Raw genomic sequence first — 436,797 nt, forward strand, 5'->3', positions numbered from 1 at the left:
TTTCAAAAGCATGCAGAGACTTGTCTCTACCATTACCTGACTGTTTATAACCGCCAAACGGTGCGGTCATGTCACCGCCGTCATAGTGATTAATCCACACCATCCCCGTTTTCAGCGCTTTCGCAGTCTTGTGCGCTTTGCTGATGTCTGATGTCCAAACGGCAGAGGCGAGACCATAGTCAGTGTCGTTGGCAATCGCGATCGCCTCTTCTAGAGAATTGAAGGTGATAACAGACAAAACGGGACCAAAAATCTCTTCCTGGGCAATGGTCATTTCATTGTTCACATTATCGAACACGGTGGGCGCAACAAACAGCCCTCCCGTTTCTTCCATGATTTGCTTGCCGCCACAAAGCAGCGCAGCACCAGCCGCTTGCCCTTTTTCGACATAGGAAAGAACAGTTTCAAGCTGCTGTTGATCCACCATGGCACCGACTTGAGTTTCAGGGTCGAGCGGATGCCCGGGTTGCCAAGTACGTAGTGCTTCCACGACTTTGGAGACAAAGACGTTCTTGATGGAGGCTTCGACCAACAAGCGTGAGCCCGCGGTACAGACTTCCCCTTGGTTAAAGGCGATGGCGGAAGCGGCGGCTTCGGCTGCGGCATCTAAATCCGGCGCATCTTCAAACACGATGTTTGGGCTCTTGCCGCCTGCTTCGAGCCACACGCGCTTCATGTTGGACTCGCCAGCGTAAATCATCAGTTGTTTGGCGATGCGTGTTGAGCCAGTGAACACTAAGGTATCCACGTCCATATGTAAGGCGAGCGATTTGCTACTGTGTGCCCAAAGCCTGGAAGTACGTTCAACACCCCTTTAGGCATGCCAGCGTCCAGAGCCAATTGACCCAGCTTGATAGCGGTTAAGGGAGATTTTTCTGAGGGTTTAAGAATGACCGAATTACCAGCCGCCAAAGCAGGACCAAGCTTCCAGCACGCCATCAGCATTGGGAAGTTCCACGGCACAATTGCAGCGACAACACCGATTGGTTCACGGGTGATCATACCGATTTCATTGTGCGGCGTGGGTGCCAATTCATCGTAGATTTTATCGACTGCTTCGCCTGACCACCGGATTGCACGAGCGGCACCGTAAACATCCACCGCTTTTGAGTAGCGGATAGGTTTACCCATGTCGAGGGTTTCCAGCAACGCGAGTTCATCGCCGTTCTCTTCAATCAGCTCTGCAAAACGGATAACAATTTTTTTTCGCTCGGCAGGGGCCATTTGTGACCAAACACCGCTCTCAAACGTGTTACGGGTACTGATGACAGCCTTGTTGGCATCGGCCAAATCGCAACTGGCCACCTTGGCAAGGAGTCGGCCATCAATCGGGCTTAAACAATCAAATGTGTCACCAGAATCAGCGGCTTGGTATTCACCATCGATAAATGCACGCCCTTCAATTGCCAGAGCTTGCGCCTTCATTTCCCAGTCATTGCGAGACAATCGAGCACTCATAATCATCCATTCCTTTCGTCAGATAAGGTTCATCGCACACGATGTGTTCACTGTGCACCATTTCAAAATATTTTACAATTTCGTAAATTATTCTTTTTATCTTGAACACAGTTTATATACTGTTCATTATATTTGACATGGTGTTGTCCAAACGACAACGTGCAATGAACATTGGCATGTAAGGAAACTTGACTATGGCAGTGCAAAAACCACAGAGCGAAGGGGCGAGTCTCAATAACTTCTGGATGCCGTTTACGGCAAACAGACAATATAAGGCCATGCCACGATTACTCGTCAAAGCCGAGGGAATGTATTACACCGATGTGGAAGGTAACTCGGTGTTGGATTCAACCGCGGGTCTTTGGTGTTGTAATGCGGGTCATAGCCGACCGGAAATCACTGACGCGGTGAGTCGTCAGATTTCGCAACTGGACTATGCACCGACCTTTCAAATGGGGCATCCACTGCCGTTTGAACTTGCTGAGCGATTGGCTGCAATGGCACCGGGCGAATTGAACCGAGTCTTCTTTACCAACTCTGGCTCTGAGTCAGGTGATACGGCATTGAAAATTGCACTGGCTTATCAGCGTGCTCGAGGTCATGCTAATCGCACCATGTTTATTGGGCGTGAACTGGGTTATCACGGAACGGGTTTCGGTGGTATCTCTGTTGGCGGCATGGTGAACAACCGCAAAGCGTTCAACAGCCAACTTCTCCCAAGTGTTGCTCACCTGCCCCATACGCTCGACATTGAGCGCAATGCGTTTTCAAAAGGCTTGCCAGAGCATGGTATTGAAAAAGCGGATTACCTTGAGCACATGATCGCGCAGCATGGCGCAGAAAACATCGCAGCCGTGATGGTAGAGCCCATGTCTGGCTCTGGTGGCGTAGTGCTTCCGCCTGTTGCTATCTAAAACGCCTTCGTGAAATCACCGCGAAACATGACATCTTGCTGATCTTTGATGAAGTGATCACGCATTCGGACGCGTCGGCGATGCGTTTGCGGCCCAGCGTTGGGACGTGGTGCCAGACATCATTACGACGGCGAAAGCCCTGACAAACGGTGCTATTCCAATGGGTGCCGTGATTGTCAGCGAGAAAATTTATGATGCGTGTATGCAAGCACCAGAAGACACCATTGAGCTTTTCCACGGCTATACCTATTCAGGTCATCCTGTAGCGGCTGCTGCTGCGTTAGCAACCATGGACATCTACCGCGATGAAAAGCTGTTCGAGCGAGCGCGAGAAATGGAAGTGGCATGGGAAGATGCGGTGCATTCGCTGGCGAACCTCCCGAATGTGATCGATGTGAGAAACACTGGGCTCATTGCGGGTATTCAGTTTGCACCGAGTGAAAAGGGGATCGGTAAGCGTGGGTATGACGTCTTTACACGCTGTTTCTATGATGGCCTGTTGGTGCGCGCATCGGGTGACATTATTGCGATGTCGCCACCATTGATTGTTGAGCCGAAGCACCTCGACCAAATTGTCACCACGCTGGAAAAAGCGATACGAAATGCCATTTAACGTTTAGGGATGACACCATGACTTCAGTTACACACTTTGTAGATGGAACACACACCGCAGAGAGCGAGCGCAGACAAGCTCTTTATAATCCAGCGACAGGCGAGGTAAGCGGTGAGGTTTCCTTAGCATCTGCCGGAGAAACCGAAGCAGCGATTGCCTCCGCGAAAGCCGCTTTTCATGAGTGGTCTGAAATGTCGCCGCTCCGTCGTGCGCGCGTATTGTTTAAGTTCAAATCGCTGGTGGAAGCGAACATGGACGAGCTGGCAGCACTGATCACCAAAGAGCACGGCAAAGTGCTGGAAGATGCCAAGGGTGAGCTGACACGAGGCCTAGAGGTGGTCGAATTTGCCTGCGGCATTCCTCACTTGCTAAAAGGTGAAATCACGGAGCAGATCGCAACGGGCGTGGACTCCTGGTCACTGAATCAGCCTCTGGGCGTCGTAGCCGGTATTTCGCCGTTCAACTTCCCCGTGATGGTACCCATGTGGATGTTCCCCATCGCCATTGCATGCGGTAATACCTTCATCATGAAACCGTCCGAGAAAGACCCAAGTTCGACCATGCGAATCGCCGAGCTTCTAAAAGAAGCGGGTTTGCCTGATGGCGTGTTTAACGTGGTGAACGGCGATAAAGAAGCAGTGGATGTGCTGCTGACGCATCCTGACGTGCAAGCGGTCAGCTTTGTGGGTTCTACGCCTATCGCGGAATACATCTACAGCACAGCGTCACAACACGGTAAGCGTGTTCAGGCACTGGGCGGTGCGAAAAACCATATGGTCGTGATGCCTGATGCGGATTTGGACCAAGCCGTCGCGGCACTAATGGGCGCAGCGTATGGTTCAGCCGGAGAGCGTTGTATGGCGATATCCGTTGCGGTTGCGGTGGGTAATGTCGCAGATGCGTTGATTGAAAAATTAACGCCAAAAGTCGAAGCATTGCGAGTTGGCAATGGTGTCCTTGAAGGCATGGAAATGGGACCTTTGGTCACCGCGGATCATTTGAAGAAAGTAGAGGGCTATGTCGCTTCGGGTGTTGATGATGGCGCGACACTGGTGGTGGATGGCCGAAATGTCACCGCGGAAGGCGGCGAAGGCTTCTTCCTTGGTGGCTGTTTGTTCGACAATGTGACGCCAGAAATGACGATTTACCGTGACGAGATCTTTGGTCCTGTGCTGTCTGTCGTGCGCGTACCTGACTATGCGACGGCCGTTAAGCTTATCAACGAACATGAATTCGGTAACGGTACAGCTATTTTCACCCAAAACGGCGATGCAGCGCGTCAGTTCTGCCACGAAATCCAAGTGGGGATGGTCGGTGTTAACGTGCCTATTCCTGTTCCGATGGCGTTCCATAGTTTTGGCGGTTGGAAACGCTCTCTCTTTGGGCCGCTTCATATGCACGGGCCTGATGGTGTGCGTTTTTACACCCGTCGAAAAGCCATCACTGCGAGATGGCCTACTGGATTACGCGTGCAGGCTGATTTCATCATGCCGACCATGAAATAATGAGAGGCAAATACGAAACGAAAAAGGAGCCTAAGGCTCCTTTTTTTATGCGACTTTTATGGTTTCAACCACTTCAGGGTCAATCATGCGCTCTGGCTTACTAAAGCGGTAGCCTTGGAACAAATCAAAGCCAAGGTCGAAAGCAAACTCAAATTCAGCTTGAGTCTCGATTTTTTCAGCCAACAGCTGGAACGAAAACGCACTTCGGTAAGTATTTACAAATGCTTCGATGTCTAAGAAGGAGAGTGCTCGGAAGTCTATTTTTATGATGTCTGCCAACGGGATGAAAGAGAGCCAACGTTCACTCGGTGTGAAGTCGTCGAAAGCTATTTTAAAACCGTGAGACTTCAGCGTGGTTAGCGCAGAAAACAATGCCGCATTGGGCTCGCAATCTTCCAATACTTCAACGATTAACGCTTCTTTCGGGTATTGGAGGCGGTGCCATCGACCAAGCTTTCAAACCCGAAGTTAATAAACACGGGCTTGTCATCCGATAAAGAGACGGGATGAACGCCTTGTCGAAACAATGTTTGTAGAACGGTTTGCGTGGCATACCTTGCAGGGACACAAGGGAAGGAGTCGCTCTGCCCATCACGAAAGAGGAGTTCGTAAGCGACAACATTACGTTGTCGGTCGAAAATGGCTTGTCGTGCGATGCTGGAACTCATAAAAAAATCGATGTGCCTTGAAATTTAGATGCGAAACTAATTGTATAAGATGTCTCAATAGTGAGAGTACTAAATAAGTTTGATATTTCGCGAAGAAAAATAATGGGGCAAACCATACTTTTCTCATCTTGATCTAGCAAACATTTCTGTAATTGTTTTTTATCTAGGGAGGTATCGCATCAAAAGCGCGGGTTTCTAGCTCGCAACCGTCCTCTGTACAGCGCAAGATTGAGCCTTGCGTATACCAGTCACCCAACACGATTCGCTGCGCAGGCTGGTCACTAATGCTTATGTCATGCTTTGCCGGTCTGTGAGTGTGGCCGTGAATCAGTTGGGTCACGTTTTCACTGTCCATAATTCGAAGCACTTCAGCAGGGTCAACGTCCATGATCTCATAGGATTTATGCTGGTTTTGGTCGCTGCTGCTTTGACGTAGCTTTTCACCGATCTTCTTGCGAGTGCGCAATGGCAAACGGAAAAATAGCCACTGAATCAGCTTGTTATGCACTTTTTTACGATAGCGTTGGTAAGCTTCGTCCTGAATACACAGGGTGTCACCGTGCATGATAAGCGTAGGCTTGCCGAACAAATCAATCACGCAATGCTCTGGCAACAAGGTCATGCCCGCTAGTTTAGCGAAGCGTTTGCCAACCAGAAAATCACGATTTCCGTGAATAAAGTACACGGGAATGCCTCGATCGTGCAGGGTTTTAAATGCCTCAGCGACGCTCAAGTGCAAGGGTGTTTCGTCATCGTCGCCAATCCAAGACTCGAAAAGATCACCTAACACATAAAGTGCAGATGCCTGTGTTGCTTCTCCCTGAATGAACTGAAAAAAGCAGTCAGTGATTTCCGGATGGGAAGGGCTTAAATGGAGATCTGAAATAAATAGTACGGTCATAGAAAGAGGGCAGTGTTATTTACACTGCCCCTCAGAGTCTTATTCTTCGATGGTAACGCTTTCGATGATAACTTCTTCTACAGGCACGTCTTGGTGTACGTAGCCCCAGTTACCGGTCGCAACACCTTTGATTTTGTTTACGATGTCCATGCCTTCAACCACTTCAGCGAAAACACAGTAACCCCAACCGTCCATAGACTCAGATTTGAAGTCCAGGAAAGTGTTGTTGTTTACGTTGATGAAGAACTGAGAACTTGCAGAATGTGGTTCCATAGTACGCGCCATTGCCAGCGTACCAATTTTGTTGCTCAGGCCGTTGTTAGCTTCGTTTTTGATTGGCGCGCGAGTTTCTTTCTCTTGCATGCCAGAAGCCATGCCGCCGCCTTGGATCATGAAACCATCGATTACACGGTGGAACAGAGTACCGTTGTAGAAACCATCGCGGCAGTATTGCAGGAAGTTCTCCGCAGTCACCGGTGCTTTCTCAGTGTTAAGTTGGATTTTGATGTCACCAAAGTTGGTATGAAGCGTAACCATGATATGTTCCTAATTAGGGACTGTTAACGTTGCAACCCAAGGACTCAGACTGACGTTGCGCAGGTCCCTGAACGCGTTTGGCTTTAAACGGTTGATTCTATCCTAGTGGTAGTCACATTCAACCGATCTCACACGAAAAAAGCACATAGATCGAGCCAAGTGCTTTTCTCTTGGCCGAATTCGTTCACCTTACCTTCTATTGCCTTGCCTAAAACCATAGGAAAGGGTGTAATATGCTTTTCTCATATTCACTGTTTTATTGTAATGGGTAACCCGACTACTATGTTGAAGATTTACAACTCCCTCACCAAGCAAAAAGAAGAATTTAAACCTATTCAGCCTGGCAAGGTTGGTATGTATGTGTGTGGGGTTACCATTTACGATTTGTGTCATATCGGCCACGGTCGTACCTTCGTGTCTTTCGACGTTGTTTCTCGCTACCTGCGTTTTCTGGGTTACGACCTGAAATTCGTTCGTAACATCACTGACATCGATGACAAAATCATCAAGCGCGCGAACGAAAACGGCGAAACCTGTGATGCACTGACTGAGCGTCTGATCGGCGAAATGTACGCGGACTTTGATGCGCTGAACATGAAGCGCCCTGACGTTGAGCCACGTGCGACGCAGTTCATCCCAGAAATCATTGAGTTGGTTGAGCGTCTGATTGAGCGTGGTTTTGCGTATGTTGCATCAAACGGCGACGTGCTGTTTGAAGTGGCGAAGTTCGACGAGTACGGCAAGCTGTCTCGCCAAGACCTTGAGCAACTGCAAGCGGGCGCGCGTGTTGATGTTGAAGAAGCGAAGAAGAGCCCACTGGACTTCGTACTGTGGAAAATGTCTAAGCCAGGCGAGCCAACATGGGAATCTCCATGGGGTCCAGGTCGTCCAGGCTGGCACATTGAATGTTCAGCAATGAACTCAGCGATTCTGGGTAACCACTTTGACATTCACGGCGGTGGTTCAGACCTGACCTTCCCACACCACGAGAACGAAATCGCGCAATCATGCTGTGCACACGACACCAAGTACGTAAACACGTGGATGCACAGCGGCATGGTGATGGTTGACCGTGAGAAGATGTCTAAGTCACTGGGTAACTTCTTTACTATCCGTGATGTACTGGCGCACTACGACGCAGAAACCGTTCGTTACTTCTTGATGTCTGGCCACTACCGTAGCCAGCTAAACTACAGCGAAGAAAACCTGAAGCAAGCGCGTGCGTCGATGGAGCGTTTGTACACCTCTTTGCGTGGTCTGGACTTGTCTGTGGCAGCAGAAGGTGGCGAAGCATTTGTTGAGCGCTTCAAAGCAGCGATGGATGACGACTTCAACACGCCAGAAGCATACTCAGTGCTGTTCGACATGGCGCGTGAAATTAACCGCCTGAAAGCAGAAGACATTGAAGGTGCTTCTAAGCTGGCAGCGCGTATGCGTGAACTGGCTGACGTTCTGGGTCTTCTGGGTCAGGATCCTGAAGCATTCCTGCAGGGCAATGCGCAAGGTGGTGACGACGAAGTGGCACAAATCGAAGCACTTATCAAAGCACGTAACGATGCACGTGCGAGCAAAGATTGGGCCGCCGCTGATGCTGCACGTGATGCACTGACCGAAATGGGTATCGTGCTGGAAGACGGTGCAGCAGGCACAACGTGGCGTCGTAAGTAATCTCACTTCGCTCTCAAATGAAACGGCGCACTATGCGCCGTTTTTTATTGCCATATCAAAAAATTAGGTAGCTATTAGCCAGAAATTCGCAATTTCAATTTGCAATAGTTTCACTCTAATCTCGCGAACCCTGTCGACTATACTTCCCGCGCTATGTAACAGGATTAATATCTTTCGCCGTTTCTCATTAGTTAGAACTAAATTACGATGGTTATCGACAATCCTTCACTGGTGGTCTTAAGACCAGAGGTGGCTCTGCGTGGCGGCTAGTGTTGGAAAAGCATAAATCTCATTCTTACATGCACCTGAGCCATCGTTTTCTAAGAACGTTTTTGAGGAAGGAAGTATGAATAAGCTAACGACTATCGCAATCATAATCAGCAGTACGATTAGCTTTGGTGCCCAAGCAGTAAACATCTACAAAACGAAAGATGCCTCGTTAGATATTGGTGGCCGTGTCGAGCACGATTCAATATCTCTGATGCCAATGAATTGAATTCAAGCGATTCGAGCTCATTTGACGATATCAGCCGTGCTCGAATCTATATTGACGGAAAAACGCAGGTCACTGACTCCATTAATGTGTTTGGTTACTACAATGGCGAGCTCACCTCAGGCAGTTCTGATATTGATAACCGCTATATGTATGCAGGTATCGGCACAGCGTATGGTGCGTTTTCTTATGGTATTCAGGATTCAGCACAGGTTATCGTTACCAATGTCACTGACATTATGGAGACCTTCGGCGGTAACTCAGCCGATATCCTCAATGGCAATGCGGACGAGCAAGAGAACAACTTTGTCTATCTGGCTCAACTCCCTCTGGATATGACAGTTACCCTTAACTACATCAAAGACGACAGCAAAGGCAACTACACGGGCGGTGGCTCGGTGTTCTATAACTCACCAACGGGCTTACAAGTGGGTGTGGGTTATATTGCCGGTGAGCAAGATAGTGTAGACGCCGATCAATATAATGTCGCTTTGGCTTATACCTTGGGTGATTTTTATATTGGCGGTTTATATGTGAATGGTGAGATTGATAAAGTCGATATCGAAGGCTATGAGATTGCTACACAATATACAGTTGGCGACTTTATATTTAGATACGTTTATAACTATCGCGACTCTGATTATAAAGCCACGGCGAAAGTTAATGAATACGCAGTAAATAGCAACGCTATTGAAGGTGTTTATAATATAACAAATAATTTTGTTACTTACGCAGGTTATGAATTTAATCGTTTAGACGGTCAAGCCAACGACGATCAATTCCAGGCCGGTATTCGTTATAGTTTCTAAGCTCCCATTAAGAGCTGCAGGCTAAAAGAAGGAACAGAAACACAGCGTTGAGTCTGCGCTCTGCTAGGGGAGATCTATCAGTCAAGGTTACTAAAAGGACAGTAAGTAACCTTGGCTGCCTTCTTTGCCTGCAAGGTGAAGACAGGTCGCCAGATCCATCTGCTCGATGAATGCCTTCCACTTCACTTTATTAAATCAACCTGAATGTAAGTTGAACTTGTGAAAGAATATTTCTAATTTTTAGAGCGTTAACACAGTTAGTTGAATGGTGCCTGAACAAAAGTTCGGTATAATATTTAATTAAGATATGACTCGCACTTATTTCTCTTTTTCCTTCTCAAAAGCCAACAAAATAAAAGACTCGCCATATTAATTAAAATTAAATAAACCTTAATGCTTCCTAAACAGCTTTTCGATTTGTATTTCCTCTAACAAAAAGAGGCGTTACCTTCATTTCCGGAGCTTAATCCCTGAACCTAAAGGTAATAAAATGAAAAAAGTTGTTCTAGCTACTGCAATTTTGGGTACATTTGCTGCCGCTTCTTCTCAAGCTATTACGGTCTATTCTGATGATGATTCGAGCCTGGAAATTGGTGGTCGTGCAGAAGCGCGCTTCAACATTTCTGATGCTAACGAATCTGATTCAAACTCTTCGTTCAACGATCTGAGCCGCGCACGCATCAACATCGCGGGTGAGACCAAAGTAAATGAAGATGTGTCTGTGTTCGGTTTCTATGAAGCAGAGCTCAACGCTGACAGCTCAAACATCGACAACCGCTACCTGTTCGCAGGTTTCGACACGACATACGGTGCGTTCTCTTACGGTAAGCAAGACTCTGCGCAAGTTATCCTGACCAACTCGACGGATATCCTTTACACCTTCGGTGGTGATGCGGCTGACTTGACTAAAGGTAACGCAGACAAAGTGGACAATAACTTTGTTTACAGCAACACATTTGCAGACGCTGTGATCGTAACGTTGAACCACGCGCAAGAAGAAGAGAAGGGCAATTACAGCTCAGGTGCATCGGTGGCTTATGATCTACCATTTGGCCTGCAAATTGGTGCGGGTTATGTAGACGGTAAGCAAGACGATGAGAAGGCGAAGCAGTACAACGTGTCTGCGGCGTACTCACTGAATGACCTGTACTTGGGTGCGTTGGTGACACGCGGTGAAATCGACAACGTTGATTTGGAAGGCTACGAACTGGCGGCGTCTTACTCTCTGAATCACTTCGTTGTTCAGTATGTTTACAACTACAAAGACGTAGACACGAACAACAAGCTGCAGAATGTTGACGAAGTTAACTACCATGCAATCGAAGGTGCATACAACGTGAGCGATGACTTCACCGCCTACGCTGGCTACAAGTTTGATCGTCTGAAAACCGACGGTCACCGTAACGACGACCAAATTCAAGTAGGTCTGCGCTACGACTTCTAAGTTGTACCGGACACAAAAAAGGAGCCGAAAGGCTCCTTTTTTACGTTCGCGATAGATGCCTTTTATGGCTGCTCGGGTAACTCAGTCCCGCATTTTCGGCAGTAATCCGCATCAGAATCATGGCCGCTGGTGGAGCAGTTACTGCAACGTACCAAGTTACGACGATGCTTCATCTCTTGGTTGATTTCTGCTGTGATGATGCCTGTTGGCACCGCAAGAATGGAATAGCCCAGTAGCATGGTAAACGCCGCAATGAATTTACCGACATCAGTTTGCGGCACAATGTCACCATAACCCACGGTTGTGATGGTCACGATAGCCCAATAGATACTCATTGGAATGCTGGTAAAACCGTTGTTCGGCCCTTCAAGCGCGTAAAGGAGTGAGCCCAAAACAGTCACAATAATCGCCACAGTACTAAAGAACACGATGATTTTACGTTGTGCCATGAGCAAAGAGCGCAGCAGGATATTCGAGTCTTGGAGGTATCTTGTTAATTTCAGAATGCGGAAGATACGCATAACACGTAGCAAGCGAATCATCAACAAACCACTCGCACCAGGCATGATTAGCGCAAGGTAACTTGGCAACACCGCAAGAAGGTCCACGATACCGTAGAAGCTGCGCGCGTACGCCCAAGGTTTTGGCGAGCAATACAAACGCAATGCATATTCAATCGTGAACAAGATAGTGAATACCCATTCTAAGCGAGTTAGCCAAATACTGAATTGGGATTCAACATCCTGAACGGATGAAAGGATAAGAAGAAGCTCGGAAAACAATATTGCGCCAATCAGCGCGATGTCGAAGTACTTTCCGGCCTTCGTTTCTGTGCCAAAGATAATGTCGTAGAGGGCTTTCTTCGCGCTTGGGTGGTTCACCGTTTTATCCTGCTTGGATGAGTTTATGCTGAGATGTAGAGGCTTGGTTGAGCGGGGTTCGGCCAGCTTAACTGGCCGAGTATTGTTTAGACTAGGCCAGGGAATAGGGCACGCATACCGTTCGCGATAAACTCGATGCCGAGTGCCGCGAGAATCAAACCCATGATACGTGTGATCACGTTAATACCAGTTTGACCTAAGAACTTTACAATGGTTGGTGCAAGTTTGAGCAAACCCCAAATACCTGCCGCGAAAATACAGATCGACAGAATCAGACCTACCGTATCAACAGAGCTTGGGTAACGACTCGCGTAAACAATCGTAGAACTGATGGCACCCGGACCTGCCAGCAAAGGCATAGCCAGTGGTACGACACCAATCTGCTCACGGCTGACAGATTCAGACTGTTCTTGTTTGTTCTGCTTATCTTCACCCAGCTTACCGCTCATCATGGTGAAGGCGATGCTTACTAGCAGCAAACCACCTGCAACGCGGAAAGAGTTCAGAGAAATGCTAAAGAAGTCCAGCAGCAACTGACCAGCCAAAAGCGACACGATCAAAATTGCCGCTACAGCAACACTGGCCGTGAAAGCGGTTTTGTTTCGCTCCACAGGGTCTTGATGTGCGGTCAGAGATACAAATATTGGCATGATACCGAGCGGGTTCACCGCGGCAAACAAGCCAATGAAAAATTGAAAAAATATTACAAGCTCGATGCTATTCATTCCCAATCACTCTGCGGGCATATAGAAGGAGAGAATCTGACGCAGATCTCATTGTCTGTGTCTCGGGCGCTAGTATAGCGACGAAAGATTAAATGCCAATATGTAGATGGTTAGGTAGGGATAAATTCTCAAAACTGTCTCGAATGCGGTGTTTACTCTAATGTACAGTCTTGTTGATGGATAATTTGAGCTTTAATGTTTTTCTTAAATTGCACCTGAAATAGACTGGAAATTTGAAGCTGATCGCAATTTATTTCACGCTTCGAAATATGTGATCTGTAGCACTTAAAATCGCGTATGAGACACGAATCAGATGTGGTACATTCACGTAGTTTTCTTGCGGGAATTGCTGGTTTAATCACCAATTTCGGCAGGAATTGATGGATGTTTGACCGATTAATGAAAAAGATTATGAAAGTTTACTACACATGATCCGGATCAACTTTTAGCTTTAGCGAAATTCTATAATCGGTTTTGAAAGTTATTTACTAAACGCTTGCCGGACAGCACTGAGGAAGTGTGTTGTTTAGGCCTCTAAGCAAAGAGCGTGTGGTTACTAAATAATTTTCAAACTTTAGGTATGTAGGAGACAAATATGCCTGTAACTAACGTAGCCGAACTCAACGCAATGGTTGAACGTGTTAAGAAAGCACAGAAAGAGTTTGCAACTTACTCTCAAGAGCAAGTTGATAAAATCTTCCGCGCTGCTTCTCTGGCTGCTAACAATGCTCGTATTCCTCTGGCACAACAAGCTGTCGAAGAATCTGGCATGGGTATTGTCGAAGACAAGGTAATCAAAAACCACTTCGCATCAGAATTTATCTACAACAAGTACAAAGATGAGAAAACCTGCGGCATCTTGGAAGAGAACGACGAGTTCGGTACTTTCACTATCGCTGAACCAGTAGGTATCATCTGCGGTATCGTCCCAACTACCAACCCAACTTCAACCGCGATCTTCAAATCTCTGATCTCTCTGAAGACTCGTAACGGTATTATCTTCTCGCCACACCCACGTGCGAAAAACTCAACGAACGATGCAGCTAAATTGGTTCTGGACGCAGCAGTAGCAGCGGGCGCACCAAAAGATATCATCGGCTGGATTGATGAGCCATCTGTAGAGCTGTCTAACGCTCTGATGAAGCACGACGACATCAACCTGATCCTGGCAACAGGTGGTCCAGGCATGGTTAAAGCGGCTTACTCTTCTGGTAAACCAGCAATCGGTGTAGGTGCGGGTAACGTTCCAGTTGTTATCGACGAAACTGCTGACATCAAGCGTGCAGTTGCATCTATCCTGATGTCTAAAACGTTCGATAACGGCGTAGTGTGTGCTTCTGAGCAAGCAGCAATCGTTGTTGATTCAGTGTACGACGAAGTGAAAGCACGTTTTGCGTCTCACAAAGGCTATGTACTGAACAAAGACGAAGCAGAAAAAGTTCGTAAAGTACTGCTAATCGACGGTGCACTGAATGCGAAAATCGTTGGTCAGCCAGCAGCTAAAATTGCAGAAATGGCAGGCGTGACTGTACCAGCAGATACGAAAGTACTGGTTGGTGAAGGTCTGGGCAAAGTATCTCACGACGACGCATTCGCTCACGAGAAACTGTCTCCAACTCTGGGTCTGTTCCGCGCTGACGACTTCGAAGACGCAGTAGCACAAGCAGTAACCATGGTTGAAATCGGCGGTATCGGCCACACTTCTGGTCTGTACACCAACCAAGACGTAAACCAAGAGCGCATCAAATACTTCGGCGACAAGCTGAAAACTGCACGTATTCTTGTAAACATTCCTACTACTCACGGTGGTATCGGTGACCTGTACAACTTCAACGTTGCACCATCACTGACTCTGGGCTGTGGTTCTTGGGGCGGTAACTCAATCTCTGAGAACGTTGGTCCTAAGCACCTAATCAACAAGAAAACTGTAGCGAAGCGAGCTGAAAACATGCTGTGGCACAAACTACCGAAATCTATCTACTTCCGTCGTGGCAGCCTGCCAATTGCACTGGGTGATCTGGAAGGTAAGAAACGCGCATTCGTTGTTACTGACCGCTTCCTGTTCAACAATGGCTACTCAGACGAAGTTGTTTCTCTGCTGAAATCACAAGGCATGGAAGTTCAGACGTTCTTCGAAGTAGAAGCTGACCCAACGCTGACTGTTGTTGAGAAAGGTGCTGCTGCAATGGCTAGCTTCCAGCCAGACGTAATCATCGCACTGGGCGGTGGTTCACCAATGGACGCAGCGAAAATCATGTGGGTTATGTACGAGCACCCAGAAACTCACTTCGAAGAACTGGCAATGCGCTTTATGGACATCCGTAAACGTATCTACAAGTTCCCGAAAATGGGTAAAAAAGCTGAGCTGGTATGTATCACTACTACTTCAGGTACAGGTTCAGAAGTTACACCATTCGCTGTTGTAACTGACGACAAAACTGGTGCTAAGTACCCACTGGCTGACTACGAACTGACACCACAAATGGCAATCGTAGATGCGAACTTGGTCATGAACATGCCTAAGTCTCTGACAGCGTTCGGTGGTTACGATGCAGTAACTCACGCTCTGGAAGCTTACGTATCTGTTCTGGCGAACGAATACTCTGACGGTCAGGCTCTGCAAGCACTGAAGATGCTAAAAGAATACCTGCCATCAAGCTACGCGAATGGCGCGAAAGACCCAATCGCTCGTGAGAAAGTTCACAACGCAGCGACTATCGCAGGTATCGCGTTTGCTAACGCATTCCTGGGTGTATGTCACTCAATGGCGCACAAAATCGGTGCTGAGTTCCACCTGCCACACGGTCTGGCGAACGCACTGCTGATTTCTAACGTTGTACGCTACAACGCGAACGACAACCCAACTAAGCAAACTGCTTTCTCTCAGTACGACCGCCCACAAGCACGTCGTCGTTACGCAGAAGTTGCTGACCACCTGGGTCTGTCTCAAGCTGGCGACCGTACTTCTCAGAAAATCGAGCGTCTGCTGGGTTGGTTGGAAGAGCTGAAAGGCGACCTAGACATCCCACTGTCTATCCAAGCGGCGGGTGTATCTGAGTCTGACTTCCTGGCGAAAGTAAACGAGTTGGCAGTTGAAGCTTCGATGACCAGTGTACTGGTGCGAACCCACGCTACCCTCTGATTGCAGAGCTGAAAGAAGTACTGCTTGCTTCTTACTACGGTAAAGCGTTCGTTGAAGGCGAAACAGTAGAAGGTACTTCTGTTATCAAGAAGAAAGCTGACCAAGAAGCTGCTGCAGCAAAACCAGCTGCAAAAGAGAAGAAAGAAGCTGCTAAAGCGTAATTCTCTGAAAGAATGAAAAAAAGCCCGCATTATGCGGGCTTTTTTATTGGCAGTGGCATACCCAATATTGCGCAGCGCAGTTAATCGAAGAGAAAGCTTCCTTATGCCAGCTCGCTGTTAAAGCGAAGTAGGCTTTCTCTCGATTGGTTGTCTTTACAAATTAATCAGGTAGTCGAAGCGGCTACGGCAAACTTCACTGGCCGTTTAACTCGCTGCTTCTAAGATACGGCCAGTGAAACTGTCGTTCTCAACGATGTAAGCTGCGCCATCAATCATGTCGTAGTTGATGGCGGAGTGGTACTGAACTAAGCCATTATCATAGTGACGCATTCTCGGCAAAACGCCGCCGACACGAATATTGGCATGTTCAAGTTCTTGTGCCCAACTTTGAGTCAGGCCGCGGATAACAGCATTAGAGCTGTCGAGGTTCAGGCTAGCTTCATTGGCTGAGCCCAAACCAGGAATATTTACAATGACACCTTTGCGGCCGCAATCAAGCATATTGATGCTGCGCCGCGACCAAACAGGTACAAGTTTGACGCAACATCGGCGATGGTTTCATCAACGATAGGGTTGCTTGCTAGCAAATTTGGCAGGCCACCGGCTTGCCAGTAGTTGATCAGCACGTCTACTGCGCCCATTTCTCGATTCACTTCAGTAAACAGGTGCGAGATGTTTTCCACACTTCGGTCGGCCAGAAAAAATGAATAGCAAATACCACCCACTTTCAGGCAGTTTTCATAGGTTGTCTGAAGGTTTTGGCTATCGGTATCCACAAGTGCAACTCGGGCATTGAGTCTACAAAAGTGTTCAGCCATGGCGCGTCCGGTTGGCGTGCCTGCTGCTGTAATCACGATGACTGATTTAGCTATATCCATTGTTCGACCTTTTCTTATATTTTCGATCTAACACAATTTCCACCCAGAATGTTAACAACTTATACCCAGCTTTTTCAGGGGTGGATAACAATCTTGGACCAAGATTTGTTGATGTGGTGTGAAATTGTTCAAAAAAGGTTGTGTAAACTGTGTGCAAAATTAATTTATTAGTTAGTGATCACAGTTTGCTTTTTTGAGGTGGAAGAAGTTGATCCAGTAAATTAGCTGTGATAAGTGAAACTAATAAAGTCAATAATTACAATGGTTTAAACGGTGGTGTTGAGCTCTTGGAAGCGTTTTGACAGCACCAGTTGGTTATAGAGATTTACCGGATCATATGCGGTGAGGTTTGGTTTTTCCTCTGCAAGCTGTCTTCTCGTGTGACCGGACAGATTATGATAAACATCTTCACCCAAATCATGGGTTCCATGGGCAGGAAAATGTAAAGCACTCGGTGTTACGCAATGATTAAAACGCGCACTGGTAATGCTGGAAGAATGGAAGGCACTGGCTTGCTCACCACACAATTCATAGTCAATCTCCTCGGCAGCCAAACGGTTAGGTTCTGGCAATTCCAATGCTTGACGAAGCATTGCATCTGTCGTCTTTTCTGGATAGGTAGGGTTGAGCGGTGTGGTTTCAGTGGCATCGCCAGAAAGAAGAGCCAACATGAGTGCAAAATCCGAACGACGGCCTTGCGTTACGGCGTGGCTAAGGTGATTCCCTAGCTGTACATCCGTAATCAAATTGGCTTTGTCGAGCGCGTGTACTTGCATAATTCTCAGTCAGTATCTTCGTTACCTCTTGGTTATCGACCGTTTGCGGCTGAGCTTTAGCAAAAAGATGTGCTTTTTCTTTGAGTTAAATGAACAAAAAAGCCCGCAGGAATGCGGGCTTTATCGTGTTTATCGCTTGAACGTCGGTGGGTTAGGCGTTCAGTGCCTGCTCGAGATCGGCAAGAATGTCATCAATGTGCTCAATACCCACAGAGAGTCGGATCATTTCCGGTGATACGCCTGCTTGCGCTTGCTCGTCAACGCTCAATTGGCGGTGCGTGGTTGAAGCAGGGTGACAAGCCAGTGATTTCGCATCGCCAATGTTTACCAAACGCTTGAACAGACCTAGTGCATCGTAGAAGCGCACGCCCGCGTCGTAACCATCTTTCAAACCGAAGGAAAGGATCGCTGAAGGGTTGCCCTTCATATACTTCTGCGCCAGCGCATAGTGCTCAGACTCTGGTAGCCCAGCGTAACTTACCCAGCTAACTTTCTCATGACCTTGCAGGTACTCGGCGACTTTCTTCGCGTTTTCGACATGACGCTCCATACGCAAAGACAGCGTTTCCAACCCTTGCATCAGCATAAATGCGTTCATTGGTGAAAGCGCAGCCCCTGTGTTGCGCAGAGGCACCGTACGTGCGCGGCCGATAAACGCAGCTTCGCCAAAGGCTTCTGTGTAAACCACGCCGTGGTAAGACGGCTCTGGTTGGTTCAGCACAGGGAAACGATCTTTGTGCTGCGCCCAAGGGAATTTACCCGAATCAACAATCACGCCACCCAACGTTGTACCGTGGCCGCCGATGTATTTCGTCAGCGAGTGAACGACAATGTCTGCGCCAAATTCAATGGGCTTACACAATGCTGGCGTTGCCACTGTGTTATCCACAATCACAGGTACACCTTGTGCGTGCGCCAGTTCAGCCACGCGGGCGATATCAATAATGTTGCCTGCCGGGTTACCAATGCTCTCGCAGTAAACCGCTTTGGTGTTTTCATCGATAAGTTCAGCCAGTGATTCTGGCTTATCATCTTTAGCGAATTTCACTTGAATACCTTGTTTTGGCAACATGTGCGCGAACAAGGTGTAAGTGCCGCCGTAGAGCTGAGGCGTTGAAACGATGTTATCGCCAGCTTCCGCCAGAGTGAGGATTGCATAGTTAATGGCTGCGCTACCTGCACTAACCACCAAAGACGCAAGACCGCCTTCCAATGCCGCCATACGTTGCTCTAACACATCATTGGTTGGGTTCATGATGCGCGTATAAATGTTGCCTGGTACTTCAAGGTTGAACAGGTCTGCGCCGTGTTGGGCACTGTCAAACTCATAAGCAACCGTTTGATAAATCGGGGTCGCAACAGATTTGGTGGTTGGGTCGGTTTGATAACCCGCGTGGATGGCTAACGTTTCGTCTTTCATTGTTCTTCCTTGAATGTAGTGAAACAGCAATTCTTCACTATGGCACAAACCGGAGAACTGTAAATTGTCGAGGCTCAAGATTCTATGATGCGAGACAGACTGGGCGGTTTGAGAGGGTGGCAGAAGAGATTTGGAGCAAAGGAGGGAGCGTAGCGCGAAGCATTGAAGCCTCGCGCTGTGGTTGTTATCTCATGCGAATTCTGGCTTGCCACATATGAACGCGGTAAACCACCGCCAAAGTGACACAAACACCGGCGGGTACCATAAAGCTGTTCGCTCCCATGACAGGGAAAAGAATGCCACTCAACACACCGCCCATTACAAAGCCTGAGACAATCACCAGAAACAGTACCAATTTGCGCTTGTTAAGTGGTTGGCCTCTTAACAGCGCGCCAAACATCAAACCAAGGTCGGTAATGATGCCTGTGATATGGGTAGTGCGAACTATGGCCCCACTGTAGCTGGTGACCAACGCATTTTGTAAGCCACATGCGGCAGATGCCAAGTACAGTCCATAAATAGCGTTTTGCGAAAGTGGATAGACTGCACCCAATAACAAGGCGGCTTCGATAATGAGCAAGAGGTCATAGCGACGACCCAATGCCAGCGTACCGTCTTTGAGTACCAAGCCGGAGAGCATGGCTCCGCCGAAAAAGCCCGCCACGATAAAAAGCAGATGGATCAGTTTTACCGGGTGGTCGTTGATGAAATCCGTTCCAATCAGTGTTGCCGTCCCAGACAAGTGAGATATGGCCTGATGCTCAAAACCGAGCAGGCCAATGCCATTTATACACCCAGCGGTGAGGGCGAGAATAAATGCACCGTATTCAACCCATTTGGGTAGTTTGGAAATCACGGGTTAACCTTCGAAGATTGACGAGAACATGAACGTTTTCCGATTATCGCGGAAAAGGGCAGGAATTTTACACCAAATGTGTTCAAAACTCGCGAGTTAGATAGGAAAACATTGCTTTCACGGCGTCTTGTTTGGAGGAAAGCAAAACGCCGCGAGAAACCAGACTAATTCAACGCATCAACAGTGATATCACCATGGAGTTTGCATTGGCACGCGAGACGGCGATTTTCGCCATCCATGTCTAAATCAGAGAGGAGATCCTGTTCCTCTTCTGTTCGAGGGCTGAGGTTGTTCATACCGGATACGACATCAATCAGGCAGGTTCCACAGGCCGCTGAGCGGCAGCCAAACGGTACTTCGCTTTTTCCTGTATCTTCCATATCAATCAGCGAACTTCCGCTTGCCAGTTCCACTGAGTTGCCTGTTTTACTAAAGGTGACTCTCGGCATCGCTCTTGCTCCTTAGAATTATCATTGCTCTAAGAAAGAATAGTTGTTGTCTCAGCAAGATGCCGCTGTTCTTAAGGACTTTGCGAAGAGATCGAGAACTGCGTCCATTTCGTAAATACCCCGTTTAGAGAATCCGTTTGATGGGCATATGCAGCAAGCTTCTGGGCAACACAAACACGCGATCAACCTTGTCTGGTTCAAAAGAGACCTGAGGCTCACCGATCACCAGCCGCTATTGTCGGCAATCGAAGAGGGTAAGCCCATCCTTCTACTTTATGTGTTTGAACCTTCGTTGTTGGCCGACGCACATTACTCAGAAAAACACTGGCGATTCGTCTGGCAATCACTCGAAGATATAAACGCACAGCTCGCACCATTTAATGCCTCGGTAACTGTGATGCAGGGAGAGATCATCGACGTACTTGAACAACTGACTGCTGATTTTGAACTCGAAGGGATCTTCTCTCATGAAGAGGTGGGAATGGCTATTACCTTTGCGCGAGACAGAGCGGTGTCTGCGTGGTGTGAACAGAAAGAGATTCCGTGGAACGAATACCAACACGGCGCAGTGATTCGTGGTGCGACAAACCGCGTGACTTGGGACAAAGCGTGGTCCAAGTACATGAAGGCACCGATTGAGACTCCTGATTTCAGCAAAGCGGCTTTGTTGGCGTACGAGCACCTGAGGGATTTAACGTTGTGCCAGAACCGTCATGGACGAAGAAAAAGCGTGGCGTGCAGACAGGAGGTTCCACCTTAGCTTGGCGAACACTGCATGATTTTTACGACGGGAGGGGTAAGGACTATGCTTCAACATCTCGAAGCCGTTAAAAAGTCGCACTCATTGCTCAAGGCTTTCACCGTATCTTGCGTGGGGTAACATCAGTTTAAGAGAGGTGTATCAAACCGTGTTGGCAAACTGGTCAAGACCGGGTTGGCGGCGTTCCCTGTCGGCTTTTTCTTCCCGGCTTCACTGGCATTGCCACTTCATCCAAAAATTTGAAAGCGAAAGTGACATGGAGTTTCGCGCCGTCAACCGCGGTTATGCAGACTTTCCGTATCGCCAAGACGAAAACATCGCAAACGATCTTGCCGCATGGGAAACGGGAAGAACGGGATACCCGCTAGTTGATGCATGTATGCGTTGTTTGAATGCGACGGGCTACATTAACTTTCGCATGCGTTCTATGCTGGTGAGCTTTCTTTGTCACCACCTCAACATTGATTGGCAATGCGGGGTGAAGCACCTTGCTCGCTGCTTTTTAGATTTTGAACCCGGCATTCACTATGCGCAGTTCCAAATGCAAGCCGGCATTACAGGCACCAATACCATTCGCATTTATAACCCGACCAAACAAGCGACAGAACATGACCCTGACGGTCAGTTCATCAAGCAATGGGTGCCCGAACTTCGCGATTTACCCGTTCCCTTGTTGTTTGAGCCTTGGCTGATAACACCACTTGAAGCAGAAATGTATAACCTTCATCTAAGGGAAGAAGGAAGCTATCCGCAGCCAATTATTGATTTGGAAGATGCCGCTAAAGCAGCTAGAGAGCGACTTTGGGGCTGGAGAAAGCGTGCAGATGTCAAAGAAGAGAAGGTGCGAATTTTAGGGAGACACGTGCGACCAGATAGTCGAAAGCGTGACTAATTTGCCTCCTGTGCTATTCCTTTGAGTACAGATAACAAAATAAGAAGCCATTATGTCGCCAGAATATCCTTCGCCCGAGGAAGGGCTCGTCATCCGCAAATTTTTATCAACAATCCCAATGATTGCGCGCCAGAAAGATGAAAGCTTTTCGGTTTGGAGTCAGGGGTTGTTACGCGCTGGTCTCGAGTATTTCGGGGCGTCGGAAGGACGTATTGCGCGTATCAGCAATGACGAACTCTACATCGTCGACAGGGTAAATGATGATGTCACGTCGTCGAATACCGGAGAAAACGTCTTCCCGCTGGCAGCGACATTTTGTAGCGTCACGTCGAGTGAGCCAAAAGCAATATTGGCACCCGATACCTCCAAACACGCTGAGCTGGCTGCCCATTCTGCATATATCACCCAGCCGCCTGCATACTGGGGGATTTGTCTTTACTTTGGCGGGGCGGTTTGGGGCACATTGAGCTTTAGCAGCGACATCATAGGTCGAGAGCAAGCAGACGATGAACATGTGTTGCGCATGCTTGCCAGCTTGATTGAACTCAGGTTGGAGAACGAAGAGTTGCGTGAAGAGAACAATGGCGCGAGAGCGTCGCTTTCAACCATGAGCCAGCGACTGGAAAGCCTGCAATTGTTTGACTCACTGACCGAGTTACCCAACCGACGCGCCTTGTTTGATCATCTCCACCGCGAGCTAAACCAACTCATCCGCCGCAACGGAGAAGGGGCGATAGCCATCGTGGACATCGATTATTTCCGCATGCTCAATGAAAAACACGGCCATGAAGAGGGCGACAGCATCCTGAGGGGCGTGGCAAACGCGCTTCGACAAGCGGTGAGAAACTATGATTTTGTCGCGCGTTACAATGGCGAGCAGTTCTTGGTTTGGCTGCCGGACACCATGCAATCTGAAGTGGTTAAAGTGTGCGAGCGTATGTCTGAAAACGTGTCGAATTGCGAGATAGAAGGGAAACCAATCACCATCAGCATCGGCTTCTGCGCGTTTCATGGTGAAAGTGAAACACCGCTGTCCTATTCTAGAACGCTGGATAAGCTCATCGACCTTGCCCATCAGGCACTCAACACCGCGAAAGCCAACGGGCGTAACTGCGCCGTGGCATCCTCCAATCGTCCTATTCCTATCAATACATTAGCGAGCTGAAATAAGGCTAGACAATGAGCCATGTTTCATAGTTATACTCCGGTAAGGAACTGCCGGAGTTTTATACACGCGCGCTGAAAAATTAACCGCAAGATTATCTGCACCTAAAGACAAGGTGCGGCACTTCAATGCGGTAGACTGTATTGTTTCTCATCACATCAATCGTATAGGTAACAAAAAGACATGGAAATGTCGGAAAGCGAAAAGGTGATTCGCCGTTTGTACCAAATCACCAACGATTTTGATAAAGGCTTGGACCATCAGATCAACGAGTTGATCAAGATGGGGCTTGAGCGTTTTGACTTGGATATCGGTATTCTGTCCTCTATTTCGGACGGTCGATACGTTGTAAAAAATGTCGTCTGCCCAGAGGCTGTGCCACTTCAACCTGGTGCTGAATTCTCCTATGACCTTTCCTACTGCTGGGTAACGTTGGGAGCCGACGGTCCGGTTGCGATGGAGAATGTCGGGGAAACGGACATTTTAGGAAATCATCCCGCCTACAAAGAATTTGGTCTGGAGTCCTACATCGGTGTGCCGATCCGCGTAAACGGCGAGGTTTACGGCACGCTGAACTTCACCAGTCCTAATCCTTATCCGCGAAAATTTAAAGACATCGACATTGATTCACTGTGTTTAATGGCGTCGTGGATTGAGGTGGAGCTTGCTCGTGCACAGCAGCGAGAAGAGCTGGAGCGATTGAATCGCAAACTGGAAACGCTGGTTCGTACCGATCCGTTAACGGGCATTCCTAACCGTCGTTACTTGTTCGAACACATAGAGCAGAACATCAACCTGCTTAATCGCCGCTGCTCAAAAGGTGCGGTGGTGGTTGTCGATCTTGACCATTTCAAAACAATTAACGACAAGTTGGGCATTTACGTGGCGATGATGTGCTGGTGGAAGTCGCCTTAGTGCTGAAAAACGTCCTGAGAAGCTATGACTTTGTTGGCCGATATGGCGGGGAAGAATTCCTGTTATGGCTTCAGGATATCGACCTCAAAGAGGTGAAAACCGTTTGTGGTCGAATTCAGTCGGGACTCACCAAAATGCCCTTTGAGGATTTCAGTGTGACGGCCAGTTTGGGCGTTTGTCATTTCTCTTTCCCTAAAACCATCAAACTGGACGAAAGCAAGTTGGTTGAGCAACTCATCGCCCGTGCGGACAAAGCCTTGTACCAAGCGAAAGCGCAGGGCAGAGACCGTTTTGTGGTTAGCGGTGAAGATTCATTAGAGCTTGGCAAGATGAATGATGCATTCGCCTAGTCACTTACGAAGCTGAACGAAAAGGGGCGAAAGCCCCTTTTTTGATCGATTCATTTCGTTTGAAATACAGCCTAACGAAAACGCATGTATCAGAGCTCAGCGGTAAAGATATACAGAGAGAAAATAGTTAATTTGATCGTTGATGTATTTGACGATCCGCTCTTGATCTTCTGCTTCACCGCCTTCGGTAATATCCCATGGAATAAACTTCTCGTAACGAGGGAGCTTCTTACCCGATTGGACGGAAGATGGCGATAGCGCAATCAGATAATCAAAGTCGTGATTGGTATAAGCGTCGATAGGGTCAAGATGTTTGTCTGTGCAATCGATGTTGTAGTGTTTCAGTGTGCGGCAGGCGGGCTCGATGTTGCAATCTTCGTTGGTGTAGGCAGACAGGCAGTTGAAGTAGGTGTCGGCTTTGTGATTTAGAATCGATTGTGCCACCAACGAATACCCTTTCTTGCCATCGCAAAGAAAAAGCACGCTGGGTTTGGTGCGTTGTTTAAGTGCGGCCTCAAATCGATCATCTGTCAGTCGCTGCGTCATTTTCCCTCTCTTAATCCATTTTTATTATTCTCCGCTACTTCGCGCTAAACATCCTGCTGTTGGAGAGAAGCCTAATAACCTAGGTTGATTTTGTTGCACTCTCGTGACGCATTGATGTATTTGATGCTTCAGTTTGATGACATACAGATATGTAATCAAATGTTCACATTTTGTTAAGGTTAGTGTCACGTGGGTTCTCTAAGTTTTACTCAGTTTTTAAGCAAACTCGAAAGTGGTCAATAGCACGATATCTTGCTAACCACTTCATTTAAAAAGACTATCGACTTGGAGGTTGATGTGAAACTTAAGGCTCTGATTGCAGCTTCTGCGCTATGTGTAACAACATTCGCCGCAACAAATGCTGCTGCTGCATCACGTGACTACATCAGTATTGTTGGTTCTTCAACAGTCTACCCATTTGCAACCGTTGTAGCGGAACGCTTCGGTCGCACCTCAGAATTTGCTGTGCCAAAAATCGAATCTACGGGTTCTGGCGGCGGTCTGAAACTTTTCTGTGCAGGTGTTGGCGAGAACACGCCAGACATCACTAACGCATCGCGCAAAATCAAAAGCTCTGAAGTAGAGCTGTGTGCGAAGAATGGCGTTAAAGACATTGTTGAAATCAAAATCGGCTACGATGGCATCGCTTTCGCGAACTCTAAAAAGTCTGAGCAGTTTGATATCACTCTGAAAGACCTTTTCACTGCCCTAGCTAAAGTCGTTCCAGATGCAAAAGGTAATCTGATTGAGAACCCGAACAAAACGTGGAAAGACGTTAACGCATCTCTGCCAGCAACCAAAATCGAAGTACTGGGTCCACCACCAACATCAGGCACTCGCGATGCATTCGTTGAGCTGGCGATGGAAGGCGGTTGTAAGCAATACCCAGAGCTGAAAGCACTGAAAAAAGCGGACAAGAAGAAGTACAAAGCAGTGTGTCACGGCATTCGTGAAGATGGCGCGTTCATCGAAGCGGGTGAGAACGACAACCTGATCGTACAGAAACTGGATGCAAATCCTAACGCGTTCGGTATCTTCGGTTACAGCTTCCTTGAGCAAAACTCTGACAAAGTACAGGGCGCGAAAATCGGCGGCGTTGTACCTACGTTCGACGCAATCGGTGACGGCTCTTACCCTGTTTCTCGCTCACTTTATTTCTACGTGAAAAAAGCACACCAGAACGTGATTCCAGGCCTGCAAGACTACGTGTCGTCTTTCACGTCTGAAGATGCGATTGGTGACGAAGGTTACCTGACTGACCGTGGTTTGATTCCACTGTCTGCACGTGACTGGAAACTGGTTCGCAACAGCGCGGTTGATCTGAAACCAAACCTGTAATTGCTGAACCCGGGGTGGTGCGTGAAGGCGCACCACCTTTTGCTGTATTGGGACTTAAGGAAAAGGGATGCAGACGTCAACATTGATGGTGATAGTGTTGGTGCTGACCTTCAGCGCATACGTTCTTGCCAAAAAACGATCTCGGGAAGTGGCCACCGCAAAAGGTGGATTAAGCACATTACACTCCCGACCAGCCTACTATGGCTCTTTTGCTGCTATCTTGGCAGCAGTACCCGCTCTACTTCTTCTCATTTTGTGGCAGGCGATTGAGCCTGACTTGGTTGAGTCATTAGTGATGGCTCAAGTGCCGCAAGCGTTCATTGCTTCACACGAAAACAGCCAATTGCTGTTTAGCCAAATTACGCACATATCAAACGGTGTGCTGAAAACGGAAGATCCTGTGTTGCTGGCGGCGGCCGCGCATTACATCCATCTTGAACAAATCGGTCAGACGCTTCGATTTGTGGCTGTGGCTGCATTATCCCTTGTTGGACTAGCAACAGGCTGGCGTATTGTTCGCCCTAAACTGAAAGCGCGAAATTACGTGGAGAAATGCCTTCAGTTATTCCTGATGTTTTGTTCGACACTCGCCATTTTGACCACGTTTGGCATCGTCCTTTCTGTCCTGTTTGAAGCGATTCGTTTCTTCCAAATTATTCCGGTGACCGATTTCTTGTTTGGAACGGAATGGTCGCCACAAATTGCACTGCGCGCAGACCAACAGGGTGCGAGCGGCGCATTTGGTGCAATTCCGCTGTTTACCGGCACCTTGATGATTTCCTTTATTGCCATGTGTATCGCGGCTCCTATCGGCTTGATGAGCGCGATTTATCTTGCCGAGTACGCATCACCGAGAGTGCGCAATATCGTCAAACCGATTTTGGAAGTGTTGGCGGGTATTCCCACTGTGGTTTATGGCTTCTTCGCTGCATTGACAGCGGCGCCGTTTATTCGCGATATCGCGCATGCGATTGGACTTTCTGGCGCGTCATCAGAGAGCGCACTGGCCGCAGGGCTTGTGATGGGCGTGATGATCATTCCTTTTGTTTCGTCACTTTCCGATGACGTCATCACCGCGGTACCTCAAGCCCTTCGCGACGGTTCGCTGGGTCTTGGCGCAACGCGCTCTGAAACCATCATAAATGTCGTATTACCCGCGGCATTGCCGGGTATCGTGGGTGGTTTACTCCTTGCGGTATCTCGTGCCATCGGTGAAACCATGATCGTGGTAATGGCGGCGGGACTGTCTGCGAACCTCACCGCAAACCCATTGGATTCGGTAACCACAGTAACCGTACAGATAGTGACCTTGCTTGTGGGTGACCAAGAGTTTGACAGTCCGAAGACGCTGGCAGCATTTGCGTTGGGCTTGACCCTGTTTGTCGTGACCTTGGCCCTGAACTTTGTGGCACTTCGTATCGTGAAGAAATATCGAGAGCAGTATGACTGATAGATTATTGAAGATGGCCGAGACAAAACGCCAGCGTGTAAAAGCGGGTGTTGCGCGTCGTCGAGCCAAGGAAAAACGCTTCCGTTTTTACGGCATCGCTTCTATCTCAATGTCGTTTGCCTTTCTCATCGTATTGATGACAACCATTGTCTCTGACGGCTACACCGCATTTGCAACAACAGAAATTGAACTCAAGGTCGACCTGTCTCGTGAAGCACTGGGATTGGACAGCGGCGAGATAGACAAAAAAGCACTGATGCAAGCAAGCTTCCGTAAAGTGTTGCGTAAAGCCCTCATAGAAGAAGTGCCTGTGGAAGGGCGTAAGCAAAAACGTCAGCTTTATACCTTCATATCCAATGGTGCAGAGTACGACCTGCGTGACAAAGTCATTGCTGACCCATCCTTGATTGGCAAAACCATTTCATATTGGGCATTGGCCGGCGATAACTTTAACCAGTTCAACAAAGGCAACATCAAAGCCAGCACGCCAGAAGACGGCCGTCAGTTCAAAAACAACCAAGTTGAGTGGTACAACGAACTGGTTAAAGAAGGCAAAGTACGCACTGTCTTCAACAAGAACTTCTTTACGAATGGTGATAGCCGTGACGCCGAGCTGGCAGGTATCTGGGGCGCAACGGTAGGGTCTTTCTATACCCTGCTCGTTACGCTGGCACTTAGCTTCCCAATTGGTGTGTCTGCCGCTATTTACCTTGAAGAGTTTGCGCCACGTAATCGCGTGACAGAGCTGATTGAAATCAACATCAACAACCTTGCCGCTGTTCCATCTATTGTGTTTGGTTTGCTCGGTTTGGCAGTGTTCTTGAACGTGGCAGATTTACCGCGCTCGGCCCCTGTTGTTGGTGGTTTAGTACTCACGCTGATGACACTTCCAACCATCATCATTTCAAGCCGTGCAGCCATCAAAGCGGTGCCGCCTTCCGTGCGTGATGCCGCGCTCGGCGTGGGCGCATCCAAGATGCAAATGGTGTTGCACCATGTTCTGCCGCTCGCGATGCCAGGCATGCTGACAGGCACCATCATTGGTATGGCACAAGCACTTGGCGAAACCGCGCCACTTCTGATGATCGGCATGGTGGCATTCATCGTTGATGTGCCGGGTGGCCCGCTAGATGCAGCGACTGCGCTACCAGTGCAAATTTACCTGTGGGCGGAAAACCCAGAGAAAGGTTTTGTGGAAAACACGTCGGGCGCAATCATGGTATTGCTGGCGTTTTTGGCATTTATGAACGCATGTGCCGTGATCATGCGTAAGCGCTTAGAGCGCAGATGGTAGGAGTAGGGACATGACAACCACAATCGAACACACTGGCGGGTTCCCGCCTAGCAAAACAGTCGTAGCAGCCCAAGAAACGGCCGCACCAAAAGAGACCTGCGGTATACCTTATGTGACAGCCCCACGTATGACAGCACGCAACGTTGTTGTTAGCTATGAAAACGGTGCGAAGTCAGCCATTCGTAATGTAAACCTCGATATCGGTGAAAAACAGGTGTTGGCCATGATTGGTCCGTCAGGGTGCGGTAAATCGACCTTCCTACGTTGTTTGAACCGTATGAATGACACTGTACCGGGCTGTGAGGTTAAAGGTGAAATCTTGCTAGATGGTCACGACATTTACGCCAAAGAGCAGGAAATTGTTGAGCTTCGTTCACAAGTCGGCATGGTGTTTCAGCGTCCTAACCCGTTCCCCAAATCCATTTACGATAACGTGGCTTATGGTCCGCGTATTCATGGCTTGGTAGACACAAAAGACGACTTAGATGGCGTGATAGAGCAATCACTTCGCCGTGCAGGTCTTTGGGAAGAGGTGAAGAACCGCTTAGATCAGCCCGCGACAGGTCTTTCTGGTGGTCAGCAGCAACGTTTGTGTATTGCGCGCACCATTGCGATAGCGCCAGAAGTAATTTTGATGGATGAGCCGTGTTCGGCGCTTGACCCTATCGCAACGGGTATCATTGAAGATTTGATTAACGAGCTAAAAGAGAATTTCAGCATCGTGATCGTTACGCACTCGATGTCACAGGCTTCACGTGTTTCTGACCGCACCGCTTACTTCCATTTGGGCGATTTAGTGGAAGTGAATGACACCAAGCGTGTGTTTGAAGACCCAGAGCACAAATTGACCCGCGATTACATCAGCGGTCGATTTGGCTAATAGTGACATCAAAAAACACAAAGCGGGCAGTGCCCGCTTTGTTCATTTTTACCGCAGGGTGATTCTGTACTGAGCGATATGTTCAAACCCTGTGCAAACAAACGAATTTCTTTAAAATCAGGCTTTACAAGTTCCGCAGCCCTTTGTAATATTCGCCGCACTTACGGAGGGATGGCTGAGTGGTTGAAAGCACCGGTCTTGAAAACCGGCATACGTTAATAGCGTATCTAGGGTTCAAATCCCTATCCCTCCGCCAAATTAGAAAAGGCCGCTGAATCATCAGCGGCCTTTTTGCGTTATTATCGCACTATTCAAAGCCTTTGCTCCGCCAAATCATTTCTTAAAATGTCATAACATCTCAAAGATTTTTCTGTATATCGGTCAAAGTGTCGAACTCAAACAAAGAGGTGGGACAAAAACACCTTTGGGTACGTTCCACTTTCGTACAAGGTAAAAGAGCGACGCATATCAGAAAAAGTGAAAGGATCTGAACGTTGAAAAGGGTGAATTAAATGACAAAGCCCGCGGGGGATACGGGCTTTGGTGAACAAGGTGGACAGAGCTTAAACGCCCGTTTCCAGATGCAGGCGCTGGCACGCTTCACCGCTGCTGTGGAATAGATGGCAGCGGTATGCAGGAATGCCCACTTTGTAAACTGTGCCTGGTTCGATATCAAGGGTGTCTGGGCGACGGTAAATGAAATCGGCGTCCATGTGCTTGAGTTTGAGATAAACCTGCGTTTCGTAACCCAGCTTTTCTACTACTTGCACATCACCTTCAATGCATACGTCTCCCTCTTCGCAATCGACCAGATGCTCAGGACGAATACCCAGCGACATTCGGGCACCTTTCTCAACAGTGCTGCCATTCACAGGTAGCCACATGGTTTGGCCGTTAGCAAGTTGGACCATCACGCGGTCATTTTCCACTGCTTCAACCTGTACGCTGACGAAGTTCATCTTCGGCGAACCGATAAATCCGGCCACGAAACGGTTTTTCGGATAGTGGTAAAGCTCTAGCGGCTTGCCAACCTGAGAAACAAAACCTTTATCTAGCACCACAATCTTTTGCGCCATGGTCATTGCTTCAACCTGATCGTGGGTGACGTATATCATGGTGCAACCTAGTTGCTTGTGAAGCTTGGCGATCTCGATACGCATCTGTACACGTAGAGCTGCATCAAGGTTGGAAAGCGGTTCATCCAGCAGGAACACTTTTGGTTGGGAAACCAGAGTACGGCCGATAGCCACGCGCTGACGTTGGCCACCAGAGAGTGCTTTTGGTTTGCGTTCCAACAGGTGACCCAATTGCAGAATATTGGCGGCATTTTCTACGCGGCGTTTCACTTCAGATTTGTCCGCTTTTGCCAGCTTGAGGCCAAAAGACATATTGTCGAACAGGTTCAAATGCGGATACAGCGCGTAAGACTGAAACACCATGCCCACACCACGCTCGGACGGCGGCACGTTATTCATATGTTCGCCACCGATATAAAGATCGCCGGAAGTGATGTCTTCCAAGCCCGCAATACAACGCAGCAGGGTAGATTTACCACAACCAGATGGGCCAACGAAGACAACAAATTCCCCTTCTTCAATATCCAGGTCAACGTTCTTGGATATCAGGTTATCGTCGTAGGCTTTACAGACGTTTCGTAGGGTTACGCTCGCCATTGCGTTATTTCCTCTAAGTAGTTTTCGTCGACTGCCGATCATTTAGACAGCCGAACTGCATTCTTTCCTGAAAAGAGCTCACTCTTTCCGCAGTGGACTTAGCGTCATTCTGTTGAATACAGGCCGCCGAAACATCCTCCTTTTATGGGGGATTAGTGGGGGATGGAGGGGGATGAGTGCATCCGTCACACTTTTGCTTTCCATTGGCTGATGTCGATTTTTATTGGCATTACCATGTGCGACGCGTCACATAGGATGCGCATTTTAAGATATGGCTCACATTGCCTGTGAGAGCTATCTCATGTTTTTGAGCTTTGACGACTGGGGGCGTAGTTCAGAGGATGATCTCATTCCCATACGACTGGGGGAAGATGACGCTGTTACATCAGGTATGAAAGGTCGGACGATTCCGGCAGCCATTAAGAACAATCAGAAAGGACGTTTAAGATGAAAAAAGTTCTCTCCCGTGTCGCACTGTGTACCCTTGCAGCGCTTGCTTCTGCCCACGCGACAGCCGCGATTGAAGAAGGTCAACTGACCGTTTGGATCAACGGCGATAAAGGCTACAACGGCCTAGCTGAGCTGGGTAAGAAATTTGAAGAAGACATGGGGGTGCCTGTCACCGTTGCGTTCCCCGATGATTTGGCAAACAAATTCGCACAGGTTGCGGCAGCAGGCGATGGCCCTGACATCATTTTCTGGGCGCATGACCGTTTTGGTGGTTACGCGCAGGCAGGTCTGCTGGCTGAAATCAAACCTTCTCCCGAACTAAAAGACAAAGTGGTCGATTTTGCTTGGGATGCGGTGCAGTACGACGGCAAAACTGTCGGCTACCCAATCGCGGTTGAAGCACTGTCACTGATCTACAACAAAGCGCTAGTTCCAAACCCACCGAAAAACTGGGAAGAGATTGCAGCGCTGGATAAAGCGCTACAAAAAGACGGCAAGCGCGCCATCATGTGGAACCTGCGCGAACCGTACTTTACTTGGCCGGTACTGGCAGCAGACGGTGGCTATGCGTTCAAATTTGATGGCGAGAAATACGACGCGAAAGATATCGGCATCAATAACGAAGGCTCACGCCGTGCAATGAACTTCGTGAAAGGTTTGGTTGACCAGGGTGTTATCTCTCCAGATATGGATTACAGCATCTCTGAAGCCGAGTTCAACAAAGGCAACGTGGCGATGACTATCAACGGTCCATGGTCTTGGAGCAACATTGACAAATCGGGTCTGGATTATGGTGTAGCTGTACTACCAAAACTCAATGGCAACCCTTCTAAACCGTTTGTAGGCATTCTTTCTGCGGGTATCAGCTCTGCTTCTCCAAACCGCGATCTGGCTGTTGAGTTTATCGAAAGCTACCTGATGACTGATGAAGGTCTGGCGATGGTGGATAACGACAAACCACTGGGTGCGGTTGCACTGAAATCGTTCCAGGGAGCACTGGAAGCAGACAGCCGTATCGCTGCGACAATGCAGAATGCGGAAAGCGGTGAAATCATGCCGAACATCGCAGCAATGCAGTCATTCTGGTATGCCGAAGGCAACGCAATCCAGAACGTGGTAGACGGACGCCAGTCTGTAGACGACGCGTTGAATGCAGCTGCCAAGCAAATGCTCAAATAACCCAATAGCAGGGAGGGCTTGCTCTCCCTGCATCCCCGTTGTTATTGCTTTTATATTTGCCTTCCAAAATTGGATTTTGAGAGTAAGGAGCTGGTATGCAGCCAGTGCATGATGCGGGCTTTTTGCAGCCGCAGACTGAAACAAAAAAAAACGCCCATCCTAATTACCTGAAGTGGACAATCCTCACCCTGATCGCTGCGGTCAACGGGTATGCCACTATCTTGATGTATGCGCAGGGTGAAACTGCCTTTGCGTTACTGACCGTTTTCCTCACAGCATTGGCTGTTTTTATCTTCGGCAGTAACAAAACTTACGCTCACCGCTACATTTACCCCGGTATTGCCGGGATGATCATTTTCATCATTTTCCCGCTGGTTTATACCGTGGGTTTGGCGTTTACCAACTATAGTGCGGCAAACCAGTTAACACTGGAGCGCGCCCAATCGGTACTCATGAGCCGCACCTACCAGTCAGGCACTGCGTATGGCTTTGATTTGTACAACACGGCAAACGGCTATCGCGTGGTGGTGAAAGACGGCGATCAATTATTGCAAACAGGCACACTGGATCTGGCTAACCTTCCATCAGAGCCGGTCACCCTAGTTGATTCAACATCATTTGACGGTAAAAAAGCCCCCATCAAAGAGATTGTGCAAAATCGGACAGCGCTTTCTAAGCTACTACTGACCCTGCCGGACGGTGAAGAAATCCGCATGAGTGGCCTGCGCAAGTTCGCCGCTGAAGGCCCGCTATATACGCTGCAAAGCGATGGCGAAACCCTTTACAACAACCGTGAGCAAACCTATTTAAAACCAAACCATGAGATTGGCTACTACCAGCAAATCGATGCGGAAGGCCAGTTCGTGGGCAAACCTGTTTCTCCTGGTTTTGTCGTCAACGTGGGCTGGGATAACTTCCACCGCGTCTTGACTGATGACGGCATCAAAGAGCCGTTTGTCGGAATTTTTATCTGGACAGTTGTCTTTGCTTTCCTGGCGGTAGCACTGACTCTGGCGGTGGGTATGGTGCTGGCGTGTATCGTTCAGTGGGAGCCATTGAAAGGTGCAGGTGTGTACCGCGTGCTGCTGATTTTACCTTACGCGGTGCCTTCATTTATCTCCATCCTGATTTTCCGTGGTTTGTTCAACCAAAGTTTTGGTGAAATCAACATGATGTTAGAAGCCATGTTCGGCATCCAGCCTAACTGGTTCTCCGATCCGTTGATGGCCAAAGTCATGATAGTGATGGTCAATACCTGGCTGGGTTTCCCGTACATGATGATTCTGTGCATGGGCTTGCTTAAATCAATCCCGGAAGATCTGTACGAAGCCTCAGCAATTGATGGTGCGGGTCCAATCCAGAACTTCTTCCACATTACGCTGCCAATGTTGGTGAAGCCGCTTACACCTCTGTTGATTGCCAGCTTCGCGTTTAACTTCAATAACTTTGTGATGATTATGCTGTTGACTAACGGCGGTCCGAACATGCTTAACACCTCAGAGCCTGCGGGTTACACAGATATTCTGGTGAGTTACACCTACCGTATTGCCTTTGAAGGCGGTGGTGGTCAGGACTTTGGCCTAGCGGGTGCCATTGCAACCCTGATCTTCCTGATGGTTAGCGGTATGGCACTGTTAAACCTGAAATTTACCAAGCTGTCCCAGGATTAAGGAGTACCGCCATGCCTATGGTTCAATCAAAATCTCTGAAATACCGTGTTTGGGCAACGCATGCCGGATTGTGCGTGTTTCTGTCCCTCATCCTGTTCCCTATGCTGATGATCATTGCTATCTCATTGCGTGAGGGCAATTTCGCTAGCGGTGAGCTTATCCCAAGCAACCCAACACTGGACCACTGGCGCTTGGCACTGGGGCTTGATGTGACCAACGCCGATGGCAGTGTTACACCGCCGCCTTTCCCTGTGCTGTTGTGGCTGTGGAACACGGTGAAAATTGCGGGTATCACGTCACTGATCATCGTTTGTATGTCCACCACCAGTGCGTACGCGTTTGCCCGCCTTCGCTTTAAAGGCAAGGGCAACATTCTGAAAGCCATGATGATTTTCCAGATGTTCCCGGCTGTATTGGGCCTGGTCGCGATTTACGCTCTGTTTGACCGTCTCGGCCAGTACATCCCCTTCCTTGGCCTCAATACCCATGGCGGGCTTATCTTCTCCTATCTTGGAGGGATTGCCCTGCACGTTTGGACTATCAAAGGGTACTTCGAAACCATTGATGGGTCATTGGAAGAAGCAGCAGCATTGGACGGTGCAACACCTTGGCAGGCATTCCGTTTGGTATTGTTGCCGCTGTCTGTACCTATCCTTGCGGTGGTCTTCATCCTGTCGTTCATCGGTGTGGTGACAGAAGTGCCTGTCGCATCACTGCTGCTGACTGACGTAAACAGCTACACACTGGCTGTCGGTATGCAGCAATACCTGTACCCGCAAAACTACCTGTGGGGTGACTTTGCCGCTGCAGCTGTATTGTCAGCAATGCCTATCACTATCGTCTTTTTGCTGGCTCAGAAATTCCTGGTTGGCGGCCTAACATCAGGTGGCGTGAAAGGTTAAGTTGATATTTAAATGCCCAGCGAAAAGTTGGGCATTTTTTCTTGAGTAAATGCGATGAAAAATAACACCCTACATTCGTATCATTTGCTGTCGGATGCATTAATAGAATCATGTAACAATAATCAAATTTCATTTAAATCGAATATAGATAAAGAATTATCCATTCCTGATTATTTTAAAATGGTCAGGTTTGAAAAGAAATTTGATGAAGGTTGTCGTGTTATTGGTGATGGTTTTCAAATGCTGTGTCAAACAACGGGCTCTATAAATAAAAGTGAACCTGTTGGCCGCTGTCCGGATAATAATGAGAGTTATCGGATATATGGCAAAGAAGATAATCAGCGATATTATAATTATTTGGTTATTGAAGAAAACGATGGCTACACCCTGTTCGGTTTTACCTCCTGTCGCCGATTTGCTGGTTTCTTTGAGTTTTCAGACGGGCAGGTAACTGCGATTCTTGACGGTGAAAATATCACCCTCGAACCTGGCGAAAACATGCTTGAATCCGTTGCGGTTTTCGAAGGTGAAACGCTCGCAGAGGTCCATGAGCAATTCGCTGCGGCCATTGCTATCAATCATCCGCCGAGGGCCCATGTGAGTGATGCAGCACCGATTGGCTGGTGCTCTTGGTATGCCTACTACGCCAGTGTCTCCGCCGATGATATCAGCACCAACCTCGACCAAATGACCAGTGATCTCAAGGATATTGAATGGGTATTGCTGGATGATGGCTACCAAGCCTTTATGGGCGACTGGCTGACACCTTCAGAGCGTTTCACCGGTGGTGTAAAAGCCGTGATTGAAGGTATCAAAGCGCGGGGTAAAAGGCCTGCTATCTGGATGGCCCCTTTTATTGCTGAGCCAGGGTCTGCTTTGTTCCGTGAACATCCGGAATGGTTCGTGCGCTCCGAAACTGGCGAAACACTGAAAGCGGAAGACATTACCTATGGCGGCTGGCGCTGTCTGCCATGGTTGATGCTGGATACTAGCCAGAAAGCCGTTTGCGACTACCTGACCCAAACGGTAAAAACCATGCGTGATGAGTGGGGTGTAGAGCTGTTCAAGCTGGATGCCAACTATTGGGGGGCACTAAAAGGCAAACGTGCCAACCCACAGGTGACAGGCGTAGAAGCCTATCGACTGGGTATGGAAGCGATTGCAAAAGGAGCGGGTGATGCCTGGCTGCTGGGGTGTAACGCGCCGATGTGGCCATCCCTAGGCATGGTAGATGCGATGCGCGTCTCCGACGATGTTGAGCGTGTGCCGCACCGTTTCAGTCAAATTGCCCGCGAGAGTTTTTTCCGCAGTTGGCAGCACCAGCGCCTTTGGCATATCGACCCGGATTGTGTCACTCTGACCGACATTCCTGGGCAGGAAACTGACGACGCTGCGTACCGATACCATCGTGATGCAGTCGCTGCTGTCGGTGGCTTGCTACTTTCTGGCGATCCACTGGCAGAGTTGGATAGCTTCGCCAGAGCTTCTTTCACCCGGCTTATCCAGCGCAGTCAGCTTACCTCTTTACCTGTGCAGTTTACAGACTTGTCGCTCAACTACGGCAAACTGGTGCTTGAAAGTGGCGATACGCTGCATGCTGTCATTACTTATCTCAAGGAAAGCTGGGAGCCGGTGAGCGTCACTTTGCAAAGTGATATCGCCGCAGACTGGTTTGATTACTGGAGCGGCGAGAAATTAAATCTGGAACCGCAAAACTTCTGGGTAATTAATTTGTCTTCAGAGAACCGAAGTCAATTAGTTATTAGTAAGTAAAACCCATAACTAAAAGCCATCGATTTAATAGGGTGGTTTTTTTGTTTTACTTAATCATTGTGTTTCATTTTCAATATTTGGCATGCCATCACACTCTGCGCAAAGCGAATAAATAAATCGTATGTAAGAATTCTATCGACAATAAATAACTTCGACCCTCTGCGTATTGTTTTAAGGATGTGCAATGCCCAAATTTAGAATTTCAAAACTGGCAGCAGCAATGACAATTATTTCAACCGTATCCCTCTCTGGTTGTGGCGCGTTTTCCGAAAGCGAAAAATCACCCAACACAGGCTTACCTGCACCGAGTCACCTACGTGTGTATTTAAATATGCTGAAAGGTGATTATCAGCATGACACTTCACGTCTGGAATACCGACAAGTGTTCGGCCTACAAAGGGGCAGACACAGATTGGAACCGTGGCCTGCAATTCGACGGTGTGGATGACGCATATGGCGCGTATTGGGATCTGCCTATTCATGATTCAGCCCAAGGTTGCATCAACTTCATTCCGCACCGGGGCGATGAAAAACCGTTGCCACAGGATGCAAAGGCTTATATCGAAGAAGCCGCGAAAACTGGTTTTCGCGTATTTACCTTCAAAGGCGATGGCAATGTTTACTACGAACCGCTGGAACTGCCGCCGCTGAACTTGGCGGGTGCAACGGCGCACTGGGTGGACGTGCAAACATTGCTGACACCTGCCGATGTAACCCATGTTGAACTGTATCAGTCGTTCACAGGCAAGGTGAATATCTCCGGGGATGAGATTTCAGGCTTTGATAAAAAGCTCGATGCAACGGCCAACGCAGAAAGCCGCTGGCAATCAAGATTCCCTCACCTTGGAGGCATGGCAAGCTGGCACCTGCCGCTGACCAATGACGATGCAAAATCCTTGCTCAAAGGACAGTTGGTTGCCGTAGCGAAAAACGCTGAAGGCAGGATTGTGTCAGCCACTCAGGTACAATTTGCCGGCGTGCTGGATACCCTGTACGTCGAAAACGGTACGGCGAATGACGACAGCTTGATGTACGGCGCAACCGTCACCACTGGCAAAACGGCCTTCAGGTTATGGGCACCCACAGCGCAGTCAGTCAGCCTTGTCCGTTACAACAACCACAAGACCAAAACTGACACTATCCCAATGCAGTTTGATGCCCAGTCCGGCAGCTGGTTTGTCGAAACAGACAAACTGGGTCATGGCGATTTCTACCGCTACAACATGACGGCGTACCATCCGGCGGTCAACGAAGTACGCAACTATGAAGTGACAGACCCTTATTCACTCAGTCTCTCGACAAACTCGACATTCAGTCAGGTGGTTGATCTAAACCATCCTGATCTTAAACCGACTGGCTGGGATGCGCTGCAAAGCCCGCATAGCCAGCAAAACCCTGCCAAGATGGTGATTTATGAGTCACACATCCGCGATCTTTCTGCGCTGGACGCTTCTGTTTCTGATGCGCATCGGGGCAAATTCAAGGCACTGACCGAAACCGCGTCTACACCGGTAAAACACCTGACATCACTGGCACAGAGTGGCGTAACACACCTGCACTTGTTGCCCGTGTTTGACATCGTTTCAGTGAACGAAGACCCGGCGAAAGTGATCGATATTCACCAACCATTCTGCCGCCTATGCGACATCAATCCGACTGTGAAAAACAGCGAATTCGCATCCTATTGCAACAGCGGAAAAACCGTCGCGGAAGTGTTTGAAATCCTTAAGGTAGGTGATGGTCCGGATTCGCCGCTGGTGCAGAAACTTAACCGACTGGTTGCAGGTCACGACAGCTTCAATTGGGGTTACGACCCTTATCACTACACGGCACCGGAAGGTTCGTACTCAACCCAGCCTGATGGCATGACGCGTATCCGAGAGTTCCGTGAAATGGTCATGAGCATCAAACAGAATATCGGCATGAACGTCATCATGGACGTGGTTTACAACCATACCAATGCGGTTGGCCCAGATGCGGAACACTCGGTGCTGGATAAGGTGGTGCCTTGGTACTACCAACGCCTGAACACCGAGTCAGGCGCTGTGGAAACGTCAACCTGTTGTTCAAACACAGCACCGGAAAACGCCATGATGGGACGACTGATCCGTGATTCGCTGGTGGTGTGGTCGAAAGACTACAGAGTGGATGCGTTCCGTTTTGATTTGATGGGTCACCACCCGAAAGCGCAGATCTTGGAAGCGCGTGAAGCGGTGCGTCAGGTGAATCCGGATACCTATTTCTACGGTGAAGGCTGGAACTTCGGTGAAGTTGCTAACAACACCCGTTTCGAACAGGCGATTCAGGGCAACATGGCAGGAACCGGTGTAGGGACCTTCTCCGATCGTTTGCGTGATGCGGTGCGCGGCGGTGGTCCGTTTGACGGCGGTGACGCGCTACGAGCCAATCAGGGCTTTGGTAACGGCGCCTTTGTGATGCCAAACGAAATGAATGGCGTCAGCCGTGAAACCGCGCTGCACAGTACCGATCTGGTTCGCCTTGGTATGGCTGGCAACCTGAAAAGCTATGAATTGACCACCCACACCGGTGAGCGGAAACGCGGTGAGCAAATCGACTACAACGGCCAGCCAGCGGGTTATGCTGAGCAGCCGACCGAAGTGCAGAACTATGTTTCCAAGCACGATAACCAGACGCTGTGGGACAACAACCAGTACAAGATCCCATACGACGCACCACTCGATATCCGCGTGCGCATGCAGACGGTGTCACTGGCTACCGCGATGTTGGGGCAGGGCGTGCCGTTCACCCATCAGGGTGTTGAATTGCTGCGTTCCAAATCCATGCAACGAGATTCGTACGACTCTGGTGACTGGTACAACCTAGTGGACTACAGCCTGCAAGACAACAACTGGAACAAAGGCCTGCCACGCGAAGACAAAGACGGCCCGAACTACGGCATGATCAATACAGTGATTGAAGGCCATGGCGACAACGCCAAGCCGGGTCACACAGAGATGCAGACCATGGTCAGTTATTACAAAGAGCTGGCAAGTCTTCGCGCCCATTACCCGCTTATTACTCTGGGCAGTGCAGACGACGTGCTACGTCGTGTCGGCTTCCTCAATACTGGGCCTTCGCAAACGGCCGGACTGGTAGTGATGACGATTGATAACGGCATCAACGCGGGTGACGACCTCGACAGCAATGTAGACGGTCTGGTGGTGGTGATTAACGCCTCGCCGGAACATCATCGGATGGAGATTGGGCAATCCGGTCTTACACTCAGCGCGAAGCACACCAGTGACCTGAAAGGGGATGCGCGTGTGGATGGTACCGCGATTGTGGTTCCTGCTTGGACGCCAGCCGTGTTCGAGCTAACCCGCAATGGCAGCCGTGGCGCGGGTATTCCACCTGTGGCGAACTGAGAGTGAAACGCTGGACTAATTGAATGTCAGCACAGCCTTGAACTGGGGCTGTGCTTTTTCTTTTTTGATATTGAGGTGAATGGACGATGAGCACACCTTTTCTTTATCACGGACAGGATTGTCACTGGGTGATCCCGTCACAGGATCTCCTGACCGTTCGTGTCGTAACAGAAGCCGATTTTGAACCGACCGCATTTTATGTGCGATGCGAGCCGGACAACGAGCAAAAACTGATTGCCATGAACGTGGTAAACACCAGCAGTGCCAACGCTTCTCGACTGAAAACCTGGCAGGCTGAGCTGCCACTTAACCGCGATAAACCCACTACTGTGTATTGCTTCAAAGCCGTACAGGGAAGCCACCAATGGTGGCTGCACGGAGAAGGGGTTTCGACCCGTGTGCCGGGACTGGAAAAGCAGTTCCGTTATAACGCCGAGCACCAGCCACCGGATTGGGTTAAACACCAAATCTTCTACCAGATATTTCCTGATCGTTTTGCTAACGGAAACCCGTCAATCAGCGTGAAAGACGGTGAATATTGTTTGCAGGGCAGCGAAAAACCGACGTTGGTGAAGGCGTGGGGTGAGCCCGTGTATGAACATGGCACCAACGGTGCGTGCGAATTCTATGGTGGGGATTTGCAAGGGATCCGCGACAAACTGGATTACCTGCAGACATTGGGTGTCACTACCCTGTATCTGAATCCGATTTTCACTGCACCTAGCAATCATAAATACGACACGTCAGATTACATCAATATCGACCCGCACCTAGGCACCAATGAAGAATTCGCGGAATTGGTGGCCGATCTTCACCAGCGCGGAATGAAAATCGTGTTGGATGCGGTATTCAACCACACCTCTTTAAACCACCCATGGTTTGATGGTTTTGAGCGCGGTGAAGATGGCCTCGGGGCGTGGAAAAATCCCGCATCGCCTTACCGCGAGTATTATCAGTTTGACGGCGATTCCGACGAATACGTGGGCTGGAACGGTGTTAAAAGCTTGCCTAAGCTGAATTATCTCAATCAGGCGGTGCGGGACTATTTCTACCAAGGTGAAAATGCAGTGATCAAGCACTGGCTACGACCACCCTACGCGATTGATGGCTGGCGCTTTGATGTCATCCACATGCTGGGTGAAGGGGAAGGGGCGACCAACAACGCACACTATGTAAAAGCATTCCGTGAGTCGGCCAAGTCTGTTAATCAGGATTGCTATGTGCTGGGCGAGCACTTTTTTGAAGCTACCCAATGGTTGCAGGGCGATCAGGAAGATGGTGCGATGAACTACTATGGCTTTGCGCATCCGGTTCGTGCCTTCTTTACTGGACTGGATATCTCGTTCCACCCTTGTCACCTAGACGCTGAAACGTTCGCGGCATGCTGAGGGAAGCCATGGCCAAAGTTCCGTGGCAGAACCAACTGACCCAACTTAACCAGCTAGACAGCCACGACACCATGCGATTCCTGACTATGGCGAACGGCGATGAAACCATATTAAAGAGTGCGCTGATGTTCCTGTTCTGTTGGGTAGGTGTCCCTTGCATTTACTACGGCACGGAAGTTGCGATGGAAGGAGGGCATGACCCGGATAACCGCCGCACGTTCCCGTGGGAACAATTGGATAACCGCGCGGATATGGTCGCTTTCATCAATACCCTGACCACTCTACGCCTTGAATCCAACGCTCTGCAAAGTGGCAGCCTGCAATGGCTTTACACCAAAGGCGATGTGCTTGCATTTGCCCGGGTTTTGGGAGATGAGGTCGTGATGTGCGCAGTAAACCGTAGTGCAGAACCCGCCACTATTTCCCTGCCACTTTGGCAAACGGGCACCGCACAAACCTGTTTCCGTTCGCTGTTTGATGGACAGAGCGTGAACGTTAATGAGGGGGAGGTGACGATGACGATTCAAGGGAAGTCAGCGCAGATTTTGTGGTAGCGGATTACTGAGAAATAGATGCCATAACCCAAAGGTCAATCAGATTACATGATTGGCCTTATTTTCATGTACTCGGTACTTTTCGTGGTTTCAGCGACCCGATTTATCTAAGGATAACTGAACGGTTAATTAACTCGGATTGAATGGCTGCTATCTGAGCGTGATAAGAAAAAAGCCCCAAGTGTCATCACTCGGGGCTTTGCGTTTTTAGTACAGAACTTGTCTATCTGATCTTAATTCACCAACATCGCGAACGACTCATAGGGAGAAAGCGTCAGCGTTTGTTCCAGTGCTGAACGGACAACACCATTGTGAACCAAGCATTCCCCTTCGATTTGCCATTCGTCTGGCACATCCACCGTGATGGTTTCATCGGAGAAGTTGTTGATGGCGACAATCTTCACACCATCCAACTCGCGAACATAACCAAACAGGCTTGGGTGATCGGCGAACAGTGGGGTGAATGAGCCGTAAACAATCACAGGGTACTGTTGGCGAAGTTCGACGAGGTGTTTGTAGTGCCAGAACACGGAGTCTGTGTCAGCCAACGCTGCATCGACGTTAATTTCTGTGTGGTTTGGGTTAGCCTGAATCCACGGAGTGCCTTCGGTAAATCCGCCGTGGGCTGAAGCGTTCCACTGCATAGGCGTACGGGCATTGTCGCGACTGTTTTCATGGATCGCAGCCATCATATCTTCTGGCGATACGCCGTTTTCAGTGCGTTCGCGGTAGAAATTCAGGGTTTCAATGTCGCGGTATTCTTCGATGGTGTCGAATGCCACATTGGTCATGCCAATCTCTTCACCCTGATAGATATACGGCGTGCCTTTCAATAGGTGCATGGTGGTTGCTAGCATCTTGGCGGATTTCGCGCGGTTCTCGCCGTTACAACCGTATTTGGAGACGACGCGTGGTAAATCATGATTGTTCCAGAACAAAGAGTTCCAGCCATTGTCAGCCAGTTCCGTTTGCCATTTGGTCAGTACCGCTTTAAAGGCTGGCAGTTCCAAAGGGACGGGCGTCCATTTGTCGCCATTGCCCCATGTCAGAGTGATGTGCTCAAACTGGAAAACCATGGAAAGCTCTTCACGGGCTGGGTCGCTGTAAAGCTTGGCTATTTCCGGTGTTGCCCCCCAGGTTTCGCCCACGGTCAGCAGATCTTTGTTGCCAAAAGTCGCACGGTTCATTTGCTGTAGCAGCGGGTGCAGACGCGGGCCGTTACCGGTGATGCCTTTGTCGATTTCTTTACCGATAAGGTCAATCACATCCATGCGGAAACCACCGATGCCGCGGTCAATCCACCCGTTCATCATTTGGTGAACCTTTTCCTGCACTTTCGGGTTTTCCCAATTCAAATCCGGCTGTTTCTTTGAAAACAGGTGGAAGTAGTATTCGCCGGAAGCTTCATCAAACTGCCAACCGAACCACCGAACAAAGATCCCTGATCGTCCGGTGCCGAGCCGTCTTCTTTTGCTTACGCCAGATATAGTAATCTCGGTACGGGTTGTCTTTGCCTTTTTTGGCTTCCTCAAACCAACGGTGTTCGTCCGAGGTGTGGTTGACCACCAAATCCATGATGATGCGGATCTCGCGTTCACGGGCTTGGGTTATCAGTTCCTCCATGTCAGCCATGGTGCCAAATTCTGGCGCGATGTCCTGATAGTCGGAGATGTCATAGCCGTTGTCGTCCATCGGTGACTTATACACCGGAGACAGCCAGATCACATTAACACCAAGGGTTTTCAGGTAATCGAGTTTACTGATAATGCCCTGAATATCACCGACACCATCGCCATTGCTGTCGCAAAAACTGCGCGGGTAGATTTGATAAACCACAGCATTATGCCACCAAGGGTTGCTTACGGGGAAAACGGCGTTGGACGGGGAAGTTGCGTGCATGGGGTCACCTATGAAAAGTCTGAATGCTTGCCGCAATATTAGGAAGAAATCGGAGTGACCGGAAATATAAGAACGGGCATGTGATATAGAAAATATTTATATCATTGGGTATAAAGGCCTCTCTCGTCACGAATTCGCAGAGTCTGCTGAAATTAGCGTCTTTCCAGACTGTGAGTTGCGTCAAATGCCATTGTTGGAGCACACCGTGGATAAAAGCTATCGCCAGTTTCTGGCTGTCGCCGAGTCAGGCAGCATCAGCGCTGCTGCCGCTGAAATGAACCTCAGCCAGCCCACACTGACTGCCACTATTCGAAAGCTGGAAAGCCAGTTCGGTGTGCCACTGTTTGTGCGCAAATCTAAAGGGGTGGAACTCACGGAGTTTGGTGAGTTGCTGCGTGAACAGGCGCAGGAAATGGCGCGTCGGCACCAGCGTATGGTGGATAAAATGGCTGACTTGAAAGCGAGGCGAACCCAGAAAATCAAAATGGGGACGGGCGATGCGTGGTGGGAGTTGTTTATCAAGGATGTGGTAGAGGAATATACCCACAGTAATCCAGCGATTTCCGTCGACTTGGAATTCGGCAACCACCTCAAGCTCATGGATTTACTGCAACAAGGCCATATTGACCTTTTTATGGGACATGAAATTGTCGGGCTTTCGAGCCGCTGCGCGGTTTCCTTTCTGCCGGTATTCCAGGATGAAGAAGCCCTGTATGTGCGGGAAAACCACCCCTTGCTGATGAGCGCCAATCCGTTAGCGGAAGTGGGCTTGTATCCACTGCTTCGCGTGACACCGGATACCGAGTCTTACCGTCATCTTTTGGATGATATAGGTCCCAAGCAACGGGAAGCGCAAAGCAAAGGGCTGGGGGAGCGAATTGTCTATAACGTTGGGTCGCTTTCCGCCAGCATGGATATTTTACGCACCTTGCCAGCGGTGATGCCGTACCCCGCAAAAATGGCGGATTTCTTTGCCGAGCGTGGAATTGTCACCTTGCCGCGTGGGGACGCAAAGTATGGCTCGGGCCAGCGCGGAACAGTCGGGATTTATTATCATCATCACGAACAGGGTGATCACCTTCACGCCTTACTCAAGCTCATTAGCGTGCGGGCAACGGCACTGAATTAATTTTAACAAAAAATTAAGCACGGTTTTTTACATCATCGCCGTGCTTGTAGCACTGGCCCCACCTTCTGCCATCAGTTTTTCTTATAGCCTTGTCACGATTTTTTCGGCAATTACGCCCTCATTGTGTGATTGCCGATACACACTCATCAACTCCTCCTTCCGGCTACGCCTCCCAACTACGCCCAACTATACCCAGAGGGTGGAGGATGTTGCGTAATCGCGTTCGCATAAACATGTGTCCCGAGACCAATTGGTTATTTAAAAAAACAAATAACATTGAAAAGGGACATAAAAATGAAACGCTTACCAGTTGCTGCAGCGGTACTGGCTGCAATTACCTCTTATTCTGCGTTTGCTACCGACAGTGGCGTAAAAGCGACTGACATCTTGACTGACGGCTGGGAAGTTCACGGCTACGGCTCAATGAACTACCGCATTAACGACGGCCAGTCTTTCGACAACGAATTCGGTAAGCCGGATTACAAAACGGCTGGCACCATGGGCAAGAGCAGCTCCCAGATCGAGTTTGTGATCAAAAAGCACACTGAATACGGCAATGGCGTGACCAGTGACTTTATCGTCCGCTCTGAGTACGGCAACGGCGATTCTTACTACTACACCTCTTCGGGCAACCAAAAAGCCAACAACACCGCTCAGTTTGAAATCAAAGAAGCGTACGTGGTGCTGGGTAACCTGCCTTACCTGCCAACAGACAGCGAGATTTGGGCGGGTCGTCGTTTCCTGAACCGTGCGGCGGGTGGCCTGTCTGGTGAGTTCTGGAAACAGTCTTCCGGTCAGGGCGCAGGTTTTGAAACCAAGTTCAATGACGGTCAGCGCGGCGGTATCGCGGTAGTGTCTGCAGACCCAGAAGCGGGCCAGGTAAATGACTTTATCTGTGCAGACGGCACGGAAATTGGTGGCGAGCCTTGTGGCGACATCATTGCAGACAACCCGCCGGCAGATGGCGACCGCACCACAGTTAGCTCACTGGATCTCTACTACTACGGCGTTCAGGCTTTGGGCGGCAGCTTCGATTTCGATCTGAAAACGATGTATCGCGCGAACCAGGATCCAAAAGTGGATTCTGATCCGGCAGAAAACGGCGTTGGTTTCTCTATCACTTACAACCGCGACTTCTACGGTTTCGATGGCTGGTCACAAACGGCGATTGCTTACGGTAAAGGTCTGGCGGCAAACCGTGGCGTGAACTTTGGTGGCTGGAGCACGCTGATCGAGTCAGATGAGTCCCTGTTCTTCACCACTTACGGTGTGGCGAACATCGGTAGTAAATGGCAACTGGGTACAGAAGCGACGTGGTTTCAGGCGCTGGATACCCTATTCGGTGCAGAAGACCTGAAGCGCGGTATCGTAGCAATGCGCCCTAGCTACAAAGTGAACGACAACTTCCGCATGGAGTTCACCGGTTCTTACGGCTATGAAACCGGTAAAGAAGGCTACTGGGGCCGCACGGGTGATGCTGTTGAAACCCACACCCTTAACGGTGAAGTCGCAGCAGTGTTTACCGTGAACGCTGACTACTTTGGCCGTCCACAAATCAAACCTTACATCAGCTACATCCAGACTGATGACGAAGCAAGTGCGAAACACGTTGGTATTCAAGATGGCGACAACGAAACCATCTTCGGTATCCACGCTGAAATTTGGTTCTAAGCGCGCACTTAAGGCAGCCTGCGGGCTGCCTGTTCGAGTTTGTAGCCCTGCATTTTCCAAGAAAGTGCAGGGCTATCGTCTCGGACATCACTCCAATCCGGAGACGAAGGAGAACATTATGAAAACACGCCATGCACTTCTTGCAGCATTAATGGCAGCCGCGGTATCAGGCTGCGCCACTGCCGATTTCCCAGCAGAGAAAAACATCACCATTGAGCAAAACGTTTGCTGCTCTGATTTCAGCCAATTTGCTTGGATTCCGTTAACTGGCGACCAGCTGGATATTGCGATTGATACCCATTCACCGGTAGCCGAAATCGAAGGTGGAAAAAGCCACTTTGCCGCGTTCGCAATCCCAGAAAACATCAACCGCCTGCAAGTTACCCTGAATAGCTGGATGAGTTCGGAAGGAGTATTTGCGCCGAAAATCCTGTTGCTAGACCCAGCATTCAAGACGGTGAAAACCTATTCGTTGGATACATTCAGCCAGAAAAATTCAGACATGTTCCATCTGGCGAGCTACCAGACCCAGTTCGTGATGGACAGGGAGCAAACGCCTTATCTGGTGGTGTACTCACCGGAAACGTATCGCCGAGGCGAAATCACCATTCCCCATCCTGAGCGTATCCGTGCAGAAGAGTTGGGTATGGCGCGCCCTATGGTGACCGACCCTGTTATCCAGCACAGCAACGTCGGTTCGCTGGAACTGGTGCTAAAACCCCTGAGCCTTCGCGCATACCGTGCCGATGAAGTGAAAGCAAAACCTGCGGCAGAAAAAGCGCCGCAAAAAATGGCGCCAAAGACATCGACAGAAAGCATGATGGCGGAAAGCGAAGCTTTTTATAACCAGAAGATTACCCAAGCGGTTGAATCCGGTGATATCGCAGTGGCACTGAAATGGCTAGATGAAGCCAAACGCGCAGGCTCGAAAAGCGCGGAAGCAACCTTTATCAACCTTGTCAGCCTTAAGCTTTACGAGTGCAAAACAACATCATGAAAAACAATAATAAAAAAGTCATTTATCAAGTGTTCACCCGTCTGTTTGGCAATATAAATACCACCAACAAACCGTGGGGAAGCATCGAAGAAAACGGCGTCGGTAAGTTCGATGACTTTACTGACAAAGCGCTGTCTGAAATCAAAGCCCTTGGCGTGACTCACATTTGGTATACCGGTGTGCCTCATCATGCGTTGGTGGGTGATTATGCCGATTTTGGTCTCAGTCATGACCATCCTGCGGTGGTGAAAGGCCGTGCGGGATCGCCGTATGCGGTGAAAGACTATTTCAACGTCAATCCTGATCTGGCGATCGACCCAGCCAACCGCCTGAATGAGTTCAAAGCACTGGTAGACAGAAGCCACAAGGCAGGGCTGAAAGTGATCATCGACATCGTGCCGAACCATGTTGCCCGCTGCTATCAGGGATTGAACAACCCTGACGGTGTAGAAGATTTTGGTGCGATGGATGATACCTCTGTGGCCTATCACCGCGACAACAATTTTTACTATCTGCCAGATGAAGCGCTGGCGTTGCCAGACTTCGCAGAGACTTTCGAGCCATTGGGCGGCGCAGAGCACCCAATGCTCAGCCAGCCTTACCAAGAGTTTCCGGCCAAGTGGACGGGCAACGGCGCACAGAAAGCCAAGCCGGACTTTGATGACTGGTATGAAACCGTGAAGGTTAATTACGGTGTAAGACCTGACGGCAGCAAAGATTTTGATATCTTGCCGGAAGATTACATGCAGTTGGATCATGAACAGCACTACCGGTTTTGGCAGGGGAAATCCGTACCGGATTCGTGGAAGAAATTCCGCCAGATTGCCGAATACTGGCTGATGCTGGGTGTCGATGGTTTCCGTTATGACATGGCGGAAATGGTGCCCGTGGAGTTTTGGAGCTACTTGAACTCAGCCATTAAATACATCGACCCAGATGCTTTCCTGCTTGCCGAGGTCTATCAGCCAGGCTTGTACCGTCAATATGTCCATTTGGGAAAAATGGATGCGCTCTATGACAAAGTCGACTTCTACGACGCACTGAAACTTGTGATGCAGGGCAAAGCATCGACGGATGATCTTGTCGCTATCCGTCGCAAACTGGCAGACATTGAACCGAATATGCTGCAGTTTTTGGAGAACCATGACGAACAGCGGCTAGCAAGCCCACAGTTTGCTGGAAACGCCGAGCTGGGCAAACCTGCCATGTTGCTTTCTGCCTGCATCGGCACTGCGCCAGCCATGGTCTATTTTGGCCAGGAAGTGGGAGAAGCTGCAGACGGTGATATGGGATTTGGCCGCCAGTCTCGCACCTCGATTTTCGACTACTGCGGTGTCCCAGCCCACCAACGCTGGATGAATAACGGTGCTTTTGATGGTGGGCAATTGAGCGACCAGGAGCGTGAACTGCGTGATTTCTACCAGCGCCTATTAACGTTCACCGTGAGCGCTCCGGCGCTCGATGGTGATTGTTTCGACCTGCATGATGAAAACCGCACCGCTGCCAATGGTTATGACGGCACTATGTTGGCTTTCACTCGCACAAGCAAAGACACCGCGCAGAAACTGATCTTGTTCAGCCATTTTGGTGACCGTGACAAGGGTGAGCTGTTGCTGAAAGTATCAGCAAGCGTCATCGAAAAATGGCACCTCACTGATGGTGTTTACCCACTCAAAGAATGCCTCTATGGTCAGCAACCTTCCGTGCTGCATGTTGAGAACGGTGAAGGCTGGCTGTCACTTGCCGCCAAGCCGCTATCGGCGCTGGTGTTTGAAGTGTCCTGATCAAATTACTACGCACTAGTCAGGATCCCGGTTGGTGCGTTTTCAGCTTTCATGAAAATAAGGACGATAACGATGAAACCTGCACGTACCCTGCTTTCCCTTTTAACCGCTGCTGCGCTATTTCCACTTTCAGCGACCGCACTGGAAGAAGGGGAGATCCTGATCTGGATTAACGGTGACAAAAGCTATGAAGGTCTGGCTGAAATCGGCCGCCAGTTCACAGCAGATACCGGCGTGACTATCAATGTTCAGTATCCAGAATCCCTTGAAGCCAAGTTCCAGCAAGTCGCTGCTACAGGCGGTGGCCCGGACATTATATTCTGGGCGCATGACCGTTTTGGTGGCTATGCAGCGGCCGGACTGTTGGCGGAAGTCAACCCAAGTCAGGCATTCAAAAACAAGCTGGTGGATTTCAGTTGGGATGCGGTGACCTGGGATGGAAAACTGGTGGGCTACCCCATTGCTCTTGAAACGCCATCACTGATTTACAATAAGGATCTGTTGCCCGAACCGCCGAAAGCCTGGGAAGACCTGATTGAGATAGACAAAGCCATGAAGGCGAAAGGCAAGCAAACCATCATGTGGGATGTAAAAAATGCCTATTTCACCTGGCCTATCATTTCTGCCAATGGCGGTTATGCCTTTAAGAAAACCGAACATGGTTTTGACGGCAAGCAGGTGGGTGTGAACAGCCAGTCAGGCCAGAATGGCTTGCAGTTCCTCGTCGATTTGACCAAAGCCAACGTGATTTCACCGGACATGGATTACGCCGTGTCTGAAGCCGAGTTCAACAAAGGCAATGTTGCCATGACGATCAATGGCCCTTGGTCTTGGTCAAACATGGATAAAACCGGCGTGAATTATGGCGTGGCCGTGTTGCCAACGTTGGATGGAGGCGCGTCCAACCCATTTGTTGGCGTGTTGAGTGCGGGGATTAACTCTTCTAGCCCAAACAAAGATCTGGCTGTCGAGTTTCTTGAAAACTATGTCATCACGGATGCGGGTCTTAAAATCATGAACGATGACAAGCCGCTAGGCGCAGTCACCCTCAATACTTTCCAGAAAGTGCTGGAAGCCGACAACCGTATCTCAGCGACCATGGTGAACGCCGAACATGGCGAGATCATGCCAAATATTCCTCAAATGACGGCTTTCTGGTTTGCGCAAGGTGCAGCGATTGAAAACGCCTTGCTGGAGCGTCAGAGCGTTCAAGAGGCACTGGATTCTGCTGCTGCACAAATTAAATAACGCTTCTCAAACCCCCAGCGCGGACCCGCCTGGGGGCTTCTCTGTTTGTATAGGATGTACCGTGAGCCCAATTCCACCTATCTCTGAAACCCTTTATGTCCGTGGCACCTTTAATGGTTGGGGCGATGATTCGCCGATGCAGTATGTTGGCGAGCATTGTTATCAAGCGACGCTTTGTCTTCCAGCTGACCGCCATCAATTTAAAATTTCTGATCGCGATGGCACGGAAGCCTTGACCTTTTCTGCCGATCTGCAAAAAGCGACGCTGTGCCGACTGGAAACGGCAATGGTGCTGATGCCAGCCAAAGGCATAGGTAACGATCTTATACTGGATGCGCCACAAACTGGCCTGTTTACCTTGACCTTTGTAGTGCAGAACTTGCGCGAACCCGTGCTTCGCATCGAACAGGGTGGCGAGAACTTGGATGCCGAGCCAAACCGCCCGCTGTTGAGCACGCAGATAAAAACAAACCGCAGCCCAGATGTGTCGCTTGTCGGCAAGGCGTCACCGGTGCTGGCACCACAGGCTTTGTTTGACGCTATGGCTATCCGCGAGCCACAGAGCTTCCCGTTTGTGTTCGGTGACAATGTGGATGGTTGCTATGAAGGCCAGACCCACTGTTTTGTGGCAGCAGGAAAATACCGTCACAAACAGGGTTGGTATCTGGGGACTTTCGGGGCACTGGTGGATGGCAAAGTGCAAGATAAGACCCAGGCTACGGAAGCAACACTGTATCCTTTTGGCATTACCCATCATTACGCGGAAGGCATTGCCGATACCCTAAGCATTTTCTCGGGAAGTCGCACTGCAGCACTGCATGTGGAAAGCGAGAGCGCAGCAGCATTGGGTGTCGCACCGTTACTCAATCTCGCCATAAACCAAAGCACGGTCATGCGCTATGAGGATTGTGTGGTTTATGCGCTGGAGCCCTCTCTGCGCCAGCCGGACAGCCCTGCCTTTATTGCCATCAGTGCTAACCAACCCTTCAGTTTCCGAGAAGAAACCCTGAAAAGCTGGCCACAACTGGATGACGTCATGCACTTGAGTGGCATGCACGTAAAACCCGTCATAGAAGCATTGGAGCCGACAACAGCGTTTACCGTGTACCTGTCATTTGCAGTGACGGAGAAAGACGCGGTGACAATGGCGAAAGCGGCCAGTGCCAACAATGGCTATGCCCAGCATTTACAGACGACTTATAACATGCTGACCCAAAGCTATCTGTGGACATCTGACGAGACGTATAACCGTGCGCTGATGTGGTCAAAAGCTGCGGGTAAGGTCTTTGTCTCACACGAATTTGGCACTGGGATCTGGCGGGGTTGCCATGGTTCAAAGACTGCTGGGGACGGGATTCGTTTATCGCATTGCCGGGGATCACGCTGACGAACGGTGATTTCGAGGACGCCAAAGACATCATTACCAATTTCGCTTCCATGCAGAAGAAAGAGAAAGGCGATGTGAATTATGGGCGTATTCCTAACCGCGTTTCCAGTGCTACCAATATTATTTACAACACCACGGATGGCACGCCGTGGATGGTGCGTGAGATTGGCGAATACCTACGTTATAGCGGCGACAGGCATTTCGCGGCAGCCGTGTACCCTGTGGTGAAGGCGTACATTGAAGGGGTGGAAACCCATTACCTTGATGAACATGGCTTGATGACCCATCGCCACCCAGATACTTGGATGGATGCTAAGTTGCAGGGGCAAATCCCCTGGTCAGCCCGCGGCAACCGCGCCAATGATATTCAGGCGCTGTGGTTTACCAGCCTGAAAGTGGCGGCAGAGTTGGCACAACTGGCGGGTGAGGAAACAGAATCGGCGCGCTATGCGGCCATGGCTGACAAGGTCCAAGTCAGCATGACCCAGTTGTTCTGGAATGCGGACACGCAATGTATGGCAGACCGTGTGGATGAAAACGGCACGCCGGATTACCGCATTCGCCCGAACCAATTGATGTTGATGACCGTGCCATTTAACCGTGAACTGGTTGCTCCTGAAACCGGCGCGCATGTGGTGAAAAACGCGCTCAGTGAGCTGATGTTCCCTTGGGGTGTCTGTTCATTGACGCAAAGCGACCCTTGGTTCCACCCTTACCACAACAACTGCGATGCGTACCACAAGGATGCCGCTTACCATAACGGCACGATTTGGGGCTGGAATGCGGGATTCTCTGTGTCGGCCATGTTGCAATATGGCAAAACCGAACTAGCTTACCAACTGACCAAAAACCTTGCTGATCAAATCCTGACACTCGGCCATCGCGGTACCATGAGTGAAAACCTGGATGCGTTTTTGGATACGTCTGGAGAGCGGGTGACAACGGGCACGTATGCGCAGGCATGGTCAGTATCAGAGTTTCACCGTAACGGCTATCAGGACTACCTCGGTGTGCGTCCGGACATGTTGCAGGGGCGTATTGAATTCTATCCGCATTTCCCTGCATGTTGGGAGCATGCAACTGCCCATGTGCCATTTGGACAAGGCGATAAACTTGCGGTTGACTACCGGAAATCGGGTGAGGTTTGTCAGTATTTGCTCACCGCTAAAGAAAACGGCTTAACCCTTGAGTTCGGGTTTGACACAAACGACGGCCATCGCCAGTACTACAGCCTGCCACTTAAACACCAACAGACATTGACGGTAAGTGCGGTAGAGAAAACTCTATATCTTGACGGCAATCTGGTCGCGCCAAACCGCGTTGAGTCGAACTTCGTGGATATTCTCAGCGACCTGACCTTTGCCTCTCCCGTCACAGACAAGGCCTATCCAGTGCTGGAAAATCACAGCCTGTTGGAGCGTGAAATTCGCGCAGCAAATTACCGAGTGAACGAAGATTAAGTTGTTACCAGGAACTCGATAACAGGAAAGACAAAAATGCCAGCAAGAACGCTGGCATTTTTATTGAGTACGGTATGTAAAAGAGGGTCAGGGAATCCACTTCAGGAACAGGGTTGCCAATGGCGGTAGGGTGAGCGAAAGGTGCCCATCTTCCACATTAATTTCTTTGGATGGAGAAACGCCTGAACCCCAATAATGGCTGTCATCGGTATTCAGCAGTAGTACATACTTGCCTTTGACGGGTACAGGGACAGCGTAGCTTTCACGCACTACCGGTGTGAAGTTGCTGATCACCAACACGCGATTGCCATCGTCACTGAAACGTTCGTGGGCGATCACACTGTTTTGCGCATCATCACCAATTCGCCACTCAAACCCCTGATTGTGGCAGTCACCTTCGAAAAGTGCCGGCGTCTCGCGGTACAAATGGTTAAGGTCACGCACTAGGTTTTGTATGCCTTGGTGCTTTTCGTACTGCATCCAATGCCATTCCAATTGCCCATCATGGTTCCATTCTGCGGTCTGACCCAGCTCTGTCCCCATAAAGTTCAGTTTCTTACCTGGCTGGCCGTACATGTAACCGAGATAAGCGCGAAGGTTGGCGGCTTTTTGCCACTCATCACCCGGCATTTTGTTGTGGATAGACGCTTTACCGTAAACCACTTCATCATGCGACAGAGACAACACAAAGTTCTCGTTGTAGGCGTAAACCATCGGGAAGGTCAGGGTATTGTGGTGGTATTGACGGTGGATCGAATCTTCTTTGATGTAACTTAAGCTGTCATGCATCCAGCCCATGTTCCATTTGAAACCAAAGCCAAGGCCATCTTCAGACGTTGGGCGGGTCACGCCCGGAAACGCGGTGGATTCTTCAGCAATGGTCATGGCGTTTGGATAATGACGGTACACTTCCTCATTCACCCAGCGCAGCAGGGAAATTGCGTCATAGTTGTGGTTGCCGCCATCGTGATTCGGGATCCATTCATCATGGTTACGTGAATAATCAAGGTAGAGCATGGACGCCACAGCATCAACGCGCAGGCCATCGATATGGAAATGTTCGAGCCAGAACAGGGCGTTGGCGACCAAAAATTTGCGCACGTGGTCGCGGCCGTAATCGTAGATAAAGCTCTTCCAGTCCGGATGCCAACCACGTTTTGGGTCGGGATCGTTATAAAGCGCCGTGCCATCAAAATTGGCGAGTCCGTGGTCGTCTGATGGGAAGTGCGCTGGCACCCAGTCAAGGATCACGCCAATGCCAGCTTGATGGCAGCGGTCGACGAAGCGTTTGAAGTCATCCGGTGAGCCGAAACGGCTGGTGGGAGCGAAGAGCCCAATCGGCTGATAACCCCAGGAACCGTAAAACGGGTATTCTGATACTGGCATCAGTTCTACGTGGGTGTAACCCATGTCGGTGAGGTATGGGATTAGCTCGTCTGCCAGTTCGCGGTAGGTAAGGAACTCACCATTGTCGTGGCGTTTCCACGAACCCGCGTGCAGTTCATAGAAAGACAAAGGCTGCTTGTGTGGTGGGATGAATGGGCGTTGCTGCCAGTTATCATCCTGCCATTGGTAGCCATTCTGATCGAACACCTTGGAGGCAAAAGATGGGTATTGCTCTGCGTGATAACCCCAAGGGTCAGCTTTATGTGGGAGGCGGTTGCCAAGGCCATCTTTCAATTCAAATTTGTAGCTGACACCGGCTTCAATACCCGGAACGAACAATGCCCACAGGCCTTCGTCCAGACGCTGCATCGCGTGGCGACGGCCATCCCAATGATTGAACTCACCAATCACGCTGACAGCCGACGCATTTGGCGCAAACACCATAAAACGAGTGCCAGCAACGGTTTCCTCGTCACGCTCGAAGGTGCAAAGTTGAGCGCCCATTTCGCGATAGGCTAGCGATGGCGTATGGACGTGGTCAGCATTGGGCGCGATGCATCGGAACTGGTACGGATCGATAAAGGTTTGCTCGCCATCAGCATAGCGAGCATGAATTCGGTACAGCCTGCTCTCCAGTGCGGCTTTGTCGCTGGATAGGGTGAACAGTCCCGGCGCTACTTCGTTCAAGGCAATAGCGTTGTCATCCAGCAAGAGTGATGCGCTTTTTGCGTCAGGCAGCCAGACGGTCAGTGCCGTTTCCGGTGTCGTATTTGGCCCCAACGCGGAAAACGGAGACGGAAAAGCAGCTCTTTCGAGCTGCTCACGGAGTGTAGTGATCGGGGTTGCGGAATCTGCCAGCATGCCCATCACTCCTTGTATTGGCTGGCTTTTGCACGCACGTCGGTCAGACGCTGGCACAGGCCGTTGATTTCCGGGCGGGCAAACAGCTCATCCAGTGTAGCCGAAAGCTTGCGACGCCAGTTCGGATACTGGTCAACGGTACCCGGTACGTTGACTGGCTTGTCCATCTCCAGCCAATCCTCCAGTTGAAGACCCAGTAAGGCGCTGCTACCCGCCGCCAGATGCATTTGCATTGCATGGGACAGGCTTTGGTCCATCGGCACATAGAGGGCATCCTGACCGATAGTTTCCGGCAGCCAGCCATGCCAGCGGATGCTGTTCAGCATCTTTTGCTTCATTTCTGCGCGGGCAGTGAAAAGACCTTCCAGCTGTGCTTCATCAGGGTAGAGACCAAGCTCTTTGCCAAGGCGCAGGTCATCGCAATGCCAGAACCCACGAAGGGTAGGCATGTCATGGGTACACAGGGTTGACATGGATTGCACGGGGTAATGGGCTGGAGACAGATAGCCGCCATCTTCTGCGGTTTCGAAGAAGAAGACTTTGTAAGAGTGCACGCCGCCTTCGACCAATGGCTCGACAATTTCGTCCGGCACTGTTCCTAGGTCTTCACCGATGATGCTGCACTGGTTGCGGTGGCTTTCAAGCGCGAGGATGGCCAACATTTCCTCTACCGGATAGTAGAGATAGGCACCGTCCTGCGCCGAGTCACCGCGTGGGATCCACCATAGTCGAAGAAGGCCAAGTACATGATCAATACGCAGTGCGCCACAGTGTTTCATGTTCGCGCGCAGCAAATCGATATATGGCGTGTAAGCGTGTTTAACCAGATAGTCCGGATTCAGCGGTGGCAGACCCCAGTTTTGGCCTAGTGGGCCAAGAATATCCGGTGGTGCACCGATGCTGGCATCCAGACTCAATGCGCCTTCATCCGCCCAGCTTTCTGCGCCAGAATCACAAACGCCGACAGCCAGATCTCGGTACAGCCCAATATCCATGCCGCGATCAGTAGCCAGTTGCTGCACCGCAGACAGTTGTTCTTCTGCCAGCCACTGTAGGTACATGTAAAAATGAACCGCATCCTGATTTTCTTTGATAAACGCCTGAACCGCTGGTGTTGAGAAGTGACGGTACTTCTCAGGGAATACTGGCCAGCCCCAGATAGCATCGTCGGTGTTTTTCAGCTCAGCATGCAGGGCATCAAAAGCGGCTTGATGCAGAAGGCTCATACCGCCGTCATCAACATAGCGGTTGAATGACTGTGCACGGTCAGTTTGTTTTGCCAGTTGGCGAGTTTTGAAGGTTTCCCAAAGCATTGGCAGCACGCTCATTTTCAGATCGGCCACTTCGCTGTAATTCACCCATTCTGCATCACGGGCGGCTTTGATGCGCGCTTGGAACTCGGTGCTGCCAACGCGTTGCTGCGCGGCATCACTCAGGGCAAACTCCGCGACATTGATAACGTCGATGTACAACACGTTCAGCCAACGGCGTGAAGATGGGCTGTATGGGCTTGCACCTTCTGGGTTGGCTGGGAACAAAGAATGAATAGGGTTTAAGCCGACAAAATTACCGCCGCGGCTAGCCACGTTGCCTACCAGTTGCATCAGGTCGCTGAAGTCGCCGATGCCCCAGTTCTGTTCAGACTTCAGGGTATAAAGCTGCACTGTGGTTCCCCACAGTTTTTCGTCTGACTGCAGTGAGGTTTGCTTGTAGCATGTTACTGGCGCAACGATGATGGTTGAGGTGAACGCGCTTTTACGGCGTTTGCGGCGAAGAGTCAGTTGGTGGTAACCCATCGGCAATGCGTCAGCCAGACGGAACACCAATTTGCCATCTTGCTCGCGGGTGTCGCGGATGACCTGAGATTCCAACCAACCTTCAATTGTTTCGCCATTTTCCGTCATCAGTGACCAACTGAAATCACCGACACGAACAGACTTACCCAGCGTCAACGTGATATCGACCTGCTGGTTCTCGCGAAGTACAAAGACAGGCGCCAGCAAATCCTGCTGGTGTTTTCGTACTGCAGACGCTTCAAGCGTTGCATCGTCTGTGGTGTCGTATCCCAGTGCAGCCAATAGTTTTACCAGTACCGTATCACTAACGTTGGTGGGTTCTCCCCAGGCACTGATGTAAGTATCAGCAAGCCCAGCGCGGCTTGCTACCGCTTTTAGTTTTTGTGTATCCATTACTTATTCTCTTAAAGGCGGCCTAAATACGCCGCCTGATTAGGGCTTAAAGGTTGATTGCTTCGAGGTGCCAGATGGTGTCCACGTAGTCGCGCATGCTGCGATCTGAGCTGAACTTACCGACGGATGCGGCGTTGATTATCGCCATTTTTGCCCATTGACTTTGGTCACGGTAAGCGCGGTCGATGTCAGCATGGGCACGGGCGTAATCCGCAAAGTCAGCGAGTACCAGATACGGGTCACTGTGAACCAGATTGTCTGCAATGCTCGCAAGACGATCAGGAGCACCAGGTGTTAGCGTTTCGCCGTAAAGCATGTCGATAGCATTTTTGATGACGGGATTACGGTGATAGATTTCCGCTGGGTGGTAGCCGTTTGCTAGCGTCTCCATTACCTGCTCTACTTCCATCCCGAAGATAAAGATGTTGTCGTCACCGACTTCTTCACGAATTTCAACATTCGCGCCGTCCATGGTGCCGATGGTAAGGGCACCGTTCAGCGCCATCTTCATGTTGCCAGTACCGGATGCTTCTTTACCCGCAGTAGAAATCTGTTCAGAGACATCTGCTGCCGGAATGATGATTTCTGCGAGGCTGACGCGGTAATCTGGAATAAACACCACTTTCAGTTTGTCAGCGATGCGTGGGTCGTTATTGATGGTTTCTGCCGCACGGTTGATGGCGAAAATGATGTCTTTTGCCAGTGCATAACCCGGTGCTGCTTTTGCTGCGAAGATAAACACGCGAGGGTGCATTTCAAAGCCTGGGTCGTTCAGCAGTTGTTGGTACAGCGACAAGATGTGTAGCAAGTTCAGATGTTGACGTTTGTATTCGTGTAGGCGTTTGATCTGGACATCGAAAATTGCGTCAGTATTCAGGGTAATTCCCATGTTGGTAGATACCCAATCCGCCAGACGCTGCTTGTTCTGCTTTTTCACCGCCATGAACTGCTTCTGGAACTTCTTGTTGCCTGCCAGTTTGTTCATGCTACTTAGCAGGTCCAAATCTTTCGCCCAGTCACCGTCAACATGCTGGCTAATGAGCGAAGACAACGCTGGGTTACAGAATTTTAGCCAGCGGCGTGGCGTGATGCCGTTGGTTACATTCAGTAGTCGGTTCGGGTACAGTTCATTGAACTCAGGGAACAGGTCGCGTTTTACCAACTCTGAGTGCAGTGCTGCCACGCCATTTACCGCGAAAGATGAAACCACACACAGGTTCGCCATGCGCACCATTTGCGGCGCACCTTCTTGGATGAGTGAAAGCTTACGCAGCTTTTCTACATCGCCCGGCCATTTGGTTTTCACCTCTTCCAACATTTGTGCATTGATTTCGAAGATGATCTCCATGTGTCGCGGTAACAAGCGACCAATCAATTCTGCACTCCATGTCTCCAGTGCTTCTGGAAGTAAGGTGTGGTTGGTGTAGGCAAAGGTATGGCGGCTTATATGCCACGCTTTGTCCCAGTCAAAACCGTGGTCGTCAATCAATACGCGCATTAGCTCAGGGATGGCGATGGTCGGGTGGGTGTCGTTAAGCTGGATGGTTTCGAACTCAGACAGGGATTCCAGCGAGCGGCCAAGGGAAAGGTGGCGACGCAGAATATCAGCGACAGAACAGGCGCAGTGGAAGTATTGCTGCATCAGGCGCAGTACTTTGCCTTGCTCGTGGTTGTCGTTCGGATATAGCACTTTAGTCAGATTCGCAGCTTCCAGCTCGCTGAACTGTGCATTTACATAATCGCCTTCGTTAAAGCGCGCCAGGTCGAACGGTGCAGGTGCATGGCATTCCCATAGGCGAAGCGGGTAGGTGCTGTTGTTTTTGTAACCCACGACCGGAATATCCCAAGCGCGGCCTTCTACGTACATAGAAGGAGTCCAGCGGCGCAGGATGTTGCCTTGGCCATCCTGATAGGATTCGACACTGCCCCAGAAACCAACGTGTTGGGTCAGGTCAGGACGCACAACTTCACAAGGGTAGCCTTCCATGCCTTTCCATGCATCTGGTGCTTCTTTTTGCTCACCGTTCTCAAAAGATTGGCGGAACAGACCATATTCATAATGCAGGCCGTAACCTACTGCTGGAAGTTCCTGTGCAACCAGTGAATCCATAAAGCACGCAGCAAGGCGGCCTAGGCCACCGTTACCCAGTGCTGGGTCGCGTTCTTCTTCCAGTAGGTCTGTCAAGTTGAGGCCAAATTCCGCTATTACCTCAGAGACTTCGGAGTAGATATCAAGCGCGATCAGGTTGTTACCTGTCATACGGCCGATCAGGAATTCCATGGAAAGGTAGTTAACTTTCTTGGCGTTTGTCTTGATCAGTGCGGCTTCTGTTTCTGCCAGATTGCCGATGTTCATGTCGCTCAGGGCTTTCGCCATTGCCAGATACCAGCCGCGGGTGGTCGCGGTCTCTGGTAACTGCGCATAGGTATCGGTCAGGTGTGCCAATACGCTTTTCTTGAATTCTTCTTTGTCGAACACAGCCGCTTGGGTTTGAGTTCTCATGCTATTGCCTCTCGTCATTTAAGGGGAGCAGTTTGAAAGTTCTGATTTGAATTTGGGTGTCTAATTCACTGATATCAGTTTGCTATGGCGGATAGGGCACTTCATCCTCCCCGAAAAACAAACTTAGGGATGAGAAATTGGGGCGTAGCGGATTGTTGTTATTCGGCTCACAAAAGAAGGGATGATGACCCAAAAAAGTGGGATCTATTGCGAATTTAGGGGGGTGTAGAGAGAGAAAAAGTTTTGGAAGCCTAAAGAGATTGGCGCTGAGGGCAGGGAATTTAATGACGAGATGGCTGTCGGACGTCGGGTAGGCGTAGAAGGGGTGTAGGCGTGGTAGGTTTTAACCACGCCTTTTAATGTGAGATTAGAAGTGAATCGCTTTTATCAGACGGTCTGCAATAGCAATGGCCTGTTCTCGGTTGGCGATTTGCAGCTTCTGGTAGAGGTTGCGAATGTGGGTTTTGATGGTGGTCGGTGCCACATCCAACTCTGAGGAGATTTGGTCGTTGCTGAATCCTGAATAGATCAGTCCCAGCACCTGCCATTCCCTTAACGTGAGCGGACTGGTGCGGACTGCTTCTGGGAGGCTGTCACTCGCCAACAGTTTTTCGACCAGTATTTCGTCAAAATGCACAGCACGGGACAGGTTATTTTGGTGCATTGATTCGAGCAGAGTGCGGATCTGGTGGCGAACCAATTGGTCGATGCCGTTTTGGCGTGACAGGCGGTTCAGCACAGGCTTTAGGTAAATGCGGTCGAGGTAGAAACAGACTGTCATCCCTGTCGTGGTAGAGAGATTAACCGCTTCAGCCAGGATGACTTCTGCATCTTCCTGCTGGCCGGATTTTTCTTGCACCGCACTCAACAGGGTGAGGTTGCGCTGCATATCCGCAACCAGTTCCAATTCGCGACTGACCTGAAGGATGTGGTTCAGGATTGACTGGGCTTGGTCGCAATTGCCGCAGATAAAATGGCTCGCGCCAAGTTACGATGCTGCAATTGCAGGAAATGGTTGGTCGCAGTTGCCGGGGTTTCTGCGGTTTTCAGCCACTGGGCGGCGCGTTCCGTTTCTTCACGCATTTGCCACAACACAAGATGTGCCATATAGACATTGGCGCGCCAGTCGAGATGACACTCCTCCTGCTCCAGCAGTTTCTCGCACTGTTCCAGATGACGCTCAGCTTTGTCTAACTCACCGCGCGCAAGAAAGACTTTCGCCAACGTGGTGTAGGCAGGCAGCGAACGGGTGGTGTCGTAATAAGACATGACATCCAGACTCTGATTAGCCAACGCTTCAGCTTCATCCAAACGGTTCAACCCCCAAAGTACCTGGGCACGTAGACGCAGCATAAACTCGTGCATTGGCACCTGCTCAAGGTGGTACTGTTTCACCAGTGTTTCAGCTTTGTCGAGAATTTCCAGTCCAGAATGTGGTGCGCCTCGGGCGGTGTCAATTTCACACTGCTGTAGCATTGCCCATAGTGCCTGATGATAGACCTCATGCTGGCGTGCGAGCTTCTCGGTTTGTTGCATCATGGGAAGGGCACGATTCAATTGGCCTAGGCAATGGTGAACTTCGCCAACCACAGAGGTAGCTACAATGCGCGAGTGAAAGGTGTTTGACGGTAGTTGCTCGAAGGCACGCTCACTTAACTCCAGCGCACGCTCTGCATGGTTCTGGTTAATAGCAACCTGTGCCAACAGGGCATCAAACTCGCCTTGCTCCGTACTTTTCAGAGTGATATTACGGGTGGCCATTTCCCGCATGCCCTGTTCCAGCAATTCACCAACTTCATTGTATTGATGCTGCGCCTGAGCAAGCCATGCCCGCAATAAAACCAAGGGTGGTTGGCTGTACAGTTCGTCGTCACTCAGGGTTTTTAGAGCGGCACTCAACAGCCGTATGTTGCCGTGGTTAAACAGGTACCAGCCGTGGTTGAGCAAAACCTTCACCCTGAGGGCGGTGTCTTTTGCTTCCATGGCACAGGCGAGCGCCTGTTTGGGGTTGTTGGTGGTCAGCCATGCATTAACAGCACGTTCACGTAGTGCTTCTTCCATACCCGGGATTAAACGCTGGCGCTGGTGGCTGAGAAATTCACCAAAAAGATTATGGAAGCGGTACCAATGTTCATCGGCATCCACGGCGTTGATAAATAGACCGTGGCGGTTGAAGTTGGTCAAACGGGCAAGGGCATCATCCCTTCGGGTAACCATGCTGACAATTTCAGGGTTGAAGCGGTCCAACACCGAACACTGCATCAAAAATTCGCGGCTTTCTTCATCGAGAAGGTCGAACACTTCTTCGGCCAGATAATCCCACAGGTGGGTAAGGGTAATGGAATCTGACAGCGTCGGAATAGCGCGGGATTGCTGTGCATTCAGCGCGATAAGTTGCAGTGCTGAAGGCCAGCCTTCTACTTGCGCGCGAAATGCTCGGTTAGTTTCTTCATCGGCGAGATTGGTGTTGAACTGGCTCAGGAAACGGTGGGTTTCTTCATCGTCAAACGCCAATGCGGTGTTATCCACTTCCAGCAATTGGCAGCGGACACGCAGGTTCGCAATGCCCAAAGGTGGCTGGATACGGGACGTGATCACCAGCGTCAGGTTTTGTGGCATGTGCTTGATGAAGTGGCTGACCGCGCTGTGGATCTCGGTATCGTCAATCAGGTGGTAGTCATCCAGCACCAGATAAGCCTTTTCTTGCCAAGGTGCAATTTCAGCGAAGAGATGACTGAAGAGGCTTTTCAGGTTACCAAACTGGCTACGCTGCACCATGGCAGCAGTTTTCGGGCAACTGTCATTGGTGGCTTTGTTGAGCGCACCGATAAAGTAGTTGGCAAAGGAAAACGGGTCGTTGTCTGATTCATCAATACTGAACCAACCTACATTGTCGCAACCTGAAAGCCATTGGGCAGCCATGGTGGTTTTGCCAAAACCCGCTGGTGATTGAAACAACACAAGGCGGTAGTGGTGACCCTGTTCAAGTTCGGTAAGTAATCGTGCGCGCTGGATTGACTTGTGTAGTGGGGCTGGTTTGGTCAGCTTCGACGGTATCCACATATGAAAAGTACATCCTGATACGGTCTGGATAGCCTGGTGTTGTGGGGCAAACTGTCCATCCAGAAAAATACAAACTAGATTTGCGAGCATTATCTGTTAGTTGAAAAGGTGCCACACTCAAAGGGGATTTGAACTGGGATCTGGATCAGCAAAATGCTTCAAAAGCGGAATACAGCGTCGGTTTTTTCGACAGAGGCCATAAAATTGGGCGTTAGGGTGCGGTGTATTGTAACAGCGTTGATACAAACCAAGAGGTGCTGAAACAACTTCAACCCTTCTGTACAGATAACGTTAAGCCACAAAGTTCTTCATCCAAACATGACGTCGTACTCGGTGGGTTGAGGCCAACCATTTGACAATTCGTTCCAGAACTCTCTACTTCAATTCTCTAAATGTGTTTTCGTTGACTCTCAGCGGCCTCTTAATTGAACAATGCGAGAGCCGTTCATGAATGGCTGAAACAACGCCAAAAAGCGACAAACCCAATTTGATCTTCTGTCAGATACCATAAATCAGAGAGTTATAAAAGGAATCAAGATCTCATTATGAAATTATTACGCATTGGGAATACGGTTTTTCGTAGTTAAATATCGAAAAATGAGATGTGACTCTCTGTTTGCATGTCATTTTTGCATGGTTCTTTTTGCGCAATTGTTTGTTTATGTGCCGAGAACCTGTGCTTGGGTGATTTATGAACACAATTTGAGGCGGCGTAGTTTGATGCCTTATCGAGTTCGATAGCGACCAACAGCCATTTTCCTCACTATCTTATCCATCACGCTGAACTGTGACGCTTAGTTCGCAAAAAGGGCGTGACTCATAAAGCCCGCTAATTACACGCACCTTTAATAACGAATGTATTTGTCCGTAAGGACGAATAATCAACAGAAGAGTTTAACCGTGAGTAAATTAAACAAAATAACCATCGCACTGGCTGGTGTGATGTTTAGCGGCTATTTGCATGCCGCAGATGCCGGTGCATCTGGCGTAGTGACTTTTGTGCCGGGTGAAACCAAAGTACAAAATGGCGAGATGGTGTCTTACAACGGCGAATGTTTTGTTGCAAAGAACAATCCGGGTGTTTGGGAAACGCCAACAGCCAGTTCTTGGTTCTGGGAAGCCGCTGAATGTTCAGGCGAACCAACGCCAGACCCAGACCCGACACCGGATCCAGATCCTGACCCAACGCCAGACCCAGACTTGGGCGACGTCATTCCTTTTATTCCGGGTCAAACGAAAGTGAAAAATGGTGACGTTGTGTCTTACGACGGCCAGTGCTTTATCGCTAAAAACAACCCAGGCGTATGGGAAACCCCGACAGCCAGTTCTTGGTTCTGGGATGTTACCGAGTGTTCTGGCGAGCCGGGTGAGCCTGAACCAGAGCCAACGGAGCTTTCTATTCTGTCTCCTGCCAACGGCCAAGTTTTAAATACAGGTGATGTTGTTGCAATCACGACACGTATTGATGGTAACCAAGCGGTAAAAGCTGAGTTTTGGGCGAACAGCCAAAAACTGGCGACCAAAACCATCGATCAAAACCAAACGGCTTACGCGCAGAACTGGACGCCTAGCGAGGCAGGCAATGCAACCATTAAGGTTGTGGTGCTGGATAAAGATAACCAAACGCTGAAGCAGCAATCCGTTACAGTCACTGTTCAAGAAGACGTGAATGAAGATTTCACGGCGCCCGTTGTGCGTTTTGTGACACCTGCGAACGGTTCAACGGTGAACGAGACTGACACCGTATCTATCTCTTTGAATGCATCAGACGTGGATAACGATCTTGCGCGTGTTGTGGTTAACGCCAACAACCAGCAAATTTGTTCTTTCGACGCAGCGAACTCGCAAGCATTCTCGTGTGATTGGCAGCCGACACAAATCGGCAATATCACACTGAACGCGATTGCGACCGATGCGCAGAACCTGTCTTCCTCTGCGCGTGTACAAATCACCGTGGAAGAAGAAACGGTAGAGCCACCACCAGTTACGCCACCGGGTGGCCTGTGCGCAGACTTTAATGTGTATCCAGACTGGACGCAGGGTAACCACGCAACGGGTGGTGACATCATGGTTCACAATAACATCGCGTATTCAGCGATTTATTGGACCCAATCTATCCCGGGTAGCGACAGTTCGTGGGCACTTCACCTAAATTGTGACGGCACTGAGCCGGGCACCGCACCGTTGCTTTCTCTGCAGAACCCAATGGACCCAGTTCGTCTCGAAGTGGCAGGTTGGCCAAATACGTTTGTGGTGGCAAGCCCATCAACAGACGCACCAGCAACGATGACGGTTGAAGCACTCAACAGCGATTCACTGGCAGACCTTGATGCACTGACGAACGCATTCGTGGCAATCATTGGTCAGGCAGAACAAGCAGGCAAAGCATCTGTCATCATTCAGAGTGATGTGCTTGACGTCGCAACCAAAGATAAAGGGGCGGCACTTGGCTCGGTTGCAGTGAAAGAAGCACTGGCAAACGCCATTGCGTTTACTGGCAGCAATATTGATCTCGATGCGGTGAACGCGCTGAGCAATGATGTGAAAGGCTGGGCGCAAGCACACAACCTGATTTTCTCTGCCCTTGCGCCTGAGGCAACCTTTGGTTGGTCGCTGAGCATTGGTGACTTTGCGTACGATATCCATTCTGGCCGCCAGTCAGTGTGGGATGAAGCCTCTGTCTTTACCGCAGATATGCTGGATAACTTCGCGCTATACAACGCCGATGCAGCAAACAAAGCGGACTTTGTTTCCTTTACCAAATCGGCATCGACTGACGCACTTTCTGATGACCAGTGGCACAACGCGCTAGAGTACGTGAAGCAAGTGACCGATTACGTGAATACACCTGCGCTGCTGGCAAATATGCCAACTGAACAAACGTCGGGTTACTTCATGGGTGATAACCAGGGCAAACCGCAACTGCGCAAAGCGGCATATAACAACATCTTCGCGATTTTGTTTGATAACGACTCGGCGGAACTGACCGCTAAAATTGACCGTTACCAAGAGACAAAAGTACCGCTGTACTACGTCGGTGAAGATCTAGAGAAAGGCGCATTAACCCGCATTGAAGCGTTGAACCAAGAGTTGGCAAACGCGGAAAGCGTTATGGATAACGAAGCGTTCTTGTACGAAACGCCACAATCGCAGTGGATTCCATCAACCGTCTATAAGTGGAATGACTTCCTTGATGGTCTGAACGCGATGCACAACATTGGCGTTGCGGGTAACAAGTTCTGGCTGATGAACGATGACGTTGATGATGCTACCAACATTAAATATGCCAAAGTCGCGATTGCGGCCTTCCTTGCGCAAAGTATGCAAGAAACCATTCGTTACAATGCGTGTGACGAGAACAACTGGTCTGAAGTGAAATACGGTGCGCCAGCGGACTACCCGATGACGGCAAGCTGTGGTCAGTTGGGTCAGAAGTACGCCGATTACGGTGTGAACCCTTCTTCTGGCTTGGATCACGCTTACTCGTGTCCTCGCGACAGCAAGATGGAAGTGAGTGCACTGACTCACGCGAAGTGGTATGGCGCGCCAGCTCCAGTCTTTGCAGCTCCTGATGCTGTGCTGGAAGAACGAGGCTTGTTGGTAAACGGTGCGGTTGGTCGTTGGACAAACAACGGTCACTGTAACGACAAGCCAGAAAACGTGGATACGTCCAAGCAAGTGTGGGAACGTGACGAATGTAAAGTGTACGTTGGTCAGCAAGCGGGTAGCTTTATTTGGGATGGCAGCAGCCAAGAAAGCGTAGAAGGCTGTGGCTGGTGGGGTCGTGGTGTTATTCAAACCACGGGTCGTCAGAACTTCGGTACGCTTAACCACTACCTAGGCCGCTCACACGTTGACCCTGAAAACATCGGTCAAACCATTGATGGCGTAACGGTTGAAGCACCGCCAGCAAACCCGCTTTACGCAGAACTAGATTTCTGTACAAACCCTGGATTGATCTGTAGCTCAGAAGAGAATAAGGAGATCAAGTGGATTGCAGGTCTGTTCTACTGGGTAACCTCAGTTCAGGCCTACAACGATGAAGGCGGTCAATACAGCGACTGGAACTACTACCGCGAACTGAAAAAGTACGTCGATGGAGGTCTGCAAGGCTCACAATTTATCGATGATGTATCAGGTATCGTAAACCGTGGCTGTCCAGACCTGACCTGTTCAACCGGCGATGTTCACAACGTAAAAGAGCGTCGTGAAAACTTCAAACTGGTGCTGGAAAAACTGGGTCTCGACCCACGATAAGGCCATATCGTTAGCTGATAATGGTTAAAAAAAAGAAAGCCCCTGTCTTTTGAAGGCAGGGGCTTTTTGTTTCATTTTTTCCTACAGGAAATCGCGATATCACACGACAAATTCTTACCTTCTCAGTCTGTTAGACGCCTCAGCAATCAGGTATGCATTATGATTAATCAGTGCCCATAACGGATGAATATCTATGACGCGTTCACCTCAGGTTTTACTTGGATTGGTTACTTTGCTCTTTACGGCATTGTCTAACGCTGCACCACCAAATAGTTATCCCAAATTAGAAATCGACTCGAGTCAGGTTTATTCATTGAGTGCGTTTCCCTATTACGATTACTTCGTTTGCTTACAACAAACAGAGCAGGGCATGGACGCGTTAGAACATCTGCAACATGACCCCGTTTTTCAACAAAGCCTCCGAAAAGTGGCTGGAGAGGCTGCGGCGAGGCAATACCGCTATCTCAACGAACTGCCTGCAAAACGCGCGTTTTTCACCAACAACGTCACCTCGGATAGCTTCCCACAAAAAGAACAGGTGCCATTTGGTAATGATGAAGCTACCGATATAGCTACCAATACCTCAAACAGCCTAACGTTGCCTACCAGTATGATTTTGAGACGAAAGGAATGTACCGCGAGATGTTTGACCGCGGTTCTAAACGACACTGGCTTCTCATAGGAATGACCTTTTTGCAGCGGGAGTCTGATTGGAAGGTCAGCAGGTTACCCGATACTCTAGAACTAGTGATTCTAGGCGCTATCGACATCAAGCAAATACAAGCTGCGAATAACGAACTTGCCGCGTATGAAAACGCGCAAAAGAGTCTCGAACTTTATTATTTCAAGTCGGATGCGAAAGATTGTTACTGAACCCAGAAAGCAGCGTCATAAAAAAAGCCCCTTTCGGGGCTCAAACTTAAGGTGGAGATAGGACAACGGTGTGTGGCTTCAATCACACACGATTTTTAAACGTTATTTCAGGTCTTTGACGTCAATGTGGTCCATGTCGGTGAAGGTTTGGTTTTCACCCACCATACCCCAAATGAAGGTATAGCTTTGTGTACCAACACCTGAATGGATTGACCAACTTGGTGAAATAACCGCTTGCTCGTTGCGTACAACGATGTGTCGGGTTTCAGTTGGCTCGCCCATCATGTGGAAAACAGCGGCGTCATCTTTCATGTTGAAGTAGCAGTAAACTTCCATGCGACGGTCATGAGTGTGACATGGCATGGTATTCCACAAGCTGCCTGGCTCGAGTCGAGTCATACCCATCAACAGTTGGCAGGTAGGAAGGACATCAGGAACAAAATACTTGTGGATGGTGCGACGGTTACTGCTTTCCGCGTCGCCAAGTGTCACTGGTGCGGCCTCTTCCAGTGTCACTTTTTTGTTAGGGTAGTGCATGTGTGCCGGTGCAGAGTTGAAGTAGAACTTCGCTGGGTTTGTTGCATCACGGCTAGTGAAGATCATCTCTTTGGCACCCATACCAATGTAGAGTGCTTCGTTAGCGTCAATCATGTACTCAACGCCATCAACAACGACAACACCATCGCCGCCAATGTTGATAAGACCCAGTTCGCGACGTTCAAGGAAGTACGAAACGCCGATTTTTTCGCCCACATCTGCAGCGAAAGACAGGTTGCTGTCTGTTGGCTGAATGCCACCGAAAATGATGCGATCAATGTGACTGTAAGTCATTGTGATCTCACCAGCTTTAAAGATTTCTTCTACCAGAAACTCATCACGCAGTCCTTGAGTGTCTAACTGCTTTGCATGCTGGCTATGAATGGATTGACGAACTTGCATGATACTTCTCATTGATTGTTTTCGATGCCGAGATAGTACGCCTTCTTGTTTTCTTATCAATAAATGAAACGGCGTTTTGTTTATCCTGTCACACATTTTCTAAAATTTCTTATTTTTAAATGAAACGTCATTTCAAAAATGAATTTGGCGTATAAAATGAACGAAAAGCCTTATGGAATTAATCATGTCTACACTACGTATCGCTTTCCTCGGGGAATGCATGTTGGAGCTTCATGAAACCTCCGAACAGCTAACGAAAGGGTTCGGCGGAGACTCTTTGAACTCTGCAATTTATCTGTCTCGTTTAGCGCAGTTGGCGGAGAGCACATCGACACTGTCAGTGAGTTACCTCACGGCAATGGGGATCGATTCTCAAAGTGATGGCGTGATGGATGCGGTTGAAAAGGAAGGCGTTCATACATCAGATGTGTTGCGAATCGCCGGAAAGCTGCCGGGCATCTACCTGATTGAAAACGATGAAAGCGGTGAGCGCCATTTTCATTACTGGCGCAATGACTCTGCTGCACGCTATTGGACTCAAAGCTTTGACGACGGGGCCTTGTACGAGCACCTCAAGCAGTTCGACATGATTTACCTCAGTGGTATTTCTCTTGCCATTCAGTTTCCAGAACAGCGCGTTCGCCTGATAGAGGCGTTGCAGCGCTATCAGGCTGCCGGTGGTCGAATTGCATTTGATTCAAACTACCGGCCTCGACTTTGGCATGGCGAGGATGAAACCAAGCAAGCTATAACCAAATCATGGCGGCAACTGACATTGCATTGGTGACATTTGATGATGAGCAAGCACTGTTTGGTGACCAGCACCCAATTGAGACTGTGGAGCGCATACAGGCTTTAGGTTGTCATCACGTGGTCGTGAAATGTGGCGCGAAAGAGTGCGTCATTGCTAAAGGCAATCACGTCGACAAAGTGCAAGCGATTAAGGTCGAACAGGTGGTTGATACCACCTCGGCAGGAGACTCCTTCAACGCGGGTTACCTGTTTGGCGAGACCCAAGGCTTGGCTACAGAACAATCCGCCAAACTGGGGCACTTGCTCGCAAGTCACGTCATTCAAGCGAAAGGTGCTGTGATAAATAGCGAGGCGATGCCAACGGCAAACCAAGTTCAATCTTTGATTTTACCTTCTTAATTTTTTGGAGTTGTTATGGAAAACGTTCAGAGCGTGGAAGCGATCAGTCGCCGTCTTGCCGAGCTAAAAGTGATCCCAGTTATTGCTATCAAAGATGCAAAAAGTGCAGTGCCATTGGCAAAAACGCTGATTGAAAACGGCATGCCTAGCGCAGAAATTACGTTCCGTACTGAAGCGGCCGCAGAGAGTATTGCGCTTATTAGAGAAGCGTTTCCTGACATGTTAATTGGAGCGGGCACGGTCTTAAATACTCAGCAGGTGGATGCCGCCATTGAAGCAGGCGTGGATTTTGTTGTTAGCCCAGGCTTTAACCCAACGACGGTTAAATACAGTCAACAACGCGGCATTGTGATGATCCCGGGTGTTAACAGTCCAAGCCTTGTTGAACAAGCTATGGAAATTGGCTTGAAAACGCTGAAGTTTTTCCCTGCAAGTGTCTCTGGTGGCACGGGAATGCTGAAAGCATTGAATGCTGTTTACCCAGTGCAATTTATGCCGACGGGTGGCGTTTCCAAAGAAAATATCGCGGAGTATCTGGCAATTCCTTCTGTGTTGGCATGTGGCGGTACATGGATGGTTCCTGCTGATCTGATTGATGCGCAAGATTGGGGTGCGATCGGCGTTTTGGTTCGTGATGCCGTCGATGCTCTGAATTGATATTTTGTGGCCCGCGATGTCGGGCCGTTTTGTTGGTCTTTTTCGAAGAACGCTGACCATGACAACGCTTCACGCCAGAATGCCTTCTCGCTCTCCACTCGAAAGAGCGTTTCCTTTTTTACGCTGGCTCCCACTCGTTACAAAGCAAGATTTAAAAGCCGATGTTATTGCCGGATTGACCGGAGCTATCATCGTTTTACCTCAAGGTGTGGCATACGCAATGATTGCTGGTATGCCCGCAGAATACGGCTTATACACCTGTATTGTTCCAGCCATAATTGCGGCCTTATTCGGCTCGTCCCATCACTTGATTTCTGGCGCGACTGCGGCCTTGTCAGTGATCGTTTTTACAACGGTTAGCCAGTTCGCGGCACCGGGCTCCCCACTGTTCATTCAGCTTGCCCTCACGCTCACACTCTGTGCAGGAATTGTACAGTTGTTGATGGGCCTGATGCGCTTTGGCGCCGTGGTGAACTTTGTATCGCACTCCGTCGTTCTTGGTTTCACTGCGGGAGCGGCTGTTGTGATTGCCATTAGCCAACTCAAACACTTGTTGGGACTGTCTATCGTGAGTGGTAGTACGGCGATTGAGAACCTGCAATTGACCTTAGGGGCCCTTGCGCAAACAGATTCAAAAGCACTACTGATAGGTATTGCCACCATCGCCATTAGTGTTTGTGTGAAAACACTATGGCCGAAAGGCCCACACATGCTGATTGCAATGGTCGGCGCAACACTATTGGCGTTGGTCATTGGGGATGTGGCCTTGGTAGGGGCGATGCCAAATTCCTTGCCTGCTTTCTCTTTGCCTGTCGCAGATGTTGTGACGGTTGAGCGCATGGCGATGGGGATCATTGCTGTTGCGCTGTTAGGTTTGGTTGAGGCCATTTCCATAGCGCGCTCGGTTGCGATGAAGTCAGGACAACTGATCGATGCCAATCAGGAGTTCATCGGGCAAGGCCTGTCGAACATGATTGGTGCCTTCTTCTCTTGCTATGTTTCATCTGGCTCATTTACACGCAGCGGTGTGAACTACACGAGCGGTGCACGAACACCTTGTGCAGCGATCTTTGCGGCGGTTTTTCTCGCTATCATTTTGCTATTTTTCGCACCTTATGCAGCCTACATTCCAATTGCGGGTATGGCGGGCATTCTTTTTGTTGTCGCTTATAACTTGATTGATATTCCACATATCATCGACATCTTCCGCACCGACAAGAAAGAGTCGGTGGTGCTAGCGTCAACATTCGTTGCGGCCATGTTGTTGCATCTTGAGTTATCGATTTATGTCGGGATGCTGCTATCGCTGTTTTTCTACCTTCGCAGAACATCACGTCCAACGATCGAGTTTATCGACCCTCGCGTCTATAAAGTGCCAGAGCATTTAATTCCAGACACCGCCATCGTGCGCATTAACGGGTCGGTGTTTTATGGTTCATGCCAACACCTCCAACGTGGGCTTCAAGCCTGCAACGCTAAGCACCTCATTATTCTAGGAAGAGGCATCAACTTTATCGATTACACCGGTGCGCAGATGTTGGCGAATTTAGTGAATCGCAAACAGCACACCTTCTATTTCTGCCATATGAAAGCGACGCCTTTACAGGCATTGCTGTCGCCAGGCTTTTCGAAAACCTTCTCGTCGCTCACGTTCTATAAAAATGCCAAAGAAGCACTCGCGACGATTTCAGTTCACTGATTGGAAACAGCCGCAAGGCTATGACGGGCTGCCATTTGCATTGCATCGATGATGGCTTTGGCAGCTTGTTTCTATTCTTTATTTGGATGATATAACAATGACATCTATACCCTTTGACCCTACAGAACATCCACATCGCCGCTTTAACCCTTTGACTGGCGAGTATGTGCTTGTATCGCCGCATCGCGCTAAACGTCCATGGAGCGGTGCGCAAGAAGCACCGAACACAGCAACGCTACCTGCTTATGATGAAACATGTTTTTTGTGTGCAGGGAATACTCGTATCTCTGGTGAAGTCAACCCTCACTATAAAAACACCTTTGTCTTCAGAAATGACTTTGCAGCCCTGAATTTAGAAACACCGCTGATCAAAATTGAAGACCCATTGATGCGCCTTGAAGGAGCGCAGGGTGAAGCGCATGTTATCTGTTTTTCACCGGATCACAGCAAAACACTTCCGGAGCTGTCCGAGCCAGAAATTGAGCAAGTGGTTGAAACTTGGAAGTCGGAATATACCCGTTTGAGCAAGCACTATTTGTGGGTACAGATTTTCGAGAACAAAGGAGAAGCCATGGGGTGCTCGCAGCCTCATCCGCATGGACAGATCTGGGCAAATAGCTTTATCCCAACGGAAGTGGCAACCAAGGATAAGCATCAACTCGGGTATTTCACTGAGCATGGTTCTTCTTTGCTGGTGGATTATGTTCAGCGAGAGCTGAAAGCCAAAGAGCGCATTGTTGTCGAAACTGAGCATTGGGTGGCTCTTGTGCCTTTTTGGGCAGCGTGGCCATTTGAAACCATGCTACTGCCAAAAGCGGCTGTTCAGCGTATCGACGCGTTAAGTGAAGAGCAAAGTAGGGATTTAGCCATTGCGCTGAAAAAGCTGACGACGCGCTACGACAACCTTTTCCAGTGCAGCTTTCCTTATTCTATGGGATGGCATGGTGCGCCGAACGTTGAGTGTGATGCGCCGATTGCGCATTGGCAACTGCATGCCAGTTTCTATCCGCCACTGCTGCGCTCTGCTTCTGTGCGTAAGTTTATGGTCGGCTACGAGATGTTGGGTGAAGCTCAGCGTGACTTAACGTCAGAGCAGGCTGCAGCGCGCCTTCGTGATGTATCTGATGAGGTTTACTACAAGTAATTCCACAATTGTGACCCAGCATTCAGCTTTTAACTTATTAATTGAAATGCTGTTTTATTTTCTTGTTTTGATGTGCAACTTGGCTATGATACAGAAAATAAAAATGAAACGAGGTTTTGAAAATGATTTTAGAGTCATTCGGGCTAGAAGGTAAGGTCGCAGTTGTGACCGGCTGTAACACTGGCTTGGGGCAGGGTATGGCAGTGGCTTTGGCGCAGGCAGGCGCAGATATCGTTGGCGTTAACTACGGAACGGCTGACGACACACCTGGCATGGTTGAAGCGACAGGTCGCCGTTTCTTCAACATCACGGCTGACTTAAGTAACGCAGATGTGATTGAGGATGTAGTTGCAGAAGCGCGAGGCGTTTACGGTAAGGTGGACATTCTGGTCAACAATGCCGGCATCATTCGTCGTGAAGACGCAATCAACTTCAGTGAGAAAGACTGGGATGATGTGATGAACATCAATATCAAGTCTGTCTTCCTTATGTCTCAAGCAATTGCGCGCGTTTATAACGAACAAAGTTCGGGCGGCAAGATCATCAATATTGCGTCCATGCTGTCTTACCAAGGTGGTATTCGCGTACCGTCTTACACGGCATCGAAAAGTGCTGTCATGGGGCTGACGCGTGCATTGGCCAACGAGTGGGCATCGCACAACATCAACGTGAATGCGATTGCTCCGGGTTACATGGCAACCAATAACACGGCCGCACTGCGTGCTGATGTAGAGCGCGAAAAAGCCATCCGAGAGCGTATTCCTGCAAACCGCTGGGGCACCCCAGAAGATGTCGGCGGCGCGGCAGTGTTCCTTGCATCAAAAGCTGCAGACTACATCAATGGCTTTACCTTGGCCGTTGATGGCGGTTGGCTAGCGCGCTAATCCAAAGGGGATAGCTTCCCCGTTTACAAAGATATCTCTCTCAGAAGGCCAGCTCAGCTGGCTTTTTGATTTTTAGTTTCTTTAAAAATGAAACAACGTTTTGAATGTGTGATTTGTCATAAGTTTTTTTCCTTCCCTCGCCATTAGAATGTGCGCTAGATAATCAGTTAATCTCTTCTTTGTTGGCGAGTAGAAAATGAGTGAATACATTGCTTTACCGCCATTGCCGGGTGAGTTGGATAGAGAGCGTGTTTTAGCGCATCTTCCAAAGGTAATGGCAACGATCAAGCGCAACATTGCTCGCATTGGCGAGCGTAACCCGAAAATCGGTAACGCCGACTATTCATGGACCCATTGCGGTCCTTTCGATTGGGTATCATCGTTTTGGGCGGGTCAGCTTTGGCTTTGTTACCAAACCACAGCTGATGAGCAATACAAGAACAGTGCAAAACTGCGTAAGTCCTACTTTGCCAACATGCTGCTAGACCCGTTCTGGCTGGATCATGATTTGGGCTTTCAATACAGCCTAAGCTGCGTTGCTGAATACAAATTGACGGGCTGTGAAGAGTCCAAAATGATGGCACTTCGCGCTGCTGACCACCTGATCCATCGATTCCGCAAAGTCGGCGGCTACATCGTTGCTTGGAACGATACGCACCCACTGGCTCTGGAAAAACCTGATGTCATTCAAGGTAAATCCATCATAGATTCACTACAAAATACCGCACTCTTGTTCTGGGCGGCCGAAGTGACAGGCGCGCCACGTTACCGTGAAGTGGCGATTCGCCACAGTGAGACGCTAGCCAAGCATATTGTTCGTGACGATTACTCGACGTATCACTCATTCAATTTTGACCCGATTTACCAAACGCCAGTGAAAGGCGAGACCTTCCAAGGTTATGCCGATGAATCATGCTGGGCGCGCGGTCAGTCATGGGCAATTCATGGTTACGCGCAGACGTACCAATACACCAAAGATGACAGTTTCCTGCAGTTGGCTAAAAAGCTGGCACGCTTTGCGGCAGAAGTGATCACGCCAGACGGTGTACCCGTGTGGGATTACCGTTTGCCAGCCGATGAAATTCAATACAAGGACAGCTCCGCGGGGGCGATTACAGCAGCGGGATTCCTGTTGATTGCGCAATCGCTGGAAGACAAGGCGGAAACCTTACCGCGTGAGAGCGAAGAGCGTCAGCAATTGCTGGGTGAAGCGAACGAATACCGCGACTGGGGTTTGTACCTGCTTCAAGGCCTGATGGACCAATGCGATCTTTGCGACAACGAGCAGGCGCAAGGCTTGCTGGCTAATGGGGCATCCTTCGTCAAAGTTGGTCTTTGCGACAACATGCTGCCATACGGCGACTACTACTACCTTGAAGCACTGATGCGTGCTCACGGTTACCGTAATTTCTTCTGGTAAGGGTGAGCAGAGATGAAAAAAGCTCCAAACATCATTCTGATCATGACCGATAGCCAAGGCGCGAACGTGGTTGAGCGTTATTCCGGTCAGGCGACAGATACACAGCACCTAGACCGCATGGCCGATTCTGGCGTGCGTTTTGACAGTGCTTACACAACCTGTCCACTTTGCACGCCAGCGCGCGCGGGCTTGTTTACGGGTATGTATTCACACCAAAGTGGCGCATGGACGAACAATCTTGCCCTTGGTACCAACATTCGTCATATGGGCCAAATCTTTACCGCAGAAGGCTACAACACTGGCTATATCGGTAAATGGCATTTGGATGGGCATGATTACTTTGGTACGGGCATTTGCCTCCGGGTTGGCATCCAGAGTATTGGTACGACGGCGTTAACTATCTCAACGAACTCACCGAAGACGAGATCACTTTGTGGCGTCGTGGCTTGAACACACCGGAAGAGCTGAAGGCACACGAAATCACCGCCGATTTTACGTGGGGTCATCGCATTACCAACCGTGGTCTGAAGTTTATTGAACAGCATCGCGACGAAGACAAACCGTTCTTGTTGGTGCTGTCTTATGACGAACCTCATCACCCATTTACGTGCCCTCCGAAGCATGTCGAGAAGTTCAAAGATTTCAAATTCGATTTAGGTGAAGCGGCCTTTGATGAGCTTGAAAACAAACCGCTGCATCACCGTCTTTGGTCTCGCGCAAAAGGCGCAGGCGTTGGTTCTCAGTACTTCATTAACCCTCTTTACTTCGGCTGCAATGACTTTGTGGATGAAGAAATCGGTCGTGTGCTTTCTCATATTGATGAGAGCGAACTGGCGAATACCTGGATTGTGTACACCTCAGATCATGGTGAGATGAACGGAGCCCACAAATTGTGGGGCAAAGGCGCGGCCGTGTATGACGAAATCGCCAACATCCCGCTGATCATCAAAAACACAGATGGTGAGATGGCAGGCACAGTCATCGATCGTCCAGTCAGTCATATCGACATCATGCCGACTCTGTTGAGCTTGGCGAGCATTGAACAGCCGCCAATTATGCCGGGTAATGATCTTCTTAATAGCGAAAAAGAACGTCAGTTCGAGGGCGTTATGGTGGAGTTCAACCGTTATGAAGTTGAGCATGACTCCAACGGCGGCTTTATTCCAGTACGCGGATGGGTAACCGATAAATACAAGTTGGTTATCAACCTGATGGGCACTGACGAGCTTTATGACCGCATCAACGACAAAGCGGAGCTCAACAACCTGATTGAACACCCAGAGTATGTGGACGTGCGTAACGACATGCACGACCAACTGCTGGCTTACATGGACCACATTCGCGATACCTTCCGATCGTTTGAGTGGGCTTGTCGCCCATGGCGACCAGAAATGGAAAGAGAATGGATGGGATTGTTCCGTCCTCGCCCGGCGGACGGTGTCGCCACGGTCGTACGAGATTATGACACGGGCTTGCCAACCAAAGGCATCAAACGCGAAGACGTACAATTGAGTATTGAGGTTTAATTTCATGGCAAACGCTACCCAAGGCCATATGACTCTACCTGTAGAAGTAGGGCAAGAAGAGGTTGTTCTGGATCTATATAAACGCTGGCAGGCAGATGCACTGCGTGACAGTGATGGAACCACCATGCCAGATTCGCTGGCAGAGCAAGATTGCGATATTTATTCGGTGTTGTGTATTGTTCGTGCCGATCAGGAATACGCGAAAGCACACCCTGAATTTTTGCACCGTAAATATTTGTCTTCATTCCCAATGACGGCAATGAACAACGAGTTGGTAATAAAGCCGTTGGAAGGTTACTGCTCGGAGAAATACGAGTTGGATAACCACAGCGAACCAAAGCGTCATTGGGAAGTCCGTAACCGCACAACCGGTGATGTGGTGCCTGTTGAACAATGGGAATTCGAAGCTGAAAACGGCACTGTGATCGTTCGTGATTGCACGCCTTATCACGAGTACACCGCGTCTGTGATGGTGCGTCAGGTATGGGACAGCGTGTCCATGTACAACGCACTGACGAACGGTTGGACGGGTGACAAAATCCGTAGCCTTGATCCATACCATCCAGAGTGTCGCACGCACCTGAAGCGTTACTTTGCGAAGTGGCTGGAAGAGCATCCGAACACCTCTGTTGTTCGCTTCACGACGTTTGCCTTTCTGTTTGTGATTGATGCGAACGAACAAAACCAAGACATCTACCGTGACTGGACAGGCTACGGCGAAACCGTGAGCCCAGAAGCACTGGATGATTTCGAGAAAGAATACGGTTACCGACTGACGCCAGAAGACTTTGTTGATGCAGGTTACTACAACGGCACTTACAAAGTACCAAGCAAACGCTACCTAGACTGGATGGCATTCATTCAGAAATTCGTGGCAGATTTTGCAGGCGAATTAGTGGGTATGGCACACGCGGCAGGTAAAAAAGCGGCGATGTTCCAAGGCGATCACTGGATTGGTACTGAACCATTCCTGCCAAGTTACCAAGAGATTGGTATCGACATTAACGTCGGTGCAGTTGAAGACGGTGTGGCACTGCGCCGCTTGACCGATTCTGCTGGCGACCAAGTGAAAGAAGCGCGATTCTACCCGTACTTCTTCCCAGATGTCTTCCGTGAAGGTAACAACCCAGTGACTGAATCTATGTCTAATTGGGTGAAGATCCGCCGTGCGATGCTGCATAAGCCGCTAGATCGTATCGGTTACGGTGGTTATTTATCACTGGCGAACAAGTTCCCACACTTTATCGACCATGTGACTCAAATTTCTGATGAATTTGGTACCTACCGTCAAAACAGTGCAGGCACCGAGTCGGCAAAAATCGGCGGTAAAGTGGCTGTATTGAACGCATGGGGCCTGGCGCGTTCTTGGCTACAGAACCAAGCACAAGATCAGCGTTTCTACGTGCCACCTCGTCCAGATGTCATGGAGCTTGTGGGTAACAATCCACTGGAATGTTTGGCGGGCTTACCATTTGACGTGGAATTCATTAGCTTTGAAGACATTCTGACTAACGGCATCGCCGATGACATTAAAGTTATCATCAACACCGGTGATGCAAACTCAGCGTGGAGCGGCGGCGAGTACTGGGGTAACCCACAAATCGTGACTGCGTTGCGAGAGTTCGTGGGCAAGGGCGGCGGTTTATTGGGTATTTGTGACCCATCGGCGCACCTGCAAAACGGCCGTTTCTTCCAACTGGGCGACGTGTTCGGTCTGGAGAAAGAAACCTCACTGACCATGGGCCGCGTTGCGCAACCTGTTCAACTGGACGGCGATCATTATCTGGCGCAATGCCTGACCGGTGAAGAAGATTTCGGTAACTTGAGCTACGTGTACTCTCAAGCGCATGACATGAGCGTGATTGCGTCACAAGGTCAGCACCTTGCGATGACGGCACGTCAATACGGTGAAGGCCGCTCGGTGTATCTGGGTAACCTGCCGTTCTCTATGACGAATGCGCGTTTGCTGCAACACGTTCTGGTGTGGCTGTCTAAGTCAGAAAATGAAAGCTATGCATGGCTGTCTGATTCTGCACTGGTGGATGCGTGCTACTACCCAGCAACAGAGAAGGCGACGGTTGTTAACTACAGCAGCGAACCACAGCAATTGCAAGTAACTGACAAGTCGGGCGAAAAACAAACAATTACACTCGAAGGTTACGAGTGGCGTTGGATGGATGCCTGATCTGTGATTCGTCACTCAGTCTAATAATCGTTTTATCAATATCTTACGGGCGCAACGTTAGTTGCGCATTTTTTATTCCACTGAAGCGACTGTCTGTTGCAACCTCGAGTAAAACCATGTCTAGCCGTCAAACGCCGCAAAAAATCAATGTTCGCACCATTCATCCTCAGCCCTTGCATCCGCTATACCAATCGCTTGCCGAACAAGCTGCGACACTGCCGGTACCTAGACATTGCTACACCATGGCAAAACCGTCTGGATCTGTCTGCAATCTAGACTGTCATTACTGCTTCTATCTCGAAAAAGAAAGACTGTATCCAGAGCGTCAGCAAAATTGGCGAATGGATGATGAGACGCTGTCGCGCTATATCGAACAACAGATGGATGCGCAAGAAGGACCGGAAGTTGTTTTCTCCTGGCAAGGCGGAGAGCCAACATTGATGGGGATTTCGTTCTACGAAAAGGCATTTGAGCAACAGAGAGCCTATGCAGCGGCGTTGGCGAAAAAAGGTCGCCATGTCACTGTGGTAAATACCTTTCAAACGAACGGGATTAAAATCGACGATGCTTGGGCGAAGTTGTTTTCAGATCATCAGGTGTTGGTGGGGATTTCTATCGATGGCCCTAGAGAGCTTCACGACATCTATCGCGTAAAGCGGAATGGTGAACCAACCTTCGACAAGGTAATGGCTGCCATTGACGTGCTCAAACGTCATCGGGTGAGGTTTAATACACTGACTGTTGTGCACAACGAAAACAGCCAATACCCCAAAGAGGTCTACGAGTTTTTGGTGAGTACTGGCAGTGAGTTCTTACAGTTTATTCCTCTGGTCGAACGCGCCGCAAACACGCAGTCTGAGAGCTTGAACTTAGTCTTGCCTGATGCCCATGACGCGACCGTGACACCTTGGTCTGTTGGCCCAAAGCAGTTTGGCCTCTTTCTGACCGAAATGTTTGATGTTTGGGTCAAGCGCGATGTTGGCAGAGTGTTTGTGCAACTGTTTGACAGCACCTTGGCAAGTCATCTGGGGTATCCCGCGACCTTGTGTTCTCATGCCGCACAGTGTGGAAGCAATTTTGCCATTGAAGCGAATGGCGATGTGTACGCTTGCGATCACTATGTGTATCCCGAACACAAGCTAGGCAATGTTCATTCTGACACCCTTTTGTCGATTCGAAACAGTGTTGAAAATCGAGCCTTTGGGTTAGCAAAAACAGCCCACCTCAACCAAAAATGCCTGAGTTGTGCATGGCGATTTGCGTGTCATGGAGGCTGTCCGAAACATCGTTTCGTTTTTGTGGTTGAGTCTGCGTTTCCTGTCCATTACCTCTGTCCTTCATATGCCCATTTTTTCTCTCATACCAAAGAAAAAATGACCCAAATGGCCGCGCTAATACTTCGCGGTAAATCACCAATATTCATCATGAAATAGCTTTTAGATCACACTTTAGAAAGTGCCTGAAACAAAAACATGATCTAGTCGAATTTAAAAATGAAAAGATGTTTTGAAAATAAGAGAAAAGCGTTTAAATAATTCCATCTGAAGTTTGTGGAATTAAAAAAGATGTACGCTTTCAACCAATTTGCCTCTGAAGCGACCTTTACACATCGCGATGAAACTGTCTCGGTGTTGGCTGCACTTATCGGGCAACACATGAAAGCGTTTCTTCCAGAGAGTGCTTCACTTTCTGATGTTCCAACCCGCGCGCATTTTGATGACAAAGCGCAGAACCTCGAAGGTGTTGCTCGCCTGCTATGGGCGGCAGTGCCTCTAGCGTCTGAACAACCAGATATCTTGGTTTCTCTTCGTAACGCAGTTGAAAATGGTGTAAACCCTTCTCACCCTGCTTACTGGGGAGAGGTGACTGACTACAATCAGCGTTGTGTGGAAATGTCTGCCATTGCTTTGGCGATCGTTGATCAGGAAGCACTGTTCTTCCGTGCTATGCCCGAAGAGGCGCAAGCAAACACGGTTCGTTGGTTACAAGCCGCATCCTACATTCAAATTCCAAATAACAACTGGCACTTTTTCCGCGTCCTCATCTTGATGGCTCTGCGTCACATCGGCGTGGATTTCGATGCAGAAGTATTAAAAAACGACCTGAAAGAAATCGACGACATGTATCTGGCGGAAGGCTGGTACCGTGATGGCCGAAGTGGATGCACAGACTATTACAACCCGTTTGCCTTCCATTACTACGGCTTAGTTTTTGCCCGTTGGGTTAATGGTGTCGTTGACCGTCATACCTCCGTATTGTCTGAGTTTGCTCAACTCTTTATCCACCGCGCTGCCCTGTTTGCCAAGTGTTTCTCTCTTTGGGTAGGCAGTAATGGAGCTTCAGTCGCGTATGGCCGTTCCATGACATACCGCTTTGCATCAGCAGGTGTGTGGAGTGAGCTTGCATGCTACAGCGAAGCGCTGAAAAACGTAGGAATGAGCGTGGCGGATATGAAGACCCTGTGGGTGAACCACATCCGTTGGTGGAGTCAGCAGCCAATCATTTCTGATGGCTTATTAAGCGTTGGCTATCGCTACCCAAATCTCATCATGAGCGAAATCTACAACAGCCCGATGTCGCCTTTATTGGCACTGAAAGGTTTCGCTGCGGTTCGTTTATCCGCTACCCATCCATTCTGGCAAGAAAAAGAAAACAAGATGCTAGAAAACGATGGTATGCAATTGCTGGAGAAAAACCGCCAGATCATTACCCGCCACCGAGGCACCAGCTTTTTGCTTTCGGGTGCACCGAGCGCGGCGGAGCTTCGCAACAGTCACGACAAATACCTCAAGTTTGCTTACTCATCTGCTCATGGATTTTCAGTGGAAGCAGTTCGCTGGATAGAACAAGGCTTCATTGGTGACAACGTCATGGCGTGTAAGCACCCGGTGACTGGTGAGTGGAAATTCCGCACGGCATTGATAAAGAGCGAACTTGTTGAAAACACATTAGTGACGTCATGGAGCCCGTTTGACGGATGTGACGTGACAACGAAGCAATGGATGGAAGGTGGCAAAGAATGGCGTCTACATCAGGTTGAAGCTGAGACCGCTTTTGACTTCATCATGTCAGGTTACGCCGTTGATAAATGGGTGAAGTGCATCGGCGCACGCGAAAGCCGCCCAAGTGCTCGCATCAGTGGCAGTGAGATCGTGAGTGAAATGCAACTTCACGAGGGGCAGGGCGGCTATGACGTGATGCCATGCGCGCCCAATACCAACCTCAGTTTTGCGCAAGCTGCGGTGCCAATTATTTATGGCTCTGTTCCTCAAGGGAGCAGTCGCTGGTTAGTGTCGATTATTTCCGAAAAACAATGAAACAAAAGGCCTGAAGGCCATAAAACGAATTTAAACAATTACATATAAAACTCCCTGGAGAACCCAATGAAAGGTAATATCCAAACTCGCAAACGTACCTTACTTGCCGCTTCTATTGCCGCGCTACTGGCTACGCCAGCGTTTGCCGCGCAATTTAACGAAGCACCTGATTTGAAGGCGTTGGTTGCAGAAGGCAAACTGCCTTCAGTTGAACAACGCCTGCCAAGTGACCCTCTGGTTGTGACACCGTTTGAAGCGGTTGGTCAATACGGCGGTACGCTGAACCTTGTTGGCCTTTGGGGTGACAACGGCCATCGCATGCGTATTCTGGGTAACAATAACCTGTTCTCTTTTAACCACACCTATACCGATGTGGGTCCAAGCCTGGCGACAGGTTATGAGTCGAATGCGGATGCGACGGAGTACACCATCTTCTTGCGTAAGGGCATGAAGTGGTCAGACGGTTCAGATTTCTCAGCGGATGATATCGTTTATTACGTCAATGACGTGTTGGGTGACCCTAACCATGCAGGTAACCGCCCGCTTTATTTCAAAGATTACAAATCAGCGAAAGCTGAAGCGGTAGACAAGCACACGGTTAAGATTTCTCTGACCGAGCCAAATGGTTTGTTCATTCGTCAATTGGCGGGTGTAGATGGCTCTAACATCGCTGCGTTTAACAAAGCCTACTGTTCTCAGTTCCAACCTCAGTTCAACGCAAATGTAGAGAAAGAAGCGAAAGCGGAAGGCTTCTCTTCATGGCGTGAATACTACGAAGTGAAGTGTCCTGCACACTACTTCACCCCATTCTACGCAAATGCTGACCGTCCAACGATGGCTCCTTGGGTCGTAGAAACCCCACCATCAGCGAATGCGCCGTTTGCAGAATACGTGCGTAACCCTTACTTCTGGCAGGTTGATACTGCAGGCAACCAGTTGCCATACATCGACTCTGTGAAGTGGACATTCTCTGAAAACAAAGAAGAAATGTTGCTGCGTGCGGTTGCGGGTAAAACGGATTTCCAATCTCGTCACATCGACAACGCGGCAAACCGTCCAATCATCTTTGGTAACGCTGAAAAGTCTGACTACAAGGTCATGCTGCGCCCTGAAACGCGCATGAACGTGCTGGTACTGGGTCTGAACCAGAACTCGAAAGATCCTGTTAAACGTGAACTGTTCTCTAACAAAGACTTCCGTATTGCACTTTCTCACGCGATTGACCGTTGGGACATCAGTGAAACCATCTTTGGTGGCGCGGTAGAACCGTACCAAGCGGCTCCGCTAGAAGCGTCTCCTTTCTACAGCGAAGAATTTGCGAACCAATACACCGACTTCGATTTGGATAAAGCCAACAAGATGTTGGACGACATGGGACTGACTAACCGCGACAAAGACGGCTTCCGTCTAATGGAAAACGGTGAACGTATCCGCATCGAAGCATTGAGCACAACGCTGGTGAAACCAGAAACGCGCGATGCGCTGGAAATGGTGAAAAAGCACTGGGGTGAAATTGGCGTGATGCTGGATGTGCGTATTGTTGACCGCTCTCTGCAGAACTCAATGCGCTTTGCTAACGACTACGACGTGATCCCATGGTACGGCGATGGCGGCGTGGGCATCATCGACGAAGCGCGCTGGTACATGCCTTACTCTCCAGAATCTACGTTCGGTCTGGGCTGGTACAACTGGTCTGCAAACCCGAACTCAGATTCAGCAGTTGAGCCACCTGCGGCCGTGAAGAAACAAATTGAGCTTTACAGCCAACTTCGCAAGACCTCAGACAAGCAGAAACAAAACGCGTTGATGCAAGAAATTATCGATATTGCACAAGAGAACTTCTTCGCTATCGGTACGGTAAACAACTTGCCAAACGTTGTGATTGTTAACGAGAAACTGCGCAACGTACCAGAAGGTATGCCTGAGTCTTACAACCTGATGACGCCAGCACCAATGCGTGTCGGTCAATTGTGGTTCGATAACAAATAACAATAAAACAGAGGATGGTGAGCAATCGCCATCCTCCATCAATTAGCAACACAATTTAGGAATTGGGGAATTGAAATGAGCAATTTCTTAATGGGTGCAAGGGATCAGTTGGCGTCAACTGTTGCACCGTTTTTCGAGAAGCATCCTCTGGTGGCAAGTGGTTTATCACGCCTCGGCTTGATGATGTTTACCTTCTTTTGTATGTCTATCATCATCTTCTTGGTGATTGACTTGCCAGAGGGCGACTTCGCAACAGCGAAGATTGCTGAACTCCAATCACTGGGCCAAACCGTTGACCCAAAAATGATTGAAATTCTCCGCGAAACTTATGGTTTGGATAAGCCAATCCTCGTGCGTTACTGGGACTGGTTCTCGGGTCTGATGACCGGTGACCTCGGTATGTCTCTGTCTACGCAAGAGCCGGTTTGGGACACGATTAAAACACGACTGCCTGTCACATTGCTTCTGATGTCAGCTGTGTTGGTATTCATGTTCGTTACTGCGATTCCAATCGGTATTTATTCTGCACTTCGCCCTTATTCGATCGGTGACTACTTCGGCACCATCATCGGCTTCTTGGGTATGGCAACGCCAAACTTTGTTATGGCGATTATCGCCATTCTGATTGGCTACGAATATTTCGATACCGTGATTACCGGCCTGAACTCAGACGAATACTTAGGACAGCCAATGTCTTGGGGCAAATTCTGGGATTCAGTGCAGCGTAGTTGGGTATTCATCCTGGTTCTGGGTACGTCGGGCATGGCAACCATCATCCGTAAAGTGCGTGCGAACCTGATGGAAGAAATCAACAAACCTTACGTCACGACGGCACGAGCTAAAGGCCTGAGTGAACGTGAGCTCACCATGAAATACCCAGTGCGTCTGGCTCTTATCCCGATCGCTGCAACGATTGGCTGGAAACTCCCTGTGCTATTGGGTGCGGACATTATCGTAAGTCAGGTAATGAACATGCCAACCATGGGTACCTTGATGCTTCAAGCCCTAGAAAAACAAGACATGGTATTGGCAGGAGACATCCTGCTCATCATGGGCGGTTTGACCATCATCGGTACGCTGATTTCTGACTTACTGCTTCGTTTGATTGACCCACGCATTCGTGCTGGCGCGTAGAGGGATGTGACATGAGTGCTTAGTAGACAAACTAAACATTTTTAAATTGAAGAAGCTGGATAAAGAGACGGCCACCGCCTCCCAGCTGATGATCCACAAATTCCGCAGTAACCGTCTAGCTTGGATCAGCATGTGGTTTCTGGTTGTGGCATACGTGGTTGCGATGCCATTCGCTGAATTCTTTGCTCCGTTCGAATCGGGTGATAGCTGGCGCCGTTATACCTTTGCGCCGCCGCAAGAAATGCACTTCATTGAAAAAACGGATGACGGTTATAAATGGGCTCCACACCTGTCTGTGTACAAGGTGAAAACGGACCCGATGACGCTGCAAAAATCCTACGAGTTGGATGAGAACAAAAAAGCGTATTTTGAGTTCTTTGGTCAAACCGATGAGTACCACTTGATGGGCTTCATTCCGATGACCACCAAATTCATCGTTCCACATGACAAAAAGCTGCCTTTCTTCTGGCTGGGCTCTGACCGTATGGGACGTGACATGTTGTCACGCGTTATCCACGGTGCGCGTATCTCGCTGTCAGTTGGTTTGATGGGTGTGTTCTTTAGCTTGGTCATCGGTATCACTGTTGGTTCGATTGCAGGCTTGAAAGGCGGTTGGTTTGATACGGTCACTAACCGCACCATGGAAGTGATCAAAGCCATTCCAACGCTGCCTTTGTGGATGGCACTGACGGCTTCTTTGCCACGTGAGTGGGACAGCATCACCAAATACTTCCTCGTTACCCTGATCCTTGGCTGTGTGACCTGGCCAGATATGGCACGCGAAGTGCGTTCACGCTTCATGTCACTGCGCAATGAAGAATTCATCAACGCAGCATGGCTGGACGGTAACTCTCAAGCTTCAATCATTCGTCGCTACATGGTGCCAAATTTCATGGGCCACATCATTGCGGCGGTGACGCTGGCAATCCCAGCAATGATCCTGGGCGAAACCTCTCTGAGCTTCTTGGGTCTGGGTCTGCAAGCACCGGTTGTAAGCTGGGGTGTACTGCTTCAGGAAGCACAAAATATCCGCTCGGTGGCGGAAGCCCCTTGGCTGCTTTATCCAGCAGGTTTGGTGGTACTGGTAATTCTGGCAATGAACTCATTAGGCGACGGCTTGCGTGACGCAACTGACCCTTACCACGAGGCATAACGAGATGACTGATAAAATATTAGAAATCAATGGTCTGAACGTAAGTTTTGATAGCACACTGGGTTCAAAGCACGCGGTTAAAGATGTGAGCTTCGATATCGTTCGAGGGGAAACCTTGGCGGTGATTGGCGAGTCTGGCTCAGGTAAATCGGTAACATCTAAAGCCATTTTGCAAATCTTGGGTAAGACAGGCCATATCGATTCCGGCGACATCATGCTGCATGTCGATGGGTCGAAAGTAGATATCACTACCCTCAAAAGTGACAGCATCGAGATGCGTCGTATCCGAGCAGAGCGTATTTCGCTGGTTTCTCAAGAACCAATGAGTGCGCTTAGCCCAGTGCACACCGTAGGCGATCAGATCAAAGAAACCTTGTATCTGTGCAACCAAGGCATGTCAAAGCAACAGGCACATGAAGAGACGCTAAAGCTGTTAGGCCAAGTCTTGCTGCCAGATCCAGAAACTTTGATCAACAAATACCCGTATGCATTGTCAGGCGGTCAACGCCAGCGTGTGTGTATTGCAATGGCCATTGCTAGTCGCCCTGACATTCTGATTGCCGATGAACCAACAACGGCTCTGGACGTGACTACACAAGCTGAAATTCTGGAATTGTTTGCCAAGCTTCAGCGCGAAATCAACATGTCTATCCTGTTCATTACCCACGACTTGGGCGTAGTGGCGCAGATTTCAGACCGCGTTGTGGTGATGAAAGATGGCGAAGTGGTTGAGCGCGGCGATGTTCGTCAAATCTTTGAAAACCCACAGCATCCATACACTATCCGCTTAATGGAAGCGACGAAGCGACTGGAAATGCGCTCTGCATTGAAGGTCCCTTACGACGCAGAGAAAGCGACATGCAAAAAGCCAATCATTGATGCACGCAACGTTTACAAAATTTTCGAAAACGGCGGCGGCTTCTTTAAGAAAGGCAAAGATCTGGTGGCGTTGGAAGATGTATCAGTTGTCGTGAACCAAGGTGAGTCACTCGGTATTGTGGGTGAGTCGGGTTCAGGTAAGTCCACCCTGGGACGCGCAATTCTTGGCTTAGGCCACGCGAGTGCGGGTTCAATCATGTATCACGATCCTAGTCGTGAACTGGATGTGGATTTGGTGAACTTGGATCGTCAACCAAAAGACCATCTGTTCGTTGATTTGCGTTTGATCTTCCAAGATCCAATGTCGTCATTGAACCCTCGTATGACAGTCGCAGACATCATTTTGGAACCTTTGCGTCAATTGAAGCCAGAGATGACAGAAGATGAGCGTCGTAAAGAGCTTCATGAAGTCATGGATTGGGTTGGTGTCCATCGCGATTGGGCTGCGCGTTATCCGCATGCTTTCTCTGGCGGTCAGCGTCAGCGTATCGTTATTGCTCGCGCGCTGATCACCCGTCCAAAACTGGTTATCGCGGATGAAGCAACGGCAGCACTGGATGTATCCCTTCGCTCTCGTGCACTCGATCTGCTGATTGAATACCAGAACCGCTACGGTACCTCGTTCATCTTGATCACCCACGACATCGCAACCGTGAAGTACTTCTGTGACCGCATGGTCGTGCTTGAGAAGGGCAAGATTGTCGAGCAGGGTACGGTAGACCAAATCATCAACAATCCTCAGGAGGCGTACACCAAACGCCTGATTGACGCAGTGCCAAAAGCGGAATTACCACCTTTGACCACTGAACCTGAGTTGCTTACCGCATAACGTAAATCCTCCGAAAATCCGAAACGGCTTTCGGAGGATGAATGTAAAGAGGGTAGTCAGGTGTAACAAACGAAATTCCACTATGGAGAAGCAAAGTAATGGTCCAAGACGTTCCCATGTAATGTATTCCCAAGAATGGGAGTTTGTCACAGTGCATTTGTCTACCAAATTTAAAACGACATTTTATATGGGCACCGCTAAGCGGTGCTTTGTTGCATTTTTATCCACAAGGATAAGAGGCAACTCAGTAAAGTAATGAAAATTAATAAAGAAAACTTTGGTGTGCGAGGGAGTGTGCATTAACTCGAATAAACAAAACTGGAACAAAGGAACTGCTGACCAGTATTCAAGTCATTGCTTATCATTGATAACCAAAATATTAAAAATATCGTTTCATTTATCTTGGTTTAAGATTGATTTTTGTGATGCCTAACTTACAATTGCAGCTATTAACTCTGTCGATAGCTGACAGAACTCAATGATTTGAGGAAAGGATGAATCTATGAGCAACAAGCAACCTGATGCTGTCTCGTCCGTTCAAAAAACTATGGCGATTTTTGAAACGTTGAGCAGTGAGAAGGAAATTGGAATCAGCGATCTCGCTCAACGATTAATGATGTCAAAAAGCACGGTTTATCGCTTCCTGCAAACGATGAAGACGCTAGGCTATGTCTCTCAAGAAGGCGAGAGTGAGCGCTATGCATTAACGTTGAAGCTTTTTGAAGTGGGTGCTCGTGCACTTGAGTATGTGGACATCATTGATTACGCGAACTCAGAAATGGTTAAGATTTCTGACGAGACCATGGAAGCTCTGCACCTAGGTGCCTTGGATGAAGACAGCATTATCTACATCCATAAAATTGACTCGAAATATAAGCTGAGCATGCAATCGCGTATCGGTAAGCGCAACCCGCTTTATAGTACGGCGATTGGTAAAGTGCTGCTGGCCGAATTACCAGAAGCCGTGGTACGTGAATGTCTGCGAAATGTAGAATTTAAACAATCTACACCTAAGACACACAAGAACATCGAAGAATTGCTGCTGAACTGCCAAAAGTGAAAGAACAAGGTTATGGCGAAGACAATGAAGAACAAGAAGTCGGTCTTCGTTGTATTGCAGTGCCAGTTTACGACCGTTTTGGCAAAGTCATTGCTGGCCTGAGTATCTCGCTGCCAACGATGCGTTTTACCGAAAGCAAGAAAGAAGAATTCATTAAGTATCTGCACTCGTCAGCGGCCATGATCTCTTCACGTCTGGGTTGTACTGAGTATCCAGCAGCAAAATAAGCGGCGAAAATCCCGTTAAAAAAGTGGCTTGCATGGCCACTTTTTTTATATCTAGCATGGGGTTGTCGAGAGTTTCTTTGATCGTGTAAAGGCACATCCAGCGAAAGCATTGCGGTGCTTAGGCGCCAGGGCACTTGGATTGATAGCTAAAAAAATCCCCGCTTTTCAGCGGGGATTTGAACGAGAGAGTAGGATAAATTACTTCGCTGCGTATGAGTAAGAGAACATGAGTTTCATGTCATTACGGTCATACTTGTAGTTTGTGTCTTCTGAGCGGAAGTACGCTGGGAAGAAGTTGATGTTTAGGCCTTTCAGACCACCATCAAGGAAGCGGTAACGGATGTTGTAGTCGATAGAGTACATGGTGCCGTCGTAAGTACGCGCATCGCCTTTTGCACCCTTGTCAGAAATAACATCCCAACCATAGTTACCACTCAGGCCAACACTCAGCTCTGGAATACCCCAAGATGCAAAGTTGTAATCTACGCCCAGTTTAATCGCTTTGGTGCCATCTGGGTTGTAGTCTTCAATTTGCGAAGTGGCTTGCATAAAGTTACGGTTGTCTGAGTTAGCCCAAGGTGTCAGACGGAAGTTGTACGCACCACCTGGATCGCTTGGCGCATCTGTTTGGCTGTACGCCGTGCGGAAGGTGAAACCGCCATTTTTAATGTCTGCGCCCAACGCAATGTAGCTCTCAACCTCTGCGTCGTATACTTTAGATACTTTGCCTTCTACATATTTACCGCCGTGGTAGAAGAATGCAGTGTTCAGTTTGGTTTCTTCGCTCAGATCCCAGCTGTACTTAACCAACGCCTGCCAGTTGTCGCGGTAGTCTTTGCCTTGGCCGTAACCTAAGTCGATAACACCGTTATCCAGTTCGTAGATTGCGCCGACAGTATGGATGAAATCAATTTTCTGTGCCGCTGACATGTTTGGCTCACCTTGGTGCCAAGCATTGGTCATGTCCTTGAATTCATCACTCCAGTCATTTTTGAATTGGTCAGCCCATGCGTAACCCACATGGAATTTACCCATCGACAGTTTACCTTCGAAACCGCGGTAGGAGTGAGGGTTCAAGCCCCAAGACGAACGGATAGTACCCATGTTGATGCGGGTGTAACCTGCGCGACCAGCAAAGCCAAGGTCTTTGTCACCCAGCTTCATTTTCAACGCGGCGATGTTTAAAGAGGTATTGGTTTTTTCACACGCATCATCTGCAACACCGTCGTCATTACAATCGTAGTCGTACAGTAGGATTTCAGACTGACCAACGGTATCGCCAACTTTCATCAGGGTGCTAGCCCACAGATCAAAACCAACAACATCTTTGAAGTAGCCTGAACGGTAGTCCATCGCTAGTTGTAGGGTTTGGTTTTCAATCTGAGGTTTGAAATCTTCACCAGGTTTGCGTTCTTCACGATCACGGATGTAAAGGAATGAGTGGAGATTTAGCTTGGAATCGTCATAGAACGCTTTTTTTGCTTCATCACTCAGGTCTACGGCAGCAACGCTCTGGTTTTGGGCGTCGTTCGGGTTCAATTCTGCTTGCGCAGTAAAGGTGCAAAGAGCCGCTGCAATAGAGAGGCTAAGCACCGAAAGTTTGTTAGTAGGTTTTATCATCGTTATATCCAATTGTAGGGTATGCATTTGGTCTGAAAGGAGCATATTTGAAAAGCATTTTGGTTAAAAACAAAACAGTGTTTTATGATTCAAATGCTTGATCGTGATCTGATATTGAAATGGCGTTTTGAAAAATAATTATCGTCGATTTAATTTTGTGCGTTATGTCAATGGATGGTGAATTGAATTAGGTTATATAAGCTTCGCAAATGTGTGGGAGGGACCTGTTAACTGTAAATATGCCTTGTTTATCAACCTAGAATACAAACCTTAATGTAGGCTTTCTGGGTTGAGTATTTGGCTGGGAAGTTAAATTTTAGGCAAGATGTTTTGTATAAGGTTGGGCAAAAGTAAGCGTTATGTGAGGATGAGAACATTGGAATTTCTCGCGATTTCTAATAGATTTTTTGTTCATTTCGCAACAAAATAAAAAGACGTTTTATTAATGGCTTTTTAAAGCGGGCGAATAACTGTCGTTGATTGTGTTAAACTTTCAAGACAGAGCATTTGCTGATGCTTAATGAATCTAACAACGTAGGCTCGACCAAAACCAGTCAGAGCCTGTGAAATGTAATTTTGGGAACCTGCAATGGACGTATTGATTACCGGTGGCATGGGATATATCGGCAGCCACACTTGTGTGCAGCTTATTGAAGCTGGGCATAATCCAATCATCTTGGACAACTTGCACAACAGCAAAGTCGCTGTGTTGGATCGTATTGAAAAGCTGACGGGCAAGCGTCCGACGTTTTACCAAGGCGACATCCGTGATGCTGATAAACTAGACACGCTTTTCTCTCTGCACAGTATTGAATCAGTCATTCACTTTGCGGGATTAAAAGCCGTCGGTGAGTCTGTTGAGAAGCCGCTGGAATATTACGACAACAACGTGAATGGCACCTTGGTGCTGGTGGATGCAATGCGTAGAGCGGATGTTAAGTCACTGGTGTTTAGCTCGTCTGCAACCGTTTACGGTGACCCAGCGTCTGTGCCAATTACTGAAACCTTCCCAACGTCTGCTACAAACCCATATGGCCGCAGCAAACTGATGGTTGAAGAATGCATGACGGATTTCCAACAGGCGAATCCAGACTGGAGCATCACACTGCTCCGTTACTTCAATCCGGTTGGCTCGCACAAATCGGGTGAGATGGGTGAAGACCCGCAAGGCATTCCAAACAACCTGATGCCTTTTATTTCCCAAGTGGCCGTTGGGCGTCGTGAGTTCCTCTCAGTGTTTGGTGATGATTACCCGACCAAAGACGGCAGTGGTGTTCGCGATTACATTCACGTCGTTGATTTGGCAAATGGTCACTTGGCGGCGTTGGACAGAGTCGGTAAAAAAGCCGGTTTGCACATCTACAATCTGGGCACTGGTGACGGTAAGAGTGTGCTTGAGATGGTGGCTGCGTTCAGTGACGCTTGCGGTAAAGAGATTGCCTACAAAATCGCGCCGCGTCGCCCTGGTGATATCGCAGAATGTTGGGCTGATGCCTCTAAAGCGCAAACTGAGCTAGGTTGGAAAGCGACACACACGCTGGACGACATGGTTCAAGATACATGGCGTTGGCAGTCTAATAACCCAAATGGTTACCCAGACGCGTAAGTAAAGCGCATTCAGTTATACAGAAAAGGGCGTCGTTATGACGCCCTTTTTTTGTGTTCGATATTGCGTGTTTAGGCCGCAACGAGATTCTTAATCCAAACCTTACGGCGAACGCGATAAATCGAACCAACCCATTTCACCATTTCTTCAACAGCAAACAGGGCGTAGACCCATTCCAACGGCACTTTCATCACTAGCGCAGCAAAGGCGACAACGGGAATACCGATCAGCCACTGAGCAGTGATGTCTTGGTATAAACAGTAACGGATATCACCGCCCGCGCGCAGCACACCAACAATCATGCTCATTGGCACGGATTTGATGATCAGCATGCCTGCAAACATCCAGTAAAACTTCTCTGTCAGTGCCATAGTGCTTGGTGACAATGCTGAGAACAGACTCAGAATGGGGTCACAAACGAGCAGCATAATGCCTGCCACCAAAACCGCACCGACAAAGCTAAACGCGGCAATGCCCCAAGCTTGTGGGTAGACCACATCCAATTTGTTTGCGCCGAGTTGGTTCCCCATGACCACACTCGCTGCATTGGAGATGCCTATAAGCATGGCCAGCGCGAACGATTCAATTGGCGTGATTACCGAAAGTGCCGCCAAGCCTTCTACGCCTGCTTGTCCCAAAATCGCGTGGTAAACAAAGATGCCACTTGACCATATCAGGTGGTTCAATGCGATAGGAAAAGACAGCGATAGAAAACGCTTCATGCCTTCAGGGTCAAATGCTGCAACGATATGTTGAATACCAAATGCTGACTCGAGTTGCTTTCTGTAGGTGTACAGGAAGAAAAGCACCACTTCAACGACACCACTTAGCATGGTAGCCCAAGCGGCACCCGCTATCCCCAGTGCTGGGAAGCCCAAGTTACCGAAGATCAGTACCCAGTTAAGGAACATGTTCAGCGTAATACCGACAAAGCTGAACGCGGTGCCGATACCTGGTTTATTCATGGTTCGAAGCGAGGCATTAAGCTGCTGCCAAGCGCGATCGTAATCATGGCAACTGCCGTGATTTGCAGGTACTCAGAGCCTAATGCGATAACGTTACTGTCGTTCGTCGCCAGTCCCATCACCAGATGTGGGATGAAAAGGAAAATCAGCGCAAACAGCACGGCAACGATCGTCGTCATTACCGCCGTCAACGCGGTTTTACGACGAAACCCTTCGATGTTTCCTGCGCCCCAATATTGCGCCGTCAGCAAAGATCCACCTGTCGTGACACCAAAGATCAAAATGGTGGCAACAAATAGGGCTTTACCAGCCACACCAATAGCGGCGACGTCAGCTTCACCCAACTGACCAAGCATAAGGATGTCCACCAAACTGCGGCTTGAAAACAGCATGGTTTGTAACGCAATTGGCAGACCAATACTGATCAGACGGCCGAAAAACTGCGCATCGCAATGTGTGCGAAGTAAAGAATACTTGGTGCTCAAGATGGATTCCTAAAAAGGGTGGAGTGAACAATAAGGGACTAAATTTTGCGCGATTATCAGGCAATATTTTTTACTTCACAAGAGGGGAAGGAAAAAGAATTAAGACTGATTTTTCATATGAAAAGTGTGAACTATGTCTTTAGTTATAATTATATTTATCAATGCCTTATGTGTGGGTGTTTTGTTGGTGTGCAAGACGGTTTTAAAGGCGAGCGTGGTAATGGTTTCTCTTTGATTTTGTGAGTTGTTCGAAACAGATAGCGGCGAATTAGGTTTATATTGCAGATAGTTAAAAACTTGATAGGATCTCGCTGAGATAGTCGGGGAGCCAGTTGGCTGAGAATGCAGTTTGCATGACCCGTTGAACCTGATTCAGTTAGCACTGACGTAGGGAACTATTTGTGTCGCCGTGGACAAGTGTCTTGATGCTTGTTCTGACACACAGGTGTTCCTCGACGTTGGTTTAGGAATACACATGAACTTACCTACCCAACAATCAAACGCTTCAACCCCAATCGTACTGACCATTGCTGGTTCAGACAGCGGTGGCGGTGCAGGCATTCAGGCTGACATCAAAGCCATTTCTGCCACAGGCGGATTTGCGTGCTCGGTCATCACTGCTATTACGTCTCAAAACACCAAAGGCGTTTCCGCCATTTTCCCGATTCCGATTGAGCATGTTGCCAGCCAACTCGACGCGGTTTTCTCTGATCTCAATATCGTTGCCGTCAAAGTCGGCATGCTTGCAGACAGCAATATCATTCGTATCGTCGCAGAGAAAATAAAACAGTACCGTCCACAGTTTCTCGTGGTTGACCCAGTGATGGTCGCTACCAGTGGGGATTTGTTGCTGGAAACTGAAGCGATTAGCACCTTGAAATCTGAGCTTTTGCCACTGGCGGACATTATCACGCCAAACCTGCCAGAGGGAGCGGCGTTGACGGGGCTTTCCGTTCCTCAGAATGAATCGGATATGAACGCGATGATCACTGACCTTCGTGCTTTAGGCGCAAAAGCGGTGCTGCTGAAAGGCGGACACCTAGAGCATGACGATAGCAGCAACGATTTGTTGATATTCAGCGATGAGATAGAAGTGCTTCGCGCGAAACGCACACAAACTAAAAATACCCACGGCACAGGGTGCTCGCTCTCTTCTGCGATTGCCTCTTATCTTGCTCAGGGTAATGACGTTCTAAAAGCAGTTCAGCTAGGGAAAACATACATTTCTGAAGCCATCGCGCACGCAGATGAGCTTCATGTTGGCGAAGGACATGGTCCTGTAAACCATTTCTTCGCAGGTCACACACAACTGCGTTAATAGCAGGTGGCCTTGGAGACTGAATTTAAGCTTGAATTGAGGGAAGACAATGAACGTTGAAAAAATCGTATCGGCACTGCGCCGCGTACGTGAAGTGAAACCTTTGGTGGTAAACATCACCAACTACGTCGTGATGAATAACACAGCCAATGCACTGCTTGCTGTAGGTGCTTCACCTATCATGGCACACTCCAAACAAGAAATGTCTGAGATGATGTTCTTTGCGGGTTCACTGGTGATCAACATCGGTACCTTGGACAGTGCTTGGGTACCGCGCATGCTACATGCGGTAGAGCAGGCGAACGTCAACAAAAAGACCGTCGTGCTAGACCCTGTAGGGTGTGGTGCAAGTGCCATCCGTACTGAAACCTCGCGCCAAGTTGCCGCGTTGGCCGACTCGCTGATCATTCGTGGTAACGCGTCAGAAATCATCGCACTGGCGGGTGAGCAAGGTCAGTCTAAAGGTGTTGATGCCATGGACAGCAGCGATGCCGCCTTGGGGGCAGCGCAATACTTGGTTGAAACCTACCATTGTGCGGTGGTTGTTTCTGGCGAGATCGACTTTATCGTGACCGAAGAAAGCTATATTCAGCTTAAAAATGGTCACGCCATGATGCCTTACGTTACTGGAATGGGATGCACATTGTCGGCGCTAACTGGGGCGTTTGCAGCGGTGGGTGAGAAAACAGGTTTAGCTGCAGCGGCGGTGTTAGGTGTTGCAGGTGAAATAGCGGCCGAGCAATCTGCGGGGCCGGGTAGCTTGCAAGTGAACATTCTCGATACCCTGTATCAACTAGACGTTGAGACGCTCACGCAGCGACTCATTATGATCGATTAAGGAACAGGCATTTGAACCCTTATCGTTTATATTTAGTCACAGACGATCAGCAAGACGTAGACATCTTGAAATGGGTGGTACGAGAAGCGGTTGCTGGTGGCGTGACCATGGTGCAAGTGCGCGAAAAACATGGCGATGTGCGTCAGTTCATTGAGCGCGCGAAAGCCGTTAAAGATATATTAAACGGCACAGGTGTGCCTCTCATTATCAACGATCGCGTCGATGTCGCATTGGCTGTTGATGCTGATGGTGTGCACCTTGGTCAATCGGACATGCCCGCTGACATGGCGCGTCAATTAATCGGTCCTGATAAGATTTTAGGGCTTTCTATTGAAACGGATGAACAGCTTCAAGAAGCAGAGTCTTTGCCGGTTGATTATCTGGATTGAGCGCGATATTCGCGACGCCAACCAAAACGGACACCAAAAATGAGTGGGGCATTGAAGGGTTGGCAAAAGCGATAAAAGCCAGCCGTTATCCGATTGTCGCCATTGGTGGCATCAACCCCTCAAATCTTGATGACGTCGTCTCGACGGGCGTGCATGGCATCGCATTGGTGTCGGCAATCTGTCACGCCGACTCGCCCCGTGATGCGGCAGCAAGCTTGAAAGCGCAGATAGGCAAAGCGTGATCTAGTCAGAAATAAAAATCCCCTCAGCCGAGGGGATTTTTTTATGTGGTGTGTTTGAACGTGATGGTGCTTATACGCCCGCCGTCATGTGCATGCCATAGAACATGCCACGGCCTACCAGTTCAGACAGAACGATGAAGACAAATGCCATTGCCAATACTGGCAGTGCTGGTTTTTGTTTCATAAACACAGGCAGAAGCCAAATCACCATGCCCGTTGTCAGTAAGCTCAAGCGAATCAGCAAGATGGTTTCCATTTCTGGTACCACAGCCATTGCCGTCGTCACGCTGGTTTCAATGCTGCCTAGGTGGACAGTGAGTAGTGCCACTGCAATCACTATAGCCATTGCTGAGAGCAAACCCAGAAGCGGCAAAGTCGTGTCTGCAGCTTGGATTTTGTGGTTCGCCGCAGTCAATAGCAGGTGTGCCAAGGCAAAGCCGCTAACCAGCATGGTCAATAAGAACGCGGCTGGAGTGAGGCCTGTGTACCAAGTTGGAACAGTGTCAATCATGTAAACCATGATCATGGCGTACATGAAGAAGGCACCCACGCCCATTGCACCCAGCATTAAGGCTTTGCGAATACCTTCACTGCCCTTGTCCAAAATAGATAGTAGCCAGTAGAAGCCACCCAGTGCGAAGAACATACTGCCGCTTGCAATTTCATTCGACAGCCAAGACTTACCGACCATGTTCAGCGCATTCATTGCGCGTAGCGGAGAGCCCAAGTGCATGGTTGATGCCATAAAACCCAACCCCATGATGACCCAAAGGCCGAACATGGCTTTGTGCAGACGCTGTTCGCCGCCAGGACAGAACTGCTTGCTCAGTAGCAGAACACTCAGCACTAAAAAGGCGCCAACCGCAGTCTGAGCGAATACCGTAAATACGACCAGTGGCCATTCATGCCATGCCATATTAAACCTCCTTCGGATTCGCCAGATAGCCGGTGGTATCTCCACATGGGCGCGCATGGCGGTTTGGTTTGATTACAATGTTTGGTTTGGTCAGTGAGGCAGAAGGTAGCGGTGCCACTTCCGCTTGCTCGCCGTATTTCGCGCGCAATTCATCAATAGGACCAAACTCCAGTGCACGCAGTGGGCAAGAACCCACGCACACTGGCTCCAGACCCTCTGCCACGCGCTCATAACAGCCATCACATTTGGTCATGTGGCCTTTGTCTGCGTCATACTGTGGCGCGCCGTAAGGACATGCCATCGAACAGTACTGACAACCAATACAGGTATCGGTGTCGACGATGACAAAACCGTCTTCACGCTTGTGCATAGCACCACTTGGACAAACCTTGGTACACGCTGGCTCAGAGCAGTGGTTACACGCCATAGAGATGTAATAGCTGTAAACATCCTGACGCCATGTGTCGCCGTCTTTCACCCAGTTGCCGCCTGCGTACTCGTAAACGCGGCGGAAGTTAACGCCAACGTCCAAGTCCTTGTTGTCTTTGCAAGACAGCTGGCAAGTTTTACAACCGGTGCACTTGCTTGAGTCGATATAAAAACCGTATTGCTTCATGGTTTAACCTTTACGCCTTCTTCACCAGTTGAACTTCCACCAAGTTGGTGTGTTGTGGGTTACCTTTTGCCAGTGGGCTTGGACGCTGCGTGGTAAGAACGTTGATACAACCGCCTTGGTCAATCTTGTTCTTACCCGGTGCATACCAGCCGCCTTCACCCAATGCCGTTACGCCTGGCATGATGCGAGGAGTCACTTTCGCTGGAATATGAAGCTCGCCACGCTCGTTGAAAATACGGATCAAGTCGCCGTTCTCAATGCCGCGTTCTGCTGCATCAATAGGGTTGATCCACATTTCTTGCGGTGCAGCTTCTTTGATCACATCGACGTTGCCGTAGGTAGAGTGACAGCGTGCTTTGTAGTGGAAGCCCGTCAACTGGAGAGGGTAGGTGTCACGCTTGTTGTCATCCCAGCCATCAAAGGTTGAGACGTAAATAGGCAGCGGGTGAATCACTTCGTCATCTTTCAACTCCCATGTCGCCGCGATGTTTGCCAAACGCTCAGAGTAGATTTCGATTTTGCCCGAAGGTGTGCCCAGCGGGTTGTTTTCTGGGTCTTCACGGAAAGCCTTGTACGCCACGTAGTGACCATTCGGGTCTTTACGCTTGTAGATACCTTGCTCTCGCATGTTTCAAAGTCTGGCAGTGACGGGTCCATCTCGCGGGTCAGAGCATACAGGTGACGCAACCAACCTTCTTGGGTACGACCTTCAGTGAATGCCTCGCCGACACCCATGCGTTTGGAGATCTCAGAACACATCTCATAAATACCTTTGGCCTCGAACTGTGGTTCGATGGCTTTGTCAGCAAAAATGAAGTACGGCATGTTTGCCGCTTTGGTGTCCATGCAGAAATCCATCTGCTCAGAGGTTGTCAGGTCTGGAAGCACGATGTCCGCATATTTCGCAGAAGACGTCATGTGGTTGTCGATCACAACGATCAACTCACACGCCTTGTCATCTTGAAGGATGTCGTGGGTTTTGTTGATGTCCGAGTGCTGGTTGATGATGCAGTTACCGGCATAGTTCCAGATCATCTTGATTGGTACGTTCAGCTTCTCGACGCCACGAATACCGTCGCGGGTTGCCGTCATCTCTGGGCCACGGACAATCGCATCGGTCCATAGGAACATCGGAATTGACGCTTTGACTGGGTTTGACAGGGTAGGGAAGCGCACAAAGGGGATGTTGTAATCAGACTCACGAGCACCTGTGCCGCCGCCATGGATACCAACGTTACCAGTTAGCAGTGCCAACATGGCCACAGCGCGCGCTGCGATTTCACCGTTCGCCGTGCGTTGCAACCCCCAACCTTGCAAGATGGCACAAGGCTTGGTTGAGCCAATTTCACGTGCAGTCTTGATGATGATGTCTGCTGGAATACCCGTGATAGAAGCCGCCCATTCTGGCGTTTTCGCGATGCCATCCGGACCATCACCCAGAATGTATGACTTGTAGTCGCTTTTCGCAGGCGCGGACGCTGGCAGGGTTTTCTCGTCATAACCTACGCAGTACGTATCTAGGAATGGCTGGTCAACCAAGTCTTCCGTGATCATAACGTGTGCCATTGCTGCAACGAATGCGGCATCCGTACCTGGACGAATTGGGATCCACTGATCCTCACGGCCACCGGCAGTGTCGGTGTATCGCGGATCAATCATGATCATGCGTGCGTTTGAGCGTGCTTTACCTTCCATCATGTGATGGATAAGGCCACCACCAGACATACGGGTTTCAGCAGGGTTATTACCGAACTGAACAATCAGCTTGGTGTTTTCCAAATCGGAGAAAGAGTTACCGTAAGCCCAGCCACCACCGTAGGTGTAATCAAGACCCACAGTGATTTGTGCGGTGGAGTAATCACCGTAGTGATTCAGGTAACCACCGGTCAGGTTCATCATACGCGCAATCAGCGAGCTGCCAGGAGGCCATGATTTGGTTACCGTGCCACCCAGTGTGCCTGTGCCGTAGTTCAGGTAAATCGCTTCGTTGCCGTAGTCCTTGATGATGCGCTTCATGTTGTTCGCGATGTCATCGTAGGCTTCTTCCCACGTGATGCGCTTGAATTTGCCTTCGCCACGCGCGCCAACGCGTTTCATTGGGTATTTCAAACGGTCAGGGTTGTAGACACGGCGGCGCATTGAGCGACCACGCAGACATGCGCGGACTTGGTGGTTACCGTATACATCATCGCCTGTGTTGTCGGTTTCAACCCATTTGATCTCACCATCAACAACATGCATGCGAAGTGGACAGCGGCTACCGCAGTTTACGGTACACGCACTCCACACGACTTTTTCTTCTTTTGCCGCTGCTGTTGCAGCAGCAACAGGGCTTGATTTAAACGGCAGCGTGACAGCACTCGCTGTTGCGGCTAAACCACCCATCGCGGAAGAAGACTTCACAAAGTCTCGCCGTGAAAGGCCGCCAGACAGCAACGCTTTAAACGTATTTTTCATTAACGACATTCTCTTTTTTGTTTTGATGGCAACGTTTTCATTGCCTCGCGCCTGTGAATGTCTACTGGATTAGCGGATGAAATCTTGTGTCAAATCAAACAAATTTCCGGAAGCAGGGGAAAGAACGTGCGAGATGTAAAAAGTGATATTTTCATCACGTTTTGGATTTATCGTTTGTAAATTACATATTTCGCAGAGATATGTATCGTAAATATTAAAACTGTTAAGGGCGTTCGAATTGTTGATGACGCGCAAATTTTTCGGGCTTTAACAGGGCTAGACTGCGACAAAACTCTAAGAAAATAGGCTCTCATGCAATACGACATAAACCTAGCCCGACTATTGGGTGCGTTGCTGTACCACCCTCCATCTTCAGAGACGGTAAGTACCATCATTCGAGATTTTAAAGCCCAAAGTGACGAACTGCTTCAGATGCTGGCTGTGAGTGCAGAATCCAACAATCCTGACTTTCTGGAAGCGGATTTCTTCGGCTTGCTACAAGGTAGTGGTGATATGCCATGCCCGCCTTGGGGCTCCGCTTATCTTGATAACGAAAACGCGCTATTTGGTGCCTCGACCATTGAATACCGTGCTTTCTTGGCAGAGGTTGGATTAGAGAGCAACACTGGCGTTAGAGAGCCGGAAGATCACATTGGCTTGATGCTGATGGTGTTGTCGGTTCTACTGGAACGAGATGATCTGGAACGCGCACGCTTGTTGCTGAGCTATCACTTACTGCCATTTGCGTTCACCATGCTGGATGGCATGGAAAGAAGTGCACAGACTGAATTCTACCGTAACGTGGCATTGCTGACGGCAGGCTGGCTAAATACCTTCGCCCAAGAGCTTGGTGTGGTGGCTGCTGAGCGACGTTTATATTGGGACACGGCAGAAAACGCGCTGCCCGCATAGTATGAAATTCCCTGTGTGACCTGACGACGCGAAGATTGTCAGGTCATTACTGCTTTCAAACTGTTTTGAATGCGTTCAATGACATTCCTTATCAACGCATTTGGTAACTCTGCTTTTTGCTGCGTAAACGTTTGTGTTGTGATGTGACTCGCATCACATCCTGCTTTTGGGCTTCTCCTTATAGTTTTCGCCGCTTTTCTTCCTCCATCTTCAGATATAGGAATCTTCATTTACTTTATCAATGTATTGAGCGGCGGCGTTACTTTCTAAATTTGATTTAATCCTCTAGATAGCAGACTATTGAATCCACATCATTGGGCTACATCACGAGTAGAGCGTAGACAAAATAACCTATTAACATCATGGCTCAATGTCATTCATTGATATGCAACTTCTCCCGATAACATTGTTATGAGCAAGCGAGGAAATCCCGCCTTCTCGTTGCTCGTATTTCACATTTATAAGTGTTCATTCATGGTTATCATGAGTGTTTAATCTTGGATATGAGGTATTTATAAGCAATATCTAGCAAGGAAATTATTTTTGTAATCACGACTTGTAAGCAAGTAGGGTAAATTACAATTGTCATTAGGCTATTAGGCTATTAGGCAAAATAATACGTATGGGTGTGCCAGTTACTAGATGTTCAAGTAAATGATGCTAGTGTATAAATAAGTTTCACTCTTAGGGGCTAATTGATCGTAAGTATACTGAAGATAGAATCTATAACTTAATTAATCATCCAGTTGATAATATTACTCCATATTGCCTCTTTGTAACAGGAGTTTGTATTCATTTGTATTTCTCTTGAATTGGATAATTCTCCTAGTAACTTTACTTTTTTCACTATGCTTATTACTTTCTTTGCTTTGGTCTGTTGTGGGTCATTGGGATAACAGCGATTAAATACAATTGCGATGTCAGTACATTTTTGCTTTACTATAGAATGGCAAGTTAAGCGTTGTAGTAAGCCAAGAGTTGCAGTGATATCAATATTTGAAACTTGCATGGGAATTAGTATTTTACTTGAAAATCGAATGAATCGGGTTAAGTCAGTGTCACTGAAGTTAGAGGGGGTGTCGATTAATATATATTCGGACTCTGGATTAACTTTAAGGTGGCATGCCATGTCACTAAGGCTTCGATTTGCAGGATTGAAACTGCTAAACATTGCACCAGATGAATCCCCCCATATTTTTGATGATTGCTGTTTGTCAAAGTCGAAAACTTCGACCTTATATCCCAATAGAGAAAGATGTTTATATATTTCGATAGTTAATGTTGACTTTCCTACTCCACCTTTAGAGTTAATTATCGTAATAACCACCGCATTCGTTTGTGCAATGCTTACTTTTTTCAGGGTAGGCTTTGAGGGTAAAGGAAAAGGTTTTGTATTCATTTTTTGTCTATGATTTATCTCTTTTGAAGTAATCCAATCCGGTATCATCTTAGCCTAGGCACCTGCGACTTCTATATTTGTAAGATGTATAATAAAGAAGTAGTGATAGTAACGCAAATGAGATGAAGGAAGAATTGTTGGTGAATTTTTCCAAGCTATAGCCAACGACAAGTCCTATAAAAATTGTGAAAGTACATTCGGCGAGATTTTTAACTATTCCTATGATCATGTTTTAGCCTTTTAATAATTCTCATCGTATGACTTTAATGTTATTAGTTTTAATTCCATTGTATATTTCAGGTTACCGTGGGTTTCGTTGATTTTCAATTGAACACCAAACTTCTTGCGCATTCCTGTTGCTATTTTGCGTTATATGACCACCAAGGAATAGAGGGGAATTGATTTTTGATATTTTGTAGTTAAAAACTGGGTCAGACGCAGGTCGGGTGAACTAATAACCTGATTTTAATGAGGTATGGTTGGTTTAGTCTGGTATGTGATGTTTTTAAATTCGATAGTTGGTAATAAAGTTATTTTAACAATGGGTGAGAGTTTTCCTGTTTAAACAAGCGTTGCTGGAGTTGTATAACTGGCCTTATTTTGTGAGTTTTTAAATTGTTTCATGTGTTGTTTGGCTTTCTAGTGATACTAAAACAATAATAAACATACCAAATAATGAGTCCTGTATAGTGCGTTATGTATACTCAAACTGCCTGAGGAGAACCGCACCCAGCGGTTGTTAATGTATTTAGTTAAAAGTTGATTTCGTGCGGAATAGTCATTCTATTTTCGATTGTATCAAGGAGGAAGTGAGCGCATTGAAGTTTCATTTCTGGGTAGTTGACTGGCATCGTGTGTGCTCTTTTTTGTCCTTTTTGATAGAGGTGACTAGACCCAAAACATGATGTCGTAATTATAACACCAGTTAAATTCGCTGAACCCAGCATCTCCCGGTAGTTCTAACATATCACTTCTCGCACAACTTTATTTGATATGAAAAGCCGATACCTGTCGTGTCAAAGGGTGTTAAACGATGTTGTTTCCTAATTTATTGAGCTAATTATCTGCGCATAGTTCAGATCATCAGCATCTCATTAAGGGTGACAGGTGCTGAGCAAAGCCAAGTACAAAAAAAGTAACTGGAAGTAATACTGTCAAGTGTTAGTCAATAGAGGCTAAGTAACCATCTGGGTTGATGAGGCAACTATTTGGGTAGGGTATTGCAAATAGCATCAAGGAGAACGAGGAAGAGAGGTACGTTTGCTGATAGTGCTATCGAAACAGATTTAATGATTAACGGTAATTTCAAGCTTCCTCTACGTGGTCTTCAAGGATTTCTCGACTCGATATTTGTTTTGATGGATGTGCCGCTGAAATCGCAGTCATATAACCGTGTCAGCAAGCAAGCGAAGACAGTTGAGGTTCAATATCGCTTACCCAATCGAGGGTCCGTAGCGTGTGTCATTATTGACGTTACAGGCTCAAAGGTCTTCGGTGAAGGCGAGTGGAAAATGCTTAAGTGAGGCAAGTAAAAGAGCCGTATTTGGTGAAAAGTGTATCTGCAATAGATGTCAGCACGCATGAAGTGACTTCAGCCGTCTTTAGTTTAGATTCTGTCGGCAACAATGAAAAACTACCTTAGTTGCTTAATCCGTTGCGCAGCAAAATCACACTAGTCAGTGCTGATGGAAAATGTATAAAACAAATTATCCAGCACGTAGCAAAGCTGACTTTTGGGAGGATAGCGACCCTCGAAATGAAGCCGTAAGTGCTTTGAAATCAGCTCACTTGGAAGAATGGAAGGGAGAAGGGGGATATCATCAACACTCCCTTTCAGAGAGTGGGACGTATAGTTATAGAACGTTACTAGGTCCGCAACGGGCTCTGCGGAGTTACAAAGTACAAGTTGGCGAGGAAATGGCGAATGTTAAAGCTATAAACAAAGTCATAAAACTAGGTATCCTGTGAGTTACCGAGTTGAATGGCAGGGATAATGTGTGTTTGATCAGTGTGTTAGGTGAGTAATTTGATCATCCAGGTGCTGCTAAAACCACATCGATTGAAAGTTTGGTAGAGACAATGAATAACAACGCGACGGCGCGGTCATCCAAGTCGCTGTCAAAGAAGTAGCTAACACCGATAGATCAAATTCAACGTTCGATTCGCTGCAAAAAGAAAACCCCTTTGATTACTCAAAGGGGTTTTGTGTATCTAAGGACTTATTAGCAGCTTTGTAGCACTACCTGATAACGGTATTGGTTTTCTGTGAGCTGGAATTCTTTGTGCACGCTCGGGCTCCAAGAGTCATCACCGCCGACACCCATATGGCGGTGGTCTACGTAGACATACATTTTGTCTTCGGCCGTGAGGTCATTGGTGTGCTTCGCTTCGGTCAATTGCACCGGATTGAATGGCGACACATTAAATTGGAAATCACCGCTGACTTGAATGTTACCTGCTTGCATCCAGCGTGCGCCGCAACGCAGTCCGCTGTCAGTTGGGAAGATGTACGGCGTATGCATGGCTTCCAACGCTTGGCAGTAGTGCCCAAAGCGCGTCCCCGCTAGACGGTCAGGGTAGTTTTCGAAAGGACCTAAACCTTTCCAACTCACCCTGTTTTCGTCTTTCGCCAGTGGCAATTCGAAAGCAAGGCCAATACGTGGCATCGGTGGCAGATTGTCGGCCAGCTGTACTTTCACATCGATGGTAACTTCGCCATTGTCAGAGAAAGCATAGTGCCATGTCGTTACTGCCTGAATGGCTGCATTGAAGTGGTAGGCAAACGTTGCATTAACCAAGACGGATGATGTCGTCACCTCTTGGGTCAGCTGAACGCATTCACGCTCCCAACGGCCGATACCTGCTTGCTCCCAACGGCAAACCCAAGCATTCGGGTCAACGTTATCCACTTCGCTGATGCCAATATCGTTATCCAGCGGTGCGCGGTAGAAGTTATCGCGAGGGCCACGAAGAATCTGTGCGCTACCAGCGACTGTCCAAGACGTCATCAAGCCTGAGTGAACATCAAATTGCCATTCAGTCTTTTCATCTTGGGTGCGAACCAACAGGCTGTTTTCGCTAACCGTCAGTGTCGGTGCATTTTTCTCACCCACTGTCGGTAGAGACAATCCCGCGGTGTTTTGCACTGCAAACTGCTCGGTGGCAATCACATGACCAGCTTCTGCCCAAGGTGTGTCGTTTGCCAGTGAAATATCAGTGTTCAAGTGATAAACCGCGTCAGCTTTCGCCGTGAATGGCACACTGAGCGATAGCATCGCATGGCTATCAGCGGCAACGTCTAGCGCAATGCTACCTAACTGGATGACGATGCCATCTTCCAACAGGCTCCAATTCAACATTTCATTGTCTGTCGCGCGGAATAGGTTTTCATTGGTCACTTTCAAGGTGAACGCGCCAGTGTGTTGCGCGATGAGCTCTGCTGTGATCATACGTTGGCAGAACTTGGCTTCTTCTAGCGTTGGGTGTGGGGTGCGATCGGGGAAGATCAAACCATTGATACAGAACTGGCGGTCGTTGATGGCATCGCCAAAATCGCCACCATATGCCAGAAGTGCTGACCGTTTGCGTCGGTTTGACTCAAGCCCTGATCGACCCAGTCCCAAATGAAACCGCCTTGCAGACGAGGGAACTCGCGGAAGGCATCCCAATATTGGTTAAAACTACCCAGACTGTTACCCATTGCGTGCGCGTATTCACACAGGATCAGCGGACGTTGCTCGTTTGGCAGTGAAATCCACTTCTTGATTGGATGCTTTGGCACTGCATCATCTTCAATCGTGGTGTTCACGCGCGCATACATAGGCGCGATGATGTCTGTCGCAGTGGTGTTTGCGCCGCCACCTTCGTACTGGACAGGGCGTGACGGGTCATACTGTTTTGACCAGCCATACATGGCGTTGTGGCTACTGCCATGTCCTGATTCGTTGCCCAAAGACCAAATGATGATAGAAGGGTGGTTCTTATCGCGCATCACCATTTGTGTATAGCGGCTCATGTAAGCGTGTGCCCACTGAGGATCTGCAGACAAACGGTTCATCGGCTGCATGCCATGGGTTTCGATATTCGCTTCATCACACACGTACAACCCGTATTGGTCACACAGCTCATACCAACGCGGATGGTTAGGGTAGTGTGCAGTACGTACGGCGTTGAAGTTGTTTTGCTTAAGCAAACGAATGTCGCGGATCATGTCTTCTTCCATCATGACATGACCAAGCTCGGGATGGTGCTCATGACGGTTAACACCGCGGATAAGCAGTGCTTTGCCGTTAAGCTTTAGCTGACCATCGAGCATTTCCACTTTACGGAAACCCACTTGGTAGGCTTCGCTTTCTACATGCGCACCATGTTCGTCGAGCAATGACACCACAAGGCGATAGAGATTCGGTGTTTCTGCGGACCATTTCTTTGGTTCACGAACGTGAAGGGTTTGGAACACCACATCACAATAGGTGCCGCGCTCGTCAATACGACGGTTGTGGGGTTTCGCCACTTCCGGTGCTGTTACGGCCGTGTTGTTTTCGAAAAGCTGCACTTGAACTTGGTACGTATCAGGCGCGGAGATGTGGGTCACGATAGACAGCGAACCATCGCGGTAGCACGCGTCTAAATCTGGCGTAACAAAAACATCTTCAATGCATTGCTTTGGTTTAGACAGTAAGGTGACATCACGGAAAATGCCGCTTAACCACCACATGTCCTGGTCTTCCAAATAGCTGCCGTCGCACCAGCGCATCACCATGACCGCAAGTGTGTTTTCGCCAATGGTTAGAAACTCGGAAAGGTCGAACTCAGACGGCAGGCGGCTGTCCTGGCTGTAGCCAACCCATTTGCCGTTACACCACAGGTGGAAGGCTGAATTCACACCATCAAAAATAATGCGTTGTGTGTTTTCCAAATCTTCTGCTGTCAGAGTTACACGCGTGCGGTAACAACCCGTTGGGTTATCTGCAGGTACATATGGAGGGTTAACCTCGAACGGGTATTTTACGTTTGCGTATATAGGCTTGTCGTAGCCGTGCAACTGCCAGTTTGATGGGACAGGTAGTGTGTTCCAGCCAGCGTCGTCAAAGTCGATATCAATGAACTGCCCATCAACCACTTCAGGTGCGTCAAACAGTTTAAAAGACCAATCACCATTGAGTGAACGTCTTTGGGATTGCACGCTATCTCGGGCATGGAACATGGCGCGATAGCTAGATAGTGGGCTGTGCGCTTTTACACAGTTGATGTTCACTGACTGAGGGTTTTCCCAGTCTCTACGTTGAAGGATTGCTGAAAATGCCGTCATGGTATGCCTTCTTTGTTTTTATTAGTGGGCTGCTGACATGGACGGGTGTGTAAACACGGGCGTTACCAATACAGCGGCTGATGGCGGAGAGTTTAAAAGCTAAGTGGTAACGTTTACATTCTTTTGTTTTGAATTTGTGCGTTAGCTTTTATTTCGGAAAACCGAAACCCTTTCTGAGACAAGGCTATCAAGATTTGTACTGATTATATCTCCTCTTCGGAGGAAAACAGCGAAACCACTAAAACTGTGTAAACGTTAACACTTTTGTGTTTTTCCCCAAGACAGGAAGTGAACTTTGACTATGATGCCAATAACGAAATTCGCCTTGGGTAGGCATCATGAAAAACGAAAAAATCATTACCTTGTCTGGCCAAGGCAGCCAGATGGTCATCGAATTGGGTGACTTTGCAGAAATTCTTCATTGGGGACAGCCAGTTTCAGGCGCACTTGACGGCTTTCGCAAAGCCCTGTTCCGTCCGGTTCCTTATGGCCGACTCGACAAAGATGTTGCAATGACTCTGAGCCCAGAGTTGGGTCGTGGTGTATTCAGCAGCCCTGGCATTGAGGGCCATCGTGACGGCCAAGATTGGGCACCTGTCTTCGTGATTGAAAACATTGAACAAAGCGAAGGCAGCTTGACGACCACGGGCGTGGACGAGCGTGCAGGACTTCGTTTGATGTCGGAACTGGTCATGGATGCGCATGATGTGGTGAAAGTGCGCCACACACTCACCAATATCAAAGACGGTGTGTATCAAGTCAATCGCTTGGCCAATACATTGCCAGTGCCTGCGCGTGCCAATGAACTGATGACGTATTACGGGCGTTGGTTCATGAATTCCAAACCGTACGTCAGCCTTTGCTGCAAGGCGGCTATCAGCAAGAAAACCGCCGTGGCCGCACGTCGCATGAGCATTATCCAGCACTGGTTGTTGGTACGCCGCACTTCACTGAAATGCAAGGTGATGTCTGGGGTTTCCACTTTGCGTGGAGCGGCAATCATCGCATGCGTGTGGATGTGAAAGCAGACGGTCGTCGAGTAGTACAAGCCGAAGCTATCTATCTACCGGGTGAAATTGCGCTGGCGAAAGGTGAGAGCCTGACAACGCCTTGGTTGTACGCAAGTTACAGTGACACTGGCTTGAATGGCATGAGCCACCATTTCCATGGTCACGTTCGTGCCGCGATTTTGCCGTCAGAGTTTGCCGCCAAACCGCGTCCTATCCACCTCAATACATGGGAAGGGATTTATTTCGACCACGATCCTGAGTACATCATGGCGATGGCGACCCAGTCAGCAGAAATGGGCGTGGAGCGTTTCATTATTGATGATGGTTGGTTCCGCGGCCGAAATGGTGACAAAGCCGGTCTAGGGGATTGGTTCTTGGATGAATCCAAATACCCGAATGGTTTGACTCAAGTGGTTGAGCACGTCAATACGTTGGGTATGGAGTTTGGGCTTTGGTTTGAACCAGAGATGATCAACAAGGATTCTGATCTATATCGTACGCATCCTGATTGGCTTTTGGCGGTTGACGGCTATGACCAGCCAACAGGTCGCAATCAATTTGTGATTAATCTGCAAAACGATGACGCGTTTAACTTCCTGTTTGAGCGTCTCGACCACTTCTTAAGTGCGTACAACATTGCCTATATCAAATGGGACATGAACCGCGAGATTGTTCAACCGGGTCATGAAGGCAAAGCGGCAGGACAGAAACAGACCGAGCGTTATTACGCACTGGTCGACAAAGTGCGTGCCGCGCATCCGAACGTTGAAATTGAGTCTTGTGCTGCTGGTGGTGGTCGTATCGACTTTGAGGTGCTTAAACGTACGCATCGATTCTGGACCTCTGACAACAATGATGCGTTGGAGCGTCAACGTATTCAGCGCGGCATGAGCTATTTCTTCCCGCCGGAAGTCATGGGTAGCCATATTGGTGCGAGCCATTGTCATAGCACACGACGTCGTCACAGCATCGAGTTTCGTGGTTTGACCGCTCTGTTTGGTCACATGGGTATTGAGCTGGATCCGGTCAAGGAGACGCAGGAAGAGAAGGAAGGCTTTGAACATTACATCAAGCTGCATAAAGCACTGCGACCTTTGCTGCACAGCGGGAAAACGTGGCGTCTTCAAACGGATGATGATGCACACCAAATTCAAGCTGTGATTTCGCAGGACAAGTCAGAAGCAGCGGTGCTGATTGCTCAGTTGGCTATGCCGACCAATGCATTAAGCGGTCACCTTCGTATCCCGGGGCTTGATGCTGACGCAACGTATAAGATTGATGTGGTAGACAAGCCAAGTAACTTCAATGACATCGTCAACTGCCAACCGCTTTGGACAGAAGAAGGGTGCGAGCTTTCTGGTGAATGGTGTGAAAAGGTCGGTTTAACCATGCCGATCCTTGATGCAGAAACGGCATTGCTCATCCAGTTAAAACGTGTGTCTTAGCACTAAAATCTGATAAATTACCCCTCATTGTAGCGCAGCATCGATCAAGGCGATTGATGCTGCGCTTTTTTACGCATGTTCCATTTTTAAAGGCGTTCAAAACGATTACTTATCAATGTAATCGTTATCTTTCATCTTTTTGAAATAAATACGGATTTATAGGTATTAACTATTGCATGATGTCGTGAAAAGTAGCCTATTTGATGCTCATGTCACAGTTCGGAGATCTTCGCGTGTAAACGTTACCATTAGGTGCGAATTGATCACAGATCCTGCGAGAAACAGCCGTTAATATCCGCCTCAGACGAATGACAACCATTGCGTGTTAAACGCCAAATTCCATCGCGATTAGCCGCAAATAAGGATAAAAAAGATGTCTGATAAAATTACCCTACAAACCAAACTTTCTTATGGTCTCGGTGCGTTAGGCAAAGACTTTGCCTGTGCGCCGATCTACATCTTCCTCATGTTTTATTTTACGGATGTTGCAGGTTTGTCTGCTGCATTTGTTGGTACGATTTTCCTTGCGGCGCGCGTTATAGATGCCATCACAGACCCTATGATGGGTGTGATTGTTGATAACACACGCTCAAAATTCGGTAAGTTCCGCCCTTGGATTGTCATTGGCACCTTGCTAAATGCGGTAGTACTAGTTGGCCTTTTTAGCACACACATGTTCGAAGGTACTGCGCTCTATATCTACGCAGCGGCGGCATACATCCTGTGGGGTCTGACCTACACCATTATGGATATCCCTTACTGGTCGATGATCCCTGCACTGTCTAGCTCTCGTCAGGAGCGTGAAAAGCTAGTGGTATGGCCGCGTTTGTTTGCAAGTCTGGCATGGTTTATCACGGTACTTACGGCCTGCACATTGTGGGTAAGCTGGGTAATGGCGACCAAGGTGAAGGCTTCTTCAACGTGGCAATGCTGATCGCTGTGCTGTTTGTGATGAGTGCATTTTTAATTGCCCGTAACGTAAAAGAAAAGGCAGCTCCAGAACACGCGACACCGGCAGAGAAATTCAGCTTCAAAGATGTACTAGAAATCATAGGCAAGAACGACCAGTTGAAAGCACTGATTGGTACAGTTCTGTCATTCCAAATTGCGAACCTGCTGGTCGGCGGCTTTGCGATTTATTACTTCACCTATGCGCTGGGCAATGCCGATTTGTTCCCGGTTTACATGATGGTCGCAGGTATTGCGGAAGTGGCGGGTGTGTTCCTGTTCCCTCGTCTGGCAAACCTTCTGCCACGTAAATACCTGTGGTTCATTGCAAGTGGTTTCCCAGTATTGTCATGTGTTGTACTGCTGGTGATGAGCTTTGCGGTTCCGGGTAACACCCTGCTGATCGGCTTGGCAGGTGCAGCCATCAAGTTTGGTGTAGGTGTAGCGAACGCACTGCAAACCGTGATGCTGGCAGACGTGGTGGACTACGGTGAGCACAAAACAGGTCGCCGCAGTGAAAGTGTTATCTTCTCTGTACAAACCATGCTGGTGAAATTCGCTGGCGCAGCGGGTGGCTTCATTGTGGGCGTTGGCCTGTCAGTGGTGGGCTATGTGCCAAATATAGTGCAATCTGAGTCAACCATCATGGGGCTGCAATTTATGATGGTAGGTTTGCCTGCGGTACTAATGCTGGCAAGTGCATTGATTTACAAAGGCTTTTATCGCCTGCACGACGGCTTCAATCCAGAAGCGGTTGTTGAAACAAAAACCTCAGCAACACCTGCTACTGCGCTCTAATTTCTGATTACCCTACAGTGAGCGGCGGAACAATAAGTACGTCGCTCACACTTTCAAAAATATTCCCCTGAATTTCCACTAATCTAGAAAGCAAAGGCTAGGCGAAGTTAGCCGACTCATATATAGTTGTGGAAACGTTTACACTGATTCTTGATTAACGTAAAACGCAACATCAAGACAGGGTACATAAGAACAAGAACACTTTAATCCAGCGGTATGACAACCGTGTTGATGGAGATGCGAATAGTGAAAGTTTTGGTAACTGGCGGAATGGGATATATCGGCAGCCACACTTGCGTACAGATGATCGCAGCAGGTATGGAGCCAATCATTGTCGACAACCTGTGTAATGCGAAAACAGAAGTACTGAATCGCATCGAAGCACTGACCAACCAGAAACCGCGCTTCTACGAAGGTGATATTCGTGATGAAGCGTTTCTGGATTCTGTCTTCGCAGCGCACGACATCAAAGCGGTTATTCACTTTGCTGGCTTAAAAGCGGTGGGTGAGTCGGTCGCGAAACCGCTGGAATATTACGACAACAACGTGAACGGTTCTTTGGTGCTGGCACGTTGCATGCGCAAAGCAGGCGTGAAGAGTCTGGTGTTTAGCTCGTCGGCAACTGTTTATGGCGACCCTGCGATTGTGCCAATCACAGAAGACTCACCGACTGGTGCAACTACCAACCCGTATGGTCGCAGCAAGTACATGGTTGAGCAGTGCCTCAGTGACCTGTTCAACGCGGAAAGTGATTGGAGTATTACCTTGCTGCGTTACTTCAACCCAGTAGGCGCGCATCCGTCAGGCACTATGGGTGAAGACCCGCAAGGCATTCCAAACAACCTCATGCCATTTATCGCGCAGGTCGCGGTTGGTCGCCGTGAAAAGCTGGCGGTATTTGGTAACGATTACCCAACACCAGACGGCACAGGTGTACGTGATTACATTCACGTGATGGACTTGGCTGATGGCCACATCGCGGCACTGAAAGCCGTTGGTGAGCAAGCTGGTTTGCATATCTTCAACTTGGGCACTGGCAAAGGCTCAAGTGTGCTGGAAATGGTGGAGGCATTTGGCGCGGCATGTGGCAAACCTGTGCCTTATGAAATCAATCCTCGTCGTCCAGGTGACATCGCAGAATGTTGGGCGAGCACAGAAAAAGCAGAAACGGTGCTGGGCTGGAAAGCGACACGCACCGTGGCGGAAATGACAGCGGATACCTGGCGTTGGCAATCGGCTAATCCACAAGGTTACGCGGCTGAATAACAAGAACAACCAATACGGGCAGAGGGAGCAAACGCCCTCTGCTGCTGAAACAAATTTTAGGTTTTGAGATAAGAAAGATGTCTAACGTTGAATTTAACCCGGTTGACCACCCACATCGCCGTTACAACCCGCTGACAGGTCAGTGGATTCTGGTGTCTCCACATCGCGCGAAGCGTCCTTGGAGTGGTCAAGATGAAAAGCCGTCGACTGAACAGCTGCCGACGTATGACGAAACCTGCTTCCTGTGCCCAACTAACACGCGAATCTCTGGCGATGAAAACCCAGATTACGAAGGCACCTATGTTTTCAGTAATGATTTTGCGGCGTTGATGACAGATTCACCAGAAGCACCAGAATCAGACAACCCGCTGTTCAAAACGCAGGGTGTGCGTGGTTTGAGCCGTGTGATTTGTTTCTCGCCAGACCACAGCAAAACCTTGCCAGAACTGCCATTGAACAAAATTCGCGGCGTTATCGATACATGGAACGACCAAATTGAAGAGCTGGGCAAAGATTACATCTGGGTTCAGGCATTCGAGAACAAAGGCGAAACCATGGGCTGTTCACAGCCTCATCCACACGGCCAAATCTGGGCAAACAGCTTTCTGCCAAATGAGATTGAGCGAAAAGAGCACAATCTGAAAGCCTACTTTGACGAAAACGGGTCTAACCTGCTGGTGGACTATGTTCAGGCAGAAATGAAAGACGGCAGCCGCACTGTGGTTGAAACTGAGCACTGGTTGGCAGTTGTGCCGTATTGGGCGGCGTGGCCATTTGAAACCATGCTACTACCAAAAACACACATTCGCCGTATGAGCGAATTGAGTGAAGAACAACGCGACGATCTGGCACTGGCCATCAAGAAGCTGACCAGTCGTTACGACAACTTGTTCCAATGTGCATTCCCTTACTCAATGGGCTGGCATTACGCGCCGTTTTTCGAAGAAGGCACGGATATCGACCATTGGCAATTGCATGCACTGTTTTATCCGCCTCTGCTGCGTAGTGCTTCTGTACGTAAGTTCATGGTGGGCTACGAAATGCTGGCAGAAAGCCAGCGTGATCTGACGGCCGAACAAGCTGCACAGCGCCTGCGCGATGTCAGCGATGTTCATTACAAAGAACAGCAATAATTTGTGGTGACTTAGGTGTTGCTACCAAAGAGAAACAAAAACAGACACCTAGGTTCTTAATCGTATTTTAATTATTGAGAGTAGAAACATGTCAGAACTGATTTCAAACGTTAAAGCGTCTTTTGAAACTGTGTTGGGTTACTTGCCAACGCATATTATTCAAGCTCCGGGCCGTGTAAACCTGATTGGTGAGCACACAGACTACAATGACGGCTTTGTGCTGCCTTGCGCCATTAATTACCAAACGGTTGTTGCAGCGGCAAAGCGTGACGACAAGATTGTTCGCCTTGTGTCGGTTGACTACGACAACCAAGTGGACGAATTCGACATCACCAAAGAAATCACGTTCCAACAAGACAAAATGTGGGCGAACTACATTCGCGGTGTGGTGAAGTGCCTGCTGGGTCGTGGCTACGAGTTTAACGGTGCAGACATTGCGGTAACCGGTAACGTACCTCAAGGTGCGGGCTTGAGCTCTTCTGCCGCACTGGAAGTGGTGATCGGCCAGACGTTCAAAACTCTGTTCAATTTAGAAATCAGCCAAGCAGAAATCGCGTTGAACGGCCAGCAAGCAGAAAACGAATTCGTGGGCTGTAACTGCGGCATCATGGACCAGATGATTTCTGCTGAAGGCCAAGAAAACCACGCTTTGTTGCTGGACTGTCGTTCACTGGAAACACAAGCAGTATCAATGCCAGAAGATGTGGCAGTCGTCATCATCAACTCAAACAAACGTCGCGGCTTAGTGGACAGCGAATACAACACGCGCCGCAAGCAATGTGAGGAAGCCGCTTCGACGTTCGGCGTGAAAGCACTGCGTGACGTGACCATCGAAGAATTCAATGCCAAAGCGCATCTACTGGATGACGTCGTGGCGAAGCGTGCTCGCCACGTAATCACTGAAAACGATCGCACAGTGGAAGCCGCTGAGGCTCTTCGCGCGAACGACATGAAGCGCATGGGCGTGTTGATGGCAGAATCTCACGCTTCAATGCGTGATGACTTTGAAATCACCGTCAAAGAAATCGATACCTTGGTTGAGATCGTGAAGAAGGTTATTGGTGAGCAAGGTGGTGTGCGCATGACTGGCGGCGGCTTCGGCGGCTGTATCGTTTCTTTGGTTCCACCATCACTGGTTGATGATGTGAAAGCAGCGGTTGAAGCGCAATACGAAGCAGCGACGGGTCTGGTAGCATCGATTTACGTTTGTCAGGCAAAAGACGGCGCAGGACTGGTAGAAGTGCTGTAAGGAACGATGATGGAACCTCTGTTAACGGTAGAACAATCGTTATTGCAAGGAATGACAGCGCAGGCGGCCTTTGATGGCCAGCCTGCCAACCTCGTGACGCTGCAAAACGTCAATGGCATGCGAGTAGTGCTGATGGATATCGGTGCGACGTGGTTAAGTTGCCAAGTGCCTCTGAAAGACGGTGTGAGAGAAGTGCTGTTGGGTGTGAATACCATGGCAGACTTTATCGCGCACCAAAGCTTTATGGGTGTGACCGTTGGTCGCTACGCAAACCGCATCGCAAAAGGTTGTTTCTCTGTTGATGGTAACGACTATCACGTCTCAACCAACCAAGCAGGAAACACGCTGCACGGCGGTGAAGAAGGGTTTGATAAACGTCGTTGGTCGATTGAAAGCCAGTCTGCAAATACCGTGACCTTTTCACTCGTCTCTGAAGATGGCGATCAAGGCTTTCCGGGCAAGGTTAACGCTACGGTGACCTATTCGATCACTGATGACAATCAGGTGGCGATTGGCTACAAGGCCACCACAGACACAACCACGCCAGTCAATCTGACTAACCATGCTTACTTCAACCTGATGGGCGCAGAGTCGGGCACAGATTGCCGTGAGCATCGTTTGATGATTGCCGCTGATCGCTACCTTCCTACCAATGAAGTAGGTATTCCTCATGGCGAATTGGTATCTGTGGAAGGCACGGGCTTTGATTTTCGTGAAGCGAAGCTTGTCTCTCAAGATTTCATGTCAGATGAAGACCAAGTGCCAGCGAAAGGTTATGACCATAGCTACTTGTTCGACGCTGAACGAGACACGCAACACCCAGTCGCCGTCGTCACTTCACCGGATGCGTGTATCACGTTGAGTGTGTTTACCGATAAACCCGCCATGCAACTCTACACTGGCAATTGGTTGGCGGGAACACCAAACCGTTCAGGCGGTGAGTATTCTGACTACGCGGGCTTGGCTCTGGAAACTCAGTATCTGCCGGATTCGCCAAACCACCCTGAATGGGAACAACCAAGTTGTTTCCTGAAACCGGGTGAAGAGTATCGCTTCCAAACGGTGTATCAGTTCGACTGCTGATTGCTGGAAAGTCTGGTTCAAAGAAAAACACCCCAAAGGCTCTGCTTTTGGGGTGTTTTTGTTTAGTTATCAATATTTCTTGAGTTGATTATTTGAGCGTAGCAAAATGATAATTTGTTTTATAAAGCAAACAGATAGTCTGAAAGCATTTGTTGGCAGGTAGAGAACATGTCGAGTAAAAAATGGGCGAAAGTTGATAAGGCATATGATTTCTTCTTGAAGAAATTTAAAGAAGGTAAGGTGTTTTCGCTGCAGGAGTTGTCAGACGAGACGGGGTGGAGCAACTCTACGGTAACTACATACCTAAGGAAGAAATGGACTTCATTGTTGGAGCAGGTTGAGGGTGGCTACAAAGTTACAGAAGTAGTTACAACTTACAGTAAAACTACATTTCGTCAGCATCAGAGTCAGAATGACGAAGTAGAAAAACTACTGCACCAAGTTTTATTGGAGAAAGCTGTCTCTGCTTGTGTTTCTGCAATTGAAATTTACAACAAGCCGAACTTTCAACACAGGGAAGAAACATTCTCTATTCTAATGACAAATGCTTGGGAACTTCTTTTGAAGGCAAAGCTGATAAAAGATTCTGGAGAAGAACCTAGTGCCATCTACGTGAAAAATAGAGAGCACTTTGTAATTTCACCCAGCGGTAATCACAAAACGATTTCCTTGGGGGTAGCATTAAATAGGCTTCAGGCACAGGGTAAGGTTCCAATTGTTGTTGGTGACAATATAAAATTGCTCATGAATATTAGAGATGATTCTGTTCATTTCATGTGTGGTGATCTTGAATTGAGCACGAGAATTCAGGAGATTGGCACGGCAGCACTAAAAAACTTCATGACTTTAACTATGGATTGGTTTAAGTATGACTTTAGCCGTTACAATTTTTACTTAATGCCAGTGTCTTTCTTTCATCTTTCTGATGTCGCAAGTTTTAGTGTGGACAATGAAGTTAAGTCAAACTTGCTCAACTATCTCAAAGCGGTCGAAAAAGAACACGAGAGTGAAAAAGATGCAAATTATGCAATATCTTTAAAATTGCATACGAAACTTGTTAAAACAACTAACGATGAAGCTTTACAAGTACGTTTAACAAACGATCCTGATGCACCCGAAATAGTTCTTTCTGAAGAAGACGCTCTCAGAAATTATCCCCATGACTATCATGAATTGATTGATATTCTTAAAGAGCGTTATACAAACTTTAAGCAAAACAGTAAATTTCATGATCAAATGAGGACGCTCAAAGCCGAAGGTGAACGTTACTGTAAAGTGCGTAGGCTAGACCCTGATAATCCCAACAGTATTAACAAAACCTTTTATCACAATAGAGTTATTGATCAGTTTGACCAATGGTATGAGAGAGTTAAAGTCAAGTAACTTTCATTGTTTGTTAAGCTAATAATGTTCTATGTGTTTTATTAATGAAAATAATCACATAGAACATGTATCTAGTGTTTAAGCACTTTGTTTATCCACCCCAATAGTATTATCACCGCATCGCAAACAATTCTTCGTGAAACCGCGACTTTACATCGACGCCAACACTCGGTAGGGTGAGTCGCAGTGCTTTAGAGAAAGCTTCTGGGCCACAGAAATACACTTCGCAGTCCTCTAAATCTCGGTGGTTTTGTTGCAGTTGTTCTGCGTCCAATCTTGTCTTTGAATCGCTTTCAATCATCCGCAACGTCACACCTTCTTGTTCACACAAATCGCGAAGTTCGGCTTCCAGCGTGTCATCTTTGTCTCGCGTGCTGTAATACAGGTGAACGGATGCCAAGTTATTCGATTCAGTGTGCTGAAGGATGCTTTTTCGTTGAGCTAATGCTGCGAGAAAAGAAGCGATGCCTACACCACCTGCAATCCAAATCTGTTTTTTGCCAAAATCAAAGCTCAGCTTGCCGTAAGGGCCTTCAATTTCAACGTTATCACCAATGGCAATTCGTTGATGCAGTCCTGTGGTGAAATCGCCCAGCTCTTTAATCAGAAAACGAACCTCTGATTCCTCCGGAGAAGAGACAATCATGAACGGATGCGGTTCTTCCTTGCCAACCCGCAGGTAAGCAAATTGCCCAGCTTGATGCCCCGACCATTTCGCATCCGGTTTTAGACTTAGCAACAATGTGCGTGACGCTGGGAAAAAGCGCGAGCTTATTACTGTGGCAGCAATGCGTTGACGGCGGCCAACAAATCCAAACAAGCTATAAAGCGCGGCGACTGAACCAAGCGCAATGGCGGCAAGAGTGATGTAACCAATTGGTTGTTCCCAATAGCTGGCTTTTAGCAAAAAGGCGGAATGGAAAGCGATCAGCAAGTAAGCAAACGCCATGAGCCGATGAGAGAGCTTGAAGGGTTTGTACTTCAAAGCTGCCCACAGAGAGACAACTACTAAGATCAGTAGCAAGTAAAACCCTTTCTCGCCGATTTCCATGGCTGGCTCGCGCAGTTGCAACAGCCATTCTTGCCATTGAGTGGCCACTATAGTGCTTGTCCCTTTGGGTTTGCTTGGTCTGGTTAGCCATCCGGCCATTACCATCCATTTTGGCACCTGATACCAAAGCCAATGAGCAATACCAAAACCAGCGGCACTGATACCTAACCATTTGTGCAGACGGTAGGCTTTATCCAGGCCTTGTGTCCATTGCTCAACTATGGGCAAGCGCAACGCCAACACCATAGTGACAGACATTAAAACAATGGAGATGATCCCCGAATATTGAATAAGAGCAGCACGCCAGTAGAAAAACTGTGTTGAGCTAAAGAGAGTGGGTTCTGCCATCAACCAAACTGCGGTTATGCCGACGAATAGAAGCCATAAAGGTTTGCGTATTGTGTTCATGGGTTGCGTCTCGATAGGAAGATAAATCTATCTTAAGAGGCGCAAAGTAAAGAAAGGTCAAAACGGGTATAGCTGGGTAAATCTTGCCAATGTCCGTATCAAGTTAGTCAGAGCTTAGCTTGTTCTGGGGCGTTGCGGTCGCGATTACTGAGCTTCTCATGAACCGCGGTATGTTCGCTTTTTTCTCCACAATGACACTCTTTATTGTACCTAAGTAAATGCTAATGTTAGCTAAGCGTTCAAGGGATGATAAGTTGGGGTATTTATGAAAAGGACAGGTGGTTGTCAGTGTGGAAAGGTTCGCTATGAAGTAACTGGTGAACCCATGAATCAGATGTTTTGCTATTGCTCTGATTGTCAGGCGCGCACTGGTGGCGACAAATGGTTTGGTGTTTGGTATGCCCACGAGAACTTTAAGTTTATCGGAGAGGAAACCCAAACTTATACCCGCAAAGGGAGTTCTGGGGCAGATGTTCATAATCATTTCTGCCCAGAGTGCGGTGTGACAGTATGCGCAGACATTACTGCGGGTAAATTTTTCACGATCAACGGACCATCATTCGACACCGATGAACACTTGGCTCCCAAAATGGCCATTTTCACTGCATCAGCACCTAAGTGGCAGTTTTGCCGACCGATATCCCTGTGTTCGATACCTTTCCTTCAGGCAACGGATAACTCGTCGAGTACACTGCCTTCAAGATGAGCATATTGAGCGCGGATTTTAAAACTCACAATCCGCGCTAAACGTCATGCGCTCTTTGGTATATGGGTGATCAAACGAAAGCTGCTCTGCATGAAGATGCAGGCGCGAGTCGGGTTGTCCATAAAGAAAATCCCCAACCATTGGCAGGTTCAGCCCCAAATGGTGTGCGCAATGCACGCGTAGTTGATGCGTTCGCCCTGTTTTTGGGTACATCTGAAGCTTGCTTCGACCATTATGCGTGTTGATTAACTGCCAGTATGTCGTAGCTGGTTTACCGTGTTCAAAGCACACCAATTGGCGAGGTCTGTCATCAGGATCGCCGCGCATAGGCAGATTGATCTCACCCGATGTACTTTCGACAATGCCTTCCACCATCGCGATATAACGCTTCTCGACACCACGAGTAATAAACTGCTTTTGCAGGCTCTTATTCGCGCGGCGGGTGAGGGCGAATACCAATAGGCCTGATGTCGCCATGTCCAAACGGTGTAACACAAACGGCCCTTCTACATCTGGGAACATGGCTTGTATGCGAGTGTAGGCTGAATCTTGAATCGTTTTCCCAGGCACAGACAATAAGCCCGCAGGTTTGTTGACCACCACAATCGCATCATCTTGATAGATAACTTCCAGCGTTTTGTCTTCGCCCCAGTTCCTTTCGAGTGGGTTTGGGTCTACCTCTAATCCTTCCAACATGTGGTTCAGGATAGGGTTGCACTTGCCGTGGCAAGAAGGTAGAACTTCTTGTGTTGGCGCACTTCCGATTTCGGTGACACCCCCCACCAAAACTCTGCCATTGCGAGCGGCTCAAAACCATGTTTGTAAGCGTATTGAAGTAGTTTCGGCGCAGCACATTCACCCGCACCGGCTGGTGGTGTGGGACTGGCGGTTGGTGCGAATATCGCTTTTAACGACTTTTCTTCGCCGTGTTCATTCAAAAAGCAGTATTGCTCAAAAAGCTTATTCTGAAGGGCGTTCGAGAGTACTTTGCGTCGCTCTTTTGCGTGCTCGATGTCTGCCGTTAACGCAGTTAATTGCGTTTGAACCGCGTTGATTTTCTCATCCCATTCTAGCTTGACGTATTTCAGGACGTTCTTTTCAGCGACGCTTTGTTTAGCAAGGTCATCCAGCGCAGTTTTTAGTTCGTCGCCTGTCAGCGTTTGCTCGGCGAGTTGACGCTGTCGTTTGCGATCAGCGCGACCTTCAATCATTTTTTGACGATGTTCTTGCTCAATGACAGTGTAATCCGTCTGGTACTGCGTCAATTGCGAGCTGAATGTTTCCAAAAGTGGGTTAGCACTGAGCGACTTCACTTGTGCGTTTAGCGCAGTGATTTCCTCTAGTTCTTTTTTGAAAAAACACTCTTCTGCCAACATGTCGAAAACAGGTGGCACGAAGTGAGGCAGCAGGTTTTGGTCTGCAATCTTGCCGGAAAATGCGCTGAAGTAGCCAAGTTCACCTTGTGGAGAGCGCACCAACAGCACGCCGAACATTTTGCCTGTACCCGAATTGTCATCAGTGAGCACTTCGGAAGCATTGAGTCCAAAGTCATGCTGCCAATCGGTTTGGTGCAAAAGGTGCTGTTGTAATTCTTCCGCTGCAAGGACAGAAAGCGGGTGAGGCTGATAGAAAAAAGGAAACGTAAACGCGCTTGGTAAATCGATCGAATCGATGTTGGCGTTAAAACGGGTAAACAATGCGTTTGGTTGGTGCATTTTCATCTTCTATCAGCAACAGGATGGGCGCGTGATTTTACCTGTTTGGGTAAAGATTGCCACTGAAGCTAGACTTTAACCATTCGTGCGAGATGTAAGGCAAGTCATTATGAGGCGTTCAAATGCTAACCCCATTTTAGTCATTCTATTCTTGTTTCTCTTTAGTGCAGTAACAAGGGCTGAGACGGTTTGGATAGATACACGTAGTTCCTTTGAGCACTTCTTTGACAATATCGAAGGCGATGCAAGGATTTCCCACGGCGATATCGTCGAAGAGGTCAGCAAACTTTACCCTGACAAAAACACCGAGATTGGACTCTATTGTGTTCGAGGTGTCCGTGCGGGCAAAGCGATGGAAGCTTTGCAACGTGCCGGCTATGAAAATGTGTTTAATGCTGGCAGCATTGATGAGGCCAGAGCTGCGCGAGGCATGGCTGACGATGAGTAATCGCGTTGAATTTCCCGCTACGTTTTGAACGCTTCGTTAATTTTTAATGAAGCAGTTTTATCCCTTCTGCTAACGTTTCCACCATCCGATTTGCTCTCCATATTTTCGATTGCGTATTTTTGAACTTGCTCACTCTTGTTGTTTCGATTGCGCTTAGGACACTGATTTTACGTGTGTAAAATCGAGTGGAAGATGTTCGAGCGAAGTGAATAGCCCTATTCCTTCGTTGTTCTCGGCATCACATTCCCCCAGGAGATTCGCCCACACCAACTTGCGTCATTTTGATGATAAAAATGCACCTTTCGAAAGCTCAGTGGTGGGTTTTCGCAGGACGGCTTTGCGTGCGCGTTTCTCCAAGAAGTTGTAACAGGAAAAGCAATGAAACAAAGAATAGGGATTATCGGTGGCTTGGGTAACGAAGCCATGGTCGACCTCGTGAACAAAATCGCCAGCTACCCAAACCATGTTGAACATGAATATGTGGTATTTGGTAACTCTCGCCTTGCTTACAAACCCGAAGAAGTGGTACAAAAATGGTTGCCGACAGATCCACCAGAGTTGCGCAAGTACGACACCGCGCTGTATACGCTAAGATTGATGCAACACCTGGGCGCAACGGCAATGGGTCTAGCATGTAACAGCGCGCATGAACTGTTCCGTGACATCGTTGCAGACATTCCTGTTCCTTTTATCGACATGCTGAAAGAAACAGCAGCCACAGAGCAGGGGCAAACCGAAGATATTCTGGTGATGGGTGTTACGAGCCTGATGGAATCAGGTTTGTATCAACAGGCGTTGTCGGAATGCGGCGTGTCGTCTTTCTCGCCAAGCGCACAGAACCAACCAAAAGTGATGGATGCGATATACAACTCTGAGTTCGGCATTAAAACTGCGCAAATTACGCCGCAAGCGGAGCAACTTTTATGTGATGTGATCACGGATGAAGCGTCGCGCTCGTCATTCAAGAAAGTCGTTTTGGGATGTACCGAATTGCCTTTGGTACTGACACCAAGCAATGTCGCGCGCTTCAAAGCAAACGGCATGATCCCTGACTACATCGAGGTGATTGATGCATCTATGGTCTTGGCGACCCAATTGGTAAATGCACAAGGTCAGGCTTATGAGCTGGATGTGCCAATGGCATCATTCCGTCGCGAGAATCTGGATTGGTTCTTGCCGTTTGCCGTTGAAGTGACGTCTTTAGCGTCCATAGCAGAGGTACAAAACCGCATTTTTGCGCTGACGGCGCAGTACGCAAAATCGCAGAACAAAGCGATCACTGGCAGCTACGCGCATTTACCTACGCTGTTCTTTTCTAAAGAAGCGGCAGATGTAAAAGAGAAACTGATTCAATTAGACATTGAGCCAATCGCAGAAGACAAACTCACAGACCAACGAGTATTAGATGCGTTAGCGCAGCACTTCGCGGAATAAATTGAGTGCCAGAAATAAAAAGCACCGCTATTTAGCGGTGCTTTTTTGTATTCAGTGCGAATTGCTTTACTCGATGCGAATTAAAGTGACGCGACGGAGTTTCGGCGAACTAAGGTCGGAGAGAAAATCGCCGTTTCGTCTTCGATATCTTGCTTTTTCGATAACGCCAGAGCCAATCGAGACGCACGTTCTGCCATCATTTCGATTGGGTAACGAATCGTTGTGAGGCTAGGGTGAACGAAGCGTGCAATTAAGCCATCATCAAAACCAACAATCGACATTTTACTTGGGACTGGAATGCCATTTTGATCCAGTGCGGCCAGCGCGCCGGCTGCCATGTAGTCGTTGTAAGCCACAACTGCAGTGATATTTAGCGATTTACTCAGCAGGTTGGTCATGGCCGTTTCGCCGCCATCACTACTAACTTCGCCATATTCGACGTAGCTTTTACTCAATGAGATGCCATTGTCTTGAAGTGCAGCAAGGTAGCCCTCAAGACGTTGATCGGTATCTTCGATATCTTGAGAAGAAGCTATACAGGCGATGTTTTTGTGGCCGTGTCGGATCAGGAATTCTGTCGCCAGATACGCGCCTTTACGGTTATCCAACGCAATACAGCGTTCTGCGATTTGCGGGATATGGCGGTTAATGATCACCATGCCTTTCACTTCTTGCGCGTAGCCAATCAGTTCTTCATCTGACAGGCCTTTAGCGTGGACGATAATGGCTTCACAGCGAGCATTAATCAGAAGCTCTAGCGCGTGTCGTTCATCGTCTGCTTTGTGGTAACCGTTACCAATCAGAATGTGTTTGCCGTTTTCACGCGCAACCTGATCGATAGCTTTAATCATGCTGCCGAAAAAGGGGTCGGAGACATCAGCCACCAAGACACCAACCGTGTTAGTGCTTTGACTGACAAGCGCACGCGCAGCCGCATTCGGACGGTAGCCGAGTTTTTTCATCGCCAAGCTGACCGAGTCTATTGATGACTGGCTAGCTTTTGGTGATTTGTTGATGACGCGTGAAACTGTTGCAACCGAAACGCCTGCTTCCCTTGCCACATCTTTGATTGTTGCCATTTTGCATCCCCTTAAACGAACGCCTCATTAAACACTGCCCGTGTAAACATCGCAAACTATACCGATTTTGAGTGCCCAGAAATGCAAGTTACTCCTTATTTTCACTGGGCTTCGAGGAAGTGATAACGATTACAAATAGGATGATTGTATAAGGGAGAGCTAATGAGTATAAACTGAGCTAAATGTCGAAATGGGAAAGTGCTGATGTCGTAAATGGCACTCGATATTGGTGGGTTGGCTGATTACTATCTCGCAACTTTTTCAGGAGATATAAATGGCTCGGTTTCTGCTTTGCGCCTTTGCGCTTGTTCTTCTCTATCCGACCGCGATTGATTTGTACTTGGTCGGCCTTCCTCAAATCGCTGCGGATCTGAATGCATCAGAGTCCACATTGCACATGGCGTTTTCTATTTATCTGGCAGGAATGGCGACAACTATGTTGTTTGCTGGGCGTCTTTCTGACGCGATCGGACGAAAGCCCATTGTCATTTTCGGTGCTGTCGTGTTCGTTTTTTCCTCTGTTTTGGGTGGGGCGGCCGAATCAACCGACGCGTTTCTTATTGCAAGGTTCTTGCAGGGGGTTGGCGCGGGATCTTGTTACGTTGTGGCATTTGCATCTTACGTGATGCGCTCGATGAAAAGCGTCTCGCAAAAGTTCTGTCCATGCTGAACGGTATTACGTGTATTGTGCCAGTGATTGCACCGGTGGTCGGCTACGCCATCATGATTTACTTCCCGTGGCAGTCGCTGTTCACCACTATGGCGGGTATGGGGGTGTTGGTGTTAGTGCTTTCTACTTTTGTGCTTAAAGAGAGCAACCAAAACAGAAGGGGTGCAGAGCGTCATTCCGATGTGAGCGAAGCAAATGCCAATTTGACCATCAATGAACCGCTGACAGCTCCGCTCTTTTTGAGCCGCTTGGTGATCACTTCTATCGGTGTCACGGTCATTTTGACGTTTGTTAACGTTTCTCCCATGTTAATCATGGGTGAGTTGGGGCTAGATCGCGGAGGATATTCGCTGACAATGGCCGCGACAGCATTGGTGAGCATGGTGGTGTCGTTTTCTGCGCCTGTTGCTTTGTCCTATTTCAAGCCCCGAACCATGATGCTGGCTTCGCAAACAGTTTTTGCAATCGCCGCTACTTTGCTGGCCCTCGCATACACGGGTGCAGCAAACTCGATGTTCTATTTCATTGGTTTTGGCGGCGTGTGTACTGGCTTTGCCGTGGGGTTTGGTGCAACCATGAGCCAAGCATTGAGTGGGTTTACACGTCGAGCAGGGCTGGCAAGCTCAGTGCTGGGTATTTCTCAGGTAGTTTGCTCGGCAACCTTTATCTGGCTTATGGGCAAGTTCCATTTTGACGCAGCAACCATGTTGATTGTCATTTTGATGGTAAGTGCTGTGGTAGCTTTGCCCTTATTCTTGGTGTGACGCCAAAGGAAACGCAAAATAACAATGAAGAAATCCCTGTCTCGTCTTGATCTGAACCTGCTGGTAACCCTGCAACTCTTGTTGCAGGAGTTAAGCGTGACGCGTACTGCGAAAAAGCTCAACGTCACACCTTCATCAGTCAGTAAGTCCTTGAACAAACTTCGCGATTGGTTTCACGATCCGCTTTTCGTGAAAACGCCCAATGGATTGAAACCCACGCCGTTGGCGCAGTCGATGGCACAGGATTTATCTGATTGGCTTCACATTGGCAGCCAGCTAGTCGATCGCCGTTGCGAAGAAGTGTCAAAAGGGGTGAAGTTTCACCTCTGTATTGAATCCCCGTTGTTGCTGATCCATCTTAATGCGCTTAGTTCGTGCATTCGTTCTTCTTACCCGGATGCAACCATCAAAACCTCTAACTGGGATTATGATTCGCTAGACGCCATCATCAGTGGTGACGCAGATATCGGTTTTACCGGGCGAGAGAGTCATCCTAGATCGCGAGAATCACTGAGTTTACTGCCGTATTTTATCTACCATGAGGTGATTTTTGCAGATTTGCCTGTGGTGTATATGCGTGATGACCATCCTGCGTTGAACGAACCTTGGACGCTGGATACTTTCCTTCAATACGCGCACATCAATATCGTGTGGGAGAAAAGCGAAACCTGGGCGTTGGATGATGTCTTAAGCGAACTGGGCAGGCAGCGTAAAGTGGCGTTGACTCTGTCTAGCTTTGAACAGTCGCTTTACATGGCGTCGCAACCGGGACATGAGATGTTTACCACTGCTCCCGCGTATTGCCAGCAGTATGCCAGAACCTTGCATCCAAATTTGGTGTGTAAACCGATTCCCGTGTCGCCAGAAATGCAGGAAAAGCTGACGATTCCGTTCACGTTAATTTGGCACAAGCGTAATGCACACAATCCCCGAATTAAATGGCTCAAAGAGACCATAAAGTCGCTGTATAACCAAAGCAAAATATAAAAAAACCGCCCGAGGGAGGGCGGCAACTTTAATATGGTATGTAGTGCTGTGAGTTCTTCCTTGAACTCAGTTGTTATCATTATGACGCTGACGCATTCTGGGTTAGTGTCAAAATGGTCAGGTGTCCTTTGAGTTATGGATATTAGTGTTCTTTGATGACTTCACTCAGTTCAACGCGCATGCGAGGGCCGTAAACACCCTCTGGACGGCGTTTACCACAACTTACCACCATACAAACGTCCGCTTCTTTTGGCAGACCCAGTAGTTCTTTTACTTTGTCTTCTTCGTAGCCTTCCATTGGGCAAGAGTCATAGCCTTCTTCTGACAGTGCGTACATGAAGGTCATAGCCGCTAGAGCGGCACTTTTGTTCAAAATGACGCGCACATCTTCTTTGCGCAGACGGTCGCCTTCTTCGCCCGCTAGGCCTTTGTATTCAATCATTCCTTCACCTGCATACAGGAAAGGCATGTCTTTTTCGTAGTAAGCAAACACGTGCTCTGGTGTATTTGGCTTAGACGCAAACGCATTGCGAATCACTTGCGCGTTCATGTCTGCGCGCTGTTTCCATTTCTGCGGTGTGGTGACGAATGCTACTAATTCGTTTGCAGTTTTCGCTGCGTTTTGCCCCAAACAGCACGCTTTCATAGCCTCCAGTTTTTCTGGGCTTCTTACGCGGTGGAATTCCCACATCTGCATGTTAGAGCTGTTTGGTGCAAGAGTAGAAAGCTCCAGCGCACGCTCTACGACTTTAGGGTCGAAATCGAATTCTTGGTCATATTTACGGATCGCTCGGCGATATTGAACGATATCGGTGAAGTTCTTCATCTCTTGTTATTCCTTTATTCAAATTTGATATCTGATGACGCTGCAAAATGTATCAGTTTGAATAAGTCAAAATGAAAACTTTTTATATGTTTCATTTGTGAAACCGAAACGGTTCACTGAGCGTTCAAAATGACCATTTTGACGCGGTAATTCGATCTTAATTTGAACTTGATCACTCTAAATGACTGATTTGAATGGGTCGAAATGACGTTTTGGGTATTGAGTCAAATATTAATATTCCACTTTGAATTATTCCTTATAAAAAATATGGCATTCCACAATGATGCATCTCGTCAGGTAAATAATCGTTAATCTCAAGGAAACTTCAAAATGACTAGTGATGCAAAAATCCCAGCCAGAGGTTGGGCAATAGTTTGGATTGCTTGGCTGGCATTTATGGTCGCCAACTTATCTAACTTCGCGTTTGGCGTGATTCTTCCAGACATGCGAAATGACATTGGCTTCGATCTAGAAACAGCAGGTTGGCTAAGTGCTATCGCATGGGTAGGTAAAGGTCTTCTAACCATCCCAATCATCTGCTTCATCAGTAAAGGAAAACCAAAAACTGTTTTATTTGGCATCTTCGTTCTCCTTGGCATCGGGATGATCATGCAGGGCTACGCGACTAACGTCACCATGCTCTTCGTCGGTCGACTGTTTGTTATGGGTGTAGCTGCCGGCATCGTTTCTGTACTCGTGGTTTTCAAGATCCAATGGATCCCGAAAGAGAAGCTTGGCTCTATCAACGGCGTCGAAATGTTCACCGGTCCTGCGGGCCAAATGTTAGGCACAGCGGCATTCCCAATGTTCCTGGCAATGATGGCTGGCTGGCGTGAAGTGATGATCGTCATGGGTGTATTCGCGCTGATTCTGGCTGCGCTTTGGATGGTGGTTGCGAAAGACAACTCTGAGGGCGAAACCAAACCTTACGAACAAGTCCCTGTACTTCAGCCTCTGAAAGAAGCACTGCAATACAAAAATACTTGGATTCTTGCAATTGCGTGGCCGATGACGTCACTGACTTGGATTGCAGTTTACACCTTCTGGCCAACCTACGCGGTTGAGAGTTTGAACCTGTCTATCGCAGAAGCGGGCATGGTACTGGGTCTGCTGCCAATTGGTTCTGCGATTGCGTGTCTGGTCTCTCCTGTGATTGCGCAGAAGTGGGGTTATGACAAGCCATTGATTGTTGCTTCTGGTGTGGTTCTGCCTGTTGCGTACTACAGCCTGATGCTGACTAACAATGTCCTGCTGCTCTCTGCTGCAACGTTCATCGCAGGTTACGCCGCTTACAACTTCGTACCACTGGCGTTCACCACACTGTACAAGACCGACATGTCGCCTCGCGCAGTGTCTATGGGTACGGGCTTCATCTTCTCACTGGTTGGCCTAGGCGGCGCAGCGGGTGGTGCAGCAACGGGTTGGTTAGGTGCGCAATATGGTCTTGAAACTGCATTGTCGTTGACCTGTATCACGCCTGGATTCTTCGCTGTTCTGACCATGTTCCTGACTGAAACAGGCTGGAAAGCAGAGCAGAAGAACAAAGCGCAAGAAAATTTAGAAAAAGAACCCGCTTAATCAATATTCCAATAGACGGAAGGTAAGAAATGAACTTTCTACTCGATAAAGAACATCAGGCAATTTTCGAAAAAGCGAAAGCTTACAGCCTTGAGTGCCTTGCACCTGTTGCCCTTGAACTGGAATCAAATCCAGAGCTGTTAAAAGCAAAAATGAAAGAGATGGCGGAGCACGGATTCTACGGTCTGGGCATCCCAAAAGAGATGGGTGGCAAGGGTTACAACTACCTGCAAATGTCTCTGGTTTATGAAGGTCTGGCACATGGCAGCGGCATCATGTCATTCCTGCTCCAGCTTCAAAATAACATCAACATGGAAATCGCGACTTTCTACGAAGGTATCGATGAAGAAATTTTGAAGGTCGTTCCAGACTTAGCGAATGGTAACAAAACCACCGCGTTTGCTCTGACTGAAAGCGCATCAGGTTGCGATCCATCTGCGACGGAAGCTTACGCAGAGCTGGATGGCGATGTTTACCGCATCCAAGGTACCAAAGACTGGATCACTAACGCAAAAGACGCTGACTACTTCAACGTCATGGTGAAAGACGGCAAAGACAGCAAGAACATGATCATGCTGTTTGTACCAGCAGATACCAAGGGTCTGCGTTACCTGGAAAACCGCGAGCGCATGATTGGTAACGGTATGTTTGTTGGCGGCCTTGAGTTTGATAACTGCGTCGTGCCAAAAGCAAACCTGCTGTCGGCAGACGGTTTCAAAGAAGCCTGAAAGCAATCGACGTTGCACGTGTATTTACGCCAGCAATCGCTATCGGCGTCGCACAACACGCGGTGGATTCAGTGAGCGAGTACTTAGGTCAGCGTGAGTCATTCGGTAAGCCAATTCTGACTAACCAAGGCGTTCAATGGCAACTAGCTGAAATGGCAACAAAAATCGAAGCGGCTCGCTGCCTGCTTTACAAAACCGCAGCCGTCATGGACAGCGGTGAGCCAGTGGCACTGACCGCGGCAATGAACAAGCTGTTCGCAACCGATGTGGCGATGGATGTCACCGTGAAATGTGCACAACTGTTCGGTGCGGAAGGTTTCATGAAAGATGCGCCAATCGGTCAAGCAATGGCAGTTGCCAAAATGCTGCAAATCGTTGATGGCACCTCTGAGATTCAAAAGATTGTTGTAGGCCGCGGCATCGCTCGCCAATACCTACCACGTCGCTAATTTTCTGAAAGAACTCTACGTATAGGAATAATAAAAATGTCTGCACAAAATAAAATAATGGACGTGAAAGAAGCGATTGACCTGATTAAATCTGGCGATTGCGTTGCTATCAACGGTTTCGGTTCGCTGTGTTTCCCTGAAACGGTTGCGATTGCTCTGGGTAAAAAATTCTTAGAAGAAGGTCAACCACGTGACCTGAGCTACTACTTCGGTGCGGGTCTGGGTGAATCTCAAGAAGGCCGTCTGATCGATGCTATCTCTCACGAAGGTATGGTGCGCCGCGTTGTTGCATCACACTTCATCAAGATGCTTGGCCTGAAAAAACTGGCTGCTGAAAACAAAATCGAAGCCTACAACCTGCCTTACGGTCCAATTAGCCACACTTTCCGTGCTGCAGCGGCAAACCAACCAGGTGTTCTGACGAAAGTTGGTCTGAAAACCTTCGTTGACCCACGTAACAGCCGCGGTGCATTGAACGAGCGTTCTACTGACACGCTGGCAGAGTTGATGGAAATCGGCGGCGAAGAGTACTTGTTCTACAAATCACCAAAAGTCGATGTGGCAATCATCCGTGGTACCACAGTTGACGTGAACGGCAACGTGTCATTCGAACATGAAGCGTTCTACCTTGACCCATACAGCACAGCAATGGCTGCGAAAGCGAACGGCGGTAAGGTCATCGTTCAGGTTGAGCGCGTGTCTGCAACCGCTTCTCACCCACGTACTGTGAAGCTGCCAGCTGCAATCATCGATGCCATCGTGGTTGATGGTGAGCAAATGCAAACCATGATCGAGAAGTACGAACCTGCTTACACCGGTGAGTTCGTAATGCCAGAAGCTGACATCGCGAAGAAACACGAAACCATCGCGCACCTGACATCTGGTAGCGGTAAGAAACCACGTGAACTTCTGCACAAAGTTATCGCGCGTCGTGCAGCGATGGAACTGGCCGACGGCGCGGTTGTAAACCTGGGCATCGGTGTACCTGAGTTGGTACCAGGCCAAGCGAAAGAAATCGGTATGTCTACCAACATGTACCTGACTATCGAAGCGGGTCTGATCGGCGGTACGCCAGTCGGTGGCTTGAGTTTTGGTGCGGTTCTGAACCCAGAAATGTGTCAAGACACGGCGAGCCAGTTCGACCTGTACGACAGCGGCATGCTGGACATCACCTTCGTTGGCGCAATGCAGGTTGATGGCTCAGGTAACGTAAACGTAAGCCGCGCAGGTGACAAGATCATCGGTGTGGGTGGTTTCGTTAACCTGACAGCAAGCGCGAAGAAAGCGGTGTTCTGTTTCCCATTCTCTGGTGGCGGCCTGAAGACCGAAATCGGCAACGGCAAACTGACTATCCATCAAGAAGGTATGTATCCGAAGTTCGTTTCTAGCGTTGATGAAATCTCTGCAAGTGGCGATTTCCGTGCTGAGCAAGGCACAGTAACCATCTACGTCACAGAGCGTTGCGTATTCGAACGTACTCGCGATGGCATGGTTCTGACCGAAATCGCACCGGGTGTGGATATGCAGCGTGACATTCTTGACCAACTGCCGTTCACGCCAATCATCTCTCCTGTACTGAAAGAGATGGATGCACGTTTCTTTAACGAAGACGTTGCATAACTAAAACTCCCGACCTCGAAAGAGTCGGGACCACATTTTTCATCATGCATGCTCCGGGTGAAAGCCCATAATTTCTGGTGTGGAAGCGGCTCGATGAGGTACCCGCGTATGAAAAGTGATTGTTGCTACGAGATGGCGAAAGACATTTTTGTTTGCCATCTAGGAATGACAGAAGGCGAAGCGGAAAAGCAACTGGCGACGATGTTCCAAAACGGCAAATTCGTGTCGACAGCACATTCTTCCCGCGAGAAAAAACTTACGAACTATTCAGATAATAAAAAGGTGTAATCGTGGCTGAACTGATTATCAACAAAAAAGAATCTTGGGTGTCGGACTCTATCGACGGCACGCTCTATACCCAGCGTCTGGGTAACTTGGTTAAGCTTGACTTCAACAACGACATCAAAATTATTGCACGTAACGACTGGAACAAAGACAAAGTTGCCATTATCTGTGGCGGTGGTTCAGGCCACGAGCCAGCACACGCAGGTTTCGTTGGTAAGGGCATGCTAACGGCAGCGGTGTGTGGCGACCTGTTCGCAGCACCAAGTGTCGATGCTGTATTGAACGCTATCGTTCATGTCACTGGCGAGAAAGGCTGTCTGGTTATCATCAAAAACTACACTGGTGACCGTCTGAACTTTGGTTTGGCGTGTGAGAAAGCCAAAGAAATGGGCTACGACGTTGAACTGGTTATCGTGAACGATGACATCTCTATTCCTAACAACCCGAAACCACGTGGTATCGCGGGTACGTTGTTGTGCACAAAGTAGCTGGTCACGTTGCAGAGCAAGGTGGTTCACTGGCTGACGTTAAAACCGCTGCGCAAAAGGCGATTGATAACACTGCAAGTATAGGTATTGCACTGACTAGCTGTTCACTGCCAGGTGACAACAGCGAAAGCCGTATTGCTCGCGGTAAAGCTGAGCTGGGTTTGGGCATTCACGGTGAGTCAGGTATCGAAACGATTGACGTTGCAGAATGCCGCGATTTCGTTGCGCTGATGTCAGACAAACTGCTGGAAGCACGCCCAAGTGCTGAGCACGCAGTACTCATCAACAACCTTGGCGGTCTGTCTCCGATCGAAATGAACGTGGTAGCAAAAGCCGTTGTTGAATCCCAATTGGGTGAAGGCGCAGAAAGCTTTGTAGGTCCTGCGGCACTGATGACGGCCATCGACATGAAAGGTTTCTCTTTGTCACTGCTTCGTCTTGATGATGAACTGCGTGCAGCGTTGGCATCAGAAACAGCGACAGAAGCATGGCCTAGCCTTATCGCGAAACGCGGTTGCCCTGTGGTGGCGTGTGAAAACAAAGCAGCAAAAATTGACTACACCCCAAGCCAAAACGACGCAGTAGCAACGGCGGTTCGCACTGTGTGTGGCACCTTGATTGATTTGGAATCTGAATTAAACCGTCTTGATGCAATTGTCGGTGACGGTGATACAGGTTCAACGTTCGCGGCGGGTGCTCGTAAGGTGCTGGCTGAGCTAGATGCAAACAACCTGCCTTTAAACGAGCCTGCAACCCTACTGAACGTGGTCGCTGAAAAGTTAACAACGGTAATGGGTGGTTCTTCAGGCGTTCTGCTGTCTATCTTCTTCACCGCTGCTGGCCGCCACTTGGCAACAAGCAACGATTTAGTTGCGGCACTGCAAGACGGCTTGGCGCGCATGATGCAATACGGCGGCGCGAAACCAGGCGATCGCACCATGATCGATGCACTGTTCCCGGCATTCAATGCGTGGGCTGAGCAAGGTTTGGAAGGCGCGGCAACGGCAGCACGTGAAGGTGCAGAAGCGACAGCAACCATGCTGAAAGCGAACGCTGGCCGCTCTTCTTACCTGAACAGCGACAGCCTGAACGGCACCAAAGATCCAGGCGCATTCGCAGTTGAATGTGTCTTCGCTTCACTGACTAAATAACACGAATTAATAAAAGGAAAGTCACTCATGGACAAAATTATTATCTCTCCAAGCAAGTACATCCAAGGCGAAGGCGCGCTGGGTAACATCGGTAAATACGTTTCAACCTTTGGTTGTAAACCGTTTGCCATTGCGGATGACTTCGTTATGGCACTGACGCAAGACACGGTTTGCACCAGCTTTGCGGCAAATGAAATGTCTGTTCAGATGGAGCGTTTCAATGGCGAATGTTCACGCCCAGAAATCGAGCGCTTACTTGCACTGGCTGAAGGTATTGAAGCGGATGTGATCATCGGTATCGGTGGCGGTAAAACACTGGATACGGCAAAAGCCATCGCGTTCTATGCAAAACGCCCAGTAGTTGTGGTGCCAACTATCGCATCAACTGACGCACCAACCTCTGCGCTGGCCGTTATCTACACGCCAGAAGGTGAGTTTGCTGAGTACCTGCTGTTCCCGTCAAACCCGAACATGGTCATCATGGATACTGCAATCATCGCGAAAGCACCAGCACGTCTGTTGGTAGCGGGCATGGGTGATGCGCTGTCTACTTGGTTTGAAGCGCGTGCAAACATGACGTCTGGCAAAGCGACCATGGCGGGCGGCGCACCAACACGTTCAGCGCAAGCACTGGCGAAACTGTGTTACGAAACGCTGCTGGCTGACGGTCTGAAAGCGAAAGTAGCAGTGGAAAATGGTGTCTCTACCAAAGCGGTTGAGAACATCATCGAAGCGAACACTTACCTAAGTGGTATCGGTTTCGAATCAAGCGGTCTGGCAGGTGCTCACGCTATCCACAACGGTCTGACCAAACTGGAAGAGTGTCACCACCTGCTGCACGGTGAGAAAGTGGCGTTCGGTACCCTGGTTCAATTGGTGTTGGAAAACGCTGACTACGAAGAAATCCAAACTGTTATCGGTTTCTGCCGTAGCGTTGGTCTGCCAACAAACCTGCACCAAATGGGTGTTGAAGAGCTGGATAACGACAAGCTGATGGAAGTGGCTGAAGCGTCTTGCGCAGAAGGTGAAACCATCCACAACATGCCTTTCCCTGTGACGGCTGAGAAAGTGTTTGCCGCGATTCTAACTGCTCACCAATTAGGTAAGTAATTCGCTGATTTAAAATAAAAAACCTCGGTGCTGCTATGTGGTGCCGAGGTTTTTGATTAGAGTCAAAATGAATGCATTTTGACGGTACAAACCTCTCACTATTGTCACAAAGCGATTTGGAATAAAACCCTACGTATTACAATAGGTTGTCTTTAATTTGAGTTGTTAATATGCGTCGTTCCGGTGACAGATATAAGAAGTGGCAACTTCACACCCAAAACCAGTGGCCTAACAGAAAAGAAGCGCAAGATCCTCTTGTTCAATCGTGGTGGGAAGACCGCCATCTATGTGCGTTTGACTGGCAGATCCAAAAGAAGCCTTCCGCAGATTCACTCCTGAAAAATCGAAACAGTGCGAGTAGCTATTTAGACTACTTATACAGTGCAGAATTGCTTTCTCATCTCGGTGAGGGAGCTGCATGGTGTTTGCTCGATGCAGAAGGCATCGTACTCGCTTTCTTGGCGGCTCCCTCTATGCGTCCGCTGGTGGAAGAGCGGGGCATAGGAGAAGGGTTTAACTTTTCTAAACACTTGGTGGGTACAACGGCGTATTCGTTATCGAAAGAGAAAAACGACTCAGCGTTGCTTTACTGCTTCGAAACCTACAAGAAATCACTTCACGCTTTTGCTTCTGTCTGTGTACCCGTTAGAAATGACCCGCGCGGTTATTCTCTGATGGTGCTGCTCGATGAAGAGCATGAATCCAATCTTACCTTTGCTTTGTCACGCTTGGAGCGTTTAGCGCGTTATCCGTCAGAGAACCTGTCGAAGCTTACTCTCTACGGCAATATTCTCGATGCCTTGCCGCAGATGATATTCGTGTTCAACTCAGAAGGTGTGTTGAGGTTTCGCAATGCACAAGCCAAAAGAAACTCAACCTCCGCGGGTTTGTTGGCCGACGGTGTAACCGTTTTTAACTACGCGTCCTTGATTCAAGCAACAGAATCTTCGCTTGTCCGAGAGTTGCCCGATGCTCGTGTGACGGTATCTGTGAAGAAACAGTACTTGGGTGAGGACACCCTGTGTTTCGTCGATATCAAACACGAATCGGTGAATGACGACGCATGGAAGCATCGCGTCGTTAGCCAGTGCTTAGCAAAGGACAGCTATTTGGAAAAAGCGATAGCGCAGCGTGGTAAGACGGGATTGCGTTTATTCCTGACGTCCGAAGTGGGTTCAGGTGAACGCTATATCGTTAACTTCGTTTCAACGCATCTCAAAGAAAAAGCATTGCATACGCTGGATTGCATGGCGGGTTTTTCTGGCATGGAAACGGCGGCAACAACAAAGGCGCAGTTTACGCATTGCCTTCAACGGGCAAATGGCAATGTCTTGTGCATTGAGAACATTCATTTGTTAGCCCCTGATTTGAAAGGCGCGCTGCTTAAAGTGTTGTCCTCAGGGTTAATCACGGATGCGGATGGAAGCTTAGTCCCACTCAACATCGATTTGATTTGTTGCTCGTCATCTAAATATGACTGGCAAGAGAGCCGCGTGAGTCGTTTGTTGGTGTTGATGCTCGCAGGCATCCAGCTGGATTTAAAGCCACTTTCTGCAGACAAGACACGTTTGGATTTTGCGCTGGAGACAGCGCTTGATGAGCTCTCTGTGAGAGAGAAAAAACACCTCATCGTAGACCGAACCGCGAGAGACGTATTGCTCAATTACCGTTGGCCGGGCAATTTCCTAGAGCTATTCCAAGTGTTGGAAAGTGCAGTGTTGCATTGCTTCAACGACGTCGTGTCTTTGGATGATTTGCCAGAAAGAACAAAGCAACAACCGAAAGGTGGCAAAGGGTTTGCCAACATCATCGAAGCCGAAAGGAGTGCCATCATCATGGCATGGCGGGAGAACGGTGGCCGCGTCACGAAAGTGGCGGACGCGCTGGGACTTAGCCGAACTACCTTGTGGCGAAAAATGAAAAAACTAGAAATAGATCGTCAGTGCTTGGTCGAAGGAAAATATTAAGGATAAACCATGGTTGCATTACATTACGGCATTGCAGACGCAAGGCTGGAAGGCGTTAAATCGCCTGGAATGATTAAGGACTTCATTCGCGTGATGACCAAAATCGGACATTTACCGATGGGTACAGATGGCGTGTTTGTCCTGTTTAGTCATGAATTTGTAAGTTTGTCGCTACGCGGCAACAAAGACATTAAAGCCGACTTGGAAGCGCAGTCGTTGGCAGTGGGCAGTTATTGGGCACCAGAAACCTTAGGGCTTCAGGGTGCTGCTGTATTTAAGCGTGCTGACAAGAAAACACTGACCATTCAAAGTGTGCCTGTTTCTGATCCAGAATCTGGTGTGCTGGGCTATGTGGCGTTTATTCACGCAGACAGCGAAGCCGTGAAATTGGCAGAGCTAACCTTGATGGTGTTGGCCGAGTGCTTGATTGAAACAGGCATGGGACGCAGACATCGCTTCGAAGATGAAATCAACAAACGTTATGTTGAACACAGCAAGGCGTGCTTTGTTGTCATCGACAGTGAGTTCTTTATTACCCATGCCAGCCGAGAGTTCTACTCCCAATTTGGCACTTCTTCGTCAGAGCTTGTGAATGCAAGCCTGTATGAATACTTCTTGTTCCCGCCAAAGATCAAAGCGCAGATCTGCGAAGGGCAGTATATTGATGGTGAAAACGTCGACTTCGACTTTGCTGGCAATCTCAAACAGCTTAATTTGTCGGTTGCTGAACTGGATAATGCGCACTGCGTAATCCGCTTCGCGCCAATTTCTTCCGCGAATTCGAAAGCCGACAAAAACCACCGTTTGGTCTCGACACTTGAGCGTTTTCAAACACAATCTTCAGCGATGAAACGCGTCATCAATGCGGCGAAAGAGTCGATAAAAGGGACGTCTCCGATCTACATTATGGGTGAAGAAGGCACAGGTAAACGAAGCCTAGCTCTGACAATCCATAACTCCTGCGAGCGGTACCGAGAAGGCCCGTTTATTGCGGTGAACCTGCATTCGGTGAAGAAAGAAGATCTGTCAACGTTATTGCTGGGCAATGAAGAGGAAGGGTCAAAATCCAAGTTTGAACTGGCGAACGGTGGCACGCTTTATATCGAACGCATCGACTTGTTGCCGGGTGTTTTGCAGGCTGCTCTCACACACATCATTTTGACCAAAACCTTGTTCGACATTAATACCAACAAGTCGGTCAGCTTGAACTTCCGCCTGATCACCAGCTCAATTAAACCATTGGAAGATTTGGTGCACGAGCGCCGTTTCTGTCCGTCGTTGTATTACTACCTGACGGGTGCGTCGCTGAACTTGCCAAACCTGCAAAACCGCTCAGAAGACATTCCTATGTTTGTCGACCGCAAACTTGGTGATTTGTACGGAGGCCGCGAAGCAGTTGACGAGAACCTTCGTCATTTATTGTTGGAACATGCCACAAACCGCACGTGGACGGGCAATATTTCGGAACTGGCAAAGTGGATTGAACATACATTCTTGCACCGCGACAGCATGCTTCTCGACGCTTCTTCGGTTGACGCAATGGCAGTGGTAGCAACGCCCATTCAGCCTTGGATGACATTGAAAAACGGGAAATCGCAAATGCGCTGGCCGTGCTCAATCGCAAGTACATCGACGTCGCAGAACAACTCGGCATAAGCCTTTCGACGCTTCGAAGAAAGATAGCCAAATACGATCTTTGATCGACCATCCGCTACAGAAGCCTCGCAGCAATGTGAGGCTTTTTCCATTTCTAACCTTCCATCATTTCCTCGTAATCGGTTGACTTAATAATTGCGTGGTGTAGATCTCCATTTTAAAAATAAACATTTGAAGCAATACTCCATAGGGTTTAGTTTGTATTTTAGGCAAAACAAATTAAAAGGTCGTCAGATTTAGACAAAAAAGAATTAGAGGCTTTTATTAAGATTCAGTCATTAATTATTAAATGTTGGCTTAAATAAAGCCAAGGCGAACTGTTTTATTGATAATTAAAGCTGGCATCACAGGTAAAGGCTGTAGCTGATCCTCTCTCGTTGTTTATATTGTTGATTAGTAATCATTAAAGTTGACTTGTCCTCAACAAAGTCAAGGCCTGCGCATGTCATTAAGAAATTAATGGCAAGGGCAGTCGTGAAACTTAAATAGGAAAAAATAATGAAAATCATGAACAAACGTTATTTGTGCTGCTGTATTTTATCTGCGTTATCATTTTCTGTTTCTGCAGAAGTCTACGATTTTATTTCTTCAGAAAATCCACAATTTGACGAGCCTATTGAACATGGCTGGGATAACTATCTGAGCGGCTCTGCCTATGGAGAAGCGGTTAAAAAAGGCAAAGGTGTCGAATGGTTTGTTAACGGTGAAGATGGACGAGCAAACTGGAAGATCACTCCAACGGATGCGTTGAATGACCAAGCAACAGCATTTGGCTGGACGATGTCCGCAGAAATGCGTGTGAAGAAAGGTGGTTACCTCACCAATTACTATGCGAATGGCGAATACCGTTTTCTACCCATTATTTCGCTGCAAGATAACCAGCTAACTGCGGAATTTGAGGGCGAAGACCAGCAAGTCGTTCTTGCGACTGGGCGCGATGCGAAGAAGTATCACCAATACGATATTGTGTTCCATCCAGGAGAGACACCGACGGCCAGTTTCTACTTTGATGGTGAGCTTATCAAATCCGGTTGGGAGCCAACGCCAACGACACAAAATATGGTGGTTTGGGGCAATGGTTCCAGCCATGTCGATGCAAAAGCCTATTACCGCTCGGTGAACTTCACCATTAGCGGTGAGTCTGTTTTCTCAAGCCCTGATCGTATTCCGTCCTTGGTTGTGAGTTCTGAAACTCCGGGGACTGTTGTTATTTTTGCTGAAAAACGCGTTGGAGGAAGCGATCCTGGTTCTATCTACAACACCAATGACATCATTACCAAGACCTCGCGGGATTACGGCAGAACGTGGAGTGAGGAAGTTAACCTAACCGAGCAGATTAACCTCAATGACGAATATGACTTCTCAGACCCGCGCCCAATTTATCTGCCTGATGAAGATGAAATCGTCGTGTCTTACGTGCGTTGGCCGACTGATGCCGCCCAGAACGGTGACAAAATCAAATACTGGATGGACAGTGGCGTTTTCTACAGCACGTATGATGTTGAAGACGGAGAATGGAGCGCACCGTTTAACGTAACCGAAGATATCAAAGAAAGAACTTTCCAAATTATTGGATGGGGTGGCAGTGAGTACTATACGAAAAGTGTCGAGCTTTCATCCCAAGACGAATGGGAACTGACCACCAAGTTAAGAATCCAAGGCGGCGGTGCGAATGACCTTTCTGTTTCCAACGGCGACAAACGCTTCACGCTGTCATTAGCCATGGGCAATGAAAGTAGCCTTGTTGCGTATGTGGATGAAAGCACAACTCCAATTACTATCAGAGAAAAGACGGAGAACATTACGGGTTTCGTTGATGTTTCCCTGCGTTTTGACCCAGAAGAGGGCAGTGCGAATCTCTACATCGATGATGACTTCATCACGGAAGTAGCGGGTATTCCTTCGACTGACACGCAAGTGCTCTTTGGCCAGACCGCTAACGATATTGAGGGCAGAATGCACATTGCAAATCTCGCGCTCTCACGCCAAGGCGACGCGGTGATTGAATTTGATGCAGAGGCACTGTCACTCATCAATCCTTCGGAGCAAAACGTATTACCTGATGCACTAGGCTGGACGAAAAACCATTCTGGCAGAGCTTACAGCTTCTACGGCGTCGCGAGTGTGAACCCAGGCCCTGGCCATGGTATTCAGCTTGAACATCAAACGGACGAAACGGGCGATGATAACGACGACCGTCTGATTTACCCTGCCATCACCCTTGATAAGTACTTCCTCAATGTCTCGTCGGTATTCTCTGATGATGACGGTGTCACGTGGGAAACGGGGGCATATTTGCCAATCCCATACCGTTGGCAGCCGGGTCATCTAGAAACACTGGAGCCAAGTGAAGCCGACATGGTTGAGCTGACGAATGGCCAGCTATTACTGACCACTCGCCTTGATTTCAATACGGAAGTCGACGGCGTGAATTTCGGTCCTCGCCAACAATTTATCAGTAACGATGGTGGCATGACGTGGGAAATGCCAGAGAACTACGGCCATGCCCAGTTCCCTAACATGAGCACAGGCAAGGTAGATGCATCTATCACCCGCTTCGTGGAAGATGATGACACCAGTTACTTGCTGTTCACCAACCCAATCGGCACCTTGCCGGGCAACTCAGGCCGCAACAATCTGGGGCTGTGGTTTAGCTTTGATGAGGGCGTGACATGGAAAGGCCCAATTCAATTGGTGAATGCTGGCTCGGCGTATTCAGATATCTACCAACTCGACGATGAGAATGCGATGGTGATTGTTGAAGACAATGGACCTGAAATTCGCACGCTCACTGTTCCAGTGACCAAACTCAAGCAACTCATCACGACTCACTAAAAACAACGAAAAGTTGGCCGCCGTCTCCACGTAATGATTGCGTGGAGACGGCAATGAATAGGGTTTTCCTGTTCTAAACGCTTTTTCTGTTCTGTTTAACTTCTTAATGAATTTCTGGGTATTCTAACGAGTAAGGACGACGAAAATGAACGTGGTACGTTTTTCTCCAAAATCACTTTTAGTACTTCCTTTTGTCACTGCTATTTCTTTTTCCGCTCATGCTAACCAAGTCTGGCCTGATTTACCTGAAGGCGTGAAAAATGGCGTCGGTGCGCAAATCGACTCAAAGCTCTATGTGGGGCTAGGGTCGATGGGGAACCAATTCTACATGCTGGACTTGCAACAGCTTGATAAAGGTTGGCAAAAACAAGCAGACTTTTCAGGACCAGCGCGCGATGGTGCAACTGCAACGGTCATTGATGACAATATTTATGTATTCGGCGGGTCAGGCAAAGCGAACAGCAACGATACGTCTCCGATCATTTTTGACAGCGTGTATCGTTTTGATGCAGATAAAAACGCGTGGTCTGAAGTGGCAACCAAAGCCCCTGTAGGTTTACTGGGGGCAGCGTCTTACTCTCCTGACAAAGAGCAAATCCTGTTCTTCGGCGGGTACAACAAAGGCTATTTTGACCGCTATCTCAATGATGTGTTAACCACCAATCAGAAAGCTGAGCCAGAAAAATGGCAAAAGATTGTCGACGACTTCATGGGAATGAAGCCGGTCGATTATCGTTGGAATCGTCACGTGTTGAGTTACACGCCTTCGACCAATGAATGGCAGGATTTGGGTTCGTCGCCGTATTTACCAAACTGCGGTTCTGCGTTGGTGACGAAAGGTGAAACTGCCTTGATTATCAGCGGCGAGATCAAACCGGGTTTAAGAACCGATGAAGTGAAATCTTACCATTATGGTAAAGCGCAGCCTTGGTTGAGCGAGCATCCACTGCCGACACCAAGTTCGCAATCGCAACAAGAAGGGGTTGCTGGGGCGTTTGCGGGAATAAGTAATGGCGTTGTGCTTGTTGCTGGTGGTGCGAACTTCCATGGTGCGAAACTCGCGTTCGACAAAGGAAACATGTTCGCACACAACGGCCTGCCTAAAGCGTTTAATCCTGAAACCTACGTATTTAATGAAGGGGCTTGGAAACAAGATAAAAACCTAAGTGAACCATTGGCTTATGGCGTCTCTTTCTCCGTTGACGATGGTATTTTAATGGTGGGTGGTGAAATGGCGGATAGCTCAGCGAGTAATAAGGTCACTAAGCTAGCGTGGAACGGGCAACATGTAGAGCAGCAAGATTAGCGTTACATTGAACCAATAGTTTTACTTAAAAGCTCGGGAATGATGTTCCGAGCTTTTTTGTTTTTCCCCAAGCTTAGCGGCGATGATAACTATCTTTTTTTGAAGGTTGAGTAGCGAGGGGACTTTCCATTAATGGAATTGCATTTACGTACAATTCAATTTGTAGATTGAGCCACAAATCCACCTTTGCTGCTTTATTGTTCGATTGTCCATTGATAGGTTCAATATCACAAACAACCTGAAGATAGGGGACTAGGTTGGTTTGGGTATTGCCTTGCTATTACCTTTTTGCATCAGCACCGTTTTAATAGCAAATGGATACTGAAAAATGGATATTTGGGTTCTGTTACTCCTCGTTGGCGGTGCGCTGTTTTACTTCTTTGTCATGTACTCACGACCTCAGGATAAGGAATGGGAAAAACTCCCAACATTGGAAAAATATTTAGCCGCGAATCTTGACTGTCGAGTGGATGATCCCGAGTTAGCGAAATGTCGTCATTGCGGATCAGAAAAAATCGTCTTCCAAACCCTATCGGGCGTGCCTTCTGACCCTCGCTTTAAACATACCTGTGTTTCCTGCAAAAAAGTGCTGTATCGCGGCAAGTCTCTGATGTCATAACGTCACCTGGCGTTAAGTTTTATACGCTTGCTGGAATAGATTCAGGCCCTCTGTAGCCTGAATGTGTTGGGTACTCAATGAAAAGGAATTCGCATGATCGCAAGGGAATGGAAAGCACGTTGTCCCAAACAGCATGAGCAAGGCTTTATCGACTATCTCTATGAAACTGGCGTAAAGGAAACATCAGAAACCGAAGGCTTTCTGGGCGCGCAAATATTCAATCGAGACCTCGATGGCAATGCCGAAATTACCCTCATTTCCTATTGGAAAACCCTTGAATGCATTAAAGCGTTTGCCGGAGAGGATATCGGTATCGCGAAACTATACCCTGAAGATGATAAGTACGAACTCGACCCAGACAGGCACGTTAGTCACTACAAAGTTGTCGAGAATCGCTGGGTATGACTAAAGAGGGAGAGAAAATGAAAAATTTGTCAGTGGCAGAGATTAAAACCTTTGTGCCGTCAAAGGACTTTGAAGTTTCTAAGCGTTTTTATCAGCAACTCGGTTTTGAAATGGCGTCTGAGTTCGATGGTGTAGCGTATTTCAAGCTAGATAATTGCTCCTTCTTGCTTCAGGATTTCTTCGAACCAGAATATGCCAATAATTTCATGATGCACCTGCTGGTGGAAGACGCAGCAAGTTGGCGTGAACACGTTGTCGAAACTGGTGTCGTTGATGCTTTTGAGGTAAAGCTTACGGAGTTGATTGAGCAGCCTTGGGGGATGCTGGACTTTGTGATTATCGACCCAAGCGGTGTGTTATGGCGCATTGGTCAGAATATCTAACGATGCGAACAAGGCAGAACGTAAAAAAGCCCAGCTTAGTCGCTGGGCTTTTTGGTATGAGATGTTGATGCTTAGAAGTCGTATTTGGCAGTAATTGCCCAGTTACGCTTCGGCTGCGTCAGATCTTTGTTTTCCTCGGTCAGGCCGCTAACGTCATTCCAGTTGTAGTACTCTTCATCCGTCAGATTGAAGATACCTGCACGCAGTGTCAGATCTTTCATCGGCTTGTAGTAAGCCGTTAGGTCGACAACGGTTGCACTTGAGATAGGCAGAATGTCATTGCCATTGATGTCACTGCCGGACTTCGAACCCGTGTAGTTAACGGTCAAAGACGAACCCCAGTTATACGCAGAATCGTAGTTCACACCAACAATCGCATTCCAAGGGTTGACGCTGTTGAGTGGGTTACCGTCACCATCTTCGCCCTCGGTGTAAGCCGCAGCAACGCGTGAGCTGAAGCTTTAACCGGTAAAATGTGGTCCCAAGACAAGGAGTTTGAGAACTCGACGCCTTTGATTTCTGCTTTACCGATATTCACTGACTTGAACACAGCAGGGTCTACGACCGGAGTGAAGCCGCCGGACACTTGCTGTCTTTCAATAAAGTTTTTGTAATCGCTGTAGAAAATGGCGAATTCGCTGTTTGATGTATTCGTGTTGTGGCGCCAGCCCAGCTCATACGAAACACTTTCTTCCGCCTTCAGATCTGGGTTTGGTTTAAACACATATCCATGTGTTGGGTTACCGAACGAGTAGTAAAGCTCTTGGAAATCTGGTGCGCGGAAACCCTGGCTCACTTGCGCAAACAGACGGTGTTCTTCCGTTAACGCATACACAGTGCCGAGTCGCGCGGTAAACGCAGAATCAGAAAACTTGGTGTATTCGTCTTCCGCGTTTTGGCTTGGGTTTTCACTCGCATCACCTGGGTCAGTTTCAAAGCTGTCGAAGCGAATACCCGGTGTGACGATCCATTTTCCTACAGACATTTCATCTTGTAAGAAGAAACCATATCGACGCTCAGATGCCGAAGGCACGTAAAAGATCTGCTGGTCTGAACCGACAGAGTTGTATTCATTGTTGGTGTTTTTGATGTCTTTATCAGCCAAAGAAGCACCATAGACCAAGTAATGCTCAACATTTCCCGTCGTCAGCAGCTTATCGAATTGAACATCAAACTGGTAACCTTCATCGGAATAGACGTAGTCTTTGCGTTGTTGGTTCGTCGTGGTTGAGTTGAAGCGGTTTGTCTCGCTGTTTTCATCTTTGCTTAGCCAATCGAATTGCCAAGTCAGCGTGTCTACTGCAGCAACATTCACATCCCAGATATGCTTAATACCGAGTTGATATTGTTTGGTGTGGTCGTTACCGGTGGCATTGGTGTAGGTTTGTCCACGGACTACAGAATCAGCGATATCAATGTCGTTGTCTTTATTGATGTAACTGCCATTGAATTCTAAACGATGGTCTTCATTTACTTGATATTGCAGCTTCAGCAGCAAGTTATCTGCGGCGGTGTCTTGTTGTTCTGGATCTCCAAAGTTTCGCACTTCTTCGCCATCTCGACGCGTGTACGCCACCAACGTCTCGAGATCGCCAATGCGGTTAGCAAGAGCAACAGATTCGCTAAAGGTTTTGTCCGCAGAAGAGTAATTAAACTTCGCGTGACCGCCAACGTCGCCATCTTTGAGGAAGTCAGATGGGTCTTTGGTATCAAAAGCGACAATGCCACCAATGGCATCAGAGCCGTGAAGTGACGATGCTGCGCCTTTTACGACTTCAACTGCTTTCAACAAATCGGTGTCGACATCAACGCGTGCAGAGTTAATGAAGGTATTGCCAGACTCGAATTGGTTACCCATGGATACGCCATCGACAAGCACCTTGATGCGGTTGCCTTCGATACCGCGAATATTAATGCTTTGAACACCTTGGCGGCTATTGGTTTCGACAGTCACACCTGGGGTGTATTTAAACAGGTCTTCCAAGCCAGTGATCATTTCGCTTTCAATTTCTTGTTCACCGATGACGGTGACAGAAGCTGCTGTATCTTGAATTTCCGTGTTTGTACGTGTCGCTGTGACTACAACCTCATCGAAGGTGTAGGATTCATTTGCCGAAACTCCCGAAGAAAGGGTCAACAGAATGGATGCCGAGAGGAATGACTTTTTACGCATTTAATTTACCGCCTTTAATCCGTGTTAAGCACTAAAACTTGCAACATGTTAATTAATGCAAATGATAATTGCTATCATTATCGTTACCATTTATCGATGTTTAGTGCGCAGAGATTAAAGTGGTTTTTGTTTTAAAGTTTTTATATCAGTGGCTTATGTCATATTTTTTGAGGTGGCATAAATTCATCACATCTCTCATAATTGAGATCTACGTCAAAGTTATTTCGACTTAAACGTGACCAATCCCTAGATAACAACGCTTTTTGTGATGTCAATCGCTGAGCTGTCACTGCCCTTGGCACCAGAGAGGAAAACGGAGAAAAGAAGGGATAAATGGTGTGAGAGGGTTAGGGGGAGAGTTTGTCTCTCCTGAAGGCAATAGGTCAAAGCTTGTTTTGTTGGATGAGGTGGCTAAGACGAAGCACTAAATCTGCAACATTGGTTGCTTCGAATTTCTTCATCATATTGGCGCGGTGTACTTCAATCGTTCGCAGTGACACACACAAGGTTTTCGCCATTTGTTGGTTAGTTTGGCCTTTCAGTACTTCTTTTAGCACCGACTTTTCGCGCTCTGTTAGGCTGTAGTACTTATTCTCTACACTCACATGACTCGTACGCAGAAAGGACGTAGAAAGGGCCTTTTCAATGGCGTTGACTAGCTTTTCACCATCAACGGGTTTTTGAAAGAAATCGACCGCACCTTCTTTCAATGCATCAACGGCCATAGGTACGTCACCATGTCCTGTCAGGTAAATAATCGACAAAGGACTGCGTGTTTCATTTAGCACTGCATGCAATTCTTGCCCACGCATTTCTGGCATACGGCTGTCCAACACTAAGCAGCCGGGGGATGCCGTATCAACACCCTCAAGAAAAGACTTGGCAGACGGAAAGTCCTGAATGGTCAGGCCAAAGCTTTCGAGCATAAATACCAATGATTCTCTTACCGAATCCTCGTCGTCAACGAGGTAAATAGGGCCGTTTGTTACGCTCATTCTACTTCTTCTCGCTTAATTGGAATCACGACAGTGACCTCACATCCATGAGGCTTTAACGCTTGCATAATCAGGTGGCCTTTGTGAGCTTCAATCACTTCACGACAGATAGGGAGACCCAAACCAAGTCCGTCGTCTTTTGTGGTGTAAAACGGACGTTTCACTTCGGCTTCGCTGGCGGCTAAGCCGATGCCATTGTCCTGAACGCGAATGACGATTTCGTTTAGGCCGTAGAGCATTTCCACGTTTACGGTCGGTGCTTTATCGCGGGCGGTATTCTCTAAGCACGCGTCTTTTGCATTGCGCAGCAGGTTTAGCATGACTTGCTGCATACCAATGATGTCGAATTGTCCCTGTTGAGGGACACCATCAATGCTCAGTTCAAGGTGTATGTTCTTCGCTTTAAAGTCATATTCAATAAGCGCAATAGACTCGCGGACAAACTCTGCAGGGTCACACGTGACATAGTCTGTTGGCGTTTGTTTAATGAGTCCGCGAAGACGTTGAATAATGCCGCTGGCGACGGTAACTTGGTGCTGAATTTTACCCAGTACAGGCGCGAGTTCATCGGGACTCATGCCTTGATCGAGTCGTCGAATGACACCCTCTGAATAGTTTTTGATGGTGGAAAGTGGCTGATTGATTTCATGGGCGATGCTGCTGCCAAGCTCACTCACAATCATGGTGCGCTGCGCGTGCTCAAGCATGGAGTTGCGCTCTTTCAACTCGAACATGGTGCGTTCGAGTTGTCGTTTGCTGCGATTGAAGTGGTATTCCACCCAAACGTGGTAAATGCTCATCATCAGCACAACAAACACACAGGCGAAAGCCACTAACTTGTTGCTCTCTAGCCATTGGTACAGCATTTCCTGTCTGCTTTTTTGCAGCGGATGAATATCCAAGTGTTTGAATACTTTATCGACCGAAACGGGACTGGCAGGCATTGTCCAGCCGACGTTTCCTGCAGCAATCGCAGCTTCAGCGTCGCTTGGCATGGCAAGGAGTGCTTGCGTCACTTTCTTGCCAATCTCGTTGGATGCACGTTCTGTTTTGGCAAACGTCCAGTTTGGATAGACACCGGTGGACACATCACACACAGAGTCATAGGGATTGCGGCGCTCTAACACACGCACATCGGTGCGGTTGATGAGTCCTTCTTTGGTCATGTTTTCAAGCGTACAGGCGGGCACGATTGCCACATCTAGGTCGCGGCTCACCACGTCGTGAAGCAGTTTGTCTGTCGGTGGCCCCGTAAACTTTATGTTCTCGTAAAAGTCTGCGTTGAAGTAACGGCGTTTATCGAGTTCGTAGCGGAAAGCGAGGAAACCGCCGAACGCTTTGGCGGACACGGCAGCAATGTTCGCGTGCTTAATGTCTCGCAGGTAGAAATACGGCGAGTCTTTGTGAACGACAACCACAGAAGCGATTGAGTGAGTGGTATTGGCACTGTATGGAGTGCGCTGGGTTGCCAACCAATTGAGTTGGTATTCACGTGCAATACGTGTCGCTTGACCGGGGCTGGTTAAGAGAAAATCCAGCTGGTTGTGCTTGAAGGCATCATCTAGCTCGTCAAAGTCATAGGTATGAAGGTCGAAGTACACCCCTGGAATTTCTTGGGCGAGCCAATCCAGCGTCGGCTGCCACGCTTTTTTTGCATGTTCGTTGCCACGCAATGCCAGTACACCAACGTCATAGTGTTGCATAGGCTCAGCTTGTACCGGACAAACGCAAATACAACAGAGCGTGATGATTGAGAAGAAAGCCGCTTTTATGGCGACAAGCGGTGTTAAGCGCATGAAATACTGTGACAAAGGGGTACTGCTAAAATCCTAAACTGACAGGCGCGCATAATAACTGAAAAGACCACATTTAATATGGTGCTTTAGATCAAACTTTTGAACTTATTGTGGTAAACCACAATATCTACTGTCTCTCCCTTATCACACAATCCGTGCCACAGGCTCAGAGCAGCCTATTTGCGGTTTTTTAGTGTGATGTTTCGCAGGCACCAACAAATAAAAATAAAGCCAGTACGCCAACCTCACACCTTCGATTTCAATTTGCCCATTGATGGGCGCAAACTTTAAACAAAATTGGAACTAAGCAATGAAGAAATCGACTGTTGCAATCGGCGTGGTTGCGGCGGTGTTGGCGGGTGGCTATGTCGCTTACAACACCATGTTTGGCGCAGAAGCAGTGCAAGTAAGTGCTGAAGCGTTGGACAAGAAATTCGCAGAATATTCAAACCCAGAAGCGTTCGTTTCTGCTCAAGAACTGAAAAGCCTGATGGACAAAGGCGAGAACGTGGTGGTTATCGGCGCACTAAACCCAGTGAAGCCTGATGCACCAATTTCTGGTTCTTTCTCAATGTGGCGCGGTGACTACTCAGCAGCGGAAGGCGAGTACGATTTCGACGGCATGCGCAACTCTGTCGAAGACATGGAAGCACTGCTGAGCAAGTTCGGTGCGAACACTGACACCACTATCGTTGTATACGCCGCGAACGCGCACCACGATGCAGCACGTCTGTTCTGGCAAATCAAAAACCTTGGTCACGACAATGTTCGCTACCTAGACGGTGGTCTGAACGCTTGGATTGGCGAAGGCTACCCAACGGGCAATGCAAACCCAACCGTTGCAGCAACGGATTACGATGCACCAGCACCACAAGTTGAAACGTCTGCTCTGGCAACGTTGGACATGGTTCTGGCGGCACAAAACTCTCAAGATTGGGTGATCATCGACACCCGCGGTCAGGAAGAATTTGACGGCACAACCACCGTTGGCGGTGCGTTTGGCCCTGGCACAATTCCTGGCAGTGTTCACATCAACTGGACGAAAGCACTGAATGCCGACACTACGCTGAAATCAGCAGAAGAGCTGCAAGCTCTGTACGGCGATGTCATCAAAGACAAAAAAGTGATTGCGTACTGCCAATCTGGCGTTCGTTCAGCACACACCATGATGGTTCTGGAAGAAGTTCTGGGTGCACAAGACGTCTACAACTACGACGGTTCTTGGATTGAGTACAGCTATGCCCACTACGAACAAAAACGCGAAGACGTAAACGTTCAGAACGGCACCAAAGGCTAATCACCGATTCGCAGATAAAACGGGCGTAGAAGAGCGCTACGCCCATGCAGAATCGGCCCAAAAGAATTACAAAAAACTGGAACTATAAAAACAATGAACAATGTCATTTTTAGCCAAAAGCTAGTCGACATGGCGCAAAACGTCGTCGACGGCTGCATGGGCGATGCCGATCCGGCGTGTCAAACAGCTTGTCCAATGCACACTGATGTTAAGCAGTACGTGCGTCTGGCAGGTGAAGGTAAATATCAGGAAGCGTTGGACGTTATTCGCGGCAAACTTTTCCTTCCTCAAACACTGGGTCGCATTTGTGCGCACCCATGTGAAGCGGCGTGTCGCCGTCAGACCGAATACGGTCAAGCAATCAGCGTTGCGGGTATCAAACGCTTTGTTGCTGAGAAAATGGATAACCAAGAAAACTGGGATCTGGCTATTCTGAACCCAACTGGCAAGAAAATCGCGATCGTGGGTGCAGGCCCTGCGGGTGCTCAAGCTGCAATCGAGCTGCGCCGCAAAGGTCACGAGGTTACCATTTTCGAAAAGCTGGACGTTTACGGCGGCATGATGCGTGTCGGTATCCCTGAGTACCGTCTACCACGCAACGTGATCGATTTTGAATACAGCTACCTGAACTTGCTGGGTATTGAAACCAAGTTCGGCGTAGAAATCGGTAAAGACATTTCTTTCGAAGAACTGCGTAACACTCACGATGCTGTCGTACTGGCGCACGGTGCACACGTAGGTTCAATCATTCCTCTTCCAGGTCACAAAGCAGATGGCGTGTTCTCTGCGGTTGAGTACCTGAAAGAAATCTCTGAAACCCGCGCGTTCCCGCGTGCAGGTAAGCGTGTCATGGTCATCGGCGGCGGTGACGTTGCGATGGACTGTGCACGTTCTTCATGGCGTATCGGTTGTGACGAAGTTTACCAGTGTTCACTGGAGTCAATGGAAAACCTGCCAGCTAGCCATGTAGAAATCGAAGAATCACTGGAAGAAGAAGTGGTATTCAACGCAGGTTGGGGCCCAGTGTCTATCGAAGAAAAAGACGGCAAAGTGGTGTCAATCACCCTGAAGCGCGTTCTGTCTATCTTCGATGAGAACGGTAATTTCTCTCCAAGCTACAGCGACGAAACGCGCACCATTGAAGTGGATACCGTGGTATTCGCGACAGGTCAGATCGTTGCAGACATCACTGGTGGTGCGCTAGAGCAAACCCGCGGTGGTCGTTACGTTGTAGACAAAAACACCCTGGCAACGTCGATGGAAGGCGTGTACGTAGCGGGTGACGCGGCTGGCGGTAACATTGTTATCGAAGCAATGGCTCTGGGCCGTAAAGCGGCAATGAGCATCGAGCGTCAATTCGCAGGTCGTCCTTTGGATGAAGGCCGCGATTTCGTTGAAGAGTACAGCTACAAGTCTCGTCTGGACATTCCACTGCCAAAAGGCACCACAGACGTTCCTCGCTTGCACGGTGAGCTGCGTGATGCAGAAGTGCGTAAACGCGACTTCGCGCAAGTAGACCTTGGCTTCACTCAAGAGCAAATCAAGCAAGAATCAGCGCGCTGCCTGCAGTGTACCTGCAAGCTGTGTATGAAAGAGTGCATCATGATGAACGACTTCGGCGACTGTCCGAAGACCCTGTTCGGTGACTTTGTGAACAACAAAGAGATGGATCCGCTGCTGGCTTACTCATGTAACGCTTGTGACCAGTGCACCATCGTTTGTCCGAAAGATTACCCAATGAAGGATATCTTCCTGGGTGCGCGTATCGACTTTGTTAACGCCAACAACGGTGAATCACCAATGAAAGGCCACAAAGCAATCAACATGCACCAGAAACTGGGCTTCTCTAAGTTCTTCACTATGCTAAACGCGCGGTAACCAAATAATGAGCAACAAAGTATTCATGCCAGGCTGTAGCCTGCCATCTTATTCGCCAGAAGGTGTGGCGGCGATTGCACAACACCTGAAAAACGTTTTCCCAGAAATGGGAGCAGTACAAAAGTGCTGTGGTAAGCCTACCGCTGCGATTGGCCAGTACGACAAGTTCAAAGAGCGTTACGGCCAGCTTCAAGCTGACTTCGACAAGCTAGAAGCTGAGGAAGTTATCGTGGCGTGCCAAAGCTGCTACGGCATGATCAAGAAATCTGGTGGCACGCAAAAGCCTGTTTCTCTGTGGAAACTGCTGCCAGAAATCGGTCTGCCACCTGAGCTGGTAGGTAAAGCAAAAGACAGTGATGTGGTTTTCACCATTCACGATTCTTGCTCAACCCGTTACGAGCGTGAACTGCAAGACGGTATCCGTTGGATCCTGAACGAACTGGGCTACAAAACGGCTGAACCTGAGCACACTCGTGAAAACACACGCTGCTGTGGTTTCGGTGGCATGGTTGTTCCTGCAAACCCAGGTGTTGCTACCCGTGTTGTTCAGCGTCGCGTTGATGAATTCGAAACTGACTTTGTTGTTGTTTACTGCTCGGCATGTCGCGCATCCATGATGGGTGTGGGCACTAAGTCTTGGCACATTCTGGATCTGGTCTTCGGCCCTGTTGTTATGCAAAACAGCGAGCACCAGTGAACGTGTTGGCTAGCCCTGCGAAAGCGTGGTTCAACCGCTACAAGTCAAAAGCTGGCCTGATCAAGTGCATGTCAGTGTGATTTAAAGAAGTCGCTGAGCGGAAAACTCATACGCACTATGACTGAGCCGCGGTTGTCTCCCGTGGCTCACCTCAGCGCGCTTCTTTACCCCTTTAGCGAAGGCTAACGGGAAGAAAGAATTTCAAAACTTTTCAGGAAATCATCATGAAATTTCTAAAAATCGGTATCGGGCTACTGGTCGTAGCGTTGGCTCTGTTCGCGGCAAAACAATCTGGCATTCTTGAAATCATTACTGATATCAAGAGCCTGCAAGAGTGGATCGCAAGCTTCGGCGCGCTAGGTTACATCGTATTCGTCGCGGCATTCGTGTTTGCGTGTGTGTTCCTGCTGCCAGGTAGTGCGTTCACTATCGTTGCGGGTATCGTGTTCGGCCCAATCAAGGGCGGTTTGTTGGCACTGTTCTCAGCAACACTGGGCGCAGTTGTCGCATTCGTCGTTGCACGCTTCTTGCTGCGTAACACCATCATGAACAAGTTTGGTGACAACCCAATCTTCAAGAAAATCGATGACGGCGTAGCGAAAAACGGCACAAGCTTCCTGATCCTGACGCGCTTGGTTCCAGTGTTCCCATTCAGCCTGCAAAACTACGCGTACGGTCTGACTAGCCTGAACCTAGGTACTTACGCGCTGGTTTCTCTGATCACTATGGCACCGGGTGCGTTCATCTTTGCTTACATGGCGGGTGACATCGCAACGAACGGCGTATCAGCAATGCTGCTGGTGAAGTTCGCGGTAGCGGGTCTGATTCTGTTTGGTATGTCACTGATCCCGAAATACATTGCTAAGAAAAAAGGCATTGATATGGCAGAACTGGCGAAATAACTTGCGCTGGATTCTGAAGTGAATATTGTATCGTCCCTTGCCAAAAGTAAGGGGCGATTTTCGCGTTTCGGGGGACCGGAAAAGTGCTCTGCTGGGAAAGCGAGAAACTTCAACGGAAATGCACAAAACACATAAGAATAATGCGCTATGAAAAAACTGATTTCTGCGATGGCGATGCTGACGGCATCTTTTTCTGCCATGGCAACGGAGCCAGCCAACTGGCAACAGGTTGAGGCAGATGCCGAAGGCCAGCACGTCTATTTCCACGCTTGGGGTGGTAGCCAAGAAATTAACCGCTACATCCACTGGGCGAAAAAGGAGCTTCAACGTCGTTACGATGTCACGCTTCATCACGTTAAAGTCACCGACATTTCTGAAACCACCACGCGCTTGATTGCGGAAAAAGCAGCAGGCAAGGAAGAGGGTGGTAGCGTTGATCTGATTTGGATTAACGGTGAAAACTTCAAATCGCTCAAAGACAACAAGATGTTGTTTGGGCCGTTCGCTGACGCCTTGCCAAACTGGCAGTATGTGGACACTAACTTACCGGTCACTGTCGACTTTTCAGAACCGACTGAAGGCCTAGAAGCACCTTGGGGTATGAGCCAGCTGGTGTTCATCCACGACACTAAAGAACTGCCTAATCCGCCACGTACCTACGCGGACATGCTGAACTACGCCAAGGTGAACCCAAATCGCCTGACGTATCCGCGTCCACCGGAGTTTCATGGTACAAGCTTCCTGAAATCATTATTGATTGAGCTTTCTCAAAACGATCCTCGCCTACAACAGCCCGTATCTGAATCAGATTACGCGGCTGTCACGAAACCACTTTGGGACTACCTTAACGAGTTCCACACCGTGGCGTGGCGTGGCGGTAAACAGTTTCCATCGGGCACGGCTGAAACACTGCAACTGCTAGACGATGGTCAAATCGATTTAGCCATTACCTTCAACCCGAATGCAGTTTACGCAGCACATGCTTCAGGCAATTTGGCGGAATCAACGGTTGCGTATGCGATGGATTCAGGTGCCTTGTCGAACATTCACTACTTGGCTGTGCCTTGGAATGCAAACGCGAAAGCTGGCGCGTTAGTGGCTGCTAACTTCTTGCTGAGTCCAGAAGCGCAGTCGCGCAAAGGCAATATCGATATTTGGGGCGACCCGTCTGTGCTGAAGTCTGCGCATCTGTCTGGCTCGGCAGCGGAGAACAAACCGTTTAAATCGGTACAGGAAACGCATCCAAGCTGGCAAAACGCCATTGAGAAAGAATGGTTGCAACGCTATGGAAGCTAATCGTTGATGTTACGCGCGTTTTATCTCGTCATCATTCTGTGTTGTGTTTTACCGACGGCGTTTGGCTTAGCCGGCGTCGCGGTTTCGTCCCTTGGTTACATACCACCACTTGAGATGCATTCAGTGACCCTGAGTGGTTTCGCCATGGTGTTTTCGTGGGAAGGTGTGTGGCAGTCCATCGGAATGACGGTGTACTCCGCCATTGCGAGTACCTATCTGGCTTGTTTGATCACCTTTGCCATCTTGCAAGCAAGTTGGGGCACGCGTTTTTGGCGAAGCATTGAAGTCGCGTTATCGCCGTTACTTGCTGTACCTCACGTGGCATTTGCCATCGGTTTCGCTTTTCTGTTTGCACCAACAGGCGTTGGTGCAAGGTTGATAAGTTCAACCTTGGGTTATGACGCATCCGCGCAAGGTGTGGAAGACTTGGCACTTCTGGTAAAAGACCCTTACGCACTGGGCATGATCATCATGCTGGCTTTGAAAGAAGTGCCTTTTCTGATTCTGATGAGCATTTCTGTGCTCCAGCAAGTGAAGGTTAACCAAATCGAAAAGGTGAGTGCCTCGCTTGGCTATAACCGAGCGCAAGCGTGGTGGAAATGTGTGTTCCCGCAATGGCTGGCGAAACTGCGTTTTCCTATGCTGGCGGTCATGGCCTATGGCTTGTCCGTGGTGGATGTCGCACTGATTATTGGCCCAACCAACCCGCCAACGTTCGCGGTATTGGTATGGCAATGGTTCAACGACCCAGATCTGACGCTGCTACCTCGTGCCGCAGCCGGTGCTGTGGTGCTATTTGGCATCTCGCTAATGCTGATTGGCGTTGCCCGTCTTGTCGAGTGGGCAGTCACTAAAGGTGCGCGTACTTGGCAATATTCAGGCCGCTGTGGCATTGCGCTGCCGGGCAAGTCTGTCTTCACGGCCTTGGCGGTGCTGTCAGCTCTGATGATCCGATTATGTTCCTCTGGAGCGTCGCACAGCGTTGGCGTTTCCCCGATTTGCTACCAAGTCGCTATAGCCTGCGATTCTGGGAGTACGAGTGGACATCAATTCTAAGCACGGTTCACCAGAGCCTAGCAATTGCACTGTTCTGCGCGACTATCGCGTTAGTGATGGCGTTGCTTGCACATGAGTACCGCATACGCCACCGTCTACAAGTACCGGGCTATGTGATTGCTGTACCCATGCTGATCCCACAGTTATCTGTGTTGTTCGGTATGCAAGTGGCGACGTTATACGTCAACGCTGATGCACATCACTTATGGGTATGTTGGGCGCATGTCTTCTTCGCGTTCCCGTATGTGTATTTGTCACTTGATGGTCCTTGGCGCAGCTACGATGAGCGCTTAACGCGCGCGGCACTGAGCTTAGGTAAGTCCCCACTTCGCGTATGGCTCAGTGTAAAAATGCCGATTTTGCTCCCTGCAATTGCCTTTGCATGGGCAATTGGTATCAGCGTGAGCTTGGCGCAGTATCTGCCAACGCTAATCCTCGGGGCAGGGCGCATCAGCACAATCACGACGGAAGCCGTGGCTTTGTCGAGTGGCTTCGACCGTCGTGTAACCGCTATATACGCAATTTGGCAGGCATTACTGCCGTTTATGTTCTTCTCGTTGGCGATTTTAATCAGTCACCTGCAAGTGAAATATCGTCGACTTTCCTCTCGGAGAAATATTCGCAATGAGCTTATGTCTCGAAAACCTCGCCATTCGTAAAGCGTCTGGCGAGGAGCTTTTCTCGTCACTCGATATGCGTGTGGAGAAGGGTGAAATCCTATGTCTGATGGGACCAAGCGGATGCGGAAAATCCACCTTGCTAGATGCAGTAGCAGGGCATTTGTCGGGTGAGTTTGCTTACACCGGGCGCATTCGCCTGAACGATGTGTATCTTGACGGCGTGCCGCCACACAAGCGTGAAGTCGGCATTTTGTTCCAAGATGATTTGTTGTTTCCGCACCTTTGCGTGTGGGAGAACTTGGCGTTTGCGCTACCTGACCACATTAAAGGCGCGGAGCGTCGCGAACGTGCGCTGCAAGCATTGAAAAATATCGCGTTGTCCAAGCTTGCGGATTCCTATCCCGATCAGATTTCTGGTGGCCAGCGCGCGCGCATCAGCTTAACGCGCATGTTACTGGCAAAACCCAAAGTCGCGTTGCTCGATGAGCCATTCAGTAAGCTAGATAAAACCCTGCGTACTCAATTTCGTGACTGGGTGGTAGAGCAGCTTAAAGAAGCCAACATTCCGGCTTTGATGGTTACTCACGATGTAGAAGATATTCCTCCAGGCAGTCAGCTTCTGACGTGGCCTTGGAACGCAGTACAAGAGGAAGCAGCAAATGTTGATAGTGTTGGCATTAAAGTGGTTCGTTGGCCTCTGTCGCAAACGGCCAAACTGGTAGACAGCTTTGGTATTACCGCCAATCAAACCACGGTAGCTGGCTTTCTAATTGGCTGTTTGTCTTTGCCGTCTCTGATGTTTCAGCAATACGAACTGGCTTTGGTGTTTATCCTGCTAAATCGTATGCTCGATGGGTTAGATGGCGCATTGGCGCGCATTCAAGGCGTGACAGATGCAGGCGGCTTTCTCGATATCAGTCTGGATTTCGTATTCTATTCGCTGGTGCCATTTGGCTTTATTTTGGCGAATCCAGAGCAGAATGCCGTTGCGGGCGCATTCCTGATCTTTTCTTTTATTGGCACAGGAAGCAGCTTCCTCGCATTCGCTATCATGGCGAGTAAGCAAGGTATCAATGACCCTGTTTACAAGAACAAGTCGCTGTATTACATGACAGGACTGACCGAAGGTTCAGAGACAATCCTTTGCTTTATCTTCATGTGTATCTTCCCGATATACTTTGTCGAGATTGCCTGTGTATTCGGGGCCATGTGTTGGTTTACGACATCGTCACGAATTTACAATGGTTATCAGACTTTGGCGCGAAGCATTATCAGCTAATCATTGCGTTGATAATGGTCGACCAATCTCAAAGCCCGCAGAAACAGCGGGCTTTGTCGTATCTGGCGTTCTGACTCTCTCCCGCGCTCTCACATCCACTAATCCGGTGACCCAATTCACACATTGATTCGCATGCGACTTTTGTCCAGTAAATGCTAGCTATTTCATCTGTTTGATTGCCAATGAAAGCAATAGGATAAGCCCATCCTAGTCAAACAAAAGTCGTGTTTATGAAAGTTGTTGCTATCACCGCTTGCCACACAGGTATTGCGCACTGCTATATGGCGGCAGACCGCCTTATGGAAGCTGCACAAGTGCTTTCTATCCAAATTAAGGTAGAGACACAGGGTGCCATGGGCATTGAAAACAAAATCTCCAAAAGAGAGTTTGATGAAGCCGACCACATCTTGTTAGCAACTGAAATCACGCCCTCTGAGAGTGACCGTTACGAAGGCAAAAACCTGACAATCGTCTCCGTACAAGATGCCCTCAATCACCCTATTGCATTACTAAAAAAATTTAAGTGAACACAATGAAAAAAGAAGTCGCATTTACCTGTGAGCTGCCAAACGGCATCCACGCTCGCCCTGCAAATCATCTGGAAGCGGTGTGTAGCCAATTTAAAAGTGACATTACGCTGAAAAACCTGCGTAACGGCAACCAAGGCTCTGCAAAGAGCGTGCTGTCACTGGTGGGCACAGATACGCTGCTGGATGACCCATGCTCTCTGATCATCGAAGGTGATGATGCAGAACAAGCGTTTGAAACGCTGGCAAAGTACATCCAAGAAGAATTCCCACACTGCGATGAAGAGCTGGTGGTGATGGAACAAGGTGACGTGTTGATGCCGCAATCTCTGATGCGTCACAACCCAACGCTGATCCACGCAAAGCGTCTTTCTGCGGGCATCGCAAAAGGCAAACTGGTTCGCTACACAGACGTTGAACTATCGGTGTTCGACGGTGAAGAAGCGTCAATGAGCTTTGCGGATGCGAAACAAGCCGTCACAGAGTCTCTGCTAGCAAAAGCTGAAACTGCGAATGGTCAGGAAAAAGAAATCATCAATGCACATCTGGGCATCTTGAAAGATGATGCGCTGAATGACCAAGTTAACGCGATGGTAAAACAAGGTGACTCACTGGCGCGTGCAATCCTGAAAACCGTTGCTGCAATCACTGACACACTGCTCCAGTCATCGTCTGACTACCTGAAAGAGCGTGTACTGGACATCAAAGACATCGCACTTCAGTTGTTGATTACATCGCACCCACACCTGAATGTATTGACCGAATTTACCCTGTCAGAACCATCAGTGGTGATCGCCAATGATCTGACGCCAAGCCAATTTTTGGGCTTGGATCGTGCGTACCTGAAAGGTTTGATCCTGACACAAGCAGGGTCGACTTCGCACACTGTGATTCTGGCGCGCGCGTTCAACATTCCCGCTGTATCTGGCGTTGCAATTGAGCAATGTGCCTCGCAAGAAGGCGAAACCATTTATGTCGATGGTGGTTTGGGTGTTGTTGCAGTTGAAACATCAGAATCCGTAGCGGCTTACTTTGAACGTGCAATTTGGCTGGCTGATAAGAAAGCCCAAGTTGAAGGTGAGTTTGTTCATCAAGCCGCCCAAACCAAAGACGGCAAAGGAATTGAAATCGCAGCAAACATTGCGTGTACTGTAGAAGCAGAGCCAGCGTTTGCTAAAGGTGCTGAAGGCATCGGTCTATTCCGTACAGAAATGCTGTTTATGGACCGCGCTACCGCACCTGATGAAGACGAGCAATTTAACGCTTACAAAGCTGTTCTAGAAGCAGCGGAAGGTAAGCCAGTGATTATCCGTACCATGGATATCGGTGGTGACAAGCCAATTGATTACCTGAACCTGCCGCACGAGCACAACCCGTTCCTAGGCTACCGTGCGGTGCGTATCTACCCGCAATTCCTTGCGCTGTTCCATACACAAATCCGTGCGATATTGCGTGCAGCACCGTTCGGTCACACCAAAGTGATGATCCCGATGATCCAAAGCATCGAAGAGATCCGCTGGGTGAAAGAGCAGATTGCTACGGTGAAAGCGGTAATGGATAGCGAAGGCGTTTCTTACGGTGAGATTGAACTTGGCATCATGGTGGAAATCCCATCTGTTGCATTCATCATGGATCAGTTCTGTAAAGAAGTGGACTTCTTCAGTATTGGCTCGAACGACATGACTCAATACCTGCTGGCAGTAGACCGCGACAACGACAACGTTGCCAAGCTTTACAACAGCCTCGCACCATCATTCCTTCGTCTGCTAGATGCGGTCGTGAAGGGTGCACACGCCAATGACAAATGGGTTGGCCTGTGTGGTGAACTGGGTGCAAATAAGAAAGTCCTGCCGCTGCTGATTGGCGCGGGTCTGGATGAACTCAGTATGGCTGCACCAAGCATTGCACCAACCAAAGCGGCACTGCGTCAATTCGATAGCGCACAATGCCGTGAGTTGTTCGAGCAAGCGTGTAACTGCGCAACCATTGCAGACGTTGAAGCATTGCTTGACACGTTTAGCCGTGCGCAAGAAGACAAGCCACTGCTGGCGACAGAATGTGTACTGCTGGATTGCGATTTCAACAGCAAAGAAGAAGCGATTCAAACACTGGTGGGCAACCTTGGTATTCAGGGCCGTACACACTTGGTGAGCGAGTTGGAAGCGGATATTTGGGCTCGCGAAGAAGTGTTCTCAACCGGTCTTGGCAATGGTTTTGCGATTCCGCATACCAAGTCAGACAACATCACCCATTCTTCAATCTCTATCGCGCGTCTGAAAAAACCAGTGCGCTGGAGTGAAGATGAGGACAGTGATGCAGATTTCGTCATCATGCTGACTTTGAACAAAGACCAAGGCGATCAGCACATGCGCATCTTCTCAGGTCTGGCGCGTAAGCTTATCCACGAAAGCTTTAGAAACACGATAAAGAATATGGCAACAGAAGACGAAGTTATCGGCTTCCTGAAGTCAGAGCTTGCACTATAACAATTAGAATGTAATTCACACCATTTGCCGCTCCCCTACGAGCGGCTTTTTTGTGGGTGAGAGAGTATGGGAATATATAATTTGGATAGAAATCATTTTCGGACAATCAAACACTAGTAATTCATGAGTAATGTTAGGTATGGAAAATGAAAAAACCACTCTCATGGGAGAGTGGTTTTTTGCAATCACAATGTAAATTTCTACTGTGATAGCAATTTATAAGTATGCCTTCGCTGCTCGTACGGCCTCTTTAAGGTCTGGAATTGTAGTCAACTCCGGGACTCTTTGTGTGTAAACCACTTTGTTGGATTTATCAACAACAATAATACTTCGAGTTAACAAACCTAATTGCTCAATCTGAGAGCCTGTTTTCAAGCCAAACTGATGTTTTGATGAATCAGAAAGATATGTAATACCTTGTAGAGCATGATCTTTAATAAAACGCTGCTGAGCAAATGGTGTGTCAGCACTAATTGCGAAAAACTCAATACCATTCAATTCATCTTGGTTTTCTGAAAAATACTTGTTTAGGTCAATAGCTTGTTGAACACAAACTGGTGTGTCTACAGAGGTCAATACGCTATAAACCTTTACAGATTTATTATCCGAGCTAGTATCAAAAGGTTTTAATTCAGATGTTACCAATTGAATGGATGGAATATAATCACCAATCTTAATACCTTTTCCAGACAAGCTGAACTTATTTGCTTTTTCTAAAGTTACTATTTGGTTTTTGCCAAATTCAGCATTCAAATCTGTGGTTGGAAATTGTGCGAAAGCATTTGTTGAAATAATTAAGGATGCCAATAATAATTTACTTTTCATCTATTTCACCAATGCTTTTATTGCAGATTCATAATTTGGTTCATTTGTAATCTCTGATACTAACTCGCTGTGAGTTACTACACCATCTTTATTTACACAGACTATAGCTCGAGTCGTTAAACCTCTTAGAGCACCTTCTGGAATTGCTACTCCATATGCCTCTGCGAAATCTTCACTTCGGAAAGTTGATGCGTGTTGAACATTAGTGATACCTTCAATTTCACAGAAGCGCCCAACAGCAAAAGGTAAATCGGCTGAAACACATAAAACAGTTGTGTTTTCAAGCTTTGAAGCTTCTTCATTAAATCTCTTAACGCTAGCAGCACAGACTGGGGTGTCAATGCTAGGGAAGATATTAATTACTACGTTCTGACCTTTTAGTGATGAGAGTGTAAGATCGGATAAGTCCGAAGCTGTAAGAGAGAAGTTTTTAGCTTGCTCTCCTTCCATTGGAATCGAACCTAGAACTTTTACAGGGTTTCCTTGGAAAGTTACTTGTTTCATGTTTACCTCTCTATTTTAATCAGCTAGTTGGTTGTTAGAATAAGACAATGCTTTATTTTCAATGCTGTAATAATCAAAATTTATGTATGTGCTACGATGACAGTTACAAGTTTAATAAGCTTGGTGTCAGCCTTGCAAAGTTAATCTACCTAAATGTTTACTAATGACATTAATTAACAAGGAGGAATGTTTCTTTGGTTAAGGTTATGTTAACGTGATTCCGAAAATATCAACAACATGAATTGTGCAAATTATATTGAAATTAACGCAAATGAATCTCCTGTATGTATAAAATGCAAGATGGCAATGTCTAATGAATTTTACAGTATTGGTGAATCGAAGACAGCCAACACTATATTTTGATATTGATTTGTTTAAGTGCTTCTTCATGAGCATGCTAAAACAATGCGAGTGCGCGGCGCTCCAGTTAAAGACAAAAACTGAAAAAGTAGATTGCTCTGACGGTTACAGTACGTAAGTGTTTTGGGGTGCTCACTAAGCAAAGTATGCTGCGCCCTGCCCTGAAACGCTTTTAGTGCAGATCTTTGCCTCTTTCCACTTATCAAGCTTCAATGTAACTTTGAAAGTTTGTGATGCTTGCAAAAAAATTTACAGGGTAAAAATCAGTAGTCGACAATGATAAATGAGCAAAGCGTGTTTCGAGTGGTCTAGTGAATTCCCGGAATTCGGCTTGGAAACGCTGACTCTAGCAACTAAACCTCTACTATGTTCTACCCCTGATAGTGATAAAATCCCCACATCAGATTTAACGAGAAACGCTATGTTTATCGAAGAAGCTGGTGCGATCCCCTTTTGCTTCTCTCGCGCGAGCGAATTGTCCCTGATTGATCAAGCCAAGCGCACTTATGGATATTTGCCTGCACTCAGCAGCGTAATCACCGATACTGGCACTTTTCAAAGTCGGGATAATGAAGAAGATTTGAACGCACTGCTTGCTTGTCTCGTTGAGGGGCGTGGTCGGGTTTTTATCTATTACGGCGGCTTTGTGGCGTTTGTGGATGACGAGCAAACGTTCATTACCCGAATGAACTGAAAATTATTCAGTAAGTGAAATCTGGGAATTGGCATTCCTAGCAGTGAATGGGATCCAAACGATCTAGAAACGAACGCTCTGGTTTGGACAGATGTAAACAACACCGCTCACGACGACTATTGAAAATTTTCTTGAGTGATACAGTTTGGTTTGAATAGCCCTTTTGGGGAAGGGGCTGTCAGCAGATTATGCCGCACCCAACCGATATCCACTCGGTGTCTTACCGGTTTTCTGTTTAAACACACGGCAGAAGTAATTCGTGTCTCTGAAGCCACAGCGGTGCGCGATTTCATCGACTTTGAAGTTGTACTTCTTGAGCATAAATTTGGCGCGATCGAGTCTCACGTAAGTCACGTAGTCTGCAAACTTCACTGACCCTTCTTGATTGAAAAGGCGTGATACGTGCGCTTGCGAGACACCAAAGCGGTTTGCGATAGATACACGCGTAATATCTTTGTGGAAGTTCTCTTGCACGTATATACACATGCTGCGGTAGAGTTTTTCTGAGCGGCTGGTTTTTTCTAACTGCGGGTGCTGAAGAAGCTCGCGACAGTAGAGGATAAGGGAGTTTGCGAGGTGTTCGCCCATGGCGGCGAAGCGTTGCTCTGTCGCTAAGCTGTTCATGGCATCGATAACGTGTTCCAAAGCCATGGAAGAGGGTAGAGGCATCGCGTGCTTAAACACATCGACATAGCCTTCACCGACCACATAATTGACAAAGCTGAAGCCCACTTGGTTCTTCCCAAACAAGATTGAAAGCATCTTGCAGGAGTTTTCCCAAGTGGGTTTGCTCCAAGCATTTGACGGGATGTAGACCATGTCATTCTGGTTGAGTGACAGTCTTTCATCACCTTGGTTTGCGTCCACGACCAGATCATATTTCCCCTCAAGAATGATTTCCAAGCGGTTAAAGTTCACCTGATACGCACCTTCTGGCGGCGTGTTTTCGCTGCTGCAGATGCGCACAAGAGAACCTTGGAATGCATTCAATGAGTCGGAAATATGCTGGTACATGGTGTTGCCCTGACGTTGTTTTTATTATTTGTAAAAGCGAGAAAATGAGTAATAAAGGTGTTCACTTTTTCAATCTGTCTCTTTCGACAGGCTAGTGGGATGTTCGTCACTGGAATAAAAGAATGCGGGGTGGATTATTGTTGCCACCCCGCATGACTATTTTCTTAAGCTTGCGCTAACATCGCTTCTAATTTGCTCACGATTTCAGGCGCTTGTTTTGCTGCTTGTGTTACCGTTACACGAACGATTTTCTTGCCTGCAAAACGCTCTTCTTTCTTGATAGCGATATCTTTAGTCAGTACCACTACGTCTGCTGATTCGATGTCTGCCGCAGTCAGTTCATTTTCGATACCAATTGCGCCTTGAGTTTCAATCTTCGCTTCCCAACCTTTAGCACGAGCCGCGGTTTCCAGCGCTTCAGCTGCCATGTATGTGTGTGCTACACCAGATGGGCAAGACGTTACACCAATCAATTTCATAATCATTTACCTATGTATTTCTTAGTTGTGTCTTTATTCGTTAATCGAAGGACAGTTCCAGTTCTTCGGTTTGTGTTTGCTTTTCTTCTTCGCGCTCAGCCACTGGCTTCTTGAGTGCGTTGACAATCAGTGCGGTGGTTGCAGCACCAGCGATAACGGCGATGACATACATCATGCGGCCTTCAACCACCGGCAGAACAATCAGGCCACCCCAAGGTGCGTGGTTCAGAACACCTGCTAGGAACGCAACAACGTTACCTACGATACCGCCTGCTACGATTGCAGGGATTACACGTGCTGGGTCATTCGCTGCGAATGGGATTGCACCTTCAGTGATACCGATACAGCCCATGATTGCTGCTGCTTTACCTGCTTCTTTCTCTTCTGGAGAGTATTTCTTAGGAGCCAGGAACGTTGCCAGAGCCATACCCAGTGGTGGAACACAGATTGCTACACCCACACCGCCCATCAGCCAAGCTGAGTGCCAACTTGAGTTTGTGCGAACAGAGTTGCTACTTTGTTGATTGGACCACCCATATCGAATGCAGTCATACCACCTAGGATTGCACCCAGAACCGCTTTAGACGCGCCCGCCATTGATTGCAGACCTTCGTTCATGAACAGCATGAAAGAAGCGATAGGTTGACCGATTACCCAAACAACCAGTGCAGATACGATGAAAGTACCGCCGATTGGAATGATGAAGTAGGTTGAAAGCGCTTTAAGCTTGTTAGAAAGAGGGATGCGCTTCAGTTGCAGTACCACATAACCTGCGATGAAACCGACGACGATTGCGCCAAGGAAACCCGCTTGAACTTGGTTAGCAAGGTAAGCACCAATCATACCTGGCGCCAGTGCTGGACGGTCAGCGATTGAGTAAGCAATGTAGCCACCCAGAACAGGAACGAACAGGGTGAAACCCGCGATACCCATGTCCCAAATACCTTCAAGGAATACACCTTCTGGTACCGCACCTTTACCGCCAAGCATGACCGACAGTGCCAGAAGAACACCACCTGCAACAACGAATGGCAACATGTGGCTGGTGCCGGTGAGGAGGTGTCGTTTGAGTTCCGCTATGTTCGTTTTCATAAGAGACCTTTTGTTTAACGTTTTGGAATTTATAAGGTTTTTTGACCTCGTTGTTTATGAGCAGATTATGCGCCGGGTGCGATGCCAAAGATATTGGACAAATAAGCCTTTACTGGAGAAATGTTGCATGTTCCATTGAACGAGAAGGCAATCACACAACGGGGTCTATTTGTGAATTGGGTTGGGTTTTCATGGGCTACATGCGGGGAATTACGTGATGTTAGATACAAAAAAGCACCCTTAGGTGCCTTTTTTACAGTTAATGCCCAATTTCAGTATTCGACGGTGTGAACCACTTTTTGAAGTAAATCCACCAACTGCGCTTTTTCTTTTTCGTTTAAAGAAGATAAAAGGGCTGCATTTATGTCGATAGGCAGGTGCGATACCAGTGCCTCGAGATCTTTCCCTTTTTTAGTCAGGAAAATGCGGTAGTTTCGACGACTGTCCGGGTCAGCGCGTCGCTCAACCAATTCGAGCTTTTCAAGTTTGTCGAGAGTACGCGTGGTTGTAGAACTTTCGACTTTTGCTTTTTTCGCAATCTCACGCTGCGTAACGCCTTCTTCTTCCCAAAGACACATCATGGTTGGCCAGAGTGCGATGGTAAGGCCATGCTTTTTTAACTCGGTATCGAGCTGTTTTTCCGCTTGGCCAGCAACCACGTTTATTAGCCAGCCAAAGCTTGATTGGCGATCAAATTCGCTCACAAGAAATCTCTTTTATGCTTGTAAATTCAGCAGGAAGCCCATTGCTCCGCCTACCATGCCCAACAGTATAACAGCACGAATATTTGATCTGAAAATGATACTGACGTTATCCATAACCGAAGCATGTTTTCCGGTAAGCATGGCTTTTACCAAGGATTTCCCTTTCATCTTATATACAGCGATTGCACCGACATGAAGGACAACGCTCGCTACCAGTAGGTAAGCCAGCCACACATGCAGCGTAACCAGTAAATCAAAATCGTAGAGAATGCTGTTGTCACTGATCAACGGGTCGAAAAATCCGGCCAACGACATACCGATAAAACACTGAGTGACTAACAGGCTTAATAGCAGCACTACCATCCAACCGCCAGCAGGGTTATGGCCTACGCCGTCATGAGGTTGGTTCCCTTTCAAGTAGCGAATGACGGTTTTCGGTGAGCGGATAAATTTCTTGAATCGGCTGGTGTCACTTCCTGCGACACCCCAAGCAATGCGCCACGCAACGAGAACGGCCAATCCAATTCCCAATAATTCATGTGGCCCGTTGCCGCTAAAACCACTTGCCGCGAGCAAAGTAAATAGCAGTGCCTGTAGCCAGTGATAGAGGCGTGTTGGGAGGTCCCAAATTTTCATTGTTTAGTCTCTGTCAAAATGCGTTGACGATAATTTACATAACAATTGTTGCATACGCAATGGTTGTTATGTAAATTGTGCTTCGAAAGGTGGTTGGAGACGTAATGAGGAAGCCACTTACGTGCGGGCTATTTGAGCGATATAGAAACACGAATGCGCAACCGAGGCCACTATTCACCATTACAAAGATGAAACGAAATGTTTCCATAAGAGAGAGTTAAGTCAATGAACAGCCTGATAAAAACCACATCTTTTGTGTCACTGAGTGTCGCAGCCCTTCTATCAGTCAGTGCTGCAACGGCATCGGATTTCTCGTCACAGGTTGATGCTCGGCAGAGCAGCTTTTTGTCGATGGCAGACAACCTTCGACAAATGAAAAAGCTGGAGGATGGGAGCGATAGCGATTGGGAGCAAATCAAAACCTTGGCGTTAGAAAACGCCAAAATCATGTCCGAATTACCTGTGATGTTTCCAGAAGGCAGTGCACAAGGAAGTAAAAGTAAAGACGCGGTATGGAGTAAGTGGGACAAATTTGAATCTGGTTTGGTTTCTCTCGGTGGAGAGTTTGATGTCATGGCCTTAGCTGCAGACGAGCAAAATGCGAAAGCACTAAAGTCAGCGATGAAAACAGCTGACCGAAGCTGCAAAAGCTGTCATCGCGCCTTTCGCGCTAAGTGGTAATGAGGAGTAACGAATCATGAAACGAAACATTTTGGTCAATGTGCACCGTGGTGTGGGCGCATTAGCGTTTGTCACCATCGCGTGTTTTTTCAGTTCAACATTGATTGCGGAACTATGGGGAACACCCGCACAGATCACCGCGGTGAAAACGGCGATCTTGTACATCATCCCTATGCTGATGCTGTCAATGATGGCGACGGGCGCGACGGGTAACAAACTCTATCCCAATAAAGGGAAGGGAGTGATGGCAGCAAAGCAACTGCGAATGAAAGTCGCTGCCATGAATGGCTTGTTGGTGATGTTGCCGTCGGCGATTTACCTGTATGTCAAAGCATCATCAGGGGTATTTGATGGTTACTTTTGGACTGTCCAAGGTATTGAGCTTGTTGGCGGCGCACTGAACTTGACCATGATTGGTCTAAACATTCGCGCTGGCTTGTCATTAAAGCGCAAAAAGAAACCGGCAGGGGCGCAGCCTGCATAACCGCATGGCGTACATATAACTCTGTGCTTACAAGCGGTAGGCACCCACAGGGAGTGGAAAATAAAAAAGAACGACGGCGAGAGCCAAGGTTAAAACGAATAAGCGAGTCCACTATGAACAAAAAATTCTTTTCTATGCTTGCGGCCCTGTCACTGTTAGCTGTCTCTGGTTTGGCAAACGCCACCGCTTACGGTGTCAGTGTAGGTTGGAATACTCAAGAACCACAGCCAATCATGGATATGATGAAAACGCAAAAAGCTGAGTTTGCCGAATATGTCCGCGAAGGGTTTATCCGCGACATGTATATTGAAAACAGCACTGTAGGTGGCGTGGAACTGCCAATCATCAAATTTGTGATGGATGGAAATAGCGAGCAAGACGTGCGTGACAAACTCGGTGCTTTGCCATTCCAAAAGAGAGGGCTAGTGGTGATCACTGACATTCGTCCATTGGGCGAAAAATGGCTGAATACAGAGCAAACACAACGTAACTTTTCACTAGAACTGACGTGGAAAGGCGGCTTCGACCCACTGGAAATGGACATGATCTTGTCAAAAGATCTACAAAAAGTGATTGAGCTGAACAACAAAGGTGAAGTGACCTCGGCATACCTCGACGTTCAAGAGTTCGACAACGGATTGAAAAAGCCGATTTACCACATCGCGTTACGTGCACCAAACGCAGAATCCGCACGAGAAATGGCGAAGCAATTTGAAGCCGTCAGCAAAGGCTATGCAGACGTCAACCTGATGTACTTAGGTAACCAAGTGAGCTTGAGCGACATCGCTGCGGGCTAACCATAAATAAACGCACCATAGTTCTTTGCTTATGGTGCGTTTTTCTGTGTCAGAACCGCTATGTGTTCATGGATGTGGGTTGATACAAACTCAAAAAAAGCATGCACTCGCGCGCTTCGACGCAGATTGGGGTGCGCTAGAAGCCAAAGCTGCCCATCATAGCGAGTGTCGGGTGCTGTTATCCTCACTAGCTCGTCGTTTTGTTCACCTAAATAACAGGGTAGGGCAGCGATACCTAGTCCTGCTCTCACGAGTTCAAAAACACCCATCATTGAGTTTGCGACCGTAATTTGTGCATTTTGCGGCATGGCGTTTTTGGTGATTTTACTCATTGGAGATTGGTACAAATCGTCGGTTAGACAAATCCAACGTTCCTTCGCGTCATTCTCTTTGAGGGAGGAGTAATACGCGCGGTGAGCATAAACTGCATAGGAGATGGGCAGCAAAGCGCGACCGACAAAATGCTCGGGCGGGTTGCTGGTGGGGCGAAGTGCAATATCTGCGTCGTGCTGCATTAAATCGAATGACCGTACTTCCGACACTAACCTCAACTCAACGTCAGGGTGTTGCGTCTGAAACTGCCGCATTAATGGCGTTAACCAATAGAGAACAGAGTCTGTTGTCGTGACCGTGAGAACGCCTTCAAGCCTTAAGTCTTCGCCGCACAGTTGGCTCTCAATCTCGTTTAAATCGTTTCTGAGCGTTTTTGCTTTCTCATAAAAATACTCGCCAGCAGAGGTCATGACATAACCTCGACTCAACCTTTGAAATAAACGCACAGCGAGTTTTTCCTCGACCGCTTCAATGCGGCGAAAGACAGTGGAATGGTTAACTTGCAAGGTGCGAGCGGCACCTGAAAGACTACCGGTGTCGCAGACTGCGAGGACAAAAGGAATATCACTCCAATCTATCTTCTGTGCTTTCATGCAAGCTCCTTTTGCATTTTTTGCCAATTCCTTTTCAAAGATTGCTCATATTACTCTGTTGGGCAAGCAGCATAAGGAGAGCGAACATGAATAACAGCCTGAACCTACCTATCCGACGTGGTGAGAAGCCTCAAACAACCAGCCGTTTACCTCATTCCCAATTGACGCAACATGGGCCTGACGAAGTGATTGATAAACTGCATGCTTGGGCGTTCTCACTGCCCAATATTAACAATGAGCACAGCGGCATTTCCGTGCCCGGTGCGAGAGCGATGGTGTTACACGCGTCGTGCAAGTGTAATCACGAGGCCTTTATGGTTGGCAGAGAGTTCGCACACATTCATCCGCACCCAGATAACGGCAGTCTGCATGTGAAGTTACCTGCTTCAGAAGCAGCAGAAGTTGTTAGAAAAGGGTGGGGAGAAGACCATTACCTTGTCACGCAGGGGCATTACCCCAAAGGGTTGATTATGGTTTTTTCACCGCGTGATGACGACGAGTTGGATGTGGTGAAAACGATTGTTGAGCGGTCGTATCAATTTGCGTTGGACGCATAGCGCATTTGTCTAATTGGTGGAGAATATTCGGCGGCAAGTTGGCTTTCGCAAAATATGTGAGCATGAATGGATTTGAAAAGTACTTGCCGTCGTTGTGCACTACAAGGCTAGATTGTCGCCGCAACATTCTGAAATTCTGTATGAAATCACATGAGCATTGCGTGGTGACTGGATACTATCTAATGGTTGATTTCTATCCGTAAACGGAGATCTGCCAGTGCGCCAGCTAACCCTATTTTCAGTTGTGTTGAGCTTCTTGTTTGCAACGATGAGTTATGCAAACGAATCGAGGTTGCAGTACTTCAAAATCGATGCGCCATCGCTTGCTGGAAACAAGCTCAATACACCCACCGAACAGTTTCTCTACGTTTATCTTCCGCCCAGTTACTTTACCTCTGATAAAGCATACCCGGTTGTTTACTACCTTCATGGGTTCGGTGGCGGCGCAATGGAAGCCCGCGCGATTTCAGGGTCAACATTGGATAAGTTTTCTGCCAAACACCAGTTTCAAGAGATGATCATTGTCGGCGTGAATGGTTCTAATCAGTTCGGCGGAGGCTTTTTTGTAAACTCTCCGGTTTCGGGGAACTGGGAAGACTTTGTTACGTCGGATGTGCTGAGCTATGTTGACAGCAACTTCCGCACTATGCCTTCTGCTGAGAATCGTGGGATTGTCGGGTTCTCGATGGGCGGTTTTGGCGCAGTCAATATTGCATTACGTCACCCTGATAAGTTCCAGCACCTCTTCGCATTGAGTCCGGGACTGTTCGACCAGAATGGTTTAATCGCTGCAGTTAATCAGTGGCAGCAGCAAAACTGGACGGCAGTATTAAACGCCTATGCTGCTGCGTTCTCGCCAAACGCAGACGGTTCAGAAGGGAACTGGTGGTATGCGTGGAACCCGAATGATCCTGTCATTGTTGAACAGTGGGAAGCAGGGTACGGACAAGTTGAAGAGAAGGTGGATGCTTACCTTCAGAAAACGCAGCGACTGGCTAATATCCATGTTGAATATGGCAGTGACGATGAATTCCCTTGGATCCCCGAAGGGAGTCAATATCTTGTAGCAACGCTTAAAGGCAAAGGGGTAGACGTCTCGGAACATGACCACGGTGGTGGACATGTTATCTCTTTTCGTCAGGCGGAAAGTATCATTCGATACTTTGCAGAGGCTTTCTGATCAATTTACCGTTTCTCGAACCAACAAAAACAGCACCACGAGGTGCTGTTTTTGTAGATACAGTTATTTCGACAGTTCAGCTGCGGTATCGACAAAGATACCTTGAATGTCTTTCGCTTCGCGCTCTGTTTGACCGCCGTGCTTCAAAAATGCAGCGATAATGTTCGCCGTTTTTTGTTCTTTGGCGCGCTCCAAGAAGTAACGCAATTCTAGCTCTGCACCTGTCTCTTCATTGACGATGGAGGTTTGGATGATGTCTTTGTACATCACGATATCGCGCACTTCGAGTGAAGAAATCACAGATATAACCGTTTCCAAAAACGCGTCCATCTCTGATTGTGGTACGAACTGAGTAATGATGTTGCGAGCTTCCGCTTCCTGAGCGGTAAAGTCGTTACCAAGCAGCAGTGCTTGAAGTGCTTTGTTTTTGCCCATTCTTCGAGCAAATTGGACTGCTCCTTGACCGCCTGTTGGAATGTTCACGTGAATTTCAGGTTGAGCAAACGCCGCGTTTTCTGTGCCATACGCTAGGTCACATGCCATCACAAACTCATTACCACCGCCACGGGCCACGCCATCCACCGCAGCGATAGAGACTTGTTTCATCGCTTTGATGTTCGCAATCATGTGATTGAATTCGATAGAGGCAGATTGACCACCTTGCGTGCCATTAATTACGTTCAAGTCCAAATGTGCGAGGAAAAACGATTCGTGCGCTGATTTGAATACCACCACTTTCGTGTCGCGATCATCTTCTAGCGACAACACAAATGCGTTGATTTCATTAATAAGATCGATGGTTAGCACGTTAACTGGCGCGTTGTTGATAGTGACGGTTGCAATGCCGTTGTTCTTTTCGATGTTGAGCTTTGTCATAGCCGTTTCCTCTGAATGTTAGGGAGAAGCGCGTTTGCGTTTCATGTGGCTACTTTAAAACTGTGATAGGGTTAGAAAAATAATCATATTGGCATCATATTGGTGCCCAAATGGCAACAAAGGTTACTTATGGACTTTCCAAGTCGCCTCCTCCTGCTGTTAGAAGTGGTTGAGCTGGGCTCGTTTACCAAAGTGTCTGAGCAGAAAAACGTCGATCGCTCTGTTATTTCAAAACACATTTCGCGTCTAGAAGATGAGCTCGGGGTGCGTTTGTTGAACCGAACGACACGCTCCTTGTCTTTGACAGCAGCGGGCAATGAAATGGTCAATCAGGCGCGACAGCTTCGTTCGCTTCTGAATGAAACAGAACGATTGGCGCAAAATTATCACGCAGAACCTCGCGGGCTTCTTCGCATTACAAGCTCTTCGATGTTCGGGCGGCAATACGTTCAGGACGCAATATGTGTTTTTCAACAATCCTACCCTGAGGTCGATTTTGAACTGAGGCTTGAAGACCGTGTCGTGGATATGGTGAAAGAAGGGTTCGACATTGGCTTTCGCATCGGCAAGCCGAAGAACTCTAGCTTGATAACGCGAAAGATTGCCCGAAGTCGTGTGCTGATTGTTGCTGCACCTTCGTTTATTGAAAAACATGGTGAGGTGACAACGCTAGCACAATTGGAATCGCTACCTGCGACGATTTATACCGGACCGGGGTTGATGATCGATAAGTTTGGATACCGAGATGCTGACGGACAGCTACAGCATTTCCAATTGAATGGCAGTTACAAGGTCAATGATGTGGAAATGGTGGTAAAGAGTGTCGTTGCCGGTAACACCTTGGCCGTTGTCACGGCGCAAATGATTCAAAACGAAATCTTAGAGGGCAAACTCGTGCCAATTATGACGCACTTAGCGCTTGAAGACTTCGGCACGTTTTACGCTGTTTACCCTCACAGAGATGCGCCGATAAAAACCAAGCTCTTTATCGACACATTGAAAGCGGTTGTCGGAGAGGAAACGCCAATATGGGAGAAGAATATCCCTGGGTTTGAAACGTTATATCAAGGCTAGTTTGAAGTGCTCAAGGCCCCAGCGGGGTTCACTTCGCAGTTAAACTGCTGACCATCTTTTCCAGTACATTCTGGAACACCTTCATTTCGTCTTCTGACACGTCGCTTGTGATCTGCTGCCACATCTTTTTATCGATGTCAGATATCTTAACGAGGATTGCCTGACCACTTTCCGTCACGCGTAAGCATTGGCTGCGTTTGTCTTCAGGGTTAGGTTCCTTCAAAACCAAGCCAGCGTGTAATAATGTGTTCAGAAGGCGGGTTACTTGTGCCTTATCTCTGTCTAACGCGTTTGCGATATCTACCGCGGTACAGTGTGGTTTGTGCGCAATGATCTTCAACACGCGCACGTTCATCGGGGCAATACCCAAGTCCAAATTCTCAATATTTTCTTGGACGTTACGCTTCAAGCTATGAACCAATTTGAACAGTGTGTCTGGTGCTTTGGTGGCAGACATAAGCGATGACCTTTAGAAATGTAGTTGACAATATCAACCAAATAATTATAGTTGATATTGTCAACTTAATTGATGGCGGTTGCAAGCCTGAAAGATGAACCTGTCGTTGAGTTGAATTTGCGTGTGACCGCTGTACTCAAATATTAACGAGGTAAACCCTATGATCCCGAAGATTCAAAGAGAAAAGCAGTATCGCATTACGATTGAAGAAGTCGGTGTTGAACAGGGAGAGACGCTGCAATTTGACTATCAAGATCGTGAAAACGTGTTCAAGATTGTTGAAAAGCTCAAGCAGGGAAGTGGCTTAGAAGCAGATACCGCAACCAGAGTTGGTGTTGCGCTGCGCTTGCTGGGACCGGTGATGATGCACAACCGTAAGCATCCGCTGTTTTCAGATTTCATGCCGCACTTCAAAAGCTTCATGACGAATTTGAAGCGAAAAGTGAAAGAAAGCACGTCTGCGTAAGATCTCTTGCAGAAAACACTCGCACAACCACTTAGACATTCTAAACAGGCACCTTTGGCTAAGCACTAAAGGTGCTTTTTTATCCCCCAAAAGCCAAGATTCATCAGCACGAATGAGCTTTTAAAAAAGCCACCAAAATCACTTTACCGATTTCAAACCTGCTGATACATTCCGCGCGTTATCACTACTCATTGAAAGGAGGTACTTCGAATGAATCGTAATCATCTAACTAGCCTTAATATGCGTCCTTACGTCATCTAGGATAATTGATACCCCTATTTAGAAGGTAAGGACGGCAATCTAACTTATTGTCGGAATTACGAAAAATGTACAAAAAACTTAACGAAGCAACGTCAAAACCTGTTGTATGGTCAGCTTACACGGCCGATGTACTGTGGACAGATAGCCACATTGCTAAGCAAATGCTGGCGTTTCACCTGAACCAAGATATAGAAGCAGCATCTCGCTCGTTTCGCTTTATCGATGACTCAGTGAACTGGCTGGTTTCTGAATTCGGTCTGAATCAAGATTCGCGAACGATCGATTTTGGCTGTGGACCAGGCCTTTATACACAGCGACTGAAACAACATGGCGTGGGCACTGTTGTTGGGCTCGACTTCTCACAAAACTCACTGGAATACGCCGCAGAGCAGGCAAAGGTGTCTCACTTAGACATCGAGTACCATCTAGGTAATTACCTGAACTACAGCGATTCACGACAGTTTGACCTGATCACGCTGGTTATGTGTGATTTGTGTGCGCTAAGCCCTGAACAACGCTCGACCTTGCTTGCTAAGTTCAAAACGTTACTAAAGCCTGACGGCGTGATTGCACTTGATGTATACACGACGATTCGGTTTGAAAAACTGACTGAATCTCTGAGCCTGAACAAGAATGCGATGAACGGTTTTTGGAGTGCCCAAGACTACTGGTGCATTCAATCAAACTTCTTGTACGAGGCAGAGCGCGTATCGTTGGACAAATATGTTATCAGCGAAGCGGACCGAGAAAGAACAGTTTACAACTGGCTACAACATTTCACCGTTGACATGTTAAGCCAAGAGCTGGAAACCCATGGATTAGAAATTCGCGCGACCTATAGTGATCTGCGCGGCAATCCGTTGGAAGAAGGCGATGAAATGGCGGTGATAATCGGTCACAAGTAAAAAGCCATGCAATCAAATCGGGGCGAATGTATCGCCCCGTTTTTGTATCTAAAAATCCTCTCGTTCGCCCAATCTCTTCCCTCTTAACTTTCTGTTTGATGGTGTTTATTGAAAATTTTGGAAATTTCAAACCCCATGTATGCTGGTGGTATTTAGTATCACTTGAGGTTATCGCCATGCTTTTCACCATCATCAGTACAGTAGTGGCATTCTCCGTTGTAGCAACATTGCTCAGCCCAAACGCACCAGCTTGGCTGCAATGGGTGTCGTGGACTTATATTTTGATCTGGGTTGCGATTGGTTTGTTTGCGATTAACGCAGACAAAATCGGCAAATGGGCAGACAGAAAGGAATCGGAATTGCGTTCGAAGTTGAATAAATGAGCGCAGACTGTGCAGTGAGCACCTGCTCTGCGACTTTAAGAACGAATGTATCAATGCGGTCGCGTTGACTCTCTTTTGTTGCTATTTCCCACAAAAAGAGGGGGTGTTGAACACCCCCCAGAAAAGAAACGAGTCACCGCATGTCAGGTGCTTTCAATCAGGTGATAGCTGATGTCATTATTTCGATGGATTCGAAATTGTATGTACATCTGCACCACTTGATTTCACGTCTAATACGTTCCAGCACCATATTCCTTATGACAGACCTCTTAGCAAGATCAACGAATTTACTTCGAACAAAGAGACAAGTGATGAGGGTATGAAGCTCATCAATATGCTGTCCTTCTTGTCCGGTTAACGCCTGATACTCGCTAATTAAGTCGGTGATTTGAGTCAACATAGGCTATTAAAGAAGTGATAGAGCTGCATCGTATGATGGTTCTTCAGTAATTTCCTTAACAAGTTCACTATAAATAACAATGCCATCTTCATTGAGAACGACAACTGCACGAGAGGCGAGCCCCTCAAGTGGGCCATCAGTAATTGCTACACCATAGTTTTTGGCAAAATCAGGTGCTCTGAATAAAGATGCCGTCTGTACGTTGTGAATATTCTCTGTTGAGCAGAATCGTTTAGTCGCAAATGGCAAGTCTGCAGAAACGCAAAGTACAACCGTGTTTTCCTTGTTTGCGGCAACTTCGTTAAATGTTTTCACACTGGTAGCACAAACGGGTGTATCTATGCTCGGGAAAATGTTGAGCACTAGCTTTTTGCCTTTGAAATCTGCCAACGTAACGTCCGAAAGATCGGCAGTGCATAGCGTAAAGTTTGGGGCCATTTGTCCAGCAGTAGGTAGGCTTCCTGCAATGGAAACAGGGTTTCCGAAAAAAGTAACAGCTGACATTTTAGATCTCCTTTTTTTTGCTTTTTATGTTGGGTATTACCCACTCGTTATTTTTTCCTAACCGTGACGTTCTTTGTCGTCATGTTTTTTGAATCGAACGTCAGAGGTAAAGGTTTCATTCAAGAAAACGTTGAACGAGACCTTAATCTACTTGGCGTTTGCTTTTCGCGTCGTATGAACGCGAGCAGCACTAACGCACAAAATGTAACAGTACCCATGGCGCCGCCAGACGCTTCAGGCGTGCTGGGGCGGGATGGTGTCGCAGTCTTAGGCTTCTCTGGTGAGATAGTTTGTGTGGCACTACTCTTGATAACCGTTGCATCTGGGCAATTCCCAACCATGCATTGCTCAATCCAGTTTTTGTAAGTGGAAACTTGCGTGTATACAGTAGAGGTTAATCCGCAACGGTACCCGCTTCTGAAATGGTTGCCACCCCAGCTGGTGATTCCTATCAGGTACATGGTTTTATCCGAAGGGTTTTCCCAAGCCATTGGTCCTCCGGAGTCTCCCCGACAGGCACCAATCTGGTGAGTAGGGTCATTTATGGCTGAACCTTTTGCACCTGCGCAGATAAACGCATTTTCGTCGTTGAGCATATTGGGAATGTAAGCACCGCTATTTGCAAACTCATTGAACTCCTCCTGACACTGCCCATCAGTAATGGCATAGGTATGAACCGACTGGAGTTTGTCCAGCATTACGAATTTGCTAACTTTCGGGTTGATGTGTCCATAGCCACTGATAAGTTGAGAGGGATTCGGTGAGCGTTTTGTATTCTCTGCAATCGAATCGTAGTCCTCCTGTACTTTGTGCGATGCTAGTGCAATTGCTTTTGCTGGCTTTGACACGGAGTTGTGGAGCTCAATTAAAGCAATGTCGCTATACATATCATTGCTGTTTTTATCCCAGGCTTTGTGGATGTAGACAGTTTTGGCCTGAACCGCACGTTGTTTGAACTCTGGGTCACCTTTGTCAGCGACTCCAGTTGAAATATAAACATCATCTGCGGTTTCAGGGTTCATCTTATAAAGGTTGGCAATCTTTATATCCATGCAGTGTGCTGCAGTTAGTACCCATTTCGCTTCGCCACTGTCGATGTCTTCAATGACAGTGCCGCCGCAAACTGATGGAATGCCAAGCGCATAACTCTCTACATAAGCCTGCCAAGGAACATCCCGAATATCGGTATCGCTGCCATTTAAAATGTAAGCAGAAGCGTTGCCTTGTGCGGCAAATGCTTGGGTGTGAAAAAGCGAAGCCAATGCCAGTGACAAGGGCCAAATCAACTTATGCATAAATACTCCGGAGATACTTAGTTCAGCGGTTTAGAAAGTGAAACGTTGTCGCGTGATTCCAGTTGATTCGCATGTATCGCATCGACTTTTCCAGCAAAGCTTTGGCTGCATTCATAGATGGCAGTGTTCCAGACTCTGGCTAGAAAGGCTTTGAATGACGTGGCCGTTAAGCTGTCGAATGGCATCAAAAAATGAGAGGTTGTTTCACTGCCATTCATCTCATCACGAAAAGCACAACTTTCACTCCCAGATAGAAGAAGATTCTTGTCGCTATCGTAAAGCTTGAAGCTCACACTCGCAGTTGCATTACTTTCACCGAAAACTGTTCCTGGAATTGTCATTGAGTTATCTTCCAGTAGATATTCAACCGTGTAATTCGCTTGTTTAAGGGTGCTAACTTCATCAGAGGTGACTGTATTAACTGAATATCCGTTTTCCTCAAGTGCTAACTGTGTTTGATGAGCAATAGATGAATAAAAATCAAACTCAAAATGTTGGATGTCGTATTGCTCAATGCTTTCTTTATTATTGTTTTTAATATCAGTTATTAGATTGATGGATGCTTTGCAATCGTTGCCACAGGTAGAGACGTTACTTTGGTTATTTAGATGTACGCTATGTGTACAAGCAGTAAGCAACATCGCAGCAGCTAAGTAAAAAAGTGTTCGCATGATTGATAAGTCTTTGATAGTTGGAAAGGGGGCTTGAACTAAAACTGTATAAGCCCCCAATATTCGTTAGAAGCTGTAATTAACGCCAGCGAATACACTGAACTGTTTGTCATTCTTGTATTCGAAGCTTGAGCCGTTGTTTTCGAATTTGGTGACGTTGTCATTGAGATGCATATAATTAACGCCAGACTCGATTGACCAGTTCTGATTTATTGCATAGCCAATGCTGGTATTAACGCCCACAGCAAGACCTTTTGATGTCAACTTCGTTAAGTCAGTACCGTGAATGAGTCGATGAGAGTCAATCGTTACTTCTGATGAATAATGACCAAGGCTACCTCCAATTACCCAATACAATCGATCGCTCAATGGGTGTAAGTAATCCAATCCAAAACCAAAGATATTTTCTTGTCTTTTTATATCGACCTTGCCAATCTGGATATTCGCGCTTGTCATTACTCTAGAGTGAGCCGAGTCTTCATTCGATACTCGCCAAAAAGCATAGGCTCTCAGGTTGTTATTGATTGTGTAGCCCAGTTTCAAATCATTGTATAGTTGGTCATCCAGTGCATTACCCGCATCTTTGACGTCTTGTTCAAAGTTACCCGTTGCATTTGAAGCAGACATCTCTGAGTTATTGTTTGTATAGCCGAGATCAAAACCAAGATACACTTCGTCTAGATTAAATGGTGTGGCGGAAAAGGCACCTGTGGAAAATAATGCCAATACACTTGCTGCAAAGTAAATGCTTTTATTCATGGTTCTTTCTTCTATAAATTAAGATATAAAAAGGCCATATTATGTCGAGATAATATGTTCTAGGTTTTTGTTTTTTGCTGTCGTGCTTAATTGTTTTCGTTTTACGTTGTGATTATTTACAACGTAACGATACGCCAGTAGTGAAATCGAGGAGCATTCTGCGTAAAAACGTGATGGCGATCTAAATAAAAATCAAATAAAAACCACATTACTTTAAAATTCCCACACTTAAAGGGTGGTTTATTTTTTATTAAGCTGTTGATATTTAACGCTTTAGATTTTTCTTGACTGTTTGGGGGCCGGTTGCAAGTTTAACAATGAGGTCGATGGGGTATAAGTGCTTCCGCTAGTGCTTTTGTTCCATCGGGAGTCGCGAGATTTAAGTCACCATGTGTGTGATTCTCATCATTGAGTACAAACCGCAATAGAATTCTATAAATAAATTCGATAAGTCTATGATGGAGCGTAATTAGGCTTGATATTGCCATTTTTCACCTCTAAGCTATATAGTTATCAGTGCTTTATGATGCTTTTAATTAGTGTGTTCTAATGTTTTCATTATCATGAAGGCAGGTATTTAAATCCAACCAATTGAACTTAAAGCTAATAGGTAATATCACTATATTTAATGGGCGGTTTTATAAAAATGAGGGGATGTATTTTATGAATTGTCTAAAGAATTTTTTTGAAGGCAGGAAGTAATCAATGCCTGATACAGCTAAAGCATATGGCTTCTCGGATATTGTGTACTTCTCGGATACAAGGACAGTTGTATTTGAATCTGGACGGAAAGAGCAACTCAGTCCGATAGCGGGAAAGGTTTTCATATTACTGCTTGAGAATGCAGGTACAGGTGTAACGAAAGAGGAGTTCTTCTCATCATGCTGGGGGAACGCCGTTGTTTCCGATCAATCTCTTACGAATGTTGTCTCAAACCTCCGAAAAATTTTAAAACTGAGCGTTAAAAGTGGCGTTCAGATAAAGACGATAAGTAAGGTTGGCTACATCCTCAATGTAGAGGGAGATATATCAATCAGTATTGATGTGGATGACTCGGGGAGTTTTGGTTTATCCGCAGAACCATTGGGTGACGAGTTTGAGACAGATAAGCCGTTTTATATCAACAAAACAATAGTTCCTGAAGACTCGGTGCAATCACAAGAATCCAGTGCACCTCATCACAATTCATCACTGTCTTCCAAACCAATCAGCAAAAAGTTTATCGCGATGTTGGTGGTTGTGGCAGTTACGTTTGCTTGGATGACTTTCTTTGTTCTTTCTAAGATTGAGCATAGCGTTAGCAATCCACCCTACTTTATGGACGCTCAGGAGTATGCACTTAGTCACCGGATAGGCGACATTACTCTCTTTGCGAACTCAGAGAGTGCGATGGAAGCAGCATCTGCTTTCTTGGAAGGCGAAGGTCGTCGGATTGTAGATAACTGTCATTTAACTTTTTATTTGCGACGATACTCTTCAATTGATCGACCATCATTGAATGCATTAAATATATTCATTGTTAATCAAAGAAATCAAACGCTGAACTATGTTGTTTCTAAAATTGAGCACAGTACATCATGGATACCTTTAAGAAACCTCTTATCAAACGAAAACTTATTTTGCCAATAGTGCTCTTATTCTCGGGTTTAGTAGGTGTCCTTCTGCATGTGCTTGACGAGGAGCGGAAACACGACAGTTTAGTCGCCACCAGTTGGCATTGTGAAATCTTGAAAACCGGATTTTTATCGGAAGCTTTCCATAACTATCATTCGATTTTTGAGAGGATGACTCTGACCTTCGCATCTCGAAGCCAATTCAACATAAGAGAGTTTGTAGAGGTGACAGATAAGTCAGGTAACGTAGAGAAGCTGGAGAACCTGTACTTTGGAACATATCTTCTAAAAGGAAACGAGTTAATCGTCAGTTTCCAGGATGTTAGACAAAACCTACAGCATTCCGATGACGTAATTAATCTTGATTACCTTGAATTTAAAGGAGTAAAAGTAAGATACGCATTGAGTGTAAATAACGATAATCTATACTTCTACTCCAATAATCGTAATGAGATTTACAACCTTGCTTGTTTCACTTCCTCTTAGCGGGAAAGAATAGGCTTTGTAATTTTGCTGCATAACCGCGGCTGTTGAGGTTTCAGCTAGATGCTATACCGCCGCGGTTTCATCATTAATCCAACCTAGCAACCGCTGCTTTCATCCTTCTCAATGCCTCTTCCAGCGTCTTGCGCGTACAACCGAAGTTCAATCTGACAAATTTGCGGTTACCGAAATCTAAACCCGGTGAAAGGCCAACGCCTGCTTCTTCAAAAAAGCGGTGTGGGTTGTCTACGGGCAGTTCTGAGCAATCAATCCATGCAAGATAGGTCGCTTCAATGTGTTCGAGTTTCAAGTAAGGCAGTGCGTTGATTTCACGCATTAGCAGATCTCGGTGTCCTGCAAGGTAGCAAAGCTGCTCTTGAAGCCACGCTTCACCGTGTTGGTAAGCTGCTTCTGCGGCGGTGAATGCCAAGACGTTCACACCCGGTACAATGCCGCGTTTTACCTTGTTAAAACGTGCGCGGATGTTTGGGTTCGGGATAATCGCAATGGAAGCACCTAGACCTGCAATATTGAAGGTTTTGCTCGGTGCCATCAGGGTGACGCTGCGTTGTGCGGCGCGCTCGTTGACGCTCGCAAAAGGAATGTGTTTCAGGTCGCCATCCAAGATGAGGTCGCAGTGGATTTCATCGGAGCACACAAGAAGATCATGCTTTTCCGCAAAGGCGAGAGTTTCTTCCAACTCTTCTTTGCGATAAACCGTACCGCCAGGGTTTAGTGGGTTACACATTTGCAGCAATCCACCTTTTGCCTTGAGCTGCTTTTCTGCTTCGTCTAGATCAGGCAGCCAGCGACCCTTTCTCAAGACGACAGGGGCTTTAACCAGTGGCCTTTCTGCAAACTTGGCTGAGGAAATAAACGGGGGGTAGATTGGACTTGGGCTGATGATGGTTTGTCCCTCTTCGCTTAACGCGCGAGCCGCAATATTCAAGCCACAAACAAGGCCTGATAGGTACACGATCCACTCAGGCTCAATGTGCCAGTTGTAGCGTTCAGCCATGCGCTTAACAAAGATGTCAGTCAGAGTGTTGGACGCGTGAGTGTAACCAAATACACCGTGTGCAACGCGCTCTTGCAGTGCATCGATAACGGCTGGCGGCGATTGAAAATCACTGTCAGCGACCCACATTGGCAGAATGTCGGTGCCTTTGTACTTGTCCCACTTGTCACTGCAACTTGTTGTACGGTCGACTTCCTTATCGAAATCAAACTGACCTGATCCTGACATACTGCTTTCCTTGTTCGTTGATATAAAACGAGCTTACAGAAAGAAAAGGGCAGGGGTAAAGCGGGAAATGAAAGAGGACGGCGTTTCGTGAAATCAGAAACAAAAAATCGGGCCGCAGCCCGATTTCGTCAGTATTTATGACCCGGTGTGTTCGTCCCGTGGAAATGCTTCGACACGTAAGCCACACGTTCGGCAGGTGTGGTCGGTGTTGCTGTTTCGCCTAGTGCTTCAATATGGCGAAGTCTTGGCAGCAAACCACAACCGTTAGCAATCTGAATGGCGAGACCCGGACGCGCGTTTAGCTCAAGCACCATTGGGCCTTTTTCTTTGTCGAGCACCATGTCGGTACCGAGATAGCCCAACCCTGTCATTTCCCACGCGCTAGCAGCCAACGTCAGCAGCAACTCCCAGTGCGGCACTACCAACTCGCTCAGCAGCCTACCCGTGTCTGGGTGGTGTTCAATCGGGCGGTTGAACTGCACAGCGCGCAGTGCTTTGCCCGTTGAAATATCGATACCCACACCCACCGCACCTTGGTGCAGGTTGGCTTTACCGTCGGATGCCGCCGTCGACAGGCGCATCATCGCCATGACAGGGTAACCTTTGAACACGATAACGCGAATGTCAGGTACACCTTCGTAACTGAAGCCGTCGAACACATCATCAAATTGAATCAGGTTTTCAACAACAGCCACGTCGTTTTTACCACCCAGCGAAAACAGGCCAGCCAAGGTATTGGTGATGTGACGTTCAACGTCTTGTTTGCTCACTTCAGAACCAGACGGTTTTTTGTAAACACCGTCTTTGTTTGAAGTGACAACCAGAATACCTTTACCGCCGGAGCCTTGAGCGGGCTTTATCACAAAGCCCGGCCAATCTTTTACCATCTCATGGATGGATGGAACGCTGTGCTGCTCGCTGATCACGCCAATCAGTTCAGGCACGGTTGCGCCAGCCTGTTGCGCGATACGCTTAGTTTTAAGCTTGTTATCAACCAGCGGGAACAGCTTACGGCTGTTGTAGCGGCCAATGTAGCTGATATTACGGCGGTTCATGCCCATAATGCCGGCTTTGTTCAGCTTAAAGGGTGAAGTGTACTTCTCTAGAAAACTAAACATAGGTTTAGTCCTTCACCAGCGGTTTAAAGCGTTTTAGCTCACTCAAGCGGTAGCCTGTGTAGTTACCTAGCATCAAGATCAGAGCCAGAATCACCAGTTGAATACCGATGAAGTTGAACGTCACGTGGCGAACCAGTTCGTTGGTCATCGCAAGGTAAACCAGCACGGCTGTCAGCAGTGAACCACCACCTTGTACGATAACTTCTTTCGCACCTTCCTCTTCCCACAGAATCGACATACGTTCGATGGTCCAAGACAGGATGATCATTGGGAAGAAGGTGATAGAGAGACCTTCCACTAGTCCAATCTTAAAGGCCACCACGGTGAACACCGAAATGATCATGATAACCGTGATGATCACGGCCGATATTCGGGCCACAAGGAGCAAGTTAAGCCTTGATAGGTAACTTCGAATAACCAGACCTGTACCGACAATCAGCAAGAAGCCGACAATACCTGGCACTAGCTGCGTTTGTACGAACGCCACCGCAATCAACACGGGCATGAAGGTACCTGAAGTTTTCAGACCCACCAAGACACGGAGAAGCACCACAATCAAGGCACCAATTGGCACAAGCATGATGGTTTTGAACATCGCTTGTTCTTCGATTGGCAGGCTATGAATAGAGAAGTTCAGCAGACTTTCGGCCTGAATTTTCTCATTGGTGGCTTGTTGCGGGCTAATGTCCTGCGAAATGATCGAGAAGCTGACCTGACTGTTAGAGCCACCCATGACTTCCAACAACGGCGTGCCTTTCTCGTTCCAAAGCAGCAGGTTGTCTGGTGAACCTTGTGCGCCGGTTTCGATGTTAAATAGCTGCCACGCGGTGTTATCCCAAATCTCGACCATTGGGATAATACTTTGGCGACGGCGGCCGTCTTCCAGTTGGAGTGCACCGACTACGCGAGCGTGAACGCCTTCAAGGGAAAGGATGGCAACAATCGCATCACCTTTGCTCATTTCCTTCGTAATCAGTGCCGCGTTCTGGCTGTCTTTGTCGTTGAACTGTTTGATGAGCTCACGGGCGAGGGTGGCGTTATCCGCAGAGCGAGAACGCGCCTGATCCAACATTGCCTCAGCAGCGGTTTTTAGGGGGCCATCCAGTGCTACTGGCGTCACCTCACCAAGTGGTGGTTCGGTTGGAACTTTGGCGTTTTCATCCACCAACATTTGGTTTTTGAAATAGAGAATCTGTTGGCCGTAAGCTTCGCGCTTTGTCCATTCGGCGCGGCGACCGTTTTCGGTGTTAACCAATGCAAACCCGTAGCCTGGCGAGCTGGTATTTTCATTGATTAGCGTAAAACCTTGCTGGGTGTCCGGTGTGGCTAAAGAAACCTTAACCGGCTCACCTTTGGCGTCAAACTCAACACGGGCTTCCACTTCCCATACTTGATGTTTCTGGCCTGCTGTCCATGGCACACCGTACACGTCGTGACGGTAAATGCTCATGCCCAGTCCCACGATGATCAGCAGACTGATGAGTAGATAAAAGGGGATGCGTGAAGTCATTATTTCCTCATTGCTCGCACAGTTAACCGTGCGTTATTTCTGTTCGGCGGCAAACTTTGGATGAATGTACGACTGACTGACGTCAACCACGGCGATGTCTTTGAAAAATTCGCGTCCAAGCAGCACTGGGAATTCCATTTGCGAGCGGTCAGCCAGTGTGAATTGGGTTTTCTCATGCAGGTCGCCAAGTCGAATGCGAAGCTCTACCACAGGGCGGCGCTCCAATTCTTCGGCAGAAGCCTGACGGATTTTCACCCAGCGCTTAACCGGTGCTTCGATAGTGGCAACTGAGAGGTCAGCTTCTTCGGTGTCTTTATTGGGTGCGGTGTGCGCCAGTTTGAAACTGACCCAGGTTTTTCCATCACGCTCAAACTCTTGAATGTCTGTTGCATTCAACGAAGAGGTGGTGGCACCAGTATCTACACGCGCTTTGTAATTGGAATTCGCAGCATCAATCCAAACCCACTCAGTTTCGCCCAAAATCGTCTTGCCTTGCGCTTGTGGAACAGGGATTTCTCTGTCTACGTAAACCACTTTCGGTTCTGGCTCATTAGCCACTTGGCGCGCTTGGGTATTGCTGACGATTTTCAGCGTGTCAGACATGTCGGATACTTGCTGTTCCAAGGTTGCGATACGTGTCTGCTGAGAAGCCAGATGGTCGTTAAGAGCAACGTAATCTGTCTTGAGATTGGTCTCTATATTATTGATTGCATCTAAGGTTTGCTGATGTTGTTCTTGAGATGTCAGGCTGCAGCCAGAGAGAACGGCAGAAAATAGAATCAGCAATCCGCTGCGAGTTAGCATGTAGAGCTCCGTGCTGAGATTAAGGAATTGAATTTATGGAGTTTAGTTTATCTTGAAAAAAAGGGCGCGAGAAGCGCCCAATGTCATAGGTTAGTCAGGATTTCGTGCGACGAGGATTGCGCGCTTCGGTGCTGGGTAACCTTCAACAGTTTTTGTCGGATCGTTTTGATCCAGGTAGTCTGGCAGTGAGTTATGCGTCATCCAATCTGTGGTGCGCTGCTCATCTGTGGTAGTGACACATTCATCAACAATGCGCACATCAACAAAGCCCACTTTCTCCAGCCACACTTTCAGTGCTTTTGCTGAAGGGAAGAAGTACACATTGTGCATTTGAGCGTAACGACTGAACGGCACCAATACGGCGTTTTCGTCGCCATCGATAACCAGCGTTTCCAGCACCAACTCACCGTTTTTCACCAACTGGTTTTTCAGTTGGATCAGGTGGTCAAGCGGCGAACGACGGTGATACAACACGCCCATGCTGAATACGGTGTCGAATGCTTTCAGCTCTGGCAGCTTTTCAATACCCAGCGGCAGCAGGTGCGCGCGCTGGTCATTACCCATCAGGCGACGGATGGCTTCAAACTGCACAAGGAACAGCTCTGACGGATCGATACCGACAGTTAATTCTGCACCTTCACCCAACATGCGCCACATGTGGTAACCGTTACCACAGCCAACATCCAGTACATAGCGGCCTTTCAGTGGCGAGATGTGCGGAAGTACGCGATCCCATTTCCAGTCTGAACGCCATTCAGTGTCAATGTGAATGCCGTGCACATGGTATGGGCCTTTGCGCCAAGGATGGAAAGAGCGCAGCAGGTTTTCGTACTTCGCGCGTAGGCCTTCTGGCAATTCGTTGTCACTGCCAATGGTCACGCTGTCTTTGATGTCGATGGTTGACGGTGCATCCATCGGAATTTTTTTCAGCACACGCATCCACTTTGGTAGGTCACCGTGTGGTTGGTTCTGCCATTCAGTCAGTTGCGCTGGCAATACGTTTAGCCAGTTTTGCAGACGGTTTTTAGCAATCAGTTGGTAAAAATCTGAAAAATCGAACATGGATATTCTTTCTTATATTGCGTCGTGAGCGACAGTGTTCCCACGCCGTTTTTCAACATTATTTAATGGCGAACATAGAGCCGAAGTTAAAACACTGGAACCAAACGGCTGCGCTGCTGAAGCCGATATTGCTCAGGCGCTGCTTGTGGCAGTCGATCGTGTCTGGCTTCATCACGTTTTCTAACGCGCTGCGCTTTTGGCTGATTTCCAGTTCGCTGTAACCGTTCGCACGTTTGAAATCGTGGTGCAGGTCGATCAAAAGCTCATGCGCGGTTTCATCAGCAAAGCTATATTTCTCTGACAAGATCAGAATGCCACCAGGTTTCAGACCTGCGTAAATCTTCTCAAGCAGAGCCTGACGGTCAGCAGGGTTCAAAAACTGCAGCGTAAAGTTCAGTACAACCACAGACGCATTTTGGATGTCCACGTTACGAATATCGTCTTCGAGGATCTGAACATCAGTGTCAGAGCGGTAAGCATTCACGTGCAGTTTGCAGCGTTCTACCATTGCAGGTGAATTATCAACGCCGATAATGGTGCAGTTCGCTGCTTTGATATGTCGGCGCATAGACAGCGTCGCGGCACCCAGCGAACAACCCAAATCGTAGATGTTTGAGCCGTCGGTCGCATAGCGCTCCGCCAGCATACCGATCGCTGAAATAATATTGCTGTAGCCCGGTACCGAGCGTTGAATCATGTCCGGAAAAACTTCAGCAACATTTGCGTCGAACGTGAAGTCACCCAGTTTTTCAATCGGCGCAGCAAAAATGTTATCGCGATTGGCCATCTGAACCTGCCTTAAATTGGCGCACATGAATCCGTTTTCGACTTCCTAACGTACAGTGCATTGTTAAATCTGTAGCGTAGGGGTCCGTCCAACGCTAAAAAGGCGCGTATTGTAGAGAATTTTACGTGAATTGTCTCTATACAGCGGGGGCATTCACCAATTAATGGTCTTGAAATCGGTCAAAATCTTCTCACTTAGATCGAAGAGTCGTTTTTAGTTTCGATATTAACCATGCTATAAGTGCAATGATCTTATTTGGGAATTCACTATGTTAGAGCAATCCATCGACAATGCGTTGTCCGACATTAGCGGAGAGCATGAAGCTACTCTGAGCCGCAAGCAGATCGCGATTAAAGAGCGAGAGAAAGAACTCCTCGATATTGCGCGCACGGTTGTTGCTCGTGAAGGTTTCGCGCAATTGACGATGGATAAAGTGGCAGCGGCCAGTCCTTACTCAAAGGGCACGGTGTATAACCACTTCAACAGCAAAGAAGATTTGATCGCTGCACTTGCGATTGAAGCACTAAGCCGCGAACTGCCAATGTTCAAAAGGGCGTTGGACTTTAACGGCACCAGCCGTGAAAAATGTATCGCCATGCATGCTGGCTACTTTGTATTTTCCCAATTGGAACCTATCTTGGCGATGTGCGCCTTGGTAAGCCGCACACCTGCGGTAACAGAAAAAAGCGCACCATCTCGACTGCAAAAGCTCGATCAATTAGAAGAAATCGCTGTGGCGATTGGCGATGCATTTGTCCAAGCTGGCCTTGATGCGGGTGATTTGGCGATGCGAGACGATGTATCCAAAGACAACATCGTTTTCGCAAACTGGGCGATGGGCTTTGGCACCAACGCCTTGGTGAATAACGCACAACACAGCAGCTGTGTGTCTCGTCAGTTGAATACCAATATCGTACTCATGAACATCAACTTCTTGCTCGATGGCTTGGGCTGGAAACCTCTCTCTACAGAGTTTGATTATCAACAAACGTGGGATCGCGCTCAGAGAGAATTATTCTCTGAAGAAATTGCTTTGTTAAATCAATATTCTGAAATGTGACGATTCGTCAAAAACCTCTTCACATTGAATAAATGTTGTCCTATATTGACGAAAAGTCAGCAATGACGAATCGTCATATTTGCTGTGAATAGATCAACGTCAGCGCACTCGGTGCGTTTTTTAAAGACTGGTTGTTGACGAAACGTCAAATTCACAGCGTCTGTCAGGGAAGCAGTAAACCAGCCATGCTGGTTTTTTTAATCAGAGTTTATGACGGATCGTCACAAATGGAGAGTGTGATGAAACGTGATTTATCCCAATGGCCAACGGCAAGGCCTTGGTTGTTCTTATTCTTAAGTGTTTTTATATCGCTATTAGCAGCGTTCGGCGCGTCCAAGCTTTACTTTCGTGGCGACTACCAAATCTTCTTTGATGAAGGCAACCCGCAGCTTCAAGCGTTCAAAGAGCTCGAAGCCACCTTCAACAAAACCGACACCCTTGCGATTGTCGTAGCCCCAAAAAATGGCGATGTGTTTACGCAAGAAAACTATCCCTCTTGCAGTTCCTGACCAATGAAGCGTGGCAAACACCATATGCCAGTCGCGTTGACTCAATCACTAATTACCAGCACACCTCTGCCGAGTATGACGACCTATTAGTGGAAGACTTGGCGGCGGAATACATCGCACTGGATAACGCGCGAATCGCTTATATCCGCGACGTAGCGCTCAATGAACCGCGACTGGTGAACTCCGCGATTTCTCAAGACGGCAGTGTGTCCGTAGTGACGATCACTTTCCAACTGCCAGACGGCGACCAGACGATTCAAGTTAACGAAATAGCCGCCTTTACTGACAGTTTGCTTGCGAAAGCAGGGGCGGAATACCCGAACGTCGAGTTCCATCTCGGTGGCATCATTGCAATGAATAAAGCGTTTGCCGCGGCTGCAATGGAAGATGGCAACACGCTGGTGCCGATGATGTTCTTCATAATTTTGGTGTTCTTAGGCTTAATGCTGCGTTCTTGGAAATTCGTGGCGGCGACGTTAACGGTAATAGTGCTTACTATCATCAGCACCATGGGACTGCTTGGTTGGGTAGGGCACTACCTGAACAACGGCACGGTGAACGTTCCGACATTGATCATGACACTTGCCGTCGCGGACTGTGTACACGTTATAACCTCCTATGTGCATGCGTTGCGTGAAGGCAAAGATAAATCAGCAGCTATCAGCTATGCGCTAAAGGTGAACTTCCTTGCACTACTGATCACATCTGTGACGACGGCTTTCGGTTTCTTGATGATGAATGCGTCGGATTCTCCGGTACTGCGTGATATGGGTAATCTTGCTGCTGTTGGTGTAATGATTGCGTTCTTCCTGTCAGTGACTTTGTTGCCAGCGATGCTGAAACTGATGCCAATGAAGGTCAAACCTGCCAAAACGGGCAGTAGCAAAATCATGGCTTGGGTAGCGGATACTGTGATTGAACGTCACAAGCTTATCCTACCGCTGAGCGTGGTTGTCGTTGCCGTGACTGCGTCACTCATGGTGCAAAACCAAGTGAATGACAACTCTGTGGAATACTTCGGGCCAGAGAATACCTTCCGTCAGGCCGCTGACTTTATGGAAGAAAACATCAGTGGTACCACGGCGATCAGTATTTCAATCAAGTCCGGTGCGCCTCAGGGCATCACACATCCTGATTTTCTGAAATCCGTGGATGACTTTACCTCCTGGCTTCGTGTTCAGCCGGAAGTGGACCACGTGGCGTCGATTACCGATACCTTCAAACGCCTGAACAAGAACATGCACGGTGATGATGAATCTTTCTATCGCCTGCCAACCGATCCTGAACTCGCGGCGCAATATCTGCTGTTGTACGAGATGTCTTTGCCTTACGGCTTGGATCTGAACAATGAAGTGAACATCGACAAATCTGCAGTGAAGCTTTTACTGACCATCGATAACCTCGGCAGTGTGGATCTGATTGAACTCGAAGAACGCATGGACGCTTGGTTTGCTGCAAATGCCTCACAGTACGAGATGGTGTCCTCTGGTCCGAACCTGATGTTTGCGCACATTGGTGAAACCAACATGGCTAGCATGTTGAAAACCTTACCAATTGCCTTGGTGCTTATTTCTGGTCTGTTGGTGTTTGCACTTCGCTCATGGCGTCTTGGCGCAATCAGTCTGGTGCCGAACTTGGTGCCCGCCATTATCGGCTTTGGTATCTGGGCGGTGGTCTCTGGCGAGATTAACCTTGGGCTTTCCATCGTTATCACCCTGACGCTCGGTATCGTTGTCGATGACACCGTGCACTTCCTGTCGAAATACCGCTACGCCCGCTTGCAAGGTCGCAATGTGGAAGAAGGTATTCGCTATGCCTTCAGCACTGTAGGTCGTGCACTTTGGATCACCACTGTGGTCTTGGTGGCAGGCTTCAGTGTGCTGGCAACCTCGGTTTTCCGCTTGAACGCAGACATGGGCATGTTGAGTGCGATGGTGATTTTCATCGCCCTGATTGTCGACTTCATCTTGCTGCCTGCCGTGCTGCTGGTGGCTGACCGTAAACCTTATGCTCGTGAATCAGAAGAACTGGTTACACAGACCGCACAATAATATTCAAGGAGTGAACAATGAGCATGATTAAGAAGATTTCACAGGCTGTGGTTGTTGCGTTGAGCCTGACAAGTGTCTCTCTTCCATTGGCTGCAGATGAAGTGCGTGGATTAGAAATCGCAAAAGAGCGCAAGCAGCGCGATGAAGGGTGGGGTGACACTGTGTCTGAGCTTACCATGGTGCTTCAAAACGCAGCAGGTGATACCAGCCAGCGTAAGCTTCGCATCAATACCCTTGAAATTGCCGATGATGGTGACAAAGGGCTCACCATCTTTGACGAGCCGCGTGATGTGCGCGGAACCGTATTCCTGAACTATTCACACGTTGAAGGCCCTGACGATCAGTGGCTTTATTTACCGGCACTAAAGCGCGTTAAACGTATCGCGTCGCGCAACAAGTCAGGCCCTTTCATGGGCAGCGAGTTTGCTTACGAAGACTTGAGCTCGTTTGAGCTTGAAAAGTACAGCTTCAATTATTTAGGCGATGAGCAGTTTGCTGGCGTGGACAGCTACCTCGTCGAGCAAATTCCTACCGACAAATACTCAGGTTACACGCGTCAAAAGGTGTGGCTGGATAAGGAACATTATCGTCCGCTGAAAGTCGAGTTTTACGACCGCCGAGATACCTTGCTAAAGACGCTGACGTTTGAAGATTACCAGCAGTATCTTAACCAATACTGGCGCGCACATGAAATGGTGATGCAAAACCACCAGACTGGCAAAGTCACGACGCTGACGACAAGCAAACTGGCGTTTAACACGGGCTTGGAAGAGAAAGACTTCTCGAAATCCAGCCTGAAACGTGCACGCTAGGAGGGCTGAATGAAGTCAGCAGTATTAGGGGCTGCGCTGGCATTGACCGCGCTGCCTTTAACCGCCAATGAGTTGTTTGACGTTGAAGGTGAGCTCTCGATCCAGCAGCGACAATTTGCAGAAACGGGAGCCCAAGGACAAGACAAAAGCCAAACGTCAATCGCGATTGAGCCTGAACTGTATTGGGAATCTGATGAGGGAAACACGAGCTTTGTGTTTTCCCCGTTCTTCCGCTGGGATTCGCTGGACGATGACCGCACTCATGGAGACGTGCGCGAAGCGTTGTTAATGCATTATCAGGACAATTACGAAGTTCGTTTTGGTGTCGGCATTGTGTTTTGGGGGGTAACGGAATCTCAGCATTTGGTCGATGTGATTAACCAAACCGATGCGGTTGAAGCAGTGGACGGTGAAGTGAAACTCGGACAGCCTATGGTAAGTGTTGGCTGGGAGTTTGATGACAGCCTGCTGGATGTTTACCTTCTGCCATATTTCAGAGAGCGTACTTTCGCAAGCGAAGACGGTCGACTGGCGTTTCCCGGCCTTGGCGATACAGATGCGCAGTACGAATCTCGTCATGAAGCGTTCTATCCCGACCTTGCTGCACGTTACGCGGTGACGTATGAAGAATGGGATATTGGTTTAAGCGGTTTCCACGGCACCAACCGAGATCCTTACTTTATTAATGATCTCTCAAACAACATCGCCCCTTACTATGCGTTGATGACGCAAATAGGCGTGGATGTGCAGGCAATATACGGGGATTGGCTTTGGAAAGCGGAAGCAATCCGTCGTTATAGCTTGGACACCAATACTGCGTTTACAGGTGGTTTTGAGTACACCTATGTGGGTGTGAATGAGGGCATTACCGATTTAGGGTTTTTGGTCGAATACCTTTATGACAGCCGAGGCGAAGACGTACCTGTTGCAGGGCAAAACGATGTGTTCGCGGGGCTTCGCTGGGTGTTGAATGATTTGGATGGCACCGAGTTTTTGTTGGGTGGCACGGTGGATTTGGACGACGCAGATTCTAAAACCATTCGATTGGAATCAAGCGGTCGATTCTCCAACGACTGGAGTTGGACCGTCACAGGATGGCTATTTGATTCTAACGATGCGTCCGACCCTATCTACGCGTTGAGAAAAGACGACTTCCTCGAAGCAGAAGTGAGTTATTACTTCTAGGTATTCCCAATAAACCTTAAAGCAACGCCATTTGCCCGTCGCTTGGATCTTCTGGTTTTAGAGGAGCCAGCGGCGGCAGTGTAATGTGCTTTTGTAGCTGCTCATAGAAATGCACAGCAAGCTGCGGAGCCTGATCGTTGTTGGCTGTGTGGATCATCAAATACGGCGTTTTCCCTTCATGGATCCATACGGGGATCTTGCGAATCCAATTGGCAAAGAAGTGATCGTTACGCGCAAGTGTTGGATCGCCGATAAATCGTACCATCGGGGTTTCTGCCGTCGAAATAGCATGCACTGGCACTTTGGGCTTTTTCTGCTGAGCATCAAGCAATGCATCGGTGTCAGGCGGCACGGCAAACACAGGGCGACTGTCCATAATGATTCGGTTTGCACCTGCCTCTATCAACATCGCATTCAGGGCTTTTTCTTCCTCGCCTTTGGCAAAAAAGGCGGGATGGCGAACCTCAATGCCGACCTTAAACGCGCGTGGCATTGAGGAGAGAAAACGCTGCAAATCCCCTAAGTTCTCTGGCCCAAACGCCGCGGGAAGTTGGATTTTCCAAAGCCCTATGCGCTCGTGCAACGGCTGCATCAGGGTGATGAATTCAGACACCATGGCATCGGAGTGACGCAACATCATTTGATGCGTGATGGGTTGTGGAAACTTGAAGGTGAAACTGAAGTTGTCGCTGGTGGCTGCTTTCCAATTGGCAACCGTGGCATGCGACGGACTGGCATAAAAGGTTGTGTTGCCCTCAACTGTGTTAAACACTTCAGCGTATCGCGCTAAACGCTCACCCGATTTTGTGCCCGCAGGATAAAACTCGCGTTGCCAAGCATTGTGTGACCATTGCGTCATGCCGAGGCGAAGCGGTGGTGTGGAAAGTTGGGAGAGGGGCGTTTGCAACATCATGTCCTTATGGTTGTGGTCGCGCTTATTGTGGCTTGAGAGCTTCCAAAAGGTCAAACCCACGATTTGATGTTGTTGAGTTGGCTGTTTTTTGCGCGATTGCGACGAATTCTCCCAATCGGCGGGCTACGATTTACCGCAACGTTAAATTTTCCTTTATAATGCTCCGTCTTTTTGAAATATTCAGACTTTGGCTGTTTGTTCTCAATCAGCGGAAGTTCGCAGACATGTCTGCAAACCTACATTCGACACTTTACGTTTACGGACGTAAAAGGACAGTTAGTAACAGATCGGGAAATTCATATGCGCACCCAATATTGTGGTCACCTGAACAAAGCCCTAGCAGGGCAAACTGTAGAACTATGCGGCTGGGTTAACCGTCGTCGCGATTTAGGCGGTCTTATCTTCATCGATATGCGTGACCGTGAGGGTGTCGTTCAGGTAGTTGTAGACCCGGATATGAAAGATATCTTCGAGGTTGCTAACCAACTGCGTAACGAATTCTGTATCAAAATCACGGGTGAAGTACGTCTACGTCCTGACAGCCAAATCAACAAAGGTATGGCAACAGGTGAAGTAGAAGTGCTGGCTCGCGGCGTTGAAATCATCAACCGTGCTGCGCCACTTCCACTGGACTTCAACCAAAACAACTCTGAAGAACAGCGTCTGAAGCACCGTTACCTGGATCTGCGTCGTCCTGAAATGAGCGACCGCATCAAACTACGTGCGAAAGCGTCTAGCTTCGTTCGCCGTTTCCTGGACGAAAATGGCTTCCTGGACATCGAAACCCCAGTACTGACCAAAGCGACACCAGAAGGTGCACGTGACTACTTGGTACCAAGCCGTGTTCACAAAGGCAGCTTCTACGCTCTGCCTCAGTCTCCTCAGCTGTTCAAACAGCTACTGATGATGTCTGGCTTCGATCGTTACTACCAAATCGTTAAATGTTTCCGTGACGAAGACCTGCGTGCAGACCGTCAGCCAGAATTCACCCAAATCGATATCGAAACTTCTTTCATGACCGCAGAGCAAGTGCGTGAAGTGACTGAGAAGATGGTTCGTGACATGTGGCAAGAGCTGCTGAACGTCGATCTGGGCGACTTCCCACAAATGACGTTCGAAGAAGCGATGCGTCGTTTCGGTTCTGACAAACCAGACCTGCGTAACCCGCTGGAAATGGTTGACGTTGCAGACCTGCTGAAAGACGTTGAATTCAAAGTCTTCTCTGGCCCAGCAAACGATCCTAAAGGCCGTGTAGCGGTAATCCGCGTACCAGGCGGTGCTGAACTTTCTCGTAAGCAAATCGACGACTACACCAAGTTCGTCGGTATCTACGGCGCGAAAGGTCTGGCATGGGTGAAAGTAAACGACCGTGCAGCTGGCATGGAAGGCATTCAGTCTCCTGTTGCTAAGTTCCTGAACGAAGAAGTAGTTAACGGTATTCTTGAGCGCACTGGCGCAGAGACTGGCGACATCATCCTGTTCGGTGCTGACAGCAAGAAAGTGGTTACCGAAGCAATGGGCGCACTGCGTCTGAAGCTGGGTACGGATATGGGTTTGACTGACACCAACAAGTGGGCACCACTGTGGGTTGTTGATTTCCCAATGTTCGAAGAAGACGACGAAGGTAACCTGCATGCGATGCACCACCCATTCACGTCTCCACTGAACGTATCGCCAGAAGAGCTGAAAGCAAACCCTGCTGCCGTTAACTCTAACGCGTACGACATGGTTCTGAACGGTTACGAAGTGGGCGGTGGTTCTGTTCGTATCCACAACCCAGAAATGCAAACTGCAGTATTCGACCTACTGGGTATCGAAGCTGAAGAGCAAAAAATCAAATTCGGCTTCCTGCTTGAAGCACTGAAGTACGGTACGCCACCACACGCAGGTCTGGCATTCGGTCTTGACCGTCTGGTTATGCTGCTGTGTGGCACCGAGAACATCCGTGATGTTATCGCGTTCCCGAAAACGACTGCGGCTGCGTGTCTGCTGACAGATGCACCAAGCGAAGCAAACCCTGCGGCACTGGAAGAGCTGGCTCTGACCATCTCTGCGGCAGCGAAGAAAGAAGAAAACGACGCGTAAGTCGACATTCTTTAAGAAAAATAAGGCCAGATTATCTGGCCTTATTTGTTTCTAAAATCGAGAAAATTTTGGGCTGTATTGAATCAGATATGGGTGTCGTCTCAAACAAGCCAGCTCTGTTTTGCTATAAAGCCAAGATTAAAGTAACAAACTCAGCGGTGTGTCGGCTGCTGATACAGGAGATATAGAGAATGGCAGGTCATAGTAAATTCGCCAATATCAAACACCGTAAAGCGGCGCAAGATGCAAAGCGCGGCAAGATTTTCACCAAGCTGATCCGCGAAATCACAGTGGCAGCGAAAGAAGGTGGTCCAGAACCAGAAAACAACCCTCGTCTGCGTGCTGCCATTGATAAAGCACTGTCAAACAACATGACGCGTGATACGGTAAACCGCGCGGTAACTCGTGGTGCAGGCGGTGAAGGCGACGAGAACATGGAAACCGTTATCTATGAAGGTTACGGTCCAGGTGGCACGGCAGTTATCGTTGAGTGTATGACGGACAACCGTAACCGCACGGTATCTGGTGTGCGTCACGCGTTTTCTAAAGCAGGGGGCAACCTAGGCACTGATGGCTGTGTAAGCTACCTGTTCGACAAGAAAGGTGTGATTTCTTACGCGCCAGGCCTGGATGAAGACGCAGTGATGGAAGCGGCACTGGAAGGTGGCGCAGATGACGTTGAAACCAACGATGACGCATCTATCGACGTTTACACCACACCGGAAGACTTCGGCTCAGTAAAAGATGCGCTGGACGCGGCTGGTTTCGAAGCGCAGAACGCAGAAGTGACGCTGGTGCCATCAACGAAAGCCGATTTGGACGCAAGCACAGCACCTAAATTGCTGCGCCTGATTGATGCACTGGAAGACTTGGATGATGTTCAAGAGGTATACCACAACGGCGATATCTCTGATGAGGTAGCGGCGACGCTGGAATAATCCTCGATGGCGATCATTCTCGGGATCGATCCCGGCTCTCGGATCACAGGATATGGCGTGATCCGTCATCAAGGTCGTCACCTTGAATATCTCGGCAGTGGTTGTATTCGTACAGACTCAGAAGATTTGGCGGGTAAGCTTGGCCAAATCTTTGCCGGTGTCAGCGAAGTCATCACCCAGTTTCAGCCAGATACCTTTGCCATCGAGCAGGTGTTTATGGCGCGAAATGCAGACTCAGCACTAAAGCTAGGTCAGGCGCGTGGCAGTGCGATTGTTGCTGCGGTGAATGCGGGCTTGCCAGTGAGCGAGTACGCAGCACGTTTGATTAAGCAAGCGGTGGTCGGCAAAGGCAGCGCGGACAAGAAGCAAGTGCAAGCGATGGTTGTGCATATGCTGAAACTCCCAGCCACACCGCAAGCCGATGCGGCGGATGCTTGGCAGTTGCAATCTGTCATGCCCACACCAATCACACATTGGTGGCAATGGCGGGGGCAGGCCAAAGGGGCTCGTCGCGGGCGTTACCGATAAGTAAACTGTCTTACTAAAGCAGCCTCAGGGCTGCTTTTTCTTTCTCTGTTTTCCGTTATTTGATACGCCAAATTTTTCCTACACTTTTTGAATCATCGTCATCTCACTACTAAGAGAAAACCGGGGCTGGGTCTATGTCAGACTGCAAATGAACCGAAGTCTGGTATGAAAAAGTCAGTGCAGAAAAGGGAAGAGCAATGAGTCTAGATTTGGAACAGATGAAGAAAAACGCGATAGATTTTTACCGCACTGCCTATTTAGGTGAGCCAGCAAAGGCCGCGGAAAAATACGTGGGCGACATGTACATTCAGCATAACCCTTTGGTTGGTGATGGTGTACAGGCTTTTATTGATTACTTTGATGAAATGCAGCGTGATTACCCTGATAAAAGCATCGAGTTTGTTCGCGCGATTGCGCAAGGGGATCTCGTGGCTTTGCACACCATTCAAACGTGGCCGGGTGATATTCAATACGTCACCATGGATTTCTTACGTTTTGACGAAAATGGCAAAATCGTCGAACACTGGGATTCGATTCAGGAAGTACCCAAAGAAAGTAAAAACGGCAACCCGATGTACTAAACGGGTAGATCCCAAAAGGCATCAAAACGGTGCCTTTTTCATTGGTGCTGTCTCAATAATTGTTTGAAAGCGATTAGAGAAATCTCCGTTCTTTTCTATGGTTGTTAAAGGGAAATCAATATTTTGAACGGGGAAACGATGAAATACGTCAAATGGGGACTAAGTGCGTTTATAGCGTTTGTTTTTATACAATCGCTGTTTTTTAAATTTTCTGGCTCGCCAGAAACAGAGTTTATTTTTGGCACCCTAGGTGAGTGGTCGGGGCTTGCATGGTTTGGTCAATATGGCGCGTATATGGTGGGCGTCACCGAACTGATTGCTTCTGTTTTACTGTTTACACGATTCCATGCATTTGGTGCTTTACTGGCAATCGGGACCATGACGGGTGCGATTTTCTTCCACTTGTTTACGCCGATTGGCGTTGCTCAGCCTGCCTTTGATGCGGCGGGACAAGTGGTAGGTAATGACGGCGGTACCTTGTTCGTTATGGCGTGTTTGGTTTGGCTGTCAGCCGCATTTTTGCTTTATCAAACTCGCCGAGGCGACAGAGAAGAAGTCGATTAAGCGTGACGTATTGACCATGCATGATTCGAGCACCTTCAAGTTTTATATTTAAATTATGCAAGTGATTGCTTAATAAATAGAGATGTCTTCCGCGAGTTAGCGATGTGTTTGGTGTTCCTTGTCGGGAATGTTGCAATTGGCGTTGTAGCCCTAATATGAGGGCCACACGAAAATGGCAACTCAGGTGAGGAACACCGATGCGTTATATTTTGAGCATGATGCTCGCGCTGATAGTGAACACAGGGAATGTGTTCGCCGCAGATTACATGCACTACGACTCAACCTACAAAAACATCAAAGTAGGTTCCTCCACAGAACGTTCTCTCAGACACTTCCACGGAAAGCCACAACGCGTGGTGAAAAAGGAAAAATTTACCCTGTTTCGCTATCGTAAATTTGATGCTGCGGTGAATAAAAGTGACGGTAAAGTTCGCTCCATCATTATTTATGATCGTAATTACAAGGACAGGAACTACCTGAAGATTGGTGATAATCGGAAGAGGGTAGAACGTGTGCTGAAGAAAGACATCTTGGGCGATAACGCCGTTGATCGCGTTAATGGCATTGTTTATTGGTTTGATGGAAACAGAATAGAGAAAATTGTGTTGGCGTATCGACTCAAGCGATAAGTGGTCGCTGAATTCTGCATCTTCAGGTTGTCTGGGTATAAAATTAGTGTAAAACGTTGTAAGCCAATGTTTGTTTTACTAGGACGATTTTGTGTCAGAAGCCCACAAACCCCAACATCACAATACTCGGTCAATTCTGGCTTGGGTGTCATCGTTTCTCAAACCCTATAAGAATCGCGTACTCGCGGCGGTATTTTTCCTTTTTCTAGGGTCTCTGAGTTGGCTCGCGCTAGGCCAAGGTGTGAGGCTGGTGGTTGATGAGGGCTTTCTGTCTGGTAATGCGTCTGAGTTAAACCAAATCGTTCTGGTGATCCTCGCGATTACCTTTGTCAGCGGCATCGCGACTTTTTGCCGCTTTTACCTCATGAGCTGCTTGGTGAGCGCGTGAGTGCAGATATCCGCATTCGTGTTTACCACCAGCTTCTATTACTCACGCCGTCCTTTTACGCCAAAGAAAGAACGGGTGAAGTGATTAGCCGTTTTACGGCGGATACCACTTTGCTTCAGACCGTTGTTGGATCGAGTTTGTCGATGGCACTGCGTTCAGCCGTGTCTGTGATTGGCGGTCTGGTGATGATGGGGATCACCAGCGTTAAACTCACTGCGCTTGTGCTGCTTGCTGTGCCTGTTGTGCTGGTGCCGATTGGTGTGCTGGGTCGACGAGTGCGAAAACTTGCGCGTGTGAGCCAAGATAAAGTCGCTGATTTAGGCGCGCACGTGGATGAAACCCTTCACGAAATACGCACCGTGCAATCCTACAACCATGAAAAAACAGAAGCGTCGGTTTTCCAGTCTCGCGTCGAAACGGTGATGGACGCAGCAAAGCTACGTATTCGATACCGAGCGACCTTGATGGCATCAGTCGTACTTCTAAGCATAGTGGCCATTATTCTCGTGACTTGGGTCGGCGCACTGAATGTGCTTGATGGTTCACTCTCTGCGGGTGAGTTATCTGCCTTTATGTTTTACGCACTTTTGGTTGCGGGTGGGGTTGCAACAATCAGTGAAGTGATTGGTGATATTCAGCGCGCGGCAGGCGCGACAGAGCGCTTGATAGAGCTGTCAGACATGCAACCGGACATCGAAGAGACAGTTTCACCCATTGCTTTTCCCGAACATGGTAAAGGTGATTTGGTGTTTGATGATGTGTGCTTTGCGTATCCGGGCGATGGCAGCCAGCCTGTGTTTACCTCGTTGTCATTTTCGATCAAAGCCGGCGAGCGCGTTGCATTAGTCGGGCCGAGTGGAGCAGGTAAAAGCTCGGTGTTTGCGCTCCTTCAGCGTTTCTTTGATGTGCAAAGCGGCGAAATACGCATTGATTACGCGCCGATTAAACAACTGACTTTGGAGCGTTTGCGTGAACAGTTTGCACTGGTGCCGCAAGAGTCTGTGATTTTTGCGACTAGTGTGTTGGAGAACGTCAGATACGGGAAACCTGACGCGTCGATTGAAGAAGTGATGCGCGCGTGTCAGGCAGCGTCTGCGCACGATTTTATTTCTGAATTCCCAGAAGGCTATCACACGGAATTGGGCGAGCGTGGCGTGCGTTTATCTGGCGGCCAAAAGCAACGTATTTCGATTGCACGAGCCATATTGGCAGACCGTCCGGTATTACTGCTTGATGAAGCGACAAGTGCGCTAGATGCCGTGAGTGAGCACCATGTGAAACATGCGCTGGATGCCTTGATGAACAGTAAAACCTCCCTTGTGATTGCGCACAGGCTCGCAACTGTTGTGAATGCTGATCGAATCTTGGTGTTGGATAAAGGCAATATTGTTGCGACAGGGACACACCGAGAGTTGATGGAAACCAGCCCGCTGTATCGTGAGTTTGCCTCATTGCAGCTGGTGGCTTCTGATGCTGCACACCTTAGCGATGCCGTTTAAATAAGAGAAAACGGCACGTATTTGTGGCTTGAGTCCGTCGAAAGTGGTCAGGAAAGGTGTCTCACACCGATTGAAGAAAAAGCAAGGAAGTAAAATGAAAAAGCTATGCGCAACAATCTTGATGATGCTGTTTATTGCGGGTTGTTCACCAACCGTAGGCAGTGACGAGTGGTGCAATGATATGAAGGAAAAACCGAAAGGCGATTGGACGGCCAGTGAAGCCGGCGATTTCGCTAAGCATTGCATTCTGTAAAATGAAAAAAGGCAGGGGAGACCCTGCCTTGAACTTGATGTTGTGTTTCCCAATACTGGCTTGGGTATTTTTGTTTATAGAGAAACTGCTGTATCCAGAGCCAGACCAATCATGTCATTCAGAGTCGTAACACGGTCTTCAGCACTCAGGCCTTCGTGACGGATAATGTGGTCAGTCACGGTGCAGATAGCCAGAGCGCGAACACCGAACTCAGCCGCCAAGCTATAGAATGCGCTCACTTCCATCTCTACGCCGTAAACGCCGTATTTTGCCAGAAGTGGGTAGAAGTCTTCATCCGGACGGTAGAACATGTCAGAAGAGAACACGTTACCTACCTTCACAGACAGTTCTTTTTCTTTTGCTACGTCAACAGCGGTACGCAACATGTCGTAGTTCGCCAACGCTGCGAAGTCGTGGTCGCGCAGACGAGTACGGTTCATCTTAGAATCCGTCGATGCACCCATTGCGATAACCAGATCCATCAACTTAACGTCGTCGTGGATTGCACCACAGCTACCGATGCGGATCAGGTTTTTGATGCCGTAGTGGTTGATCAGCTCGTGAACGTAGATAGAAGCTGATGGCGCACCCATGCCGTGACCCATAACAGACAGTTTCTTGCCTTTGTAGAAACCGGTGAAGCCCAGCATGCCGCGAACGTCAGTCACTTGTACTGCGTCTTCCAAAAAGTTCTCAGCAATGTACTTAGCACGCTGCGGGTCACCCGGCATCAGAATCGTTTCTGCGAAATCACCTGGGTTAGCATTAATGTGTGGAGTTGCCATTTTAGCTCCTAAAGGATAATGTTGTGACGCGCTCACTTTAGGGTGTTGTGCACTCCGAAAAAAGGACACTTGTCCGTTAACAACCGCTTCCATGCCACAAAACGGAGCTTTGCCTTTGGGCGACTCACGGAAACGAGTCTTACATGGTTTTACTAAGACGTGATGGTATGTCTCTTCAGGCTCAAACTTCGCTATTTCAATCTTTATTAGACCAACCTTTTTGTCGACCTTTTAAAATTCATAAAGGCGATACATTCCTTGTTCAGGGTGAAATAGCTAACCAATTGTTTTTGGTGAACAATTGTGATTTTTCTGTGTCGTATCTGACGCCGGCAGGTAAACGTTATATCGTGAATTCACAACGAGGATTCACCGGCGTTCTTGGAGAAATGGAAGTATTTCGACCAGAAGGACGCTATGTCTTCAGTGTCACGGCACTGAATGACGCAAACGGCTATCAAATTAGTCGCACAAAATTGTTGGAAGCTGTCGCTCAACAGCCGGAAATGGCACTTCATTTCCTGCAATTGGTAACGGGAAGATACGAAGAATCCATTGGTCATACATTGAGCAATATTCTCTACACGCTTCGGTTTAATATTATCCGTGTGATGCTAAATAAATCGGCCGAAGCGAATGACGGTTGGTTTGAATTTAAAACCGATCAACACGCGGGTGAGTTGGGGGCTACCACTAGGGCGTTCCGCCGCGTGGTAAAAGACTTGGTCGATGAAGGTGTGGTGGATAAAAAACGCAGCACTTACCGCATTGCCAAGCTCGACGCACTGAAAAACGAGCTAGATGCGGGCTAACCGCAAACGGTTTCCTGCAAACGTTTTCGTTTTAATGACGATTCTCTCAATTTCTCACTTTTTTCGGTCACTTTTGAGCGCTAAGTGACCGAAAAGGACAAGTGTCCTTCTTTTCAAATCCTGCCGACGTTACAACACGCTCGGCAGCGACAAACTCGCTAGATTAACGCTTTTTGCCCACTAGAGATCACCCAGTTTATGAGCATCATCATGAGCCTTATCGGCATGGCATCCCTGATTGCTATCGCCGTACTACTTTCAGACAATCGCAAAAAAATTAATATCCGCACCGTTGGTGGCGCGCTTGCTATTCAAGTCGCGTTTGGTGTGTTTGTTATGTACGTTCCGTTTGGTCAAGCAATGCTTCAAACCATCGCGGATGGTGTTGGCAGCGTCATTAACTACGCAAATGACGGTCTGGCATTTACCTTCGGCGACTTGGCGAAATACAAAGTTGGTTTCGTGTTCGTTATCAACGTGCTGTGTGTTGTTATCTTTATTTCTGCGCTGATCTCTGTGCTTTACTATCTGAAAATCATGCAGAAAGTGATTGCCGTTATCGGTGGTGCACTGAAAAAAGTGCTGGGTACCAGCCACGCGGAATCTATGTCAGCGACGGCAAACATCTTTGTTGGCCCAATTGAAGCACCGTCTCTGGTTCGTCCTTTTGTTCACACCATGACACGTTCTGAGCTGTTTGCTGTCATGGCAGGTGGCCTAGCATCTGTTGCAGGCGGTACCATGATTGGTTACATCAATCTGGGTATCGATGTGAAATACATTCTGACCGCATGTTTCATGACCGCGCCTGCTGGTCTGCTGTTCGCAAAACTGCTGTGCCCTGAAGTAGACGAGCCGAAGAAAACCATTGAAGCGACCGTTGAAGCCAACGATGACGAGCCAGAAACACTGCTGGATGCGATCACGCAAGGTTCGATGATCGGTCTGCAGCAAGTGGCATGTGTAACTGCACTGCTGATTTCATTCGTGGCACTGACCGCACTGCTGAACGGTATCGTTGGCGCACTGGCGGGTCTGGTAGGCTTTGAAGGCATCACCGTTCAGTTGATTCTGGGCTACCTGTTGTCACCTCTGGCATTCCTGTTGGGTGTGCCATGGGATGAAGCGGTGACAGCGGCATCTCTGATTGGTCAGAAAATCGTTATCAATGAATTCGTGGCATACGTGAGCTTCTTGGATGTGGCTGACGCGCTGTCTGAGAAAACCCAAGCAATCATCATCTTTGCACTGTGTGGTTTTGCTAACATCGGTTCATTGGCAATGGTTATCGGTGGTCTGAGCGCAATGTCTCCTGGCCGTCGTAAAGAGTTCAACAAGATTGGTGTGCGTGCGCTTTTGGCCGCTATCCTTGCAAACTTGATGAGCGGTACGATTGCAGGTCTGCTGGTGTCACTTGGCAGCATCATGTAAAACTTAGATTCACTAAGAATTTAAAAAGCGGGCCGAGTGCCCGCTTTTCTTTTTGTATTCATTCAGATAGTTAAAATGAGGTGACCCTTAACGGGTAATTATCGTGCTAGAACTTTGGTATATGTGATCGCATTGCGTCTACACTGCGTTGATACAGTTAGAAATAGCTCGTTACTTCTCTAAACTGATGCGCCATGCGGAGGCAAGGATGTCAGAACTAGCAGTCGATCTCGCCCGAATCCAGTTTGCGTTTACCGTTTCATTTCACATCATCTTTCCGGCGTTCTCTATTGGGCTTGCCAGCTACATTACCGTGCTAGAAGCGTTGCACTTGAAGACGCGACAGCATCAGTACCTCGAACTCTCGAAATATTGGACCAAAATTTTTGCCGTCACTTTCGGTATGGGGGTCGTGAGTGGCATCGTCATGAGCTACCAATTCGGCACCAATTGGGGCGTATTCTCTGATAAAACAGGACCGGTACTTGGACCTTTGATGGGTTACGAAGTGCTAACCGCGTTTTTCCTCGAAGCGGGTTTTCTTGGCATCATGTTGTTTGGTCGTGAACGAGTAGGGGAAAAGCTGCATTTTCTGGCGGTTGCGGTGGTTGCTTTTGGTACCTTGCTCTCAGCGACGTGGATTCTCTCGGTGAACAGTTGGATGCAAACGCCCGCTGGTTTTTCCTACAACGAAGAAGGCCAGTTCATTGTCACCGATTGGTTTGAAGTGGTGTTTAACCCTTCCTTCCTTTACCGCCTTGTCCATATGGTCATCGCTGCCTATCTGACCACAGCCTTCATGGTTGCGGGTGTCGGCGCATGGCATTTGCTGCGCGCGCCTCACAACGAACTTGCCCGCATCAGCCTGTCGATGGGGATGTGGATGGCCTTGTTGGTGACGCCTATCCAAATCGTGGCGGGCGACATGCACGGTCTGAATACCCTTGAGCATCAGCCGATGAAAGTGGCGGCAATGGAAGGGCACTTTGAGACTCAAAAAGGTGCGCCGCTGATCTTGTTCGGTATGCCAAACGAAGAGACAGAAACCGTCGACTACAAGGTGGCGATTCCCTACCTTGGCAGCATCATTCTTACCCATTCTATCGACGGTGAAATCAAAGGGCTAGACAGCGTGCCGCCAGAAGACAGGCCACCTGTCGCGATTGTGTTTTGGAGTTTCCGCATCATGGTCGCCATTGGCTTCTTGATGCTGGCGATTGGTTTGACGTCGCTTTGGTTGCGGCACAAGAAAACGCTGTATGAAACCCCGTGGTTCCTCAAAATTTGTACATGGTGCGCGCCGTGCGGATTTGTCGCTATTTTGGCGGGCTGGGTAACAACAGAAGTTGGCCGACAACCGTATACGGTTTATGGCCACTTGCGAACGGTAGATTCGGTGTCACCGATAGATGCAGCGGCAGTGGGTACGTCGCTTGCCGTGTTTGTCGTCGTCTATTTCGCGATTTTTGGTGCCGGTATCTATTACATCCTCAAGCTCATGCGCAAATCGCCAACGAAATACGAGCAGGATTTGGACAGCCGCGTGGTGACGCGTCTCTCGCATGGTAATGCAGGACACGATGTGGATGACGCAACACCGAGCAAAGGAGAATCGTAATGGATTATGCATTGATTTGGGCGGTTCTCATTGCCATTGCGGTTCTCGCGTACGTTATTTTGGATGGCTTTGACCTTGGCGTAGGGATCCTCTTTCCATCGCTAAACGATGACGAAAAAGATGCTGCGATGAACTCCATCGCACCCATTTGGGATGGGAACGAGACTTGGCTAGTATTGGGCGGCGGCGGGCTGTTCGCCGTCTTCCCATTGGCTTACTCCGTTATCATGCCTGCGGTTTATGCCCCCATTATCGCGATGTTGATTGGCTGATATTTCGTGGCGTAGCATTTGAGTACCGCTATCGAACAAAGAAAGGGCGATACCTATGGGATTGGTCGTTTGCAGGCGGCTCGATGGTAGCAACCTTTTCCCAGGGCATGATTTTGGGTACCTTGCTTCAGGGAATTGAGGTGGCTGATAGGCAATACGCGGGCGGTTGGTTTGACTGGCTGACGCCCTTTTCCATTTTCTGCGGTATCGCCGTGACCATCGGCTATACACTGCTGGGCGGGTGTTGGTTACTGATCAAAACCTCCGGCCCGATTGAAGAAAAGCTGTTTGCGAAGTGTAAGCGACTGACACTCCTGTTCCTCGCTGCCATTGGTTTGGTGAGTGTTTGGCTACCCTTTATCTCACCGGAAATCGCGGCACGCTGGTTCACCTTCCCGAATGCGGCAGTGTTCTTCCTGATTCCTATTACCTCCGCATTTGCCGCTTATCGACTTTGGCATTCGTTAGTGGCTGAAAAAGCACTCGCGGCGTATTTGTGGACGTTGGTCATTTACCTGATGGCCTTTTCTGGGTTCGCAATCAGTATCTTCCCGTACATGGTGCCAAGAGCGATCACCTTGTGGGAGGCGGCTGCGCCAGAAAACAGCCTCAAATTCCTGTTCGCAGGAGCGGCGTTCCTCTTGCCTATCATCGTCGCTTACTCGGCATACTCTTATTGGGTGTTCCGCGGCAAGGTGAGGGCAGACGAGGGCTATCATGAATAAATCGCTACGATCAGGACTCTGGTTTATTGGGCTGTGGCTCCTCGGGGTAGGGGCCGTCAGCCTGTTGGCATTAATCATCAAGCTTTCAATGAAATGGGTAAACCTTATCTGATCGTATGCCCAATTCTGATACCCAATTCGGATTAAAACTGGATATCTATCCAGTTGTTCATTATCCTAACGGCAATTGTAACCAGAATACCGAGTTTCTATTGTGATTGGCCGATTACGCGGAATTTTGCTTGAAAAGCAACCACCTGAGATTCTTCTTGAAGTAAACGGCGTTGGCTACGAAGTCAGTATGCCAATGAGCTGTTTTTACGAACTCCCAGAAGTGGGTGAAGAAGCAATTGTTTACACCCATTTTGTTGTTCGTGAAGACGCTCAGCTTCTTTACGGCTTTAACACCACGGTTGAACGTGCCTTGTTCCGCGAAGTCATCAAAGCCAATGGCGTAGGTCCTAAACTGGGTCTTGCGATTCTGTCCGGTATGACCGCCACCCAATTTGTCGACAGTGTTGAGCGTGAAGATGTGTCAACACTGGTGAAAATTCCGGGTGTGGGCAAGAAAACGGCAGAGCGACTGGTTATTGAAATGCGTGACCGCCTGAAAAACTGGCATGCGTTTGACCTGTTTACCCCTCATGCAGACGCCGCAGCGCGTCGCGCATCAAGCACTGACACTATTGTGGCGGCATCGACCGATCCGAAAGACGAGGCGATCAGTGCGCTTATCGCATTGGGCTACAAAGCAGCCCAAGCAGAGAAAGTGGTTAAGCAAGTTGCTCAGGATGGCATGAAGAGTGAAGCCATTATCCGTGATGCACTGCGTTCGATGGTGTAATGGAGCAATATAGATGATTGAAGCCGACCGACTGATGGGGTCTGTGCCACCTAGCCGCGAAGATGATGTCATTGATCGTGCTATTCGTCCGAAGCTGCTGGCAGATTATCAAGGTCAGGATCATGTACGTAGTCAGATGGAGATTTTTATCCATGCGGCGCGTAAACGTGAAGAAGCACTGGATCACTTGTTGATCTTTGGCCTCCGGGTTTGGGTAAAACCACCTTGGCAAATATCGTTGCCAATGAAATGGAAGTGAACATTCGCACTACATCAGGCCCTGTGCTTGAAAAAGCCGGGGACTTAGCGGCACTGCTGACCAACCTTGAACCTCATGATGTGTTGTTTATCGATGAAATCCACCGCCTGAGCCCAGTGGTCGAAGAAGTACTGTATCCAGCGATGGAAGACTACCAACTGGATATCATGATCGGTGAAGGCCCCGCTGCGCGCTCGATTAAAATCGATTTGCCACCGTTTACCTTGATTGGTGCAACCACACGTGCGGGCTCTCTGACATCACCATTGCGCGACCGTTTTGGTATCACTCAGCGCCTTGAGTACTACAACATTGCCGATCTGAAAGGCATTGTTCAGCGCTCTGCTAATTGTCTGAACTTGGACATGGAAGAAGAAGGGGCGTTTGAGATTGCCCGCCGAGCGCGTGGCACACCGCGTATTGCAAACCGACTGCTTCGTCGAGTTCGCGACTATGCGGAAGTCAAAGCCGATGGTCATATCAATGCCGATGTTGCATCAAAAGCATTGGATATGCTGGATGTGGACAACCAAGGCTTTGACTACATGGACCGCAAGCTTCTGACTGCGATTATCGAGAAGTTTGACGGTGGCCCAGTCGGGTTGGATAACCTAGCCGCGGCGATTGGTGAAGCGAAAGACACCATCGAAGACGTTATTGAGCCGTATCTGATTCAGCAAGGCTATCTGCAACGCACGCCGCGTGGACGTATTGCCAGCCAGCGCGCGTACCTGCATTTCGGCTTCGATTTGCCTGAATAAACGAACAACCGACCAAGATTCTAAGGCCAACATTATGTTGGCCTTTTTTACATCTGCCCTGTTGCAACTGTGTTACTCACAGCGATTCGTCATGTGCGCACAAGCACGCTTTCCATTTCTCGTCTAGCTCTTGAAATCGTCGAAAAAGATGATGACGCTCAAGGACAGATAAAATAAGGGGCTGCTGAAATTGATTATTTTGACAGCAATCAATGTCTCTGAGGGCCAAATGCTTTGAAGACGGTTGCCAGAATGTTTAGTATTAGCTGTCACTATATTAGGAGTTGCTTAACAAAATCCTAACGAGTGCGGCACAAAAGTGCAACATAATAAGGGGGAGTTGTTCACACAGCTCCCGTAAGGAAGCTCGGTAAAGCGCGGCTGGCAAGCCTCGCATGTGTTTAAGCATTTACTTAACGACATGAAAATGTCGTGCGTCAGTCAGCCTGACGATGAAGGAGTTACCATGTTAACTGATATTGTGGATCTATCGCGGTTCCAATTTGCTCTCACCGCGATGTATCACTTCCTATTTGTCCCATTGACTCTGGGTATGGCCTTTCTTCTGGCTATCATGGAGTCGTTGTATGTAATGACCGACAAGCAAATCTACAAGGACATGACTAAGTTCTGGGGTAAGCTGTTCGGTATTAACTTCGCGCTGGGTGTTGCTACAGGCCTGACGATGGAGTTCCAGTTTGGTACAAACTGGGCGTACTACTCTCACTACGTTGGTGATATCTTCGGTGCGCCTCTGGCAATCGAAGCATTAATGGCATTCTTCCTAGAATCGACCCTTGTTGGTATGTTCTTCTTTGGTTGGGATCGCCTGTCCAAGCGTCAACACCTTGCTGTTACTTGGTTGACAGCTATCGGTTCTAACTTTTCTGCGCTTTGGATTCTGGTCGCAAACGGTTGGATGCAAAACCCAGTAGGTGCAGAGTTCAACTTCGAAAGCATGCGAATGGAAATGGTGAGCTTTGCTGAAGTTGTACTTAACCCAGTTGCTCAAGTGAAATTCGTTCACACTGTTGCTGCGGGCTACACCACAGGCGCAATGTTCGTCCTGGGTATCAGTGCTTACTACCTGCTGAAAGGCCGTGACATCGCGTTTGCACGCCGTTCATTTGCTATCGCAGCATCATTCGGTATCGCGGGCATCCTGTCTACTATCGTTCTGGGTGACGAATCTGGCTATGAGCTGGGCGACGTTCAGAAAGTTAAACTGGCAGCAATTGAAGCAGAATGGCACACAGAGCCAGCACCTGCAGCATTCACTTTGTTCGGCTTCCCGAACCAAGAAACCATGGAAACCGACTACGCCATCAAGATCCCTTACGTAATGGGTATCATCGCGACGCGTTCTTTCGACAAGGAAGTAACGGGTCTTCGCGATCTGGTTGATGAGCACGAAGTACGTATCCGTAACGGTATGATTGCTTACGAACTGCTAGAAAAACTGCGTAACGGCGACAAAACACCAGAAACACTGGCTGAATTTGACGCGGTTAAGAAAGATTTGGGTTACGGCCTGCTGCTGAAAGAGCACACGCCAAACGTTGTTGACGCAACGGAAGCACAAATCAAGCAAGCGGCTAAAGATTCTATCCCGCAAGTTGCACCGCTGTTCTGGAGCTTCCGCATCATGGTTGCGTGTGGCTTTGCAATGCTGTTCATCTTCGGTATGGCGTTCTACCAAACGTGTCGTCAGAAGATCGACGAAAAGCCTTGGGTTCTGAAAATGGCACTGTTCGCGATTCCTCTGCCTTGGATTGCATCTGAAGCAGGTTGGTTCGTTGCGGAATACGGTCGTCAGCCGTGGGCGGTTGGTGAAATCCTGCCTGTACACATGGCGGCATCTAACCTGCCAGCGTACGAAATCATTACTTCATTGGTTGCCATCGTTGCACTGTACACCGTGTTCCTGATCGCTGAAGTTTACCTGATGGTTAAGTTTGCTCGTAAAGGCCCAAGCAGCCTGAAGACTGGCCGTTACCACTTTGAACAGCAAAAGAGCCCAGAAGCGGATCTTGCGCGTCAGGTTGAAGCATAAGGAGAGCTTGAGCGATGTTTGATTACGAAATCCTACGATTGATTTGGTGGGTTCTGATCGGTGTTTTGCTGATCGGCTTCGCCGTAACCGATGGTTTCGACATGGGTGTAGGTGCGCTGGTACCTGTTATCGGTAAAACCGACAACGAACGCCGTGTCATGATTAACTCTATTGCACCGCACTGGGATGGTAACCAAGTTTGGTTGATCACCGCGGGTGGTGCACTTTTCGCGGCATGGCCTCTGGTATACGCAGTATCGTTCTCTGGTTTTTACCTGGCGATGATTCTGACACTGGCTGCGTTGTGGTTCCGTCCTGTTGGTTTCGACTACCGTTCTAAGATTGAAGATCCACGCTGGCGTAAAGCTTGGGATGGCGCAATCTTCATCGGTGGTTTCGTTCCGCCAATCATCTTCGGTGTTGCTTTCGGTAACTTGCTGCAAGGTGTACCGTTTGAGCTGAGCGAACTGCTGATCCCAACGTACCGTGGTAACTTCTTCGGTCTGCTGAATCCATTTGCGATTCTGTGTGGTCTGGTTAGCTTGTTCATGATCGTGACGCAAGGTGCGACTTGGCTGCAAATGAAGACCACTGGCGACCTGCACACGCGTTCTCGCAACGTAGCGCAACTGACTGCGGTTCTGACTGCAGTGTGTTTCGCTATCGCAGGCTTCTGGGCTCAGAGCATTGAAGGTTACGTGATCACTAGCGAGATCGTGACTAACGCAACGTCAAACCCACTGACGAAAGAAGTGACCACAATGACGGGTGCATTGTTCAACAACTACAATGACTACCCAATCCTGTGGATCGCGCCTGCTCTTGCAGTGATCATGCCTCTGCTGGCAGCGGCTGCGTCACGCTTCGAGCGTTGTGGCTTTGCGTTCCTGTTCTCTAGCCTAGCAATTGCAGGTGTGATTCTGACGGCTGGCTTTGCGCTGTTCCCATTCGTAATGCCTTCAAGCCTGTTCCCATCACACAGCCTGACCATGTGGGATGCAACGTCAAGTGAACTGACGCTGAACATCATGACTGGCGTTGCATTTGTGATGGTTCCAATCATCCTGGGTTACACCATTTGGTGTTACTACAAGATGTTCGGTCGCTTGGATGACAAGTTCATCGAAGAAAACAAGAACTCACTGTACTAAGAGAAGGAGTAAACCATGTGGTATTTCGCTTGGATTCTAGGTGTATTGCTGGCGTGCTCGTTCGGTATTATCAATGCGCTTTGGTTAGAACACACTGAAGCCATGGATCACGACAGTGAAGACTAAGCTAATCGCTTTGCTAGACGGTCTGCATGACCGTCTACACAAGCGCGTATTGATGTTGCTTTCCCTTGCGTTGGCACTTGCCTGCGGTGGTCTTGTTATGTGGGACCCTCAAGCACTTGCAGCCAAACTGGGTGGGTTTACCGTTGCGACCGGTTTGCCACTGATTTGGGCGACCTGTACCGGATTTATTCACGGTATGGCGTTCAAACCACGCTTCTGGCTATGGCAATTGGTGTTCTTCCCACCGTTCGCGTGGGTCATCATGATCGTCATGTTGGTGCAAGCATTTGCTTAATCAATAAGCACATTGATACTTCAAACAGCTCGGGCAACCCCCGAGCTGTTTTATTTTGCGGCATTCGTGACCTGCTTCGTTGCTTCGAGGTTTCAATATGTTGAGTAAGTCAGTTATAGTATTTCGCTAAACCTTCTCATGGATTTCAGGTAATTATTCAGGATGAGTCATCTCCATCCATTCTGCTGGCCAATTCGCGTGTATTACGAGGACACTGATGCAGGCGGGATTGTCTATCATGCGAACTATCTCAAATACTTCGAGCGTGCGCGCACCGAACTATTGCGAAGTATCGGTGTCAATCAACTGGAACTGTTTGAAGAACATACCGCTTTCGTTGTCCGCCACATGGACATCGATTTCATCAAGGGTGCAACATTAGACGAATCGCTCACTGTTCAAACAACGGTGTCAGAAATTCGTCGAGCAACCCTAACTTTCTGTCAGGATTTAGTTAATTCACAAGGAGATGTGTTGTGCCGGGCGGTTGTTAAGGTAGCCTGTGTCGACCCTACGAAGATGAAACCCAAATCCATTCCTAAATCGATTCAATCGGAGATTTTAAGTGAACGCTGAACTTTCAATTCTTGATCTGTTTTTGCAGGCGAGTCTGCTGGTAAAAGCAGTGATGTTGGTTCTGCTAGGCATGTCTGTAGTGTCTTGGGCGATGATCATCAAACGTTCGCAAGTGCTTTCACAAGCTTCTGCAAAGGCAGAGCGTTTTGAAGACCGATTCTGGTCAGGGATGGACTTATCACAGCTTTACCAAGAAGTGCAGGCGCGCAAAGACAGCCTGACGGGTAGCGAACAAATTTTTTACGCAGGCTTTAAAGAGTTTGCGCGTCTTCACCGCAGCAATGGCAAAGTGCCAGAAGCGGTGATGGAAGGCACGTCGCGTGCGATGCGCGTGTCCTTGTCTAAAGAAGTCGAGTCTTTAGAAACGAACCTTCCTTTCCTTGCTACCGTGGGTTCAATCAGTCCGTACATTGGTCTGTTTGGTACCGTGTGGGGCATCATGCATGCATTTATCGCGCTGGGTGCCGTGAAACAAGCGACACTGGCGATGGTTGCCCCGGGTATCGCAGAAGCACTGGTTGCGACGGCGATGGGTCTGTTTGCTGCTATCCCTGCGGTAATGGCATACAACCGACTGACATCTAAAGTGGGTAAGCTGGAAAACAACTATGTGAACTTTATGGAAGAGTTCTCCAGCATTTTGCACCGTCAGGCATTTGCCGCACCGAAGGAGTAAGCCATGGCTTATCAACCTAAGCGACGGAAGATGACGGCGGAGATTAACGTCGTACCTTACATCGACGTCATGCTGGTACTGCTTATCATCTTCATGGTGACAGCACCGTTTGTGACGCAGGGCGTAGACGTTGACCTGCCACAAACGTCAACGGCCAAAACGGCGGCTGAACTGGCGAAAGAGGAAGACAGCGGCGCATTCATCATTGTTGAGGTTGACCAAAACGGTGGTCTTGGCCTGAGTGTGAACAATGGCGATATGGTGCGTGGACTTTCGCTTCAGGATTTGTTGATCCGTGTGCGTGCTGAGCTGGAAATTCACCCTAAGTCGCCAGTGCTTGTTGGTGGCGATGGGCGAGTGCCTTATTCCGAAATCATTCTTACCCTGGATGCTTTGAACCAGGCGGGAGTCTCTTCAGTGGGACTAATGACCGAACCGCTTGATTCTTAGAATGAGAAAGTGAATGAAGAATAATCAAAACAATAATTACACGGGTGCCACGGTCGTATCTGTACTGCTTCACGGGGCACTTATTGGTGGTTTGCTTTGGGGAGCGGATTTCAGCAAGGCAGTTCATCAACCTGCCGGACAAAGTATCGAAGCGGTGGTGATTGACCCGAATGTGGTCAGTGAGCAAGCGCGAAAAATCCGTGAACAGCGCGATGAAGCGAAACGCCAAGAAAGCGATCGCTTAAAGCGTTTGGAACAACAAGCGGAGCAGCTTGAAAAGCAACGTGAGCAAGAAGAAAAACGCTTACGTGAGCTAAGAGCTGAAAAGCTTGTAGCAGAAAAAGCAGCACGTGAAGCGGAAACTGAGCGTAAGCGTATTGCAGAAGCCAAGAAGAAAGCGGCTGATGAGCAACGTAAAGCAGAAGAAGCAGCACGTGTAGCAAAAGAAAAAGCCGCTGCGGCAGAAGCTGAACGTCAACGCCAAGTTGCTGAACGTCGTAAGGCTGAAGAAGCCGCGAAGAAAGCTGAGGCTGAACGTCAGCGCGCTGAACAAGAGCGTGCGAAGGCGGAAGAAGAACGCCAACGCAAGCTGGCTGAAAAGAAAAAAGCGGAAGAAGAAGCGCGCAAAGCTGAAGAAGAGCGTCAGCGTAAGTTAGCCGAGAAGAAAAAGGCTGAAGAAGAAGCTCGTAAAGCTGAAGAAGCACGTAAGGAAGCCGAGCGTAAGGCCGCTGAAGCCAAACGCAAGCAGGTAGAGCAGGAGGCTGCCCTTAATGAGCTTTATAGCGGTCTCGAGTCGGAATCTGCAAGCCGCGACACGGCTCGAGGGCAACAACTCGCGAATGAAGTTGCTAACTGGTCTGCGCGTTTCACTAACATGATTCAGCAAAGTTGGTTAGTTGATTCGAGCATGAACGGACAAAGTTGTCGGTTGAACCTTAGGTTAGCTCCTGATGGATTGGTCGTGGATGTAACAACATTGTCTGGTGATACGACTCTCTGTCGTTCGGCAAAAGCTAGCGTGACAAAAATTGGAAAGTTTCCTATGCCATCAGACTCTGATGTCGTAGCGAAATTGAGGGATTTAAACCTCAATTTTGAGCGTTAAAAGAGGATTTAGGATGTTAAAACGATGGAATGCTTTGTTGGCGTTCGTATTAATGCTTTGGGTTGGGGCGGCTAATGCTGCTCTAGAGCTTTTTATTACTGAAGGTGTCGATTCCGCCCGACCTATCGCTATTGTCCCTTTTAAATGGGATGGTCCAGGGAAGCTGCCGACGGACGTGTCTGCCGTTATCGCCTCAGACCTGCAGCGCAGTGGTAAGTTCAGCCCTATCCCGACGGATAAAATGCCTCAAACGCCATATAGCGATGAGAACGTAGACTTCAATGACTGGACGGCACTGGGTGTTGATGCTCTGGTAACAGGTAAAATCAGCCAAACGGCTGATGGCAAATACCTGATTGAGTACCAACTGATTGATGTGGTTCGTGGGCAGTTGACGGGCGGTAAAAGCAAAGGCTTGTCGACCACAGGTGAACTTATCCTGACCAAAGACCATCTGCTGTTGAATAACCGTAAAGTGGTCTCTGGTAAACAACTACGTCAGTACGCACACCGCATTTCTGACTTGGTTTACGAAAAACTAACAGGGGAAAAAGGGGCGTTTCTCACGCGTATTGCTTACGTCGTTGTTGATGATAAAGCAGACTACCCTTACCAGCTTCGCATCGCGGATTACGATGGCTACAACGAACTCTTGGTGCTGCGTTCAAAGCAGCCATTGATGTCTCCAGCTTGGTCACCTGATGGCAAACAACTGGCTTACGTCAGCTTTGAGAATGGTCAGGCCCAGATTTTCTTGATGAATATCTACACTGGTGACCGCGAAATGATTTCGTCATTCCCGCGTCACAATGGTTCGCCACGCTTCTCGCCGGATGGCAGTAAGCTGGCTCTGGTGCTTTCGAAGACAGGTAGTCTACAAGTCTACATACTGGATTTGAAGACCAGAAAAATGGAACAAATTACAAAAGGTCGTTCAAATAACACCGAGCCATTCTGGGATCCAGACGGGAAGTCTTTAATCTTTACGTCAGACCGGGGTGGTAAACCACAGATTTATCGAGTAAATTTAGCCGACGGTTCTACTAGTCGGATTACATGGCAGGGCAGCCAGAATCTCGGTGGTCAAATTACACCTGACGGTAGACACCTGGTGATGGTTCACCGCTCGGACTCAGGCTACAACATTGCAAAACAAGATTTGCAAACCGGTGCTGTTGAGATTCTAACGAAAACTATGTTGGACGAATCTCCAAGTCTCGCGCCAAATGGCAGCATGGTAATTTACAGCTCAGTTTATGGGCGTGATAACGTACTTTCGTTGGTTTCTATTGATGGACGATTCAAAGCACGTTTACCGGCGACCAATGGCCGAGTGAGAGCCCCAGCATGGTCCCCGTTCCAATAAATATTTGCGCTTATTTGATATAAGGAAAACAAGATGCAAGTTAATAAAGTACTTAAGGGTTTGGCAATTGCGCTGCCTATGTTCACTCTGGCGGCTTGTAGCTCAAACGACAGCTCTACTGACAGCACTGCAGGCTCTCAAACTAACCAAGGTCAAGAGACCACTATCGTAACGCCAGTAGACGGCGGTCAAGGTGCTCTGACTGAGCAAGAAATCCGCAACAACGAACTGCGTCAATCTCAAACTGTTTACTTCAACTTTGACGACTACTCAGTACTGCCACAGTTCGAAGACATGCTGGATGCACACGCTGACTTCCTGCGTGAAAACGCAGATATCAAAGTAGTTGTTGAAGGTCACACGGATGAGCGGGGCACTCCTGAGTACAACATCGCGCTGGGCGAGCGTCGTGCGAACGCAGTTGCTAAGTACCTGCAAGCACTAGGCGTTCCTGCGTCTCAAATTTCAATCGTAAGCTACGGTGAAGAAAAGCCACTGGTGCTAGGCCAAAGCGACGAAGCTTACGCGAAGAACCGCCGTGCGGTTCTGGTTTACTAATTTAAGGTAAATCCTATGAACAGTAACACTTTGCGTTCTCTTTCGCTGGCGTTACTGGTGAGTGTGGCAGCCCCAGTGGCTGCCGCACCTGCTCCGGTGACTGAATTGGGTGGTAGTAGCGGCAGCAGCTCTGTTGAGCGCCTGGAGCGAATGCTCGAAGCTCGAAATCAAATGCAAATCGACATGCAGCGTCAGCTTGACCAAATGGCGAGTGAGCTTGATGAGCTGCGTGGCACCGTCGAAAGAAACAGCTACGAATTAAATCAGATGTTGGAGCGCCAACGTGATCTCTACCGAGAGATTGATACGCTAAGAACGGCGAAACCAGCACCTGTTCCGGTCACAACGCCGGAAACCCTAGAATCCACAGAAACTTACTCAACGGATCAATCCGAAAACACCGAGTATGACGCGGCAGTTAACCTGATCCTAAAAGAGAAGAACTACGCTGGCGCGACGGAAGCGTTCAACGCATTCCTTGCTAAGTACCCAGAGTCAATTTATACGCCTAACGCGCATTATTGGCTGGGTCAGCTTTACTTCTCGAAAAGCGAATTGGATGCAGCGAAGAAACACTTCACTGCGGTCAGCCAGTTTGCGAAATCCCGCAAACGTGCCGACGCACTGCTGAAACTGGGTATCATTGCTCAGCGTCAGGGTGACACTGCTGGCGCGAAAACCTTGTTCCAAAGTGTGGTGAAAGAATACCCGGGAACAACGACAGCGAACCAAGCTGAAAAAGAGCTGAAAAAGTAAGTAAAAGCCTCTGAAAAAAGCCGACAACATTGTCGGCTTTTTCTTTTTCATTTTTCCCTCATCTGTACTTCACATCCTGTTCATAAAGGGTAAACATTCGGCATTAAGCTCGTTATAATGGCGGGATTGCAAGCAAATCTGAGTATGTCGATGAGCCAGATTATCAATACCGCAGAGACGGTATATCCCTTCCCTCCGAAACCGGAGGTGCTTTCTGAGCAACAAAGCGCAGACTACATCGCAAGCATCAAAAAACAGCTAGAAGAAAAAGATGCCGTGATGATTGCGCACTACTACACCGACCCTGAAATTCAGGCTTTGGCTGAAGAAACGGGTGGTTTCGTGGGCGATTCCCTCGAAATGGCGAAGTTTGGTAACAAGCACCCAGCCAAAACCCTTCTTGTTGCTGGTGTCCGTTTCATGGGCGAAAGCGCAAAAATTCTGACCCCTGAAAAAACCGTTCTCATGCCGACGCTGGAAGCGGAATGTTCTTTGGATCTTGGTTGTCCAGAAGACCGCTTTACGGCGTTCTGTGACGCGCACCCAGACCACACTGTTGTGGTTTACGCCAACACCTCTGCCGCTGTTAAAGCGCGCGCTGACTGGGTTGTGACGTCATCTATCGCACTGGAAATCGTCGAGCACTTGGACGCGGAAGGTAAGAAGATTATCTGGGGGCCTGACCGCCACTTAGGTTCTTACATCGCGAACAAAACCGGAGCAGAAATGCTGTTGTGGCAAGGTGAGTGTGTCGTGCACGATGAGTTCTCTGCCAAAGCATTGCGAGACATGAAAGCTGTTTATCCAGATGCAGCGATTTTGGTTCACCCTGAATCACCAGCGAGTGTTGTTGAATTGGCTGACGCAGTGGGTTCAACCAGTCAGCTCATCAAAGCGGCGAAAGAGTTGCCAAACAAGCAACTTGTCGTCGCGACCGACAAAGGTATCTTCTTTAAGATGCAGCAAATGGTGCCAGAGAAAGAGCTTATTGAAGCACCAACCGCCGGCGCAGGTGCAACCTGTCGCAGCTGTGCACACTGTCCGTGGATGGCGATGAATGGTCTGAAGGCGATTGATATTGCCCTTCGTGATGGTGGTGAAGAACACGAGATCCACGTTGATGAAGCGGTTCGCGTGAAATCACTCATTCCTTTGAATCGTATGCTGGATTTTGCGGCTGAATTGCAGCTTCAGGTCAAAGGTAACGCGTAAGGTCAACGGTGACGCTTCAAGTCAAAGAAATTTAATAAAATGGCGGGCACTATGTTCGCCTTTTTTGATCGTTTTCGACCTATTCGAGTGAGTAAGGAAAGAGTATGAGTCAGGCAATGTTGACCATTGGATTACCTTTGGCCCTTGCATGGATGATGTTTTGTGTTGGTTTGACCTTAACGTTGGCCGACTTTAAGCGCGTCGGACAATACCCGGGCATTGTGTTTGCCGGTCTTTGCGCCCAGTTGTTGGGGCTACCAGCGATAGCGTTTGTGTTGGTGTATGTGTTCAATTTGCCGGAAGTTGTCGCGATTGGCCTTTGGATTCTGGCATTGGCACCGGGCGGTGCATCATCGAACGCAATTAGCCACCTTGCAGGCGGTGATGCGGCGTTATCTATCACCATGACGGCAATCAGTAGTTTGATTATCCCGTTTAGTCTGCCGTTGCTCTTGCCATTACTCTACCCAGAAGTCTCAGCCGCTATTCCGGTTAAAACAGCCATCATGCAGCTTATCGCGGTCACCTTGGTACCAGTAGTATTGGGTATGGCCCTAAACCATTTTGTGCGTTCAGCGAAGTTTGATGCGTTCACTGAGTTTGCGGGTAAATCGGCACTATGGGCGTTGTTCTTTACCGTAGCCGTGACTTTAGCAGCGAATACGTCCGTGTTTAACCAACTCTTCTCTCAAGCGTCAGTTGCGGTATTAACGTTGTGCCTACTGGGAATGGGATTGGGCGTGGCGGTATCTAAGCTTTTTCGTGGTGATGCAAAGCTTTCCAAAACCTTCGCGATTGAAGTGGGTATTCAAAACGCAGGAACGGCAATTTTCGTGGCCGTTGTACAGTTGAAACAGCCAGAGTTGGCGTTGACACCACTGTTGTATGGCGTGTTGATGAACATTCCTGTGGTGATACTCATTGCGCTCAACAAGCGCGCGGTGAAGTCTGTCGCCATGTAACAAAAAGAGCTGCCACTGGCAGCTCTTTTTCATTGGTTACAGCGTTGGCATCGAGAAGGATTTGGTTTCCCTGACTTCTGCAGAGGGCCAGCGTTGAGTGATGGTTTTTCTGCGTGTGTAGAATTTCACTGAGTCGGGCCCATAGGCATGTAAATCGCCGAACAGAGATTGTTTCCAACCGCCGAAGCTATGGTAAGCAACAGGCACGGGTAGCGGAATGTTGATACCCACCATACCGACTTTGATGTGGTCGGAGAAGTACCGCGCAGCTTCGCCATCACGGGTAAAGATGCATGTGCCGTTTCCGTATCTGTGGTCGTTAATTAGCGTCATGGCTTCTTCCATTGAATTAACGCGAACGACTTGCAGCACTGGACCAAATATCTCTTCTTGGTAGCTCACCATATCTGCTCTTACATGGTCGATGAGCGTTGCTCCCACATAAAAACCATTTTCATAGCCTTCAACGGTAGGGTTTCGGCCATCAACAACCAAGGTGGCACCGTCTTCCACTGCTGATGCAATGTAGCCTTCAACTTTCTCTTTGTGTTCCTTGGTGATGACAGGGCCAAAGTCGTTGTCGTTGTCGTAAAACGGGCCGACGCGTAGTGACGACAGTTTCGATGCGAGGCTATCGCAAAGACGGTCTGCGGCTTCATCACCTACAGCCACGGCTACCGACAGTGCCATGCAGCGTTCGCCACTAGAGCCAAATGCAGCCCCCAACAGTTGGTTGACCGCATTTTCCATGTCGCAGTCAGGCATGACGATAGCGTGGTTTTTCGCACCACCGAGTGCTTGGCAACGTTTGCCATTTTGACTGGCTTTTTCATAAATGTATTGTGCGATAGGGGTGCTGCCTACAAAGCTCACGGCTTCGATACCTTTGCTTTCCAGCAAGCGGTCAACTACGGTTTTGTCACCTTGGATGACTTGCATAACACCATCTGGCAATCCCGCTTCTTTTAGAAGGCTTGCGATATAAAGAGCCGCACTTGGATCGCGCTCAGATGGCTTCAAAATAAAGCAGTTGCCGCAAACCAAAGCCATGGGGAACATCCAAAGTGGCACCATAGCAGGGAAGTTAAACGGTGTGATTCCAGCAACCACTCCCAAAGGCTGGTACTCAGACCATGAGTCGATCCCCACGCCGACGTTTTTACTGAATTCGCCTTTGAGCAATTCAGTTGCTGAACAAGCATACTCAACGTTCTCAATACCGCGTTGCAGTTCGCCCATCGCGTCGTGCTGGATCTTGCCGTGTTCCTCTCCAATCAGGCGGCAGATGGTCTCCTTGTTATCCTCAAGAAGCTGCTTATAGCGAAACATGATACGTGCCCGTTTAATGGCGGGTGTGTTGCGCCATTCAGGAAACGCTGCGTTTGCGATCTCAACTGCCTCATCCACCAATTCGACAGGCGCAAGCAACACATTCTTTGCATGCTCGCCTGTTGCGGGGTTAAATACTGCCTGCTTTTGGGTGAATGCTTCTCTGATCTCTCCGTTGATCAAATGCCCGATATCCGTCATTGCCATTTCTCCTATTTCCAAAGTCCTTGGTAAAGCGATTTCATTTCTTCTTCCGTGGGAACTCTTGGGTTGTTCCCCGGTGAGCCAGACCCAAACGCTTGTTGAATCATGGTTTCCAGCACAGCGTCGAAGTCTGCTTTATCGATGCCAAATTCAGCGAGTGTTGGCACGTTAAGTTCTTCATTCAGTGCGAGAAGTTCTTGCTGAAGACGTGCGTTGGCATCTTCGGGTCTAACATGTTCGCCGACTAACCCCATGGCTTTTGCACATTGCGCATAACGTTCTTCGCAGGCAGGAATAGAGAAGGCGGTAATGCTTGGAAGCAACATGGCATTGGAAAGCCCGTGAGGAACATGGAAAAAAGCCCCGATAGGTCGACTCATACCGTGCACAAGCGCAACGGATGCATTGGAAAACGCGATACCGGCAAGGGTCGCCCCCATCATCATTTGCTCTCGCGCTTCTTGATTATTTCCGTCGTGATAAACCTTTCTCAGGTTCGGAGCGATGAGCTTCATGGCTTCAAGTGCGTTGTAATCGCTGAACGGATTGCCCTTTTTACTGACGTAGGCTTCAATCGCGTGGGTAAGCGCATCAATGCCTGTGTCAGCGGTGATTCTTGCAGGCAAAGACATGGTGAGCTTGTAATCGACCAAGGCTGCGACGGGAAGAAACCCTAAGCCGATACACAGCATTTTTTCGTCTGTTTCCGAGTCTGTGATGATGGTGAATTTGGTGACTTCTGAACCCGTTCCTGCTGTTGTCGGGATAGCAACGACAGGGATCCCCGTTTCATTCACAATCCTAGGTGCTTTATAGTCGCGCATTACACCGCCATGTTTCGCGAGCATGCTTATAGCCTTTGCACTGTCGATGGCACTGCCGCCGCCTAATGCCACGATGCAATCGAACTGACCATCTCGCGTGACAGATACTGCCTCTTCAATGGATTGCGAAGTCGGTTCTGGAATCGTGTCGGCGTATACCTGACTGCTAAAACCTGCTTCAGACAGAAGGTCAGTCACCATGTCGGTATAGCCCATTTGCACCATGGTTTTGTCCGTGAGGATAAGCACACGTGATGCGCTGAAGCTATTCACGATATCGGGCAAACGTTTTGTGGCGTCTGCGCCAATTTCCATCATCCTTGGCATTGCTACTGATGTACTCATTTTGCTGCTCCTACTGTGTCTGGCTTGCCGGGAAGGGGTTCTCTGCGTAGTGACCGATAAAGGCCAACGGTGGTCGCGATGACCACGATGGAGTAGGGAAGGGCTGCGATGATTGAAGCGGTTTGCAGCGCGCCCAGTCCGCCAGCCAGCAACAATACGGCGGCGACAAGGCCAATCGATAATCCCCAAAAGACGCGGTAACGCGAAGGTGGGTGTTCGTCACCCATGGAAATGAGCGTGCAAATCACCAATGTCGCCGAGTCTGCAGAGGTGACGAAATAGGTGACCAACATGACGGTACAAATGGTGGCACCAATCATGGTGAGGATCATACCAACGTCCATGAGTTCAATCGTTTTGAACAGGGCGAGCGTGAGATCTTCATTGACTGCCTCGACGACGCCGCCGCTGCCAAACAACTCGATATACATGGCGGTGTTGCCAAAGATGGTGATCCAAAAGGCGGCAAGGACTGTCGGTGCCAACAGCACGCCGAGCGTAAATTCACGAATGGTTCTGCCGCGCGAAATACGCGCGATAAAGATGCCGCAAAACGGTGCCCAGGCTATCCACCAACCCCAGTAGAAGATGGTCCATGCGCCTTGCCACGTGTTTTCAGGGTTAGGGTCGACCCAAAGCCCCAACTTGACCACATTGAGCATGTAGTCGCCAAGGTTGGTAAAGAAGGAGCCAATAACGTAAGCCGTAGGGCCAAGAATGATAAAGAACGCCAGCATAACCACAGTGAGCTGCATATTGAGCTCACTGAGGATGCGAATGCCTTTGTTAACGCCCGTCAGAACAGACACAGTCGCCAAGATAGAAATACTGATGATCAGCATGATTTGCACAGAGGTGCTGATTTCAACATCAAGCAAGTAATTCAGCCCCGCATTCATTTGCTGCGCGCCAAGCCCAAGTGAGGTTGCGATACCAAATACGGTGCCAAAGACGGCCAGCAGGTCGGCGGCGTGTCCTAGTGGGCCATAGATTCGCTCACCGAGAAGGGGATAGAGACCAGAACGGATGGAGAGCGGTAAGCCTTTACGATAAGAAAAGTACGCGAGCGACAAGCCGCAAATCGCGAACAAGCCCCAGCCATGAAGACCCCAATGGAAAATGGCGATACGCATGGCAACTTGACCCGCTTGGATGGATTGGGCTTTATCTGCTGTGACAAAGGGGTTGCTTTGGAAGTGGTACATGGGCTCGGCAATACTCCAGAACAGAATGCCGATACCAATGCCCGCCCCAAACAGCATGGAGAACCAAGAGAAGAAACCAAACTCTGGTTCTTCATCGTCTTTGCCCAGTTTGATGCCGCCGTAGCGACTGAGGATCAGGTAGAACGCGATGAAAAGGTAAACACTCATGAGTGCGATGTAGTACCAAGACAGGTTTTTCGCGATATAGTTTTTGCAGTACACATAGACACTGTTCGCTTGCTCAGGTAACAAGACCGTGTACAACACAAATAAAATGATAAGAACGGAAGAGCCGACAGCATTATCGGGTTTACACCCGCAAATAGGCCTCCTCCATCCTTCGCGTTTACATCCTTACTCATTGCGATACTCCTTTCCGAGATGCGGTAAAAATTAAATAAATGATTTTGTTTTTCTTTGGTTCGTTATCTCTCATTAATATTTGCTTTATTGCGACTTATCATGTCGCATTTTGATAAATCGGCTTCGATAAAAACCGTGCTAGTAAACTTTCATGTTTCACTGTCTTTGGGCAATTAATAAATTTTTAGCCATTGCCATAAAAATAATTATGCATGGCTTTGGTGTTTCACTTTTTTGACATACGTGCTAATTGGTTAGGTGTAGATTGAGGGTTAATAACAATGAAAAAAATGACTGACTAAGCCGTTCTGATAGTCATCTTTGACTGCAAGATGCTGTGTCGCTTTTTATCGTGATAGCAAGGATGTAACACCATGAAAAAACGGCTACCTCCGCTTAATTGGCTTCGGTCATTTGAGGCGGCTGCGAGACACTTGAGCTTCACTCACGCCTCACAGGAATTACACATCACCCAAGCCGCGATCAGCCAACAAATCAAAGCGCTGGAAAGTCAGCTCGGTACCACGCTCTTTGTGCGTTTACCACGCGGTCTGGAGCTGACGGAAGCCGGTGCGGCGTATTTGCCTGTGCTTCATGAGTCGATAGAAAAGATGAATGAGGTGACAGAGGAGTTATTCGGCAAGGGTAGGAATAAGCTGCTGAATGTTAAGGTGAACTTAGTGTTTTTCGTAAACTGGCTTGCGCCAAGGCTACCAAGGTTTTACGAACAGCATCCTGACATTAATTTAAAGATCACCAGTAACATTTGGGTTAACAGTCAGGAAAAGTCTTCCGATTGTGACTTGGAGGTAATCTACGGTAATGGGCGCTGGCAGCAATATGAGGCCAGAAGGCTGACATGGGATTTACTGCAGCCAGTTTGTAGCCCCAACTACGCGTCGCGGTTTGAAAAGGAACTCACGCCACTTCACATCGTAAACGAAAATTTGATCCATGTGGTTGGGTACGAAGACGGCTGGAACCATTGGTTCCAATCGATTGGAATGCCATACACCGACTTTAAGTTAGGTAGCCAATTCGACACCTTAATCAATGCCTTCGAAGTCGCTGCAAATGACGGTGGGATTGTTTTAGGTAGAAGCAGTTTATTGCAACGCTACTTTGAAGAAGACAAGCTCGTTCCTTTATTCGAACAGCAAGTTCTCACCACTGAAGCTTTCTACTTGGTCAATCATAAATCACGTTTTTTACATCCGCATGCTGAAGCGTTTATATCTTGGGTGATGGACGAAGTGAATAATGACGATATAAACATTGAAAACAGGCCTTTATATAATTAGGTCTGGCTAGGGTATTAAAATATTTATGTTGAGACCAAATTTATATTAATGGTCGATAAAAAATAAAGAAATTACTATCCGGCAATGAATTCACCAAATTGGTGGTTCTCATTTTATGTTGATGTCTCTTAGCAAGGAGCGAGATAGATGAGAAATGCATTGCCGCTTTCTGGATTAAATGTTGTGGACTTTGGCCAATATGTAACTGGCCCAGCAGTTGCCATGATCCTTGCCGACTTAGGTGCCAATGTGGTGCACATTGACCCGCCTAACGGACCATTATGGAACCACTCAGCCAATGCGGTGCTCAACCGCAACAAAACCAATATCCGACTCAATTTAAAATCGGGCGCAGATCTCGACAAGGCACTGTCGCTTTGTGCGCAAGCTGACATCATCATCGAAAACTTTCGTCCCGGTACAATGACGCGTCTGGGCGTGGACTTGGAAGCTCTTCGCGATGCAAACCCAAGCCTTATTACGCTCTCGGTGCCAGGATTTGCCTCTAATGACCAATTGCGAAAGCAATGGAAAGCGACAGAGGCGGTGATTGCCGCATCGTCCGGTGCATTTACCGATATGGGTTATAACCGCATTTTAATGGGCTGTGACCCAAGCTTTTCACCACTGACACTGGGCTCTGCTTACGCAACCATGCTGGCAGCGAGTGCTGTCTCGTTAGCCCTATTTGAGCGGGAAAAAAGCGGGGCGGGTGACCACATTGAAGTGCCCGTTGCTGCGGCATTGATGGAGGGGTTGTCTTACAACTCTATAAAAATTGAAGGCATGCCGCAGAGATACCTCACCATGCGTGAACAAGAAATTAGTCGCCGTCGTGAAGCGGGTCTTGCGATGGATGTGACGTATGAAGAGTTGCAGGAATACCTAGATCCTTTCTATCGCACCTACGAATGTAAAGATGGACGTTACTTCTATGTTGTTTGTCCGTCTCATCGCAACCATGCCAAACGTTGTCTTCAGTTAGCGGGTCTTTACGATGAGCTGGTGGCAGAAGGGCTGCCGGACGTAGACGACCTCTACCTCCCTAAATCGCAGTGGGAAGCCGAAACGTCTATTGGCGTTTACCCGTTACCTGCTGATTGGGCAGCCAAAATTGCCGAAAAAATGAAGCGTGTATTCCTGACTCGCACTTCCGAAGAGTGGGGAAAACTGTTTGGAGAAGGCGGGATTCCCGGCGCACCACACAGAACAACACAAGAATGGGTGAATGCCGATTATTCACTCGAAAGTGGGCTGATCGTGGAGGTAAATGATCCAGAATTTGGCTTGATGAAGCAGCCAGGTCCCTTGGTTTGGTTTGAAGAGCTGGGTGAGCAGCTTTGCGAAGTTCATCCACGCAAATTTGGCGAATATACCGATGCCGAGCGGCTTTTCAGCGAAACGGCCAAGCCTGCCATGTATGAACCGACACACAACGGCGAACCGCAAAGACAGTGGCTTAAAGGCATTCGCGTGCTTGATTTGACCAATGTTATTGCAGGTCCGCACTCCACGGCATTCCTTTCTCGCTTTGGGGCCGAAGTGATTAAACTCGACCCGACCAAACCTATGTACGATCCGCTCATTGGTGTCTTTTTCAGTTACTTATCCAACATTGGCAAGAAGAGCTTGTTGATGGACATGCTGACAGATGAGGGTAAACCGATTTTTGAAGCTTTGGTGAAAAGCTGCGATATCGTTGTCATTAACGCGCCGTCTCGCCAAGTTGCCCCATTGGGACTGAACGAAGAGCGGCTGAAAGCGATTAATCCAGATGTGATTTTCTGTCGATTGGATTGTTTGGGTGGACCAAAACGTGGCGAGAAGACGGATTACATTGGCTATGACGATATCATTCAGGCGAACAGCGGGATCATGAGCCGATTTGGTGGGCCGGAAACACCAGAAGAACATGCTCATCTTGGCACCTTGGATGTTAATTGCGGCTTTGCGGGAGGGCTAGCGATGTCTGTGGCCTTGTACGTAAGGGCTAAAACGGGAAGGGTGTTGAGACCGAGAACATCGCTGTCTTCCACGACTAACCTTGCGCAAATCAAGTACAGCCATGACTACGAGGGTCGACCTCCGTTTGATGAGCCCTCAGGCCGCGAAGCGTTGGGCTACAACGCGCTGTCTCATTTCTATCAAACCCACGATGGCTGGTTATATCTCGATGCGTCCGATAGCGACTTGTGCAAGTTAGAAACCTTGGATGCTTTTGCTGGTATTTCTCACCTTGACGAAGCGAGCAGAAAAGCCTTGTTAGCAAGCCAGTTTAAACGTAAACCCAATGATGTTTGGCTAAACAAGCTTTCAGAGCTGGATATTGCCGCGGCGCAAACACGAAGCATCGAATGGCTGAGAAAACGCTACAGTCGTCCGCAAGATGGCGAAGTGGGTTTTGACTCTGGCAGCTATGCGTTTTCAACGTATGACGAGCATCCTAGCGGTTACGTGACCACCATGGTTGACCACTATTCGATTCGTCCGAAAGAGGCGGGCATCATTTCTGCCCCACAGACGGAGCGATTTGGTCGCTCAAGTCGAGAGATTTTAGGTGACATGGGAATGGGAGAGGCAGACATTCAACGGCTTATCGATATTGGTGTGGTAAGCGAAGGGTGGTCGAAAGAGTTTTTACCGAGCTAGTGGATCAAAAAAGCCGTCATGACGACGGCTTTTTCCTTTCCTAAAGCGGATTAGCGAAGTTGCCAAACACGGTAGGTTTTACCCTTGATCTTGCCGCTCGACAATTTCTTCAAGGCTTTCTTCGCCACGTTGCGGTTAACCGCAACGTAAGAGCGGTAATCGGTCACTTTGATCTTACCAACATCTTTACCGTCGATGCCGTCTTCGCCAGTCAGCGCCCCTAGAATGTCTCCCGGACGGACTTTGGCTTTCTTGCCACCTTCAATGTGCAGCGTCACCATTGCCGGTTGTGGCGGAGTGTTGTTCAGCACTGATGTATCTGGCAGTGCAGAGCCTTTCACTTCACGCTCAAGGTAGTCTTCAAGCAGTGCGACTTTGTAACCGTCTTCTGGACCGAAGAAGGTATAGGCTGCACCTTTGCTGCCTGCACGGCCAGTACGACCGATGCGGTGAATGTGCACTTCAGTGTCGTACGCCATGTGGTAGTTGATCACCGCGTCCAATGCATCGATGTCCAAACCACGCGCAGCAACGTCGGTTGCAACCATCACAGTCACGCTCTTGTTAGCAAATTTCAGCAGCATTTGGTCGCGATCACGTTGTTCCAAATCGCCATGCAGTGCCACAACAGCAAAGCCATCGTTTTCAAGCACAGCAGCAACATCTTTAACGTCACGCTTGGTGTTACAGAACACCACGGCACTTTCTGGCTGGTGTTTCAGAAGCAACAAACGCAGCGCATGCATGCGGTCTTTGTTGCCATCACACTCGTAGAAGTATTGCGTGATACTGCTGCTGTCATGGTTAGATTCTACTTTTACCATCTCTGGCTTCACCATGATTTGCTTAGCAATGTTTTGGATCTGCGCTGGGTAGGTCGCACTGAACAGCAACGTTTGACGGTTTGCTGGTACTTCAGCAAAAATCGCATCAAGCGCTGGTTGGAAACCCATTTCCAGCATGCGGTCAGCTTCATCAAGAACCAGTGTGTTCACTTCTTCCAGTGACAAACGGCCTTTTTCCATGTGATCAAGGATACGACCGGGTGTGCCTACGATGATGTGCGCGCCATGTTCCAGAGAGCCAATTTGAGGGCCAACTGGTACGCCACCACACAGGTTAGTACTTTGATATTATGGATGCCACGCGCCAATTTACGGATTTCGATAGCCACTTGATCCGCCAGTTCACGGGTAGGGCAAAGCACCAGTGATTGAACACGGAAGCGTTTCACGTTCAGGCGGTTCAGCAGGCCAAGACCAAACGCTGCCGTTTTACCTGAGCCCGTTTTGCCTTGAGCAATAACGTCTTTACCATCCAGAATGGCTGGAAGGCTTTGAGCTTGAATCGGCGTCATTTCTGCGTAGCGATATCGTTCAGCGTAGAGATAAGCTCTGGCTTTAACGGTAGGGTAGAAAATGCTTGTTTGGTCACAGTCATAGTCCTGCGCTGCACGTCGTCAAATGACAACGTTGGTGTTAAGAATCGTCATTATCTGGTAAGGCGATGACGCACTTTTTAACCAGAGTATGAAATAGGGGCGGGACTATAGCAGGATTGTATGAAAAGTTCGCGTTTAGATTGTGTTTCGCCAACAAAAGAAAAAAGGCAGGTAAACACCTGCCTTTTCGACGAAGGTTAATTACTGGTCAACGAAGAATAATTACTGGTCTTCGGCGCGTTGCAACGCACGCATGGTCAGGCCGCACAGCATGACTGGCATGGCGTTGAAGATTTCTTCGAATTGCGCCAAATCTGCCGCGCCTTGCTCTTCCATTGCTGCGAATGCAGATTCTGGGTCGAACATCAGGCTGATAGAAAGCAGTACGCCGCCCAGCAGTGCGTTGTCTTCTGAATCTTCTGGCATGATGGTTTCCCAATCATCGCGTGCCAGCGTCCAACCTTGCAGCAGGCCTTCGCAGTATTCGCGGGTCGCTTCGTTAACAATTTCTGTGTCACTCAGTTGGCACTCTTCTGGCCAAGTCCAGGCGTTAGACAGCAATGCCTGACGCTGTTCGTTCCAAAGGTTAACGATGATGTTTGCGTAAGCTTCCAGTTGCTCGTGCGTCGAGAATGGAGATTCTTCCTCGCCACCCCACATAAATGCCAGCCACTCGCTTGGGTCGATCAGGTTTGGCGCTGCTGCCATTGCGGTAACAAAGCCTTCCGTTTGCATTGCTGACAACAGGTTCTGTTCCAGACCGTTTTCGATAATGAATTGAGATAGCGAGTTAGACATGTGTGATTCTCTTGTTTAATTCAGAGTCACATTCTAACAGTGGTCGATGCAGATGGAGAAGTGGTTGGCTGCGGATACATCGATAAAGCCGCTTTTTGACGCAAACATAAACACTTAAACCGGATTTTTACGATAACCATTGACGCAGGCAAAGGGGTTACTTATAGTAGCGGCCTCGTTGAGACGACAAGTCCAACAAACAATTTGGTGAGGTGTCCGAGTGGCTGAAGGAGCACGCCTGGAAAGTGTGTATACGGCAACGTATCGAGGGTTCGAATCCTCCCTCACCGCCATATTCAAAACCTAAGCAGAAATGCTTGGGTTTTCTCGTTTCTAGACGTCAGAAATGATAGTCGGGAGGGTGAGAACCCGAGTCAGGGTTCGCACAGCGACGAAGCCGCGCAACGTGGTTTGCCGACGGCCCCAAAGGGGCGAAGAGCGGAGTGACGAGTAATCCTCCCTCACCGCCATATTTAGAAACAAAGCCCCGCTCGAAAGAGTGGGGCTTTGTTTTTGTGCATTTTTTCCGGTAGATGCTGGTACAGATGACATTCACATTAGGAATTATTTTGAATAACAACGACATTCTTCGCCGTATCCGCTACACGTTCGATTTCAAAGACCCGCAAATGGTCGAGATTTTCGCTGCCGCTGACCACACTGTGAACCAAGAGCAAGTGGTGAATTGGCTGCGTAAAGACGACGATGCAGCGTTCGTGAAGGCAACAGATACTGAGTTAGCAATTTTCCTTAATGGCCTGATCAATACCAAGCGTGGCCGTCGCGAAGGTGAACAACCAGTTCCAGAGAAGCGCCTGAACAACAACATGATTTTCATGAAGCTGCGTATCGCACTGGATATGAAAGCAGAAGATGTGTTGGCAGTGTTGGAGCTGGCGAACTTCCGTTTGAGCAAACACGAGTTGAGTGCATTTTTCCGCAAGCCGGAAAACAAGCACTACCGCGAATGTAAAGACCAGATCCTTCGCAACTTCTTGATGGGTGTGCAATTGCAACAACGCCCTGAATGCACCGAAGCGTACCAAGACTAGTAATCAAACGACGTTTTCATTCGATTGATTCCACATAGATAAGAAAGCCCGAGCAAAATTGCTTGGGCTTTTTGTTGGTATTGGCACGGTTACCCTTGCTTCGAAAGCTTGCTGATACCAAAGGATGAGCGAGGTTATGCTACACTCGCGCCCAAACTAGAGTTATACCTTTGAGCACATTCATGTCTGTTGAAACCTCACCTTCATTCCATTCATTGGGCTTGGCTTCTGCGGTTGTTGCGGCACTGGCAGCACAATGTAAAACGCCGACTTCTATTCAATCGCTAGCGATTCCAGCAGTAACATCGGGTAAGGATGTGCTGGCATTGGCACAAACGGGAAGTGGTAAGACGCTTGCTTTTGGTCTGCCTCTGCTTTCAGCACTAAGCCAGCCTGAAAACAGCAATAGGGCGGTTGTTATTGTGCCAACCCGAGAACTAGCGACCCAAGTGTCGACAGCGTTGAATGATTTGGCAATGCCGCTCGACATCAAGATTGCTACTCTGTGTGGCGGGGTGGGCAAAGCCGAACAAATCGAAACCTTGGCTGACAAGCCTCAAATCATTGTTGCCACACCAGGGCGTTTGAAAGACTTGCTCGACGATGATGCCATTGATGTTTCCGAGGTTCGCCATTTGGTGTTGGATGAAGCAGATCGCTTGTTGGATATGGGGTTCCTGCCAGATATCAAACAAATACTGACTGCTCTCCCATCTAAGCGTCAGACGTTGTTGTTTTCAGCGACACTGCCAGACGCGGTTGAATCGCTAGTATCAGAGATCTTGTTTGAGCCAGTACGTATTCGCGCACATGCGGCGAACAGTGTTGTTGAGCGTATTGAAGAGCGTCTTTACTTGGTCAATAAGGCAGCAAAGCCAATGTCCTGATAGACCAAATCAAAACCCATGAATGGCCGCAAGTGTTGGTGTTTATTGGGGCGAGAGATAACGCGGATGCGCTGTGTAAGAAGCTAAACAAGGCGGGCATCACAACAAGTGCATTGCACGGTGACAAGTCCCAAGCCGAGCGCGACCAAGCATTAGATGCGTTTAAGAACAAACAAGCACAAGTGCTGGTGGCTACGGACGTTCTCGCACGCGGTATTCATATTGATTACTTACCTGTCGTGATTAACGTTGAATTGCCGTCGAACCCTGCTGTTTATGTGCATCGTGTAGGACGCACAGCGCGTGCAGGGCAAGAGGGCTTAGCCATCTCTTTGGTTTGTCATGGCGAGAGTGATTACTTAAACGCTATCCGCGAACTCACGCAACGCGATTTGCCATTGGTTGAACTCGAAAACTTCCCAGTGACGGATAAACCTTCGACAGGAGAAAGTAAGCGTGCGCCAAAAGACAAAAAAGCCAATCGCCGCACGGCACAGAAGAAAAGCATCAAGCACTTCCAAGGCAAAGGAAAGCCAAAGGCAAAACCGCAACGTCCTTAATCAGGCATAGTGAACAAGAAACCCGAGCATTGCTCGGGTTTCGTTTATTTGGGGTTATAAGGCGATTAAGCCAAAAGCGTACAGAAGGTTTAGTGTCAGGCAGGTTATTACCGTTGCTGCGGCTGGGGCAGCGATTTTCAGTACTGGGCACCCAAGCACCTCATTTAAAAAGTAGAAAACGGCAAACAGAGTGAGTCCCGTCGTTGCGCCCATTTTCATGACAGCCAATACACCGCCAATCAAGAGTGCAAACTCCATCAGCACGTTCATTGCATCGCGAATATTGTCTGACGTATCTCTGAGTGACGGAAATTGCTCCAATAAGCGGCTTATTCGTTTGAGCAGCCCAATTTCAATCACTATTATCAGCGCGCCGAGTACGGCGGCGGATGCGAGATTAGGGGCGAGATAGCCAGCGACAAACACAAATGTCAGCCCTACCATGCCATAAATGCCAGTCGTGAGAGCCGCCATAATAATGAGTGGCGCAAAGCCAAGCCCGCGAAGTGCTTCTGCAATTGCAACGTGATGGATAGCCGCTCTTTGGCCTTCAGGATCTTGCATGGCGTAGGCTTCCGCGAGGGGATAAATCGACACCTCAGAGCCCGCGAGGTAACCCGCATTGGTTGCAAGTGCGATCATCGCACCCGTCAGAGTGAGAAACGGGAGGTGTTTTATCAGCGGTTTATATTTCTCTTCATAAATACCGTGGAGAGCACTCATGTCTGGCGGCGAAATGCCATTTTTTCGGTCGTTGAGATCTTTGCGAATGGCAAAGACAAGAAGCAGCAGGGAACCCGTGACCATTTGAATGACTTCGGGCTGAAGGCTTTCTCCTTGAAGAGCTGCGAGATACACAATAAACATTACGAGTGCGAACACTGCACCCACACGCCAGCCAAATTGCTTAAACGCAGCGACCACTGGAAACAAAGCAAGAATCGCCAAAACAGGTTTTGCCATTTCAGCGAGTGGCAGGGTCATGTCGAGTGGGAGAGTTGAGAACAGAAGGTCGACGCCTGCCAATCCAGTGACAACGAACAGTCCCCAGCAACCACCTGCCAATGCAGCGAGCCAACGGCTGCCAATAAATACACCGATGACATCTGTCGGTAAAAATAACAGCCAAGGGTTCAATAGGCCGGTTGAAAGCGAGAAAGAAAGCCCGACTGAAAGGGTAAAACCGATGGAAAGGCCAAAGGCAATTGAGCCTGCATCTTTACGTGGCATGGCGCCATCTGCAACTTGCGGGAGTATCGGCCGTAATCCATCGTGGAAAATTGAGGCACTCAAGTTGCAACCAAAGCTGTCATTGCACAAAGTGCAGTTACGGTTGCCAGTTGGAGGTAATCCATATTGTCCCTTAACGCGCGGCGAGTTGCTTGGTGAGCATGGGAATAGCGTGCTCGACGTGTTCAACAGACAATCCAAAAGCTACCTTTCCTTCTGACAAGAAAGTCGCGATTTCCTCTTCTTTTGCCTTAATTGCGGGCTTAGCAATGGTACAACTTTGCGCGTAACCAATGATGGCTATCGCCATGGAAAGAGCCGCACCGGCTCCGGTATTGCAACAGCCGATAAAATAGTCGAGCTCTCCGGATTTCACTTTCATCGCAGCGTCCATATCATTGAGGATATGGCACTCAAATTGACCGGACGCAGTGGCTTCGATCTGCTGCTTGATTTGTTCGCGTTGTAAGCCTGCAATGCCTATTTTTTTCATCGTACTGCCTTGTTCTAGTTAAATAGGGTGTAAGGATTGTGGCGCAGCATGGTATCAACTTGCTGCTGGGTGAAACCTCTTTCTTTAAGCTTCGGAAGGAAGGTGTCCAAGAGGTATAAAAAGCCGGGACCGCCATTCTTTTTCAAGTGTGAACGGCGCGTAATGTCGAGTGAGAGCATGACATGACCAAGCAGGTCGCGCTTGGCGAGCTCTTCAAGCATGTTGATGCGAGTTTCATCTGGGAAATAGCTGTTTTTACCAATGGTATCGAACTGGACATAACAGCCTTGATCGATGATCCAAAGTAATTGGTCAAGGTCGTTTCGCAAGTCGCAATGGCCAACGGTCACCCTTGAAAGATCAGCACCGCATTGTTTGAGAAACACAATTTGCTCTTTTCCCATGGTGCTGAAAGAGAGATGAGTTGAGATAGGGCGTCCTGTCTCGTATTGCGCCATCGCCGCAGCCTTGAACACCTTTTTCTCCGTGTCCGTAAAGGCATTTTCACTGCTCCCAATCTCACCAATCAGTGAAGCTTTTAACCCGCTGTCTTCGATGCCTACTTCGATTTCTTGAACCATTTCATCGCGAATCGCTTCAGCACTTTTGTCATAGAGCTCTTTCGGGAAGAAGCCTTCGATGTAGTAGCCTGTGGATGCGAGAATATTCATCCCTGTATCGCGCTTCAAACATTCAAGAAAATGAGGATTTCGACCCATATAACGATTGGTGACTTCTACGATATTGAATACTCCGTGTGAAACCAGATCGCTCAACTCTTGGGCGATCAGCGAGTATTGGTCGAGCTTGCAATCGATATTGCCTTTCTGAGGAGAAAGGTCGATATACAAGTGCTCGTGGCAATACGTATAACCTTCGTTATTAATGGGCATGATTACTCCTCAGCCGCTGCGTAATGCAATGACAGTAAGTTACTCAACATAAACGTGTTTTCTGATTCAGGAACTGTGATAGCTAAGATCTCTGCGATTTCATCGTTTAGTGATGAAATGCTTTCAAACATCGGGTCGCCAGCGACGTCTTCGAACAATTCAGGATCCATCCCACTTTCCACAGGGGTGTTAGCTTGAATGCGATCATAGGCCCGAGCAAGGTGCGTGATGGCCATTTGAAACTGTTCGTTATCTGAAGCGAGCCCTAGGCGCGCGGACAGCAAATCGCTGACTTCCGTGCAACCTTGAGCGGCTTCTTGACTGATAACTTTGGCTTGCGACAGTAGGTTTAACCTTTCGTGCATTACGGTACTTCCTTGTAATTAGGTCGAGTTAGTAACTAGGGATAATCTCCCCTTTGATGACAGCGTCTTGATGTTCAAGCAGGGCATGAACGTTCAGCAACTTGCGGACAAGTGCGCGCATATACGGTGACTCACCGCTAACCAGAATGACGGCTTCTGATGCTTGCTGGCATTCGGGAATGTGAGACAGCGAGACTTCGGTCAGTTCATCGTTTTTGTTGTCGAGAGCGTCAGGCAGCCATACCACAGCATCGATTCTTCCTGACTTGAGCAGGTTGAGGCTGTCGGTATAGTTGATTTCGACGACCTCAACATCATGATTAGGAAAGGCCTTCTCAGTTAGGATCTTTTGGTCAGGGGAGGAGGGGTCAACACCCACTTTCTTGATGTTGTTTTCCTCGCCTTTACGGCAAATGAGTTTGTGCTCGACAGAGTACGACTGCTTGCCTAAATCAAACGCGACTTTGACACCTGTACCAACCGCTTTCGCCGCCAATTTCGACATGATCGCGATGTCGTAAGTGCCTTTTTTCAAGCACTCAGCACGTGCATCTGCGCCTCGCATATGTGCGAAGTAAAGCGGGAGGTGACCCATTTGTGCCTTGAGACCACTCGCTAAGCCCTCATAGTGCTTGGTGTAAGGTAGCGGCATTGCACAGACAAGGTGGCTAAAGCCTGCTTTCTTAACGAGCGTGTCGTAGTCCAAGCTATCAATAAAGGTTCCGTTGCGTCCTTGCTTACGCAGTTTGATTGCACCGTCTGATTCAAGTGTGGTGAGGGCTTTTTGGATAAAGCCAACGGAAACATGGAATTCGTCAGAGAGGGAATCAATCGTGCGGAGACGTTCTTCGACTTCTGTTGTGATCAAATATCTGGCGATATTGATGATCGCTGAACCTTCTTTGCTGATGTAGAGATGTGGCATATTTAAAATCTTCAATACCTTGAAACTTTAATTTATAGACCATTGTACGGCGAGAAAATGAAGATTTCTGAGATATGTGATGATGATCAGGACAATAGTTGTTCTACGTCGAAAATTTAAGGTAACTATTTGTTTAATTGGTGGTCATTCAAACTTCAATTGGCTTTGCGAGCATTGACGCTGGTGGGTGAAGTCTTTATAGTAGCGACCCTGTTGAGGCGATAGCCTGACAACAATTTGGTGAGGTGTCCGAGTGGCTGAAGGAGCACGCCTGGAAAGTGTGTATACGGCAACGTATCGAGGGTTCGAATCCCTCCCTCACCGCCATATTCGAAGCCCGAGCAGAAATGCTCGGGCTTTCTCGTTTCTGGCTTATGGAAAATGAAGGAGGGAATATATGGCGGTAGCCCGTAAACTGCGTGCTCTATTGATGCTATGACCCGACAAGGATTACTCCATGACATGGAAAGAGCGGTACTCATCAAAAGAGAATTGGTCTGTCATGCCACTTATGTAGTCTTGAATTAGCCTTGCGCGGAAATAAAACTCCCAAACGTCATCATTATAATCAAAAGGCACAAAGGAAATATCGGCACCATTTTTTTTGTGCAATGACTTTATGGCATTGTTGTATGCCTTTAGATGCTTACTCGGTAGCTTTTTATACAAACGGCGTTCGTAAAGCGGTGCTTTGCTGATATCGCTAAAGGTATTTCTGTCTAGCATTAATAGAGGTTTATAAGCATCTAACAACCCAGTAATGATTCGATATCCTTGAAGCTCACTCTGCTCTACATCGGCATCGCAAAAGGCATATTTTCTCGCGACTGATTTTAATGTTTCCACAAGTGAGTGATTAGAGCTATGATCTTCAATCAAAGCTCTGTTGAATTTTCCGGCGAAAACACTTTCAATATTTTCGATAAATTGGTTGCAGGCATGCTGTGGTAGCCTCTTGTTGATCTCAACGCGCATACTAATGAAAAATTGACTTTTTGCACATGTATCTGCTCTATCCGCGCTCTGTTTGGCGATGAGAAGGATTTTTTGCATTTCACCTTGCTCTTCGGCCACGACACCAAACTCTTTTGCAATTTGAAGAAACTCTTTGTTTAAAGCTTCGCTTAGTTGATCTAAATTTAATATTCCTTTTTCTACAGCATCCTCAATGTCCGCAATACCATATGATATGTCGTCTGCGGCTTCCATAATGTATGAAAATGGCGAGCGACAGTGATCATCCATGGAGAGCGACAGTTTCATAGATTCGACAAATTGATGTTCACTTAGGTAGTACCCAACTTTCTTCATTAAATAGCTGAAGTCTAACAATGGGTCATTTATATCTTTGGCGTTTGGTTTGGGTTGATCTCCGCGACGCGTGTACTTAAATACGCCGGATATTTGAGAGTAAGTAAGGTTGAGTGCTAATAAAGAGTGCAAAAGTCGGATAGCTTGAGCATTTCCCTCGAAGCTGTTTAGGTCTTGTTTAAGCTCAAACGGCAGGTCAATGCGTGGTGTGCCTTTCGAATCAGCTATGAGTGAATCGAGGTTTTTTTCGAACCAATCATTTATTGCTTGTTCACCAAAATGACCAAATGGTGGATTACCTATGTCGTGCATCACACAAGACATTTCAACAATTGACTCAAATTGCCGATCTAATCCATCAAGATAGTATTTTTCTTTGTTCTCTTGTGACAAGTTTTTAAAAATCAGCTGAGTAATAAAACGGCCAACTTGTTGTACTTCTAACGAGTGAGTTAGACGACTTCTGACCGCGGCGTTTCTCTCTAGTGGAAAAACTTGGGTTTTTTGTTGTAGCCGCCTGACTGCGGCTGAGTTTAGGATTCGTCCTCGGTCACTTTCAAAGTTTTCTTGCTCTGCTTTTCTAGTAGGTGTTTTCAACCCTTTTGGAGGAGTGGGGGCTCCCTTATAAAAGACGCGAGTACCTCTAATTTTCTGGTTAAAGTTGATAGCCATAGCTGATTCCCATATGAAATATCGTGAATTTAAAATACATCCGATATTGGTAACTATCTAATTGGATTTGTATTTATTGTGATGGGGTGAATATTCAATATTAGTTTGCAAGCGATTAAATTGCTGAGTCTTTATTTTATGGCCTTCAGAAAACAAAAAACCGAGCGCAAGGCTCGGTTTTTACAAGAGTATACGTTTACTGTGACTTACAGAACGCCACCCCAGTACATAGCGTTGAAAATGGTGAACGCGATAGTTGCGCTAGCCATTACGAAAAGAGGGGCATATTTAGAGATTTTTGCAGCGATCAAAGTTGACACAGTTCGTTCCTCTTGATGAAAAGTTGAGCGAATTATGCACAGTTATGTGACGTACATCAATATGAAACAAGGCTCAACTATCAAATAAATCGAACAATGTTCATAACCCATTGTGCCGCCAAATAATTAAGTTTTTGGTATGGGAGAGTGAAGTCAACTTTGCTTAGTGCGAAAAACAAAAAGGGCGGCAAAAATGCCACCCTTTGGTGTTTTTCTCTCGGCGGAGAGATTATGCGAACGCGTCTTGAAGAGGCGGTACGACTTGCTTCTTACGGCTCAGTACGCCATCCAGCCACACGCGGCCGTTTTCAGTTGCTTTGCCGTATGCACGCTCAACCACTTCAACGTCATCCGAGATAACCAGCAGCTCAGAGCCTTCTTTCATAATGTCAGTCAGTAGCAGCATAACAGTATGACGCTCACCTTCTGTTTTCAGAACAGCGATGTCAGCTTCTAGCTCAGCTTTGATTTCGTCGAATACTGCCAGATCAACAACTTCCAGCTGACCGATACCTACCAGGTTGCCGTTCATGTTGAAGTCTTTGTAATCACGCATTACTAGGTCACGGATTGGCGTGCCAGCAACAGCAGATTTCACGTTGAACATTTCCATGCCCAGTGCTTCGAAATCTTCGATACCTGCAATTTTCGCCAGATCTTCAACACAACGGATATCCGCAGTGGTGCAAGTTGGTGATTTGAAGATAACCGTGTCGCTCAGGATCGCACACATCATGATGCCCGCGATTTCTTTCGGGATTTCTACGCCGTAGAAGTCGTACATCATTTTGATAACGGTGTTTGAACAACCAACAGGGCGGATCCAGCACTCAAGAGGCGTAGACGTTGTCAGGTCACCCAGTTTGTGGTGGTCAACGATACCTACGATAGTCGCTTCAGCGATATCGTCTGGTGCTTGAGTCAGTTCAGAGTGGTCAACGATGTAAACTTCTTCACCTGCGTAGCTTAGTTTCAGCTCAGGTGCTTCGAAACCAAAGCGACCCAGAATGAATGCAGTTTCTGGAGAAACGTCGCCCAGGCGAGTTGCTACTGCTGGCTCACCGATTTGGTTTTTCAGGTACGCAAGTGCAATTGCACCGCAGATTGAATCAGAATCAGGGATCTTATGACCCACAACATACATTGGCATAATTAGCTCTCGTCATGCTCACTTTTTGAATTTCGCGCATTTTACCAGAGTGACTATAAATGTACATTCATCCATCGTATGAGGCGGTAACAATTAGCCAACATGGATAAAAACCCTATTTGTCTCGCAAAGCCTTGCAACATGTTGGTTTTAAAGCGGCAAGATAAACCCTACGTTGAACTGAGGGGCTAAGCCGCTCGACAGATATGTGTTTTGATGGCGGAAATAGCCAAGCTCCATGCCATACCTGACTTTGACGGGCATGTTGTAGTCAAACACCAGTGCAGCGCCAACACTCGGGCCGTAGGCTTGTAACGTTTCACTTCCTGAGCTGAAGTAATTCCGTGTTCCACGATACTTAGCGATACCCGCTTCAAGCTGCACGGAGTAAGCCTGTTGTGATTTTTCTTCATACTGCAAACCTATCCGGTAGTGTTTGACGGATTCTCTGTCTGAAAACCAGTGGGAGTCGGAAACACCGAAACTGCCATAAACTGCTTCAAAGCCCATGACGTCTTTTACACCAAGTTGCGCACCTGCTCCCCATTGCATCCCGACTTTCAAATCAGGTGAGAAGTGGACGTCAGCACTAGCAATAGCACTGATGAAGAGTGTGGCGATGCTAAGAGTTCTTTTCATAATTACGCTCTTGGTTAATTTAAGCGTATCCGTACTAAGAGTTTTCGTTTGATGTCCTTATAGAAGACATACGTTATCTCTTTGTATCCATGGAGCGTAATTAGCTGTGTTTATATCGGTGATAAGCGGAAAGAATCAGTGCGCTAGGCATACGTAGTGCAGTGTCGGAGGCGTAGAAAAAGAAAAGCGCTGCTGAGCAGCGCCAAAAAGGAGGTGTAGTCGAGTTACAAGTCTCTCATCAATATTTCGAGCTCTTCTGAAGCTTCTTCAATGAGGTTTTCCAATTCTCTAGCGTCCGCGTTGGTCAGCGGTAATTGCCAATGAACCGGTTTGCCGTTTGACGTATGTTTGCCCACTAACTTCGTCACCCTACCACTACGCTCGAACCTCAAGTGTTCGAACTCGGCAGCATGACATTGACGATTCTCCACAATTTCTACTTCAACCAAGCCTGTGGGGATAACTTGGACATGAGCGTGGAGTTGCTTCGTATCTTTTAATAGATAGTTTCTGTGTCGTGCGTGCATCATCATTCCCCTGGAGCGTCACCCGTAATCGCTCTTAAAGTGTAGACAACGTGATGCACATCAGAATGCAAAAAGACAAAGAAATAGGGCAGATAGCAACCAAGATTCTGATGTAAAAACGAAACTTTTTTCTCGTATTTAATACGGTAAGTTTTAGCGAAAAAGGGGCGTTTTCAGGGAAGCGTTTGAATGAAAAAGCGAAATCAAGACGTTGTTGAAAATGGCGTCGAGAGGCTGGAAAAGTAAAAACCCGGCAGTGCCGGGTTTTCTTTATACGTTAAATCGCGTGAGCCACTTTGGACAACGTGGAGCGAAGTGAGACCGCTTCTTCTTCTGACAGAAGAGCATGGATCATTTCGAAGTTACGTTGATCTGCTTTGCCCAGTAGGTCAGCCATCTCCTGACCTTTCTCGGTCAGAGTCAGAATCTTTGAGCGACGGTCGTTAATATCATCGCGACGATTAATATAACCTTCCATTACCAAGCTCTGAACGATGCGACTTACTTTTGATTTCTCACTAGCCAAATAAGGCAAACCCATTAAATCACCCTGACGGAATTCCACTGCTTTAGCAATGGCTGAAATAGTGGTGGTTTGCTCTGGGCCTAAAGTTACTCCTTGCTCATACAGCCAGTCGTGATAGCGCTTTGCTGATTTTAGCGTAATTAGACGACATAATGAGCTCAGTTCCGATTGAATATCCACGCTTATCTCTATTGCATTTTTATAGTATTAGTGGCGCGAATATTACATCGTCATATCTATTAAAGTCTAATACGCCAGACACTCTTACGATAAGAGTGTGTTGGGCTGAATTTACTTTTTTTACATCGCGTAACAAGCTGATTTACCTAATAAAAATAAGTTGCAGGTAAAATGCATGTTTCAAGGATAAGACAGGGTGTAAAGAGGGTGGTCAAATTACCTCTCGATCTCGTTTAAATATCCATCCAATGTAAACCAAGCGCCTAGTGGAAACGCTTACATAAAAAATGTAAGAAAATGTGAATTTAAATTATTCGTTCAAAAAAGAGAGGAAAAACACCAAAAACACGGTTTTTGGTGTTTTTTTGAGAGTTATAGCAGTGGGCTGAACATGTAAAAGAACTGTTCAACTGGGCGATTGAAAACTGAGCGTTTCTGCCAGTTTTCAATAAGCAACGGGGTAGAGTTGCTCATGTATGCTTGTTGGAGTGATGATAAGTCTGCACAGAAATCCGGATCATCAATACATAGCGTCAATTCAAAGTTCAGCCACAAACTACGCATATCCAAATTTACTGTTCCAATTAAACAGAAGTTTTCATCGACCATAACCGATTTAGTATGAAGAAGACCACCTTGAAAACGGTAAATATTAATTCCGGTTTTCAACAGGTCATTAAAAAATGAGCGGCTGGCCCATTCAACCATTAAGCTGTCGTTCTTGGCCGGAATAATGAGATTAACCGTGACACCGCGCTGTGCTGTTGTTTGCAACGCCGCTAATAAACTCTCACTTGGAATTAAATACGGCGTTGTAATTGTCAGGCTTTTCTTCGCCTGATGTATAGCTAACATCAGCACTTGCTGAATAATGCCGTCTGGCATGCCTGGGCCTGACGGCGCGACTTGCACTGAGTGATTAGCGTGTTCGTGCTGTTCAATAAGAGGGCAGACGGGCAAATCTGGCAGATAGCGTAGTCCGGTTTCAACCTCCCAATCCCACGCAAAGATGCTGTTCAACACAGGAACAGACGGTCCATCAACTTTCACCATAATGTCGACCCATTGACCGACACCTGCGTCTTGTTTAAAGAAACGAGGGTCGACCATGTTCATTGAGCCGGTATAGCCAATCTCATTGTCAATGATCACGATCTTTCGGTGCTGTCTGATATCGAGGCGGCGAAGGAACATACGCGCTGGGCTCACGGCCAATGCTTCGATAAGTTCGACGCCCGCTTTTCGCATTTCATCCGGCCAATGGGTGCGGAAGAATGTCTTGCTGCCGGCTGAATCCAGCAAAATGCGCACGGTAACACCACGTTTTGCGGCGTCACACACCGCTTTGGCAACGTCATCGGCATGACCACCCGGGTGCCAGATATAAAACACCATATTGATGGAATGCTGCGCGGACTGCACATCTTTGGCGATGTTTCGCAGGATGTCGGCGGTTTCACAATGGAGTGAAAGCTGGTTGCCAGCCAATGCCGGTATGCCTGCTCGTCTCAAGCAAAGATCATGAACGGGACGTGCGAGAAAGCTTTGATGCTGCGGTCTGTGGGCTTCACAGTCGCTGAGGGTTTCTAGCCACTGCCCATAAGGCGTAAACATGGCTTTAGCACGCTCGGCGCGTTTTCTTCCGAGATTCAGCTCGCCGACAAGCAGGTAGAGGATTACCCCGACGATAGGGATGATATAGATGATCATTAACCATGCGATGGAAACCCCGAGAGCTCGGCGCTTCAGCACGACACGAATGGTGACACCGGCAATTAACAGCCAGTAAAAAAATACACTTGCCCAAACAAGAAACTGATAAATCTTTTCCATATCAATCAACTTAGCCCTTATCGTCACCCAATATAGAGCGATGGCGCTGACTATGCACCGACTTTAGTGTCTCTTATTCGCAATCGCTAGTCTTTAGAGGCTAATTATTCGACAAGGTAAGGGGAATGTTAAAAATTAATTGTTACTAGGTGTTTAGGAAGTAATCAGAAATGGTTAAAGAGTGGTCAAAAATACCACTAGATCGAAAAATATAGCGCGATCGCTTCAAATTTTATTTCAAAGCTGGTTTACTTGCCATGCCTGTTGCAAAAGCGGGTCAAATGTCTCCTGTAAACTTATGTTTACGAGCCAGCTAGGAGAGGCCAAGGAAAGGCAGAAGATGCTGGGTATATATCCCTAAACAACATCATCGTTTGTAGTAGAGAGTAGTTATGGCAAACAGCAATAGAGCCCAGTTTTCTTCCAGATTAGGTTTCATTCTTGCTGCGGCAGGTTCTGCCGTGGGTCTTGGTAATATTTGGGGTTTCCCGACACAAGCAGCCAGCAATGGCGGTGCGGTATTCCTGATTACTTATTTAGTGATGGTTTTCGTTCTTGCGTACCCGCTGTTGGTCGCCGAACTGACCATTGGTCGTTATGGTGCGTCGAACCCTATTCGTTCCCTCATTTCTGTCGCTCCTAAACAAAAAGCGTTAGGCAGTGCTGTTGGTATTGCCGGCCTTTTGGGCGCGAGTGGTATTTTGAGCTTCTACGCCATTGTTGCAGGCTGGTTCTTTGGTTTCTTGATTGGTCCAGTGCTAAGTGCAATCGGCTTGGAAAGCGCAGCCGCGTGGTTAGAAGGTTTTAGCCTTGAGCGTAACCTGATCCTGATGGGTGTGTTCATGTTGCTGACCATTATGGTGGTGAAGAACGGCGTAGCAGACGGTATCGAAAAGTGGTCGAGCCGACTGATGCCAGTGTTGTTCGTACTGTTCATCGTGATGGTGGTTTACACACTGACGCAACCAGGTGCAATTGATGGCCTGAAAATGTACTTGGTACCGGATACCTCACACTTCTCACCTGATTTGATGGTGAGTGCAATGGGTCAGGCGTTCTTCTCCCTGTCTATCGGTGTGTGTACCATGATGGTTTACGGTTCATACCTGCGTAAAGATGCGAACCTGCCAAAAACAGCGGCGCAAGTGGCACTGGTTGACACGGGCGTGGCGTTTGTAGCTGGTTTGCTGATCTTGCCTGCGATGTTCGTTGCGCAGAAAAACGGTGTACAAATTTACAATGATGCAGGTGCGCTGATTGACGGTGACACGCTGGTATTCAGTGTGCTGCCTGCGATGTTCGATACCATGGGCTTTGCGGGCATCATTATCGGCGTTGCGTTCTTTGCGCTGATGGTAATTGCGGCACTGACGTCTTCTATCTCAATGCTTGAAGTGCCAGTCTCTTGTGCATGTGAAGAACTGAAGAAAGATCGTAAAACCGTGGTGTGGTGGATTGGTGGTGCGATTTCGCTGTTCTCTGCGCTAATCATCTTCAACTTCAACACCATGTTCGGCTTGGTGATTACCGTTACCACGGAATACATGCAACCTATTCTGGGTCTAATCATGGCACTGATTGCAGGTTGGATTTGGAACCGCAACCAAGTGCTTGAAGAACTTAGTCAAGGTTACCCTGAGTTTGGGCAGAGCAAATTCTGGAAAGTATGGCCAGCATACGTTCGCATCGTTTGCCCAATCTTGATGGCAATGGTGTTCCTCTGGCCGATGATTAAATAATCATTTGTTTGAGAATCCCCGCCAGTGCGGGGATTCTTCTTCATTATTTCCCGCCACCGACACCTCTTTGCTTTAACTGTCTTCTCTCTCCGATTACACTCTGCGCAGACGTTACAATTTACAGGTTTAACCATGTTCACTCTGGTTTATCAGAATGACGACTTCTTAGTGATCAACAAGCATCCGGGAGTCAGCGTCCACAAGGACGACAATGAGCAAGCATTGTTAACCGAGGTGGCCAAAGCATCGGGTGATAAACAGCTCTACCTTATTCATCGCCTCGACAAAATGACTTCAGGTCTACTGCTGCTGGGCAGACACCAACAAGCCGCGTCGGCTCTTTCCGGTATGTTTGCTGATAAAACCGTGCAGAAATTCTATTTGGCACTGTCCGCAAAAAAACCGACGAAGAAGCAGGGTACAATTATCGGTGATATGGCCAAAAGCCGCCGCGCCCAATGGAAGTTGCTACCAAGCAAAGCCAACCCAGCAACGACGCAATTTTTTTCAACAACGGGCGGCGAAGGTAAGCGACTGTTTTTGTGTAAGCCTTACACAGGAAAGACACATCAAATTCGTGTGGCACTGAAAAGCGTCGGCTCAGCCATTCTGGGTGATGATATTTACGGCGGAGAGGCAGCGGATCGCGGTTATCTACATGCCTATTCGCTGTCTTTCACGCATAACGACGAGCATTACCAGTTCGTGGAATTGCCTTCACATGGCGAGATGTGGCCTGAACTACCTTCAGACTGGCAAACGCCTTGGTTTTTGAATTGGCCGAAACTACCGCATCAAAAATAAAGGGATCTCCTGAACTGTCAGGATGGCTACCATGGATGGCTTGTAATTTTTGGAGACAAGCATGCAGCCTAATCGCAAAAAAACGCGCAGCACGAATTCTCATAAGTTTTGGGGGCTGGCAAGCCTGAGACGTCAGCGCAAACGTAAAGTGGCGCGCTCTCAGCATCGTCGAGGTGGTGAATTTTATAACCTACAGCTAAGTGGTATTCCGCTTGTGCTGACCGAGCCACCTATTGCTTCAACAGAGGAAAATAAAGAATGATGTCACCGAGTGCGCTGCCTCGCTTCTTCAGTGTTATCTCTGAGCGCCTGCTCGAATGTGGTGACGAGGTTCGCCGCGTATTTCATGGCCGAGGCCGATGCTATGAAGGCCTAGAGCAAATCACCGCTGATTGGTTGGGGCAGGGCGTATTACAAATTGCCGTCTTTAAAGAAGACGAGCCAGCATTCTATGACGCATTGGAATCGCAAGCGATAGCATTCACTGAGTCTGAGGTTTGGAAAAAGGTTGGCGGTAAAACCATTGCCATTCAGCATCGCGACCGAGAAGGCGCGGAGACGGAAACGCTGGTGGGCGAAATGCCACAGCAGATCAACGTGATTGAAAATGGTCTCTCTTACAAGCTGGATCTTGGCAAGCGTCAGAACAACGGTTTGTTTCTAGACATGCGATTAGGCCGCAAGTGGGTGCAAGAGCATGCACAAGGCAAACGCGTATTGAACCTGTTTGCGTATACCTGTGGTTTTTCTGTTGCCGCGGTTGAAGGTGGTGCAGAGAAGGTGGTGAATCTGGATATGGCGAAATCGTCGTTATCTCGCGGACGTGAAAATCACCAACTCAATGAGCATGACCTCAGCAAAGTCAGCTTTTTGGGGCATGAGCTGTTTAAATCATGGGGCAAGGTGAAAAAGCTGGGGCCTTATGATTTGGTGATTATCGATCCGCCGTCGTTCCAAAAAGGCAGCTTTGTCCTGACCAAAGACTACGCCAAGATCTTACGCAGATTGCCAGAACTGGTCACTGAAGGTGGCGACGTGTTGGCTTGTGTTAATGCGCCTGATGTATTGCCGAGCTTCTTAACTGAGCAAATGGCAGAACTTGCACCCGAGTTTATTTTTGAATCCAGATTGGAAAATCCACCTGAGTTTGAAGATATTGACACTGACAGTGCGTTAAAAGTGCTTCACTTTAGACATCAGGCCAAATAAACAAGAGGCGTTTTATGGACGCTTTCCAACGGATAGATGAACTCGACTCAGGTCACCACGATGTCACCTACAAAGGTGAGCGTTGGGGATTGTCAGTGAAGCGATACAGTAACGGGCATGCTGTGAAAGTGTATGCTGAGGCGTTGTCTGGCCGTGATTTCGTGAGTGGAAACCTTTATCTCATTGACGACATATGGGCACTCAAACCTTGTGAAATGCCAAGAGAAAAGGTGATGTCGTTTATCTTGGGATTCGAAAGCGTTAAATAAAGAAAGCCGCTAACGAAGCGGGCTTTTTCTATCAGTTTGTGCAGTCTTCTCGCGTGATCACGCGCTCAAGGACAGGTCTGCCACGTGCATCTCTCACCAGCAGTTTGTAACTAACGCCTTTGTCCATCAACGAAGAGATTTCGTTTTCTTTGCAGTAGCGTTTTTCCAGTCCATCAGCAAGTACGATAGGTGCAACATCACCACTGCCTGAGTACAACAGTGTCAGTTCGATTTCAGCACTGTTGGCTTTTGCGCGAACCAAGTTGTAGCCATTCATGTTCACAGGAACAATTTTGCCCAACATATCAGCGCGTTGAGCAGCAAAGGTCTCTGCAATTTCAAGATCGGAAGAACTTGAACAAGCAGACAAACCCAATACCAATGTGCCGATAAGTACAGATTTTCCAGTGGTTAACCATTCTCGCATTGCGGGATCCTTGCTAAATATCACTGCGTGTTAGGCAGGCAAAACTTTCTTAAACGGCTTAACGATGACGTTTTTATACACGCCAGCCTCGATATAGGGGTCAGCATCCGCCCAGCTTTTTGCATCGTCTAAGCTATCAAACTTCGCGATCACAGTTGAACCAGTAAACCCTGCTTCGCCTGGATCTTCGCTGTCTACTGCTGGGTTTGGCCCTGCAACCAGCAAACGGCCTTGAGATTCCAAATCACGCAATCTTGTCAGATGCTGCTCTCGCACTTGCATGCGAAGCGGTAAGCTATTTTCTACGTCTTGTGAAAAGATGACGTACCACATTTCTACTCTCTCCATGTATGCCAATACTTCGCTTTTTGCCTAGTGTACGAAAGGATACCGCAAAGTGCTGGCAGAAATGTCTGATTTATGACTTGTTTATCGCTCGTGGTCGGCCTTCGCTGTCAATTGCAACGTAGTGGAAGGTCGCATTACACACTTTATACCGTTCTTTGATGCCGTCATCGTTAATTGGTTTCACCCAAACTTCGAGTTCCATGCTCATTGAGGTGCGACCGATTTTGACGCACTCACCGTAAACACAAACCACATCGCCGATATTCACAGGCTTCTTGAATTCAATACTGGAAACAGAAACGGTGACGATTTTTCCGCCTGAGATTTCTTTTGCGAGGATGCCGCCAGCAAGGTCAAGCTGAGACATGATCCAGCCGCCGAAAATTTGCATGTTTGGGTTGCAGTCGCTCGGCATTGCAAGGGTGCGGGAGAGGAGTTGGCCTTTTGGCGTGTCACACATGATTATGCTTCTCCACCCAACGTCATTGTTTCAACGCACGCGCGCGCGGAAAAACCGCCCTGAGGCCAGTTGTTTGATTCTGACATGATACTACTTCCCGGGAATCAAAAATCGAAAAGGGCGCAGGGTAGTCATTACCCTGCGCGGTGAAGCGACAATTCTACTCTGAATCTGTCTCTTTCGGCATGTGTTTGTAGATATAGACGCCAGTCGCGAGCGTGTACGCCAGCGTGAGGGCCATCAGGCCGAAGACTTTAAAGTTTACCCAAACATCCAGTGGCAGTTCGTAAGCGACGTAAATGTTCAGTACCGCAAGAACAGCGAAGAATGCCACCCATGCGTTGTTCACGTTACGCCATACTGCTTCTGGCAGGGTGATTTCTTTTGCCAGCATACCTTTGATAAGCGGTTTACCCAGCATTTGAGAAATAATCAGGCCACCCGCAAACAGGGCGTAAACGATGGTTACTTTCCACTTGATGAAGTTGTCATCTTGGAAAAACAGCGTCATGCCACCAAACACGGCAACCAGTGCTGCGGTAATCACCTGCATTTTTTCGACTTTTTTGTACAACACCCAAGTCACGGCAACTTGGATGATGGTGGCGACAATCAATGCACCCGTCGCGGTGTAGATGTCGTACATCTTGTAAAGCGCGAAGAAAATAATGAGTGGAATAAAATCGAGAAGCTGTTTCATTCAGATACTTATCCTTGTTCACTCCAAACAGTATTGGCGGAGCGGTAAAAAATCTAACCATCGAGTTTACCCAAAACTCAGGCCAGATAAAACGTGAACGGCAAATAGAACTGTTTCGAGATAATAAAAAGGCCAGCATGATGCTGGCCTTTAAAGGATAGATTATCCGATTACTTCGCGGTCGCAGCCTTCATGGAAGCCACGAACTCACCGAGCTCTTTGAGCATGCTGGCTTCATCGCTAACATTTCGCTCAATGATTTTCACCACCGCTGAGCCTGAGATAGCACCCGCTGCTCCTGCAGTAATCGCTTCTTTGACCTGCGCTGGCTCTGAGATACCAAAGCCAAGCAGTGGACGAGGTGCGTTGAATGCTGCTAGCTGCTCCAAAAGGTGATGGATAGGCTTACCCGCTTTAGTTTCAGCACCAGTGACACCCGCACGAGATAGCAGGTAAGTGTAACCACCACCCAGTTCAGAAATGGTTTTCAGTGTTTCATCGTTCGCGTTTGGCGGTGCGATGAAAATCGCGTGAACACCGTGCTTGGTTGCTGCTTCACGAAACTCGGCAGATTCACCTGCAGGTACGTCTGCAATCAACACAGAATCTACGCCAGCTTCGGCGCATTTGGCATAGAAGTTATCAATACCGTTTGCAAACACCAAGTTGGCGTACATCAGAAGTCCCATCGGGATATCTGGGTAGCGTTGGCGAACGTCTTTCAGAATGCTAAAGCAGTTATCTGGCGTGGTACCAGAATCCAACGCGCGGATGGCGGCACCTTGAATGGTTGGGCCATCTGCCAGTGGGTCTGAAAACGGAATGCCAAGCTCAAGGGCATCGGCACCGCTTTCAACCAGGGTTTCAATTACGCGCAGTGATTGCGCTGGGTTTGGATCGCCGATGGTGACGAAAGGAACGAATGCGCCTTCACCTTTTGCATCCAATTTTTCAAACATCGCGTCATAGCGGTGAGACAAGGTGGCAGCCATTACATCACTCCTTTTTCTTTTAAAATGTCGTGCACGGTGAAGATGTCCTTGTCTCCGCGACCTGACAGGTTAACGACAAGCAGTTGTTCTTTTTCTGGGTTCTCTTTTGCCATTTTGAGGGCATAAGCGAGCGCGTGAGCAGATTCCAGAGCTGGAATGATGCCTTCATGACGCGCCAACTCTTGGAACGCATCCAGTGCTTCGTCATCGGTAATCGCAACGTATTCAGCGCGTCCAATAGCATTCAGGTGAGCATGTTGTGGACCGACTGATGGGAAGTCGAGACCTGCAGAAACAGAATATGATTCTTCAACTTGGCCATTCGGGTCTTGCATCAATGGTGATTTCATACCGAAGAAGATACCGAGCTTGCCATGTTTAAGCGGCGCGCCATGTTGATCCGTGTCTAAGCCTAGACCTGCTGGCTCAACGCCGATAAGACCTACGTTGGTTTCTTCGATGAAATCAGCAAACATACCGATAGCGTTCGAACCACCACCTACACAAGCAATCACGTGATCAGGCAGGCGGCCTTCAATGTTGAGGATCTGCTGCTTGGTTTCTTCGCCAATCATCTTTTGGAATTCACGGACGATGGTTGGGAATGGATGTGGGCCAGCCGCGGTACCTAACAGGTAGTGTGCATCTTCATAGGTTGCAGACCAGTCACGCAGTGCTTCGTTACAAGCATCTTTGAGTGTTGAAGAACCCGAATGCACAGGGATCACCTCTGCACCCATCAGTTTCATGCGGAATACGTTCGGGCTTTGACGTTCAACGTCTTTTGCACCCATATAAACGCGACATTTCAGATCCAACAGCGCACAGGCGAGGGCGGTTGCTACACCGTGTTGACCAGCACCGGTTTCTGCGATGATTTCTTTCTTACCCATACGCTTAGCGAGCAGAGCTTGACCCAGTACCTGGTTGGTTTTGTGTGCGCCGCCATGCAGCAAGTCTTCACGCTTCAGGTACAGCTTGGTCTTCGTGCCCTTGGTAAGGTTACGACACAGGGTCAACGCGGTTGGGCGCCCTGCGTACTCTTCAAGCAGTGAAATGAATTCTTGTTGGAATTCGGGATCGCTCTGCGCGTCGATAAACGCTTGCTCTAACTGGTCCAGCGCTGGGACCAGAATTTGTGGCACGTACTGGCCACCGAATTCGCCAAAGTAGGCATTCAACTTAGTCATAACAGTCCTTAGTAATCTCTCAGTGCTGAAAACGCAGCGTCCAATTTTTCTCTGTCTTTGAGACCCGGCATGTCTTCAACACCCGAGTTAAAATCCAATCCGATACAGCCAAGCTCTGCAGCTTCTTTGGCGTTGTCACTGTTTAGTCCGCCCGCGATCATCAACGTGTCTTTGCGATCATCTGGGATCAGTGACCAATCAAACGAGGTGCCTGTTCCGCCGCTTTGATTGCCAACACGGCTGTCTAGTAGGTTACGGTCAACATTGTCCAGCAGCTCTGGACATGTTTCATTCACACCGTGTGCTTTCCAAACTTGGGTGTCTGCTGGCAGTTTGGTGCGAAGGCTATCGATATAATCCGCTGATTCTTCGCCGTGCAGTTGCACCGCATGAAGGTTCAATGCATTTGCGGTGTGAGCAACGTGCTCGATATCGTGGTTTTGGAACACACCGACGTATTGTAGCGGTGCGCCTTCCATCACTTTTCGGGCTGCTTCAATATCTACGTATCGCGGTGACTTTTCGACGAAAATCAGGCCGCCATAGTTGGCATAGGCGTCGTAAGCCGCTTTCGCATCTTGGGCGCGGGTCAGGCCGCAGACCTTGTTGTCTCCGTAAAGCACGCGGCGAACAGCTTGTTCTACATCGGTTTCCGCCATCAACGAGCTGCCGATAAGGAAGCCGTTAGCAAAAGGTGCCAGTTCACGAATTTGCTGGTGGGTATAAATCCCAGACTCAGAAATCACGATACGGTCTTCAGGTAGTTGAGGTGCCAGTTCTTTGGTGCGATTAAGGTCGATGCTCAGATCACGAAGGTTGCGGTTGTTAATTCCCACGACTTTGGCATCCAGCGCGATAGCGCGAGCCAGTTCTTCTTCGTTACTCACTTCCGTCAGCACACCGAGATTCAGGGTGTGTGCAACCTCTGCCAGTTCACAGTATTCATCGTCGTTTAATACAGAAAGCATCAGCAAGATGGCATCTGCTTGATGGAAACGTGCTAAGTAAACCTGATAGGTGTCGACCATGAAGTCTTTGCAAAGCACGGGACACGGCACTTGGCTGCGCACGACAGGAAGGAAATCAAAGTTGCCTTGGAAATACTTCTCGTCAGTCAGAACAGAAATGGCTGCTGCGTGTTTGCCATAAACGCCTGCGATGTAATTCAAATCGAAATCATCGCGGATTAAGCCTTTCGATGGGGACGCCTTTTTACACTCAAGAATAAACTTGGCCGGTTTTCCCGACAGTGCTTGATAAAAGCTGCGGTCACTAGGCTGTACATCATTAATAAAGCTGTCGAGAGGCTGCGCTGCTTTGCGCGCTTTGACCCACTCTTTTTTATCCGCAACGATTTTTGCGAGTACCGTTTCCATTAGTTGCTCCGTGATGCAAGTTGCTGAACAAGTTCGAACGGTTTACCACTATTCATAACTTCCAGCGCTTTTTGCGTATTAGCTTTGAGATCTTCTTGACCAAACAGGCGCAGCAGCAGTGCAACGTTCACTGCGACTGCTGCGTGTTGTGCATCAGTGCCTTTGCCTTGCAGAATTTTGCTGATGATGCTTTGTTCTCTTCTGGCTCGCCACCTTTGATGGCTTCCAGTGGGTAGGTTTCAACGCCAAAGTCTGCAGGTGTTAAGGTGTATTCGGTGATTTGACCGTCTTTGATTTCTGCCACTGTGGTTTCGCCATGAATCGCGACTTCATCCAATCCACTGCCGTGAACCACTGCGGCGCGCTTAAGGCCAAGGTTGAGCATTGTTTCTGCGATAGGGCGAACCAGTGATTGGTCGTAAACGCCCATCAGTTCGAGAGTTGGTTTGGCTGGGTTAATCAATGGGCCCAACAAGTTGAAGATGGTGCGTGTTTTCATGGTCTGGCGAACTGGCATCGCGTGACGCACGCCGCTGTGATATTGCGGTGCAAACAAGAAACATACGCCGAGGTCATCCAATGCGCTGCGTGCGGTTTCTGGGCTCATCGCTAAATCGATACCGAAAGCCGCCAAAAGATCGGAAGACCCTGACTTGCTCGATACGCCGCGGTTGCCGTGTTTGGCCACTTTTACGCCACACGCAGCAGCAACAAACGCTGCTGTTGTTGAGATGTTGATGGTGTTTGCACCGTCACCACCTGTGCCAACGATGTCGGCAAAGTCATAGTCTGGTGATGGGAATGGGTTGGCATTCTCCGTCAACGCAGAGGCCGCACCCGCAATCTCTTCTGGCGATTCGCCTTTGATTTTCAGTGCTGTTAGCGCAGAAGCGAGCAGGATAGGGTCCAGTTCGCCTTTAATAATGGTGTCAAACAGCTGTTGGCTTTCGTCCTGAGTCAGAGTCGTCTGGTCGTAGAGTTTGTTGATTATTGCTTCCATAAGTTCTCTCCTAATTCCCTAATGTCCATCAGCGTGTTTGCGTGGCCCAACTGATTGTGTGAGTGAGCAGGTCTGCTCCTTTTGTTGTTAGTATTGATTCTGGGTGGAACTGAAAACCGACCACACGATCGGCGTCGTTTACTACTGCCATCACCAGACCATCGACGTCGGCAATCACATCCAGTGATTCCGGCACTTTGGTGGCGACCAAAGAATGGTAACGCGCAATGGTCAGTGGGCTTTCGATGTTGCCAAAAACAGGGTGTTGGTTGTGCGTCATCAATGACGCTTTGCCGTGTACGATTTCACCCGCGCCGGATACCTCACCGCCATACGCTTCGGTAATGGCTTGTTGACCTAGGCAAATACCAATCATAGCACTTTGCCTTTGAGTGTTTGAATCAGCCCAGGCATACAGCCCGCTTCAGACGGAGCGCCAGGGCCGGGTGACAATACAACAACTGGGTTTTCAAGCTCATCGACCGCGTGGGCAATCTGCTCTGCGGACAGGCTGTTGCGATAAATAGTGACCGGGTAACCGAGCGAGCGGAACTGATCAACCAAGTTGTAAGTGAAGGAGTCAAAGTTATCGACCAGCACAATATGTGCATTCATTGCGTTGCTCATGCTTGTGCCTCCGTGTGTGCGGCTTTGATAGCCGTGATAACCGCTTGGGCTTTACCACGCGTTTCATCAGCTTCCGCTTGTGGAATGGAATCAAAGACTACGCCAGCACCGGCCTGAACCTGAGCAACACCATCTTCTACATACGCAGAACGGATCACGATACAGGTGTCCATATCACCGTGTCCGGTGAGGTAACCCACGGCACCGCCATAGCTTCCGCGACGGCCTTGCTCGAATTGACGAATGAGCTGCATCGCACGGATTTTCGGTGCGCCCGTCAGGGTGCCCATGTTCATGCATGCTTGATACGCGTGCAGTGCATCCAAATCACCACGAAGCTGACCGACAACACGAGACACAAGGTGCATTACGTGGCTGTAGCGGTCGACTTGAAGCAAGTCGCGACATAACGTGTGCCGGGTTCGCTAATACGTGCCACATCGTTTCGCGCCAAGTCTACCAACATCATGTGCTCGGCTTTTTCTTTAGTATCGTTGCGCAGTTCCAGCTCAATACGACCGTCCAAATCTAAGTTGATGGAGCCGTCCGCATTCTTGCCACGAGGGCGAGTACCGGCAATCGGGTAGATTTCAACTTGGTTGGTATCTTTACCGTACTTCAACGCACTTTCCGGCGACGCGCCAAACAAGGTGAAGTCGGTATCTTGCATGTAGAACATGTAAGGACTTGGGTTACCTTGTTTGAGCTTGAGATACGCGTTAAGCGGTGATGGACAAGGCAAGGTGAATTTGCGGCTTGGTACCACTTGGAACACGTCGCCTTTAACGACGTAACCTTTTAGCTCGTTAACCGCAGCACAGAAATCTTCATCGCTGACTGAAACATTCATGTCGCAGCTTGCCAGCTTTTCAGCCTCTGGCATTTGCGTTGGGTGAATGCAGCTTTCTTTGATCGCTTGTAAGCGACGGCTTAAATCAAAATAGGTTTCAGTGGTAGCTGTGCCGCCAAACTGCGTGCCTTGAAGCTTCGCTTTGCGACGCTGGTGGTCGATGATCAGCAGCGTTTCAGCCACGTAAAACAGATAGTCAGGACAACGGTTGCCTTGTTCCACCTCTGGCAGTGGCTCAAACTGCGCCACCAAGTCATAGGCAAAAAGGCCACCAATCATCAATGCTTCGTCTGGCAAACCATCTAGCTTAAAGGCTTGTTGTACGAGGCGCAGAGCGTCGAATGGGGAAGGTTGGCGAAGACGTGCATCTTCATCCAAGGTGCGGTTTTCTTGCTCAAAATGCAAAGTAAGAAGGTCAGCTTCTCGCTTTTGCTCCACTGCCAAGCCTTGGGCTTTGATAGCAGCTCCAACAGCGTCAAGGACGTTGGCCCCGTTTTTTGTTTTCGCTTCTAGCTCAACGGTTCTGCCGCGACAAACAATGCGCATCGCAGCGTCGATAAGCATGAGGCTTTTGAGGTCTTGCTTGGAATCAATTTCGGCAGATTCAAGCAGTAAGCTGTGTGGACGGTCTTTACAGACCGCCGCGTACAATTCGGTTGGTGCTGCGACGTATGGCACATCCAAGCTCAATACGTCGAGTTCGCCTTGTTTTAAAGCGTGGTTTTTCACAGCGTTCTCCCTGCTGCTTCTACAAATGGTTTCAGTTCCTGCATCAATTGCGCAAACATCGAGCCCGTCAGTGCTTGATGACCATCTGACAGTGCTTCCGCTGGGTTGAGGTGGCTTTCTACGATAATGCCGTCTGCGCCAACTGCTGCAGCGGCGCGTGACAGCGGGATAACCAGCTCTCGAACACCCGTGCCGTGGCTTGGATCGACAACAACAGGCAAGTGGCTGCGTTGTTTGATGTAGGCGACGGCATTGAGGTCGAGTGTATTGCGGGTAGCGGTTTCGTAAGTACGGATGCCGCGTTCACACAAAATGATGTTCGGGTTGCCAGCGTCATAGATATATTCTGCGGCCAGCAACAATTCCTCGATAGTGGCGGAAAGTCCACGTTTTAACAAGACCGGTTTACCTGTTTCACCTACCGCTTTTAACAATCCGTAGTTTTGCATATTACGCGCGCCAATTTGTAGGCAGTCGATGTATTCACAAAGTGAATCTACTTGGCTGACTTCCATGACTTCTGACACGGTTGGTATGCCCGTCGCTTCGCTGGCTTTTTTCAGCAGTTTCAGGCCTTCAACGCCCATGCCCTGAAAATCGTAAGGGCTGGTGCGTGGTTTGTATGCGCCGCCGCGAAGGGCAACGGCACCGTGGCCTTTAACAACATCAGCCACAGACATTAACTGCTGTTCTGATTCGACAGAGCAAGGACCAGCGATAACGGCGAATTTGTCGCCACCCACCGCCACATTTCCAATGCGGACAACGCTGTCGTGAGCTTGTACATCGCGAGACACCATTTTGTATTTGGTGAGGATAGGTTTGACTTCTTCAACGATAGGGTCGCTGTCCAAATGCAGTTTTTGCAAAACGCGTTCATCACCCAGTGCACCAAGAACGATGCGCTCAACGCCTGGCATGAAAAGCGGTTTCAGACCAGCGGCCTCTATTTTTGAGAGGATGGCCTTCGCTTGTGCTTCTGTCGCTTCTCGCTTTAGTACAATTATCATTGTCAGAATCCTTCTTACTTTCCGTCTAGTTAGTATTTTTCATCGAGGTGACGGTCAAAAATGAGATACAAAAAAACCCGCGTTATGCGGGCTTGGTGACGTCTTTCTTTCGCAATAACTCATCACACCGCCCGCTATAGGGAGTGCCACCACCATACAATCAGTGCTGTTTGTTGAATGAGGTTATGCTGTACCATGAAGACGCAATCCATTTGTGTTCGTAATCATGTACTAGTTAACTAGTGTGTGAGGGTAAAGTCAAGCAACAAATTGAAGAAAATAAATGCTATTTGATTTACATAGCCACACAACAGCGTCTGATGGGCGTTTCAGCCCAGAGGATTTGGTAAAACGTGCTGCTGAGTTTCGCGTTGATGTCCTTGCGATCACCGACCACGATTCAGTAGGAGGGTTGGAGGCTGCAAAGCAAGCTGTTTCTGAACACAACCTTCCTTTGCATATTATTAATGGCATTGAAATTTCAACGGTTTGGGAAAACAAAGACATCCACATTGTTGGGTTGAACATCGATCCAACAAACGAAGATTTGCTTTCTCTGATTCAGGAACAAGGTCAGCGACGTGATGTTCGCGCAGAAATGATCGCAGACCGACTGGAAAAACAACGTATGCCCGGTGCCTTAGAAGGTGCGAAAGCCCTCGCGGGTGATGTGCCACTGACGCGCGCCCATTTTGCACGCTGGATGGTGGAGCAGGGGCATGTAAAGAACATGCAGGCCGTATTTAAGAAGTATCTTACTCGCGGAAACCCAGGGTATGTGCCACCAAATTGGTGCACGATTCAAGAAGCAGTAGATACGATTCACAAAGCGGGCGGACAAGCGGTGCTTGCTCACCCAGGTAGATATAAACTAACAGCCAAGTGGCTGAAAAGATTACTACAAACCTTCGTAGATGCAGGCGGTGATGGCATGGAGGTGGCGCAACCTCAACAGTCACCCAATGAACGTCGTCTACTTGCAGACTATGCTATTCAGTTTGGACTCGCGGGATCCCAAGGTTCAGATTTCCATTATCCATCTCCCTGGCTAGAACTGGGACGTAATTTATACTTGCCGAAAGGCTGCTCGGAAATCTGGGAAAAATGGTCAATACCTGAACTCAGCCGTGAGACCAAGCCACACGAGGAGGAAGTGTGAGCCAATTTTTTTATGTACATCCAGAAAACCCACAAGCGCGTCTGATCAATCAAGCGGTCGCGATAGTGCGTAACGGTGGTGTGATTGTTTATCCGACCGATTCGGGTTATGCGCTTGGTTGCCAGCTAGAAAACAAACAAGCACTAGAGCGCATTTGTCGTATTCGTCGATTGGACGACAAACACAATTTTACACTGTTGTGTCGCGACCTTTCGGAACTGTCGCTGTATGCCCGTGTTGATAATACGGCTTACCGCTTGATCCGCAACAACACGCCGGGACCATACACTTTCATCCTTCGAGGAACGAAAGAGGTACCGCGTCGCCTACTAAATCCAAAACGTAAGACCATTGGTATTCGTGTGCCGGACAATAAGATCGCATTGGATCTGTTGGAAGCAATGGGTGAGCCAATGATGTCGACATCGTTGATCTTGCCGGGTAACGACTACACCGAATCGGATCCAGAGGCGATCCGCGACCAGCTAGAACATGCGGTTGATTGTATCTTGAATGGTGGTTATCTGGGTGAGCAGCCGACAACGGTTGTCGATATGAGCGATGATGAACCTGTGATTCTCCGTCGTGGTACAGGCGATCCTGCCCCGTTCGAATAAGCTTTCTTTGAATGTATAAAATTAAACTTTGCGTTTAACACTGATTTGTCAGGGTAAATGCAAAGTTTAATTTCCATTTCTGTTTCGTGTTAGAAAAACGAAATCGCTTGGTGAACGGCTTTGCTAACTGGCATAATACGCCGTTGCCTCAGATTCGCTGATGTTACGAATCTTGAGCGTATTTTTCCGACATCGACGCCTGTGAAGGCGACAGTAAGGTATCAGTAAATGAGCGAAAAATTACAGAAGGTGCTAGCCCGTGCAGGTCTTGGTTCACGTCGTGAAATCGAGAGCATGATTCAGGCTGGTCGAGTCAGCATTAACGGTGCTGTAGCAAAGTTGGGCGATCGTCTTGAAGACCTTACCGCTCACGTGCGTGTTGATGGTCACAGCGTGCAGATTTCTGCATCTTCTGAGCAAGTATGTCGTGTTCTGGCTTACAACAAACCAGAAGGTGAACTGTGTACGCGTAGCGACCCAGAAGGTCGTCGTACTGTATTCGATCGTTTGCCGCGTCTAAATGGTGCGCGCTGGGTGGCCGTTGGTCGTCTGGATGCAAACACCTCTGGTATGCTGCTTTTCACCACTGATGGTGAATTGGCAAACCGACTGATGCACCCAAGCCGTCAAGTTCAACGTGAATACATGGTTCGTGTATTTGGTGAAGTGAACGAGCAGATGGTTCGCAACCTGGTTCGCGGTGTTGAGCTGGAAGATGGTGAAGCACGTTTTGAAGACGTGGTTTACGCTGGTGGTGAAGGTTCAAACCACACGTTCTACGTTGTGATCACCGAAGGTCGTAACCGCGAAGTTCGTCGTCTGTGGGAAACCCAAGGCGTAACGGTTAGCCGTCTGAAGCGTGTTCGTTACGGCGACATCTACCTGAACAAAGACCTGCCTCGTGGCGGTTGGATGGAACTGGGTCTGGAAGAAGTTAACTACCTGCGTGAAATGGTAGATCTTCGTGCAGAGAAAGAGACCTTCTTGGAAACTGAAACCAGAAAGCCTAAATCTCGTGCTCAGAAAATCCGTCGTGCAGTGCGTCGTCACGAAGAACGTGTTGAGTCTGGCGAAAGCCGCAAGCCTCGCAACACACGTCGTGGTGGTCAGCCAGGCAAGCCAGCTGCTGGTCAGGGTAAACCTGCTCAAGGCAAGCGCGTAGGCGGTGGTGGTCGTCCAGGCAAACCAGCAGGTAAGTCTTCAGGCCAGTCTTCTTCTCGTCAGAAGCAACATACCGGTCGCAAGCCTCGCTAATCCGTTAGGGTTATGAAATACAAAAAAGCCAGCAGAAATGCTGGCTTTTGTCGTTTTTAGGCGGTGTTATTTAGGCTGTGCGTCGATGCACTGACCGTTTATATCTTTGCCCTCTGGTGCCATTAAGTAAAGATACAATGGCATGATGTCCAATGGCTTTTTCAGGTTGTTCGCATCTTCTGCGGGGAATGCAGACGCACGCATTTTGGTGCGCGTACCGCCTGGGTTGATGGCGTTCACCTTCACGGTAGTGTTGCTCAGCTCGTCGGCTAGCACTTGCATCATGCCTTCAGTAGCAAACTTAGACATCGCATAGGTGCCCCAGAAAGCGCGACCAGAGTGCCCCACGGTGGAGGACGTGAACACGACGCGGCCGTCTTCTGATTTCTGAATCAAAGGCATAATAGCCTGTGTCATCAAGAAGGTCGCTTTCACATTCACCTGCATGACATCGTCGTAGGCTTTCTCTTCGATTTGATCGAATGGACTCAGCACACCCAACAGACCCGCATTGTGTAAAACGCCGTCCAAGCGACCAAACTGCTGTTCAATGGTGTCGACCATATCCAGATAGTGCTGACGCGTCGCCCCTAGCATGTCTAGAGGGATAATCGCGGGTTGCGGATAACCTGCGGCTTCAATCTCGTCGTAAACGCTTTCTAGCTTCTTGACTGTGCGTCCAAGCAAGATAACCGTTGCACCGTGTTGAGCGTAACTGAGCGCGGCCTGACGACCAATACCATCTCCCGCACCGGTAACCAGAATGACTTTACCGTGCAACGCATCGGCTGCTACTTGATACTCCACGTTACAATATTCCTTTTATCATCGGCATCACTGCCTGTTAATCTCGAACTATTACCACCAACTATGTCGTAACATTTGGTGCTTTACGCCATTGTAAGACGCTCTCGAGTGCTTAAACAACCAGACAATGCGAATTAAGCGAGCATAAGAGTTTTTCTGAGCTATCAATATGATGAAACAAACTCTTCTTCAAAGGTTAATCAATCGATAGCGAAAACTGCATATCGAGGTGGTTTGGGTATAGAATGGTGAAATTGGCTAAAAATACAAACGATAAACGAGGAACACAGTTTGGAATTCTTGCTTGATTACGGGCTATTTCTTGCCAAGGTATTGACGTTTGCGGTTGCAGTGATTGTGGTGCTGGTAATTGCAAAGAGTGCTGGTGGGAAGCAAGGGCAGAAAGGCGATTTAGAGATCACCAACCTGACGGAAAACCATAAAGATTTGGTGCACACCATGGAGTCGCACCTTTACGATGAAGCGGCACTGAAAGCACGCGACAAAGCTGAGAAAAAGGCGGAAAAAGCCAAGGCAAAAGAAGCCAAAGCGGAAGCGAAAAAAATGACGGATACTGTGTCATTGGAATCAAGCCGCAAACCACATGTATTCGTACTGGACTTCAAAGGCAGCATTGATGCCCGCGAAGTGACCGCACTTCGTGAAGAAGTGACTGCGGTACTTGCTGTGGCGAAAGAAGGTGATGAAGTCTTGGTTCGCTTGGAAAGTGGCGGTGGCATGGTTCACGCATACGGCTTGGCATCTTCCCAATTGGACCGCATCAAACAAGCCGGCATTCCGCTGACCGTTTCCGTGGACAAAGTCGCTGCAAGCGGCGGTTACATGATGGCATGTGTGGCGGATAAAATTATTGCAGCACCGTTTGCTGTGGTCGGCTCGATTGGCGTTATCGCACAACTGCCAAACTTCAACAAGCTTTTGAAAAAGCACGATATTGAATTTGAGCAACTGACCGCGGGTGAGTTTAAACGTACGTTAACCATGTTCGGCGAAAACACCGACAAAGCGCGCGAAAAGTTCATGAGCGAGCTTGAAGAAACACACGTGCTGTTTAAAGACTTCATTGCTGATCATCGTCCATCTCTGGAGCTGGACAAAGTCGCCACTGGCGAACATTGGTTCGGTAACCAAGCGCTGCCACTTGGTTGATTGATAGCATTGGCACGAGTGACGATTACCTTGTTTCCGCAGTGAAAGAAAAAGATGTGCTGGGCGTGAAATACGTGCAGCGTAAAAAGCTGGCAGAGAAACTGGCGGGTGCTTCAGCAGAAGCCTTTGACCGTATTCTTCTCAAGTGGATCAGCCGCGGCCAGCGACCAATCGTTTAGGAGTTAAAATGAACAACCAAAGGTGGGCGTTACTCTCGTTTGAGGGTCGCATGAGACGTCGAGATTACTGGTTATACAGTATTCCAGTGCTTGTCATGGTGATGCCGACTTTGTTTTATCAAGGCGGAAACGTGGTGTTAGACGCACTGTCTATTGCCATTACGCTGTTCGCCATGTACGCCTCGGTGGCATTAAACATCAAGCGTTTGAAGGACAGAAACCGAAACCCTTGGTTTGTGGTGATCACGCTTCTTCCTATCATCGGTCCGCTGTTTGCTCTGGTCGAGCTGGGCATTCTGGACGGTACTGCTGGCCCAAACACCTATGGTCCTGATCCGAAAGGGCGCGGCGGTAATAACCAAGGCGGAAACGGCCCGTCAGAGGTTAAGAAAGAAGAAAAAGACACCGCAATATTTGAAGGCTAATCCTAGTTTTTCATGAAACAAAAATGCCACCTTAGCGGTGGCATTTTTAATCCGGTAAGCACTATCTCGTTGAATCTAGCGTTACGCGAGGGTGTATTTCTTAGAAAGCTGGTGCGCTAAGTACTTAAACATGTTAAATACGGCGGTGGTTTTTGGGGTTGGCAGTCCTTTCTCGTCAAGGAAGTACTCGCCTTTAAATACCATGACGCCCGCTTTTTCTTCGACAGAATCTGCTTGCATACCTTCAAGGTAGTCTTCGTGGTCACGGATCATTTCGTTTGCGATGACCAGCAGCTCTTCGGCAGTGATCTGGGCTTTCTCTGACATAAATAACTCGAATGCTTGGATACGAAAGGCGGCAGTATACCGCCTTTGAAAGAAAATGGGCACGCGACAAGTAAATTGTTGAATTCGTCACCATTGAGACGGCTTAGTGTGAGCCAAGCCAGAAAAATATGAAGACGAATAGCATATTGCCGTTGGTCAATGGTAATGATTAGCGCGCTTGCAAAAGTGAGACTACGCTAAGCCTCCGTAAGGGCAAGAATGCTGTTTACAGTTTATTTACAACTGGAGAAGCAGCAATCAATCGGGGTAAATAATAAAGAAACTGGTTGATATTCAGATCGAGTCGCTCAATATTAAAAAAGCGTCAGTGGCGTGCCCCCTAGGTTTTGCATGCGATTTGAACGAATAGAATGAATTTTTAACGCGAGGGCGTATTGGTCAATGGGTAAATCTCTCGTTATCGTGGAGTCCCCGGCAAAGGCAAAAACGATTAATAAGTATCTGGGCAAAGACTTCATCGTTAAATCGAGTGTAGGTCATGTTCGAGATCTGCCTACCGGTGCCGCGCAAGGCGGCAAGAAAGCAGCGCCAGTATCAACCAAAGGGTTGAGCACGGAAGAGAAAGAGCGCATTAAAAAAGATAAAGAGAAAAACGCGCTTATCAACAAAATGGGCGTTGATCCTTATCGTGACTGGAAAGCGAACTATCAAGTTCTGCCTGGCAAAGAAAAAGTCGTCGCAGAACTGAAAGCACTCGCAGAGAAAGCGGATTACGTTTATCTCGCAACGGATTTGGACCGCGAAGGGGAGGCAATTGCCTGGCACCTGCGGGAAATCATCGGTGGCGACGAGAACCGCTTCAAACGCGTGGTGTTTAACGAAATCACGAAAAACGCAATCCAACAGGCATTCCAGTCTCCTGGTGAACTGAATATGGATGGCGTGAATGCTCAGCAAGCACGTCGTTTCCTCGACCGTGTTGTGGGCTTTATGGTGTCGCCGCTGCTTTGGAAAAAAGTGGCACGTGGTCTGTCTGCAGGTCGCGTACAGTCGGTTGCTGTGAAACTGCTGGTTGAGCGTGAGCACGAAATCAAAGCGTTTATCCCGCAAGAGTATTGGGATATTCATACTGACACCACGACTGCAAGTGAGAACGTCTTGCGTCTGGTGGTTGCTCAGCAAAACCGTGAAGCATTCAAACCGCTGAACGAAGCGCAAGCGATGGCTGCGACGGACGCGCTGAAAAAAGCGACGTACAAAGTGGTTGACCGTGAAGACCGTCCAACCTCGAGCAAACCATCTGCACCATTTATTACGTCAACGCTGCAACAAGCGGCGAGTACCCGTATGGGCTTTGGCGTTAAAAAGACCATGATGCTGGCGCAACGTCTGTACGAAGCAGGTTACATTACCTATATGCGTACCGACTCAACCAACTTGAGCAAAGAAGCGGTTGAATCAGCACGTAGCTTCATTGGCAGCGAATACGGCGAAAACTACTTGCCGGGTTCAGCAATCGTATATGGTTCAAAAGGCAATGCACAAGAAGCGCACGAAGCTATTCGTCCTTCAAGCATCGATGTGAAAGCTGACGATCTGCAGGGCATGGATCCTGATGCACACCGCCTTTACGATCTCATTTGGCGTCAATTTGTGTCTTGTCAGATGGTGCCAGCGAAATACGACTCAAGCACCATCACTGTTCAAGCTGGAGAGTTCACGCTGAAAGCCAAAGGCCGTACTTTGCGTTTTGACGGTTGGACTCGCGTACAGCGTCCAATGGGCAAAAACGAAGATACAACGCTTCCTCACGTGGATGTGGGCGAGATCTTGTCGCTGGACAAGGTTGACCCTAAACAACACTTTACGAAGCCGCCAGCGCGCTTTACAGAAGCCGCATTGGTTAAAGAACTTGAGAAGCGCGGCATCGGTCGTCCTTCAACGTACGCAGCGATCATTTCAACGATTCAAGATCGTGGTTATGTGCGTGTTGAACAACGCCGTTTCTACGCAGAAAAGATGGGTGAGATTGTTACCGACCGTTTGGATGACAGCTTCGCCGATCTGATGGATTACGACTTTACTGCGCGTATGGAAGGTCAACTCGACCAAATCGCCATGGGCAGTGAAGATTGGAAGAAAGTGCTGAACAACTTCTTCAAAGCCTTTACAGGCGATCTGGAGAAGGCAGAGTTGGAACAAGCTGACGGTGGTATGAAGCCAAACAGCATCGTTCTAACCGATATCGATTGTCCGACCTGTGGTCGTAAGATGGGTATCCGTACCGCTTCAACAGGTGTATTCCTGGGTTGTTCTGGTTACGCGCTTCCTCCGAAAGAGCGTTGTAAAACCACCATCAACCTGATGGACGAAGAAGGCATTGTTAACGTTCTTGAAGAAGACGTTGAAACTGCTGCACTGCGTGCGAAAAAGCGTTGTCCGAAGTGTGAAACTGCGATGGACGCGTACCTGATTGACCAAGCGCGTAAACTGCACGTTTGTGGTAACAACCCAAGCTGTGACGGTTACTTGGTTGAGAAAGGCGAGTTCAAGCTTAAGGGCTACGAAGGTCCGGTTGTTGAGTGTGATAAGTGTGGTTCTGATATGGTCCTGAAAAATGGCCGTTTCGGTAAATACATGGATTGCACCAGCGAGACCTGTAAGAACACCCGTAAGATTTTGAAGAACGGCGAAGTTGCGCCACCGAAAGAAGACCCTGTGCATTTCCCTGAGTTGCCATGTGAAAACTCAGATGCGTACTTTGTGCTTCGCGATGGTGCTTCTGGTTTGTTCCTCGCGGCAAGCAACTTCCCGAAATCGCGTGAAACACGCGCGCCATTGGTTGAAGAGCTTTCTCGCTTCAAAGAACGTCTGCCAGAGAAGTACAAGTACTTGGCAGATGCGCCTACTGAAGACCCAGATGGTCGTAAAGCTGTGGTTCGCTTTAGCCGTAAGAGCAAAGAGAACTATGTCCGTACCGAAGAGGATGGCAAACCATCTGGTTGGACAGGTCTGTTTATCGACGGTAAGTGGGAAATCACAGACAAGCGCAAGAAGAAATAACACTCACGTTGAGATAAGAAAGGCAGCTTTTTAGCTGCCTTTTTTCTTAGCTGCTTTGTTATTTAACTGACTTTTCTTTGTGCGGGTTTATCGGCACATACTCGTTTCACACACTGACGAAGTTCAGACATACAACTTCCACAGCCTGTTCCTGCGCCTGTAAGCGTGCTGATGGCTTCAACACTGTTTTCTGCATCCGTTATAGCACTTGCAATGTCCGCTTCACTGACTTGCTTACAGGTGCAAATAATGGGGGAACGCGCTTTCAATGTGCCATTCAAAAACGCGTGTACATCGTTCAGTGCAAAATCTGAAGCGAGCAACGCAGACACATCGGTTTCGTCCAACGTACTTTCAGTCTCTCTCAGCACATAGGCCAGGTTTGCGGACTGCGCGTTCATAACGACGCTCAAGGTGCTGTTTGGTTTTGCGGAAATGACGGACGCACAGTCTTCCTCGTGCAGCAAAGACTTCACGTGTTCATAGATGTCATCTTTTTTGCGTGAAAACTCCAATCGATACACATAACCACCGTCTGCTTTGCGTTTTGTCCAGTATCGAGGTTCGGCGGACACAATGATGTGGCGGCTTAACGGTAATTTTGAAGCGATATCCAGTGTTGTTCGAATGATGACGGGTTTAACCTCGATAGGGGTGGCTTTGAACTCTGGCTGCCCTGAAATCGGGTCTGTGTTCGCTGCGATAAGCGCATCAACCACACCGCCTGAACCGTTTGTACCATTCCAATGGATTGGGGCAAAACATTGACCGACGGCACTTTGGCTAGTGACGTTCACTCTGAAAATCTGCTCTGCGTGTTGACTGATCACGCGCACGAGTTGTTTATCACGTATCCCACGATCGGACGCATCAAAAGGGTGCATGTCTAAAAGCGGCTCTGAATCATGTGTGTTCAAGGTTGCAGATAAGCCTGTTCGGGTCATCGTGTGCCATTGATCTCTGATTCGACCCGAATTGAGGATGAGTCCATAACGTTCAGAAGGCGTCAACGCAGTTGGTTGCAAATCTACCGCGATAAAACGCGCTTTCTTGTTCGGTGTTGAAAACTGGCCGTCAGAAAACAAACGTGTTGCGTCTTTTCCTTCAGATACAGGCCATTGGGCGGGCACCAAGTCACGATACGCTTCAGGTGACATGTCGCTTAATCTCTCTAATCGGAGTTGTCGAGTAGGGTTGTTAGCCTGATTACCAAGCTCTGTTTGCGCTGCGTATTCGTTGAAAATGTCCAGCTCTGTGCGGTAGTCGAAAGCATCGCTAAAGCCCATGCGTTTAGCCACTTCACTGATTATCCACCAATCGGGCTTGGCTTGGCCGGGAGATGGCATAATGCGTCTTTGACGGGAAATTCTGCGTTCAGTATTAGTGACGGTGCCTGACTTTTCGCTCCAACCTTGAGCTGGCAGTAGGACATTCGCGTGCCGCGTTGTATCCGTGTCAGCGATGCAATCTGAAACTACAACCATTGGGCAATTGGCCAGGATGCGATTAATGCGTTCGCTTTCTGGCAAGCTCACCGCAGGGTTGGTCGCCATTATCCAGACCGCTTTAATTTTCCCTGACTCGATAGCATTAAACATGTCGATGCTTTTAGGCCAGGCTTTTTTGCCAAGGTAGGGCTATCCCAAAAGGCTTGGATCAACGCGGCGTGCTCTTCGTTTCCAAACTCCATATGCGCAGCAGGGTGTTTGCCAGTCCGCCAACTTCACGCCCGCCCATCGCATTGGGTTGCCCTGTCACTGAGAAAGGCGTGCTTCCGGGCTTTCCTATGCGCCCCGTCGCGAGGTGGCAATTTAGAATGCTGTTGACCTTGTCTGATCCACTCGTTGATTGGTTCACGCCCTGAGAGAACACGGTGACAGTTCTCGGCGTGATTCGAAACCAGTCATAAAAGGTTTCGATATCTGCGGTTTTTAATCCCGTAGCTAACGCCACCGAGGTGATGGTTGAGAATCGCTTGGCTTGGTGCAAAGCGTCGTCAAAACCTTCTGTGTGTTGGTCAATGTATTCTCGGTTGGCCTGATTGCGTTTCGATAGATACGCCAGCAAGCCATTAAACAACGCTATGTCACTACCGGGAAAGAGGGGAAGGTGAAGGTCTGCAATATCACACGTGCTCGTTGCTCTTGGGTCTATCACTACTACCTTGGTGCCGCGTTTTTCTTTTGCTGTCTTAAGGCGTTGATACAATACGGGATGACACCACGCCAAATTTGAGCCAGTGAGAATGACCAAATCTGCCAGTTCTAAGTCTTCGTAGTTACCGGGAACACAATCTTCACCAAACGCGCGCTTGTGCCCCACAACCGTAGATGCCATGCAGAGTCGGGAATTGGTGTCGATGTTCGCACTGCCAATAAAACCTTTCATCAATTTGTTGGCAACGTAATAGTCTTCTGTGAGGAGTTGGCCTGATACATAAAACGCAACGGCATCCGGGCCGTGTTTGGCGATAATGTCATTGAACGATGTAGCCACATGCGTGAGGGCTTGTTCCCAAGATGTGGATTGGCTATCTATGCTTGGTACAAGCAGACGACCTTCTGTTGTGACCGTGTCACCCAAAGCCAAGCCTTTTGAGCACAAGCGACCGAAGTTAGCAGGGTGGCTTTCATCGCCGCGAATGTCTAACTTGCCGTTGGCTGTTACTTTAGCTTCGACGCCACACCCGACACCACAGTATGCGCAGGTTGTTTTCGTCCATCCCGATGAGGTTTTATTCGTCGAGTTACTGTCAGCGTTTATTGTTTTATGACTTTTCACGGTTGCACCAAATACGTTCTCTAAAGTGAAAGGTGAATATTTCCTTTTTTCTCCACCTATCTTTGCAACTCCCAAGCCAACTTAAAATATTTCCTTTTATATATGTTAGTTTCTACGTTGTACGGCTGAATATTAATAATAAAGTCTGAGGAAAGGATGAAATATAAGGTGGCGCATTTTGATGCATCGATGATGGCTAATTTGGTTGTGTGAATTTAAATGGTGCGTTGCGCCACTCTCTTTGCACTCAATTTGTGCGCCAAAAGAGAGCGCGAAAAATAACTTTGTGCACGAATGTCGGGATTTCATTGTTGTTTATTGTCATTTAAAACAGGCATTTAATTTTTTTCTTTTACTTTACTTTTGATGTGGCACCCAATTTGCTGTTCCCCCTTCATCATTTGTTTCGTGAAGTTTGAGGGGCATGGATGGCCAAGGTGGTTTTTGAGGCGTGCGAAAGCGAAGTTCACTCTTCAGCATCTCAATGGTGCACGTCAAAGCGTCGACCAAGGGGCGGAAGAAAAAAAGGGCGAGTGGTGCTAGTCGGTGCAGGGCCTGGCGACCCTGAGCTACTCACAATGAAGGCATTTCGTTGTATTCAAAATGCGGATGTGGTGGTTTATGACAGACTGGTAAGCGCAGAAATCGTCGACTTAATTCCAAGCGGCAAAGCCCTTATTTATGTTGGCAAAGCAAAAGGCTTACACAGCGTTCCGCAAGACAAAATTAACGACATTCTTGTCGCCGAAGCAAAAGCCGGACGGACGGTGTGTCGATTGAAAGGCGGCGATTCTTTCATCTTTGGCCGAGGCGGCGAAGAGATGCAGGTTCTGCGTGATGCGGGCGTCAGTGTAGAGGTTATTCCGGGCATTACCGCTGCATCTGGCTGCACGAGTTATGCGGGGATCCCATTAACTCACCGTGGTCTTTCACAAGGCTGCACCTTAGTTACCGCACATGCTGAGAAAGAGTTGGCATTAAATTGGTCAGCTCTCGCTTCGATTAATCACACCCTCGTTTTCTACATGGGGCTTTCAAAGCTTCAGTTCATCTCTGAAAAGCTCATTGCGGAAGGTATGGCTCCCAATATGCCCATTGCCGTCATTGAAAAGGGCTGCTCGGTCAACCAACGCGTATTTGTTTCAACCCTCTCTGATGTGTTGACCGCTATTCAAGATAAAAACTTAGTTTCTCCCTCTCTCATTGTGGTGGGTGAGGTGGTTGCGTTGTCTTCAGAACTCAGTTGGTTCGTTACTCAAACTCAAGAAGAAATCGAACAGCTGTCGGCATAGGAAAGAAGAAAAATGGAAAAATTGCGTATCGTTGTCGTCGGGAATGGCATGGTAGGACACAGGTTCATTGATGAACTTTGTGACAGAAACTCACACGGTGATTTTGAGATCACAACGTTTTCGGAAGAACCCAGACTCGCCTATGACCGCGTTCAACTGAGTAGCTTTTTTGCAGGCAAAGCAGCAGATGACTTGATGCTCACGAGTGAAGAGGCTTACGACGAAAAAGGCGTTCATTACTTTCTGAACGAGAAGGTGGTTGCGATTCAACGCGAGAACAAGTGCGTGGTAACGGACAAAGGTCGTGAAGTGTTTTACGACAAATTGGTGTTAGCAACAGGGTCTTACCCTTTTGTTCCGCCAATCAAAGGCAACGACCAAGCACATTGTCATGTGTATCGCACCATTGAGGATCTTGAAGCCATTCAAGCCTCAGGTGAAACCAGCCAAGTCGGTGTCGTGATTGGCGGTGGTTTGCTTGGCTTAGAAGCGGCGAACGCTTTGAAACAGATGGGAGTCGATACCCATGTTGTTGAGTTCGCTCCACGCCTAATGGCTGTTCAATTGGACGAAGGTGGCGGTGACCTGCTCAAAGAGAAAATCGAAGCTCTTGGTGTGAAGGTTCACACGGAGAAAGCCACGACAGAAATTACTGACGGTGATGAATGTCGCTACAAGCTGACCTTTGCAGATGGCACCGCGCTAGAAACTGACCTTGTGGTTTTCTCAGCAGGTATCCGCCCTCAAGATAGCCTTGCGAAAGCGCATGACCTCACGATTGGAGAGCGAGGTGGCATCGTTATCAACGATACTTGCCAAACCAGCGACGCTGACATCTATGCGGTCGGTGAATGTGCCCTTTGGGAAGGTCGCATTTTCGGTTTGGTCGCTCCCGGTTACCAAATGGCCAAGGTCGCGGTTTCGCATATCTGCTCTGAAGACGCCGCCTTTAGGGGCGCAGACATGAGCACCAAGCTCAAGCTGCTGGGTGTGGATGTTGCAAGCATTGGTGATGCGCAAGGCAGCACGCCTGGTGCGCAGTTCTACACCTTTTCTGACGGGATTGAGCAAGTTTATAAGCGCATTATCGTGTCGGAAGACGGCAAAAAGCTTCTCGGTGCGGTGTTGGTGGGGGATACAGAAAGCTATCCGAACCTGTTACAAACCATGCTCAATGATTTACCACTGCCCGAGTTTCCTTCCGTCCTGCTGCTTTCTGATGGTGCAGCGGATGCCGATGCAGGCGCTGCAGGTCTAGCGAATCTGCCGGATACAGCGCAGGTCTGTTCTTGTTACGACGTGACGAAAGGTGACATTAAAGAGGCGGTCGCTTCAGGTTGCACAACAATGGCAGATTTGAAAGCGTGTACGAAAGCCTCAACAGGGTGTGGCGGCTGTTCTGCGCTGGCGAAACAAGTGATGGATACAGAGCTTGCTGCGCTTGGTCACGAGGTGAATAACGATATTTGTGAGCATTTCCATTACACCCGCCAAGAGCTGGTGGATATCGTTCGCATAACCAAAGCGAAGACGTTCGATGAGCTGCTAGATAGCCACGGACATGGCTGGGGTGTGACATCTGTAAGCCTGCCATAGGCTCAATTCTGGCGTCTTTCTGGAATGACTATGTGCTCAAGGAAGAGCATATGGGACTGCAAGACACCAATGATATCTATCTTGGTAACATGCAAAAAGACGGGACCTATTCCGTCGTTCCCCGTGTTGCTGGCGGGGAAATTACACCTGACAAACTCATTGTTCTTGGTCAGGTTGCGAAACAGTACAACCTCTACACCAAAATCACCGGTGGTCAGCGTATCGACTTGTTTGGCGCGCAATTGCATGAACTTCCTGAAATCTGGCGCACTCTCGTCGATGCGGGGTTTGAAACAGGCCACGCCTACGGCAAGTCGGTACGAACTGTTAAATCGTGTGTGGGCTCTACCTGGTGTCGTTATGGCGTGGATGACAGTGTTGGCTTCGCCATTGATGTTGAGAATCGCTACAAAGGGCTTCGCTCTCCCCACAAACTCAAATTTGCCGTTTCTGGCTGCACGCGCGAGTGTGCTGAAGCTCAATCCAAAGACATTGGGATAATCGCCACCGAAAACGGCTGGAACCTCTATGTCTGCGGAAACGGCGGAATGCGTCCTCGCCACGCGGATCTCTTTGCCTCGGATTTAGACCGAGAAACGCTAATCAAGTACATCGACCGCATCCTGATGTTTTATATCCGCACCGCCGACAGACTTCAGCGTACGTCCGTCTGGTTAGAGAACTTAGAAGGCGGATTGGATTATCTGAAACAGGTGGTGATCGACGACAAGTTGAACATTGGCGAAGAGCTTGAAAAAGAAATGGCGGCCAGCCTTGGGCAATATCAGTGTGAATGGAAAACCACCATTGAATCGCCAGAAAAGCTTAAACGTTTCCGTCACTACATTAACAGTGAATTAGCCGACGAGAATTTGAAATACCAAACCGTGCGCGGTCAGCGTATCCCCGCGGTCATTGATGTAGCAGAAGTAACGCCAGAGCGCATCGATGTCGTCACGGTTGAAAGTTAGGAGAGAGAACATGATCCAGTGGAAAACGATTTGTCGGCAGGAAGATTTGGTCAAGAACACGGGCGTGTGTGCACGACTCGGCGAAAGCAAGTGGCCATTTTCCTTTGCGGCCGAACAGATAGCCTCTATGCCATTGATAACTTTGACCCTATTGGGAAAGCCAATGTGCTTTCCCGCGGAATAATAGGCTCCATTGGCGACAAGACCGTTATCGCATCGCCTTTGTATAAGCAGCATTTCTGTCTGGATAGCGGCCAGTGCATTGAAGATGAGGCTGTTTCTATACCAACGTATCCAATCAGGCGTGAAAACGGAGAAATACAACTCGGTATGAAATAAGACGTTTTAAACACGCACTGAAAACAAATTAAAAATATTTTGCTGAGAATTTTACATTCTCGGTATGGGATTTTATTACTTGATGAGGAAGTCGAAATGTCAGGAAGTGAAAAGTTCAATATCTTTTCTTTTCAGGGAAAGATGAAAATACTTCACCTTAGTTGGTTTGCGTTTTTTATTACGTTTGTTGTGTGGTTTAACTTTGCGCCACTCTTACAGTCGGTAAAAGAATCACTAGGATTAACCACAGCAGAAATTAAAACACTCTTGATTTTGAATGTGGCATTTACTATTCCGGCGCGTGTTTTAATCGGCATGCTAACGGATAAATATGGCCCACGTCTTATCTACTCTTTGTTGCTGGCTGTTTGTTCTATCCCTTGTTTTGTTTTCGCTTTTTCAGACAGCTTTGTTCAAGCGGCAATCGCCCGATTTGCGTTAGGTCTGATTGGTGCCGGCTTTGTGATTGGGATTCGCTTGGTGTCTGAGTGGTTTCCACATAATGAACTTGGTACCGCGGAAGGTATCTATGGCGGTTGGGGTAACTTCGGCTCGGCAGCCGCAGCGTTCACTTTGCCAACGGTTGCCGTGATGTTTGGTGGCGAAGATGGCTGGCGTTATGCATGGCAATTACCGGTCTGATGAGCCTGTGTTTCTCAATCGTTTTCTATCGCAGTGTTACCGATACCCCTAAAGGCGCAACCTACTACAAGCCAAAGAATGCAGGGGCGATGGAAGTGACCTCAAAAGGTGATTTCTACTTGCTGCTGGTGATGAAAGTACCAATGTATGCCGCACTTGCTCTGCTGGCGTGGAAGCTCTCTCCAACAGGTATTGGCATGTTCTCTGATACGACAGTTACTCTCATTTATCTGGGCTTAGCCGCGATTTACCTGTTTGATGTTTCCCAAGTGTGGAAAGTAAACAAACATGTCTTCGAAAAGCCTGTACCAGAAGTGCATCAGTACAAGTTCAAACAAGTTGCGGTATTGAATGTCCTCTACTTTGCAACTTTTGGTTCTGAGCTGGCAGTAGTTTCTATGCTGCCACTGTTCTTTGCGGAGACCTTTGAGCTTACGCCTGTGGTCGCAGGTATGGTGGCGTCAGCGTATGCCTTTATGAACCTGATGTCGCGCCCGGGCGGTGGCTGGTTGTCTGATAAATTCGGTCGCAAACCGACGCTGCTTATCCTGACGGCAGGTCTTGCAGTGGGTTACTTTGTGATGGGCTTGGTCGACAGTGCATGGCCAGTTTGGCTGGCAGTGATTGCTGCGATGGGCTGTTCTTTCTTTGTGCAATCTGGCGAAGGCGCGGTGTTTGCAGCAGTGCCTCTGATTAAACGTAGAATGACAGGTCAAATTGCGGGTATGACAGGGGCTTACGGTAATGTTGGTGCAGTTACTTATCTGACTATTTTGTCGCTGGTGGAATACAGCACCTTCTTCTATATCATTGCGGGCACTGCGGTCATCGGCTTTGTGACACTACTCTTTATGGAAGAGCCATCTGGGCAAATCGCAGAAGTGAACGACGATGGTAGCATTACCATGATTGACGTGGCGAAAGCATAACGGATGAAGCCAGAAAACCTTTCTACATCGGCGTTGGAGACAACGCCGAACCTATCTAAAGGGAAGCCTACTGGGGAGGAACATAGCGTTGCTTCCCAGCTTGTCGTTCAAGCGGGCGGGTATTCTATTGCGGGTATCAAACCACCCAATCAAGACGCTTTTGCTGTTTGTATTCCAAAGAAAACCCACGTGCTCAAACACAAGGGCGTTGTAGCGGCCATTGCAGATGGGGTGAGTTCCAGCAATGTTAGCCAGAAAGCCAGTGAAATGAGTGTCACGGAGTTTATCAACGACTACCTCGATACGTCGGCGACATGGAAGACACGTGATGCGGCGGGAAAGGTGCTGCGCTCTTTGAATCAATGGCTTTATCACCATGGGCAACAAGCGGGCAGTGCATCGAATGCGATGGTCGCCGCCTTTGGTGCCGTGGTCATCAAGTCCAATACGGTGCACCTTTTTCACGCAGGCGATTGTCGGGTCTACCTTTTCCGGCAACATCTTCTAAAGCAAATCACGGAAGACCATCGGCGTTATACCCACAAGAAAACCCATTACCTCACACGTGCGTTGGGAATCGATAGTCACCTTAACGTGGATTATCAATCGGTCGGGATTGAAGCTGGTGACTGGCTGATGATGACAACCGATGGTATTCACGATGCCTTATCCTTAGAGGCGTTAACGTCGCTTCTTAATGAAGCCAAAAACAAGGCAGGCGAAGCCAAGCCCGACCTTGAAGAGATTTCGCGCGCGTTAACTGACGCAGCTCTTGACGCTGGCAGTGACGACAACGTCACGTGTCTTTTGATGTCGGTTGACAGTGTTCCTCCTCCAACACTGGATGAAGCATTACAAGATATCGACGGACGACGAATACCGTCAGTGTTGAAAGAAGGCCAGCAGATTGATCACTACCGCATTGCCAGAGTGATGCACAGTGGTAGTCGTAGTCATATCTATCTTGCAAGAAGCGACCTAGACGGTAAGCAGTACGTACTCAAAATGCCGTCACAGAACTTTGCCGATGATCCAGTTTATCTCTCTGGCTTTGTTCAAGAAGGCTGGATAGGTGAACAAATAAAACAACGCGGTGTGATGAAAATACACCCGAGATCGCGCCACTCTCCGTTTCTTTACCATGTGTGTGACTATGTGGAAGGGGTAACCCTCAGGCAGTGGATGTTAGACAATCCAAGACCCACATTAACGGAAGTGCGTACCTTGGCAAAAGGTGCAATTCGCGCCATGCGCGTACTCCAACGTATGTCTGTTGTGCACCGAGATATCAAGCCCGACAACCTGATGGTAGATAAAGACCTCAATGTCACGCTTATTGACTATGGTACGGCGCAGGCAGGAGGCATGGGAGAATTAGCGGGCCAACGTGAAGAGTCTTATGCGGTTGGCGATTTAAACTACGCCGCACCTGAGTATTTAAAAGGGAATGCAGCAACGACGGAATCCGATGTATTTTCGCTTGGTGTGTCAATTTACGAGGTGCTAACGGGGCATTTGCCTTACAAGGCGGTGAATGCGTCGAATCCTAACGCGTCGTCCCGAGGGAAATATGTTCCTGCCACGGTTTACCGACCCGATATTCCAGATTGGTTTGATGCTGCATTGAAAAAGGCCTGCCATTCCATTCCTTCTGCCCGTTACAAAGTATTGTCTGAGTTCGAACAGGATTTGAAGAAACCGCCAGCAGGTTTCAAAACACAGCAACAAAGCCTCCCTCTTATTGAAAAAGACCCGCTGACGTTTTGGAAAGGACTCAGCGCGTTTCTGTTTGTGTTGGTAATGGTTCTCTGCGGGTTATTGGTGTCGCGCTAGCCTTTACACGCTTAATGTTAACGCTGCGCTGTCAGTGCGAGTGCCAGTCCTGCACCCAAAAATGTCGTGCCGAATGTTCTCGGTAACCATCGAGACGCCACGACAGTTTTTGAGCGCGTGATCAGTTTGACACCCCAGTACCCGTAGGCAGTTAAGCAAGTGATAGAGCAGGCGATAAATGTCATCACCAACAGCGTAAATTGCGGCAGAAGAGGTTGGTCAATCGTCAAAAACTGGGGGAAAAGGGCAGTGGTAAACACAATCGCTTTCGGGTTAGTTAACGCTACTAGTATACCTTGCAGGTAAAAATTTCGGCGTTTGCTGACCTTGCGTGTGTCGACATCATCGATGGAGATCTCCATCCCATTGCGCCAGATCTTGATGCCAAGGTACATTAGGTATAACGCCCCCAAGGTTTTTATCACCATGAAAGCAGTCGCTGAACTCAGCACCAGCGCACTCAAGCCCAACACCGAAAAGCTCGACATGATAAACAGGCCAGTGACGTTACCGGCAATCGTGTAGAGCGAGCGTTTCCAGCCAGCTCGCAGCGAATGAGTCATTACCAGCAAAATCGCTGGACCAGGAGATGCAGCAGCAAGAAACGCAATAGATAAAAATGCCAACCAAGTTTCAATACTCATCGCGCTGCTCCTTGTCGTTTTCTCCCCTTTACAAACTACCTTGGCCAAACAAGGGATTCAACGTGAAGTTTTAGCGAATCTTTGCGTTGTCATCGAGAATTTAAAAAGTGACAAATTCATCATCAATTGCGAGACCTACGTATTAAAACAGAGCCGCAGATAGAGTTAATGCCTCCATTTTCTCCAATCATATTGTTATTGATGAGATTGAAAATAAAAATACGAATGCTTATCAATAAATGGAGTGGATTTAAAAATGTACGGAAAATGGATGTCAGTTGTTGGGGCTGCGATGGTGTTATCTGGCTGCCCAGCAATCAAGGAAGGGAAGCTAGATTTACCTGTCGAAGGCCTGCGTTATCAATCGGGGTTTCTAAAGGGAACAACCGGTGAAGACGGGTCTTTTCATTACGTTCAAGGGGAAAAAATTCAGTTCTTCTTAAACGGAACCAAACTGAAAAAAGTGAAAGGGCGAAAAGAAGTGTCATTCGCCAAGCTGTCGCGTGAGACAGACCTGCGTGAAGACAAATCGCTCCGCGTGTTAAAGGGGCTTCTTGCGATGGATACGGACGGTGATATGTATAACGGCATCCTTATTGAACCTGAGCATGGAAAAGTGCGCAAAGGAAAAAAGGCTCAAGCCAAATTTGACGCTATTGCGGCTCAAACGGGTGATGCTAAAACCTACGCCTTTATTCACTGGGCAACGGCCGAACAACACATACAGATGGCCGCGGGTAACCACCACACACTCGGATTGAGTGAAGAAGGTAAGCCATTCAGCTTTGGTGAAAACTACGGCGGTTTTGCTTATGGTGAAGATCCCAATCGATACTGTGATGGGGAAATGCGCACAAAACTTGGACGTGCGTCTGACTTATACCTACCCGCAGGTACAGAACTGGTCACCGAACCAAAAGAGGGTCTGACTGAAGCGGAAGGTGAGTGCTACGTCGAGTTGCTGAACGAGCGTTTGTATGGGTTATCGAACCCTTATACCGCGTGGGTCGACATTGATGGCGTGGCGTTCAAGTCCATTTCGACTGATCAAATCGATGGCACCATGGTGACAGAAGATGGACGTTTGTTCGTGTTTGGCCCAAACAACCGTGGACAGCTTGGTGTGGGTAATGAAGACACGATTGATGTGCCTGTTGAGGTTGAGCTTCCTGATGGAGAACTCCCGGCGTTTGCAACCAGCGGCAGTGCGAGTGTTTATGTGGTCACGCGCTCGGGCAAAGTCTATTCAGCGGGTGACAATGGGAACCTACAACTCGGTCGTATCGATGACAAAGACGACGATCAAAATACCTTTGGATTAGTGCATATTCCCGATGACGAGTTCATCGTTTCCGTCGCGATCCGCGACCACCACGTATTCGCACTGACGGCTGAAGGGGATGTGTATTCTTGGGGTAATAATGCCCGTGGTGGCGAGTTGGGCGATGGAACGGTGAATCAAGATCGTTCTGAGCCGAAAAAAATCCTTGAAGGGAAAAACATTGTCGCTGTCGAAACAGGGGCGGATTATGGTTTAGCCGTAGATGCTGAAGGCACAGTGTATGGTTGGGGCAGCAATGACTACGGTGCTCTTGCCCAAGGCACACCAGAGCCTAACAGTGCAAATACCCTTTATAAAATCAACGACATTACCTCTCTTCCTATACCTGAAATCATTGAAAATCTTCTGCCAGAAAAGCTAGGTGGTGACCGCATCGTTGCTTTCCAAGGAGGCTCTCGGAATGCGCATGGGTTAACACTCGGCGGTGATGTTTACTCATGGGGTGATATGGGTACGGGCTATGCGGGGAACGGATACAAGGTTGATGAGCTGGGTATTGAGCGTCAAATTGCTGTTGAGCCAGCGAAGCTTGAAGTCTTAGATAATGCCAAAGTGGTATCGATAAGTTCAAACACGTCCAGCCACTTTGCGGTGACAGACAAAGGAGAAGTGTGGGCGTGGGGTGCAACCACCGACGGTAAACTTGGCGTGGTGGAAGACCATTGTGCAGAAGCCAACTTAGAGACATATGGTGAAGACGCGTCTTCAGGCACTTGCTACACACCTTTCCAACTGGATCCCGTCCCAGCAAATTAATCGCCAAAAGAAGCGCACTGAATGTGCGCTTCTTATTTCTTCATCATTCTCTTCCTCAAAAACAGCTACGCTCAGATAAAGCACTTATCAGGGAGAGAATGCTATGCCGTTAACACCGTTTCACGTTGCCATTCCTGTTAGACACCTCGAAGAATCTCGTCAGTTTTATGCGGATGTCCTCGATTGTGAAGAAGGAAGAAGCAGTGACGAGTGGGTTGATTTCAACTTATATGGCCATCAGTTGGTGATTCATCATGACCCGAATATTGGTGAAACTAATACGCTGACACTTCATCACAATGCGGTTGATGCCAAGTCGGTGCCTGTGCCCCACATTGGCGTGGTATTGGAAATGGAAGACTGGCAACGACTGGCCAATCGATTGAAAGAGAGGGGCGTAGTGTTTGTGATTGAACCGTACATTCGGTTTGTTGGAGAGCCTGGCGAACAAGCGACGATGTTCTTTCTAGACCCGACGGGGAACGCCTTGGAGTTTAAGTCTTTTAAAGATATTGATGCGCAACTGTTTGCAACCTAGCGCATCAGTCAATTCGCGATATTAAATCTTCGATGTCTTGAGTGCTGTCTGGTCGGACAATACGTCCGACCTCTAGTCCGTCATGAAGCAAGATAAGTGAGGGCCAAAGTTTGACCTGAAAGGCTCGTCCCAGCCGCTTTCCTTTGCCATCAAATATCTTGATGTGTGGAAACGTGTGTTTCGAGAGCACTTGTTCTATCAATGGCTCGGCTGCCTGACAGTATCCGCACCAAGGGGCTCCAAACTCGATAATTGCAAAGCCCTTAATTTCAGAAACGTCTTCAAAGGCTGGTGCATCTTCGTGATAGGTTGGGTTAAATCCTGTCTCTACAGCTTTCATTTGATACGTTCCCTTTCTGTTCACTCTTTCCGTGCTTGCTTATCGTTCAAGTCCAACGCTTTATCGCGTCTGCAGTATCACTGGGGTTGGTGTTAAAGCAAATGGTAGCTTGAGGTGCGGCTTTGTGCACAGCGTTAACCAGCTTTTCAAAGGTCAGAAAGTGGTCGTCGTCGCGTCGTACACCTGCACCAATCAGTACACAATCGTAATTTGTATCAGCAAGTGCCGCAGACGCTGCATCGTAAGCGGTGTCGCCATCGCGTATGTAATGTAAATCGACCTCATAGCCTAAGCTGAGAAGATTGGCGCGATCACCTTCTAATGCTGCACGCAGCTTTTCAGCAGACATGCCAGGCCATTTTTCGTAGTTCACGACATCTGGATGCCATCCAAACAACGCTACCTTTTTCGAGCTCATAGCGGTACTCCTTTTCTTTGACTCGCAAGATCTAGCTTAGTAGTTCAAAAGGTGACTATCTGTCTGATAATTAATCCAAATTGAGTAAAAAATGAGGTGTGTCTGTCGCGCGGAGGTTAGGTACTGTCGCCTTCAATAAAGCATAGGGGAGTTGTCGGTTTTCCGTGACAGTATTCTAACCTTGAGTAAGCTGATAGCATGGCGGGCTTGTTGTTCTTAGAAGAAATCCCATGAATCCATCACTTCGTTACCTTAGCGGTTACCCAGAGCACCTCATTGAGCAGGTAAATCGACTTGTTGAAACCGGCAAACTGGGTGCTTGGTTAGAGAAACGCTACCCAGAAAAGCACAATATTACGTCGGAAAAAGCGTTATATGACTATGTGATGGGCTTTAAGAACCAATATCTAAAAAAGTCTTCGCCGATCAGTAAAGTTGCTTTCGATGGCAAGATACATGTCGTCAACAATGCGCTAGGGCTACACAGTTTTGTGTCTCGGGTACATGGCGGAAAATTGAAGGCCAAGAACGAAATTCGCATTGCTTCCATGTTTAAAGAAGCTCCGGAGCCTTTTCTCCGTATGCTGGTGGTGCATGAGTTGGCGCACCTAAAGGAAAAAGACCACAACAAAGCGTTCTACCAACTTTGTTGTCACATGGAGCCGGATTACCACCAGTTGGAGTTCGATGCGCGTTTGTATCTCATTCATCGTGAGAGCAGCAAGTAAGCGATAGCAAACAGCAAAACGAAAAAACGCGCCACAGAGGGCGCGTTTTTGGTTTTTAGCATGACTTAGCCAATAGAAAACTTACCGACGATTTGATTCACACCGCTGGTGATGTTTGTCAGACCGTGTGCTTCTTTAGACAGTTTCTCTGCGCCGGATGCAGTGCTCTTGCCCAAATCGTTAAGCTGTTCGATGGCTTGATTAATATTCGAAACGACGGTGTTTTGCTCTTCAGCCGCCACCGCGATTTGGTGGTTCATATCGCGAATGTTGGAAACGGACTCTGTGATTGAAACGAGCGCATCTCGTGTTTTGTTGGCTTTTGCCGAGGTTTCTTCCGCCTCAGACGCACTCTTGCGCATGGACTCCACAGAGCGTTTTGACTCGCTCTGAAGGCGGGTGATAAGCGTTTGAATCTCTTCTGTACTTTGTTGCGTTCGGCTTGCCAAGCTTCTGACTTCATCCGCCACGACGGCAAAGCCACGGCCTTGCTCACCTGCACGTGCCGCTTCAATCGCTGCGTTCAACGCCAGTAAGTTAGTCTGCTCTGCAATCCCACGAATGGTGTCGAGGATGCTTCCGACATTCTTGGTTTCATTTTCCAAGTTCTCGATGACCTGACTGACTTCACCTATGTTACCCACCAAGCTCTTAATACTCTGACGTGTATCATTCAGTACGTTTTGCCCCTCTTGCGAGAACTTGTCTGCTTCGATAGCTATGTCAGAGGCTTTTTGTGCGTTGTGGGCAATGTCATCTACTGTCGCAGTCAGTTCATGCATCGCTGTTGCGGTTTGCCCCAACTGGTCGGCTTGCAGCTCGGAGTTCTTCGCGGTTTCCTCTGTCACATTCACCAGCGTGCCAGACGCATTGTTCAATGTGCTGACGGAGCTTGATAATTGACCCACGATTTCACGAAGATTGGTGTTCATGTCGCCCATTGCGGCGTAAATCCCGGACGGTGACCCTTTAGAATCGAAAGATTGCGTGAGATCGCCCGTGGCGATGTTCCTTGCGATTTCTTCAATCTGTCGTGGCTCACCACCGATGGGTTTGCGAATTGCGCGGGTGACAAGGATGCTCAAAAGAATGCCAACAAGAATGGCAACGCCAGAAACTGTTATTACCATTTGTACGGCGGCTTGACTGTCGGATTGTGCTTCAGGTCCCAGGGTATCTTGGGCTTTTCGGATTGAGGCTTTAAAGTCGTTGAAGTTGGTAGTTACTTGCGGACCAATCACGTCTAACGTTCCGGAAATACGTGCGTTTCTGGCGTTAATGATCTCAGCCGTTTGTTGAAGTGCTGAAATATAGCCTAAGTGCGCTTCTGAGAAGTCATTGACCAGTCGTCTTTCTACCGGAGAGACAAGCAGTCTCTCCAAGTTAGTCAGTGGTGCAACCACGTTATTCAATTCTTGGAGTGAGCGATTGAGATCCGCTTCTGAATTACTGATCAGGAATTTGGCGGCAAACAGTCTTCCAAGCAACAGTTTCTCTTGTGCTTGAGCGGCGTAGAACAGCGAGTTCACTTCACCGTCAGAAGAGGAGTCCTCGATGATCTTGGTCATCGTCTGGCGCATCTTGAGGCCATTTGGGTCGAGGTCTTCACTTACAACGGCATTACGGTCGGCGAAATCTTTAACGACTAGCGCAAATGTCTCACCATAAGTCGTTAGAAGATTTTTGGATTCTTTTAGTTCGTTGATGCGGTTAGCATCCGTTTCGTTGACCAAGATCTTGTCGATAACTTGGTCGATGTGGCGCAGTTCTTTTTCAACTTTTTCTATCTGAGCTGGGTCTTGCGTCTTCAAAAACTTGAGCGCAGCGAGGCGAGCGCTTAGCAAAGCGGATTGCGCTTCGCTCGCCTCGTTAGAACTTCTAGCTAAGCCCCGATAGTCGGTAAAGTTTTTGAACCCTTCAGAAAGACCACCATAACCTACCACAGATACAACCAGCAGCAGTGTCAGTACCGCGGCAAAAGACACAGTAAGTTGTTGTGCAAGCTTAAGTTTGCCTAACATCCTAACCTCTCATTAACTAGCAAATTAAAAGCCGCGTGGAAGCGGCACACGTGTTTCGACGTGCGGTTATCTCTAAAAGCACTTTTTTGGGGCACACCGATACGATCTGATCTCTCCGTAAAAACAATCACTGATGCCGAATCTGATCCCAAGCTCTGATGAGCAATGAGCGACTTGTCAGTTATTTAACAGATAGTTCACAAGTGAGAGGTATTCCAGACTAATTGACAGATGTGGGGTGAGAATCGTGAATGAATAAAGGAGCGAATTGCCTGATGAACGCAGCGTGCGTGCCAGATGGGCAAGGGATCGCTCGTCATGACAAGGGGTGGAGAACACGTGCTTGGCGTGAGATAGCTCGATAAAAGTCCCAGAAATTACATGTAATTACAATTGGCGTTTGATGTCTAACTTCTTTAGGGTAAAGAAAAAGGTTTATTAAATAGCGTCATTACAAGGAGGTTTAATGACAGAAAGCACCTATTCGTATTTCCTTCGGCGAGTTTTTCTACTCGGTATGCCCCTCGTATTTCAAAGTTTGCTTTTTAGTAGTTCAGGCTTTCTCGATAACTTGATGGTGAGTCAGCTAGGCACACAGGAAGTGGCCGCATCAAGTATCGGAGCGCGTGTTTTTTGGTTCGTCGGTATCTTTATTTGGGGGATGGGAACTGGTATGGGCGTGCTGCTTGCCAGTACTGGGGAGCGAAAGACGAACAGGGTTATCGCCGAAATTTTGCACTAGGTGCTTCCTTTGCAACGCTTGCATCAACGCTAATCTTTCTTTGTGTATGGCTGTTTCCGTCTGCCATTCCTGCATTATTTAACACCGAGGGACGAACGGCGGAGCTCGCGACTGATTATCTGCAAATCGTGAGTATCGCTATTTTGTTTGCTGGCCCGACTATCTCGATGGACGCGGCGTTACGCGCGATAGGAAAAACCCAAGTCACGCTCTACATGTCCATCGCAGAAATAGGCACCAACGTTGCGCTGAGTTTTATTCTGATTTTTGGTTACTTCGGTGCGCCGGCATTAGGCTTATCGGGGCGGCCTACGGCACCGTTGCTGCGCGGATGCTTCGCGTGATTATCTCTATGTTGGTGATTCAGCTCTTCAACCCAGTTTTGATTTTAAGACCTCAGGATTTTGCGTTCAGACGCACTACGCTCTCTAAGTATCTCAATATTACCGCGCCAATTATTGCGGGTAGCTTGCTTTGGAGTGGCGGGATCTTCACCTATCAGCTCATCATGGGGCGTATGGGAGAGACTGAGCTGGCAACAATGGCGATTATCTCTGCACTTGAAGCAATGTCGCTTTGTGTTGCATCGGGTTTGTCCGGGGCAACAGCGATTGTGGTCGGGAACGCATTAGGTGCGAACAAACTGGCGTTGAGTGAAAAATATGCAAGGTATGCATTGCGAACCTCTTTTATCGTGGGCGTTATCTGTGCAGGTATTATTCTGGCGTCGCAAAGTGCCATTTTGTCTATCTACAGTGAAGTGAGTGAAGACGTAGTCGCACTAGCAGCACTTTGTTTCCCCGTTTTGGCCATCAGTACGATTGTTCGAAATATCAATATCACGCTCATCGTGGGTGTCCTGCGTGCGGGTGGAGATGCCAAATTTTGTATGAACATGGATGTTGTTTGTCAGTGGATATGGCGATACCCATGACAGCCTTAGCGGCAATGTACTTTGGTTTGCCGTTACCTTATGTATTTCTGATGATGACTTCTGAAGAAGTCGTAAAACTATTGCCGACCTTAAAAAGGCTATTTGGCAGCAAGTGGGTCAACAACCTAACGGTTGAAGAGTCTGCAAATGCATAATTATACGGCTAAGAATAAATAATTAGAGAAGTGCGAGCAAAATGGCTCGCACTTTTTTATGGGCTCACTTGTACAGATTCTTTGTTATTTTTGATACATCCATGCAATAACGAGCATACGTTCTTATTTATTCCCAAATTTTGATTAGTGTTTTGACATTTTTGCAATGCAATTAATAAATTCTTCCGCAACAAACCTACTAAATATCCATGCTATTGCGCATTAGTGCTACGTCTTCAGTATGAGTTTTTACTTAACCTTCACTCAAAGGTTTGCGTAAGGCCGTTGTCCCGTTTAAAACACTTGCACTCAGTAATGTTTTCTAATTCCCAAGGCTGTCTTGATAAGTAAGTTTTCATGTTGTTTTTATTGGAATTGCATACCGTAAAAACGAAAGGAAAATATTTAACTTGAGACAGAAGTTATCAAAGAAAAGATTATTTGAGTGTTCAAAAAGGTAGCTTTGGTTGTCTGGTTCTCTTCTTGCTTGTATGTCTGGGGAGTCGCTGTAATACGAAGGCATGCTTATTTAGCAAAAGGAAAATTAGATAAGTCTGATTTATGAAATCAGCAAAGGAATATACACACCAAAGCCTCAAGCAACACAATTAGACAATAAACTTAGAAGGCCTTAGGTTATGAAGAAGTTGTTTAGCACCTTTACATGGATAATCGGATTATCCATGGCACTATTTGTTAGCAATACGGCGATTGCTGGAGCCAACGAAGAGGACACACCAAAAGGCTGTATTGTCAGCCTGCAAACTGGCGCAGAATACTGTCTGCCTGTCGGACAACGCTCTGGTTACTCACTGCCAAGCTGGATTTATGCTCACGAAGTCCGCGTGCAAACGGAACAAGGTGCTGCAGTTATGTTGTCTGACTGGGATAACCTGTCTTACAACCGACTGGCTGTGTTTTCCGGTACCGTGACTAATCATGAACTCACCAATGTTAAAGCGTATAACGGCCAACATTTAGATTTCTCCTCTCCACGTTCAATGCGCGTTGTGGCAAGTAATGACAAGTTAGGTTGTATCATCAGCCTGCAAACGGGTGACAAGTACTGTCTGCCTGTAGGCAAGCGTTCTGGTTATTCGCTACCAAGCTGGATTTATGCACACGAGGTTTACGTACAAGCTAATGAAGGTGCGGCGGTGATGTTGTCAGATTGGGATAACCTGTCTTACAACCGTTTGGCGGTATTCTCTGGCACAACGGAAAACCGCAAAATGACCAATGTAAAAGCGTATAACGGTCAATACCTAGATTTCTCTGCCCCTCGTTCAATGCGTGTGGTTGCCGATAGCAAACCACTGGGTTGTATCGTGAGCTTGGAAACCGGTGCGAGATATTGTCTGCCGGTTGGTCAGCGTTCTGGTTACTCACTACCAAGCTGGATTCGTGCACACGAAGTGTATGTAGAGCCATCTGAAGGCACGGCGGTAATGCTGTCAGATTGGGATAACCTGTCTTACAACCGTTTAGCGGTATTCAACTGTGTAACGCCAAACAAACAGCTTGAAAACGTGCGTGCGTATAACGGTCAGAATCTGGATTTCTCATCGCCACGTTCAATGCGAGTTGTTCAAGGCACCGCAGTTGGTGACCAAACGATTAACGGCACAGCGGGTGATGATGTCCTGCATGGTTGTTCTGGCAACGACGTGATCACAGGCTTTAACGGTAACGATGTGATTTACGGCGGCGGCGGTAACGATACCATCAACGGTAGCAACGGCGATGATGAACTGCACGGTGGTTCTGGTGATGACAAGCTGTTTGGTGCAGGTGGTAACGACTCACTTTATGGTGACGAAGGTAATGACATCCTTCAAGCTGGCTATGAAGATGACATCGTGATGGACGGTGGTACCGGTAAAGATATTTACATTGGTAGCGAAGGAAACGACACCATGCACTTTGATCAGGAAGACTTCTCTGATGAATCATTCCTGACAAGCAAAGGCAATATCTATACGGGTGACCGCGGTTTTGACAAAGTGGTTGCATCGGGTGATGCCAACATCGACTTCTCAGGTAAGTCTTACTTTGCAAGTGGCGTCGTGCCGGGCGCGAAGCCAATGTCACAAATCGAAGCGGTTGTGGCTGGCGAAGGCAATCAGTCTGTCACCGTGAACGCGAATGCGATTTACGCACAATCTGACAACTTCCAAACAACCACGAATGTTGACCCAGGTGATTGGGATGGCTTTGTCGCTCACCTTGGTGACGGTGCAGATACCTTGAACGTGGATGCGGGCATCTGGAGCTATGATGCCAATGCCTCGGCCTCTGTTGCTATCTCGACGGCCATGATCAACTTCATGGGACTGAGCTTTGATCAAGTGACTGAGTTGAAGGCTTACGTGTTCACCTTTGCGGATAAGAAGATCACCGTTTGGACGGATGCAGAAACCATCAAAGTCAACGGCAACGATATCTAACCGAACGTTAGCAACACTATTTGTTAATCAAAAAGCGAGCTGAAAGGCTCGCTTCTTTTTTGAGACGAGTTCAGCCGGAGGTGTATTAATGGACTGTAAAAAGTGGTGACAAAAAGCACTGCTCGCCGGTTCATATATCGAAATTAAGAATAATTTTTCGCATGCTGGACGGTAAGTTAGCGTATTTTTAGTCCTTTTCTCATTCCTTTTGTGGGTCGTTACTCATCAGGCACTTACCATTCATTAGTCCCCTTCACTGAGATTCATCCGAACCTGCTGTATAGCTATTGTTCCTGAGTGTCTTGTCATTAAAACTGATGTCACAAACAACGGTGAGCCATTGTTAGTTATCTCTAATGTGAGACCTCAAGTGGCCAGCCGAGAATCAATGGAGTGAACAACACGCAGCGATGCGTTAAGACCTCCAAGACCGAAAAAGACACGGATTAAGGACAGAGGACAAGGTTATGGCGAAGGTAACAGGTACTAACGGCGCAGATGTTCTGAATGGTGCAGCGGGAGCGAACCAAAGCTTGCTGATGAACGGTGACTTTGAAGCGTGGGGTAACGACACGAATCGCAAATGGGGTCTTTTCCACGACCACCAAGTGTCAGGCTGGTACACCCCAGGTCGCAATAAAATCGAACTGCAACAAGGATCATTCGGTGGTACACCTGATAACCCAGTCACCAACACTGTTTTGGAGTTGGATGGCGCACGTAACACTTGGGTTCAGCAAGATGTAGACGTGACCAAGCTTGCAGAAGACGGCGATGTCGATCTGAGCTTGTCTTTTGACTATGCCAACCGCTACAAAGGTAACAACCACTCTACCAGCCAATTCGAAGTTAAAGTCTTCGACCAAGACGGCAATGTTATCTACAGCAAATTCTTCGATAACACCCAATCAAACGAAAGCTACGTTGATTTTGATGTGGATTTCACTGTTCCAGAAGGCACCACGGGCATTACGCTTCGCTTTGAAGGCAAAGGCCAATCAGACAGCTACGGTGCTTTGATTGACAACATCGACCTGACTGTTGCGCCAGCAGATAACATCAACGACCTGATTGATGGCGGTAACGGAGACGACATCATCAACGGCGGCGCAGGCAATGATGAACTGCACGGTGGTAATGGTGATGACACCATCAATGGTGGTGATGGCGATGATGTTATCTACGGCGGTGCTGGCGAGAACAACCTGCTTATCAATGGTGACTTTGAAGACTGGGGTGACGATGACGGTCGTGATTGGGCACTGTTCCACGATCATCAAGTGACCGGTTGGTACACGCCTGGCACAAACAAAATTGAGCTTCAGCAAGGTACGTGGGGCGGTGCAGCTCAGAATGCAAACGACAACACGGTACTGGAGCTGGACAGCCATCGTAACACTTGGATTCAACAAGAAGTGAAAGTGGCGGATTTGACGTCAGACAGTGACGCAACGCTGGAACTGAGCTTTGACCATGCAAACCGTTACAGAGGCAACGACCAGTCTACCAGCCAGTTTGAAGTAAAAGTGTTCGATGCCAATGGCAACGTCATCTACAAAAAGTTTTTCGACAACACGCAGTCGAACGAAAGCTATGTAGATTTCATGACGGAATTTACTGTTCCTCAAGGCATTGACTACATCACTCTGCGTTTCGAAGCGAAAGGCAAATCAGACAGCTACGGCGCGCTGATCGATAACGTGAAGCTGGCACCTGCGAAAAACAACGAAAGTGACAACGACGTTATCAACGGTGGTAATGGCAACGACACTATCTATGGCCAGCACGGTGATGACGAAATCAACGGTGGTAACGGTGATGACATAATCTACGGTGGTGAAGAATCAACGCAGCAACTGACGCTGAACCATGTTGATGGCGCAACCACTTATGCACTGGACGGTGAAGGTACAGTAACGGTTAACCTGAGCCACTTTACTCACAGTGCGGCATACAACAACAGCGTAGGTGTTTACGGTGTTGATGCGGACGGCAACATTGTCTTCGCGAAAATCTTGGCAGATAACGTGAAAAACGTGTCTGAGTTGAACATGGACGTTGACGTGGAAGGCGCGGTTGAAATGAGCTTCTTCCTGATTCCAAACGGCGACCGTCATGGCTTTGATGTGGGTGATGTAACGCTGGACCTGAGCGGCTCATCTTCAACCGTTTCTCAAGGCGGCAACAGCCACACAGTTTATGTTTCAAATGCGGCTGAAAACGGTGACGGCAAAGATCACGAAAAAGTAGATGGCGATACGTCTAAGTGGGAAGACCTGTGGAATCTGGGTGACAAAGACTTTAACGACACCACGTTCAAAGTGACCGTTACTCAAGAAAAGACTGTCTCTGACAACGATGTTATCAACGGCGGCAACGGTAACGACACCATCTATGGTGGTGACGGCGACGACATCATCAATGGCGGTAATGGCGATGATGTTATCTACGGTGGTGCGGGTAACGACACTATCTACGGTGCAGGTGGTGACGACACGCTTTACGGTGGCGAAGGCAATGACATCCTGCACGCAGGTTACGAAGATGACATCATCATGGATGGTGAAGCGGGTCTCGACCTTTACATCGGTAGTGAAGGTAACGACACCATGTTCTTCGACCAAGAAGACTTCTCTGACGAAACGTTTTTGTCTAGCCAAAAAGGCGCGGTGTATATCGGTGACCGTGGCTTTGACAAAGTGTTGGTGGAAGGCGACGCGAATGTCGACTTGGTGGGTGACTCTTACTTTGCAAGCGGCACCAACACCGGCCCTAACTCAATTGCACAAGTTGAGGCAGTCATTGGTGATGAAGGCGACCAGTCAGTGACTGTCAGCGTAAACTCAGTGTTCGCACAGTCTGATGACTTCCAAACCGTCACCAATGTGAATCCAGGTGATTGGGACGGCTTTGTCGCTTACTTGGGTCAAGGTGATGACATCTTGAACCTTGAAGCAGGTACGTGGAGCTTTGATGAGAATGCCGCGGTATCAGCAGAAATTTCAGCAGATATGATTGCATTCATGGGTCTGACTCAATCTCAGGTTGATGATTTGGATGCTTACGTGTTCACGCGTGGCAACGATGCAGTCACCATCTGGACAGATGCAGAGACGATTAAAGTAGACGGCACTGACCTGTTCTAATCTGGCCTATAAAGACAATAAAAAAACCCGCCTCGGCGGGTTTTTCTTTTCCTAATAATATGGTCTTACACCACGGTTTTCGCGTCGTATTGTGCTTTCGTGATGCCGTAGAGTAATCGGTCATCGAAGCCGTTTTCGGTTTTGAAATAGGCGATCTGACAGCCTTCTTCAACCAGCCCCGCCTTTTCCATCGTTTTATAAGAACCGACATTTGCACGGTAACAATCCGCAGTCACTTTGTGCGCGCCAAGCTCGTCGAACGCCAAAGCCAAAAGAAATTCGCAACCGCTGCTCGCTAAACCTTTGCCCCAAGCATGTTCAGCAAATTGGAAGCCAACTTCATAATTGCCAGATAGAAACATGACTGCGGGCAACCCGCACATGCCCATGTATTTGCCATCGTTATCGCGAATGATGACAGTGATAGTCTCTGGCCACTCGTTGTTTGCAATGGCTTGCTCAGTTCCCTCAATGATAGGGCCGAAGTAACCTCGGTACATCTCTTCTGGTGCTGGTGCGAAAAACAGATACTCGGTTACTTTGGGGTTTTGCAGCATCTCGATAATATCTTCGAGATCGGCTTTTGAAATCAATGCGATGGTGTAGCCGTCTTTTAGCGAAACAGCATGACCTTGTTTAAATGCGTCGAAGGTAAGCATGGTAGGTATTCTTGATTGTCTAATTACCGACATGATAAACCCAAACAACCTGAATCGGCGCAATCTAAAGGAATCTTTCTTGATCTCACATTTAAAAAAGAATCACTTTGCCAATTTAAATTAACATGTATATATATACAGTATTTGCGATTTAATATCGAGGAGAGGATAAGATGGAACGCTGCAAATGGGCGAACGTCAGTGAATTAGACCAACAGTACCATGATGAAGAGTGGGGTGTACCCGTTCATGATGATCAGCAGTTGTTTGAAATGCTTATTCTTGAAGGTGCTCAAGCAGGGTTGAGTTGGACCACCATCCTGAAAAAGCGCGAGGGCTATCGCGAAGCGTTCGATCATTTCGATATTGAAACGGTTGCGGCCTATGGTGAAGACAAGATCGCAGAGCTTCTAGACAACCCAGCGATCGTCAGAAATAAGCTAAAAGTAAATGGCACAGTCACTAACGCCAAACTGGTCATTGAACTACAAAAAGAACACGGCAGTTTTGACAAATACATATGGCAGTTTGTAGGTGGCAAACCGATAGTCAATCATTGGGAAACCATGGGAGATGTTCCTACTTCGACGCCAGAATCAGATGAGATGAGCAAAGCACTGAAAAAGCTTGGCTTCAAATTTGTTGGAACAACCATTTGTTATGCGTACATGCAAGCGACGGGCATGGTAAATGACCATCTCAAGACCTGTTTTCGCTACGGGGTGGATGTTGGGTGCTAAGCCAAAATAGAAAAGCGGGTTTGTCCCGCTTTTTTTATCTTCATTGACAAGGATGTGTGTTGTTTTGCCTTGCGCGATTGCCGCTCTGAATTCGTTGCAAGTAGGATAAATAACAGAGCAGCATTATCGCCAAAGAAAACACTAAGCGCGTTTTCGTGCTTAACGCTTCAAAGGCTTGCTTAGACTGATATTGATACAGCACAGTGTTGCCTTGCTCAATGTGGGTATACATTGGCCAGAGGTTGTTATATTGGCACTGATAGAGAGTGACTTCTTTGCCTTTCAATTCTTTTCCATCATGCCGCCATTCACCCAAACTCATCGACACTTTTCGTCTAGTCTCTGTATCGAATTGCGTAATCACTAGGGTGTTTTTCTCTTTATTCGCGTGCTGAATGCGACCCAAAAACGTGTCGCAATCATCAAGCGGAATATACGATTGATAAAGTCGATAGGGCTGAAGCGCAATGATGAAAGACACTGCAATGGCGGTCATCCAGATAGCTCGCTGAACAATCTGCCAACGGTCGTTTTTCTGCATACTCATGGGAAAGCTCCTCAGAATTATTGGCCACTAATTGGTGCCTTTCTTTCGGTTGATTTTCACAACCGCATACACAACCAATGCCATTCCAAGGGCATGCCAGACGGTGAACGCTTCCTCCAGCAGCAAAATGGCAAACACTGCGGTTACTGCGGGGCCAATATTGCTTGTCAGGCTGAGCGTCGATGCTGTCAGTCTTGCCATAGATGCCGCCACGAAATACGACGGCAACACCGTACAAAAAATACCAAGGCCAATACCTAAGGTGATGAGTTCAGGCGACATCGCGGAAAACTGCGCGCCTTGCCATTGGTGCTGCATCATAATCACAACAGCAGCACTGCCCATACCAACACTGGTAAAAAGCTGGGCGCCAATGTTGCTGATCACTTTCTTACTGAGAACCAGATAAATCGCGAAAACAAGGGCTGATGCGACGGCCAATGCACTGCCTAACCAGACTTGAGAGCCAAACGACTGGAAGTCGTGCAGCACAATCATGCGACGCCCACATATCCAAGAAATATCGAGGTAAAAGTGCCTTTCTTTGGCGTCTCTTTCAGGAATATCCAAGAAATCATCACCACGAAAGAAGGAAACAGAAAGATCAGTAATCGTTCAAGCTGCGCAGAAACATATTCCAGCGCGACGATATCGAGCAGCGAGGCGAAGTAATAACCCAGCACACCGACAGCGGCTGCTTGAAGACCGTATTTTCTGACTTTGCTTCTCTCTCCGGGATCTCGACATAGCCAGAGCAATATCGCCAGATAAACAGGAAGTGAAGACACCGCACGTAAGCTCATGATTGACGTTGCATCGCCGCCAAGCGCATACGCCATTTTAATGAGTACAGGTTTGATAGAAAAAAGCGCGGTGCCGATCAGGGCAAAGATAATACCTTGGCGATATTGAGAGGTTGGATGATCAGTGACGGCGGCGTCGTTCATAACTCACTTCCTTGATGTTTAGCTCGATGTTAAGTCTGTTGAGCTGGGTTAAAACAAGGCTGTGAGGAAAACGACATCCGGCTGTTCTACTCACAGCCGGATACAGATATCTCTACCGACTGCAGGGCATAAGAAGTAGTAGCCATAGTGGTAGAGACGGAAAATTCATAACTAACTCTTTGTGTTGATGAATTTTTAAACTAATGCATCGAGTTTTGTGATGCAACCATTTATTTACAAATAATCAATAAATTATAAATTTACGCGTTAGCAACCTTTTGCAGTTGTGACGCTTGAAGCTCACTCACTCGCGCTTTCAAGGTATCTCTAAATTGGCTAAACAGGTGTGAGCGGCCTGCCTCTACACCCATTTTGTACCCTTCATCCAGCTTGACTTTTTTCATCGTAAAACGGCCAATATCAAATTGCTCAGGGGGCGCAATGACATTGATGGTGCAATCCGCAGGTGGATTCTTAATAAAATCCAGTGATCGATTGTATCTGTCAGCGCGTTCACGCATCGCTTCTGCCACCGTAGGGTGTTTTTTGAGTAAGTGATCCATCAATCCCGGCAGTTTCATTGGTGACATTTCGTAGCTTTCAGGATGAGAGAGGATCACTGTGATGTCTCTGGCTCCACGTCGATAGGCTTCGATGACGGGAATCGAGTCTGCAACACCACCGTCGGTGTAACAGCCACCAGAGAAACAAGGTGTAGGTCGGTATGCAATTGGCAGTGCTGCGGTTGCTTCAATGACATGCGGGAGATTGTTCTCATTTACCCAGTAATAATCCGCATTGCCTGAGTCGACGTTGGTGACTGCGGCCAGAAGGGGGATTGAGCGAAACATGGCGTCGGTATCAAGTGGAAAGCGGCGCAATGACTCATCAAACAGCCATTGCACATCAATTAAGTTGCCACCACGAACAAAGCGAGCAGGATTGAAAAAATCAGAGTGAGTAGCCAGTTCGGTGATAACTTGGTAGCTGCGCTTAGGCTGACCGGCGAGGTAACCCAGCAAATTTGATGCACCCGCAGAAACGCCTACCGCGAAATCAAACGGTTTGTAATCCACCTCTAAAAAGGCATCGAGCACGCCGCTGGCAAAAATGCCTCTCATCGCGCCGCCTTCAACCACCAATGCTCGTTTACCCGTCATGCATACTGTCTCTACGTTATCTGAACTTGGGGTAAGGATACGAACCTCGAGGAGTGAAGAGAAATAGCTAGTGTCTATTCTATCAATAGCTATTTCTTATTAAATAGTCAGAGACAAAGCGATTGATGTGTGGGATTTCTAACCGTTTCGTCGTAAGGTGAATCCTTGTCTGAGCGAGAAACGCTCGCATGATGATGATGATAAAATCAGAGGATGGTTATGTCGCTGGAAGCTGTAACGGATTACTTCTCACCACTCGGTATGGCAAATCGCATTATGGTAATGGAAAAATCAACCGCCACGGTTGATGAAGCCGCCGAAGTACACAAGGTCGACCCGGACCAAATTGCTAAAACCCTGTCTTTTAAGGTCAATGATACGCCGATCCTCATTGTGGTGTCTGGTGCTTCTAAAATCGACAACAAGAAGTACAAGCAGCACTTCCAGAAGAAAGCAAAAATGCTCTCCGCAGAAGAAGTGCTTGATGTGACAGGCCACGCGGTAGGCGGCGTTTGTCCGTTTGGATTGCCGAACCCTGTTGAAGTGTTTTTAGATATTTCCCTGAAAAAACACCAAGAAGTTATTCCCGCGGCGGGCGCGCAGAATTCGGCAATCAGGCTGACCCTTCCTGAGCTTGAGACTTACTCTCAAGCGATGGCTTGGGTGGATGTGTGCAAAGAGTAAGCCTGTGCGCTATTGGTATTTAGCTGCGGTAATAAACTCGCCAAACGACTCACACCAAACGATAACGGTATTGTACTGAGATGGGTCAATGCCGTTAGGGACTTCGACAAGGAAATTTTCAAACGTTTTCACGTCTCCCACGCGCTGCATTTGGGGTTTGAGGCGGGCAAAGTCAGTTTCTGTTTCCACAAACTCGGGAGAGAGGTAGAGCTTATAATCTGGTCCAGGCGCAAGTTCTCCCATGAGTGAGATTGTATCTGGACTGATTGATACGGTGCCTTCACCCCAATGGAAGGTGTCACTGTCCTTCAAATCTTTTCTGAATTCACCTGTGTAAGCGGCGTTGCTGGCGGTTGATTCAATGATTTCTGTGGAAGGGCCTTCTGGCGCAATCAAGATCGGTAGGGCATAGATACCACCTGCAAAGCCGATAATAAGTGCAAAGCCATGGGTGAATATTGAAATAATAAGCTGACGTAGAGTCATGAAGTTAAGTCCTTTTTAGCTTCAATGTCTTTGTAGTAACTATAAACCTAACACCTCTTAACGTGGGTCTAGATGTAAAAAAGCCCGTTTTGCGTTGTCAAAACGGGCTTTGCGTCAATAATCTCAAAAATTAGAGCATGTTAAGCGTTAATCGGCTCTGCCACTTTAACGACAAGTTTGCCGAAGTTTTTGCCTTCAAGCAGACCCATAAACGCTTCTGGAGCATTCGCCAGACCGTCGACAACTTGCTCTTTATACTGAATTTTACCTTCTGCCAGCCAAGCTGACATATCTTGTGCAAACTCGTCGTAGCGGTGTGCATAGTCATCGAAAATGATGAAGCCTTGCATTTTGATACGCTTGATAAGCAAGGTGGCCATCAGCAATGACATGCGATCTGGGCCAGCAGGTAGCTCAGTTGCATTGTACTGAGAAATCAAACCACATACGGGTACGCGAGCACCGGTATTAAGAAGTGGCATGACCGCGTCGAACACTTTGCCGCCAACATTTTCGTAGTAAACATCAATGCCTTTGTCGCACGCCGCCGCCAGTTGCTCTGCAAAATCATCCGCTTTGTGGTCAATACAAACGTCAAAACCTAGCGTTTCAACGGCATAACGGCATTTCTCTTCACCGCCAGCAACGCCAACAACTTTGCAGCCTTTCAGCTTGGCGATTTGGCCTACTGTTGCGCCAACAGGGCCAGTCGCCGCTGCAACGACAACGGTGTCGCCTTGTTTTGGTTGACCGATATCCAGCAAGCCCATGTAAGCGGTAAAGCCAGGCATACCCATGATACCGAGTGCAAACGAAGGGTGGCTTGGGTTTTTACCCAGTTTCAACAGACCATCACCATTTGATACTGCGTAAGACTGCCAGCCGGTGTATGCCAGAACCCATTCACCTTTTTCGAAATCTGGGTGTGTTGAGTCTTCCACTTGGCAAACCGTACCACCAACCATGACATCATTAACTTCAACTGGATCAGCGTAAGATTTTGCATCACTCATACGGCCACGCATATAAGGATCCAGAGAGAGATAAATGGTTTTCAGCAGTACTTCGCCGTCATTCAGCACGGGTACTGACTGAGACTCCAAACGGAAGTTATCGGTAACAGGAGCACCGACAGGGCGTGAAGCCAACACAATACGTTTGATTTCAATAACAGCTGACATAATGAGTTTCCTTTTGGTTTATGTCTCTACTAGACCAGTCGTCTAGTGATTGAGTAAAAAAATCCGCCAATCAAAATGGCGGTTTGACGCCGGCAGTAACGTGCCGACGCTGATTAAAACGGATGCTGACCTTTGAGTAATCTCTCGGTCGTTTTCAAAGCTTGTGCCATGGGCTCGGTATTTTGATTGAGCTTACTCATCAAGCTTGCTCCAATCCACATATGATAGAGCTGATTGGCGGTGGCTTTAGAGTCAGAGACGTGAATCGAGCCATCTTCAATGCCTTGCTTAACGCAATCTTCCAACATGGTAATCACATTGCTGGCACCGCTCAGGAGAGACAATCGCATTGCATCTGACAGATCTGAAACCTCTGCACTGAGTTTTACGACCAAGCAACGTTGGCTTCCACATTGACCATCGTTCACTTCAATCCATTTGTTCCAATAAGCCATAAGCTTGTCGTAACCGGATAAAGAAGGGTCGCTGAATAGGGCGTCTAGTCGCGCTCTATATTGTGAGAAGTAATCTTCGATCAGTGCTTCTCCAAACTGTTCTTTGGATTTGAAGTAGTGATAGAAGGAGCCTTTTGGTACTCCGGCGTGGCTGAGCAGCTGAGAAAGGCCAACGTTAGAGAAGCCTTTTTCAACGATCAGTTGGTAGCCGACGTCCAGAATGTGCTGGCGTGTGGATTGAGTTTCAGTGTTCATGCAACGACTCTAAATTAAATTAGACCAGTCGTCTAGTGATTTAATGTGAGAGAAAATGCGATCTGTTTTTTAACATACAAATCGAAATGATGGGCGGTATTCGATATGCTAGTGCTCCAAGCAGTGTGTCTGATATGTCATCGTATTTAGAGGAGTAGGCAATTGTTTGGTATTGAAAACCTGTGGCTGTTCGTTTTATCCGGAATCTTGCTCAACTTGGTTCCCGGCCCTGATTCACTTTTGATTGCTGGACGTGCTGCCACGCAAGGATTTAAGGCGGGGTCTGCCGCCGCACTGGGGATAGGTTCAGGTACCCTTATTCATATTGCTGCCGCAGCATTAGGTTTTTCAGCTGTGCTTGCAACCTCTGCCACAGCCTTTACCGTTGTTAAAGTGATTGGCGGTTTGTATCTGATGTATATGGCGTTTGGCATGATTCGCGCAAGTCAGAATATGAATGTGACCGACAGTAAACCTTTGTCACATGTGCCGTTGAAGAAAATCTATTATCAGGGCTGATCACTAACGTATTCAACCCGAAAATCGCAGTGTTCTTTCTCGCCTTTGTGCCTCAATTTATCTCTCCTGAAAGTGACAACAAAGCGATCGCGTTTTTGGTTTTGGGTTTGATTTTTAACTTCAACGGTATGATTTGGTGCCACATTATTGCTTGGGTATCGTCATCGATCAGCAAGAAGGTAAGATTGAGCACACGTTTTAAAACCTGGCTTGCGAGGGCGACAGCAGGCTTGTTTGGAGCGTTTGGTATTCGCTTGTTGGTCTCTACGCAAAGTTAGTGAACCAACATCATTAGCCATCAGTATATAATGGCTTAACTTTCTGATTATAAGTATGAAATAACCATGGCTGTTTTAGATATTCTTACCGCGTCAAATCCAAAGCTTAAGCGTCAAGCTGAAAAAGTGACGGACTTCGACGCAGTACAACCTCTTATCGATGACCTGCTAGAGACCTTGTACACCACAAGTAATGGTGTCGGTTTAGCTGCGATGCAGGTAGGTCGTTTGGAATCTGTGGTCGTGATTGATATCTCGGAAGAGCGCGATCAACCATTAGTATTGGTTAATCCCGTCGTGGAGCAGGGGCAAGAAAAAGTGATGGGGCAGGAAGGTTGCCTATCAGTGCCTGATTACTATGCAGATGTGGAACGTTTCGCTTCGGTAGTGGTGTCTGCACAAGACCGACACGGAAACCCAATAACCATTGAGAGCGATGACTTTCTGGCTATCGTGATGCAACACGAGATTGACCATTTGAATGGTACCTTGTTCATTGACCACCTTTCTTCCCTTAAACGCCAAATGGCGATGAAGAAAGTGAAGAAATACGAAAAAGAATTCGCTGCACAGTAAATCTCTTTCGACTAAAAAGGCCGCTTAGCGGCCTTTTTTCACTTCAATCTACTCTCGCGTCAGATATTCACTTCTTTCACAGAGAAACTGCCGGTATCCAGTGGTCGTTTTAGCTCTTCTTTGTTGTCGAAGTTAATCTTATTCAAGTCCACTTTCTTGATTTGGCTGTCGTTCATTGTCTTGTAGTAGAACACGCCTTCAGACTGATCGATCACTGATGTCCATTGCGTTGCGCTTGGCAGATCAGGCATGTGCTCACGATACTGCTCGCTGAATTCGGTACCGATAGGAATATCGAAATTATTCAGGATATGAAACGCTTGAGACACTGCTTGTTCTGACGTTTTAGACTCTGGTGCAGTATTCACAAAGAATGCTGCGCGCACAAAGCGAGATGGCGGGGTAATGTCACCCGGTAAGCCAAGGAAGCCTGAGCCAATACCGAACGACTTGGCTTCAACACCACCGAATTTCTGCGGTGCACTCGAACCTGGGTGCAAGTTGATGAAGTTGTTCAGGTTAGTCACTTGCCAAGGGAACGTTGGTGAGTTAGTGAGTACACCGACTTCGTTGTCGTAAATATGGACCTTTCCGTTATCCATGATTTCGATAACGATGTTGTTGCCTGCTTTATCGGTTACTCGCCAGTGACCTGTTGGTGACGGTTGGCCTTTAGCATCAATATAGACAGGGACAATGTCGATAGATTTCATCGCCGCTTTTACTTCATCCACGGTTTTGAATTGTGACAGCATCCAACGCACAAAATCCATGTCCGTGATGCTATTAGCTCGGTCTTTAGGGTTGTAGGCTTTGAGTGAACCATAACCTTTAAAGTAGAAAAGACCGGCAGTTAATCCTTCCTCGTTAACGCCTTCACCGATAAAAGTATCGACGCTGACCGAAATGCCGACGAAGCCATATTTACTCTTCCAGCTCAGGCCTTTTTGTTGGTCTGGCATGGTTGACGTAAAGCTGTAATCACGTGGTGATACGATCAGTTTACTGTTGAGGTCATTCTCACCCCATTCGATGGTACGAGCATGCACATGTTGGTCAGAAACAGTGGAAAGAGAGATACCTGTGCAGGCAGAAGCAGGTTGTAAAATATTGGCAGTCAGCAGCAGAGCAAGCAGCGTTTTTTTCATCTTTTTATGTCCATCTAAGAGAGAGGAATGGTCGAAAGTTTACGCCTATTGGTATGACATACAATGGCGGAAAACATTGTTTGTATGTTTATGCCAGAAAAATCGATCATGAAATCAAGAAGGTGCCATTGTTGGTAGTACCAGAATACCGTCTGGATATTTCATTTTTTGCTGGTGTCATCGCTGTACTAAGTGGCCGATTCTTTGTTTAATAATTCATCACCTCAATCGGGTGCGAACTGCTGTTTCAGCTTTCTAGAGGGCTTCGCGATGCGTACGTTGGTTTTTATTCTGTTCGTTATAACGGTGTTGGCAACGGCGTTGGGTTTTCTTCTTACCAACCCAAGAATAACGACCAAAACGGTATTGATACCCGCACCGCTAATCACGGTTTGGACGACGGTGACCGACCATGCATCGCAGCCAGAATGGCGAACTTCGTTAGAAAGCGTGGAAGAGGACTTGGATGCTGGCCGATGGACCGAAACACCAAAGCAGGGACCCAGCATTACCTTCCAAGAAAAGGAACGACAACCCATGCGTTTGTATGAAATCGAAATCGTGTCTGAGGGTGGCTTTAGCGGCTATTCCACTCTCGAATTTGTTGAAGAGGGTGATGAAACAAGAGTCACCATGAAGGAAGTGTCCAATGTGCCTAATATCTATCGCAGATTGCTTGCGTACGCGTTTTACAACCAATCGGAACAGATGGATAGCTATCTACGAGATTTAGAACAGGCAGTAAGCACAGATAAATAGTTTGGATGTCACGCTGCATAAATAATGAAGGAACATGTAAATAACGATGAAGACGCTTGAGTTAAAAGTACCGCCCGTCGCTTTGGTCTTTTTGTTTATGATTTTGATGTGGTGGCTTTCGTCCCATCTACCTGTTTTGGGTTTTGGCGCGGATTTTAGAATGTCGATGTTTATCGTATTGACTGTCATTTCCGCAGGCGTCTGCTTCGCGGGTCTTTCCGCGTTCAGGGCTCAGAAAACAACGGTGAACCCGATTAAACCGGAAACCAGCTCTAGCTTGGTTCAAAGCGGTATTTATCGGTTTACGCGCAACCCAATGTATCTGGGAATGGCACTGTTTTTGGTCGGCTTTGGTGTCTATCTAGACAGTGTATTTGCTGTTTTATCCGTCTTGCTGTTTGTGGCATATATGACGAGGTTTCAGATCCAACCTGAGGAGTCGGCACTGAAGAAAAACTTTGGGCGATCGTTTGAAGAATATATGAATACGACGCGACGCTGGCTCTGAAATTACAACGAGATGTTGGTCAATAAAAAAGCCTGCATATGCAGGCTTTTTCGTGTCCGGCGTGTTCGGTTATGCACTCAACACTGCGCGCAGAGCTTGTTGGACTTCACCGTCTGAAGCGTCGCGAGTGACGGTAAACGAGCGGTACATATCTCCACGACCAAATGAGCGGTCAATTTCAGCGAGGCAATGGATGACACCGCCGTCAAGAATGAACGACAGTTCGATTTCTTTGCGGTTAAACATGCCGCTATTTTTGAACTCCAGTTCCTGATAGCAACCAGAACGGGACATAAAGCCATTGCCACGAAGCTGACCTTTTTCAACGTCGGCTTTGACCATGGTGAAGCCTTCGCGCTCTATGGTGTTGATGATTCGCTGAACCACTGGAAGCGGACGAATTTCAATGTAATCTCTGTCTTTTGGGTCGATGGCAAAGTCGATATCCAGAGATGTTTCTAGCCAAACGTGGCTCTGATTGAGCTTAGCGTTAATGGCGGTAATTGGCGTTTCATCATGAAGTTTAAGCTCAAAAGGCACTTCTTTCGTTTCGCCTGGCTGCACCACTAACGGGTCGTTTGCTTGGATATGTCCCAAAACGAATGGTTGGTAGCTTACACCTGAGTCAGACTCGACTTTTACTTCTGTGCACAGCTTGAGTGTAATGGCGTCTACCTGCTGCTCGACATCCCCGCCCTTGATATGCACTGTGCCTTTTAGCGTTTCGCCTTGATAGACAGAGTCATTAGAAAGGATGGTGTCGACGGTGGTTGCACCAATGCCTAATGAGGCTTTCAACTTTTTGAACATACGACTTGTTCCCTGTTAAATTCACAGGATCTTGTTTACACAAACTCGAAAGGGCGTGCAAGGGGAGAGTCGAGAAAACCGAGGCAGAATAGCCTCGGTTTTGCGAAATTAGGCCGCTTTTGCAGGAACACCGCTGTGGAAGCGGAACATGTCATCAGGTGTCTGAATCAACTCGGCTTCTTTCTCGCCAATTGCTTTAACGCGATCGCTAATATCACCACCTGCAATGGCTTCTGCCAATTTCAGGTAATCTTGATAGTGACGCGCTTCAGAGCGCAGTAGCGAGATGTAGAACTTACGCATTTCGGCATCCAGATTAGGTGCAACCTTCGCGAACCGCTCACATGAACGAGCCTCAATGTAGGCACCAATGATCAACTTATCGATGAGCATCGCGGGCTCGTGGGTGCGAACTACCGACATTAAACCACGCGCATAACGGCCAGCATTCAACGGTGAATATGGCATGTCGCGTGCTTCCATGATTTCGATAACCTGTTCGAAATGGTGAAATTCTTCTTTGATCAGGCGAACCATCTTATCAATCAAATCTTGACCGTGTTCAAATCCTGCTTTGGGTGTCAGTGGCGCACTCAGGCCGTTTTTCTTCGCGTGAAAAATGCCGTCACGAACACCACGGTAAACGAAGTCTTCATAAGGCTTTGCCCATTCAAGCAACAGGTTGCTGCTGGTGGCATCAATTGCGTATTTGCGGATCAGCCACAGCGCGGTTTGGCTTGCTTTCAACTCACAGTTCGCGTGGTCACGCAGCAAAATGGTTTCGTTTTCAGGCTTGATCGCTTCATCTATCCAACCTTGTGGGGTTTCGCAATGCAAAAATCCGCGGACAGGTTCGAGCAAACTTTCTAATTCAGGGCTTAACGACATGTAGGTATAGATCTTATAAGTGCTTTGATGGCGGCAATTATACCGATGCGGTCAGGACAAACAAATAGACTACTGACACGTTCTGTCAGTAGGTGTCAGTAACCTTTTATCAACCCAACGAGAGGAGAAAGCACCATGGATAACATCGTAGAGACAGTAAGATTCAAACTGAAAGAAGGGACAGATGTGAATGCGTTTCTTGCGGCGGCTGAGGGAAGCTTCATTATATCAGCAGTTGCGAAGGGTTTGTTTATCGCTCCTTGAGCTTGAATGAAGCGACGCAAGAGTGGACGGACATTGTTTATTGGACCAACCTACCCAATGCACAGGCAGCGTCTGAAAACTTTATGAAAGATGAAGGCGCGCAGAAATTGGTGGCGTTGATTGATAGCTCTACACTTGTTATGGCGCATGAGAGTGTCAGAATGAGTGCCATGGGTGAGTGTATTGCCTCTGCTTAAAAGGAAAACACAGTGAGTAAATCGGAACGCTTGTTTGAGCTGCTGACGCTGTTGCGTAGCAAACGTTACGCGGTGACGGCGAAAGCATTGGCAGAAGAACTGTCGGTGAGTGAGCGTACGATTTATCGAGATATCCAATCCCTGCAGTTGTCTGGCGTGCCGATTGAAGGTGAGGCGGGGATTGGTTATCTGCTGGGCAAAGGCTCGCATTTACCACCTCTGATGTTCACCGAAGAGGAGATGCTAGCGTTAGAGCTGGGCATGCAAATGGTGCGTGCGTGGTCGGATAAATGTTTGTCTGCGGCTTCCGAGTCTGCATCGCGAAAAATTCATTCTGTGCTGCCGGATCATTTAAAGGCGCAACTTGAGTGTTTTCCCTTAGCGGTGCCGCCATTCTTTGTTGAGAGTGATACGGCGACGTGCAGTGAGTTACTTCGGGAAGCGACATCATTAAAACGAAAAATTGAGATAGAATATGAAACGGGCGAGGGTGTGTGTACTTCTCGCGTGATTCAACCGCTTGGCCAAGTCTATTGGGGAAAAGTCTGGACGCTGGTGGCGTGGTGTGAATTGAGGGAGGACTACAGAAGTTTCCGCGTTGATAGAATTCAGCGTGCCACCATGATGGAAAATGGCTTTGAATTAACCGATGCCAAAAACTTTCAACATTACATGTCGCGTTGTCATGAAGCCGAGAATGAATCCAAAGCAAAATTCGGCTCGTAATACTCCCCGCTGATCAGCAAAAACCACAAATAACACATTCACTTTTCTATGATAAAAGGAGAGATCGTATGATTTCTGCAAAGGTTTTGTCGTATTTTAAATCGGTTTTCGCTGTCACAATTATTGCTTTTGGTCTGAGTGCATGCAGTGCACAGGCCGAGCACCATGGTAACAAGAAAGACATTGTTCAAATCGCTGCCAGTAACCCAGATTTCAGCACCTTGGTCGCTGCTGTAAAAGCGGCGGGCTTGGTGGAGACACTCCAAGGCCCGGGTCCATTTACTGTATTTGCGCCGACCAACGAAGCGTTTGCTAAATTGCCTGCAGGTACTGTCGAAGCTCTTCTGCAACCAGAAAATAAAGACAAACTCATCGCTATTCTCACTTACCACGTTGTACCCGGCAAAGTGATGGCGGCAGATGTTGTAGGGCTGAGTGAAGCCCCTACTGTTCAGGGAAGCACAATCGCAATCGACACATCGAACGGCGTGATGGTGGATAATGCCAACGTCGTGGCGACCGATATTGAAGCGTCAAACGGTGTTATTCATGTTATCGATAACGTGATTATTCCTCAGTAAGTTACCGCATCTACACAACATTGTTTGAGTGTTAACGAGATAAAAAAGCGAGCCGTATGGCTCGCTTTTTTCTTGTTACTCAGTGCTCAAATGATGTCAGGAATCATCCAAGTAAGTCATCCGCCACTTTGTAGCTTGGGTCTTCAATATGATTGATCTCAACCAAGCTGCCTGCTTTGGTAAGCAGTGCACGACAATCTTGCGATAGGTGACGTAGGTGCAGCGTTTTACCTGTTTTGCTGTAACGCTCAGCCAGTGTTTCAATCGCTTCAATCGCTGAGTGGTCGGTAACGCGAGAATTACCAAAATCGACAATCACATCTTGTGGGTCATTTTGCGCGTCAAACAATTCGAGGAAGTTCGCCACAGAACCGAAGAACAGTGGACCGTTCACTTCATACACTTTCGAGCCTTCTTCGTTGGTGTAGCTTGATGCATAGATGTGTTTTGCATGTTCCCATGCAAACATCAGCGCAGAGACAATCACACCCACGATGACGGCAATTGCAAGGTCGGTAAATACCGTAACGACGGTTACCAGAACAATCACAAAGAAATCGCGCTTAGGTACACGACGAGCCAGTTTGAACGTTGCCCACTCAAAGGTACCGATAACGACCATGAACATAACGCCAACCAGCGCAGCCAATGGGATCATTTCAATCAGCGAAGAGGTGAACAAAATAAAGCACAGCAACGCGACTGCTGCCACAATGCCGGACAGACGACCCCGACCACCTGACTTCACGTTAATCATCGACTGGCCGATCATCGCACAGCCGCCCATTGCACCGAAGACTGAACAGGTCACGTTTGCAACGCCTTGACCAACACATTCACGGTTACCATTGCCACGTGTACCCGTCATTTCATCAACCACGGTCAGTGTCAGCAGAGACTCAATCAAGCCTACGGCTGCAAGGATCAGCGAATAAGGCAGGATGATGTACAAGGTTTCCAGATTGAGCGGCACTGTTGGGAACGCGAAGGTTGGCAAGTTGCCCGCCAAGGTGGCGTTCTCGTTACCACTCATTGAGCGAAGGAAGTCAACAACGTTACGTGTATCCAAGTCCAACAATACCACCGCAGCGGTAACGCCGACGATTGCCACCAAAGACGAAGGCACAGCAGTGGTTAGCTTTGGTAAGAAGTGGATGATAGCCATTGTCACGGCCACCAGACCTAACATGAGGTAAAGTTGCTCACCTTGAAGCCAAACCAGTTCGCCCAGCTCATTCGGTACTTTGAACTGACCAAGTTGCGCCAAGAAGATAACAATCGCCAGACCGTTAACGAAGCCGATCATTACTGGGTGCGGCACCATACGGATGAATTTACCCAGCTTGAAAACACCTGCTAGCACTTGAATCAAGCCTGCAAGCATAACGGCGGCGAAAAGGTATTGGATGCCGTGTTCTGCGACCAGACTTACCATGACGACAGCCATTGCACCTGTCGCACCAGAAATCATGCCCGGACGGCCGCCGAGGATAGAGGTCAGTAGACCCATAATAAATGCAGCGTAAAGACCAACCATTGGGTCAACGCCTGCAACGAATGCGAAAGCAACAGCTTCCGGCACAAGAGCCAGTGCCACTGTCAGTCCCGACAATACGTCGTTTTTCACAGAATGTTGTGGAAACTTGGGAAATTCAAACATCGTATTGGGTTACTTCTCAAATTGTTAAGTTATTGGGCGAATCAATAAAGCCTGCGGATACTACCTAAAAGTGTGATTTTGTTCAATGTTGGTGACTGTTTTGTGAACGATCTGAGTTAAATTTTCAATTACTTACAAAGAAATATAGCTGGGCGACTAAAGAGTGGGGGCGATGGGATTGCAATTTGAAGAAATAAAAAAAGAGCCACGACATGCGTGACTCTTTTTTCTAGCGCTAACTGCTATTACGAGTAGTTAGGCTTTGTTGCTGGTGCCGCGGCGCTGTTTGTTGCGGTTTGGCTGCCAGCTTGTTTGGTTTGCTCACGCTCAGCGCGGAAAGATGCAATCGCAACCTCAATCGGTGCTGCATTGCTTTCTGGAGCAGGTGCTTTTGCCATTGGTGCGGTCGCACGGCCGTAGCGGATAACCGGTGTTTGAGCTGGTTTAGCTGGCTCAACGGCAGCGATTTCACTTGCGTCAATCGCTTCCTTCACATCTGTCTTCTCTTCGGCAACTGGCGCAACTGCTTCAACCGGGGCTTCTTCAGCAACGACTTCAACCACAGCGTCGGTCACTACGTCTTCGACGATAGTTTCTTTCACTGCAACTGGCAGCTCTTCGCTCAGGGCATCTGCACCTTCAGATTTTGCTTTCTCTTCCAGAACAGTTGGTGCTGGGCGACGTGCAATCACTTTACCCATTGCCATTTCTGGGAAGGCAACACCACCGTGTTTCGGCGCATTTACCGCAGGAGCAGGTGCTTCTTCTACAACTGGTGCTTCAACAGCAACTTCAGCTACAACAGGTGCTTTAGTTGCGTCTTCGACGGCCACACTTTACCCATTGCCATTTCTGGAGAAGCAACGCCTGATTTCAGAACCACTTTGCTGCGTTTCTCAACCACAGACACAACGGTTTCCATCATGTCTAGTTGGTCTAGTGCTTGCTCAGTAGATACTGATTCGTTCTCTTCACGGTTGTTGCGACGACGGCGTTGACCGCTTGCACGCAAGTGACGTGGAGAACGACGGTTGCGGCGTTTCTCTTCACGCTGCTCGCCATTTTCGTTGGTCGCTTCTGGCTTGTCTGTTGCGTCTACTTTTGATGCCTCTGCTTTCGCTTCAGATGCCATCGCTGCGCCCATTTCTTGTAATGGGTTAGCTGCTACTGCAACGTCTTGCTCTTGCGAAGTGTCGCCAACACGCACTTTCTTGCTCAGCTTACGGCGTTGACGGCGTTGTTTCACTTTCTCCGTCTTTTCCGCTTTCTCTTGCTTCGCTACCTGAGTGTCTTCTTTAACAGGCTTCGCTGCTTTCGCTTGCTGACGCTGTTCGTTCTTCTCAGTTTGCTGCTTGCGGTTTTGTTTCTTCGCAGGCTTTTCCTGACGCTCTTCGTTACGCTCGGTCGCTTCAACGCGGTCTTTACGACGTTGTTGTTTCTTCTCACCGCGCTCTGCGTTCTTGCCGTTGTTGTTTTCTTCACGCTGGTTGTTGTTGCGTGAGCCACGACGAGTACGATCTTGAGAACGCTTGTGGTCACGACGGTTGCGTGACTCGCGTTTCGGTGCTTCTGGTTGCTCTTCTTCAGTGCTTGAGAACAGGCCTGAGATGAAAGATACCAGACGAGAGAACAGACCTGGTTTCGCTTCAGCCGCTGCTTTAGGTGCAGCAGCAACAGGCGCTGGAGAAGATGGCGCAGCAAAGCCTTGCAGTGCAGGCTCTTCACGTTTCTTCACAACGCGCTCTGCAGGTACGTCTTCTTTCTCTGCTTCACGCATTGCATCCAGTTGTTCTGGCAAACGGTAAGACAGCGTTGTGTTTTCTTCGCCACCACGGATACGAACCACTTCAAAGTGTGGTGTTTCCATGTTTGCGTTTGGCACGATGATGACGCGTACGTTGTGGTACTTCTCAACGTGCTGCACTGAGCGACGCTTTTCGTTCAGTAGGTAAGACGCAACAGGGACAGGAACGATTGCCATGACCTGCGCGGTGTTCTCTTTCAGTGCTTCTTCTTCGATCAGACGAAGGATAGACAGTGACAGAGATTCATTATCACGGATTACGCCAGTACCTGTACAACGAGGACAGATGTGGTGGCTCGCTTCTGCCAGAGATGGGCTCAGACGTTGACGAGACATTTCCAACAGACCAAAGCGAGAGATACGGCCGATTTGTACGCGAGCGCGGTCCATACGAACAGCTTCACGCAGGCGGTTTTCTACTTCACGCTGGTGGCGAACAGGCGTCATATCGATGAAGTCGATAACAACCAGACCACCTAGGTCACGTAGGCGCAATTGACGTGCGATTTCATCCGCTGCTTCCAAGTTGGTTTGCAGTGCGGTTTCTTCGATGTCTGAGCCTTTGGTTGCACGCGCTGAGTTGATGTCGATAGACGTCAGTGCTTCTGTTGGGTCGATAACAATCGAACCGCCAGATGGCAGGCGTACTTCGCGTTGGAATGCAGATTCAATCTGGCTTTCGATCTGGTAGTGGCTGAAAAGTGGAACTTCGCTTCATAGCGTTTCACGCGATTCAGGAAGTCAGGACGGGTCGCCTGGATACGTTCACGAGCTTGATTGAACACTTTCTCGCTGTCGATCAGTACTTCGCCAATGTCACGACGCAGGTAATCACGGAATGCGCGAGCGATAACGTCACTTTCTTGGTAGATCAGGAATGGCGCAGCTTTAGATTCTGCGGCACCTTGAATACGCTCCCAGTTGTTCAGAAGGTAGTTCAAGTCCCACTCAAGCTCTTCAGCAGACTTACCAACACCTGCGGTGCGTACGATCAGACCCATGCCTTGTGGCAGTTTCAGACCAGACATCGCTTCTTTTAGTTGGCTACGCTCTTCACCTTCGATACGGCGAGAAATACCGCCAGCGCGAGGGTTGTTAGGCATCAGAACTAGGTAGCTACCTGCCAGCGAGATGAAAGTGGTCAGGCTGCGCCTTTGTTACCACGTTCTTCTTTATCAACCTGAACAATAACTTCCTGACCTTCCTTCAACACCTCTTTGATGTTTGGACGGCCTTGGTAGCTGTAATTGTCAGGGAAATATTCGCGGGCAATTTCTTTGAGAGGAAGGAAACCGTGACGCTCTGAGCCGTAGTCTACGAAAGCTGCTTCAAGACTTGGTTCAATGCGGGTAATACGGCCTTTATAGATGTTTGCTTTTTTCGATTCATGACCAGGGCTTTCGATATCTAGATCGTATAAGCGCTGACCGTCAACCAATGCGACGCGCAACTCTTCTTTTTGAGTTGCGTTAATCAACATTCTTTTCATATCAAATTGTTCTCGATTATTTGTTGTTATTAGTTGTCGGTTACGAGACAAAGAACGCAATGCTGCCAGGTCCCAAGTCTGACATTAATGCAACCTCACGGCTGGGGAATCAGGGACGCTCTAGGGCACTACTCATCGACCCACTGCGACGGAAATCAAAAAGTTACTCCGGTTTACACAGTCGGTGGTTCGCCTTCAAAGGCGACAGTCTCTTTGACACTGGTTATTTATCCCGTCGTGCCAACAAACTAACGGGTGCTTTATTCCTCATGTCTTACGCCGAGTGCTGCATGATTAAAACGATTTGAACTCTCATCGAATCAAATACTACTAGAAGATAGTGCCGTGAACGGTCAATCGTCTTGGATAAAGCGGTAAAGATTTACTCTATATGTCGGCTTTTTAGCCGTAGTGCGTAAAAAAGGTGCAAACTTTTCTACGTTACGGCGCAACTATAGCAGGGACACTTTTTTGCAGCAAACTACTTTGATGCAATGTAGAATCTACGTCCTATGAATACAGAAAAAACCCAAGTGCAATTCATCGACATCTCCGATGACATTGCAGGCCAGCGGATCGATAACTTTCTCCGAAATAGGCTTAAAAACGTACCTAAAAGTATGATTTATCGCGTTCTTCGTAAAGGAGAGGTGCGAGTTAACAAAAAACGCATAAAACCCGAGTACAAGTTGCAACCGGGCGATGTGATTCGTGTTCCTCCTATCAAGATCCCAGAGACGACGCAGGCTGAGGCACCTAATACCAAGCTAAGTCGTGTGGCTGAACTAGAAAAATGTGTGATTTATGAAGATGATCACATGCTGGTTCTCAATAAGCCGTCTGGAACGGCGGTACACGGCGGCAGTGGACTGCATTTTGGTGCGATTGAAGCGATGCGAGCGCTTCGTCCGGATGCACGTTTTTTGGAACTTGTGCACCGCATTGACCGCGATACGTCAGGCATTCTGTTGATCGCGAAAAAGCGTTCCGCACTTCGTCATCTTCAGGCGCAGTTCCGTGAAAAGACAGTTCAGAAGTATTACTTCGCGCTGGTGATGGGAAATTGGAAACCTTCGATGAAGAAGGTGACAGCTCCCTTACTTAAAAACGAAGTAAACAGCATTGTGCGTGTGAACCCTAACGGTAAGCCGTCTGAAACCCGCTTCAAAATTATGGAGCAGTTCCAGCAAGCGACACTGGTACAAGCGAGCCCAATTACCGGCCGTACGCACCAAATCCGTGTGCATGCGCAGTATGTTGGCCACCCATTGGCGTGGGATGATCGTTACGGTGACCCGCGTTTTGATGCATACACGAAGAAGTTCGGTTTGAACCGTTTGTTCCTGCATGCGGCAAACATCAAGTTTACCCATCCATCAACAGAAGAACTGATGGATATCTCCGCGCCAATGGAGAAACAATTAGAAAAAGCCCTTGAAGGATTGAGGAAAGCACCACGTGTTAACTAAATACAAGCTCGTTATATTCGATTGGGACGGTACGGTTATGGACTCTGTGGGTCGCATCGTATCGAGCTTGGATGAAGCCGCTCGCCTTACGGGCGGTTTACCGACGCTATCTGGTGATGAGCTCAAGCAAATGATTGGCCTGAGCTTAGATAAAGGGTATGAGTTTCTCTACCCTGACGTATCTCTTGATAAGCGTGACACGTGGAAAGCGCATTATGCTCAGCAGTTTCGTGAAGACAACCCGACGCCTGCTGCTTTATATCCCAATGTGTTTGAGACGCTGAACAAACTAAAAGAAGCGGGATACCTCTTAGCGATAGCGACAGGAAAGTCTCGTGTTGGTTTAGATCGCGCAATGGACGAGACAGGCACGGCTGAGTTGTTTGTTGGCACTCGCACCGCAGATCAAACGGCGTCTAAGCCGGATCCTCTGATGATCCACGAGCTGTTAGACAGCTTAGGTATTACAGCGGCAGACGCGGTGATGGTGGGGGACACCTCTCACGATATGTTATTGGCGAACAATGCGGGTGTTGACGCAATCGCGATTACATGGGGTGTTCATGACAAAGAAACACTCTCTGCTTACCGGCCTGTTGCTGTCATCGACAATATTGAGTCTCTTCTCTCTATATAGAAGTGCATTCGGTATATCGGTATAAAAAAGAAAAGCGCGTAGAGATACGCGCTTTTTTTGTCTTTGAAGAAGGGAGGGAGACTAAAGCACCGAGACGCCTTCTTCTTTTAGCATTTCACAAAGACGGATTAATGGCAGTCCCACCAAGGTGTTAGGGTCGCGCCCGTCAAGTTTGTCAAACAGCGCGATACCAAGGCTTTCGCATTTAAAGCTGCCTGCGCAATCTAACGGCTGCTCTTTGGCGACATAGTTTTCTATTTCTCGGTCGCTAAGCGCACGAAAATGAACATGGAAGGGTTCCAAGTCTGTCTGAGCAAAGCCCGTCGCACTATTAAAGAGCGTTAAACCCGTATAAAAGGTGACGTGTTTTCCTGACGCCGCTTTAAGCTGCTGAACGGCTCTTTCGATCGTATGAGGCTTCCCGAGGATCTTTCCGTCGATCACACAGATCTGATCAGAGCCAATGATGAGCGCGTTGGGGTGGGAAACGGCACATGCTTTCGCTTTTTCAAGTGAAAGCCGTTTCACAAGATCCTCGGGTGATTCACCCTCGATCGCCGATTCATCGATATTTGGTGAACAGGTTTCAAAGGGTAAATCGAGCTTTTGTAACAAAGATTGGCGATATTTAGAGCCGGACGCGAGGACGACTGTCTGTTTATTCATCTAACGATGCACCTTTATCGGATTATTCGTATACGGCGGTCAGTGTAATGTTTTACACTTGCGGAGGCGAGTGGGCATCCGGTGCGCTCGAGCATTTAGGGCCCATTCTGTTTTCAATTGAGCTAAGTACCTGTTGTACAGAAACTAACCTGATCGCCTTTTTAAGTGGTTTTTAACCGCTTAGATGGAAGTATTGGTATAAATTTCTTTGACTCAGGCCACTTAGGAGCTAGAATTCGCGCCCTATGCAAAAGGTAAAGCTACCGCTAAAGGTTGACCCGTTTAAAAGCGCGCAAAAGCGACTCGATTACGATGGTATCTTCGCAATCAAGCAGCTGGAGCGACTTGCGGAATCAACTGAAGGTGTGATCAGTGACTGTGAAGTTAAGCTTTCATTTGACATTGATGCTCAAGGGCTGAAAATTGTACGCGGAAACGCCAAGGTCGACGTCCAATTAGAGTGTCAGCGTTGTTGGGATGTTTTTCCACACCACTGTGAAATCGAATTTATTTACAGCCCGGTTTTCAATGAAGATCAGGTTGGCAATTTACCGGATGCTTATGAGCCGGCATTAGTCGACGAAAATGGTGAGATTAACCTGCTTCACCTCATCGAAGATGAGTTGATTGTGGCTTTGCCACAGGTTGCCATGCACGAAGAAGAAGACTGTAAAGTCGATTCTGAAGGTATGGTATTCGGGGAAATCCCGCTTGCTGATGAGCGTCCGAATCCATTTGCCGTTTTGAAAAACTTAAAGCAAAGTAACGAGGAGTAGGGTCAATGGCCGTACAACAGAACCGTAAAACCCGTTCTAAGCGTGGTATGCGTCGTTCACACGATGCACTGGGCACTTCAGCTCTGTCTGTAGATGCAACTTCTGGTGAAACTCACCTGCGTCACAACGTGACTGCTGACGGTTTCTACCGTGGCCGCAAGGTAATCAACAAGTAAGGTTGAGCCTTGACAGGTCTAACCATTGCACTTGATGCGATGGGCGGGGATTTCGGTCCTCAAGTAACAGTGCCTGCCTCCGTGCAGGCATTGTTGCATTTTCCCTCGCTAAAAGTAGTACTCGTCGGTGATCAATCCGAGATCACCCGCCAGCTCGTATCGCTGGGTCAGAACAATTCTTCCCGCATATCTGTCATTCATGCGGAATCTTCTATCGCCAACGACACACGTCCGTCACAGGCTCTCCGTGCGAGCAAAGGCACTTCCATGCGTATTGCTCTGGAACTCGTCGCCGACGGAAAAGCAGATGCTTGTGTCAGTGCCGGCAATACCGGTGCGCTCATGGCATTATCCCGTTCCATGTTGAAACTGCTTCCTGGCATAGACAGGCCCGCACTGGTTTCTGAATTACCCACCGTGGGTGAGCACAAAAGCTGGCTGTTGGATTTGGGTGCCAATGTTTCCGTGGACTCCGATACACTTTTCCAATTTTCCGTGATGGGCTCAGTGTTAGCAGAAGAGCAGCTAGGGCGTAAGCCGACAGTGGGTCTTTTGAACATTGGTGAAGAAGAAATAAAAGGGAATGACTTAGTAAAACGCTGTGCAGAAATGCTAAAACAGTGTTCGGCGGTCAATTACATCGGCTATGTAGAAGGCGATCAGCTCTACACCGGAAAAGCTGACGTAATTGTCTGCGATGGATTCGTCGGAAACGTAAGCCTCAAGACTAGCGAGGGTGTGGCAAGACTCTTTTTAGACAGTCTGAAAATACATGTTCTCGCCAACCCTCTTAAGAAATTGGTGGCTAAATGGTTATTTGGTAGCCTATTTGAGCACTTAAATAACCTGAACCCCGACCAGTACAATGGCGCAAGTCTGTTAGGATTGCGCGGCATTGTAGTAAAAAGCCACGGACGTGCTGATATATCCGCTTTCCAACATGCTATCGGGGAAGCGATCCACGAAGTCGAACGGCAACTACCGAAAAAAATATGTGACCGTTTGGAAGCCGTATTACTCGAGAGGCATTATTAGTCTTCATGTTCAGTAAGATTCTTGGCACAGGCAGTTATTTGCCTGCGCAAATCCGCTCAAATGCGGATCTCGAAAAAATGGTAGATACCAGTGATGAGTGGATCACCGCGCGCACTGGTATTAAAGAGCGCCGAATCGCTGCTGAAAATGAAACAGTGGCGGTAATGGGCTATCACGCAGCGTTGAACGCCATTGACGCAGCAGGCATCGATAAACAAGACATCGATTTGATTATTGTCGCGACCACCAGTGGTGAGAGCGCATTTCCTGCCGCTGCTTGTGACGTACAAAAAATGCTGGAAATCAGCGGCTGCCCTGCGTTTGACATTGCAGCAGCTTGTTCAGGTTTCGTGTACGCACTGAGTGTGGCGGATCAATACGTGAAATCTGGCATGGCACGCAACGCACTGGTTATTGGTGCGGATCGTCTTTCACACACTTGTGATCCAGAAGATCGCGGCACCATCATTTTGTTTGGTGACGGTGCAGGTGCTGTGGTTCTTGGCGCAAGCGAAGAACAAGGTGTGATCTCAACACATCTGCGCGCAGACGGTAAGTTTGGCGAATTGCTGAACCTTAAATACCCATCACGCGGTAAAGTTCGCAGCCAAGTAGAAGAAGATGCATGGCTAGAAATGGCGGGTAACGATGTATTTAAAGTGGCTGTAACTCAGCTTGCGAACATCGTGACCGAAACGCTGGAAGCGAACAGCATGGACAAGTCTGAAATTGATTGGCTGGTTCCGCATCAGGCGAACTTCCGCATCATCAAAGCGACGGCGAAGAAGCTGGCAATGTCGATGGACCAAGTGGTTATCACTCTGGATCGTCACGGCAACACGTCAGCAGCGTCTGTACCGACTGCGCTAGACGAAGCGGTGCGTGACGGTCGTATCCAACGTGGCCAAACTATTTTGCTTGAAGCATTTGGTGGTGGTTTCGCGTGGGGTTCTGCGCTTATTAAATTTTAAGACAATGCGCTCAAGTAAAAAGCTTCGACAGAGTGGCTTTTCTGCTTGAGCGTATCGTCATGACGGATACAGAACAGTTCCGATTTTTGTAAGGATTAAACTATGTCTAACTTTGCTGTGGTGTTTCCTGGCCAAGGTTCACAGACCGTTGGCATGCTGGCTGAACTGGCCGAGCAATTTGCTGTTGTTAAAGAGACCTTCGCTGAAGCGTCTGAAGTGCTGGGTTACGACCTATGGGCACTGGTTCATAACGGTCCAGATACAGAGTTGAACCAAACGCACCGCACTCAACCAGCTCTGCTGACTTCATCTGTTGCAATCTGGCGTGTATGGCAACAAGAAGGCGGTGCAATGCCTTCTGTGATGGCTGGTCACAGCCTGGGTGAATACTCTGCACTGGTGTGTGCAGGTGTTATTGACTTTAAAGCGGCAGTTAAACTGGTTGAGCTTCGCGGTCAACTGATGCAAGAAGCAGTTCCTGCGGGCGTTGGTGCGATGTCTGCGATCATCGGTCTGGACAACGACGCGATTGCAAAAGCATGTGAAGAAGCTGCACAAGGCCAAGTGGTTTCACCAGTAAACTTCAACTCACCGGGTCAGGTAGTGATTGCTGGTAATAAAGAAGCCGTTGAGCGTGCAAACGTGCTGTGTAAAGAAGCGGGTGCTAAGCGCGCGCTGCCTCTGCCAGTTTCTGTGCCTTCACACTGTGCACTGATGAAACCAGCAGCAGACAAACTGGCCGTTGCTTTGGAAGAGATCGCATTCTCTGCGCCATCGATTCCTGTTATCAACAACGCAGACGTTGTTGCTGCAACTGAACCAAAAGACATTAAAGATGCGCTTGTTCGCCAGCTTTACGGCCCAGTTCGTTGGACTGAAGGCTGTGAAAAAATGGCAAATGAGGGTGTTGAACTTCTGCTAGAAATGGGTCCAGGTAAAGTACTGACTGGTCTTGCTAAGCGCATCGACAAGCGTCTGAGCGCGGCAGCGGTTAACGATCCAGCTTCTCTGGAAGCAGCTAAGTAATTTCTGGGATGCTGCCGATGATTCTGTCGGCGGCTAAATTAAGGAACGAAAACTCATGAACCTGAACGGTAAAATTGCTCTTGTAACAGGTGCGAGCCGTGGTATTGGTCGCGCAATTGCGGAAATTCTCGTCGAGCGTGGCGCTACAGTGGTAGGCACTGCAACTTCTGAGAGCGGTGCCGCAGCAATCAGCGACTACCTGGGCGAAAATGGCAAAGGTTACGCGCTGAACGTTACGTCAGCTGAATCAATCGAAGCCGTACTGAAATCAGTAAAAGAAGAGTTTGGCGACGTTGATATTCTGGTCAACAACGCTGGTATTACTCGCGATAACCTGCTGATGCGTATGAAAGATGAAGAGTGGATGGATATCATGGATACCAACCTGACTTCTATCTTCCGTATGTCTAAAGCGGTTCTGCGTGCGATGATGAAAAAGCGCAATGGCCGCATCATCAACGTGGGCTCTGTAGTGGGAACTATGGGTAACGCGGGTCAAACAAACTACTCTGCGGCAAAAGCTGGAGTTGTGGGCTTCACCAAATCTATGGCACGTGAAGTTGCATCTCGCGGCATTACCGTAAATACTGTTGCCCCAGGTTTCATTGAAACTGACATGACTAAAGCGCTGAATGATGATCAGCGCGCGGCGACATTGGCTCAAGTACCTGCTGGACGTTTGGGTGCACCGCGTGAAATTGCAGCAACAGTAGCATTCCTTGCTTCTGACGATGCGGCATATATTACAGGTGAGACACTGCACGTTAACGGCGGCATGTACATGATTTAAACATTAAAGTTGCAACTCTAAATGACTCAGGTCAAAATCCGGCTGTTTATCGAGCAAATCGTGGTTTGACCAGCATTATGGGTGTTGCAACTTCCACGTTATTGAATAAACTACTGCACATATCGCATCTGCGAATCTTGTAAGGAATAGTATTAATATGAGCAACATCGAAGAACGCGTAAAAAAAATCATCGTTGAGCAACTGGGCGTAGACGAAGCTGAAGTTAAGAACGAAGCATCTTTCGTTGACGATCTGGGTGCAGACTCACTGGACACCGTTGAGCTGGTAATGGCTCTGGAAGAAGAATTCGATACTGAGATTCCAGACGAAGAAGCAGAGAAGATTACTACTGTTCAAGCAGCTATCGACTACGTTGTTAGCGCGTCTGAGTAATCAGAAAAAGATCCTCCCAGGCGGTCACCTTGACCGCCTGAGTTTTTTCTAACACCCCGTAATTTCGTAATATCACCTTTTCTCCGGAGAATATCATCGTGTCTAAGCGTCGTGTTGTTGTCACTGGCATGGGGATGTTATCGCCTGTAGGTAACACCGTTGAATCATCTTGGAAAGCGCTACTGGCTGGCCAAAGCGGCATCCAGACTATCAGCCATTTCGATACCGAAGGTTTCGCAACTAAGTTTGCTGGCCTGGTAAATGATTTCAATTGTGAAGATTACATCTCTAAGAAAGATGCCAAAAAAATGGACCTGTTCATCCAGTACGGCATCGCAGCAAGTGTGCAAGCACTTAAAGATTCTGGTCTGGAGATCACAGAAGAAAACGCAGATCGCGTTGGCGTAGCCATCGGTTCTGGTATTGGTGGTCTTGGTCTGATTGAAACTAACCACCGTGCGTATGTCGAAAAAGGCCCACGCAAAATTAGCCCATTTTTTGTACCGTCGACCATCGTTAACATGATCGCCGGTCACGTATCTATTAATTACGGCCTACGTGGTCCAAACATCGCGATTTCTACCGCGTGTACCACAGGTCTGCACAACATTGGTCACGCTGCACGTATGATTGCATACGGCGATGCGGACGCAATGGTTGCTGGTGGTGCAGAAAAAGCATCTACCGAGCTGGGTATCGGCGGCTTCGCAGCAGCGAAAGCACTGTCTACCCGCAATGACGATCCACAAGCGGCATCACGCCCATGGGACAAAGACCGTGACGGTTTCGTTCTGGGTGATGGCGCAGGCATGATGATCCTTGAAGAATACGAGCACGCGAAAGCACGTGGCGCGAAAATCTACTGTGAGCTGGTTGGCTTCGGTATGAGTGGCGACGCTTACCACATGACGTCTCCAAGCGAAGACGGTTCAGGTGGTGCATTGGCGATGAAAGCCGCGATGCGCGATGCAGGCATTACTGGTGAAGACATCGGTTACGTGAACGCTCATGGTACGTCTACGCCAGCAGGAGACGTTGCAGAAACCAAAGGCATTCGTTTGGCTCTGGGTGCTGCAGCCGACAAAGCAATGGTTTCTTCTACCAAGTCTATGACGGGTCACCTGCTGGGTGCAGCGGGTTCAGTTGAAGCAATCATCACGGCAATGTCTCTGGTAGATCAAGCTGTTCCACCAACCATCAACTTGGATAACGTTGGTGAAGGCTGTGACCTGGATTACGTACCTCACGAAGCTCGCCAAGTGAAGATGGATTACGCACTGTGTAACTCATTTGGTTTCGGTGGCACTAACGGCTCACTGATCTTCAAGAAAATCTAAGATTTTTGCCGGGTTAGTTTTTTGGCTAACTGGGTTTTTTGATAGAATAAGACGGCTCGGTATTGATTACCGGGCCGTTTTTTTATCAGGGAAGAATGCATGATTCTTTTAAACGGTTCGCCTAACAACCAAATCGATATTGCTGACAGAGGTCTTCAATATGGTGATGGCTGCTATACAACCATGTTGGCTTGTCACGGTAAGGTGCAGGCGTTAACACGCCATATCGCGCGCCTTATGTCTAATACGGATGCGCTTTCGATTGAGGTGACAAACTGGCAGGAAATCGAATCTTGGATACAACAGGTTGCCAGAGAAACGGCGTCAGACGAAAAGTCCGTCATCAAGGTGCTTATTTCCCGTGGAGTCGGTGGAAGAGGCTACAGTCCCACTGGCTGCACTTCGCCAAACGTCGTGGTGTCTTCTCATGCTTATCCTTCAAGCTATGACGCTTGGAAAGAAAAAGGCATTAAAACCATTCTTCTTGAAACACGTCTTGGATTATCACCGCTAGCGGGTATTAAACACCTTAACCGCCTAGAGCAAGTTCTCATTAAACGCGAAGTGGAAGATCGCGGGGCCGACGATGGCATTGTGTGTGATTTGAACGGAAATCTTGTTGAGACCTCAGCATCGAACATTTTTTGGCGAAAAGATCGAACCTTATTCACGCCAGACCTTACGCTTTCCGGCGTAGAAGGTACAATGCGCCGACAGATCATTGAGTCAGCGACAGAGTGCGGCTATCAGGTGGACATTGTTTCAGCAAAACCTGATGTGCTGTGGGATGCTGACGAAGTATTTATAACAAACGCAGTGATGGGCATCGTACCAATTCGCTGTATAGAACGAACAAACTACAGCGACTTTGACGCTAGTAGGGTACTTACCTTGAGGTTGAATGCGTGATTAAGAAACTTGCGCTGCTTATTTTGTTTTTGGCGTTAGCCGCAGCGGGAGGCACTTATTGGGCCTATGGCCAAATTGAAAGCTATGTTGCCAGCCCAATTAATCCAGAAAATGAAACCCTTATCGTCGTGCCAGACGGCGCGAACTACCATTCATTTACCAGAAAGCTAGTTGCTGAAGGTGTCGTAGACACATCACCTTGGGCGCGTTGGGCGGCGAAAACCCATCCTGAATTAACCAAACTGAAAGCGGGCACTTACCAAGTAGAGCCTGGCACCTCGCTTGCGGATTTGTTTGCTTTGGTGCGCTCCGGCAAAGAACACCAGTTTTCCATCACGTTTGTAGAAGGCAGCACCTTCAAAGAATGGCGTGAAGCGTTGGCAAACAGCAACTACCTTGTACACGACACGCAAGCACTTTCCGAAAAAGACATTGCGCAGAAGCTAGGGCTGAAAGAAGAGAAATTGGAAGGTCTTTTACTGCCTGAGACGTATCACTATGTTGCAGGTGAAAGCGATTTGTCTGTTCTGAAGCGCGCCAACGTTCAATTGAACCGTGCGTTGAATGAAGCGTGGGGTGAGAGAGAGCAGGGGTTACCTATCAAGTCTGAATATGACCTGCTGACTTTGGCGTCCATTATTGAAAAAGAAACGGCAGTAGATGCAGAGCGCGAGAAAGTGGCGTCCGTATTTGTTAACCGTTTGAACAAGGGCATGCGTCTGCAAACTGACCCGACGGTAATCTACGGTATGGGCGACAATTACGACGGCAACATTCGTAAGAATGACTTACGCACGCCAACGCCTTACAACACCTATGTGATTTTCGGCTTGCCGCCAACGCCTATTGCGATGCCGGGCAAAGCCTCCATTTTGGCCGCAGCGAATCCTGCTGACACTCCATACTTCTATTTCGTAGCAGATGGTCTAGGTGGTCATAAATTCTCAAAAACGCTGACGGAACATAACCGTGCGGTTAGACAGTATCTAAAGACATTAAGAAACAAATGAATATTGGTAAATTTATCGTCGTAGAAGGCTTGGAAGGCGCGGGTAAAACCACGGCCATTCGCAATGTCATTGAAACTCTGAAAGCATATGGTATCGCCGAGATTGAAACAACGCGCGAACCAGGTGGTACACCGTTGGCTGAACAAATGCGTGCGCTGGTAAAAGAAGGGCACCCTGACGAACCGCTGACCGACATGGCAGAACTCCTGTTGCTTTACGCGGCACGTATTCAGCTTGTCGACAATGTGATCAAGCCAGCGCTTAACCGCGGTGCTTTTGTTGTGGGCGATCGTCACGATATGTCTTCACAAGCTTACCAGGGCGGCGGCCGTGGTTTCGATAAAGCGTTGATGGAAAACCTTCGTGATACCGTGTTGGGTAATTTTCGTCCTGACTTTACGCTATACATGGACTTGGACCCAGCAATTGGCTTGTCACGTGCAAAAGCGCGCGGTGAGTTGGACCGTATTGAAAAGATGCAGTTGGACTTCTTCCACCGCACGCGTGCGCGTTACCTAGAAATGGCAAACGCGGATGACAGCATCGTGATTATTGATGCTTCTCAGACCATCGAGAAAGTGTCCGAAGACATCAAAGCTGCTCTGGAGAATTGGCTGAATCATGCAGGCTAAGGTTTACCCGTGGCACAATGAAATCTGGCATAACTGGCAGCATCTGCTCGGTCAGGACAGACTTCATCACGCGGTTTTGCTGAGTGCGCCTAAAGGCAGCGGAAAGTTGGCGCTTTCCGCAATGCTGGCGAAAACCATTCTGTGTAAAAACGGCACGACGGAACCTTGCGGCATTTGTCATAGCTGTCAGCTTTTTGAAGCTGACACTCATCCAGATTTCCATTGGCTGAAGCCAGAAGCCGAAGGCAAACAGCTAGGCGTCGATACTATCCGTGCAGGAAATCAGTATGCGTGGGAAACCTCTCAACTGGGTGGTCAGCGTGTCATCTTGGTACAAAATGCCGATCGCATGGGTGAAGCTGCGGCTAACGCATTGCTGAAAACCTTGGAAGAGCCACCGGCTAACTGTCATTTTATTTTGTTGACGGAATCCAGGGACAGCATGTTGCCAACAGTCGTGAGCCGCTGTAACAAGTGGAAACCGCGAATGCCTGAAGAGGCTGTGGCAAAGCGTTGGGTGGAATCCGAATTGTTTGAGTCTGTGCCTTTGCAGGTCATTCGCATCAACGCGGCGCACCGTTGGCAGCCAAAGCTTTCATCGATCAAGGCAGTGCAGCCAAACATGAAGCACTCATCACTGGCTTTACCAAGTACCTTACCGAAAAACAGGGTATTTTCTCTGTAACGGAAAGTGTGGTGAAAGCAGAGCGCGACGGTTTGCAATGGCTGAGTTTTTTATTGTTGGATGTCATTAAAATTCAGCAGGGCACAGACGAAGCATTGGTGCATTGCGACAGTGAGCAAACACTTTCAGCAATTGCCAAACTGCTGCCGCAAAGCAAGGTGATGAACCAATTGATGGCTCTCAACAAGTTGAAGGCGGAAATGGTCAAACATACGGGCCTTAACAGCGAATTGATGATCAGTCGCTGGCTCAGTGAATTTTGACGCTACACGACTAAGTAAAGTGCGGCTCTGCGTCGAAGCAAGCCGCGCATTCCAACCCAATCATCCTCGTTACTCTGCAAATTCCTTCAGTTTCATTATATAATTCGCAGCTTTCAACCCAGACTCAATCGGAGAAAGTGACGTGCTAGTCGACTCGCATTGCCACCTTGATAAATTAAACTACGACAACTTGCACACAGATGTGCAGAAGTGGTCGAAAACGCAAAACAACGTGGCGTGGATTATCTGCTGTCAGTCGGCGTCACGCTGAAGAGCTTTCCGAAGATGATGGAGCTTATCCGTCCTTTTGATAACGTGTTTGCCTCTTGCGGTGTTCACCCACTCGATATCGAAGAGGGCTTTGATTACGAGACGTTGAAAGCGTTGGCATCTGATGAACGCGTTGTTGCAATTGGTGAAACGGGTCTGGATTACCACTACCAGCCAGAGTTGGCTGAAAAGCAAAAGGATGCGTTCCGCCAACACGTTCGTTTAGCCGTTGAGCTAAATAAGCCGCTCATCATTCATACTCGTATGGCACGAGAAGATACCTTGCAGATTCTGCGCGAAGAAAACGCACAGAAGGTGGGCGGTGTACTTCACTGCTTTACAGAAAGCTACGAGATGGCAGAAGCGGCAATTGAGTTAGGCTTCTACATTTCCATTTCAGGTATTGTTACGTTTAACAAAGCATCTGAACTGAAAGACGTGGTGCGTCGCCTGCCGTTGGAAAAACTGTTAGTAGAGACGGATTCACCGTATTTGGCACCCGTCCCATTCCGTGGCAAAGAGAACCAACCTGCGTACGTGCGTGAAGTGGCTGACTATGTAGGGTTACTGAAAGGTGTGTCTGGCGACGAAGTAGCAAGAGTCACTACAGAGAACTTCTTCGCGCTGTTCTCTCAAGCGAAAAAGTAACTCCTGTCACCCCCTGACATTTATCTTCACACGCAGAAGAATACTGAGGCCGAGCTATATGCTCGGCTTTTTTGTGCGAGCTGTTGGGGGCAATATCAGCTTGTCTGTATAAATCTGTTCTCCAATCGCAATTTGCCTCCGCTGCTGTCACTCCAGTGTTTCGTAACACGGTTACAAACACTGACACATCTCTCCTAATAGGTTGATCTTCATCAAATAACTGCGTAACGCGGCCGATGCAATACAACTTATTTCGTTACATTAAAAAACATGCAGGCTCACAAGTTTGGTGATGCACTAAAAATTCAAGAAAATGCTATAAATCGAAAATAAAACAATAAAATCATAAACTTATAGAGTATCAAAAGTGCTATTAGACGCCTTATTCTTGTGATCTATATTTAGTTTCTGAACACTTAACACGTGTTACGTAGAGTCTCTGAAATCGCAGCCCTATATTACTCAGCGAATTACATTGTTTCTGGGTTGTCGTGAGCTCGTTATGAGTTTGAGTTCTAGAACAACTCATCATTTTCAGGAGCAAATTTATGTTTAAGAACCTGTTTGCCAATGCGCAAAAAGTCGGTAAGGCGCTGATGCTGCCTGTATCGGTTTTGCCAGTAGCGGGTATCCTTCTTGGGGTAGGTGCTGCAAACTTTAGCTGGATGCCAGACGTTGTTTCTCACTTGATGGAACAAGCGGGTGGTTCTGTATTCGGTCAAATGCCACTGTTGTTCGCAATCGGTGTAGCACTTGGCTTTACAAACAACGACGGTGTTGCTGCACTGTCTGCAACCGTTGGTTACGGCATCATGGTGGCGACGCTGAAAGTTATGGCGGACGTACACGGTGTTGCAGGTATCGACACAGGCGTACTAGGCGGCATCTTGGTGGGTGGTGTAGCAGGTTGGGCGTTTAACCGCTTCTTCCGTATTCAGCTACCAGACTACCTGGGCTTCTTCGCTGGTAAGCGTTTCGTACCAATCATGACAGGTTTCTGTGCAATTGCACTGGGTCTGGTTCTGTCTCTGATTTGGCCACCAATCGGTGCGGCAATCGCGACATTCTCTGATTGGGCTGCTAACCAAAACCCTGTTGCTGCATTTGGTATCTACGGCGTAATCGAGCGTTCACTGATCCCATTCGGCCTGCACCACATCTGGAACGTACCATTCTTCTACGAAGCAGGTTCTTGTGTAAACAAAGCGGGTGAAGCAGCTAACGGTATCATGACGTGCTTCCTGACTGCAGACGATGCGTCTCGTGCAGCGGGTAACGGCTTCGGTCAGCTTGCAGGTGGCTACCTGTTCAAGATGTTCGGTCTGCCAGCAGCAGCATTCGCAATCTGGCACTCAGCGAAGCCTGAGAACCGTGCGAAAGTTGCAGGTATCATGATTTCAGCAGCACTGACCTCGTTCCTAACAGGTATTACTGAACCAATCGAGTTCGCATTCCTGTTCGTTGCTCCAGTACTGTACGCAATCCACGCAGTTCTAGCAGGTCTGGCTTACGTTATCACTAACTCTCTGGGTATCGTACACGGTCACACCTTCTCTAACGGCTTCATCGACTTTATCGTTCAGTCGCCAAACGCGCAAAACATGGGTCTGCTGGTAGTTATGGGTCTGATCTACGCTGCGATTTACTACGTGGTATTCCGCGTGGTTATCAAAGTGATGGATCTGAAGACACCAGGTCGTGAAGACGATGAGCAAGAAGCTGTTGCCTCTGGCGAAGCGTCAGACATGGCAAAAGATTTGGTCATGGCATTCGGCGGTAAAGACAACATTACGAATCTGGATGCGTGTATCACTCGTCTGCGCGTTGCAGTAGCAAGCGTTGATAAAGTAGACCAAGACAAACTGAAACAACTGGGCGCAGCAGGTGTTGTTGTTGCTGGTGGTGGTGTTCAGGCTATCTTCGGTACTAAATCTGACAACTTGAAGTCAGACATGGATGAGTGGATCCGCAACAACTAATATCAACGCATAATTCCCCCTATACGTTGATGAAAAAGGAGAGCCTAGGCTCTCCTTTTCTTTTTCTGTTGTTGTCGTTCAGAACGTTACAGTGCCACAAAGAACAACATGAGTATGGGCACCAACAAGCTCAGGATAAAACCGCTCACGATGGCAATAGGTACACAACGAATACCGCCAGCGGTTTGAATGATTGGAAGGGTAAAGTCCATCGAGGTTGCACCGCCATAACCGATTGCCGTCAGTGGGTAGCGACCGATCAATAGAGGAATAAGCATTATGGCGACGAGTTCGCGTGCCAGTTCCAACAAGAAAGATGCACCGCCATAGACTGGGCCTAGCGCATCGCCCATCAAAATACCCGCCAGAGAATACCAGCCAAAGCCAGATGCCATGGCCAAGCCATAGTTGTAGGGCAAGTCTAAGAACCAAGCTGCAACCAAACCGCCGCCCCAAGAGGTGACGATAATTGTCAGTGCAACACTCAGTCCCTTTTTATTCAGAACAATTTGTTTCAGTGTCATGCCGCTGTTACGAAGCTGAATACCGATCAGTAGAAGCAGAATAAGAAGGATCCCCTCACTGGCAGGGTCGACCCATTCCAACGAGATTGGCAGAACGAGGCCTGCAATCAAGCCGCCAACAACGACAAATACAAGTTTCACCGATTCTTTCGCCATCGCGGAGAGTGGAATGTCCCGCTTGTGCTGCTCTGTTTTGGTTTTCATGAGCAAATCGAGTAAAGGCAAAGCGAGCAAGTTCATAGAACCAATGCAGAGGAAAAAGGTGACTGCGAAAAGGAGAATTTGGTTCAGGTTGCTGGATAAATCGTCAAGTCCCGCCAAGCTAAGACCCATAAGGCCTAAGATGACAAACACTAGGTGCGATGTGGAGCGGTTTATCTTGTCGAGAAGAGTAGGGCTTTTAATTGGGATTAAATAGCCGACGACGAGGGGAATAAAGATATAAAGCATGCCGGGTAGCATTGGACGTGAACCTTATTGGAAAAATCAATCGCGATGAGAGTATCAATCGCGATTCATTTTGGTCAATCCATGTCCGGCAAATACTGCTTAAAAACCGCAGTTATTTATAATGTTATCGAGCTGGTGACGGAAATCTGCTTCGTTAAGATTTGACAGTTCATACAGAGCCTCTGCACCCGCTAAGGTAATTTCTACCTCATGCTCATCAATATCATCATCTTTGGCTCTAAACATTAGAAGGTGGTTTGCCATGCGCGCAAGGTCAAGATAGGTGACATCTTCGTCTGCATTGCGAATCCGCTTGTTGATGCTTACCTCTTCAAAATCCACATCAAAGCCCCAGCTTTCAAGAATAAAGCGACTGGTCTCTTTACTCAGGCTGAAGAAAACATGGCTGGCGATATTAAAATCGAGGTAGTTTCCTTCATCGGTATATTGTTGGTAGGCCTTCACTGCACTGTAAATACCGATATCTGCTAGCAACCCAATCAATAACGCTTTCTCGACTTCCAACCAATGGTGCTCTTCGTCGTAACTTCTTACACGCTGACAAAGAAGTGCCATGGTCGACGCAAACTCGCGTGATGAAACCGCACTCTTTTTCAAGATGGCGTTGCAGTTAACATCAAAGGCAGATTCGTTTTTAAGCATTTGAATTGCATGTGCTGTCGCGATGCCCAACACGCGTTTAATACCAAGTCGAGAGACCGCCATATTAATGTCTAGGCAAGGTCTGTTGGTGCGAGGGCTGAAAACCGCTGAGTTTGCAGAGCGGATAACCGCAGCGGTGAGCGTGGCGTCATCAAGCAGAACTGCAGCCACATCCCTGATGGTTGTTGAATGTTCATTGCACACACGCTGGAGTTTGACGACAACGTCTGGAATAGGTGGGAGTGCAAGTGTCCCATTTTTTATCGAGCGATAGATACGTTGAAAAAAGTCCGATTCAATCGCTTTTAAATGCATGTTTCGGTCAGGCGAGACCCAGAATAGTGAAAGGTGATCCATCGTGAAAGGCCTAATAATAGTCTCGTTGCATAGTAAAGGTCTAAGGCCCTGAATGAAACCGATTTACTCAGAAAATTGAACGAAAAACGCCAAATTTCGACAGGATGTCTAGATAACTCGTCATGGGCTTTGGCTGATACACCTATTAATTATTAAAACGCAAGTTTCAGTAGAATTTGCGCTGATTTTTTGAAGGAAATTAACGTTTGATGGAACAAATTGGTGCAAAAAAACAAGGGTCTTGCGAGCGCTAAGCGGCATTTAACATGAATGAAACATAAAAATTACACCTTTTTACCGTGACGCGTGTGGCGTTTTTGGTACATCGTTCGGACTTGGGTGATCTAGTGCATGGTTTTCTGTGCCCTAATCAGTCATCATTATTTCGCGTTGAGAATTTAGAAGTTTTAGCCGAGGTATTGGCTTTTTGGGGAGAAAGGAGGCACCTGTGTTGGAAGTAAAAAGCGGCTTTGTCGATTACTTGTCTCAATTTGGTGAGACAGAGAAACGTTCAATGTTCGGTGGAACGGGTTTCTTTGTAAGCGGTGCGATGTTTGCACTGGTAAAAGAGGACCGTATTTACCTGCGTGGAGGCTCTCAGCTCACAGATAAACTAATCGCAAAAGAATGCAAAAAATTCGTACACGTTAAAAAGAGTTCAACGGCAATCGTAAACTATTACGACATTACCGAGTTGTATGATGGGGAGGATGACTGCCTAGATGCGATGGTAAAAAAGTCCGTAGAGAACTCTGTAGCAGAGAAAGAGTATCGCGACTCCAAGCTTAATAAGCGCTTACGTGATTTACCAAATCTTCGCCTTACCATTGAACGTATGCTGAAAAAAGCAGGTGTCGAAGACGTTGATACATTCTTCTCAATGAGCCCTGAAGAGCTTTTCCGTAAAGTTCAAGAGGCACACGGCTACGACGTGGACATCAAATTGCTATGGATGTTTGCAGGTGCTCAAACAGGTGTTCACTGGACGCTTCTGAGCGAAGAAACGAAACAGCAACTCCTGCGCGCAATCTAAATCAGAGTTACAACTGACTCGTCAAAAAGAGCTGCAATCGCAGCTCTTTTCTTTTGTCAGTTCCAAGAAGAAATAACCTCATCTTTTCGAACAATCCTTAATCGAATTGCACTTCGCTTATCTCACTGAATGGCCTGAAAGTAAGGGATTGAGCGTGCTTGGGTATATACTGTTTAAATTCAACGCCTTTGCTGCTAACGTCTTCTCTTTCTCATTCAACTGGCTTGGACTATGAAACTACCGCAATTGTCTTCTTCTTTGCTCGCAGGTTTGCATTGTTTCTCTATTGTCGCAGAAACCATGAGCTTTACTCGGGCAGCGGAAGAGTTACATCTGACCCAAAGTGCGGTGAGTCATAGGATCAAAAAGCTTGAACAGCGGCTCAACATGACGCTCTTTGTCAGACGGCCGAGAAACCTGACATTGACCAATGAGGGCGAGCAACTCAAACAGGTTGTGGCGGAACAGTTTTCAAGCTTGAGTTTGAAGCTACTCCAACTTAACAGTCAAAAGCCGTTTGGCGATCTCGTTATCTCCGCACCGCCGACTTATGCGCAACGTTGCTTCTGCCTCGCTTACATCTGTTTGCCAAAGCTTACCCTGACGTTACCTTGCATCTTCGCACTCGCAATGACTTGGTGGACTTCAAAGCAGAAGCGTTCGATTGTGCCATCTATTTCGGCCATGGAAAGTACAGCGGTTTGACCAGCCACCATATGATGGATGATGCGCTGGTGCCGGTTTGCAGCCCTGAGTATGCAGAATCATATCGTCTTTATACTCACCCAGAAATGCTGGCTGAGTGCCACTTGCTGCATGATGCTGCACCTTGGGCAAGTGCGAGCATGAGTGATGAATGGCTGTATTGGGCCAACGCGAACGGTATTTCATTGGATGGCCCCAATCACAGCTTTGACCGAGCTGATCTTGCGTTGGATGCCGCCGCCTCTGGAATGGGTGTCGCGATGGGGCGAATGACTTACATTAAAGAGTTTTTAGAGGCAGGGAAGCTGGTGGCACCGATCGACAAACCCGTGAAGTCACCATTCAGTTACTTTTTGGTCTATCGAGAAGAGCAAGAAGGCAACGCTAAAATCATGGCTTTTAAAAAATGGCTGTTAAGTCAATTGCTTTAATTCATGTGAAAGTGTGATTTGTGCAATCAAAGGTAGCATTATTGTTTTGTATATTCTCTCTGTGAGAGTATAAGATACAAGGTACGTTAAAAAGAATCATAAGACTTATGGCGAAAAATACCAAAGAAGGCGCATTGCAGACTGAACACTTGGTGTATCAGACCATTGTGGACATTTTCATGGAAAGTGGCTGGGATGCGGTGACTTACGGGAGCATTGCCAAAAGAACAGGCCTTAGTCGCAGCGGTATTCAACGCATTGTACCAACGAAAGAATGCATGATAGTGGCGTTTCAGGGGCAAGTTTTTAGTTATGTAACCAACAAAATTGATGACACCAACGCTGATAGCATTAAGTCGTCTTGGCAGGCGTCTTTATTAGACGCGAAATTTGCCAATTGTGTTCGGTATCTTATCGGTGCGGTTAGTGCTGATGAAGAAGGGCGTCATAAAGCTGCATTGGGTTTCCAACGGCTTTGTTCATTGTATGGGGAACAGGTTGTCATTGAGTTAATGGGAATCTCAGTGGCGAACTTACTCGGCGCAACATTGAAGGATTCAGATCCGAATTAACGGGAACACTAAAATGAAAAATATGACGCTAAAACTTGCTGTATTGGTCGGGGTAGTTCTTGGAGTATCAGGCTGTGCCATTAAACAGCCTCAAACCACCACAGTGTATATACCCAAAGGTGCTATTCAATGTGAGTCAGAGGGAATGACGTTAAGTGACAGTACAAAACGTTTAGCGTCAGTCGGTGTTAAATCACTTTCAGCACAATGTGGCGATTTGACGGGTGTCATGAATGCAGCGGTTTGTGGTGGTGAAACCGGGAAAATCATTGTTCATTCCATTGCGTCAAAAGAAGTGCTATTGGCAGCAGAAGCGGGCTATAAAAACGCAAATGAATTGAAATCAGCAGATGGACTTGGTTATACCATGTTTGACTGCGATTAGTTGTCAGTAAGCCAGATAAAATAAAGGCCTCTTTCGAGGCCTTTATTTTTAGTACTTGAATCGTGTCGTGAACATGAACTGGTCACCGTAGATTTCATTGAATCGGATTTGAGAGCCGATAGAGAACAATTCAGTTGCGTGGAAACGCGCATAAACTGAACCGAATACATCGTCATCTTCGTGAATAGACAGGTGGCCTATTTCACCGCCCACTTCCAACTGTGGACCCAACCATTGACGCACACCGATGTTAACTTCAACACCGAACTCAGTGTCGTGGTTGTACAGGTTAGGGTTTTTTACTGTGCGCAAAGCAACTTCACCGTATACGTCCGCCCAGTTGTTTACTGGTGCATGAAAGCCGATGGCCGCTGTTGCGTCGTAATCTGATTCAAATTCACTGTCAATTTCAGCACGGATGTGTGCATTCGGGTGAATAGACGTGCTGAAGCCTGCGCCGTAAGTCACTGGGCTTACACCAACTCGCGCTTCGAAGTAGTCGTAGCTGAAGTTACTCATTGAGGTGTCGTTGGCAGAAGCCGCCGCCGAGAATGCAGCCGAAGAAGCCGCAGCCAGAAAAATACCAGCAATCTTGGTTTTGCGCATGGGAGGTCCCGTGGTGAATTTAGAAATTTGGAGTATTTTAATAGATTTGGCTTTTGCGAAACAACATCATAGCCCTCGATTTGAGGGACAATGATGTTAAAATAAGGCAAAAATTGACCAAACAGTGAGCGGGGTCTTTAGTTTGCTTTTAAATTACTCAGCAGCGTACTGTAATTGAGCCCGTTTTAGCTGTCAGAAAAACTTAATCTGTTATCACTGATCGCCTGCATAATGCGTTCAGCATCCAACACGCTGACCCACTGCAACAAATTACTGTCATTGTCGATAACGTACGTGGATAACTGTTCGCGGACAATCTCTTTTAAGTTCTCGCCGCTCCAAGGTTTGGAAATGAAATAATCCAGGCTGTTATTGTTTACCGCCTGAACCGTTTCTTCTAATCCAGCTTGTCCTGTGAGCAGCACTTTCTTGGCACGTGCGGTGACGTCATCACGGTTCAGTTCGATTAGAAAGTCGACACCGAGATCTTCTGGCATGATGTGGTCACACAATACCAGAGCTAATTTAATTTCATCAGCCGCCGCTTCCGCCAAAATTTCTTTTGCTTCGGCTACAGATTCAGCCGCTTCGATAATAAAGTGTTCTTCGAGGTCAGATAAATCGTTCAGGACGCTATCCAATACGTCTCTTTCATCATCTACACAAAGGATCAGATATTTGCTCATTAGCCCTCCATGGACGGCGCAATAATGGGAGAATAGGGAAGAGTGACAATCATTTCGGTAAATGCACCGGTCGACGAGCTAACGTCAATCATGCCTCCATGTTGCTCTACGATTTGACGACTGACGGAAAGGCCAATGCCCAAACCAAAATGTCCCTCTCGTTTTGTTGTGTAATTCAGTTCAAAAATTTTGTGTTTAATGCTCTCTGGAATGCCGCTTCCGTTATCACGGACGCTGATCTTCACCGCTTTGCGACTGCGGAAGACCGTTTCACGGGTTTTGACGATGATCTCGCCATCTGCACCGATGGCATCAAGTGCGTTTGAAATCAGGTTTGTCCAAACCTGCTGCAGTGCAATCGGCATGCAGCGAATCGGTCTTAAGTCCCCGTAATCTTTAACAAGTTGAATGCGCTTCAACTGGTTTTCAAACATCACTAAGGTGTCTTCGATACCCTCGTGAATATCGACTTCCATCAAGGTTTCATCATCTTGGCGAGCATAGGTTTTTAGGCTTTTAACCATATCAGCGATACGGCGTGCACAGACATTGGTGGAGCGAAGTAGGCTGCCTGCTTGATAGAACATGTCCCATTGGTTGAGCGTGGCGTCAAACTCGTTGTCGAGTTTACGCATCCATTGTTTGACAGCATCGGGGTTCGACAGCCCCATATTCACCGCTTTTCTGGCTAGGTTACGGTTACCAATGATAGGTTCGATGTTCTTCGCCTGAGCGCGCGCATCTGCCGTGGACATAGGGCGAGATAACAGGCTTCGGCCATGATTTCGTTGGCTTGCTCGCGTGCCGTTGTGCTCATTTCCATGTTGATGAGCTCGCCGATGTTGTCTTTCAGCGTGTCACTGTTTCGAATAATGGCGGCGACAGGGTTGTTCAGCTCATGCGCAACGCCAGCGACCAATTGGCCGAGCATCGCCATTTTTTCTTTTTCAATGAGCTGCTTGTGCGCAAGTTCAAGAGACTGAAGTGTCTGCTGAAGTTTAACTTCTGTGTTGATACTGCGTTTCAGGCGACGGTTGAAATGGCGAAGCAAGTAGCTAGTGAATAGCGGCAGCAAGTCATTTCGAGCCTGCATGGCTTGTGCAAACAGAGCGCGGTTTAGCTTGATAACTTTTGTTGGTTCAAGCGTGATGCCCGTGGAAAACGAGACGTCTCCAGTAACAAAGGACATACCGCCGATAATGCTGCCTTGGCCAAGCCTTGCTACTTCATGGGAAACGCCAGTTTCATCCCGCTTCAGCAGGGCAACTTGCCCTTCAACAACAAACCACAAAAATGAATTGGGTGTGCCTTCATGGGTAAGTAGATGGTCTTCACTGTAGGTGCGACACACATTCTTGTCGTTGCCTTCGTCAAAGTGCTCGTAAAGCCCTTGGATTAGCTGTTGCGCGAGCGCTTCGTCAGAAATGCCGAGGGCGGACTCAATAAAGCCACTGCGGAAGGTCGCGAGTTTGTTTTCAATGTGTGCTTCAAGCAGTCGTTTTTGATCCAAAATGGCGCAGTATTTCAGCAAATCGTCGCCATTGAAGCTCAATACAAACTGGGTCAATTCTTTGCGTGCGGCTTGGGTGAGATCGCCGTCGTTCCATGGTCGCGTTAAGCAGTAGTTAAGACGGCCTTCGTTAACCGCCTGCATAATCACTTCAATGTTTGGTTGGTCATTTAACAGCACTGTGCGCGCGCCAAACGAAGCCGGATGGTTGTCGACGTTGATCAAAAGGCTAATGCCTTGATCTTCTCCCAATGCGTGATCGGAGATGAACAAGGCGACGCGGCGACCTGATGAGGCCAAGCTCTCTAAGATTTCTTGCGCGGCATGTGTAGAGCTTGCGCAGATAATGTCGAACATGCTGCTAAACGGAGCCAGCTCTTTTTCCAGAAGGGAAAGAACATCTGGGTCATCGTCAAGACATAAGATGACGTTGGAATTCATAGGGCTACCAAAACATTATTTTTTGTGAGTGTATATGTTTCGGCGTCGCTAAGCTGAGAAGGACGCTGCAATCTGGCACATATCTGAAATAATGTACGCCTCAGCGTGGGTATCAATGTCGCTTTAGTTTACACTGGAGCGAGACAAATGCCGGATAAAACGGGGAAAAGAATGATTTTTGGAAAATACGCGGCGATTGGTGGTGCTGTCTCTTTGGCTTTGATTTGGCCATTCGCTTCCGGTCAAGTTGGTGAATCTGTTTACAATCGAGAAGTGCAAAACATAGAGTCGCCTTATGTATCGGTAGAAAAAGTCTCTTACGATCGCGGTTATCTCTCTTCTCAAGTAAAAACGTTGGTCAACCTGCAAGGTACGCTGAAACAGGATTTTGAAGCGGAAGGTCTGCCAACGTCGTTCACGTTTGACAGTGAAGTGAGCCATGGTTTCCTGAGCATTGCGACGGTCACAACATTGGAAATGACGCCAGAAGTGAAAGCGGTAACAGACCTACTTTGGCCGACGGGTGAATCGCCAGTGGAATTCCGTAGTGAAACGTCAGTATTTGGTGACACGCAATACAGCGCGGTGATGCAGGGCATTAAAGCCAGTGATAACGACATGACGTTTACCACATCGCCAGTGGATTTTGCAGGCACCGTGGACAAAGAAGGCAATAACGTATTTTCCATGAGCTGGCCGTCAATTGACGTGTCGAGCGCAGAGTCGGGCGAGAAGCTTTCCATCAAAGACATTTCAGGCTCAGGGTCTGGCTACATGCTGGATGGAGATGTTTGGATTGGCAAACAAAACTTCAATGCAGCAACAGCAATGTTTGATGATGCGCTGGGCTCGGTTGTTACGCTGACCAACATTTCTGCAGACGTGAGCAACGATCTGACGACGGATGCAGCCGGTGAAGGTGCAGATGCGACGGCAACCCAAGACCGCCGCTTAGCGAACAAAAACATGTTCTCAGTCGGTAAAGTCAACGTCTCAGATGCTTTCTCGGTTGATAACTTCAAACTGGGTGTGAATTTTAACGACCTTGATTATGACTCAATGCTGTCACTGAGCTCTGTCGCAAACTCAATGGGCGAAGAGCCAACCAACGAAGAAATGACGCTACTGATTTCGGCTTTGGACTCGTTGGTAGAAAAGGGACTGTCGCTTGAGATTCAACCGCTGGAGCTAGATGCGCCGGAAGGTCATGTTGACGCGAGCTTTGACTTGGCATTGGCACCGGGTACAACCAACGCAACGCAAGATATTGGTGCTGTCGTGAACAACCTTAAAGGCAACTTGAACGTCACCGTACCTACTGCTTACGTGGAAGGATTGCCTCAACTTGCACCGATGATCACGAACTTGGAAGAGTATGGCTTTGTTAGCCAGTCCAATGATGGCGTGAAATTGAGCGCGAAGATCGAAGGCGAAGAAGCGGTTTCACCAAGCGGTGAGCGTATGCCTCTTGGCTTTTTAATGATGATGTTCATGTAAGCTAACGCGTTGAATGGTAAAAGCCAGCCTTTTGAAAAGAGGCTGGCTTTTTTCTTATCGGCAGCCCAGTTACGAGTGGTGTGTTGCAAAGTTGTTACCGCATTTGTGACAAGACATAAAAATGTTTAGGTATTAGCTAGTAATTTTTCTAACTTGTTCGACACTGTAGAGTAAGACCCAAAGATATCTAATCAGAGAGTTAAGCGCGTTTGTAACGACGTTTTGAGATGGTTTGGGGATATGGGTACAGAGATTTATTCCCTGTTTCTAATAACGTTTCAACATACAAGGGGGATGCATGGAATCTATCAAGGTTGGAGATTACATGAACAAAAGACCCGTGACCTTCAAGGCATCAATGAACCTGTCAATGGCGTTGGAAAAAATGCTCAACGCGCATCAAACGGGTGGACCTGTTGTCGATGAGAGCAACCATGTTGTGGGCTTCCTTTCTGAACAAGATATGATCCATAAGCTTCTGAAAGTCGGTTATTACTGTCAGGACACCAATACGGTTGGTGACTGCATGCACAAAGAAGTGTCCGCAGTGACGGTGGACGAGAGTGTCATCAAGCTGGCGGAAGAAATGCTGCCTGGAAAACCTAAGGTTTATCCAGTGATCGACGAGAATGAGCGTTTAGTGGGTATTATCTCACGCCGTGATATTTTGAAGGCAATTGCTGCGCAAATTGATGATTGCTTTTTGCATCCGGTATAACAACATCAGATTTTTCGTACAAGTTGAGTCAAAAAAGGTGCTTGAGGCACCTTTTTTTCGTGTCATCATAGTCACTAAGCGGTCACTCAGTAATTTTCTCTGAAATCGGTTTATCTCTTCTCGCTTTTGAATACTTCAACATCGCAAACAACCAGGATGTAGCATGCCTCAGCAACAACAAGCCAAATTCTTAACCGGTTCAATCATGCGCCACATCGCCGTGATGTCTTCATCAGGGGCAGTGGGACTTATGGCTCTGTTCACCGTTGATTTGGCCGATATGTTTTTTATCAGCTTACTAGGCCAAGTTGAGCTTGCTGCGGCAATCGGTTTTGCAGGAACGATTGTGTTCTTTTCAACGTCTGTCGCTATTGGCACGGCTATCGCAATGGGCGCATTAGTCAGTCGCGCGATTGGTGCGGGTAAACGGGATGAAGCCAAAGCCATCACCGGCAGTGTGATGATTTTTTCAGGGATCGTCAGCGCAATCACAGTGTTCGCGATTTTGCTGTTTATCGACCCAATCTTGTCGATGATTGGCGCAGAAGGCATTACCGCAGAGAAAGCCAAGAGCTTCCTAATGATCTTGCTACCAAGTGCACCTTTAATGGCCATGGGTATGGCAGGTGGTGCGGCATTGCGTGGTGTGGGTGATGCAAAACGTTCGATGTCAGCAACACTGGCTGGTGGCGCAGCCAATGCGGTGCTAGATCCTATTTTCATTTTCGGTCTTTCTATGGGCATTGAAGGTGCGGCAACGGCGTCAATGTTGTCACGATTTGTGTTATTTGGCGTCGCATTCCATGCCGTGAAATACAAGCACGATCTTGTTTCAATGCCGTCTTTTGACGACTTTAAGCGTCATTTTCGTGCCATTAGTAACATCGCAGTACCAGCTATCGTCACCAACACAGCAACGCCGATCGGTAATGCGATAGTGACAGCGCAGATTGCTAAATTTGGCGATGATTTTGTCGCAGGTTACGCCGTTATCGGCCGCTTATTGCCCGTTTCCTTCGCGCTAATTTTCTCGCTATCTGGCGCGGTAGGACCCATTCTTGGACAAAACTTTGGTGCCGAGCGATTTGACCGTGTTCGACGTACACTGAGCGACTCAATCAAGTTTGTGACGGCATACTGTGTCGTTGTCGCCATTATCTTGTATCTCGCGCAAGATTTGATCAGCCATGCGTTTAGTTTGGATGGCGACGCTTCTGCCATGGTTTCTCTCTTCTGTACCTATCTGGCAATCACTTTTGTTTTCAATGGCACCTTGTTTGTGTCAAATGCGGCTTTTAACAATCTCAATCGTCCAACCTGGTCGACCATTCTTAACGTCGGCAAAGCAACCGTGGGTACGATTCCTTTCGTTTATGTTGGTGGCCACATTGCTGGCGCGGAAGGGGTATTGATTGGTCAAGCGGTTGGCTCCGTTATCTTTGGTATTGCCGGTTACATTCTCGTGAAACGACTTATCGCGAAATTGGCAACAGATCATGAAGAGAAAAACGAGGATGAGTTGGTCGTAGAACCCGCTGTTCCGGTCACGGCGTTTACAAGCTGCCGAGAGATGATGGTGGAAGAGGGCGACGATTTATTGGAAGACATCACCAAAGAGAATAAGCCTAATTCTCATTAAGTTAGCAGAGCGAGACGGCGGCGAAACTTTCCTATGCAACTTGAATAAATTTCGCCCCATTTTATTGATCTAATTCAGTACCGAATGTGCGTATTAAGCGCAGAATAATCCCGTTGTCCATGAATTGTGGACGTTTTTTAGCTTTAAGGGATTACAAGCGATTATGCGCATTCAAGCGAAATACATTCTGCCTATCTTGGTTCCGCTGGTGGTATTGCTACTCCCAGCTTCAGCTTTTCCTTTTGAAACACTCACCGTCATGCAACAGCGCGCTATCGCGCTCTTTTTGTTGGCTGCACTGTGCTGGGTTCTTGAGCCTATGCCTATTTATGCAACGTCTGTTGTGGTGATTGTTCTAGAACTTCTTTTCTTATCAGACAAAGGCATCATTTGGTTTAGAGCCGATGCCAACACGCCAGAGTTTGGCAACTTACTGCATTACACCGACATTATGTCCACCTTTGCCAGCCCAATTATTATGCTTTTCCTTGGCGGCTTCTTTTTGGCAATGGCAGCGACTAAATATCGCTTGGATGTGAACCTGGCAAGGGTGCTGCTAAAACCATTTGGTCAAAAGCCGACAATGGTGATGGCGGGTCTGATGCTAATTACCGCTGTCTTTTCCATGTTTATGTCAAACACTGCGACCACAGCAATGATGCTGGCAATTTTGACACCCATTCTGGCGGTATTTAAACCCAATGACCCAGGTAAGATTGCATTTGCGCTTTCTATTCCTGTGGCGGCAAACATTGGTGGTATCGGTACGCCTATCGGCACACCGCCAAACGCGATTGCATTGAAATATCTGACTGGCGAAAACATGATCACCTTCGGTGAGTGGATGGCATTTGCTGTACCGTTCGTGGTGGTTATGTTGCTGCTGGCTTGGGTACTGCTTTCTGTGATGTTCCGTTCAGATGAAGCTTCTATCTCGCTGGACATCAAAGGCAAGTTCCTGAAAACATCAAAGGCTTACACTGTGTATGCCACGTTTACCATCACCGTACTTCTTTGGTTGATGGGTTCTTCTCACGGCATGAACTCCTACACCGTTGCGCTTATCCCTGTCGCCGTGTTCTCAATGACAGGCATCATCAACAAAGAAGACCTTAAGAAAATCTCTTGGGACGTGCTTTGGCTCGTATCGGGCGGTTTTGCATTGGGTCTGGCGTTGGATAAGACAGGTCTGGCGCAGTTGTTGGTTCACAGTATTCCATTTGAAAACTACGCTCCGGAAATCGTTCTGATTGGCGCAGCTGCGCTGTGTCTGTTGATGGCGAACTTTATGTCTCACACCGCGACAGCTAACTTGCTGATGCCAATTATGGCGGCTCTGGGTGTGTCAATGACGTCTCTGTCACCAATGGGCGGAGAGACTACATTGATTCTGGTTGTCACCTTCGCCGCGTCGTTAGGTATGTCGTTGCCTATCAGTACACCACCAAACGCACTAGCGCATGCAACGGGGCATGTTACTAGTAACCAAATGGCGAAAGTCGGTGTGATCATCGGTGTTGTGGGTGTCGCGCTAAGTTTCGTGATGGTTTGGATTCTGCGACTCGTGAACTTCTTGTAACGTCAAGCAAAGTAATAACAGGGGATAAAGATGGAAAAGGTAAACATTATCTGCGTTGATGACCAGCGCGAAGTGCTCAGTGCCGTATTGAAGGATCTTGCACCCCTTTCTGGCACATTCCATATCGAAGACTGTGAATCAGCGGATGAAGCCTTGTCTCTGATGGATGACTTGGATGCAGACGGTGAATTCATTGCGTTGGTGATTTCAGACCATGTAATGCCAGAGAAAACAGGTGTTGAGTTACTTAGTGAGATTGCACTGGACCCTCGTTTTCGTCATACCCGCAAAGTGCTTTTGACAGGGCAAGCGACACACTCAGACACGATTGAGGCAATCAACAATGCCTCGATTGAACGTTACTTTGAAAAGCCCTGGCAAGCCGATGCGCTGATTGACGCAGCGCGTAAACTGGTAACACACTTCATTTTCGATAAAGGTCTGGATTACCGCGATTATCAGCAAGCACTGGATACACAAGTGGTGTTGGATCGCTTGAAATAAAACAGAAAATCGAAAATACGTATTGACCTTGGAGGTAACTCCAAGGTTTACACTGAAGGAAATCGAGACAAGGAGATCCTTCATGTGTAATTCATGCCATACCACTAAATGCCAAACGGCTTCGCATAAACACGTTAAAAACGACGTGGTTAAAAGCGAAAGCTGCTGTTCACCTAACGCCATTGGCAATCCTGCGCCTTCGTGTTCATCCACGGAGATTACGGCAGAGGAAGCTGACGATCCGGCGTCAGGGGGCTGCTGTAAACCTTCTCACAGCAGCCCAACTATCAAAGCAATAAAGAGCCTTCCAACAGAAGCTCCAACCGCTTCTACCGAACGCCTTTCTTGGCGTGTCACCGATATGGACTGTCCGAGCTGCGCGAGTAAGCTGGAAAAGGCGATTCGCAGTATTCAGGCGTCAACACTGCCAATGTGCTGTTTGCAACCGAAAAGCTGGTTGTTGAGGTGGAATCAGAATCCGCCAGCCGCTTAAGACAAGAGATCAAACAGCAAGCCGACAAAACCGGATTTCCTCTTCGTGAACTTGATGCGCCAAAAGAAAAAGACCGCCCTCTGACGCTACTCCAACGCATCAAACAAGAAGGCATACTCGTTTCCTTAGTCGGAACCATGGCTATTGCTGGTATTCTTTCTCACTGGAATCCGGAACTAGCAAGCCTGCTGTTCACTTTTGCCACTGTGCTGGGGCTTCTGCCGATCGTTAAAAAAGCATTTGGGCTGGCAAAAACGGGCTCGCCATTTTCCATTGAAATGTTGATGTCGATTGCAGCATTTGGTGCGCTCTATTTGGGAGAAACTGTCGAAGCCGCCATGGTGTTGGTGCTCTTTTTAATTGGTGAACGATTGGAAGGCTATGCCTCACAGCGTGCGAGAGCGGGTATCCAAGCCTTGATGGCTTTGGTACCAGACAACATCATCAAAGTAGGTAAAGATGGCGCGAGGGAAGAGGTGCCTGTTTCCTCCTTACAACCGGGTGACGTGATTGAAATTGCACCAGGTGGACGCTTGCCTGCTGATGCCTTGCTAAAAGGCGACATTGCAAGCTTTGACCTAAGTGCGCTAACGGGGGAATCGATTCCTGTTGAGCGTCAGACGAAAGATAAAGTCCCTGCAGGTGCTATTGCTGTTGACCGTCTGGTTCATATGGAAGTGGTCTCTAAGCAAGGTGAAAGTGCGATTGACCGAATATTGAATCTCATTGAGGAAGCGGAGTCTCGTCGCGCACCCGTAGAAAGATTCATTGATAAATTCAGTCGCTGGTACACCCCGTTGATGATTTTCATCGCCGCACTGGTCGTGATGATTCCACCATTGATGTTTGGTGAAAGCTGGGATACCTGGGTGTATCGTGGTCTCGCACTTCTGCTGATTGCTTGTCCTTGTGCACTCGTGATTTCAACACCTGCGGCAATGACATCTGGTCTCGCTGCGGCCGCTCGCCAAGGCGCGTTAATCAAAGGTGGGGCAGCCTTGGAGGCGTTGAGCAAAGTTGAATGGGTCGCCTTTGATAAAACGGGCACCTTGACCGAAGGCAAACCTGTGGTTACCGATATCCTTGTTTGGCAGGGCAGCGAAGCGTCTTTACTTTCTCAAGCGGCGGCAGTTGAACAGGGTTCTCACCACCCACTAGCAAAAGCGTTGGTGAACAAAGCAGAAGAATTGAATACGCCTCGCCGTGAAGCGACCAATGTATCAGCACAAGTGGGTAAAGGTGTATCGGGGACAGTCGATGGCCTTTCAGTAACATTGATAGCACTCGACAAGCTGAGTGAAGCACAACTTGTTGATGTTGAATATCTAACGCAAGCCCAATCGTTAGCGGAAGAAGGAAAGACCGTCGCTATCGTGTTTGCAGACGCTAACGCCATCGGGGCCGTGGGCTGGCGTGATGAGCTTCGCTCAACGGCAAAACAGGCTGTTGAAGGGCTGTCCGAGTATGGCATTCGCTCCGTTATGCTGACGGGTGATAACCAAAAAGCGGCTGCAGGCTTGGCGGCTAAGTTAGACATGGACTATCGCGCAGGCTTAATGCCTGAAGACAAAGTCACCGAAGTTAACAAGCTGGCAAGCACATCACGCGTTGCCATGGTTGGCGACGGCATTAACGACGCGCCAGCGATGAAAGCGGCGACGATCGGTATCGCGATGGGGAGCGGTACTGACGTGGCATTGGAAACTGCGGACATCGCACTTAGCCATAATCGAATTGAAGGTGTTGCAGACGTCGTAGGCCTCGCGAAAGCAACCATGTCGAACGTTCACCAAAATGTTGCTTTGGCCATTGGCTTAAAAGTGATTTTCTTGGTCACCAGTGTGCTTGGTTTTACCGGACTCTGGGTCGCTATCTTGGCAGACAGTGGTGCGACTGCGATCGTGACGTTGAATGCGTTGAGATTGCTTCGCTACGGGAAAGACAACGTATCTGGCCCTCAAAAAGCTGGGAACACCAAGAGTGGCGGAGGAATGCACAAAGTTGCACATTAAAAGTGATCGTGATCACTCATATTTGCAATGTAATGAAATGAACATATTTCAAATTTGAACTAAGTCACTTTAATTTTTGCAAAAGACGCTATGGTGGTTATGAAATTCATCGCCACCATAGCGTTTTTCTTTTTGTGAGTTCGCAACCGCTGTGGTGTTTAGGCGAGATACTTTTTAGGAGAGGATCATGACTGAGCAAACCGTTTTTCATTTGGGTGTGACACAAGCAGACTTAGAAGGTGCAAAACTGGCAATTATCCCGGGTGACCCTGCGCGCGTAGAAAAAATCGCCGCACTGATGGACTCTCCGAAGTTTCTAGCCAGCCATCGCGAATACACGGTTTACCTTGCAAAACTGGAAGGTGAGTCAGTGGTTGTATGTTCTACCGGTATCGGTGGTCCATCTACGTCGATCGCGGTTGAAGAGTTAGCACAGCTGGGTGTTCGCACCTTCCTGCGTGTAGGTACAACCGGCGCAATCCAACCAAACATCAATGTTGGCGACATGATTGTGACGACGGGTTCAGTAAGACTGGATGGTGCGAGTCTGCACTTTGCACCAATGGAATTCCCAGCGGTCGCAGACTTTGATGTCGCAACAGCAATGAAAGCGGCAGCGCAGGAGTCGGGTGCACAAGTGCACACTGGTGTGACCGCTTCAAGTGATACTTTCTACCCAGGCCAAGAGCGTTACGACACCTTCAGCGGTCGTGTAGTGCGCCGTTTCCAAGGCTCGATGCAAGAATGGCAAGATATGGGCGTGCTGAACTTCGAGATGGAATCAGCAACTTTGCTGACCATGTGTGCAAGCTCAGGCTTGAGAGCGGGCTGTGTCGCTGGCGTAATCATCAACCGTACTCAAAAGGAAATCCCCGATGAGGCGTCGCTGGTTGCGGCTGAAAAGCGCTCGATCAGCGTGGTGGTAGAGTCAGCGCGTAAGCTTCTGAAAGCTTAATGTTCTAACAAAAAGAAAAGCCGGCGCATTCGCCGGCTTTTTTGTGTTTTGCATTCAGGTAAAACGTCAAACTTGCTCGTAGCCGCCTGCGCGCAGGAACCACTTGTGCAGGTGCGTTTTCAGATCGCTCAATTCATCTGGGCCAATCAGTGCCAGTCCCAAATCCGTCGCACGGGTAATGTCGTGATGACGAAGAGGGCGGAAGCTTACCAGCATGGCGCGCGCTTGCAGACCACCAAGTAGGTCTCGAATCGATTCCAGCTTGTACAGCGTGTCATCACCATCGCTAGACATGCCTTTCGTCTTACACTCGATGATGTGTAGTTTGTTGTTTACTACCGTAGCGACATCCAGTTCGTTGCGGACTTCTTTGTCGCCGATTTGACGGTAAACCTGCACACCCAAGGACAAATCTTGGATGGTCAACAGTTCGCGACGGATCTCTTCAACGATGTGGTGGACATACCATTCAAGCCATTCACCATTTGCAAAGCGACGTGCCGCTTCACTTGAGAACGTTAGAATACCGCCGTCATAGGTCGACAGACCCGCTTGAGTCAGGTCATCGATCAGCATGCCTAGCTCACGGTAACCTTGCTGTTTCTCGCTCAGTTCTACATCCAGCTTCTGCTCTTTACGACAGGTCGTTGCTAAGTAGTTCAGCGTTGCCAGACCTGGACCTAATTCATAGGCATTGCTTGCCCACTTATGACCCAAGGTTTCGATGGTAGAGTCGAGAACGCTTCGTGAATCATCTTCTTGAAGTTCACAGCGTGCACCGAAAATGGTGAGGTAGTCGCTGATATTGATGTGGTCTTCGACTTGTTGTTGCTGACGACCGTCTGGGTACAGCCAGCAAAGCTCATCACTGAAGGGCTCGATAACGTAAATCGGCCAGTGATAAGTGCGGAAAATTTCATATGCACTGAGCAGACGATGACGCAAACCACAGCTTGCGTTAAACCAAACATCCAAGCCGTCTTGTTTTAAACGTTCTGCCAACTCTTGGATTTTAGCCTTGATCAAAGGGATATTGATATCAGAAGGGATTTGGAAAAATTCTGTTTCAATGCCCTTGGGGTTGAGAACTGCACTCATCTGCTCGTATTGCGGAGCCTGACACTCAACACCAATGAAAATCATCTTCTCGGCCTTGAACTTGCGGTGCAAAAGTGCGGTGACCAGTCTAACTGGGTCTTGATCTATGATACCGACATGGATGGCCATAAGTACTCCGTGCTAGGGCAGTGGCTTTGTATTGTTAGGGGGAATGCACTGACCTTTCTAATTAGTCTCAATAATATCTGGTCATGCGACACGATATTCAAGTACTTAGTGTTAAAACAAGTTAAAACAGTTCCGTGCCTTTGTTTCAATCGAAGATTTTCTGACCAATTTCTTCATCTAACTGCCGTGATTTTTCTAATCTTAATAATGTTATCCGTGTCAATTGTGCGAAAAGTAACCTGAGTGAGCGCAGGGGTTTGTCTCAAAATTCTCAATATTGAGTATTCGGAGAAACTCATTCTCTCATAGTAAGACAGTTAAGCCTCTGATCGTTAAACTCAACGCATATTAACTTGGACACGAATTCGCGACACTCGTCGGCAGGTAGGGAGCACATATGATAGGTCATGAGTTTGACTCAGCACTGAAGGTTGAAAGCGTAAACGGGCAGGCTTACTTAGTTTCAAACGATGCAAGAATCATCGGTCTTCGCGCTGGAATGCTGGTTGAGGCAAATCAAGTCATGCTGACAGGCGCAAACAGCTCCGTCATCGTTTCTTCAGAAGGGCAGCGATTTGTCATTGATGATAAATGCGCCTCATGCCTTGTGCCTTTTTCCGAATCGGATATTTCAGTCGCCTCACAACCTCATAGCTTGACCTTCAACGACGAAGCCTACGACGATAACAGTCTTGCGAATTTGGACGTTGCTCAGCTACAACAACTCATTTTGGATGGCATCGATCCTACCGAATTGTTTGAAGAAGCGGCCGCAGGTGGAGAAGGTGGTTCGTCTAACGCAGGCTTTGTGGTGGTTGAGTACCTCAATGCAGCCACACTGACTGAAGCGGGATTTGATACCTTGGGCCCAAACAGTGGTGGTGATAATCCGCTCGACTTTCTTGGTGGAGACGATGATGATGGTTTCCGTCGCGTAGGGGATGACGGCAGTGGCAGACCGCCTGCTGCGCCGCCAAGACCAGACATTGACGCTGAAGGTGGTCAGTCTGTGGCTCTCTCTATTACAGAGGGTGACTTGGATGATGCCAGCTACGGTGCACCCGCTGTCAGCAGTTTTGAGATTGAAGGCGGCACGGAAAACTTACTGCCAGGCTCACTGCAAATCGCCCCAAGTGATTTAGCCGCGTTTGAGGCAGAACTTGCGACACTGACGTCTAATGGCGAACCGGTTGTCTTCACTCGACAAACCAGCGTTGACAGTAATGGCGTGGGCACCTTTGTGCTAACGGGAACTGCCAATGGCGAAACCGTGGTGACACTGACCTTAGTGGCTACGCAAAACGGTACGGGCCTGTCCGTCAACGCCACACTTCAGCAATTCGCCCCTCTCGATCATAAAGACGGCACAGGCACTTACGTTAACGTTGATGGCAATACCATTTCCATCAATATGCCGCTACAAGTTGCTGACAGCGGTGGGGATCTTATGAATAACCCCGCGACCATTTCGATGGAAAGCAATGATGGTGGCTTGCCCGCGGCAGGGACAGCACAAGTCGAAATGGTTGAACCCAATGCCGGGCCAGATGAAGAGCAGACTGCTTCCACGTCAGACGGTATTGACTTGGGAAGTGATGAGATTGCCAGCATCATTTTTGATGCGACAGAAGCGGCTGCGCAGTTTGCGGGTGTGACGAGCCATGGGCACCCGACAGAGGTGTCGGTCTCTGCTGATGGCAGTGTTATTACATTGAAAGCGGATTATGACGGCGATGGCACTTTCGAGGAGACTACGCTCGAGATTTCGCTGACACCATCGACCACATCGGGCGAACCCCCGAAGTTCGAAGTGAAACAATATCACCCCATCGACCAGCCAGATGACGGTACGGACGACAAACAACACGACTTTGTGTTGCCTTACAAAGTGGTCGACGCTGACGGTGATGAAAGCGGTGAATCTACCGTTACCTTCGTCATCAAGGATGGTGAAATAGCGACGGGCGGTGAGCAGTTTGATTCTGATGGCAATCAAACAGAGTTCTTTGCGCTGCAAGAGCGTCAAACGCCAAACACCTATGATGCGAGTGCCGATCCGAACGAAACAGAAGGGACTGTCGAGATAAAAGCAGCGAGTGACCGTCTGCTGCCTGACACCATTTCTATCGATGATGTGGATGCGTTTAAAGAAGACCTGATGTTGCTGAAAAACAATGAAGGCAACACGATTGATAACGTCACCATCACGACCAGCCCTGATGGCAAAACCATTACTATTTTGGCGACTATCGGCTCAGAACCTGCACTTGAAATCGTGCTGACGGCATCGCAAGCCGCCGACGATTTAAGCGTGGATGTCGCTACAACCTTCAAACAATATCAAGCACTCATTCACCCAAGTGACGCAAGCGACCACATCACCAATGAAGACTATGTCTCTGTAGATGACAAGCACTTAGACATTCATATCCCGCTTCAGCTTGAAGATACGGACGGTAACAAGCTTGTTGATGCCAACGATCAAGATACAGAGGCACCGCAGCTTATCTCGTTGCGAGTGGTGGATGACGACTCTACCACCTTCGGTATTACGTCCACAGAGCCAGTGGTTGTGGAAGAAAGCAGCATCGACGATGGCACTGGTGAAAATGAAGGGTCGCAAAGCGCGGGCACACTTAATATCGACACAGAAGATGACAGTGGTGAAGCGTTTGATTTAGACCCAGACAACCAAGCTGGCGATGACATTGACAACTTCTTCTTTAAGTCTGACTATGTAACTTATCCGCTAGATGGTCCACAGGCTGGAGATACAGTGACCGCGAGCGGTTTCCCTGTCTTTCTCGATCAACGACCTGAGAACTCTACGACCTATCCGAAAACCTATTTCGGGGTGGCGTTTGATGAAGACACTGGCGACAACCGTGATGTATTCAAAGTCACGCTTAATCAAGACGGAACCTTTGAGTTTGAGTTGCTCTCTGCGCTTGACCATCAAGCGGGAGATGGCGAAAACACCCTGACATTTGAGCTGAGTGCTTTCACGGTCGATGCTGATGGCGACGAGTCTGGCAAGATTCGTGTTCCTATCACGGTCAAAGATGACGTTCCTCGAACGCAAGACACGATTGAAGTAGAAGTGGTGGATTCATCATCGTCTACGGTTACTGCATCAGTCGATGTCTTCAACATCACCGACCCAACAACGCCGTCTAACATTACCGATTTGCAAGGTGCTGACGGTGCACGTATTTCTCATATCAGCTTTGATGGTACCACTTGGATTGAAGTTAGAAACCGCTCTAACGAGGAAATAGACCTCGTCCATGACGGCGAAGTGATTGGTGTTATCAAGTTCAACACCCGTGATAACCCGGGGGAAATGACCTTCGAGTTTAACGCAAATATTGATAACCCTGTTTCGGTGCTAGAAAAGCCAATCCATTACCGTGTAACAGACGGTGACGGTGATACCGCTGAAGGCGAAGTGACGCTGACGTTGAAAGACCAAGCACCCATCATCACGGTCACGACCAATGCCGACGGTGAGATTGAAGGTGTTGAAGACCAAGGTCAGCTCAATACGGATACCGAAGACGGTGGCGTCGATGCGACCAACGGTATTCCTATTAACGTGCAGCTTAATATCGGCGACAACGACTTGGGCGAAGCGTACGACGATGCCGGTCAATTGGTGTTGGATGGTGAAGTGACCATTATGCCAAAAGATGTGACCGACGTGGGCGGCACCTTCTACTTCAATGGCACTGAGATCCCGCAAGACGGCGATGGAAACATTGTGCTTTCTAGCAATATGTTTACGGCGTCGGGCACGACGGCACCTATCATCTTCACGCTGCAAAACGTCACGTTTATTCCTGACCCAGACTACTCCGATTACAACAACACAGATCTTATTAAGTTCGACGTTGAGGTAAACGTAAATGGGCACGATGCGCAGACGCAAAGTGATCTGATCAAAATCAGTGTCGAAGGCGTTGCTGACACGCCAAGCGTGAGTCTGATTGGTGATGCTGCCGATGGTGTGTTTGAGCTTAAAGAAGACTTTGACCCATTTGGTACTCCTCTGACAGATCCCGCGCAGTTTGTCATGTCGGACTTGATTTCGGCATCGCTGCAAGACACCGATGGCTCTGAAACACTCAAATTGGAGTTCACATTAAACCCAGATTCGGGGTCATTCCAAGGCGGTCAAATCGTCAAGGTTGGTGACACGTGGGTGTTGAACGATCCTTCAAGACTCAATCAGGTGCGCTTTATTCCTGAAGACGATTTCAGTGGTGACATCGAGCTTGGTATCAAAGCGATTTCGACAGAAGGTACGCCAGTGCAATCCGGTTCGGAAACCGCCGAAGCGACCGAAACATTGACGCTGCACGTTGAGCCAGTGGCAGACGATGCAAGATTGGTGGTGCGTCAGGTTGTCGGCAGTGAGGATGCAGGGAATGCTGATCCTGATCTGGCCGAAGGCGACGCCATTTCTCTGGCCAATGCGATTTCCTTAACGACGCTCGGGACAGATGACGATGGCTCTGAGTCTTTGTTCGTGCGCATTTCTGATATTCCAGACGGTGCAACCCTTCAATTGAACAAAGGTGGGACGCTGACCACTTTGTCGGATACCGACCGGGTTTCCGTTGATGACATTCAATATCTAGAGTTCGTGCCGCCGGTTCACAGCAACGAAACGGTGACCCTCAAAGTTGAAGGCATTGTTGTCGATTCAGCGACGAACTCTCCAGATGATGAACGCATTATCACTGCGCAAGACTTGGATATTCGGATTAAAGGTGTTGCCGACGATCCTGTCTTCAGTGTGGCGAACCCTGGCACTGATGAAGGAGAGTGGCAATACGATGCAGATACGGGCGTTGTGTCTACCACAGTGCCTGAAGATGGCGTCGATGGTGATGGTTTGGTTGCCATCGATTTTGAAGTGGTCTCGGGTGAGAAAGCACTTGCCGCTACAGACACGTCTGAAACCATCACGATGATCCTGACCAATGTCCCAGACGGCGTCACCTTTGTGACGAAAAATGGCTCAGATATCGAAGATGTTGAACTGGCGTTTGCAGGCTGGACAACCGATGGCAGTGGTATGTCTGTGCCAACTTATTCCGTTGACGTTTCGGTCTTTTCTGGTGGCGACGTATACCTAAAAATACCGCCACACTCGACCGAAGACATTCAAATTGGTGCCAAGTTGGTGGCGACAGAAAACGATGGCGATGTGAATGCCATTGAGACCACCATTGAGGTTAAGATTGATCCACCCGTGATTGATACCAATGACAACTACGTGAATTCTGAAACCCAAGGAAATGAAGACGCGTGGTTCGAGGTGAACTGGCAGCCTAATCTCGCTGCGGCACTGACAGGTGCGCCAGATTCCACCGCGCAAGGTGTTCAAGAAACAGTGGTAGGTGCGACCATTTCAGGTTTCGCGTCGACAGACAGCGTGAGACTGGTGAAAGGTGCAGACACAATCACACTGACACCAGATGCGAGCGGTACTATTGAGATTACTGAGGCACAACTTGCCGATGGCTATCGCCTTGAGATGATGCGCGAAGCTGACAGTGACGCAGATTTGGTGCTAACAACCAAAGTGACCGTTCGCCAAGAGGACTTTGAAGGCAATTCGACGGCTGAAAAAGAAATCAACGGTACCGTCAATGTCGATATTCGTGCGGTCGTTGAGCCAGACGGCAACCTTAGCTTTGTTGATGACATGGGCGCGCCGATTTCCGAACTGTCGACCGATGCGATGGGACAACTCAAACTGGAAAACGCGATCGACTTTATTCACGACGATCCAACCAGTGAAGAGTCACCGCTTAAGGTGTACGTCAGTGATTTACCGGAAGGTTTCTTCGTGACCAATGCGGTATACGACGGTGACGAAGGTTGGGTGCTGAACGACCCTGATGATTTCACGATTGTCGCGCCGCCAAATACGCCATTAACGCAAACGACTTTCACCCTAAGCGCGCTGGTGACGGATAAAGGTGATAACAGCGAAGGAGACACCAGCCTTGCAGAGCCTGTTTCCACAACGGTAACACTCAACTACCAGAACGCGTCAACGGATGCGACAGAGGCGCAAGCAGTAGGTGTTCCTGCCAGCATCGATATTGATGGTGATGAAGACAATCCTATCTCGCTTGAAGCATTGGGCAATGCCGTTACATGGCCAAGCGGTACGACGGGCGATGTTGAATTCGACTATGTCACTGTGGTGATAAACGGAGACGATATTCCGGCAGGCACAGTTATCGGTGGGGCGTTCTATCACCTTGAAAATGACACTTATGTATTTGAAGTGCCGGGACGTGTTGATACCGGAAACCCTTATGCATCTGGCTTTGATCTGTCAGGGCTTACGATCACTGCACCTGATGATTACGCAGGCACCTTGAACATCCCAGTAACCTTTGTGAGCTTGGACTCTAAGAGCGGCGACACTGAGGAAACGACCACAACCGTTAACCTGAATGTTCGTCCACTGGTCGATGTCGCGCCACCTACAGGCGACGACCAGCCTAGCGATAACACGCTCACCACTGAATTCACACTGACAGTCAAAGAAACCCAGGGTTTGAACAGTGAACAACAGCCGCTTGAGCCGGGTGACACAGAGACTGTGGTGTCTGGCGAAGCGTTGGAAGACGGCGTCGTGATCTTAACCTTGGGTAGCACGCTGGCAGATACTGACCAAGCCAATGGTGAAGAAAAAGTCACCTCGGTGACATTAGAAGTCACCAACGGTGCGGGTAAGTTCCAAAACGCAGCAGGTGACTTGGTTGATTCCATTACCTTACCAGAACCGCCAGACACCGAGGTCGGTGACATCAAATTTGTGCCGAATCCGGACTACAGCGGCGATGTTTCTATTTCGGCGTCGTTGACCATCACAGATACAGCGACAACCGGAACTGACTCGAAAGACATCGATACCGACTTCTCGTTTGAGGTGAAACCGGTTCACGATACGGTCACCTTTACTGATGACGGCACCGATCTTGGTGACACAGACGTCCTTGAAGTTGAAACGGATGAAGACAACAGTGTGTCGTTGGCTGATTTGGGTATCAAGTTTGTCGATACGGACGGTTCGGAGAAGCTGGAGTCCGTGTTAATCAACAATGTGCCAAATGGCTTCACCTTGTCATCACCGGCGTTGAATGCAGGAAACGGACAGTGGTTGATCCCAGCAACGGCGATATCAGATGTTACCTCTTTGTCCCAGATCACGGTCAATCCGCCCGCAGACTTTAGTGGTGACGTTCAGTTCAGCGTCACTGTGTTTACGTCCGACAGCGGCGTCATCAATCCTGATGGTTTTAGTCAGACAGTAGAAATGACAGTCAATCCTGTTGGCGATGGAGCCAATGCCAATGTGGTTGCGACGGCTTCCGGTGTCGAAGATTCAGATATTGACCTCGAATTGGAGATCTCAGCCAGAGATGACAGTGACAGCGTGGGAGGCACTCAGCCTCCGGGTGCGGTGGTGAATGAAAACGACCCTGAAACGCTGTTGATTACCGTGTCTGGCGTCCCTGCTGGTGGCAAGTTAGTGTTGCCAGCAGGTGTTGATGGCACGGTCACACCAGAAACATCGACAGGTGGTGATGTACAAATCACGATAAATGCGCAGCAGCTGAATGACCTTACTTTTGTCCCACCGGCTGATGCCAACGGACAGTTTGTATTGGATTTGGCGATTCAAACCGTCGACAACGGCGAGGTGTCGGCGGATGTGGTGAATAAACAAGTTACCGTGAATATCTCTGCCGTGAATGACGAGCCGGTTAATATCCTTGCCGACAGCTATGAGTTCGACGAGGGTGGCGCGACAATCACCGACCTTCAAATTTCTGATGTTGATGCGGCGGACGGCACGGGCATCATGAACGTTGAACTGGTGGTGGGTACTGGCAGTTCACTGGCGATTGTGGGTGATTCTACAGGGATTTCAGTCACTGGTGACGGTTCGAACAAGCTGGTGCTGGAAGGGGACATCGACGCCATCAATACCTTGCTTGCTGCTGGTATTGAGTACAACTACACCAGCGAAGATGCGTCAGGCACTGATTCACTTACCATGACAACGCGTGACCGAGGGAATACGGGGTCGGGCGGTCAGAAATTCGATAAAGACACTGTCTCGATTGTTGTGTTGCCGAAAGCGGATACACCTGAACTCAATGCCGCACCTCAGCTTGCATCTATGCGTGCTGCAACTGGGGCATTGGTGCCATTACTTGGCTTGATGGCGACTTTGGTAGAGCCAGTGGATGACGAATTCACGTTAACGTTCGACGGGCTGGGTACCGTTGGTCAACTGGTTGATGCGTCTGGCACACCGGTTGGCACAGACAACGGTGATGGCAGCTGGACATTGAATCAAACCGAGTTGCAAACACTCACGCTGGAAGACCTAAACCTGACCTTCTCGGGCCAACCTACGGGTGCAGTCACCATCATTGCGAAATCAGACGTTGGTGATGGCGATCCAAAAGAAGCGACGATGACGTTGAACGTCAATGTGGTTGATACATCCACCACACCAACGCTGAATGACGATGTCTCAACAAGTGGCAATGCTGATTTGGTCGTGGATGGAAACCAAGCGACTCAAGTCTATGGCGGTGTGGGCGAAGATGTTATCGCTGGTGGTTTGGGTGAAGACATCCTCACTGGCGGTACTGGCGATGATGAAGCGTGGGGCGGCGACATTGGTGGAACCGGTGATGGCGTGAAAGACACCTTCAAGTGGGAGTCCGGTGACTTCGGCATGGCGTCAGCAGCGTCTACGGATGTTATTAAAGACTTTGAAACCGGTGTTGATGTCATTGATATCTCGGGTGCATTCAATACGACTGGCATGTTCACCTTCACTGATCTGGCGAACAGACTCGACATCCAAACCGTCGGTGATGACACACGGATCCAGATCTTTGATGATGCCAGTGCACCTATTCAAAACATCATCGTTGAAGGTGTCACCCTCAACGAATTGTTAGGGATGGATCGTCGGGACTGACACAAGATGAAGTATTGGAATCGATGCTCATGGCGGGTCAGCTTATTGTTTTCGATCCAACGACCATCCAATTCGGCACCGAAGCCGATGATACACTCACAGCGGACGATGCGGGTGAGCATGTCTTCGGCGGCGATGGTGATGATACGCTCCAAGCAGGCCTTGGTGATGACATTCTCGTTGGTGGCGAAGGAGAAGATATCTTCAAATGGACAGATGCAGGGGTCAGCGACACCGTTAAGAACACAGATACGGTGGCCGACTTTGAGTTGGGTGATCCAACGTCAACAGACAAGCTCGATATATCAGCGATCTTGCCTGACAGCGTGAGCAGCAGTTCCACCATTGAAGAGCTGTTGGAATACATTACGCCAGACGTGACGGGCGGCAACCTAACCCTCCATGTGTCGAAAACAGCGGGTGGGGATGTGGTGCAGGATATTGTGCTTAATGAAGTCGGACTCAATGATTTGGGGCTGGATGCGAGTGCAACCAATTCAGATATTCTTAATGAGCTGATAAAACAACAAGCACTGACGCTGGACTAATCTCTCCAACGTAAAAATGGCACCGTAATCACGGTGCTTTTTTTGCTGGCGAGAAAGAGAGCGTTGTTAATAAAACTATTAGCTGTGCCAAAATATTGTGAAATTAGACAATCACAACTGAAGTGTCAGTGTATATTGAATTTTCAGTTGGCGGAAAAGTAGAACAATGAAGACGTTATTTGCACATAGAGGTATGTCCTCACTGGCTCCAGAAAACACCCTTGCAGCTTTCTCACTCGTAAAAGAACACGGACTGAACTGGATTGAATGTGATGTCGATGTTCTTGCAGACGGCACCATTGTCGTCTGTCATGACGATTCTCTTGACCGATGTACTGACCGAACCGGTAGCCTTTACGACTTAACGCGAGAAGATCTTGATGATATCGACGCGGGAAGTTGGTTCGGAGATGCTTTCATCGGCGAGCCTATCCCAACGTTTGATCAGCTCATCGCTTTGGTCAACGAGCACAAGTTAAACATCAACGTAGAAATCAAGTCTTGCACGGCAGGCCAAGCGATGACGGAGAAGTTGATCAACGGTGTCATCAAAGGATTGGAAAATCTTCACCAAGATTGCGACTTATTGGTCTCCAGTTTCAACCCACTCGCCCTGTCTGAGTTTAAACGTAAAAGCCCTGAATCTGCGGTTGCGTGTCTTTTTGAAAAAGAGACATTGCAAAGCGACTGGCTGTCTATCCTCCAAGCATGCGGTGCAGAAGCGATTCACTTGGAAGATGGAAGCGTAACGAAAGAACGCGTTATCGAGATGAAGGACAAGGGCTACATGGTGAACGTTTACACCGTGAACAGTCTGTCACGCGCCAATCAGTTGTTTAACTGGGGTGTGGACGGTGTTTTCACTGATATCGGTCAGTCTTTCCCGTCGCGTTATCGTCCCTTGCTCTAATTGATAGGTTTTACCTATGCCAATAATGCAATGAGACGATTTCATCTATCGAAGTCGTAAGCGTATTCTGTATCCATAAGGTAAGGGAAACACCCTACCAACAAATAAACAGGGGATATGACTATGACTTCGATTAACATCGGTATTGCGGAAAACGACAGACTAGAAATTGCTCAAGGCCTCAAACGACTGCTCGCAGACTCTTACACACTTTACTTGCAGACACACAACTTCCATTGGAATGTGACCGGTAAACAATTCCGTGAACTGCATGTGATGTTTGAAGAGCAATACAATGCATTAGCACTGGCTGTAGATGAAGTTGCAGAACGTATTCGCACTTTGGGTGTTGCAGCACCTGGCACGTATAAAGCCTTCGCAGAATTGAGTGCTATTGAAGAAGTGGAAGGCGTTCCTTCCGCGGACGAAATGATTGATATTTTGACTCGTGGTCACGAGCAAGTTGTTCGCACATCAAGAGACGTGTTGAAAGTGGCACAAGATGCCAACGATGAATCGTCAGCGTCGCTGGTTTCAGACCGCATGCGTGAGCACGAAAAGACGGCTTGGATGCTAAGAGCAATGCGCGAAAACGGCTAATGCCGACCGGAAGATACCCTCAAAGGGCTGTGTGTAACACGGCCCTTTTTGTTTTCTGAATGTGTTCAAGCAACCTAAAGATGCAGGGTTCACGTTGTTTGGATGTATATGAAACTGATTTTAATAAACTTTATTTCAGTTCTTGGGTATGCATGACGTAAACGCCAAGATGTTCGACATTTCAAGAATGCAAAAGGAGGCAGAGTGGTCGAATTGCTACTTGGTCTCACTTTTGGAGCGACTGTGCATGCTTCTGCTAGCTAAAAATGGACGTTGATTTACAAAACGCATTTTAGAGTAGGCTGGCTCGCGAGGGAGATACACCGAACATCGTTGAGGTGTTGCTAGCGACATTCTGATTTGCATAAAGCAGCTATTTGGAATGGGAACTTTGACGTTATGTCCAAAGATGAGGCATTTTACAACCGCAATAATCTGAAGAAAATTTGGCGATACCTGCTTCGTATTTGGCATCAATTGCCCGCATGGCACAAGATTGGGGTGATGTCTGTTGCGCTGCTGACATCCATGACGGCAATTTGGCCTGATGATAATTTTGAATCCCTTGGGCAGCCTGAGCAGGAAAAAAGCCTCTCACCCTTCTTAGTGTCTCCCGCCAAGGCATACAGTGCTGCGTTACCGTCGTCTGCCGATGACGACGCCATATACTCGCCAGAAGGTACTTTGCCCAAAAAAGTGCGCAATAGCCTAACGACCAAAGCAGGGGACACATTTGGTCCTGAGAAGTTGGCTTCATCAAAGCAGTTGGTATCGTCATCTGTGCCTGCTGTTGCTAAATCAACGAGCAACATCATTCCGCTGAATGCACCAGCAAAGACAGGCTTAAACAGTGTGTCAGAGACAAATGCCGAGAAGAAAGCGGCGTTAAACGCGCAGCATCAACAGGGTGTCTCTCACTCCCTTCCTCGCCGAGCGCGCAGTGATCACACCAGCCAAGAGACACACGCGAGCGACGCGTTAGTACATCATGTATCAGATAGTGACATGCAGGATATTAATGATCCAAATGACGCTTCAGCCGACAAGGCGACACTGGCATCGACGCATCAACCTTCTGACAACGCACGAGAAAATAAAACGAGTCAGTACACGTCGCAAACGCCCGCCCGTATTGTCAGAACGCATCATGAGGCCGAACCTGCTCGGACTGCGTTATACAGCCATTCTCAACCTGCCCGAGCCGCCTATTATGCACCTAGTTCTCGACTTCGCGAGATTGCATATCGTGAGCCTGCAAAAGTGGAACATCTGAATTCAGGAAAAGCTCTGCGTTTTCAAAAAGACCAAGATGGGGAACTGGAAGAGTTTTATATCGAAGTCGACGGGCTGAATGTGTCGGCAAGAAATAACAGCTATGACCCAGACGGTAAAATCGTCCACCACTACTGGGATTATGGCAATGGTAAAGGCAGCCTAGACCAGTCGCCGAGTTGGTCGTACGACAAACCGGGAGACTATGAGATTTCATTGACCGTGTATGACGATGATGGTGCATCGAGCACTTACTCACATGTGGTGAGTGTTGATGACGGTAACGTCCTACCGAAAGCAGATTTCACGGTACAGACCATTGGTCTAGATGCGAAGGCAGACAACAAAAGCTTTGATGTTGATGGCGATATCGTGATGGCGCATTGGGACTTTGGTGATGGAAGAACCAGCGAGGCATTCTCGCCAGAGTGGCGTTACAAAGAGCCAGGTGCTTATGTGGTGACGCTAACCGTGTTGGACAATGTCGGTGCCAAAAATGCCTTCGAGCGACTGGTGCATGTGGATACGGGTAACATTGCGCCTGTAGCAAGGTTTACAGTGAGAACAGCGGCGAAAGATTCGAGTCTGTATACACGCCAACCTGATGGTACGTTTGCCAAATTGAAATGAAATTTTGGGGTTGCGTTGCCGAGCGAATTGCCATTCGCTCGGCATGGAGATCTAGGTTAGGATTTGGAACTTTTCAGAGCCTTTTGCGCCAGATCGTCAGTCAACTTGTGCATTTCAGGCAATATGCGGTGGATCAGGTGCAATTGCTGCAACACCATGCGCGCAGAACTGCTTTCTTCTTCACGCCAACGCTCCAAGTGCTTACCAAGTGCGCTGTCTAAGCAAGGCGTCATATCAACACGAGAACCTGACAGCTTCTCAATCAAACAATCTAATTCTTCGTGAATACCGCGATGGGCCTTAGAGACCAGCTCGTGAATACTGTCGTCGTCCATTTGCATTCGGTGGGCACCTAGCGTGGAGATATAGCTCAGCATGGCGTGGTTCAAGCAAAGGAAACGGAAGCTTTCGTCAATAGCAGTGCGGTAACGTCCGGGTTCCGCAAGCATATTACTGATGGCGGTGGTCAACTGTGCATCGTTATTATGTGCTTCTCGACGCGCAACACGATACGCGACAGTGTCACGTTTTCCGATCCGGTATTGGCCGATGATCTGTCCTAGGTAATCGCGGTTTGCCGCGACTGAATCTTTCATGATCCCGCGAAGTCTGTGTGCCTGCCAATCCGGGAGAATGTAACGCACCGCGATAACAGACAACAAACAGCCCGCCAGTGTATCGCCTAATCGAGGCAGTATGACCGCGAAGCCTTCACCGAGCTGGTTAAAGCACATCAAAACGAGCAGGGTGATAAATGCCGTTGCCGCAGCATAGTGTGTCGTACGGAAAGCAAAGAAAAGCACGCCGAACAGCACCATCAAGACCAACTGGCCTGTGAGATCAGGGAAGAATGTCAGCAACGGCAAGCCAATAATCAAACCCGCCAAGGTGCCCGTAATACGTTCCGTTAGCTTGCTTCGTGTCATGGCGTAGTTAGCCTGACACACAAAGAGAATAGTCAGCAAAATCCAATAGCCGCGGGTTAAATCGAAGCCCTGAATAACGGCGTAACCCGCAGCAAGTGCGACACTCAAACGGACTGCATGTCGGAACAACAATGACTTCGTGGTGAGCTGCGCGGCAATACGGGAAATCTTATCGCGAAAACCGTGTGCATCAGGGTCAGCAATCTCTTTGTCTTCATCTGTTTGCGTCGCTTCAGGGTTGCTGATGTTGGCAAGTTGACGTTCAACGGTCGCGAGGTTTCGGAACAAGTAATCCAGCTGCCCAAGCAACGGGTTCCATTCCGGGTTATTCTGCTCCTTGATGTACATCAGAGACTCATTGAGTTCGTCCAGTGCTTTCACACTCTCTTCACCGTGGCGATAAGGCTGTGACAAAGTCAGGCACTGAGAGACCTCTAAACACGCTTTTGCTTGTAATCGCATTAAATGTTGAAGGCGAAACAGTACATCGCTGTGGAAGAAGACGTCAGCCAATTCTTGATAGCGATAATGCGAGGAACTCGCTCGTTCGTGAATGTCTTGTGCAAGGAAGTAAATCTTAAGGAACTGTCTGCCTTCACTGCTCAAACGGCCACCTCGCACACGGTGCAGTAAGGTCGCTTTCGCGGCATTTAACGCGCTGACGACAATGGCGTTTTCTTTCGCATTGCGCAGGCGAAATGGCTGGGGCGTTAATCCACGCGTCGGGTGGAACATGTTGGACTTTTGTTCAAGATAACCAGACAGCGTTTTAAAGACCGAGGCCAAGCTTTGTTGAACAGGCTGCATTGGCCAGAACAAAAGCCAAATCAGAGAGATAGCGCCGTACCAAACCGCACCTGCCAACAGAAGAGAAGGCTGATACCAAATGGAGGGTGAATGGTGCGCGCCAAGCATGGTGTAAACCGCTATCAGGAGCGATGCAAAGGCGATGCTGGCATATCGGGGGCCAATGGCACCCAGCATAATGAAGCCGAAGGTTGAGCTGGTTAAACCCAGTACAAACAAAATGGGGTAATCAAAAAGCAATTCTACGGAGAGGGTGGCAATGGCGAAACAGAACAGGGTGGTTAACAAGGCCGAAATGCGGCCTGAAAAGTTGTCATCCGTTTCGGCCAACGCAGATGCGATTACGCCCAGAACAAGCGGGGTAATGGCTTCTGAGGCACCCAAATACCAACAGGGAACGGCAACACCGACTAACGCAATAAAAACACGGACACTGTAATTGATGCGGCTGTTTGCCCAGTACTCACGAAAAGAGAGAGAAGTGCGTTTTGAAATCATGACAGCATAGAGAGATAACAGATGACCGTAAGATAGCAGATTGGAATGCGCTTCCAAGGGATGAGATCAAAATCGTCCGCTATTTCTCTGTTTTATTCGGATTTTACCGTGCATATGCTGATGTTTTATCCAGTAGTGCATGAGAATACGGTCAGAACTTGCTATGCTGGCATTTCGACTCGCAACAATAGTTTACCGACATGATACTCAGTGCCAATCGCTTGGCTCAGTGGCTCGTTCAAGGTGACCGATTCAGCGTAAAGCTTGATGAGTTCAACCTTGTCTTCGAATCAAAGCACTTCACCGAAACCGTGCCTTTTTCTATTTGGGATGGCCAATGCCGAATCTCCCGTGGGTTGTGGTGGGGAAAAATTACTTTTATCGTGTCGCCGTCTGATCAACCTGCTAAATCCATTACTGTTCATGGCTTACCATGGCGTCAGTTGCAGGCATTTGCCGAGCATCTAACCGAATCCTATCAAGCTTGGCTTTCTAAGCAGCAGAGTAAGTTCTTTCTCGTTGAACCTGTGTTTAAAGCACTCACTGATGAGATGAATCAGTTTTCCGGCTTTGTGCGTGATGCGGATTTGACAGGCTGGAAAGCGCGAGCCGAGAAACTGCTAGAAGAAAGCGATGTTTCTCCACAAGTGATCGCTGCGTCGAATCCTGTGTTGTACCAATCTTTCTATGCGTGGCTTCAACAAGGTGATGCGAAGCGTGTTGTGAAAAACGACATTTGGAAAGAGGAACAACTAGAGCGTTGGTCCACCTGGTTTGATGGCGTGGAGTCTTCACCGCTCAACCAATCCCAGCGTGAAGCGGTGTTGATGGACGACAACCATAACTTGTTACTTGCGGGTGCAGGTTCAGGAAAAACCAGTGTCATCATGGCGCGCGCTCAGTACTTGGTGCAAAGCAAAACCACGCAAGCAGACAGAATTCTCATGTTGGCGTTTGGCAAGAAAGCCAGTGAGGAAATGCAAGAGCGACTTGCACGCGCACAATTGGCAAATGTTGAGGTTTCTACCTTTCATAGCTTTGCCATGCGCGTGGTGAAAGAGTTAAATGGGCAGGCACCTGTTATTTCTCCTTTGGCAACAGACGAAGAAGCCAAAATGAGTTGGATGACGTTATGGCTGGCGGAAAACTTGTCAGTTCCAGCCACCGAGAAACGTTGGCTAAAGCATCTTGAACCGTGGCAGGTAGCCGGCCTTTCCGCGGACAGACCGTTGGCCGAGCAAGCGCATGAGCCTCGATTGCATAAATGGCTGTGGCGACAACTGGATTTACTGAACCAGCAAAAAACGTCTCTGACCAATTTGAAAAAAGCAGTGAAAGGCGACGTCAAAGCAGAGAGTGAACTTGCACTTATCTGCCGTTGGCAAAGCACTATCAGGAGACGTTGGCTGCATCGAAAACGTACGACTTTGAAGGCCTGATTCGCGAAGCAACCAAGTTGCTTTCTAAAAAATCCGCTACGTTTGGCGCAAAATACGACCACGTGATGGTAGATGAGTATCAGGACATTTCTCCGTCGCGCATGGCTTTGTTGGAAGCGGTTTGTGGTGGGAAACGTGACCGAGCACCATCACTGTTTGCAGTCGGCGATGACTGGCAGGCGATATACCAGTTCGCCGGTGCAGACATTCGCTTAACGACAGAGTTTTTGCAGCGTTTCCCTAACGGTGTTATCCGCTATTTAGATACCACGTATCGCTTTAATTCTCAGATCGGTGCAGTCGCGAACGCCTTTATTCAAGCCAACCCTGCGCAGCTAGAGAAGCCGCTAAACAGTGTTGCTGTTCAAAAGAAAAAAGCCGTTTCCTTGATTGGTGAAGATGACATTCAAAGTGCCTTAGAGAAGGTTGCCAAAGAGGTGGGAGATAAATCCGCGTCAGTGATGTTTATTGGGCGGAATAACGCGAATAAACCCGACCAGTTTGCAACATGGCAAAGCGACTGGCCCTCGCTGCAGCTTTCTTATGTCACCGCGCATGCGAGTAAAGGTCTGGAAGCAGATTATTGTTTTATCGTGGATGTGAATGACGGGGTGTTTCCTGCTAAGAGTCGTGCCGAAGGGTTAGAAGCAGCCCTGCTATCTACTGACGATACATTTGAACACGCCGAAGAGCGAAGACTCTTTTATGTGGCACTGACAAGGGCAAGAAAAGCGTGTTGGGTATGCTGCCACCCTGAAAAGCCCTCAGTATTTGTTATTGAACTGGCGAGAGACTATCCGGTGGTGTCGAAGCTTTCACGCAAAGCATTGGCACTGAGCTAGCACCGCGATACTGGCGTTGATATCGAAAGATACTAGGCGGCATCCGCCTCTTTATCACGATACCTATCCGCTATCTCGGTAAACTCTTTCTCGCACACCAAGAAGGCATCCACGACGGCAGGGTCGAAGTGGGTGCCATTGCCTTCCAAGATGATGCTTTTTGCCTTTTCGTGGCTGAAAGCAGGTTTGTAAACACGCTTTGATATGAGCGCGTCGTAAACGTCTGCTAACGCCATTAGTCGGCCGGACAGGGGAATGTCTTCGCCAGCCAACCCTTTCGGATACCCTGAACCGTCCCATTTTTCGTGGTGGGTTGCGGCAATTTCTTTGGCAAATTGCAAGAAAGCAATGCCGTCCGCATTTTTCTCTGTAATGGAAAGCGCATCAGCACCCAATTGCGCGTGCGTTTTCATGATCTCGAACTCTTCATCCGTGTGTTTACCAGGCTTCAGCAAAATGGCATCGGGAATACCGACTTTTCCAACGTCATGTAACGGGGCTGATTTGTAGAGAAGGTCGATGGTTTCATCGGACAAATACTCGGCGTATTTCGGGGTTTTACGCATCTGAATAGCGAGTGCTTTGACGTAGCACTGAGTACGAAGGATGTGCGCGCCTGTTTCGTTGTCTCTTACTTCCGCCAATGTAGAAAGACCAATGATGGTGGCATCTCGCGCTTTGTTGATTTCATCGTAGCTGGTTTGAAGGTCTTGAAGTAACACGTTGGTGTAGTAAGCGACAATGCCCAGTTCACCAGAATGATTGTTGGGGAGCAGTTGTGTGAAATCCCCCTTGCATGCGCTGGTCATCGAGTGAATTTGCTTTTGGAGTTGCTTGTGAATAAGTGCAATACCGTTTTGAGTGATGACGGCGATATATGCGAGCACAATAATTGACACGTAAGCGAATTCTTTGAGGATGCTGTCGATGTCTGAGATGGCGGGCTTGTGTTCGGTGTGTTCTACAAGCCAGAGCAGATCTTTAGTGACCACCAAACCTAAAAGCACGGTAACCATAATCACCAGCAGCATGGCACCAAACCCCACTTGTTTGGCGAGAGGTACAACCTTATTTGGCATTTCAATGGTTGTTTTCTGGGGGGCCTCATAGCGAACGCTTGCAATGGTGAGGTCAAGACTAATGACAATGCCGAGTAATAGGAAACCAAAGATGACTTTCAGGTTGCTGTCCAACGGGAAGTTATAAAGCGCGTTGTACCATCCCGCCAGGCAAATACCGGCTAAAGCAAAAATCCCCATGTTGGTTGTCATGTTCACCTCTTGGTGGGTGACAGCGCGTATGAGTTGTCTTGCGAAAAAAAGCAGAATGAACACTGTCGCAGTCTGGATAAAGAGCACAGCAGGGGGGAGCGTATCGAGAAAAGGGCAGACGCGTGCACCATATAGGGTGAAGACACAAACGGCGGCAACATAGTGGAGTATGCCGCGCGTCGGCTTAAGGCGGCTTTCGTTCTCTGCTAGCTCTTGCATCTCGACTCTTGCCTGTTAGTGAATGAGCGTCTCAGGATTAAGACCTTGGATGTTTTTAGTATATTTCAAAATTTCACAGGCGCTTGATTCCACACTGAAATGACGCTTGCGTGTCTATTTCTCCAGTAATGACCACACGATATTCAAAAGGAGAGTAACTGCCTGTTGCAGGTGCATTAGGTTGACTGAGTGCTTGCTTAGTTAATGAGCCAAACGCTTTAAAAGTAGGGGAAGATTGTTGACCCGTTACCGCCATGCCGAGTTTTGTACAAAGGGTAATGCCTTGCATGAGTGAAGCTTGCAACGTGGTTTCGCTCATTTGGTTTAACGTCAAAATGGCAGAGTAGTCTTGCTCGTCGAGATATATACCGCCGCTTTCTAAAATCTGCATTTCTCCGTTATCGGTTTTCGTCCAATCATTAGCAAAACCCAGTAAAGAAAGGTTCTGCTTGATGGCACTGTCTTCGGAGGATACGGCAAGGTTATCGGATGCATGCAATGTGAACGGTGATGCAACAAAGGAAAGCGCGAGAAGTTGAATTAACGTTTTCACTAGACCATCCCAACATATTCATAGACTGGTCTTTTAAAGTGTAGCTCTTGTTGCGAAAAATGAACTTTGTCACATTTTTGGTTTGATGTTCTTACTTTATTGTTTTTTCTGATGGCAATTTTTAACGGTGTGAATAGAGAAGAATGGGTGTCAGATTAAGTGAACTATATCAACATATCACATTGAAATAATGTCATCTTTTGCCTATACGTTATTAATGCGAAAACTATAACTTGATGCGTTTTCTCAACTAGAGCATGTAAATAATGCTGACATAATCCAACGCATCGATCGTGGCGACAAACACAGAGTGCCGACGATCTTGACTGTGCATTACCGGCGAGGGTGTTAAATGAATACGAATTCTACGCAAATGAAAAAGCCGCCGGCGAAACAAAAAGAACGCGTCGTAATGGGGCTTCAAGCCATGGATTTTATCCAGCATGGTACCGAAGCTTCGCTAGATATCGTTACGCCATTGGGACAACGACTGCACTTCAAAGCAAACTTTATCGGCTTTGACGACCAGCAACACATCTTCTTCACTATGCCGAAATTGTCCAAGGGGGAATACGAAGAATTCTTTATGGAAGGGTTCAACGTCGACATCGAAGGTATTTCGGAACAAGGGGAAGGGGCACTCATTAAGTTCAGAACCCGTATTGAGCATGTCATTTACCGACCCGTGCAACTTTTGGTCTTTCCTGTTCCGCAACAAGCGAAGCTGGTTCTGCTCAGAAACGAAATTCGCTACGAGTTGCGTTTGCCGGGCGATATTCAGTTAACAAACCGTAAATTGCGAGTGGTACTCACAGATGTTTCGTCTGGTGGCTGTGGTTTTAGCTTTGATGCTATTTCGCCAGAGTTCGATGTGGACCAACGCATCGTGCTTGAAGTGGTCAACAGTGCAAACGGCGACACCTATGCGTTAAGCGGTGCGATAAAGAACGGACGTAAAAAACGGGGTAAGCAAACGTACGGCATGGTATTTGACGACCCAGGCAAAGCAAACTGCCGACGCTTACTTTCAGTGCTTATTTACGACGGCACAAAATACGTATTCAAAAATCCAAGGAAAGAGGCGTAGTGCGCGTTTAAATCAGCTAGATTAGCGATTTGGACTGGTACTTCAATACACTCAGACTGACCTTGTTATTTACGCTGTCGGGACGGTCCCTAATAGAAGCAAAAAGCAATGACAGAACTCACCTCGGAAAGTGATTTCGTCACAGCAGCAGTCGTGGCAGCGGAGCTTTTTAAGGCAAGGGAAATTGCCAACAACATCTCACTCACTGCAAGTAATGCCAGAGCGCTGGCATTGCGTGCGGGGCAAGGCGCGGCAGGCTTTCGCGCTATCACAGATTTCATCGATATGCTGGCAGACAGCACGGTGAAGACCTCTGATATTATCAACCTCAAAGCAGTGACAGTCAGCGAATTAGCGACGAAGTTGGAACGTTTAGAACGTGCAATCGAGTATTACTCAAAAGCTGCTAAAGCTATTGAAGACGGTGAGCATGTTGAAAGCATCCTCAATCCCCTGCGAGACATGAAAGCGCATCACGCAAAAGTGACACGGCAATTTTACCGAGAAGTCGACAAACTTTCCGACCTGTTAGAAAGCCTCTCAAGAGAAATAAAAACCGCTTCTGTGCTTTCCGCGATGTCTCGTGTGGAAGCGTCTCAGTCTGGAAAAGAGTACGAAGATGGACTCAATGTTGTTGCAGACAATGTTTCTGATGCGGCAGAGAAAATTCAGCAACACATCATGGTCTCACGCTCGCTGTGTTTTGATCTTGCGGACGACGCTTACTGATTGAATCCACCTTAAGGAAGATGGATATGTTAACGCACGAACTCTTTTCATCGGACACCCACCAATGGTTCATGTTTGGTCGTGATGAATCCAAGCCAGAAAAGATCATTGATACCAACCAATATATGATTCGTTCTCCCGGCAACGCATTACTCATGGATCCGGGTGGTATTGAGATATTTTCCTCAATGCTTGCATCGGTGGTTAAGCAGGTGCCGATTAACCAGATAAAGCACATTTTTGCCTCACACCAAGACCCTGACATTATTTCATCGTTGGGCTTATGGGATTCCGCCCTTAACGGCACCAAGCTGCATGCGCCTTGGTTGTGGGAAGGGTTTATTCGCCACTTTGGTATGCAAAATATCGAATACGCCCCGATTGCCGATGAAGGCGGCTGCATTGTGTTAAACGGCGTAGAAATCCGTTTTATACCTGCGCATTACTTGCATGCCTCAGGGAATTTTCATGTTTATGACCCGGTTGCGAAGATCTTGATGAGTGGTGATGTCGGAGCAGCGTTAGAAGCGGAAGGTGCGCCGCTAGAGGTCGGCGACTTCGAAGAGCATATTCCGAAGATGAAAGGTTTCCATCAACGATGGATGCCAAGCAATGACGCCAAAAATGATTGGATTCGTCGAGCAAGACAACTTGATATTCAAATGATGTGCCCTCAGCACGGACGGATCTTTACCGGTGATAATGTGGGCAAATTCTTGGATTGGTTTGAACAATTAGATGTAGGTACGGCGATCCGTAAAGTGTAAGTAGGCTCGAAAAGTAACCAGAGCACTCTGGTTACTGTATTCGATGAAATGCGTCGCTGGGCCTTTTACTCTCTGAATACCAGAAGCAAGTTGAGCGCTTCACCAGGGTCGATTTCGTGTTCTGGGTTGTCATCAAAGAAACGAATAAAGCCTTCCAAGCGAGGATCGTCTTCTCTGAGATGATGAAACCCCATGCTCCAGTCTTTAAACTGACGCTCGATAATGGTTTTTCGCATCAGTTCGACCACACCATAGTGTCGATTGTCCTGACAGATGGACTTGAACAATGGGTCCAATATGTCTTCTTCGCCCTCAATGACTTGAATGAAGTCGCCATCTTTATAGAGCAACATGCCCGTTACGCCTGCGGCTTCATTTTTTTGTCGAATGGCACCGAGCATGGTTTCCAATTCGTCGTCCGAAAACGGATGTTCTGCGCTGCTGATGTACACAATCTGTTTTAAGTTATCGCTCATCTTTTACTCCGAAAACCACACCCGTTTGTGGAAAGGTTAAAAGCAAAACGTCTTTGAATTTAAGTATGTCTTAAATTTGATAATTTGCACGGGTTCAAAGCCTTACGATTAACCAAGCGCACAAATTAGTGATTCAGAAGGAAGGCGGAATGGGGTGTTTGCACCTTGCGGGGCATCAATCTTGGGGCTGACTCACATACAGCACGCGAGCATCAATGCCTTGCTCAACAAAGAAGTTGAGCCAACGGATTTGGTGATGTTGAAGTTTGTCCCCCGGACCTTTGATTTCAACAAAGCGGCACTTTCCGTCTTTTGTCATAAAGAGGTCAGGATGACCGCTCCGGTTGTTTTTCCTATCAAATAAAATGCGTTCAAAGCAGGCGATAAGCTGGTCATTCGATAGAGTATTCAGTGCAGCTGAAATTAGCGTTTTATCAACATAGTCCCAGTACACCCAATCGTTAGCCAGGCCATATTTTTGCTCATAAGTGTCTAGAACGAATGCCGTGTTTTCTCGAATATCGGCAAGTCGAGATTGGATAACATCTTCTCTACTTTCAATAAACTCCGGCAGGTACATGTCTTTCGGGCTTCTTTGAAAAGGGTTGAGAAACGCGCCGGATATTGGTGAGAAAATGATGTCCCAGAAAGCTAACCCGAACAGGGCATTCAACACCAGATTTTCGCAATACCACACTTGCCAACCTTGTTCGCGATAATAGTCGGCACTGATCATTTCGACGCGTTGAGTAAGCGTTAAGGCGACGCACTCTTCCTCGAATACGTTTTTAGTTTTTGCTGGGGCGTCTATGGCACCTTTCTTTGATAGTTGTCGCGCCAGTCTTTCTGCAATTTCCTTCTCTTCTTCGTTGTAAGGTGATGCCAGCATGTCAGCCACGTATCCAGCGGCTTTTTCAACGTCGTTTTGGCTCAACGCCATGCGTGCTAATCGTTCTTTTGCTGGCGGCAATGCACTGGTTACAAACAGGAACTCCGCAGCGTCGATATCGCCTAAACGCTCCAAGTCGCGAGCAACCGCGTTCACTAGCCTGTTGCGTTTGTATGCTAGCGGTGGCCAATCAAAAGGCTCAGGCAATCTGCAAACCAATTCTCTTACTTTCGCACGCTGTTTTGATTCAACCGTTTCCCAATATTCATCAGCAAGGTTTGAGAGGGCGAGCCAAGCGTCTATTTGGCTTCTTTCGTTAAACAGACGGTCTTTGATGTTAAGTGGAACCGTTTCGTAGTGGTAAATCCCTAAGTCGCTAACCACGAACTCACTCAGGTTTTGTCTGGAGTTGCCAAAGTACAGCAAGAGGAAAACGGGCAACACATCATGAGATACCTCAATGCATCGATAAGGCAACACAGGGCAAGAACCCGCATGTCTCATTATTTCATCGACAATCTCAGGTTTTTTCGCCGACGCTTTGAGTGGCAGTGAATCAAACAGTTGAAGCAATTCTGGTTTGGTGTGAATGGCTAATGCCACGTCTAAGGTTGGACTGCTCGTGACAGAGACTAAGCTTGAAGTGGCCAGTTCGTTTATTGCGGCATCGATGGAAGGGATTTCTGGATAGTTAAACTTGTCTTCGCGAAACCAATTGCCTTTGCGTGAAAGCATGCGAACCAATAAAAGCTGGGCGGGTTGAGCAAGAGCCTTAAAGGCGGCAATCCATTCACTTTCAGTTCGCGTGAGCAAGTCCGGATAACGAGACGAAACAGTATCCAAAATCGAATAAAAATTATCGAGATAGTAAAGCGGTGGAAGCGGATTGGTGACTGTTGCGTCTGTCATGAATGTCTTCAATCAATGAAACGAGCGTATTTGAGAATTATGACAGCACTCAAGGTGCTGCATCAATGATGATCATCTCAGGTGACATCAGAACAGTTGGATAGGAACACGGACAGTGAGAATACTTGCCATCTTATGGATTAGCTTGGCGTCTTTTACGTCTTGGGCATCAACAAACGCCATCAACAGTACCTTGCCGATTGAAGCGGCAGACTGCTTGATCGTGGATCATGACAACAATATTTTGATGATTGAAGAAGCACTGAGTGGGAAGCTTTCTATTCCTGGAGGCTCAATCATAGGAAAGGAAACACCGCAAGAAGCCGCAAAAAGAGAAACGCTAGAAGAAACAGGTTTGAACGTCGACGTCGGGGAAAAAATCGCGCAAACCTACAATTCCGCCGTTTATGCCTGCAAAGTGCTGGGGCTACCTGAATATTACGACGATGCCAATGGACAACGTCAGATCTACGCTTGGCATGCTCCCCATTTCGGTAAAGAAGTCACACGTGTCATGTTAATGCCTGACGATGGCGCGATGCGCGCGAAATACCGTTTCCCTGAGCACAAGTGGATGTTTGATAAGTGGGTAAAGTTTGTTGAACCCAGCCGATTTCGCCAGACACCCGATGCACACAGTGAACTGACCGCTTTCTACGATATACAGTTAGCGTGGTTGGAAAAGCTACGGGCAAAGACCTTCAATGGCGGCCTGTCATCTTTGCTTGGTAACGTTGTGGTGCTAACAGGCAGCATTATTACTCCGCTGTTTTTCCTGCTGATGTTACCTCTTGTTCGCACCTTGTTTGGCCATCGCGCATTGCTGATTTTCAGTGCAGGCATGCTAACCTTGGCGACCGTGACCTTGATGCTTTCCACTGTGATTCATGTGCCCAGACCGCTCTCTGTGGACCCGTATTTTACTTACCATGATGTATTGGGGTTTACCTTGCCCAGTTCTATGGTGGCACTGACTACGTTCACGTTTTCTTGCGCTTGGCTGTTTTGGGATGAGGACAAATATCCTAAAAAACGTCTCTGGGTAGCGGCTGTCGGCGTTGTTTTGGTCGGCGCATCCTCCTTGAAAGCACTTTTGCTGGGCGAGCATTACCCGTCAGATATGATCATCAGTATCTTGCTGGGTGTTTTGGCTGCATTCGCTCTTTTGAAAGTCAAAGATTGGCGTTTCGCAGACCGCTCGCGTGTACTGACATCTACGCGTTTTTGGGGCGGGGCTTTTGTCGTTGTGGCTGTTATCGGCAGCATCATCCACAAACCTCAGCTAATCTACCTGTCCGGCCTGACACTGGGTGCGTTTTGTGCCTTGATTTGGTTAAAAGTCTCTCCTGTCTATATTTCGCCTGTCCGTCGACGATACAAAATTGCCTTCTTTGCGATCGCAAGTGGCGGCATCTTTGCGTTGATGTACCTCGACAAGCACCTGACTGCAAACACCGCGATTAACGAGATCATTGTGCTATGGAACTGCATCGCGCTCTGGAGTATCTCTGTTTGGTTGCTGGTGGTCTTGCCAAGATTGTTTTATCGCTATGTAAAACGGTGAGAAGGAAGTAGAACGAGGAGGCGGGACTTATCGAGTCATTCGTTAACAGCCTCCTATTTTTCTTGAGAATCCAATGCTTTCGCTCGTTAAGTAATCGATTGCGCTTTGATGCCCGTCACACCTGATGTAAAGTGTTCATCATAAAAATAAATCTGTAGTTCGCCAAAAGCCGTAAGGATCAACGGCGACATTGAGGCATCAGGGAGCAAGATGTTACCAGCACTAAACCACCAATCTGTTGTTGACCCCATCGTAAGCCAATTTTTAGACGCACTGAAAAGCAAAGGTTTTAAAGGCGAGGTCGAAACCTTCTACGCTAGCCGACTTGCCGTCGCAACGGATAACTCTGTCTATCAAATGTTGCCGCAAGCTGTGGTGTTCCCGACGACGGTTGAGGACTTAACGCTGCTCGGTGAAGTCTGTAAAGATGATACGTATCAGAGCATTCGCTTTTCCGCTCGCGGTGGCGGCACAGGGACTAACGGTCAGTCTTTGACGCAACACATCGTTGTAGATATGTCCCGTCACATGCAGAAGATTTTGGAAATCAATCCTGAAGAGGGGTGGGTTCGCGTTCAGTCTGGTGTGGTAAAAGATGCGTTGAATGATGCATTGAGACCGCACGGCTTCTTCTTCTCTCCAGATTTATCGACCAGTAACCGCGCAACCGTTGGCGGCATGATCAACACAGATGCATCCGGCCAAGGCTCGCTGCGCTACGGTAAAACGTCTGATCACGTGCTGGCTTTGAAAGCGGTTCTAGCCGATGGTTCTGTGCTGGATACTGAGCCTCAGAACATGGTGGATCTCGACGCGATTTCGCCAACCACGTTTGCAGAAACAGCTCTAAAAGAAGTGTCCGCGATTTGTAAAAGCAAGCGTGCACAAATTGATGCCAAATTCCCACCGCTCAACCGTTTTCTAACGGGATACGACCTTAAAAATGCTTATCAGCCAGATGCAGATAAGTTCGATATTGCGCGTGTGCTCTGTGGCGCGGAAGGCTCATTGGCTTTCATCGCTGAAGCCAAGCTAAACATTACGCCGATTCCGAAGGCTCGCACACTGGTCAACGTGAAATACGACAGTTTCGATTCTGCGCTGCGCAGTGCGCCCGTCATGGTGGAGGCGAATGCGCTGTCGGTGGAAACGGTTGACTCACGCGTGTTGAATCTTGCGCGCGAGGATATCGTGTGGAATACGGTAAGCGATCTCCTTAAAGATGTGCCAGGCAAAGACATGCAAGGCATCAACATGGTGGAGTTTGCAGGCAATGATGAAACAGAAGTTACTGAACAAGTAGAAGCTCTTTGCAAACGTCTTGATGTGCTGGTCGAAGCAGGTGACAAAGGCGTTATCGGCTATCAGGTTTGTTCAGATCTTCCGTCTATCAACCGCATCTACAACATGCGCAAAAAAGCGGTAGGTCTGCTTGGTGCCGCAAAAGGTGCGGCGAAACCTATCGCGTTCGCTGAAGATACCTGTGTACCACCAGAAAACCTCGCGGACTTTATTGTCGAGTTCCGTGAACTGCTCGACAGCCACAAGCTGAACTACGGCATGTTTGGTCACGTAGATGCGGGTGTGCTTCACGTCCGTCCTGCTTTGGATATGTGCGATCCTGAGCAAGAGAAATTGATGAAAACCATTTCTGACCAAGTGGTTGCGCTAGTGGCGAAATACGGCGGCTTGATGTGGGGCGAGCACGGTAAAGGTTTCCGCTCTGAATACGGTCCAGAGTTCTTCGGCGATGAACTTTTTGCCGAGCTGAGAAAAGTCAAAGCCGCGTTCGACCCGGATAACCGCATGAACCCAGGCAAGATCTGTACGCCGCTAAACAGTGCTGACGAGTTGGTGAAAGTCGAAGACAAAAAGCGTGGAGAGTACGATCGCCAAATTCCAGTGACTATCCGTGACAGTTTCAAACAAGCGATGGAATGTAACGGCAATGGCTTGTGTTTTAACTACGACACCAGTTCGCCAATGTGTCCATCGATGAAGATCTCTTACGATCGCCGTCACTCGCCGAAGGGGCGTGCGGGGATCGTGCGTGAGTGGTTACGTCTGCTCGCAGAGCAGGGGATTGATCCTCTGGTGCTTGAAAAAGAGCTGATGGAGAAAACTCCAACGATTCGTCAGATCTTTGCGCGCTTTAAAAATACATGGTCAGCGAAAAAAGACGACTATGACTTTTCGCATGAAGTCATGGAAGCCATGAACGGCTGTTTGGCGTGTAAGGCCTGTGCGACCCAGTGTCCGATTAAAGTGGATGTGCCGAGCTTCCGCTCGCGCTTTATCAATCTCTACCACAGCCGTTATCAGCGACCAGCCAAAGATTATTTGGTGGCAAACATTGAATCCATGCTGCCTTGGATGGCGAAAGCTCCGGTTATCGTTAACGCTTTTATCGAGCCAAAGTGGGCGAGAAAAGCCACCCAGAAAGCCATTGGCTACGTGGATGCGCCAGCACTTTCAGTGCCGACACTCAAAGAATCGCTCGATGGTCACCATGCCACCAAATTTGATTTGGTTTGGTTGCAAGCTCTAAGTGAAGAAGAGCGCAGCCGCTACGTGCTGATTGTTCAAGACCCGTTTACCAGCTTTTACGAAGCAGATGTGGTGAAAGACTTCATTGCATTGATTGAAAAGCTGGGTAAAAAACCAATGCTGTTGCCGTTTAAGCCAAATGGTAAAGCGCAACACATTAAAGGCTTCTTGAAGAAGTTTGCGAAAACAGCGGCCTCTACGTCAGAGTTTTTGAACCAAGTTGCTGATTTGAACATCCCTATGGTGGGTGTAGATCCGGCTTTGGTGCTTTGTTACCGCGATGAATACAACGAGATACTGGGCGATAAGCGTGGCGATTTTGTTGTGAATACCGCACATGAGTGGCTGATGGAAGAAATCAAACACCAGCCAGCACGTGAGAAAAATGCTGATTCAGACGCATGGTTTTTGCTGGCGCACTGTACGGAAAAAACCAAGATGCCAAACGCAGAGTCGGAATGGGGCAAAATCTTTACCCATTTCGGTGCGAGCATGGAGGCGGTACCTGTCGGTTGTTGTGGCATGGCGGGCACATACGGACATGAATCTGACAAGCTTGAGAACTCTAAAGGCATCTACGGTTTAAGCTGGAAGCCTCGATTGGAATCATTGCCAATTTCCCGTTGTATGGCGACAGGCTACTCTTGTCGAAGCCAAGTGAAGCGCTTTGAACACCAGAAACTCTTCCACCCTGTGCAAATTCTTCTGAAGTTTGCCTAAGAAAATCAGCGTAATACAAAAGGAAGCGAGCGAGTCGCTTCCTTTTTTCTTTTAGACCGTGATGAAACAACCTGCGGCGCGTCTTAATTGTTAGGCGAGACAAAAAATATCGCCTGATAGTCTTACTCATATCTCAATACCAACAAGGAGCGGTCTCTATGAGTAAGCTTCAGCCGCATATTACGTTTCACGGATTGTGTAGAGAGGCGTTGAGTTTTTACAAACAGGCTTTTGACGGTGAAATCGTGACGCTGCAGACGTTCAACGATTCTCCTGTCGAGTTTCAGCAGCACATTCTCGATCGTGTCATGCATGCAGAGTTCGTATCGCGTGAGGTGTCATTTCTTGCCTCTGATGGGTCGATGACTCGCTCGCTCAAGGTTCAGGAGACGTTGCACTTCACGTTAGCTTTGACGATGAAAAAAGACAGAGTCAGGTGTTTGTCGCGCTCTCTGAACAAGGGCAAGTAGTAATGCCCTTGGATTACACATTTTGGAATGTTCGCTTTGGAATGCTGACTGATAAGTTTGGTATTCGCTGGATGATGAGCTGTCCGATGAAAGAGTAAATCTACGAGTATTCCCCCAAAAAGAAAAAAGCCCCGATTAACGGGGCTTTTGCTTTTATTCTTCGTTAGGACTCAACCAACGATAAACAGCACCAGCGATGAGAGCACCAATGATGGGGGCTACCCAGAACATCCAAAGCTGTCCGATAGCCCAGTCACCCACAATCAATGCGGGGCCTGTGCTTCGTGCTGGATTCACCGAGGTGTTGGTGACTGGAATACTGATAAGGTGGATCAGTGTCAGTGACAGACCAATTGCTAGGCCCGCAAAGCCAGGGTTAGCAAGGTGATGCGTTGCACCAAGGATGACGATAAGGAACATAAACGTCATCACCACTTCAGTGATAAAACCTGCCTGCATGCTATAGCCACCCGGCGAGTGTTCGCCATAGCCATTTGAGGCGAGTCCGCTTGCCGCGAGATCAAAGCCCGGCTGACCGCTTGCAATGATATACACGGTGAAGGCACCGAGAATAGCACCTGCAACTTGGGCGACAATGTAAGGCAGAAGCTCCCCTGTAGAGAAGCGACCACCTGCCAAAGGCCGATGGACACGGCAGGGTTGAGGTGACAACCGGAGATGTGTCCAATGGCGTAAGCCATGGTCAGTACCGTTAAACCAAAGGCGAAGGCGACACCCAGAAAACCAATGCCCAGCTCTGGAAAGCCTGCGGCAAACACTGCGCTGCCACAACCACCAAGCACTAACCAAAAGGTGCCGATAAATTCTGCTGTTAGCTTTTTCAACATAACAATTTCTTCCTTTTATAGTTTTAATCCAGAAGCCTGTTTTAATGCCGTGTGAGCTATGCTCACGATAACGCGGACTACCATCAAACATAAGCCTTTGCTTTTAGGGTAGGTAATCCTTCCACAGGCCGCCAAACGTAGTTAAGACTGGGAGTAAATGCTATGTGTCACATTGCAGTTGGATTGCGCTTTAGTCGCGTATAGGCTCGCGATGTGATACCGTTTAATAATCAATGCGTTGCTTGGTTAGGAGAGGATGATGGTAAAGATTGCAGTGATCGTGGCACTCATCGTTCTAGGATTTCTAGCGGCTAAGTTCCTTGATGAGAAATCACAGAAGAAAGTGGTAGTAGGAATGGGTGTGGTTGCTGGCATTGCGTTTCTGGTGCTGGTCGTCTCTGAGCTTTTGCGTTAGCTGACACTTATCTCTGGAAGCCAGAACAGGCAATAAAAAAGCGAACCGTTTGGTTCGCTTTTTCGTTTTCTTAGCGTGCGGCTGGTCGGTTACGACTGCCAGATGGACGTTTTTTGCCTCCGCCCATTGGTTTGCTTCCACCCATCGGCTTATTGCCGCCGTTGGAAGTTTTTGGCTTACCGCCCTTGTTCATTGCTGGTTTGCCTTTGCCATTGGTGTTCGCAGACCCATTTCCAGACGGCTTGCCGTTTTTGCTGCGTTGTTGCGGCTTACGGATATCCGGTTGGTTAGGGTGCTTGGTAGCAAAGCGTTTTGCACCGTGACGGCTTGAACCACGACGCTGTGCTTGTGTCATCATTTCTTCTTCGCTGCCTTCGCGCGGTACCAAACAACCAGGACGATCGCCAATCAGGTGGCGTTTACCCATGTCAGTCAACGCTTCACGCAGTAACGGCCAGTTTGCTGGATCGTGGTAGCGAAGGAATGCTTTGTGCAGACGACGCTGACGTTCACCTTTCGCAACAAACAGGTCTTCACGCTTCTTGTATTTAACGCGCTTAAGCGGGTTCGTTTCAGCGTGATACATCGCGGTCGCGTTACACATTGGCGATGGGTAGAAGTTCTGTACCTGATCACAACGGAAGTCGTTTTCTTTCAACCACAGAGCCAGATTCATCATGTCTTCATCGGTACAACCTGGGTGTGCTGCGATGAAGTAAGGGATCAGGTACTGCTTCTTACCGGCTTCTTTCGAGTATTTCTCAAACAGCTCTTTAAAGCGGTGGTACGTGCCCATACCCGGCTTCATCATCAGATCCAGCGTACCTTTTTCGGTATGCTCTGGTGCGATCTTCAAATAGCCACCTACGTGGTGAGTCACCAACTCTTTGACGTATTCTGGTGATTCGATCGCCAGATCGTAACGCACGCCAGATGCGATAACGACTTTCTTCACACCTTGCATACCGCGAACTTCACGATACAAATCAATCGTATGTTCGTGGTTGGTGTTCAGCTTTTCACAGATTTTCGGGAACACACAAGAAGGGCGACGACAGTTCTTTTCTGCACGCGGATCTGAACAGCCCAGACGGTACATGTTTGCCGTTGGACCGCCCAAGTCTGAAATAACGCCCGTAAAGCCCGGCACTTTCTCTTTGATTTCTTTAATTTCGCTCAGGATAGATTCCTGAGAACGGTTCTGGATGATACGACCTTCATGCTCTGTGATAGAACAGAAAGAACAACCACCAAAACAACCACGCATGATGTTGACCGAGGTCTTGATCATTTCATACGCAGGAATTTTTGCATCGCCGTAACGAGGGTGCGGTACACGTGCAAATGGGAGACCAAACACGTAGTCCATCTCTTCTGTTGTGAGTGGAATAGGCGGTGTGTTGACCCATAGTTCACGCTCGCCGTGTTTTTGAATCAACGCACGTGCCGAATACGGGTTGGTTTCCAAGTGCATGACGCGGCTAGCGTGCGCATAAAGAATGCGGTCGTTTACCAACTTTTCGAAAGAAGGGATACGCACATAGCTGTTTTCTGCGTCATGGCGAGACGGGTGAACCATCACAGGTTTTGCCGCTTTCTCTTCTTTGCTGGTTGCACATGCAGATTCTGTCGCGTAAGGGTTCGGCATTGCCATGGCTTTGCCTGGTTTATCAATACGCGAACTGTCGATCTCTGTCATTTCTTCCGGTGCACTTTTCAGCATGACAGCTGTGCCCGGAATACGCGTCATGGTGCTAACACTTTCACCACGAGAAAGGCGATGAGCAACGTCAATCAGCGCACGCTCAGCGTTACCAAACAACAAAATGTCAGCTTTGGCATCGCAAAGCACTGAACGACGTACTTTGTCTGACCAGTAATCGTAATGCGCGAGACGACGAAGGCTAGCTTCAATGCCGCCCAGTACAATCGGCGTTTCTTTGTATGCTTCACGACAACGTTGGGAGTACAACAACACGGCGCGATCTGGGCGTTTGCCGCCTTCGTTGCCAGGTGTGTATGCGTCATCGTGACGTGGTTTTCTGTCAGCGGTGTAGCGGTTGATCATGGAGTCCATGTTACCCGCGGTCACGCCGAAAAAGAGGTTAGGTTGGCCGAGTGCCATAAATGCACTTTTATCTTGCCAATCTGGCTGAGCGATAATACCGACGCGGAAACCTTGCGCTTCCAGTACACGACCGATGACCGCCATACCAAAGCTTGGGTGATCGACATATGCGTCGCCAGTGACAATGATGATGTCACAGCTATCCCAACCGAGTTGGTCCATCTCTTCTCTGCTGGTCGGCAGGAACGGAGCGGTACCGTAGCACTCAGCCCAGTATGGTTGGTATTCGTTTATTGGAGTAACAGAATTGCGCATTTTTTAACCTCTTTCTCGCAAGGCGGCAATTATAGCGGCTTGAGCAAGCGAGAGCCAGAAGGATTAAACCCGCAATTTTACAAGGTTTTTAACAGAGAGGTGCCGCATTTCATTGAAATGCGGCATTTTTACTTAGAATCGGTAGGTTACACCCAAAGAAAGTAGGTATTGGCTTTCGTTATAAAAATCGATATTCGAGTCGATATGGCTGTAACCAGCGAGTGAAACAAGCGATAGTGGATGGATCTCGAATAAATGTGCGTATTCATACGCCAAGAAAGCACTGTATTCTCTGTCTGTACGTTCAATGCCAAACGCCGGGTTAACCGCATCGTAGCCGCGGTAGTTGAAGCTACCTGTTAATACGATTTTGTTTCTACCCAAGAAACTGAAGTAAGTGAGCTCACCGCCGTACGTTTGGTGGGACATTGCATCACCATCCGCATCGTGCTTGAGGTACACAAACGCTGGTGTCACACCCAATCCCGCACCTAAAAACTGACGATAGCTGAGTTTGGTGTAGAAGCTGTCACCTTCACGATCGAGAGTTTCTTGCTGCTGGCTCGTCAAACCGAGGCTTGAGCCACTTTGCTCGTTGTCGAATTCCGTTTGTGCGTAAGCCATGTCCAGCGCAAACGGAGAGCCACTAATACGGCTGAACTGCAATCGGTAAGCATTACCTGTCTTTTCGGTTTCAGTTCGCGGAGAACCAGTAAGGAAAGGGTCTGCCCACACATCCTCTGCTAAGAGTGTTGGTAAGTATGACAGGGATACTTGGGTACCTGACGCCAATTCTTGTTTGTAGCCGACTTCCAACGCGACGATACCGATCGCAATATCTTCACGCGATGTACCTGCGAAGATTTGCTTATCGAGGTTTTGGCCAAAGGTGAATTTCAAGCTGCCCAGTGGCCCGAAAATCGCATCGGTCTCGCGATTTCCCTCACTGTTCAGGGTTCCAGACTTGGTTTCGCTGGCATTGGTGGACAAGTTGGAATCTGTCGAGGCGACACCTCCCAGCACAGAAATTTCACCGGATAAACCACCTCTCTCAGCGAGGCCAGCAGAAGCGCAAAAGGGAAGGAGGGCCAAGCATGTGATAATGCCATTCTTATTCATTATGTTTCCATCCGTAGAATGTTCGCCATAAAGCGATGTTTTATCTAATTAATAACCCTATCCTAACAAGTAACTTTTAAAATCAACAGATATGAAATCGGTATCTTGCATACAATTGACATTCAGCAATTTTCAATCGATGAAATGAGGTTGACGAGATACTCAATCTTCACGTTTGAGAGCTGGCGATAGTCAAAATAAGGACAAACCAGAATAGGTTTTGTCGGGTGTCTGGCGAATTCCTGATTCATCCAAACGCATTGTTCGGCAATGCCAGAGTGCATTGCATGTGTTCTTCCTGCAATGATATGAATTGTGCCTTGTTTATCGGTTTGGTCGATAGCTATGTTGCTGAAATGAATGGCAAAGTCCGAATGGGTTTGCAGTAATGCTTCGTCACGAAATGCCTGCCAACTGGTGTAACCCGAAGGGAACCATCTAGAGGTTGAATCAAGTGCGAACAAAAGCTTGGCGTATACATTAAACACTTTACGCCAACCATTACCGCCCAAATCTCCCAATGCCTTAATATCCCCATTCTTCAATGGCGTCACAGAGCCGAAGTCAGGCTCGACCCCTGTGAGCTCGGCAAGGGGAGCGGGTTTCTCTACATACACATTGAACGTGGCATTCGGGTTGCCGATTGAAAACGTGTTCACTAAATGTCCTATTTGTTGCGTTGCACAAAATCGATAAAGGCTCGGTCGGCGAGAGAGAGATAGCCTTGCTTACGCCATGCCATAGCAATATCTAACGTTACAGGTTCTTCAAAGGGTATGGCTACCAATCCGGGTTCATGTTCGGTAACCAACTCCAAAAGAGCGGTAATGGCGAAACCGTGTCTGACAATGTTCAAAATCATCGCAAGTAAGTTGGTTTCAAAGGATAGGTGTGGTTCGATGTTGTGTTCTGCGCAGATCCGATCGATAAACTCGCGGTGGAAGTACCCTTTTTTAAACATCACCAATTCTTCGTCGAAAAACGCACGAAAGCTGATGGACTTGTTCTCTGCCAAGGGGTGGTCTTGAGACGTCACAGCGACCATCTGTGACGTGATAAGGTGCCGCGTTTCAAGTGCTGATGGCACATCCCGATTGTGGATAACGCCGATGTCGAGTTCGCCATCTAACAACATTTGCCGAATAGATTGGGTACCCGCTTCCACCACGATGAGTTTTAGATCAGGGTATTGAGATTTAAAACCCATCAATATGGAGGGAAAGAAGTAGGAACCGAGCATGCCAGGAACGCCGACGCGTACTTCACCTTTTTGCAATCCTCGTAACTCTGCCATGGCCATGTTGGCATCCTCGACCTGCTGGAGAATGCGCTGCGCATGCACTTGCAGGACTTCGCCTTCGTGGGTGAGGTGAACTTGTTTTTCATTGCGGTCAAAAAGGGGTAAGCCCACGCTACTTTCAAGCTTTTTAATGGCAACACTCAGAGCGGGTTGTGCGATGTGAAGGAGCTTGGCGGCCTTTGTGAAATTGCGCTGTTCAGCAACAGCCAAAAAATAGCGAAGTTGACGTAAATCCATGAGAAGCATTCCTTTCAACTAGATCAAAAAGATCTCGAAGCGATAAAATTAATATACTTCTTTTATCAAAGAACGGCTGTTACTTTTTAATTATTCCCCGATCTTATTGAGCAGTAAGAGAATGATTGAATTAAGTACACCAGAATATCGACGAGCCGCATTTGCCTTAGCGTTTGGCTCGTTTTTGGTGTTTTGCAATCTCTATCTGTTCCAGCCCATGCTGCCCATCTTTGCCGAGAGCTACAGTGTGTCAGCAACCAAAGTGAATTGGTTGTTGGCTGCGTCTACCTTGGGCTTGTCCGTGAGTATGCTGCCTTGGGCATTATTGTCGGAACGCTTTGGTCGCCGTCCAGTGATTACTGTTAGTCTGATCATGATGCCCCTTGTTGGCTTTCTCTCCCTGTTTTTGTCCTCCTTTTGGGGATTAGTTGCCCTTCGTGGGCTGATGGGGATTGCACTTGCAGGGTTTGTGGCTGTTGCTGTGGCATACATGGCTGATGAATTCAGCCCAACCGCGCTGGTCGTTGCTGTTGGTGGTTACATCAGCGCGAACTCCTTGGGCGGCATAGTCGGGCGCTTGTCTGGCGGTTTCATGTCGGAATTTATCGGATGGCATGGTGCTGTCATAGCAATGGCTATTTTTACCACAATCGGCGGCGCATTCGTCTACATGCTTTTACCAAAACAACAGCACTTCAAACCCACCAAGACGTCTTTGTTCAACCAAACTAAATCGATTGTGACGCACCTTCGAACACCTGTTCTATGGGTGGCGATGGTGATTGGCGGCCTTAACTTTGCCCTGTTTGTAAACATCTATTCCGTAACGACGTTTAGATTGCTCGAAGCACCGTTCTATCTGCCTGTAAGCATCGCGTCTGCTATTTTCATTTGTTATTTAGCAGGCACATTTTCATCGCGCTTGAGTGGTCGTTGGGCGAATCGCTATTCACCGATATCTGGCATGTATCTCGGTACCAGCATCACTTTACTCGGTGTACTGGTGTCAGCAATTGAATCTGAAATGACGGTCGTTTTGGGGCTTTTGATTGTCAGCGGAGGGGCATTCTTTACCCATTCTCTGGCCTACGGCTGGGTAAGCCGAAAAGCCAAACAAGCGAAAGCGGCGGCAACTGCACTTTACCTTGTTCACTATTACATCGGTGGCAGTCTTGGTGGGTTCTACTTAATCGGCTGTTGGGAACACGGTGGTTGGACAGCGGTAACCATGGGAGCGGTAACGCTCGGTATTTTGACCTTTTTTCTTATTCATTTGCTCAACGTCAAAAACAAAGTTGATATTGCCGCTGAGCAAAACATTCGTATCTAGTTAGCAAACTCAAGCCACGGACGTTTGCTGTTTTCGTCCACACATTTGTCGCACTCTTCATAATCACGGCTGCAATCGCGGCCGTTATTTTTTGCGTGATAAAGGGCCAAGTCCGCTTTTTCGAGCAGTGATGAGAAGTTATCGTCTTTCGACAAACTGGTACTGATGCCAATGGATGTGGTTACCTCAATCGGCTTCGCGAGTCCTTCTAATCTCACTTCAAGTTCCCGCACATTTTCCATAATACGTTCAGCAACCATTCGCGCTTGTTCCGCGCTGCATTTAGGTAAGAACAAAATAAATTCTTCGCCGCCATAGCGACCAAAAATATCGGATTTTCGGAGGGCGGATTGGACGGCGGTGGTGAACGCCTTTAACACCATGTCTCCCGCAAAGTGACCGTATCTGTCATTTACGCGTTTAAATCGGTCCAAATCCATTAGCAGGACAGAATAAGGGCGCGACTTCGTTCGGGTGTTTTCAAAATCACGTTTAGCCAGTGTGAGGAGCATTCGACGGTTATAGACACCCGTGAGAGGGTCTAAGGTCGCATGTCGATACAAACGCATCATCATATGAAGCTTTGAGGTTTGCGCCCAAATAACAATGATGCCAATGACAGTTTGAATCCAGTACAGCGCAAATGTATCCAATGTCAGCAATGCGCCGCTTTGAATATCGACATAAACCTGAGTCAGCGCGGTGGCAATCATGAGATTCACCGACTCACGAATCGTCAGCGGAAATATGGTCAGCATGACGATTTGAACAAAGGGCAAGAGGGTATAGCAATATGTGATGTTATGAATGGAATGCGGGTAGCCCAATACATGGTTAGCGGCCAAATAAAATACGTTCATGCAAAGAACAATCGCCGCGAGGGCAATTCGGCATGCTCTGAGCGAGTTGTGACTCCGCAGGCCTCTGACTATCGCCATCAGGCTAGCGATCAGTGCCAAACGCAGTAGGAAAAGGGTGTCGCTAGGCGCGTCAACAAAAAGGAGATCAACAGGTGTCCAAGCCAACAACAGCAGAGACCAGGTGTAGCAGAGCGCAATAATGCGGGATCGTAAATACGTCGCTCGAGTCGCACTGAAGCTTGCGGCATGTCGTTTAGCACTCCAAAGCTCTTTGGCTGAAACAATGAAGCGTCGAACGGAAAACTCCATGTAATCCCTTATTCCGGTGTGATTGGATGTCAGTAAATGGTTAGGCTTCGAATATATTTTCTGTGATTTTTTGGAGGCATATCGCCAAGATATAAAAACAGTTACATATAAATTGCTTTGAGCGCAAAAGTAACATTTAAATCTGTGAGGCTATCAGCGTTGTTGCACGTAAATTGCACAAATTTACTTTCAGGATCTCTTTAAGTCAGTTTTGTTACAGGAAAAGCATCGAAACGTCTTCGATATCTCTATGAACCATGCATCTTTAATGAGTTTCGGTATAATTGCGTGACACAAATTTTTGGGTAGCAATATGATTGATGTGTTTAGCTCGGTGGTGTTATCGGGCGTATTAGGTGCGCAGTTGGTTCTCACCTTGGTGTTGTTGAAAGGTGATATTTGCCCGGGACAACGCGGCCGCTTACATAAAGTGTTTTGGTTTCTGGTAGCAGGGTGGGGTGTGATCACACCAATTTACCCCTTTGCGGCATTGCCTTTTATCTCTCTGGGTATCTTTTCGCTTCGTTCTAAAACGGGTAAGACGAAACTGTCAGGACCTATCCCTGTATTGCACCTTTCGAATGCATTTGGCGTTTTGGCGCTGGTTGTCGCAATGGCGCAATCGGGTCTTGCACTGTCATTGCTGATGGTGTTGCAAGTTGTATTGGTTGGTGCTGCAACTGCGCATGTGTTGCTTATTCGCGCGCGTTCTCGTTTGCAGGCATTTCATCGCATTTTACCCGTGGCGGGTTTGGTTTCTGCCATGTTGATGGCGGCTGTGCTTGCGGTATTTGGTTCAGCAAATGTTACTGGAGCGGTGATTCAATACATCGTGGGTTGTATGGGGCTTGTCTTGGTAGGTACCTTGATTTGGGCATCACATCTGTTCAGACAAGCTGCCCCAAGCCTTTTGCAAGTTATGGCGGCATTTGCTTGTATCTTTGGCGCTTCATCTGTGGCAATTGCTTCTATGACGGCGATTTGACAGCGATTGTCAAAAGGATGAAACAGGGCACATAAAGTGCCCTTTTTTGTGTCTGGGTCACAGTCGTTCTTGGTAAGAAGTCTAAACTGGTTTTAGGTCTGACAGATAGGAGTGATGTGTATGGAAATCCACAATCTTGAGCACCTAGATAACGCCATTGTTTATGGCATCGTCAATGAAAGATTGCGCCTTGAGTGCGCGAGCCTTGACGAATTCTTACTGCAATTTGGCTTGGATCACCAAACATTCCAACACAAGCTGGATGAAATGGGCTGCTACTACGACCCTCTGGTGAATCAGCTCAGACAAAAGTGATTTAACCCAACGCTATATCTATGCAAAGCCCAAAAGCTGGGCGTGGCAACTCATGCATAAAAGAGCACACGTCGCTCTAAGGTATGTTTGCCGAGAAAGCTCACTTTGCCACATTTGACGCACTTTCCTTTCACTTCATGGCGGTGCGTCAAGTACCTTTCATAGCAAGCCCTGCGCTGTCTATAAAACCCCTCTGTTTCATGACAATGCTTACATTTTGTGTTCGAAAATATAATCACAACAGCTATCCTGCACGAGGAACACACCTTCCTTGGTGTGCTCATGAATAAAAGTTGTGGCATTTTAATGACTTGTTCAAATAATGCTCAAATCAATATTTGTGATCTTGATCGCCTTGGCTTTCTGCAAACAGTGAATTGCCAAGATAAGTTCTTCGTCAGCATCACTAAATAGACATGACATTATTGTGGTTTATGAAAATGCTCTCGGTATTTTCATCTTTATAACGTGCTATACCTTTTTTATTCCTTCCAAATGCGCATGAGATTGGGCGCGAGCGGTTGCAAAAAATGCCTGCAAATAAGGGCGTTTTGATTCTTGTGCGCGCACCGCCGCGTAAAGTCTTCTCCAAAGCCCTTCACCAAGAGGGCGGTCAACAACCAAACCTTGTCGAGAGAACTCACTAATTGCCCAGTTTGGTAGAGCCGCGACGCCCAAGCCTGCCGTGACCATCTGAATGAGCATCAGGGTATTGTCTGCGGTTTTTATGTTGGCGGGCTCAATATCTGCGGGTTGAAGGAAATGTTTGATGATGTCCATTCTCTGTTTTTGAACTGGTAGGTGAGCAAGGTCTCTCCCGCTAAATCTTCCGGCGATATGACCTTTTTACTTGCGAGAGGATGCGTGTCAGCCAGTACCAGACGCATTTCAAAATCGAACAGTGCTTCATAGTGCACTTCACTTCTCGGCAAGATGTCAGAGGTGATCACCAAGTCCAGTTCACCGCCTGCCAGCGCAGGAAGAGGTTCAAAACCGAAACCGGAAGAGAAGTCCAACGTGACGAGTGGCCAACTCAATTTATATTCCTTCAATGCGGGCATCAGCCATTGAAAGCATGAGTGGCACTCTATGGCCATGTGAAGCCTTCCTTGCGCATCTTCTTTCAATGCAGAGAGTTCCGCTTCCGTTTTGGCTAGGCGTGGCAACACATCGTCGGCCAACGACAACAAGACATTGCCTTCAGCAGTAAATCGGACGGGTCGCGTTTTACGAAGAAACAACGGAGAGCCGATTCTTTGCTCTAAGTCTTTGAGCTGATGGGATAACGCTGATTGCGTTAAGCACAGTTGGGTTGCTGTTGCTGTTAAAGACCCTGTGTCCCTTAGTACCGCCAATGTGCGTAGGTGCTTCACCTCAATCATGAAAATTCCTCAACATCCGTTTGAGTTATTTGAGTTTGTTTTATGAACTCTAATCAATCATCTTGGACATGTAAACATCTGGACGGCTAAATTTGGAGGGGAAGCATGGCCACTACACATATTTTGGGATACCCACGTATTGGTAATAAACGGGAACTGAAGTTTGCACTCGAACAATATTGGCAGGGTGATTTAAGCCAACAAGGTTTGTTGGATGTCGGTGCAACCATTCGTCATCACAACTGGAATGTACAAGCTGACGCCGGTCTGTCGTTTGTAACCGTTGGTGACTTTGCTTGGTATGACCAAGTGCTTCAAACCAGCTTAACCTTGGGTCATATTCCCAAGCGTCACCGCAGCGGACATCCGGATTTAGATACCTTGTTCCGCATTGCGCGTGGTAAAGCACCCACTGGTTGCGCTTGTGCCGCATCGGACATGACTAAGTGGTTTAACACGAACTACCACTACATTGTTCCTGAGTTTTCAAAGGACGACGAGTTTAAGCTCTGTTGGAATCAGCTTTTTGAAGAAGTGAACGAGGCGCAGAAAGCGGGACACAAAGTGAAACCTGTTCTTCTTGGCCCTATCTCTTACCTCTATCTGGGTAAAGAAAAAGAAGCAGGATTTAGCCGCTTGGATCTTCTTCCTCGCCTCCTCTCTGTCTATCAGAAGATCCTCGGTAAGCTGAAAGCTCAAGGTGTGGAATGGGTACAAATTGACGAGCCTATTTTGGCGTTGGAATTGGCTCCTGAGTGGCGCAATGCATACAAACTGGCTTATCAAGTGATTGGCGGTGATGTGAAGCTGTTGCTAACGACCTACTTCGAGTCTGTTGAACATCAACTGGATGTGATTACCGGTTTAAACGTTAATGGTCTTCATGTCGACCTCAGTGCTGGCCCGGAACAACTGGGTGCCGTGGTTGAAGCCATTCCGTCTGATTGGACATTGTCACTGGGTGTGATCAACGGTCGAAATGTCTGGAAATCAAACTTGGGCAAATGGGTGAGTGAACTCGGTGATGTCGCGTCGAAGTTCGGTGACCGACTCTGGGTTTCTAGCAGCTGTTCATTGCTGCATACGCCAGTGGACCTCGATTTAGAAACGTCGCTTGATGAAGAAGTGAAGTCATGGTTGGCATTTGCCAAGCAGAAAGTCAGCGAAGTTGTTCTGCTTTCTGATGCTCTCTCGGGTAAAGAATCTGCTGTGGAAAGCGCCAAAGTCTACAGCGAGGCTGTGTTGGCAAGAGCATCAAGCTCGCGTGTTAACAAGCCTGAAGTGCAAGCTCGCCAGAATGCGATTACTGATGCGCTCGCAGAACGTGATGCGCCATATGCATCGCGTGCAGAAGCACAACAGGCTTCACTGTCTCTGCCAGTGTTTCCAACCACAACCATTGGCTCATTCCCACAAACGGGAGAGATCCGCCAGCAACGTCGCGCACTGAAATCAGGTGAGCTTTCAGAGGTCGATTATGTGTCGGCGATGCAAGAACACATCAAAGATGCTATCGAGCGTCAGGAGAAGCTGGGTCTGGATGTTTTGGTTCACGGTGAGCCAGAGCGAAATGACATGGTGGAATACTTTGCTGAGAACCTCGATGGATTTGCTGTCTCACGTTTCGGTTGGGTACAAAGTTACGGCAGCCGTTGTGTGAAACCGGCCATCATCACAGGTGATATTTCCAGAGAGGCACCGATTACTGTGGGTTGGGCAACCTATGCACAAAGTCTGTCTGACAAGCCAGTAAAAGGTATGCTAACTGGGCCTGTGACCATCTTAGGTTGGACATTCCCACGTGAAGATTTGTCGCGAAAAGACATTGCGGAGCAAATTGCGCTGGCGTTGCGTGATGAAGTGGCAGATCTGCAAGAGGCTGGTATTAAGGTCATTCAAATCGATGAGCCTGCTATTCGCGAAGGTATGCCATTGAAAGCGAGTGAGTGGAAAACCTATCTCGATTGGGCCGTACGTGCGTTTAAGGTGTCAGCAGCAAGTGCGAAACCAGAAACACAAATCCACACCCATATGTGTTACAGCGAATTCAATGACATTATCGATTCAGTGGCGGCACTGGATGCCGATGTCATTACCATTGAAACGTCTCGTTCGGACATGGAATTGCTGCAAGCGTTTGAAGAGTTTTCATACCCGAACGAAATCGGTCCGGGTGTGTACGACATCCATTCTCCTAACATTCCAAGTGTAGAAAGCATTGTTGGTTTGCTGGAGAAGGCGCGTAAGACCATCCCTGATGAGCGTCTTTGGGTTAACCCGGATTGTGGCTTGAAAACCCGCTCCTGGGTAGAGGTTGAAGCCGCACTGACCAGTCTGGTAGACGCAGCGAAAACACTGCGAGAAACCGTTAACTAAAACGCCAAATTCGGTACATTCCGGTTAGAAACCAAGGCCTTTGCAACTCACTGAGAGGATTGCTCTAAGTGACTGCAAAGGTCTGTTTTCTGGCGGTATCTCAAAATATGTCCAACAATTAGTTAACATATTTTGAAGGTGTAGTTTGATGGCAAGACGCGTTTTATATTCAACGATTGTAACAGTTCTCGTCGGGCTGTTTTTTTCGTTCCTTGCCGCCGTCTCTCTATATCAGTCAGAAAAACAATCAGTTGCGCACGAAGTTCAAAAAGACGTGGAGAACGCGGCACTGTCTCTCGGTAGAGAATTGAACATTGCGATTGAGCTTCTCTATGCCCTTCGAAACCAACTCACTGCCAGCGATGAAGTCAATGAAGAAACTTTCGTGACATTCGCTGAAAGCATCATGGACAGACACCCCAACATTCGCTCAATGGAATGGGCGGAAGTGGTTGATAGTCGTGATCGAGACTTATATGAAGCAGAAGCGGCACTTGAGTTTGCGTTGTTTGAAATCGTTGAACTTAGTGACACCGGCGACCTTGTGAAAGCGCAAAACCGTGCGCGCTACTTTCCTGTCAAATACATCACGCCATATGAAGACAATCAAAACGTCTTAGGTTTTGACTTGGCTTCTCGTGCGACGATGAAGGGTGCATTGGAAATGAGCTGGTATCGCGGTGTGCCAATTGCGACACCAGCGATACGTCTGAAAAGGGAATACGAGGACTTAAGCGGTTTTCTGATGTTGTTGCCTGTCTTCCATGGTGAGCCTGAAACGGATGCGGACAGAGAAGATGCGTTGCGAGGCTTTCTGCTGGCACTTTTCGACGTTAAAGATATTTTCCAGCTTGCGATTAACAATACGGTGAAAGAGTCCATTAATCTGTCGTTGCTGGACATGGGCTGAATGCCAACAATCAGGTGATTTACCAAAGTACGGTGGATTTGTCTGAGCCGCCCAACATGATGTTGTCATACACCTCTGAGCCTATTTATTTCGCAGGCAGAGAGTGGGTGTTACAAGGTGCGCCGTCAGCGGACTATGTAAATAGCCGCATGAGCATTTTCCCTCACATGATTTTCTTTGTTGGCGTGGTGATTTTTACGCTACTTGCTTATCTCATATACATCCTTCAGCACCGCGCGCTGAGCGTGCAAAAACGTGTTGATGCAAAAACCCGAGAGCTTCGAGAAGCCAACAAAAAATTGGAGAAGATGTCGAAGAGCGACGGTTTGACAGGGTACTACAACCGAGATTATTTCGAGATGAGTGTGCAGAGTGAAGTGGGCAGAGCACACCGCGATCGAATTCCTATCAGTCTACTCATTGTCGAGATCGACAATATGTCTCGTTACAACGCGAAACATGGGCGCGTGGCGGGTGACAAGATCATCAGGCTGGTGGGGCAAGCGGTCGGAGACACGCTGAAAAGGCCAAGTGATTTACTCGCGAGATACGGCGGTGAAACCTTCGCGATTCTACTGCCAAATACACGTGATGGTGCGCCAATGGCAGATATCTGCATTAAGCCGTTCAAGCCTTGAAATTGCCGTTTGATAAAGAGGCAGGTGGCAACATGATTTCCATCAGCGTGGGCGGCGTGACGGTCTCGAACAGTGAAAATGTCGATGCTTCTAAGCTGATTGCTTACGCGGAAATTGCGCTGAGTAAGGCGATTGCGCTGGGGCGTAACCAAGCAAATTGGATTTATGCGCCAGAAAAAAATCAGCCTCAAGAAAGAGGCTGATTTAGAAAACAAGAGGGAGGGTTACTTAGTTAACCCAATCACGCAGTTGGAAGCTCAGCGTGTGTTCGCCGTTTTGCAGTTCCAGCGTTTGTTTCTCCAGCGTCACTTCGCTCCAGTTACCCAGAACGTTAGTCATTACGCCTTCCACAGCCATTGCTGGCTCTGGACACGCCATCATGGTCGTTGCCATGTTGTCGATGCGGAACTGGCCGTCTTTCAGCTCAGCTTGACCAAAGTAACGGTTACAACCCGCGTGACCATTCGCAGTGAATGATTCGCCGATTTCCAAATTAGGTGCAGCAAAGCCTTCTGGTAGGTTCAGCGGTTGACCATCAATGCTAACCAGCGTCCAGTTATGGTGTTGCATGTTAGCTTGAGACACTTCCATTGAGTCACCCATTAGAGACGAGCCGGTTGAACAGCCTGCCAGAATTGCTGGAGCGACCAGCATTGCGATTGCCATCTTTTTCATCTTGTACTCCAGATTTATGAGTCGGTCGACACACATTTCAGTTTGTAGGAATGCACCGAATACTGTGGCCGATATCTAAATGACATTGTAGTTGAGGATGGGTTCCCTAGCGTCCCACCAAAAAACTTCCGTCATTATTCGTATTCTAAAGAACGACGCAAGTCAGAATATGGTCAACCTCATCATTTTACGTCGAAAATTGTTCGAATTATGGGCGGACATACCATTTGATGTTGGTGAATTGAGCAAATCAGGAAGAATTGAATAAAAAAGCCCCCTATCGAGATAGGGGGCAAGTGTTACCATCGCATAAATTTAATTATTGTTGGAATTCGTTTCGGGACGATTCGATTAACCGAAGTCACCGTTTACATAACCGCGGGTACGATCATCGCGCGGGTTAGCAAAGATATTGCTGTCTCATCATGCTCAACCAGTTCACCCATCAGGAAGAAGGCAGTGCGGTCAGAAATACGACGTGCTTGTTGCATTGAGTGCGTAACGATGACGATGGTGTAGTTCTTCTTCAACTCTTCCATCAGGTCTTCGATTTTCTTGGTCGCGATTGGGTCAAGTGCTGATGTTGGTTCATCCATCAGAATAACTTCAGGTTCCATCGCGATAGTGCGAGCGATACACAGACGTTGTTGTTGACCACCAGATAGACCGAAAGCATGTTGCTTCAGGCGGTCCTTAACTTCATCCCAAAGTGCTGCACCGCGCAGACTTTTTTCAACCACTTGGTCCAGTGTTTTCTTGTCAGTGACACCTTGAGCACGCAGGCCGTAAGCCACGTTGTCATAGATGCTCATTGGGAACGGGTTTGGCTTTTGGAAAACCATGCCTACTTTGATGCGCAGGTTAGATACGTCGATGTTGCCGTAGACGTTCTCGTTGTCCAGTTCCAGACGACCGTCAATTTTTACGCCTTCAATCAAGTCGTTCATGCGGTTCAAACAGCGCAGCAGGGTAGACTTACCACAACCAGAAGGACCAATCAGTGCAGTTACTTTCTTGCTAGGGATCGGCAGGTTAATGTTTTTTAGTGCGTGGTTCGCGCCGTTTCCGTAGTAAAGGTTCAGGTTTTCAATTTCAAATTTGTTTGCAGTCAACATTGTATTCTCTCCCGGGCTCAGTAAGTGGCTTTGCTAAATTTGCTGGCGATAATCTTGGTCAGCATGTTGATGAGTAGCACAACAACAATCAGTACAGTGGCGGTGGCGTAGGCCTGATTCCACTCGTGAACTGTGTAGAGCTCCTGGGTTAATTTATAAAGGTGTACGGTCAGGGTTCGGCCAGAGTCCATAACGCTCTCTGGGATACGCGCAACCATACCTGCAGTTAGAAATACCGGTGCAGATTCGCCGATTACACGACCCACACTCAGAATGATTGAGGTCACGATGCCTGGCATTGCTGCTGGAAGGATCAGCTTCCAAATCGTGTAAATTTTTGATGCGCCCAGACCGTATGAACCTTCGCGGTAGGTCTGTGGTACAGCCATCAGGGCTTCTTCAGTCGTACGGATAATCACTGGCAGAATCAGGATACTCAGCGTCAGTGCACCTGACAGAATCGAGAAGCCAAGACCCAGTACCGCAACGAAGAAGGTCATACCGAACAGACCGAAAATAATCGAAGGAATACCTGCCAGAGATTCAGTACAGAAGCGAATCACTTTAACCAGTTTGCTGCCTACCTTGCGTATTCTGTCAGGTAGATAGCCGTCATAATGCCAATAGGGGCCGCGATTGAGATGGAAGCGATAACCATGTAGATGGTTGAAACAATCATCGGCCAGATGCCTGATTCCTCACCAATTCGCGTGTAGTTGCTGGTGATGAAAGACCAGTTTACGTATTGCAGACCATTGCTCAGGATGTACCAAATAATCCAGAACAGGAAACCAACGGTCAGACCAGCTGCAACCCATACGGTCGCCAGAGAAATCTTGTCTTTAAGTTGACGTGAAAGCATCGTAATTACCTCGCTTTTTCACGATTCAGGTAAAGCAGGGCAGCGTTCAGTACCATGATGAAGACCAACAGAACGATACCAGTGGCATACAGTGCACTTGCGTGAACACCTGATGCGTAGGACATTTCAAGCGCTATGTTTGCTGTCAGCGTTCGGGCTGATTCCAGCAGGCCATTTGGCATCGCAGGGGCGTTACCCATTACCATGATGATTGCCATGGTTTCACCCAGTGCACGAGCAATACCCAGAATGACACCAGTCATGATGCCTGAGCGTGCAGCTGGAACGAGCAGCTTAAAGGTGGTGAACATTTGTGATGCACCCAGTGCCAGAGAGCCTTCTTTGTAAGCTTTTGGTACTGCGCGCAGTGAAGTTTCTGATACTGCAATAACGGTTGGAAGAATCATTACTGCCAGTACGATGATACCTGCAAGCAGTGTGTTACCTGCCGGTACGTTAAATACGTCTTGAATCAGTGGGACGATGATAACCAGGCCGAAGAAGCCGTAAACCACTGATGGGATACCTGCCAGTAGCTCAACAGCTGGGCGGATGATGTTCGCTAACCATTTCGGTGCGATTTCAGCGATAAAAATTGCGGTCAGTACGGCAACTGGCACACCCAATGCAACTGCGCCAGCGGTTGATGCCAGAGAGGCAACAATCATTGGAGCAATACCGTAAAGTGCTGGTGGAAGCCACTCAGACCCAGCGACGATGCCTGTTACACCGGCTTCTTTAATCGCTGGCATACCTTCTAGGAAGATGAAGTAGCCAATGGTTGCTAGAGAAAGCACGCCAAGAATTGCTGCTGTCAGAAATAGAGTGCGGAAGATATCTTCACGCCAGTCGCGTTTTTGGCGACGACTCAAACTGCGTGCTGGCAGCTCAATGGTTTGTTCGTTTGCGATGGTCATTTCTCACTCCTTATTGCCAATATCTGGCAGGGAGGTTTTCCTTAAAAGAGGCCTGACTAACTGCGTCAGGCAAGGTATTCAGTTAGACTTACTTAACAGGTACATAACCTTGTTTTGAAACAATTTTCTGGCCGTCAGTTGATACTACCCAGTCCAGGAACTCGTTCGCTGCAGAAGAAGGTTTGCCTTCTTTGCTCAGTACTAGGAATGGACGTGCCACTTTGTAGTCGCCAGCCGCTACTGCTTCAGAAGAAGGTTCAACGCCGTTAACTTTCAGAGGTTTTAGAGATTCGTCGATAGAACCCAGAGAGATGTAGCCGATAGCGAATGGGTTGTTTGCAACGATAGTTTTCACTACACCGTTACCGTTACCCACTTGAGCGCGTTGAGAGATTGCAGATACCGTTGTGCCGTTGATTTTGCGCTTCAGGCCCATGATGTCTTCGAATGCGCCACGAGTGCCTGATGCAGTGTCACGTGTTACAACAACCACAGGTTTGTTCTCGCCACCCACTTCAGACCAGTTCTTCACTTCACCGCGGTAGATTTTTGCGATTTGTTCGATAGTTAGGTCTTCCAGTGTGTTCGCGTTGTTTACTACAACTGCGATACCGTCACGTGCAATCACTGTTTCTTTCAATGCTGGCTCTTTCTCAGACTCTTTCAGGTCGCGAGATGCCATGCCGAACATTGATGTGCCGTTTTTAGCTGCCTTAACACCAGCAGAAGATCCTGTACCTTGAACTTCGATAAAGGTACCGGTGTGTTGGTTTTGATAAGTCTCTGCAAGAACTTCCATGACTTCTGTTACAGAGGTAGAGCCAGATACTGTGATGGTTTCTTGAGCAGAAGCTGTGTTAGCTACCAGAGCACCCGCCATACATAGAGCAGTAAAAACTTTTGATTTCATTGTAACTTTCCTTAATCGTTGCCTTTCTCGAAGGAGTTGTTTGAATCAACGATGGCAACTTTAGGTAAGTTATATGACAGTCATGTTTCAGTTAATTGAAGCATTCATGACGAGATAAAGTAACTTTGATGACACGGTTGTATCAAAAATAGACAGGTATATATTCTGCTGATTATTTATTGGGCGGGATTTATGGCTTTAGTTTTGGCTGGCAACACGGTGGTTAATCATGTGAACATCGCGAAGCCAAGTGTCAGCTTGCGCCAAGTTCATCGGTCTGCCGTACCAAAATCCTTGTATCTTGTCGCAGCCAATCGACATCAGGTATTGGCCCAATGCTTCGGTTTCTACACCCTCAGCAACGACTGAGCATTCTAGGCTATGAGCAAGGTAAATCGTTGATCTTACAATGGCTTCATGGTTGCTGCTGTAGAGCAAATCTGTCACGAAGCTGCGGTCAATTTTGATTTCATCAATGGGCATGTTGCTCAAAATTGACAGGGATGAGAACCCAGTTCCAAAATCATCGATACTCAAGGACACACCGAGTTTCTTGATCTTCTCCAACACGGTTTGCGCCTTCTTCGGGTTCTGCATCATGCTGGTTTCGGTGATCTCTAATGTGAGTTGAGAAGGGTCAATGGTGTAGTCCTTTAACAACTGACTAAGGAAGGGTTCAAGGCTGTCATCTTCGATGTCTTTGACCGACAGGTTCACTTGAACATGAGGAGACATCCCTTTTTCGGACCATTCGGCAAGCTGAGTAATGGTTTTCTTTAATACCCAACGTGTGATTTGTTGAATAACGTTGGTCTGTTCAGCGATAGGGATGAACTCATCCGGGCTCACACTGCAGCCATTGCCAAGCGGCCAGCGGATCAGTACCTCAAATGTTGTCTTATGTGTTTTGTTGACGTTCAGCACTGGCTGAAAGTACAAATCGAAGTCCATGTTCTCCATCGCCACTTGTAGCATCTGAGCCAGTTCGACTTTGTCATAAAACTGTCTGTAGGAGGCTGCTTCATAAACGGCGTAGGGCACTTGAATACGTTTGGCACTGTACATGGCGATTTCAGAACGTTTCAGAATGTCTTCGGCCGTGGCTCCGTGTTCTGGGTAGAGCGCAACACCTACTGTGCTGGTGAGATTCACATCGTGGTCATTAATCGTAAGCGGGTGATCCAGATAGGCTTGTATAGTTTCAATGTATTGGGTCACATTGGTTGTTTCGGGGCTTGTGATGATAAAGGTGAAACGATTTCCGCTCGTTCTAGCAAGGAAGATGTCTTGCTCAACGAATTCCCTTAAACGCTCCGAATATTGATAGAGCACGCTGTCTCCGGCCTGATGGCCGAAAATCTCATTGATGTGGTTGAAGTTGTTGATGTCTACCGTGGCGACAGCGAAACGCTGTTGTGTCGTTTCAAAATCCGAAATGTGCTGATTAATGGTTTGGAGCAAGAAGCGCCTATTTGGAAGTCCGGTCAGGCTATCGTGAGATTCATTGTGGCGCTGTTGGAATTCAGCAAAAGCAATACGTTCCATGCTTTGTGATACCACGCTGAATATCATGACGCAGAAGATGCCCCCACCGAAAAAGACCATGGAGACGATGAACTCAATCACGCTGACTTTCGGTGTCATGGCCATGTATGCCGTAAAAACGACATAGCCGAGAACAAAGCCGAGCATGACGGGAATGAAGCTGAGCGTCGAAGGGCGACGGTCTTTTTGATAAAGGGAGATAGAGGATCGTAAGGCGGATATCAGGCAAGCATGCCAAGGAGCACGAGGATTATTGATATCGATTTCAACATCGTATTGCTATCAGCCCACGTCATGAAAAGAAAGTGGCTGTCATGCAGGGCATGGCAGCCGAGATATTCTTAAATGTAGCTGAGAAATAGCAATGTTGAGAACAATGTCACTGTTCTAGCTAACAAGTGTTAACTATTACAAACAGTACATGTCGGGCTTTTCATCAGATTGAAGTTACGCCACTGGCTGTCCATGGCATCAAACATCATCAGTTTTCCAGCAGGGATAGGGGCAAAATGTGTCGCGACTTTGATCGCTTCTAAAGCTTGCATTGCACCAATCACACCAACAACCGGTGACAGAATCCCCGCTTCAACACAACTCAATGCTTGTTCGCCAAACATGGCACTCAGGCACTGGTAGCACGGCTCATTTTCACCGTAGGTGAAGACTGCCACCTGACCTTCGAGGCGAATAGCAGCACCACTGACGAGCGGTGTTTTATGTTCAAAGCAAAGACGGTTTAGCTGATTGCGGGTGTCAACGTTGTCGCTGCAATCCAACACGATCGAGTGGTGGTTAACCAAATCCGATAGCGCGTCATCGCCTAAACGCTCTGATACCGTGTTGATAACGACATGTGGGTTCAGTGTGCGCAGCGATTTCGCCGCTGAGTCTACTTTCAGCTCACCGATGGTGGCGTCGCTGTGAAGCACTTGTCGTTGCAGGTTAGACAGTTCAACGCGATCGTCATCAATCAGCGTCAGTTCGCCCACACCCGCAGCAGCGAGATATTGGCTTGCGGCGCATCCTAAGCCGCCAGCACCAAGAATCAACATTTTGCTTTGCTTGAGGGCCTCTTGGCCCTCAAAATCAAATTGACGCAAAATGATCTGGCGGTTGTATCGGAGTTCTTCTTCCGAGGAGAGAATATCCACGTTATTCCTTTAGCTCAGCACTGCGTTGAAAGGTTCGATAGTGACGGTTTCACCAACTTCAACGTGGCCACGGTCTTGCTCCAACACCGTAAAACAGTTGGCAACTGACAATGAACTGAAAGCACCGGAGCCTTGGTTGCCTGTCGTACCTACCACAAGATCGCCGTTCTTATCTAAGCGGTAAACTGCACGTTGGTAATCTGCTCGGCCTGGCGACTTTTTAAAGCGTGTTTCTGCTTTGGCTTTAAGGGGAATGGTTGGTTTCCATTGCGTATGACCTGACAATTTAGCCAGCAAAGGCTGAACCAACACATGCAGTGTCACCAGTACAGAAACAGGGTTGCCCGGCAAACCACAGAAAAGGGCATTTTTCACGCGGCCAAAAGCAAATGGTTTGCCTGGTTTAATCGCGATTTTCCAGAAACCCACTTCACCTTCTTGGTCCAAAATATCTTTGGTGTAGTCGGCTTCGCCAACACTTACACCACCTGACGTGACAATCACATCGGCAATGTCAGCGGCGTGTAGGAAGGTCTCACGCAACTGTTCAGGGCAATCAGGCACAACGCCTAAATCAATCGCTTCGCAGTGCATTTTTTCAAGCATTGCGCGAATGGTGTAGCGGTTGCTGTCGTAGATTTCACCTTTGCCCAAGGTTTCACCGACTTGGCGCAGTTCATCACCAGTAGAGAAAAACGCCACTTTCGGCTTTCTCATCACAGGCACGTCTGCGATGCCCAAGGTTGCCAGCAGAGGTACTTCACGTGGCGTCAGCAAGGTACCTTTTGGGATAACCACATCGCCAGTTTTTACATCATCGCCTATTGGGCGGATGTTTTGCTGTGCGGCAGGCAGAACCGTAAACGTGACATTATCACCTTCAACCGTTGTCTGTTCCTGCATGATTACAGCGTCTGCGCCTTCTGGGATTTCTGCGCCTGTCATGATGCGGATACAGGTGCCTTGCAGCCAATTACCCTCAAAAGGAACGCCCGCAAAAGATTTACCCGCCAGCGGCAGTGTTTGAGTAGATGCAAGATCTGCACATCTAACGGCGTAACCGTCCATCGCTGAGTTTGCAAAAGGCGGCACGTTAATTGGAGAACGAATGTCTTCTGAAGTGATGCGGTTTTGCGCATCGGTAAGTGAGACAATTTCGGAATGCGTGATAGATGCAGTGTTTTCTAGGAGGGTCTCAATGGCCGCAGAAACGGGCATCAATCCAGGAGTATCGCAACAACCCATAAAAAATTCTCGATAGTTTTAGGCTATAAATTAGCTATCAGCAGAGCAAAGGGTCATTATCTCAGACTTTGTAGGACGAAACTAATGCCCGCATGCATTTCAAGGTGTAATTTTATTACTATTAACGTTATGCTTCAAAAATCTGACAAAAATTGATCCTTGTCCTGAATAGGCGAGTAACAACAATACCCGAGCAATTTGAAGATATTGAAGTCAGCCTGTTTTATCGCTCTGGTAACAATAACAACATTGGAACGATCCGAGGATTTTTATGACAGCATTGAGCGATTCTGCAAAGCGAGTTCGTGATGCGCTAATTGCGCGTGGTATCGAGACTCCAATGCAGTCCGGTTCGTCTATGACCGCCGAAGAAAAGAAAGAAAAAATCGAATATCACATGCGTGAGATTTTGACTGTTATCGATCTCGACCTTGAAGATGACAGCCTCATGGAAACACCTGCACGCATTGCCAAAATGTATGTAGATGAAGTGTTTTCGGGCTTGGATTATTCAAATTTCCCGAAAATCACCGTCATCGACAACAAAATGGGGTGTGACGAAATGGTAAGAGTGAAAGACATTACGCTTACCAGCACTTGTGAACACCACCTCGTCACGATCGATGGTTCGTGCACCGTTGCATACCTGCCAAAAGACAAGATCATTGGTCTGTCGAAGATAAACCGTATCGTTCGTTTCTTTGCACAGCGTCCACAAGTGCAAGAACGTCTTACTCGCCAAATCTTGGTTGCCCTTCAGACGTTGCTGGAAACGGATAACGTGGCAGTACATATGAACGCGACGCATTACTGCGTGAAGGCACGTGGTGTGATGGATGCGACCAGTGCAACAACGACAACAGCACTGGGCGGCGTGTTCAAGAAGAACGCTGCGACCCGTGCAGAGTTCTTGCACGGCATTGGTATGTAACTAACTCTCCAAAGCACAGACACAAAAAAAGCACCCGAGGGTGCTTTTTTCTTTTCCACTACAGGTTCTTATTTCAGAACCGCAGCAATCGCTTTACACAGGGGACCCATGTTAGAGCGAGTCATACCAGCAACGCTTACACGGCCAGAGCCAACGATGTAAACGCCAAACTCATCTTTCAGACGAGCAACTTGGTCTTTGTTCAGGCCAGAGAAAGAGAACATGCCGTTTTGACGCTCGATGAAGCTAAAGTCAGCGTCGATGCCTTCTTCTTTCAGCGTTGTAACGAACAGCTCACGCATTGCTTGAATGCGGTCACGCATGTCAGCGACTTCTTGTTCCCATTCTGCGCGCAGAGCTGCGTCGCCTAGGATTTCTGTAACGACTGCTGCACCGTGAGCGGGTGGGTTAGAGTAGATAACGCGCGCAATGCTTTTCACTTGGCTAAACGCTGTTGCTGCTTCTGGCGCAGATTTACCTACCAGAGTGAAAGCACCTACACGCTCATTGTACAAACCGAAGTTTTTAGAGAACGAGCTTGCGATGAGAAGCTCTGGGCACACTTCTGCAAAGATACGCAGGCCTGCAGCATCTTCTTCAACACCTTTAGCAAAACCTTGGTAAGCAAAGTCGAACAGAGGCAACAAACCTTTGTCTTTGCACAGTGCAGCCAGTTCTTGCCATTGGTCTGCAACTGGGTCGATACCAGTTGGGTTGTGGCAGCAGCCGTGCAGCAGAACTACGTCACCAGCACTTGCTGTTTGTAAATCCGCAACCATGGCAGCAAAGTCCATGTCTTTTGCTTCAGCGTTGTAGTAGCTGTATTGCGCGACTTCCAGACCTGCAGCTGCGAACACACCAACGTGGTTTGCCCACGTTGGGTTGCTTACCCACACTTTTACGTCGCCCAGTTGGCGTTTAATGAATTCTGCAGCAAGACGAAGTGCACCTGTACCACCTGGCGCTTGTGCAGTTTGAGCACGTTTGTCAGCAATAATTGGCGCGTTTTCACCGAACAGCAGTTTTTGAACTGCCAGACCGTATTCAGGTGTACCTGGAATGCTTAGGTAAGATTTGGTGGTTTCTTTTTCAAGAAGAACCGCTTCCGCTTTTTTAACGGTAGCTAGAACAGGGGTATTTCCAGATTCGTCCTTGTAAATGCCTACACCAAGGTTAATTTTCTCAGCGCGTGGATCCGCTTTGAATTCTTCAGTGAGGCCTAGAATAGGGTCGGCGGGAGCCGCAACAATTTTTTCAAACATCTTCGTTCATCCATGGCGTTGTTAATTGACACTGCTTTTTTTATACCATGTTGGATCGTTGTAATAAAACGGAAATTTTAACTATTTCAATAGTGATTGATTAAGACGAACGCAAAATGACAATTAAGCGAAACGTCAGCGTAAAATTCGATGCGTCGAAGCCCGTGATTCAGCTGTAAATAAGGCAAGTGAAGGAGAGGAGATTGCGCCCAAAATCAAAAGTATGGCACAGCTCGAAAAAGTGATAACCAAGCAAGGCATGAAAATTAAGTAGGCATTTTTGGTGTAATACAACCAATAAAAAAGACCACCTATTGGTGGCCTAATTCTCCTCAGAGTCACGAGAAGTTGTTCGATATTCTAAGGGTGTTGAGCAAACGGGCTTAATGATTTGATTTATGTGCCCATTCGTTGATGTGTCTTAAAATGGCTTGAACAGCATGTTCTTTGGTTGGCTGCTCACCATGGTCGACATGCAGTTTTGCTTCTTCGACCGGGACATGCCCTGTCATGTCTTCTGCAATATGTAGCCAATCTGGGTGCCAATAATAAGGTTGTCCCATTGAAAGGCTCCAGCTATGCACGCCGTTGGTTTCACCGTGGTAGTGAATATCGCTTTCGTTATATTTACTCATGATAGCCTCTTTCCATTTCTTTAATTGCTTTCCCACATGCGTTCAATGTAGCACTGTTGCCTTGGGATGAGGTGGCCTCAATCTAAGATTTCAGAAACAAAGAAAGGGAAGAGGGTAGAGAATAAGAAGGCATAAAAAAACCTCCGACGATGCGGAGGTTTTTACAATCATAAGCGTTGCAATAAAACGTCTTAGAAGTTCGCGCTGCGTGGCGTACGTGGGAACGGGATAACGTCACGAACGTTGCCCATACCAGTAACGTAAGATACCAGACGCTCGAAGCCCAGACCGAAACCAGCGTGTGGTACGGTGCCGTAACGGCGCAGGTCGCGGTACCAATCCATGTGCTCTGGGTCGATACCGATTTCGCGCATACGCTCGTCCAGAACGTTCAGACGCTCTTCACGCTGAGAACCACCGATGATTTCGCCGATACCCGGTGCCAGTACGTCCATTGCCGCTACTGTCTTACCGTCATCGTTCAAGCGCATGTAGAACGCTTTGATGTCTTTCGGGTAGTTCTTCACGATAACTGGAGCTTTGAAGTGTTGCTCTGCCAGGTAACGCTCGTGCTCAGAAGACATGTCGATACCCCACTCAACAGGGAATTCGAACTCTTTGCCTGAATCTAGCAGGATTTGAATCGCGTCAGTGTAATCAACTTGTGCGAAGTCAGACGTCACGAATTGCTCCAGACGGGTGATCGCTTCTTTGTCGATACGTTGTGCGAAGAATTCCATGTCGTCACGGCGCTCTTCCAGAACTGCTTTGAACACGTACTTCAGCATGTCTTCAGCCAGCTTCGCTACGTCGTCCAGTTCTGCAAATGCAACTTCTGGCTCAACCATCCAGAATTCCGCCAAGTGACGGCTGGTGTTTGAGTTTTCTGCACGGAAAGTAGGACCGAAGGTGTAAACTTTGCTCAGCGCACATGCATACGCTTCTGCGTTCAACTGACCAGATACAGTCAGGAAGGTTTCTTTACCGAAGAAGTCTTCGTTGTAATCAACGGTGCCTTTGTCAGTACGTGGCAGGTTTTCCATGTCCAGCGTTGATACGCGGAACATTTCACCCGCACCTTCTGCATCAGATGCAGTGATCAGCGGAGCAGAAACCCAGAAGTAGCCGTTTTCGTGGTAGAAACGGTGAATAGCTTGCGCCAGACAGTTACGAACACGCGAAACCGCACCGATTACGTTGGTACGTGGACGCAGGTGAGCAACTTCACGCAGGTACTCGATTGAGTGACGTGTCTTCGCCATTGGGTAGGTGTCAGCGTCTTCAACCCAACCAACTACGTTTACGTTAGTTGCTTGCAGTTCGAATGCTTGGCCTTGTCCTGGGCTTTCTACAACTTTACCTGTTACTTCTACAGAGCAGCCAGTAGTAAGACGCAGTACTTCTTCGTTGTAATTATTCAGCTCATTAGGAACAACCGCTTGGATTGGGTCAAAACAAGAGCCGTCATAAATGGCAAGGAAAGAAATACCGGCTTTTGAATCACGACGTGTGCGGATCCAACCGCGAACAGTGACTTCTGTGTCTACTGCCGCTTTGCCGTGCAGGACGTCTGCTACAGGCACATAGTTCATAATTTGCATCTAACTCCGTTGAAGAATATCCGACGACATCTGTGGTCATCGGACTAGGATAATTCGCACTAGGACAAGAGAGTTTACCCGCATACATAAACTACCTCAAGATGCAGAATTGGCGAGGCTTCACTATCTTTTACGTTCGGCTGAAATTTGTGCAAAAAGCCACCGGATTTTACCTGTTCTTTGCTGGTGAACAGGCAACAGAGCGATGAAAAACAACAATTCGACGGCAAAGACAGAGCCAATTCGTAATGTCGGTCGCAATTCAGTTTGAGCTTGCAGACATAATTCAGTAGCATCGCCGCGCAAAGTTTTAAATCACAAACACAGGAATGCACGAAATGCACACTGAACTGTTCAAAGAATTCATGTTTGAAGCGGCCCACCGACTGCCACACGTACCAGAAGGTCATAAGTGTGGTCGTTTGCATGGTCACTCTTTCTTAGTGCGTATTTACGTTGCTGGCGAAGTGGATCCACACACAGGTTGGGTGATTGACTTTTCTGAGATCAAGAAAGCGTTTCAGCCTATCTATGACCGCCTAGACCACTACTACCTCAACGATATTGAGGGTTTGGAAAACCCAACCAGCGAAGTGCTGGCAAAGTGGATTTGGGATGAACTGAAACCTGCGCTGCCATGCCTTAACAAGATCATGATTAAAGAAACTTGCACCGCAGGCTGTATTTACACTGGCGAGTAAGTTGCAATAAAAAAGGGCCGTTTGGCCCTTTTTTGATCTCGCTTTTTACATCTACCGCTTAAGCAATGTCGAGATACTTGTGGGTTTGAATCGACAGTCGCCAATTCTTCTTAATACATGTCTCAATACACAATACCGTCGCGCGAGGCTTTTGGCTGATAGGTTGGAGAGCAATCTCTTTGCCGGACACGTCTACATCTGCCAACAAGGCTTCCAACTTTTCAATGTCTGACTCAGTACCTACCGGGTGTTTAATCTCGTTGGCACGCGCCAAGGCGCATTTCTGAACTGGCAGTTTACCGCGCATATTAATTTTCGGAGAGACCGTCACCCAGGTGTTTTCAGACGCTTTTATTGGGTAAGTGCCGCTGGTTTCGATTTGGCAGCGATAACCGTTAGCTTCTAAACGCGTGGTGAGTGGTACAAGATCAAAGATACAAGGTTCTCCACCTGTGATGACGACGTGCTTCGCGGAGTAGCTTTTATTCAAGTAATCCACGATTTCATCGGCTGTCGTTTCTGCCCACAGCGGGCTGTCTCCTGTTTTGGCAATCACAGCGCCAAAGTCACGCTTGTCCGTTTCTAACGTATCCCACGTCTGTCTGGTATCACACCAAGGACAGCCAACAGGGCAACCCTGCAAGCGTACGAAGATAGAAGGAACACCTGTGAATGTGCCTTCACCCTGAATGGTTTCAAAAATTTCGTTGACGTTGTACATACCGCTTAACGTTCTTATGCATAGATGGGGCAGGATTATGTCAGTTTCACAACCAACTGTCTTGGGTAGAAATATTCTGATACATGCTGACCAGAATATGGCGTCTATAACTGTTTGATTTTTGGCTGTCTGGTTGAATGAAATGCAATTGAAATAAATTGCTCGTGATGTGTATCACGGCATTTCCTTCTGCCTCTTCACAATTACTTCGCAAAGTAAAAAAATTCATTATTAACGAAAGTAAAAAGGATTTTGGGATGATTCTCGCCCAGCCAGGACACATAGATCACATAAAGCGTAACAACGCTGGCGCAGTTTATAAGTTGATCGATCAGCTAGGGCCTATTTCCCGAATTGAACTTTCAAAGCGAAGCCAATTGGCTCCCGCAAGTATTACTAAAATAACGCGAGAGTTGATTGATGCTCACCTCGTGAAAGAGACCGAATATGGGGAACCAGCAAGCCGCGGTCGTCCCGCCATTGGTTTGGTATTGGATAATGAGGGGTGGCAGTTCCTCTCTCTTCGTTTAGGCCGTGGTTATCTCACGTTGGCTCTGCATGAACTGGGCGGAAGCATTCTGGTTGAAGAGCGAAAAGAGATTGATATTCTCGACCAAGAACCACTCCTCGAACTCATTCAAAAACGCATCAACACTTTCTTTTCTACCCACGCCAAAATTGTTGACCGAGTGACTGCTGTTGCCGTTTCTCTGCCGGGCTTAGTCAACAGCGCGCAAGGTGTGGTGATTCAAATGCCGCACTTTAATGTTCACAATATGCCTCTAGGCGCGGCGATTCATCGCTCAACGGGTCTGCCAGTTTTTATCGGTAACGACACCCGTGCTTGGGCTTTGGCAGAGAAGCTATTTGGTAACGCTCGTGATGTTGAAAACTCCATCTTGGTGTCGATTCACCATGGTGTTGGTGCCGGCATTATGATCGACGGTAAAGTGCTGGAAGGGCAGATTGGAAACATCGGCGAGTTGGGACATATCCAAATCAAACCGTTCGGTAAACGCTGTTTCTGTGGCAACAATGGCTGCTTGGAAACCGTGGCGAGCTTGCAGTCTGTATTGGAAGACACGCAAGCTCTTCTTGATCAGGGGCACGAGAGTGTTCTGCAAGGAAGAAAGTTATCAATAAACCTGTTGAGCCAAGCTGCGGTGAAAGGTGACCCTGTGGCCGTGAACGTGATCACAGAATTGGGTCACAATCTCGGTCAAGCAATCGCTATCACAGTGAATTTATTCAACCCTCAAAGAATATTGATTGGTGGTGAATTAAATCAGGCAAAATCAGTGCTTTATCCCGCTATCATGGATCGTATTAAGAACCAGACTTTGCCTCACTATTTTGAGCATCTTGAGTTGGATGAACCTTTTTCTACACACAAGCAACCATGCCAGGCGCAGCCTTGGTGAAGCGTGCCATGTATGACGGCTATCTGTTGATGAAGGTGCTAGAAGGGTAATTGGTGATTCAATAGATACAAAAAAGGAGCCTTTTGGCTCCTTTTTTACTTTGGGTTGCTAATGGTGAGTTAGCTAAATGGGTACCACATCATCGCGGTTTCCATATTGCGCTTCACCAAAGCCAACGTAACTAACAAAGCAAGGACAGCAAGTAGCGCCCAGTCTTTACTGGTTAGCGCGCGCTGATTGTACCAAGTACGTGAATTGTGACGGCCAAAGCCGCGCAGCGTCATCGCATTAGATATTTCGTCAGCGCGATCCAAGCTAGAGAAAATAAGCGGGATCAGAATTTTGGTGACGCCTTTGAATCGTGCCATCAAAGGGGCGTTTTTCGAAAAATCGACACCGCGAGCTTGCTGCGCATGCATGATGTTGATGAAGTCATTCTTCACTTCCGGCAAATAGCGCAAGGTCAGGCTAACCGCATAGGCGACTTTGTAAGGCACGCCGATACGGTTAAGGCTAGAAGCAAACTCTGTTGGATGTGTTGTGAACACAAACACCAGCGCAATAGGGAACATGCTGAAATACTTCAATGTTACCGTCAGCAGGTAATACAGTGTTTCTTGGGTAAGAGTATAGTTACCCGGTAACGTCACAAGCTCTGTTGTGGTGCCAAGGACTTCTGTCCCTTGTTGAGGCGCCACCATAAACATAAAGATGGCGTTGGTGGTCAGGACACTCAGCGTACCCAACAGCAGTGGTTTATAGACCTGAAATGCCACGCCTGTGGTCTTTAACAGTATCAGTCCCAGAAGGATCATCGCCACGATAATGCGCAGATCAAAGGTTGTGAGAACCACGGTGATCCATGCCATTAAGAGTGCGAACTTGGTGATGCCATTGAGCGTATGCAATGGTGACTTGGTATCAACGTAGTTAATGCCAAATTTCATCTTAGAGGTTTTCATTTCGCACTGCTCTCTGCGTCGATAAACTGCTGCATAAAGCCATTGATATCAGCGATGTTGCACTTCTCGGCGAGCTGATAAAGGCTGGTGGTGGTCAAGTTTGCGGTATCCAACAACGCAGGTTGGCTGAATACTGTTGTCATTGGTGCGTCGGCAATCAGTTTGCTGTCTGCAATCACAATGGAACGGGTTGTGTATTCCAACACCAAATGCATATCGTGAGAAATGATCATTACGGTCACGCCACGCTCTTTGTTCAGACGTTTGATAAACGACAACATCGCCGTGTAGTTGCGATAGTCTTGACCCGCTGTTGGTTCGTCCAAAATCAGAAGCTCTGGTTCCATCACCAGAATAGAAGCGATGGTGACACGTTTTTTCTGACCGTAGCTCAGTGCATCGACAGGCCAGTGGCGATATTTACTCAGGCCACAAAATTCCAGCACTTCCAACACACGCGCTTCAATCTCTGCATCGCTTAAACCTTGATTACGAAGCCGAACGCCACTTCATCCATGATCATGTGATGACAGATCATATGATTTGGGTTTTGCATCACCACGCCAACTTTTTTGCTGCGCTCGTAAATGCTCAAATCTGCAAAGTTGTCATTGCCGAAGGTGATTTTGCCTGCATCTGGGTCAATCACACCCATGATGAGCTTGGTCAGCGTAGATTTGCCCGAACCGTTTTTACCCAACACAGAAACTATTTCGCCACGACGCACTGAGAACGAAATGTCTTCCAGCGCGTTTTTCTCACCGTCATAGGAATAGGTGATATTTTCTAGTGTCAGTAGCGTGTCGCCAGCTTCTGGCACGTCCTGTTTTGCATAAGTTGAATGCCATGCTTGAACCGTTGGTGCAAAGGTGTTGATGTCCATTTGCTCCAAGTAAGCAGGCTTATCTTCTGCTTTCAATTGACAGCCTGCGTGCTTCAACGCAGAGAAATAAAGTGGCTCACGGATACCATGCTTTTCTAGCAGGCCAGACATCATCATGTCATTTGGTTCCATGTCAGCAACGATTTGTCCGCCGTCCATCAGAATCACGCGATCAACGTGTTTGGTCAGCACATCTTCCAAACGGTGTTCGATGATGATGACCGTTTTATCGGTTTCGCGGTGCAGTTGATCAATGATCTCGATAGTGCGCTTGCCCGTTTTCGGGTCAAGTGCAGCCAAAGGTTCGTCAAACAGCAGAATGTCAACGTCATCGACCAGAATACCTGCCAGAGAAACACGTTGCTTTTGACCGCCAGACAAATCTTGCGGTGCATGGTTTAGAAGGGTTTCCATCTCCACCATACGTGCTGTGGACTTCACTAGCGGGTACATTTCAGCAACCGACATACGTTGGTTCTCAAGCGCAAAGGCGATGTCTTCGCCCACACTCAGGCCTACGAACTGGCTATCGGTATCTTGAAGAACTGTGCCGACTTGTTCGGTGAATTGAACAAGCTTCATCGTTTTGGCTTCTAGGCCATTGATCAGCAAAGAACCTGACGATTCACCTTCAATAGAATGCGGGATGAGGCCGTTAATACATTGGCCAAGGGTGGATTTACCGCTGCCGCTTGGGCCGACGATAAGCACTTTCTCGCCTTTATTAATTGTGAGGTTAATGCCCTTCAGAGTCGGGTTAACCAGCGCGTCGTAGCGAAAAGTGAAGTTATTAAATTCGATGGTCATAGCAAAAATTACGCTTCGGTCAGGTTACGGCACTGTTTATTGCGTTTGGCGACAGATTGAAGAATGAAGTAGCCAACAACAGTCACAAGAAGTGCGTTACCTAATGCGATGATGCAAAGCTGTAAAAATACCTTGGTGAAAGGTTCAGCGTACAAAACGGTATCCAAGAATGCAGAAATGCCGTAGCCAACCACATTGCCGAGAAGTGCTAAAAACGAAAACAGCACAACGTCGAATGCTGAAAAGTTGCCGTACTTAAGGCGCTTTTTGGTCAGGATAGGGAAAAGGCCAATAACCAGTCCCACAATGCCCGAGCCTAGTACCCAGTTCAGCCAAATGCCCCAGCCCGCGAAAAGGTCAGTAACCCAGTGGCCGATAAAGCCAACAAGAAAACCAACGACAGGGCCGAACAATACAGAAAACATAGCCAGGATGGCCATCGCGGGTTTAAGCGTGGTATTTGCAAATACCGGGATACCAAACATAGGTAAACCGCCAATACCGTAAAGTGCCGCTCCGATGGCAATAATAACGACTGTTTTCGCAGAGAAATTCATAATTGTTCCTTTGCTTAGGATGCGAAGAAGGCCGAGTTAAGCCGCATCTCATGCAAAATTTTAAGTGGTTCACAAAAAAGAGGCGGGATTATATAGGATAAAGGCCCAGAAAGGAAAGCTAAGAGTCTAGACGTCTAAAAAATCCTGTAAATCAGAATAGACACAAATTTGAGGGTGCGATGGGATCAGAGTTGAGATAAATAAAAAAGGCGCCGAAGCGCCTTTTAAAAGAATATGTTAGGTTCTATTTCGCGATGCGTGCTTGCATAGCTTCGCGCTCTACAGCACGGCAAGCCGCAGCGGTGAACACAACGTCAGTGGAGCTGTTCAATGCTGTTTCCGCAGAATCTTGAACAACACCAATGATGAAACCAACCGCAACAACCTGCATAGCGATATCATTTGGGATACCAAACAGGTTACATGCCAGTGGGATCAGCAGCAGAGAACCGCCCGCAACACCTGATGCGCCACATGCAGAAACCGCAGCGACGATACTCAGCAGAAGTGCAGTTGCTGCATCAACTTCAATACCCATGGTGTGAACCGCAGCCAGAGTCAGCACAGTGATAGTGATTGCTGCACCTGCCATGTTGATGGTCGCACCCAGTGGAATCGACACAGAGTACGTATCTTTGTCCAGGTTCAGCTTGCTACACAGTTGCATGTTAACCGGGATGTTTGCCGCTGAACTGCGAGTAAAGAAGGCAGTAACGCCACTTTCGCGCAGACATTGGAACACCAGAGGATATGGATTGGTGCGCGTTTTCACCCAAACGATCACTGGGTTTACAACCAAAGCAATGAATGCCATGGATGCCAGCAATACTGACAAGAGGTGCGCGTAACCCAACAGAGCTTCAAAGCCTGTTTCTGCAAAGGTTTTTGCTACCAAGCCGAAAATACCAATTGGTGCCAGCTTGATGATGTTCTTAACGATGAACGAAACGCTTTCTGCTACGTCACCAAACACGGTCTTGGTTGTGTCTGATGCGTGGTGAAGCGCGATACCCAAACCGATTGCCCACGCCAGAATACCGATGAAGTTACCGTTCATCAGGGCATGAATTGGGTTATCAACCACGCTGTAAAGCAAGGTCGTGATAACTTGAACAATGCCTTCTGGCGGTGTTACAGCTGTTTGTGATGGTGTCAGCGTCAGTACCGTAGGGAACATAAAGCTGAGTGCTACCGCTGTAATCGCCGCAGAAAATGTGCCGATAAGGTAGAGCGTGATAATAGGGCGTAGGTGGGTGTGTTGGCCTTTACGCTGGTTGGCGATAGAGGCTGCTACAAGAACAAAAACCAAGATTGGAGCAACTGCTTTCAGGGCATTTACGAATAAGTTACCCAAAAAGCCGATGGCTTTTGCGCTGTCTGGCGAAACGCTAGCTAGCGCGACGCCTGCGATAATACCTACCAGGATCTGGACGACCAGACTGGTATTGGCAATTTTCGCGAAAGGTGATTGTGTTTGCTTCATTTTTTCTCACTTCACTGTGTTTTTTATACTGAAACCGCCTCAACGCGCCGCATCGACATCATGTCAATGTGCTCACTATGAAAGGTCATTCGTGACAAATAAGGCTTGAGGATGTTTCGGTATAGTTGTGTTAACGCTTGTTAATCGAAGCGATTAAATCAGGTCAAGGAGTAATCTGTAAAGCAGAAAGTAACATAATATATCTTCTTAGATCGCAATTGCCTGATTTAATAACAATCAAACGATAACAATCAATGTAAAATATTGTTGATTTTATTGTTAATAAAAAGTTCTCCTGCGACAAAAAAAGCACCCGAAGGTGCTTTTCACGCTTATTTTTCGCCGTTGAGACGGTGTGTGTTAATAAATCACTCTGCCAACGGTATTGAGCAATTGGCTGACGCCTTTTGTAAAGTGAAGCGGGGCGTCGGCAACCGTGTAACATAGGCAGCCGTCATGGGTATGTGGCGTGTGATGGTTGCTGGCATCGAGCACAATGAAATCACCGGGCACATAGCTATCGTGCTCATCTTCAAAGTGTCCGCTGAGCAGCAGGGTGACTTCCATACCTTTGTGAGTGTGGCTTGGTACACTGCCGTTCATGCCGATATGCAAAAGACTTGCTCTCATGTCGCCTTCGTTTAACGGCAGACGAGCACGACTAATGGCACCAATCGAGCTCCATCCAAGATGGTGATAGCGTCGCAGCGCGATAGGTAGCGTGTATCTGTCACCGCCAACATCAATTTCAGACGCAGGGGATGGACTAACGAGAGTCAAGGGTGCGCTGGTGTCATTAATAATGGCTGACATCATGCCAGCGAATTCATCTTGCGCTTCTTGTGCTGCAGCTTCTTGTTTGTCGAATGCTTCAGCAGCCAATTCTTTCTCAAACTGAATCACTTTTGCTTGGCAGTGTTCGCACATTTCACAGTGTGCAGACACGGCAATCGACATGGATGCGAGTAGCGATCCTGCTGCATGCTCTTTCAGGAGGTCATCAGACGGGTGGTACTTAATCATCATTCACCTCCAGATGAGTGCGTAATTTTTGTAAACCAAGGCGAAGGCGCGATTTGATCGTGCCTAGGGGAACATTGAGTTGGTCTGCAAGCTCTTGGTGTGTGAGCTGCTTGAGGTAAACACCTATAACGACTTGTTGCTGTAAATCGGGGAGCAAATCAATGTAAGACAAAAGCTGCGTTTGAATCTGATCTTGCAACGCTTCATCTTCCTGCTCGCCGCTCTCTCCGTCTATCAAAGGCCAGATATCTCCGCTTAGGCAATCCTCGCGGTTGCTCTTTACCTTTCTCAGCATGTCAAAGCTAACGTTACGCATGATTGTAAAGACCCAGGTGGACGCGCCACCTTTAGAGCCATCGTACAAATGCGCTTTGCGCCAAACCAGCGTCATCGTTTCTTGCACAAGCTCCATGGCTTGACCGTCAACTCGAAGATGCCGCAGCCCGTAGGCCTTTACCTTGGGAGCAAAGTATGTAAACAAGGTTGCAAAAGCAGGTTCGTCTCTATCGACGGCGACGCGCTGTAAAAGCTCAGCCAGTTGTTCTGGTGAAGGTGCTGACATAGAAGAATGACTTCTTGGGCGATTCTTGATAGTAGGATTATACGTGTTTTCAATCCTTTCCATGATGCCTATATCCTGATATCTGTCGTTTCTTGACCTTCTTAACAAAACGAATGGAAGAGGGAAAAGGATCACTCGGGGCTATTGTTTTCTTCAATCAGGAGCATGGAGATAAAGTTCTTGGCCTCGTCCAAGTCGGATTGCGCCATAAACCATTGTCGTTGTTGATTGCCAAGGGGGAGGATTTCGAGCCAGCGCTGGCATACCCAAGAGAGATTGTCGATATCGAGGGTTTGATTGTATTGCGCAGCATGTTCTGGATGAGATTCGAACAGTGCTTCAAGTGCTTGTCCCAACACACCAGCATTTTCAGTGGACGCGGGCCATTCAGGTAGAAAGGACACATCTCCCTTCCACAACCCATCAGAGTCCTGTTGTGTAACATCGGTAATTTGAACGCGTGAGGCACCTTTTATCGTGATGCCGAGAAGGCCATCTGGCAGGGTTTCGAAGTCCACAATGTGCACCAATGTGCCATAAGCACAAATGGCATCGCCGTCTTTCATAGCGAGAACGAATCCGCGGTTATCCGCCATCGATTCTTTCACCAAACGCACGTATCTCGCTCGAATATTCTCAGCTTCGTAATGCCGTTTGGGAGCAAAAATATGGGAAGCGGGAAAAGACCTAATTGCATTTATACCTCCGTGAATTACCTCCAAAAATACGGAGGCAATTCCGGGAGCGATCACATCTGTGTTTCAACTTGTCAGATACAAGAGGCAATAGCATCAATAAGTTGCTTCAATTGGTCGTCACTGATGTCATAAGGCGGCATCACGTAAACCAGTCGACCAAAAGGTCGAATCCAGACACCGTGCTCGACAAATCGTTTTTGAATCTCTTCGAGATTGACGGGGGCATGTAACTCCACGACACCAATCGCACCAAGCCATCTCACTTTGCTGACCTTGTCATGCTCTGCCAATGTCGGAAGATTTGAAGCAAACACGCTTTCGATATTCGACACTTTTTCCTGCCAGTTAGTGTCCTGCAAGAGTTGCAGGCTGGCATTGGCAACTGCACTGGAAAGTGGATTACCCATAAACGTTGGCCCATGCATGAAACAACCCGCTTCCCCACCACAAACAGTATCTGCAACGTGTTTTGTGGTGATCGTGGCGGCCATTGTCATGTAGCCACCGGTAAGGGCTTTACCAACACACATGATGTCTGGCGTGATATCAGAATGCTCACAGGCAAACAGTTTTCCTGTTCGACCAAAGCCTGTGGCAATTTCGTCGGAGATCAGCAAGATGCCAAATTCATCGCACAATTCGCGAACACGTTTTAGATAGGTAGGGTGGTAAATACGCATGCCACCGGCACCTTGTACGATAGGCTCTAGAATTACTGCCGCAATCGTATCTTTATTTTCAATCAGTTTGGTTTGGAAATCTTGGATGTCTTCCTCTTGCCAGTCTTCGAAAAAACCGCAAGTCGGCGAATCAGCAAAAATGTGCTCAGGTAAAAAGCCCTTGTAGAGCTTATGCATTGAGTTATCAGGGTCGGTCACTGACATCGCGGCAAAGCTGTCGCCATGATAACCGTGTCGCAAGGTAAGAAATTTTGCCCGAGGTGTGCCTTTTGCGTGCCAATACTGCAATGCCATTTTTAAAGACACTTCTACAGAGATTGATCCCGAGTCACACAAGAAGACCTTCTCCAACGCGTCAGGCGTCATCTCAACCAGTTTTTTACATAGGTTGATCGCCGGATCATGTGTGATCCCGCCAAACATCACATGGGACATTTTACTCAACTGCTCGGTCACGGCCTGGTTAAGCACAGGATGGTTGTAGCCGTGGATAGCCGCCCACCATGAAGACATGCCATCAATCAAAGCTGTACCGTCTTCGAGATAGAGGTTTACGCCATTGGCGTGTGTTACCGGGTAGCAGGTGAGGGGCTCAAGAGTAGACGTGTAAGGATGCCAAATATGGTCGCGGTCGAAAGAAATATCCATGTATAAATAATGTCCAATTGTAAACTATGTGATTCGTTCTCTGTTGACATTGTAAAGGCGGACTTTAGACTGAACAAGCTATACCGAAAAACACTTACGAAAAGTGTCAGAGTTTTTTTCGGTATATCAATCAACCAATTCGAGGTACTACAGGTGGAAGTTCGCCATAACTGGACTGTCGAGGAAGTGCAGGCCCTCTTTGAAAAACCCTTTATGGATTTGATGTTCGAAGCGCAACAAGTTCATCGTCAGTATCAGCCTGCGAACCAGGTGCAAGTCAGTACACTTCTTTCCATCAAAACAGGTGCTTGCCCAGAGGATTGTAAGTATTGCCCACAGAGCGCGCATTACCGCACAGACGTGGAAAAAGAGCGTTTATTGGAAGTAGAGCGTGTGCTCGATGCTGCACAAAAAGCGAAACGTTCTGGCGCAACCCGCTTCTGTATGGGAGCCGCGTGGAAAAACCCTAAAGCGCGTGATATGCCTTACCTCAAGGACATGATTCAAGGCGTCAAAGGAATGGGATTAGAAACCTGTATGACATTGGGGATGTTGACGTCCGATCAAGCCACAGAGCTTGCGGACGCTGGCCTTGATTACTACAACCACAATCTCGATACCTCCCGAGAGCACTACAGCAATATCATCACAACCCGTACCTTCCAAGATCGCCTAGACACTCTGTCCCATGTGCGTGAAGCAGGAATGAAAGTATGTTCTGGTGGCATTATTGGTCTTGGCGAAAGTGCCTCGGACCGCGCGGGTTTGCTGGTGGAACTTGCGAATTTGCCGCATCACCCAGAGAGCGTGCCAATTAACATGTTGGTGAAAGTGAAAGGCACCCCGCTTGAGTCTGTCGATGACGTTGAGCCTTTCGATTTTGTGCGTATTATCGCTGTCGCTCGAATCATGATGCCGAAATCCGCTGTTCGTCTGTCTGCTGGTCGTGAAAACATGAACGAGCAGATGCAGGCGATGTGTTTTATGGCGGGCGCAAATTCCATCTTCTACGGATGCAAATTGCTGACCACACCAAACCCTGACGAAGATTCGGATATGCAGCTATTCAAAAAGCTGGGTATCAATAGCGAGCAAACCAGTCAAAAGCCCGATGAAGTGCAAGAAGAAGTATTGATGAACCAAGTGGCGCAACGCGTGGCGTCGCGTCCTGGTAAAGATGACTTGTTCTACGAAGCGAACGTTTAGGGAGTTGCCTAAACCATGACGCACACATGCCAGTTGCATCGCCGTATCGAGCAAAAGCTTGAAGATCGCCGGCAGAAGAATCTTCATCGGCAGGTTAACACCTTCCAACAAAATAGTGCTGGTCTTATCGATAGAAGTGGCCAGCACTTCATTAACTTTTCCAGCAATGACTATCTGGGCTTAGCGTCTGAACCTGCATTAGTAAATGCTTGGCAAGAGGGGCTGACGCTTTATGGTGCGGGCAGCACTGCGTCACCGCTAGTCACGGGCTTTAGCAAACCTCATGAAGAGCTAGAAGCGGCATTGAGTGACTGGCTTGGTTTTGACCGCGCGATTTTGTTTAGCAGTGGTTTTTCTGCCAACCAAGCCGTCTTGTTCTCCTTGCTCGAAAAAAATGACCTCCTTATTCAAGACAAGCTAAATCACGCCTCACTGATGGAAGCTGGCATGCTTTCAGAAGCAAAGATGAAGCGATTTCAGCACAATGATGTTGAAAAACTCCGAACGGCATTGATGTCAGATAACACCTCAGCGGCAAAGCTTGTGGTGACAGAAGGGGTGTTCAGCATGGATGGAGACTTGGCACCGCTTGCTGATATCCATCCTATTTGTCGACAACAGAAAGCATGGCTGATGGTTGATGATGCTCACGGTGTGGGCGTGCTGGGAAATGAAGGTCGCGGTAGCTGTGACAATGCAGGAATTAAACCGGACATCTTGATTGTGACCTTTGGTAAAGCGTTCGGCATGATGGGAGCGGCGGTACTTTGTAGTCAAGACCTCCACGATTACCTGACGCAGTTTGCCCGTCACTATGTCTATTCAACGGCGATGCCGCCTGCGCAAGCACATGCCTTGTTACATGCCTTGTCCGCCATTCGGACGCAGAGTTGGCGACGAGAGAAGCTTGCCACCCTATCCGAGGTATTTCATGAGGTGCTGGACGATGTCTTTGGCATCGTGAAAACACGCACGCCGATCAAACCCGTGATTATTGGTGATGTGGAGAAGATGCAAGGCATCGCTTCATCCTTAAAATCACACGGTTTTTGGACCGGGGCTATCAGACCGCCAACGGTGCCAGTAAACAGTGCGCGTCTTAGAGCAACATTGTCGGTTAATCATTGCGAAAAGCAGGTGAGAGAATTTGCTTCAACGTTACGGCACTTATTAACGGCGGAGGAAGTATGAGCCAAGCAGAATCTCTGACGTTTGACAGTGTCGAGCAATTAAATGAAGAGAAAGCCGCCATCAAAGCAGCCTTTGGACGCGCTGCGGCGACTTACGATAAGAGTGCGGCTTTTCAACGCCGAGTTGGGCACGCACTGCTGGATCTCGAAGAAGAATGGAGCGGCAAGAGAGTGCTCGACTTAGGATGTGGCACAGGCTATTTCACCGAGCAACTGCTGCATAAAGGCGCGAACGTAGTGGCACTCGACTTGTCTGAGCAAATGTTGGATCAGGCGCGTTTGCGTTGCGGAGGCAGTGCTGAGTACGTGTCTGGCGATGCGGAGTGCTTGCCGTTTGATGACGACAGTTTTGACATCGCATTTAGCTCACTAGCACTGCAATGGTGTAATGATTTATCTATACCTCTCAGAGAGTTGCGCCGCGTTGTGAAACCTGGTGGTAAGGTTATATTTTCAACACTTATTGATGGATCGTTACAAGAGCTGAAACAGGCGTGGCAACTCGTTGATCTGCATCAACACGTTAATGACTTCTTAACATTAAATCAGGTAAAGCTTGCGCTTGCTCAATCTGGCTCGCAAAACTACACCCTAGAATGTAAGCCACTTGTTGAAAGGTATCCTTCTGCAATGGCTCTTATGCGTGATTTGAAGGGTATTGGAGCAACACATTTGTCTGAAGGACGAAATGCGGGACTGAGTGGAAAGGCGCGCTTTTCGGCATTAGAAAATGCCTACCGTGCTTTCCAATTTGAAGACGGTACGGTTCCCGCAACATATCAGGTTGGCTTTGGAGCGATTCACAATGACTAAAAGCTATTTCGTGACAGGCACGGATACAGAAGTAGGTAAAACAGTTGCATCGATGGCAGTGATGCAGGCGATAGCCAAGGCAGGGTATCGCATCGCTGGCTACAAACCGGTCGCGGCTGGCAGTAAAGAAACAGATGAAGGGTTGATGAACTCAGATGCCATTCGATTGCGTGCAGCATCGAACGTCGAATTGGCTTATGAAGAGGTAAACCCATGTCTGTTGGATGCAGCATGTTCACCACATATCGCTGCTGAATTGGAAAATAGAAGTGTTGATTTCAGCACTTTGTCGAACGGATTGAGAAACATTCAATCTAAAGCAGACGTTGCTTTGGTCGAGGGCGCGGGCGGTTGGCGAGTACCTGTCAGTTACGACAGCACACTGGCCGACTGGGTGAAGGAAGAGAAACTCCCTGTCATTCTTGTCGTAGGTGTAAAGCTTGGCTGCTTGAACCACGCCTATTTGACGGCAGAAGCAGTGCGCAGAGATGGATTGGAAGTGGTGGGCTGGATAGCGAACCGCGTCAATCCGGGCACTGAACATTACAGCGACATCGTAAAAACGCTAGAGCATCACTTACAGGTGCCTAAGCTGGGCGAGATCCCATATCTTTGCTCAGTCAAATCTCGCGATTTGAGCGAGTACATTGATATCAAACCTCTGGGTCTATAACCAATGAGTTTGTAATCAGAAAGAGAAAAAGCCAGCTTTTCAGCTGGCTTTTTAGTATTTGGTACAGCGTATTACCAGACTATTTGTTGTCTTCTGGCAATAGACCCATAAGTGATTGCTGCATTTCGGAAACTTGTTTCAACTTTCTGTTTTCGTCGTCAGCAAGACCGAGCTCTGCACAGGCTTCATCAAAGCTCATTCCTAAGTGACAGCAAAGGATATCGATTGCTACTCGATAATTTTCTTTGTCAGCCATGTTTCTCTCTCCTTAGAATCGCGTCCCTAAGGACGCAATAGCATGTTCGTCGACACGCTTCCCGTTTTCCAACACGTTATGTATTCTGCGTTGAAATTTCAACTCGACCAAAGTCTAAGATGTGAAAATTTTCGTCGTCAAGCGTCCGGTATAAACATAGCAAGAAAAAGCGAGTTGCAAGAATTTGTGTTTTAAATTGTTACACAGGGTTGTTTTTCCCCTGTTTGACCCTACTATCTGGGGGAGTGAGCGCTTCTATCAATCGGAGAAAAGATAACTAATGAAACGCATCGGTTTATTTCTGTTAACTAACCTCGCGGTTCTGTTTGTATTCAGTATCGTACTGAACATTGTGTATGCCGTAACGGGCATGCAACCAGGCAGCCTCTCAGGTCTGCTGGTAATGGCTGCGCTGTTTGGTTTTGGTGGCTCTTTGGTTTCGCTGATGATGTCGAAATCAATGGCACTTCGCTCTGTTGGCGGTCAGGTTATCGAACACCCACGCAATGAAACTGAACACTGGCTGATGAGCACGGTTAGCCGTCAAGCTCAGCAAGCGGGTATCGGTATGCCGACTGTTGCTATTTACTACTCAGATGACATCAACGCATTCGCAACTGGCGCAAAGCGTGACGATTCACTGGTTGCTGTTTCAAGCGGTCTTTTGGAAAACATGACGCGCGATGAAGCAGAAGCCGTATTGGCGCACGAAGTTAGCCACGTTGCTAACGGCGACATGGTGACCATGGCACTGATGCAAGGTGTTGTGAATACCTTCGTTATCTTCATTTCTCGTCTGATCGCTGGCGCAATCAGCGGCATGAACAGTGATGAAGATGGTGAAGGTGAAGGCGGTAGCTGGATGACGTACTTCATTGTATCGTCAATTCTGGAAATCGTATTCGGCCTGTTGGCGAGCATTCTGACCATGTGGTTCAGCCGTCATCGTGAATTTAAAGCTGACGCAGGCTCTGCGAAGCTGGTGGGCAAAGAGAAGATGATTGCAGCCCTTGAGCGCCTCAAAGTGAGCCACGAAAGCCGCTTGGAAGGCTCTATGATGGCGTTTGGTATCAACGGTAAGAAATCGCTGAGTGAGCTGTTTATGACTCACCCACCGTTGGACAAACGTATCGATGCGCTGCGCCGTGGTGAGCACCTGTAATCACGCATGCGAATAAAGAAGAAAACGCCTCCCATTGGGAGGCGTTTTTGTTTCTGGCTGCTAGTGTTATTGGATTCATAGAATATCCATTGGCTAGAGGACACAAGCATGAATCCAGTAGGTTGGTTTGAAATTGCGGTGGCAGACATGGAGCGTGCCATTGCGTTTTACGAAAAAACATTCAATTTCACGTTACAACGCCACGATATGCAGGGCACAGACATGGCGTGGTTTCCTGTCGAAAAGGACGTAGCTTATGGTGCGACCGGCACTTTGATTGCCGGCGAAGGTTATGTGCCTGGGGCTTCATCCATCATGATTTACATCGGCGTTGAGAGTATCGATGACGTTTTGGCGAGAGTGCCAGCAGAGGCCATTATTGAGCCAAAAACCGACATAGGTGAGTTTGGTATTTACGCACACATACTCGACAGCGAAGGAAATAAAATCGGGATCCACAGTCACTAATTTCGCGTATTTCTTGCCTCGAAGATCGCATGACGAAAGTCGTCACATTGCGTTTACGACCTTTGTCTGTATTTTAAACGCTGTGGTCTGAAATTTTTTACAGGGGCAAGGGAATGTTTCGAAAAATCAGAGCCGTATTTATTGTTCTGATCTTGCTGGCACTTCTGGCAACCGCCGTTGTGTATGGGATCCTCACCATGAGTCTTCCCACGCTGTCTGGTACGACCGTGTCTGACGGTGTTTCCCAAGAAGGACGACTTCAGCGAGATGACCTTGGTACGGCTATTATTATTGCCGAAAACCGCAAAGACGTTTCTTACTTGCTTGGCTATGCCCATGGTCAAGACCGCTTCTTTCAGATGGATTTGCTTCGCCGAAACGCGGCTGGTGAGCTAGCAGAGCTGTTTGGTGATGGCGCGCTAGACATCGATAAGCAACGTCGTTTCCACTTGTTCCGTAAACGCAGTGAAGCGTTGGTTAAGGGGCTTCCTGCCGAGCATCAAGATCATCTAAAAGCATACGCTGAAGGTGTGAACGACGCCCTAAGCCATCAAACTTACCCTTCTTTTGAATATGTACTGGCGCGCGCGGAAAGAAAACCGTGGAAGCCAGAAGATTCTTTGCTGGTGATTTTCAGCATGTACCTTGATTTACAAGGGCGAGGTATCGACCGCGATATCACGATGGATATGTTGAATGCGCACTTTGGACCAGACATGGTGGCATTTGTCAGTCAACCATCGGCCTATCAAGCGGCACTGGACGGCAGTGAGTTTGAAATCAACCCTGCACGCATTCCTGAACTAGACCCAAAACATAAACAAACGGCTGTTGTGACGGAAATTGAGAAGCTAGCGCTTGTTGGTAGCAACAACTGGGCAGTCGGCGGCACCTTGACTGAGACGGGCAAGGCCATGTTGTCTGACGATATGCACTTGGGAATGAATGTGCCAATCATTTGGTATCGCGCGCAGCTTAACTATAAAGAAGATGGGCAAACGCGCCAAATCACGGGTGTCACCTTGCCGGGCGCACCCGCTGTGGTGGTCGGTACCAACGGACATGTCGCGTGGGGATTCACGAATGGGTACATCGATTCAGTGGATTGGTACAAACTCTCCGAAGAGGACAGCACTAAATTCATAACGGAGAAAATCCCAACGAAATCGAGAGAGGTGAGTTACCTGCTTGAGATGAGTGACTTTGGCCCTGTTCGACACATGAACGGAGAACGTTACGCCGTTTCGTGGGTGGCATATCAAGATTACGCCGTCAACCTGAACCTCTTCAATCTTGAAGCTGCTGAGACGGTGGATGATGCCCTAAAAGCATCGAAGCAAACGGGAATTCCTGTCCAGAATATGGTGTTGGCAGATGCAGAGGGAAATATTGGCTGGCAAGCGACAGGAGCCATTCCTAATCGACGCTCACCACAATCAATGCCAGTCAACGCCTCGCAGTTCGATCGCGATTGGTTTTTCCAAGCCACAGACGTGCCATTTGCGGTGAACCCTGAAGACGCACGAATTTGGACGGGTAACAGCCGAGTGGTGAGCGTTGAACAAGATGCACGTTTCGGAAACGGTGGTTATGCGCTGGGTGCCAGAAGCGAGCAAATTCGCGACAGATTGCGAGAAAAGGAAAGCTTCTCGGCGAATGATTTCTACCAAATCCAGCTCGACAATGAAGCGCGATTCCTCGCGCGCTGGCATGAATTGCTATTACAAAAACTCCAACAAAAGCCGGAGTTGTACGCGCAAGATATTCAAGCATTAAAAGACTGGCAAGCCTGCGCCTGTGCGGATTCCGTCGGTTATACCTTGGTGCGAAAATACCGTGATGCATTAATGGACAGCCTTTTTGCACCAGTAGAAACCGTGCTTCGCAATCAACAAGCATCCATTTGGGTGGTTGAAAGGCAGCTTGAACCCGCGCTGTGGCAGCTAGTCGGCCAAACCCCGAAAAGTTGGCTGCCAAAGGGATTCGACGATTGGGATGTGTTCTTTATCTCGACCTACGAAACGATGAAGCAAAACCTGATGCTTGAGATGACAGGGCATACTCACGGCCCATTGAACGCATTGCGTTGGGGGGATGTGAATACGTTGAAAGTGCAGCATCCTTTCAGTCAGCAAATACCAATGCTGAGCAAACTTCTTGATATGCCTTCCGTAGAGGGTTTTGGCGACCGTTACATGCCAGCCGTTCAGGGGCGCGCTTTCGGTGCGTCGCAGCGATTGATCGTACAACCGGGCAATGAAGAAGAAGGCATATTGACAGTGCCGGGTGGTCAGAGTGGGCATCCATTGTCGGCGTTTTATCGTCGAGGGTTTGATGAATATGCCAAGCAGGGTTCAACGCCATTGTTACCGGGTGAGCCTGTTCATGAGATCACCTTCAGACCTGCTCCATAAAACCAGAGGTGGTTAAGGCTTGCTCGCATTGAGGTATGACTCGCATTAAAATGAGAAGGTTGCTGGGGCTTTAATCCCAGCCTCTCTTTTCATTTGAGGCGAGAAAATGTCAACGTTTGAACCCAGCCAGTCCAGTTTCACCACATTTTCTCAAGCTTCACGATGGCTAGACATAGCTACTTTTGGCCCGCATAACGGCCAGCCGCAAAGCCTTATCCATCAATATCCACGCGACTGGTTTAATGTGCAAATCGCGTTGACGCCTAGCTCTCATCATCAACAAATTCTCAGACAATTTCGCGCGCAGGACAAAGGTAAGATCCCTTCACGATCGTCTCGTATTCGCGCTTGGCTTGATATCGCTTTCTACGGTGAGGATCAGCTTAGACAAAGGCTTGGGTATGTGCTGAGCCAGATCTTTGTGGCGTCAGACCGAGACGCGACACTGAGTAAAAAAGCGGAAGCGATGGCGGCTTATAACGATCTGCTTTGCCGTCATGCATTTGATAATTACAAAGTGTTGCTCAAGGCTGTTTCTGTCTCGGCGGTTATGGGGCACTACCTCACCATGGTTGATAACAAGAAAGGTGATGCTGCCGGTAGAAAGCCTGATGAAAACTACGCACGCGAAGTCATGCAGTTGTTTTCCATGGGTCTTAATGAACGCAACCTTGATGGAACGTTGAAGCAAGATGCCGACAGACAGCCAGTGCCTTGTTACAGCGAGAAGGACATTCAAGAACTGGCTCGCGTGTTTACCGGATGGGTGAGTCAGGACAAAAAGCTCATCGAACCGATGACGACGAACGAGACGTTCCATGACCGAGGAGAAAAGCAAATCCTCGGTCACCGTTTTGAGGCTGGTGTGTCTGCAGAAGCGGAGATGGATGAAGTGATGGAGATCCTTCTTCAGCACCCGTCGACACCACCAAACCTTTGTAAGAACCTTATTCAGAAGCTAGTGACTTCCAATCCATCGCCTGCTTATGTAAAGCGCGTTGCTTCAGTGTTTGTGGACAACGGAAAAGGTGTTCGTGGCGACATGAAAGCAGTATTCTGGGCGATATTGTCAGATGAGGAAGTCTTCTCTCAGTCTTCGCCCGCCATCAGTAAAGTTCGAGAGCCTTGGTTATCTTTGGTGTATATCTATCGCGCCTTGAATGCGAAACCAGGAGGCAACAACCCGCTGGTGGGAACCGACTTGGTATACCTGCGCACGTGCAACCAATATCCGCTTGGTTCACCTTCCGTCTTCAATTTTTATCAGCCTGATTATGCGCCTCAAGGAATTGTCAGTAACGAGGGGCTGGTGGCACCTGAAATGGAAATCGTTGATTGGTCGCATGTTATCTATGTGCACAATCAAATTTTTGCGATGACGAGACTTAACCTCCAAGGGCCGGATAAACCCAATCAAAAGCAGCTTTATGTCGATGTTGAATCCTTAAAAGCGCATGTTAATCGTGGTGACATTAATGGGTTTATTGATGAAGTATCGATGCGCTTTTTCAATGGGCAAATGCCAAACGAATTACAGCATCACCTCAAAGCGCAATTTAATGGCGTGAAACTCAATGCAGGGAAGTGGGTGCAGAGGCTTCTTTTTTTCGCTCTGTCATCACCTTATTTTCATGTGATGGAGAACCGTGCATGACACTAAATCGACGCGATTTTATTAAGTCTTTAGGTGCAGCGAGTGCGACGGCGATGGTGCCGGCAAGCTTTAGCACGTTTGCTAGCGATGCGGATGACTACAAAGCGTTGGTGTGTGTGTTCCTCAAAGGCGGGAATGACTTCTTCCATCAAGTCGTCCCGTTGAATAACGCGCAATATCAAGACTACGCCAAGGTGCGCCAGCAGTTAGCCGTGCCAAAAGCTCGCTTGCTTCAAACAGGCATTCAAGATGAACAAGGTATAGAGCTGGGTCTGCATCAATCGATGAAATCGCTTTTGCCTTTGCTAAAACGCGGCAAAGCAGACTTGGTGTTAAATGTTGGGCCTTTGACTCAACCGACGACGCGAGCGGGTATATCGTCAGGCAACGCCGTTTTGCCTCCAAACTTGTTTGCTCATAACAAGCAGCAAGAAACGTGGCAGCACTGCTGGCAGGGCGACGACTACAGCAAGACGGGTTGGCTTGGCATGACGGCCGATGTCTTGATGGATGAACTGGGAGCATGCCGAATTGCTTTTTCACGGGCGCAAACTCCCTGCTAGACGGGCATGCAAATCAAACCATGTATGTGAACAAAAATGGCTTTGAATCTCTGAAAGGCTGACCAGCCCAGCAATGCGGAACACTTACCAGACCATCGCGAATGACGCTTATGCATCGCCACTTGCGAAAAGCTATGCCAATGTTGTAGCGGAAGCCATTACCGCGCAGAAACAAATGGCCAAAGTGGTGGCTAAATTCCCGCTGGATAATCGGATCCCCAAAACAAATTTGGGGCGACAGTTCCGAGCGATTAAACAGATGATGGATGCAGCGAGCATGTTCGGCCATAACCGGCAGGTTTTCTATCTTGCGGTGGGTGGATATGACACGCATGACAATCAACTCAGTCGCCAAGATAAGCTGATGAAAGAATTTGCAGAAGCCGTTGCTGGTTTTTACAACGCGCTAGAGCAAGAAGGTAAAACGGATGCAGTGCTGACCTGCACCTTGTCAGAGTTTGGGCGCACACTTCACGATAACTCGCGAAAAGGCACCGATCATGGCTGGGGTGGCGGCCAATATATCTTCGGTGGTGGTGTTACATCGGGAAGTTGTTTTGGCGAATACCCAGTATTCAAACGTAATGGGCCGGATGATAACGGTGATGGTCGCTTGATTCCTAAGATTAGCCACGAACAATACGCCGCTTACATGGTGAAGTGGCTAGGGTTGAGCGAGGCGGGAGTAAACACGATTTTTCCTAGCCTTCACCAATTTGGTGGTCCCATGGCGAAAATGACAGCGTTGTCCACAGCTCTTGGGCTACATAGAAAAACATCAGAAGCGTAATGTACAACTGTCAGTGTTGAGCAGACAGTAAATCGCTCAACACTGACGTTTCTTAATGAGGCTACTAATTATTTCAACAACTCGACCATGCTTGACCCACGCCATGCGCACTCGCCGGGTTTTGACCCGTTACCAGTTTGCCGTCGACAATCACGTGTACGCCCCAAGGCTGAATCTTACTGAATTTTGCAGCTTTACGCGTCAGAGACTCTTCAAGTAAGAATGGAATATCGTTGATCGTACCGAAATCCACTTCCTCTTCGCGGGTAAATGCGGTGACCGTTTTGTCCGCAATCATTGGCTGACCATCGCTCAGCGTGATAGGCAGCAAAGCCGCAGGGCCATGACATACCGCACCTACAACACCACCACGTTCATATAACCTCGCGGTGAACGCTGCTGTCTGTGAATGGCTTGCTAAGTCAGAGAGAAGACCAAAACCTCCCGGATAGAATATCGCGTCGTAATCATCAGCATTGAGTTGGTTGACGGGAATCGTATTGTTCACACGAGATTGAAATTCGTCGTTGTTGAAAATTCGGGTGTTCACTTCGTCATCTTCGGTGTTTTCACCGTAGAAAGGAACCTTGCCACCAAGGATAGAGGCAACGTCATAGGTAAAACCTGCGTTTAGAAATACGTCCAAAGCGTGAGTTAACTCTGGCGCATACGTACCGTTTGCTTGGTCAGTGGTACCCAGCGTAGCGTGGTTGGTGACAATGATCAGAACCTTTTTCATGTTGTAATCCTTTTGATGTGACCGAAAAGCGAGACGTCTAATCGCTTGATGAATTCACTGTATACTTTCGCAATAAGAGTGATAATCCATTAAAATTGAAAACCGTCTTTGCTATATGGCAATAATGAAATGAACAAGCACGCTCTCAACTTTGAAGGCATTGTAGAATTTGTGACTGTCGCGGACGCCAGAGGATTCAGTGAGGCCGCGCGTCGACTGGGTTGTTCTGTTAGCCACGTATCTCGCCAAGTTTCTCGTCTCGAACAACGACTAGGAACGGCTTTGTTTGCGCGTTCTACACGCTCGGTCAAGCTGACGGAAAATGGAGAGCAATACTATTTACGATGTCAGGAATTAGTTAATGGGCTTTCTGAAGCCAACGAATCGGTAACGAGTTCACAGCTCGAATTGCAGGGCACGTTGCGGATCAGCATGGCTGGGTCGTTTGCTGAACAGTTTGTGGCACCTGCATTGGTTGAATTCGCAAAGCTGCATCCTGAACTCACAGTCGAGGTAGATTTCAGTAGTCGACGTGTCAACTTCATTGAGGATGGGTTTGATTTTGCGATCCGTTACGGTCGCTTACAAGATTCGGGCTTGGTGGCAAGAAAGCTTGCGGATAGAAGCCTGATGGCTGTTGCTTCAAAAGAGTATCTTTTAGATAACGGTGAGCCAGACGTGCCTAAAGCATTGGCGAAACATTCATGTTTAATCACCAACAACGATACGTGGGTATTTGAGCAAAATGGCAAAGAAATTCCTGTGAAGGTTTCAGGCCGTTTTCGATGCAACAATGCGAAAGCGATTGTAGATGCGTGTAAAGCGGGATTGGGTATCGCTTACATGCCGAAAAGCAGTTTCCAACAATCCATCGCGGAAGGGAGCTTAGTGCCTATCCTAGAGCCATTTTGGACCGACAACATCACGTCTTGGATAGTGTATCAAAATCGCCGCTTCTTACCGCTTAAAGCACGCCTTGCAATCGATTATTTGTTGGCGCATTTTAGCGAGTGGCGTGAATAGAAAACGCGATTGTCAGAGTCAAAAAAAACACCGCCTACGAAACCGTAGGCGGTGTTTTTAATTTTTATTTAGGCTTAAGCCGCTTGCGCGTTGTCTTCAATCACGACGCGGTTACCGCTCCAGCTCAGTGCCAGACCCAGTACAACCGCTGCTGCTGCACCCATCATTACCGCTGACACAGTCAGCAAGCCGTGGATTGCCATTGCAGATACCACGCCACTTGCTACGAAGCAGATCATGGTTTGCAGGAAGTTCAGAAGACCTGCTGCAGTTGCGCTACACGTTTTGAATTCTTCCAGTGCTTTGTTTACCACGATTGGGTAAATCGCGCCGTTTGCTACCGCTAGGAAGCAGAATGGGATAAGCACAGGCCAGATGTTGGTCACGTCTGTCTGCCAAGAAACAACGAAGATAGACACAACGCTTGCTACGAACAGACCAACAAACCATGCAACAGAGCTGAGCCATCATATTTGTTCAGCAGTGCACGACAGCTATAGCCACCCACGATGAACGCGATAGTCTGAGGTACGTAGCTCATGCCGATGTCAGCACCGCTGTAACCCATTGCAGTCATCACGAATGGTGAACCTGTCAGCCAAGCGAAGAACGCAGCAGAACAGCCAGCAAAGATCAGCATGTTGCCGATGAACTTGCGAGAGCTGATGATGTGCTTGTAATCGCTAACCAGTTTCGCGCCAATTTTTTCATCAGAGTTAGCAACAGGCGCACTTTCTGGTTGACGCAGTGTCGCTACCGCCAGAACAACGCCCAACGCTACCAGCGCGATGAAGATGCTGCGCCAGCCAGTGTGTGCTTCCAGTGCTGCACCTGCCAGAGGTGCCAGAGCTGGAGATAGCGCAACTAGTGGCATGATGGTCGCAAATACACGCTGAGAGGTTTTGCTGTCATAACGGTCAATAACCACCGCTTGCCAGATTACCGATGCGCTACATGCACCCAAAGCTTGCACAAAGCGAGATGCCAAGAACATTTCAATGCTGTTAGACATGAAGCAAGCTGCAGTTGCTACTGTAAACAGCACCATACCGCCAACCAGTACCTTAATACGGCCGATGCGGTCTGATAGCGGTCCATAGACGATTTGACCCAGCGCCATACCCAACAGGAATACGGTCAGAGACAGGCCGATCATCGACTGAGTAGTACCCATTTCAAGACGGATACTTTCAAAAGCGGGCAGATACATATCAGTCGCCAGAAAACCGAGCATGCTCAAGCCAGCGAACCAAATCATAGTTGTCATTGGAACAGAATTTTTCATTTTACTTGTCCGTTCATTTACCTTGGTTGCGGAGTCTATCTGTAGCGAAAAGCTCTGTGAAACGCTAATATTTCTCTACTGCTTTCAAAAAATTTGATTTGAAGTAAAAAGTGTTCAAACTCAGGCGATTTTTCATTCATTGAGCGGATTCAAAATATGTTTTCTTATCAAGATCTTCAGGTCGTTGACGCGGTAGCACGGCGCGGAAGTTTCTCCGCGGCGGCAGAAGAGCTACATAAAGTGCCCAGTGCGGTGAGTTATACCGTTCGTCAAATGGAAGAAAAGCTTGCTGTGAATTTATTTGAGCGACTGCACCGTGCAGTGCGTTTAACGCCGGCGGGCGAGTTCTTTGTCGACGAAGCGCGGTCGCTCATGAAACGTATGGATGAAATCCGCGAGCAAACGCAGCGTGTCGCGAATGGGTGGACTCGCAGTGTCTCGCTGGCGTTAGATAATGTCGTACGTGAAGACCGAGTCGATTCACTGGTACGTGACTTTTATGATGCCTTTCCTGACGTGGAATTGCTGCTGACGATGGAAGTGTTCAATGGCGTGTGGGACGCACTGGCGTACGATCGCGCGATATCGCTATCGGTGCAACCGCAGCGGTACCTGTAAGTGGCAACTTGAGCTATCGCGATATGGGCATTCTGACGTGGCGATTTGTGGTGTCGAAGGATCATCCATTAGCAAGCCAAGCAGAGCCACTGAGTAATCAACAACTCATGGCTTATCCTGCCATTTGTCTTGAAGATACCTCGCGTATTTTGCCTAAGCGTGCAACTTGGCTGCTTGATAACCAGCGCCGTCTAACCGTGCCAAACTGGCACAGTGCGATTCAGTGCTTTCGAAGTGGGTTAGGCATTGGTGCCATGCCGTCACACATGGCCGAACCCTTTCTTGCGTCAGGCGAGCTGGTGGAGAAAGAGCTGATTGAACCGCCAGCCAAAAGCCCGTGTTGTATCGCTTGGCGAACGGATAAAGAAAATCCCGCGATTAACTGGATATTGGATTATCTGGGCGATGCAGAAACCGCGTATCGCGAGTGGCTGGAGTAGTCTTAATTGAAAGATTTCACAGCAGAACCACGTCGCATTATGTCGCATTGGAGTGTGGCAAACCCTTACATGAGCGATGCTATGTTATTCGTAATGCTGCTACGAAAGTGCGGGCAGTAAATGAATGAGGCTGATATGAAAAATAAGCACACTCTAAACGGCATTTACCGAGGAAAAGTAAATTCGTGTTATGGGTTGCAAACCGCGATCAATAAGACCCCTATTACAGGCCGCGTTTACCTATCACTTGAAGGGCTAGACGGTGACGAGTGTGCGGATTTACGACATCACGGCGGTTTAGAACGGGCATTACATCAATACCCGTTAGAGCATTATGCATATTGGCGAGATAAGTATGGCGAAGACATTGATTGGGTCGCCCCAGGGATGGGCGAGAACATCAGTGCGGAAGGCATGACTGAGCATAATGTTTGTCTGGGAGACCGCTATCAATGGGGAGAGGCAATTATTGAAGTGAGCCAACCTCGATCACCGTGTTTTAAGCTGAACAAGCGTTGGGGGATCGAAGGTTTTTCTGTTGATATGCAGGAAATAAGTCGGTGTGGTTGGCTTTATCGTGTTATCCAACCGGGAATGGTCAGCGTGACGGAGCCGTTGGAGCTGATTGCCCAAGAACCGAATGCAATGACACTTCATGAAACGTGTGACATTTTCTTTGGGGATCCGCTCAACAAGGAGAGGCTGTTGACGTTAAAACAGCAGCGAAAGTTATCAAACAGTTGGATGTCTAAAGTGAACGCGCGCCTTGAAAGCAATAATGTTGAGCGATGGGATTTCCGGCTGTTAGGTCGAGCGGAAAGCGAATAAATGGCAGAGGTGACGGTGGATGAGTCTGCACTCAGCTGTATGTTTGCAAATCAAGAGGCAATCACATTTTGAGGTTTTTTCTCTGCTTGGGCGCGAGATACCACGCTGAACCTACGTTTCTGATCTGAACCTAACTGACTTACAGCACCGAAGAAGCCAATTCTTAGTGATGAAAAAAGCCATTTTGGGGCTTTTTCACAAACCGATATCTTAAATGTTCAAAAATTGACGTGAAATCAAATAGTAACGAACGACTAAGGTACAATGTCTTGTTATTAAAAGACAAAATGTCGTGTTTAAACAGGACGTTTTGTCATCTAATACACTGTTAGGCGATAAGGAGAATGTCATGTACCTCAATAAAGAGGAATCCTTTGAAATGTTGTTCGAGAAACTCGATTCACTTGAAGTGGATCTTAATGAGGACATTACTGAACTGTTTAACATACTGGATGATAAAAGTGATTGGGCGTTTATGATCAAAGCTACTGCTTATATCGAGTTGGTTTTAACGAATGCTATCACCAAGCAGCTTTCTGAAGACACAATGTTAGCAGTAGTTAAACATTTACCTCTAATAAACAAAAATACAGGTAAGGTTGCTATTGCTCGTAACTTGGGCTTGCTTGATAAAACCCATGTTTCCTTTATTCAAGAGGTCGCATCTATCCGCAATGAATATGCTCACAATTTTGAGTATGTAGCAATGACACTCAGTGAATATTTTAAAAAACTAGAACCAAACAAAGCAAATATTAAATATCGCTCAATGTGCATTGATAATACTGGTGAACCTTATAGACAGTTACTCGAGAGTCGACCGCAGTTGGCTATTATTCTTGGTATTCTATTTGTCTCAATGAGGGTGAAGAGTGCGTTAATGACTTCGGAGGTTAAGTCAGAGCTTGAGCGTCTTGAAATGAAGACACTTCGAGACTTGGTGGGTAAAATCGCCTAACAAGCAATTCAAGCTGATTCGCAACACTCGGCATTTTTGGTTTGAATCAGCTTTAGTGAGTAAGGCGCAATGGTTTAGGTCTATGGCAGCGTTGCTCACAACTTAAT

At 48.2% G+C, this 436,797-nt stretch carries 330 protein-coding genes, 3 tRNA genes, 1 other RNA gene, 54 pseudogenes, 1 riboswitch and 1 other annotated feature (1 of these 390 only partly in view); of the genes and pseudogenes, 241 read left to right on the top strand and 147 right to left on the bottom strand.

The window, feature by feature from the left end; genetic code table 11:
• Positions 1–1,458, bottom strand: a pseudogene (locus ATN88_RS13195) (aldehyde dehydrogenase) (it extends 38 nt beyond the left edge of the window).
• 194 nt (positions 1,459–1,652) lie between these two features.
• Here ATN88_RS13195 and ATN88_RS13200 point away from each other — a divergent pair.
• Together ATN88_RS13200 and ATN88_RS13205 are read left to right on the top strand one after the other, a co-directional pair.
• Positions 1,653–2,985: pseudogene (locus ATN88_RS13200) on the top strand (aminotransferase class III-fold pyridoxal phosphate-dependent enzyme).
• A 17-nt stretch (positions 2,986–3,002) separates the two neighbouring features.
• Positions 3,003–4,490: a CoA-acylating methylmalonate-semialdehyde dehydrogenase gene (locus ATN88_RS13205; protein ID WP_067416592.1), complete on the top strand. Its 1,488-nt coding sequence runs from the start codon at positions 3,003–3,005 to the stop codon at positions 4,488–4,490.
• A gap of 45 nt (positions 4,491–4,535) precedes the next feature.
• On the opposite strand, the gene ATN88_RS27345 is transcribed toward ATN88_RS13205, so the two are convergent.
• The 4 genes from ATN88_RS27345 to ATN88_RS13220 form a co-directional block, all read right to left on the bottom strand.
• Positions 4,536–4,889 (bottom strand): EAL domain-containing protein, encoded by a 354-nt coding sequence (locus ATN88_RS27345; RefSeq protein WP_232313181.1) that lies wholly within the window; start codon positions 4,887–4,889, stop codon positions 4,536–4,538.
• Positions 4,890–4,900: 11 nt separating this feature from the next.
• Entirely contained in the window at positions 4,901–5,158 is a 258-nt protein-coding gene (locus ATN88_RS27350; RefSeq protein WP_232313182.1) for a hypothetical protein, read from the bottom strand.
• 163 nt (positions 5,159–5,321) lie between these two features.
• On the bottom strand, positions 5,322–6,059 hold the full coding sequence (lpxH, locus tag ATN88_RS13215) for a UDP-2,3-diacylglucosamine diphosphatase (protein ID WP_067416596.1): 738 nt from the start codon (positions 6,057–6,059) through the stop codon (positions 5,322–5,324).
• Between the two features lie 39 nt (positions 6,060–6,098).
• Entirely contained in the window at positions 6,099–6,596 is a 498-nt protein-coding gene (locus ATN88_RS13220) for a peptidylprolyl isomerase (protein ID WP_067416599.1), read from the bottom strand.
• Between the two features lie 282 nt (positions 6,597–6,878).
• On the opposite strand from ATN88_RS13220, the gene cysS reads away from it, so the two are divergent.
• The 4 genes from cysS (at position 6,879) to ATN88_RS13235 (ending at position 11,010) form a co-directional block, all read left to right on the top strand.
• Entirely contained in the window at positions 6,879–8,264 is a 1,386-nt protein-coding gene (cysS, locus tag ATN88_RS13225) for a cysteine--tRNA ligase (RefSeq protein ID WP_067416603.1), read from the top strand.
• Between the two features lie 346 nt (positions 8,265–8,610).
• Complete coding sequence (locus tag ATN88_RS27355) at positions 8,611–8,760, top strand: hypothetical protein (protein ID WP_232313185.1); 150 nt, start codon at positions 8,611–8,613, stop codon at positions 8,758–8,760.
• Complete coding sequence (locus ATN88_RS13230) at positions 8,757–9,566, top strand: porin (RefSeq protein ID WP_232313187.1); 810 nt, start codon at positions 8,757–8,759, stop codon at positions 9,564–9,566. Before ATN88_RS27355 ends, ATN88_RS13230 begins: the two co-directional genes overlap by 4 nt.
• A 490-nt stretch (positions 9,567–10,056) precedes the next feature.
• Positions 10,057–11,010: a porin gene (locus ATN88_RS13235; RefSeq protein ID WP_067416606.1), complete on the top strand. Its 954-nt coding sequence runs from the start codon at positions 10,057–10,059 to the stop codon at positions 11,008–11,010.
• A gap of 62 nt (positions 11,011–11,072) precedes the next feature.
• On the opposite strand, the gene ATN88_RS13240 is transcribed toward ATN88_RS13235, so the two are convergent.
• Together ATN88_RS13240 and ATN88_RS13245 are read right to left on the bottom strand one after the other, a co-directional pair.
• Entirely contained in the window at positions 11,073–11,891 is an 819-nt protein-coding gene (locus ATN88_RS13240; RefSeq protein WP_067416609.1) for an ion transporter, read from the bottom strand.
• An 86-nt stretch (positions 11,892–11,977) separates the two neighbouring features.
• On the bottom strand, positions 11,978–12,616 hold the full coding sequence (locus ATN88_RS13245) for a YchE family NAAT transporter (RefSeq protein WP_067416612.1): 639 nt from the start codon (positions 12,614–12,616) through the stop codon (positions 11,978–11,980).
• A gap of 595 nt (positions 12,617–13,211) precedes the next feature.
• Between ATN88_RS13245 and adhE the strand changes: the two are divergent.
• A pseudogene (adhE, locus tag ATN88_RS13250) lies at positions 13,212–15,919 on the top strand (bifunctional acetaldehyde-CoA/alcohol dehydrogenase).
• Between the two features lie 204 nt (positions 15,920–16,123).
• On the opposite strand, the gene ATN88_RS27360 reads toward adhE, so the two are convergent.
• From ATN88_RS27360 to ATN88_RS13275, 6 genes are all read right to left on the bottom strand, one after another.
• Positions 16,124–16,420 carry a Rossmann-fold NAD(P)-binding domain-containing protein gene (locus tag ATN88_RS27360; RefSeq protein ID WP_232313189.1) on the bottom strand — a complete coding sequence of 99 codons (297 nt, stop codon included), beginning with the start codon at positions 16,418–16,420 and terminating at the stop codon, positions 16,124–16,126.
• Positions 16,387–16,797: an SDR family NAD(P)-dependent oxidoreductase gene (locus tag ATN88_RS27365; RefSeq protein WP_232313191.1), complete on the bottom strand. Its 411-nt coding sequence runs from the start codon at positions 16,795–16,797 to the stop codon at positions 16,387–16,389. Before ATN88_RS27365 ends, ATN88_RS27360 begins: the two co-directional genes overlap by 34 nt.
• 266 nt (positions 16,798–17,063) lie before the next feature.
• Positions 17,064–17,573: a VC2046/SO_2500 family protein gene (locus tag ATN88_RS13260; RefSeq protein WP_067416615.1), complete on the bottom strand. Its 510-nt coding sequence runs from the start codon at positions 17,571–17,573 to the stop codon at positions 17,064–17,066.
• A 151-nt stretch (positions 17,574–17,724) separates the two neighbouring features.
• Positions 17,725–18,993: an O-acetylhomoserine aminocarboxypropyltransferase/cysteine synthase family protein gene (locus ATN88_RS13265; RefSeq protein ID WP_067416617.1), complete on the bottom strand. Its 1,269-nt coding sequence runs from the start codon at positions 18,991–18,993 to the stop codon at positions 17,725–17,727.
• Between the two features lie 184 nt (positions 18,994–19,177).
• Complete coding sequence (locus tag ATN88_RS13270) at positions 19,178–19,849, bottom strand: YoaK family protein (RefSeq protein ID WP_067416620.1); 672 nt, start codon at positions 19,847–19,849, stop codon at positions 19,178–19,180.
• 164 nt (positions 19,850–20,013) lie between these two features.
• Positions 20,014–20,298, bottom strand: a complete 285-nt coding sequence (locus ATN88_RS13275; RefSeq protein WP_067416623.1) for a 2Fe-2S iron-sulfur cluster-binding protein — start codon at positions 20,296–20,298, stop codon at positions 20,014–20,016.
• Positions 20,299–20,446: 148 nt separating this feature from the next.
• Here ATN88_RS13275 and ATN88_RS27370 point away from each other — a divergent pair.
• The 3 genes and pseudogenes from ATN88_RS27370 to ATN88_RS13290 all read left to right on the top strand — a co-directional run bounded on the left by ATN88_RS27370 (position 20,447) and on the right by ATN88_RS13290 (position 24,380).
• Positions 20,447–21,950, top strand: a pseudogene (locus tag ATN88_RS27370) (FAD-binding domain-containing protein).
• A gap of 52 nt (positions 21,951–22,002) precedes the next feature.
• Positions 22,003–23,115, top strand: coding sequence for a GGDEF domain-containing protein (locus ATN88_RS13285; RefSeq protein WP_232313193.1), 1,113 nt, complete (start codon positions 22,003–22,005; stop codon positions 23,113–23,115).
• A gap of 456 nt (positions 23,116–23,571) precedes the next feature.
• Positions 23,572–24,380: pseudogene (locus ATN88_RS13290) on the top strand (diguanylate cyclase domain-containing protein).
• Between the two features lie 96 nt (positions 24,381–24,476).
• Here ATN88_RS13290 and ATN88_RS13295 read toward each other — a convergent pair.
• On the bottom strand, positions 24,477–24,926 hold the full coding sequence (locus tag ATN88_RS13295) for a low molecular weight phosphatase family protein (protein ID WP_232313195.1): 450 nt from the start codon (positions 24,924–24,926) through the stop codon (positions 24,477–24,479).
• Positions 24,927–25,223: 297 nt separating this feature from the next.
• On the opposite strand from ATN88_RS13295, the gene ATN88_RS13300 reads away from it, so the two are divergent.
• From ATN88_RS13300 to ATN88_RS13320, 5 genes are all read left to right on the top strand, one after another.
• Positions 25,224–26,264 carry a substrate-binding domain-containing protein gene (locus tag ATN88_RS13300; protein WP_067416628.1) on the top strand — a complete coding sequence of 347 codons (1,041 nt, stop codon included), beginning with the start codon at positions 25,224–25,226 and terminating at the stop codon, positions 26,262–26,264.
• 67 nt (positions 26,265–26,331) lie between these two features.
• Positions 26,332–27,714 (top strand): phosphate ABC transporter permease subunit PstC, encoded by a 1,383-nt coding sequence (gene pstC / locus ATN88_RS13305; RefSeq protein ID WP_067416631.1) that lies wholly within the window; start codon positions 26,332–26,334, stop codon positions 27,712–27,714.
• Entirely contained in the window at positions 27,707–29,008 is a 1,302-nt protein-coding gene (gene pstA, locus ATN88_RS13310) for a phosphate ABC transporter permease PstA (RefSeq protein ID WP_067416634.1), read from the top strand. Before pstC (ATN88_RS13305) ends, pstA (ATN88_RS13310) begins: the two co-directional genes overlap by 8 nt.
• Before the next feature lie 127 nt (positions 29,009–29,135).
• Complete coding sequence (gene pstB / locus ATN88_RS13315) at positions 29,136–29,888, top strand: phosphate ABC transporter ATP-binding protein PstB (protein WP_232313258.1); 753 nt, start codon at positions 29,136–29,138, stop codon at positions 29,886–29,888.
• Between the two features lie 165 nt (positions 29,889–30,053).
• Positions 30,054–30,144, top strand: a tRNA-Ser gene (locus ATN88_RS13320).
• Positions 30,145–30,451: 307 nt separating this feature from the next.
• Here the strand turns inward: ATN88_RS13320 and malK are convergent.
• Positions 30,452–31,561 (bottom strand): maltose/maltodextrin ABC transporter ATP-binding protein MalK, encoded by a 1,110-nt coding sequence (gene malK, locus ATN88_RS13325; RefSeq protein ID WP_067416641.1) that lies wholly within the window; start codon positions 31,559–31,561, stop codon positions 30,452–30,454.
• A gap of 447 nt (positions 31,562–32,008) precedes the next feature.
• Here malK and malE (ATN88_RS13335) point away from each other — a divergent pair, with 447 nt between their 5' ends.
• From malE (ATN88_RS13335) to malZ, 6 genes and pseudogenes are all read left to right on the top strand, one after another.
• A complete protein-coding gene (gene malE, locus ATN88_RS13335) occupies positions 32,009–33,190 on the top strand; it encodes a maltose/maltodextrin ABC transporter substrate-binding protein MalE (RefSeq protein WP_067416648.1) in 1,182 nt (393 codons plus the stop codon).
• A gap of 95 nt (positions 33,191–33,285) precedes the next feature.
• Positions 33,286–34,860, top strand: coding sequence for a maltose ABC transporter permease MalF (gene malF / locus ATN88_RS13340; RefSeq protein ID WP_067416652.1), 1,575 nt, complete (start codon positions 33,286–33,288; stop codon positions 34,858–34,860).
• Positions 34,861–34,871: 11 nt separating this feature from the next.
• Positions 34,872–35,762: a maltose ABC transporter permease MalG gene (gene malG, locus ATN88_RS13345; protein WP_067416656.1), complete on the top strand. Its 891-nt coding sequence runs from the start codon at positions 34,872–34,874 to the stop codon at positions 35,760–35,762.
• A 54-nt stretch (positions 35,763–35,816) separates the two neighbouring features.
• Positions 35,817–37,535 (top strand): glycoside hydrolase family 36 protein, encoded by a 1,719-nt coding sequence (locus ATN88_RS13350; protein WP_067416659.1) that lies wholly within the window; start codon positions 35,817–35,819, stop codon positions 37,533–37,535.
• A 353-nt stretch (positions 37,536–37,888) separates the two neighbouring features.
• A complete protein-coding gene (pulA, locus tag ATN88_RS13355) occupies positions 37,889–40,921 on the top strand; it encodes a pullulanase-type alpha-1,6-glucosidase (RefSeq protein ID WP_067416662.1) in 3,033 nt (1,010 codons plus the stop codon).
• A gap of 86 nt (positions 40,922–41,007) precedes the next feature.
• Positions 41,008–42,863 (top strand): annotated as a pseudogene (gene malZ, locus ATN88_RS13360) (maltodextrin glucosidase).
• A gap of 233 nt (positions 42,864–43,096) precedes the next feature.
• Here malZ and ATN88_RS13365 read toward each other — a convergent pair.
• Positions 43,097–44,762, bottom strand: a pseudogene (locus ATN88_RS13365) (glycoside hydrolase family 13 protein).
• Between the two features lie 205 nt (positions 44,763–44,967).
• Between ATN88_RS13365 and ATN88_RS13370 the strand changes: the two are divergent.
• The 7 genes from ATN88_RS13370 to ATN88_RS27385 all read left to right on the top strand — a co-directional run bounded on the left by ATN88_RS13370 (position 44,968) and on the right by ATN88_RS27385 (position 54,438).
• Entirely contained in the window at positions 44,968–45,891 is a 924-nt protein-coding gene (locus ATN88_RS13370) for a LysR family transcriptional regulator (RefSeq protein ID WP_157490722.1), read from the top strand.
• 294 nt (positions 45,892–46,185) lie between these two features.
• Positions 46,186–47,562, top strand: coding sequence for a carbohydrate porin (locus ATN88_RS13375; protein WP_067416668.1), 1,377 nt, complete (start codon positions 46,186–46,188; stop codon positions 47,560–47,562).
• 118 nt (positions 47,563–47,680) lie between these two features.
• Positions 47,681–48,559 (top strand): MalM family protein, encoded by an 879-nt coding sequence (locus ATN88_RS13380; protein WP_067416670.1) that lies wholly within the window; start codon positions 47,681–47,683, stop codon positions 48,557–48,559.
• Complete coding sequence (locus ATN88_RS13385) at positions 48,556–50,343, top strand: alpha-amylase family protein (RefSeq protein ID WP_067417553.1); 1,788 nt, start codon at positions 48,556–48,558, stop codon at positions 50,341–50,343. Before ATN88_RS13380 ends, ATN88_RS13385 begins: the two co-directional genes overlap by 4 nt.
• A gap of 72 nt (positions 50,344–50,415) precedes the next feature.
• The gene (gene malE / locus ATN88_RS13390) at positions 50,416–51,591 is read left to right on the top strand and encodes a maltose/maltodextrin ABC transporter substrate-binding protein MalE (RefSeq protein WP_067416673.1); all 1,176 of its coding nucleotides are present in this window, start codon (positions 50,416–50,418) and stop codon (positions 51,589–51,591) included.
• Positions 51,592–51,652: 61 nt separating this feature from the next.
• Positions 51,653–52,978 (top strand): hypothetical protein, encoded by a 1,326-nt coding sequence (locus ATN88_RS27380; protein ID WP_232313197.1) that lies wholly within the window; start codon positions 51,653–51,655, stop codon positions 52,976–52,978.
• Positions 52,915–54,438, top strand: coding sequence for an amylo-alpha-1,6-glucosidase (locus tag ATN88_RS27385; protein ID WP_232313199.1), 1,524 nt, complete (start codon positions 52,915–52,917; stop codon positions 54,436–54,438). Before ATN88_RS27380 ends, ATN88_RS27385 begins: the two co-directional genes overlap by 64 nt.
• 87 nt (positions 54,439–54,525) lie before the next feature.
• Here the strand turns inward: ATN88_RS27385 and glgB are convergent, their stop codons facing one another.
• The 4 genes and pseudogenes from glgB to malT form a co-directional block, all read right to left on the bottom strand.
• Positions 54,526–56,685 (bottom strand): 1,4-alpha-glucan branching protein GlgB, encoded by a 2,160-nt coding sequence (glgB, locus tag ATN88_RS13400; protein ID WP_067417556.1) that lies wholly within the window; start codon positions 56,683–56,685, stop codon positions 54,526–54,528.
• A gap of 5 nt (positions 56,686–56,690) precedes the next feature.
• Positions 56,691–58,874, bottom strand: coding sequence for a 4-alpha-glucanotransferase (gene malQ, locus ATN88_RS13405; protein WP_067416676.1), 2,184 nt, complete (start codon positions 58,872–58,874; stop codon positions 56,691–56,693).
• A gap of 46 nt (positions 58,875–58,920) precedes the next feature.
• Positions 58,921–61,377, bottom strand: a complete 2,457-nt coding sequence (locus ATN88_RS13410; protein WP_067416681.1) for a glycogen/starch/alpha-glucan phosphorylase — start codon at positions 61,375–61,377, stop codon at positions 58,921–58,923.
• A gap of 367 nt (positions 61,378–61,744) precedes the next feature.
• A pseudogene (malT, locus tag ATN88_RS13415) lies at positions 61,745–64,440 on the bottom strand (HTH-type transcriptional regulator MalT).
• Between the two features lie 900 nt (positions 64,441–65,340).
• Between malT and ATN88_RS13420 the strand changes: the two are divergent.
• Together ATN88_RS13420 and ATN88_RS13425 are read left to right on the top strand one after the other, a co-directional pair.
• Positions 65,341–68,697: an Ig-like domain-containing protein gene (locus ATN88_RS13420; RefSeq protein WP_067416686.1), complete on the top strand. Its 3,357-nt coding sequence runs from the start codon at positions 65,341–65,343 to the stop codon at positions 68,695–68,697.
• A 193-nt stretch (positions 68,698–68,890) separates the two neighbouring features.
• Positions 68,891–69,379 carry a hypothetical protein gene (locus tag ATN88_RS13425; RefSeq protein ID WP_067416690.1) on the top strand — a complete coding sequence of 163 codons (489 nt, stop codon included), beginning with the start codon at positions 68,891–68,893 and terminating at the stop codon, positions 69,377–69,379.
• Between the two features lie 293 nt (positions 69,380–69,672).
• Here ATN88_RS13425 and kduI read toward each other — a convergent pair whose 3' ends face one another.
• Positions 69,673–70,509 carry a 5-dehydro-4-deoxy-D-glucuronate isomerase gene (gene kduI, locus ATN88_RS13435; RefSeq protein WP_067416696.1) on the bottom strand — a complete coding sequence of 279 codons (837 nt, stop codon included), beginning with the start codon at positions 70,507–70,509 and terminating at the stop codon, positions 69,673–69,675.
• Between the two features lie 220 nt (positions 70,510–70,729).
• On the opposite strand from kduI, the pseudogene ATN88_RS13440 reads away from it, so the two are divergent.
• From ATN88_RS13440 to kdgR, 16 genes and pseudogenes are all read left to right on the top strand, one after another.
• Positions 70,730–71,661: pseudogene (locus tag ATN88_RS13440) on the top strand (sugar kinase).
• A gap of 15 nt (positions 71,662–71,676) precedes the next feature.
• On the top strand, positions 71,677–72,318 hold the full coding sequence (locus ATN88_RS13445) for a bifunctional 4-hydroxy-2-oxoglutarate aldolase/2-dehydro-3-deoxy-phosphogluconate aldolase (protein WP_408607706.1): 642 nt from the start codon (positions 71,677–71,679) through the stop codon (positions 72,316–72,318).
• A 58-nt stretch (positions 72,319–72,376) separates the two neighbouring features.
• Positions 72,377–74,017, top strand: a complete 1,641-nt coding sequence (locus ATN88_RS13450) for a SulP family inorganic anion transporter (protein ID WP_232313201.1) — start codon at positions 72,377–72,379, stop codon at positions 74,015–74,017.
• 97 nt (positions 74,018–74,114) lie between these two features.
• Positions 74,115–75,161 (top strand): UDP-glucose--hexose-1-phosphate uridylyltransferase, encoded by a 1,047-nt coding sequence (locus ATN88_RS13455; RefSeq protein WP_067416699.1) that lies wholly within the window; start codon positions 74,115–74,117, stop codon positions 75,159–75,161.
• Between the two features lie 122 nt (positions 75,162–75,283).
• Positions 75,284–76,045: a 2-dehydro-3-deoxy-D-gluconate 5-dehydrogenase KduD gene (gene kduD / locus ATN88_RS13460; RefSeq protein ID WP_067416703.1), complete on the top strand. Its 762-nt coding sequence runs from the start codon at positions 75,284–75,286 to the stop codon at positions 76,043–76,045.
• Between the two features lie 196 nt (positions 76,046–76,241).
• Entirely contained in the window at positions 76,242–77,465 is a 1,224-nt protein-coding gene (locus ATN88_RS13465) for a glycoside hydrolase family 88 protein (protein ID WP_067416706.1), read from the top strand.
• Between the two features lie 12 nt (positions 77,466–77,477).
• Complete coding sequence (locus ATN88_RS28310; protein ID WP_269748151.1) at positions 77,478–77,915, top strand: sulfatase-like hydrolase/transferase; 438 nt, start codon at positions 77,478–77,480, stop codon at positions 77,913–77,915.
• Positions 77,819–78,991, top strand: coding sequence for a sulfatase-like hydrolase/transferase (locus tag ATN88_RS28315; protein ID WP_269748152.1), 1,173 nt, complete (start codon positions 77,819–77,821; stop codon positions 78,989–78,991). Before ATN88_RS28310 ends, ATN88_RS28315 begins: the two co-directional genes overlap by 97 nt.
• Positions 78,992–78,995: 4 nt before the next feature.
• The gene (gnpA, locus tag ATN88_RS13475) at positions 78,996–81,176 is read left to right on the top strand and encodes a 1,3-beta-galactosyl-N-acetylhexosamine phosphorylase (RefSeq protein WP_067416711.1); all 2,181 of its coding nucleotides are present in this window, start codon (positions 78,996–78,998) and stop codon (positions 81,174–81,176) included.
• Positions 81,177–81,292: 116 nt separating this feature from the next.
• Positions 81,293–82,609, top strand: a complete 1,317-nt coding sequence (locus ATN88_RS13480) for an anaerobic sulfatase maturase (protein WP_083539483.1) — start codon at positions 81,293–81,295, stop codon at positions 82,607–82,609.
• 132 nt (positions 82,610–82,741) lie between these two features.
• The gene (locus tag ATN88_RS13485) at positions 82,742–84,493 is read left to right on the top strand and encodes a DUF2264 domain-containing protein (RefSeq protein ID WP_067416716.1); all 1,752 of its coding nucleotides are present in this window, start codon (positions 82,742–82,744) and stop codon (positions 84,491–84,493) included.
• Between the two features lie 66 nt (positions 84,494–84,559).
• The gene (locus tag ATN88_RS13490) at positions 84,560–86,482 is read left to right on the top strand and encodes an ABC transporter substrate-binding protein (protein ID WP_067416721.1); all 1,923 of its coding nucleotides are present in this window, start codon (positions 84,560–84,562) and stop codon (positions 86,480–86,482) included.
• Between the two features lie 75 nt (positions 86,483–86,557).
• Positions 86,558–87,616, top strand: a complete 1,059-nt coding sequence (locus tag ATN88_RS13495; protein ID WP_232313203.1) for an ABC transporter permease — start codon at positions 86,558–86,560, stop codon at positions 87,614–87,616.
• 46 nt (positions 87,617–87,662) lie between these two features.
• Positions 87,663–88,769 (top strand): ABC transporter permease, encoded by a 1,107-nt coding sequence (locus tag ATN88_RS13500; protein ID WP_232313205.1) that lies wholly within the window; start codon positions 87,663–87,665, stop codon positions 88,767–88,769.
• Positions 88,770–88,773: 4 nt separating this feature from the next.
• Positions 88,774–90,477 carry a dipeptide ABC transporter ATP-binding protein gene (locus tag ATN88_RS13505; protein WP_067416724.1) on the top strand — a complete coding sequence of 568 codons (1,704 nt, stop codon included), beginning with the start codon at positions 88,774–88,776 and terminating at the stop codon, positions 90,475–90,477.
• Between the two features lie 502 nt (positions 90,478–90,979).
• Positions 90,980–91,764 (top strand): annotated as a pseudogene (kdgR, locus tag ATN88_RS13510) (DNA-binding transcriptional regulator KdgR).
• A gap of 198 nt (positions 91,765–91,962) precedes the next feature.
• On the opposite strand, the gene ATN88_RS13515 reads toward kdgR, so the two are convergent.
• Positions 91,963–93,384, bottom strand: a complete 1,422-nt coding sequence (locus ATN88_RS13515) for an OprD family outer membrane porin (protein WP_067416729.1) — start codon at positions 93,382–93,384, stop codon at positions 91,963–91,965.
• A gap of 589 nt (positions 93,385–93,973) precedes the next feature.
• On the opposite strand from ATN88_RS13515, the gene galE (ATN88_RS13520) reads away from it, so the two are divergent.
• Positions 93,974–94,990 carry a UDP-glucose 4-epimerase GalE gene (gene galE, locus ATN88_RS13520; RefSeq protein ID WP_067416734.1) on the top strand — a complete coding sequence of 339 codons (1,017 nt, stop codon included), beginning with the start codon at positions 93,974–93,976 and terminating at the stop codon, positions 94,988–94,990.
• Between the two features lie 71 nt (positions 94,991–95,061).
• Here galE (ATN88_RS13520) and ATN88_RS13525 read toward each other — a convergent pair.
• Positions 95,062–96,440 (bottom strand): annotated as a pseudogene (locus tag ATN88_RS13525) (MATE family efflux transporter).
• 311 nt (positions 96,441–96,751) lie between these two features.
• Positions 96,752–96,851, top strand: a riboswitch (TPP riboswitch).
• 64 nt (positions 96,852–96,915) lie between these two features.
• Between ATN88_RS13525 and thiD the strand changes: the two are divergent.
• The 3 genes and pseudogenes from thiD (at position 96,916) to thiE (ending at position 99,227) form a co-directional block, all read left to right on the top strand.
• On the top strand, positions 96,916–97,758 hold the full coding sequence (gene thiD, locus ATN88_RS13530) for a bifunctional hydroxymethylpyrimidine kinase/phosphomethylpyrimidine kinase (RefSeq protein WP_067416737.1): 843 nt from the start codon (positions 96,916–96,918) through the stop codon (positions 97,756–97,758).
• Between the two features lie 49 nt (positions 97,759–97,807).
• Positions 97,808–98,596, top strand: a complete 789-nt coding sequence (gene thiM, locus ATN88_RS13535) for a hydroxyethylthiazole kinase (protein WP_067416739.1) — start codon at positions 97,808–97,810, stop codon at positions 98,594–98,596.
• 11 nt (positions 98,597–98,607) lie between these two features.
• Positions 98,608–99,227, top strand: a pseudogene (gene thiE / locus ATN88_RS13540) (thiamine phosphate synthase).
• Positions 99,228–99,297: 70 nt separating this feature from the next.
• On the opposite strand, the gene ATN88_RS13545 reads toward thiE, so the two are convergent.
• The 3 genes and pseudogenes from ATN88_RS13545 to ATN88_RS13555 form a co-directional block, all read right to left on the bottom strand.
• Complete coding sequence (locus ATN88_RS13545) at positions 99,298–100,143, bottom strand: DmsC/YnfH family molybdoenzyme membrane anchor subunit (protein ID WP_067416742.1); 846 nt, start codon at positions 100,141–100,143, stop codon at positions 99,298–99,300.
• A gap of 1 nt (position 100,144) precedes the next feature.
• Positions 100,145–100,759 carry a DMSO/selenate family reductase complex B subunit gene (locus tag ATN88_RS13550; protein WP_067416745.1) on the bottom strand — a complete coding sequence of 205 codons (615 nt, stop codon included), beginning with the start codon at positions 100,757–100,759 and terminating at the stop codon, positions 100,145–100,147.
• A 10-nt stretch (positions 100,760–100,769) separates the two neighbouring features.
• Positions 100,770–103,216 (bottom strand): annotated as a pseudogene (locus ATN88_RS13555) (DmsA/YnfE/YnfF family dimethyl sulfoxide reductase).
• A gap of 312 nt (positions 103,217–103,528) precedes the next feature.
• Here ATN88_RS13555 and ATN88_RS13560 point away from each other — a divergent pair.
• Entirely contained in the window at positions 103,529–104,128 is a 600-nt protein-coding gene (locus tag ATN88_RS13560; protein ID WP_067416747.1) for a TorD/DmsD family molecular chaperone, read from the top strand.
• 730 nt (positions 104,129–104,858) lie between these two features.
• Here the strand turns inward: ATN88_RS13560 and ATN88_RS13570 are convergent.
• Complete coding sequence (locus ATN88_RS13570; RefSeq protein WP_067416754.1) at positions 104,859–105,575, bottom strand: ParA family protein; 717 nt, start codon at positions 105,573–105,575, stop codon at positions 104,859–104,861.
• A 1,110-nt stretch (positions 105,576–106,685) separates the two neighbouring features.
• On the opposite strand from ATN88_RS13570, the pseudogene ATN88_RS13575 reads away from it, so the two are divergent.
• A pseudogene (locus ATN88_RS13575) lies at positions 106,686–107,495 on the top strand (IS5 family transposase).
• A 254-nt stretch (positions 107,496–107,749) separates the two neighbouring features.
• On the opposite strand, the pseudogene ATN88_RS13580 reads toward ATN88_RS13575, so the two are convergent.
• Positions 107,750–110,838, bottom strand: a pseudogene (locus ATN88_RS13580) (beta-galactosidase).
• A 338-nt stretch (positions 110,839–111,176) separates the two neighbouring features.
• Between ATN88_RS13580 and ATN88_RS13585 the strand changes: the two are divergent.
• The 7 genes and pseudogenes from ATN88_RS13585 (at position 111,177) to ATN88_RS13615 (ending at position 121,153) form a co-directional block, all read left to right on the top strand.
• A pseudogene (locus ATN88_RS13585) lies at positions 111,177–113,293 on the top strand (alpha-galactosidase).
• A gap of 373 nt (positions 113,294–113,666) precedes the next feature.
• A pseudogene (gene melB / locus ATN88_RS13590) lies at positions 113,667–115,039 on the top strand (melibiose:sodium transporter MelB).
• 246 nt (positions 115,040–115,285) lie between these two features.
• Positions 115,286–116,305 (top strand): UDP-glucose 4-epimerase GalE, encoded by a 1,020-nt coding sequence (galE, locus tag ATN88_RS13595; protein ID WP_067416759.1) that lies wholly within the window; start codon positions 115,286–115,288, stop codon positions 116,303–116,305.
• Between the two features lie 77 nt (positions 116,306–116,382).
• On the top strand, positions 116,383–117,438 hold the full coding sequence (locus tag ATN88_RS13600) for a UDP-glucose--hexose-1-phosphate uridylyltransferase (RefSeq protein WP_067416762.1): 1,056 nt from the start codon (positions 116,383–116,385) through the stop codon (positions 117,436–117,438).
• An 88-nt stretch (positions 117,439–117,526) separates the two neighbouring features.
• Positions 117,527–118,687, top strand: a complete 1,161-nt coding sequence (galK, locus tag ATN88_RS13605) for a galactokinase (protein WP_067416765.1) — start codon at positions 117,527–117,529, stop codon at positions 118,685–118,687.
• Between the two features lie 9 nt (positions 118,688–118,696).
• On the top strand, positions 118,697–119,770 hold the full coding sequence (galM, locus tag ATN88_RS13610) for a galactose-1-epimerase (RefSeq protein WP_067416768.1): 1,074 nt from the start codon (positions 118,697–118,699) through the stop codon (positions 119,768–119,770).
• Positions 119,771–119,938: 168 nt separating this feature from the next.
• Positions 119,939–121,153: a DUF3644 domain-containing protein gene (locus ATN88_RS13615; RefSeq protein ID WP_067416771.1), complete on the top strand. Its 1,215-nt coding sequence runs from the start codon at positions 119,939–119,941 to the stop codon at positions 121,151–121,153.
• Positions 121,154–121,265: 112 nt separating this feature from the next.
• Here ATN88_RS13615 and ATN88_RS13620 read toward each other — a convergent pair whose 3' ends face one another.
• On the bottom strand, positions 121,266–122,612 hold the full coding sequence (locus ATN88_RS13620) for a ferredoxin reductase family protein (protein WP_067416775.1): 1,347 nt from the start codon (positions 122,610–122,612) through the stop codon (positions 121,266–121,268).
• Positions 122,613–122,877: 265 nt separating this feature from the next.
• Here ATN88_RS13620 and ATN88_RS25550 point away from each other — a divergent pair, with 265 nt between their 5' ends.
• Positions 122,878–123,318 (top strand): GFA family protein, encoded by a 441-nt coding sequence (locus tag ATN88_RS25550; RefSeq protein ID WP_083539485.1) that lies wholly within the window; start codon positions 122,878–122,880, stop codon positions 123,316–123,318.
• 18 nt (positions 123,319–123,336) lie between these two features.
• Here ATN88_RS25550 and ATN88_RS13625 read toward each other — a convergent pair.
• Positions 123,337–125,033: pseudogene (locus ATN88_RS13625) on the bottom strand (pseudouridine synthase).
• 109 nt (positions 125,034–125,142) lie between these two features.
• Here ATN88_RS13625 and ATN88_RS13630 point away from each other — a divergent pair.
• Positions 125,143–125,481, top strand: a complete 339-nt coding sequence (locus ATN88_RS13630) for a rhodanese-like domain-containing protein (protein ID WP_067416780.1) — start codon at positions 125,143–125,145, stop codon at positions 125,479–125,481.
• A 378-nt stretch (positions 125,482–125,859) separates the two neighbouring features.
• The gene (locus ATN88_RS13635) at positions 125,860–126,915 is read left to right on the top strand and encodes an aspartate/glutamate racemase family protein (protein ID WP_067416784.1); all 1,056 of its coding nucleotides are present in this window, start codon (positions 125,860–125,862) and stop codon (positions 126,913–126,915) included.
• An 80-nt stretch (positions 126,916–126,995) separates the two neighbouring features.
• Here the strand turns inward: ATN88_RS13635 and ATN88_RS13640 are convergent, their stop codons facing one another.
• Positions 126,996–127,994 carry a substrate-binding domain-containing protein gene (locus ATN88_RS13640; RefSeq protein WP_067416787.1) on the bottom strand — a complete coding sequence of 333 codons (999 nt, stop codon included), beginning with the start codon at positions 127,992–127,994 and terminating at the stop codon, positions 126,996–126,998.
• A 274-nt stretch (positions 127,995–128,268) separates the two neighbouring features.
• On the opposite strand from ATN88_RS13640, the pseudogene ATN88_RS13645 reads away from it, so the two are divergent.
• Together ATN88_RS13645 and yidZ are read left to right on the top strand one after the other, a co-directional pair.
• Positions 128,269–129,428, top strand: a pseudogene (locus tag ATN88_RS13645) (MdtL family multidrug efflux MFS transporter).
• 24 nt (positions 129,429–129,452) lie between these two features.
• Positions 129,453–130,415, top strand: a complete 963-nt coding sequence (gene yidZ / locus ATN88_RS13650; RefSeq protein ID WP_067416790.1) for an HTH-type transcriptional regulator YidZ — start codon at positions 129,453–129,455, stop codon at positions 130,413–130,415.
• Between the two features lie 142 nt (positions 130,416–130,557).
• Here the strand turns inward: yidZ and ATN88_RS13655 are convergent, their stop codons facing one another.
• A complete protein-coding gene (locus tag ATN88_RS13655; RefSeq protein WP_067416793.1) occupies positions 130,558–131,241 on the bottom strand; it encodes a nitroreductase family protein in 684 nt (227 codons plus the stop codon).
• A gap of 330 nt (positions 131,242–131,571) precedes the next feature.
• On the opposite strand from ATN88_RS13655, the gene ATN88_RS13660 reads away from it, so the two are divergent.
• The 16 genes and pseudogenes from ATN88_RS13660 to ATN88_RS13725 all read left to right on the top strand — a co-directional run bounded on the left by ATN88_RS13660 (position 131,572) and on the right by ATN88_RS13725 (position 147,821).
• Complete coding sequence (locus ATN88_RS13660; protein ID WP_067416796.1) at positions 131,572–132,819, top strand: MFS transporter; 1,248 nt, start codon at positions 131,572–131,574, stop codon at positions 132,817–132,819.
• A 29-nt stretch (positions 132,820–132,848) separates the two neighbouring features.
• Positions 132,849–133,547, top strand: a complete 699-nt coding sequence (locus tag ATN88_RS13665) for an acyl-CoA dehydrogenase family protein (RefSeq protein WP_067416800.1) — start codon at positions 132,849–132,851, stop codon at positions 133,545–133,547.
• A 41-nt stretch (positions 133,548–133,588) separates the two neighbouring features.
• On the top strand, positions 133,589–133,996 hold the full coding sequence (locus ATN88_RS13670; RefSeq protein ID WP_232313263.1) for an acyl-CoA dehydrogenase family protein: 408 nt from the start codon (positions 133,589–133,591) through the stop codon (positions 133,994–133,996).
• Between the two features lie 36 nt (positions 133,997–134,032).
• Positions 134,033–135,616: an acyl CoA:acetate/3-ketoacid CoA transferase gene (locus ATN88_RS13675; protein ID WP_067416809.1), complete on the top strand. Its 1,584-nt coding sequence runs from the start codon at positions 134,033–134,035 to the stop codon at positions 135,614–135,616.
• A 108-nt stretch (positions 135,617–135,724) separates the two neighbouring features.
• Positions 135,725–135,904 carry a hypothetical protein gene (locus ATN88_RS13680; RefSeq protein WP_067416813.1) on the top strand — a complete coding sequence of 60 codons (180 nt, stop codon included), beginning with the start codon at positions 135,725–135,727 and terminating at the stop codon, positions 135,902–135,904.
• A 38-nt stretch (positions 135,905–135,942) separates the two neighbouring features.
• Positions 135,943–136,814, top strand: a pseudogene (locus tag ATN88_RS27400) (dihydroxyacetone kinase subunit DhaK); the annotation flags it as partial.
• Complete coding sequence (locus ATN88_RS27405) at positions 136,797–137,540, top strand: DAK2 domain-containing protein (protein ID WP_232313265.1); 744 nt, start codon at positions 136,797–136,799, stop codon at positions 137,538–137,540. The pseudogene ATN88_RS27400 and the gene ATN88_RS27405, both read left to right, overlap by 18 nt.
• Positions 137,541–137,567: 27 nt before the next feature.
• A complete protein-coding gene (locus tag ATN88_RS13690; protein ID WP_067416816.1) occupies positions 137,568–138,650 on the top strand; it encodes a glycerol dehydrogenase in 1,083 nt (360 codons plus the stop codon).
• Positions 138,651–138,820: 170 nt separating this feature from the next.
• Positions 138,821–140,617 carry a helix-turn-helix domain-containing protein gene (locus ATN88_RS13695; protein ID WP_067416819.1) on the top strand — a complete coding sequence of 599 codons (1,797 nt, stop codon included), beginning with the start codon at positions 138,821–138,823 and terminating at the stop codon, positions 140,615–140,617.
• Between the two features lie 438 nt (positions 140,618–141,055).
• A pseudogene (locus tag ATN88_RS28925) lies at positions 141,056–141,928 on the top strand (sigma 54-interacting transcriptional regulator); the annotation flags it as partial.
• Positions 141,929–142,227: 299 nt separating this feature from the next.
• Positions 142,228–142,317 carry a helix-turn-helix domain-containing protein gene (locus tag ATN88_RS28930; protein ID WP_408607707.1) on the top strand — a complete coding sequence of 30 codons (90 nt, stop codon included), beginning with the start codon at positions 142,228–142,230 and terminating at the stop codon, positions 142,315–142,317.
• Between the two features lie 454 nt (positions 142,318–142,771).
• Positions 142,772–145,108 carry an exo-alpha-sialidase gene (locus ATN88_RS13705; RefSeq protein ID WP_067416827.1) on the top strand — a complete coding sequence of 779 codons (2,337 nt, stop codon included), beginning with the start codon at positions 142,772–142,774 and terminating at the stop codon, positions 145,106–145,108.
• 145 nt (positions 145,109–145,253) lie between these two features.
• On the top strand, positions 145,254–146,414 hold the full coding sequence (locus ATN88_RS13710; protein ID WP_067416831.1) for an N-acetylneuraminate epimerase: 1,161 nt from the start codon (positions 145,254–145,256) through the stop codon (positions 146,412–146,414).
• Positions 146,415–146,742: 328 nt separating this feature from the next.
• Positions 146,743–147,033 carry a hypothetical protein gene (locus tag ATN88_RS13715; protein ID WP_067416837.1) on the top strand — a complete coding sequence of 97 codons (291 nt, stop codon included), beginning with the start codon at positions 146,743–146,745 and terminating at the stop codon, positions 147,031–147,033.
• Positions 147,034–147,126: 93 nt separating this feature from the next.
• Positions 147,127–147,438, top strand: a complete 312-nt coding sequence (locus ATN88_RS13720) for an antibiotic biosynthesis monooxygenase family protein (RefSeq protein ID WP_067416841.1) — start codon at positions 147,127–147,129, stop codon at positions 147,436–147,438.
• A gap of 17 nt (positions 147,439–147,455) precedes the next feature.
• Positions 147,456–147,821, top strand: coding sequence for a VOC family protein (locus ATN88_RS13725; RefSeq protein WP_067416844.1), 366 nt, complete (start codon positions 147,456–147,458; stop codon positions 147,819–147,821).
• Between the two features lie 71 nt (positions 147,822–147,892).
• Here ATN88_RS13725 and ATN88_RS13730 read toward each other — a convergent pair.
• The 3 genes and pseudogenes from ATN88_RS13730 to ATN88_RS13740 form a co-directional block, all read right to left on the bottom strand.
• A pseudogene (locus tag ATN88_RS13730) lies at positions 147,893–149,994 on the bottom strand (TonB-dependent hemoglobin/transferrin/lactoferrin family receptor).
• Between the two features lie 383 nt (positions 149,995–150,377).
• Positions 150,378–150,989 carry a response regulator transcription factor gene (locus ATN88_RS13735; protein ID WP_067416847.1) on the bottom strand — a complete coding sequence of 204 codons (612 nt, stop codon included), beginning with the start codon at positions 150,987–150,989 and terminating at the stop codon, positions 150,378–150,380.
• Positions 150,986–152,692, bottom strand: coding sequence for a sensor histidine kinase (locus tag ATN88_RS13740; RefSeq protein WP_408607709.1), 1,707 nt, complete (start codon positions 152,690–152,692; stop codon positions 150,986–150,988). Before ATN88_RS13740 ends, ATN88_RS13735 begins: the two co-directional genes overlap by 4 nt.
• A 403-nt stretch (positions 152,693–153,095) precedes the next feature.
• Between ATN88_RS13740 and ATN88_RS13745 the strand changes: the two genes are divergently transcribed.
• The 10 genes and pseudogenes from ATN88_RS13745 (at position 153,096) to ptsP (ending at position 164,823) form a co-directional block, all read left to right on the top strand.
• Positions 153,096–154,082, top strand: coding sequence for a sulfurtransferase (locus tag ATN88_RS13745; RefSeq protein WP_067416854.1), 987 nt, complete (start codon positions 153,096–153,098; stop codon positions 154,080–154,082).
• Positions 154,083–154,175: 93 nt separating this feature from the next.
• Positions 154,176–155,960: an FAD-dependent oxidoreductase gene (locus ATN88_RS13750; protein WP_067416858.1), complete on the top strand. Its 1,785-nt coding sequence runs from the start codon at positions 154,176–154,178 to the stop codon at positions 155,958–155,960.
• A gap of 7 nt (positions 155,961–155,967) precedes the next feature.
• Positions 155,968–156,737: pseudogene (locus ATN88_RS13755) on the top strand (heterodisulfide reductase-related iron-sulfur binding cluster).
• A gap of 144 nt (positions 156,738–156,881) precedes the next feature.
• Entirely contained in the window at positions 156,882–157,559 is a 678-nt protein-coding gene (locus ATN88_RS13760; protein ID WP_067416862.1) for a TVP38/TMEM64 family protein, read from the top strand.
• Between the two features lie 147 nt (positions 157,560–157,706).
• Positions 157,707–158,855, top strand: a complete 1,149-nt coding sequence (locus ATN88_RS13765) for an ABC transporter substrate-binding protein (RefSeq protein ID WP_067416866.1) — start codon at positions 157,707–157,709, stop codon at positions 158,853–158,855.
• A 6-nt stretch (positions 158,856–158,861) separates the two neighbouring features.
• Positions 158,862–160,570, top strand: a pseudogene (locus tag ATN88_RS13770) (ABC transporter permease).
• Positions 160,536–161,165 (top strand): annotated as a pseudogene (locus ATN88_RS27410) (ATP-binding cassette domain-containing protein); the annotation flags it as partial. The pseudogenes ATN88_RS13770 and ATN88_RS27410, both read left to right, overlap by 35 nt.
• Positions 161,151–161,810 (top strand): CDP-alcohol phosphatidyltransferase family protein, encoded by a 660-nt coding sequence (locus ATN88_RS13780; protein ID WP_067417572.1) that lies wholly within the window; start codon positions 161,151–161,153, stop codon positions 161,808–161,810. The pseudogene ATN88_RS27410 and the gene ATN88_RS13780, both read left to right, overlap by 15 nt.
• A 230-nt stretch (positions 161,811–162,040) precedes the next feature.
• Positions 162,041–162,337, top strand: a complete 297-nt coding sequence (locus tag ATN88_RS13785) for a PTS fructose transporter subunit IIB (RefSeq protein WP_067416869.1) — start codon at positions 162,041–162,043, stop codon at positions 162,335–162,337.
• Between the two features lie 5 nt (positions 162,338–162,342).
• Positions 162,343–164,823 carry a phosphoenolpyruvate--protein phosphotransferase gene (gene ptsP / locus ATN88_RS13790; protein WP_067416872.1) on the top strand — a complete coding sequence of 827 codons (2,481 nt, stop codon included), beginning with the start codon at positions 162,343–162,345 and terminating at the stop codon, positions 164,821–164,823.
• A 216-nt stretch (positions 164,824–165,039) separates the two neighbouring features.
• Here the strand turns inward: ptsP and ATN88_RS13795 are convergent, their stop codons facing one another.
• Entirely contained in the window at positions 165,040–165,648 is a 609-nt protein-coding gene (locus ATN88_RS13795) for a peroxiredoxin (protein WP_067416875.1), read from the bottom strand.
• Complete coding sequence (gene tpx / locus ATN88_RS13800) at positions 165,649–166,152, bottom strand: thiol peroxidase (protein WP_067416879.1); 504 nt, start codon at positions 166,150–166,152, stop codon at positions 165,649–165,651.
• A gap of 781 nt (positions 166,153–166,933) precedes the next feature.
• Between tpx (ATN88_RS13800) and ATN88_RS13805 the strand changes: the two genes are divergently transcribed.
• Complete coding sequence (locus ATN88_RS13805; protein WP_157490723.1) at positions 166,934–167,206, top strand: cytosolic protein; 273 nt, start codon at positions 166,934–166,936, stop codon at positions 167,204–167,206.
• Between the two features lie 186 nt (positions 167,207–167,392).
• On the opposite strand, the gene ATN88_RS13810 is transcribed toward ATN88_RS13805, so the two are convergent.
• The 6 genes from ATN88_RS13810 to ATN88_RS13830 all read right to left on the bottom strand — a co-directional run bounded on the left by ATN88_RS13810 (position 167,393) and on the right by ATN88_RS13830 (position 171,131).
• Positions 167,393–168,220 carry an AraC family transcriptional regulator gene (locus ATN88_RS13810; RefSeq protein WP_067416884.1) on the bottom strand — a complete coding sequence of 276 codons (828 nt, stop codon included), beginning with the start codon at positions 168,218–168,220 and terminating at the stop codon, positions 167,393–167,395.
• A gap of 164 nt (positions 168,221–168,384) precedes the next feature.
• On the bottom strand, positions 168,385–168,699 hold the full coding sequence (locus ATN88_RS13815) for a PTS fructose-like transporter subunit IIB (protein ID WP_067417578.1): 315 nt from the start codon (positions 168,697–168,699) through the stop codon (positions 168,385–168,387).
• Between the two features lie 40 nt (positions 168,700–168,739).
• Positions 168,740–169,168, bottom strand: coding sequence for a hypothetical protein (locus tag ATN88_RS27415; protein ID WP_232313208.1), 429 nt, complete (start codon positions 169,166–169,168; stop codon positions 168,740–168,742).
• A complete protein-coding gene (locus ATN88_RS27420; protein WP_232313210.1) occupies positions 169,168–169,791 on the bottom strand; it encodes a fructose-specific PTS transporter subunit EIIC in 624 nt (207 codons plus the stop codon). The genes ATN88_RS27415 and ATN88_RS27420 overlap by 1 nt, the downstream gene beginning before the upstream one ends.
• 272 nt (positions 169,792–170,063) lie before the next feature.
• Positions 170,064–170,495 carry a MarR family winged helix-turn-helix transcriptional regulator gene (locus ATN88_RS13825; RefSeq protein ID WP_067416888.1) on the bottom strand — a complete coding sequence of 144 codons (432 nt, stop codon included), beginning with the start codon at positions 170,493–170,495 and terminating at the stop codon, positions 170,064–170,066.
• A gap of 12 nt (positions 170,496–170,507) precedes the next feature.
• The gene (locus ATN88_RS13830) at positions 170,508–171,131 is read right to left on the bottom strand and encodes a cytochrome b/b6 domain-containing protein (protein WP_067416891.1); all 624 of its coding nucleotides are present in this window, start codon (positions 171,129–171,131) and stop codon (positions 170,508–170,510) included.
• A 225-nt stretch (positions 171,132–171,356) separates the two neighbouring features.
• Here ATN88_RS13830 and ATN88_RS13835 point away from each other — a divergent pair, with 225 nt between their 5' ends.
• From ATN88_RS13835 to ATN88_RS13845, 3 genes are all read left to right on the top strand, one after another.
• Entirely contained in the window at positions 171,357–171,812 is a 456-nt protein-coding gene (locus tag ATN88_RS13835) for a c-type cytochrome (protein ID WP_083539488.1), read from the top strand.
• Positions 171,813–171,828: 16 nt separating this feature from the next.
• The gene (locus ATN88_RS13840) at positions 171,829–172,296 is read left to right on the top strand and encodes a hypothetical protein (protein WP_067416895.1); all 468 of its coding nucleotides are present in this window, start codon (positions 171,829–171,831) and stop codon (positions 172,294–172,296) included.
• A gap of 113 nt (positions 172,297–172,409) precedes the next feature.
• Positions 172,410–173,093 (top strand): hypothetical protein, encoded by a 684-nt coding sequence (locus tag ATN88_RS13845; RefSeq protein ID WP_067416898.1) that lies wholly within the window; start codon positions 172,410–172,412, stop codon positions 173,091–173,093.
• Between the two features lie 29 nt (positions 173,094–173,122).
• Here ATN88_RS13845 and ATN88_RS13850 read toward each other — a convergent pair whose 3' ends face one another.
• Positions 173,123–174,019 carry a LysR family transcriptional regulator gene (locus ATN88_RS13850; RefSeq protein ID WP_067416901.1) on the bottom strand — a complete coding sequence of 299 codons (897 nt, stop codon included), beginning with the start codon at positions 174,017–174,019 and terminating at the stop codon, positions 173,123–173,125.
• Positions 174,020–174,105: 86 nt separating this feature from the next.
• Here ATN88_RS13850 and ATN88_RS13855 point away from each other — a divergent pair, with 86 nt between their 5' ends.
• Together ATN88_RS13855 and ATN88_RS13860 are read left to right on the top strand one after the other, a co-directional pair.
• Positions 174,106–174,576 carry a luciferase domain-containing protein gene (locus ATN88_RS13855; protein WP_067416903.1) on the top strand — a complete coding sequence of 157 codons (471 nt, stop codon included), beginning with the start codon at positions 174,106–174,108 and terminating at the stop codon, positions 174,574–174,576.
• Between the two features lie 217 nt (positions 174,577–174,793).
• A complete protein-coding gene (locus tag ATN88_RS13860; RefSeq protein WP_067416907.1) occupies positions 174,794–175,756 on the top strand; it encodes an alpha/beta hydrolase in 963 nt (320 codons plus the stop codon).
• A 63-nt stretch (positions 175,757–175,819) separates the two neighbouring features.
• On the opposite strand, the gene ATN88_RS13865 is transcribed toward ATN88_RS13860, so the two are convergent.
• Positions 175,820–176,632 carry an enoyl-CoA hydratase/isomerase family protein gene (locus ATN88_RS13865; protein WP_067416910.1) on the bottom strand — a complete coding sequence of 271 codons (813 nt, stop codon included), beginning with the start codon at positions 176,630–176,632 and terminating at the stop codon, positions 175,820–175,822.
• Between the two features lie 129 nt (positions 176,633–176,761).
• On the opposite strand from ATN88_RS13865, the gene ATN88_RS13870 reads away from it, so the two are divergent.
• Positions 176,762–177,706, top strand: coding sequence for a LysR family transcriptional regulator (locus tag ATN88_RS13870; RefSeq protein WP_067416913.1), 945 nt, complete (start codon positions 176,762–176,764; stop codon positions 177,704–177,706).
• Between the two features lie 28 nt (positions 177,707–177,734).
• Here ATN88_RS13870 and ATN88_RS13875 read toward each other — a convergent pair whose 3' ends face one another.
• Positions 177,735–178,163 carry a MarR family winged helix-turn-helix transcriptional regulator gene (locus tag ATN88_RS13875; RefSeq protein WP_067416917.1) on the bottom strand — a complete coding sequence of 143 codons (429 nt, stop codon included), beginning with the start codon at positions 178,161–178,163 and terminating at the stop codon, positions 177,735–177,737.
• Between the two features lie 160 nt (positions 178,164–178,323).
• Between ATN88_RS13875 and ATN88_RS13880 the strand changes: the two genes are divergently transcribed.
• The 3 genes from ATN88_RS13880 to ATN88_RS13890 all read left to right on the top strand — a co-directional run bounded on the left by ATN88_RS13880 (position 178,324) and on the right by ATN88_RS13890 (position 180,178).
• Positions 178,324–178,629, top strand: a complete 306-nt coding sequence (locus tag ATN88_RS13880; protein ID WP_067416921.1) for a DUF3861 domain-containing protein — start codon at positions 178,324–178,326, stop codon at positions 178,627–178,629.
• A gap of 326 nt (positions 178,630–178,955) precedes the next feature.
• On the top strand, positions 178,956–179,795 hold the full coding sequence (locus tag ATN88_RS13885; protein ID WP_067416926.1) for a class I SAM-dependent methyltransferase: 840 nt from the start codon (positions 178,956–178,958) through the stop codon (positions 179,793–179,795).
• Positions 179,796–179,971: 176 nt separating this feature from the next.
• Positions 179,972–180,178 (top strand): hypothetical protein, encoded by a 207-nt coding sequence (locus ATN88_RS13890; protein ID WP_067416929.1) that lies wholly within the window; start codon positions 179,972–179,974, stop codon positions 180,176–180,178.
• 406 nt (positions 180,179–180,584) lie between these two features.
• On the opposite strand, the gene tpx (ATN88_RS13895) is transcribed toward ATN88_RS13890, so the two are convergent.
• From tpx (ATN88_RS13895) to ATN88_RS13910, 4 genes are all read right to left on the bottom strand, one after another.
• On the bottom strand, positions 180,585–181,082 hold the full coding sequence (tpx, locus tag ATN88_RS13895) for a thiol peroxidase (RefSeq protein ID WP_067416935.1): 498 nt from the start codon (positions 181,080–181,082) through the stop codon (positions 180,585–180,587).
• A 119-nt stretch (positions 181,083–181,201) separates the two neighbouring features.
• Positions 181,202–182,377, bottom strand: coding sequence for a serine protease (locus ATN88_RS13900; protein ID WP_067416938.1), 1,176 nt, complete (start codon positions 182,375–182,377; stop codon positions 181,202–181,204).
• 17 nt (positions 182,378–182,394) lie between these two features.
• Positions 182,395–183,048: a hypothetical protein gene (locus tag ATN88_RS13905; protein WP_067416942.1), complete on the bottom strand. Its 654-nt coding sequence runs from the start codon at positions 183,046–183,048 to the stop codon at positions 182,395–182,397.
• A gap of 66 nt (positions 183,049–183,114) precedes the next feature.
• A complete protein-coding gene (locus ATN88_RS13910; protein ID WP_067416945.1) occupies positions 183,115–183,807 on the bottom strand; it encodes an outer membrane beta-barrel protein in 693 nt (230 codons plus the stop codon).
• A gap of 705 nt (positions 183,808–184,512) precedes the next feature.
• Between ATN88_RS13910 and ATN88_RS13915 the strand changes: the two genes are divergently transcribed.
• Positions 184,513–185,436: a transcriptional regulator gene (locus tag ATN88_RS13915; protein WP_067416949.1), complete on the top strand. Its 924-nt coding sequence runs from the start codon at positions 184,513–184,515 to the stop codon at positions 185,434–185,436.
• A 555-nt stretch (positions 185,437–185,991) separates the two neighbouring features.
• On the opposite strand, the gene ATN88_RS13925 is transcribed toward ATN88_RS13915, so the two are convergent.
• The 6 genes from ATN88_RS13925 to cmoA form a co-directional block, all read right to left on the bottom strand.
• A complete protein-coding gene (locus ATN88_RS13925) occupies positions 185,992–187,149 on the bottom strand; it encodes a MalY/PatB family protein (RefSeq protein ID WP_067416952.1) in 1,158 nt (385 codons plus the stop codon).
• A 128-nt stretch (positions 187,150–187,277) separates the two neighbouring features.
• Positions 187,278–188,267: an alpha-L-glutamate ligase-like protein gene (locus ATN88_RS13930; protein ID WP_067416955.1), complete on the bottom strand. Its 990-nt coding sequence runs from the start codon at positions 188,265–188,267 to the stop codon at positions 187,278–187,280.
• A gap of 4 nt (positions 188,268–188,271) precedes the next feature.
• The gene (locus ATN88_RS13935; RefSeq protein ID WP_067416958.1) at positions 188,272–189,777 is read right to left on the bottom strand and encodes an inactive transglutaminase family protein; all 1,506 of its coding nucleotides are present in this window, start codon (positions 189,775–189,777) and stop codon (positions 188,272–188,274) included.
• 33 nt (positions 189,778–189,810) lie between these two features.
• Positions 189,811–190,581 carry an ATP-dependent zinc protease family protein gene (locus ATN88_RS13940; RefSeq protein WP_067416963.1) on the bottom strand — a complete coding sequence of 257 codons (771 nt, stop codon included), beginning with the start codon at positions 190,579–190,581 and terminating at the stop codon, positions 189,811–189,813.
• 90 nt (positions 190,582–190,671) lie between these two features.
• The gene (gene cmoB / locus ATN88_RS13945) at positions 190,672–191,643 is read right to left on the bottom strand and encodes a tRNA 5-methoxyuridine(34)/uridine 5-oxyacetic acid(34) synthase CmoB (protein ID WP_067416966.1); all 972 of its coding nucleotides are present in this window, start codon (positions 191,641–191,643) and stop codon (positions 190,672–190,674) included.
• Positions 191,644–191,701: 58 nt separating this feature from the next.
• Positions 191,702–192,430, bottom strand: coding sequence for a carboxy-S-adenosyl-L-methionine synthase CmoA (gene cmoA, locus ATN88_RS13950; RefSeq protein ID WP_067416971.1), 729 nt, complete (start codon positions 192,428–192,430; stop codon positions 191,702–191,704).
• Between the two features lie 268 nt (positions 192,431–192,698).
• On the opposite strand from cmoA, the gene ATN88_RS13955 reads away from it, so the two are divergent.
• The 4 genes and pseudogenes from ATN88_RS13955 (at position 192,699) to ATN88_RS13970 (ending at position 198,047) form a co-directional block, all read left to right on the top strand.
• On the top strand, positions 192,699–193,490 hold the full coding sequence (locus ATN88_RS13955; protein WP_067416975.1) for a TetR/AcrR family transcriptional regulator: 792 nt from the start codon (positions 192,699–192,701) through the stop codon (positions 193,488–193,490).
• A gap of 227 nt (positions 193,491–193,717) precedes the next feature.
• Positions 193,718–196,050, top strand: a pseudogene (locus ATN88_RS13960) (efflux RND transporter permease subunit).
• 17 nt (positions 196,051–196,067) lie between these two features.
• Complete coding sequence (locus tag ATN88_RS13965) at positions 196,068–196,862, top strand: outer membrane lipoprotein-sorting protein (protein ID WP_067416978.1); 795 nt, start codon at positions 196,068–196,070, stop codon at positions 196,860–196,862.
• 9 nt (positions 196,863–196,871) lie between these two features.
• Positions 196,872–198,047, top strand: coding sequence for a hypothetical protein (locus tag ATN88_RS13970; RefSeq protein WP_067416981.1), 1,176 nt, complete (start codon positions 196,872–196,874; stop codon positions 198,045–198,047).
• 16 nt (positions 198,048–198,063) lie between these two features.
• Here the strand turns inward: ATN88_RS13970 and ATN88_RS13975 are convergent, their stop codons facing one another.
• Complete coding sequence (locus tag ATN88_RS13975; RefSeq protein WP_067417586.1) at positions 198,064–198,957, bottom strand: DUF72 domain-containing protein; 894 nt, start codon at positions 198,955–198,957, stop codon at positions 198,064–198,066.
• A gap of 303 nt (positions 198,958–199,260) precedes the next feature.
• On the opposite strand from ATN88_RS13975, the gene aspS reads away from it, so the two are divergent.
• The 9 genes and pseudogenes from aspS (at position 199,261) to ATN88_RS25560 (ending at position 206,425) form a co-directional block, all read left to right on the top strand.
• A complete protein-coding gene (aspS, locus tag ATN88_RS13980) occupies positions 199,261–201,045 on the top strand; it encodes an aspartate--tRNA ligase (protein ID WP_067416985.1) in 1,785 nt (594 codons plus the stop codon).
• A 191-nt stretch (positions 201,046–201,236) separates the two neighbouring features.
• Positions 201,237–201,983, top strand: a complete 747-nt coding sequence (locus tag ATN88_RS13985; RefSeq protein WP_067416988.1) for a YebC/PmpR family DNA-binding transcriptional regulator — start codon at positions 201,237–201,239, stop codon at positions 201,981–201,983.
• Between the two features lie 6 nt (positions 201,984–201,989).
• Positions 201,990–202,511 (top strand): annotated as a pseudogene (gene ruvC / locus ATN88_RS13990) (crossover junction endodeoxyribonuclease RuvC).
• A gap of 197 nt (positions 202,512–202,708) precedes the next feature.
• Entirely contained in the window at positions 202,709–203,092 is a 384-nt protein-coding gene (locus tag ATN88_RS13995) for a nuclear transport factor 2 family protein (RefSeq protein ID WP_067416991.1), read from the top strand.
• Between the two features lie 138 nt (positions 203,093–203,230).
• The gene (locus ATN88_RS14000; protein ID WP_067416994.1) at positions 203,231–203,656 is read left to right on the top strand and encodes a hypothetical protein; all 426 of its coding nucleotides are present in this window, start codon (positions 203,231–203,233) and stop codon (positions 203,654–203,656) included.
• A gap of 197 nt (positions 203,657–203,853) precedes the next feature.
• Positions 203,854–204,285, top strand: coding sequence for a hypothetical protein (locus tag ATN88_RS14005; protein WP_067416997.1), 432 nt, complete (start codon positions 203,854–203,856; stop codon positions 204,283–204,285).
• 91 nt (positions 204,286–204,376) lie between these two features.
• Complete coding sequence (locus ATN88_RS27425) at positions 204,377–204,673, top strand: 6TM ABC transporter family protein (protein WP_232313212.1); 297 nt, start codon at positions 204,377–204,379, stop codon at positions 204,671–204,673.
• Positions 204,670–206,172 carry an ABC transporter transmembrane domain-containing protein gene (locus ATN88_RS14010; protein WP_232313214.1) on the top strand — a complete coding sequence of 501 codons (1,503 nt, stop codon included), beginning with the start codon at positions 204,670–204,672 and terminating at the stop codon, positions 206,170–206,172. Before ATN88_RS27425 ends, ATN88_RS14010 begins: the two co-directional genes overlap by 4 nt.
• Positions 206,173–206,293: 121 nt before the next feature.
• Positions 206,294–206,425, top strand: a complete 132-nt coding sequence (locus tag ATN88_RS25560) for a DUF3012 domain-containing protein (protein WP_408607710.1) — start codon at positions 206,294–206,296, stop codon at positions 206,423–206,425.
• A gap of 74 nt (positions 206,426–206,499) precedes the next feature.
• Here ATN88_RS25560 and deoD read toward each other — a convergent pair whose 3' ends face one another.
• Positions 206,500–207,210, bottom strand: a complete 711-nt coding sequence (gene deoD, locus ATN88_RS14015) for a purine-nucleoside phosphorylase (protein ID WP_067417000.1) — start codon at positions 207,208–207,210, stop codon at positions 206,500–206,502.
• A gap of 167 nt (positions 207,211–207,377) precedes the next feature.
• On the opposite strand from deoD, the gene ATN88_RS14020 reads away from it, so the two are divergent.
• The 19 genes and pseudogenes from ATN88_RS14020 (at position 207,378) to ATN88_RS14110 (ending at position 225,218) form a co-directional block, all read left to right on the top strand.
• Positions 207,378–208,022, top strand: coding sequence for a Crp/Fnr family transcriptional regulator (locus tag ATN88_RS14020; protein WP_232313269.1), 645 nt, complete (start codon positions 207,378–207,380; stop codon positions 208,020–208,022).
• Positions 208,023–208,220: 198 nt separating this feature from the next.
• Positions 208,221–209,453, top strand: coding sequence for a NupC/NupG family nucleoside CNT transporter (locus ATN88_RS14025; protein ID WP_067417006.1), 1,233 nt, complete (start codon positions 208,221–208,223; stop codon positions 209,451–209,453).
• A gap of 208 nt (positions 209,454–209,661) precedes the next feature.
• Entirely contained in the window at positions 209,662–211,071 is a 1,410-nt protein-coding gene (locus ATN88_RS14030; protein ID WP_067417009.1) for a cytochrome ubiquinol oxidase subunit I, read from the top strand.
• Positions 211,071–212,068 (top strand): annotated as a pseudogene (cydB, locus tag ATN88_RS14035) (cytochrome d ubiquinol oxidase subunit II). Before ATN88_RS14030 ends, cydB (ATN88_RS14035) begins: the two are co-directional and overlap by 1 nt.
• Positions 212,069–212,282: 214 nt before the next feature.
• Positions 212,283–212,912 (top strand): Holliday junction branch migration protein RuvA, encoded by a 630-nt coding sequence (ruvA, locus tag ATN88_RS14040; protein WP_067417012.1) that lies wholly within the window; start codon positions 212,283–212,285, stop codon positions 212,910–212,912.
• A 13-nt stretch (positions 212,913–212,925) separates the two neighbouring features.
• A pseudogene (gene ruvB / locus ATN88_RS14045) lies at positions 212,926–213,932 on the top strand (Holliday junction branch migration DNA helicase RuvB).
• Positions 213,933–214,398: 466 nt separating this feature from the next.
• The gene (gene cydA, locus ATN88_RS14050) at positions 214,399–215,985 is read left to right on the top strand and encodes a cytochrome ubiquinol oxidase subunit I (protein ID WP_067417015.1); all 1,587 of its coding nucleotides are present in this window, start codon (positions 214,399–214,401) and stop codon (positions 215,983–215,985) included.
• Between the two features lie 14 nt (positions 215,986–215,999).
• A complete protein-coding gene (cydB, locus tag ATN88_RS14055; protein ID WP_067417018.1) occupies positions 216,000–217,136 on the top strand; it encodes a cytochrome d ubiquinol oxidase subunit II in 1,137 nt (378 codons plus the stop codon).
• A gap of 15 nt (positions 217,137–217,151) precedes the next feature.
• The gene (gene cydX, locus ATN88_RS14060; RefSeq protein WP_017008254.1) at positions 217,152–217,262 is read left to right on the top strand and encodes a cytochrome bd-I oxidase subunit CydX; all 111 of its coding nucleotides are present in this window, start codon (positions 217,152–217,154) and stop codon (positions 217,260–217,262) included.
• Positions 217,252–217,557 (top strand): cyd operon YbgE family protein, encoded by a 306-nt coding sequence (locus ATN88_RS14065; protein WP_232313216.1) that lies wholly within the window; start codon positions 217,252–217,254, stop codon positions 217,555–217,557. The genes cydX and ATN88_RS14065 overlap by 11 nt, the downstream gene beginning before the upstream one ends.
• Before the next feature lie 162 nt (positions 217,558–217,719).
• Positions 217,720–218,133 carry a tol-pal system-associated acyl-CoA thioesterase gene (gene ybgC / locus ATN88_RS14070; RefSeq protein ID WP_067417021.1) on the top strand — a complete coding sequence of 138 codons (414 nt, stop codon included), beginning with the start codon at positions 217,720–217,722 and terminating at the stop codon, positions 218,131–218,133.
• Positions 218,123–218,809: a protein TolQ gene (gene tolQ / locus ATN88_RS14075; RefSeq protein ID WP_067417024.1), complete on the top strand. Its 687-nt coding sequence runs from the start codon at positions 218,123–218,125 to the stop codon at positions 218,807–218,809. The genes ybgC and tolQ overlap by 11 nt, the downstream gene beginning before the upstream one ends.
• A 3-nt stretch (positions 218,810–218,812) precedes the next feature.
• Positions 218,813–219,259 (top strand): protein TolR, encoded by a 447-nt coding sequence (gene tolR, locus ATN88_RS14080; protein WP_067417028.1) that lies wholly within the window; start codon positions 218,813–218,815, stop codon positions 219,257–219,259.
• Positions 219,260–219,272: 13 nt separating this feature from the next.
• The gene (tolA, locus tag ATN88_RS14085) at positions 219,273–220,364 is read left to right on the top strand and encodes a cell envelope integrity protein TolA (RefSeq protein ID WP_067417031.1); all 1,092 of its coding nucleotides are present in this window, start codon (positions 219,273–219,275) and stop codon (positions 220,362–220,364) included.
• Between the two features lie 13 nt (positions 220,365–220,377).
• Positions 220,378–221,730, top strand: coding sequence for a Tol-Pal system beta propeller repeat protein TolB (gene tolB, locus ATN88_RS14090; RefSeq protein WP_067417034.1), 1,353 nt, complete (start codon positions 220,378–220,380; stop codon positions 221,728–221,730).
• A 33-nt stretch (positions 221,731–221,763) separates the two neighbouring features.
• Positions 221,764–222,288, top strand: coding sequence for a peptidoglycan-associated lipoprotein Pal (pal, locus tag ATN88_RS14095; protein WP_067417037.1), 525 nt, complete (start codon positions 221,764–221,766; stop codon positions 222,286–222,288).
• A gap of 15 nt (positions 222,289–222,303) precedes the next feature.
• Positions 222,304–223,044, top strand: coding sequence for a tol-pal system protein YbgF (ybgF, locus tag ATN88_RS14100; protein ID WP_067417040.1), 741 nt, complete (start codon positions 222,304–222,306; stop codon positions 223,042–223,044).
• 150 nt (positions 223,045–223,194) lie between these two features.
• On the top strand, positions 223,195–224,256 hold the full coding sequence (gene nadA / locus ATN88_RS14105) for a quinolinate synthase NadA (protein WP_067417592.1): 1,062 nt from the start codon (positions 223,195–223,197) through the stop codon (positions 224,254–224,256).
• Positions 224,257–224,360: 104 nt separating this feature from the next.
• Positions 224,361–225,218: a bile acid:sodium symporter family protein gene (locus tag ATN88_RS14110; protein ID WP_067417044.1), complete on the top strand. Its 858-nt coding sequence runs from the start codon at positions 224,361–224,363 to the stop codon at positions 225,216–225,218.
• A 36-nt stretch (positions 225,219–225,254) separates the two neighbouring features.
• Here the strand turns inward: ATN88_RS14110 and ATN88_RS14115 are convergent, their stop codons facing one another.
• From ATN88_RS14115 to ATN88_RS14125, 3 genes are read right to left on the bottom strand one after another with little or no spacing between them, the layout of a single operon-like run.
• Complete coding sequence (locus ATN88_RS14115; protein ID WP_067417047.1) at positions 225,255–226,748, bottom strand: CoA-acylating methylmalonate-semialdehyde dehydrogenase; 1,494 nt, start codon at positions 226,746–226,748, stop codon at positions 225,255–225,257.
• An 11-nt stretch (positions 226,749–226,759) separates the two neighbouring features.
• Complete coding sequence (locus tag ATN88_RS14120; protein ID WP_067417050.1) at positions 226,760–227,920, bottom strand: iron-containing alcohol dehydrogenase; 1,161 nt, start codon at positions 227,918–227,920, stop codon at positions 226,760–226,762.
• Positions 227,917–229,392 carry a BCCT family transporter gene (locus ATN88_RS14125; RefSeq protein WP_232313218.1) on the bottom strand — a complete coding sequence of 492 codons (1,476 nt, stop codon included), beginning with the start codon at positions 229,390–229,392 and terminating at the stop codon, positions 227,917–227,919. The genes ATN88_RS14120 and ATN88_RS14125 overlap by 4 nt, the downstream gene beginning before the upstream one ends.
• 470 nt (positions 229,393–229,862) lie before the next feature.
• Here ATN88_RS14125 and ATN88_RS14130 point away from each other — a divergent pair, with 470 nt between their 5' ends.
• Both ATN88_RS14130 and ATN88_RS14135 read left to right on the top strand, forming a co-directional pair.
• The gene (locus ATN88_RS14130) at positions 229,863–230,789 is read left to right on the top strand and encodes a LysR substrate-binding domain-containing protein (RefSeq protein ID WP_067417054.1); all 927 of its coding nucleotides are present in this window, start codon (positions 229,863–229,865) and stop codon (positions 230,787–230,789) included.
• Positions 230,790–230,936: 147 nt separating this feature from the next.
• On the top strand, positions 230,937–233,438 hold the full coding sequence (locus tag ATN88_RS14135) for a CoA transferase (RefSeq protein WP_067417057.1): 2,502 nt from the start codon (positions 230,937–230,939) through the stop codon (positions 233,436–233,438).
• A gap of 50 nt (positions 233,439–233,488) precedes the next feature.
• Here ATN88_RS14135 and dbpA read toward each other — a convergent pair.
• Together dbpA and ATN88_RS14145 are read right to left on the bottom strand one after the other, a co-directional pair.
• Positions 233,489–234,872 (bottom strand): annotated as a pseudogene (dbpA, locus tag ATN88_RS14140) (ATP-dependent RNA helicase DbpA).
• A gap of 229 nt (positions 234,873–235,101) precedes the next feature.
• Positions 235,102–235,677, bottom strand: a complete 576-nt coding sequence (locus tag ATN88_RS14145) for a UPF0149 family protein (RefSeq protein WP_067417059.1) — start codon at positions 235,675–235,677, stop codon at positions 235,102–235,104.
• Between the two features lie 206 nt (positions 235,678–235,883).
• Here ATN88_RS14145 and ATN88_RS14150 point away from each other — a divergent pair.
• The 4 genes and pseudogenes from ATN88_RS14150 (at position 235,884) to ATN88_RS14165 (ending at position 238,176) form a co-directional block, all read left to right on the top strand.
• Positions 235,884–235,970 (top strand) — tRNA-Ser (locus ATN88_RS14150).
• Between the two features lie 48 nt (positions 235,971–236,018).
• Positions 236,019–236,147, top strand: a non-coding RNA gene (locus tag ATN88_RS14155) — RtT sRNA.
• Positions 236,148–236,246: 99 nt separating this feature from the next.
• Positions 236,247–236,729 carry a YehS family protein gene (locus tag ATN88_RS14160; protein WP_067417595.1) on the top strand — a complete coding sequence of 161 codons (483 nt, stop codon included), beginning with the start codon at positions 236,247–236,249 and terminating at the stop codon, positions 236,727–236,729.
• Between the two features lie 182 nt (positions 236,730–236,911).
• Positions 236,912–238,176: pseudogene (locus tag ATN88_RS14165) on the top strand (DEAD/DEAH box helicase).
• 54 nt (positions 238,177–238,230) lie between these two features.
• Here the strand turns inward: ATN88_RS14165 and ATN88_RS14170 are convergent.
• From ATN88_RS14170 to yhfZ, 5 genes are read right to left on the bottom strand one after another with little or no spacing between them, the layout of a single operon-like run.
• On the bottom strand, positions 238,231–239,607 hold the full coding sequence (locus ATN88_RS14170; protein ID WP_332308902.1) for a YhfT family protein: 1,377 nt from the start codon (positions 239,605–239,607) through the stop codon (positions 238,231–238,233).
• Positions 239,540–239,899 carry a DUF2620 domain-containing protein gene (locus tag ATN88_RS14175; protein ID WP_067417062.1) on the bottom strand — a complete coding sequence of 120 codons (360 nt, stop codon included), beginning with the start codon at positions 239,897–239,899 and terminating at the stop codon, positions 239,540–239,542. Before ATN88_RS14175 ends, ATN88_RS14170 begins: the two co-directional genes overlap by 68 nt.
• Before the next feature lie 14 nt (positions 239,900–239,913).
• Complete coding sequence (locus ATN88_RS14180; protein ID WP_067417065.1) at positions 239,914–240,792, bottom strand: phosphotriesterase family protein; 879 nt, start codon at positions 240,790–240,792, stop codon at positions 239,914–239,916.
• Positions 240,793–240,794: 2 nt separating this feature from the next.
• On the bottom strand, positions 240,795–241,157 hold the full coding sequence (locus ATN88_RS14185; protein ID WP_067417068.1) for a PRD domain-containing protein: 363 nt from the start codon (positions 241,155–241,157) through the stop codon (positions 240,795–240,797).
• A 28-nt stretch (positions 241,158–241,185) separates the two neighbouring features.
• Positions 241,186–242,082: a GntR family transcriptional regulator YhfZ gene (yhfZ, locus tag ATN88_RS14190; RefSeq protein WP_067417071.1), complete on the bottom strand. Its 897-nt coding sequence runs from the start codon at positions 242,080–242,082 to the stop codon at positions 241,186–241,188.
• A 239-nt stretch (positions 242,083–242,321) separates the two neighbouring features.
• Here yhfZ and ATN88_RS14195 point away from each other — a divergent pair.
• Positions 242,322–242,409: transfer RNA gene (locus tag ATN88_RS14195), tRNA-Ser, on the top strand.
• A 123-nt stretch (positions 242,410–242,532) separates the two neighbouring features.
• Here the strand turns inward: ATN88_RS14195 and dgt are convergent.
• The 6 genes from dgt to cls form a co-directional block, all read right to left on the bottom strand.
• On the bottom strand, positions 242,533–244,065 hold the full coding sequence (dgt, locus tag ATN88_RS14200; protein ID WP_083539490.1) for a dGTPase: 1,533 nt from the start codon (positions 244,063–244,065) through the stop codon (positions 242,533–242,535).
• A gap of 549 nt (positions 244,066–244,614) precedes the next feature.
• Complete coding sequence (locus ATN88_RS14210) at positions 244,615–245,535, bottom strand: manganese-dependent inorganic pyrophosphatase (protein ID WP_067417076.1); 921 nt, start codon at positions 245,533–245,535, stop codon at positions 244,615–244,617.
• 150 nt (positions 245,536–245,685) lie between these two features.
• Complete coding sequence (locus ATN88_RS14215) at positions 245,686–246,174, bottom strand: hypothetical protein (protein WP_157490725.1); 489 nt, start codon at positions 246,172–246,174, stop codon at positions 245,686–245,688.
• Between the two features lie 224 nt (positions 246,175–246,398).
• The gene (locus ATN88_RS14220; protein ID WP_067417602.1) at positions 246,399–246,701 is read right to left on the bottom strand and encodes a hypothetical protein; all 303 of its coding nucleotides are present in this window, start codon (positions 246,699–246,701) and stop codon (positions 246,399–246,401) included.
• A 277-nt stretch (positions 246,702–246,978) separates the two neighbouring features.
• Positions 246,979–247,407, bottom strand: coding sequence for a MarR family winged helix-turn-helix transcriptional regulator (locus ATN88_RS14225; protein ID WP_067417083.1), 429 nt, complete (start codon positions 247,405–247,407; stop codon positions 246,979–246,981).
• Between the two features lie 372 nt (positions 247,408–247,779).
• Positions 247,780–249,240, bottom strand: coding sequence for a cardiolipin synthase (gene cls, locus ATN88_RS14230; RefSeq protein WP_067417086.1), 1,461 nt, complete (start codon positions 249,238–249,240; stop codon positions 247,780–247,782).
• Between the two features lie 392 nt (positions 249,241–249,632).
• On the opposite strand from cls, the gene ATN88_RS14235 reads away from it, so the two are divergent.
• The 5 genes from ATN88_RS14235 (at position 249,633) to ATN88_RS14255 (ending at position 253,261) form a co-directional block, all read left to right on the top strand.
• Entirely contained in the window at positions 249,633–250,979 is a 1,347-nt protein-coding gene (locus ATN88_RS14235; RefSeq protein WP_067417089.1) for a sodium-dependent transporter, read from the top strand.
• Between the two features lie 132 nt (positions 250,980–251,111).
• Positions 251,112–251,783, top strand: a complete 672-nt coding sequence (locus tag ATN88_RS14240) for a TIGR01621 family pseudouridine synthase (RefSeq protein ID WP_067417092.1) — start codon at positions 251,112–251,114, stop codon at positions 251,781–251,783.
• 61 nt (positions 251,784–251,844) lie between these two features.
• Entirely contained in the window at positions 251,845–252,045 is a 201-nt protein-coding gene (locus ATN88_RS14245; RefSeq protein WP_067417095.1) for a hypothetical protein, read from the top strand.
• Complete coding sequence (locus ATN88_RS14250; protein WP_067417099.1) at positions 252,042–252,992, top strand: class I SAM-dependent methyltransferase; 951 nt, start codon at positions 252,042–252,044, stop codon at positions 252,990–252,992. Before ATN88_RS14245 ends, ATN88_RS14250 begins: the two co-directional genes overlap by 4 nt.
• A 14-nt stretch (positions 252,993–253,006) precedes the next feature.
• The gene (locus tag ATN88_RS14255) at positions 253,007–253,261 is read left to right on the top strand and encodes a hypothetical protein (protein WP_067417102.1); all 255 of its coding nucleotides are present in this window, start codon (positions 253,007–253,009) and stop codon (positions 253,259–253,261) included.
• 31 nt (positions 253,262–253,292) lie between these two features.
• Here ATN88_RS14255 and gspS2 read toward each other — a convergent pair whose 3' ends face one another.
• The 11 genes and pseudogenes from gspS2 to aroF all read right to left on the bottom strand — a co-directional run bounded on the left by gspS2 (position 253,293) and on the right by aroF (position 262,970).
• Complete coding sequence (gene gspS2, locus ATN88_RS14260) at positions 253,293–253,688, bottom strand: type II secretion system pilot lipoprotein GspS-beta (protein WP_067417105.1); 396 nt, start codon at positions 253,686–253,688, stop codon at positions 253,293–253,295.
• A 30-nt stretch (positions 253,689–253,718) separates the two neighbouring features.
• Positions 253,719–254,021, bottom strand: a complete 303-nt coding sequence (locus tag ATN88_RS14265; protein WP_067417107.1) for a YciI family protein — start codon at positions 254,019–254,021, stop codon at positions 253,719–253,721.
• Between the two features lie 85 nt (positions 254,022–254,106).
• Entirely contained in the window at positions 254,107–254,496 is a 390-nt protein-coding gene (gene yciA, locus ATN88_RS14270) for an acyl-CoA thioester hydrolase YciA (RefSeq protein ID WP_067417109.1), read from the bottom strand.
• Positions 254,497–254,656: 160 nt separating this feature from the next.
• Positions 254,657–255,196: a septation protein A gene (locus tag ATN88_RS14275; protein ID WP_067417111.1), complete on the bottom strand. Its 540-nt coding sequence runs from the start codon at positions 255,194–255,196 to the stop codon at positions 254,657–254,659.
• A gap of 170 nt (positions 255,197–255,366) precedes the next feature.
• Positions 255,367–256,188, bottom strand: coding sequence for a tryptophan synthase subunit alpha (gene trpA / locus ATN88_RS14280; RefSeq protein ID WP_067417113.1), 822 nt, complete (start codon positions 256,186–256,188; stop codon positions 255,367–255,369).
• Positions 256,188–257,378, bottom strand: a complete 1,191-nt coding sequence (gene trpB, locus ATN88_RS14285; protein WP_067417116.1) for a tryptophan synthase subunit beta — start codon at positions 257,376–257,378, stop codon at positions 256,188–256,190. The genes trpA and trpB overlap by 1 nt, the downstream gene beginning before the upstream one ends.
• An 8-nt stretch (positions 257,379–257,386) precedes the next feature.
• A complete protein-coding gene (trpCF, locus tag ATN88_RS14290) occupies positions 257,387–258,754 on the bottom strand; it encodes a bifunctional indole-3-glycerol-phosphate synthase TrpC/phosphoribosylanthranilate isomerase TrpF (RefSeq protein ID WP_067417120.1) in 1,368 nt (455 codons plus the stop codon).
• A pseudogene (trpD, locus tag ATN88_RS14295) lies at positions 258,754–259,754 on the bottom strand (anthranilate phosphoribosyltransferase). The gene trpCF and the pseudogene trpD overlap by 1 nt, the downstream one beginning before the upstream one ends.
• Before the next feature lie 28 nt (positions 259,755–259,782).
• Positions 259,783–260,381, bottom strand: a pseudogene (locus ATN88_RS14300) (aminodeoxychorismate/anthranilate synthase component II).
• Positions 260,378–261,960: pseudogene (locus ATN88_RS14305) on the bottom strand (anthranilate synthase component 1). The pseudogenes ATN88_RS14300 and ATN88_RS14305 overlap by 4 nt, the downstream one beginning before the upstream one ends.
• The gene (gene aroF, locus ATN88_RS14310; RefSeq protein WP_067417123.1) at positions 261,957–262,970 is read right to left on the bottom strand and encodes a 3-deoxy-7-phosphoheptulonate synthase; all 1,014 of its coding nucleotides are present in this window, start codon (positions 262,968–262,970) and stop codon (positions 261,957–261,959) included. The pseudogene ATN88_RS14305 and the gene aroF overlap by 4 nt, the downstream one beginning before the upstream one ends.
• A gap of 67 nt (positions 262,971–263,037) precedes the next feature.
• Positions 263,038–263,131: a sequence feature (Trp leader region), on the bottom strand.
• A 122-nt stretch (positions 263,132–263,253) separates the two neighbouring features.
• Between aroF and rnm the strand changes: the two genes are divergently transcribed.
• From rnm to rluB, 3 genes are all read left to right on the top strand, one after another.
• Positions 263,254–264,129, top strand: a complete 876-nt coding sequence (rnm, locus tag ATN88_RS14315) for an RNase RNM (protein WP_067417126.1) — start codon at positions 263,254–263,256, stop codon at positions 264,127–264,129.
• Complete coding sequence (locus ATN88_RS14320) at positions 264,126–264,746, top strand: L-threonylcarbamoyladenylate synthase (protein WP_067417129.1); 621 nt, start codon at positions 264,126–264,128, stop codon at positions 264,744–264,746. The genes rnm and ATN88_RS14320 overlap by 4 nt, the downstream gene beginning before the upstream one ends.
• Positions 264,747–264,974: 228 nt before the next feature.
• Positions 264,975–266,000 (top strand): 23S rRNA pseudouridine(2605) synthase RluB, encoded by a 1,026-nt coding sequence (rluB, locus tag ATN88_RS14325; protein WP_067417133.1) that lies wholly within the window; start codon positions 264,975–264,977, stop codon positions 265,998–266,000.
• A gap of 66 nt (positions 266,001–266,066) precedes the next feature.
• Here the strand turns inward: rluB and ATN88_RS14330 are convergent, their stop codons facing one another.
• Positions 266,067–266,807, bottom strand: coding sequence for a YciK family oxidoreductase (locus tag ATN88_RS14330; protein WP_067417136.1), 741 nt, complete (start codon positions 266,805–266,807; stop codon positions 266,067–266,069).
• A 291-nt stretch (positions 266,808–267,098) separates the two neighbouring features.
• On the opposite strand from ATN88_RS14330, the pseudogene sohB reads away from it, so the two are divergent.
• Positions 267,099–268,156, top strand: a pseudogene (sohB, locus tag ATN88_RS14335) (protease SohB).
• An 8-nt stretch (positions 268,157–268,164) separates the two neighbouring features.
• Positions 268,165–268,581: a DUF805 domain-containing protein gene (locus ATN88_RS14340; protein ID WP_067417139.1), complete on the top strand. Its 417-nt coding sequence runs from the start codon at positions 268,165–268,167 to the stop codon at positions 268,579–268,581.
• A gap of 81 nt (positions 268,582–268,662) precedes the next feature.
• Here ATN88_RS14340 and ATN88_RS14345 read toward each other — a convergent pair whose 3' ends face one another.
• The gene (locus ATN88_RS14345; RefSeq protein ID WP_067417141.1) at positions 268,663–268,908 is read right to left on the bottom strand and encodes a YciN family protein; all 246 of its coding nucleotides are present in this window, start codon (positions 268,906–268,908) and stop codon (positions 268,663–268,665) included.
• Between the two features lie 402 nt (positions 268,909–269,310).
• On the opposite strand from ATN88_RS14345, the gene topA reads away from it, so the two are divergent.
• Entirely contained in the window at positions 269,311–271,932 is a 2,622-nt protein-coding gene (topA, locus tag ATN88_RS14350) for a type I DNA topoisomerase (RefSeq protein ID WP_067417144.1), read from the top strand.
• A gap of 62 nt (positions 271,933–271,994) precedes the next feature.
• On the opposite strand, the gene ATN88_RS28620 is transcribed toward topA, so the two are convergent.
• Together ATN88_RS28620 and ATN88_RS28625 are read right to left on the bottom strand one after the other, a co-directional pair.
• Positions 271,995–273,530: a nitrate reductase gene (locus tag ATN88_RS28620; protein ID WP_332308903.1), complete on the bottom strand. Its 1,536-nt coding sequence runs from the start codon at positions 273,528–273,530 to the stop codon at positions 271,995–271,997.
• A gap of 58 nt (positions 273,531–273,588) precedes the next feature.
• Positions 273,589–274,713 carry a molybdopterin-dependent oxidoreductase gene (locus tag ATN88_RS28625; protein WP_332308904.1) on the bottom strand — a complete coding sequence of 375 codons (1,125 nt, stop codon included), beginning with the start codon at positions 274,711–274,713 and terminating at the stop codon, positions 273,589–273,591.
• A gap of 428 nt (positions 274,714–275,141) precedes the next feature.
• On the opposite strand from ATN88_RS28625, the gene cobA reads away from it, so the two are divergent.
• From cobA to ATN88_RS14380, 5 genes and pseudogenes are all read left to right on the top strand, one after another.
• Positions 275,142–276,005 carry a uroporphyrinogen-III C-methyltransferase gene (gene cobA / locus ATN88_RS14360; RefSeq protein WP_083539491.1) on the top strand — a complete coding sequence of 288 codons (864 nt, stop codon included), beginning with the start codon at positions 275,142–275,144 and terminating at the stop codon, positions 276,003–276,005.
• Between the two features lie 12 nt (positions 276,006–276,017).
• Positions 276,018–278,572 (top strand): annotated as a pseudogene (gene nirB, locus ATN88_RS14365) (nitrite reductase large subunit NirB).
• Positions 278,573–278,582: 10 nt separating this feature from the next.
• Positions 278,583–278,911 (top strand): annotated as a pseudogene (gene nirD / locus ATN88_RS14370) (nitrite reductase small subunit NirD).
• Between the two features lie 96 nt (positions 278,912–279,007).
• Positions 279,008–280,482, top strand: a pseudogene (locus ATN88_RS14375) (NarK family nitrate/nitrite MFS transporter).
• 3 nt (positions 280,483–280,485) lie between these two features.
• Positions 280,486–282,315, top strand: coding sequence for a bifunctional protein-serine/threonine kinase/phosphatase (locus ATN88_RS14380; RefSeq protein ID WP_067417147.1), 1,830 nt, complete (start codon positions 280,486–280,488; stop codon positions 282,313–282,315).
• Positions 282,316–282,332: 17 nt separating this feature from the next.
• Here the strand turns inward: ATN88_RS14380 and ATN88_RS14385 are convergent, their stop codons facing one another.
• Positions 282,333–282,959 carry a LysE family translocator gene (locus ATN88_RS14385; RefSeq protein WP_067417151.1) on the bottom strand — a complete coding sequence of 209 codons (627 nt, stop codon included), beginning with the start codon at positions 282,957–282,959 and terminating at the stop codon, positions 282,333–282,335.
• 271 nt (positions 282,960–283,230) lie between these two features.
• On the opposite strand from ATN88_RS14385, the gene ATN88_RS14390 reads away from it, so the two are divergent.
• Together ATN88_RS14390 and ATN88_RS14395 are read left to right on the top strand one after the other, a co-directional pair.
• A complete protein-coding gene (locus ATN88_RS14390; protein WP_232313222.1) occupies positions 283,231–285,057 on the top strand; it encodes an RCC1 domain-containing protein in 1,827 nt (608 codons plus the stop codon).
• Positions 285,058–285,160: 103 nt separating this feature from the next.
• Positions 285,161–285,595: a VOC family protein gene (locus ATN88_RS14395; protein WP_067417158.1), complete on the top strand. Its 435-nt coding sequence runs from the start codon at positions 285,161–285,163 to the stop codon at positions 285,593–285,595.
• Positions 285,596–285,599: 4 nt separating this feature from the next.
• Here ATN88_RS14395 and ATN88_RS14400 read toward each other — a convergent pair whose 3' ends face one another.
• Both ATN88_RS14400 and ATN88_RS14405 read right to left on the bottom strand, forming a co-directional pair.
• Complete coding sequence (locus ATN88_RS14400; protein WP_067417161.1) at positions 285,600–285,935, bottom strand: thioredoxin family protein; 336 nt, start codon at positions 285,933–285,935, stop codon at positions 285,600–285,602.
• Positions 285,936–285,981: 46 nt separating this feature from the next.
• Positions 285,982–286,353 carry a hypothetical protein gene (locus tag ATN88_RS14405; protein ID WP_067417164.1) on the bottom strand — a complete coding sequence of 124 codons (372 nt, stop codon included), beginning with the start codon at positions 286,351–286,353 and terminating at the stop codon, positions 285,982–285,984.
• A gap of 230 nt (positions 286,354–286,583) precedes the next feature.
• Between ATN88_RS14405 and ATN88_RS14410 the strand changes: the two genes are divergently transcribed.
• A complete protein-coding gene (locus tag ATN88_RS14410; protein ID WP_067417166.1) occupies positions 286,584–287,081 on the top strand; it encodes a M48 metallopeptidase family protein in 498 nt (165 codons plus the stop codon).
• A 65-nt stretch (positions 287,082–287,146) separates the two neighbouring features.
• Here the strand turns inward: ATN88_RS14410 and ATN88_RS14415 are convergent, their stop codons facing one another.
• A complete protein-coding gene (locus tag ATN88_RS14415) occupies positions 287,147–289,102 on the bottom strand; it encodes a methyl-accepting chemotaxis protein (RefSeq protein ID WP_067417169.1) in 1,956 nt (651 codons plus the stop codon).
• A gap of 574 nt (positions 289,103–289,676) precedes the next feature.
• Between ATN88_RS14415 and ATN88_RS27440 the strand changes: the two are divergent.
• From ATN88_RS27440 to ATN88_RS14430, 5 genes and pseudogenes are all read left to right on the top strand, one after another.
• Positions 289,677–290,188 (top strand): annotated as a pseudogene (locus ATN88_RS27440) (MATE family efflux transporter).
• On the top strand, positions 290,185–290,778 hold the full coding sequence (locus ATN88_RS27445; protein ID WP_232313224.1) for an MATE family efflux transporter: 594 nt from the start codon (positions 290,185–290,187) through the stop codon (positions 290,776–290,778). Before ATN88_RS27440 ends, ATN88_RS27445 begins: the two are co-directional and overlap by 4 nt.
• Positions 290,775–290,933, top strand: coding sequence for a hypothetical protein (locus ATN88_RS27450; protein ID WP_232313226.1), 159 nt, complete (start codon positions 290,775–290,777; stop codon positions 290,931–290,933). Before ATN88_RS27445 ends, ATN88_RS27450 begins: the two co-directional genes overlap by 4 nt.
• Positions 290,934–291,616: 683 nt before the next feature.
• Positions 291,617–293,380 (top strand): calcium-binding protein, encoded by a 1,764-nt coding sequence (locus tag ATN88_RS14425; RefSeq protein WP_067417175.1) that lies wholly within the window; start codon positions 291,617–291,619, stop codon positions 293,378–293,380.
• A gap of 467 nt (positions 293,381–293,847) precedes the next feature.
• The gene (locus tag ATN88_RS14430; RefSeq protein WP_067417178.1) at positions 293,848–296,526 is read left to right on the top strand and encodes a calcium-binding protein; all 2,679 of its coding nucleotides are present in this window, start codon (positions 293,848–293,850) and stop codon (positions 296,524–296,526) included.
• A gap of 65 nt (positions 296,527–296,591) precedes the next feature.
• Here ATN88_RS14430 and ATN88_RS14435 read toward each other — a convergent pair whose 3' ends face one another.
• On the bottom strand, positions 296,592–297,185 hold the full coding sequence (locus tag ATN88_RS14435; protein ID WP_067417181.1) for a GNAT family N-acetyltransferase: 594 nt from the start codon (positions 297,183–297,185) through the stop codon (positions 296,592–296,594).
• Between the two features lie 173 nt (positions 297,186–297,358).
• Here ATN88_RS14435 and ATN88_RS14440 point away from each other — a divergent pair, with 173 nt between their 5' ends.
• A complete protein-coding gene (locus ATN88_RS14440) occupies positions 297,359–297,925 on the top strand; it encodes a DNA-3-methyladenine glycosylase I (RefSeq protein WP_067417184.1) in 567 nt (188 codons plus the stop codon).
• A 40-nt stretch (positions 297,926–297,965) separates the two neighbouring features.
• Here ATN88_RS14440 and ATN88_RS14445 read toward each other — a convergent pair whose 3' ends face one another.
• The 3 genes and pseudogenes from ATN88_RS14445 to ATN88_RS14455 form a co-directional block, all read right to left on the bottom strand.
• Complete coding sequence (locus ATN88_RS14445; protein WP_067417187.1) at positions 297,966–298,472, bottom strand: hypothetical protein; 507 nt, start codon at positions 298,470–298,472, stop codon at positions 297,966–297,968.
• A 27-nt stretch (positions 298,473–298,499) separates the two neighbouring features.
• Positions 298,500–299,419: pseudogene (locus ATN88_RS14450) on the bottom strand (DMT family transporter).
• Between the two features lie 260 nt (positions 299,420–299,679).
• Positions 299,680–300,579, bottom strand: coding sequence for a patatin-like phospholipase family protein (locus ATN88_RS14455; protein WP_067417192.1), 900 nt, complete (start codon positions 300,577–300,579; stop codon positions 299,680–299,682).
• A gap of 219 nt (positions 300,580–300,798) precedes the next feature.
• On the opposite strand from ATN88_RS14455, the gene ATN88_RS14460 reads away from it, so the two are divergent.
• Positions 300,799–301,263 carry a YbaK/EbsC family protein gene (locus tag ATN88_RS14460; RefSeq protein WP_067417196.1) on the top strand — a complete coding sequence of 155 codons (465 nt, stop codon included), beginning with the start codon at positions 300,799–300,801 and terminating at the stop codon, positions 301,261–301,263.
• Between the two features lie 9 nt (positions 301,264–301,272).
• Here ATN88_RS14460 and ATN88_RS14465 read toward each other — a convergent pair whose 3' ends face one another.
• The 3 genes from ATN88_RS14465 to ATN88_RS14475 all read right to left on the bottom strand — a co-directional run bounded on the left by ATN88_RS14465 (position 301,273) and on the right by ATN88_RS14475 (position 303,640).
• Positions 301,273–301,749 carry a DM13 domain-containing protein gene (locus ATN88_RS14465; protein WP_067417199.1) on the bottom strand — a complete coding sequence of 159 codons (477 nt, stop codon included), beginning with the start codon at positions 301,747–301,749 and terminating at the stop codon, positions 301,273–301,275.
• Positions 301,750–301,889: 140 nt separating this feature from the next.
• Positions 301,890–302,930, bottom strand: coding sequence for an NADP-dependent oxidoreductase (locus ATN88_RS14470; protein WP_067417202.1), 1,041 nt, complete (start codon positions 302,928–302,930; stop codon positions 301,890–301,892).
• 113 nt (positions 302,931–303,043) lie between these two features.
• A complete protein-coding gene (locus tag ATN88_RS14475; protein ID WP_067417207.1) occupies positions 303,044–303,640 on the bottom strand; it encodes a TetR/AcrR family transcriptional regulator in 597 nt (198 codons plus the stop codon).
• A 162-nt stretch (positions 303,641–303,802) separates the two neighbouring features.
• Here ATN88_RS14475 and ATN88_RS26160 point away from each other — a divergent pair, with 162 nt between their 5' ends.
• The 3 genes from ATN88_RS26160 (at position 303,803) to def (ending at position 305,013) form a co-directional block, all read left to right on the top strand.
• Positions 303,803–304,159 (top strand): LysE family translocator, encoded by a 357-nt coding sequence (locus ATN88_RS26160; RefSeq protein WP_198158380.1) that lies wholly within the window; start codon positions 303,803–303,805, stop codon positions 304,157–304,159.
• A 29-nt stretch (positions 304,160–304,188) separates the two neighbouring features.
• Positions 304,189–304,437, top strand: coding sequence for a LysE family transporter (locus ATN88_RS28935; RefSeq protein ID WP_408607708.1), 249 nt, complete (start codon positions 304,189–304,191; stop codon positions 304,435–304,437).
• Between the two features lie 66 nt (positions 304,438–304,503).
• On the top strand, positions 304,504–305,013 hold the full coding sequence (def, locus tag ATN88_RS14485) for a peptide deformylase (RefSeq protein WP_067417210.1): 510 nt from the start codon (positions 304,504–304,506) through the stop codon (positions 305,011–305,013).
• 59 nt (positions 305,014–305,072) lie between these two features.
• On the opposite strand, the gene ATN88_RS14490 is transcribed toward def, so the two are convergent.
• Positions 305,073–306,161, bottom strand: a complete 1,089-nt coding sequence (locus tag ATN88_RS14490) for a linear amide C-N hydrolase (protein ID WP_067417214.1) — start codon at positions 306,159–306,161, stop codon at positions 305,073–305,075.
• Positions 306,162–306,431: 270 nt separating this feature from the next.
• On the opposite strand from ATN88_RS14490, the gene ATN88_RS14495 reads away from it, so the two are divergent.
• Positions 306,432–306,920, top strand: a complete 489-nt coding sequence (locus tag ATN88_RS14495) for an SRPBCC family protein (protein ID WP_067417219.1) — start codon at positions 306,432–306,434, stop codon at positions 306,918–306,920.
• A 46-nt stretch (positions 306,921–306,966) separates the two neighbouring features.
• The gene (locus ATN88_RS14500; protein WP_067417223.1) at positions 306,967–307,428 is read left to right on the top strand and encodes a methyltransferase family protein; all 462 of its coding nucleotides are present in this window, start codon (positions 306,967–306,969) and stop codon (positions 307,426–307,428) included.
• A 69-nt stretch (positions 307,429–307,497) separates the two neighbouring features.
• On the opposite strand, the gene ATN88_RS14505 is transcribed toward ATN88_RS14500, so the two are convergent.
• Positions 307,498–308,238, bottom strand: coding sequence for a sporulation protein (locus tag ATN88_RS14505; protein ID WP_067417227.1), 741 nt, complete (start codon positions 308,236–308,238; stop codon positions 307,498–307,500).
• A gap of 108 nt (positions 308,239–308,346) precedes the next feature.
• Entirely contained in the window at positions 308,347–309,126 is a 780-nt protein-coding gene (gene miaE, locus ATN88_RS14510) for a tRNA isopentenyl-2-thiomethyl-A-37 hydroxylase MiaE (protein WP_067417230.1), read from the bottom strand.
• A gap of 135 nt (positions 309,127–309,261) precedes the next feature.
• Between miaE and ATN88_RS28325 the strand changes: the two genes are divergently transcribed.
• The 4 genes from ATN88_RS28325 (at position 309,262) to ATN88_RS14525 (ending at position 310,894) form a co-directional block, all read left to right on the top strand.
• Positions 309,262–309,390 carry a hypothetical protein gene (locus tag ATN88_RS28325; RefSeq protein ID WP_269748162.1) on the top strand — a complete coding sequence of 43 codons (129 nt, stop codon included), beginning with the start codon at positions 309,262–309,264 and terminating at the stop codon, positions 309,388–309,390.
• Positions 309,387–309,587 carry a hypothetical protein gene (locus tag ATN88_RS27455; RefSeq protein ID WP_232313228.1) on the top strand — a complete coding sequence of 67 codons (201 nt, stop codon included), beginning with the start codon at positions 309,387–309,389 and terminating at the stop codon, positions 309,585–309,587. Before ATN88_RS28325 ends, ATN88_RS27455 begins: the two co-directional genes overlap by 4 nt.
• A 12-nt stretch (positions 309,588–309,599) precedes the next feature.
• On the top strand, positions 309,600–310,313 hold the full coding sequence (locus tag ATN88_RS14520; protein ID WP_067417233.1) for a helix-turn-helix transcriptional regulator: 714 nt from the start codon (positions 309,600–309,602) through the stop codon (positions 310,311–310,313).
• Positions 310,314–310,381: 68 nt separating this feature from the next.
• Positions 310,382–310,894 carry a fasciclin domain-containing protein gene (locus ATN88_RS14525; RefSeq protein WP_067417237.1) on the top strand — a complete coding sequence of 171 codons (513 nt, stop codon included), beginning with the start codon at positions 310,382–310,384 and terminating at the stop codon, positions 310,892–310,894.
• A 103-nt stretch (positions 310,895–310,997) separates the two neighbouring features.
• Here ATN88_RS14525 and ATN88_RS14530 read toward each other — a convergent pair whose 3' ends face one another.
• Both ATN88_RS14530 and rne read right to left on the bottom strand, forming a co-directional pair.
• A complete protein-coding gene (locus ATN88_RS14530; protein WP_067417240.1) occupies positions 310,998–312,554 on the bottom strand; it encodes a SulP family inorganic anion transporter in 1,557 nt (518 codons plus the stop codon).
• 245 nt (positions 312,555–312,799) lie between these two features.
• A pseudogene (rne, locus tag ATN88_RS14535) lies at positions 312,800–315,838 on the bottom strand (ribonuclease E).
• A 521-nt stretch (positions 315,839–316,359) separates the two neighbouring features.
• Here rne and rluC point away from each other — a divergent pair.
• Positions 316,360–317,316, top strand: coding sequence for a 23S rRNA pseudouridine(955/2504/2580) synthase RluC (rluC, locus tag ATN88_RS14540; protein ID WP_067417244.1), 957 nt, complete (start codon positions 316,360–316,362; stop codon positions 317,314–317,316).
• The gene (locus tag ATN88_RS14545; RefSeq protein ID WP_083539493.1) at positions 317,306–317,953 is read left to right on the top strand and encodes an HAD family hydrolase; all 648 of its coding nucleotides are present in this window, start codon (positions 317,306–317,308) and stop codon (positions 317,951–317,953) included. Before rluC ends, ATN88_RS14545 begins: the two co-directional genes overlap by 11 nt.
• A gap of 81 nt (positions 317,954–318,034) precedes the next feature.
• Here the strand turns inward: ATN88_RS14545 and ATN88_RS14550 are convergent, their stop codons facing one another.
• Entirely contained in the window at positions 318,035–318,619 is a 585-nt protein-coding gene (locus tag ATN88_RS14550; RefSeq protein WP_067417247.1) for a Maf family protein, read from the bottom strand.
• 245 nt (positions 318,620–318,864) lie between these two features.
• Here ATN88_RS14550 and yceD point away from each other — a divergent pair, with 245 nt between their 5' ends.
• The 15 genes and pseudogenes from yceD to ptsG all read left to right on the top strand — a co-directional run bounded on the left by yceD (position 318,865) and on the right by ptsG (position 331,520).
• Positions 318,865–319,395, top strand: coding sequence for a 23S rRNA accumulation protein YceD (yceD, locus tag ATN88_RS14555; RefSeq protein ID WP_067417250.1), 531 nt, complete (start codon positions 318,865–318,867; stop codon positions 319,393–319,395).
• Between the two features lie 5 nt (positions 319,396–319,400).
• Positions 319,401–319,571, top strand: coding sequence for a 50S ribosomal protein L32 (gene rpmF, locus ATN88_RS14560; RefSeq protein WP_002541721.1), 171 nt, complete (start codon positions 319,401–319,403; stop codon positions 319,569–319,571).
• Positions 319,572–319,580: 9 nt separating this feature from the next.
• The gene (plsX, locus tag ATN88_RS14565) at positions 319,581–320,606 is read left to right on the top strand and encodes a phosphate acyltransferase PlsX (protein ID WP_067417254.1); all 1,026 of its coding nucleotides are present in this window, start codon (positions 319,581–319,583) and stop codon (positions 320,604–320,606) included.
• Between the two features lie 5 nt (positions 320,607–320,611).
• A complete protein-coding gene (locus tag ATN88_RS14570; protein ID WP_067417257.1) occupies positions 320,612–321,577 on the top strand; it encodes a beta-ketoacyl-ACP synthase III in 966 nt (321 codons plus the stop codon).
• Positions 321,578–321,679: 102 nt separating this feature from the next.
• Entirely contained in the window at positions 321,680–322,603 is a 924-nt protein-coding gene (gene fabD, locus ATN88_RS14575) for an ACP S-malonyltransferase (RefSeq protein ID WP_067417260.1), read from the top strand.
• Between the two features lie 55 nt (positions 322,604–322,658).
• Positions 322,659–323,393 carry a 3-oxoacyl-ACP reductase FabG gene (fabG, locus tag ATN88_RS14580; protein WP_067417263.1) on the top strand — a complete coding sequence of 245 codons (735 nt, stop codon included), beginning with the start codon at positions 322,659–322,661 and terminating at the stop codon, positions 323,391–323,393.
• Between the two features lie 157 nt (positions 323,394–323,550).
• Positions 323,551–323,787, top strand: a complete 237-nt coding sequence (acpP, locus tag ATN88_RS14585; protein ID WP_002541727.1) for an acyl carrier protein — start codon at positions 323,551–323,553, stop codon at positions 323,785–323,787.
• 98 nt (positions 323,788–323,885) lie between these two features.
• Positions 323,886–325,124: a beta-ketoacyl-ACP synthase II gene (gene fabF, locus ATN88_RS14590; RefSeq protein ID WP_067417266.1), complete on the top strand. Its 1,239-nt coding sequence runs from the start codon at positions 323,886–323,888 to the stop codon at positions 325,122–325,124.
• Positions 325,125–325,223: 99 nt separating this feature from the next.
• Entirely contained in the window at positions 325,224–326,033 is an 810-nt protein-coding gene (pabC, locus tag ATN88_RS14595; protein ID WP_067417271.1) for an aminodeoxychorismate lyase, read from the top strand.
• A complete protein-coding gene (gene mltG, locus ATN88_RS14600) occupies positions 326,030–327,043 on the top strand; it encodes an endolytic transglycosylase MltG (protein WP_067417274.1) in 1,014 nt (337 codons plus the stop codon). The genes pabC and mltG overlap by 4 nt, the downstream gene beginning before the upstream one ends.
• Positions 327,040–327,675 (top strand): dTMP kinase, encoded by a 636-nt coding sequence (tmk, locus tag ATN88_RS14605; RefSeq protein ID WP_067417277.1) that lies wholly within the window; start codon positions 327,040–327,042, stop codon positions 327,673–327,675. Before mltG ends, tmk begins: the two co-directional genes overlap by 4 nt.
• Complete coding sequence (holB, locus tag ATN88_RS14610; RefSeq protein ID WP_232313230.1) at positions 327,665–328,360, top strand: DNA polymerase III subunit delta'; 696 nt, start codon at positions 327,665–327,667, stop codon at positions 328,358–328,360. The genes tmk and holB overlap by 11 nt, the downstream gene beginning before the upstream one ends.
• Entirely contained in the window at positions 328,255–328,623 is a 369-nt protein-coding gene (locus ATN88_RS27460) for a DNA polymerase III subunit delta' C-terminal domain-containing protein (protein WP_232313232.1), read from the top strand. Before holB ends, ATN88_RS27460 begins: the two co-directional genes overlap by 106 nt.
• A gap of 142 nt (positions 328,624–328,765) precedes the next feature.
• Positions 328,766–329,541 (top strand): annotated as a pseudogene (locus ATN88_RS14615) (TatD family hydrolase).
• Positions 329,542–330,089: 548 nt separating this feature from the next.
• The gene (gene ptsG / locus ATN88_RS14620; RefSeq protein WP_067417281.1) at positions 330,090–331,520 is read left to right on the top strand and encodes a PTS glucose transporter subunit IIBC; all 1,431 of its coding nucleotides are present in this window, start codon (positions 330,090–330,092) and stop codon (positions 331,518–331,520) included.
• Between the two features lie 86 nt (positions 331,521–331,606).
• On the opposite strand, the gene ATN88_RS14625 is transcribed toward ptsG, so the two are convergent.
• Together ATN88_RS14625 and ATN88_RS14630 are read right to left on the bottom strand one after the other, a co-directional pair.
• Positions 331,607–332,506 carry a lysine exporter LysO family protein gene (locus ATN88_RS14625; RefSeq protein ID WP_067417285.1) on the bottom strand — a complete coding sequence of 300 codons (900 nt, stop codon included), beginning with the start codon at positions 332,504–332,506 and terminating at the stop codon, positions 331,607–331,609.
• 87 nt (positions 332,507–332,593) lie between these two features.
• Positions 332,594–333,514, bottom strand: coding sequence for an HDOD domain-containing protein (locus ATN88_RS14630; RefSeq protein ID WP_067417288.1), 921 nt, complete (start codon positions 333,512–333,514; stop codon positions 332,594–332,596).
• Positions 333,515–333,962: 448 nt separating this feature from the next.
• Between ATN88_RS14630 and ATN88_RS14635 the strand changes: the two genes are divergently transcribed.
• From ATN88_RS14635 to ATN88_RS14650, 4 genes and pseudogenes are all read left to right on the top strand, one after another.
• Positions 333,963–334,547, top strand: coding sequence for a TfoX/Sxy family DNA transformation protein (locus ATN88_RS14635; protein WP_067417292.1), 585 nt, complete (start codon positions 333,963–333,965; stop codon positions 334,545–334,547).
• A 231-nt stretch (positions 334,548–334,778) separates the two neighbouring features.
• Positions 334,779–335,683: pseudogene (dsdC, locus tag ATN88_RS14640) on the top strand (DNA-binding transcriptional regulator DsdC).
• 107 nt (positions 335,684–335,790) lie between these two features.
• The gene (locus ATN88_RS14645; RefSeq protein WP_067417294.1) at positions 335,791–336,255 is read left to right on the top strand and encodes a TetR/AcrR family transcriptional regulator; all 465 of its coding nucleotides are present in this window, start codon (positions 335,791–335,793) and stop codon (positions 336,253–336,255) included.
• Positions 336,256–336,268: 13 nt separating this feature from the next.
• On the top strand, positions 336,269–336,640 hold the full coding sequence (locus ATN88_RS14650) for a hypothetical protein (RefSeq protein WP_067417297.1): 372 nt from the start codon (positions 336,269–336,271) through the stop codon (positions 336,638–336,640).
• A 48-nt stretch (positions 336,641–336,688) separates the two neighbouring features.
• Here ATN88_RS14650 and ATN88_RS14655 read toward each other — a convergent pair whose 3' ends face one another.
• The 3 genes and pseudogenes from ATN88_RS14655 to ATN88_RS14665 all read right to left on the bottom strand — a co-directional run bounded on the left by ATN88_RS14655 (position 336,689) and on the right by ATN88_RS14665 (position 339,883).
• Positions 336,689–337,246 (bottom strand): porin family protein, encoded by a 558-nt coding sequence (locus ATN88_RS14655; protein ID WP_067417300.1) that lies wholly within the window; start codon positions 337,244–337,246, stop codon positions 336,689–336,691.
• 185 nt (positions 337,247–337,431) lie between these two features.
• Complete coding sequence (locus ATN88_RS14660) at positions 337,432–337,932, bottom strand: response regulator (RefSeq protein WP_067417303.1); 501 nt, start codon at positions 337,930–337,932, stop codon at positions 337,432–337,434.
• Positions 337,932–339,883: pseudogene (locus ATN88_RS14665) on the bottom strand (ATP-binding protein). Before ATN88_RS14665 ends, ATN88_RS14660 begins: the two are co-directional and overlap by 1 nt.
• A 147-nt stretch (positions 339,884–340,030) precedes the next feature.
• On the opposite strand from ATN88_RS14665, the gene ATN88_RS14670 reads away from it, so the two are divergent.
• The 7 genes and pseudogenes from ATN88_RS14670 (at position 340,031) to udp (ending at position 349,280) form a co-directional block, all read left to right on the top strand.
• On the top strand, positions 340,031–341,380 hold the full coding sequence (locus tag ATN88_RS14670) for a DUF945 family protein (protein ID WP_232313234.1): 1,350 nt from the start codon (positions 340,031–340,033) through the stop codon (positions 341,378–341,380).
• A gap of 298 nt (positions 341,381–341,678) precedes the next feature.
• Entirely contained in the window at positions 341,679–342,098 is a 420-nt protein-coding gene (locus ATN88_RS14675; protein ID WP_067417307.1) for a CBS domain-containing protein, read from the top strand.
• 163 nt (positions 342,099–342,261) lie between these two features.
• A complete protein-coding gene (locus ATN88_RS14680) occupies positions 342,262–343,737 on the top strand; it encodes an MATE family efflux transporter (protein WP_067417311.1) in 1,476 nt (491 codons plus the stop codon).
• 163 nt (positions 343,738–343,900) lie between these two features.
• Positions 343,901–345,316, top strand: coding sequence for an SLC13 family permease (locus ATN88_RS14685; protein WP_067417315.1), 1,416 nt, complete (start codon positions 343,901–343,903; stop codon positions 345,314–345,316).
• Between the two features lie 30 nt (positions 345,317–345,346).
• Complete coding sequence (locus tag ATN88_RS14690) at positions 345,347–345,820, top strand: response regulator (protein ID WP_067417318.1); 474 nt, start codon at positions 345,347–345,349, stop codon at positions 345,818–345,820.
• A gap of 82 nt (positions 345,821–345,902) precedes the next feature.
• Positions 345,903–348,325: pseudogene (locus ATN88_RS14695) on the top strand (zinc/cadmium/mercury/lead-transporting ATPase).
• Between the two features lie 187 nt (positions 348,326–348,512).
• Positions 348,513–349,280: a uridine phosphorylase gene (udp, locus tag ATN88_RS14700; protein WP_067417320.1), complete on the top strand. Its 768-nt coding sequence runs from the start codon at positions 348,513–348,515 to the stop codon at positions 349,278–349,280.
• Between the two features lie 66 nt (positions 349,281–349,346).
• On the opposite strand, the gene ATN88_RS14705 is transcribed toward udp, so the two are convergent.
• Positions 349,347–350,507 (bottom strand): Card1-like endonuclease domain-containing protein, encoded by a 1,161-nt coding sequence (locus tag ATN88_RS14705; RefSeq protein WP_067417325.1) that lies wholly within the window; start codon positions 350,505–350,507, stop codon positions 349,347–349,349.
• Positions 350,508–350,904: 397 nt separating this feature from the next.
• On the opposite strand from ATN88_RS14705, the gene ATN88_RS14710 reads away from it, so the two are divergent.
• The 5 genes from ATN88_RS14710 to ATN88_RS14725 all read left to right on the top strand — a co-directional run bounded on the left by ATN88_RS14710 (position 350,905) and on the right by ATN88_RS14725 (position 363,495).
• Positions 350,905–359,535 (top strand): retention module-containing protein, encoded by an 8,631-nt coding sequence (locus ATN88_RS14710; protein WP_232313235.1) that lies wholly within the window; start codon positions 350,905–350,907, stop codon positions 359,533–359,535.
• 23 nt (positions 359,536–359,558) lie between these two features.
• Positions 359,559–360,083: a type I secretion C-terminal target domain-containing protein gene (locus ATN88_RS27465; protein WP_232313273.1), complete on the top strand. Its 525-nt coding sequence runs from the start codon at positions 359,559–359,561 to the stop codon at positions 360,081–360,083.
• A 166-nt stretch (positions 360,084–360,249) separates the two neighbouring features.
• On the top strand, positions 360,250–360,993 hold the full coding sequence (locus ATN88_RS14715) for a glycerophosphoryl diester phosphodiesterase (RefSeq protein ID WP_067417331.1): 744 nt from the start codon (positions 360,250–360,252) through the stop codon (positions 360,991–360,993).
• Between the two features lie 123 nt (positions 360,994–361,116).
• A complete protein-coding gene (locus ATN88_RS14720) occupies positions 361,117–361,593 on the top strand; it encodes a Dps family protein (protein ID WP_067417342.1) in 477 nt (158 codons plus the stop codon).
• A gap of 399 nt (positions 361,594–361,992) precedes the next feature.
• A complete protein-coding gene (locus ATN88_RS14725; protein ID WP_067417345.1) occupies positions 361,993–363,495 on the top strand; it encodes a PKD domain-containing protein in 1,503 nt (500 codons plus the stop codon).
• 56 nt (positions 363,496–363,551) lie between these two features.
• On the opposite strand, the gene yccS is transcribed toward ATN88_RS14725, so the two are convergent.
• On the bottom strand, positions 363,552–365,726 hold the full coding sequence (gene yccS, locus ATN88_RS14730; protein ID WP_067417614.1) for a YccS family putative transporter: 2,175 nt from the start codon (positions 365,724–365,726) through the stop codon (positions 363,552–363,554).
• A 200-nt stretch (positions 365,727–365,926) separates the two neighbouring features.
• Here yccS and ATN88_RS14735 point away from each other — a divergent pair, with 200 nt between their 5' ends.
• Both ATN88_RS14735 and ATN88_RS28330 read left to right on the top strand, forming a co-directional pair.
• A complete protein-coding gene (locus tag ATN88_RS14735) occupies positions 365,927–367,165 on the top strand; it encodes a UvrD-helicase domain-containing protein (protein ID WP_269748165.1) in 1,239 nt (412 codons plus the stop codon).
• On the top strand, positions 367,129–368,007 hold the full coding sequence (locus ATN88_RS28330) for a 3'-5' exonuclease (RefSeq protein WP_269748166.1): 879 nt from the start codon (positions 367,129–367,131) through the stop codon (positions 368,005–368,007). The genes ATN88_RS14735 and ATN88_RS28330 overlap by 37 nt, the downstream gene beginning before the upstream one ends.
• A 32-nt stretch (positions 368,008–368,039) precedes the next feature.
• Here ATN88_RS28330 and ATN88_RS14740 read toward each other — a convergent pair whose 3' ends face one another.
• Both ATN88_RS14740 and ATN88_RS14745 read right to left on the bottom strand, forming a co-directional pair.
• Positions 368,040–369,497, bottom strand: coding sequence for an HD-GYP domain-containing protein (locus ATN88_RS14740; protein WP_067417348.1), 1,458 nt, complete (start codon positions 369,495–369,497; stop codon positions 368,040–368,042).
• A 73-nt stretch (positions 369,498–369,570) separates the two neighbouring features.
• The gene (locus ATN88_RS14745; protein ID WP_067417349.1) at positions 369,571–370,050 is read right to left on the bottom strand and encodes a hypothetical protein; all 480 of its coding nucleotides are present in this window, start codon (positions 370,048–370,050) and stop codon (positions 369,571–369,573) included.
• Between the two features lie 352 nt (positions 370,051–370,402).
• On the opposite strand from ATN88_RS14745, the gene ATN88_RS14750 reads away from it, so the two are divergent.
• The 3 genes from ATN88_RS14750 to ATN88_RS14760 all read left to right on the top strand — a co-directional run bounded on the left by ATN88_RS14750 (position 370,403) and on the right by ATN88_RS14760 (position 372,633).
• The gene (locus ATN88_RS14750; protein WP_067417350.1) at positions 370,403–371,137 is read left to right on the top strand and encodes a PilZ domain-containing protein; all 735 of its coding nucleotides are present in this window, start codon (positions 370,403–370,405) and stop codon (positions 371,135–371,137) included.
• A gap of 108 nt (positions 371,138–371,245) precedes the next feature.
• Positions 371,246–371,866: a chemotaxis protein gene (locus ATN88_RS14755; protein WP_067417352.1), complete on the top strand. Its 621-nt coding sequence runs from the start codon at positions 371,246–371,248 to the stop codon at positions 371,864–371,866.
• A 26-nt stretch (positions 371,867–371,892) separates the two neighbouring features.
• Entirely contained in the window at positions 371,893–372,633 is a 741-nt protein-coding gene (locus ATN88_RS14760; protein ID WP_067417358.1) for an oxygen-binding di-iron domain-containing protein, read from the top strand.
• Between the two features lie 65 nt (positions 372,634–372,698).
• Here ATN88_RS14760 and ATN88_RS14765 read toward each other — a convergent pair whose 3' ends face one another.
• Both ATN88_RS14765 and ATN88_RS14770 read right to left on the bottom strand, forming a co-directional pair.
• On the bottom strand, positions 372,699–373,109 hold the full coding sequence (locus tag ATN88_RS14765) for a BLUF domain-containing protein (RefSeq protein ID WP_067417361.1): 411 nt from the start codon (positions 373,107–373,109) through the stop codon (positions 372,699–372,701).
• Positions 373,110–373,284: 175 nt separating this feature from the next.
• On the bottom strand, positions 373,285–374,907 hold the full coding sequence (locus tag ATN88_RS14770) for a VRR-NUC domain-containing protein (RefSeq protein ID WP_067417364.1): 1,623 nt from the start codon (positions 374,905–374,907) through the stop codon (positions 373,285–373,287).
• Between the two features lie 115 nt (positions 374,908–375,022).
• Between ATN88_RS14770 and ATN88_RS14775 the strand changes: the two genes are divergently transcribed.
• The 3 genes from ATN88_RS14775 (at position 375,023) to ATN88_RS14785 (ending at position 380,208) form a co-directional block, all read left to right on the top strand.
• Complete coding sequence (locus ATN88_RS14775; RefSeq protein ID WP_067417368.1) at positions 375,023–376,471, top strand: bifunctional NUDIX hydrolase/phosphatase PAP2 family protein; 1,449 nt, start codon at positions 375,023–375,025, stop codon at positions 376,469–376,471.
• Positions 376,472–376,681: 210 nt separating this feature from the next.
• On the top strand, positions 376,682–379,738 hold the full coding sequence (gene ydiJ / locus ATN88_RS14780) for a D-2-hydroxyglutarate dehydrogenase YdiJ (RefSeq protein WP_067417370.1): 3,057 nt from the start codon (positions 376,682–376,684) through the stop codon (positions 379,736–379,738).
• A 158-nt stretch (positions 379,739–379,896) separates the two neighbouring features.
• Positions 379,897–380,208 carry a VOC family protein gene (locus tag ATN88_RS14785; protein ID WP_232313237.1) on the top strand — a complete coding sequence of 104 codons (312 nt, stop codon included), beginning with the start codon at positions 379,897–379,899 and terminating at the stop codon, positions 380,206–380,208.
• Positions 380,209–380,361: 153 nt separating this feature from the next.
• Here the strand turns inward: ATN88_RS14785 and aqpZ are convergent.
• Positions 380,362–381,056: pseudogene (aqpZ, locus tag ATN88_RS14790) on the bottom strand (aquaporin Z).
• A gap of 259 nt (positions 381,057–381,315) precedes the next feature.
• Here aqpZ and ATN88_RS26170 point away from each other — a divergent pair.
• A complete protein-coding gene (locus ATN88_RS26170; RefSeq protein WP_198158381.1) occupies positions 381,316–381,471 on the top strand; it encodes a hypothetical protein in 156 nt (51 codons plus the stop codon).
• 70 nt (positions 381,472–381,541) lie between these two features.
• Here the strand turns inward: ATN88_RS26170 and ATN88_RS14795 are convergent, their stop codons facing one another.
• The 4 genes from ATN88_RS14795 to ATN88_RS14810 all read right to left on the bottom strand — a co-directional run bounded on the left by ATN88_RS14795 (position 381,542) and on the right by ATN88_RS14810 (position 386,510).
• A complete protein-coding gene (locus tag ATN88_RS14795; RefSeq protein ID WP_067417372.1) occupies positions 381,542–383,854 on the bottom strand; it encodes a YgiQ family radical SAM protein in 2,313 nt (770 codons plus the stop codon).
• A 132-nt stretch (positions 383,855–383,986) separates the two neighbouring features.
• The gene (locus ATN88_RS14800) at positions 383,987–384,973 is read right to left on the bottom strand and encodes a DUF2860 domain-containing protein (RefSeq protein ID WP_067417378.1); all 987 of its coding nucleotides are present in this window, start codon (positions 384,971–384,973) and stop codon (positions 383,987–383,989) included.
• Positions 384,974–385,095: 122 nt separating this feature from the next.
• Positions 385,096–385,632, bottom strand: coding sequence for a DUF6942 family protein (locus ATN88_RS14805; RefSeq protein WP_067417381.1), 537 nt, complete (start codon positions 385,630–385,632; stop codon positions 385,096–385,098).
• A gap of 8 nt (positions 385,633–385,640) precedes the next feature.
• Positions 385,641–386,510: a LysR family transcriptional regulator gene (locus ATN88_RS14810; protein WP_067417384.1), complete on the bottom strand. Its 870-nt coding sequence runs from the start codon at positions 386,508–386,510 to the stop codon at positions 385,641–385,643.
• 121 nt (positions 386,511–386,631) lie between these two features.
• On the opposite strand from ATN88_RS14810, the gene ATN88_RS14815 reads away from it, so the two are divergent.
• Positions 386,632–387,840, top strand: a complete 1,209-nt coding sequence (locus ATN88_RS14815) for an MFS transporter (RefSeq protein WP_067417387.1) — start codon at positions 386,632–386,634, stop codon at positions 387,838–387,840.
• On the opposite strand, the gene ATN88_RS14820 is transcribed toward ATN88_RS14815, so the two are convergent.
• Complete coding sequence (locus tag ATN88_RS14820; protein WP_067417388.1) at positions 387,837–389,009, bottom strand: GGDEF domain-containing protein; 1,173 nt, start codon at positions 389,007–389,009, stop codon at positions 387,837–387,839. The two genes, ATN88_RS14815 and ATN88_RS14820, sit on opposite strands and share 4 nt — an antisense overlap.
• Positions 389,010–389,322: 313 nt before the next feature.
• Here ATN88_RS14820 and ATN88_RS14825 point away from each other — a divergent pair, with 313 nt between their 5' ends.
• Positions 389,323–389,994, top strand: coding sequence for a hypothetical protein (locus ATN88_RS14825; protein ID WP_067417617.1), 672 nt, complete (start codon positions 389,323–389,325; stop codon positions 389,992–389,994).
• A 120-nt stretch (positions 389,995–390,114) separates the two neighbouring features.
• Positions 390,115–390,309: a DUF4250 family protein gene (locus ATN88_RS14830; protein WP_067417393.1), complete on the top strand. Its 195-nt coding sequence runs from the start codon at positions 390,115–390,117 to the stop codon at positions 390,307–390,309.
• A 471-nt stretch (positions 390,310–390,780) separates the two neighbouring features.
• On the opposite strand, the pseudogene metR reads toward ATN88_RS14830, so the two are convergent.
• Positions 390,781–391,691: pseudogene (gene metR, locus ATN88_RS14835) on the bottom strand (HTH-type transcriptional regulator MetR).
• Positions 391,692–391,796: 105 nt separating this feature from the next.
• On the opposite strand from metR, the gene metE reads away from it, so the two are divergent.
• From metE to ATN88_RS27485, 4 genes are all read left to right on the top strand, one after another.
• Positions 391,797–394,067 carry a 5-methyltetrahydropteroyltriglutamate--homocysteine S-methyltransferase gene (gene metE, locus ATN88_RS14840; protein ID WP_067417396.1) on the top strand — a complete coding sequence of 757 codons (2,271 nt, stop codon included), beginning with the start codon at positions 391,797–391,799 and terminating at the stop codon, positions 394,065–394,067.
• A gap of 148 nt (positions 394,068–394,215) precedes the next feature.
• Positions 394,216–394,977 (top strand): CHASE domain-containing protein, encoded by a 762-nt coding sequence (locus ATN88_RS27475; protein ID WP_232313239.1) that lies wholly within the window; start codon positions 394,216–394,218, stop codon positions 394,975–394,977.
• A 14-nt stretch (positions 394,978–394,991) separates the two neighbouring features.
• The gene (locus tag ATN88_RS27480) at positions 394,992–395,615 is read left to right on the top strand and encodes a GGDEF domain-containing protein (RefSeq protein WP_232313241.1); all 624 of its coding nucleotides are present in this window, start codon (positions 394,992–394,994) and stop codon (positions 395,613–395,615) included.
• 32 nt (positions 395,616–395,647) lie between these two features.
• Positions 395,648–395,818: a nucleotidyl cyclase domain-containing protein gene (locus ATN88_RS27485; protein ID WP_232313243.1), complete on the top strand. Its 171-nt coding sequence runs from the start codon at positions 395,648–395,650 to the stop codon at positions 395,816–395,818.
• A gap of 25 nt (positions 395,819–395,843) precedes the next feature.
• Here the strand turns inward: ATN88_RS27485 and ATN88_RS14850 are convergent, their stop codons facing one another.
• The 8 genes and pseudogenes from ATN88_RS14850 to moeA form a co-directional block, all read right to left on the bottom strand.
• Entirely contained in the window at positions 395,844–396,290 is a 447-nt protein-coding gene (locus tag ATN88_RS14850) for an META domain-containing protein (RefSeq protein ID WP_067417399.1), read from the bottom strand.
• Between the two features lie 351 nt (positions 396,291–396,641).
• Positions 396,642–397,405 (bottom strand): annotated as a pseudogene (pstB, locus tag ATN88_RS14855) (phosphate ABC transporter ATP-binding protein PstB).
• Positions 397,406–397,422: 17 nt separating this feature from the next.
• Positions 397,423–398,267: pseudogene (pstA, locus tag ATN88_RS14860) on the bottom strand (phosphate ABC transporter permease PstA).
• Positions 398,268–398,272: 5 nt separating this feature from the next.
• Entirely contained in the window at positions 398,273–399,184 is a 912-nt protein-coding gene (gene pstC, locus ATN88_RS14865) for a phosphate ABC transporter permease subunit PstC (protein ID WP_067417402.1), read from the bottom strand.
• 88 nt (positions 399,185–399,272) lie between these two features.
• Positions 399,273–400,094 carry a phosphate ABC transporter substrate-binding protein gene (locus ATN88_RS14870; protein WP_067417405.1) on the bottom strand — a complete coding sequence of 274 codons (822 nt, stop codon included), beginning with the start codon at positions 400,092–400,094 and terminating at the stop codon, positions 399,273–399,275.
• A 198-nt stretch (positions 400,095–400,292) separates the two neighbouring features.
• On the bottom strand, positions 400,293–401,786 hold the full coding sequence (locus ATN88_RS14875; protein ID WP_157490726.1) for a putative bifunctional diguanylate cyclase/phosphodiesterase: 1,494 nt from the start codon (positions 401,784–401,786) through the stop codon (positions 400,293–400,295).
• Positions 401,787–402,040: 254 nt separating this feature from the next.
• A complete protein-coding gene (gene moeB, locus ATN88_RS14880; protein ID WP_067417406.1) occupies positions 402,041–402,790 on the bottom strand; it encodes a molybdopterin-synthase adenylyltransferase MoeB in 750 nt (249 codons plus the stop codon).
• A 9-nt stretch (positions 402,791–402,799) separates the two neighbouring features.
• Positions 402,800–404,035, bottom strand: a complete 1,236-nt coding sequence (gene moeA / locus ATN88_RS14885; protein ID WP_067417409.1) for a molybdopterin molybdotransferase MoeA — start codon at positions 404,033–404,035, stop codon at positions 402,800–402,802.
• A 271-nt stretch (positions 404,036–404,306) separates the two neighbouring features.
• Between moeA and folE the strand changes: the two genes are divergently transcribed.
• The gene (folE, locus tag ATN88_RS14890) at positions 404,307–404,966 is read left to right on the top strand and encodes a GTP cyclohydrolase I FolE (RefSeq protein ID WP_067417412.1); all 660 of its coding nucleotides are present in this window, start codon (positions 404,307–404,309) and stop codon (positions 404,964–404,966) included.
• A gap of 68 nt (positions 404,967–405,034) precedes the next feature.
• Here the strand turns inward: folE and ATN88_RS14895 are convergent, their stop codons facing one another.
• The 3 genes and pseudogenes from ATN88_RS14895 to asnS form a co-directional block, all read right to left on the bottom strand.
• Positions 405,035–406,228 (bottom strand): amino acid aminotransferase, encoded by a 1,194-nt coding sequence (locus ATN88_RS14895; RefSeq protein ID WP_067417415.1) that lies wholly within the window; start codon positions 406,226–406,228, stop codon positions 405,035–405,037.
• Between the two features lie 401 nt (positions 406,229–406,629).
• Positions 406,630–406,863 (bottom strand): annotated as a pseudogene (locus ATN88_RS14900) (hypothetical protein); the annotation flags it as partial.
• 191 nt (positions 406,864–407,054) lie between these two features.
• Entirely contained in the window at positions 407,055–408,455 is a 1,401-nt protein-coding gene (asnS, locus tag ATN88_RS14905; RefSeq protein ID WP_067417620.1) for an asparagine--tRNA ligase, read from the bottom strand.
• A gap of 347 nt (positions 408,456–408,802) precedes the next feature.
• On the opposite strand from asnS, the gene queD reads away from it, so the two are divergent.
• Complete coding sequence (gene queD / locus ATN88_RS14910) at positions 408,803–409,165, top strand: 6-carboxytetrahydropterin synthase QueD (RefSeq protein WP_067417419.1); 363 nt, start codon at positions 408,803–408,805, stop codon at positions 409,163–409,165.
• A gap of 58 nt (positions 409,166–409,223) precedes the next feature.
• On the opposite strand, the gene queE is transcribed toward queD, so the two are convergent.
• On the bottom strand, positions 409,224–409,886 hold the full coding sequence (queE, locus tag ATN88_RS14915) for a 7-carboxy-7-deazaguanine synthase QueE (protein ID WP_067417429.1): 663 nt from the start codon (positions 409,884–409,886) through the stop codon (positions 409,224–409,226).
• A 257-nt stretch (positions 409,887–410,143) separates the two neighbouring features.
• Here queE and mlc point away from each other — a divergent pair.
• A pseudogene (mlc, locus tag ATN88_RS14920) lies at positions 410,144–411,357 on the top strand (sugar metabolism global transcriptional regulator Mlc).
• 69 nt (positions 411,358–411,426) lie between these two features.
• Here mlc and ATN88_RS14925 read toward each other — a convergent pair.
• The 8 genes and pseudogenes from ATN88_RS14925 to bioA all read right to left on the bottom strand — a co-directional run bounded on the left by ATN88_RS14925 (position 411,427) and on the right by bioA (position 419,610).
• Complete coding sequence (locus ATN88_RS14925) at positions 411,427–412,269, bottom strand: energy-coupling factor transporter transmembrane component T family protein (RefSeq protein WP_067417432.1); 843 nt, start codon at positions 412,267–412,269, stop codon at positions 411,427–411,429.
• Positions 412,266–413,959 (bottom strand): annotated as a pseudogene (locus ATN88_RS14930) (ABC transporter ATP-binding protein). The gene ATN88_RS14925 and the pseudogene ATN88_RS14930 overlap by 4 nt, the downstream one beginning before the upstream one ends.
• An 8-nt stretch (positions 413,960–413,967) precedes the next feature.
• Positions 413,968–414,516 carry an ECF-type riboflavin transporter substrate-binding protein gene (locus tag ATN88_RS14935; RefSeq protein ID WP_067417437.1) on the bottom strand — a complete coding sequence of 183 codons (549 nt, stop codon included), beginning with the start codon at positions 414,514–414,516 and terminating at the stop codon, positions 413,968–413,970.
• Positions 414,517–414,760: 244 nt separating this feature from the next.
• Positions 414,761–415,999: a serine/threonine transporter SstT gene (gene sstT / locus ATN88_RS14940; protein ID WP_067417440.1), complete on the bottom strand. Its 1,239-nt coding sequence runs from the start codon at positions 415,997–415,999 to the stop codon at positions 414,761–414,763.
• A gap of 360 nt (positions 416,000–416,359) precedes the next feature.
• Positions 416,360–417,022, bottom strand: coding sequence for a ChrR family anti-sigma-E factor (locus ATN88_RS14945; protein WP_067417443.1), 663 nt, complete (start codon positions 417,020–417,022; stop codon positions 416,360–416,362).
• Positions 417,015–417,647, bottom strand: a complete 633-nt coding sequence (locus tag ATN88_RS14950) for a sigma-70 family RNA polymerase sigma factor (protein ID WP_067417446.1) — start codon at positions 417,645–417,647, stop codon at positions 417,015–417,017. Before ATN88_RS14950 ends, ATN88_RS14945 begins: the two co-directional genes overlap by 8 nt.
• A gap of 68 nt (positions 417,648–417,715) precedes the next feature.
• Positions 417,716–418,192: an LON peptidase substrate-binding domain-containing protein gene (locus tag ATN88_RS14955; protein WP_332308911.1), complete on the bottom strand. Its 477-nt coding sequence runs from the start codon at positions 418,190–418,192 to the stop codon at positions 417,716–417,718.
• A gap of 161 nt (positions 418,193–418,353) precedes the next feature.
• Positions 418,354–419,610, bottom strand: coding sequence for an adenosylmethionine--8-amino-7-oxononanoate transaminase (gene bioA / locus ATN88_RS14960; protein ID WP_067417449.1), 1,257 nt, complete (start codon positions 419,608–419,610; stop codon positions 418,354–418,356).
• 153 nt (positions 419,611–419,763) lie between these two features.
• Here bioA and bioB point away from each other — a divergent pair, with 153 nt between their 5' ends.
• From bioB to bioD, 4 genes are read left to right on the top strand one after another with little or no spacing between them, the layout of a single operon-like run.
• On the top strand, positions 419,764–420,816 hold the full coding sequence (gene bioB / locus ATN88_RS14965; RefSeq protein ID WP_067417623.1) for a biotin synthase BioB: 1,053 nt from the start codon (positions 419,764–419,766) through the stop codon (positions 420,814–420,816).
• Positions 420,817–420,831: 15 nt separating this feature from the next.
• Entirely contained in the window at positions 420,832–422,007 is a 1,176-nt protein-coding gene (gene bioF / locus ATN88_RS14970) for an 8-amino-7-oxononanoate synthase (RefSeq protein WP_067417452.1), read from the top strand.
• A complete protein-coding gene (bioC, locus tag ATN88_RS14975; protein ID WP_067417464.1) occupies positions 422,004–422,819 on the top strand; it encodes a malonyl-ACP O-methyltransferase BioC in 816 nt (271 codons plus the stop codon). Before bioF ends, bioC begins: the two co-directional genes overlap by 4 nt.
• Positions 422,812–423,492, top strand: a complete 681-nt coding sequence (gene bioD, locus ATN88_RS14980; protein ID WP_067417467.1) for a dethiobiotin synthase — start codon at positions 422,812–422,814, stop codon at positions 423,490–423,492. Before bioC ends, bioD begins: the two co-directional genes overlap by 8 nt.
• Before the next feature lie 79 nt (positions 423,493–423,571).
• Here the strand turns inward: bioD and ATN88_RS26175 are convergent, their stop codons facing one another.
• A complete protein-coding gene (locus tag ATN88_RS26175) occupies positions 423,572–423,748 on the bottom strand; it encodes a hypothetical protein (RefSeq protein ID WP_198158382.1) in 177 nt (58 codons plus the stop codon).
• Positions 423,749–424,028: 280 nt separating this feature from the next.
• Here ATN88_RS26175 and htpX point away from each other — a divergent pair, with 280 nt between their 5' ends.
• From htpX to ATN88_RS27495, 6 genes are all read left to right on the top strand, one after another.
• The gene (gene htpX / locus ATN88_RS14985; protein ID WP_067417470.1) at positions 424,029–424,910 is read left to right on the top strand and encodes a protease HtpX; all 882 of its coding nucleotides are present in this window, start codon (positions 424,029–424,031) and stop codon (positions 424,908–424,910) included.
• 108 nt (positions 424,911–425,018) lie between these two features.
• On the top strand, positions 425,019–425,378 hold the full coding sequence (locus ATN88_RS14990) for a VOC family protein (protein ID WP_067417472.1): 360 nt from the start codon (positions 425,019–425,021) through the stop codon (positions 425,376–425,378).
• 113 nt (positions 425,379–425,491) lie between these two features.
• Positions 425,492–427,792, top strand: a complete 2,301-nt coding sequence (locus ATN88_RS14995) for a penicillin acylase family protein (RefSeq protein WP_067417475.1) — start codon at positions 425,492–425,494, stop codon at positions 427,790–427,792.
• Between the two features lie 106 nt (positions 427,793–427,898).
• Positions 427,899–429,446 carry a DUF1800 domain-containing protein gene (locus tag ATN88_RS15000; RefSeq protein WP_067417478.1) on the top strand — a complete coding sequence of 516 codons (1,548 nt, stop codon included), beginning with the start codon at positions 427,899–427,901 and terminating at the stop codon, positions 429,444–429,446.
• Positions 429,443–430,009 carry a DUF1501 domain-containing protein gene (locus ATN88_RS27490; protein ID WP_232313244.1) on the top strand — a complete coding sequence of 189 codons (567 nt, stop codon included), beginning with the start codon at positions 429,443–429,445 and terminating at the stop codon, positions 430,007–430,009. The genes ATN88_RS15000 and ATN88_RS27490 overlap by 4 nt, the downstream gene beginning before the upstream one ends.
• A 73-nt stretch (positions 430,010–430,082) precedes the next feature.
• Positions 430,083–430,799: a DUF1501 domain-containing protein gene (locus ATN88_RS27495; RefSeq protein WP_232313246.1), complete on the top strand. Its 717-nt coding sequence runs from the start codon at positions 430,083–430,085 to the stop codon at positions 430,797–430,799.
• A gap of 73 nt (positions 430,800–430,872) precedes the next feature.
• Here ATN88_RS27495 and ATN88_RS15010 read toward each other — a convergent pair whose 3' ends face one another.
• Positions 430,873–431,538 carry a type 1 glutamine amidotransferase domain-containing protein gene (locus ATN88_RS15010; RefSeq protein ID WP_067417483.1) on the bottom strand — a complete coding sequence of 222 codons (666 nt, stop codon included), beginning with the start codon at positions 431,536–431,538 and terminating at the stop codon, positions 430,873–430,875.
• A gap of 129 nt (positions 431,539–431,667) precedes the next feature.
• On the opposite strand from ATN88_RS15010, the gene ATN88_RS15015 reads away from it, so the two are divergent.
• The gene (locus tag ATN88_RS15015; RefSeq protein ID WP_067417486.1) at positions 431,668–432,561 is read left to right on the top strand and encodes a LysR family transcriptional regulator; all 894 of its coding nucleotides are present in this window, start codon (positions 431,668–431,670) and stop codon (positions 432,559–432,561) included.
• A 74-nt stretch (positions 432,562–432,635) separates the two neighbouring features.
• On the opposite strand, the pseudogene punC reads toward ATN88_RS15015, so the two are convergent.
• Positions 432,636–433,846, bottom strand: a pseudogene (gene punC / locus ATN88_RS15020) (purine nucleoside transporter PunC).
• 156 nt (positions 433,847–434,002) lie between these two features.
• On the opposite strand from punC, the pseudogene punR reads away from it, so the two are divergent.
• The 3 genes and pseudogenes from punR to ATN88_RS15035 all read left to right on the top strand — a co-directional run bounded on the left by punR (position 434,003) and on the right by ATN88_RS15035 (position 436,690).
• Positions 434,003–434,904: pseudogene (gene punR / locus ATN88_RS15025) on the top strand (DNA-binding transcriptional activator PunR).
• Positions 434,905–435,039: 135 nt separating this feature from the next.
• Complete coding sequence (locus ATN88_RS15030) at positions 435,040–435,732, top strand: MOSC domain-containing protein (RefSeq protein WP_067417489.1); 693 nt, start codon at positions 435,040–435,042, stop codon at positions 435,730–435,732.
• 349 nt (positions 435,733–436,081) lie between these two features.
• Positions 436,082–436,690 carry a hypothetical protein gene (locus ATN88_RS15035; RefSeq protein ID WP_067417491.1) on the top strand — a complete coding sequence of 203 codons (609 nt, stop codon included), beginning with the start codon at positions 436,082–436,084 and terminating at the stop codon, positions 436,688–436,690.
• Positions 436,691–436,797 lie beyond the last annotated feature (107 nt).

It is taken from the genome of Enterovibrio coralii (assembly GCF_001559595.1).
Taxonomy (GTDB): domain Bacteria; phylum Pseudomonadota; class Gammaproteobacteria; order Enterobacterales; family Vibrionaceae; genus Enterovibrio; species Enterovibrio coralii.

What these genes read in the sequence shown, in the direction of transcription:
- ATN88_RS13205 (WP_067416592.1), top strand. Translation starts at nt 3,003, where the DNA reads ATGACTTCAGTTACACACTTTGTAGATGGAACACACACCGCAGAGAGC.
- ATN88_RS27350 (WP_232313182.1), bottom strand. Translation starts at nt 5,158, where the DNA reads ATGAGTTCCAGCATCGCACGACAAGCCATTTTCGACCGACAACGTAAT.
- lpxH (WP_067416596.1), bottom strand. Translation starts at nt 6,059, where the DNA reads ATGACCGTACTATTTATTTCAGATCTCCATTTAAGCCCTTCCCATCCG.
- ATN88_RS13220 (WP_067416599.1), bottom strand. Translation starts at nt 6,596, where the DNA reads ATGGTTACGCTTCATACCAACTTTGGTGACATCAAAATCCAACTTAAC.
- cysS (WP_067416603.1), top strand. Translation starts at nt 6,879, where the DNA reads ATGTTGAAGATTTACAACTCCCTCACCAAGCAAAAAGAAGAATTTAAA.
- ATN88_RS27355 (WP_232313185.1), top strand. Translation starts at nt 8,611, where the DNA reads ATGAATAAGCTAACGACTATCGCAATCATAATCAGCAGTACGATTAGC.
- ATN88_RS13235 (WP_067416606.1), top strand. Translation starts at nt 10,057, where the DNA reads ATGAAAAAAGTTGTTCTAGCTACTGCAATTTTGGGTACATTTGCTGCC.
- ATN88_RS13245 (WP_067416612.1), bottom strand. Translation starts at nt 12,616, where the DNA reads ATGAATAGCATCGAGCTTGTAATATTTTTTCAATTTTTCATTGGCTTG.
- ATN88_RS27360 (WP_232313189.1), bottom strand. Translation starts at nt 16,420, where the DNA reads ATGCTTGATTGCGGCCGCAAAGGTGTCATTGTAAATATTCCTGGTTTG.
- ATN88_RS27365 (WP_232313191.1), bottom strand. Translation starts at nt 16,797, where the DNA reads ATGGATATAGCTAAATCAGTCATCGTGATTACAGCAGCAGGCACGCCA.
- ATN88_RS13260 (WP_067416615.1), bottom strand. Translation starts at nt 17,573, where the DNA reads ATGCAAGTACACGCGCTCGACAAAGCCAATTTGATTACGGATGTACAG.
- ATN88_RS13265 (WP_067416617.1), bottom strand. Translation starts at nt 18,993, where the DNA reads ATGAAAGACGAAACGTTAGCCATCCACGCGGGTTATCAAACCGACCCA.
- ATN88_RS13275 (WP_067416623.1), bottom strand. Translation starts at nt 20,298, where the DNA reads ATGCCGAGAGTCACCTTTAGTAAAACAGGCAACTCAGTGGAACTGGCA.
- ATN88_RS13285 (WP_232313193.1), top strand. Translation starts at nt 22,003, where the DNA reads ATGTCGCCAGAATATCCTTCGCCCGAGGAAGGGCTCGTCATCCGCAAA.
- ATN88_RS13295 (WP_232313195.1), bottom strand. Translation starts at nt 24,926, where the DNA reads ATGACGCAGCGACTGACAGATGATCGATTTGAGGCCGCACTTAAACAA.
- pstC (WP_067416631.1), top strand. Translation starts at nt 26,332, where the DNA reads ATGCAGACGTCAACATTGATGGTGATAGTGTTGGTGCTGACCTTCAGC.
- pstA (WP_067416634.1), top strand. Translation starts at nt 27,707, where the DNA reads ATGACTGATAGATTATTGAAGATGGCCGAGACAAAACGCCAGCGTGTA.
- pstB (WP_232313258.1), top strand. Translation starts at nt 29,136, where the DNA reads ATGACAGCACGCAACGTTGTTGTTAGCTATGAAAACGGTGCGAAGTCA.
- malK (WP_067416641.1), bottom strand. Translation starts at nt 31,561, where the DNA reads ATGGCGAGCGTAACCCTACGAAACGTCTGTAAAGCCTACGACGATAAC.
- malE (WP_067416648.1), top strand. Translation starts at nt 32,009, where the DNA reads ATGAAAAAAGTTCTCTCCCGTGTCGCACTGTGTACCCTTGCAGCGCTT.
- malF (WP_067416652.1), top strand. Translation starts at nt 33,286, where the DNA reads ATGCAGCCAGTGCATGATGCGGGCTTTTTGCAGCCGCAGACTGAAACA.
- malG (WP_067416656.1), top strand. Translation starts at nt 34,872, where the DNA reads ATGCCTATGGTTCAATCAAAATCTCTGAAATACCGTGTTTGGGCAACG.
- ATN88_RS13350 (WP_067416659.1), top strand. Translation starts at nt 35,817, where the DNA reads ATGAAAAATAACACCCTACATTCGTATCATTTGCTGTCGGATGCATTA.
- pulA (WP_067416662.1), top strand. Translation starts at nt 37,889, where the DNA reads ATGACACTTCACGTCTGGAATACCGACAAGTGTTCGGCCTACAAAGGG.
- ATN88_RS13375 (WP_067416668.1), top strand. Translation starts at nt 46,186, where the DNA reads ATGAAACGCTTACCAGTTGCTGCAGCGGTACTGGCTGCAATTACCTCT.
- ATN88_RS13380 (WP_067416670.1), top strand. Translation starts at nt 47,681, where the DNA reads ATGAAAACACGCCATGCACTTCTTGCAGCATTAATGGCAGCCGCGGTA.
- ATN88_RS13385 (WP_067417553.1), top strand. Translation starts at nt 48,556, where the DNA reads ATGAAAAACAATAATAAAAAAGTCATTTATCAAGTGTTCACCCGTCTG.
- malE (WP_067416673.1), top strand. Translation starts at nt 50,416, where the DNA reads ATGAAACCTGCACGTACCCTGCTTTCCCTTTTAACCGCTGCTGCGCTA.
- glgB (WP_067417556.1), bottom strand. Translation starts at nt 56,685, where the DNA reads ATGCTGGCAGATTCCGCAACCCCGATCACTACACTCCGTGAGCAGCTC.
- malQ (WP_067416676.1), bottom strand. Translation starts at nt 58,874, where the DNA reads ATGGATACACAAAAACTAAAAGCGGTAGCAAGCCGCGCTGGGCTTGCT.
- ATN88_RS13410 (WP_067416681.1), bottom strand. Translation starts at nt 61,377, where the DNA reads ATGAGAACTCAAACCCAAGCGGCTGTGTTCGACAAAGAAGAATTCAAG.
- ATN88_RS13425 (WP_067416690.1), top strand. Translation starts at nt 68,891, where the DNA reads ATGACGCGTTCACCTCAGGTTTTACTTGGATTGGTTACTTTGCTCTTT.
- kduI (WP_067416696.1), bottom strand. Translation starts at nt 70,509, where the DNA reads ATGCAAGTTCGTCAATCCATTCATAGCCAGCATGCAAAGCAGTTAGAC.
- ATN88_RS13445 (WP_408607706.1), top strand. Translation starts at nt 71,677, where the DNA reads ATGGAAAACGTTCAGAGCGTGGAAGCGATCAGTCGCCGTCTTGCCGAG.
- ATN88_RS13450 (WP_232313201.1), top strand. Translation starts at nt 72,377, where the DNA reads ATGACAACGCTTCACGCCAGAATGCCTTCTCGCTCTCCACTCGAAAGA.
- ATN88_RS13455 (WP_067416699.1), top strand. Translation starts at nt 74,115, where the DNA reads ATGACATCTATACCCTTTGACCCTACAGAACATCCACATCGCCGCTTT.
- kduD (WP_067416703.1), top strand. Translation starts at nt 75,284, where the DNA reads ATGATTTTAGAGTCATTCGGGCTAGAAGGTAAGGTCGCAGTTGTGACC.
- ATN88_RS13465 (WP_067416706.1), top strand. Translation starts at nt 76,242, where the DNA reads ATGAGTGAATACATTGCTTTACCGCCATTGCCGGGTGAGTTGGATAGA.
- ATN88_RS28310 (WP_269748151.1), top strand. Translation starts at nt 77,478, where the DNA reads ATGAAAAAAGCTCCAAACATCATTCTGATCATGACCGATAGCCAAGGC.
- gnpA (WP_067416711.1), top strand. Translation starts at nt 78,996, where the DNA reads ATGGCAAACGCTACCCAAGGCCATATGACTCTACCTGTAGAAGTAGGG.
- ATN88_RS13480 (WP_083539483.1), top strand. Translation starts at nt 81,293, where the DNA reads ATGTCTAGCCGTCAAACGCCGCAAAAAATCAATGTTCGCACCATTCAT.
- ATN88_RS13485 (WP_067416716.1), top strand. Translation starts at nt 82,742, where the DNA reads ATGTACGCTTTCAACCAATTTGCCTCTGAAGCGACCTTTACACATCGC.
- ATN88_RS13490 (WP_067416721.1), top strand. Translation starts at nt 84,560, where the DNA reads ATGAAAGGTAATATCCAAACTCGCAAACGTACCTTACTTGCCGCTTCT.
- ATN88_RS13495 (WP_232313203.1), top strand. Translation starts at nt 86,558, where the DNA reads ATGAGCAATTTCTTAATGGGTGCAAGGGATCAGTTGGCGTCAACTGTT.
- ATN88_RS13505 (WP_067416724.1), top strand. Translation starts at nt 88,774, where the DNA reads ATGACTGATAAAATATTAGAAATCAATGGTCTGAACGTAAGTTTTGAT.
- ATN88_RS13515 (WP_067416729.1), bottom strand. Translation starts at nt 93,384, where the DNA reads ATGATAAAACCTACTAACAAACTTTCGGTGCTTAGCCTCTCTATTGCA.
- galE (WP_067416734.1), top strand. Translation starts at nt 93,974, where the DNA reads ATGGACGTATTGATTACCGGTGGCATGGGATATATCGGCAGCCACACT.
- thiD (WP_067416737.1), top strand. Translation starts at nt 96,916, where the DNA reads ATGAACTTACCTACCCAACAATCAAACGCTTCAACCCCAATCGTACTG.
- thiM (WP_067416739.1), top strand. Translation starts at nt 97,808, where the DNA reads ATGAACGTTGAAAAAATCGTATCGGCACTGCGCCGCGTACGTGAAGTG.
- ATN88_RS13545 (WP_067416742.1), bottom strand. Translation starts at nt 100,143, where the DNA reads ATGGCATGGCATGAATGGCCACTGGTCGTATTTACGGTATTCGCTCAG.
- ATN88_RS13550 (WP_067416745.1), bottom strand. Translation starts at nt 100,759, where the DNA reads ATGAAGCAATACGGTTTTTATATCGACTCAAGCAAGTGCACCGGTTGT.
- ATN88_RS13560 (WP_067416747.1), top strand. Translation starts at nt 103,529, where the DNA reads ATGCAATACGACATAAACCTAGCCCGACTATTGGGTGCGTTGCTGTAC.
- ATN88_RS13570 (WP_067416754.1), bottom strand. Translation starts at nt 105,575, where the DNA reads ATGATACCGGATTGGATTACTTCAAAAGAGATAAATCATAGACAAAAA.
- ATN88_RS13600 (WP_067416762.1), top strand. Translation starts at nt 116,383, where the DNA reads ATGTCTAACGTTGAATTTAACCCGGTTGACCACCCACATCGCCGTTAC.
- galK (WP_067416765.1), top strand. Translation starts at nt 117,527, where the DNA reads ATGTCAGAACTGATTTCAAACGTTAAAGCGTCTTTTGAAACTGTGTTG.
- galM (WP_067416768.1), top strand. Translation starts at nt 118,697, where the DNA reads ATGGAACCTCTGTTAACGGTAGAACAATCGTTATTGCAAGGAATGACA.
- ATN88_RS13615 (WP_067416771.1), top strand. Translation starts at nt 119,939, where the DNA reads ATGTCGAGTAAAAAATGGGCGAAAGTTGATAAGGCATATGATTTCTTC.
- ATN88_RS13620 (WP_067416775.1), bottom strand. Translation starts at nt 122,612, where the DNA reads ATGAACACAATACGCAAACCTTTATGGCTTCTATTCGTCGGCATAACC.
- ATN88_RS25550 (WP_083539485.1), top strand. Translation starts at nt 122,878, where the DNA reads ATGAAAAGGACAGGTGGTTGTCAGTGTGGAAAGGTTCGCTATGAAGTA.
- ATN88_RS13630 (WP_067416780.1), top strand. Translation starts at nt 125,143, where the DNA reads ATGAGGCGTTCAAATGCTAACCCCATTTTAGTCATTCTATTCTTGTTT.
- ATN88_RS13635 (WP_067416784.1), top strand. Translation starts at nt 125,860, where the DNA reads ATGAAACAAAGAATAGGGATTATCGGTGGCTTGGGTAACGAAGCCATG.
- ATN88_RS13640 (WP_067416787.1), bottom strand. Translation starts at nt 127,994, where the DNA reads ATGGCAACAATCAAAGATGTGGCAAGGGAAGCAGGCGTTTCGGTTGCA.
- yidZ (WP_067416790.1), top strand. Translation starts at nt 129,453, where the DNA reads ATGAAGAAATCCCTGTCTCGTCTTGATCTGAACCTGCTGGTAACCCTG.
- ATN88_RS13655 (WP_067416793.1), bottom strand. Translation starts at nt 131,241, where the DNA reads ATGAAGAACTTCACCGATATCGTTCAATATCGCCGAGCGATCCGTAAA.
- ATN88_RS13660 (WP_067416796.1), top strand. Translation starts at nt 131,572, where the DNA reads ATGACTAGTGATGCAAAAATCCCAGCCAGAGGTTGGGCAATAGTTTGG.
- ATN88_RS13665 (WP_067416800.1), top strand. Translation starts at nt 132,849, where the DNA reads ATGAACTTTCTACTCGATAAAGAACATCAGGCAATTTTCGAAAAAGCG.
- ATN88_RS13675 (WP_067416809.1), top strand. Translation starts at nt 134,033, where the DNA reads ATGTCTGCACAAAATAAAATAATGGACGTGAAAGAAGCGATTGACCTG.
- ATN88_RS13680 (WP_067416813.1), top strand. Translation starts at nt 135,725, where the DNA reads ATGAAAAGTGATTGTTGCTACGAGATGGCGAAAGACATTTTTGTTTGC.
- ATN88_RS27405 (WP_232313265.1), top strand. Translation starts at nt 136,797, where the DNA reads ATGAAAGGTTTCTCTTTGTCACTGCTTCGTCTTGATGATGAACTGCGT.
- ATN88_RS13690 (WP_067416816.1), top strand. Translation starts at nt 137,568, where the DNA reads ATGGACAAAATTATTATCTCTCCAAGCAAGTACATCCAAGGCGAAGGC.
- ATN88_RS13695 (WP_067416819.1), top strand. Translation starts at nt 138,821, where the DNA reads ATGCGTCGTTCCGGTGACAGATATAAGAAGTGGCAACTTCACACCCAA.
- ATN88_RS13705 (WP_067416827.1), top strand. Translation starts at nt 142,772, where the DNA reads ATGAAAATCATGAACAAACGTTATTTGTGCTGCTGTATTTTATCTGCG.
- ATN88_RS13710 (WP_067416831.1), top strand. Translation starts at nt 145,254, where the DNA reads ATGAACGTGGTACGTTTTTCTCCAAAATCACTTTTAGTACTTCCTTTT.
- ATN88_RS13715 (WP_067416837.1), top strand. Translation starts at nt 146,743, where the DNA reads ATGGATATTTGGGTTCTGTTACTCCTCGTTGGCGGTGCGCTGTTTTAC.
- ATN88_RS13720 (WP_067416841.1), top strand. Translation starts at nt 147,127, where the DNA reads ATGATCGCAAGGGAATGGAAAGCACGTTGTCCCAAACAGCATGAGCAA.
- ATN88_RS13725 (WP_067416844.1), top strand. Translation starts at nt 147,456, where the DNA reads ATGAAAAATTTGTCAGTGGCAGAGATTAAAACCTTTGTGCCGTCAAAG.
- ATN88_RS13735 (WP_067416847.1), bottom strand. Translation starts at nt 150,989, where the DNA reads ATGAGCGTAACAAACGGCCCTATTTACCTCGTTGACGACGAGGATTCG.
- ATN88_RS13740 (WP_408607709.1), bottom strand. Translation starts at nt 152,692, where the DNA reads ATGCAACACTATGACGTTGGTGTACTGGCATTGCGTGGCAACGAACAT.
- ATN88_RS13745 (WP_067416854.1), top strand. Translation starts at nt 153,096, where the DNA reads ATGAAGAAATCGACTGTTGCAATCGGCGTGGTTGCGGCGGTGTTGGCG.
- ATN88_RS13750 (WP_067416858.1), top strand. Translation starts at nt 154,176, where the DNA reads ATGAACAATGTCATTTTTAGCCAAAAGCTAGTCGACATGGCGCAAAAC.
- ATN88_RS13760 (WP_067416862.1), top strand. Translation starts at nt 156,882, where the DNA reads ATGAAATTTCTAAAAATCGGTATCGGGCTACTGGTCGTAGCGTTGGCT.
- ATN88_RS13765 (WP_067416866.1), top strand. Translation starts at nt 157,707, where the DNA reads ATGAAAAAACTGATTTCTGCGATGGCGATGCTGACGGCATCTTTTTCT.
- ATN88_RS13785 (WP_067416869.1), top strand. Translation starts at nt 162,041, where the DNA reads ATGAAAGTTGTTGCTATCACCGCTTGCCACACAGGTATTGCGCACTGC.
- ptsP (WP_067416872.1), top strand. Translation starts at nt 162,343, where the DNA reads ATGAAAAAAGAAGTCGCATTTACCTGTGAGCTGCCAAACGGCATCCAC.
- ATN88_RS13795 (WP_067416875.1), bottom strand. Translation starts at nt 165,648, where the DNA reads ATGAAAAGTAAATTATTATTGGCATCCTTAATTATTTCAACAAATGCT.
- tpx (WP_067416879.1), bottom strand. Translation starts at nt 166,152, where the DNA reads ATGAAACAAGTAACTTTCCAAGGAAACCCTGTAAAAGTTCTAGGTTCG.
- ATN88_RS13805 (WP_157490723.1), top strand. Translation starts at nt 166,934, where the DNA reads ATGTTTATCGAAGAAGCTGGTGCGATCCCCTTTTGCTTCTCTCGCGCG.
- ATN88_RS13810 (WP_067416884.1), bottom strand. Translation starts at nt 168,220, where the DNA reads ATGTACCAGCATATTTCCGACTCATTGAATGCATTCCAAGGTTCTCTT.
- ATN88_RS13815 (WP_067417578.1), bottom strand. Translation starts at nt 168,699, where the DNA reads ATGAAATTGATTGGTGTAACGTCTTGCCCATCTGGTGTAGCACACACA.
- ATN88_RS27415 (WP_232313208.1), bottom strand. Translation starts at nt 169,168, where the DNA reads ATGGGCGGTGTGGGTGTAGCAATCTGTGTTCCACCACTGGGTATGGCT.
- ATN88_RS27420 (WP_232313210.1), bottom strand. Translation starts at nt 169,791, where the DNA reads ATGAAAACGAACATAGCGGAACTCAAACGACACCTCCTCACCGGCACC.
- ATN88_RS13830 (WP_067416891.1), bottom strand. Translation starts at nt 171,131, where the DNA reads ATGAAAATTTGGGACCTCCCAACACGCCTCTATCACTGGCTACAGGCA.
- ATN88_RS13835 (WP_083539488.1), top strand. Translation starts at nt 171,357, where the DNA reads ATGAACAGCCTGATAAAAACCACATCTTTTGTGTCACTGAGTGTCGCA.
- ATN88_RS13840 (WP_067416895.1), top strand. Translation starts at nt 171,829, where the DNA reads ATGAAACGAAACATTTTGGTCAATGTGCACCGTGGTGTGGGCGCATTA.
- ATN88_RS13845 (WP_067416898.1), top strand. Translation starts at nt 172,410, where the DNA reads ATGAACAAAAAATTCTTTTCTATGCTTGCGGCCCTGTCACTGTTAGCT.
- ATN88_RS13850 (WP_067416901.1), bottom strand. Translation starts at nt 174,019, where the DNA reads ATGAAAGCACAGAAGATAGATTGGAGTGATATTCCTTTTGTCCTCGCA.
- ATN88_RS13855 (WP_067416903.1), top strand. Translation starts at nt 174,106, where the DNA reads ATGAATAACAGCCTGAACCTACCTATCCGACGTGGTGAGAAGCCTCAA.
- ATN88_RS13865 (WP_067416910.1), bottom strand. Translation starts at nt 176,632, where the DNA reads ATGACAAAGCTCAACATCGAAAAGAACAACGGCATTGCAACCGTCACT.
- ATN88_RS13870 (WP_067416913.1), top strand. Translation starts at nt 176,762, where the DNA reads ATGGACTTTCCAAGTCGCCTCCTCCTGCTGTTAGAAGTGGTTGAGCTG.
- ATN88_RS13875 (WP_067416917.1), bottom strand. Translation starts at nt 178,163, where the DNA reads ATGTCTGCCACCAAAGCACCAGACACACTGTTCAAATTGGTTCATAGC.
- ATN88_RS13880 (WP_067416921.1), top strand. Translation starts at nt 178,324, where the DNA reads ATGATCCCGAAGATTCAAAGAGAAAAGCAGTATCGCATTACGATTGAA.
- ATN88_RS13885 (WP_067416926.1), top strand. Translation starts at nt 178,956, where the DNA reads ATGTACAAAAAACTTAACGAAGCAACGTCAAAACCTGTTGTATGGTCA.
- ATN88_RS13890 (WP_067416929.1), top strand. Translation starts at nt 179,972, where the DNA reads ATGCTTTTCACCATCATCAGTACAGTAGTGGCATTCTCCGTTGTAGCA.
- tpx (WP_067416935.1), bottom strand. Translation starts at nt 181,082, where the DNA reads ATGTCAGCTGTTACTTTTTTCGGAAACCCTGTTTCCATTGCAGGAAGC.
- ATN88_RS13900 (WP_067416938.1), bottom strand. Translation starts at nt 182,377, where the DNA reads ATGCATAAGTTGATTTGGCCCTTGTCACTGGCATTGGCTTCGCTTTTT.
- ATN88_RS13905 (WP_067416942.1), bottom strand. Translation starts at nt 183,048, where the DNA reads ATGCGAACACTTTTTTACTTAGCTGCTGCGATGTTGCTTACTGCTTGT.
- ATN88_RS13910 (WP_067416945.1), bottom strand. Translation starts at nt 183,807, where the DNA reads ATGAATAAAAGCATTTACTTTGCAGCAAGTGTATTGGCATTATTTTCC.
- ATN88_RS13915 (WP_067416949.1), top strand. Translation starts at nt 184,513, where the DNA reads ATGCCTGATACAGCTAAAGCATATGGCTTCTCGGATATTGTGTACTTC.
- ATN88_RS13925 (WP_067416952.1), bottom strand. Translation starts at nt 187,149, where the DNA reads ATGTCAGGATCAGGTCAGTTTGATTTCGATAAGGAAGTCGACCGTACA.
- ATN88_RS13930 (WP_067416955.1), bottom strand. Translation starts at nt 188,267, where the DNA reads ATGTTTAGTTTTCTAGAGAAGTACACTTCACCCTTTAAGCTGAACAAA.
- ATN88_RS13935 (WP_067416958.1), bottom strand. Translation starts at nt 189,777, where the DNA reads ATGACTTCACGCATCCCCTTTTATCTACTCATCAGTCTGCTGATCATC.
- ATN88_RS13940 (WP_067416963.1), bottom strand. Translation starts at nt 190,581, where the DNA reads ATGCTAACTCGCAGCGGATTGCTGATTCTATTTTCTGCCGTTCTCTCT.
- cmoB (WP_067416966.1), bottom strand. Translation starts at nt 191,643, where the DNA reads ATGTTCGATTTTTCAGATTTTTACCAACTGATTGCTAAAAACCGTCTG.
- cmoA (WP_067416971.1), bottom strand. Translation starts at nt 192,430, where the DNA reads ATGGCCAATCGCGATAACATTTTTGCTGCGCCGATTGAAAAACTGGGT.
- ATN88_RS13955 (WP_067416975.1), top strand. Translation starts at nt 192,699, where the DNA reads ATGTTAGAGCAATCCATCGACAATGCGTTGTCCGACATTAGCGGAGAG.
- ATN88_RS13965 (WP_067416978.1), top strand. Translation starts at nt 196,068, where the DNA reads ATGAGCATGATTAAGAAGATTTCACAGGCTGTGGTTGTTGCGTTGAGC.
- ATN88_RS13970 (WP_067416981.1), top strand. Translation starts at nt 196,872, where the DNA reads ATGAAGTCAGCAGTATTAGGGGCTGCGCTGGCATTGACCGCGCTGCCT.
- ATN88_RS13975 (WP_067417586.1), bottom strand. Translation starts at nt 198,957, where the DNA reads ATGTTGCAAACGCCCCTCTCCCAACTTTCCACACCACCGCTTCGCCTC.
- aspS (WP_067416985.1), top strand. Translation starts at nt 199,261, where the DNA reads ATGCGCACCCAATATTGTGGTCACCTGAACAAAGCCCTAGCAGGGCAA.
- ATN88_RS13985 (WP_067416988.1), top strand. Translation starts at nt 201,237, where the DNA reads ATGGCAGGTCATAGTAAATTCGCCAATATCAAACACCGTAAAGCGGCG.
- ATN88_RS13995 (WP_067416991.1), top strand. Translation starts at nt 202,709, where the DNA reads ATGAGTCTAGATTTGGAACAGATGAAGAAAAACGCGATAGATTTTTAC.
- ATN88_RS14000 (WP_067416994.1), top strand. Translation starts at nt 203,231, where the DNA reads ATGAAATACGTCAAATGGGGACTAAGTGCGTTTATAGCGTTTGTTTTT.
- ATN88_RS14005 (WP_067416997.1), top strand. Translation starts at nt 203,854, where the DNA reads ATGCGTTATATTTTGAGCATGATGCTCGCGCTGATAGTGAACACAGGG.
- ATN88_RS25560 (WP_408607710.1), top strand. Translation starts at nt 206,294, where the DNA reads ATGATGCTGTTTATTGCGGGTTGTTCACCAACCGTAGGCAGTGACGAG.
- deoD (WP_067417000.1), bottom strand. Translation starts at nt 207,210, where the DNA reads ATGGCAACTCCACACATTAATGCTAACCCAGGTGATTTCGCAGAAACG.
- ATN88_RS14020 (WP_232313269.1), top strand. Translation starts at nt 207,378, where the DNA reads ATGTCTCTTCAGGCTCAAACTTCGCTATTTCAATCTTTATTAGACCAA.
- ATN88_RS14025 (WP_067417006.1), top strand. Translation starts at nt 208,221, where the DNA reads ATGAGCATCATCATGAGCCTTATCGGCATGGCATCCCTGATTGCTATC.
- ATN88_RS14030 (WP_067417009.1), top strand. Translation starts at nt 209,662, where the DNA reads ATGTCAGAACTAGCAGTCGATCTCGCCCGAATCCAGTTTGCGTTTACC.
- cydA (WP_067417015.1), top strand. Translation starts at nt 214,399, where the DNA reads ATGTTAACTGATATTGTGGATCTATCGCGGTTCCAATTTGCTCTCACC.
- cydB (WP_067417018.1), top strand. Translation starts at nt 216,000, where the DNA reads ATGTTTGATTACGAAATCCTACGATTGATTTGGTGGGTTCTGATCGGT.
- cydX (WP_017008254.1), top strand. Translation starts at nt 217,152, where the DNA reads ATGTGGTATTTCGCTTGGATTCTAGGTGTATTGCTGGCGTGCTCGTTC.
- ybgC (WP_067417021.1), top strand. Translation starts at nt 217,720, where the DNA reads ATGAGTCATCTCCATCCATTCTGCTGGCCAATTCGCGTGTATTACGAG.
- tolR (WP_067417028.1), top strand. Translation starts at nt 218,813, where the DNA reads ATGGCTTATCAACCTAAGCGACGGAAGATGACGGCGGAGATTAACGTC.
- tolA (WP_067417031.1), top strand. Translation starts at nt 219,273, where the DNA reads ATGAAGAATAATCAAAACAATAATTACACGGGTGCCACGGTCGTATCT.
- tolB (WP_067417034.1), top strand. Translation starts at nt 220,378, where the DNA reads ATGTTAAAACGATGGAATGCTTTGTTGGCGTTCGTATTAATGCTTTGG.
- pal (WP_067417037.1), top strand. Translation starts at nt 221,764, where the DNA reads ATGCAAGTTAATAAAGTACTTAAGGGTTTGGCAATTGCGCTGCCTATG.
- ybgF (WP_067417040.1), top strand. Translation starts at nt 222,304, where the DNA reads ATGAACAGTAACACTTTGCGTTCTCTTTCGCTGGCGTTACTGGTGAGT.
- nadA (WP_067417592.1), top strand. Translation starts at nt 223,195, where the DNA reads ATGAGCCAGATTATCAATACCGCAGAGACGGTATATCCCTTCCCTCCG.
- ATN88_RS14110 (WP_067417044.1), top strand. Translation starts at nt 224,361, where the DNA reads ATGAGTCAGGCAATGTTGACCATTGGATTACCTTTGGCCCTTGCATGG.
- ATN88_RS14115 (WP_067417047.1), bottom strand. Translation starts at nt 226,748, where the DNA reads ATGACGGATATCGGGCATTTGATCAACGGAGAGATCAGAGAAGCATTC.
- ATN88_RS14120 (WP_067417050.1), bottom strand. Translation starts at nt 227,920, where the DNA reads ATGAGTACATCAGTAGCAATGCCAAGGATGATGGAAATTGGCGCAGAC.
- ATN88_RS14130 (WP_067417054.1), top strand. Translation starts at nt 229,863, where the DNA reads ATGAAAAAACGGCTACCTCCGCTTAATTGGCTTCGGTCATTTGAGGCG.
- ATN88_RS14135 (WP_067417057.1), top strand. Translation starts at nt 230,937, where the DNA reads ATGAGAAATGCATTGCCGCTTTCTGGATTAAATGTTGTGGACTTTGGC.
- ATN88_RS14145 (WP_067417059.1), bottom strand. Translation starts at nt 235,677, where the DNA reads ATGTCTAACTCGCTATCTCAATTCATTATCGAAAACGGTCTGGAACAG.
- ATN88_RS14175 (WP_067417062.1), bottom strand. Translation starts at nt 239,899, where the DNA reads ATGAAAAAAATAGGCATTGCAGGCTTACAACGCGAACAAATCAAGCAG.
- ATN88_RS14180 (WP_067417065.1), bottom strand. Translation starts at nt 240,792, where the DNA reads ATGCCCATTAATAACGAAGGTTATACGTATTGCCACGAGCACTTGTAT.
- ATN88_RS14185 (WP_067417068.1), bottom strand. Translation starts at nt 241,157, where the DNA reads ATGCACGAAAGGTTAAACCTACTGTCGCAAGCCAAAGTTATCAGTCAA.
- yhfZ (WP_067417071.1), bottom strand. Translation starts at nt 242,082, where the DNA reads ATGCCACATCTCTACATCAGCAAAGAAGGTTCAGCGATCATCAATATC.
- dgt (WP_083539490.1), bottom strand. Translation starts at nt 244,065, where the DNA reads ATGGCTATCAACTTTAACCAGAAAATTAGAGGTACTCGCGTCTTTTAT.
- ATN88_RS14210 (WP_067417076.1), bottom strand. Translation starts at nt 245,535, where the DNA reads ATGCCAATGTATGTTGTGGGTCATAAGATCCCTGATTCTGATTCAATC.
- ATN88_RS14215 (WP_157490725.1), bottom strand. Translation starts at nt 246,174, where the DNA reads ATGAAAAGAACTCTTAGCATCGCCACACTCTTCATCAGTGCTATTGCT.
- ATN88_RS14220 (WP_067417602.1), bottom strand. Translation starts at nt 246,701, where the DNA reads ATGCACGCACGACACAGAAACTATCTATTAAAAGATACGAAGCAACTC.
- cls (WP_067417086.1), bottom strand. Translation starts at nt 249,240, where the DNA reads ATGGAAAAGATTTATCAGTTTCTTGTTTGGGCAAGTGTATTTTTTTAC.
- ATN88_RS14235 (WP_067417089.1), top strand. Translation starts at nt 249,633, where the DNA reads ATGGCAAACAGCAATAGAGCCCAGTTTTCTTCCAGATTAGGTTTCATT.
- ATN88_RS14240 (WP_067417092.1), top strand. Translation starts at nt 251,112, where the DNA reads ATGTTCACTCTGGTTTATCAGAATGACGACTTCTTAGTGATCAACAAG.
- ATN88_RS14245 (WP_067417095.1), top strand. Translation starts at nt 251,845, where the DNA reads ATGCAGCCTAATCGCAAAAAAACGCGCAGCACGAATTCTCATAAGTTT.
- ATN88_RS14250 (WP_067417099.1), top strand. Translation starts at nt 252,042, where the DNA reads ATGATGTCACCGAGTGCGCTGCCTCGCTTCTTCAGTGTTATCTCTGAG.
- ATN88_RS14255 (WP_067417102.1), top strand. Translation starts at nt 253,007, where the DNA reads ATGGACGCTTTCCAACGGATAGATGAACTCGACTCAGGTCACCACGAT.
- gspS2 (WP_067417105.1), bottom strand. Translation starts at nt 253,688, where the DNA reads ATGCGAGAATGGTTAACCACTGGAAAATCTGTACTTATCGGCACATTG.
- ATN88_RS14265 (WP_067417107.1), bottom strand. Translation starts at nt 254,021, where the DNA reads ATGTGGTACGTCATCTTTTCACAAGACGTAGAAAATAGCTTACCGCTT.
- yciA (WP_067417109.1), bottom strand. Translation starts at nt 254,496, where the DNA reads ATGTGTGACACGCCAAAAGGCCAACTCCTCTCCCGCACCCTTGCAATG.
- ATN88_RS14275 (WP_067417111.1), bottom strand. Translation starts at nt 255,196, where the DNA reads ATGAAACAGCTTCTCGATTTTATTCCACTCATTATTTTCTTCGCGCTT.
- trpA (WP_067417113.1), bottom strand. Translation starts at nt 256,188, where the DNA reads ATGGCTGCCACCTTGTCTCACCGCTATGACGCGATGTTTGAAAAATTG.
- trpB (WP_067417116.1), bottom strand. Translation starts at nt 257,378, where the DNA reads ATGACTAAGTTGAATGCCTACTTTGGCGAATTCGGTGGCCAGTACGTG.
- trpCF (WP_067417120.1), bottom strand. Translation starts at nt 258,754, where the DNA reads ATGGAAACGGTACTCGCAAAAATCGTTGCGGATAAAAAAGAGTGGGTC.
- aroF (WP_067417123.1), bottom strand. Translation starts at nt 262,970, where the DNA reads ATGATAATTGTACTAAAGCGAGAAGCGACAGAAGCACAAGCGAAGGCC.
- rnm (WP_067417126.1), top strand. Translation starts at nt 263,254, where the DNA reads ATGCTATTTGATTTACATAGCCACACAACAGCGTCTGATGGGCGTTTC.
- rluB (WP_067417133.1), top strand. Translation starts at nt 264,975, where the DNA reads ATGAGCGAAAAATTACAGAAGGTGCTAGCCCGTGCAGGTCTTGGTTCA.
- ATN88_RS14340 (WP_067417139.1), top strand. Translation starts at nt 268,165, where the DNA reads ATGAACAACCAAAGGTGGGCGTTACTCTCGTTTGAGGGTCGCATGAGA.
- ATN88_RS14345 (WP_067417141.1), bottom strand. Translation starts at nt 268,908, where the DNA reads ATGTCAGAGAAAGCCCAGATCACTGCCGAAGAGCTGCTGGTCATCGCA.
- topA (WP_067417144.1), top strand. Translation starts at nt 269,311, where the DNA reads ATGGGTAAATCTCTCGTTATCGTGGAGTCCCCGGCAAAGGCAAAAACG.
- ATN88_RS28620 (WP_332308903.1), bottom strand. Translation starts at nt 273,530, where the DNA reads ATGTTTAATGCTATCGAGTCAGGGAAAATTAAAGCGGTCTGGATAATG.
- cobA (WP_083539491.1), top strand. Translation starts at nt 275,142, where the DNA reads ATGGCCAAGGTGGTTTTTGAGGCGTGCGAAAGCGAAGTTCACTCTTCA.
- ATN88_RS14380 (WP_067417147.1), top strand. Translation starts at nt 280,486, where the DNA reads ATGAAGCCAGAAAACCTTTCTACATCGGCGTTGGAGACAACGCCGAAC.
- ATN88_RS14385 (WP_067417151.1), bottom strand. Translation starts at nt 282,959, where the DNA reads ATGAGTATTGAAACTTGGTTGGCATTTTTATCTATTGCGTTTCTTGCT.
- ATN88_RS14390 (WP_232313222.1), top strand. Translation starts at nt 283,231, where the DNA reads ATGTCAGTTGTTGGGGCTGCGATGGTGTTATCTGGCTGCCCAGCAATC.
- ATN88_RS14395 (WP_067417158.1), top strand. Translation starts at nt 285,161, where the DNA reads ATGCCGTTAACACCGTTTCACGTTGCCATTCCTGTTAGACACCTCGAA.
- ATN88_RS14400 (WP_067417161.1), bottom strand. Translation starts at nt 285,935, where the DNA reads ATGAAAGCTGTAGAGACAGGATTTAACCCAACCTATCACGAAGATGCA.
- ATN88_RS14405 (WP_067417164.1), bottom strand. Translation starts at nt 286,353, where the DNA reads ATGAGCTCGAAAAAGGTAGCGTTGTTTGGATGGCATCCAGATGTCGTG.
- ATN88_RS14410 (WP_067417166.1), top strand. Translation starts at nt 286,584, where the DNA reads ATGAATCCATCACTTCGTTACCTTAGCGGTTACCCAGAGCACCTCATT.
- ATN88_RS14415 (WP_067417169.1), bottom strand. Translation starts at nt 289,102, where the DNA reads ATGTTAGGCAAACTTAAGCTTGCACAACAACTTACTGTGTCTTTTGCC.
- ATN88_RS27450 (WP_232313226.1), top strand. Translation starts at nt 290,775, where the DNA reads ATGACAGCCTTAGCGGCAATGTACTTTGGTTTGCCGTTACCTTATGTA.
- ATN88_RS14425 (WP_067417175.1), top strand. Translation starts at nt 291,617, where the DNA reads ATGGCACTATTTGTTAGCAATACGGCGATTGCTGGAGCCAACGAAGAG.
- ATN88_RS14430 (WP_067417178.1), top strand. Translation starts at nt 293,848, where the DNA reads ATGGCGAAGGTAACAGGTACTAACGGCGCAGATGTTCTGAATGGTGCA.
- ATN88_RS14435 (WP_067417181.1), bottom strand. Translation starts at nt 297,185, where the DNA reads ATGCTTACCTTCGACGCATTTAAACAAGGTCATGCTGTTTCGCTAAAA.
- ATN88_RS14440 (WP_067417184.1), top strand. Translation starts at nt 297,359, where the DNA reads ATGGAACGCTGCAAATGGGCGAACGTCAGTGAATTAGACCAACAGTAC.
- ATN88_RS14445 (WP_067417187.1), bottom strand. Translation starts at nt 298,472, where the DNA reads ATGAGTATGCAGAAAAACGACCGTTGGCAGATTGTTCAGCGAGCTATC.
- ATN88_RS14455 (WP_067417192.1), bottom strand. Translation starts at nt 300,579, where the DNA reads ATGACGGGTAAACGAGCATTGGTGGTTGAAGGCGGCGCGATGAGAGGC.
- ATN88_RS14460 (WP_067417196.1), top strand. Translation starts at nt 300,799, where the DNA reads ATGTCGCTGGAAGCTGTAACGGATTACTTCTCACCACTCGGTATGGCA.
- ATN88_RS14465 (WP_067417199.1), bottom strand. Translation starts at nt 301,749, where the DNA reads ATGACTCTACGTCAGCTTATTATTTCAATATTCACCCATGGCTTTGCA.
- ATN88_RS14470 (WP_067417202.1), bottom strand. Translation starts at nt 302,930, where the DNA reads ATGTCAGCTGTTATTGAAATCAAACGTATTGTGTTGGCTTCACGCCCT.
- ATN88_RS14475 (WP_067417207.1), bottom strand. Translation starts at nt 303,640, where the DNA reads ATGAACACTGAAACTCAATCCACACGCCAGCACATTCTGGACGTCGGC.
- def (WP_067417210.1), top strand. Translation starts at nt 304,504, where the DNA reads ATGGCTGTTTTAGATATTCTTACCGCGTCAAATCCAAAGCTTAAGCGT.
- ATN88_RS14490 (WP_067417214.1), bottom strand. Translation starts at nt 306,161, where the DNA reads ATGAAAAAAACGCTGCTTGCTCTGCTGCTGACTGCCAATATTTTACAA.
- ATN88_RS14495 (WP_067417219.1), top strand. Translation starts at nt 306,432, where the DNA reads ATGCGTACGTTGGTTTTTATTCTGTTCGTTATAACGGTGTTGGCAACG.
- ATN88_RS14500 (WP_067417223.1), top strand. Translation starts at nt 306,967, where the DNA reads ATGAAGACGCTTGAGTTAAAAGTACCGCCCGTCGCTTTGGTCTTTTTG.
- ATN88_RS14505 (WP_067417227.1), bottom strand. Translation starts at nt 308,238, where the DNA reads ATGTTCAAAAAGTTGAAAGCCTCATTAGGCATTGGTGCAACCACCGTC.
- miaE (WP_067417230.1), bottom strand. Translation starts at nt 309,126, where the DNA reads ATGTCGTTAAGCCCTGAATTAGAAAGTTTGCTCGAACCTGTCCGCGGA.
- ATN88_RS28325 (WP_269748162.1), top strand. Translation starts at nt 309,262, where the DNA reads ATGGATAACATCGTAGAGACAGTAAGATTCAAACTGAAAGAAGGGACA.
- ATN88_RS14525 (WP_067417237.1), top strand. Translation starts at nt 310,382, where the DNA reads ATGATTTCTGCAAAGGTTTTGTCGTATTTTAAATCGGTTTTCGCTGTC.
- ATN88_RS14530 (WP_067417240.1), bottom strand. Translation starts at nt 312,554, where the DNA reads ATGTTTGAATTTCCCAAGTTTCCACAACATTCTGTGAAAAACGACGTA.
- rluC (WP_067417244.1), top strand. Translation starts at nt 316,360, where the DNA reads ATGAATACAGAAAAAACCCAAGTGCAATTCATCGACATCTCCGATGAC.
- ATN88_RS14550 (WP_067417247.1), bottom strand. Translation starts at nt 318,619, where the DNA reads ATGAATAAACAGACAGTCGTCCTCGCGTCCGGCTCTAAATATCGCCAA.
- yceD (WP_067417250.1), top strand. Translation starts at nt 318,865, where the DNA reads ATGCAAAAGGTAAAGCTACCGCTAAAGGTTGACCCGTTTAAAAGCGCG.
- rpmF (WP_002541721.1), top strand. Translation starts at nt 319,401, where the DNA reads ATGGCCGTACAACAGAACCGTAAAACCCGTTCTAAGCGTGGTATGCGT.
- ATN88_RS14570 (WP_067417257.1), top strand. Translation starts at nt 320,612, where the DNA reads ATGTTCAGTAAGATTCTTGGCACAGGCAGTTATTTGCCTGCGCAAATC.
- fabD (WP_067417260.1), top strand. Translation starts at nt 321,680, where the DNA reads ATGTCTAACTTTGCTGTGGTGTTTCCTGGCCAAGGTTCACAGACCGTT.
- fabG (WP_067417263.1), top strand. Translation starts at nt 322,659, where the DNA reads ATGAACCTGAACGGTAAAATTGCTCTTGTAACAGGTGCGAGCCGTGGT.
- acpP (WP_002541727.1), top strand. Translation starts at nt 323,551, where the DNA reads ATGAGCAACATCGAAGAACGCGTAAAAAAAATCATCGTTGAGCAACTG.
- pabC (WP_067417271.1), top strand. Translation starts at nt 325,224, where the DNA reads ATGATTCTTTTAAACGGTTCGCCTAACAACCAAATCGATATTGCTGAC.
- tmk (WP_067417277.1), top strand. Translation starts at nt 327,040, where the DNA reads ATGAATATTGGTAAATTTATCGTCGTAGAAGGCTTGGAAGGCGCGGGT.
- holB (WP_232313230.1), top strand. Translation starts at nt 327,665, where the DNA reads ATGCAGGCTAAGGTTTACCCGTGGCACAATGAAATCTGGCATAACTGG.
- ptsG (WP_067417281.1), top strand. Translation starts at nt 330,090, where the DNA reads ATGTTTAAGAACCTGTTTGCCAATGCGCAAAAAGTCGGTAAGGCGCTG.
- ATN88_RS14625 (WP_067417285.1), bottom strand. Translation starts at nt 332,506, where the DNA reads ATGCTACCCGGCATGCTTTATATCTTTATTCCCCTCGTCGTCGGCTAT.
- ATN88_RS14630 (WP_067417288.1), bottom strand. Translation starts at nt 333,514, where the DNA reads ATGGATCACCTTTCACTATTCTGGGTCTCGCCTGACCGAAACATGCAT.
- ATN88_RS14645 (WP_067417294.1), top strand. Translation starts at nt 335,791, where the DNA reads ATGGCGAAAAATACCAAAGAAGGCGCATTGCAGACTGAACACTTGGTG.
- ATN88_RS14650 (WP_067417297.1), top strand. Translation starts at nt 336,269, where the DNA reads ATGAAAAATATGACGCTAAAACTTGCTGTATTGGTCGGGGTAGTTCTT.
- ATN88_RS14655 (WP_067417300.1), bottom strand. Translation starts at nt 337,246, where the DNA reads ATGCGCAAAACCAAGATTGCTGGTATTTTTCTGGCTGCGGCTTCTTCG.
- ATN88_RS14660 (WP_067417303.1), bottom strand. Translation starts at nt 337,932, where the DNA reads ATGAGCAAATATCTGATCCTTTGTGTAGATGATGAAAGAGACGTATTG.
- ATN88_RS14670 (WP_232313234.1), top strand. Translation starts at nt 340,031, where the DNA reads ATGCCGGATAAAACGGGGAAAAGAATGATTTTTGGAAAATACGCGGCG.
- ATN88_RS14675 (WP_067417307.1), top strand. Translation starts at nt 341,679, where the DNA reads ATGGAATCTATCAAGGTTGGAGATTACATGAACAAAAGACCCGTGACC.
- ATN88_RS14680 (WP_067417311.1), top strand. Translation starts at nt 342,262, where the DNA reads ATGCCTCAGCAACAACAAGCCAAATTCTTAACCGGTTCAATCATGCGC.
- ATN88_RS14685 (WP_067417315.1), top strand. Translation starts at nt 343,901, where the DNA reads ATGCGCATTCAAGCGAAATACATTCTGCCTATCTTGGTTCCGCTGGTG.
- ATN88_RS14690 (WP_067417318.1), top strand. Translation starts at nt 345,347, where the DNA reads ATGGAAAAGGTAAACATTATCTGCGTTGATGACCAGCGCGAAGTGCTC.
- udp (WP_067417320.1), top strand. Translation starts at nt 348,513, where the DNA reads ATGACTGAGCAAACCGTTTTTCATTTGGGTGTGACACAAGCAGACTTA.
- ATN88_RS14705 (WP_067417325.1), bottom strand. Translation starts at nt 350,507, where the DNA reads ATGGCCATCCATGTCGGTATCATAGATCAAGACCCAGTTAGACTGGTC.
- ATN88_RS14710 (WP_232313235.1), top strand. Translation starts at nt 350,905, where the DNA reads ATGATAGGTCATGAGTTTGACTCAGCACTGAAGGTTGAAAGCGTAAAC.
- ATN88_RS27465 (WP_232313273.1), top strand. Translation starts at nt 359,559, where the DNA reads ATGCTCATGGCGGGTCAGCTTATTGTTTTCGATCCAACGACCATCCAA.
- ATN88_RS14715 (WP_067417331.1), top strand. Translation starts at nt 360,250, where the DNA reads ATGAAGACGTTATTTGCACATAGAGGTATGTCCTCACTGGCTCCAGAA.
- ATN88_RS14720 (WP_067417342.1), top strand. Translation starts at nt 361,117, where the DNA reads ATGACTTCGATTAACATCGGTATTGCGGAAAACGACAGACTAGAAATT.
- ATN88_RS14725 (WP_067417345.1), top strand. Translation starts at nt 361,993, where the DNA reads ATGTCCAAAGATGAGGCATTTTACAACCGCAATAATCTGAAGAAAATT.
- yccS (WP_067417614.1), bottom strand. Translation starts at nt 365,726, where the DNA reads ATGATTTCAAAACGCACTTCTCTCTCTTTTCGTGAGTACTGGGCAAAC.
- ATN88_RS14735 (WP_269748165.1), top strand. Translation starts at nt 365,927, where the DNA reads ATGATACTCAGTGCCAATCGCTTGGCTCAGTGGCTCGTTCAAGGTGAC.
- ATN88_RS14740 (WP_067417348.1), bottom strand. Translation starts at nt 369,497, where the DNA reads ATGCAAGAGCTAGCAGAGAACGAAAGCCGCCTTAAGCCGACGCGCGGC.
- ATN88_RS14750 (WP_067417350.1), top strand. Translation starts at nt 370,403, where the DNA reads ATGAATACGAATTCTACGCAAATGAAAAAGCCGCCGGCGAAACAAAAA.
- ATN88_RS14755 (WP_067417352.1), top strand. Translation starts at nt 371,246, where the DNA reads ATGACAGAACTCACCTCGGAAAGTGATTTCGTCACAGCAGCAGTCGTG.
- ATN88_RS14760 (WP_067417358.1), top strand. Translation starts at nt 371,893, where the DNA reads ATGTTAACGCACGAACTCTTTTCATCGGACACCCACCAATGGTTCATG.
- ATN88_RS14765 (WP_067417361.1), bottom strand. Translation starts at nt 373,109, where the DNA reads ATGAGCGATAACTTAAAACAGATTGTGTACATCAGCAGCGCAGAACAT.
- ATN88_RS14770 (WP_067417364.1), bottom strand. Translation starts at nt 374,907, where the DNA reads ATGACAGACGCAACAGTCACCAATCCGCTTCCACCGCTTTACTATCTC.
- ydiJ (WP_067417370.1), top strand. Translation starts at nt 376,682, where the DNA reads ATGTTACCAGCACTAAACCACCAATCTGTTGTTGACCCCATCGTAAGC.
- ATN88_RS14785 (WP_232313237.1), top strand. Translation starts at nt 379,897, where the DNA reads ATGAGTAAGCTTCAGCCGCATATTACGTTTCACGGATTGTGTAGAGAG.
- ATN88_RS26170 (WP_198158381.1), top strand. Translation starts at nt 381,316, where the DNA reads ATGGTAAAGATTGCAGTGATCGTGGCACTCATCGTTCTAGGATTTCTA.
- ATN88_RS14795 (WP_067417372.1), bottom strand. Translation starts at nt 383,854, where the DNA reads ATGCGCAATTCTGTTACTCCAATAAACGAATACCAACCATACTGGGCT.
- ATN88_RS14800 (WP_067417378.1), bottom strand. Translation starts at nt 384,973, where the DNA reads ATGAATAAGAATGGCATTATCACATGCTTGGCCCTCCTTCCCTTTTGC.
- ATN88_RS14810 (WP_067417384.1), bottom strand. Translation starts at nt 386,510, where the DNA reads ATGGATTTACGTCAACTTCGCTATTTTTTGGCTGTTGCTGAACAGCGC.
- ATN88_RS14815 (WP_067417387.1), top strand. Translation starts at nt 386,632, where the DNA reads ATGATTGAATTAAGTACACCAGAATATCGACGAGCCGCATTTGCCTTA.
- ATN88_RS14820 (WP_067417388.1), bottom strand. Translation starts at nt 389,009, where the DNA reads ATGGAGTTTTCCGTTCGACGCTTCATTGTTTCAGCCAAAGAGCTTTGG.
- ATN88_RS14825 (WP_067417617.1), top strand. Translation starts at nt 389,323, where the DNA reads ATGATTGATGTGTTTAGCTCGGTGGTGTTATCGGGCGTATTAGGTGCG.
- ATN88_RS14830 (WP_067417393.1), top strand. Translation starts at nt 390,115, where the DNA reads ATGGAAATCCACAATCTTGAGCACCTAGATAACGCCATTGTTTATGGC.
- metE (WP_067417396.1), top strand. Translation starts at nt 391,797, where the DNA reads ATGGCCACTACACATATTTTGGGATACCCACGTATTGGTAATAAACGG.
- ATN88_RS27475 (WP_232313239.1), top strand. Translation starts at nt 394,216, where the DNA reads ATGGCAAGACGCGTTTTATATTCAACGATTGTAACAGTTCTCGTCGGG.
- ATN88_RS27485 (WP_232313243.1), top strand. Translation starts at nt 395,648, where the DNA reads ATGATTTCCATCAGCGTGGGCGGCGTGACGGTCTCGAACAGTGAAAAT.
- ATN88_RS14850 (WP_067417399.1), bottom strand. Translation starts at nt 396,290, where the DNA reads ATGAAAAAGATGGCAATCGCAATGCTGGTCGCTCCAGCAATTCTGGCA.
- pstC (WP_067417402.1), bottom strand. Translation starts at nt 399,184, where the DNA reads ATGACCATCGCAAACGAACAAACCATTGAGCTGCCAGCACGCAGTTTG.
- ATN88_RS14870 (WP_067417405.1), bottom strand. Translation starts at nt 400,094, where the DNA reads ATGAAATCAAAAGTTTTTACTGCTCTATGTATGGCGGGTGCTCTGGTA.
- ATN88_RS14875 (WP_157490726.1), bottom strand. Translation starts at nt 401,786, where the DNA reads ATGCTCGGCTTTGTTCTCGGCTATGTCGTTTTTACGGCATACATGGCC.
- moeA (WP_067417409.1), bottom strand. Translation starts at nt 404,035, where the DNA reads ATGGGTTGTTGCGATACTCCTGGATTGATGCCCGTTTCTGCGGCCATT.
- folE (WP_067417412.1), top strand. Translation starts at nt 404,307, where the DNA reads ATGACAGCATTGAGCGATTCTGCAAAGCGAGTTCGTGATGCGCTAATT.
- ATN88_RS14895 (WP_067417415.1), bottom strand. Translation starts at nt 406,228, where the DNA reads ATGTTTGAAAAAATTGTTGCGGCTCCCGCCGACCCTATTCTAGGCCTC.
- asnS (WP_067417620.1), bottom strand. Translation starts at nt 408,455, where the DNA reads ATGAACTATGTGCCTGTAGCAGACGTCCTGCACGGCAAAGCGGCAGTA.
- queD (WP_067417419.1), top strand. Translation starts at nt 408,803, where the DNA reads ATGCACACTGAACTGTTCAAAGAATTCATGTTTGAAGCGGCCCACCGA.
- queE (WP_067417429.1), bottom strand. Translation starts at nt 409,886, where the DNA reads ATGTACAACGTCAACGAAATTTTTGAAACCATTCAGGGTGAAGGCACA.
- ATN88_RS14925 (WP_067417432.1), bottom strand. Translation starts at nt 412,269, where the DNA reads ATGAAAACCTCTAAGATGAAATTTGGCATTAACTACGTTGATACCAAG.
- ATN88_RS14935 (WP_067417437.1), bottom strand. Translation starts at nt 414,516, where the DNA reads ATGAATTTCTCTGCGAAAACAGTCGTTATTATTGCCATCGGAGCGGCA.
- sstT (WP_067417440.1), bottom strand. Translation starts at nt 415,999, where the DNA reads ATGAAGCAAACACAATCACCTTTCGCGAAAATTGCCAATACCAGTCTG.
- ATN88_RS14945 (WP_067417443.1), bottom strand. Translation starts at nt 417,022, where the DNA reads ATGATTAAGTACCACCCGTCTGATGACCTCCTGAAAGAGCATGCAGCA.
- ATN88_RS14950 (WP_067417446.1), bottom strand. Translation starts at nt 417,647, where the DNA reads ATGGAAAGGATTGAAAACACGTATAATCCTACTATCAAGAATCGCCCA.
- bioA (WP_067417449.1), bottom strand. Translation starts at nt 419,610, where the DNA reads ATGGATATTTCTTTCGACCGCGACCATATTTGGCATCCTTACACGTCT.
- bioF (WP_067417452.1), top strand. Translation starts at nt 420,832, where the DNA reads ATGACGCACACATGCCAGTTGCATCGCCGTATCGAGCAAAAGCTTGAA.
- bioC (WP_067417464.1), top strand. Translation starts at nt 422,004, where the DNA reads ATGAGCCAAGCAGAATCTCTGACGTTTGACAGTGTCGAGCAATTAAAT.
- bioD (WP_067417467.1), top strand. Translation starts at nt 422,812, where the DNA reads ATGACTAAAAGCTATTTCGTGACAGGCACGGATACAGAAGTAGGTAAA.
- ATN88_RS26175 (WP_198158382.1), bottom strand. Translation starts at nt 423,748, where the DNA reads ATGGCTGACAAAGAAAATTATCGAGTAGCAATCGATATCCTTTGCTGT.
- htpX (WP_067417470.1), top strand. Translation starts at nt 424,029, where the DNA reads ATGAAACGCATCGGTTTATTTCTGTTAACTAACCTCGCGGTTCTGTTT.
- ATN88_RS14990 (WP_067417472.1), top strand. Translation starts at nt 425,019, where the DNA reads ATGAATCCAGTAGGTTGGTTTGAAATTGCGGTGGCAGACATGGAGCGT.
- ATN88_RS14995 (WP_067417475.1), top strand. Translation starts at nt 425,492, where the DNA reads ATGTTTCGAAAAATCAGAGCCGTATTTATTGTTCTGATCTTGCTGGCA.
- ATN88_RS15000 (WP_067417478.1), top strand. Translation starts at nt 427,899, where the DNA reads ATGTCAACGTTTGAACCCAGCCAGTCCAGTTTCACCACATTTTCTCAA.
- ATN88_RS27490 (WP_232313244.1), top strand. Translation starts at nt 429,443, where the DNA reads ATGACACTAAATCGACGCGATTTTATTAAGTCTTTAGGTGCAGCGAGT.
- ATN88_RS27495 (WP_232313246.1), top strand. Translation starts at nt 430,083, where the DNA reads ATGCGGAACACTTACCAGACCATCGCGAATGACGCTTATGCATCGCCA.
- ATN88_RS15010 (WP_067417483.1), bottom strand. Translation starts at nt 431,538, where the DNA reads ATGAAAAAGGTTCTGATCATTGTCACCAACCACGCTACGCTGGGTACC.
- ATN88_RS15015 (WP_067417486.1), top strand. Translation starts at nt 431,668, where the DNA reads ATGAACAAGCACGCTCTCAACTTTGAAGGCATTGTAGAATTTGTGACT.
- ATN88_RS15030 (WP_067417489.1), top strand. Translation starts at nt 435,040, where the DNA reads ATGAAAAATAAGCACACTCTAAACGGCATTTACCGAGGAAAAGTAAAT.
- ATN88_RS15035 (WP_067417491.1), top strand. Translation starts at nt 436,082, where the DNA reads ATGTACCTCAATAAAGAGGAATCCTTTGAAATGTTGTTCGAGAAACTC.